The sequence below is a fragment of the Bradyrhizobium sp. CB1717 genome (assembly GCF_029714325.1).
Taxonomy (GTDB): Bacteria; Pseudomonadota; Alphaproteobacteria; order Rhizobiales; family Xanthobacteraceae; genus Bradyrhizobium.
This window is the reverse complement of sequence record NZ_CP121666.1, coordinates 795,169-1,252,184: the sequence shown is the minus strand read 5'-3', so window position 1 is coordinate 1,252,184 and position 457,016 is coordinate 795,169. Positions and strand designations below refer to the sequence as shown.

The window sequence follows — 457,016 nt, the reverse complement described above, 5'->3', positions numbered from 1 at the left end:
TACCGAGCGCATAGTTCGGCTGCGAGATCATCGCCCCGGTGAGCACGCTCTCCAGCACCTGGGCGTGGATCTCGACACCCGGCATGGCCCGGGATACCGGCGTGGTCTTGATGTCGTTCAGGCCGACCGCGGAGGTGCCGATCAGCACGAGCTTGCCGGCGATCTTGCTCGGCGACACCGTGTTGTCGAGCACGTCGGCGGCCGAGACGTAGATCGAGGGATCATAGCGGGCGTAGTGCACCCAGAGCTGGCCGTTCCTGTCGGTCGGGATCTCGACGCCCTTGAGGCGGATGGCCCGCACGCCGGACTTGTCGGTCCGGACCAGCAGCGTCGGCGTGCTGGTGATGACCCGCAGGATCTCCAGGCTGAGCGAGGGCATGATGTTGCCCTGGGCGCGCATCACCATCGGCACGCGGCGGATCAAGCCGTCGCGCTCGGTCCTGATCGTGAACAGGCCACGACCGGCGGCGACCTTCTCGATCACGGGCACGTTGCGCAACAGGCCCGGGAACTCGAACAGAAACTTCTCGGCATTCTCCTCGCCGACCGTCGCCACCCCTGTGAAGGGAAGCGACTTGTCGATCTCCGACGTGATCACCGACTGTCCGGTCTCGCCCAGCACCACGCGCGAGCGCTTGATCGCTTCCGAGAGGATCTGGTCGTTGCTCGGCAGCTCGCTCAGCCTGGCGCGGGTGGCGTCGTCCAGATAGCGCATCTGGCCGGCGACCAGATCCGGATTGAGCCGGTCGGGCTCTGAAAACACCACGTCGAAGCCGATCGCGACCGCGCCGTTATTGGTGAGGTTCATGATCATGTCCGCGATCCGCGTCCGTGACCACGGCCATTGGCCAAACTTGGCAAGGCTCTTGTCGTCGATGTCGACGATGGTAACCGGCCGTATCGTCTTGTGGCGCGGATCGATCAGCTGGAACATGTCGAAGGTGCGCAGCCGCAATTCCTGGATCGGCGGCGGGTCCCAGAGGCGGGCGGCGGCGAACGCGACCAGCAGCGCAAGGCACATCAGCCGCGCCAAGCCGAACTTCTGCGCAAACCACCGCCGGAGGATCTTGAGACGTCTCATGCCGGTTGAACTTCCTGCAACCGCTTGGGGCCTGATCTTGGATCGCCGTGAGGCAAATGGCCAATGGTTCGGCGACAGAAAATAAGGATTTTTTGTCGCGATCAAAGCGGAATAATGAGCCGTTTCCCGGAGGGTCCGCCTCTAACTCACATGAAGGATGAAGTCGCCGGCGTTGAGACTGCCGACAGCAGTGTTCTTCAGGAGGATCTTGTCGTTGTTGTCGAGCGTGAGCAAGGTATCGGCACCGTGCTGCTCCGCGAGCGAGGATACCTGCGTCCATGACGTGATGCTGGTGAACTGCCTCAGGTCGATCTTGTCGAGGCCGACCTCGAAATCGTTCACGGTGTGCTGGGCCATATGCTGCGACGACGTCGGCGCGAACACGAACTGGTCCTTGGCGCCGCCACCAATGAGCGTGTCGCTCGTCTCGGTCGCGAAGATCACGTCCTTGCCGGCGGCCCCTGCCAGCGTGATGCCCTGGCTGTTGGCGCCCTCGACGAAGATGAAGTTGACGGTGTCGGACAGGCCCTTGGTCGTGTCCGTGACCGTCAGCGTGATCCGGTCGGTGCCCGGCGGCACGGGGAACTGATCGGTGCTGGCGCCCGTCGGATCGTAGGCAATGCCGGCGCCTTCTGCGAGGCCGGTATTGATCTGGGCGAGCGAACCGGACGCCGGATAGACACTGACGCTGCTGGTATCCGGGTGCGAGGTCGACACCGAGAGGGTGAAAGTGTCCGTCGCAGCGCCGGAATCGGCGTCGGTGACCACCAGATCGGTGATGATCTCGTTGCTGTTCTCGCGGATATGCTCGACCTGGAAGTGCTCGGTGTTGATGACCGGGCCGCTGGCGGAAGGCGCCGTCACGCTCGTGCCGATTGTGGTGAGCTTGTCCGACACCGATGCCGTGCCGTCGGTGCTCATGGCCGTGATATCGGTTGTCGCCGTCGCCGAAGTGGTCGTGATGCCGCCGACATAGGTGTTGTCGAGGGCATGCACGCCTAGCGCGTCCGGCGTCCCGGTGAAGCCGTTGGCCGGCACGAAGCGAAGCAGCGTGTCCGGGCCCAGCACCAGCGCACTCGTGTCACTGACCGCCCCGATATCGACCCATTGATGGGTGCCGGCGAGCTCGTACTGCCAGACACCCTGCGCCGCCGTGGCGGTATCGGACGTCACCGCGATGGCCTTGAGGGTCGCCCCGGCATCGGCGTCGTGGAACTTGCCCGTGAAGAGGCTGCTGATGGTGCTTCCGACCGGATTGCTGTCGTTGCCCGCGACCGAGGCCAGCGTCGTGTTGTCGAGCGTCGGCGCGTCGTTCGTGCCGGTGATCGTGACAACGACGTCCGCCATCACCTTCTGGCCCTGGCCGTCATCGAGCGTAATGGTGGACACAACCTTCACGGTCTGGTCCTTGGCGAGGAAATCGAGCGCGTTGTCGGCGATCGAATAGCTCCAGGTGACCGTGCCGTTGTTCTTGCCGGTCTGCCCATAGGTCAGCGCGTCCTTCAACGCGGCGATCTGGCCAGGCGTGAGCGACGCGGTGAGGTCAGTGGTGCCGTCCGCAGCGAGCGAGGTCACGACCTGACCGGTGACTGTCGCCGTTGGACGGTCGGTCAGGTCGATGTCGGTGAAGTCGATCGAACCGGTCGCAGCCGGCACCGGGTCGGACGCACCGGAGCCGGTGGTGTTTTCACGCTCGGCGAAACCTGCAGTCAGCGTCGCATGGGCCGTGTCGAGCACCGGCGCGTCGTCATCCGCATGGATCGTGATCAGCGTGTGCCCGCCCTCATCGCTGCCCGCGAAGTGTGCGTTGCGATAATCTCCGACGAGCGTCAGGCTGATGGTCTGGCCATCGTCGCCGGTGACGGTCAGCACGCCGCCGCTCGCGGGATCGTCGGCATCGGGGACATAGACCGCGCTGGTGCCAGGCCCCCACTTGATCATCGTCAGGTCGATCTTGTCGTTGGCGGACAGCTGCGCGATCGAGCCGCCGAAATCCGTCGTATCGATCTCGAGCTCGGCGCCGTCACCGGCGAGCGTGATCGTCTGCGACACCGTGCCCTTGACCTCGAGCGTCGCGCCGGCGTCGACCACAACCGAACCCGTAACCGAGCCCGACAGGGAGCCGAACAGCGTCAGTGTCCCGGTGTGGACCTCGATCGAGCCGGTGGCGGTGTTTGTGATGTCGCCGGTGATCGACGCGGTGCCCCAGCTGTCGATGTCACCATCATTTTCGATGGTCAGGTCGACCCCGGAAATCGAGGCACCGTGCAGATCGATGGCACCATGGTTGACGATCGACGACGTATCGCCGAACACGCCGCTGCCGGCGACCGTCCAGGTGCCGCCCGCATTATTATTGAACGTGGCGGTGGCAACCGAGATATTGCCGTTGATGTGGCCGGTGTTGTTGAACGTGATCTCGCCGCCGGTCTCGACGATCGCATAGGTCGTCGAGGTCACGGCGCCGGCATCGTCGGGCCCGATGGTGCCGGAATTGGTAATCGACGCAGCGCCGGTGCCGTTCTCCTGGATCGAGATCGCCGCAAAACCGTCGGCGCCGACCACCGATCCGGTGTTGGTGATGGACGTCGAGCCGGTCGCGTCTGCATCGTCCTGGTCGATATTGATGCCGAACGAGGTCGCGCCGGTGATGTGCCCGTTATTCGAGATGCTGACGTTGCCGTCGCCATGGGAGACGACGTCGAGACCGACTGCGCCGGACACGCCGCCGCCGATCGTAGCCGTGATGTCGCCGGCGCCGGCCGCGCCGTCGTGCAGCACGATGCCGTTGCCGGTCTGACCGGTGATGGCGCCGACCGTCGTCAGCGAGATGTCGCCGATGCCGTTCTGAGTGACGACGATGCCGTTGGTCGCGCCGGTCAGCGCGCCGGTCGGCGTCAGAATGATGTTGCCGCGACTGTCGGCCGTCCCGCCCGATGCGGTGAAGTCGAGCGCGTCGCCCTTCCCCGAATTGATGTCGGCATCGCCTGTGACGGTAAAGGTGCCGCCGCTCGTCGCCAGACCGGCGATGGTGCCGGCAAAATCGTGACTGGTGTCGTCCAGCTTGAGCGTATTGGCGCCGCCCGCGAAGGTGGCGGTCTGCTCGTTCGCGCCGCCGAGCTCGAGCGTCGCGCCGTTGTCGATGATCAGCGTGCCGACGCCGGTGATGCCACCGGCGAGATTGAGCGTGCCGGCCTGAACTTCGATGGTACCGCCGCTGTTGGTGACGCCAGCCGTGATCGTGTTGGAGCCCGAGACGCTGTAGAGATTGCCGGCATTGCTCAGGTTGCCGCCGTTGATCGAGACGTCGGTCAGATAGAGCTTCGAGGTGCCGTCGACCGAGATCGTGCCGCCGGTGTTGGTGATGGTGGCGGCCGTCAGCTTCAGCGTGCCGCCGGTGATCGCCTCGATCAGGCCGTGATTGGTGATGGCATGGATCGTGGCCGGATCGATCGTCAGGGTACCGCTGGTGACAGAGATCGCTCCGGTGCCGGCAATGGTGATGCCGGCATTGTCGATGGCGCTCGTGCCGGTCGATTCCAGCGTGCCGGAGACGGTGAGCGTACCGCCGGTCAGGCTCGCACCGTTCAACGTCAGCGTCTTGCTTGCATCGACATTGACGGTGCCGTGATTGGCGATCTCGGTGCCCACAACGGTCGCGTTGCCAAACGTCAGCGTGACGTCGCTCTCGACGGTGACGGTGCTGATGCTAACCGTCGCCCCGCCGTCGATGCGGCTGGCGCCCGTAACGCCGATCGTGCCCGCACCCTTGATCGCGCCGCCGCTGATCGTGGCGTCGTCCAGCGTCAGCGCGGCATTGCCGTCGATGACGACGTTGCCGCTCGAATTGTCGACCGTCGAGCCCAGATCGATCGCCAGCGCGCCGCCGGCGAGCACTTCGATGATGCCGGCATTGGTGACGGTCTCGTCGCTCAGCGCATTGCCGGTGCCGCTGACGTTGAAGAGGGCATTGTTGTTCAGGATGCCGCCGCTCAGGACGGCGTCGCCGGTGAGATCAATCTCACCATCGTTGGTGATCGTGCCGGCGCCCTGGAGACCGGCGTTGAAGATCGGCCCCCCCTCGCCCTCGCCGTTCCCGGTGCCGATCACCCCACCGGCTCCGCCGATGGTCGCGTTGGTGACGACCAACCTGCCGGAGGCGTCGATGGTGATCTGGCCGGCATTGGTGATGCTGGAGCCCTGATGGATCGTCAGCCAGCCATTTGCCAGCACCTCGATCACACCGCTCGACGCGTTGTCCACGGTCTCGTGAGCGAACTCGACCGTGCCCTTGACGTTCACCGTGCCGGAATTGTTCAGCGTGCCGTTCTCGATCAGGCTGACGCCGTCGAGCTCCAGCGTGCCGAGAATGGTGACGGTGCCGCCGTCGACCGTCGTGCCATCGACGATCAGCGTCGCGCCGGCATCGGTCTTCAGCGTGCCGCCGGCATTGTGGATCTCGGCCCGCGTCTTCAGCGTGCCGCCGAACAGTTCGAGCGTGCCGGAATTGGTGATCGTGGTACCGACGGCGAAATCGCCGCCACCCTGGAACGTCAGGTGGCCCGTATTGGTGAGCACGCTCGTATCCAAGATCTCGGCCTTGCCGCCAACGAACATCGAGCCGGCGTTGGTCAGGATCGAATCGGCGCCCATGTTGAGCGCGCCAGCAATCGTCAGCGAACTCTGGACGATCACCTTCGGCGGCGGGCCGCCGAAATCGTTCATCGTCAGCGACTTGGCGTAGGCAGCTGCGTCGATCGTCACCGGATAGGACGGCGTCAGGCCGTGCAATTGATCGGTGATGACGATGACGTCATCGTCGATGGTCGGAACGGTGCCGGTCGCCCAGTTCGCGGCGTCTTTCCAGAAGCCGCCCGAGGGCGCGCCGGGCTTCTCGGTCGCGATCCACACCACGGCGGGCGCATCGGTACCGGTGATCGTGACGGTGATGGTCTGTTGCGCGGTCCCGCCATGCGTGTCCTTGACCGTCACGGTGTAGACCAGCGTCAGCACCTCGCCCTTCGGAATGAAGTCGGCGAGGTAGACCGGAAGATCGGCCAGCGACCAGTTGATGGTGCCGGTGCCATCGCCGGTGCTGTCGGCTCCCGACGCGATGGCAACCGACATCGCGCTCTGGAACGCCGCGAGCGGGCCCGGCGGAACGGTGCTGCCGTCAGGCAGCGTCGCACTGGTCAGCGCCACCGACACGGTATGGGCGTCGGTCAGATCGACGTCGGCGAAGTTCAGCGTGCCCGAGGTCGCCTCATCGCTGACGAGCGGGCCGCCCGGCACGCTGGTGCCGCCTTCGAAGGTGATGGTCGGAACGCTGCTGGTGATCACCGGCTTGTCGTTGGTGCCCGTAATCGTGATGGTGATCGGGATGAACTTGGATTCGGGGGCGACCTGAAAATTGGTGTCGACGCGGACCATGTAGGTCAGCGTCAGCGTTTCGCCGGCCGCGAGAAAATCGAACACGTTATCGGGGATCGTATAGGTCCAGACCGCCGAGCCGTTGTTGTTGTTGCCGCCGTCGGGGGCCACGCTGATCTGGATCAGCGTCGCCGCGATGTCCTGCTTCTGAAGAGCGCTGAGCGAGCCGGTGACGTCCTGCTGGCCGGCGTTCTTGTAGACGTAGTTCGGCGCCTCGGCGAGGCTTATGCTCACCGTCGGCCGGTCGCCGAGATTCTGATCGACGAAGGTGATCCGGCCGGAGATCGTATCGGAATGCGTGGTGTCGCCGGTGGTGTCCGCGCGCTCGCTCAGCGAGAACTCGGTCTTCACATTGCCGCCGAGATCGAGGCTCTGCACCAGCGGCTGGCCGGGGATACGCGTGGCAGGCGACGTGGAATTGCCGGGCCCTTCTGATCCTGTGTGATTGAGGTTCGTGAAGGTCGCGATCACGACGGCGCCCGACGCCGACTTGAGCACCAGATCCTGGCTGGTCGGCGTGATCGTGTCGGTGAAGTTCGTGGTCAGCTTGGTGTTGCTGTTGTTGTCGGTGAACTTCAGCGTGAACACGTCCGTGATCAGCTTCTGCACGTCCGGCGACATCAGCGCGTTGCTGATCGAGACGTTGCCGCCGCTGATCTGGATCATCTGGCCGGCCTGGTTGACCGTCGCGATCGGCAGCAGCGTGATCTTGTCGAACAGGATATAGGAGCCCGTGGTGCCGTTCGGCTCGACCAGCACCTGGAAGCTCGCCTGCGGCTGCGGGTCGCCGCCGCCGGCGGGAATGACGAAGTTGATCTGGGTCAGTACCGCGGTGCCGCGGATGCCCATGGTCGCGACCGGCGTGTCGACCTTCATGTCGCCGTGCTTGGCGGTTTCGCCGGCGACAAAGGTGATGGTGCCTGCCACCAGGCTCAGCAGCGAGGAGTTGTTCGACCCGTTGGGGTCGTAGACCATCTCGTTCAGCACCATCCGCGCATTGGAGGACAGGCCGAACACGGTGCCGTCGATGAAGGTGATGCCGAGCGTCGAATCCGCGCCGGTCGACACCACGTCGCCCTTCTCGACATTGTCGCCGTTGTTGAGGATGACCGAAACGCCGTTGCGGATCGCGGTCGCGCTGCCGGAGAGCTTCGTGACGTGGCCGATGACCTGGGCCGCAGCCGTGCCCGGCGCGGCCTGGGCAACCTGGACGTGGCCGGTCAGCGCATTGACGACGTCGCCGGTGAGGTGGGCGCCATCGGACGAGGCCAGTGCGGCACGCTGCTCGCCCCTAAAATAATCGTGAACGACGAAGTCGCGCCCCTCATGGGACAGCACGAGGTCGAGACCTGAGCGCTTGAACTCGCCGTTGAAGATCAGATTCGGGTCGGGAACAACGACAGCCCCATCGGGCACGCGACCGTGCGCCTTGGCGGTAAAGGAATCGACATGGACATAGCCGGGCGAGTGGGAACCTTCGCCGTTCAAGGGAATCGCGGCGTCAAATTTGCCAGCGTAGTTCAACGGGGCACCGTAAAAGGGTTAATAATTATGAAAGTATCGACCGCCTAAGCTTGCTTAGCATTACCAAGTCCTTAGCGAAACCATCTATTGCTTGTGTGATTTCGCATCACTTGGCCTTGCGGACGCCCGGAAAACCGCGCTACTGGGAAGGAACCGCAGTAATACCTACAGTATTCTGAAGTCGAATTCGGCTTTTTTGCGGACATTTCCAAGCATCCAAAGTAACCTGCTGTATAGATCTGACAGCAGATACTGATGTCATCTTTTCCCAGGGGTTCCCCACAGCATCCTGCGGCAAATACGGAGCTAAATCTGTGACCTAACTAACAGACCCCGTGAAATCGCGGGCTTGTTAGCCATAGGACCCAGAATCGGCGCCACCACAACCTACGCTTGCAATCGAAGCATTTTCACCGCCGCCGGTCACCTCCTAGCCGGCGATTCGTAAAATTTTACGCAATTTGGGCGGGCTTGTTTCAGCCTGTCCCACGGTTTTGGGACCCCTGCCGGGCGCGTTAAGCAGAACAAAACGGCCCGCCTCGCACTATCTCCGCGAAAGCAACAAAGCCCGGCACGTCGCGGTCGAGAGACCTCGGCGAAGCCGGAAGGGGATGTCAGATGGAGACCGCTGCTCGCTCGCGCGCCTGGCGCGCAATCCTTGTCGTCTGCGGACTGGTCCTGTTCGGATCGGCCGCCGAGCTTCGCGCCGGCACGCTGCTGTCGCCGGGCGCCGGCGCGCTCGTACGCAAGTCCGCCGAGCCGTTCGGCGTGTTCGCCTTCGCGATCTCGTCCGGCGGACTCCAGCAGAAATGGTCCGCGCTGAAATCCAGGCTCGACGACGACATGGTGCAGCTCGCGCTATGCGACGGCGACCGCGACAATTGCGCCTCGCCCGCAGCCCTCAAGCTGCTGGCCATCGTCGACCAGGCCCGTGCCCGCGACGGCCGCGCGCGGCTGGGCGAGACCAACCGCGCCATCAATCTCGCCATCCACCCCGCCAATGACGGCACCGACGACGTCTGGAGCTCGCCGCTTGCGACCTTCGCGCGCGGCGCCGGCGATTGCGAGGACTATGCCATCGCCAAGCTGGCCGCACTGCGGCTTGCGGGCGTCGCCACCGAGGACCTCCGCCTCGTCGTGGTGCGCGACGTCAGGGCCGGCGAAGAGCATGCGGTCGTGGCCGCAAAACTGGACGGCCACTGGCTGATGCTCGACAACCGCCGCATGGCGATGGTCGCGGACGATGCTGCGCGCACCTACCAGCCGCTGTTCGTGCTCTACCAGTCGGCCGTGATGAAATATGTCGACGAGCCGATGCGGCTGTCGATGGCGCCCGCCGAGGCGCACTGATCATCTTGTAGCCCGGATGGAGCGGAGCGAAATCCGGGGCCGCTGTCGCTGCACGAATCCCGGATTACGCTTACGCTCCATCCGGGCTACGGGGCACAAACCCATTCCACCGCGCGATCCGGGACGCTAGCATGGCCGCTTCTACGCGGGGGCGACTGGAATGCGGTTCATCTTGCTGATTTTGCTTGCGCTGCTGACGTTGCCGGCGGCGCCCGGCTTCGCGCAATCCAGCACCCCCGACCGCTCCGTCGCCGACCGGCTGCCGCTGTTCGCCAGGAACAACTGTCAGCAGATTCGCGATCCCGGCAATCAATTGTTCTGCGGTGACACCGAGCTCGCCGCCGCCGCCGCGAAGCTGAACACCGCGATCGAGGCGCGGCTCGCCCGCCTGCCCGATCGCCTGCCGGCGATCGAGGAGAATGCGATCTGGGGCCGCCAGCGCAATCTCGGTTGCGGCATCGTCGGCCAGACCGCGATCCGCGCCGACGATTTCGACCGCGTGAAGGCGTGCCTGCTCAAGGTGACCGAGGAGCGCGCCGCGATCCTGCGCGATCCCGATTTCGACTGCCTCGCCGCGAATACGGCGGCGGGCGCGCTGATCTGCGCGGACCCGTCGCTGGCGCTCGCCGAGACGGAGCTCAATGGCGAGGTGCTCGGCCTGATCGGCAAGCTCGACCCGACCGCGGCGCGCTTTGCCTTCGCCGAATACGGAAGGTGGACGCGAGAGCGCGATCGCAAGTGCAATCTCGTCGGCAAGGAGAACGTGCCGCTGCAGGAGCTCGAGCCTGCGGAGGATTGTCTCGCCGACTACCTCACGCGCAAGGCCGACGAGATCCGCGCTGCCAAGGGCGATCCGAAAAAGGTGTTCGGCCGGCAGGTCGCGGCTCACTCGCCCGACACCGATGCCGTCGATTTCTGCGCCGCGCGGATCCACGCGGCCAATTCCTGCGGCAATTTCCTGCGCATCAATCGCGTCTACGCCGTCGACAGCCAGGTGACCGACCAGGAGGCGCAGGTCACGGGCGAGATCGAGATGGTGGTGCTGGCGCCCTTCACCACCTGCAGCAAGGTCGCCTCCGGCTGCACCGGCACCTGCTGGGACCCCCGGACGGGTCTTCCGCAGCCGGGCGCCGGCACGAGGGAGCGCTCCGGCGAGGCCTTCAACGTCACGCGCCGGCTGAGGATCCAGCGAACCTTCGCCTTCGTCAAAGCCGCCGACGGCTGGCGCTGCCGGGAAGACGAGCTGGCGCCGGTGAACTCGGGGACGGCGGGCGGGGGATCGTAGGACTCTCTCCGCGCGCGCTTTCTTCCTTCTCCCCTTGTGGGCCTGTTGCGTAATTCGCCAGTTGTGATTCCCTAGGGCAAAGCCTTGAGGGGATGACGATGGCGGTTAAGCGGACGGGACAGCCGAGCTTTGTGGAAGCACTGATGCCGAAGGGGGCCGGCGCCAATGCAGCGCTGGATCGGCTGGCTGGCCTGGTCAAGTGGTACCGGTTCGAGAAGCTGATCGGCCATCTGCGGGATGAAGGGAGCCCCGGTCGTCCAGGCTATCCGGTGCTGGTGCTGTTTCGTGCGGTGCTGTTGCAGTCGCTCTATGGTCTTTCGGAACGCGAACTCGAGGAAGCGTTGGGCGACCGGTTGTCGTTCAAGCGCTTCGTCGGTTTGAGCCTCGAAGATGCGACGCCCGACCACACGGTTCTGAACCGCTTCCGGAACCAGCTCGTCGAACAAGGGCTGTTGGAGAAGCTGTTTGGCGAGCTGGATCGCCAGCTCGAGAATGCCGGGGTCATCCTCAAGCGCGGCACGATGCTGGATGCGACCTTGATCCAGGCGGTGTCAACCCCTCCGAAGCAGGATCGTCCCTCAAACGACCCAGATGCCCGGTTTACCAAGCGGCAGGGCAAGGGTGGTTCGACCTTCGGCTACAAGGCTCACATGGGTGTCGACGAGGGATCCGGCCTGATCCGCGCAGTCCTGACCACGCCCGCCAATGTCAACGACACAACGCCGGCCGACGAACTGATCCGTGGCGATGAAGCCGTGGTGTGGGCCGATGCAGCCTACGACACCCATGCCCGACGGGCTCGGCTGAAAGCGGAAGGCAAGAAGCCCCGCATCGCCCGTCGTCCCAACCGACATCACCCGGAGCTACCGCCTCGGCTCAAACGCTACAACCTCCTCATCGCGCGCCGACGAGCCCAGGTCGAGACCACCTTCGCCACTCTCAAACGCCGCATGCGGCTGACCTGCATCCGCTATGTCGGTCTCATGAAGGCAAGCGGGCAGGTCCTGCTTGCCTCCATCGCGTTCAACATGAGGCGCTGGGCCGCGCTCGCCGCCTGAGACGCCCGCCAAGGGCACCAAGTACAGATCTCGGCCTGACAATCGGCGTCAACACAGCCCTCTCTCCCTACGTCTCCTGCCTCAAAAGGCCGTAGCGCAACAGGCCCCTTGTGGGAGAAGGTGGCGTGAAGCGCCGGATGAGGGGTTCTCACCACGCAAGACCGTTCGTGAGGATAGAACCCCTCACCCGGCTCGCCACTTCGCGGCGATCCACCCTCTCCCACAAGGGGAGAGGGTGCAGCGTCACGCCGCCGAAACATCAAAACATCAGATTGTCCTTCACCAGAACCCAGCGGCCGTTCTTGACCTGCTGGACCTGTGTGATGGTGGTGGCGAGATGGTTGGTCTTCGAGAACACCGTCGGCGGCGAATTGAAGATGTCCTGGAACTTGTCGCCGGACTCCAGCGCGTCGAGCATCTTCTGGCCACTGAGATCCTTGCCAGCCTTGTTGGCATAATGCGCGAACGTCATCACCGCATTGTAGCCAATGATCGCCTGGGTGTTGGCGTCGGCGTTAAACATCTTCTTGTAGTTGACGAGCCAGTCCTTCACCTTTCCTTTCGCGGTGTCTTCATAGGGAATTTCGAAGTTCGAAGCAGCATACAAGCCTTCCACCACGTCCTTGCCGAGCGCCGGCACTTCGAGCACGTTAACGGGCGTGGCGCCGAGGAAGGTGACGTCCCATCCGAGCTTCTTCGCTTCGGTCATCGTGCCGATCGGCTCACGGAGCACCGCGCCGAGCACGACGAGGTCGCAACCGTCGGACTTCATCTTGGCGACCTGCGCCGAGAAGTCGGAGGCGCCGCGCTTGTAGCTCGTGATCGAGGCCGGCTGCACCTTCATGGCGGCGAGCTGCTGGTTAAAACCATCGAGCACGTTTTTTCCGTACTCGTCGTCCTGATGCATGATGCACGGTTTCTTGAAATTCTTTGCCTCAATCATGTATTTGAGCGCGGCGCGCGTGCTCTCGACATAGGGCAGGAGGTTGTTGAACTTCAGCCGCTCCTGCGGCTTGGCCGGATCGAACTTGAAGGTGAACTCGGCCGCCGTCAGCGGGAAGAGCTGGAGCACGCCGGCGTCGAGCAGGATATCCTGCGCGGCGAGCACGGTGGGCGATCCCATCGGCCCCACCATCGCAAAAATCTTGTCGCGCTCGATCAGCTTCTGCGAGGCCAGCACGGCTTTCTTCGGATCGTAGCCGCTGTCCTCGACCACCAGGCGGATCTTGCGGCCGTTGACGCCGCCGGCGGCGTTGACCTCCTCGACGGCCATCTTCATGCCGTTGGAGACGGGCACGCCCCAGCCCTTGATCGGACCCGACAGATCCTGATGGGTGCCGATGACGATCTCGGATGCCGAGATGCCTTCATTGGTGACCTTGGTTTGCGCGACGGCCGGCAGACAACCGAGCGCGATAGCGCCCATAGCAAGGCCGAACGCGTTGAACGATCTCGACATTGACGTCTCCTCTCCTTTGGGCCCGTATTGTGCGAAGGGCGGGGGCCGTCGCTCCTTCGCTTTCTCAAACGCGACTTTTCTTTTTTGCGCATGCCCCTTCACGGGAAACCGGTTCCCACTTTTCCGGGGCATGCGCGCGCGTCACGCCACCGCGCGCTCGCGATACATCGCGTCGATCTCGGCGGCGTAGCGCTTGTTCACGAAGCTGCGCTTCAGCTTCATGGTCGGCGTCAGCTCCTCGTCCTCCGGCGTGAGCTGGCGCTCGATCAGATAGAACCGCTTGATGGTCTCGACGCGGGCGAAATTGGCGTTGACGCCCTCGATCTCGCGCCAGATCAGGTCCTGGATCTCCGTCGCCCGGCACAGGCTGGCGTAATTGGTGAAGGGGATGTCGTGATCCTGCGCGAACTTCTCGACATTCTCCTGGTCGATCATCACGAGGCAGGTGAGATACGGCCGCTTGTCGCCGATCACCACGGCATCGGAGATGTAGGGCGAGAATTTGAGCTGGTTCTCGATCTCGGACGGGGTGATGTTCTTGCCGCCGGAGGTGATGATGATGTCCTTCATCCGGTCGGTGATGCGGACGAAACCCTCATTGTCGATGGTGCCGACGTCGCCGGTGTGCAGCCAGCCGCGCTGATCGATCGTCTCCGCGGTCTTCTCCGGCTGGTTGAGGTAACCCATGAACAGGAAGTCGCCCTTGATCAGGATCTCGCCGTCGGGCGACAGCGTGACCTCGCCCCAGGGCACGGCGGTGCCGACCGAGCCGAGCTTGATCCGGTCCGCCGGCATCATGGTGGCGACGCCGCAATTCTCGGTCTGGCCGTAGAGCTCGTGCATGTCGATGCCGAGTGCGAGATACCAGCGGATCAATTCCGGCGCGATGGGCGCTGCGCCCGTGAAGGCGATGCGGCAGCGGTCGAGCCCGATCATGCGGCGGATGTTGCGGAAGGCGAACTGGTAGGCAAATCGGTTGGCGATGCGCAGCGACAGCGGCGGCGCCTTGCCCTCGATCCGGCAGTCGACCATGCGATAGCCGATGTCGATGGCGCGACGGTAGACCCATTGCTGCAGCGGCGTCGCATCCTTCAGCGCGATGGTGATGGCGGAATAGAATTTTTCCCAGATCCTGGGTACCGCGAGGAAGACGGTCGGCTGCACTTCGCGCAGATTGTCCGGCACGGTCTCCGGGCTTTCGGCGAAGTTCATCACCGAGCCGAGCGCGACCGAGATGTAATAGCCGCCGATGCGCTCGGCGACATGGCAGAGCGGCAGGAAGATCAGCCGGTCCTCGTCCTCGCGCGCCGGGATGAAGTCGTTGGCGTGCCGCATCTGGTGCGTGACGCTGCGGTTGGCGTGCATCGCGCCCTTGGGCGGGCCTGTCGTGCCGGAGGTATAGACCAGCACCGCGAGATCGCCGGCGCTGCGGCTGTCGATCATCTCCTGCCACAGCGCTTCGCGGCCGACCATGTGGTTGCGCCCGAGCGCGCGGAACTCGTCGAACGACATCACCATGTCGTCGGAGAAGCCGCCGAGGCCCTCCATGTCGAACACGACGATCTTCTGCAGGGACAGGCAGCGCGCGCGGCAGGTGAGGATCTTGTCGAGCTGCTCCTCGTCCTCGGCGAAGATCACGCGGGTCGCGGAATCGTTGACGAGATACTCGACCTGGGACGACGAATCGGTCGGATAGATTCCGGAGGAGACGCCGCCGGCGCACAGGATGCCCATGTCGGCGTAGACCCATTCGGGCACGGCATTGGCGATGATGGAGGCGACCTCGCCGGGCATGAAGCCGATGGCGCGAAGCGCGTAGGTGATCTCCTTCGAGATCTCCAGCCATTCCCGCCAGCTGGTCGGCTGCCAGATGCCGAACTTCTTCTCGCGGATTGCCGGCCGGTCGCCCCGCATCTCCGCGGCAAGCAAAAAGCTCCTTGCGATCGTATCAGCGACCGTCAGCACCGCCGGTCGGGCCATGCGCGTCTCCTCCTTCGCCTTCCCCCTCCGCTGCCTGCCTTACCGGCGGTCTTTGTCTTGCGGATGGGCTCGTCCATCTAACGCCAAGTTTTCTTTTTCTTCCAGCGCCGTTCGCCTCGCGCGCCGGCTTCCTTGGCGCCAAGGTAAAACTCCTGGATGTCCTGGGAATGCATCAAGCGGTCGCAGTTGTCGTTCATGACGATGCGGCCGATCTCGAGCACATAGCCGTAATGCGCGGTCTCCAGCGCCACCTTGGCGTTCTGCTCGACCAGCAGGATCGACATGCCCTGCTCCTCGTTGACGCGCCGGATGATGGTGAAGATCTCTTTCACCAGCAGCGGCGACAGGCCGAGCGAGGGCTCGTCGAGCAAGAGCAGCGTCGGCCGGTTCATCAGCGCCCGGCCGATCGCGAGCATCTGCTGCTCGCCGCCGGAGAGCTGGCCGGCCGGCTGGTTGATGCGCTCCTTGAGCCGCGGGAAATAGCCGTAGACGCGCTCCATGTCCTCCGCGACGCCGTCGCGGTCCTTGCGCGGATAGGCGCCCATCATCAGGTTCTCGCGCACGGAGAGGAACGGGAACACCTCGCGCCCCTCCGGCACGTGGCTGAGGCCCAGCCGGACGATCCGGTCTGCCTCCATGCGCTGGATCGGCTTGCCCATGAACTCGATCGCGCCTTTCTGCGGATCGAGGATGCCGGAGATCGTCTTCAGCACCGTGGTCTTGCCGGCGCCGTTGGCCCCGAGCAGCGTGACGATGCGGCCGCGCGGCACCTCCAGCGAGATGCCGCGGATCGCCATGATCGGCCCGTAATAGCTCTCGACGTTGGAGAGTTTTAGGATGATGTCGGGCGAAACGGCTGCGTCCATCGCGTCAGGCTCCCAGATACGCGGCGACGACGTCGGGATGCTGCTGCACCTCGGCGGGCGAGCCCATCGCCAGCACGCGGCCGTAGTTCAGCGCGATGACGCGGTCGGAGACGCGGTTGACCAGCGACATGTCGTGCTCGACCATCAGCACGGTGACGCCGAGCTCGCTCTTCATGTCGCGGATCCAGAACGACATGTCGTCGGTCTCCTCGACATTGAGGCCGGAGGACGGCTCGTCGAGCAGGATCAGCTTCGGCTCCGAGCACAGCGCGCGCGCCAGCTCGATCACCTTGCGCACGCCGTAGGGCAGGCCCGAGATCAGCTTGTCGCGATAGGGTTCGAGGTCGAGGAGCTCGATGACCTGCTCGACCCGGCGGCGGTGCACCTTCTCGCTGGCCCGCACGCTCGGCAGGAACAGCAGCTCCTGCCAGAGCTGCGTGGTGGAATGGCGGTGGCGGCCAACCAGGAGGTTCGACAGCACGGTCGCATTCTCGAACAGCTCGATGTTCTGGAAGGTACGGGCGATGCCGAGCTTGGCGATGTCGTAGGGCGGCTGCTCGGTGATGTCCTGATCCTCGAAGAAGATGCGGCCCGAGGTCGGCCGGTAGATGCGCGAGATCAGGTTGAAGATCGAGCTCTTGCCGGCGCCGTTCGGCCCGATGATCGAGAGGATCTCGCCCTTCTCGACCGCAAACGACACCGCATCGACCGCCTTGAGCCCTCCGAAATGCAGCGACAGGTTCTCGGCGCGGAAATAGCTCATCGGTTGCGCTCCGACTTCACGTAGATCTTCTGCCGCTTGAAGGTGGCGCGCTTGTAGAGCGGGAACAGCTGGAAGAAGAGTTTTATCTTGAGCCAACGGCCGTAGAGCCCGAGCGGCTCGAACAGCACGAACAAGACAATGATGATGCCGTAGATCGCGCCCTTCAGGCCGTTGAGCGAGGCGAAGGCCGCGACCTTGGACTGGATATTGCCCGCCGTCGCCGTGCCGGCACCGAAGGTCGCGGCGATGCCGGCGATGATGCCGGGCATGTCGTCCTTCAGATAAGTGAGGAACGGATCGATCATCACGATGAAGATCGCGCCCAGCACGGCGCCGTGCAGGCTGAAGGTGCCGCCGATCAGGATCACGATGATGAACTCGATCGAAAGCTGGAGCGTGAACATCTCCGGCGAGATGAAGGAGAGCTTGTGCGCGAACAGCACGCCGGCAAAGCCGGTGATCGCGGCCGAGATCGCAAAGGACTTCACCTTGTAGAGCGCGACATTGACACCCATGCTGCGCGCTGCCGTCTCGCTGTCGCGGATCGCGACGAAGGCGCGCCCCGTCGGCGAGCGCAGCAGGTTGAGCGTGCCGACGATGGTCAGCACCAGCACGGCAAGGCAGAGATAATAGAAGGTCGGGCTGTCGCGCGGCACGGTGACGCCGAGCAGCGACAGCGTCTTGACCCGCATGCCCTCGTTGCCGTTGGTGACGCTCTCCCACCGCGCCAGGATCTCCTCGACGATCAGGGCAAAGGAGATGGTGGCGATGACGAGGTAGATGCCGGTGAGGCGCAGCGCGGGAAATCCGACCATCGCGCCGATGAGGCCGGTCAAGGCGCCGGCGGCCAGGAAGTAGACCGGAAACGGCACGTTGTATTTCTGCAAATACGCCGCAGTGTAGGCTCCGATAGCAAGAAACGCAGCATGACCGAGCGAGGCCTGCCCGGTGAAGCCGGTCAGGATCAGCAGCGCCACGCCGACGGTTGCATAGATGCAGACGAAGACGAGCTGGCTCATCAGATAGCTGGAAAGCAAATAGGGCGCGATCAGCAGCAGCGCGAGCAGAATGCCGTAGGAGACGAAATAGCCCGAATGCGGAAACAGCTTGATGTCGTCCTCGTAGTCGGTCTTGAACAGGAAGCGCATGCGTTCAGACCTTCTTGCGGACGTGAAGGCCGAACAGGCCTTCGGGCTTCAAGAGCAGCACGGTAAGCAGCACGATATAGGGCGCGACGTCCTTCCAGCCTTCGGCCAGATAGAACCCTGCCATGCTCTCGATCACGCCGATCAGGACGCCGCCGACCACGGCACCCGGGATCGAGCCGAAGCCGCCGAGCACCGCGGCCGGAAAGGCCTTGAGACCGAGCACGAGACCGACATTGGAATGGATGAAGGTGATCGGCGCCAGCAGCACGCCGGCGCAGGTCGCCACCGCCGCGCTGATCGCCCAGACGATCGACACCACCCGCTTGACCGGAATGCCCATGTAATAGGCCGCGAGCATGTTCTCGGAGCTGGCGCGCATTGCGGTGCCGAGCGTGGTCTTGTTGAAGAACAGATAGAGCAGCGTGCACAGGATCATCGTCGCCGCGATCACCGACAACTTGTCGTAGGCGAGCACCAGCGACCCGATCCGCAGCACGCCCTGGCTGAACGGCGTCTCGATCTTCAGATCGTCGGTGCCCCAGATCATGCCGGCGATCGAGCGCAGGAAATAGCCGAGGCCGATCGTGGCCATGATGATGGAGAATTGCGGATAGCCGAGGATCGGCCGCACCACCACGCGCTCGGCCAGCATGCCGAACAGCGCCATGGCGGCCACCGCACCGGCAAAGCCGATCCAGTAGTTCAGGCCCATCATGCCGATGAAGGTGAAGGCGAAGAAGCCGCCCAGCATCATCAGATCGCCCTGGGCGAAATTGACGACCTCGGTGGCCTTGTAGACGAGCACGAAGCCGAGCGCGATCAGGCCGTAGACGCAGCCGAGCGCAACACCGCTGACCAGCTGCTGAACGAAATCCAGCATCGCCGCGCTTCCTCCCGATGCAACCGGCGGATCTTTCGGCCGCCTCGCCGCATCTTGTGTCCAGTCGCTACGCAGTCGTATCGCTGCGTTAGCTCCATTTGTCCCGGCGCCAATTCAGCCTGAACGCCCGCGCGCTGTCAACAAACGGTGACTTGTTAAGGTGACTTGCCTTTAGTCCAATCCGGATGACGGAATTTGTCGGCCGTAGATTCACGGTGCCGAAACATCTTCAAGTCAAGGTCGCGCGCGATGCAAAACCGGATGGTATGGCCGTCATGAAGCGGGACAACTCGGCGCTGGAAGTCCGAGGGTTAACGAAGCGTTTTGACCGTTTGGCGGTCGACAGCCTCGATCTCACCATTCACGCCGGGGAATTCTACGCCCTGGTCGGCCCCAACGGGGCCGGCAAGACCACCACTTTGCGCATGGTTGCCGGCCTGCTCAGGCCCGATGCCGGCGCGGTCTCGATCTTCGGCATCGATGCGCTCCAAAACCCCGTCGCCGCCAAGCAGGTGATGGCGTGGGTCTCGGACGAGCCCATGATCTATGACAAGCTGACCCCGCTCGAATATCTCGAATTCGTCGCCGGGCTCTGGGGCATCGCACCGTCGATCTCGGAACCGGTCGCCGAGGAGCTGCTCAGCTCGCTCGGGCTCGAGCCGCACCGGTACGAGCGCTGCGAGGGCTTTTCCAAGGGCATGCGCCAGAAGGTGGCGTTGGCCGGCGCACTGGTGCACGATCCCCGTCTCATCATTCTCGACGAGCCGCTGACGGGGCTGGATGCCGTCTCCGCCCGCCATGTGAAAGGCCTGCTCGGCGAGCGCGTCCGCGCCGGCTGCACCGTCATCATGACCACGCACATCCTCGAGGTCGCCGAACGCATGGCCGACCGCATCGGCGTGATCGCCTCGGGGCGTCTCGTCGCCGAAGGCACGCTCGGCGAGCTGCGCCAACAGAACGGCCACGCCGACACCAGCCTGGAAGACCTCTTCATCGCGCTGGTGACGCTGCAGGAAGCAGCATGAGCTCGGCGACCGCATTGTCCTGGTTCGCCCGGCACGAGCTGCGGCTCGCCTGGCGCGAATGGTTCGCCATGATGACCGGCGGAAGGCGCACGCGGGCGCGCGCCGCAATGATCGGCCTGCTGTTCTTTGCGGCACTGCTGCACGTGCCGGCCTGGGCGGTGATCGGCCGCTTCGCCGATCTGCAGCTGCCGCTCGACAAATCCTCGCTGATCGTGATCACGGCGACGATCTTTCTCGCCTGGACCTTGATGCTGTCGCAGGCGATCGAGTCGGTGACGCGGGTGTTCTACGCCCGCGCCGATCTCGACCTGATCATGTCCTCGCCCGCGACACTGGCCAATCTGTTCTCGGTCCGCATCGCCGCGATCGCGCTCACCGTCACCGCGATGGCGCTGCTGTTCTCGACGCCTTTCATCGACGTTCTCGTGATCGGCGGCGGCCCGCGCTGGCTCGCGGCGTTCGGCGTCGTCATCGCCATGGGCCTGTCGGCCGCGGCGATCGCGATCGCCGTCACCATCCTGTTGTTCCGCCTGATCGGCCCGGCGCGGACGCGCCTCGTGGCGCAGATCCTCGCCGCCATCATCGGCGCCGGCTTCGTGATCGCGCTTCAGGTCGCCGCGATCATGTCCTATGGCACGCTGTCACGCTTCACCATCCTGACCTCCGGCAGCATGGCCGCCCACGCCCCCGAGATCGACAGCATCTGGTGGTGGCCGGCGCGCGCGACGATGGGCGACAACGAGGCGCTGCTGCTGCTTCTCGCGCTCGCGCTCGTGCTGCTCGGAAGCGTCATGGCGATCTTCTCGGGCCGCTTCGCCGACACCGCGATCGACGCCGCCGCTTACGGCAGGTCCGGCCGCCGCAACGCGAAGCAGCGCGCGTTCCGCGGCGGATCGCGGCAACAGGCGCTGCGGCGCAAGGAATTCTCGCTGCTCTGGCGCGACCCCTGGCTGATCTCGCAGACCCTGATGCAGCTGCTCTATCTGGTGCCCCCGGCACTGCTGCTCTGGCGCAATTTTGCCGAGAGCTCGGCGGCGCTGACACTGATCACGCCCGTGATCGTGATGGCGGCAGGACAGCTCGCCGGCGGGCTCGCCTGGCTGACGATCTCAGGCGAGGACGCGCCTGACCTCGTCGCAACAGCGCCGCTGACGCCGTCGAGCGTCATCCGCGCCAAGATCGAGGTGGTGCTGATCGCGATCGCCGCCATCTTCTGCCCGCTGGTGGCAGCGTTGGCCTTCGCCGCGCCGTTCCAGGCCGCGGTGAGTGCCGGAGCGATCATCGTCAGCGCGGCGTCCGCGACCGCGATCCAGCTCTGGTTCCGCGTCCAGGCCCGGCGCAGCCAGTTTCGCCGCCGCCAGACCTCGTCGCGGCTTGCGACCTTTGCCGAAGCCTTCTCCTCGATAGGCTGGGCGGCGAGCGCCGCGCTGCTGCTGGCCCTGCCGCTGGCCGGCCTGATCAGCGGATTGATCACAGCGGGCCTTGTCGCCATCACCTGGAAGTTCAGCCCAAGGCGCAACTAGAAGGCGGGAGTGCGGTCGCCCGCGAGGGCACTGCCGCGTCACGTGTCGAAGGCCGGTTGTGCGCTGCGTACCGCGCCGGCCTTCCGCCGATCCGTCAGGCGCCTGACCCAGTTGCGCCCTGGCTCTTCCACGAAGCGATATGTTGCGACCGACAGCAGCACGGTCAGCAGCAGCATCGCAATTTGCAGGAGATCACCCAGCCAGAGCGATCCGCTCACGGAGACCACTTTCGTCGGTTCGTGGCCCGCGCTCAACGCATAGGAGACGAACAGCTCCGTGTGGCTGAGACGCTCGATGACCATGAGGATCGCCCGCACAACGGCCCTGACGAGCGGATGCAGCATATAGATCGAATAGGTCAGCGTCCCGATCAGGAGCATGGATGGCACAGTCAGCCGACGGCTGACCGCCCCGGCCTCGCGCGCGAACACCAGAACGACCAGCGAGAACACCAGCGGCGAGGCCACCTGAAGGATGACGCTGCTTCCGGCGACCGAAACATAGAACACGACGAGCATGAAGCTCCCCGCCTCGAGCCATGTCTCGACGGACGGCGCCAGGCGTCTGCGCAACACTGGGAAGCGCTCTCGCAAATCGAAGCAGACAACGCCGAGTGCGAAGCCATAGAGGCAGCGCACGATGCCGTAGTCATAGGTCGCGTTCATCCCGTCGGGGCTGATGGTGGCGAGCACGACCGGGCCGGCAACGATCGGGAGCAGCCAGGGCCAGACCCCCGTCCCGATCCGGCCTACAACGGCGGCGAAGATCACGTAGGCGGCGAATTCGGCGCTGATGCTCCAGCTCGCGAAGTTCAGCCAGTTCTGCGGATTGACGCCGAGGCCCTGCAAAAGAAGAACGTTGGTGACGACGGCCTGCAGCAGGTTCGGGCCGATGCCGTCCTTTGCGGCGTCAATGGGAATGAACAGCAGCAACGTCACGAGATGCAGCGGATAGATCCGCCCAAGCCGCAGGGCGATGAAGCGGCCCGCGCCAAAACCCTCGGCGAGCCGCGACCGGTAATTCGACGCGATGACGAAGCCGCTCAGGACGAAGAAGAAATCGACGAACAAATAGCCATGTCTGGTGAGCGGCATGAAGGACAGATGGCTGATCACGTCGAAGTGAAACAGCGCGACCATGCAGGCACAAATGCCACGCCAGCTGTCGAGCGCATGATATCGGGTGATGGTTTCAGCCGAGGCCATCGAAAACGGGTAGGCGAGGCCACGCGCCGGAACAAGCAGAGGTTGACTGCATACTTAATGCAGAATGCGGTCGCGGCATCGGCATGACGCCGGAACGATTCGAAGCTAAACTGACCGGATCGAGTGGATGGCGGGCAGACTGGTGATGTCTCGACTATTGCTGACGGCTTTGGCGTTCTTCGGATGGCTGCTGGCACCCGCCCTCGCCCAGCAGCCCCAGCGCAGCGAATGCCTGGCGATGGCCAATGCCGCGCCGCGGATCATGCCGGTCGCCTTCAGGCAGGCGGCGGCGGCCGCCGAAGTCCAGATCACCTATGCCGGCCATTCCACCTATTTCATCGACACGCCCGGCGGCTTGCGCATCGCCACCGACTATAGCGGCGCGTATCAGGTGGGGCGGCTGCCTGACGTCGTCACCATGAACCGGGCGCACAGCACGCACTACTCTTTATTTCCGGACAAGCGCATTCCCCATGTGCTGCATGGCTGGGGCGAGGACGGCAAGCCAGCGATCGTCTCCGAGCGCATCGGTGACACCTTCATCCGCAACGTCACCACCGACATCCGCCGCTATTTCGGCGACGATGCAGGCACCGACATGATCCGCGACGGCAACTCGATCTTCATCTTCGAGGTCGCCGGCCTCTGCATCGGCCATCTCGGCCACCTCCACCACAAGCTCGACGACAGCCATTTCGCCCAGATCGGGCGGCTCGACATCGTGATGGTGCCGATCGACGGCACCTACACCATGTCGCTCGACGGCATCTCCGAGATCACCAAGCGGCTGCGTGCTTCCGTGGTGCTGCCGATGCACCGCTTCGCCACCCCGCTCGACGACTTCATGCGCCGGATCGGCCAGCAGTTCGAGATCGACCGGCGCATCGACCGCTCGTTCCGAATGTCGCGGGACGCCCTGCCGTCGGCGCCGACGGTGATCATCCTCGACGGCGTCTGACGCGCGAAGCAGGAACGCATCAACCTTCTCCGACTTGGTTGCTTCGAGATCGTCTTCGATCGGAGCAATCATGAGCAGAAGGTTCCTGGTCATCGGCGCGTTCGCCGCCATCTATCTGCTATGGGGTTCCACCTACTTCGCCATCACATTGGGCCTGAAATCGATCCCGCCGTTTCTGCTGATGGCGCTGCGCTCGTTCTGTGGCGGCATCGTTCTGCTGGCGATCAGCGGCCGGCAGGTCGCGAACGTGTCGTTGCAGGCGTGGGCGGCGGCGTGCCTGTGCGGGCTGCTGTTCTTTGTCGGCTGCCACGGCGTGCTCGCCTTCGCGCAGCAATCGGTTCCCTCGGGCGTGGCAGCCATCGTGCTCGCCACGATCCCGTTCTGGATCCTGCTGATCGATACCTTGTTCCCCGGCGATCAGCGGCCGAGGCCCCTTGCCCTGCTCGCGCTGGTGCCGGGTTTCTTCGGCGTCGGACTCGTGGCCTGGCAAAATGTGGAGCAGGCCGGCATCAGCATTCTTCCCGTCGTCTGGCTGTTGCTTGCGGCCTTGTCATGGTCCGCCGGAACCGTCCTGTCCCGACACACGTCAGGCGAGACGTCCGCCGTCCTGCTGTCGGGCATGCAGCTGTCGATCGGCGGTATCGTCCTGTTCGCGATCAGCTGGCTGACGGGCGAGGTCGAGAACTTCAGGCCGGGCGACGTCTCGCCGACTTCGCTTGCAGCGGTGCTTTGGCTAATCATCGCTGGCAGCGTGGTCGGATTCGTCGCCTACAACTGGCTGTTGGAGAACGTCTCGACCTCGCTGGTATCGACCTATACGTTCGTCAACCCGGTGATCGCAGTGATGCTCGGAACCGTCGTGCTCGGCGAGCCGTTCTCGCGCATGATGCTGCTGGGCGCGAGCTTCGTCATTGTCTCCGTCATCGTCATTTGGTGGGCGGAACGCTCTGGGAGCAGGCGGACGAACGCGAGGAGCGACAGGAGCATGGCGCGTCTGTCCCCGCGCAAGACCTGACGATCGCCGACGGCAATTTTCTCCAAGTCCTCGACGGTCCGACCGTGCTGGTCTCGCCATGACAGGAGATTGCCATGACCGACTTTGCGCGACTGTTACACGCCGATGGACCGAACCCGGAGCACGCCGCTGCGCTCCAGCTTTACGGCCGCTTCGTCGGCGACTGGGATGCCGAGATCACGGCCCATGGCCCTGATGGAACCAAACACGTCGCGCCCGGCGAAATTCATTTCGGCTGGATTCTGGAGGGCCGCGCAGTGCAGGACGTCTGGATCATTCCCCGCCCCGTCGGCAGCGCGGCTTTTCCGATCGCCGGCAATTGGTACGGCACGACGCTGCGGGTCTACGACCCCTCCATATCCGCGTGGCGGATTTCCTGGTTCGATCCCGGCCGCAGCGTGTTCCGCCAGCAGATCGGTCGTCCGCGCGGCAACGACATCGTGCAGGAAGGCACGACCGACGCAGGCGAGAAGACGCGCTGGAGCTTTACCGAGATCACTGACGATTCCTTCCACTGGCTCGGCGAGGTCAAGCCTGCGACCGCAACCGATTGGCGGCTTGTGGTCGACGTGAAGGCGAAACGGCGCAGGGCTTAAGGCCAAATGGATATTGATTGAATCGATCGGGCCGCGAACTTGCTGCAACCTCTCCCGCTTGCGGGGAGGTCGCGCCGAAGGCGCGGGTGGGGGCTCTCTCCACACTGGGAATCTCTCTGCGGAGACACCCCCACCCGGCCCTCCCCGCAAGCGGGAGAGGGAGCGCACCTCCTCCGCTGCAGCTATGGTGTTCTGAGCAAAGCGCGCTGCTGCATGCAGGGACGAGCTGCTAGGCTCCCGCCACAACAATACAAAGGGAGCGAACGCCGATGACCGCTAGCGGTGTACCCGCCAACACGAGCGGGCTATTCGTCGAGCCGCGCGAGGAGTGGCTCGCGCTGCATCACGAAGAGATCATCGACCCCTTGCGGCCGATCGTCGATCCGCACCACCACCTCTGGAATCGCGGGCACCGCTATCTGATCGAGGAGATGGCCGCCGACATCGCCTCCGGCCACAACGTCATCGCCACGGTCTATGTCGACTGCCGCTCGATGTATCGCGCACATGGGCCCGAGGCGTTCCGCCCCGTCGGCGAAGTCGAGTTCGCCAACGGCGTCGCGGCGATGAGTGCGAGCGGTGGTTACGGCAGGGCCGCGATCTGCGCCGGCATCGTCAGCCACGCCAACCTGCTGCTGGGTGACGCCGCAAAACCGGTGCTGGAAGCCGAGATCGCCGCCGGCAACGGCCGCTTCCGCGGCATCCGGCATTCCTCGGCGTGGGACGAAGACCCCGTCGTCGCCGGCATGTACGCCAACCGGCCGAGGGGCTTGTTGCAGGACCCGGCCTTCCGCAAGGGCTTTGCCTGCCTTGCCCCGCTGAACCTCAGCTTCGATGCCTGGCTGTTTCATCCGCAGATCGGCGAGCTGACCGAGCTGGCGCGCGCCTTCCCCGACACCAGGATCGTGCTCGACCATTGCGGCGGGCCGGCCGGCATCGGCCGCTTTGCCGGACGGCGCGAGGAGGTGCTTCCGCAATGGCGCGCATCGATCCGAGAGATCGCGACATGCGAGAACGTGGTGGTGAAGCTAGGCGGGCTCGCAATGTGCCTGCTGGGCTACGACTTCCATCTGCGTGAGAAGCCGCCGTCGTCCGAGGAACTCGCCGCGGCATGGCGGCCCTATGTCGAGACCTGCATCGAGGCGTTCGGCGTGAAGCGCGCTATGTTCGAGAGCAACTTTCCGCCGGACAAGGGCCAGTGCAGCTACCAGGTGATCTTCAATGCCTTCAAGCGCATCGCCGAACCCTTGAGCGAGGCCGAGAAGACGGCACTGTTCTCGCGAACCGCGACCGAATTCTACCGGCTCGATCTGCCATCGTGACGAGAAGAGGGGCCGGGATGTTGATCCCGACCCCTCTTCGTCGTGGCCGCTGGGAAGCGTCCTTGAAAGCGTTATCGGATGACTAAAGCGCGATGGGATCAGGATGAATGGCCATCGCGCTTTAGGTTATTGTTTGAGCATGATCTTTTCGGAAAACCGCTGCACACTTTTCCGGATCATGCTCTAGCCGGCGCCCATCAACGAGGCCGGACGGCGCTCGCCGCTGAAGGCGAGCATCTTCTTGAGCTTGTTGACGACACGGATCAGGAAACCGATCATCACCGGATTGGTCTTGCGGCAGAAGGCGATCTTCCTGACGTGGCCTTCGACATGCCATTTCGCGTGCGCGCCGTCGCGGAAGAAGATGACGTCGCCGGGGCCGTAGCGCTTCGGCGGCATGCCGTCGCTCTCGAGCACGATCGATCCTTCCATGATCATGATCGTCTCATCGATATCGTAGTACCAATTGAAGCGCCCTTCGGTGCAGGCCCAGATGATCGTCTGGGCGGTGCCGTCGGCGCTGGTCGACAGCACGCGCGAGCGCGACACCGGATTGCCTTCGATGATCCAGGACGGCTCGATCGGCCGCAGCTCGAGCTCCACATTGCTACTACCGATTTCAATCAATGCGCGCGACATCTACTTCCCCAGGAAATATGAATATGTATGGCCGGGTCTCGGGCCCGGATTGTTTCGAAAGATTTTGGAACGCTAGTAGCCGGTTTTTAATTCTTTCTTACGCAGGCCCCGACAATCAGCTGCAAGTTGCAGCTGCGAGACGGTTAACGTCAGAATTTCCCTGCGAATCCGCGCAGATGAACCCAACTTTTCCGGGGTGCGACAAAGTGCGCGAAGTATCAGGAAGGAGCCACGCGATGCGCCTCAGCCCGGAGGTTCTGACAGCCAAAGGCGACGTGGTCGCCCGGATCGGCGACTTCGATATTTCCCTTAAGCCGGACGAAGAGCCCTGGTTCACCATCGACGGCATCGAAAGCCCGCGGCAGATCGGCAGTGACGGCGCCGGCGGCGCGTTCGTGCTGCTGCCGTCGCAGAATGTGCTCTACGTGTCATCCGAGGGCCGCGCGGGAATCATCGCGGAGAGCTTCGAGGCGTTGGTCCAGCTCGTCGTCGCCCGCCCCTACTGGCTCGACATCCTGAAATTTTCGGCCGGCGGCGACCTCCTGGAGATGCGGCGCGCGGCGGATGCGCTGGAGGCGACACTGGACGACGAGGACGAGATCAACGAGGCCCGCGAGGACATCCGCAAGGGTCTCGACCTGCCTAAAGTGGACGATCCGGTCGGCGCGCTCTACGAGGCGGTGGCTGCCTCCGACGCCATCGTGCGGGCCACCGACGGCAGCCCGTTCACGACGCTGTTCAACCGTTTCAGTATCGACAACCACCCGATGCTGCGCAACGCGGCGGCGTGAGACGGGGACGTGCTCGGCCTGCATGGTTCGAGACGCGCCGTAAGGCGGCGCTCCTCACCATGAGGGTCTAATATCTCGCTCGCCGCGAAACGAGACCTCATCCTGAGGAGCCCGCCAGCGGCGGGCGTCTCGAAGGATGGCCGCAAGACGCTCTACTTCGCCCACTCGCCCTTGCGGAACACCGGGACCTTGCTGCCGTCGGCCAGAATGCCGTCGATATCGGTCTCGGCCGAGCCGATCATCCAGTCGATATGGATCAGGCTCTGGTTGCCGCCCTGCGCGGCGATCTGCTGCGGCGTGAGCTGGGCGCCGTTGACGAAGCACTTGGAGTAGCACTGGCCGAGCGCGATGTGCGAGGCGGCGTTCTCGTCGAACAGCGTGTTGTAGAACAACAATCCACTCTGCGAGATCGGCGAGGAATGCGGCACCAGCGCGACTTCGCCGAGCCGGCGCGCGCCCTCGTCGGTGTCGAGCACCTTGTTGAGCACCTCAGCGCCGCGCGAGGCCTTGGCGTCGACGATCCTGCCGTCCTCGAAGCGCACCGCGATGTTGTCGATCAGCGTGCCCTGGTAGGACAGCGGCTTCGAGCTCACGACATGGCCGTAGACGCGGCGGCAATGCGGCGTGGTGAAGACCTCTTCGGTCGGAATGTTGGCATTGCAGCTGATGCCGTTCTTGGACAGCGAGGCGCCGCCTTCCCATTCATGGCCGTCGGCGAGCCCGATGGTGAGGTCGACGCCCGGCCCCGAATATTGCAGCGCGCGAAAACGCTGGCCGTTGAGCCAGTTGGTGCGCTCGCGCAGCACCGCGTTGTGGCTCGCCCAATTGCCCATGGCGTCCTCGCGGTCGACGCGGGACGCGGCGAAGATCGCATCCGCGAGCTTGCCGACGGCGACGTCCTCGGTATCACCGGGGAAGACCTGCCTGGCCCAGGACGGGCTCGGATAGGCAATGATGTTCCAGTTGGTGTCGAAATTGACGATCTTTTCCAGCGCCGGCTGATAGGCCATCGAATTGGCCTTGCTGGCGCGTGCGACCTTGGAAGGATCCTCGCCCGACAGCAGCATCGGATTGTCGCCGACGATGGCAAGCCGCGCGGTGTTGTCGGAGAATGCCTTGGCCATGCCCTCGTAGAGCCAGCTCGCGGCGCGATCGAAGCTGTTGTCGTGACCGTGGCGGTAGCGCGCCAGCGTCATCTCCTCGTCCGACAGGATCGGCGTGACGATGCCGGCGCCGGCCTTGTAGGCGTGCACGGCGATCCGCCGCACCAGCGGCAGCGCGATCGCCGGCGCCGTCAGCAGCAGATCCTGTCCCGGCCGCAAGCCCAGGCCCACCTTCACCGCCACCTCGGCCAGCCGGTCGAGTTTCGCGGGATCGATGGGAGTGGCGGTGATGCGTTGATCGGTCATGCCGGGTCCTCTGCCGAAAGTCTCTCGTTCAATCTAAGTCTAGCATCGCGAGACACAAGTATGCGAGCGCCTTGCGACAGATGAAAGATACGCAGTTTCACGCATCTTGGTTTTCAACGTGTTGAAGATTTCAGCACCCGATCGACCATGGCAGGCGCAAGCCCGAGGTAATTTTTCGGTGAGGTGAGCGCCTCGATTGTGGCACGGTCGATGCGGCGCGATATCCGTGAATCTGCGGATAGCGCGTCGGCGAGGCTGATTCCCTTGTCGTTGGCCTCGCGGCAGGCGTCATAGACCACGTCATGCGCCTCCTGCCGCCCGATTTGCGGCGCGAGGCCCATCATGACCGCTTCGGCCACAATCAGGCCGCGGCTGACGGCGAGATTGTCGTTCATCTTCCTTTCGTCCACGATGAGGCCTGCGAGCGCGAACTTGGCCTGGTGCAGCGCGCCGGCGGTCAGCACGAAGCTTTCCGGGATCGCCATCCATTCGGCGTGCCAGGGACCGGTGGCGCGCTCGAAATCCTGCACCATCGCGTCCAGCATCAGGCCGGCGTGCTGGCGCACCGCCTTGGACGCCGCAAGCATCAGCTCCGAAGAGATCGGGTTGCGCTTCTGCGGCATGGTCGAGGAGGCGCCGCGGCCCTTGACGAAGGGCTCGTAGACCTCGGCGAACTCGGTCGAGGCCATGATCATGATGTCGAGCGCGATCTTGCCGAGCGAGCCGGTGACGAGCGCCAGGAAATTGACGGCCTCGGCAAAGCCGTCGCGCGCGACGTGCCAGGTCGAGGCGGGAATGTCGAGCTTCAGCTCGGCGCAGAGCGCCTCCTGCACCGCAAAACCCTTGTCGCCGAGCGAGGCCAGCGTGCCGGCGGCGCCGGCGAACTGCCCGACCAGGACGCGCGGCTTCAGTTGGGCGAGACGCTCGGCGTGGCGGTCGAACATCGCGAGCCAGATCGCGGTCTTGTAGCCGAAGGTGACCGGCAGCGCCTGCTGCAGATGGGTGCGGCCCGCCATCGGCGTGTCGCGATAGCGCTTCGAGAGGTCTGCGAGGATCTTGCGCAGCTCCGCGATGTCGCGCTCGACGATCTCGAGCGCGGCGCGCAGTTGCAGCACCACGGCGGTGTCCATGATGTCCTGCGTAGTCGCGCCCCAATGCACGTAGCGCCCGGCCTCGCCGCACTGTTTCACCATCTGATGCACCAGGGGAAGGATCGGATAGCCGACGATGTCGGTCTCCTGCCTGAGCAGGTCGAAGTCCAGCGCCGCGACGTTGGTCCTCGCCGCGATCTGATCGGCAGCATCCCGCGGGATCACGCCGCATGCCGCCTCCGCCTTCGCCAGCGCCACCTCGACTTCGGCATAACGGCCGACCAGCGCGACGTCGGAAAATACCTCGCGCATCTCGGGCGTGCCGAAGGCGTCGCGGAACAACATGGAATCGAGCACAGTGGTCGAGGCGTGAAAAGCGGGCATGGGCGTTTCTTCGTGGCTCTCGTTTTGTCTGTGGGTAGCTTACGCGGGTCGTAGTGTTCGGCAATGGACATTCGCAGTTCGTCACACGTTCTCGGCTTCACCTGAGCGGAATGCGGTGCGACGCCGGAGCTACGTCGCGCGCTGTCCCGGCCCCGTCATTGCGAGGAGCTCTTGCAACGAAACAATCCAGACTGCCTCCGTGGAAAGATTCTGGATTGCTTCGCTGCGCTCGCAATGACGGCGGCGCGAGTCACCTTCCTGTCAAAACTTTAATTCAGCGCGCTTGCCCAGTTGCACTATCACTCGTCATGCGGCGGCTCTCGCGCCGCCTGACGAGGAGACCTCAATGTTGAAATCGTTTCGCTTCGTTGCTGGAGCTTGTCTGCTTGCAGGCCTGTCGACGGCGACACTGACGAGCGCGTCGGCGGCGCCGATCGGGCAACCGCTGGCGATGACGCACGCGGACCAGGGGCAGGTCGAACAGGTGCGCTGGTATGGCCGTCGCGGCTGGGGTTGGGGCGGCGGCGCGTTCGTCGGCGGCCTCGCGGCCGGCGCGATCATCGGCGGCGCGGTGGCCGCACCCCAATATTACGGCTCACCTTATTATTATGAGCCGGGCTATCCGCCCCCGCCCGCCGCCTATGGACCGCCGCCGGAAGGCGACGTGCAGTACTGCATGCAGCGCTACAAATCCTACAATCCGAGCACCGGGACCTATCTCGGCAATGACGGAAGGCACCATCCCTGCCCGTAATGATTCTGATCTCGTAGTCTCGTAGCCCGACAATCTGGCCGGAACGGCCGGATTGTCATTTCAGGCTGTATTCCTCCTCGAAAATCGCATGGCTGCCATCACGCGATCGTGGTGAACCGGAGAGACCGTTCGGCGGACTCACAGACTTCAAGTCGAAATCCCTTTTGATTTTTTTATTGCCGATACCGCTGTGAGATCTGAGTTTCGACGTGCAGTTTTTATTCCGGGATCATCTTCTCGATACTGACCTGCGCGAGCTGAGCCGCGAGCAGGTTCCCGTTGCCGTGGAACCGCAGGTTTTCGATCTCGTCGTCCATCTCATGGAAAATCGCGACCGGGTGGTCAGCAAGGACGAGCTGATCGACAAGATCTGGCACGGGCGCAGCGTCTCCGAATCCACCCTGACCAGCCGGATCAACGCGGCCCGCAAGGCGATCGGCGACAATGGCGCGAATCAGGCGCTGATCCGTACCATCGCGCGCAAGGGATTTCGCTTCGTCGGCGACGTCGAGACCAAGCTCGGCGCGGTCGCACCGGAGATCGGCCGTTTCGTCCAGGCGCCGCAGGCCGTGCTCGCGCTGCCCGACCGGCCCGCGATCGCCGTGCTGCCGTTCACCAACATGAGCGGCGACCGCGAGCAGGATTATTTCTCCGACGGCATCAGCGAGGACATCATCACCGCGCTGTCGAAGCTGCGCTGGTTCTTCGTCATCGCGCGCAACTCCTCCTTCGTCTACAAGGGCCGCGCCGTGCACATCCACGAGGTCGCGCGCGAGCTCGGCGTGCGCTATGTGGTCGAAGGCAGTGTGCGACGGAGCGGCGACCGGCTGCGCGTCTCGGCCCAGCTCAACGACGTCTCGACCGGCAGCCATCTCTGGGCCGAGCGCTACGACCGCGAGCTTGCCGACATCTTCGCCGTGCAGGACGAGATCACCGAGGCGATCGTCGCCGCGATCGAGCCGCAGCTCTATGCCGCCGAGAGCTTTCGCGCCCAGCAGAAGCCGCCCGGCAGCCTCGACGCCTGGGGTCTCCTGATGCGCGGGCTGTCGCATTACTGGCGCATCACCCGCGAGGACAATGCGACGGCGCAGGGGCTGCTCGAGAAGGCCGTCGCGATCGACCCGGCCTATGGCAAAGCGCTGGGCCTGCTCGCGACAAGTCACATCTTCGGCGCGCATATGGGCTGGGCCGACATGGCTGCGACCGTGCCGGTCGCCGAACGCGCGGCGCTCGCGGCGGTGGAGGCCGATCGCGAGGACGCCTTCGCCCATCTCGGCCTCGCCTATACCTATCTGTTCCGCCGCCGCTTCGATGACGCGCTGGCCGAGTTCGAGCTGGCCTTGCGGCTCAATCCGAACTGCGCGATGGCGCACGCCTTCTATGGCGTGACGCTGTGCTACGCGGGTCGATGGCAGGACGGCGATGCCGCCGCGCGGCGCGCGCTGCGGCTGAGCCCGCGCGATCCGCTCGCCGCGATCTATTGCGGCGTTGCCGCCTATGCCCAGTTCATCGGCCGCAACTACGAGCAGTCCATGCAGATGGCACGGGAATCGATGCGGCAGCGCGCCGATTTCGTCGGCGCCCATCGCGTGCTGACCGCCGCCGCCGGCATGTCGGGAGATCCCGGGCTCGCTGCGTCCGCGCTGGAAGGCCTGCGCCGCACCCAGCCCGGCATCTCGCTCGCCTGGATCACGCGCGAACTGCCGATGCTGCGGGAGGAAGATCGCGCGCATTACCTGGAAGGATTGCGGCGCGCGGGGATGAAGTGAAGCGTTCACCACAGTGACGCTGCACCCTCTCCCCTTGTTGTGGGAGAGGGTGGATTCGATGCGAAGCATCGAAGCCGGGTGAGGGGTCTCTATCCTCACGAGCGGTCCGACGAGTGGAGAGAACCCCTCATCCGGCGCTTCGCGCCACCTTCTCCCACAACAAGGGGAGAAGGGAAGAAGAGCCTACTCCTGCATCATCTCGCCGCTGCCGCCGAACTCGGCCGGGAAATCCTTCAGCTTGGGCAGGCCGTCGCGCATCGGCAGCACGGTCTCGGCGTAATTGACGTGGACGCCGGGCGTGAAGGCGAGCGTGGGAATGGTGGCGGTGAAGACGTCGACGAGGTCGAGCGGCGGGTGATTGGTCATCAGATGGCCGCCGCACTTCCGGCAATATTTGCGCTGGCTGAGCGGCGTCTTGGCGAAGGTCTCGACATGCTGGGCGCCCTCGGTGATGCGCACGGCTTCGGGCTTCCACAGGCTGAAGGCGTTCACCGGCCCGCCGGACCAGGACCGGCAGGAGCGGCAATGGCAATAGCCCATCGCCTCGGGCGCGCCCGTGACCTCGACCGTGACCGCGCCACAGAAGCAGTTTCCGACATGTTTCATTTGGTCGTCTCCATGATGAGGGATCGATATCGCGTGTCGGGGCGCCATGCGTCCTCCTTTCGGTGGACGCATGGCGCGAGGCAGAGACTATACTGATCTGCGCCAGGGAATAAGCATCGACACCCGTTGTTTGTACTGCCGGTACTCGTCGCCGAAGAGAGCGACGAGGTCGCGCTCCTCCAGCGCGATGCCGACGAAGATGTAGATCGTGGTCACGGCCGCGAACAGCAGATGGCCTACAGTCATGACCGGCGCCGCCCAGAACGCGATGATGAAACCGAGATAGATCGGATGGCGAACGAACTTGTAGAGCAGCGGCGTCTTGAAACGCGGCGGCGCGGCTTCCCTGCCGACGAGATGATCGGTCACCTGAGACAGGCCGAACAACTCGAAATGGTTGATGATGAAGGTCGAGGTGAACACCAGCACCCAGCCCGCGAAGGACAGCGTGACCACGGTCACGGCAAGATCCGGGTTCTCGACCTCCCATATGACCGTGGGCAGCGGACGCCACTGCCAGAACAGGAGGAGCAATGACAGGCTCGCGAACAAAACATAGGTCGAGCGCTCGACCGGCTTGGGGACGAACTGCGTCCACCACGCCTTGAATTGTTGACGCGCCATCACGCTATGTTGAACCGCAAATAGCGACATCAGCAGCAGATTGATGATGACCGCGCGAACGACGGGCGCTTCGGCTCCGGTGTCGATGGTCTTCGGCACCATCACCCCCATGACGAAGCCGATGGCGTAGAGAACGGTGACGAAAAAGACGAGATATGCCGCAATTCCGTACAGAAAGATGATGAACCTGAAAATGCGCGAGCCCGCAACCTCCGGGCCGATGGAATGAACCTGGTGATCAAGTTGGGTCATAGAACGCTCCGTTGTGCCGAGGCATCGGCACTGTTTGGTCTTCGCACCATGCCGGATCGGACGTCCCTCGACTTTCGCGAGGGGTTGATTTTCGCCTGAGACGACTTTGATTTTTGCTTGAGACGACAGAAACGTGCGATTTTGCTTTGAAAACAACGTGCTGGACGGCGATCTGCGGGAGCTCACCTGCGGCGGGGCGGCCGTGCCGTTGCAGCCGCAGGTATTCGATCTCCTGCTTTACCTGGTCGCGGAGCGCGCCCGGGTGGTCAGCAAGGATGACCTGATCAGCCAGATCTGGAGCGACCGCATCGTCTCGGATTCCGCCCTGAACAGCCGTATCAACGCCGCGCGCAAGGCGCTGGGCGACGACGGCGCGACCCAGCGGCTGATCAAGACCATTCCGCGCAAGGGCTTTCGTTTCGTCGGCGACGTCAGGGAAGACGTGGCGGCCGCGCCGGTGCCAGCTGAACCCGGCACAGCCCGGCGCGCCGTGACGGACCGCCCGGCGATCGCGGTGCTTGCCTTCGAGAACATGAGCGGCGATCCCGCACAGGACTATTTTGGCGACGGAATCAGCGAGGACATTCTCACGGCGCTGTCGAGGCAGCGCTGGTTCATGGTGATCGCGCGCAACTCGTCCTTCACCTACAAGGGTCGCGCGGTCCACATCAGGCAGATCGCCGAGGAGCTCGGTGTCCGCTACATCGTCGAGGGCAGCGTGCGCAAGGCAGACAACCGGGTGCGCATCACCGCGCAGCTCAACGACGCCACGTCAGGCAGCCATCTCTGGGCCGAGCGCTACGACCGCGAGCTCGTCGACGTCTTCGCCGTGCAGGACGAGATCACCAACGCGATCGTCGCGGCGATCGAGCCGCAGATCCACGCCGCGGAGAATTTTCGCAGCCATCGCAAGCCGCCCGCGAGCCTGGACGCCTGGGACCTGTTGATGCGCGCGCTGTCGCATTACTGGCGCGTGACCCGGCAGGATCACGAGGCCGCGAAGACGCTGCTCGAGCGCGCGATCGCGATCGATCCGAACTACGGCCAGGCGCTGTCGGTGCTGGCCGTGAATGACATGTTCGGCGTGCATCTCGGCTGGGCCGAGCTGACCGCGGTTGCCCCGGCCGCGGAAACCGCCGCGCTCAAAGCGGTGCGCTGCGACCATGAGGATGCCTGGGCGCACGCCGCGCTCGGCAGCGTCTACTTCTCCACCCGCAGGCTTGCGGACGCGCTGTCCGAGTTCGAGCAGGCCCTCGCGCTCAATCCGAACTTCTCGCTGGCACAAGGCTACCACGCGCTGGCGCTGTCCTATGCCGGACGGTCCAAGGACGCCTTTGCGGCGGCGCAGACGGCGATCCGGCTCTCACCGCGCGATCCGTCGCTGGCGATCTATCACGGCATCGCGGGCTATGCGCGTTTCACCGAGCGGCAATATGACGAAGCCATCGCGCTTGCGCGCGAAGCGATCCGCCACCGCGGCGACCTCACCGGCGCCTACCGCGTTCTCGCCGTTTCGGCCGGCATGACCGGCGACAGCGCGCTCGCAGAGATGGCACTCGACGAGCTCCGCCGCACCCAGCCGGGCATCTCGCTGCACTGGATCGCGACGAAACTGCCGTGGGCCAGCGACGCCGATCGCGAGCACTATCTGGAGGGATTCAGACGAGCGGGGTTGCGGTGAGGCGCGACGCGGCTCTTACCCTCCCCTGGAGGGGGAGGGTCGGCTCACATCTGAGCGGAGCGAAGATGAGAGACGGGGTGGGGTGACGGTCTCTCCACATCGACTGCTGCCCGTGTTGAGAGATCACCCCACCCCGCTCGCGCTGCGCGCGATCGACCCTCCCCCTCCAGGGGAGGGTAAGAGCGGAGGTAAGAGCGCGGCGGCGCTACACGCTCTTCCGGCGCAGATGGACGATGACGTCGAGCCGCGCGATCTCGTGGCCGGGAAGCGCCTCGGGCATCCTGGTGAAGGCGAGGCCGTCGGCGACATCGACCAGCACATCCTCGCCTTCGAGATAGAAGTGCGGATGCACCGATGTATCGGTATCGAAGAACGACTTGATGCCGTCGGCCGCGATCCGGCGCAACAGGCCGGCTTCCGTGAACTGGTTCAGGGTGTTGTAGACGGTCGCGAGCGACAGATAGGTGTTCGCCGCCATCGCCTCTTCATAAAGGCTCTCCGCGGTGACGTGACGGTGGCCGCGCAGGAACAGCAACTGGCCGAGCGCAAGGCGCTGGCGGGTCGGCCGCAGACCGGCATCGACGAGCAATTGCAGACAGTGCTGCAGGCCCTCATCGACCTCCGGTCCGGCGACATCGGGGCCGCTGTCGTCGCACGCAGGAATATTCGTGGCCTGAATGTCCATCGATCGTCTCACGTCTGCAAGAACCAGGACGCGCAACACGCGATCCCAGTTGCTATTGGATCGCAGAAGCGGCGATTTGGCTTTGATCCGGATCAAATTTGGCTCCGGCTGCCTCCACACCGTCATTGCGAGGAGCCCTTGCGACGAAGCAATCCAGAATCTTCCCGCGGAAAGATTCTGGATTGCTTCGCTGTGCTCGCAATGACGGAGTTTGGGGGAGCAGCTCCTGCCCTGTCATCGGCCGCGGTGCTGCCGTAGTGTCGCTTCCCCACTACTTCGCTTTCACCTGGATCGGCTTCGGGGCCGGCACCGCCGCCCATTCCTTGTCGGCGCGCGGGCCGTTGAGATCGCCGGTCAGGCCGACGAGCTGGCCAGGCAGCACGTCGAGGGTCTGCTGCCAGGTCTGGGTCTGGCACAGGAATTTGATGAGACAGCCTTTCAGCTTCAAACGATCGACGGATTCGCGCCAGAGCGAGACCGAGTAGAACTTGCCGTCCTCGGCATTGTAGATGTCGCCGGCAAACCGTCCCTCGGGCGTCGCCTGCAGGCCCATGATGAGCTGATGGCCGAGCAGCGTGCGGGCGCGCTTGTCGGGGTCGGGGTTTTCCTTGTCGCGATAGGGCTGGCCGCGCTTGTCGGCCGGCTCTTTCATCCAGACGATGAAGCCGCAGATGCGGTCACGCGCCGGACCGCAGCGCTCGAGGCGGATGCGGGCGCGGCCATCCTCGACGAGCCATGTCCCGCTGGGATCGGTCGGGGCGGCGGCGCCGGCGCGACCGCCGATGATCATCATGACGACGGTGATCGCGACGCGCAACACGAAGCGAAGGAGAAGGTTCATCTGCATGCCTTTCGTTGAGCGGGGGTGGCGCGCGTCAGTTCAGTTGCGCCATCAGCGCGGCGGCGCCCTTGTCGAGGCCGGCGGTGGCGGCCGCGAGCGCGCCGACGCTGGCCTTGATGTCGTAGGCGCCGGGGTATTGCTTGGTGACGTAGGCCGAGAGCAGGCGCGAGGTCGAAGCATCGAAGATCTCGACGCCGTAGATGACCGAGCCGGTCAACAGGCCTTCGCCGTCGCGTGCCGCCTGCACGCCGTTGTAGACCGCGCCGGCCATGTCGAAGCGGGAGAGCGTACCAAGCACCGGCGTGTTGGTGACGGCGCCGGTCAGCGTCAGCCTGATGCGCAGCGTATTCGGCCCGCGCTCGCGCACCAGCGCGAAGCGGCTGCGCAGCCGGTCGGCGAAACAGTTCTGCATGTAGGCGGCGAGCGTCGCCTTGTCCTTGTCGGACATGTCGCCGAACTGGTGATCCCTGCCGCGATAGACCACGACGGGATCGAGGATCACTTTATTATATGAGCGCCAATCGACCGGCGTGGAATAGCGGTAGGGCACGCGGCCGGAGGTGTCCGACTTGTCCGGGGCCATGTAGGCCGAGGACGCCATCTCCGAATAGGGCACGGGCGCGACCGAGGCGCAGCCGGCCGAGGTGACGCAAAGCACCAGCGTTCGCAGACCGCGCAGGGCGATCGAGCGATCCATTCCAGACTCCTCTTGCGGCTTCTTTTGAGGGCAATGACGACCGCAGCCGCGCTTGGGACCAGACACGGCTGCGGCGCTCACCATCGCCGGCCCAAGGCATCGTCCGGGGCCTTTTCGGATGCCCTGGGCCGTCTCAGCGCGTCCGCTTATAAAACCGACCAGTTGGTTTGTAAAGTCGCAAAACGGCGATCTGACGCATTTGGCCGCAGGCGCGGATTTGGGCAGCGACCGGTTGGGATTGGTTAACGGTGAATCAGGCGCGCTTGCGCGGGGTTGCAGCCTTTGCGGTCGATGCCGCTCCGGATTTTGCGACACGCTTCGTGGCCGGCTGCTCGAGGCCGGTCCACTGCCCGTCGTCGAGCAGCCGCGTGAACAGCCGCTGGTGCTCGTCCTTGCTGAGTGGCGACATGCCGAACAGCGAGCTCAGCAGCAGTCCGAGCGCTCCGGCCCAGCGCAGCATCGCGAGATCAGGGTCGGCAGCCTCTTCCTTGATCGCCGTCATCCGCTTCGTCTCGAGTTCGCGCGGCAGCGCCATCAGGCTGGGATTTTCAACCATGGCCGCAACCAGGGCCAGCGCGGCGGAATTCGGCGAGCTCGCCGCTTCCCTGATCGTGGCGAGCTGGGTCGCCAGATTGGGATTTGCCGAGGTCGCGCTCACCTTGGCCATGTAGCGGGTCGAGAACTCCTCGAAATGCGCCATCTGCCGCTCGAGCAATGCCTTCAGCACCGCCTCCTTGGTGCGGAACTGGTGCATCACCCCGCCCTTGCTGAGGCCGCTCTCGCGCGCGATCGCATCGAGCGTCAGCCGGCCCGGCCCGTCACGCGCGATGATCGCGATGGCCGCTTCGAGCGCAGCGTTGCGGGACCGTTCGGAGCGCGTGGCATTGTCCATGGCGGACTTGTCTCCGTGACACGAGAATGAATCAAGTGAAAACAGGACGCGCTGTACATTTTTTGTGCGAACCCTGTCGAGACTTTCATCTTGCGGCGCCGAATGAGACTGTGTGAGCCTCGATATCGGATGGGGACTGGGATGGGCCGGCCGTCGCTTTGCGCGCGAGGACGTCGCGAAGCGTTTGCGGCCGGCCGCGCTTGAGAAAGATACGATATGCCAAAACGCGTGTTGCTTGGTCTCCTCCTCGCTTGCGGCCTCACGGCTCCGGCGCTGGCGCAAGAGCCGAAAACGGGAGGCGTGATCAATGCCGTGATCCAGCCCGAGCCGCCCGGCCTGATGCTTGCGCAGGTCCAGAACGGCCCGACCCAGATGGTCTCGGGCAACATCTTCGAGGGCCTGCTGCGTTACAGCCCCAAGCTCGAGCCGCTGCCGGAGCTCGCCGAAAGCTGGAGCGTCAGCGAGGACGCCAAGACCTACACCTTCAAGCTCAAGAAGGGCGTGACCTGGCATGACGGCAAGCCCTTCACCGCCGCCGACGTCCTGTTCTCAATGGAGATGCTGAAGCAGACGCATGCGCGTGCCCGCACCAATCTGGCGCAGGTCGACAAGATCGAGACGCCGGACGACTATACGGTGGTCTTCACGCTGAAGCAGCCGTTCGGCCCGTTCCTCGGCATCTTCGAGGTCGGCTCGATGCCGATGGTGCCGAAACATCTCTACGAAGGCACCGACTGGAAGACCAACCCCTACAACAACGCACCCGTCGGCACCGGCCCCTTCATGTTCAAGGAGTGGCAGAAGGGCTCGTTCATTCGCCTGGTCAAGAACCCGAACTACCACGAAAAGGGCAAGCCCTATCTCGACGAGATCTACTGGCAGATCATTCCCGACGCCGCCGCGCGCTCGGTGGCGTATGAGACCGGCAAGATCGACGTCCTGCCCGGCGGCTCGGTCGAGAATTTCGACGTGCCGCGGCTGTCCAAGCTGAAGGACACCTGCGTCACCGGCGCCGGCTGGGAGTTCTTCTCGCCGCTGGCCTGGCTGTGGCTGAACAACCGCCAGGGTCCGCTCGCCGACAAGCGGGTGCGGCAGGCAGTCATGTACGCGATCGACCGCGATTTCGCCAAGGACGTGATCTGGAACGGACTCGGCAAGGTGGCGACCGGCCCGTCCGCCTCGACCATCAGGTTCTACACCGACGACGTGAAGAAATATCCGTACGATCCGGCCAAGGCCAAGGCGCTGCTGAAGGAAGCCGGCTACAAGGGCGAGAAGATCCGCCTGTTGCCGCTCGCCTATGGCGAGACCTGGCAGCGCTGGGGTGAAGCGGTGAAGCAGAACCTCCAGGACGTCGGCATGAACATCGAGACCATCGCCACCGACGTTGCCGGCGGCAACCAGAAGATCGGCGATTGGGACTACGACATCGCCTTCACCTATCTCTACCAGTATGGCGATCCCGCGCTCGGCGTCGGCCGCAATTATATCTCCAGCAACATCGCCAAGGGGCAGGTCTTCAACAACGTCGAGGGCTACTCCAACCCGGAGATCGACAAGCTGTTCGCCGACGGCGCGACGGCGACCCCGGATTCCAAGCGCAAGGAGATCTACGACAAGGCGCAGAAGATCCTGGTCGAGGACGTGCCGGTGGCCTGGATGCTGGAGCTGCAATTCCCGACCATCACGCGCTGCAAGGTCAAGAACCTGATCACCACGGGGATCGGGGTTAATGACGGCTTCAAGGACGCATGGCTCGACAAGTGAGCCCTTCCTTCTTCACCTCTCCCCGCCTGCGGGGAGAGGTCGAATGTGCGCATAGCGCACATTCGGGTGAGGGGGAGTCTCCACGAGTCCAACTGCTGATACGCTCGCGGAGAGTCCCCCTCACCTCAACCCTCTCCCCGCAAGCGGGGCGAGGGAGTCACTCCGTCTCCGTGGCGCCAGGTCACATCACCAATATGACTCACTAGATGCTCTCCTTCGTTGCTCAGCGTGTCGTGAAGGGCGTGATCGTCCTGCTCGCGATCGTCGTCCTCAATTTCTTCCTGATCCGGCTTGCGCCCGGCGACCCCGCGATCGTGATGGCGGGCGAGGCCGGCGCCAGCGACCAGGTCTTCGTCAAGCAGCTCCGGGAGAAGTTCGGCCTCGACAAGCCGCTGCCCGAGCAGCTCTTCATCTACGTCAAGGGCGTCGCCACCCTCGACCTCGGCTTCTCCTTCCGCCAGCAGGCGCCGGTCGCCAAGCTGATCGGCGAGCGGCTGCCGGCGACGCTGCTGCTGACGCTGACCGCCTTCGCGATCTCGCTGACGCTCGGCATCCTGTTCGGCACATTCGCGGCGCGCTTTGCCGGAACGTTCCTCGACACCGCCATCACCGTCTTCGCGCTGATCTTCTATGCCATGCCGATCTTCTGGGTGGCGCTGATGGGCATCCTGCTGTTCTCCGTCACCATGGATTGGCTGCCGAGCTTCGGTTACGAGACGGTCGGCGCCAACCTGACCGGTCTTGCCCACGCGGTCGACGTCGCAAAGCACCTGATCATGCCGGCGATGACGCTCGGCCTGTTCTTCATGGCGACCTACACCCGCATGACCCGCGCCTCGATGCTGGAGGTGAAGCGGCTCGACTTCGTCAAGACGGCGCGCGCCAAGGGCCTCTCCGACGCCGTGATCCAGCGCCGCCACGTGCTGCGCAATGCGCTGCTGCCGGTCGTGACGCTTGCCGGCGTGCATTCCGGCACGCTGATCGGCGGTGCCGTCATCACCGAGACCGTGTTCGCCTGGCCCGGCATCGGGCGGCTGATGTACGACGCGCTGCTGCAGCGGGACTACAATTTGCTGCTTGGCGTCTTCGTGATCTGCTCGGCCATGGTCCTCATCTTCAACCTCATCACCGACCTCGTCTATCGCCTGGTCGATCCGCGCATCGAATACGCCACATGAAACAGTTCTGGAAATCGATGCTGAGGAGCCCCAGCGGCGTCATCGGCCTCATCATCCTTCTGCTCGCGATCTCGGTCGCGGTGTTCGGGCCGATGCTGTTCCCGAACTCGCCCTGGCGCATGGTGCAGCGGCCGTTCCTGCCGCCTTTCACGCTCTCGGCTGTGCCGCTCGGCACCGACGCACTCGGCCGCGACGTGTTCGCCGGCATGATCTTCGGCGCCCGCGTCTCGCTACTGGTCGGTCTCGTCTCCACCCTGGTTGCGCTGCTCGTCGGGGTGCCGATCGGCGCCATGGCCGGCTATTTCGGCGGAAAGGTCGACGACGCCCTGATGCGCTTCACCGAATTCTTCCAGACCATTCCGAGTTTTGCGCTCGCCATCGTGCTGGTCGCGATCCTGCAGCCTTCGATCTATTCGATCGTGGCCTCGATCGCGGTGGTGAGCTGGCCGCCGGTCGCCCGCCTCGTCCGCGGCGAAGTGCTGTCGCTGCGCACGCGCGAATATGTCCAGGCCGCCGTCGTGACCGGGCAGTCGCACAGCTGGATCATCCTGCGCGAGATCCTGCCCAACGCGCTGTCGCCGGTGATCGTGCTGGCCTCGCTGATGGTCGCGACCGCGATCCTGCTGGAATCCTCGCTGGCGTTCCTTGGGCTGGGCGATCCCAACCTGATCTCCTGGGGCTACATGGTCGGCGCCGGCCGCACCGTGATCCGCCAGGCCTGGTGGATCACCGTATTTCCCGGCGTCGCCATCCTGATCTCGGTGCTCGGCCTGAACCTGATCGGCGAAGGCCTCAACGATGCGCTCAATCCGCGCCTGTCGCGGGAGGGGCGCTGACGATGACCGCCCCGCCCGCCGTCTCGATCAAGAACCTCAGGATCGCGCTGCCCAAGGGCGCCGAGCGTCCCTTCGCCGTCGACGGCGTCTCGCTGGACCTGTGGCCCGGCAAGATCGTCTGCGTCGTCGGAGAATCTGGCTCGGGCAAGTCGATGTGTGCCCATGCGCTGATGGGCCTGTTGCCGGACACGGTCTCGGTCACATCAGGCGAGATCCAGTTCGAGGGCCGCGACCTGCTTAAGCTCGACGACGACGGCTGGCGCGATTTGCGCGGCCGCCGGCTCGCAATGATCTTTCAGGAGCCGATGACCGCACTCAATCCCTTGATGCGGATCGGCGACCAGATGGCGGAGATGTTCGAGGCGCATGGCTTGCTGACGCCGAAAGAGCGGCGCGCAAGAGCGCTGGCGCTGGCGCGCGAGGTCGGCCTGCCCGACCCCGAGCGCATCGTGCGCGCCTATCCGCACCAGCTCTCCGGCGGCCAGCGCCAGCGCGCCATGATCGCGATGGCGCTCGCGCTCGAGCCCGCGGTGCTGGTCGCGGATGAGCCGACCACCGCGCTCGACGTCACCACGCAGGCGCAGATCCTGAAACTGATCCGCAACCTGCAGCGCAACCGCAACATGGCGGTGATGTTCATCACCCATGATTTCGGCGTGGTCGCCGACATCGCCGACCAGGTCGTGGTGCTCCGCCACGGCAAGGTCGTCGAGGAAGGTCCGGCCGCTGCCGTCTTCAGCGAGCCGCAGCACGACTACACCAAGGCGCTGCTCGCCGCCGTGCCGTCGATGGATCCGCCGGCGCGCAGCCCCCTCGACGACGAGGCGAGGACCGTCGAGGTGATCGGGCTGGACAAGACCTATGTCACCTCGGGCGGCTGGTTCCGCGAGGATCGCCGCGTCGATGCCGCGCGCGCGGTCAACTTCAACATCCTCAAGGGCGAGACGCTCGGCCTCGTCGGCGAATCCGGCTCCGGCAAGTCGTCGGTGGCGCGCCTCGTGATGCGGCTGATCGAGGCCGACCGCGGCACCGTGCGGATCGGCGAGACTGATCTCACCTCGCTCTCGGGCAAGGCGCTACGCGCCGAGCGTCATCGTATCCAGATGATCTTCCAGGATCCGTTCGCCTCGCTCAATCCGCGCCGCAAGGTCGGCCACATCATCGCCGACGGCCCGATCGCGGCCGGTACCGATCCGAAGGTGGCGTTCGATCGCGCCCGCGATCTCTTGAAGATGGTGGGCCTCGATGCCGGCGCACTCGAACGCTATCCGCACGAATTCTCCGGCGGCCAGCGCCAGCGCATCGGCATTGCCCGCGCGCTCGCGCTCGAGCCCGAGATCATCGTCGCCGACGAAGCCGTGTCCGCGCTCGACGTCTCCGTGCAGGCGCAAGTGTTGAAGCTGCTGGAAGACCTCAAGGCGCGCCTTGGTCTGTCGATGCTGTTCATCACCCATGACTTACGCGTCGCGGCGCAGATCTGCGACCGCATCGCGGTGATGCAGCGCGGCGCCATCGTCGAGTTGAAGCCGACGGCACAGCTCTTCGCCGCGCCCGAACATGCCTATACGCGTGAGCTGCTGGCGGCCGTGCCGGGACGGAAGGAGCGCGCGCCGGCGGCCTGATCACGCGAGGCAGAGATTGCGGGCCAGCGTATAGATCGCCACCGCGAATATGAGCGCCGCGAACACAGTGTTCAACGCACCTTTGCGCTCGGCGAGCGAGCTGGCCGAGCGGGCGCCAAAGAGCCCGCCGAGAACGCCGCCGGTGATAAACAACGCGGCAAGATACCAATCGACGAGGCCGGACAGGGCGTAGTTGGCCGCCGTCGTCAGCCCAAAGGCGGTCACCGCCACGAGAGAGGAGCCGACCGCGTAAAGGATCGGCATGCCGGTGGCAGCGATGAGTGCCGGCACAATCAGAAAGCCGCCACCGATCCCGAAGAAGCCGGACAAGGCTCCCGTGACAAGCCCCAAGGCGAGGAGCTTCGGCAGGTTCCCCCGGTTGAGCCGGACCGACGGCTCGCCGACGCCGGAGCGGCCCTTCAGCATCAGCGCGCCCACGACCATCATGACGATGGCGAACAACGCCAGCAGCTTCTGGCCCTCGACGATCTTGCCGAGGGTGGAGCCGAGGAAGGCGCCAGCCACGCCCGCGAGTGCGAATACGGAGGCGCAGCGCCACTTTACGTTGCCGGCACGGGCGTGGTTGGCGAGGTTCGCGGCGGCATTCGCCGCGACGGCGATCGCACTGGTGCCGATCGCGACGTGCGGATCCGACACCCCGACCAGATAGACGAGGAGCGGCACGGCCAGAATTGAGCCGCCGCCCCCAACCAGCCCCAACGAGAATCCGACCAACGAGCCGGAAGCGAGGCCGAGCGTGCCTTGGGTCAGCGACAGCAGCATTGTGGACTATTCCTCATGTCAAACCGCCATCACCCGGCTCGCGCTGGCGAGCCGTAGACACCGCGGTTCCAGGGCGCGCGCATGAGAATACGGGCCATGCCGCAAAAGCCGGTGAGGCCGGCCGTGATCAGGCCGGCGCCAACGAAGGCCGGCACGCCGAAGAACCACGGCGACGCGAAGAGGCCGAGCAGCGTGCCCACGACGGCAAGACTGCCGGCCCCGATCTGCACCTGGCGCTGAAGCTCCAGCGGTTGACGCCGGTCAGTCACGACCGGCAGGCCCGCCTTGCGCCACGCATCGAGCCCGCCTTCGACGATAAAGGCTTCGCAGGTTTCGCCGAGCTTCGCCGCGAGCCGCGGCGCGTTGGCCTGAGTGCGCGCGCCGCTTTTGCAGTGGAAGATGACCGGCTTGCCCTGATGCACGGCAAGGTCGATCTCGTCGAGCTTCGACAGGGGCAGGTGCCGCGCGCCGGGGATCTTCTCGCGGGCGTGCTCATCGGCTTCGCGGATGTCGACCAGGAGGGCACCGTTGTCGAGAAGGCGGCGCGCCTCGGCTGGCTTGATGGTGGGCAGTGACATGATTAGCTCCTCAACTTTCCTGAATTAGTTCTTCGCCCTGGTGGGCTTGCAAAAGAGCCTGTGCAGCGTGGCAAAGAGTTGCTCGATGCGCGGATCGGCGATGCGATACCAGAGCGTCTGGCTTTCGCGCCGAAAGGTGACGAGGCCCTCCTCGCGCATCCTTGCGAGGTGCTGCGACAGTGCCGATTGCGACAGACCCACGGCTTCCGCCAGCGCATTCACGTTGCTCTCGCCGCATTCGACGAGTTGGCACAGGATCATCAGCCGACGCTCATTGGCGAGCGCGCGCAGAATGCCTGCAACCTCAACCGCCTGCTTTTCGAAAGTCTCCAGATCGAAGGCTCGGGAGGCCATTGGCCACTCCTTATTTTAGCTATTGCTTATTTAGCACTCGCTAATATATCCGTCAAGACCAACCGAACCGGTCACATCAGGAGATTCAAGCCATGTCAGGACAACCCATCATCCGAGCGTTCTTCGACGAGCCGACCAACACGGTGAGCTATCTGGTCGCAGATCCGACGACCAAGAAGACTGCCATCATCGATCCGGTGTTTGACTACGATCACAACTCGGGTGAGGTGGACACGCGTTCGGTCGAGGCGATGTTGAAGGCCGCGGAAGCGGCGGGCTACGCGATCGAATGGGTACTCGAGACGCATGCCCATGCCGACCACCTCTCTGGCGCCCCTTTCATCAAGGCGAAGACCCGCGCCAAGATCGGCATCGGCGAGCATATCAAGGATGTGCAGCGCATCTTTCGGCCAATATTCAACGCCACCGACCTGAAGACCGACGGCAGCGACTTCGACCGGCTCTTCCGGGACGGCGAGCGCTTCAGGATCGGTGAACTCGACGTGGAGGTGATCCACACGCCTGGACACACACCGGCCGACATCTCCTACAAGATCGAGGATGCCGTGTTCGTCGGCGACACCCTGTTCATGCCGGACTACGGCACGGCGCGCACCGACTTCCCCGGCGGCGACGCGCACAAGCTTTATAGGTCGATACAGCGGCTCCTGGCGCTGCCGCCCGAGACGCAGCTGTTCATGTGTCACGACTATAAGGCTCCCGGCCGCGACACCTACGCCTGGGAAACGACGGTGCGCGAGGAGCGCGAGAAGAACGTTCAGGTGAAGGACGGCGTCACGGAGGACGAATTCGTGGCCATGCGCCAGGCGCGCGACGCCGGGCTATCCGCGCCGCGGTTGCTGCTACCCTCCATCCAGGTCAACATCCGCGCCGGCAAATTTCCACCGGCCGAAGCCAACGGAGTACGCTATCTCACTATTCCCGTGACGCTGAAGGGAGGAGCAGAGACCTGCGTTTAGACACAGGCCTTGCGACGGGGCGCTTTTAACCCGCAGCCGATATGGGACCGAATCGGACCGAGCGCGTCGACGCAATCACGCGCTTTTTATTCCTCGTGACCGCCGCATAGCTTCAAAGCCACGCACGACACCCTACTTCAACATCGAATGATATCCATCATCTGATGATGGACGCCAGTTAATGTTTGGAGTCGACATGGGCGAAGTTATTCAGTTTGTCTCGAGGTCCGAGCGCGAGCGACTGCGCCTTATCAAGGAGGCACGGGCGATCTACGACAGCATCTTCCCGCCGGATGATCCGGCGAGCGTGCAGCAGGACAACGCAACGATCGCTCGCTCGGTCAGCGGTAATGACGGGGGCAACTTCGCGTGATCAAGATCATCGCCGTGCTCTGCAGCCTCGCCTCTCCCACCAATTGCCACGAGCAGATCGTCACGACCTCGGACTTCGCGCAGGTCTCGGTGCAGTCCTGCCTGATGGGCGCGCCGCAGCTCGCCGAATGGATGAACCAGCATCCGGCCGAACGCCTGGCGGCGTGGCGCTGCGTGATCGGCCAGCAGACCGGCCGGGGCATCTAGCGCCGGCGGCCCGCTGCCCCAAGGACTTTCGAGCCGGAAGCAGCGCACGCAAGGCAGTGACGACGATCCATCGCCGGGGTAACCTCTCGTTGCGGCCATTGGCAGCTAGGGGGAAGCCGGATGGAAGTCGCCAGCCTCGTTCTTCCCGTATTCGCGATCATCGTCACCGGCTGGCTCGCCGGCGAGCTCGGCTATCTCTCACGATCGCTGGCCGATGCCCTGGTGCATTTCGCCTACAACGTCGCGATGCCGGCGCTGCTGGTCGTCACCATCGCCCAGGAGCCGGCCCGCAACCTGCTGGAATGGCGCTTCCTGCTCGCCTTCGGCGGCGGCTCCCTGATCTGCTTCGCGCTGGTGTTCCTGGCGGTCCGCGCGGGTGGCAGGCACGATCTCGCCAGCAGCACCATCCATGGCATGGCGGCGGCGATGACCAACACCGGCTTCGTGGCGCTGCCGATCCTGCACGCGATCTACGGCCAGCCCGCCGTCCTGCCCGCTGCGGTGGCAACGGTGTTCGTCGCCGCCGTGATGTTTCCGATCACGGTCATCCTGCTGGAACGGGACGCGCGCGGGTCGTCGGCGCAGTTCGCGGGCCTCGCCAAGCAGATCCTGCTCAATCCGATGGTCCTGTCGACACTTGTCGGCCTCGTCTGGGCGATCACGGGCCTGCCGATTCCGGCGCCGGTCGCGGCCTATCTCAACATGATTGCGGCCGCGCTGACGCCCTGCGCACTGTTTGCCATCGGGCTTGGCCTGTCGGTCGAAGGCCTGCGGTCCAACCTGAAGGCCTCGTTCGCGCTTGCCGCCGTGAAGCTCGTGATCATGCCGCTGATCGTCTACGGACTTTGTGTGATCATCGGCCTCAACGCGCTCTACACCGTCGCCGCCGTGATATGCGCCGCCGTGCCGACGGCGAAGACGGTGTACGTGCTGGCGCACGAGCACAAGGTCGAGGAGAAGCTGGTCGCAGCCACGGTCTCGGTCACGACAATGCTGTCGGTCGCGACATTGCTGGTCGCGCTGTACCTGCTCTCCGGCCTCGCGACCGGGACGCGCTGACCCGCACGGGCGCGCTTATCTCGTGGTATTGCTCCAGGTCGGAACCGAGTTGGTCACGCCGACCGAGGGCCAGCTATACGTTCCGATCGACGGCGCCGTGACGGTGCCGACCGTCTGTCCCGACGAGCCGTAAGCGGCCCTGGGCTGCGCTGCCGGCGCCCCGGCGCCGCTATAGGTCGGACTCACCACGGTTGTGTTGTAATAATGTCTGCTCGAGCGGGCCTTCTTGGCTTCGGCCGCGAAGGGCGCAACAAGCAGTCCGGTCGTGATGAGTGCGGCGATGGCGAGCTTGATGCTGGTCATTGCTGATCCCTCCTCGCTGGGGTGCCCCTTTGGTCATCTGATCATTCATCGGACAATTTCCATAGGCCTCTCGTTCATAACTCCGTGCGCAAGCGAAGGTGCCGCAGCGGGGCGCGCGGCCTTCGGATGGACCCGAATCAGCGCTAGTGCATTGCCTGAACGACTTCCTGGACGCGAGTGACATGACCGGCCCTGAACTGAAGCAGCTTCGCAGCGACCTGTCCGACGTGATCGAGCGCAAGCTGACGGCCGCCGATATGGCGAGACTCTGCGGATTGCCGGAGAAGGGCGGGGCCGACACCATACGGCGCTGGGAGGTGAGCGGCCCGACGCCGTCGGCGACCAAGGTGCTGCGCGTGCTCGCGATGGCGAGCGAGCGCTATCCGATCCTGGAGAAGTTCGACATCTTCGATCGCCACGACGTGCGCGAGGAGGATCGGCCGGCCAAGCGCGCAGCGTTCCGCGCGCAGATGCGCGACGAGGTGCTGCGGCGTCTCGGCTAACGAAAGGCGCGCGCAAGCTTGCCGGCAGCGCAAAATTAAGCCTTCCTTCAGCATTTCTTAAGCTGCCATTAAGCACGAAGATCAATTGCAGCCCAAAAAGTTAGGTTGGCTGCCGCTGTGCCACGGTTGTGACAGCATTTTCATCAAAAGCGAGCTATCTGCAAAACCAACGACGGCGCGAAAGAGCGCGCCAGCCGGGGACATGAGTGTTGGAGTTCAAGTCGATGAAGAAGATTCTGTTTGCGACCGTGGCGCTGCTGGTCGTGGGCGCTGCCGCGCCGGCCGTCGGTGCCGATCTCGGTAACCGCAACTACTACAAGACGCCCGCGCCGGCCTATGCCGCGCCGATCTACAACTGGACCGGTTTCTACATCGGTGGCCATCTCGGCGGCGCCTTCTCCAGCGACAACAATTTCAACGGCCTCTCCACCGGCAACAACGGCAACGGCCGTTTCCTCGGCGGCGTGCAGGTCGGTGCGGACTGGCAGTTCAACCCGAACTTCGTGGTCGGCGTCGAAGGCCAATATTCCTGGCTGTCCGGCAGCGTCGGCGCGGTGTTCCCGGGCGGCATCGCCTATACCAACGATCAGCGCGGCCTCGGCTCGATCACCGGCCGCGTCGGCTACACCTGGGGCCCCGGCCTCGTCTACGTGAAGGGCGGCTACGCCTATTCCAACAACAACGAGAAGGTGACCGTCGGCGGCGTGCCGACCGCTTTCGTCATCACCGGCGATCACCGCAACGGCTACACCGTGGGCGCCGGTATCGAATACATGTTCGCCCCGAACTGGTCGGCCAAGGCCGAGTACCAGTACTACAATTTCGGCGACGCGAGCTTCACCGGCGGTCCGCTCGCGGGCACCGGCAGCTTCACCACCGACGACCACACGGTCAAGGCCGGCCTCAACTACCGCTTCAACTGGGCAAGCCCCGCCGTCGCGCGCTACTGATCGGTTAGCAAGATCTTATCTCGACGAAGGGCCGGCGATCTCGCCGGCCCTTCTTTTTCGCTCTGCGGAACCGCGAGCCCAATGCAAGCAATTGCACCGATTGCGATTTTTTAACCGGCCCTGCCGATACTGCCCGCCACAAAACAGAAGCAAGAGCGTGGGGGAATTTCGATGGCGATCCGTCTGGGCGCTGGCCGTTTGCTTGGTCGATTCAAGCCTCGTTTCAAGAAGCCACAATGGGGCGTGCGCGGGAGCCTGTTCACGGCCTTCGCGGTGATCGCGGGCATGGGCCTCGTGATCGCAGCCGGCGCTGGCCTCGCGCTGCAGAATCTCGGCGGACGCATGACAGAACTGAGCGGGCGGGACATTCCGCGCCTTGCCGCCAGCCTGCAATTGTCGGCCCTGAGCGCGAGCCTTGCGGCACAGGGACCGGCCCTGCTTGCGGCTCAAAGCGAGGAAGCCCTGAACGAGCGCACCAAGAAGCTCAGGGAGTTGCAGGAGCAGACGCAGCAGAAACTCAACGAGATCATCGAGCTCGGCGGTGACAAATCCGTCGTCTCCGGTCTCAGCGAGACCATGAAGAGCATCAACGAGGCGGCCCAGAGCCTGGCCAAGGCCGCCCGCGAACGGCTGGACGTCGCAGCCCTTCATGACAAGCAATATGACGCGCTCCGCAACGCGCAGGGCGCGTTCGTCGGCGCGGCCAGCCCGGCGATGCTCGATGCGCAGACCCGGGTCAACGCCATTCTCGGCTCGGCAAACCTGTCGGCCGAAGATGCCACTGAAGCGGCGCAGACCGTCGGCCAGCTCGGCAACGTCGTTGCCAGCGGCAATCTCGCGGCGGCCGACATGAGCGCGGCGCTGTCGGCGAACACGAGCGACAAGCTCGACGACATCCAGAAGGAGTTCAAGACGGCACAGGGACGCCTGCGCTCGAACCTCGATCTGTTGCCGGACAATGAGGGCAACAAGATGCTGCGCGCGACGGCGGAAAAGCTGCTCGCGCTCGGCAGCGGCAAGACCGGCGTGTTCAATCTGCGCGAGAAGGAGCTCGACTCCATCGACTACGGCCAGACCATCCTGGACGAGACGCGCAAGCTCAATGTCGGCCTCGGCATCAGCGTGCAGCAGCTCGTCGACGGCGTGCAGAAGGAGACCAACGCCTCGACCTTCCAGGCGCGGCAGGAGATTTCACTCGCGACCTCGGTCATGCTGGCGCTGGGCGCGTTGATGCTGGTCGGCTCGGCCCTGTTCGTCTGGCTCTATGTCGGCCGCAACATCCTGCGCCGGATCACCGGTCTCCAGCGCGCTATGCAGCAGCTTTCGGCCGGCGACCTCGACACCGAGATCGCGCGCTCGAAGCACAATGACGAGATCGGCGCGATGACCGACACGCTGACCGTGTTCCGCGACAGCATGGTCGAGGCTCGCGCGCTCTCCAGCGAGCAGGACAAGGATCGCGCGGCCAAGGCCGAGCGTGCCGCGCGCATGGAAGCCAGGATCGCCGATTTCGAGGGCACGGTGCGCACCGCGCTCGACAATCTGGCGCAATCGGCCAATTCGATGCAGTCGACCGCGCAGAGCATGTCGACCACCGCCGATCAGTCCAACGCGCTGGTGAACGCGGTCGCCTCCGCCGCAGAGGAGACCTCGGTCAACGTGCAAACGGTATCGTCGGGCACCGAGCAGCTCTCGTCCTCGATCCAGGAGATCAGCAAGCAGGTCGTCACCTCGGCCGCGATCGCCAAGAAGGCGGTCGACGAGGCCGGCGCCACCGACACCACGGTGCAGAGCCTCGCCGACAGCGCAAGCCGCATCAGCGTCGTCGTCGACCTGATCCAGACCATCGCCTCGCAGACCAACCTGCTCGCGCTGAACGCCACCATCGAGGCGGCCCGCGCCGGCGAGGCCGGCCGCGGCTTCGCGGTGGTCGCCTCCGAGGTGAAGAGCCTCGCCAGCCAGACCGCCAAGGCGACGGAAGAGATCCGCACCCAGATCGCCAGCATGCAGCAGGTCACGACGTCGGCGGTCGGCGCCATCCAGGGCATCGGCCGGATCATCGGCGAGATCAACGACGTCACCACCACGATCGCGGCCGCGGTCGAGGAACAGGGCGCGGCCACCCGCGAGATCGCCCGCAACATTCAGCACGCGGCCGGCGGCACCAGCGAGGTCTCCAGCAATATCGTCGGCGTCTCCACCGCCTCCGCCGAAGCCGGCGCGGCGGCAAACGACGTGCTGGGCGCCTCCGACGCGCTCCGCCGCGAGGCCGACATGCTGCGCGGGGAGATCGACGCGTTCCTCAACAATATGCGGGCGGCGTAAGGCGCAACCACACGGGGACTCCACTCCCTCTCCCGCCTGCGGGGGAGGGCTGGGGTGGGGGTATCTCCGCATTGGGAGTGTTTGAGGCACGCCGAAATTGTCCCTGCTCGGAGAGAGCCCCCCACCCGGCGCTCCGCCGCAGCCGAGGCGTCTCTTAAGATAGGAGACGGCCGTAGAGGCGGCCTATGCCTCCCCCGCAAGCGGGAGAGATGACCGAGTTCGGAGCACGAGCGTCCCACATCACGGAAAAACACCGCCCCGGTATGACCGCCATGCGGAGATCACGGCCTGTCCTTTTTCGGCTAGCGCCCCGCCCGCGGTGGGTTTAAGCCGGTAGCATGAACGCAAAACCCGACACCGTGCAGTCCTCGGCCGAGGCCCTGCGCTATCCCTGGGACCAGCATCCCGGCCCCGAAGAGGTCGTGGAGATCCGGCCCGGCGTGTTGTGGGCGCGGCTGAAACTGCCGTTCCGCCTCAATCACGTGAACATCTATCTGCTCGCCGACGGCGACGGCTATGCCATGGTCGACGCGGGCTTCGGCAACGAGGAGACGATCGAGGCCTGGACGAAACTGTTCGACGGCCCGCTGAAGGGCGTCAACATCACGCGCCTGATCGTCACCCATTCGCATCCCGATCATGTCGGGCTCGCCGGCTGGATCGTGGAGCGCTTCAACTGCCCGCTGGTGATGTCGCAGGTCGAATATCTGCAATCGGTCTATCACCAGAACCGCGGCACCGAGGAGCGGAAGGAGGCACAACGGCTGTTCTTCCGCCGCCACGGCATGGACGAGTCGCTCACCGAGAAACTGCTCGGCCGCGGCCAGGACTATCTCAAGCGTGTCTCGGTGCTGCCGCCATCCTACCGCCGCATCTCGCATGGCGACGAGGTCGTGATCGGCGCGCGCCGCTTCAAGGTGATCACCGGCGGCGGGCACGCGCTCGACCAGGTGATGCTCTATTGCGCCGACGACAAGCTGTTCCTCTCCGCCGACCAGGTGCTGAGCAAGATCTCGCCGAACGTCAGCGTGTGGGCGGTCGAGCCCGACCAGAACTCGCTCGGCGAATACCTCGCATCGCTCGCAAGCCTCACCACCACCTTGCCTTATGACTTGCTGGTGCTGCCCGGCCATGGCGTGCCGTTCTACGGCCTCAAGACCCGCATCAAGCAGCTCGCCGATCACCACGAGGAGCGCTGCCGCCTGATCGCGGACGCCTGCCGCGAGCAGCCGAAGACCTCGCGAGAGCTGGTGCCCGTGGTGTTCAACAAGCACGTGCTGGACGAACACCAGATGGGCTTTGCCGCCGGCGAGCTGGTCGCCCACGTCAACTACATGATCGTCGAAGGCCGGCTGACGGGCGAGACGAAGGACGGCGTGCTGCAGTTCCGGACGACGTGAGTGGTGCTTCACCTCGCCCCGCCTGCGGGGAGAGGTCGGTCGCGCCCGAGCGATGCGAAGCATCGTCTCGCGCGTGGCGGGTGAGGGAGACTCTCCACGAGTCCCAGTGTCACCGTCTTTGTGGAAGCAGCCCCTCACCCCAACCCTCTCAGCGCGAGCGAAGCTCGTCGCGGCCCCGTAAGAACGGGGCGAGGAGCGCACCGCCGTCGGGGCTGACAATTCACTTCATATTCGCGATCGCGTGCAGCGCCGCGATGTAGCCGAACGGCCCGAGACCGCAGATGACGCCCGTTGCCACGAACGAGATCTTCGAGTGGCGATGATATTCGTCGCGGGCGTGGATGTTGGAGATATGCACCTCCAGCACCGGGCCCTCGAATGTCTTGATCGCGTCCATGATCGAGACCGAGGTGAAGGACAGGCCCGCCGGATTGATGACGATTGCATCGGCATCCTGCCGCGCCGACTGGATCAGATCGACCAGCACGCCTTCATGGTTGGACTGGTGGAAGGCGAGCTTGAGCCCGAGCTTGGCGGCGGCCTCTTCGCAGCTCGCATTGACCTCTGCGAGCCTCGTCGTGCCGTAGATGTGCGGCTCGCGGATGCCGAGCATGTTGAGGTTGGGACCGTTGAGGATCATCACGCGCTTCATGGAAAAGGTCCTTTCGAAGGCCTGGTTTGAGCATGCCCTCCGGGCCAAGGGCGCATGCGCTGCGAGAATCGGATTGGGTAGAGCCGGCGGCCGCGGTCAAGGAAAGCGTGTGCCGGGCCGCGAAGAAAGACCAGGGCTGGCCAGACCCGCATCCCGGCTGATGCTGCAAAGCAACATTACCTCTCGCGCGAACTTGATCGGGATCAAGTTTCAATTCGCACGATAGGGCATTTTGCCCAAATGCCCTCCAGGGCCAGATGTGGGATAGCGCATAGACATTGGAGCTGGAAAAGCTCTAAGAAGATGCGGCCCTTTTGGTCAGTTCCGTCTTAGGTTTTGCCGATGGATTACAGCCAGTTCTTCAATTCCGCCCTCGATCGTCTCCACTCCGAGCGGCGCTACCGCGTGTTCGCCGATCTCGAGCGCACGGCGGGCCGGTTCCCGCACGCCGTCTGGCACTCGCCCAAGGGTAAGCGCGACGTCGTGATCTGGTGCTCCAACGATTACCTCGGCATGGGCCAGCATCCGAAAGTGGTCGGCGCCATGGTCGAGACCGCAACCCGCGTTGGCACCGGCGCAGGCGGCACCCGCAACATCGCCGGCACGCATCATCCGCTGGTGCAGCTCGAGGCCGAGCTCGCCGACCTCCACGGCAAGGAAGCCGCGCTGCTGTTCACCTCGGGCTATGTCTCGAACCAGACCGGCATCGCGACCATCGCCAAGCTGATCCCGAACTGCCTGATCCTGTCGGACGAGCTCAACCACAATTCGATGATCGAGGGCATCCGCCAGTCCGGCTGCGAGCGGGTGGTATTCCGCCACAACGAGCTCGCCGATCTCGAGGCGCAGTTGAAGGCTGCGGGCCCGAACCGGCCGAAGCTGATCGCCTGCGAGAGCCTCTATTCCATGGACGGCGACGTCGCGCCGCTCGCCAAGATCTGCGATCTCGCCGAGAAATACGGCGCGATGACCTATGTCGACGAGGTTCACGCGGTCGGCATGTACGGCCCGCGCGGCGGCGGCATCGCCGAGCGTGACGGCGTCATGCATCGCATCGACATCCTCGAAGGCACGCTGGCCAAGGCCTTCGGCTGCCTCGGCGGCTACATCGCCGCCAACGGCCAGATCATCGACGCCGTGCGCTCCTATGCGCCGGGCTTCATCTTCACCACCGCGCTGCCGCCGGCGATCTGCTCGGCCGCGACCGCCGCGATCAAGCATCTGAAGACCTCGAACTGGGAGCGCGAGCGCCACCAGGACCGCGCTGCCCGCGTCAAGGCGATCCTCAGCGCCGCCGGCCTGCCGGTGATGTCGACCGACACCCACATCGTGCCGCTGTTCGTCGGCGATCCCGAGAAGTGCAAGCAGGCCTCCGACCTCCTGCTCGAAGAGCACGGCATCTACATCCAGCCGATCAACTACCCGACCGTGCCCAAGGGCACCGAACGCCTGCGCATCACGCCCTCGCCCTATCACGACGACGGCCTGATCGATCAGCTCGCCGAGGCCCTGCTGCAGGTGTGGGATCGCCTGGGGCTGCCGCTCAAGCAGAAGTCGCTGGCGGCGGAGTAACGTCGTAGTCCTGGCGAAAGCCAGGACCCATTACCCCGACTGCGGATAGTTGCGCCTCGCTGTGGCCGCCAGCGTGCCCGTAACCACATCCTGTGGTTATGGGTCCTGGCTCCCGTGCGCAATTGCGCACTAGGCCAGGACGACGTTGGGGTTGGCACCTTAACGACAACCCCAGTTCCTCCCCCCGCACGGCATTTCGCTGTCGCTTGCGTCCCTGCAACGCGCTAGATTTACAGGGAAAATGAGACCGGGCGCGTCGGCGCCCAGGGAGAAGCGCGCTCGCCATGCTGCACGACTGGGGCGTGATCGCCGCCGCCTTCGGCTATATCGGCTTCCTGTTCCTGGTGGCGAGCCATGGCGACCGCCGCTCGCCAGCCGGACCCGGTCGCGCGTCCGGGCTGATCTATCCCCTGTCGCTGGCGATCTACTGCACCTCCTGGACCTTCTTCGGCTCAGTCGGCTTCGCCACGCGCACCTCGACCGACTTCCTCGCGATCTATGTCGGGCCGGTCCTGATGATCGGTCTCGGCACGGGCGTGCTGCGCCGCGTGATCCAGCTTGCGAAAGCCCACAACATCACTTCGATCGCCGACTTCATCGGCGCGCGCTACGGCAAGAGCCAGGCGGTGGCGGCGACCGTGGCGCTGATCGCGATCATCGGCTCGGTGCCCTACATCGCGCTCCAGCTCAAGGCCGTCGCCTCCTCGCTGGAGACGATCCTGAGCGAGGACCAGGCCTTCTCCCATATCCCGATCCTCGGCGACATGGCGCTGATGGTGACGCTGGCGATGGCGGCTTTCGCCGTGCTGTTCGGCACCCGGCAGACCGACGCGACCGAGCACCAGCACGGATTGATGCTGGCGGTGGCGACCGAATCCATCGTCAAGCTGGTCGCCTTCCTCGCCGCCGGCATCTTCGTCACCTTCTGGATGTTCTCGCCGCACGAACTCATCGAGCGCGCGATGAAGACGCCGGAGGCGGTGCGCACGATCAACTATTCGCCGTCGATCGGTAACTTCCTGACCATGACGCTACTGTCGCTGTGCGCGGTCATGCTGCTGCCGCGCCAGTTCCACGTCAGCGTAGTGGAGAATTCCAGCGATGCCGAGGTCGGTCGCGCACGCTGGCTGTTCCCGCTCTACCTCGTCGCCATCAATCTGTTCGTGATCCCGATCGCGCTCGCCGGCCTCGTCACCTTCCCGTTCGGCGCGGCCGACCCTGACATGTACGTGCTGGCGCTGCCGATGGAGGGTGGCGCGGATCTGCTCAGCGTCGCGGTCTTCGTGGGCGGCCTGTCGGCGGCGACCGCGATGGTGATCGTCGAATGCGTCGCGCTCTCGATCATGGTGTCGAACGACCTCGTGGTGCCGCTGGTGCTGCAGCGGCGGCCGGAGGGACGCACCGGAGGCGCCGATTTCAGCGACTTCCTGCTGCGCTCGCGCCGGCTCGCGATCTTCGCCATCATGGTGATGGCCTATTTCTACTATCGCGCGCTCGGCAACACCCAGCTCGTCGCGATCGGCCTGCTCTCCTTTGCCGCCATCGCCCAGCTCGCGCCGAGCTTCTTCGGCGGGCTGTTGTGGCGGCGCGCGACCGCACGTGGCGCGATCGGCGGCATGCTGGTGGGTTTTGCGGTGTGGCTCTACACGCTGTTCATACCGAGCTTCATGGATTCCTCGACGACGGGCATCCTGCTGCTCCAGCATGGTCCGTTCGGAATCGAGGCGCTGCGGCCGCAGGCGCTGTTCGGCGCCGACCTGCCGCCGCTGATGCACGGCGTGATCTGGTCGCTGTCGCTCAACATCCTCACCTATGTGCTGCTCTCCCTGGCGCGGCGGCCATCCTCCATCGAGCTGGTGCAGGCCGATCTGTTCGTACCCAACACGCTCGCCCCGATCGCTCCGAATTTCCGCCGCTGGCGCACCACCGTCACGGTGCAGGACATCCAGACCACGGTGGCGCAGTATCTCGGGCCCGACCGCGCCCGGCATTCCTTCGAAGCCTTCTCTGCGCGGCGCAATGTGCGGCTCGAGCCCGGGGCACCCGCCGATTTCGAGCTGTTGCAGCACGCCGAGCACCTGATCGCCTCGTCGATCGGCGCGGCCTCCTCGCGCCTCGTGATGTCGCTGCTGCTGCGCAAGCGCACCGTCTCCGCTAAAGCCGCGCTAAAACTGCTCGACGATTCCCACGCGGCGCTGCATTTCAACCGCGAGATCCTCCAGACCGCGCTCAATCATGTCCGGCAGGGCATCGCGGTGTTCGACGCCGACCTGCAGCTGATCTGCTCCAACCGGCAGTTCGGCGATCTCCTCAATGTTCCTCCGCATTTCATTCAGTTCGGCACGCCCTTGCGGGAAATCCTGGAATTCATGGGTGTGAGCGATCCGGACAATGAGGCCGACCGGGAAGCGATGATCGAGCAGCGGCTCGTGGCCTACACCACCGACAGCGAGCCCTATCTCGAGCGACTGCCGGAACGCCACATGGTGATCGAGGTGCTCACCAACCGCATGCCCGGCGGCGGCTTCGTCATCACCTTCACAGACGTCACGCCGACCTTCGAGGCGGCCGAAGCGCTCGAGCGCGCCAATGCGACGCTGGAAAAGCGCGTGCGCGATCGCACCGAGGAGCTGACCCGGCTGAACTCGGAACTCGCGCTGGCCAAGAGCACGGCGGAAGATGCCAGCATCTCCAAGACGCGCTTCCTCGCCGCTGCGAGCCACGACATTCTGCAGCCGCTGAACGCGGCCCGGCTCTACGTCACCAGCCTGGTCGAGCGCCAGCACAATGGCGAGGAGACGCGGCTGGTCGAGAACATCGACGAGTCGCTCCAGGCCATCGAGGAGATCCTCGGCGCGCTGCTCGACATCTCCCGGCTGGATGCCGGCGCGATGGCGACCTCGATCTCGAGCTTCAAGATGGCCGACCTGATGCGCTCGCTGGAGATCGAGTTCGCGCCGATCGCGCGCGCCAAGGGCCTCGACCTCGCCTTCGTGCCCTGCTCGCTGCCGGTGCAGTCGGATCGACTCTTGCTGCGGCGCCTGCTCCAGAACCTGATTTCCAACGCGATCAAATACACCCCGCGCGGCCGCGTGCTGGTCGGCTGCCGCCGCCAGGGCGCCTCGCTCAAGATCTGCGTCTACGACACCGGCGTCGGCATCCCGCCGGTCAAGCGCGGCGAGATCTTCAAGGAATTCCACCGCCTGGAGCAAGGCGCGCGGATCGCGCGCGGCCTCGGTCTCGGGCTGTCGATCGTCGAACGGCTGGCGCGCGTGCTCAACCACAGCATCGCCATCGACTCCAATGTCGGCGGCGGCTCGGTCTTCTCGGTGACGGTGCCGACGGCCAAAGCGATCACCCTCACCGCCGCCGTCACCAGCGCCACGCCGCTGGCCCGCACGCCGATCGCGGGCGCGCTGATCGTCTGCATCGAGAACGATGCCGCGATCCTCGACGGCATGCGCACGCTGCTGAAGGCCTGGGACGCCGAGGTGATCGCGGTTGCCGATCCCGAGGCCGCGATCGCCGCGATCGAGGCTGCCGGCAAGCGCGTCACCGGCCTGCTCGTCGACTATCACCTCGACCGCGGCAACGGCATCGCCGCGATCCGCGACATCCGCCGCCGCTTCGGCGACACCATTCCCGCGATCCTGATCACCGCCGACCGCAGCCCCGCCGTGCAACAGGCCGCGCGCGAGGAGAAAATCGCGGTGCTCAACAAGCCGGTGAAGCCGGCTTCGCTCCGCGCCCTGCTCGGCCAGTGGCGCACGCAGCAGATGGTGGCGGCGGAGTGAGATACGCCGCTCGTCAGTAGTCCGTCGATACGCCGAGCACGCGCCACTTCTCCAGTTCTTCGAGGCGGAGCCTGTCCGTCGCGGCGATGGCGTTGACGGCGTCGCTGCCGAGCGCAATCCGCAAGGGTGGACGATCCATGTCGGCGAGCTTCAGAACCACGGCCGCGGCCTTGGCCGGATCACCCGGCTGGCGGCCGTCATAGTCGCGTTGCATCCTGACGGCAGCGCCGACGACGGCATCGTACTCCGGACGCCCTTCGCCGGTCGCATGCGCGGCCTGGGCAAAACCGGTCCGGAAGCCGCCGGGCTCGACGACTGTCACATGCACGCCGATCAGCGCCATCTCGCGCGCCAGCGACTCCGAAAAGCCCTCGATTCCCCATTTCGCGGCCGAATAGGCCGCGCGCGCCGGGGCACCGATCCGGCCGCCGACGGACGAGACTTGCATGATGTGACCACGGCGCTGCCGGCGCAGCACCGGAATCGCCGCCTTGGTGACGATGATGGTGCCCATCAAATTGGCTTCGATCTGCCGCCGGAACGAATCCAGGCTCGTGTCCTCGACCGATCCGAGGTCACTATAGCCGGCGTTGTTCACGACCACATCGAGGCCGCCGAATGTCGTCACGGCAAGTCCGATGGCCGCCTGCGCCGCGGCCTCATCGGTGACGTCGAGGGTCGCGAGCCGCAGCCTTTCGCCGAAACGCGCCTGCAACAGTTCAAGCGGCTCGAGCGCCCGCGCCGTGGCAACCACCTGGTCGCCCGCGGCGAGCGCCGCTTCCGTGATGGCGCGGCCAAGCCCGCGAGAGCTGCCGCTGATGAACCAGGTCTTCAAGCTAGCCTCCATATGGTCTCACGGCGCGAGCCGCGTGAAGACATAATCGCGGCTCTTGGCGCGGGCTTCGTGGCAGGCGAAGCAGGTGCGGTGCTGGGCTTCGTCGACCGGCTTGCCGTTGATGAACCGGCCAAAACCCCAGCCGCCGGTCGAGGCGTATTTTTTGGAATCCTTGACCATCACCTGGACCGTGGTCGCGGCGCCGGGAATCGTCGCGGATGCGAATTCCGGTGACTGTTTCCGCTTCCAGGCACGCTTGACCAGAATGGTGCCGTCCGGGAACGGCAGCTTGCCGGCCTGATAGGCCTCGATTGCGGTCTGGTTGCCGAGGACGGCGCGAAGCTCGTCGAGCGGCGCCGCCTCCTCGGCCGGCGCGATCAGCTCCCACTGCTTGTAGCCCTGTGGAATCGTGACGCCGAAGATCGGCGAGGCGTCTGCCGTGTTGCCTTGTGCCGGTCCTTCGGCAAGAGCGATTGAGACCAAATAGGGCATAGAAGTCAGGAGAACGACGAGAAACAGCACAGCCAGCGTGATAGCCGTCGCATAGGTCCGCTTTTTCTTTTCAGATTCGATAGATGTCATGACGTTTCTTCAAGCTGGGCTCGCGACACATCCTCGGTCCAGCTGCGCTGGACCGAGGAACTGAAAAAATCCTCAGGCGCCGTCGGCGTCGATGATTGCCTTGGCAAAGGCCTGCGGTGCCTCTTGCGGAAGATTGTGACCGATGCCGCCTGTGATCAGGCGAAAGTCGTAGCGGCCGGAGAATTTCTTGGCATAGGCGCTCGGATCGGGATGCGGCGCGCCGTTGGCGTCGCCTTCCATCGTGATCGTCGGCACGCCGATGACGGGAGCTGCCGCGAGCTTCTTTTCGAGCTCCTCATACTTCGCCTCGCCCTGGGCAAGCCCAAGCCGCCAGCGGTAATTGTGGATCGTGATCGCGACATGATCCCGGTTGCCCAGCGCCGCCGCGCTGCGATTGAAGGTGGCGTCGTCGAACTTCCATTGCGGCGAGGCCAGCTTCCAGATCAGCTTTGCGAAATCGTGCGTGTGCTTCTCGTAGCCGGCGCGGCCGCGCTCGGTCGCGAAATAGAACTGGTACCACCATTGCAGCTCGGCCGATGGCGGCAATGGGGCGGCGCCGGCGGCCTGGCTGGAGATCAGATAGCCGCTGACCGACACCAGCGCGCGGCAGCGATCCGGCCACAGTGCGGCGATGATGTCGGCGGTGCGCGCGCCCCAGTCGAAGCCGGCAACGACCGCCTTCTTGATGTCGAGCTTGTCCATCAGCGCGATGATGTCGGCGGCCATCGCGGCCGGCTCGCCATTGCGCGGCGTTTCGCGGGAGAGGAACTGCGTCGTGCCGTAGCCGCGCAAATACGGGATGATCACGCGATAGCCGGCCTTCGCCAGGATCGGCGCGACATCGACGAAGGCGTGGATGTCGTAGGGCCAGCCGTGCAGCAGGATCGCCACCGGACCGTTCGACGGACCTGCCTCGGCATAGCCAACATTGAGGACACCGGCCTCGATCTGCTTGATCGGGCCGAAGGATGCATTCGACGCGGCGGTGCGCGGCGCTTCCGTCTCCGCGCGGGCAAGGTCGAGGACGCCGAGACCCACAGCGACGCTTCCCGCGGCGACGCCAAGAAACTTGCGGCGGTGCTGGTCGATGAGCTGCTTCATGATGTTGCTACCTCGTTGATGATTGGTGATGATGGGTCAGATCAGTGCGACCGCGACGTCGATGTTGCCGCGGACGGCCTTTGAGTAGGGGCAGGTCTCGTGCGCCTCATCGACGATGTCGCGGGCGACCTCGCGATCGAGGCCCGGCAGGCTGACATTGAGGCGCGCCCGGAGGGCGTAAGTGCCCTCATCGAGAAGAAGATCGATTTCCGCATCGATCGCGCTTTTTCTCGGAAGCACGATTTTTCGCTTGCGCGCGGCGATCTCCATCGCGCCTTCGAAACATGCCGACCAGCCGGCCGCGAACAATTGCTCGGGATTGGTGCCGATGCCGTCACCGCCCGGCGGTGACAATTTGACATCCAGGCGGCCATCGGAGCTGCGGGACAGGCCGTCCTGCCGCCCGCCGCTGGTGCGGGTCCTGGCCGTGTAGAGCAGCTTTGCCGCTTGCGTCATGAAAGTCTCCTTGCCGTCGCGCAACTGACTATCAGCCGCCCCCGCAGGACACCCGTTGGGACTTGTGAGAAGTTGTGAGGCCGGCAGGGAACCCGATCAGGAGGCCTGCAAACGCGGTCTGATGCCGATGCAAGGCCGGTCTTGCCGGATCGGCGCCCGCTGGTTATCCGGTTTTCCAAATGAGCAAGATTCCGCGATGACTGATCCGGCCGCGCCCGCTGCAACAACACTGTCGTTCGGGCCATTCACCGTGAGGCCACATGAGAGGCTCGTGATGCGCGACGGCGTCGCGCTGCCGATGGGCGCCAAGAGCTTCGATACGCTGATCGCACTGATGTCGCGGCCGAACGAGGCCATCAGCAAGTGGGACCTGATGGCGCGCGTCTGGCCCGGCATGGCCGTCGAGGAGGCGAACTTACGCTTTCACATCGCGGCGCTTCGCAAAGCCCTCGGCGACGGCAAGGACGGCGCCCGCTACATCACCACGCTCTCGGGCCGCGGCTATTGCTTCGTGGCGCCGATCTCGCAAACGCAGATTGCGGCGAAACCGCGCCCGTCATCGCGGATGGAGCTGCCGCCGGTGAAGCTGCCGAACCGGCTGCAACGCATGGTCGGACGCGACGATGCCGTCGCCGCCATCTCGGACAAGCTCATCAGCGCCCGCTTCGTCACGATCGCCGGCCCGGGCGGCGTCGGCAAGACGGCCGTTGCCGTGGCGATCGCTCACGACCTGCTCGAAACTTTCTCCGACGCCGCACACTTCGTCGATCTTGCCGCTCTGAGCGATCCCTATCTCGTGATCACGTCGATCCTGTTGATGCTGGGCCTGCCGGCCGAGACGGATGATCCCCTGCCCGCGCTGCTCGCGCATCTGCGCGACAAACGGATGCTGCTGATCCTGGACAATTGCGAGCACGTCATTGCCACGGCGGCGCCACTCGCGGCGGAGATCTTCCACGCCGCGCCGCATGTCCATATCCTCGCAACCAGCCGTGAAGCCCTGCGTGTCGAGGGCGAGCAGGTCTATCGATTGGCGCCGCTCGCCGTTCCGCCGGACAGTGCCGGACTGACTGCGGCGGCCGCGCAGACCTATCCGGCGCTTCAGCTCTTCCTCGAACGGGCCACTGCCGGCGGCGCGCAGATCGCGCTCGACGACGGCAATGCCGCGATCGTCGCCGGCATCTGCCGCAAGCTCGACGGCGTGGCCCTGGCGATCGAGCTCGCTGCAGGACGGGTCGAGGCCTACGGCCTGGAGCAGACGGCGGCGCTGCTCGACGAGCGCCTCAATCTGCTCTGGCAGGGTCAGCGCACCGCGCCGCCACGGCAGAAGACCTTGCAAGCGACGCTGGACTGGAGCTACGGGCTGCTGTCCGACACCGAGCGCCTCGTACTGCGCAGGCTCGCGGTCTTCGCCGGCCATTTCACCCTCGACGCCGCGCTCGAGGTCGTGCCCGACGCGCACGTCGATCGCGCCCGGCTGTTCGATGCCATCGACAGCCTCGTCGCCAAGTCGATGGTCGCACCGCGACCGATCGGCGCCATGATGCGCTACCGTCTGCTCGACACGACGCGCGCCTATCTGTTCGAGGTCGAGCCTGATGACGCGGCACTCTCGGCGCGCCACGCGATCTACTACCGGCGATGGCTGGAGCAGGCCGGCACGACATGGGCGACGGTGCCGAGCGCCGACGAACGGGCCATCCATTTCTCCGCGCTTCACAATGTGCGCGCCGCTCTGGGCTGGTGTTTTGGCGCGAATGGCGATGCGAACATCGGTATAGCGCTGGCTGCCGCTGCAGCTCCGATCTTTCTCGCGATGTCACTGCTGATCGAATGCCGCCGCTGGTCGGAACGGGCGCTGCTGGCGATCGATCCAACCTCGCGCGGCAGCGCCGAGGAAATGCACATCCAGGCCGCCCTCGGCCTGACCTTGATGTTCACGCGCGGCGGCAGCGAGGCGGCGCTGTCCGCGCTGCGCAGAAGCCTTGCGATCGCACAGGCGCGCGGCGACGCGCCGAACCAGCTTCAGCTGCTCGGCCGGATGCATATCTTCCACGAGCGGATGGGACAGTTCGACGCCGCGCTTGGTTATGCGCGGCAGAGCCTCAACGTCGCCGAGACGCTGGGCGATGCCGCATCCATCGCCCTCGCCCATTCACTCCTCGGCGTCTCCTTGCATCTGGCCGGCGAGCACCGCGATGCGCTGAACGTGCTCGAGGCTGCCTGGCGGGGGCCGGGCACGGAGCGGATCAGCACGGTCCACGGCTTCGATCACCGCAACCGCGCCGGCATCTCGCTGGCACGGGAGCTGTGGCTGCAGGGCCGTACCGCGGATGCGCGGCGGTTGGCGCGGCAGACGGTCACCGAGGCCGCGCAGATGGACCATCCGATCACGCTTTGCATCGCGCTGATCTGGACGGTCTCGATCGATCTCTGGAGCGGAGAGCTCGACGATGCCGAAGAGAACATCGACCGCTTCATCGCGCATGCCGAGGCGCGCTCGATGGGGCCTTATCTCGCGGTCGGTCGGGGCGTCAAAGGCGAGCTGGCGATCCGGCGCGGCGACGCCGCCGGCGGCGTCGAGACGATAAGAGCCTGCCTGCGCGAGCTCCACGACGCCGGTTACGAGCTGCTCACCACGACGTTCAACATCGCGCTGGTTCAAGGCTTGTTGGCACTCGGTCAGGTCGAGCAAAGCGTGCGCGTGATCGACGATGCGATCCGCCTCGTCGAGCAAAGCGGCGATCATCTCTACATGCCCGAGCTGCTGCGGATGAAGGCCAAGGTCCGCTTGCACTTGCCAGAGCCGCAGATCGAGGACGCAGAGGCCTGCCTCATGCAATCGCTGGAGCTCAGCCGCAGCAAGGGCGCGAAAGCCTGGGAACTGCGCGCGGCAATCGATCTTGCCGAATTCCTCGTCGAACGCGACCGGCACGAGGAAGCAAGGCTATTGCTTCAATCGGCGCTCGAAGGCTTCGCCGAGGGCTCGGAGACCGCGGATATCACGGCGGCCAACAGCCTGCTGCAGACATCATAGAGGCGTACCGTATCAAGCTCCGTCATCCTGCGGTGCGAGGCATGGGACGCAACGCGTCCCATGAGGAGCCTCGAAGGATGACGGATTTGATAGTGCAGTAACGCTCACCCCGTCGGCGTGCCCTGCTTCCACTGGCCGCCGGCGATCTTCGCGGCGGCGATCACGGCCTGGGTGCGGCTCTCGACACCGAGCTTTTGCAGGATCGCCGAGACATGAGCCTTGATGGTGGCTTCGGAGACGCCGAGCTCGTAGGCGATCTGCTTGTTGAGGAGGCCCTCGGACAGCATCATCAGGACCCGGACCTGCTGCGGGGTCAGCGTCACCAGGCGGTCGCGCAGGCGCGTCATGTCGGGATCGGCGGCGGCGGACAGGTCAGTGTCGGCGGGAACCCAGACGTCGCCTTCCATCACCTTGAGAATGGCATCGCGCAGCGTCTCGACGCCGAACCGCTTGGGGATGAAGCCGGAGGCGCCGAAATCGAGCGAGCGGCGGATCGTCGCGCTGTCGTCAGAGGCCGAGACGATCACCACCGGGACGGCCGGATATTGCGCGCGCAGATAGATCAGACCGGAGAAGCCTGAGATCCCGGGCATCGAGAGGTCGAGCAGGATCAGGTCGACGTCGGAGGTCTGTTCCAGGAGCTTGGTCAGATCCTCGAACGATCCGGCCTCGTCGATCCTGGCCGAGGTCAGGACGCTCGCCACAGCCTGCCGGAGCGCATCACGGAACAGGGGGTGATCATCGGCAATGACGAGATGGGTCGAGGGAGCGTTCATCGTTCTCTTGCTGTCGTTCGCGACCGGCCGGCGAGTCACTGCCGCGGCAGGTCAATTCTTCCCTGCCCGGCCGTGGCATGCAAGTGCACATTATCCCTTTGCTGCAAAGGGGTTAATCCGCAAGCCTTCGCGGCGCGCACCGGCGCCCGATACCAGGCAGTCAGGTGCGCGTCAGTGCGCAAGGCCGAAAGTCGTATTGGGGCGGGTTTCACGCCGATGTTACCTTGCGGGCAAGACCTGGGTCGATCCGGCATGTCCGGACACCCGGGGCGCGAGGAAACGCATTTCGGGGAGCGACTCAATATGTCGACAATGGCTGTGTCTCAGGCTGGCGCAGGAGGGATGACGAAGGACGAACGGTTCGTCATTCTCGCCTCCTCGCTCGGTACCGTGTTCGAGTGGTACGATTTTTACCTTTACGGTTCGCTCGCCTCGATCATCGGCGTGCAGTTCTTCTCGGACTATCCGCCGGCCACACGCGACATCTTCGCGCTGCTGGCATTCGCCGCCGGCTTCCTGGTGCGTCCGTTCGGCGCGATCGTGTTCGGCCGCATCGGCGACATCGTCGGCCGCAAATACACCTTCCTCGTCACCATCCTGATCATGGGCCTGTCGACCTTCATCGTCGGCCTGCTGCCCAACGCGGCCACCATCGGCATCGCGGCCCCGATCATCCTGATCGCGCTGCGCCTCGCCCAGGGCCTTGCCCTCGGCGGCGAGTACGGCGGTGCGGCGACCTATGTCGCGGAGCACGCGCCGAACGGCAAGCGCGGCTACTACACCTCCTTCATCCAGACCACGGCGACGCTCGGCCTGTTCCTGTCGCTGCTGGTGATCCTGTTCACCCGCACCGCAGTCGGCGAAGCCGATTTCGCCAAGTGGGGCTGGCGCATCCCGTTCCTGGTCTCGGTGCTGCTGCTCGGTATCTCGGTCTGGATCCGGCTCCGCCTCAATGAATCCCCGATCTTCCAGAAGATGAAGGAAGAAGGGAAGAGCTCGAAGGCGCCGCTGACGGAAGCCTTCGGCAACTGGCAGAACGGCAAGCTCGTGCTGCTCGCGCTGCTCGGCGGCGTGATGGGCCAGGGCGTGGTCTGGTACACCGGCCAGTTCTATGCGCTGTTCTTCCTGCAATCGATCCTGAAGGTCGACGGCTACACCGCCAACCTGCTGATCGCCTGGTCGCTGCTGCTCGGCACCGGCTTCTTCATCGTGTTCGGCGTGCTGTCCGACAAGATCGGCCGCAAGCCGATCATCCTCGGCGGCTGCCTGATCGCGGCGCTGACCTTCTTCCCGATCTTCAAGATGATCACCACCAACGCCAACCCGGCGCTGGAAAAGGCCATCGAGCAGACCAAGGTCGATGTGGTGGCGGATCCCGCAGGCTGCGGCGACCTGTTCAACCCGGTCGGCACCCGCGTCTTCACCGCGCCTTGCGACACCGCGCGCGCCTACCTGTCGCAGTCGTCAGTCAAGTATTCGACCACGCCAGGCGCGGCCGGCTCCGGCGTGAAGGTGATGGTCAATGGCAAGGAAGTTCCGTACACGAACGCCAAGGAGAGCAACCCGGCCGTCCTCGCCGCCGTGCAAGCGGCCGGCTATCCCAAGGCCGGCGATGCGGGCATCGTGAAGATGGCCCATCCGTTCGACATCTTCCGTCCGCAGGTGGCCGCGGTCATCGGGCTGCTGTTCATCCTGGTGATCTTCGTCACCATGGTCTACGGCCCGATCGCCGCAATGCTGGTCGAACTGTTCCCGACCCGCATCCGGTACACCTCGATGTCGCTGCCCTACCACATCGGCAACGGCTGGTTCGGCGGCCTGCTGCCGGCGACCGCCTTCGCCATCGTGGCTTCGACGGGCGATATCTATGCGGGCCTTTGGTACCCGGTCACGTTCGCGGCCATCACCGTTGTGATCGGCTTCCTGTTCCTGCCCGAGACCAAGGACGTCGACATCAAGGCGACCTGATCGGAAGCTGCGAACCCAAACGACACCAACCGGCCGCGGTCTCCGCGGCCGGTTTTGTTTTGGTCACCGCGACGCGCCGGTGAATTGCAGCACGACCTCGCGGCGATGCGGACGGGTCCGATGCTCGATCAGATAGATCGCCTGCCAGGTGCCGAGCGCGAGCTTGCCGTCCAGCACCGGCACGTGGAGCGAGGTCTCCGTCAGCATGGTCTTGACGTGCGCCGGCATATCGTCCGGCCCTTCGGTGTCGTGAGTCCAGCCAGCATCTTCATCGTCCGGCGCGAACCGCGCCAGCGCCGTGGTGAGATCGACGAGCACGGAAGGGTCGGCATTCTCCTGGATCGTCAGCGACGCCGAGGTGTGACGGATGAACAGTGTCAGCGCGCCGTCGCGAGCGCGGACCTCGGCGACGAACTTCGCAGCCTCGCTGGTGAGATCGGTGAAGCCGCAGCCCGGCGTCTGCACGGTCAGGAGCGACGACGCGATGGTGGTGACTTGCGCTGACGATGGCGCCGAGCGCGTGATTGATTTGGCTGATGTCATCATCAAAGATCTCGACTGATCGAACACTGCCGTAGGGTGGGCAAAGGCGCAAAGCGCCCTGCCCACGTCTTCATTGTTGTAGAAACATGGTGGGCACGGCGTAAGAACGCCTTTGGCCACCCTACGGCACCTCAACGCATGGATAGTGCTACGGGGTCCTCAAATCTTCCCCGACACGTCCTTTTGCACCCGGTTGGCCATGTCGATCAGCCGGCGCCAGGCCTTTTCCAGGAACGACATCACGCGATCGAGGTCCTGATCGCTGGGCAGCGGGATCTCGATCTTGCGGTCGCCCTCGGCGACCTTTGGTTCTCGTGCTTGCGGCTCCGCCTTCTTCAGCGGATCGGATTTCGGCAGCGCCTCCTCGATCTTGCCCGACACGGTCGGCCCGGCCGCGAGCTGTCCCTTCAGCTTCTCGACCTCGGCCTGGAGCCGGCCGATCTCGGCATCGAACGCGGCGCGCTCGTCGGGCACCGCGTAGCAGGCCCAGCCGGTGCCGTTCCTGGTGCAGGTCGACATCGTTCCCGTGCGGGTGTCGAGCCGCAGCACCCCCTCCGGGATCGGCGTCATGGTGTAGCGGCCGTTTTCGCCGTCGGGCGCCGATTGCGCGGCCACCAGGCTGCCGCTGACGACCATCACAGCGGCGAACGAGGCCGCAAGCCATGATGCTGTGGATGACGTCACTGGTCTCATCGCGCTCTCCGCCACCGCGCGCGCGTGGCACGTCCGCAATTCTACACCGCCGCGCAGCGATCTGCCGCCAAAAACACCCGCCCGAAATCAACGATCCCGCCGGCCCGTTTGATCCCGGCAGCGCGGCGAAATGGCGACGACATCCACCGATCAAGAGGAGAGCTGCTGCGGTGCGGCGTCACGCTGTGCGCAGCGCTGCCGCGCACGCCAATATTGTCAGGTAAATCAGCTACATAGCAGAAAGCGACGCAATCGTGACTTGGCTTGACTTGATTATGGGCCATCAGTATGGTCCGCGCGGCTTTTGAGGGTGGCGGGCGTAATTTCCATTCAGCCGGTGCGTTTCGGGTCTTCGTTGCATGACACAGGGCACGGGACACGGCGAGAATGGAGATCGCGATAGATCGCCCGAGGAAGCTGCGCTTTCCGAACGGCTCGGAAATCTTGATCAGCGGTTGTCCGAACTTCGCGACCGCCGCACCAAGACCGAGCAACCCGCAGGTGACGGTGAGGACAGAGCGGCCAGAGCCTCGGCGATGGCGCTTGGTTTTCGGTTATCCTCCGAGTTGGTCGCCGGTGTCGCTGTCGGGGCGGGGATTGGCTGGGGGTTCGACCGCTTGCTGTCGACGTCGCCTTTCGGATTTATCGTGTTCCTGCTGCTGGGCTTCGTGGCCGGCGTGGTGAATGTGGTGAGATCGGCGGGCGCGGGTCAAAACAGGCGCGGTGGTTCGTAAGGCGATCCACACAGGAGAGGAATGATCGTGCCGGCCTTGCCGGTACGGGCCGGCCCGGCCGGCAGACCGAGACCCGCCGGCATTGCCCGGCAGACCAAGAGATGCCGCGCCGATGAAAATCGATCCGATCCACCAGTTCAACATCGAGCCTCTCTTCACGATCGGCCATATCGGCAATCACACGATCGCCTTCACCAATTCATCGCTCTACATGCTGGTGGCCGTTGCGATCATCTCGCTCCTGATGCTCGCCAGCGGCACGCAGCTGGTTCCCGGGCGCCTGCAGTCGGTCGCCGAAATCTCCTACGAGTTCGTTGCCTCGACCATCCGTTCGACGGCCGGCGCGGAAGGCATGAAGTTCTTCCCGCTGATCTTCTCGCTGTTCATGTTCATCTGCGTCTCGAACCTGGTCGGCATCATCCCCTACACCTTCACGGTCTCGAGCCACCTGATCGTCACCGTAGGCTTGGCCCTGCTGGTGTTCTTCACCGTGCTGATCTACGGCGTCGCCAAGAACGGCCTGAAATTCTTCTCGATTTTCGTTCCTCACGGCGTCCCCGGCTACATCCTGCCGCTGGTCATGTTCATCGAGATCCTGTCGTTCTTCCTGCGGCCGGTCTCGCACAGCATTCGTCTGTTCGCCAACATGCTGGCCGGCCACATCGCACTGAAGGTGTTCGCGGGCTTCGTCGCCATGCTGGGCTTCTCGCTCGGCGCCATCGGCTGGGTCGGCGGCGTGCTGCCGCTGGCGCTCACGGTCGCGCTGTACGCCCTCGAGATTCTGGTCGCGTTCCTGCAAGCCTATGTGTTTGCGATCCTGACCTGCATCTACCTCAACGACGCCATTCATCCGGGACACTGAGCGGTCCGGGGAATTTCCACCCACAACCCAATCTTTCTTCCAAGGAGTCTAAAATGGATCCGGCAGCAGCAAAACTTATCGGCGCGGGCATCGCGTGCATCGGCATGGGCGGTGCAGGCGTCGGCGTGGGCGTGATCTTCGGCAACTACCTCGCCGCAGCCGTCCGCAACCCGTCGGCCGCTCAGGGCCAGTTCGGCAACCTGATCTTCGGCTTCGCCGTGACCGAAGCGCTCGGCATTTTCTCGCTGCTGATCGCGCTGCTTCTGCTGTTCGTTTTCTGAGAACGACTTCTTTCGCGCCGCTTCATCCGAAGCGGCGCGTGACAGCAACAGGAGTACTCCATGGCCGAGAGTCATGGCGGGGCAAAAGGACCGGCGGCGGGTGCCCACACCGAAGCCGATGGCGGTCATCACAGCGGCGGCTTTCCGCCGTTCGAGAGCAGCACCTTTGCTTCACAGCTGGTGTCGCTCGCGATCTTCTTCGTCCTGCTTTACGTGATCGTGTCCAAGCTCGCTCTGCCGAAGGTCGGCGGTGCGATCGAAGCGCGTCAGAACAAGATCGAGGGTGACCTCGCCGAAGCGCAGAAGCTGAAGGACCAGTCGGAGGCGGCGCTGAAGGCCTATGAAGGCGAGCTCGCTTCGGCGCGTTCGCGGGCGCAGGCGATCGGCAACGAATCCCGCGACAAGGCGAATGCGCAGGCGGATGCCGAGCGCAAGGCGCTGGAAGAGCAGCTGGCGGCCAAGCTCGCCGAGGCGGAGAAGACCATCGCCTCGACCCGCACGACCGCCATGAGCAACGTCCGCGGCATCGCGGCCGATGCAGCAGGCCAGATCGTACAGCAGCTCACCGGCGTCGTTCCGGATGCGGCGTCGGTCAATGCCGCCGTTGATGCGTCCTTGAAGGGTTAGTCGAGATGTTCTTCGATCCTGAAACCTGGGTCGCCGTCGCCTTCGTGGTCCTGATGGTCGTGTTCGGCTATCTCGGGGTCTTCAAGTCGGCGATGACGGCGCTGGATCATCGCGCCGCCCGCATCAAGGCCGAGCTCGACGACGCAACGCGCCTCAAACAGGAAGCGGCCAAGGTGCTCGCCGACTACAAGGCGCGCAGTGCCACCGCCGAGCGCGAGGCGGCCGACATCATCGCCAACGCCAAGTCCGAAGCCGAGCGCATCGCGACCGAGGCCAAGGCGAAGATGGAAGACTTCGTCGCCCGCCGCACCAAGACCGCCGAGAGCAAGATCGCGCTCGCCGAGGCCCAGGCGCTGGCCGATGTCCGCGCCGCAGCGGCGGAAGCCGCCGTCCAGGCCGCTTCCACGATCCTGTCGCAGTCGGTCAAGGGCCAGGTTGCCGACGACCTGCTCGCCAAGGGCATCAACGAGGTTCGGCAGAAGCTGAACTGAGGGCCTCGCCTTCATCAATCAAAAAGCCGGCGCGCGAGCGCCGGCTTTTTTGTTTGTCCGAGAGCGCTCCCGTAACCCGCCTCACTCGTAATCCACCTTCATCAGATACAGCCCATCCGGCGGGGCGACGATGCCGCAGGCGGTGCGGTTGCGGGCGGCAAGGGCTGCGGAGAGATCATCCGCGGTCCAGCGGCCCTCGCCGACCCACACCAGCGATCCCACCATCGAGCGCACCTGGCTGTGCAGGAACGAGCGCGCCGAGGTGATGACGGTGATCTCGCGGCCGTCGCGAATCACATCGAGCTGGTCGAGCGTCTTCTCCGGCGATTTGGCCTGGCACTCGGTGTCGCGAAAGGTGGTGAAATCGTGCTTGCCGAGCAGGCGCTGCGCCGCCGCGTGCATGGCCTCGGCATCGAGCTTGCGCGGCACGCGCCAGGCATGGCCGACGTCGAGCGCGAGATTGGCGCGGGTGTTGACGATGCGATAGCGGTAGTGGCGCTTGATGGCCGAGAAGCGCGCCTCGAACGTGTCAGGCACGACCTCGGCTTCCAGCACCGCAATCGGATGCGGGCGCAGATGCGCGTTGAGCCCGTCGCGAAAACGGCCGGGCGGAAACTGCTTCTCGACATCGACATGCGCGACCTGGCCGCGCGCATGCACGCCGGCATCGGTGCGGCCGGCGCCATGCACCCGCAAATCCGCGCCGGTCATCGCCTTCACCGCAGTCTCGAGCGCGCCCTGCACCGAGGGCAGCGTGTCCTGCACCTGCCAGCCGAAGAACGGCGCGCCGTCATATTCGATGGTGAGCTTGTAGCGGGGCATCTCAATCCGGGTGGTGTCATCGCCCGGCCTTGTGTGCAATTGCACTCTGGACCGGGCGATCCAATACTCCGAGGCATCTCTATTCAGCCGAGAAGCCTCGGCGTACTGGATACCCCGCCTGCGCGGGGTATGACAGTGTCAGATGAATTTCGCGCCGGCCTTCAGCGGAACGCCGCGCACGAAGTCCGCGGCCTGCATCCGGCCCTTGCCCTCCCGTTGCAGCTCGATGATGCGGATCGCGCCGTCGCCGCAGGCGATGGTGAGCTGGTCGTCGAGCACCTCGCCGGGTTCGCCCGATCCTTTCGCCAGCTCGCAGCGCAGGATCTTGACCCGCGCATTCTCGAGCTCGGCCCAGGCGCCGGGAAATGGCGACAGGCCGTGGATGTGGCGCAGCACCGCGCGCGCAGGCCTGCTCCAGTCGATCCGGGCCTCGGCCTTGTCGATCTTGGCGGCGTAAGTAACCCCGTCCTCGCTCTGCTTCTTGAGCTGAAGCCCGCCGCGCTCGAGCGCGGCCATCGCCCGCACCATCAGGTCGGCACCGAGCCGGGACAGGCGGTCGTGCAGGTCGAGCGCGGTCATGGTGTCCGTGATTGGAAGGCGCTCGGCCATGGCGACGTCGCCCGTGTCGAGGCCAACATCCATCTTCATCACCATCACGCCGCTCTCGGCATCGCCGGCCATGATCGCGCGGTTGATGGGCGCGGCGCCCCGCCAGCGCGGCAGCAGCGAAGCGTGCAGATTGTAGCAGCCGAGCTTCGGTGCATCGAGGATCGTCTGCGGCAGGATCATGCCGTAGGCGACGACCACGGCCGCGTCGGCATCGAACGCACGAAACTCCTCGAGCGCTTCCGGCGTCTTCAGCGTCTTCGGCGTCAGCACGGGAATGCCGAGTTTTCGCGCGGCTTCCTCCACCGGAGTCGGCTGCAATTGCAGGCCGCGCCGGCCGCCCGGCTTCGGCGCGCGGGTGTAGACGGCCGCGATCTCATGGCCATGCGCGACCAGCTCGAGCAGCGTCGGCACGGAGAAATCGGGCGTGCCCATGAAGATGAGGCGGAGGGGCATCAGAAAACCTGCGAAGGACGCAATTCACCAACAGTCATTCCGGGGCGGCTCGAAGAGCCGAACCCGGAATCTCGAGGTTCCGGGTTCGATGCCTTGCATCGCCCCGGAACGACCGAGAGACCTACTCGCCCGCGCGCTTGGCGGCTTTCTCGAACTTCTTCATCACGCGGTCGCGCTTGAGCTTCGACAGATAGTCGACGAACAGCACCCCGTTGAGATGGTCGATCTCGTGCTGGATGCAGGTGGCGTAGAGGCCCTCGGCGTCCTCTTCGTGGACCTTGCCGTCGAGATCGGTGAAGCGCACGCGCACCTTCGCGGGACGCTCGACCTCCTCGTAATATTCGGGAATCGACAGGCAGCCCTCCTCGTAGACCGACAGGTCTTCGGAGGAAGCCAGTATCTCCGGATTGATGAAGACGCGCGGCTCGTGCTTGGTCTCGCCGTTCTCGTCGCGCTTGGCGAGATCCATGGTGATCAGGCGCAAGGGTTGCGCGACCTGGATCGCCGCCAGGCCGATGCCGGGCGCGTCGTACATGGTCTCGAACATGTCGTCGGCAAGCTTGCGGATCTCCGAAGTGACCTTCTCGATCGGCTTGGAGACCAGGCGCAGCTGCTTGTCGGGCAGGATGATGATTTCTCGTAGGGCCATGGCCGCGATTTAAGCCCCGCGCCGGATGCGGTCAATGCGGTGAGGAACCCCGTTAACCCTCCGCTAACCATAAAACTTCAGGTTTTGTTAACCATAAAAATTCAGGGACCATTAACCGATGACGTTCCCTCTTCGTTCGCGCCGGGCAGCGAATCGGTTAGAAGGGCTGGCATGAACGAGATCATTTTCATGCTCGGCGACTGGCCGGTGCGCACCATCGACGCGCTGATCGGCTTCGGTGCGCTCGTCCTCATCCTGCTGGTTGTGATTGCAATCGTGATCGCGCGCTCCGGGCGGCGCGGCGCGGAACTCGCCATGGCACACGCGATCCGGGCCGACGAGCTCGAGGAACGCCTCGCCCAGGTGCTTCGCGCCCAGAGCGAGGCCTCGGGCCGGGTCGACGCCATGACCCAGGCGCTGGCCGGCCGGCAGGCCGAGATGGCACGGGCGGTCAACGAGCGGCTGGATTCGGTGACCCATCGCGTCGGCCAGTCCATGGAACATTCCACCCGCAACACCATGGAGAGCCTGCGCGCCCTGCACGAGCGGCTCGGCATCATCGACAACGCGCACAAGAACCTCACCGACCTCACCACGCAGGTGACGACCCTGCGCGATGTGCTCGCCAACAAGCAGTCGCGCGGCGCCTTCGGCCAGGCGCGGATGGAGGCGATCGTCCAGGACGGCCTCCCCAAAGGCTCCTACGAGTTTCAGTTCACGCTCTCGACCGGAAAAAGGCCGGACTGCGTCGTGTTCCTCCCCGACCAGCGCCCGCTCTGCATCGATGCCAAATTCCCGCTGGAGGCGATGACGGCACTGCACGACGCCCGCACCGACGAGGAGCGGCGCGTGGCCACGCAGCGGCTGCGCGGCGACGTGATGAAGCACGTCAGCGACATCGCCGAAAAATACCTCGTCACCGGCGAGACCCAGGAGATGGCGCTGATGTTCGTGCCGTCGGAATCCGTCTACGCGGAGATTCATGACGGCTTCGACGACGTGATCCAGAAGGCCTATCGCGCCCGCGTCGTGCTGGTGTCGCCCTCGCTCTTGATGCTGGCGATCCAGGTGATGCAGCAGATCATGAAGGACGCGCGCATGCGCGATGCCGCCGACCAGATCCAGACCGAGGTGATCAAGCTCGGCGACGATCTCGGCCGCCTGCGCGACCGCGTGGTCAAACTGCAGAAGCATTTTTCCGACGCGAACGAGGACGTCCGCCAGATCCTGATCTCCGCCGACAAGATCGAGAAGCGCGCGGGGAGAATCGAGGAGCTCGATTTCAGCAAGACCGACGCGCCGGAAGGGCCACGGCTGGTGACGACGGGTGCGCCGGAACTGTTTCCAAGGAAGCTTCAGGCGGGGGAGTGAATTGCTTACCTCTCTCCGCTTGCGGGGAGAGGTCGGATCGCTCTTGCGATCCGGGTGAGGGGGTACAGGTCTCTCCTCGACCTCATGCGCGGAGAGAGGCCCCTCACCCCGCCCTCTCCCCGTAAGAACGGGGAGAGGGAGACGAGGCATCAGGCCCAGAATCTGCTAACACCACCCCATGACCGCTCCCGACGTGACCTCCTCCGCCGCGACTGCCGCCCCTGCGCCCTCCTGGCGCGAGAGCCTTGCCGTGTACCTGCAACCGCGGGTGCTGATCGTGCTGTTCCTCGGTTTCTCCTCCGGCCTGCCGCTGGCGCTGTCGGGCTCGACGCTGCTGGTGTGGATGCGCGAGGCAGGGGTCGATCTCAAGACCATCGGGCTGTTCGCGCTGGTCGGCACGCCCTACACGCTGAAGTTCCTCTGGGCGCCGCTGGTGGATGCGCTGCATGTGCCGTTGTTCACCCGCGCCTTCGGGCGGCGGCGCGGCTGGCTGGTGTTCTCGCAATTGCTGCTGATCGTCTCGATCGTGCTGCTGGCGATGACCGATCCGGCACGCTCGCCGTTCTACGTTGCGCTCGGCGCGCTGCTGGTGGCGACGACGTCGTCGACGCAGGACATCGTGGTCGATGCCTTCCGCGTCGAGAGCCTGCCCGAGAGCGAGCAGGCCGCCGGCATGGCGGCCTACGTCGCCGCTTATCGCATCGGCATGCTGGTCTCGACCGCGGGCGCACTGTTCATCGTCTCGGGTTTCGAGGGCACCGGCATCCCGCGACCATCGGCGTGGATGTGGGGCTATGTGGTGATGGCGGCGATGGTGCTGATCGGGACGATCACGGCGCTGGTCGCGACCGAGCCCGAACAATCAGTGCGGGCCGAGGCCGTGACGCAAGAAGAGACTGCGTTCACGCGCGTGCTGCATGCGGCGATCGGCGCCTTCTCGGAGTTCCTGTCGCGCAAGGACGCGCTCGCGGCACTTACCTTCGTGGTGCTGTTCAAGTTCACCGACGCCTTCTCCGGCACGATGACGGCGCCGTTCGTGATCGACCTCGGCTTCACCCGCAACGACTATGCGGCGATCGTGAAGGGCGTGGGCCTTGCCGCAACGCTGATCGGCGGCTTTGCCGGCGGATTCGTCGCGCGGCGCTATTCGCTCGCAACCTCGCTCTGGATCGGCGGCGTGGTGCAGGCGCTGGCCAATTTGTCCTTCTCCTGGCTCGCCGTGGTCGGCACCAACCAATGGGCGCTGGCGCTCGCCATCTGCGCCGAGAATTTCACCAGCGCGATCGGCACCGTGATCTTCGTCGCCTATCTCTCGGCGCTGTGTCAGAACCCGTTGCACACGGCGACGCAATATGCGCTGCTCACCGCGCTCGCGGCGGTGGGGCGGACGTATCTCTCGTCAGGCGCCGGCTATGTTGCGGAGACGACGGGCTGGGCGCTGTTCTTCGTGATCTGCGTGCTGGTGGCGATCCCGAGCCTGATGCTGCTGGCCTGGCTGCAAAAGCGCGGGCATTTTGAGGCGCTGGGGCCGGTGAGGGTGTAGGGCTCACTCTCTCCTCCGTCATTGCGAGGAGCCCTTGCGACGAAGCAATCCAGACTGTCTCCACGGAGGTATTCTGGATTGCTTCGCTTCGCTCGCAATGACGACGGAGAGAGCGGTGGCGCCCTACTGCTTCTTCACCAGGCTCCACTTCGTGATCACGGCCTCGCTCATCTGGCCGGCATCGCTGGCACAAGCGATCTCGTCGACCTTGACCGAGATCTCCTTGCCGACGAACGACTTCAGCTGCGCGGCCTGCGCGTCGCTGGAGGTGACGAGCTGGAAGGTTTCGGGCCCGGTCTCGAGATTGCACAGCCCGTTCGGCGCCGGCAGGCGGCGCGGCTCGGAGGTGATCTGGTACATCGCAACACGCTTGCCGGCATTCTTGGCGTCGCGCACCTTCATCGCGTTCAGCTCGCCCGAGAGCACGTCGCCGGTGTTGATCGGCTTGCCGGGCTTGGGGGCCGGCGGCGCCGCATCGTCCTGCTGCGCGGAGATGGCCGGCGTCACCAGCAGCATCATCGTCGCGGCCAAAGCCAAGCGTGTGGCGAAAAATTTCGTCATGTCGTCCGTTCCGTGAGGTCTGCAGGATGGCTAGAACAGGGTCCGCTGCCGCATGGCGGCCGATAGCGTACCTTCGTCGAGATAATCAAGCTCGCCACCGACCGGCACACCATGCGCGAGTCGGGTTACTTTTACGTTGGCGTCCTGAAGCAGGTCGGTGATGTAATGCGCCGTGGTCTGGCCGTCCACCGTCGCATTCAGCGCCAGAATGATTTCGTGCACTTCCGGTGCGTGGGCGCGCGCCACCAGCGCGTCGATGGTGAGGTCCTGCGGGCCGACGCCGTCGAGCGGCGACAATGTCGCGCCCAGCACATGATAGCGCCCCTGGGTCGCATTGGCCCGCTCCAGCGCCCAGAGGTCGGCGACGTCGGCGACGACGACGATGATCGCGGGATCGCGCTTCGGATCGGTGCAGACCGTGCAGGGATTTTGCGTGTCGATGTTGCCGCAGGTCTTGCAGACCTGGACCTTGTCCAGCGCGACCTGCAGGGCGGACGACAGCGGCATCATCAGCGCTTCGCGCTTCTTGATCAGATGCAGCGCCGCGCGCCGCGCGGAGCGCGGACCGAGGCCCGGCAGCCGCGCGAGAAGCTGGACCAGCCGCTCGATCTCGGGACCTGCAACCGCGCCCATCTTACTGGCCGAACAGCCCCGGCGGCAGGCCGAGCCCGCCGGTGAGCGACTGCATCTTCTCCTGCATCGCCGTTTCCGCCCTGCGGCGGGCATCGCCGAGCGCGGTGACGAGCAGGTCTTCCAGCACCTCGCGCTCCTCCGACTTCATCAGCGAGGGATCGATCTTGATGCCCTTGACGTCCATCTTGGCGGTCATGCGCACGGTGACGAGACCACCGCCGGAGATGCCTTCAACCTCCACATTGGCGAGCTGCTCCTGCATCTCCTGCATCTTGGATTGCAGTTGCGCCGCCTGCTTCATCATGCCGAGAAAATCAGCCATAGGTCGCGTGTCCCTTGAAAAGGTCGGCTCAGAGATCGTCGTCGGCGTCGGAACCGTCGACAGGATCGTCACTGCCATAGTCCGCATTAATATTGGATTCCGGCGCCTCGGGGGCAAGCCTGCGGACCTCGACGACCTTCGCACCGGGGAAGCGCGACAGCACCTCCTGCACGCGCGGGTCGGCTTCGGCGGTACGCGCATGCTCCTGCTTGGCGGCCTGGTTCAGCGAGCGCAGCGTCGGCTGACCCTGCTCGTTGGAGACGATCACGGTCCAGCGCCGGCCGGTCCACAGCTCGAATTTTTTCGCGAGCTCCGAGATCATGGTCTTGGAGGCGTTCGGCTCGAGCGCGACCTCGAGCCGGCCCTCCTCGAAACGGACGAGGCGCATGTCACCCTCGAGCGCACCCTTGGTCATGAGGTCGCGCCTCTGGCCGGCGAGCGCCACGAGCTGGGTGAAGCTGGTGATGCGCAGCTGGGGCGAGGCGCCCTGCGGATCCGGCGCGGGTGCCGCCATCTGCGGACGGGCCACGCCGCCGAACGCGGTCGGCGACGATGTCGGCATACGAACGGGCGCGGCGGACGCAACCGGCGTCGCCGAGGCCATCGGTGCGGCCGGCGCACTGCTGCGCGCAGCGCCGCCGCCGTTCACGACAGGCGAGCCGCCGCCGTTCTGCTCCAGCATCCTGATCGCTTCGTCCGGCGTCGGCAGATCGGCGACATAGGCGATGCGCACCAGCACCATCTCGGCGGCCGCGGCCGGGCGTGTTGCCGCCTGCACCTCGGCGATGCCCTTGAGCAGCATCTGCCACATCCGCGACAGCACGCGCATCGAGATCTTCGAGGCGAAATCCTTCGCGCGGAGGCGCTCGGTCTCGCCATAGGCGACGTTGTCGGCGGTCGCCGGAACGATCTTCACGCGGGTGACGAAATTGACGAATTCGGCAAGATCCGAGAGCACGACGATCGGATCGGCGCCGACGTCGTACTGGTCGCGGAACTCCTTGAAGGCGGCGGCGATGTCACCGCGCGCCAGCGAATCGAAGAGATCGATGACGCGGGTGCGGTCGGCGAGCCCCAGCATCTGCCTGACCGCGTCGGCCTTCACCTGCCCCGCCGCATGCGCGATCGCCTGGTCGAGCAGCGACAGAGAGTCGCGCACCGAGCCTTCCGCGGCGCGCGCGATGATGCCGAGTGCCTCCGGCTCGATCTCGACGCTTTCCTTGGCGGCGATGTTGGCGAGGTGCTTCATCAGCACGTCGGCCTCGACACGGCGCAGGTCGAAGCGCTGGCAGCGCGACAGCACCGTGACGGGAACCTTGCGGATCTCGGTCGTCGCGAACACGAACTTGGCGTGCTCCGGCGGTTCCTCCAGCGTCTTCAGGAAGGCGTTGAACGCCGCCGTCGACAGCATGTGGACTTCGTCGATGATGTAGACCTTGTAGCGGGCGCTGGCCGGCGCATAGCGCACGCTGTCGTTGATCTGGCGGACGTCGTCGACGCCGGTGTGCGAGGCCGCGTCCATCTCCAGCACGTCCATGTGCCGGCTTTCCATGATCGCCTGGCAATGCACGCCGAGGGTCGGCATGTGGATGGTCGGCCCCTTCACCGAGCCGTCCGGCATCTCGTAGTTGAGCGCACGGGCCAGGATGCGCGCAGTGGTGGTCTTGCCGACACCGCGGACGCCGGTGAGGATCCAGGCCTGCGGAATGCGGCCGGTCTCGAACGCATTGGAGACGGTGCGGACCACGGCCTCCTGGCCGATCAGGTCGTCAAAGCTGGAGGGACGGTATTTCCGCGCCAGCACCCGGTAAGGCGCGTTGCCGGCCGGGCCGGCGCTGTCAGGGTTGGGAGGGGCGCCAGCGTCGGTCATCGGTCGATCCGCAATGAAATCTCTCTCGGCCGGCTTTTGCGGAAAGGAGCGCGCTGGCGGGGAGCCCGCCGGCGCAATTCGCTCGGAAAAACAGGTAGGAGACTGACGAGCGACCCGATCCGGACCTCGTTAGGGCTGCTTCCTTCCGGACCTGACCCGGTTGGCGAGTGGCTCGTCCACCGCCAATCTCCCGGTCCCTATTTGGGGCCAAAGGAAGCGGAAAGCAAGCGGGTATCGGCGCGAACCGATCGGGTTTGCCCAGCATCCGGGCAATCCCGGTCCTGCCCAGCCGATAGGCTGTGCTTTCGCTGCGGGGGCCACCTTGCTAAGAACGCTGCCGGAACTCCATCCAACCAGAAAAGCGATTGATCCCAATGGTTACACGTCGTGATGTTGCATCGATTGTCGGACTTGGCGCGGTGACCGCGGCCGCGCTGGCCGCGCCAGCCGTGGCCCAGACCGCCGATCCGAACGAATCGACCTTCGCCCGCATCCGCCGGACCAAGAAGATGCGGATCGGCGCGGTCGGCGGCGGCGCGCCCTACTACATGAAGGACCTCGCCACCGGCCAGTGGAAGGGCTTCTACATCGACATTGCCAAGGGGCTTGCCGACGACATGGAGGCCGAGCTCGAGATCACCGAGACCACCTGGGGCAATTCGGTGCTCGACCTGCAGTCCAACAAGATCGACATCTTCTTCGGCCTCAACCCGACGCCGAAGCGCGCACTGGTGGTCGACTTCTCGGTGCCGGTCTTCAACAACGCCTTCGGCATCCTCTGCAAGAAGGACTTCAAGCCGAAGAGCTGGGCCGAACTGAACTCGCCCGACATCAAGATCGCGGTCGACCAGGGCTCCTCGCACGACCAGGTCGTCAGCCGCCTGACGCCGAAGGCGCAGATCTCGCGCCTGAAGACCGCCGACGATGCCACCGCCGCGCTCCAGACCGGCCGCGTCGACGCGCAGTGCCTGATCACCATGCTGTCGCTGACCGTGCTGAAGAAGAACCCCTCGCTCGGCCAGTTCGTGCTGCCGACGCCGATCTTCGCAACGACGTCGAATGCCGGCTTCCGCCGCGAGAACGACAAAACGTTCCGCGACTTCGTCAACACCTGGATCGACTTCAACAAGGGCCTCGGCTTCATCCGCAACGCGATCATCACGAATATGGAGCTGGTGGGCGTGACCGAGGCGGACATCCCGCCGGGCGTGTCGCTGTAAGCTTCCACCGTCATTCCGGGGCTCGCGGAGCGAGAGCCCGGAATCTCGAGATTCCGGGTTCGCCCTCCGGGCGCCCCGGAATGACAAGGCGTACGACGAGTCAAAACACGCATGTATCAGTGGGACTTCGGCATCCTCTGGAGCTATCGCTGGCTCTTTCTCAACGGGCTCGGCGTCACCGTCGGCTTCACCGTGGTCATCGTGGTGCTCGGGCTCGTTTTCGGCCTGTTCGGCGCGTTCGGCAGCCTGTCGCGCTTTAGGGCGCTGCGGCTGACTGCGCTGGCGTTCATCGAGGCATTTCGCTGCACGCCGATCCTGGTGCAGCTGATCTGGTTCTATTACGCGCTGCCGATTCTCGCCGGCGTCGAGATGACGCCGATCACCGCCTCGGCACTGGCTCTCTCGCTCTATGGCGGCTCGTTCTATTCGGAGATCATCCGCGGCGGCATCATCTCGATCGACAAGGGCCAGTCGGAAGCCGGCGCCGCGCTCGGCATGACACCGGGTCAGAGCATGCGGCGAATCGTGCTGCCGCAGGCGATCAAGCGCATGATCCCGGCGCTGATGAACCAGTCGATCATCCAGTTCAAGAACACCTCGCTGGTCTCGGTGCTGGCGGTGCCTGATCTGGTCTATCAGAGCCAGGTCGCGGCCCATGACAGCTACCGGCCGCTGGAAACCTACACCGCGGTTGCTGTGGCCTATGCGGCGATCCTGATCCCGCTCACCATCATCGTCCGGCGCGGCGAGAAGCGACTGGCGGTCAGCGAATGAGCGACACAACGAAGATCGAGATCCGGGCCTTGCGCAAGAGCTTCGGCAGCAACGAAGTCCTGAAGAACATCAATCTCGACGTCGCCAAGGGCGGCGTCGTCGCGCTGATCGGGCCATCCGGCTCCGGCAAATCGACGCTGCTCCGCTGCATCAACCTGCTGGTCGTGCCGGACGGCGGCAGCGTCCGCGTCGGTGATACGCGTTTTGCATTCGGTGAAGGCACCAGACTCCCCGACGTGAAGGCGCTGGCAAAATTCCGCGCCACCACCGGCATGGTGTTCCAGCACTTCAATCTGTTCCCGCACATGACGACGCTCCAGAACGTCATGGAGGGACCGGTCACGGTGCGCCGCATGGCCAAGGCGGACGCCGAGAAGCTTGCGCGGGCGCAGCTCGCCAAGGTCGGCCTTGCCGAGAAAGCCGACCAATATCCGGCAACGCTTTCCGGCGGCCAGAAGCAGCGCGTCGCGATCGCACGCGCGCTCGCGATGGAGCCCGACGTGATGCTGTTCGACGAGGCCACCTCGGCGCTCGATCCCGAGCTCGTCGGCGAGGTGCTGAACGTGATGCAGCGGCTCGCCTCCGAAGGCATGACCATGGTGATCGTGACCCATGAGATTGCCTTCGCCCGCGAGGTCGCCGACCGCCTGATCTTCATGCGCGACGGCGTCGTCGTCGAGGAAGGCCCGGCGCGGCAGGTGATCGACAACCCGCAGCAAGCCGCGACGCGCGCCTTCCTCAGCCATTTCCACCGCACCGGCGCATTGCCGCCGGCCAATTCAGCATCGTGATGCCAAATATCGATCGCGCCTATCTCGTTACCGGCGCCGCCAGCGGCATCGGCCGCGCCACCGCAGAGCTGCTCGCGGCGCCCGGCACCGCGCTGGTGCTGCACACGCGCTCGAACGCGGAAGGTCTCGACACCACCGCCGCGGAAGCCGAAGCCAAAGGCGCCGCTATCGCAAAATGCCTCGGCGATCTCGCCGAGGACGCGGCGATCACCGACGCCATCGCCGCCGCGCAACGCGCCTTCGGCCGGCTCGACGGACTGGTTCTCGTCGGCGGCCATGCCCGCCGCGGCAGCGCCATCGGCACGCCCGCCGATCAGTTCCGCCAAGCGATGGACGAATCCGCGCTGGCCTTCACGCGCCTGGTTCACGCGGCGCTGCCGCTGCTGCGTGCGGGACGAGATGCGCGGATCGTCGCGGTGTCGTCCTTTGTCGCGCATGCGATCCGGCCCGAATTCGCGCCTTTTGCCGCGACCGCCGCAAGCCGCTCCGCGCTCGAAGCGCTGGTGCGGCTCACCGCGATGGAGCTCGCGAAAGACGGCATCACCGTCAACGCGGTCTCACCCGGCCTCATCATCAAGGACAATCCGGGCGAGAGCCGGCTCTCGCCCGAGCAGATCGCCGCAACCGAAGCGCTGATCCCGATGCGCCGCCGCGGGCGGCCCGAGGAAGTCGCCGAAATCATCGCCTTCCTGGCATCACCGAAGGCGTCCTACGTCACCGGCCAGGTCTGGCACGTCAATGGAGGCCTGACATGACCGAAGCAACCGTCGCACGCATCAGGCTGTTCCTGATCGAAAGCCCGATCAAGATGGCGCGCCTGCAGGGCGTCGGCAACGTCAAGGGCACCGTGAAGCGCGTGCTGATCGAGCTGACGTCCAGCGATGGTATCGTTGGCTGGGGCGAAGCGGCGCCCTGGGAGGTGTTTACCGGTACGCCCGAGGCTGCCTTCTCGGCACTCGACATCTATCTGCGGCCGATCGTGCTCGGCAAGCCTGTGCGCCGCATCCGTGCGCTGATGGCCGAGCTCGACCGCGCGCTCGTCGGGCATGCCGAGGCCAAGGTCGGAATCGAGATGGCGCTGCTCGACATCGTCGGCAAGTCGTCGGGACTGTCGGTCGCCGATCTCCTCGGTGGCCGCGTGCGCGACACGATTCCGCTCTCCTTCTCGATCGCCGATCCGGATTTTGCCGCCGACCTCGAACGGATGCGAAAGATGGTTCCGGAGGGGAACATCATCTACAAGGTCAAGACCGGCGTAAAACCGCATCGCGAGGACCTCGATCATCTCGAAGCGATCCGGAAGGAGTTCGGCGACAAGGTCGATCTGCGTGTCGACTACAACCAGGCGCTGGCGCCGTTCGGCGCCATAAAAATCCTGCGCGATGTCGAGCAGTTCGCGCCGACCTTCATCGAGCAGCCGGTGCCGCGCAAATATCTCGATGTGATGGCACAGCTCACCGCAGCGCTGGAGACGCCCGTGCTCGCCGACGAAAGCTGCTTCGACCGCCGCGACATGATGGAGGTGGTGCGCCGCGAGGCGGCGGACGCCGTCTCGATCAAGCTGATGAAGGCCGGCGGCCTGTTCGAGGCGCAGGCGATCATGGCGATCGCCGACATCGCCGGCCTGCCCGGCTATGGCGGTACGCTGTGGGAGGGCGGCATTGGCCTTGCCGCCGGCACGCAGCTGATCGCGGCGACATCAGGCATCTCGCTCGGCTGCGAATTCTACATGCCGCATCACGTGCTGACCGAGGACGTCCTGGAAGAGCGCGTCGCCAACCGCGCCGGCCATGTCGTGGTGCCCGACGGCCCCGGCCTCGGCATCCGCGTGAGCGAAGCCTCCGTCCGCGCCAATGCGCGCGTGCTGGCGGAGGCATAATTCAACGTCGTCCTGGCGAAAGCCAGGACCCATTACCCCAGGGAAAAGTTGTTGCGCGAGCTGGTCACTACGAGCCTTCGCCAAACTACTTCGTGGGGTAATGGGTCCTGGATCTGCGCTACGCTTGTCCAGGACGACGATCGAGTATGCAGAAGCCGGGGGGCCTTATCCTTCCCCTCAGGGAATCGGTATCGTATGGTCGCTTCAAACAAGCCCGTTCCCCATCGGGCCATCCGGAAACGCATATGCCCGAACCCGCATGGTCGCTGCACTCCCGCCTGAAAGAGGACACCATCGACATCGGCGATCTGCCGCTGTCAAAGGTGCTGGTCATCAAGGACGCGCATTATCCCTGGCTGCTGCTGGTGCCGCGGCGGGTGGATGCGGTCGAGATCATCGATCTCGACGAGGTGCAGCAGGCCCAGCTGATGACCGAGATCTCCCGCGTTTCGCGCGCGCTGAAGGAGATCACCAAATGCGACAAGCTCAATGTCGCGGCGCTCGGCAACCTCGTGCCGCAGCTGCACGTCCACATCATCGCGCGGCGGACCAGTGACGCGGCCTGGCCGCGACCGGTGTGGGGCGTGATGCCGCCTCTGGCGCACGATGCGACCGAGGTTCAGAATTTCATCAGCGCGCTTCGCCGAAAAATATGGTTGGGTTGAAAGAACAACAATGTCAGCATTCGACGCATTTCCGCTGGGGCAGCCGGCCTTCGTCACCAACGTCCTCGATCGCGCCGCGCATCTGCGCCGCGACGACGAAAAGCTGTTCGCGCTGGAGCAGAAATCGTCATCCCGCGCCTATGTCGTGTACCGCGACTCGCTGTTGGTGAAGCGCGAGGGCGACAAGGTGCGCGCGCTGCTCTCGATCGACGAGGCGCTGAAATGCGGCGCCAATCCCGGCACGATTTTCCTCGGTCTGCGCGATGGCGCGGCGCTGTTCGGCATGGGCCTGGCGCAAGCCGCGGCCGAGAAGCTGGTCGGGCGCGAGGACTATACCGTCACCGAGCTGCGCGGCATGGCGATGCAGGGCACGATCCCGCCCGACGAGCTGTCGGCGATCGCGATGGCGAAGTCGATGGTCGGCTGGCACCAGCGCCACGGCTATTGCGCCAATTGCGGCGCCCGCAGCGGAATGAAGGAAGGCGGCTGGAAGCGCGAGTGCCCTGCTTGCAAGGCCGAGCACTTTCCGCGCACCGACCCCGTCGTGATCATGCACGTGGCATCCGGCGAAAAGTGCCTGCTGGGCCGCCAGAAGCAGTTTCCGCCGGGCATGTATTCGTGCCTTGCCGGCTTCGTCGAGGCCGCCGAGACCATCGAGGACGCGGTGCGCCGCGAGATCTTCGAAGAGTCCGGCATCCGCTGCACCGACGTGCAGTATTACATGACCCAGCCCTGGCCCTATCCGTCGTCGCTGATGATCGGCTGCAGCGCGCGGGCCGTGAGCGAGGACATCGTCGTCGACCATTCCGAGCTGGAAGATGCACGCTGGTTCACGCGCGAGGAGGCAGCCCTGATGCTGAAACGCACGCATCCCGACGGATTCGCCGGCCCGCATCCGTTCGCGATTGCCCATCATCTGCTCGGCCGCTGGGTGCACGACAAGAGCTGACCGCCGATGGCGCCATCTGTGCTCGCGCCGCGCATCCTTTGCATCGGCATTCCCGTGCGCGACCTCACCTTCCGGGTCGAGGCCGTGCCCGCGCGCGGCAGCAAGGCGAACGCCACACATCTCGCCGAGATCTGCGGCGGCAATGCGCTCAACGCCGCCATCGCGATGGCGCGACTTGGCGGCCGCATCGCGTTCGCAGGTCCTATGGGCGATGCGCAGGAGACGTCGAGCGCTTTCATTCTGGCGCGGATGGCGCAGGAGGGCATCGACACTGCGCATATCGTGCGCATGCCGGGCCTGACCACACCGGTGTCCGCAATCATGATCGAGCCATCCGGCGAACGGACGCTCACGATCTTTCGCGATCCCGCGCTCTGGGGCGTGAAGCTGCCCGACACCGACGAGCTGCTGGCCGATTGCCAGGCCGTCCTGATCGAGAGCCGCTGCGGCGCCTTTTGCATTGATCTCTGCACCGAGGCACGCCGGCGCGGCATTCCCGTCATCGTCGGCGTCGACCGAGCGATGTCGTTGCAGGACGAGCTGCTCACCGCGGCCTCGCACCTGCTGTTCGCCAGCGAGCAGGTGCAGGAGACGGCCGGCATCGCCGATGACGGCGAGGCGTTGAAGCGCCTGGCAAGCCTGACGCCGGCCTTCCTCGCCGCCACCCGCGGCCCGCAAGGCACGATCTGGCTCGACGGGGCGGGCGCGCTCGAGGAGACCCCGGCCTTCCCGGTCGAGGCGGTCGATACGCTCGGCGCCGGCGACGTCTTCCATGGCGCATTCGCGTTTTGCCTCGCCGAGGGTAAGGGAGTGCGGGAGGCGCTGCGATTCGCCGCGGCTGCCGCAGCGCTAAAATGCACCCGCCATGGCGGCGGCCTGGCGGCCCCGCAACGCATTGAAGTTGAAGGATTTTTACCTAGCCAACCCTAGAGCGATTCCACTGACGCGCCGAGATTATGAGCTTGCTGTGGAAAGATTTTCTCTATATCAGGGAAATCAGCCCTTGAAATGGAACAAAGTTCTTCAAATGACTGATGCCGCTGTCCAGATCCCCGAGACCAGCCGCCGCCTCGACGCCATCGACCGCAAGATCCTGATGGTACTCCAGGAAGATGCCTCCCTGTCCGTCGCCGAGATCGGCGACCGCGTCGGGCTGTCCTCGACCCCCTGCTGGAAGCGTATCCAGCGCCTGGAGGCCGATGGCGTGATCCTGAAGCGGGTGGCCCTGGTCGACCAGAACAAGATCGGGCTCGGCATCTCCGTGTTCGTGTCGGTCGAGAGCGCCGATCATTCCGACGCCTGGCTGAAGCGGTTCGCGGAGGCCGTCAGCGCCATGCCGGAGGTGATGGAATTCTACCGTATGGCCGGCGACGTCGATTACATGCTGCGCGTCGTGGTCGCGGACATGCAGGCCTACGACATCTTCTACAAGAAGCTGATCAGCGCCGTGCCGCTGAAGAACGTCACCTCGCGCTTCGCGATGGAGAAGATCAAGTCGGTGACGGCGCTGCCGATCCCGGCAGTGGTGGCGGCTTAGAGCTTAGTTCGCGCGTCTCACCACAAGGAAGCTGTCATCGCCCGGCTTGCCGGGCGATCCAGTATTCCAGAGACGACAATCAGATACGGAGAGGCCACGGCGTACTGGATGCCCCCCGGTCAAGCCGGGGCATGACAGCGGAGCTTTGCGGCGCAGGTTGTGCTCCCCTGATACCCTCTCAAATCGTCTGATTGTACTCGCCGACTTCGGGATGCGTGCGCAGCACGCTGTTCACCATCTCGAACATGTCGTGCATGCGCTGCTCGGAGACCGGGCTCTCGACCACGACGACGAGCTCGGGCTTGTTGGAGGACGCGCGTACCAGGCCCCAGCTGCCGTCCTCGACCGTGACGCGCACGCCGTTGACGGTGACGAGATCGCGGATCGACTGGCCGCCGATTTTCGCGCCCTTGGCCTGCAGGCCCTCAAAATGCTTCACCACCTTGTCGATGACGCCGTACTTGGTCTCGTCGGCGCAATGCGGCGACATGGTCGGCGACGACCAGGTCTTCGGCAGCGCGTCCTTCAGATCGGCCATCGACTTGCCGGGCGCGCGGTCGAGCATGTCGCAGATCGCGATCGCCGACACGAGACCGTCGTCATAGCCACGGCCATACGGCTTGTTGAAGAAGAAGTGGCCGGACTTCTCGAAGCCGGCGAGCGCGCCGGTCTCGTTGGTACGGCGCTTCATGTAGGAATGGCCGGTCTTCCAATAGGCGGTCTTGGCGCCCTGCTTCTGCAGCACGGGATCGGTGATGAAGAGGCCGGTCGACTTCACGTCGACGATGAACTGTGCGTCCTCGTGGATCGCCGACATGTCGCGCGCCAGCATCACGCCGACCTTGTCGGCAAAGATCTCCTCGCCGGTGTTGTCGACGACGCCGCAGCGGTCGCCGTCGCCGTCGAAGCCGAGGCCGACATCGGCCTTGTGATGCAGCACGGCGTCGCGGATCGCGTGCAGCATCTCCATGTCTTCGGGGTTCGGATTGTATTTCGGGAAGGTGTGATCGAGCTCGGTGTCGAGCGGAATCACCTCGCAGCCGATCGCTTCCAGCACCTGCGGCGCGAACGCGCCGGCAGTGCCGTTGCCGCAAGCCGCGACGACCTTCAGCTTGCGCTTAAGCTTCGGACGATTGGTGAGATCGGCGATGTAGCGCGCCGGATAATTCTCGTGGAACTGGTAGGCGCCGCCGGCCTTGTTCTTGAACTCGGCATTGAGCACGATCTCCTTCAACCGCGTCATCTCGTCGGGGCCGAAGGTCAACGGGCGGTTGGCGCCCATCTTCACGCCGGTCCAGCCATTGTCGTTGTGCGAGGCCGTGACCATGGCGACGCAGGGCACGTCGAGATCGAACTGCGCGAAATAGGCCATCGGCGTCACCGCAAGGCCAATATCATGCACCTTGCAGCCCGCCGCCATCAGGCCGGAGATCAGCGCGTATTTGATCGAGGCCGAATAACCACGGAAATCATGACCGGTGACGATCTCTTGGCTGACGCCGAGCTCGGCGATCAGCGCGCCCAGGCCCATGCCGAGCGCCTGCACACCCATCAGGTTGATTTCCTTCTGGAACAACCAGCGCGCGTCGTATTCGCGAAAGCCGGTGGGCTTCACCATCGGCTCGGATTCGAAGGCGTAGGTGTTGGGCAGCAAGACGGGTTTCGGCTTGGGAAACATTGAGACGGTCTCGTGAAAAGGGCAGGAATTGATGCAGCCTTAGCGAATGCCGGGCCGCTGCGGAAGGCGGGAATGAAGGCTTATGGCCGATAATTGCGGCAGTTTGGTAACGGGGACACGCGATCCTGCGCTGGGCTTGCGCCCATTCCGTTCAAAAAGTTCTCGCGAATGGCCATTCGTCAACGCGCTAGGGAGCGCATGACGCGACTTACTGCTCCAGCACCATCTGCCCGTTGGCATATTCAAAGCGCTTGAGGCGGGACAGGAAGGAGAGGCCGAGCAGGTTTTCCGACAGCGCCTCGTCGGGCAGCACCATGGCGTCGACATCGCGCACGATGAGGCCGCCGACATCGAGCATGGCGATGCGGGTACGCGCGGCCTTGATGGTGCCGTTGGCGGTGGAGACGGTGGCGTTGTATTCGCCGCGCGAGGGGCGCAGCCCGAAGCGGGCCGCCGAGGACTCGTTCAGCGCGACGACGGAGGCGCCGGTATCGACCATGAAGCCGATGCGCTGCCCGTCGATCCGACCTTCGGTCTGGAAGTGCCCGCGGCCGTCGCGGGAAATGGTGAGGCTCCGGCCTCCCGCAGGCGCTGCGGCGGCAACAGCAACCGTCGTGCGCGGCACTGACGTGGCGGAGGCGGAGCTCACCCTGTCGGCCATCTGCGCCATGAAAGTGCCGAGGCCGATCATGATGGCCGCGAAGATCATAATGTTACGCATCACACCACTTCCGAGCCGGAACGCTCGATTTCACCACGCAACCCGTTCGCCCGCGAGCGGAGCCGCGGCCAGGACCTCGCCATTTTGGCGAAAAGGATGAGCGGACGGTTAATGCGGCGACTTAAACCTCTCCCCGCCCCTCTCCCCGCAAGAGCGGGGCGAGGGAGAAGACAACTCACGTCCCGCGCGGCTTTGCCCGGCGGGTCGGCAGCGCGCTCGCGGGATCGTCCGGCCAAGGGTGGCGCGGATAGCGGCCGCGCAGGTCGGAGCGGACTGCCGCATAGCTGCCGCGCCAGAAGCCGGGAAGATCGCGCGTCACCTGCACCGGGCGCTGTGCCGGCGACAGCAATTCCAGCACCAGCGGCACCTTGCCGGCCGCGATCGACGGATGGGTGTTCAGGCCGAACAATTCCTGCAGCCGGACCGCGATGGTCGGGCCCTGCTCGGCCTCGTAGTCGATCGCGAGCACGCTGCCCGTCGGCGCCTCGAAATGCGTCGGCGCCTCGCGGTCGAGCCGCGCGCGCATCTCCCACGGCAGCAGCGCCATCAGCGCATCGGAGAGATCGCCGGGGGAAATGTCCTTGAGCGTGATCTTGTCATAGAGCGCCGGCACCAGCCAATCGTCGCGCCGCGCGATCAGACCGTCGTCGGACAGATCCGGCCAGCTGTCGCCTTCGGCCTTGCGCAGGAACATGACGCGGTCGCGCCATTGTTTGGCGGCCTTCGACCAGGGCAACCGATCGAGGCCGGCGGCGATCAGCCCGTCCGCAAAGATGCGCGCGGTTTCTTCCGAAGGCGACACGGCAAGCGTCGCCTCGGAGAGCGTGATCGCATGCAGCGCGCGCTTGCGCCGCGCGCGCAGCGCCATCGCGCCGCGGTCGAAGGAGATCTCGTCGGCGCTCTCGATATGCTCGGCGAAGTGAAGCTCGATCTCGTCCTGGGTGATTTGCGCGGCGAGCAGGATGCGGCCGCTCGCCGCTGTTCCCGTCATCTCGCCGATCGCGATATAGGGCGCGCGCGCGAGCGAGGATGTCTGCTCCACAGCCGCACCACGACCATTGGCGAGCACGAAGCTGCCATTGCCGCGATTGCGCGCGACGCGGTCCGGGAAGGCATAGGCGAGCATCAGGCCGGTGGAGAGATCGTCCTGCTGCCCTGCCTTCTCGGACGCTGCCACCTGCGAGGCCCAGCGTCGCGCCAGATCGCGTGCGCTCGCGGCGCGCGGCGAGCGGTCGCGGCGAAACTGGTCGCGCCGGTGCTCGAGATCGACACTGTCGCCGCCGAGCCCGCGCTCGGTGATGATGGCCGCGATCTCAGCGGCGGCCTCGCCCTCGCCGGCGCGATGCGAATCCACGATCATGCGTGCCAGGCGCGGCGGCAGCGCCAGCGCGCGCAGGCTCTTGCCCTCGGCGGTGATACGGCCGTCGGCGTCGAGCGCGTTGAGCTCGGAGAGCAGGCCTTTTGCTTCCTTCCAGGCCGGCTGCGGCGGCGGATCGAGGAATGACAGCGCGGCGGGATCAGTGACGCCCCATTGCGCGAGATCGAGCACCAGCGAGGACAGATCGGCGCTCAAAATTTCCGGCTGGGTGTAGGGCGCGAGCGAGGCCGTCTGCGGCTCGTCCCACAGCCGGTAGCAGACGCCGGGCTCGGTGCGGCCGGCGCGGCCGCGGCGCTGGTCCACCGCCGCACGCGCGGCGCGCACGGTTTCAAGCCGGGTCAGGCCGATATCCGGCTCGTAGCGCGGCACGCGGGCGAGACCGGAATCGACCACGATGCGCACGCCCTCGATGGTGAGCGAGGTCTCCGCGATCGAGGTTGCCAACACCACTTTTCGCGTGCCCTTCGGCGCCGGCGCGATGGCGCGGTCCTGCACGGCGGCATCGAGCGCGCCGAACAGCGGCACGATCTCGATGCTGGCGTCCTGCACGCGCTCACTAAGGAAATTCTGGGTGCGGCGGATCTCGGCGGCGCCTGGCAGGAACGCCAGCACCGAGCCGCTGTCGGCGCGGAGTGCGGATGCGATGGCATCGGCCATCTGCCGTTCGATCGGCGCATCCGCCTTGCGGCCGAGATAGCGCGTCTCGACCGGAAAGGCGCGGCCCTCGCTCTCGACGACGGGCGCTTCGCCCAGCAGTTTTGCCACGCGCGCGCCATCGAGCGTGGCCGACATCACGAGAATGCGCAGGTCTTCTCGCAGACCGGTCTGTGCATCGCGCGCCAGTGCAAGGCCCATGTCGGCATCGAGCGAGCGCTCGTGGAATTCGTCGAACAGGATCGCGGCAACGCCGGAGAGTTCAGGGTCGTCGAGGATCTGGCGGGTAAAAATGCCCTCGGTCACCACCTCGATGCGCGTCGCCCGCGAGATTTTTGAGCCGAAGCGGACGCGATAACCGACGGTCTCGCCGGCACGCTCGCCGAGCGATTTGGCCATGCGGTCGGCGCTGGCCCGCGCAGCGATGCGGCGCGGCTCCAGCACGATGATCTTCTTGCCTTTGGCCCAGGGCGCATCGAGCAACGCCAGCGGCACGCGCGTGGTCTTGCCGGCACCGGGAGGCGCTACCAGCACGGCGGCATTGTGCTGATCCAGCGTGCGCGACAAGTCGTCGAGCACGGCATCGATCGGGAGGGGCGTGTCGAAACTGCGGGGCAATAGTCTCGGTCCGTCATCGTCCACCTTGCGCGCAACCGCGCGCGGGGGTGGACGATCCAGTCAATTCAGATCCCGGCCATCCCGAAATCCGTCTGTACTGGATACCCCGCCTTCGCGGGGTATGACAATCGTGTGTAACGATCAGCCCTGCGCCGACGGGCGGCCGACGCTCTCATAGGTGAAGCCGGCCGCGCGCATGTCCTCGGGGCTGTAGATGTTGCGGAGGTCGACGACGACGGGCTGCGCCATGGCCGCCTTCAGCCGGTCGAGATCGAGCGCGCGGAACTGCACCCACTCGGTGACGATGACGAGGGCATCGGCGCCTTGCGCGCAGGAATAGGCGTCCTCGCAATAGGTGATGTTGGGCAGCTCACCCTTCGCCTGCTCCATGCCGACGGGATCGAACGCCTTCACGTTCGCGCCCATGTCGATCAGGCCGGTGACGAGTGGGATCGACGGCGCGTCGCGCATGTCGTCGGTGTCGGGCTTGAAGGTCAGGCCGAGCACGGCGATGGTCTTGCCGCGCAAGCCTCCGCCGAGCGCCTGACTCACTTTCCGCGCCATGGCGCGCTTGCGGTTCTCGTTCACGGCAAGCACGGATTCGACGATGCGCAAGGACACGTCGTAGTCCTGCGCGATCTTGATCAGCGCCTTGGTGTCCTTCGGGAAGCACGAGCCGCCAAAGCCGGGACCGGCATGCAGGAACTTGGTGCCGATGCGGTTGTCGAGGCCAATGCCGCGTGCGACCTCCTGCACGTTGGCGCCGACCTTCTCCGAGAGGTCCGCGATCTCGTTGATGAAGGTGATCTTGGTCGCGAGAAAGGCGTTCGCGGCGTATTTGATCATCTCCGCGGTGCGGCGCGCGGTGAACATCAGCGGCGCCTGGTTCAGCGACAGCGGGCGATAGATGTCGCCCATCACCTTGCGGCCGCGCTCGTCCGAGGTGCCGACCACGACGCGGTCGGGGAACTTGAAGTCGCGGATCGCCGCGCCCTCGCGCAGGAATTCGGGGTTGGAGGCGACCACGACGTCCGCCTTCGGGTTGGTCTCGCGGATGATGCGCTCGACCTCGTCGCCGGTGCCGACGGGCACGGTCGACTTCGTCACCACGACGGTGAAGCCGGTCAACGACTGCGCGATCTCTTTCGCGGCGGCATAGACGTAAGACAGGTCGGCGTGACCGTCGCCGCGGCGCGAGGGCGTGCCGACCGCGATGAACACGGCGTCCGCATCGGCGACCGGCTTCGACAGGTCGGTGGTGAAGTCGAGCCGCTTGGCCTTGACGTTGGTTGCGACCAGCTCGTCGAGGCCGGGCTCGTAGATCGGGATCTCGCCGCGGTGCAGGGCCGCGATCTTCCTCTCGTCCTTGTCGACGCAGGTGACGTCGTGACCGAAATCCGCAAAGCAGGCTCCGGACACCAGTCCCACATAGCCCGTTCCGATCATCGCGATTCGCATGAAAAAACCTGTTTTGGCTTGGTTAACGAAACCCCAATGTGGGGCGGTTTAGCATTTTCCCGGTGGAAGGGAACCGTCAGCGACGCAAAAACCGGCACGTGAATTGAACCGGTAAAGAAGTCTGAAACCGCGGGGCTTCAAACTGCCCCACGCCCATACAGGGACGGGCGGAATACGGCTCGAAAAGGGACACCATGGCTTCATCAGGCACAATCGCAGCACACGGGCTCTCCAAGGCCCCTGCCGCCGCGCGTGTCGACTGGATCGACTATGCCAAGGGCATCTGCATCGTCATGGTCGTGATGATGCATTCGGTGCTGGGGGTCGAGCTCGCCGCCGGCGAGACCGGTTTCATGCATGTCGTCGTGGCCTTCGCAAAGCCGTTCCGGATGCCGGATTTCTTCCTGATTTCGGGCCTGTTCCTGCCGCTCGTGATCGACCGCGACTGGCGAACCTATCTCGACCGCAAGGTGATGCATTTCGCCTATTTTTATGTCGTCTGGGTGACAATCCAGTTCGGCTTCAAGGCGCCCGCGTTTGCCGCGGAGACGAGCTGGCGCGAGGTCGGCCTCCGGTACCTCGAATCCTTCATCGAGCCGTTCGGCACGCTCTGGTTCATCTATCTGTTGCCGGTCTTCTTTGTCGTCACAAAATCGACACGCAAACTTCCGCCGCTCGCGATCTGGCTCATTGCCGCAGCGCTGGAGACGGCGCGCATCACGACCGGCTGGACCGCGATCGACGAGTTCTGCGCGCGCTTCGTCTATTTCTATTCGGGCTATCTGTTCGCGCCTTACGTGTTCGCACTGTCGGATCGCGCGCGCAGCCATCCTGCATGGGCGCTCGCAGCGCTCGCGGCCTGGGCGCTGGTCAATGCCGGCCTCGTCGCAATCGGCGCGAGCGAATGGAAGATCGTGTCGCTTGTGCTCGGCTTCGCCGGCGCCTGCGCCATCATCACGACCGGCACGCTGCTCGCGCGCGCGCATTGGCTGAACTTCTTCCGCTTCTGCGGCGAGCATTCCATCGTGATCTATCTCGCCTTCTTCCTGCCAATGGCGGCGACACGAACCCTGCTGCTCCGCACCGGCATCATCCCTGATATCGGCGCGGTGTCGCTGATCGTCACCATCGCCGGCGTGATCGGATCCCTTGTGATCTGGCAGGTTGCCTTGCGGCTCAACGCGCACTTCCTGTTCGAGCGGCCGGACGTATTCTGGATCGCGCCGAAGAAGGCAGGGCCGGTGTTGCAGGCGGCGGAGTAGCTGAGCTCTCGGTGTCGTCGCCCGGCTTGACCGGGCGCCCCAGTACGCCGAAACGTCAGTGATTGAGCCGAGGAGCCGCGGCGTACTGGATTCCCCGCTTTCGCGGGGAATGACGGCGGAGGATGCGGGAAACGACAGTGGGGATAGCGGCGCCCGTGAGCCAAAAATCCCCCTCCCAAGGCTGTCAAACCCCGCAAAAATTCATACATTGCGGCCATGCCCAAATCCTCCCCGAAGACCTCCGCCAAAGCTGACACCAAGGCCGCACCAAAGGCTGCTGACACCAAGGCCGCTGCTGCGACAGCTGCTGCCAAACCGGTCGCGGCAAAGGCGGCCGGCAAGGGCGACCATATCTTCCTGGTCGATGGTTCCGGCTACATCTTCCGCGCCTATCACGCGCTGCCGCCGCTGAACCGCAAGTCCGACGGCTTGCAAGTCAATGCTGTGCTCGGCTTCTGCAACATGCTGTGGAAGCTGCTACGCGACATGCCCGAGAGCGACCGGCCGACGCATCTGGCGATCATCTTCGACAAGTCGGAAATCACCTTCCGCAACAAGATCTATCCCGACTACAAGGCACACCGCCCGCCAGCCCCGGATGACCTGATCCCGCAATTCGCGCTGATCCGCGAAGCGGTGCGCGCCTTCGACCTGCCCTGCCTGGAACAGGTGGGCTTCGAAGCCGACGATCTCATTGCGACTTACGCCCGGCAAGCTTCCGCGCGCGGCGCCACCACGACCATCGTGTCCTCCGACAAGGATTTGATGCAGCTCGTGAACGACAAGATCATGATGTACGACACCATGAAGGATCGCCGCATCGGCATCCCCGAAGTGATCGAGAAGTTCGGCGTGCCGCCGGAGAAGGTGGTCGAGGTGCAGGCGCTCGCCGGCGATTCCACCGACAACGTGCCCGGCGTGCCCGGCATCGGCATCAAGACCGCGGCGCAGCTGATCACCGAATATGGCGACCTCGAACAGCTCCTGTTCCGCGCCACCGAGATCAAGCAGCCGAAGCGGCGCGAGGCACTGCTCGAGAACGCCGAGAAGGCGCGCATCTCGCGGCAGCTCGTGCTGCTCGACGACAAGGTCGATCTGGAGGTGCCGCTCGACGACCTCGCGGTCCACGAGCCGGATGCGCGCAAGCTGATCGCGTTCCTGAAGGCGATGGAGTTCACCACGCTGACGCGTCGCGTCGCCGAGTATTCGCAGATCGACCCCTCCAACGTGGACGCCGATCCCGGCTATGCCAGCGGCGCCAGCGTCTTCTCGCCACTGCCGCCCTCGGACGTCGTGCCCGCGCCGGGGTCTGGCGCGGCGCCGCAGGCCCGGCCGAACGAGCCCAACAAATCAGCGGGCAAAGAGGATAAGGCCGCGAGCCCCAAGGGCGGGCCGATCTCGCTCGCCGCAGCGCGCGAAGAGGCGCTCCGTAAGCTGCCGGTCGACCGAGCCAAGTATCAGGCGATCAAGTCGCTGACGGAGCTCAATGCCTTCATCGCGCGCATCCACGACACCGGTCATGTCTCGATCGAGATCAAGGCGAACAGCATCGATCCGATGCAGGCCGATCTCTGCGGCATCGCGCTGGCGCTGGCGCCGAACGAGGCCTGCTATGTGCCGCTGGCGCACAAGCAGTCCGGCGGCGGCGGCGGCCTGTTCGACGCGGGCCTGGCGCCCGACCAGGTCAAGCATGCCGATGCGATCGAAGCGCTGCGGCCGGTGCTGGAATCGGCAGGCATTCTCAAGATCGGCTTCGACGTCAAATTCACCGCGGTGATGCTGGCGCAGCACGGCATCACCCTGCGCAACATCGACGATGCGCTCCTGATCTCCTACGTGCTCGACGCCGGCCGCGGCTCGCACGCGCTGGAGCAGCTGTCCGAGCGCTGGTTCGGCCACGCCATGCTCAAGGAGAGCGAGCTGATCGGCAGCGGCAAGGGCAAGATCACCTTCGACCAGGTGCCGATCGACAAGGCCGCGCCGCTGTCGGCCGAAGGCGCCGACATGGCCCTGCGGGTCTGGCGCGTGCTGAAGCCGCGCCTTGTCGCCGAGCACATGGCCACTGTCTACGAGACGCTGGAGCGGCCGCTGGTGTCCGTGCTCGCGCGCATGGAGCGACGCGGCATCTCGATCGACCGCCAGGTGCTGTCGCGGCTTTCCGGCGACTTCGCCCAGACGGCGGCGCGCGTCGAAGCCGAGATCCAGGAGATCGCGGGCGAGCCCGTCAATGTCGGCAGCCCCAAGCAGATCGGCGACATCCTGTTCGGCAAGATGGGATTGTCCGGCGGCACCAAGACCAAGACCGGCGCGTGGTCGACCACCGCACAGGTGCTCGACGACCTCGCTGAGCAGGGCCACGATTTTCCGCGGAAGATTTTGGAGTGGCGGCAGGTTTCAAAACTGAAATCGACCTATACCGACGCGCTGCCGACCTATGTCAATCCGCAGACGCATCGCGTGCACACGACCTACGCGCTGGCGGCGACCACGACGGGCCGGCTCTCGTCGAACGAGCCCAACTTGCAGAACATCCCGGTACGCACCGAGGACGGCCGCAAGATTCGGCGCGCCTTCATCGCGACACCTGGACACAAGCTGGTGTCCGCCGACTATTCGCAGATCGAGCTCAGGCTGCTCGCCGAGATCGCCGACATTCCCGTGCTGAAACAGGCGTTTCGCGACGGGCTCGACATTCACGCCATGACCGCCTCCGAAATGTTCGGTGTGCCGATCAAGGGCATGCCGAGCGAGATCCGCCGCCGCGCCAAGGCGATCAATTTCGGTATCATCTACGGTATCTCGGCGTTCGGCCTCGCCAACCAGCTCGGCATCGCGCGCGAAGAAGCTTCCGCCTACATCAAGAAATACTTCGAGCGCTTCCCCGGCATCCGCGCCTACATGGACGAGACGCGCGATTTCTGCCGCAGCCACGGCTATGTCACCACGCTGTTCGGCCGCAAGTGCCACTACCCCGACATCAAGGCCTCGAATGCCTCGGTGCGCGCCTTCAATGAGCGCGCCGCGATCAACGCCCGTCTCCAGGGCACCGCCGCGGACATCATCCGCCGCGCCATGACGCGGGTGGAGGACGCGCTCGCCGAGAAGAAGCTCTCGGCGCAGATGCTGCTCCAGGTGCATGACGAATTGATCTTCGAGGTGCCGGAGGCAGAGGTCGAAGCGACGCTGCCGGTCGTGCAGAAGGTCATGCAGGACGCGCCGTTCCCGGCCGTGCTGCTCTCGGTGCCGCTGCATGTCGATGCGCGCGCAGCGAACAATTGGGACGAGGCGCATTAAGGCCCTTCTCTTACCTCTCCCGGCTTGCGGGGAGAGGTCGGATCGCCCTTGCGATCCGGGTGAGGGGGTACAGGTCTATCGACGACCGCCCGTGTGGAAAGAGCCCCTCACCCCAACCCTCCCAGCGCGAGCGAAGCTCGTCGCGGCCCCGTAAGAACGGGGCGAGGGAGCGCAGCGAGTACGCGGCGAGAGGCTCAATTTGTCCTCCGAGCAATTGCGCGATGGCCCCGCGATCCCGCTCATACTAGAACCTCTGCATCTCCCGCACCGGTTCGCTCATGCCCCACACCCCCGCACTGCTCGGCTTCGCCCTCGTCTGCCTCGGTCTCGTGCTAACGCCCGGGCCGAACATGATCTATCTGATCTCGCGCTCGATCACGCAGGGGCCGGCGGCCGGCATCGTCTCGCTCGGCGGCGTGGCACTGGGCTTCGTGTTCTACATGCTGTGCGCGGCGTTCGGCATTACGGCGCTGCTGCTCGCCATTCCCTTCGCCTATGACGCGCTGCGCTTTGCCGGCGCCGGTTATCTGCTCTGGCTCGCCTGGCAGGCGGTGAAGCCGGGCGGCCGCTCGCCGTTCCAGTTGAAAAAGCTCGCCATCGACAGCCCGCGCAAATTGTTCGCGATGGGCTTCGTCACCAATCTGCTCAACCCCAAGATCGCGATGCTGTATCTGGCACTGCTGCCGCAGTTCATCGATCCCACAGCCGGCAGCGTGCTGACGCAGTCGGTGGTGCTGGGTGCGATCCAGATCGCGATCAGCGTCAGCGTCAATGCGATGATCGCGCTCGCCGCCGGATCGATCGCGCTGTTCCTGGCGAGCCGGCCGAGCTGGATGCTGGTGCAGCGCTGGCTGATGGGCACGGTGCTCGCCGGGCTCGCGGTCAGGATGGCGGTGGAAGCAAAGAAGGTATGAGCTTCTTTCTTCCTTCTCCCCTTGCGGGAGAAGGTGGCGCGAAGCGCCGGATGAGGGGTTCTCTCCGCGGGCAGGACCGTTCGTGAGGATGGAGACCCCTCACCCGTCTCGCCGCCCTGCGGCGAGCCACCCTCTCCCACAAGCAAGGGGAGAGGGTAAGAGCGTCCAATCAATCCAGCTTCGCGTCCATCCCGCGCTTCACTCCCGGGCGGGCCATCAGGGCCTCGTACCAGCGCTTGACGTTGGGGAAGTCGGTCAGCTCAACCTTGTGGCGAGGATGGCGCCAGGCCCAGCCCAAAATGGCAAAATCGGCAACCGAGAGGTCGCCGGCGACGAAATCGCGCCCCTCAAGCCGGCGGTCGAGCACGCCGTAGAGCCGGCGGGTCTCGGCCATGTAGCGCTTCAGGCCATAGGCGCGGTCCTGCTCGTTCTCGAGCGCGATGAAATGGTGCACCTGGCCGGGCATCGGGCCGAATCCGCCCATCTGCCACATCAGCCATTCGTAGACCGGGATGCGCCCGGCAAGCGATTTCGGCAGGAATTTGCCGGTCTTTTCACCGAGATAGAGCAGGATCGCGCCGGACTCGAAGATGCTGACGGGCTTGCCGTCGGGCCCCTCGGGGTCGACGATGGCGGGAATCTTGTTGTTGGGTGAGAGCTTGAGGAACTCCGGCGCCATCTGCTCGCCCTTGCTGATGTTCACCGGGATCACCTTGTAGGGCAGCCCCATCTCCTCGAGCGCGACCGAGATTTTCCGGCCGTTCGGCGTATTCCAGGTGTGGAGCTCGATGGTCATGTGGCTGTTCCTTCCCGCATTGCTGGCATCCCACTAACCCAGGACATTGCGGTCTTTCAACCAGCGGTCGGGCATGGTGGCTGTCCTGTCGCCGCGGGCGATGCCCTGTTGACGGTGGTCTTGCGGGGCCTGCCCCCACTGGAATGTCGCCGCCGTCGCGGATAAATTCCGCCTCCTCCAAAAACGCTGTTCGAGGGACCGCCGTGTCGAAATCCGCTTCCCGCGCCCGCCTGTTCGAGATCATCCGCCGGCGCTCTTTCGGCCGTGGCGAGGTGACGCTCGCGTCGGGCCGCAAGAGCGATTTCTACTTCAACCTCAAGCCGACCATGCTCGACCCCGAGGGCGCGACGCTGCTGGCCGAGCTGACCTATGAGGCGCTGAAGGACGACCAGCTCGATTTCATCGGCGGGCTCGAGATGGGCGCGGTGCCGCTCGCCGGCGCGCTGGCGCAGATCTCCTGGATCAAGGGCCATCCCATCGCGGCGTTCTTCGTGCGCAAGAAGCCGAAGGAGCACGGCGCCAAGCTCGCGATCGAGGGCCTGCCCAAGGGCGAGACGTTGGCCGGCAAGCGCGTCGTGATCGTCGAGGACGTCACCACGACAGGCGGCTCGGCGATGAAAGCGGTGGAATCCGTGCGCGAGACCGGCGCCGAAGTGGTGCTGGTGCTGACCATGGTCGACCGCGAGGAAGGCGCCACCGACACGTTCGGTGCGGCCGGCCTGCCGTTCCGCTCGCTGTACAAGGCGTCGGAGTTCCTGAAGGCTTGACGCGGCGAAACATCTTTCGCCGTCATGCCTCGGTGTGCCCCGGAAGCAACCATCCATCCAAAGCTGCGCTCGGCCTTAAAGAGGCCACCGCCTCGTCTTGAAACCGCCTCCGCTCAACTGCTCATTTACCATCGCGCCTTATGGTGAATCATGTGCTGAGACCGCTCGGTCTCGGCCCGGTTCAGTAGCGTCGGGTGGAGTAGGCATTGCGTACAGTCATGTCCCATGCGCGCCGGCGGCGTCGCGCGATGCTTGTGGCCGCCATGCTTGCAGCGCCGACGCTCGCGGCTCCCGCCCCGGTTTCGGCCGAGGGCCTGTTCGACTTCCTCTTCGGCGGAATGCAGCAGCAGCGACCGCAGCGTGAGGTGCCGCAGCAGGCGAACTCCTACACCGATCCCTTCACCGGCCAGCAGAATGCTGCAACCTCGCAATATGTGCCGCCGACGCGCTCGGCCGCGGCCGGCGGTTCAGGACCTGCCTTCTGCGTGCGCAGCTGTGACGGCAAATATTTTCCGCTGATGCGTGGCCTCGCCTCCCCCGCACAGATGTGTCAGGCATTCTGTCCCGCCAGCGCGACCAAGGTCTATTTCGGCTCCTCTATCGACGGCGCCTATTCCCAGACCGGCGAGCGCTACGCCGACAGCGAGAATGCGTTCGCCTATCGCAAGGCGCTGCGGTCGGACTGCACCTGCAACGGCCGCGAGCCGGCCGGCCTTGCCCCGGTCGATCTCGCGCTCGACTCCTCGCTGAAAGCCGGCGACGTCATCGCGACCAGCGACGGCCTCGTTGCCTATACCGGCATCCGCGTCGGCAACGACCAGGCTGCCGACTTCACGCCGGTCGCCTCCTATCCCGGCCTCACCGCGCAGGTCCGCGCCCGTCTCGGCGAGATGAAGGTGGCCCCGGTGCGCGCGGAAACGGTGTCGGCCGATGCGCCGGCCCCGGCCGAGATCGTGCGCGAGACGCTGCCTGATGTGACGGTGCCGAAGACGCAGAAGCCGGCGAAGCGGGCGGGACTGGAGTAGGCCCAACTCTCTCCAAGCCGTCATTGCGAGGAGCCCTTGCGACGAAGCAATCCAGAATCCTTCCGCGGAAAGATTCTGGATTGCTTCGCTGCGCTCGCAATGACGGAGGCACTCACCTCCCGATGATCACCCCGATCACGTTCGGCGCCGCCAGATATTTCTCCTCGATCGCCGCGCGCGCGGCTGCGCGGTTCTCGGCCGTGAGCAAACCGCGCTTCTCAGCCAGGATCATCCAGCAGAATCCCCACCAGTCCGTGAGCATGCCCGCCTCGCCTATGAGGTCATAACCCTGCTCGGCCGCGAAGATGCGCGCATGCGCTTCGTCCAGCGTGTCGAGAAACAGATGATCCTCGACCGAGAACAGATCGTCGCTGATGTCGTCGATGGTGTAGCCCCAGATCGACTGGCACACCGCGTTGAACTCGCGATCGAACTGGTCGTCATCGATTCTCTGCCGCCGCGCCGCCTGATGCAGCCGCGACAGCGACCGCGCGAAATCGGCGATCCGGGTGAGGGCAAACTGGTCGAAGGCAATGGTGGACATGTAGTCCTCGCAAAGTCGGGCAAACGCTAGATATTGTGTCGGCAACGCGCCGAATCACAATGATATATCAAAGACTTGCTAAAGTGTTCTTAATTTGTTCCGGTGATGTAAGATCAATTGTTGAGATCGTCGTCCTGGCGAAAGCCAGGACCCATTACCCCGGTCAGAGTTTGCATTGGCGAGCTCGAGCCACATGAGCGCAGGCAGTTGCTGCGTCTACATCCTTGCGAGCCGACATCACGGGACGCTGTACATCGGCGTTACCAATGACATCCGCATGCGGCTCGAATAGCACCGCTCAGGTCGCGGCTCCAAGTTCGTGCAGAAGTACAAGATCTTCCGCCTCGTTCACGTCGAAGCGTTCGCGACGCCGCAGGAAGCCATCGCGCGTGAGAAGCAGCTGAAGTTCTGGAAGCGCGACTGGAAGATCAAACTGATCGAGCAAGAAAACCCGGACTGGAATGACCGATCGGGCCTCATCTGACGGTCGGGGTAATGGGTCCCGGCTTTCGCCAGGACGACGATGTGGTGGGAGCTGGCGCTCAAGCAACGCTGCATCCGCAGCGTCACCCTCTCCTCAATTCGCCGCCGACATCAACCTGTCCCCGCACGCATTCGCATAGAACTTGCCGCCGCATTGGCGCTTGATGACGGCGCAGCGGGCGGCGGGCGAGGCGTTTTGCGGGACGGCAAAGCCGCAGCTGAGGCCGTCGGCGCTGCGGCCGGTCTTGCCGGCGGCGAATGCCGCGCTGGAGGCGGTGATGCAGACGACGAGGAACGTGGCGGCGGCGATTTCGATCAACAGTCGCATGGCGTCTCCTCCACACTGCTGGCTGAATTGGCCGCCATTCTAGCAGGAAATCCGCGTCTTTCCGTGCTCGTCCGGGTTCCCAAACGGCCCATTCCTTGCATAAATTTACGCCAGCGCAGTGCACGGCCGCGCCAGCGATGGTTCCGGTGCAGGGGCAGGACGCGTAGGTTTAGTGGTGTTGTTTCGACCAGGAAGTGACGGCCTTGCAAGATCAATCGTTCCAGCCAAATTTTCCCGCTCCCGGCCAGCCCATCGACGAGCTCGCGCTGGCTGAGATCAAGGGCGCGATCCTGGCGAAGCTGCGCCTTGCCATCGGCAAGGACGCGGGCATGGCGACGAAGCACGACTGGTACCAGGCCGCCGCGCTCGCGCTGCGCGACCGCATCGTGCATCGCTGGCTCAGCGCGGAGAAGCGCAGCTACGACGCCGGGCGCAAGCGCGTCTATTATCTCTCGCTCGAATTCCTGATCGGTCGTCTGTTCACCGACGCACTGAACAATATGGGCCTCCTGAAGATCTTCGAGGTCGCGCTCGGCGATCTCGGTGTCTCACTGCCGGAGTTGCGCAAATGCGAGCCGGATGCGGCGCTCGGCAATGGCGGTCTCGGGCGGCTCGCCGCCTGCTTCATGGAGAGCATGGCGACGCTGTCGATCCCCGCGATCGGCTACGGCATCCGCTACGATTACGGCCTGTTCCGCCAGATCATCAATCAGGGCTGGCAGCAGGAATATCCCGACGAATGGCTGAGCTTCGGCAATCCCTGGGAATTGCAGCGGCCCGAGGTGATCTACGACATCAATTTCGGCGGCGGCGTCGAGCATGTCGACGACAAGGGCCGCGACCGCGCGATCTGGCACGCGAGCGAGACCGTGCAGGCGATCGCCTATGACACGCCGATCGTCGGCTGGCGCGGACAGCACGTCAACGCGCTGCGGCTGTGGTCGGCGCGCTCGCCCGATCCGCTGAAGCTCGACGCCTTCAACAAGGGCGACTATGTCAGCGCCAGCGCCGAGCAGGCGCGCGCGGAAGCGATCTGCAAATTCCTCTATCCGAACGACGAGAGCCCGGCGGGCCGCGAGCTGCGGCTGCGCCAGGAATATTTCTTCGTCTCGGCCTCGCTCCAGGATCTGGTCAAGCGGCACCTGTCGTCCGACGGCCAGCTGCGCAGCCTGTCGAACAAGGTCGCGGTGCAGCTCAACGACACCCATCCGAGCCTTGCCGTCACCGAGCTGATGCGGATCCTCGTCGACCTGCACAATTTCCGCTGGGACGAGGCCTGGAAGATCACGGTCGCCACCCTCTCCTACACCAACCACACGCTGCTGCCCGAGGCGCTCGAGACCTGGCCGGTCGAGCTGTTCGAGCGGCTGTTGCCGCGACATCTCGAGATCATCTACCGCATCAACGTGCAGCATCTGGCGCTCGCCGAAGCGCGCGCGCCCGGCGACATCGACTTCCGCGCCTCGGTCTCGTTGATCGACGAGAAGAGCGGCCGCCGCGTCCGCATGGGCCAGCTCGCCTTCGTCGGCTCGCATCGCATCAACGGCGTCTCGGCGATGCATTCGGACCTGATGCGCGAGACCGTGTTCCACGACCTCAACCATCTCTATCCCGGCCGCATCACCAACAAGACCAACGGCATCACCTTCCGCCGCTGGCTGATGCTGGCGAACCCGAAGCTGACCGACCTGTTGCGCGAGACCTGCGGCGACGCCGTGCTCGACGATCCGACCCAGCTCTCACTGATCGAGGCCCGCGCCAGCGACGTCGAATTCCAGAAGAAATTCCGCGCCGTCAAGCACGCCAACAAGGCGGCGCTGGCGCGCCTGATCGGCGAGCGGCTCGGCATCAAGGTCGACCCCGGCGCGCTGTTCGACGTGCAGATCAAGCGCATCCACGAGTACAAGCGCCAGCTGCTCAACGTCATCGAGACGGTCGCGCTGTACCAGTCGATCAAGGACGATCCCAACGGCAATTGGGTGCCGCGGGTCAAGATCTTCGCCGGCAAGGCGGCGGCGAGCTATCGCTACGCAAAGCTGATCATCAAGCTGATCAACGACGTCGCGGAAGTCGTCAACAACGATCCCGCGATCGGCGGCAAGCTGAAGGTCGCGTTCCTGCCCGACTACAATGTCAGCCTCGCCGAAGTCATCATTCCCGCGGCTGATCTCTCCGAGCAGATCTCCACCGCCGGCATGGAAGCGTCCGGCACCGGCAACATGAAGCTGGCGCTGAACGGCGCCATCACCATCGGCACGCTCGACGGCGCCAATATCGAGATCCGCGACCATGTGGGCAGCGAAAACATCGCAATCTTCGGCATGGAAGCCGGCGACGTGATGATCCGCCGCAAGCAGGGGCTGGATGCCTCCGACGTGGTCCGCAAGTCGCCGAAGCTGCAGCGCGCCATCAATGCGATCGCCGCCGGCGAGTTCTCGCCCGGCGATCCCGGCCGCTTCGAATCCATCGCGCATGCGCTGCGCTATCTCGACCATTACATGGTCAGCGCCGATTTCGATTCCTACTACGAGGCGCAGCGCGCGGTCGACGCACGCTGGCAGGTGGCGCCGGCCTGGACGCGCGCCTCCATCCTCAACGTCGCGCGCATGGCGTGGTTCTCCTCCGACCGCACCATCCGCGAATATGCCGAGGAGATCTGGAACGTGCCGGTCAACCCGACCACGCCGCTCCTGCCGAACTTACGCGACGTCGCGGGCTGATTTTCCGCGGCGTGAAATCGGCGTTACCTGCGAGGTTGTTGCATCTCGGCAAGCGGATGATGATATGATCGTCGTCATCCCCAGGAACGGCGTCTGTGAGGCAGACGCCGTCGCCTGAGACACCGTCATTGCGAGCGCAGCGAAGCAATCCAGACTGTCTCCGCGGAAAGACTCTGGATTGCTTCGCTGCGCTCGCAATGACGGTCGCGGAGACATCGAGGACCGACAATGCACGCCAAGCTCCCGCACCCGTTCGACGACGCCACCCGCATCACCGCGGGTGACAGCAGTTGGCAGGGGCACACCAGCGACGATTACTGGGCCTTTGTCGGCCCGTTCGGCGGCGCCACTGCCGCGACCATTTTGCGCGCGCTGATCGACCATCCCGAACGCGCCGGCGATCCGCTGGCCCTCACCGTCAATTACTGCGCGCCGATCGCCAAGGGCCCGTTCGATCTCGACGTGCGGCTGGTGAAGGCCAACCGCTCCAGCCAGCACTGGAGCGTCGAACTGTCGCAAGGCGGCGGCGAGGTCGCGACGCTCGCCACCGCCGTGTTTGCCGAGCGCCGCCCCTCCTGGGAGCACCGGGTGGCGAAGGCCCCGGACGCAAAGCCGTTCGAACAGACGCTTCCGTTCCCAAAAATCTCGGCGGCCTGGGCCAACCAGTATGAATTCCGCTTCGTCGAGGGCGAGATGCGCATCGGCCCGCCGCAGGCCGAACTCGCCAGCACCTACTCGAAGATCTGGATCAGCGACCGCACGCCGCGCCAGCTCGACATGCTGTCGCTGATGTCGATGTCAGACGCCTTCTTCGGCCGCATCTTCCACGCCAGGCGCGAACTGGTGCCGTTCGGCACGGTGTCGCTGACGACCTATTTCCACACCGACAGCGACGAGCTCGCCGCCGAGGACATCACGCGCGTGCTGGCGACGGCCGATTCCAAGATCATGCACAAGAGCTACGCCGACCAGAACGCCGAGCTGTGGTCGCCGAACGGCCGGCTGCTCGCGACCACGACGCAGATCGCGTATTTCAAGGCCTGAGCTGCTTCCACGTCATTGCGAGGAGCGTAGCGACGAAGCAATCCAGAATTCCTCCGCAGAGGCAGCCTGGATTGCTTCGCTGCGCTCGCAATGACGAGTGGAGAGATCGTGCCACAAACAAAAAGGGCGGCCTCGCGGCCGCCCTTTCGTATCTCAAATGCTGCAACCTTACTCCGCCGCCATCTTCACGTCCGGCGCCGCCGCACGCACCTCGGCGTCGACCTGGGCTTCGAACTTGGCGAAGTTCTTCTGGAACATGCCGACCAGTGCGCGGGCGGTCTTGTCGAACTCGTCCTTGTCCTTCCAGGTGTTGACCGGGTTGAGGATCTCGGCCGGCACGCCCGGCAGCGCGGTCGGGACCGCGAAGCCGAAATATTTGTCGGTGCGGAATTCGACGTTACGGAGCGAACCATCGAGCGCGGCAGTGAGCAGCGCGCGGGTCACCTTGATCGGCATGCGCGAGCCGACACCGTACTTGCCGCCGGTCCACCCCGTGTTGACCAGCCAGCAATCGACATTGTGCTGGGCGATGAGGTCGCGCAGCATGTTGCCGTAGACGCTGGGGTCGAGCGGCAGGAAGGGCGAACCGAAGCAGGTGGAGAATTCCGGCTGCGGCTCGTTGCCGAGACCGCGCTCGGTGCCGGCGACCTTGGCGGTGTAGCCGGACAGGAAGTGGTACATCGCCTGCGCCGGCGACAGCTTTGCGATCGGCGGCAGCACGCCGAAGGCGTCGGCGGCGAGCATCACCACGTTCTTCGGCTGCGGCGCACGGCCGGTGCGCGAGGCGTTCGGGATGAAGTCGAGCGGATAGGCCGAACGCGTGTTCTCGGTCTTGGAGCCATCGTCGAAATCGACGACACGGGTGTCCTCGTCGAGCACGCAGTTCTCGAGCACCGCGCCGAAGCGGGTCGAGGCCGCATAGATCTCCGGCTCGGCTTCCTGCGACAGCTTGATGCACTTGGCGTAGCAACCGCCTTCGAAATTGAAGACGCCGTTCGGACCCCAGCCGTGCTCGTCGTCGCCGATCAGCGTGCGGTTCGGATCGGCCGACAGCGTGGTCTTGCCGGTGCCTGACAGCCCGAAGAAGATCGCGGTGTCACCGCCAGCGCCGACATTGGCCGAGCAGTGCATCGGCATCACGCCGCGCTCGGGCAGGTAGTAGTTCAGCGTAGTGAAGACCGACTTCTTCATCTCGCCGGCATAGTAGGAGCCGCCGATCAGCACGATCTTGCGGGCGAAGTCGATCGCGACGACGTTCTCGGACTTGCAGCCGTGGCGCTTCGGATCGGCGCGGAAGCTCGGCATGTCGATGATGGTGAGCTCCGGCGTGAAGCTCGCCAGCTCGACCGCCTCGGGGCGGATCAAGAGCGTGCGGATGAACAGCGAGTGCCAGGCGAGCTCGGTGAAGACGCGCGTCTTGATCCGGTAGGCCGGATCGGCGCCACCGTAGAGGTCCTGCGCGAACAGCGTCTTGCCTTCGGCGTGCTTGAGGAAGTCCTGGTAGAGCGCCTCGAACTGCTCCGCGGTGATCGACTGGTTGCCGGCCCACCACATCTTCTTGTCGGTGGTGGCGTCGCGCACCGTGAACTTGTCCTTGGGGCTGCGGCCGGTGAACTCGCCGGTGTCGGCGCAGAGCGCGCCGTCAGCGGACAGCATCGCCTCGCCCGCGGAGAGCGAGTATTGATAGAGTTGCGGCGCACCCAGATTCCAGTGAACCTGCTTGAGCTTCTTTAAGCCGAATTTGTCGGCGCCGAAGGCACCGTTGCGCACGCCCGTCTCTTGCACGAAAAAATCCTCCTAGAACCCGCGACACCTAGCGCGACCAAGCTTTGGCACCATCGCGGTCACCGTGAATAGCAGGCCATCCGGCCTCGGCTGGACGACCTAATACTGATGAACGCTGGCGTTGCCAAGGTGATCCCGCAGGATTTGGTTTATTCAAGGACCGCGCCAAACGTCGCGCATGTCAGCTCTGAGCAAGCGCATCAAAAAATCACGGATGATCGCGCAACCAAACGCGTGTTTTGGCGTTGCCTGGGGTTATTGCGACGCACAATCCCTTGCGGCGTTCTATCTTACCTCACCCTCGCCGATCAGCGCGAAGGGTCCCCACATCGCAGGATAGGCGTTACGCGGCGACGAGGTGTCGTCAACGTACGTCAACATGGCGCGGCGCAAAGCTTCGGCACGACCGATTTTTGGTTCGTTCTTGAGCAGGGCGAAAGTCGACGTGGTCAAGCGGGTGGCAGCTTCCGAATCGACTGCCCAATGCGAGACCAGCAACGCACGAGCACCGGCGTAGAAGAACGAGCGTGCCAGCCCCGACAGCGCCTCCGCGCCGGGCTTGTCGCCGGCGATGGTGTTGCAGGCCGACAGCACAACCCAATCCGCATTGAGCTTGAGCTGCGCGACTTCGCTCGCGGTCAGAAGGCCGTCGTCGATCTCGGAGGGCTGATCGGGAATGGAGAGCGCAAGCGATGGCTCGCCCAATCCCTTGACGTCGCCCGCAACGAGGCCGTGGGTGGCGAAGTAGATGATGCTGTATTGAGCAAGCGCTGCACGCTTGAGCGTCGTTTCGCTGGCGTCGCGACCGAGATGGATGTCGACTTCGCCGGCGCCAACATCCTTCGCCACCGCGTTCAGCTCGTCCGCGGTGTCAGGCAGTTGCGGCAGCGCTTTCGCAAGCTGCGCGCGATCGACACCGGCGCCGCGCCAGAAGTCGGTATAGGCCATCGTCGCGATGCTGCGCGCGGCAACCTTGCCGCCCGCAGCGCGCCGGTCGGCCGGCCCTTCGGCTGCAGGGTTGAACACGGGATCGCCGAAGCCGGTCATCGGCTTGACGCCTTGATCCCGGCGCGCAAAGGCGCGCAGCGATTTCAGGCTGATCACCGACGGCAGCACCGAGACGGCCTGACGCCGCAACAGCCAGGCGGCGTTGCGATAGCCCTCGAGCTTGTCCGGGATCGCAGCTTGCGGCGTCTCCGTGACGAGCAGATGAAACGGCAATGCGGTCAGCGCCGCCGACGGCACCACCAGAAGGCTGCGCTTGTCTTTCGTCAGCGCCTCGACCGGGCCGAGCAGCGCGGCATAGAGTTCATGGGCCAGCGCGAGATCGAACAGGCCCGATTTGCCGGAGGCATCGCGCGCCTTGCCGACGTCGAGCCCCTTGCGGAACGCGGACACCTTCTGCGTCAGCGCGTCCGCACCGAGCGGAACGTGCTTCCAGTCCACGCCCTCGCGCGTGATCGCGATGACGTAGCTCTGCTTGTCGACGACGGAATAGATCGTCATCGCTTCATCGGCCGACAGCAGCGGCTGGATGTCCTTCACCGCGAGCGGCAGCGGATTGGAGAGCGAGGCATAGTCGGGGAATTCGACAGCGAGCGTCTTCTGCAGACCGGCGCGCTCGCTCGCGATCGCAGCGATCCGCGCGCGGCTGCGCTGCTCGGCCGCGGCGTCGCGTTGCCCGGCCTGCTTGGACACCGCCGTGATGATCGCCTTGTCGAGCGCCTCGGCCTCGGCGCCGAGATCCTGGTCCCTGCGCACGAGCTCGGCGAGCCGATCGCTGCCGGCGGCAAGCCGCACTGCGAGCTTGTTCACGGCCGATGCCGCGGAGGATTGCGTGCCGCGCTGGATCGCGGCGAGCGCCTCGTCCAGAGCCTTGTCGTCGGGCAGGAGATGCTGCTGCCGCGCGGAGAACAGGATCGGCAACACGATACGCAGCTGCGCGCGACCGCTGGCAAGCGTCTTTTCCGCGAGCGGCAGGGCATCGGCGGTGCGTCCGGAGATGTAGAGGAAATAAGCGAGATTGCCGGTCGAGGTCAGAGTGTCCGGATGATCCGGCCCAAGCGCACGCTCGCGGATCGTCAGCGCCCGGCGATACAGCGGTTCGGCATCGGCATAACGCTGCCGGTGCTCGTAGAGTCCGGCGAGATTGTTCAGCGAACGCGCGACATCGGGATGATCCGGCCCCAGCACTTTTTCGCGGATGGCGAGCGAGCGCTTGATCGGCGCCTCGGCCTCGGCATCGCGATTGAGGTCACGGTCGACCTGGCCGATGTTGTTGAGGACGGTGGCGACCGCGGGATGCTCGGGACCTGCGGCCTTCTGATAGATCGCGAGCGCACGCTGGAACAGCGGCTCGGCGTCGGCAAAATGCTCCTGCTTCACGTAGAGGGTGGCAAGATTGTTGAGGGCCCGGCCGACGTCGGGATGCTCGCGCGACAGGCTCTTTTCGCTGACCGCAAGCGCACGCTTGAACAGCGGTTCGGCTTCAGTGAAGCGACCTTGCCGCTGATACAGCGCGGCGAGATTGCTCAGCTCGGGCGCGATCAGGGCGGTGTCGAGGCCGAGCGCCTTCTCCATCAGCGCGATGGCGCGCTTGTAGACCGGCTCGGCCAGATCGTCGCGGCCCTGGCCGGCATAGACCTGGCCGAGATTGTTGAGCGCGGCGGAGAGCTCACGACCGTTGTCGCTCTCCAGGCGCGCGACCATCGCCTGCGCGAGCGGCAGAGCTTCCGGATACTTGCCGGCACTGATGAGCGCGTTGATACGCGCGCCCTGTGCGGCGAGATCGCCCTTCTGGGCCAGGGCGGGAGTGACAAGCAATGTGGTGATCGCGAGGGCCAGGCCCGCGGCCAATGCCAAACGATGACGCGCCATGAATCCCTCTCGCTGCGAGCCCGAAAACCATCACGGTCTTGGGTCGCGGCGATGGGCGGCAGCGTTCAAAGGCTTGCGCTCTGGTCCATCATCTTGCGTGCTTCGCCAGCGAGGCGGACCAGCATCTTGCGCAGTGCCGTGCCATCGGTCACGCGCTCCGGGAAATCCAGCCGCAGCGCGGTCTGGCCGTCCTGCATGTCGAGGCCTTCGGGGTCGCATCCGGTGCAGCGCCAGTCGCCGGCGGGCGCGCTGAGCAGCCTGGTCGCATAGAGATTCATGGCGTCCCGGTGGTCGACATTCATGTGCTCCACGGCGCCCTCCTCGGCCGCCAGCAGGTCCTCGGCACCGCTGAGGTCGGTGAGGAATTGCTTGGGCTTAAGGTCGACGATCCGGCCGAATCCGGCGACCAGATGGGTGCCCGTGGGGCGGATCCGGTAGAACGAAAAGTCCTTAAACGAAACAAAGGCTTCCGCCGACGGATGGGCACCCAAATACCGCCGTTGGAGCAATTCCTTCTCGTCACCGGCCGGTTCCGCCCGCCCGGATAGCATGATCCGGGCCCCCTCCAGGGGGTCGCCGGCCGCACGCTCGTCCAGCATCAGGGAGACCCTGGGATCGGCGAGGATGTTCCTGGTGTGCACGGCCAGCCCCGAGATCAGCAGGATGGGCGAGCCGTCGGGATGGCTCGCCAGATTGACCAGGGAACAATAGGGATCGCCGGAACCCACCATCAACGTTGCGAGAGCGCCCTGCCGCGACCGCCTCAGCAGCGATTTGGCGAGCTTTCCGGGGTCGAAATCGGGGGTCGGTTGCATGGGCTTTCTCGGCTCGGGTGGTTGCAAGGGGGGTCTTTTTTCGGCTAAACGGGGGTCTGGTTATGGGTCGAGATGCGGCGAATCTGCCGTGTTTCGTGGAACTTGGTCACACTTCAGCCCAGCTTGCATTGCTCGGTGACAAAAGTTCGAACGCCGAGTTCGGGACCCATGTATGCGGCGCATCACTGGATTGCTCGCCGTTTCAAGCCACGACCCAAACGGAAAGCAGAAAGCAGAGGCTCATGCCCACAATCGCTTTGGTCGACGACGACCGCAACATTCTCACATCCGTCTCGATCGCGCTGGAAGCCGAAGGCTACCGCATCATGACCTACACCGACGGCGCGTCCGCGCTTGACGGTTTCCGCACCACCCAGCCCGACCTCGCCATCCTCGACATCAAGATGCCGCGCATGGACGGCATGGAGACGCTGCGTCGCCTCAGGCAGAAATCCGACCTGCCGGTGATCTTCCTGACCTCCAAGGACGAAGAGATCGACGAGCTGTTCGGCCTCAAGATGGGCGCCGACGACTTCATCCGTAAACCGTTCTCGCAGCGCCTTCTGGTCGAGCGCGTCAAGGCCGTGCTGCGCCGCTCGGCGCCGAAGGACCCGACCGTCGCGCCGAAGGAGAACGATGCCAAGGCGCTCGACCGCGGCCTGCTGCGCATGGATCCGGAACGCCACACCTGCACCTGGAAGAACGAGCCGGTGACGCTGACCGTCACCGAATTCCTGATCCTGCAGGCGCTCGCGACCCGGCCCGGCGTGGTGAAGAGCCGCAACGCGCTGATGGACGCCGCCTATGACGATCAGGTCTATGTCGACGACCGCACCATCGACAGCCACATCAAGCGGCTGCGCAAGAAGTTCAAGGTGGTCGACAACGAGTTCGAGATGATCGAGACGCTCTACGGCGTCGGCTACCGTTTCAAGGAAGCCTGAGGGCGGTAAGCGCCTTCATGAGAGATCGAGAGCATCGCCGGTTCTGATTCCATCACGACCGCGAGAGCTCCAAAGCGCGATCGGTATCGCGCTTTGGGTTTTGTTTGAGCATGATCGTTCGGAAAACCGCTGCACACTTTTCCGGATCATGCTCTAGGATGCGGGGACCCTTCGCACGAGATGTCCTAACGCGGGCGTGAGCATTGCTTGACCGAACGCAACCTGACGAGAACCAGAACGCCGCGGATATCACCTCCGACGGCGTTCCGGAGCACGTCGAGGACAAGCCGGCCCCGCAGGGCTGGCGGCCGCTGAACTGGCTCAAGCGCGCCGGACAGTTCTTCTTCGCGCTGTCCTTCTCGAGCCTGACCCGCCGCATCGTCTCGCTCAACCTCGCCGGCCTCGTCGCGCTGGTGGCCAGCATCCTCTATCTGTCGCAATTTCGAGCCGGCCTGATCGACGCGCGTGCGCAGAGCCTGCTGGTGCAGGCCGAGATCATCGCCGGCGCCATTGCGGCCTCCGCCACCGTGCAGACCAACGCCATCACCATCGACCCCGACCGGCTGCTCGACCTCAAGCCGGGCGAGACCTATGGCGGCTCGGACGACTATTCGCCGCTGGATTTCCCGATCAATCCGGAGCGCGTGGCGCCGGTGCTGCGCACGCTGATCTCGCCGACCAAGACGCGCGCCCGCATCTACGATCCGAACGGCAGCCTGCTGCTCGACAGCCGAAACCTCGAAAACGTGCTGCGGTTCCCCCTGCCGCCATTATCCGCCGAGAAGCCCGGTGTGGTCGAGCGCGGCATGGTCGCGGTGCGCACCTGGCTGAACCGCGGCGACCTGCCGCTCTATCGCGAGCTCGGACCCGAGAACGGCAATGGCTATGCGGAAGTCGGTGATGCGTTGCAGGGCCAGAAGCGCTCGATGGTGCGGGTCAATGCGCGCGGCGAGGTGATCGTCTCGGTTGCCGTGCCGGTGCTTCGCTCACGCGCCATCCACGGCGCGCTGATGCTGTCCACCCAAGGCGACGACATCGACCAGATGGTCACCGCCGAGCGCCTCGCCATCCTGAAGGTCGGCGGCGTCGCGGCCGCGGTCATGATCATGCTGTCGCTGCTGCTTGCCAGCACGATCGCCGGTCCCGTGCGCCGGCTCGCCGACAGCGCCGAGCGCGTCCGCCGCCGCATCAAGACCCGCGTCGAGATCCCCGACTTCACCCGCCGCCGCGACGAGATCGGGCATCTCTCCGGCGCGCTGCGCGACATGACCAACGCGCTCTACAGCCGCATCGAGGCGATCGAGATGTTCGCCGCCGACGTCGCCCATGAATTGAAGAACCCGCTGACCTCGCTGCGCTCCGCAGTCGAGACGCTGCCGCTCGCGCGCAACGAGAACAGCCGCGCGCGCCTGCTCGAGGTGATCGAGCACGACGTCAAGCGGCTCGACCGCCTGATCTCCGACATCTCCGACGCCAGCCGTCTCGATGCCGAGTTGCAGCGGCAGGATGCGATTCCGGTCGACCTCAGGCGCCTGCTCGGCACGCTGGTCTCCGTCGCCAACGAAACCAAGCTCGGCCACGACGTCGCGGTCGAGGCACGCTTCGAGGGGCGCGGGCCGACCGACACGTTCGCGGTGACCGGCCACGACTCTCGACTGGGACAGGTGGTCTCCAACCTGCTCTCCAACGCGCAGTCCTTCTCCGAAGCCGGCAGCAAGGTGCGCCTCACCTGCCGCCGCGTCCGCGGAGAAATCGAGATCGTGGTCGACGATGACGGCCCCGGCATTCGCGATGACGCGCTGGAGCGCATCTTCGAGCGCTTCTACACCGATCGTCCGCATCAGGGCTTTGGCCAGAACTCCGGCCTCGGCCTCTCGATCTCCAAGCAGATCGTCGACGCTCATGGCGGGCGCATCTGGGCGGAGAATCGCGCAGGCCCAGCGGACGACGAGGGTGTCCCGACAATTGCCGGCGCGCGCTTCGTGGTGAGGCTGCCGGCGCTATGAGCGAGGGCGGGCCCAGCGTGCACGCCTCCGCGGTCAAGGTCGGACAGATCGCAGTTCTGATCCGCGGTCCCTCGGGCTCCGGCAAGTCGCGCCTTGCCTTTGATTTGATCATGGCGGGGCGGTCAGGCCTGCTCGAAAGGGCCGTTCTGGTCGGTGATGACCGTGTCCATCTGGCGACAGTCGGCAACGAAATTGAGGTCCGCCCCGCCCTCACGCTGGCCGGCCTGATCGAGATCCGAGGCCTCGGAATCCGCCGCTGCGACTTCGTGGAGCATGCGATCGTCGGCCTCGTGGTCGATCTGGATGATCAGGACGCGGAACGGCTGCCTGCGGCCGAATCTCTGAAAACAAGCATTTTCGGTGTGGAAATACCGCGAATCCCCGTCAGCCGCGACTATTCGCCCCTCCCTTTGGTTGTCGCGGCCTTGACCACTACCAAGAGTTAACCTTCTGCTAAGCCCTCAGGCGATTGTTTGAAGGGAAATGGTAACCATATGAACCCCACTATCGCGACCGAGTAGACCGGCGCAGCTCCCCTCATCCATCCGTCTAGATTCAGGGAGATACGCAACATCCCCTCTTGCGCGGGGGCTCTGGATGGTCAAAGTGGCGCGTTCGTGCGGTGCACCAAAAGCGCCCGCGAGGAGTTTTCCGATGATTGGTCTAGTACTTGTGACCCACGGGCGCCTTGCCGACGAATTCAAGGCAGCGCTTGAACATGTCATGGGCCCACAAAAGCAAATCGAAGCGATCACGATCGGCGCCGAAGATGATTCCGATCTCTGCCGAAGCGACATCATCGAGGCGGTTAACCGCGTCGATTCCGGCGACGGCGTTGCGATCCTCACCGACATGTTCGGCGGCACGCCGTCGAACCTCGCAATATCCTGCATGAGCCGGCCCAAGGTCGAAGTGCTCGCAGGCATCAACCTGCCCATGCTGGTGAAGCTCGCCAAGGTGCGCGAGGAGCGTCCGCTGCCGGACGCGATCGCGATGGCCCAGGAAGCTGGCCGCAAATACGTCACCATCGCCAGCCGCGTGCTCGCCGGCAAATGAGCGACGACGCGCCACAAGCGGCGACAGGCGTGCCCGCGGGCGCGATCTCCAAGGAGCTCCTGATCATCAACAAGCGCGGCCTGCACGCGCGCGCCTCGGCGAAATTCGTCCAGGCGGTCGAGCGCTTCAACGCGCAAGTGTGGGTGACGCGCGGCGGCGAGACCGTCGGCGGCACCTCGATCATGGGCCTGATGATGCTGGCCGCGGGGCCGGGCACGACGATCACGGTCGCGGCGGCGGGCGATGATGCGGAAGCTGCGCTTGCGGCGATCACGGAGCTCGTTGAGAGCAAGTTCAACGAGGAAGGGGTTTAGGCCCGCCACATGCTCAGTGCCGTAGGGTGGGCAAAGCGAAGCATGCCCACGACTTTTCTGGCGATTAGCGAGAGATGGTGGGCACGGCGCGTCGCGCCTTTGCCCACCCTACGAGACCGACAACGTCGCAATCACTTCCCCGGCGGCGCGATGTAGATATTCCAGCTCATCGACGGGCCGGCCTTGCCGTGGGTGAAACGGCGCGTCGTCATCACGATGCGCTCGGCGTTGGGCGCTGTCTCCGACACCCATTTCTCGAAGGCCGGCAGGCGGCCGTCGGTCGGGTCGAACACGCCGATGAAGCCGTACTTCTTCACGTCGTCGCGCGAGGTCAGGCCGGAATCCCAGGCCTCCAACGGCAGCAATGCGGACGGATGATCCGGGCTGTAGAACACCAGCGGCTGGATCTGCTCCATCGTGCCGGCAACGACGGCCCAGCGCGAGCCGAAGCGGGTGTGCCAGGCCTGGGTCAATTCGCGCGCGAGCTCCGAGCGCGCGCCGTAGATCTGTGCGTTGCCGGCATTGGCTGCCATCTCGCGCGCGGCGATCCAGGGCGAAGCGGCAAGCGTGGCGACGCTGAGCACGAGCCAGATCGCGGCGATGTTGAACAGCACCGCGCTCTGCACCCGCAGCACGGGGATCGCGACCAGCGCCAAGGGCACCAGAAAGAACAGCGAGATGCCCCAATCGGTCTTCATGTAGATGCTGAAGGCCAGCGCGCCGAGCGGGGGGCCGACCGCGACGATGACCTGGACGATCCAGACATTCAGCGCCTGCGCAACATTGACGCCCGGATTGGCGCCGCGCGCCCAGGCGCGCGTGACGATGCGCGAGGGCGCCCGCAGCAGCAGGGTGAGCCACGGCGGTACCCACGCCATGGCCAGCGCGGCCAGCGCCACCGGCAGCGCCAGCAGCGCGATATTATGCAGGGCGTAACCGGCCACGAGCTGATGCACGAGACGCGCGTCATCGAGGCTGTAGGTGTCGCCGGCATAGGTCAGCGGCACGAAATGCGCCTCCGCGAGCCAGACGACGTGCGGGATCATTGCCGCCAGCATCGTCGCGATCGCCACCCATGGCGCCGGCGAAGAGAGGAACTTCATCCGCTCCGGATGGATCAGCGCCGCAAGGCCGATGGCGCCGATCATGGTCAGCACCCAGTATTTGGTCATCAGCGCCAGCGCGCCGGCAAGGCCGAGCCAAATGCCGGATTGCCAGCTCCGCTTCTCGAAGGCGTTGAGATAAGCGAGCACCAGCAGCGGCAGCGTAACGAGCTGGAGCAGGTCGGGGTTGTACTTGAAACCCTTGAAATTGAAGATCGGATAGAGCGCGACCATCACCACGACCAGGAACGCGCGGCGCGCATCCACCACGCGCAAGGCAACCAGCCAGCAGATCACCATGCCGACGCCAACGGTCGCCATCGCCAGCGCATAGGTCGCCCAGTCCGTCGCCGGGAACACCCTGAACCAGAGGCCGGCGACCCAGCCCGACAGCGGCGGGTGCTTGCCATAGCCCCAGAGGAATTTCTGGCCCCAGCCCCAGGCTTCTGCGACGTCCATGTGAACGTCCTGCGCCGCCTTCAGATTGATCAGGATGAAGGTCCAGAGCACGGCATGCAGGATGGCGAGCTGGATCACCAGCCAGAGCCGCGCCTCGGGGCGGGTCGCGCAGGCGACCAGCCAGGCGCGGAAGCGGTCATAGCTCACCCGGACTTTTGCGCGCGGTCGGGAGGAAGAGATCGAGGTCGTGGACATGGGCGCTTGGGTAGCGCGTTTTGCGCCTGAGTGAGATCAGCTTGGCGTGAATGAATGACGCCTGGCGCACGGAAACGATGCGGGATCACCGGGCCAGCAGTTCCGGGCGATATTCAAAATGCATCGTGTCGTAGTGATACCATTTCCCACCCCAGATGAAGCCGTGGCGCTCGAAGATGTCGACGATCGCCTGTGGCATCCTGTTCTTGTAGGGGATGGATTTTCCGCGGCCCGCCCACAGCCAATAGTCGGAATATTTCAGGTTCAGATCGATCGCGACGGCATAGCCATGCATGCTCATCTTGCCGGTATCCGCGACAGGCCGGCACGACAGCACGCCGGCGATCGGAAAGGCCGCGGCCCTCAGCGCCGGATCGAGCTTGTCGATCTCCGCGGACACCTCCTTGAGCCGGTCGGCCACACCATTGATCCGCGTCACCTGGACCGCCTTCCCCCATGATCGCGGCAGCCAGGTGATGGTCACGAAATTGCGCTGTACCGCTCCATTGCGGCAGTCGCCATACATCTTCTTGAAGAACGCTTCGTTCCGGAAGCGTCCGGGATCGGCGTTCACCGCGGGCGGCGCGGAGGCGCCGACGGGATAGGGCAAGCGGAGCTGGTCGAGGATCGAGGCATCGCGCAGGCGCTGATCAAACGATTTGTCGTCGATGCCATCGTCGACCGGCATCGCAGTGCCATCGCGCCACAAGATTTGCTTGCCGTCGTGGCCTGAGAGGAAATCGGGATAGGCACGCACCAGCCGGTCAAGAAGCTCGGTCCTGGTCTGGGCGCCCGCCAGGACGGACGCCGCCACGAGAACGACGAGGATTTGCGCCGCCCGCGACGCAATCGTCATCGACGCTTGCCGGCCTGATCGAGCAGCGCGATGTTTGCCTCCTCGATCGAATTGAGCTTTGGATTCCATGTGCTCGGCAAATACCACGGGAAGCGTTCAAAACGAGCCTTGAGATCGGCCGCTTCGAAATACCGTCCCCGCCGCGCGAAGATCTCGTTCCGCGCGATACGGAGATCGTCGTTGGAAAGCCCGCGCAGGTCTGCGACCGTCAGCAGCCGCCGATCCGAATCGGGAAAGATGAAGCCGCTTTGCGCCGGCCCGCCGGCTTCATAGCGGTCGATCAAGGCGACATTCGCCTTCTCGACGGCGTTCAACTGGGGGTCCCAGGTGTGGGGCGCGTACCAGGCGAACTTGCTGAACCTCGCGGTCAGATCGGGCGAGTTGAAGTAGCGCCCTCGCCGCGCAAAGATCTCGTTGCGCGCAAGGCGCAGATCGTCCTTGCTCAGCGTCCTCAGATCACCATCGGCAAGCAGCCGGCTATCCGAATCCGGAAACAGGAAATCCGATTGGGTTCTCGTAACCGGGGCTGTGGACGGCGGCAGGTTCGCAGGAGGCGTCGTGACCGGTGCCGGCACGTTGAGCGCCGCGACCTGCCCTGCTGGCACGCCTGAAAAGTAGAACGATCCATCGATCGGCGAGCTGGAGACCCAGGGCTGCTGGTTGCTGCCGGTCGCGCGCTTGACGGCGAGTCCCACCTGATTGAACGTCTGGAGCACGTCCAGACCGGGGCGCTGCATCGTCTCGACCAGTGCCCGCGTGTAAGGACTATGTCCGTCGGACCCGTCGAGCGCGACGTTGCCGGGCTGCGTGGCATAGGAGAGCAGCGTTCCCTCCGGCGCCCGGATCTGCGCCAGGCCGCCGTCGGAGGCGCGCAAGCCCCGTCCGCCAAACGGGTTGTTCCTGCACGCATCGAGAATGACGATGTTCAGCTTGGTTCCTGCGCCGTCCATCTGCCGAAGTACCAGAGCGGCGTCGACCATCTGGAAATCCACATCGGTCTCGCGCGTCGGATTCGCGGTGATCGGCACGAGATAGTTGGTCCCGCGGACCTGGATGCCGTGGCCGGCGTAATAGAACAGGGCCACATCGGCACCGATCAACTGGTTGCCGAAGCGCTGGACCGCCGCGTCGAAGCTCGCCTTGTCCAGCTCGACCTGGGCGCCGCCGCCGACCAGCGTGAAGCCAAGCTTCTGCAACGTGTCGGCCACCAGCAGCGCGTCGTTCCGGGGATTTTCCAGCCGCGACACGCTCTGGTAGGCGGAATTGCCGATGACGAGGGCGACGCGCTTTTCAGCCGCGGCCGGGAAGGCGAAACACGCTGCAAACAACAAGGCGAAAAGACGCTTCCAACACATTGCCTATTTCCGTGACAGAAAGCCGGAAAGCTAGCAGAGCCGGCCCCTGAAATCGATGGCGGGGAGGCCGAGATTGCGGCGGCACGACGGTTCGATGTCGCCCCCTCCCGGACCGGCCGAGCGGGCTGGCTGCCCCCGTCCCGGACGCACCCCCGTGCGGTCGCGGGAAGACCAAGTGAATGGTTGCCGCACGGGGATGTGAGTGGTATCCCGCGCCCATGACGACCGTCCCCATTTCCAACATCCGCAATTTCTCCATCGTCGCCCATATCGACCATGGCAAATCGACGCTGGCCGACCGCCTGATCCAGATGACCGGCGGCCTCTCCGACCGCGAGATGGCGGGCAAGGAGCAGGTGCTCGATTCCATGGACATCGAGCGCGAGCGCGGCATCACCATCAAGGCGCAGACGGTGCGCCTCGCCTACCGCGCCAAGGACGGCAAGGATTACATCTTCAACCTGATGGACACGCCCGGCCATGTCGACTTCGCCTACGAGGTCTCGCGGTCGCTGGCGGCGTGCGAGGGTTCCCTCCTGGTGGTCGATGCCAGCCAGGGCGTCGAGGCGCAGACGCTCGCCAACGTCTACCAGGCCCTCGACAACAATCACGAGATCGTCCCGGTCCTGAACAAGGTCGACCTGCCCGCGGCCGAGCCGGAGAAGGTCAAGCAGCAGATCGAGGACGTCATCGGCATCGATGCCTCCGACGCGGTGATGATCTCGGCCAAGACCGGCCTTGGCATCCCCGACGTGCTGGAAGCCATCGTCACCCGCCTGCCGCCGCCGAAGGGCGATCGCGACGCGACGCTGAAGGCACTGCTGGTCGACAGCTGGTACGACGTCTATCTCGGCGTGGTCGTGCTGGTGCGCATCGTCGACGGCACGATGAAGAAGGGCCAGCGCGTGCGCATGATGGGCACGGGCGCGGCCTACGACGTCGAGCGCGTCGGCTTCTTCACGCCGAAGATGCAGCAGGTCGACGAGCTCGGCCCCGGCGAGATCGGCTTCATCACCGCCGCGATCAAGGAAGTCGCCGACACCCGCGTCGGCGACACCATCACCGACGACAGGAAGCCGGTCGCGGACATGCTGCCGGGCTTCAAGCCGGCCATCCCCGTGGTGTTCTGCGGCCTGTTCCCGGTCGACGCCGACGACTTCGAGACGCTGCGCGCCGCGATGGGCAAGCTGCGCCTCAACGACGCCAGCTTCTCCTTCGAGATGGAGACCTCCGCCGCGCTCGGCTTCGGCTTCCGTTGCGGCTTCCTCGGGCTGTTGCACCTCGAGATCATCCAGGAGCGGCTGTCGCGCGAGTTCGACCTCAACCTGATCGCGACCGCACCGAGCGTCATCTACAAGATGAAGCTCACCGACGGCACCGAGCTCGAGATCCACAATCCCGTCGACATGCCCGACGTGGTCAAGATCGAGGAGATCCAGGAGCCCTGGATCGAGGCGACGATCCTGACGCCGGACGAATATCTCGGCAGCGTGCTGAAGCTGTGCCAGGACCGCCGCGGCTCGCAGAAGGAGCTCACTTACGTCGGCGCCCGCGCGATGGTGAAATACGACCTGCCGCTCAACGAGGTCGTGTTCGATTTCTACGACCGCCTGAAGTCGGTCTCGAAGGGCTACGCCTCGTTCGACTATCATCTCACCGACTACAAGCCGGCCGACCTCGTCAAGATGCAGATCCTGGTCAATGCCGAGCCGGTCGACGCGCTCTCGATGCTGGTGCATCGCACCCGTGCGGAAGGGCGCGGCCGTGCCATGGTCGAGAAGATGAAGGAGCTGATCCCGCCGCACATGTTCCAGATCCCGATCCAGGCGGCGATCGGCGGCAAGGTCATTGCCCGCGAGACCGTGCGCGCGCTGCGCAAGGACGTCACCGCAAAATGCTACGGCGGCGACATCACGCGTAAGCGCAAACTTCTGGAGAAGCAGAAGGAAGGCAAGAAGAAGATGCGGCAGTTCGGCAAGGTCGACATCCCGCAGGAAGCCTTCATTGCTGCGTTGAAGGTGGATAGCTGAGGCGACGCCGGCTTTCTTCTGGCTGCACGTACCCGCCTCAAACAAAAACCGCGAAAACAACCCCATGCACAGTAGCCGCCCCCTTGGCGGCATTGCGCTTTTTCGATTTACCGAAATCGAATTTGACCCGTCGGGCAAAACAGGGGTATGGTGGCATCATTGCAGCCGGTGTGATTGGCAGCCTGAGCTCGCAGGTCGGTTGAGCTCTCGCGAAATCCATCGCCCCGGCCAGGTACGCGGTAGCCAGGGCGTGTCGGCTCCCGTGGGAAGAGCGGAAATCGTCTGACGGGGCAGAGTGCTACCGCTTTTGACTCTTTTCGGTAGTCATCTGGTCGATGCGCGCGCAATTCCGATTATTTTTCTGGCGCAAAATTCTGGTTGGTCAGTGGAGACGCGATTGGACGCTGAATGCGTATAAACGGCTTGCCGGCTCCCGCGTGGCAGCTATTGCAGCCGCGGGTAAGCTCGTCGAAGGCGGCCGTAAATTTGGTGCTGCTCTTTGCTCTAACCGCCTTTTCAAGCTCCTCTATCCGTGGATCGATGATGGTCTTGATCATCTCAGCGACAGGGATACCGTCAGATGTTGGAAAAAGCCTCGCAGCGTCCTCTAGGCTTTCCTTGATCTCATCGATCTCATAAGCAGCGAGGTCCCAGTTATTTTGTTTGCCAGCAAACCATAGTTTGGCGTGGCGAAGCTGCGTAGCTGTCATGAATTCGCCAAGGCCCGGTTGGTAGGGCCCTTTTGCTGGCTGCGCGGTTGCGAACATGACCGAAGCAGCAAGCGCAATGGTGACGGTGACTATCCACTTCATTCGTGGTCTCCCGATCGATGGCAATTTGCCAATTTCCCAGGCATAGCTCAGGCTATCCAATTCGGGAAGAAAGCACATTGATCTTTGGCTGCCGGAAGCTGCGAGCGCTCACTTTGATTGATGCGCGATGATAACGGCTTCTGGCCCATCGCGCCCAACGCCGCCCGCCGCCTGGACGTCAGCTGTGATGGGTAGACCGGGCGCAACCGAGATCAGGCCCAACCGTCGAGAATGACCCGTTGCGGGCATTTTAGTCTTGCGTTCGATCTGAAATATCGTGCAGCCTGTGAGGATAATCCCATCGGCCTTTTTTTAGAACCAAGGACATTTGCCAATGCCAGTACCTACGCCAAACCCCCGTGGAGCAGAGTTTTGGAACAGCACCATGGGTCACTCATGGGTTGCGCAGCAAGCCGTGATCAGTGACGTCTTCACGTCAGTCACGAGCGTCAGCTTGGACGCCGCGGCCGCAAAGCCGGGCGAGCACGTGATCGATATCGGATGCGGCACCGGCGACACCCTGTTGGCCTTTGCCAGGGTTGTTGGACCATCAGGCGCTGTGTTGGGCGTCGACGTCTCGGTCCCGATGCTTGACTTCGCCAAACATCGTGCCGCCGAGGCGACACTTAGCAACGCCGCCTTTGCACTAGCCGACGCGACGAGCTACGCCTTCGAACCGCGCTGGGCGGATCTAGTTTATTCGCGATTCGGCGTGATGTTCTTCGATGACCCTGTCAGGGCCTTCACCAATATCCGCAGCGGCATGAAGGCAGGCGGGCGGCTGGCGTTCGTCTGTTTTCGGACCATGCCGGAGAGTCCCTGGTTTCGCGTACCGATCGAGGCTGCACGGCCGCATGTGCCGCCTCAGCCGCCGGTGGATCCATTGGCACCGGGGATGTTTTCGCTCGCAAGCGAGGAGCACTTACGTCGCATCCTGACTGGGGCTGGGTTTCGCGAAGTGGCGCTCAAGGCGACCGATGTGCCGATTCACGGCAAGGACATCCAGCAAAGCATGGCATTCATCACGCAGGCTGGCCCGTTGCATGCGCTGTTTGAAAATGCCTCGGACGAGCAACGGATACGCGCCACTGAAGCGGTTCGCAACGCGCTTGCCGCAAATATCGGAGCAAATGGGCGCGGCCTGCATGTGGGTCTGTGGCTTGTGTCGGCGTTAGCCTAGCGAAGCCAATCCACCTCAAGAGTAGCATCGCCAAATCTGCTCATGGCCCATCTGCGACATTGGAAGATTGCTGCTTCTCCGCCGCTGTTGGGACTTAAGCGGACATCAGGCGGCGGCCAGCCGCTTAATCAGTACATGGCCTAGTCGGGCATTTATCGCGCCGTCCGTGACGCAGGCCTCCATCCGACGCAGGAGCCACGACGATTCTGTCGCTTAGAGCGGTCGTGCCTCAATCACATTGTGCAGGCCGGCCGGCAAAACCGCCGTCAACGCGAAGCCGGATCTGGCGAGGAGGTCTGAAAATTCCTCGCGCGTTCGCTCTCGGCCGCCTGGTGACACCAGCATATTCAGATCGCTGAACTTGGTTGCCGGCATTTCATTTGGCGGCGCGACGAGCCGCTCGATGAGAAGCAGCTTTGCGGTCTGTCCCATTGCACGCCTGCACACTTTCAGGATTGCGAGCGCTTCGTCGTCCTCCCAATCGTGGACGACCATCCGCATCACATAGGCATCGCCATCACCCGGAACCGCTTCGAAGAAGCTTCCACCCACGATGTCGCATCGTTCGACGACGCCGCCTTCCGTCAGCACGGCCCTTGCTCTCGTCACCACGTTGGCCTGATCGAACAAGGTGCCGCGGACGTGGGGGTGAGCGCGCAGGATTGCGGACAACAGCAGGCCTTGCCCGCCGCCCACATCCACGACATGGCCGAACGAGGAGAAATCGTACGCGCGGATCACCGCTTCGGCGCTGGCGCGCGAATGTTCGGTCATGGCCCGGTCGAACGTTGCGCCATGCTCGGGATGCTCGGCGCGGAACTGCCATACGTCCTGGCCGTTCAGGCTCCTGAAGGCGTTCTCGCCGGTTTGGACGCTGTGCAGGAGATGGCCCCAGGCCTGCCAGTAATAAGGGGTTCCCACGACTTCCGCCCACGCGCCGATCGATGCCGCGGAATCCGTACGCAAACATTCGCCCTTCGGCGTCAGCGCAAACGCCCTGCCTTCGTCCTCGTGAAACACCCCGACCGCAGCGAGCGCGCGCAGCAGCCTGTACAGGGAGTCGGCATGGCTCTTTGTCAGGACTGCGAGCTCGTCGACCCGACGCGCGCCGTCCTTCAGATGATCCGCCACACGCAGCACTGAGGCGACGTGAATGGCCTGAGTGATTTGAAAACCATTGATGAGGCCGAGCAGATCCAGTCGGGGATTGGATGTCACTTGACGGTCCTCCATGAATGAAACGTCAAATTGCTGCAGGGACGGCATCGCGCCCGGTCACTGCGACGCCTGGTAGTCGATTGCTTTCGCCAGCCCCGTCAGGCGGCGATGGTATTCATTGAGCAGGGCGGCGAACTCGGCCGCGCTTCCAGAACGAGCCGCCTGCCCGACGGCGGCCAGTTTTTCGCGGATTTCGGGCTCGTTCGCGATCGCACCGACATCCGCTGCAATCCGGTCGCGCACCGCGTCGGGCATGCCGCGCTTTCCGAAGAACCCTACCACGCCGTCCATGCGCAACTCGGGAAATCCGGCTTCGATGACCGTCGGCACATCGGGAGCAAGCGGCGCCCGCGCCTCGCCTGCGATCGCAAGGAGGCGCGCGCGGCCCGCGTGGACCTGCGGCATGATGACGCCCAGCGAGCCGACATAGATATCGATGCGGCCTTCGCCGAGATCCTGAAGAGCGGGGGAAATCTCCCGATAGGACACCAGGGCGAGATCCAGCTTCGCAGTCTTGAAGAATCCCCCGACGACGAACGGGGGAAGGCCGGGGGAGCTGGCCCAGTTCAGCTTGCCGGGCTGGGCGAGCGCTGCTTGCACCAGGCCGCCGAGCGAACTGATTGGGCTTTTGGCCGGCGCCGCTATCGCCAGCACGACGTCCGAGGTCGGGGCGATCGGGATCAACTCACGGACCGGATCATAGGGCAGCTTCGTGTTCGTGATCGGATGAACGGTGACCACCGCCGAGATGGCATACAGCAGCATGTGATCATCGTCGGCTCCGAGAAAGGCGGAAACGCCGAGGACTCCATCTGCTCCCGGCCGGTTCTCCACAATCACGGCCTGGCCCCAGCGACGGGACAGTCGCTCCGCGAAGAGCCTTGCGCTGAAATCCGGGGCTGTCCCCGCCGGCACGGGTGCGATCAAACGGACGGTGCGATGCGGCCAGTCGGCGGCAAAGACTGCAGAACCGCAGCAAGAGGTGAGACCGAGAAGAAAACCGACGACAGCAACGGAGCGACTGAACATGCTCATGGCGTGCTCCTTCGGGAGTATTCCGCTCTAACGTGATCTTGGTTTCCGGCGGCCGGCTCCGGGCCGGGCGTATTTTTCGTTCGCAGCAACCACGCGCGACATCAAATCGATAAACAACTCTCGTTCTGCCGGCTCGAGGCACGCCAGCAGCCTGTCCTGGGTCGCGAGGGCGCGCGGTCGCAACCGCTTTCGGAGCTTGCGCCCAAGCGGGGTGCAGCGAAGCTTCCATACCCGCCGATCCGCCTCGTTGACGCACCGTTCGACGAGACCCTTCGCTTCGAGCTCATCGACCAAACGCCCCGTGTTCGTCTTGTCGATGCTGACGACGCCGGCGAGACGGCTTTGATCGATCTCTGGATTGGTATCGATGATGGTCAGCACCGCCCACTGCGATACCGGCATATCCTCGCCTTCGAACTCCTCCGCAACGACGGCGGTCGAGATCATGTGGAGCCGCCGGATCAGATAGGCCGGGACGCGGCGATAGGGCGGAACAGCCGCCTCCGCCTCGACCCGGGACGACTGGTCCGCCGGAATGATCTCTTTTGTGATCGTCATAATTATTATTATCTCAATAGTTATTGGATGGAGTCAAGGCCTATCCTGGTCCTGATGGCGGGTAAAGGAATGCGGCGGCCCGACCCGCGGCTTCCGGCGGTGCCGATCTCCTACTGCCAGAATCTGTCACTGCCCTGCCTTAGGTCTCCTTTCAGTGCACCAAGCATTGAAAGGAAGACCATGAATACCCAAAGCAGCGGCGAGGCAGTGCAGATCGCCAAGACCTATGTCGAGGCCATCGCCCGCAAAGACGTCGATAGGGTCATCTCCGTCTCGGCGGTTGACATCGTTTGCACATCACCGCGCGGGCGGATCACCGGGACCCAGACGTTTCGCGAGTTCCACAGCGGTTTTGCCCGCATGCTCCAGAAGGTGACCCTTCTCGCTATTTACGGCGACGATCAGCAGGCCGTTGTCGTCTACAGCGCGGACACCCATCCGGTTGCCAACGCCGTCGTTGCGGAGCTGCTCAAGGTGAGGAACGGCAAGATCGTGTCGACCGAGGTGATCTACGATGCAGCGCCGTTTGCCGCCTATGCGGCGACGGTCCAACCGCGCTAGGAATCCGGTCCAGCTCATCAAGCGGCGCGGCTACCCGAAGCCGTGCCGCCATTCTGCGGTAGATTGCTGCCAATCTTTGGCAGGATACCTGCTAGACTTGCAGCATGTCCAAGAGCCAGCGGCTATTCGACCTCATGCAGATCCTGCGGCGGCACCGTCATCCGGTGTCGGGCAGCAATCTTGCGGCCGAGGCGGGCGTCTCGCTACGCACGATCTACCGCGACATCGCCGACTTGCAGGCATTAGGCGCGCAGATCGAGGGCGAACCGGGCTTTGGCTATGTCCTGCAGCCCGGCTTTCTCCTGCCTCCGCTGATGTTCTCCGAGCAGGAAATCCAGGCCCTGGCGCTCGGCGCCCAATGGGTGTCCCGCCAGACCGATGAAGAGTTCGCGCTGGCAGCGCGTAATGCGCTCGCGAAAATCGGCGCCGTGCTGCCGTCGGAGCTGCGGCACAAGATCGACGACAATGCTTTTCATGTCGCGCGCAGGCCGAAGCAGCTTGAGGCCGTCGATCTCCACGTCGTGCGCCAGGCCATGCACGACCAGCACAAGCTTTCCATCGTGTATCGCGATCCGAATGGCGCGAAGACCACCCGGACGATCTGGCCGATTGGCGTCGCCTTTTTCGACTCCCGGCGCATCCTGGCCGGCTGGTGCGAAATGAGGAAGGACTTTCGCTCCTTCCGGGCGGATCGGATCGAGAAACTCCGGCTCAAGACCGAACGCTATCCCGGCCGCCGGCGTGACCTCGTCAAGCAATGGCGGGCCCAGGTCGACGCAGATCGCCGCAAGGCTGCGGACTGACTGGAAGCCGAGTTCGGCGGCTGACGTAGCGTGAATTGCTGTCGTGTCGAATGCCTCACCTGCTTTCAGCGGCGGTATCCCGGCGCTGCATCGGTGACCACTCACCTCGGCTTCGTCTCCAAACCCAAACGCGGCATTGGCGTCGGCCGTGATCTTCCCTAGGATGAGCCTGCACTGGCATGCACGTGAATTATTTCAAGCATCAATCATTCAACCCTGCGGAGTTATTTCATGATCCGTTCAAGCATCACGCGTCGCAGACTCTTTGGCGCTGCGGCAGGCTCGGCCTCTGCATTGGCCTCAAGCGCATTCATCAGTCCGGCCCGCGCGCAAGCGAGCCAGAAAACGTATGTGCTCGTTCCCGGCGCGTATTACGGCGCCTGGTCCTGGCATCGCGTCACGGAACGCCTGCAGAAGCAGGGGCATCGCGTCTATCCGCTGACGCTGACCGGATTGGCGGAGCGCTCACACCTTCTGAACAAGGACATCACCCTCGACACGCACATTGTCGACATCGCCAATCTCGTCGAATGGGAGGACCTGACCGACATCTGCCTCGTTGCCCATTCCTATGGCGGCTGTCCGGCATCGGGCGCGCTCGAACGCATCGGGAGCCGGGTGTCGTCCATCGTCTGGGTCGATGCCATCAAGCCCGCGGACGGCCAGTCGTTTCGAGACCTGGTGCCCTTCCCGATCGAAGAGGGCGCGATCAGCCGCCCGGCTCCCAAGGCGCTGCCTCCGAATGCCTTCAGCGACCCGAAGGATGTTGCCTGGGTGTTGTCGAAGGTCACGCCACACCCCGTCGGCACATTCCTGCAACCGGTCAAGCTCTCGGGAGCGCGCGAAAAGGTCGCCAGGAAAACCTACATCCGCTTACCGAAATTCCAGCTGGCTGCCATGGACAAGGCAGCGGCGGAGTGCAGAGCGGACAGCTCCTGGACCGTCGTCGAAAACACGACGTCCGGCCACTCGGCCATGATCGTCGAGCCGGACTGGTTGACCGAGGTGTTGACCAAAGCAGCGTGAGATCGGTCCGATCAAGCTCGATGGGCGGAGCTGTAGCGAAGCCCATCGCCCTGACGGGCGGGCGCGGTATCTCGTCACTGTCGGTAGCTCGATTCGATTGTCAGGATGAAGCTTGATGGTTTCGCTTCCGCCTTCGCTCTTCGCGGACAAGCCGCGCGACCCATCCGACCCGCCCGTTCCATCAGGTTGCGCCTGAGGAACCATCCAGGTTGGACGTCGTTTCTAGGCCAGAGTGGAGGTCCCTGATGATCAACGAGCGGGAACAACACAACGTTTGAGCGGGTCGATACAAGGAAAGCTGGCAACGAGACCCCGCCCGGTAGGACGGGCCTCGCAAGCCACATCCGCCACTGGACCGCGCACCAGGCCAGCCTTTGTCAGGTAGATGAGCGGCCCATATTCCTGCCGGTCGGTGCGAACCTCCGGATAGGAGCAATAACATGACCCCACATCTCCTTGAGGAATTCACTGGGTTGATTGACTGGCGTTGCTTCGTGATCGTGCGCAACACAATGCCGCCCCGAGATCCCGATGAAGACGAGGATGCAGACGAAGACGACGACGGCGACGACGAGCACCGAGATGATGAAGCGCCGGTCGTGCGCGAGCCGGACGAAGAGTAAGCAGGATGCTTCTCGAAGGGGCGGCGGCTTCCGCGGGGAGCAACCTCTCGGCGATCACTGACGCAGGAGACGAGCATGACCCTCATATGGCTTGGTGCGCTCCTTGTTTTCGTCGGCGTGCTCCAGATGGCATTTCAGCCGATCTGGCGAGGCCGGCTGAGCGGTACCAAGCGGCTTCGCTCCGGAGTTGACACGCTGGAACCTACAGCGCCAGGCAGCGGCTTCGGCATCAAATCGAACTGGCCCGGCCTCGTGCTGGTCGCGGTTGGCGGCGCTTCCCTGCTGGCCGCAGCTGTCATCTGACAGCTCGGATGGGTTGAGCTCTTGCGAAACCCGTCGCGCCGACGCGGGTACGCAAATCTGGTAGTCCTTGTTAGCTCGATCCAATTGCGAGAACGAAGCTTGATGGGTTTCGCTTCCGCCTTCGCTCTTCGAGCTACGGCGGACGAGTCGCTCGACCCATCGAGCTACGAGCGAAGACTTCTATTTCGGAGCGCTGGTCTGGCCAGCCGAACCCGTGGTCTGCTCACTTCCCGGTCGACCCGGAGGATGCGCAGCAGCACCTGGCTTGTCTTGATCGGCCACATATCCGGACTCTCCGGAGTTGCGGGTCTTGATCCCTTTGTCCGCATCACGCTGCATCTGCTCGTTGGGCTCGCCAGTCTTGAGCCCTTGGTCTACATCACGCCGCATCTCCTCCTTGGTTTGCTCACTCGGGGCGGCCTTTTGCTCTTGGGCCGTTGCCTGGAAGGTCATTGCGCTTCCGGCAACGACAATCAGCGCGAGAATTGCTGTTCGCATACCTCTCCTCCACGGCTTGCTCCGGCCCCTGAACACGCGAACTTCCCAAGCTTTTCCTGGTTCCAATCGCCATTGCCGAAAGGCGCATCCTGCGATTAGTCGCAGGGCGGAAGCGTGCCCACCAATTTGCGTGCCATCGGGAAGAGTGGTGGGCACGGCGCTCTGCGCCTTTGCCCACCCGACGAAAGCCGTGCCGGCGCCAACTCGCCGACGATTGCGGGCCCAGGTTGACGCAGATTGCGGCAAGGCTGCGGACTGACCGCCGACTCATTCGACCTCGGCTGCAATCTCGGTCTCGGATGGAAAATGACCAACGAGATCGTCATCACCCGATGGCGAAATCGGCCGCCGTCTCGGCGTGGATAGCCGTGGTGTCGAATGTTTCGACCGTTGTGTCGCCCTGGCCGACCAGCATCGTGATCTCGGTGCAGCCGAGGATGATGCATTCGGCGCCGGCGGCGACGAGCGCCGCCATCACGTCCTGATAGCGGCGACGGGAAGGAGCTGTGACGACTCCGAGGCACAGCTCGTCGTAAATGATGCGGTTCACGACCGCTCGTGCGCCTTCGGGAGGAACCAGGACGTCGAGGTCATGGGCGCGCAGCCGGTCGATGTAAAACTCCTCCTCCATCGTGAACACGGTGCCGAGCAGCCCAACCCGCCGGTACCCTTTCGCCCGGATGCGCTCGGCGGTCGCGTCGCCGATGTGGATGAAGGGGATGGTCAGGCCCGACGTGATGTCGGGCGCCAGTTTGTGCATCGTGTTCGTGCACAGCACGATAGCGCGCGCGCCGGCGCTCTCGAGGCGCCGAGCGACCTCCGCGAGGCTGCTTGCGGCCTCCGGCCAGCGGCCGGCATACTGCATCTCCTTGATCTCCTGGAAATCGTAGGAATACATCAGCAGCGGAGCCGAATGCAGCTTGCCCATGCGGTCGCGGACGCGCTCGTTGATGAGCTTGTAGTAGAGCGCGGTGCTTTCCCAGCTCATGCCTCCGATCAGGCCAATGGTTCGCATCCCTGCGTCTCCGGAACAATTGCGCGATCGGATCGTAGACGAAGACGCGGAAGCCCGCAAAGACTCCGCGCCCTGCACACCCTCACGACGTCTTCTGCTTCACCGCGACGTAGCGTGCAAAATTGTCGAGGATGGCCTGCCAGCCGCCTTGCTGCTGCTCGACCGAGTGCGTCGGTTCGCTGTCGAAGACGACGCGGACGACGACGCCCTTCGGACCGGGGACGAACTCGACCTCGGCCTTGCGATCGCCGAACGCATATTCGATCAGCTTGTGCTCGACGATCGTCGTGTAGGTGCCGGCGAAGTCAAAGCCCATGCTGCCGTCCTTGGCCTCCATGCGCGAGGAGAAGGCGCCGCCCTCGCGCAGGTCGACCGTGGCCCTGGTCGTGTGCCAGTCGTCGGACGCGGCGTTCCACTTCACGATATCGGCAGGCGTCGTATAGGCGCGCCAGACCTGATCGATGGGGGCGGCGACGCTGGTTTCGACGGTGATCCTCATGGGCATTGCTCCAGTTGCGACTTTGACGGCTCGAATTGACGAAATCACGTCACGTGTGCCGGGTCCATATCTCCAGCACGTCCGGGGACGTGTCCACCCAAGGACGATCGAGACCGGCCCATGCCGACATGGTCCGGCCGTCAATGTGCAAAAAAGTTGGAAAAATGTCGTCAGCATGTCTGCCGGCGACTGCTGGCTCCAGGCGGATCAGCTTCCGGGACGTCATGTCCGCGTTGGACGGGGAGCGTCAGATCGGCCTTGTCTTGCCGCGGATGGCCATCGAACGCTTGAAGATCTGTTGGGCATCGGCATAGCGGCCCTGATCCTTGTAGAGACCGGCGAGGTTATCCAGGACACCGGCGAGATCGGGATGGTTGGGACCGAGGGTTTTCTCGAAAGTGAGCACCGACCGCTTGAACAGCCGCTCGGCCTCGGCGTTGCGCCCCTGACGCGCATAGAGCGCAGCCAGATTGTTCTGCGCCTGCGCGATGTCGGGATGATCGGGGCCGTACGCCTTCTCGGTCATCACCATCGACCGCTTCAGCAGCCGCTCTGCATCGGCATAGCGATGCCGCTGGATGTAGGCATCGGCCAAATTGTTCATCAGCACCGTAGCTTCGGGATCGTCGGGGCCGAGCGCTTTCTGCAGCACGGCCAGGCCCCGCTTGAACAGCGGTACAGCCTGGTCGTACCGGCCCTGATTGCTGTAGGCGGCGCCGAGGTTGCTCAACGCCAGCACGAGCGACGGATCGTTGGTTTTCTCGCCAATGGCGATCGATCGTTTCAGCAGCGGCTCCGCTTCCGCGTAGCGCTCTTCCGCGCGATAGAGATCGCCCAGATTGTTCAGCACCATTGCGACTTCCGCATGATCCGGACCGAGCGTCTTCTCCCGGATGGCCAGCGCGCGCTTGTACAGCGGCTCGGCAACGGCGTATTGGCCGAGATTGTAATGGATCGTGCCGAGGTCGTTCAGCGGCATCGCGACATGCGCGTCATCGGGGCCAAACTCCTTCTCGCGAAGGGCCAGCGACTTCTGGGCCAGGGGCAGCGCTTCCGTGTACTTCCCGGCCCGATAAAGCTCCTTCATCTGCCGCGTGAGCGTGCCCACCTCATCCTCCTGGCCGTAGGATGGCGCGCCGAACGACAGGCTCAAGGAAAGCGCGGTGACTGCAACGCAGATCGATGCTCTCAGGGTCCTCATCGCGCCTTCCCTCGTCGCGGCTATCGGGACTTACGAGCCGTTGGTGCTCCCGGAAGCCGGACAGGTTCAATGCCGCCGCGGCGCGGCGGCCAATCACCGGCTGGTCGCCAGGTTCCGGCCAGCAGGTTCGGATCGCGGGCATTCCATTGCACGATCTGCCACGGACTGGCGCGCGAAATCAGGCGAAGTTAATCAGCCCGCTCGCGGGTCGAGGCGCCGGCAGACCCGGCGGCGGCTTGCGCATATTCGATGCCTGCTCATAGGCGTAGGCGAGACGCAGCAGCTTATGCTCGCTCCAGGCTCTCCCTGCGAAGGTGACGCCGAGCGGATAGTCGGGCGTGTCCTTGCCGTCGGCGCCCGAGACGAAGCCGCCGGGCACCATGACGCTGGGATAGCCGGCCTTGGCAGCGATCACGGCGCCCGTGGCGCCGGGGAACAGCACGGCGTCGAGCCTGTGCTGGTTCATGTAAGCGTCCATGCCGCGCGTCCTGGCGGCAAGCAGGTCCATGGCCCGGGCCGATCTGTATTCGCGCTCGCTCAAGTCGCCCCTGGTTGCGTTGGCGGCGAGGAACAGGTCCTGGCCGAAGCGCAGCGCCTTCGCCGCATTCGCCTCGTTGAAGGCCACGATGTCGGCGATGGTCTTGATGTCGGTCTTGGTCGCCCAATCCTTCAGGTAGAGATTGAGATCGTGCTTCAGCTCGTAGAGGAAGACGATCGGCGGCGTCGCCAGATTGCCCTTGTTGCGACTCAGCGGATTGCGGTTGAGCACCGGCATGGTCGTGCCTGGACCGCCGATCCAGCCGGCGGTCGGCATGGCCGCGCGCACGATGATCGCGCCGAGATCCTCCAGCACCTTGATCACTTCGGCCATCAGCCTGGTCCCGTCTGGAGGCAACTTGCCGTAATAGGGATCGTTCAGCGGATCGTCGGGATCGCTCGGCACGCCGATCCGCGCGCCCTTCATCGCATCGCGTGCGAGGTCGGCCGAGTAATCGGCCGGCCGCTTCTGCCGCTCCGTCGCAGGATCGCGCGGATCCTTGGCGGCCAGCACGTTGAGGAGCATCGCCGCGTCGCGCACGGTGCGCGTCATCGGGCCCGCAGTGTCCTGGCTGTGCGCGATCGGCACGATGCCGGCGCGGCTGATCAAGCCGACGGTCGGCTTGACGGTGACGATGCCATTCCGGCTGGCAGGGTGCAGCAACGAGCCGGAGGTCTCAGTGCCAACAGAGGCCGCGCACAGACCTGCGGCCACGGCGACCGCCGAACCCGAGCTCGAGCCGCCGGGGTCGACGACCGGGATGCCCCGATCGTCCAGCAGGGTCGGCACGTAGGGGTTCTTCACCTGACCGCCGAGCGACGAATAACCCGAGGGCATGTCGGTCGCGAGAATGTTAGCAAACTCCGTCAGGTTGGCCTTGCCGAGGATCACGGCGCCGGCGTTTCGCAGCAGCTTGACGATGGTGGCATCGCCCCTGGCACGCGCCCCCTCCAATGCCAGCGAGCCCGCCGTGGTCGACTGCTTGTCGCCGGTGGCGATGTTGTCCTTCAGCAAAATGGGCACACCGGCGAGCGGTCGTTTGGCCGACGGCCTGGTGCCGTCGAGCTTGCCTGCGATCGCGAGTGCGTCGGGATTGAGCGCGCGAACGGCGTTGAGCATGGGCCCGGCGCGGTCAAAGGCTGCGATGCGCGCGAGATAGGCCTCGGTCAACGCCGTTGCGTTGACCCTCTCGGCCGCCAAGGCATCGATAATGTCGCTCATGGGCGCGTTCTCGAGCTGTGGCTCGACCCGCGCCTCGGCCGCGGCGAGGCTCGCGTTGCGGCGGGCTGGCTTCTTCATGCTGTGCTTCTTGGTCGACCCCGGATATGCTACTTACGGTAGCAGAACGTCTGGTCACGCCACAAGCTGCTTGCCGCGGCTGTGGCGCAGGCTCGGCGACCAGTCTTCGCAAAGACTTCGGTGGGGTAATTCATGGACTGCACGATCCGGCCCGCGATGGACGATGACGCCAACGCCATCAGTGCGGTCATCTTGCGTGCGCTGCGCGAAACCAATGCGAAGGACTATGCGGCCGAGATCATCGAAAGGATCGAGCGCAGCTTCAGTCCGGACGCCGTCAGGCAGCTCATCGCGAAACGCACCGTTTTCGTCGCCACCATTGGCAGACGCGTCGTTGCAACGGCAAGCCTCGACGGAAGCGTCGTCCGCACCGTCTTCGTGGCTCCCGACGTTCAGGCCCGCGGTATCGGCAAGCTGCTGATGGCCGAGATCGAGCGCACAGCGCGCGAGCGAAATATTCCCTCGCTGACGGTCCCTTCATCGGTCACCGCCGAGGGCTTCTATGCGCGGCTTGGGTTCAATGCCGTACGCGACAGCTATCATGGCGACGAACGCACGATCGTCATGGAGCGATTGCTCGACTCCCTCGAATAACCCCTGGCCCGGATGGAGCCGGCGCTGGGGCTGATCTTGATCCTCCCCGCCAAATAGACCACCATCGCATCCTCGAGACCGCTCACACCAAGAAGGGGCGAGGAAACGCAGCAATGAATGCAGCTTCCGGATTTGGCCTGGTCGAACGTGCCCGCGCGCTCGCGCCGTTGATTGCGGGCGAAGCCGCCGAGATCGAGCGGACGCGGCAGTTGACGCCTGCCGTGGTCTCCGCCCTCGTCGAGAACGGGCTTTATCGCGCGCTATTGCCGCAAAGCCTTGGCGGCAGCGAGGCTGCGCCGGAAGCATTCATGCAGATGCTGGAGGAGATTGCGAAGGCGGATGCCTCCACCGCCTGGTGCCTCGGCCAATGCAGCGTCTGCGCGATGATCGCGGCCTGGCTCGATCACGACACCGCGCATGAGATCTTCAATACGGCGCCCGGCATCCTCGCCTGGGGCGCGATTGCGCATGAGGCGCGCGCGGTCGAGGGCGGCTATCGCGTCACGGCGCGCTGGGATTTTGCCTCGGGCTCGCGGCAGGCGAGCTGGCTGGGGGCGCATGTGCGTATCGTCGGGAGCGATGGTGTACCGCGCAAAAATGCCGACGGCTCGCCGGAGGTGCGGACCATTTTGTTTCCCGTCGCAAGCGCGACACTGCACGACGTGTGGCAGGCAATCGGGCTCGCCGGCACCGGCACGGACTCCTATGAGGCGGCGGACCTCTTCGTTCCCGAGCGCTTCACCGCGTTCCGCGACGTGTCGTCCGCGCTGCGCGAGACGGGACCGCTCTACAGGATCGGCACCGGCTCGACGTTCAGTCTCGGCTTTGCCGCGGTCTCGCTCGGCGTCGCGCGCGCCACGCTGGACGCCGCCATTGCGCTCGCGCGCGCAAAGCATCAGTCGCTGGCCGCCGGCGCCATGCGCGACAATCAGGCAGTCCAGGGCCTGATCGGCCGCACCGAGGGCGATCTGCGCGCGGCGCGCGCCTATCTCTATGCCACGGCCAATGCGATGTGGCGCGACCTGGTCGCGACCGGCGAATTCAGCGCGGCGCATCGCAGCGCAGTCCGTCTGGCGGCGACCTGGACCATCCATCAATCGGCAAAGGTGGTCGATACCGCCTATCACATGGCCGGTGCGACCGCGGTGTTCCGCAGCCAGCCGTTCGAGCGGCGGTTTCGCGACATGCATGCGATCGCGCAGCAGATCCAGGCGCGGGATACGCATTACGAGGATGTGGGGAAGGCGATTCTGGCGGGGGGTTAAAGAGCGGCCGCGATGATGGTGCGCTCCCTCGCCCCGTTCTTACGGGGAGAGGTAAAGCACCGCCGCTCACGCCACCAGCGCAGCGTCCTCTTCCGCGGCGTCGATGCCGCGCTGTGCCTGCAGCAGGCTGATGATCTCGAGATTGGGCCGGGCCTTGCTGAACAGAAAACCCTGGCCCTCGTCGCAGCCCTCAGTGCGGAGGCAGCTCAGCTCGGCTTCGGTCTCGACGCCTTCGGCGGTGATGGTGACGCCGAGGCCTTTGCCGAGGCTGACGATGGAGCGGATGATCGCCTGCGCCTCGCGATTGGCGCCGAGATCGCGCACGAAGGACTGGTCGATCTTGATCTTGTCGAACGGGAAGCTGCGCAAATAGCTGAGGCTGGAATAGCCGGTGCCGAAATCGTCCATGGAGATGCGCACCCCCAGCGCGCGCAGCGCATGCAGCGTCGCCAGCACCTGTGCGCTCTTCTCGAGCAGCAGCGTCTCGGTGATCTCGAGCTCGAGCCGGCGCGGCGGCAGACCGGAATGCTTCAGCGCGTCCGTCACCATCGAGAGCAGATTGCCGCTGCGGAACTGCAACGGCGACAGATTGACGGCAACGCGGACGTCGTCCGGCCAGGTCGCGGCATCCAGGCACGCCCGGCGCAGCATCAGGCCGCCGAGCGGATTGATGAGGCCGGTGTCTTCCGCGACCGGGATGAACTCGGCCGGCGAGACCATGCCGCGCTCGGCATGGGGCCAACGCACCAGCGCCTCGAAGCCGGTGATGCGGCCGCTCTGGAGGTCGATCAGCGGCTGGTAGTAGGGGCGCAGCACGTCGTTCTGGATCGCATCGCGCAGCTCGACCTCGATCTTGCGGCGGCTCTGCGCTTTTGCATCTAACGCGGCCTCGAAGAAGGCGAAGGTGCCGCGCGCATCCTGCTTGGCCCGGGACAGCGCCATGTCGGCGCTCTTGAGCAGTTTTTCGGAATCATCGCCGTCGCCCGGCGCCATTGCGATGCCGATGGAGGCGCCGATCACCACGGAATGGCCGTCGAGCAGATAGGGATCAGAGATGGCCTCGAGCAGGCGTTTTGCCAGTCCCACGGCGTCTTCCGGCCGGGCCAGCCCGCTCTGCACGATCGCGAACTCGTCGGAGTTGAGGCGCGCCAGCGCGTCCTCCTCGCGCAAAGTGGAGCGCAGCCGCTTGGCGACGCCGCGGAGCAGCTTGTCGCCGATCGCATGTCCCAGCGTGTCGTTGACTGACTTGAAATTGTCCAACCCCAGCATCAGCAGCGCGACCTTCTCGGCGCTGCGGCGCGTGTGCAGCAGCATCTCGTCGACCTGCTGGCGCAGGAGGCTGCGGTTCGGCAAGCCGGTGAGCCCGTCATGCTGGGCCATGAAGGCGAGCCGCGCCTCGGCGCGCTTGCGCTCGGTGATGTCCATCAGCGCGAGCAGCACCGCGGGCCGCTCGGCATAGGTCAATTCGCGCGAGTAGATTGCAAGATCGATCAGCGCGCCATCGGCCTTGACGTGCTTCCAGGTGCGGCCGGCCTGCTCCTCGCCGGTCACATCAATGGTCCAGGGCGGCTCGCTGTCGAAGGCCTGCAAGGAACGGATCGTCAGCTTCTCGAAGTCGCTACGGCCATAGCCATAATGCGCGATCGCGGCGTCGTTGACGCCGAGGATGCGCTCGTCGTCGAGTGCACAGACGATCATGGGAACGGGGTTGCCGTCGAACAGCAGGCGGAACGAGGCTTCGCGCTGCTTCAGCTCGGTGATGTCGACGCGCAGGCCGACGACGCCGCCGTCGTCGGTCAGCCGCTCGTCGATCAGGATGACGCGGCCGTCCGCCAGCTTCTGCTCGTGACGTGCGCCGGGCTGATAGAGCTTTTGCAGCCGCTCGGCGATCCACTCGTCCTCGTGGCCTTCGGCCTCGGGATAGTCGCCGCGCGCGACGCCGACGCGCAGCGTGTCCTCGAGGCGCGCACCTTCGGCGAAGAGGTCGGCGGTCTTGCTGTAGATCTCGGCGTATTTCTTGTTCCAGAGGACGTAGCGGCCCTCGGCATCGAGGAAGACGATGCCCTGCGGCAGGATGTCGATGGCCTGGCGCAGCCGCTCATGGGCCTTGCGCGCCTCCGCGATCGCGGCCTCCGCTTCCGCGCGGCTCTGCACGAGCTCGGCCTGTGCAACGGGCGAATGCGGCGCGCGCGCGAATCGCGGCTTGCGCAGCTGCCCGCCGGCCGCCGCAAGCACGTTACGCTTTCGCCTTTTTTGTTTTCGAGACCCCAAACTCAACGTCACATGTCCCAGTCGCGCCCTGTGGCCGCAAGTTTTGGGGCAAGTGTCTGAAAAAAAAGTAATCTTGGCCTCGGGACCGCCGCCGCTCGCCGGCACTCGTGCCTGTTTGCGAGGCGCAAAATGCGCCGACCGACGCGCCAAACCCATTCCGCCGTCGCGATCAAATGGCGCGCTGGCGCAAAATTACGCGCTCGCTTGAATCATTTCCGAAATCACGGCCGATTGCATGCGGACCGCGGCGTTCCCTCACTCCGCGCACGAATTTTGGTCAATGCAGGATACGGTTATCGCGCCGTTAAAAATGCGGCCGGGCGGCACAAAAAATTGCGACGCTCGACGATCCTAGTTGGAGATACGGATCGTCGTGTTGCGCGCGCCCTCGCGCTGGACCAGCGCGAACAGGGCTGCCGCATGCGCGGGATGCAGGCGGATGCAGCCATGCGAGGCCGGTCCGCCCAGGCGCGAGAGGTCGGTGGTGCCGTGGATGGCGAAGCCGTGATGGAAGAAGATCGCGTGCGGCATCGGCGAATTGTAGTATTTGCGCGAGAAATAGCGCCGCATCATCGCCTGTGGATGGAAGGTGCCGCTCGGCGTGCCGTAGCCGCGGCGGCCGGTCGACACCGGCCAGGAGTAGCGCGGCGCGCCGTCGACGCGCACCGACATGCGCTGCGAGGATTTGTCGATGTCGACCCTGAGATCGGCCTGCGCCGGGGTCGCAATGAGCGGGGTCAGTACAAAAGCGGCCATTACAAAAGCGGCCATGGTGGCCCGCCTCGCGAGCCGCGCCAAAACAAATGTCATGATAAAAGGCCCTTTGCCTCGAGGGCATGATGTCGCCAGCGGCTGGCGGCTGTAAAGACGGCGTGAGATCGCGCCCTCGCTACAAGCCTAATACTTAACCCTGACGCGGCGTTGGGTTATAAGGACTGAGCATGAGTCCCCGCCGCATTACCCCTCTCCTGCTTGTCATGACGCTCCTGGCCGCCGGCGGCGCGCTAGCCCAGGACAAGGGCAGCGTCAACCCGAAGCCGCTGCCGCCGCTGGCCAATCCGAACGATCCGCATCTCGGCGCCAAGGAACTGTTCGCGCGAAAACTGCTGCCCTCGAAGGGGCCGGCGCATGTCATCGGCTCCTACACCAAGGGCTGCATCGGCGGCGCCGCGCAGATGCCGCTCAACGGCGACAATTGGCAGGTGATGCGGCTGTCGCGTAACCGCAATTTCGGCCATCCCGACATGATCGCGCTGATCAAGCGCCTTGCGGCCAAGGCTCGCAAGGACGCGGGCTGGCCGGGCATCCTGGTCGGCGACATCGCCCAGCCGCGCGGCGGGCCGGCGCTGTCGGGCCATGCCAGCCACCAGATCGGCCTCGATGCCGACATCTGGCTGACGCCGATGCCGGACCGCCGCCTTTCGCGCGAGGAGCGCGAGGATATGTCGGCGGTGATGATGGTGCGGCAGGACCGGCTCGATATCGACCCGAAGGTGTTCACGCCTGCCCACGTGCTGGTGCTGCGCGCCGCCGCGCAGGAGCCGGCGGTGCAACGCATCTTCGTCAACGCCGCGATCAAGAAGGCGCTGTGCCGCGAGGCCAAGGGCGACCGCTCCTGGCTTTCAAAAATCCGGCCGTGGTGGGGCCACGACTATCACTTCCACATCCGCATGCGCTGCCCGGCGGGCGCCGGCGAGTGCGAGGGCCAACCGTCGCAGTCCGAGGACGAAGGCTGCAAGGACGCCGATCTCGGCTATTGGTTCAGCGATGCCGTGCTGCATCCCAAGCCGCCGCCGGAGCCGCCGAAGCCCAAACCGCCGATGACGCTGGCGCAGATGCCGGCGGCCTGCAAGGCCGTGCTGCATGCGGGCGATGCGAAGCCGTAGTGCACCGCCGCCACCAAACATTCGGCCGTCGTCCTGGCGAAAGCCAGGACCCATTACCCCAGGGAGGAGTCGTGGTGCGAGCTGGCAGCCCCGAATCTTCGCCAAACTACTCCCTGGGGTAATGGGTCCTGGATCGGCGCTCCGCTTCGCTGCGCTTGTCCAGGACGACGATGGGTAGTTCGCGCTACCCAGTTGCGCTAATATCCACCCCGCCGCCCAGCCGTAAGCCCGCGGCATCCCGGGATGCGCATCCCGCCACCTCAACAAGCCTGACCGCACGCCTCGCCTCCGGCGCGTGGCCAACGATGGAATCTGACATGCGCGTCCTCACCATCCTTGCTGCACTTACGATCAGCGCGACCTCCGCCCTCGCCGCCGAGGAGCCGAGCGGCTGCGACAAGTTCAAATGGCCGGTCGAGCGCGAGCGCGCCGCGCTCACGGCGCCGGATCGGGCAAAACTCGCCTCGGGCGCCGAGCAGGCGGCGCTGCCCGCGTCAGCCATCACGCTGGGGCTGGTCGCCCCGAGTGACGCGAAACTGCCCTCGCCGCCGGAGCGGGCGCCGAAGGACGGCACCTTTGCCGGCTTCACTGGCATCAAGGCGCCGAAGGCCGGTTTGTACACGATCAGCCTGTCGGCCGGGGCCTGGGTCGACGTGGTCCAGGACGGCCATTTCCTCAAGCCCGTCGCCTTCAGCGGCGCGACCGATTGCGACGGCATCCGCAAGACCATGAAATACGAGCTGTCGGCGCAGCCGCTTGTCCTCCAGGTCAGCGGCGCCAAGGACAATTCGCTCTCGATTGCGATCCTGCCGGCGCAATAAACGGGTACTTTGTTGTTTGCGCATGACCTTTTCGGAAAACCGCTGCGCACCTTTCCGGGTCATGCGCGGTTAGACAAACGGTCGCCTTTGACCTGCGGCCTCAGCCTGCTATGTTTGCACTGCGATATCCCCGCCGGCCGTAAGCCGTCGCAAGGGGCCGTGGAACAGCGCTTCCGCCCGTCGCATACCTGACCCAACCAACGCCAGATTTGCGCGTGTTGCCTTGCGCGCGAGCTCGCACGGAGCGCTATCCATGTTTCGTATCACCGGACTTTTCACCGCCTTCGTCATCCTCGCGAGCGCGACCCTCTCGCCTGCCAGCGCCGAAGACAAGACCATCACCGTGTTCGCCGCGGCCTCGATGAAGAACGCGCTGGACGAGATCGACGCCGCCTACACCGCCAAGACCGGCGTCAAGTTCAGCGTCAGCTATGCCGCAAGCTCGGTGCTGGCCAAGCAGATCGAGCAGGGCGCCCCCGCCGACGTGTTCGTCTCCGCTGACACCGACTGGATGGACTACGCGGTCTCCAAGAAGTCCATCAACGAGCCTTCCAGGGTCAACCTGCTCGGCAACAGCATCGTGCTGATCGCGCCGAAGGATTCCAAGATCGACAACGTCGCGATCGCGCCAGGCTTTGACCTCGCAAAACTCGCCGGCGACGGCAAGATCGCGACCGGCGACGTGAAGTCCGTGCCAGTCGGAAAATATGCCAAGGCCGCACTGGAGAAGCTCGGGGCCTGGCAGGCCGCGGAGCCGAAATTCGCGATGGCCGAGAGCGTGCGCGCCGCGCTGACGCTGGTCGCCCGCGGCGAAGCCACGCTCGGCATCGTCTATTCCACCGACGCCAAGGTCGAGCCCGGTGTCAAGATCGTCGGCACCTTCCCGGCGGATTCGCATCCCGCGATCATCTATCCCGTCGCGGCGACAACGACTGCGAAGCCCGAGACCAACGACTATCTCGCCTTCCTGCGCTCGACCGCCGCCAAGACCATTTTGGAAAAATACGGCTTCAAATTTCTGATCAGCCCGACAACCTGATTTTTGCGACCTGATATTACGCCTTGATGTTCGAGATCTCTCCCGCCGAATGGACGGCGATCCTGCTCTCGCTCAGGGTCGCCGTCATCGCTACGCTGGTCGCGACGCCGTTCGGCATCGCGCTGGCATGGCTGCTCGCGCGACGTGACTTCTGGGGCAAGTCGGTGCTCGACGCCGTCGTGCACCTGCCTCTGGTGCTGCCGCCTGTCGTCACCGGCTATCTGCTGCTGCTCACCTTCGGCCGCCGCGGGCTCGTCGGCGGGTTCCTGGCCGATCATCTCGGCATCGTTTTCGCGTTCCGCTGGACCGGTGCCGCACTCGCCTGCGGCGTGATGTCGTTTCCGCTGCTGGTGCGGCCGATGCGGCTGTCGATCGAGGCGATCGACCGCCGGCTCGAGCAGGCTGCCGAGACGCTTGGCGCCGCGCCCTGGAAAGTGTTCTTCACGGTGACGCTGCCGCTGGCGCTGCCGGGCGTGCTCGCCGGCATGGTGCTGGGCTTTGCCAAGGCGATCGGCGAGTTCGGCGCCACCATCACCTTCGTCTCCAACATTCCCGGCGAGACCCAGACGATTTCGTCCGCGATCTATTCGCTGATCCAGACGCCCGACGGCGATGCCGCGGCGGGCCGGCTCGTGATCGTCTCGATCGTGCTCGCGATCGGCGCGCTGATCGCGGCCGAATGGTTCGCCCGCCGCGCCACGCTGCGCCTGCACGGGAATTGACCATGCTGCGGGTCGACATCGAAAAACAGCTCGGCGAGTTCTCGCTTCACGCATCCTTCACCGGCGAGGGCCGTGTCATCGGCCTGTTCGGTGCCTCGGGCGCCGGCAAGAGCTCGCTGGTCAACATGATCGCCGGCCTGTTGCGGCCCGACCGCGGCACCATCGTGATCGACGGCGAGACCGTCGACGACACCACGGCCGGCATCCACGTGCCCACTTACCGCCGCCGCATCGGCTATGTGTTCCAGGATGCACGGCTGTTTCCGCACATGAGCGTCGCGCAGAACCTCGACTACGGCAGACGGATGAACGGACTTGCGCCGGATCCTGCACAACACAAGCGCATCATCGACCTGCTCGACATCGGCGCGCTGCAGGATCGCCGTCCCGGAAAACTCTCCGGCGGCGAGCGCCAGCGCGTCGCGCTCGGCCGCGCGCTGCTGTCGAAGCCGCGCCTGTTGCTGCTCGACGAGCCGCTCGGCGCGCTCGACGAGGGCCGCAAGCTCGAGATCCTGCCCTATCTGGTGCGGCTGCGCGATGAAGCCAACGTGCCGATGGTCTATGTCAGCCACGACGTCGCCGAGCTGCGCCAGCTCGCAACGCAAATCGTGATGCTGAAGCAGGGCCGCGTGACGTCGTTCGGCGGGGTCAAGGTGCTGACGTGAGGTCGTGATGTCGACCCACCCTCCGCCATCGTCCTGGCGAAAGCCAGGACCCATTGCCACCGTCGGTGGTTTGGCGGCGACTCGCGGTTACATTCCCGGCAACAACATCTCCCTGGGGTAATGGGTCCTGGCTTTCGCCAGGACGACGGTGGGGAGGGATCTCGCGCTTCAGCGCTTCCGCTTCGGCTTTACCAGCCGCGGTCGACGTTGCGGACCTCGCCGGTCCGCGCATCGACATCAACCTCCATCCAGCGCCCGGTGCGATCGCGGCCTTCGATCTGCCATTCATCGCCGAGGAAGTTCGTGTGCGAGACCGTGGCGACACCAAGATCGCTGGCAACGTCGAGCGCGACCTGCATCGAGATCTGGTCGCCGGTGTCATAGGCCATCGCCGGCGCAGCCGATCCGAGACAGATCGCGACGATGGCAGGCAAGATGAAGCTTCGCATGGAACTGCTCCTGTCAAAGATGGCGTCACGCGAAGAACGAGCGGCGCCGCAGAGCGTTCCGGATCCAGAGGTTATGGAGCCGCGCAAATCTTCGGCGGTTGCGGCGATTTGGTGGCGGTTATCTGGTGTTCCGTTCCCGCAAGTTGCGACGCCACGTTTGAGATATAGCGCTTCAACAAACACCGTCATTGCGAGCGCAGCGAAGCAATCCAGAATCCCCCCGCGGAAATATCCTGGATTGCTTCGTCGCAAGGGCTCCTCGCAATGACGAGTTCTTGGCTGGCTTTGTCCTGCCAAAGCACCAGACTTCGTAGGGCAGCGTCAGACCCCCGCCACCGACGTCCACAAATCCGCAAGCTTCTTCCGCAGCGTCTGCCGGCGCGTCAGCGGCGGTGGCGTCTCGTCTTCTTCCGGCAGGCGCAGGCCGACGACATTGACGCGGCCGCCGGAGATGCTGCGTGCGACGAGGACGATCTCGTCCAGCGCGAGCTCGGCGCCCTCCTTCGGCGCGCGGTCGAGGTGGACGTCGAAATAGTCGGCCAGCGTCAGCTTGCCCTCGTCCTCGCTCACCTTGACGCCGTAGATCCCGGCAAGCTCCGCCAGCGTGTGCTCGCCTGACACCATGAAGTCGCCGAGCAGGTGCGGATCGGGCGCCGAGCTCGGCTGCATGTCGACGAAGAAGCGGTCGAGCGACTCGGCCTTTTCCGGCGGCGCCAGCAGGTAGATGTAGTCGCCGGGCGCGATCGGATCGGCTTCCATGGGCGTCAGGATGTTCTGGTTGCGGATCACCAGCGTCGGCTTGGACCAGGACGGGATCAGGCCGCGGCGGAAATACAGGCTCTTGGGGCGCACCGGATAGCCGACCAGCTGCTGCTCGAGCTGGCCGGGCAAATCGAGCTCGACGCGGCGCGGGCCGCGCTCGGCGCGGGGCAGCGCGACGTGCAGCTTGCGCGCGGCGGGCGCCAGCGTCCAGCCTTGCAGCAGCAGCGAGATGATGACGACGACGAAGGCGACGTCGAAATAGAGATAGGCCTTGGACAGGCCGACCAGCATCGGGATCGACGCCAGGAAGATCGCGACCGCGCCGCGCAGACCGGTCCAGGCGATGAAGATCTTTTCGCGCCAGTTGAAGCGGAACGGCGCGAGGCACACGAACACCGCAAGCGGCCGCGCCACCAGCATGAGCACAAGCGCAACGCCGACCGCCGGCAGCACGCTGGCCCCTAACCGGCTCGGCGAGACCAAAAGGCCGAGCAGCACGAACATCACGATCTGCGCCAGCCAGGTCGCCGCATCCAGGAAGGTCACCACCGAGTTGTGCGCGCGCGTCGGCCGGTTGCCGATGATGATGCCGGCGAGATAGACCGCCAGGAAGCCCGAGGCGTGCATGATCTGCGAGCCGCCGAAGATCACGAGCGCTGCGGTGGTGACGAACGGCGCGTGCAGGCCCTGCGGCAACGCGACCTTGTTGAGCGCGATGACGACGAGGCGCCCGCCGAAGAAGCCGACGACGGCGCCCAGCACCGCCTCCTGCAAGAACTCTATCAGCACGTGACCCGCCGTGCCCGTCCCCAGCGAGATGTACTCGACCAGCATCAAGGTAAGGAAGATCGCGAAGGGATCGTTGGTGCCGGACTCCGCTTCCAGCGTCGCACCGACGCGTGGACGCAGGCGCAGGCCCTGGGTATGGACCAGCAGGAACACCGCTGCGGCGTCGGTCGAGGCCACAACGGCGCCGACCAGCAGCGATTCCGTCCAGTTGAGATCGAGCGCGTATTTGGCGAACGGCGCCGTGACCACCGCGGTCAGGAGCACGCCGACGGTGGCCAGCACCACGGATGGCGCAAGCACGGTGCGGATGCTGGCAAAGCGCGTCCGCAGGCCGCCGTCGAACAGGATCAGGGCCAGTGCCACCGAGCCGACCAGATAGGTCGTGCCGACGTCGTTGAACTGGATCTGCCCGGGACCGGAATCTCCCGCGAGCATGCCGATGACAAGGAACACGAGCAGCAAAGGCGCGCCGAACCGCAGCGCAAGCAGGCTCGACAGGATACCGGCCATGACGAGGACGGCGCCGAGCAATATGGTGAGGCTGAAGGAGTCGAGGGAGGCCATCCACCTTCCGGGTAAAAATCGCAGGATTTTCATCCTTATCGTCGGCATTCCCCCGCGCCAACCCATTTTCGCTGCTCGCGGCAATCTGCCCGTATTTTGCGGCCTTAACGCGCTTCACTTCACGGTGTATCGATGGCCGGGCCGCCCCCCTTGTGGGATTCTGCGGCGCCCTCGAATCAATTTCCCCTGCTTCCCGACGAGACCGATGGACATGGACCTCAAAGACTTCATGGAGTTCGTGCAGACGACCGCACGCAGTGTCGGGGCGGAGATTTCCTCACCCTGGTTCTACCTGCAATTTGGTCTCATTCTCGCGGCAGCCGGCATCGCCTATGCCGCGGAAGCCGGCATTCGCAATCGCGTCGACATGACATCGCTGGCGACGGGCTGGCCGCTGCCGCTCCGGCACTTCTCGCGGGTGATGATGTCGAGCGCCTCGACGGCGGTGTTCACCCTGCTCGTGATCATCTCCCGCGTGGTGATGTACCACGCGACCTGGCCGAGCCGCAGCTATCTCCTGATGGTCGCCGCCAAGATGGGGCTGGCCTGGCTCGTGATCCGGCTGGTGACCTCGGTGCTGCGCAACGCCTTCATCGTCAAGCTGGTGTCGATCACGGCCTGGTTCGTCGCGGCTCTGTCCATCATCGGCCAGCTCGACACGACCATCGAGCTGCTCGACTCCTTCGCGATCGTGCTCGGCGGCCTCAGGCTGACGCCGCTGCTGGTGATCAAGGCCGGCGCGCTGCTGCTGATCGCGCTGTGGGCCACCAACATCGCCAGCAATTTCGCCGAGAGCCGGATCAATTCGACCACCGACCTGACGCCGTCGGTGCAGGTGCTGCTGGTCAAGATCATCCGCATCGGGCTTCTTGCCGTCGCAATCGTCATTGCGCTCGGCGCCGTCGGGATCGATCTCTCCGCGCTCGCGGTATTCTCAGGCGCAGTCGGCGTCGGCATCGGTATCGGCCTGCAGAAGATCGTGGCCAATTTCATCTCGGGCATCATCCTGCTCGCCGACAAATCGGTGAAGCCGGGCGACCTCGTCACCATCGGCGACAACACGGGGCGGATCAGCGCGATGAAGACGCGCTATATTTCCGTTGCCGCCGGCGACGGGCGCGAATTCCTGGTGCCGAACGAGGACCTGGTGACGCAGAAGGTCGTCAACTGGACCTATACCGACAAGAACACGCTGGTGAAGATCGCCTTCGGCACCAATTACGACGCCGACCCGCGCCTGGTCACCAAGCTCGCCGCCGAGACCGCCGCCGCCCATCCGCGCGCCACCAAGGGCAAGGCGCCGAACAGCATTTTGACCGAGTTCGCGGAAGCCGGGATGAAGTTCTCGCTGACCTTCTGGATCGCGGACCCCGACGGCATGGACAACGTCAAGAGCGACGTGATGCTGGCGCTATGGGACGCCTTCAAGCGCGAGGGCATCCGGGTTCCCTACCCCGTCCGCGAAATCCGCGTCCGCGGCGGCGCCCTGCCGGTGGAAACCACCGTGGAAGTCCCGAATTAGGCCCGCTTTCGGGCGCAAAAGCCACGCTCGGCTTGCATGAGGGCGGGCAATCATTAAATTAGGGCCTGAAATCAAGCCTTTCCACCGACATCGAGATCAGCCCGGAAGACCGCACAAGCATGAGCTACGTCGAAGCCACCGATACCTCCCTGCGCAAGACCGGACAGATCAAGCTGCATGGGCCCGCCGCCTTTGCCGGCATGCGCAAGGCCGGCGCGCTGGTGGCCAAGTGTCTCGACGAGCTCACCGACATCGTCGGGCCGGGCGTGCCGACCTCGAAGATCGACGAATTCGTCCGCGACTTCGCTTTCAGCCATGGCGCCTATCCGGCGACGCTGATGTATCGCGGCTATCGCTACTCGACCTGCACCTCGCTCAACCACGTCGTCTGCCACGGCATGCCCGGCGACCGTCCGCTGAAGGAAGGCGACATCGTCAACATCGACGTCACCTTCATCGTCGATGGCTGGTACGGCGATTCCAGCCGGATGTATGCGGTCGGCCCGATCGCGCGCAAGGCCGAGCGGCTGATCGAGGTGACGTATGAAGCGATGATGCGCGGCATCGCCGCCGTGAAGCCCGGCGCCACCACCGGCGATATCGGCCACGCCATCCAGAGCTTCGTCGAGCCGCAAGGCATGAGCGTGGTGCGCGATTTCTGCGGCCATGGCCTCGGGCGCATGTTCCACGACGAGCCGAACATCATCCATATCGGCCGGCCCGGCGAAGGCGTGCAGCTCAAGCCCGGCATGTTCTTCACCATCGAGCCGATGATCAATCTCGGCAAACCGCATGTGAAGATTCTCTCCGACGGCTGGACCGCGGTCACCCGGGACCGTTCGCTGTCGGCCCAGTTCGAGCACTCCGTCGGCGTCACCGCGACCGGTGTCGAGATCTTCACGCTGTCCGAGCGGCACGGCGAGAAGCAGATCGGGTGAGCCTCTAAGGGGGCGCCGACCCGCGCGAACCGGATTCGCCGCCGCAATTGACGGTTGCAAAAACAGAGTTCCGCGGCAATGCTGGCGGCCGATGCCCGCCAAGCCAGACCACGACAAGAGCAAGCCGGAGGATGCGCCGCACTATCACGGCCATCGCGAGCGGCTGCGCGAGCGCTTCTACAGCGCGGGCGCGGACGCGCTCAGCGACTACGAGCTGCTGGAGATGGCGCTGTTTCCGGCGCTGCCGCGGCGCGACACCAAACCGCTGGCGAAGGCGCTGATCAAGACCTTCGGCTCGTTCGCCGAGGTCGTGCATGCCCCGGTGGCGCGCCTGCGCGAGATCGACGGCGTCGGCGAAGCCGCCATCAACCAGCTCAAGCTGATCGCCGCGGCGGCGCACCGCGTCGCCAAGGGCGAGGTCAACAGCCGCAACGCGCTGTCGTCCTGGAACGAGGTGATCGACTATTGCCGCACCAGCATGGCGTTTTCAGACAAGGAGCAATTCCGTCTCCTCTTCCTCGACAAGCGCAACCAGCTGATCGCCGACGAGGTGCAGCAGACCGGCACCGTCGACCACACTCCGGTCTATCCACGCGAGGTGATCAAGCGCGCGCTGGAATTGTCGGCGACCGCGCTGATCCTGGTGCACAACCATCCCACTCCGCTCTTTTTGATCCCGCTCGATCACGCTATAGCACATTGAAGCACAACGATTTTTTGGCTCGTCATAGAGCCGGATACCGTGGCATATTGGGGTCGGTTTTAGGGGGATCGAGGCCCGTTTTGGACCCAAGCACAGACCCCTACTACTCGTCCGCCGATCCCACTTGAAAGCCTACGGGAGACCCCAGTGCCAAGCCTTACAGATGGAGAAATTCGCCGCGCTCTGAAACAGGTTGAAGAGACCGGAAAGCAGCAAAGCCTTGTCGATGGTGAGGGCCACGGAACGGGCCGACTGGTCCTCGTGATGAAGCCGATGCCAACCCGCGTAACGGCGGACTGGATGGCCCAGCAGTGGCGTGACCAAAAGCGCCTTAAGAAAAAACTCGGCTCTTACCCTTCCATGAGCCTCAGCCAGGCGCGCGAGATTTTCAAGCGCGACTACGCCGACATGATCCAGAAGGGACGCAGCATCAAGATTGCGGGCGACACGCGGCCCGGCACCGTTGCGGATCTATTCGAAGCTTACGTCGCCGCACTCAAGGCAGATGGGAAGCCGTCCTGGAAGGAGGTCGAAAAGGGGCTGAACAAGATCGCCGATACGCTTGGGCGCAACCGTGCAGCCCGCGACATCGAGCCTGACGAAATTAGGGACATCATCCGCCCGATCTATGAACGCGGCAAACGCGCCATGGCCGATCATGTTCGCAGCTACATCCGATCGGCTTACAGCTGGGGTTTGAAGTCCGAGCACGACTACCGCAGCACGTCAGCCCGACGCTTCCGTCTCGTTTATAATCCTGCTGCCGGCATTCCGACCGAGCCAAAGAACGTCGGCACACGCTGGCTGGACGAGGAGGAATTCCTGCGCCTCTATCGCTGGCTCGAATGCCCGGATGCACCAGTCCACCCGCCCTACACCCGCGCAGTCAGAATTCTCATGCTGACCGGTCAGCGCGTCGATGAGATCGCCCGCTTGCATGTCGACCAATGGGATGCCGCAGAGCGCATCATCGACTGGTCAAAGACCAAGAATGGCAAACCACACGCCATCCCAGTGCCTAAGGTCGCCGCCGAGCTCATCGAGTCGATCAAACCGAACGAGTATGGCTGGTTCTTCCCCTCCGCGACCGATCCTTTAAAACCGGTTAGCCATGGCACGCTCTATTCGTTCATGTGGCGCCAGCGCGACCGCGAGGTGATCCCTGTGGTGACGAACCGCGACCTGCGTCGCACATGGAAGACGCTTGCCGGCAAGGCTGGCCTGTCGAAAGAGATCCGAGACCGATTGCAGAACCACACTCTGCAGGACGTCAGCTCTAAGAGCTACGATCGCTGGAATTACATGCCCGAAAAGCGCGCAGCCATGACCAAGTGGGACAAGTTCGTCCGCGATCTTCTGACGAAGAAGAAGCGCAAGAGCGCGCTGCTGGAAGCCGCATAACCCTCCTCCTGCCCCATCTCAACCGCCAGCGCTGAACCCGCTGATGCGGATCCGCTGGCGGGATTCCCATTGACCGAACATAGCCTGGAGGCTATATGATTTGGGACGTCAGATTGCATGGTGCCTTCGAGGCGGAGTTTCTAACATTTGTTCGCGAAGTCCAGATGGAGTTGCTAGCCGTCGCCAAACTGCTCGCCGAATACGGCCCGCAGCTCGGTCGACCCTACGTCGATACGCTCAAGGGCTCGAAACACGCCAACATGAAGGAGATGCGCTTCTCAGCTGCCGAAGGCGAATGGCGTGCTGCCTTCGCTTTCGACCCGGAACGGAAGGCCATCGTTCTGGTCGCAGGCGATAAATCCGGCGGTAGCCAGAAGCGCTTCTATAAGCAGCTTATCGCAAAGGCGGATAATCGGTTTTCCGAACATCTGGAAAGCCTGAAATCCGGAAAGGAGGGATAATCCTATGGGTCGGAAACTGGATGATATCATCGCTGCGCTGCCCCGCGACCAGCAGGAGCAGATCGAGGCGCGTTTTCAGAACCTCCGGGAAGAGGTCGAGGGGCTGCGCGAGCTGCGCCAGATCGCCGGCAAGGCGCAAGAGGACATCGCAACCGCGCTCAACATCAAGCAGCCCTCCGTGTCGAAGATCGAGAAACAGACCGATATGTATCTGTCGACGCTACGAAGCTATGTCGAGGCTATTGGTGGAAAGCTTGAACTGACGGTGAAGCTTCCTGCGCGGCCTGCGTTTCGCCTCCAGAAACTCGGCGACATCGGCGTTAAGACGGGGACGACAGTTCACACAGCCGCTCGACGTCGCAAACAGGCCGGCGCGTGATGATAGGAACCGTCTGATGCGCCGGCCGACACAAAGTCTGAATGGAGGAAAAGATGGCTGAAACTCAGATCGAGTGGACGGATGCCACTTGGAATCCAGTCGCCGGCTGCTCGATCGTCACCGCCGGTTGCACTCATTGCTATGCCATGGAAATGGCGCGGCGCCTCGAGGCTATGGGTGTGGAGAAATATGCCAAGCTCACTCGCAAAACCGGGAAGCGCACGGTCTGGAACGGTGTCGTGCGGGAGGACCGCGAAGCGCTTTCGATTCCGCTCCGTTGGCGCAAGTCCCGCAAGATATTCGTAAACTCGATGAGCGACCTCTTCCATGAACGGGTGAGCGACGCCTTCATCAGCGACGTCTGGCAGGTCATGCGTGAGACGCCCCATCATCACTACCAGATTCTCACGAAACGTCCCGAGCGCATGGCTAAGCTGGTGGCCAATCGCATTGGCGAGATCTTGCCGAGTGTCTGGCTCGGCACCAGTATTGAGAACGCGGATGTGGTCGAACGCATAGGACACCTGCGCCAGGCACCGGCGGCCATACGGTTCATCTCCTTCGAGCCTCTTATTGGCGCCGTCGGTCCTGTCGACCTTCGCGATATCGATTGGGCGATCGTCGGCGGCGAGAGCGGGAAATCAGCTCGGCCTATCCGTGAGGAATGGATCGACGAAATACATCTGCAATGCTTGTCAGCAGGAACAGCCTTCTTTTTTAAGCAGTGGGGCACCTGGGGCAAAGACAATAAAAAGCGCTCAAAAAAAGCAAACGGACGCGAGTATCGGGGACGTACGTGGGATGAGATGCCCACCGTTCCCAGCGCTATTCCTTAAAGGCGTGAGCATCGAGGGATGGGGGCGACGTGGTAGAAACACCATGCGAATGGGCTGATGGTGCAAAGCTCGAAGAGCATTCCAAGCGCAAACACAAAATCCTGCGCGAATACGTCTTCGATTATCTTAGCGTCCGCTGCCGGCTGCCGCAGCAAGAACGATTTCGGCTTGCAATTGTGGACGGCTTTGCGGGCGGCGGACGATACCAGTGCGGCACACCTGGATCACCGCTGATATTCATTGAAGAATTGCAACGCGCTGTCGAGGCGGTAAACACACATCGGTCAGTACAAGGCCTTGGCGCGATCGAGGTCGAATGCCTTCTCATCTTCAACGATGTCGCGCCGATGCAAGCTGCCATCTCCCAGATGCCCGAAGCTGCACTTGCGCGTCGAGTATTTGAACGAGTTTTTCGAGGCCGCATACCCGCAGATCAAGACGCTACTTGAACAAGGGCGGTATCGGAGCGTCATCTTCAACCTGGATCAAGGCGGCGACAGTCATGTCGAGAGGGATACGCTCCTCGACATCATGCACTCCTATCCCGCTGCAGAAATCTTCTACACTTTTATGATCAGTTCGCTGCTCGCTTTCCTGCAGAAAAACCAGCCGGAACAGCTGAGAACACGACTTGCTCATCTTGGGCTGACGAGCGCGAGCATCGATGCGCTCAATAGCTTGATGAGCAAGAACGATTGGCTGGGAACTGCAGAGAAGATTGTCTTCGACGCCTTTCGCCTATGCGCGCCCTACGTCAGTCCCTTCTCGATCAACAATCCAGGCGGATGGAGGTATTGGTTGATCCACTTCGCCAACGCCTATCGGGCACGGCAGGTCTACAACAACATCCTTCATGACAATGCGAGCCTCCAGGCGCATTTCGGTCGCTCGGGCCTCAATATGCTGTCCTATGACCCCAGGCACGATGAGGGAATGCTCTACTTGTTCGACGCTAAAGGTCGAGCGTCCGCAAAGGACCAACTCTTGGGAGACATTCCACGCCTCGTGACGGAATCCGGCGATGCCATGTCCGTAATCGACTTCTACGAGAGCATCTACAACGTCACCCCTGCGCATGCAGAGGATGTTCATGCGGCGATCATCGAGAATCCGGATTTGGAGGTAATCACTCCAGCCGGCGGCGAGAGGAGGAAGGCAAATACGATCGGCGTCAACGATGTCATCAAGGTGAAAACGCAGCGAAGCTTCTTTCCGATGTTTCTGAACGCGGCGGCGAAAAAGAAAGGCAGCGAGGAGTGACTGCGCGACCCCGCCAAGATCCCGAATGGCGCGAGTTCGAGCGTTTGGTTGCGCGGATCGAGGCCGACGCCGGCCCGACCGGCATGGTCGTAAAGTCCCCCGACCGGATCAAATGCAGGGTCACGGGCCGGCTTCGCGAGGTCGACGCGAGCATCCGCACCAGAGCCGGGACTTCGGAGCTCCTCATCACGGTAGAGTGTCGGCGGAGAAGCAAGAAACAGGATGTCACCTGGATCGAACAGCTGGCGGCCAAACGCCAAGCAATCGGCGCAGACCGCACCATAGCAGTCAGTGCATCAGGTTTTTCGCCCGAGGCCGAAGCCGTAGCACTGCAGCATGGCATTTCGCTTCGGCGGGCGTCGGAATTCTCAGTCGCAGATATCAATCAGCTCTTGAAGCTGGATTTCGTGATCTTCTGGCAGATTTTGTTGCAAAAGTCGGCTGCAACGGATTTGGCCGTTGGGCCTTTCGTTGATAGCCGCGCTCTGAAGCGCTGGCCCTGACGCATTTTACGCAACTTCGACGCTACGCGATGCGCAGCGCCTGAGCCGGTGGCGGTCGCGCGACCAGCGATGCAAACCGCCTCAGGTTCTGGGCGATGGCCGCTAGAACAAACTCATCCTGGGCACCTCGCGGACCACGCAGTCGGAGCCGACCAAGCTTCAGGATGCGCTTCAAGTGTGCGAACCGCATCTCGATCTTCTTGCGCTGACGCCGAGACAGCTCGAAGCCCTCGGTGCCTGCGAGCGCCCGGGCAACGTCTCGGGCATGCTCATGGATATCGCGCGGGATCTTGCGTGATGGTTCTTTTGGGCAGCACTGCGGTTTGAGCGGGCATCCATCGCAGTCGAGCTTGTTTGCACGATACAGAAGGGTCTTGCCCTCGTGCACGGTACCGCTCGTCGCAAGCCGCTTGCCACCCGGGCAGTGGTAGACGTCGCCGGTCGGCTCGTATCGATAGGCGAGATTCACCTTCACTTCACGGCAGATCAGCCGTTCCGAGCGGATCGCAAAGACATACCCCGCGATCAGCATCCGGATCATCAGCTCCGGATCGATCGACGGGCGCCCCATCGATGTATAGTGAGATGCTAGTTCACCGCGAAGCCAGGACAGATCGAGAGCAGCATCGATCTTCCGCACCAGATGATCTTCAGGAACCGCGTCGCCAAGGCGAAACTCGTAGAACAGTTGACCTTGGTCACTCTTCAGACGGCCCATCATGGATCGACCTCGCCGAGATTCGCCTCAACACAACGGAATCACGCTTCGCGGCCCGTCTCAACCGACTTTTGCAACAAAATCGGCACAAAGCGTGCGCCTTTGCAGGGGGCGGTATTCAAACCTTTCGCCCGGACGAGCCTGGCACAACACCGCCGGATGAATTCGACTTCACTTTGCCGGAAGATACTGACTTATTCGCACCTATCTTTCGAAACGCAGACGACGGGTCCACTTGGTCACTCAATGATGTTTGGCAGGAAGTCCAAGCGGCACTGAATCCCTTCGGCGACATTTCGAAGGGTGCTCCGCCGATCATTCGAACCGCGCGTGTTCCATATTCCGGCAACGTGGTGATCGACCATGGCGGCAGCACTCATTTGCTGGGTCACGTTTTCCTCGGGGTGGCTCTTTGGGTCGAGCCAGAAATGATCCCTCTCGAAGATGCACAAAGAGTCGAGTACGGGTCGTCCGAAGCACCTGCAATTCAGCGCGTCGAGTTCGTTTCGAAGCGAACCCTGCCTCGAGATTGGCACATGTCGTTACAAATGCCCAAGGACTCAACCGATATCGCCGATCTCCGAACTGGCGGCAATTGGCCGGACAGCGAGGGATAAATCGTGAGCGTTCAAGACACACACCGGTCAGGCGAGCGCCGATCGGTCCCCAATTCAGACCGCTATCGCAATCCCGACAATGATTCTCGCGGACCATATTTGCTTGCCGATCGCACGGTTCATGGGGTGCGGCCACGCCTTCAATACGACTGGAGGGGACATCTTCCTCCGAACGGCCGGCACTGGCGATTCACTTTTGAACGGGCGCAAGCCGAAGACGCTAACGGCCGAATCGTGTGGCCGACCAACGGCGGCCGCCCCCGTTTGAAGCGCTATATTTCGGAACAACAGGAAGCGCTGCGCGACCAAGATGAAGCTCCGGGGGCAATCGTCGAACGTGCCTTGCGTTCCATGTTGCAAGCCTTAGCTCAGGAAATCGTTTGTAGCCCCGATTACCTGGTGCATGTCGAGTGGCGTGACCTCGAACGATTGCTGGGCGAGGTTCTTTCGGGATTGGGGTTCAACGTTCTGGTCACACGCCCGGGACGCGACGGCGGCTTCGATTTGGAACTGCGCTGCGTCGAGGCCGGCCAGCCTGTGATCTATCTCGTTGAGATCAAGCACTGGAAGGCGCCATCGAGACCGGGCTCCGACATTCTGGAGCCCTTCGTTGAGGTGGTCATGCCGTACGGCGCAAAGCCCTGGTCTTCTCTTATCCAGCTCCGGATACACCGTACCAGCCCTTTCCGGACGTACAGAAATCGCGGCAACTTGTTCGTCGCCAACAAAATTATCGCCCTCTGCCAGTCCTATGTCAGGCGTACGCTTGGAGCTTGGACGCCTACCGACACCCTCCCCCGTATTCTATTTGCGGATACCTTATAGCCGCCCGCGGCAAGGCGACGAAAAGCCAATAGTTAAAACCCTCGCGCCGCTCAAAACGAAGCGCAGTAACAAGAAGCAGCATGATGTTCGGACCGCAGCACCTCAAGCACGTCATCCAATACCTCGACGGCATCGACTACGCTTTATCTCAGCGGATGCTCCGCAAACACCCACCGGATGAACCGGCTCTTACCAACGAGCTTTGCGCCCTGCTCGATATAGAAACTCAGCGGAGCGAGGAAAATCTCCCCTATAGCCTAGACCAGCTCAACGCCGACCTTGGTTCCCTTGGCGACGGCCTCGGTTTCGAAGTCGTGCTCGATACGTATCCTCATAACACGGCGATGGAGCGCCACGTTTCCCAGTCCGATTTCGGTCTCGTGCTCTCTTATGAAAACAACATCCTTCCCGAAGAAAGCTGGTCCACGGCCTATCTCGTTCAGGCAAAGCGGCTTTTTCGTAACCCGAATTCTGGCGAGTACGACCAGCGGGCAAACTTCAAAGCCGTCGATGCGGAGCAACAAACCCGGCTCGACCGGCTCTCTTCGATTCTTGGCAAGGGCGCGCTCCTGTGCGGCCTCTATTGTCCTCAAACTCCGAAGATTCCGGACACGACCCGTACCCAAGTGCGCGCCCTTCACACGCGAAACTTAAGTGGCCAGATCTTCGATTTCGGAACCGGGCTGGCGCTAAGAGACACCTTGGTCAACAACGGCGGAATCGACGCCGGTATCTGGCTTCGATCGATGGAAGGTAAGCCCACGGGCTTTGTTAGTCTGCACGACGAGGCATTTCGTTCCGCTCTACCGTTTACCTGGTTCATCATCGAGCACTTTACTCCACGCTCCCATCATGGATCTTTCTCCGGCCTGATGCGAAGCGGTCCAATTCTGGCCGAGCCCCGGGACAATGACCGCGTCAGGCGCATCGTCACCGGAGACCAGCAGGCAATCCGCGACCTGATTGATGATGTACACGAGGAGGCCATAGCGCCCACCACAATCACCGTGCTTCCGCGCCACACGATCACCGTCAAGGTGAGTGTAGGAAAATTACTACCGCCCGATAGCGCGCGCGTTCAGATCGACTGAGCCGGACACCCAAGGGGCTACAAACTCGCGACATCGACACTCCGGACTTGTACAACGACACGATCAAGGTCAAAGCGCGCAGCTTTCACTGATCGTTCCAGCGCGTCCGCGCGTCAGTGTCCCCGCAGACCAAACTCCGCAATGATGGCGGGCCGAGCGGCGAGGAGGCGTTCAAGATGGCTCTCGGGGCACATCTCGATGCGCGGCGATGCGCCATTCGCATTGTGCTGTTCGATCCACGTCACAGCATCGGCGGTGAACCGCCCGCTGGTTGCTATGATCAGGACGTCAACTCGAGGATTGGGCCAAAGCGCCATTTGATCCTTCGTCGACGAGACCTCCGAGAGGCTCACCCTACGGCTCGTCCAATGCTTGCATTGGATCACGACACGAAGCCGCAGCGTGCCCGACAGCTCGTCTTGGATCACGCGCACCACCGATAGATCCCGACCTTTGTCAGGCGCTCGCGTCTGCATCAGCCACTCAGGATTCTCGTATCCCGGCGTGTCGCTGATGAGCGTGAAAATCAGGCATTCGAAAGCCTGGTCTTCGATTTTTGACCACGCCAATGCCGTCGTGATCGGCCCAGTTGGCCGCGCCGCGACCAAGGCCGACAAGTCCTCGACCTCAACGGGAACCGCCTCGTTGACGCCGTAAAGTCCCTTCCGCAAGGTGTTCTTTACGTCCGGCCAATCCATCGCTTCTATATCATGAAGGTCGCCGACATATCCAAAATGCATATGCCGCATCATGTCGGACCACCACCGCGCCGGCTTCTGCACGCTCGACCCGAGCAGCACTTCAATCTGCTTCGTGTGCTCACGGATGGCGCTCCATACGTCGCGATTAATTTGTTCCCGCGGATCTGCATCCGCGCCGACGCCCGCGCGAACGGCTCGGATGTCCGCATCGATCTGGTCGATCAAGCCGACGAGCGCATCACGGATAAGCGCCTTACGCGTGTTATTGAACCCGCAGCTCCATTCCCTGCCAGTCAAATCTTGCCGTCAGATTAAGTCGAAACTTCTACATCTTGCGGCTTCGGCTCGCGGATCACGAGGCGGCCATTCAAGGGCATCGCGGTCAGCAGGACGTTGAAGCCCTTGCTGTCCTCATGCTCCCAGGCGGCGCCGATCGTGGTCCAGAAGGCGTTCTCGCCTTCGCCGTCAACCGCTCCGCCCCTCGCGATAAGGTATTGCCCTCAATCCGCACAATCTCTCAGGCCCCCGAAATACCCGCCCGAAGAAAGCTTTTCGTTGGGACAAACGCTTTGCAGCGCCAAAGGCGCTTTGGGAGGTGCCCAACTTGGGCGCTGCTCGAGCAGGATGGCGCCGATGAGAGGCAAACCGTCGCTCGCAGCATCGAGTGCAGGCTGCTTAAACTCTAACCCCAGAGGAGCCAGCCCCTCCCTTCGCGAGCCGCCTAATCAGCCTCAAATCATTTGATGACGGACAACGGTTACGCCGCTTGTGCGGCGCCCGCAACCGGTCGGCTCTCTGCTGAGATGTTTCGTTGTCGTGCAACACTTCGAGGCTACAGACGCGAGCGATCGCCACGGCGCGGCGCGAGTTTCGCTGATGGTTCATGGATTTTGCTTTTAGCTCTGATGCCGGTAGCGGACTGGCTGCCGGGGTTCAGAAACCGTATTCGTGAACGGCCAATGTGCTTTTGGGGTGCGGACATGGACGCACCGTCCCCGCCGAACGGGGCTGTTAGAACGCAGGCCCATTGATGGCCACTGATGCTATCTTGGGTTTCTGAGACCCAAGCCTACAGTGGCATACAACCTAAACGTTTTCAATAGCCATTTTCTACTCGAGGCGCGACGAAACCACGCCCTCTCGTACAACGGTTGCAAGGCTCGACGCTGAAAGACACGTTGGTCGATAAGGAATGGCCTCGTGATCGCCTGGGTCTTCGTGCCCTCGGCTGCGCTCGGCCTTATCAAACTCGAATTGCTCAAGCTCCTCCCGCAACCGCAGACAACGAATCTACAAACCGTACTGCCGTGGCTCTACTGCACTTACGATCGAAAGCCCGACGCGGATATAGCCGTAAAAGACGGCGAACATGGTCAGTCCAAAGAGGTTCCGAACTCCTAATTCGCTGCGTCATCTCTGAAAAGAAACGCAGCCTGCTCGTCTTAGCAATTTTTGCCGGAGACCTATCACCCGGGGGACGTGATCAGACCCGCAGGTTTTCAGCGCTGCTCTTGCCACGCTTGGGGGCGACTTTGACTTCGTAAGCAATCTTTTGGCCTTCTGCCAAACCAGAGAGTCCAGCGCGTTCTACGGCGCTAATGTGGACAAAGATGTCGTTTCCGCCGTCATCTGGAGCGATAAATCCGTACCCCTTTTGGACATTGAACCACTTACCGTACGCTGGTGGGTAAGGGTGCCAGAAACAGAGCAACCGGCGTGCCGGACCGAAAATGCTGATCCTACAGGGATGGCGAGCATCGCGTCGACGACAATGGACGCAAAGCTGACAACCGCGTGCGACTGCCAACATTCTCAGGCTAGCTCAATCAGTTGGGATTACTCGAAGGCAGCACATGGCGGGTCGGTAGGTTCTGGAACGGCATGATGCGAGCGCCGTGCGCTGCAGTTGAAAGCGCTCGACCCGATTAGCTCGCATATAACCGGTTGTCTTAGACTGGTCGCGCAGCAAGTTGATGCCGGTGTCGTCGTATTCATCTGTGCCAGTGCCAGGTCGATCACACAATGTCCGCAACTCCACGCCGAGCCTCTGGACCCGCACCGGCGAGGCACACCTTTCTATCTCTATTGAAGCATTCACTGCGCAAATTCTCTGGTGGCACACTCATTGCTAGTTAGGTCCCAGATCCCTGCCGGGGAGAACGCGTTTGCGGCCGCCGGCGGACACCAGCCCGGCGCCGCACTGGTCATCAGGCGTGCCTGGATGCTGCGTCGCCAAGCGTCAGCTCACCAGGAGGACAAGCATGGGTTTCTATCAGACGGAGCCGTTTAACACGGCAAAAGCCAGCTTCATCCACGGACCTGACGGATTCGGGCTATTTCTGATCGAGGTTGAGGGTGATGCGCCGAACTTCACGACAGGAATTACCCTCGTGCGGATCCGCATTGGGTCGGCGGCCTGAGGATCGACGTAATGGGATGGACGGGACCGCTCGGTGATGGGTCCACGCCCTACGCGGTCAAGGGCAGCTTCCCCGGCCATTACGTGCCGCAAATCGTCGTCTCCGGCAGCAATGGCACGCGCCTGGTTGCGGTGAAGCTGATCCCGGCGGAAGAATCTGACGACTACGTGCGGCAGTTGGCCGGATGACCACGGTCGATCACCCGATCAACCTTCCTAAATGGGAAAGGACGCTCTATGCCCGATACGACAACCAAAGGCCGCGTCGGATTGTTTCACGCCTGCTATCAGATTGGCGAAAGCCGCCCCGGAGGCATAATCTTCAAGCTGGATCTGGTCGTCGACAAGCCGAACAGCCGGATCCAAGGTTTCGGCAGCATCACCCAAGCTGTTAATCCGCCGCTCGATGTCGCCACCGCCCTGCAAGGCAATTACAGCCAACTGCCGACGCTCCCGCCGGCGCCGACACTGCTTCTTGTGCTCCTTACCGGTTACCCGCCGATCCACTGGCCGAACCATGGCGGGCTTGGACCGGTGATTCTGCCCAACGTCGATCTGCGCATGACCCTGGTCCCGAACTGGCGATCGGGAACCGCCTCCTTACCGCTATCGCAGCGGCCACGGCGATTGGCAGGAGGTCGAGGCCGCGCCGGTCAAGCTGGTGTCTCCAGCCATCGCATGAACACATCTAAGCCGGGCCGGCAAGGCCCCTGCCCCGCATCGATGGCGCTTTTGGACGCAGCCAAGGGATTTCAATGATCCTTCGGGGGCTATGAATCCGCGGAACGAGAAGTCCCTCTGGTCCCCTGTCGCATTCGAGCGGGTTCGGGTCGCGGAGCCCTCCACATCATAGCCGCTGAAAACAGCCGCCCACCATCAAAGGCGGCTGTGATCGTCTTGCGCCTGACCGCTGGAAACAGGAAGGGCAGAATCGTATCGTCGACCATGGCCGGTGTGGTTGCCTCGATGATGTCAGCGCAGAATTGGTCTCAGCAACCGAATCCCACGTCCCATCAGCGGCTTACACCACACTCGCTAGCCACCCACAGGCCCTTCATGAATAAAGACGGGCTAGATACGGCCGAAAGCCGCCCACACCCCGTTTTCGCCGTCCCAGCTGCCGCGGCTCGCCGCCTTGGAGTACTCCGTGGCGCGCTGCTCGAAGAAATTGGCGTGCTCGACGCCATTGAGAATCTCGACGAGCCACGGCAGCGGATGCGCCTTGAGCTGTGTGAACCCGCCCTCCTTCGCCTCGAAGAAGCCGAAGACCGGGGCAATCCGGAGCTGGGTCAGTCGCCAGTCGGCGACGTAGCGGACGTAGGCGTGGATGTGCTCAGGCAGCATGCCCTCGATCTTGCCAAGGCCGAAGGCGAGCTCGACGAAGTTCTCCTCCAGGTTCACCATGGTCTTGGCGACGTCGACAATGTCGTCGCGGACGGAGCGCGTCACCGCGCCGGTTTCGCGGTGCCATTCGTGAAATAGCTTGATGATGCCCTCGCAGTGGAGACTCTCGTCGCGCACTGACCAGCTTACGATCTGTCCCATGCCGTTCATCTTGTTGTGGCGCGGGAAGTTGAGCAGCATGGCGAAGCTCGCGAACAAGGCCATGCCTTCGGTGAAGGCTCCGAACATCGCCAGGGTGCGGGCGACATCGGCCACGGTGTCGACGCCGAATTCGTGCATGTAGTCCGCCTTGGCGCGCATCTGCGCATAGCCGCGGAATGCCTCAAACTCGGTCTTGGGCATACCAAGCGTCTTGAGCAGCAGCGCATAGGCGTCGATATGAACCGTCTCCATATTGGTGAAAGCGGCCATCATCATCTGGACGGTGAGCGGCTGGAAGATCGGGATGTAGCGCTTGAGATAGTTGTCGCCGACCTCGATGTCCGACTGAGTGAAAAAACGGAAGATCTGGGTAAGCAGCGCACGCTCGTTGGCGGTGACGCGGTCCGACGCCCAGTCCTTGAGGTCGGTGCCGAGCGGCACCTCTTCGCCCATCCAGTGGGTCTGCTGCTGGCGCTTCCAGAACTCGTAAGCCCAGGCGTAGCGATCGACGTCATAGCTGCCGGTCGAATCAAGGAGGCCGACGCGCCCCTTGCCGATCAGCGTGCGCGGATCGACGGACGACAGATCGATCATTGACATGCGAGGCACTCCTCATAGTCGGTGCGCTGCGGCGCCGGCGTTGCCGTGTCATCCTCGGCAATCTTGCCGGCGAACGCCGCGCGCGAGATCGATTTTGAACGGCAGTAGTAGAGGCTCTTCACCCCACGCTTCCATGCCGTCCAGTGCAGCATGTGGAGGTCCCACTTATCGACGTCGGCCGGCAGATAGAGGTTGATCGACTGGCTCTGGCAAATGAATGGGGCGCGATCGGCGGCAAGCTCGACGATCCAGCGCTGGTCGACCTCAAAGGCGGTGCGAAGGATCGCTTTCTCGTGCTCCGACAGGATGTCGAGATGGGCGACCGACCCCTCGTGCGCGATGATCGACTGCCAGGTCGCCGAGGTGTCGGCGCCCTTGGCGGCCAGCACCTTGGCGAGATGCGGATTACGCACCGAGATGGCGCCGGATAGCGTCTTGTGGGTGTAGATGTTGGCCGGGATTGGCTCGGTGCAGGCGCTGGTGCCGCCGCAGATGATGCTTATCGAGGCGGTCGGCGCGATCGCTATCTTGTGGCTGAAGCGCGCCATCACGCCGCGTTCCAGGGCATCCGGGCACGGGCCACGCTCGCGAGCGAGCGCCACGGATGCCGCGTCGGCATCGCGACGGATTTTTCGGAACATGTTCAGATTGAACGACTTGGCCAGGACACTCTCCATCGGAATGCCCTTGGCCTGGAGAAACGAGTGGAAGCCCATGACGCCGAGGCCAACGGAGCGTTCGCGCAGGGCGGCGTAGCGGGCACGCTTCATGCCGTCCGGCGCCACTGTGATGAAGTGGGTGAGCACGTTGTCGAGGAGGCGCATGACGTCCTCGATGAAGCCGGGCTCCTTATTCCACTGGTCCCAGGTCTCGAGGTTGAGCGACGACAGGCAGCACACCGCGGTGCGCTCCTCGTCGCGATGATCGATGCCGGTCGGCAGCGTAATCTCGCTGCACAGGTTGGAGGTCGAGACCTTGAGGCCGAGCTCGCGCTGGTGCTTGGGGAGCGCGCGGTTCACGGTGTCGATGAACAAGAGATAAGGCTCGCCCGTCTGCAGCCGGTTCTCAAGGATACGTTGCCACAGCTGGCGGGCATCGATCTCGCGGACGACCTCGTTAGTCTTCGGGCTGCGCAGAGCGAACGTGGTGCCGGCACCCACGGCACGCATGAACTCGTCGGTGACGTTGATGCCGTGATGTAGGTTGAGGCTCTTGCGGTTGAAGTCGCCGGACGCCTTGCGGATCTCGAGGAACTCCTCGATCTCGGGATGGTGGATATCGAGATAGACCGCCGCCGAGCCGCGCCGCAACGAGCCCTGGCTGATCGCCAGCGTCAGGCCGTCCATGACGTGGATGAACGGGATGATGCCCGAGGTGACGCCGCCCCTCACTTTCTCGCCGATCGAGCGAACATTCCCCCAGTAGGTGCCGATGCCGCCGCCGTTGGAGGCAAGCCAGACGTTCTCGTTCCAGATGCCGACGATGCCTTCGAGCGAGTCCGACACCGAGTTAAGGAAGCACGAGATCGGCAGGCCGCGCGGGGTGCCGCCGTTGGAGAGCACCGGTGTGGCCGGCATGAACCACAGTCGAGACATCCCATCATACAGACGTTGGGCATGCGCAACATCGTCCGCGAAGGCGCAAGACACCCGGGCGAACATGTCCTGGAGGCTTTCGCCGGCGAGCAGATAACGGTCGGTCAGCGTCAGCTTGCCGAACGACGTCAGCAGGTTGTCGCGCGACCGATCGAGCGTGAGGTCAGACGGCCTTGGCGATGGCGCGAGGGGCCTTGGCAGCGGAGCCGGCGATGGCGGCGGCTGCACAAGACACAGCTCAGGCGTGGTAGGCTTGGCCTGCGCTGGGAGCGGCCGCACACTCGGCATCTCGATGAGATGACCATGCTGATCGAAATCGTAAGACGGCGACATCGGCAACCCCGCGATGTTTGAGGCTGGGGGCCGTGCGGACGACTTGCGAGGAGACCGGGCAAATATCACCAGTTGCAAGCAACCCACCGGGGCACCCCGCCCGAGGACGTTCGTTCTGTCGCGGCAGGTCTCCTGGCTCGCGGGTCGCTGCGGCTGTCGGCCTTCCCAGCGCTGTCGCGCCAGTGACCATGATGACAACCGCTCGCCGCTTACAGTTGCGGGGGCAGCCTCGGAATAGCCGTTGCCGGCGCACCGGGTTCCCTCTTAGCTTCCATCCTACGAGATGCGGGAATGGAAGACCGTGACGGGCTACATATAGGCGCCGCTCGCGGAGATTCGTCAAGGCGGCACCGTCAAGTTAACGAATTGGAGCAGCCCCAAGGTCGAGGTTCGGCGAGCGCTTGTCGTGGAGATCGCGCCAAGTCGCAAAGGCTCGCTCGCGCGAAGCACGACGGAAGTCGGCAGTGACGGCTCCGAGAGAGAGGATGTGGAAAAGGTTCGCGACCTGATCATGAACTGACAGAAAAGTTGAGCCTGACGGGACGATTTGAAACGCTTCATGATCCGATCGCGTCGCCTGTCACCCTTCCGGCGTTCGTGGTCTGGACTATCCCTTCACCCGGCGATGTCCGCTGTAGGTGCTTCCCGTCGAGTCTCTACTCCTCCCCCCTGGCAGGGGCTTGGCTCGGGATTGGCAATGAAGGTTTCCGCGACTTTGAGCAGTTCTGCTCCTCTTTCCCCAAGGGCCCCGCATCGGCCCATCTATACGGCGCATACGACCTCGGGGCAAAAGGACTAGAGTCTGTTCCGCTCACGGATTGAGCAGCCGAGCGTCAGGGCGTGTACTGTTGCCCGCCAGCATTTGATGCTAGTGAACAGCGGTTAATAAATCACTGAAAGTGCATTGCATGCCTTGGCGAGCAATGGAGTGCGAAGATCTTCCATCTGTGAACGCGATCGTAGATCGCGTTCACCTCAATTACCCTGAGGATGAGGCCGTATTCTCGGAGCGGCTTCGGCTTTACCCCGCCGGATGCTTCGTGCTTGAGCGCGAGGCGATTGGTGCTGCTGGCTATATTTCATCCATCCTTGGCACTTCAAAAGCCACCCGCTCTCAATGTCCTTCTAAAATCCGTACCCGACGCCGCATCCACATATTATATCCACGATATCGCGCTATTGCCCGAGGCGCGGTCTGGCGGCGCAGCGTCCGAGGTTGTGCGCAAGCTGATTAGCCACGCTAGGCGCGCGCACCTTCCAAACGTTTCCCTGGTTGCTGTGAACGGCTCAACGAGGTTCTGGGAGAGGAATAGCTTCCAGACGCTGGAAGACCCGCAAGTGAACGAGAAGCTTGCTAGCTACGACGAGCAGGCCAAGTATATGGTTTATCGCTTCTCATGATATTTCTGTAGCGGCTGTTAGAACACTACCAACAAGTCGCATTGGGTTTGGGCATAGCCGCCCCAGAGACCGCGCTGCGCACTACGATGACCGAGCCCCGGGATGAGGAGACCGAGCAAGGCCGGCAGGCTGACCAGGGAAGGCGAAAGCTTCCAGAATACGTTGAACCGCACGATCTTGAAGAGGAATAGCAAGAGCAGCCGCACAACGAAAGTGTTGATGATCGGGACGCCCATCACGAGGCTCCCGTATTTCGAGGAGCCGGCACCTCGACATAGGCCCAGATGAAGGCGAGTGGGCAGAGGGCAAAGCCGAAGAACAAGGTAATCCAGCCCGCGGCGATCACCGCCTGAGCATAGGGATGGTTGCGCGTCTTTGCGATGTGCCCTCGTGCTTCACCTGAAGGAGGAAGAAAAACCAAGACTGCGAGACCAGCGCATCGTCTCCGCCTATTCCGATCCTTACGTAGTTTCTGGAAATGATCTAAATCAATGATTGCTAGCTTGAGATACGAGCAGCGCGCCAAGATTATCCGGCTGCCCGTCCCCCGTGTGAAGGAGCGCTTCCGTTCTGGCGAAGATCAATATGTCGTGGCGACCGGGCCACCCCAGCGGTAGTTCACGCGGACCAAACCGATATCGACGTCCTGACCGATACGGGCAGTCCCTGCAAAAGCGCCCACCGGAGCACCTACGATTCCTGTTGAAAAGAAGAAGTCTACGTCCCGATGCCCCATGAACAGGTGGTCGTACTCAACGCCGATGGACCAGTTCGGAGCGAAGCCAAATTCAAGGCCCGCTCCTACTGTGCCGCCCCAACGGGTTTCGCTGCCGTTGTCGATGGTCAGCCCAGTCGCAAAATCGGAGACCCGGTATTTGTCGCGGACAACCGCCGCGCCACCTTTCACATAAAGCAGCACGTTATTCCAGGCATAGCCGACTTGTCCCGTGAACAGGCCGAATGCATCAAGCTTGGAGTTGTCCTGGACGCCTGCAAGAGCGAGGTTCGCGTTGGAGCCCTTGAAATCGGCCCAGTTGCCCTGCGCCTCCAGGCCGAACATCGAGTTCGCTATTTGCCAGCGATAGCCGATTTGACCGCCGACCGTGCCTCCCGTCGCATTATGGCACCCCATGGTGACGGGCGGAGCGACGATCACGCCGCCGGCATTAAGCAGGTCCCAGCACTGATGCGCGGAGCCGCCGCCGCCGTTAATGCCGATGTAGAAGCCGCTCCAATCATAGATTGGAATGACCGCCGGGGGCGCTTTGACGTAGGGTCGCGCGGCCAGATCAGCGGCAGAGGCAGGAGCGGCTAGTGCGATGAAGGCTACCGTGCCCAGCAGAACTTTTTTCATTCTCTAAACCCAGCTTCGTATCGACTTCCTTGACGGTGTATTAACGAGAATTGCCATGTGACCATCTTCTCCATCAATTCCCAAGGTTGGTAGTTGACTGGGGCGCAAGCGTTGCCCGAGCATCCGGAGAATGGCCAAAAGTGCGTGTCTGGCCGGTAGCGGATGCTGTGGCCCGCAAAGCGGCGGCTTCATCGCCCAACAACGCAACGTCGTACTGGTTGGCGGCACCGGCACAGGCAAAACCCACCTGGCCCTTGCCATCGCCAGAAGCTGCATCCGATCCGGTGCCCGCGGCGCTTCTTCAACGTAGTCGACCTCGTCATTCGGCTACGTTTGGACTAGGCGGTCGCAGGGATGTTCGCCTGGTTCATCACCCGCGCGCCGCTGGGATGAACGAGGCCGGGCCATCCCAGCCGAAACCCATCGCGCCGTCTTTAGGCGTGTCCCTCATGGCGATCTGTCCAAGCTACGTGAGTATGGCGGCGCCCGCATCGACCCACCTAGCTCATCCCGCCGGATTGCATAGCAAGCCATTAGCGCTGGTTGGCGGCGAGGTCGCAGCATGAGCAGCGTCGGATCATTAGTCGACCGTGAAGAACGTTGATCATGAGGTCTGTTGACGGGATGACCAGGCGCCGGCGAACAGGAAGGCGCAGCAGATCCGGACAAACAAAGTCGTGAGCCAGAGGATCAGAAGCCGGAAGTTGTAGCCCGCGGCGGCAAGGACCGCGTTGGGGGCGTCGCCGCGGGTGCCGGCGAGATGATTTCGGTTCATCCGGTGCTCATTCTTGAGATGGCCTATCACCGGTTCGACCGCGGATCGGCGTCGGAAGGCGCGTTTGATTGCTGCGGTCACGCCACGCTTCTGGCCGGCGACATAGACCTTGAAGATCTTGTCTTTCGGCGCGTTGTGACCGCGATAGCCAGCATCGGCAACGATCCTGGTCAGGCAAGCGCCGACGCTGGCCTCGATCTCGGGAATGACAGTCGCGAGCGTGTGTCCGTCATACGGATTGCCCGGCAACGCTTTCACATGGGCGACAAACTGGCCGCCCTTGCAGCGATCAACGGGCGTGGCGACACTCACCTTCACGCCGAACTCGTAGGGCTTGTGAGCTTTTCCCTTACCGATGCATTCGACCTCCGGCGCGTGCAACGAATAGATTTTCTTGCCGCGCTGCCGTTGCCGCTGTTCGCGGACCTGCCGGGCCAGCGACAGCGGCAACGCAAAGACGTCCTCCAGCTGCGGCCGATCCGCGATCTTGCGACCAATATCGCGGATCACGCGGCCCAGCATGGTCCTAATCGTGCGCAAGGCGCGGTTCGCCCGATTGAAGTGCTTGGCGTGGGCGTAGCGCTGATGTCGGATCAGTGCGATCTTGCCGACGCGGACGTAGGATTGGCGCAGCTCCGCACCAACCTCTCGCGCGCCCGATGCATCAGTCGAGCATCGGTCGGGAATGCGATCGCCTTCTCCTGCACCGTGGTGTCGACGATGACCTGGGTGAAGTCGGTGGGTTTCGCCGCGCCCAGCCGCACCGCGGCAGAGAGGCTCTCCTGAACCAATACCGCAAGGCGATCCTCGCCCATCCGTTGCCGCCAGCGCGTCAGTGAGGAGCGGTCGAACACCAGCCGGTGCTGGAAGAACTCTTCGCCGCAAAGCAGCTGATAGTAGGGATTTTCGACCCAGCGCTCGCACAACCCTTCGTCCGAGAGGTCGTGCATGTGCTTGAGGATGGCGAGCCCAACCATCAAGCGGGTCGGCAATGGCGGCCTGCCGGGATCATCGTCATAGACCGCGCCGAACCGGTCTTCGAGGAACCGCCAGTCGATCGAGCCCGACAGTCTGACCAGCGCATGGTCCGGATCGACGATTTGATCGAGCCTCGCCTTGAACAGATCGTTCTGTCCGCTCTCCCGCCGCGCCTTCGGCCGCATTGCAATTGCCCGTCGTTGATTAGCCCGCCGCGACAGAATCACAGCGATCGCCCAAGAGCAATTTGCAAGAAACTGCGGGCTCACCCGCCGAAATCCTGCGAACAGAACCATGTCTGTTCGCCAAAAATCGATTCTCTCTCAACGGCTTGCGTGTTCTTCACAACCGACTCATTACTAGACGACCGATTCCATAAACCCGGCATCCGCGGAACTGGAAGCGTGTTCGTGGATTCCTCGTTTGAGTTTGTCCGAACGAGGATTGATATCATGGCAACATGGCGGCACGCAGTCGAGTTGGCGATGACCGAGGCGGAGATTGAAACCTTAACGGCTCTTTCGCGGTCGCGGACCGAGCCGGCGAGCCGGGTATCGCGGGCAGCGATGCTGCTGGCTTACCGCGAGAATCCGTCGTTCTTCGCCGTGGGACGAGGACTTGGCTTGCATCATCAGACGGTCCAGCGCTGCGTTGAGCGGGCGGTCGCCTATGGCACGCTGGCGGCCCTCGACGACCGGCCGCGACCGGGCAAGGAGCCGGTGATTACGCCGGAGGCCAAGGCCTGGCTGGTGTCTTTGGCGTGCGATAAGGCCAAGGAGCACGGCTACCCGCACGAGCTGTGGACGACGCGGCTGCTGGCCCGCCATGCGCGCGAGCACGGCCCGGAAGCCGGGCATCAATGTCTTGCCAATCTGGTCCAGGGCACGGTGTGCAAAATTCTCGGCCAAGAAGAAATCAAGCCGCACAAGGTGCGCTACTATCTGGAGCGTCGCGACGCCGAGTTCGAGCAGAAAATGGCGGAGGTTCTGTGTGTCTATCGCGAGGTCCAGGTCCTGAAGAAGGCCGCAGCCAGGTCGAAGAACGCCAGGTCGAAGAAATCGGGAAAGCCGGTGGCGATCGTCTCCTACGACGAAAAGCCGGGGATTCAGGCCATCGCGACGACGGCGCCGGATTTACCGCCCGTGCCAGGCGTCCATCCGGCCTTTGCGCGCGATTTTGAGTATCGACGCCATGGCACGCTCAGCCTGTTGGCTGGAATTGATCTGCTAACCGGAAAGGTCCACGCGCTCGTCAAGGACCGCCACCGCAGCCGCGAGTTCGTCGAATTCCTCAAGCTTCTCGACGCGACCTATCCGGCCAACACGGCGATCAAGCTGATCCTCGACAACCATTCCGCACACATCTCGAGAGAAACCAAAGCCTGGCTCGAGACACGACCCGTAGGCCGCTTCGAATTTACGTTCACGCCTAAGCACGGCTCCTGGCTCAACCTTATCGAAGGCTTCTTCTCCAAGTTCGCCCGCTCCGTCCTGCGCCACATCCGAGTGACATCGAAACACGAACTCAAGGAGCGCATCATGGAAGGCATCGATGACGTCAATCGGCACCCGGTCATCCACACATGGTCCTACAAGCTCGCCGAGGCGGCCTGATATGATTCGAACCATGAAAACGCTGACCTAGAGCGTATGAAACGCCTGGCGCGCGGCCATTCTGCTCGACGCATTAGCCGATCGCGTGGCGGCTCTCTCCGAGCGTGACCGCGCCAGATACGACCGATATCGCAAGGCGTTCGACCAACCGCTAATCGATCGCGAGAATGCGAGTGAAGAGCTAGTACCCGGAATCATAGCTGAGTGATTCGTCGGCCTTTGAATCGGCGTTGCCGGACCTTTTTCTTGGTCCAGACGAATGGCTCAGCTCTGCCGTTATATGCTTTGATATAGGCATCGATGTGCTGCTCAAGCTGTTTGAGGCTTGTGAATGAGGCGCCGCTCAACGATTGCCCCTGTAAGATCGAAAACCACACCTCGACCTGATTGAGCCAGGACGCGCTGGTGGGCGTGAAATGAAAGTTCACATTGGGATGTGCCTCAAGCCATTCCTCGTTCTTCGTATGGGTGCTGAGGTTGTCGAGAATGACGTGAAGCTGGCGGTTCGGAAATGCTGCGGTCACGCGATCCATGAAGTCGAGAAACTCGACCCGGCGACGTCGTTTCGAATGCGTCGCAAGGATCTTCCCGGTGGCGACTTCCAGCGCTGCGAACAGCGTGGTCGTGCCGTGCCGTTTGTAGTCGTGGCTTTGCCCGGTCAAGGATCTGCCGTTGGGCAGTTTCAGATAACCCTGCGCTCTCTCCAAGGCCTGGATCGAGGGCTTTTCGTCCACGCATAGCACGATGGCCTTCTTTGGCGGGGCGACATACAGGCCAACCACGTCGGCGGCTTTGGCCGTAAACTGCGGGTCGTTGCTCTCGCACCAGGACTTGCGAGCGGCGAGATCGATTTTGTTGCTGCGCAAGAACCGCCAGACATATTGCACATCGACATCGCCAAGTTCCCCAGCCAGCAGAGGCCCAGTCCAGCGCGCGTACCCGGCGGGAGGCGACTTATCGAGCAACTTTAAAATCCGTTTGTCAGTGGCCTTCGTATAGATCGGCTGCTTGCCCGGCAGAGGTTTGCTTTGCAGACCTTCAAGGCCTTGATCCGCATAGCGATGCCGCCAAAGGCTGACAATCCGCGGCTGGACCCCAACCTCCTTGGCGATCGATCGGGTGCTGCGACCGGCAGCAGCTAAAAGAACGATCCGCGCCCGCTTCAAATCGCGCTGCAACGTCACCGGTGAGCGGCAACGTTCCTCAAGCACCTTGCGATCTTTCCTCGAAAGGTGGACTTCTCTTGCTTCGGGTATCATCCCGACGTTGAATCATGACTCACTTCCAAAGGAAAGTGGGTACTAGGCGGACCATTCGCGGCATTGCTCGCCGATCCGGACGGCGCACCACAACTCCCAAGTGATCTGGTGACGCGGCAGTTTCCAGACATGATCCTGAGCGCCGATACGACATACGACCACCGGTCGTGCCGCATAGCGTTGAGCGGGTATCGCCAACAATCATTGATCCGAAGGACCAACCACGGATGTATCGTTATCCGCAGCGGCAAGAAGTGCAGTACTACTGTACGTAGCAGGGTGGACCACCGCATCAAGACCGCCTACGGTACCGAGGAGAAACGGCTGTAGCCGTCGGGAGGCCATTTAATCCCATAATTCCCGATTGACTGAAAGAAAATGAACATCAGCATCATTCCCGACAATGGGATCCAGTTCACTTTTCCGTTGCACTATGCGGACAGCCTGCCTGCCAAGCGAATCGACTCCCTCCGCGGTCCGCTGGCAAACTGGTGCGCCCAAAACGTGCTGATCGAGATCGATGACGGAGCAACACGCGGACATCCGACGTGTTAACGCTCCGGTCGCGACGCCGGTAGGACTTCAATTTTCTCGGCCCTCACAACGACGCGTTTTCCAACGCCGTTGGGGAGAGAACTTTCGGTCAAGTCATCTGGAATAATTCGAATATTCTTTCGGCAGGCGTGCGACTTCGCCATCATCTGGATTGCAGCGCAGTCGTTTCTCAAGGCTTCCCGTTCGGCCGCCGGTGCGGCAGAACCTGCAAAAACAACCGTAACCGCGCTGGGCAAAGGTGCAATGCAGTGGTAGCCCTCCATGGCGTAGAGGCATCTCACGTTTCGAAGCTCGATAGGCTTCCCGATGAACTTAGCCGGAGCGTCATGAAGGTCATCAGAATTAAGGACCTTGAAATCGTTCGGGCTGAAATACGTAACGAATTCTTTGGTGTTCGCTGTTTCCGTCCCACTGGGGACGTCAGCAGCGAGCGCGGGCCGCGCCGAACAGAATATGATTGCAGCTCCAGAAACAAGCCACTTCTGTCTAAACAAGGTTTGCCTGTACGTCATCGGAGGCAGCTTTCGTTTTGAATGATGATTCGGCGCAGTCGGCTGCGAGCCTGTCGCCGGGGATGTCTCTGGAAGTACAGTCGCAACGTGTTCAGTTAGTGTCCGACCGAAAAATAAGTTGAGTGATATCAGCGAGTTCTGATTCCATCGGTGTTGCGAAGCATCAAAGGGATCGAGAATGTGGACTGATATCACCCGGGCACAGTTTGCCCGAGAGGAGCTGCGTTTGCCAAGCGACTTGACGGATGCGGAATGGGGCGTGCTGGAGAGGTTGCTTCCTGTGCGGGCCAAGCGCGGGCGGCGCCCGAAATGGAGCTATCGCGACATCGTCGAGGCCGTGCTCTATCTGCTGCGCGGCGGATTGCCGTGGCGCATGCTGCCGCCGACTCTGTTTCCACCAATGACCACGGTGCAGTACTATTTCTACCAGTGGCGCGACAACGGATTGTGGCAATCGATCAACCACGCACTCCTGATGCTGGCGCGCGAGGCGATCGGCCGGGAGGCCTCGCCGACGGCCGGCGTGATCGACAGCCAATCGGTCAAGACCACGGAAAGTGGCGGCCCTCGCGGCTACGACGCGGGAAAGAAGATCAAGGGTCGAAAGCGCCACATCGTCACCGACACCCAAGGGCTCCTGGTCGGAGCGATCGTTCACGCTGCCGACGTCCAGGATCGCGATGGCGCGCCAGATGTCCTGTGCAGCATTCGCTACCGCTTCCCCTGGCTGCGCCATATCTTCGTCGATGGCGGCTATGCCGGCGAAAAGCTCAAGGCGGTGCTGGAAAAGATCGGCCGGTGGACTGTCGAGATCATCAAGCGCTCCGATGCCGCACAGGGCTTCGAGGTGCTTCCGCGCCGCTGGGTGGTCGAACGAACCTTCGCCTGGCTCGGCCGCAACCGCAGATTGGCCAAGGACTTCGAGCGAACCATCGAAAGCGCAACTGCCTGGCTCTTCCTCGCCTCTGTCCAACTCATGACAAGGCGCATCGCAGCGATAAAATCAGCAATGCAATTTTGAGTCAGGCTCTAAGATTAAAGAAGCAATCGAATTGGCGGACACCGCAGGGAGCCGCGGTGGAAGCGGCGTCGCAACCGAAGCTAACGCCGCCGGATGCCACGCGTTGCTGCTCCGTCATCGCGTTGCTGAGCCTGTTGAGAGGCCCGCCCGTCTCCCCAGCGGATCGCTCGATGCGGCCTCCCCCGGCTGACCAAAAGCCCGGTCCAAATACTGGCGATGGTTTGTCCCGTCGATCATCCCCGTTCATTCGGACCCATAGTAGAAGTTAGCGGCACGTGGCCCGGCGCTTAAAGTGGACCGATGAGCGCTGTCCTTGCTACGCACAGCTAACTTCACCACGGTGAGCCTCAAGAAGAAGCTGACCGGAGGATGTATCGTTCGGCGAACGCCCTAGCACAACTACCAGAACTGGTCGTAGCCAGTGATTGATCAATCTCACACCGCAAGCATCGCGGGCGCACCGCGCTTGCGAAAGTCTCACAGGCATCCCACCCGAACCGGTTGGCACTCACGCGATCCCCCTAGAAGATCGCGTATGCGTGCAGCGATCTTCCGTACCTCCTTCGGCCCGAGATTGGGTTTCATGCAATCAAGTATGTCTATCATTGCCTGAGCCTCCTCCGCATCAAATGTTGCAACTTGGCGATCTGATAGATTCAGAGACGGATCGGCCGCCCGAGCCTGATTGGCTGCAAGCACCGCGAGCGCTTGCGACCGCAGGGACGTGATGTGCCGCTGGAATACGTGCATCGGTTGGCCCGTACTGCCCTATGGATTTGAGCCGCTAACTTCGGTGGCCAGCCCGTCCTCGAAGACTGAGGCTGGCCACCTTCGCTCCCGAGAGGCTCAGATTCTCAAGGGCGCGATCAAGGAGTATCGCTGAGAAGGACTGGAAGCACCTACCTGAATTGGCGGCCGGTCGAATTGACTGCCCCGGTCTAAGAGCCTGACTCAAAATTGCATTGCTGTTTTTACCGCTGCGATGCGCCTTGTCATGAGTTGGACAGAGGCGAGGAAGAGCCAGGCAGTTGCGCTTTCGATGGTTCGCTCGAAGTCCTTGGCCAATCTGCGGTTGCGGCCGAGCCAGGCGAAGGTTCGTTCGACCGCCCAGCGGCGCGGAAGCACCTCGAAGCCCTGTGCGGCATCGGAGCGCTTGATGATCTCGACAGTCCACCGGCCGATCTTTTCCAGCACCGCCTTGAGCTTTTCGCCGGCATAGCCGCCATCGGCGAAGATATGGCGCAGCCAGGGGAAGCGGTAGCGAATGCTGCACAGGACATCTGGCGCGCCATCGCGATCCTGGACGTCGGCAGCGTGAACGATCGCTCCGACCAGGAGCCCTTGGGTGTCGGTGACGATGTGGCGCTTTCGACCCTTGATCTTCTTTCCCGCGTCGTAGCCGCGAGGGCCGCCACTTTCCGTGGTCTTGACCGATTGGCTGTCGATCACGCCGGCCGTCGGCGAGGCCTCCCGGCCGATCGCCTCGCGCGCCAGCATCAGGAGTGCGTGGTTGATCGATTGCCACAATCCGTTGTCGCGCCACTGGTAGAAATAGTACTGCACCGTGGTCATTGGTGGAAACAGAGTCGGCGGCAGCATGCGCCACGGCAATCCGCCGCGCAGCAGATAGAGCACGGCCTCGACGATGTCGCGATAGCTCCATTTCGGGCGCCGCCCGCGCTTGGCCCGCACAGGAAGCAACCTCTCCAGCACGCCCCATTCCGCATCCGTCAAGTCGCTTGGCAAACGCAGCTCCTCTCGGGCAAACTGTGCCCGGGTGATATCAGTCCACATTCTCGATCCCTTTGATGCTTCGCAACACCGATGGAATCAGAACTCGCTGATATCACTCAACTTATTTTTCGGTCGGACACTAAGCTAGTGCCTCAGGCTTGCAATTTGGGAGAGACTCAAATGGCCAAACGCGCACGCATTCGTTACGCCAACAAGACGGACAGAAAGAATCCTCACGAAAGAATAACACATGTCGGCGGAGTAAACCCCGATGGAAAGCCGTGGAAGCGATCCATCGACCAGGTTGTCAAAGATATCGAGAGCTCCGAATGGGAGTTCTATGTCGAAGAAAATGGACGCAGGGTTGGTGTGGTTTGGGCTACGCACAACGGGCACAAATACATCAAGACGACGGCCGACGACGTTCAACCAGACAATGTTCTCCCGCTTCTAGCCGAGTGCCCCGGATGATCTTTGTCTCAGTGAACGTAAACAGCGCGGTGGCAACTCGGCGCCGGTCAGCTGGGATGGATCGGATGCTGTCCCTATCGCGCCCGCGCTGCCGGAGAAGTTAGCGGCAGCGTGGCTCGGCGCCAAAAAGCCCCACGGATACACGGGGCTGCGCTGTCCCTGCAACGCACCGCTAACTTCAACACGGCCAGCCTTCCATCTGGTAGCAAAACTGACCGCGGTCGCCCACCGCGGGAGAGCCTAGCCCACAGGGTGCCACCAAGTTGTATCGGCGAAAAGCCTGTCTGGCACCCACCAGAATCGGTCGGTCACGCTCCATTCGAGCAAGGGCTTTTATGCAGCGACGCACGGGCGACGCCGGACATTGGACGCCGCGAGTCCGCCCGCTACATCGGCTAGGACCACCAAGTTCGACAAAATGGTCTTGGACGCCCGCATGCCTCGCCCTATCGGGTCGAGGCGCGCGCCATTTGGGACAGGTTCAAACTCGACGCGGCGTTCTCGGACTCGGCCGATGAAAACGCCGCGAACCCACGGATGCTGGGCGCATCACCCGACTCGTAGATTTTCCGCCGATTCTTTACCGCGATTTGAAACGACGTCGAAGCTGACTTTGGCGCCCTCGGCGAGAGAGGTGAAGCCAGCTTTCTCGACTGCCGAGATATGGACGAACACATCCTTGCCGCCGTTGTCAGGTTGAATAAATCCATATCCCTTTGTCGGGTGGAACCACTTTACTGTTCCCATAGCCACTTAACTTCTCCATTTTTCAAAAACGAAAACTAGTGCGCGAATTCCGACAAAGAATGGCTGGCGCCAGGCTTTGCGTCTGGCACCCTCGGCGATCTCGTCATGATCGAGGTCCTCGCGGGATACCGATACGTTCAACGGGTTGAGCTGGATCGATGCGTCGGCCACGTCGGCTCCTCATAGGAGCGTTTGCTGGAATTCTCCGCGGGCACGGCTGTACTAATGTCCACTGGCGTCTGGCTTCTTACGCATAAGCCGTACGGCTAGCATAAGCGAAGAAAACGCAGCACGGACTGCAGATTAGCAGTTTCCAGGAGTGCTGATCACCACAAGGCATGAACTTGTGTCGTTCGGCGAACGACGGCCGTCGGGCGTGCACCGGGCTGGCAATTAGCAGGCTAGGTCATGGATTGGCTGGACTTTCTTCGGACAAGCATATCGAAAAAGGAGCTGCCAACCTACGTCTATGGTTATCCTTCCAAGCGAGCGTATCGGGCTTCTCCGCAGCCACTCCGCATTACTGGTGTGGTTGAGCAGGCTACGCCATTAAAATGGAAGAATTACAGGCGCTGGTATAGCCGAATTGCCACACGTACAAACCTTCCGCGCGCCTGCACTTACTTTGGCGCTGCCTTACACAAACACTCGATTACGATGACAGCCTCCTTTCGGATGGGACAGCCATCATGCGGTACAGAGTGTTTGGTCGTTTGTGAAGAACGTTTCTGAGCACCGTTTTTACGCAAGGTGTGGTTGCGATAGGTGGCGACAGAGTATCCATAACAGGCCGCGTAAAAGTTCCGCGAGCCAGCGGCGGAGCAGGCTGAAGTTGTAGCCGGCGGCGGCGAGCACGGCGTTGATGCGGTCGCCGTCGCGGCCCTTGAGATGGTTACGGCGCATCCGGTGGTCGTCCTTGAGATGGCCGATCACAGGCTCGACGGCGGTGCGACGCCGCATCTCGCGGCGGATGGCTTTGGTGACACGGCGAACCTGGCCGCTGATCCAGACCTTGAACCGGTCGGGATAGTTGTGGCCGCGGCAGCCCTTGTCGCCGTGGATGCGGCGCGCTGCAACACCTGTGAGCTTTTCGAGGTCGGCGATGACGGGACCGAGCGTGTGGCCGTCATAGGGATTGCCGTGCAGGGCCTTGGCATGCAGCACAAACTGCCCGCCTTTGGGCGCGGTGGCAGGCGTGGCAATCGAGACTTTGCAACCAATCTATGGACCACGCCCGCGTTGCAAGAGGAATCAACAAAAGGATGTAGCGGTCTGCGCCAATCTATCCGGCTTCAATTTGAGGCTGTCGCCTCGAGCCAATATGGATATCCGCCCACTCCTGTCCTCAATAACTCGACGGCCTCGACAAGGGGCCCATGGCTGCGAACCAGGCTTCAGAAGTGTCGGTGGAACCGTTTCTCCATTTGTCTTTTCCGTCTCGCAGACCTCGGCGGGATATTGTGCCCTTCCGATTGAGATCGTGAATCCTTCTTCCCTTCCCGGTTGTGTGTCTCAGGCGGTCTGGCCTAAGAAATTGGCGTCGTAGTCGCGGCCCTTTGCAAGCATGCTCCAGGCCATGCGCGCGAGTTTTGCGGCCAAGGCGACAACCAGTACATTCGAGTGGAGCCTCTTGGACGCTGCTTCCAACCAGGCTCCAAACCCGTGCCTGCACCAAGTCTGGCGCCTAAGAAGCACGGCTCGGGCCCCTTGAATGAAGAGCGTTCGCAGGTACCGATTGCCGCGCCTCGATATGCGGCCGAGAATGGTTCGATCGCCGGTCGAGAATTGTTTCGGTACCAGACCAAGCCATGCCGCAAAGTCGCGGCCCTTGCGAAAAGCATCGCCGGTCCCGATCGCGGCGAGCATCGCGCTTGAGATGATCGGTCCGACGCCCGGAGCAGTCATCAGCCGATGACAGTGTGCATCCTGCTCGGCGAGCTCGTTGATTTCTTTCGTAATTGATGTAACCCGTCGGTCGAGATAGCGCCAGTCCTCGGCCAAGTCCTGAACGAGCTGAACTACTCGAGGCGACAGGTTATCTGAGAGCATCGAAAGAAGCCGAGGAAGCGCCAATCGGAGTGCTGCCGCTCCCTGCCGAACCGGCAGCCCTCGCTCGAGTAGAAAGCCCCGGATTTGATTGATGACCGCTGTTCGCTGCGTCACCAATCGACTACGAACTCTGTGGAGCGCCTGCAAATCGAGCTGCTCGGTCGATTTCAATGGGACGAATCGCATTGTCGGGCGCTGAACGGCTTCGGCAATTGCTTCAGCGTCACGGAAGTCATTCTTGTGACCCTTGAGGTACGGCTTCACATATTGTGCTGGCAAGAGCCGGACTTGATGACCTAATTTTTCGAGCCTCCGACCGATGTGGTGTGCTCCTGCACAAGCCTCCATTCCGATCAGGCAGGACGGAACATTGGCCAGCGACTGCTCCAGCTGATTTCTCGATCGCTTCTTGCGTAGGACGATTGCTCCCATAGCATCGAACCCCACCACATGGAATGTGTTTTTCCCTAGATCGATGCCGATCGTAACAATGTTTGTAGCGGACATGGCTTGTGCTCCTTCTCTTGCCGGGGGGGCATGTTGCCGCTGAGAGCGGGCGTGGTCCATGCCATTAACTCGTAAGGTGCCCGGGCCTTGCCTTTGCCGATGCACTCCACCTCGGGGGCGTGCAACGAGTAGACCTTGGGACCGCGCTGACGCTGCTCTTGATGGCGAACCCGGTGGGCGAGATCGAGCAGCGGACCAAAGCGATCCTCAAGCGCAGGGTCGCCCTCGATCTTGCGTCTGATGTCACGGATGATGCGGCCAAGCCGGGTGCGCAGGAATTTGAGCTCTCGTCGGGCACGCTTGAACTGGTGGGCATGCGTGTACCGCCCCACCATGATGGCGGCGCGCTTGGCCACGCGCAGATAGCTCTGGCGCAGTTCGACGCTCTCGCGTTTGGCTAAATCGACCAGCTTCTCGATCGCCCGGTGCATAAGCCGCGCATCGCTCGGATGCGCGATCGCCTTCTCCTGGACGGTGGTGTCCACAACGACCCGCTCGAGATCTTTGGTCTCGATCGCCCCAGTTCGATGCGCCACTGAGAGGCTTTCTTGCAATAGCGCGGCGATCTGCTCCTCACCCAGCCGCTGGCGCCAGCGGGTCAGCGACGAGCGATCGAACGGCAGGTCGTGCCGGAACACCACCTCGCCGCAGAAATACTGAAAATACGGGTTCTCGACCCACCTGTCGCACAGTGCCTCGTCGGAGAGATTGTGCATGTGCTTGAGGATGAACAGTCCGGCTACCAATCGTGTCGGCAACGGTGGCTGCCCCGGCCCGAGGCGACAGACCGAACTGAAGCGTCCCGCCAGGAAGTCCCAATCGATCTCCGCCGCCAGACGCACCAACGGATGGCGAAGGTTGATGATCTTCTCCAGAGACGGACGAAACAGATCGTCCTGACGATCGTCGCGCGGATGGCTCATGGGTTCTCCCCAACAGCGAATCTCGCCGTCAAAGGAATCACGAAGTCGCCAAATCCGGAATCCAAAAACGCAAGAAAACCAACACCTACCCACGGCTTTCTTGCATAATCGAATACTTGCTCACGTCAAATCACAGCGACAGATCAATCGCTTCCGAATTCTTCACGGGCGACTGTTTGTAGTGGACAGCAGGCGGCGAGTGATCTGCGCCGCGAAGCTCGACTGCATCGACGAGCAGACTGCGAGATGTCGAGCCGAGCAAATGTGCGGGGAGCACGACGTTGAGCTTTGGGAAGGAGATCGGCTCGTCGCCGTTTTTCGAGGCGTAACATCGAATGAAAATCCAGGTGACCGCTCCTAAATTGAGGGGCAGTCTCGCCGCCAACTAACGCGGGCACTCATTGCGCGGCCGACCGACTGATGTCCGGTCAACCCCAACTTTCTCGCAATCGCGGTTAATGAACGTCTCGGTCCAACTCTCGCAGCAGTCGATGAAGGATGAAGGAAGTCGCTGGCGTGATTATTTTGTGCGCCGCCCTCCAGGATCTGATGAGCGAGTAGTGACACTATGTTGCCAACGGCCTCAGGGCCAATCAGCTCGGTTCGTGATGACCACAACTCCAACAGCCGGTCGGGAATATGGTCGCTCGATCCAAATAGTTTGAGGAGTCGGCCTTCGGCGACAGCGTTATGATCATGGTGGGCCTTGACCGCATAAAAAGCGAACAAGCCTCGAAAGGCGTCACGGGAAACGGAAGACTTAGCCATCGCAATGTCCCCACAGAAACCTTCAAATGAATTGCGAAATGTAGAGCTGAAAGGAAGCTACTCCCTCGAAATCCTCACACGAAGAAGATTCTACAGCAGACCAGGAAAAAGCGGCAAGCTCATAATCCATGTTAGATGTGGCTCGCATAGTCAGCGAGATGATTGGTCCCACGGCTGGGGTCGACATCAACAGCTTGGCCTTGGCATCCAGCAGGGACATCACCCGCACCCGCTTGCCGAAGCCGTTGAACTCGCGAAGCAGCACTGTGTGAACCGCAAGCGTCGCTGCGGCGATGGCGTCCAGAGCCGGATGACCAGCTCGTTGATCCGTGCCGCAAAGCCGCGCTTCGTCGTCTTGCCGACCTTCAACCCGAAGCCTCGCAAGATCCCCCGCAAGCTGTTCTCGACGTCCTGCAGCTTGCTCTGGATCAGCTTGCGCGCGGTCAGCATTGCCCGCGTCTCCTGCGCGCTCATCGACTTGCAATGCACCGGCCGGAAGCAGCCGAGCCGCATCAACTGCGCGATGTTGCGGGCGTCGTTGTGGTCCGACTTCACCGGCATCGCCTTGAAGGCATCTCGCACGTGACGCGTCTCCAGAAGCTCAACCCCAAGACCAGCCTGCTTCATCGCCGCGTAGAGCCACTGCGACAGCGGCCCTGCCTCCAGCCTGATCCTGGCGAGATCGAACCCGAACGAACGGAACCGGTCGATCAGCGCCTCCGGTTCGTTGGCCACCTTCACCTCCCGACAATCTTGCCGTTCGCATCGACAACACACACGCTGGAGCATTCCAATGACACGTCGATTCCGGCATAATGGTCCATGGTCGTCTCTCCTCGATGCTTGGAGCAAGGCCTATGGTATGAACTCCGCAGGGTTGAGCTTCCGGTGGTCTGCATCGACGCTCGGCATGCGCACGCAGCTTTGTCGGTCCGAATGAACAAGAGCGATCGGAATGATGCGCGAGGCCTTGCCGAACTGGTGCGGGTTGGAGGGTATCGAGAGGTCAAAGTCAAAAGTGAGGAAAGCCAGAAGATCCGAGCGATCCTTGTCGCCAGATCTCGGCTAGTGTCCATGCGCCGAGACATCGAGAACCAGGTTCGCAGCTTGATCAAGGAATGTGGATTGCTATTCCCTCGCGCGATCGGCCAACAGTTCCGCAACCAGGTCAGCGAACTCTTGGGCGTCGATCATTTGCTTCTCAGCGTGATATCGCCGCTGCTCTCGATCCATGAGAACGTTTGTCAACAACAAGGTAAGCTCGACAACGAGGTCCGCCGGTTGGCAAAGCTGGACGAGACGACGCGTCGCCTGATGACGGTCCCGGGGGTCGGTGTCGTGACGGCCCTAACGTTCCGCCACACGATCGATGACCCCTCGCGCTTCCGATCGGCTTCGACGGTCGGCGCCTACCTAGGCCTTACGCCGAGGCGCAGCCAATCCGGCGAAACCGACACCAACGGAAAGATATCTCGATGGGGCAACCGGCTTCTCCGAACTTACTTGTTCGAGGCCGCCACTGTCCTTCTTTATCGAACCAAAAAGTTCTTCCCTAAAGGCCTGGGGCATGAAGCTCGCCAAGCGGATCGGCATGAAGAAGGCAAAGGTCGCCATCGCCCGAAAGATCGCCGTAATCCTCCACTGCATCTGGGTCGCTGGCACATCGTTCGAGCGGGGCCCGCCGAAGCCAATCTGATATTTGCTCGCAAGTTCCTGGTCCGGTCCGCCGGACTGGCGATGTCCCGCTGGGACGGTGGTCGTGGTGACCTCGGTCAATCGGCTGCTGGCGGTTCGCCCGCACTCCGCTGCAAACGTTGAGGCGCCCGATCCGGACATCATCATGAGGCGCTCGCGCCCTCGGAAAGGACCATGACCCCAGCTACGACATTAACCCAACCCGCTGAAGCCGCCAACGAGGACGATTGCGATCAGGCGAGACTGGCTGTCCTCTCCACCGATGACATTTTCTAAAGAGCGGAACCTGCGACTTGTCTATCGGGCGCCGACACATATTAATTAGCCGTATCAATTGCTTAGCAAGTGCTTGCGCTGAGGCGCGAGGGAACTCGTCTGCGCGCCGCGGTCTGACAGTCTCTTGCTGCGGAGACCAACCATCATGCTCTCCGCCGATTTACGTTATTGAGGTAATGGGCACGCGCAGGGCGGCGAATCTCAGTCCACCTATTTAAGTGGACACCTCATGCATCAGCGCACTCAAAAGCAGAAGGTGCGACGAAATTCGCGCTTACGGAGGACCTGCTCGCGCAGCAGGAGCAAGGCGAGCTGGAAGAGACGCAGCGCATGTAGAACCGGGCGCGGCTGCTTCCGAGCTACAGGGTCGTCACCCGGATGGAAATCGCGATCTATTGGCCCGCGCACTTCCTCGCCCGGGCGGAGCACCTGATGCGCGCGGTCAACCTCGTCGCGCTCGCGCATTCGGTGGAATGCGGTTCCGAATGGGTCGCGGGCGAGCGCGGCGGCTATGCCGACACATGGCGCCAGCGTCAAGACAAGGGATGCGAGATCATCGCGCGTGGCCTGCATGCCGACATTGTTGCCGGTGTTCTGATAGCCGCGGACTAGCGCATTCGCGGGTACTACAACAAGCAGCCGAGCAAAAGGTAGGCAATTCGGCGATTTGGCAATCGAGAAGTGGCACATCGGCGGCGTCAGCAAGGAAATCGAGCTGATGGCGCTTCACCACCGCGCCGACATCGCTTTCGTCGGCGTCATCGACTGTCACAGAACACCGTCCGGTTGTGGCGCGACGGTCACGATCAGATCACGTGCTTGGTAAGAGAGGGAAACATGGAGTTGCGGTTTCCGACAGGATATCAATGGCCTCGAGCTTGGCGTCATACTCCTCGTATGTGCCGAGCACGGGTTCGCCAAGTGCCAAATTGTGCACGGGATCGACAATCGAGGGTGAGTCGTAAGTTAGGGAGGTAGGTCCAGTAAATTGAACTTCTTCGCCAAGCTCGTCGCGTCGCAATGTTCGCGCGGTGCACCATTTGACGAGTTGCGTTACTGCGCCCTTCCCGCGCTCATTGATGGGGGGCAGATGCCGAACCGAGTAGAAATACGTCCGCGCAGAAAACATCTGTTGCGAACTCGAGCTCATGCGCTGGTCCGGTTGAGCGGTAAGGGTCAGCAGACGCTTGCCAGCTGGACGCTCGAGCGTACCCTGAATTAGACCACCTTCTCTAATCAGAGTAATGTGCGCCAGCTTTTTTGGAGCACCAAGAACCTCTCGCCCCGAGGCGAGCGCTGCATCATTCGTTGTCACGTAAATGTAAGGAATGTAAAAGCCGGTCTCACCGCCGGGATCACGAACTTGAATTCCTGAATAGCACTCCAAGTACGGCCCAACAGTGCTTGAGGAATAGCTCGCGATCCCCACAACGGCGATTGCAGGGCTTGCTTCGGGTACTAATCCCTTCGGTAATAGAGAGGACACCTCGTGCCCCACGCTGAATACAAGGCTTATTGCTTGGCAGCCGAGAAACGCGCTGCCACGGTCTTTGCTCCCACGGTAGAGAGGCGCATCAAGCGGAATACCTTTGACGTCGGGCATCGCATTCCTCCTCGCTCTTGGAGTGTTTGGACGCAATCGAAGATTCAGCTAACTCATCTCACCAAGACTATTCGGTTGTTGAAGCATCCTGAAGAGACTGTGATGCGCAACTTCCAATGCGGCTCGGTGATCCGTCGGCTCATAGATCCGGTGATCGCGATCGTCTTACCGACGACGCATCCAGTTCTGCGCGTTGCACCTCCATTCTGTGCTGCAGAATGAGCTTGACGATTGTGCGTTCATTCCAGCGAAGCGTGCTCACCGACGATGACGATAACTCGGTAGGCCTCTCTATCTGTTGTCTGCAACGTTGATGCCAAGCACCTCATTGGGTGTTATAGGACCCGCTCGGCTGAAGATGTCGAATTGGAGTACGAGAAGGCCGCCGACAACCTTCGCCTCTTCTTCTGTTGCCTTCCCGCTTGTTTGATTGGCGACGCGGAATGTCGAACGTCCGACATGATCAAGCGGGGCATAAACGGATGAGGAGCTCGCATGGCTCAAAGTTGTGGATGGCTCGACTAAGCCTTGGTAAGTCGAAACGCTATCACTGTGCATGGCCCGAAACGCATGCTAGCGGATACCCAGGTCGCGCGAGAAGGTCGGAACAGCTCCAGCAACTCTGCAAGAGTTGCGTGAGTTTGCATTCGTATCAGATTCTCGGCGCGCCGATTGCACAGGGTGGATACTCCAATTTGCAAGGCTCGGAGAACCTCATGCGTTCTGCGCCCCACTCCCGCGGCCAGCCACGAAGAGCTGCTCAGTACGTGCACCTGCGCGGAACCGGCATTGCGCCGCCCGCAGTCCACGCCCATCTTCCGGAGGAAACTCGGTCGTGAATTGTCGGGCTCAACAAGGTGGCCCAATGTCGCGATGCCAATTCAACCCTCCGACGGTACCGCCTGAGCGGCGGACGCGTGTCCACGACGTGAAATCGTTATCGAGTTGGTTTTCACGCCGAGTTGCACGGCACTACGCACAGCCTTTGGGCATCGCAGCGGGACACAGCAGATCGACCAGGGGTCGATTGACATAGTGCATAGTGGATGTCGCAAAGACCTTGCACCACCACACTGTCGAGGAAGCAAAATTATGGGACGTGTCAGCGAAAAAGTCATTCTGGTGACCGGCGGGGCTCGAGGGATGGGGGCCGCTCATGCGCGCCTGCTGGTAGCGGAGGGAGCTAAAGTCGTGATCACCGATATTCTTCGTAAAGAAGGAGAGGCTTTCGCGGCCGGCCTTGGCACATCCGCGATCTATCTGCGTCAAGACGTCGCTCAGCCAGAGGAATGGCGCCAAGCGATCGCGGCTGCGGAGAGCAAGTTTGGCGCGCTGCATGGCCTCGTCAACAATGCCGGCATAGCCAGTATTGCTCCTATCGAGCAGTTTCCGCTTGAGCAGTGGACGAAGACCCTTGCTGTCAATCTCACCGGTGTATTTTTGGGAATGCAGACTGCCCTGCCGGCCATGCGCCGCGCGGGCGGAGGCTCGATCGTCAACATCTCGTCGGTCGAGGGGCTGAGGGGTAGTGCAGGGCTTCACGCCTACGTTGCTTCCAAGTTCGGCGTGAGGGGCATAACCAAGTCCGCTGCTTTGGAGGCCGCTGCGTCTGGGGTTCGCATAAACTCAGTCCATCCGGGGTTAATCAACACTTGGATGACAAAGGACTTCGATTCTTCTAGTTTTCCCATTCCGCTTGGGCGGGCGGCCGAGCCGCCGGAAGTGTCACAGGCTGTGTTGTTCCTGCTCAGCGACGAGTCCTCTTATCTTACGGGCTCCGAAATCGTCGTCGATGGCGGTCTGACGATCGGCGTCCCGTACAAGTGTCAGGCGCCCGAAAGCATCTTCTGACTAGCAGCTGACCAATTGTCACATAAAGCAAGATCTGACGTTGCGATGTATTACAGCAGTGGGAATGACCTGAGCCCCTGAACTTCCTCCAAAAATGGGTAGAATCCGTCCACCTTTGTAGCGAGACCGAACTTTGGACCAGCCAGAACTAGAGTTTTGCGCTCTGTGTAGCGAGACCGAACTTTGGACCAGTCAGAACTAGAGTTTTGCGCTCTGAATCACGTTGGCGGGCTGGTGGCGCCGGCGTGATTTTGCAGCAAAATCGGCGGCCGATTGCCGATGGCTCCATGGGGCCGCTCTTCGTTGTAGTATCTGCGCCAAGTCTCCACCTTTTCCCGGGCGTCCGCAAGCGACAGGAACCAATGGGCATTGAGGCATTCGGCCCGGAAGCGGCCATTGAAGGCTTCGATAAAAGCATTATCTGGCATGATGTAGCCGGTGTCCCGTGTTTCCAGACTCGATCTAGCCGATTAGCGTAGACCGATCCGGGCCTCGGGGCACCGGGAGCACGCAAGTGCGGGCAGGCCGTGGCACTGACATGAACTGCGAGTTCGAGGTCGTTATCTGGCCGCCCCTGCGACTAGCCCGGATGCGCTGCGAGCGCGGATCCGTAATTGTCGTGTTGCCCGCAGCTCCCTTTCGCACTGACCATGGAGGGAGAGATGCGCATCATTGGCATGGACATCCATCGCGTGGCGGCCGAGGCCGTGGCGCTGCTCGAGGGACATCTAACGAAGCTCGGCCGCATTCCCATGACTCGTGACAGCTTGGAGTCTTTTGCCAGGAAGGAACTCACACATGACGATCACGTGGTCGTCGAGGCGACTGGCAATGCCGCAGCCGTTGTCAAAGTTCTGGCGCCGTATGTCGACCGTGTTGTCATCGCCAACCCGAAGCAGGTGCGGTTGATCGCGCACGCAAAGATCAAGACGGATGCGATTGATGCCGCCGTGCTCGCGAAATTGTACGCCACCGGATTTCTTCCGGAGGTCTGGGTACCCAATGAGCGCACTATGGCCCTTCGACGCCAAGTCGCGCGCCGTACCCAGCTCGTGCGGCAGCGGGTACGCTTGAAGAACCTCATTCAGTCGATCCTTCACGCCCACCTCATTCCGCCCTGTCCACACCTCAACCTTGTAGGGATCAGCGGTCGCAGGTGGATCGCCGCGCAGATAGTACCTCCCGACGAGCGTGCCGCAATCGAGCGGCACCTGGCGCAGATCGACCTGATCCAGGGTTCGTTGAAGGAGGTCGAGGCGGATATCGCGCGTGAAGCGATGTCCGATCCGGTCATTCGGCGGCTGATGACGCTCCCGGGTGTGGATATGACGGTGGCTTCGGGCGTGGCCGCGGCCGTCGGCGACATTCGTCGCTTTGCCGATCCGACCAGGCTGGTGAGCTACCTGGGGCTAAACCCGAGCGTAAGACAGTCTGGCGAGGGCTCCGCCTACCATGGCAGGATCACCAAGCAGGGCCGCGGCCAAGCTCGCGGAATGCTCGTCGAAGCAGCATGGGCTGCAGCCCGTTCGCCGGGACCGCTGCGTGCATTCTTCCAGCGCGTGGCTTCACGACGCGGCAAGCACATCGCCGCAGTCGCGACGGCGCGGAAGCTGGCGATGATCATCTGGCATATGCTGACCAAGAGCACTGACTACATCTGGACCAGGCCGGCCCTACTGGCACGCAAGTTCCGGAGCATCGAACTGCGCGCTGGATTACCCACCAGCCATGCCAAGCGTGGATCGGCCTATGATTACAACATCCCCGCGAAGAGGGCTGAGGAACGAGCACGCGTGGAATCCGCCGAGAAGGAGTACACGAGGTTCACGTCCCGGTGGCGGGCAAAGCCGCGATCCCGACGCCGCAAGGCTTCTGCGACATAGGGCTTGTCTACAACATCCGTACAAGCCTTGCGGATCGAGACCTGCCATTCACCGCAAACCTCATCGACGAGCTTGCGCTTCCGACCAGGCTTCACAGTTTTCGGCGGATCACGTCCTGCAGCATCTCCTTGTCGAGCGACAAGTCCGCCACCAGCTTCTTCAGCTTGGCGTTCTCGTCCTCGAGCTGCTTCAACCGGCGCATCTCTGTCGGCAGCAGTCCGTCGTACTTTCTCTTCCAGTTGAAATAGGTCGCCTGGCTGATCCCGGCTTTGCGGCAGATCTCCGCAACCGGGACCCCCTCGTTGCCCTGCTTCAGGATAAACGCCTTCTGGGCGTCCGAAAACTTCGAGGCCTTCATCGTTGTCCGCTCCTCCCAGCCGAGGGGATTTACGCAGCGCAACTCTAGCCAAAAATGGTCCAGTTTGCCGGCCTCAGATCAGCCCAGATCGCAGGTGATCCTCTCCATCGAACAAGGCTCAAACACCTTCTTCACGATGGTGGTGGGAAAGGTGCCGAAGTCGGTGTCGTCAACGGGCCCAACAGCAAGTTCTCACGCAGACGGTTACTACAACGACAACCTTCTCGCATTGCCCGAATGTCCCTAGCCTCCAGAAGAAGGATATGAAGATGACGAAGACACTGGGCGGATTCAAACGGTCGTCGCAACACTCGGAGTTTGGAGGTTGCGATGAACGTTGTAAGGCGCAGATCGGCGCGGTCAGGACGAGCCCCATTGCCGTCGCCAGGACGGCCCTCTGTTGCGGGACGCAGTGAACAGAATAAATTTTGGCGGGCGATTGCCGCTGGGTTAAGCAGCGAAGATGCTGCACTCGAAGCCGGATTGTCACAACCTGTCGGAAGCAGATTATTCCGAAAGGCGGGCGGCATGCCACCAGCGATGTTCAGATCTTCGGCAAAGGCGCTCTCCGGGCGGTACCTCTCGTTGATTGAGCGCGAGGAGATCGCACTTCTCAAGGTGCAGGGCCATTCCATACAGGAGATTGGACGTCGCTTGGGGCGGGCTGCTTCGACAGTCTCCCGTGAACTGCGGCGCAATGCGGCCACCCGCGGCGGCGGGTTGGAGTATAGGGCAACAACTGCCCAATGGCATGCGGATCGATCCGCCCGCCGGCCCAGGCCGACCAAGCTTGCGCTCAATGCAACCTTGCGCACTTATGTGGAGGAGAGACTTGCTGGCGGCGTCGTAGCCGCGACCGGCGCTCCCGTTCCTGGTCCCTCCGTTCCGTGGAAGGGGCGCCGGCATGGCCCGCGCAAGGATCGGCGATGGGCCAAAGCCTGGAGCCCTGAGCAGATTGCCCGACGCTTGCCGATCGACTTCCCGGACGACAAGACGATGCGCATCAGCCACGAAGCTATCTATCAAGCTCTCTTCGTTCAGGGCCGCGGCGCGCTACGCCGCGAGCTGACGGCCTGCTTGCGAACAGGGCGTGTATTACGGATGCCCAGAGCGCGCGTACGCAGGCGAGGCAAGGGCTTTGTCTCCCCGGAGATCATGATCAGTGAGCGTCCTGCTGAAGCTGCCGATCGAGCAGTGCCGGGACATTGGGAGGGAGACCTCATCCTCGGTGTTGGCAGCTCGGCAATCGGCACGCTGGTCGAGCGCACGACGCGCTTCACGATGCTATTGCACCTTCCCCGGTTGGCGGGGCATGGCCAAGCTCCGCGCGTGAAGAACGGACCTGCGCTCGCGGGACATGGGGCCGAAGCCGTGCGCGACGCGATCACGCGCACCGTCATCACCTTACCCGAAGAGCTGCGTCGCTCGCTAACCTGGGATCAGGGAACCGAAATGGCTCAGCACGATCGTCTCAAGATCGATGCGGGTATCCAGGTCTACTTCTGCGACCCGCAAAGCCCTTGGCAGCGCGGCACTAACGAGAACACCAACGGGTTGCTGCGGCAGTACTTCCCGAAAGGCACAGACCTGAGCATCCACAGCGCCGAGGAGATATCCGCTGTGGCAGCCGCCCTCAATGCCCGACCGAGAAAGACACTAGGCTGGAAAACGCCGGCGGAGGCGCTTGACGATCTGCTGTCATGAGTGAAAGTAACTGGTGTTGCGACGACCGTTTGAATCCGCCCTGGGAATCTTGACCGCTGTGGTGATGTTTCTGGCTCATAACGAGTGCGCTTTCGCGCGCGGCGGATCGCACGGAGGCCGCGTCAGTTACGGCGGCGGACATCACACAAGCAGCCACGGGGGGAGCTTCGCTGGGGGCTCCGGCTCATCTCATCGCGGCGGGACTTATGTGAACTCCAGAACCGGCAATCGCTACGGCACCCATCAATAGGAACGTAGATGGGGCTGTTCAAGCGCAAAGAGAGTTGGGAACGCACGTTCCGACTCAGAAGCCATCAGAGTTCGGGGCGCATCATATTAAGCGGACTGTTCTGGCTCTGGGGCGTCGTTGGACTGTTGTTCAACGACGGCACCCTGTTTGGCCTCACAGGCTCGATTGGTGTCGGCACCTCTGCGCTTCTTGCTGCCACCGCACTGATCTGGATTGGAGGCATGGTGCTGTTTGGCATCGGCGCCCTACTCGCCCACTCAGATTTTGATGGTGAGAGGCCCATCGGAGAAGACAATGGCGATGTTCGGGTGACGCGGTAATCGCTCGCCGCGGCGAGATCACAAACCAACAACCACGTGCCGCGCGATCTCTGTGCCTTCGCCATCAAAGACCAGCACGACAGTTTCGCTAACGGGATTGTAGTCAGGATCGCCGCCGATATCCCGAGCAACACTGGCGCCATACTGACTCGCGAGATCTGCCGAGCCGAACATCTCACCCTCGCCGTCCGGCTGAAGGCGACCGTTGTGGATAATCGGGAAATAATAGCGCTGCATAGGAGAGCCCTCCACCGCGGCGATCATGCGCTCATATTAGAGTGGGACGCACCTGTCTGAAATGACAGCGTGCTTGCAAGAGACAGTGCACCAGTGCTAGCGGCGCGCCAGCCAGGTTCGCAAAGACCGAAACAGGTAGATTGTCTCTCCTTGCTCACACGCGTTATGGTAGTCATCGAAACCCGAGGCACCAAATGCGCATTAAGAAACGAATTCATAATCTCGATCGTTACACAAGACCGATAGCTGCCGGGACGTCCGTCACAATCGTAGCCGACGTTTCAAACGATACCGCCGCCCTAGTCCGCGCAGGATTCCCGGAGGCTGCCTCTGACGGCACGACTCTGCTTCCACCGATCCGGGGGCCGGCCTCTCGATTCAACGCAGAAGGAAGGTGGCGGCCTGACAAAACAAAACCGAAAGAGTCGCGTTACATCAGAACGATTAGCTGGAAGTGGAAACAGTGGTCAGGAAGAGGACAAACGGAAGAGCGAGAGGAGTTCAGGGACATCCATCACAATGCTATCCACGTATCCTTACACCGCCCCGTTCGTTACAGGTTTCTTTGAAGCGAATGAAATGGACCCGCGGAGCGGGACAGCTTGAACAGGTTTGTTAGTTGGAAACTGACCGCTCCTGATCCGTTTCTATCACGCTGCGAGAAACCCTGTCTGCTGCTGTTGCTGTGGGCATGTGGTCAACGTGTCAGAGACTGGGCAAGAATCCTCGGCGCGCGATGGTGTACGATTCTTCGCATGATGATTCGTGCATTCAAACGCGGTTCATGCCGCGAGCAGACCAGCCTCCTGCCACCGCGTGTCGAGGACTACGTCGACGCGGCCAACCCGGTGCGGGCAATCGACGCCTACGTTGCGAACCTTGATCTGGTTGCACTTGGTTTTCGACACGCTGGGGGCCAGAGCGGAGCGGGACAGCCGCCATATGATCCGGCAGATCTGCTGAAGCTCTATCTCTACGGCTATATCAATCAGATCCGCTCCTCGCGTCGCCTCGAGCGAGAGGCAGGGCGCAATCTGGAACTAATCTGGCTATTGCGCGGGCTCGTTCCGGGCTATCGAACCATAGCCAATTTCCGTAAGGAGAACGGGGCGGCGTTGAAGGCCGCGAACAGAGACTTCGTCTTTCTGGCGCGCTCGCTCGATCTGCTGGGTGGTGAACTCGTGGCCATCGATAGCGCCTTCTTTCGTGGCGATGCGAGCAAAGCGAGCATCACCACGCAGAGGAAGCTGGCGGAGCGCCTCAAGGCGCTCGAATGCGACATAGAAGCCTATGCAAACGCACTAGAGGCGAACGATGCGGCTGAAGCCGCGCAGATGCCCTCGTCGATCGATTGCAAAGACATACGAGACCTACCGACACCCGAAAAGCTGGCGGCACTGATGGCGAGACGAACCCGCACTAAGGCGGATCTCGATCGTCTGGAGGAGAACGGTGAGCTACAATTGTCGCGCACAGACGCCGACGCTCGCCTCCTGACGAAGGGAGGCCACACGGTTGCCGGATATAATGTGCAGCTCGCTGTCGACGAAAAACACAAGCTGATCGTCGCCAGCGAGGTGGTCAATGACGGCAATGACAGTGGCCAATTATATGCGATGGCAGCGGCGGCCAAGGCGGCACTTGGGGTAGCAACACTAACGGCAGTGGCTGATGCCGGATACTACAACGGTGAGACGTTGAAGGCCTGCGAAGCGGATGCGGTCACTGCCTATGTCCCGCCAGCGGAACGGAATCAGCGCCTCGCTGCACAGGGACGTTTTGGTCGTGGTGATTTCCACTATGACGCCGATACCGATGTCTACCACTGTCCGGCAGGAGAACGGCTCAAGCCGATGAATGGTCGCAAACAGGATGCTGCCGGCAAATTACAGATCCGTTATGCGGCCCGCGTTGCTGCTTGTGGCTCCTGCTCTTTGCGCGCGGCCTGCCTGACGGAAAAGGCGAAGCTGCGGATCGTTTACCGCTGGGAGCATGAGGACGTTGTCGAGCGACATCTGGCCCGGATGCGCGATGCCGGCGCAATGATGCGACGCCGTTCCGCCGTGGTCGAGCACCCCTTCGGCACACTTAAGTGCCGCGCTGGATACCGACAATTCTTGCTGCGTGGCTTTGACAAGGTGCGCGGAGAGTGCAGCCTGATGGTGCTGAGCTATAACTTCACCCGGGTACTAAGCATATTCGGCATTCAGGGGTTCATCGCAAGCCTGGCCAAGTAGTCGCGAGGGCCGGCGTGATTCCATATCAAGAGAACGCGGCTGCCATAGACTCGTAGAAGCAGAAGCTGCCCGGCACGGACTGCTATGGCTGCCCAGACTTCGATCCTGTCAGGCTTTGCGAGACGTTCTTGCCCAGTCTCGTCAGCGTTGTCCATCATGTCCACAGCCTTCGCAGCCTGCATCCGTTCGCGCCAGATCGCCATCGGCGCGCGATAGCCGAGTGCCTGATGAAGGCGACGACCGTTATAGAAGGCGATCCAGTTTGCGATTCCTGCCTTGGCCTCGCGACCGTCGGCATAGCCCTTGAGATAGGTGAGTGGCGCGGGGCATTGCAGCCCCGCGCTCTCTCAGAACCGGACGTGAACCTCGCGATTCATCCGGCTCCCGTCATCCAACCGTTGATCCGGCAACCCAGTGAGCGAACAGGCCTGGATTGCGTCGCTTCAGCGATCGCAACCATTCCCATACCGCCAACGTGTGTCCTCGGAACCGTTTGTATTTTCGTGTTGCCCATCGAACGATGTAGGCATCGATCGTGCGCAACTCCTCTTGAAGCTTCGAGGGATAAAACCGCCCGTAGTAGCGCACCCAGCCCGTCAGGACTGGACGGACCCATTTGGCGATTTCCACCAGCTCAAGATCGCTGCGCCGATGCAGCCGCCACCTGCGCACGGTATGCCGCATCCGTTTCCCGGCCTTCTTGCTGACGGCCGGGCTGAATGAGACGAACCGCTCACCGTGTCGATTGTTCGCCATCCTCGGCCGAAAGCTATAGCCGAGGAAGTCAAACGACTGCTCCGGATAAGCGCCGGAGCGATTGGCATCTTTGCAATACACGATCTTGGTCTTTTCCGGATGCAGCCGTAGCCCGCATTCCGCAAACCTCGTTTCGAGCGCCCGACACAAGTCACGCGCCTCCGCTTCGCTTCGGCAATGGCCGATGGCATCATCAGCATATCGTTCAAATGGGACACCCGGATATTCTCGGCTCATCCACACATCGAACGCATAATGAAGAAAGAGATTCGCCAACAGCGGGCTGATGACAGCCCCCTGCGGAGTTCCTCTTGTGCGCTTGACCAAGCTTCCATCCGGCATGCTCGCGGGCGCTTCCAGCCACCTTTGCAGGTAGAGCAAGACCCATTTGCAGTCGGTGTGGCGGCGCACGGCCTTCATCAGAAGGCTCCAGTCGATTCGTCGAAGAAGCTCTTGATGTCGAGGTCGAGCACCCAATCGTGGCTCCAGCATCGACGCCGAGCCACAGCCAGTGCATCATGTGCTGATTTCCCTGGCCGATACCCATAGGAATCCATGTGGAACACGGGCTCCAGGATCGGTTCAAGATAACGCTTGACCACCATCTGGGCGATCCTGTCCGAGACCGTTGGTATTCCCAACGGTCGCGTGCTGCCAGCTCCGCCTTTCGGTATGTCAACGCGCCGCACCGGAGGCGGAAAGTAGCTGCCCGAACTCATCCGATTCCAGATCCGATAGAGATTCTTATTCAGATCTCGGTCGAAGTCTTCGATCGACTGCCCGTCAACACCAGCTGCCCCTTGGTTAGCCTTCACTTGCTTATACGCCTCCCACACATCGCGTTTGGCAATACAAAACGGCTTGGCCTTACTCATGCCGATCATCCCCTTTCGGGTTGTCGACCGCGTAAAGCCGGATGACAACGCCCCTTCGGTCCAGTGCCATTACAGCGCCTTCGTCCCTAATACGGGCGTTTCCGCCCCTGTGCTCCGCATCGGTACTCTGCTCCTTGCGGCGACGAGCCGCTTGGAGTCCTCCCTTCACATCGGAGCGACAGGTTCCTGTGTTCCTTGTCAAAGCCTGATCCGAGGTCACGCCGCCTTCATGCCGGACGCCGGTTGGGCAGTCGGCAGGCTCCCCCCAACCCTTGCTCGCGGGATAGACATCCTGATCCCGGTTTCGACGTCGATAGAACACGTTACGACACGTCATCAGCGGTTTACTTACGTTCGTCTCCTCGGATCTCACCTGACGGAGTTTCCTCCGCCTTTTCCTCCAACGCTCACTACCAGGGCTCTTTACCCTCGCAGCTCGGAGTGGTTTGACGTCTAGCCCTGCAGGTCGACTTCGGAGGGCCATCCTCCATCTCTGACAAAGCTTCGTCAGGCTTCATGCCGAAGCCTGACTTCCACAGCACACGATGTCCTCATGCTTGAGAGACCGCCACAGCCGCTCGATGAAGACATTGTCCATCCAACGACCGCGGCCATCCATTGAGATCTTGATCCCTGCGCCCGCCAACGCGCCGGTGAAGGCCGCACTCGTAAATTGGCTGCCTTGGTCGGTGTTGAAGATCTCCGGCCTGCCATACCGTGCCAGAGCGTCGTCGAGCGCAACGAGGCAGAACGAGGTATCCATTGTATTGGAGATACGCCACGCCAGAACTGCACGGCTCGCCCAGTCGATGATGGCAACGAGATAAAGAAAGCCACGGCCGATGGGCAAATACGTGATGTCGGCCGCCCACACCTGGTTCGGCCGGTCGATCGTCATGTTGCGCAGCAGATAGGGATAGATCTTGTGGCCCGGCGCCGGCTTCGTCGTGTTCGGCTTCGGTCCCAGCGCCGCGATGCCCATCTTGCGCATCAGGCGCTGCACGCGCTTGCGATTGACCTGAAGCCCCTCAGCCTTCAGCATCGCGGTCATTCGCCGCGAACCCAGGAACGGCCAGGCGGTGAACAGCTCGTCGATCCGCCGCATCAGAGCAAGGTCGTTGTCGTTGGCCGGCCGGGGCGGCCGGTAGACGCCAGAGCGCGCGATGCCAAGCAACATGCATTGCCGGCGGATCGACAGCGCCTTATCGGCGCGATCGAGCATTCCTCGACGGTCCGGCGTGCTCATCTTCCGGACCTCCGCACTAAAAAATCGCGCTCGACTGTCAGTTGTCCTATCTTGGCGTGCAGCTTCTCGATCTCGCGTTCGCGAGCGTCCTCGCTCTCCCGCCCGACACCCGCGTCAAAGGCCCGGGCCGCCTGTTCCAGCAGTTGCTTCTTCCAGGCATAGATCTGGTTCGGGTGAACCTCGTAGCGCTGGGCCAAATCGGCCACCGTCGCCTGCTCCCGCACCGCCTCCAGCGCGATCTTTGCCTTCAGTGCCGCGTCGATCTTGCGTCTCGTCTTCTTCGTCATTGCTCACTCCGTCTATCAGACGGAGCGGCCTTTTTCCAACTAAGCCTCTGGTCCCAAAATCGGGGTCCATTTCAGTGTTCAAGCCCGCGACCATCGCGGCCTTGTGGCGATCGAGAGCCCCGGGACGGCCGACCCGCACCGTCAGGCCGCAGCGCATGCGGAGGCCGGCGTGCGGCGATCTTGTTGCTGCGCGAGGAGCGGCGCAGCCGCGGGGAAGAAGATCGCCGACACGCTGTTGGGGGAACAGGCCGGGTCGCAGACCGCATCTCGGGGCAGATCCGCCCAGCAAGGCCCGTCGGTCGCAGGGCATCATAGCACGACCGGAGAACCATCACGCTCTAGTCGGGTAGCGTGTGGCCGAGTATGTCCGGCACAACCGCTGACTGACATTCCGAACAACAACCACCTAGACCATAGTCCTGCCTCCACATGCAGAAGGGGGCGACATGCCAACAGGTGTCTATGTCCGTCAGAACGCGGTCTGTGACCGATTGAAGGCGGGAATGGCCGCAGACCACGCGGCCGACTTTGCTCAATGGCTCCGCGGGCGCCGATACACGCCACTTACCATCGTCGAGAGGACACGGCTGCTTGCGAGATGGACGCACTGGGCGCGCGAGGAAGGCTACACGCTCCCTTCGATCCGCGAGGCGCATGCGGCCTCATTCGCCTTGATCGAAGCGGGACATCGGCCGCGCTTCCGCGGCGACCTCAACAAGGACGCGATCGAGTGCGCCAAGCTGTTCATCGCCTACCTTGAGGATCAGGGCGTGATGACGCGATTGCCGACGAAATCGGCGGCGCCACTGGTAGCGGAGTTTGCGGCTTGGGCCCGCGAGCAGCGCGGCCTGGCTGAAACGACGCTGGCCACGTATCTCGGGACGATTACTCCCTTCGTCGATGCGCTGGGGGATATCCCGACGGCACCGCCCGGCGAGCTGACCGCGCTTCAAGTTTCTTTCCCTTCCTGAGTGTCCGCGATGCTTATCGGTTCCAGATCGCGGCAGCGCGGGCGCGACTCGGCGCTGGGAATGGATCAGACGCTGTCCCTGCCACACCCGCGCTGCCGGTGAAGTTGGCGGCACGTGACTCGGCGCTTCGTGACGGACAACGAAGCGCTGTCCCTGCAACGCACCGCTAACTTATCAGCTTCAAGCGGGGGCAAGAAGCTGACAGTGGTGTATTCTCCGGACGAATGCCCTTGAGCAACTACCAAGACAGGGCGGTGACTTGGCTATCAATTCCCGGTAGCAAGCAGTGCGGGCGCGCCGCGCTGGCGAAAGTCTCACAGGCACCCCACCCGAACCGGTTGGCACTCTCGCGCCTCTCCTAGAAGCGCGCGTATGCGCGCAGCGATCTTCCGTGCCTCCTTCGGCCCGAGATTGGGCTTCACGCTATCGAGGATGTCTACCATTGCCTGAGCCTCCTCGGCATCAAACGTCGCGATTTGGCGATCTGCTTGGCTCAGCAACGGATCGACCGCACGCGCCTGATTGGCTGCAAGCACCGCAAGCGCTTGCGACCGCAGTGAGGTGATATGCCGCTCGAATGTGTGCATTCCGTTGGCCTGTACTGCGCCCATGGATTTGAGCCGCAGACTTCGGTGGCCAGCCCCGCCCACGAAGACCGAGGCTGGCCACCCTTGCTCCTGAGAGGGTCACATTCTCCAAGTGCGACCGGATAATGGCGCGGACAAGTAACCGGGGGCACCTACCAGAATTGGTGGGCGGCATGTCCGCCACTGAACGCTAAGCTGGTTGCTCCTTTTGCATGCGGAAGGAGAGACCCCCGTGGCTAGACTCGCACGCGTTCGTTGCATCAGTAAGACCGACAGGACGAATCCACACGAGAGAATTAGCAGCATCGGCGGGGTATATTCGAACGGAAGTCACTGGAAGCAATCTGTCGTTCAGACGATCAGAGACATCGAAAGCGGCGCGTGGGAATTCTATGTCCAGGAAGACGGGCTCACTGCTGGTTTGATCGTGGCCAAACACGAAGGGCACAAGTACATCAAGACAACAGTGGACGGCATTCAGCCGGACAGTCTTCTTTCACTCGCTGAGTGCCCCGTATGATCCCAGTCTCACACCCGCAAGCAGCGCCATCGCGAGTCGCCATCTGAAACTCACTACCAGGGCAGGTACAGCGCGACGAACAGTACCAAGAGGATTAGAGCGCACGCCCACGCGAACAATAGCGCCTTATCCATCGGCCAATTCCGATCGATCTCCTCGGCCGCAGCGGCGTACCACTGCGGCCTTTCTGTTGAGCAACACACAATGGGTGGTGCGTCACCCGATCCGCAGATTTTCCGCCGAGTCTTTTCCGCGATTGTTCACGACGTCGAAGCTAACCTTGGCTCCCTCGGCGAGAGAGGTGAAACCAGCCCTCTCGACTGCCGAGATGTGAACAAAGACGTCCTTGCCCCCGGAATCCGGCTGAATGAACCCATAACCCTTTGTCGGGTTGAACCACTTAACTGTACCCATTGCCACTTAACTTCTCCATTTTTCAAAGATGAAAACTAGTGCCCGAATTCCGACAAAAGAAAGGCTGGTCGCGACGCGCGCGCCAGTCGGAGGCTCGGTGAGTTCTGGCGGAAGGTTGTGGAGTTGGGTCATTTTATCTCTTAGGTCCAACGCTTCAAAACCTCAACCCGGATTCCCGTCGCATCGACTTGCGTGTGTTGCGCGAAGCCGCCAACAAGTCCGCCGACCGTGACTGAGGCCGAATTTGCCTTCGATGCCTCGGATGAATTTTGCGGAATGCTGCTTCTCTAACAGCCGCAATCCGTCATCGGGAAAACTCATGTCCGACAGCCCTTCCACGGCGGGCCGGGCGTACCTCTCGACCGCGCGTCCTTTGAAAAAAGCCGTTTTCGAAATGACATTCGGTAACGAAGATCGATGGGCCGGCATTGTCGGACCAGCCCGCCAGGACTACGTCGCACCGGCCGGTCAGACTAAGGCCGACTGCCCTCCCTCGGGTGGAGCATGTCCTGACCGGGTCCGGCATTGCCTCGACGAGCGAACAATAGTCGGCAAACTGATTTTCCATCAGAAGCCCCGACAGCAGATGCGGCACCGTCGACATGCCCGTGACCGCAAAAACCAGGCCGGATGGCAGGATCGCGGCCAAGGCGCTGAAAAGGGTAGAGAGATCACCCCGACGTCGCGCGAGCTGAGGGGACGGACGACGATCCGTCCCCAGCAGAAACCAAGCTGCCAGGGCTCTGATTGGCAGGGGTTCGGTGCTGGTGACGATCCGCAGCAGGTCTTGCGTAGTGCTGAACCCCAGCTCTAGCCGGGGGCTTCCAAAATCGGCATGGTTCTCCCGGCGCCTCGACATTTTATCGCGGCGGCCATCCTGGAAGTCAGATAGCTCGCGACAGTCCATTCGCCCCCGAGCCGCGCTCGCACTCTCTTGCCTGCCATCGCGGCGGTCGTCAGTGCCACCAGATCGAGATCACCCAGCCCGATGTCCTCAAAGGCTATACAGCAAGCCGCCGCCAGAGACGCTCCGGTGATTGCTCAAGAAGCGTCGCCGCCGCTTGGAGCGCCGGCTCTGTTCGCCCGCGGCGGATCGCCTTCTGCATTGCAGACATTGCGAGGTATGGGGAGATATCAAGCGGCTGTGGCGGAGGTGGTCGGAAGCTCCCAATAGCCTCATGAAGGTGCTGCCGGGCAGCTCGAATGCCTTTGACTTCGTCCATCTGCTCTCCTCCTTGAGTTGAGGGAGCGAAGAACGTCTTGCCCACGATAACGATGAACCAATTACGGTTGACTTTGCCCCCATATGTGGAACGGCCCGCGAGGCAAGAGCTTTTTCAGTCGATTTCACACATTGGGACGGTGCGGTCATATGTCCGGCCTTTGCGCGCGGCACAATATGGCCGCTGGCCTCGATGAGATCCGCGGAACGAGGAGCCAAATCAAGTTTACGCGCTTGAGCGCATTGGGGGCAGTAGCTTCACGCGTTTCGGGATTTCGTCCCAAGGGTTCATCGCCTGTTGTTGCACTTTGCCCTCTGCCGGCTGCCTGTTTCACGGAACGGTCCCTCCTTTGTGGCGTTCGAACAACGACCACGTTCTAGCATTACAGTTGTATTTTCTTGAGAGTTCTGAATCCATGGGTGACCATGATTCGGGATCTGATGATTGGTGGTGCGTCGGTTGAGGATACGCTGACGCTATGGGCGTCGTCGTTGCGAGATGCCAAGCAACGCATCCGTCCGCTGTTTACGCAGAAGCGGGTCGCGGCCTCGGCGGCGCAGTTTCTCGATGGACTGTTGCGCAACGAGCCGCGCAAGACAGGGTGGATGCGGGCGGAAGCGGCCGGCGATCGAGGCCCGTGGCGCCAGCAGGCGATCCTGGGCCGGGGGCAGTGGGATGCCGACGCGCTACGCGACATTGTGCGTGAGTACGCACTGGAGACGCTTGGTGATGAGGACGCGGTCCTGGTCATCGATGAGACGGGCTTTTTGAAACAGGGCAAGGCCTCGTGCGGGGTCGCACGCCAGTCACTGGCTCGGCTGGCAAGATCACCAATTGCCAGATCGGAGTGTTCGGCTGCTATGTGTCGCGGCATGGCCATGCCTTCATCGACCGGGCGCTCTACCTGCCAAAGGAATGGACGGACGATCCCGCTCGCCTGAAGGCAGCGCATGTACCGAGCGATGTGAGCTTTGCGACGAAGCCCAAGATCGCGCGGCAAATGATCACTCGCGCGATTGTCGCAAAGGTGCCGTTCTCGTTCGTGGCGGCGGACAGCGTGTATGGCACCGGAGAGATCGAAACTCTGCTGCGCAAGGGGGGCAAAGGTTATGTTCTGGGTGTTGCTTCCAATCATGTGTTCCGGTCCTGGGGCAAGCAGCAGCCTGTCGCCGGCACCGCCGCCACGATCGCGCAAAACCTTCCCAAGAAGGCCTGGCGCCGCCTGTCGTCCGGCGGAGGGACCAAAGGTCCGCGCTGGCACGACTGGGCCTATCTCGAATTGGCCGATCTCGAAGCCAGTGAATACAACGACGAGCTTGCCGGGGAATGGACGCGGGGCCTTCTGGTCCGCCGCAATATCGCCGACGACAGCTTGGCCTTTTTCTCCACATGGTGCCCCCAAGGCACGTCCATCCAGAAGTTGGTGTCGGTGGAAGGCCATCGCTGGGCCATCGAGGACAGCTTCGAAACCGCCAAGAACGAGCTCGGTCTTGACCACAACGAAACTCGCTCCTGGCATGGCTGGCATCGCCATGTCTCACTCGTCATGCTTGCCTTTGCCATGATGGCCGTCATCCGTCACCGGGCCATTGTCTCAAAAAAAGCGACCGCGGCCTCGACCGAAGCATCGTTCTTGATCCGCTGGTCGATCCAGGAAATCCGGCGCATCGCCCTTAAGCTAGCCCGGCGACGTATCCCGCACGCTCACGTCCTCTCGGCAGACTCACCAACACGATGACGTCCAGCATATGAATGAGGGAAGGCATGACGGAATGCGTCGCAAGGGAGTTGACCCTGATGTCCACCATGCTGGCGGAGTTTCCGCAGTTGTCCGCGGCAGGGAAAGTCTGCCACATCGCGAAGGGGAACAGTTCAAACGTAAGCGCGAGTTTCGCGGCACGCTGAGGCCGGCGGTGTTGACGGCTCGCCTTCGGTATTGAAGACGGTGCCTGGCAATTTCAGGCCGTGGCGGCTTTTGCGAAGTTGAAGGGCATCAGGTCGTCGATATCTGCATCGACCGCGCGCTGAGGCAACTCGATGAGCACGTGGCGCAGCCATGCTAACGGCTCGACGCGTGAAGCGCGGCAGGTCAGCATCAGACTGTAGGCAACGGCACTGGCCCTGGCTCCGTCGACGGTGTCGCTGAACAGCCAGCACTTTCGGCCAGTTGCAAAAACCCTGATGTCGCGCTCCAGAAGATTATTGTCGATCGGCATCCTGCCATCTTCGGTGTAACGCGTCAGATAGTCCCATTGGTTCCGGGTGTAGGACACGGCGTCGCCGAGCTTGCTGTCAGGCAAGACCTTCGGGGCCATGTCATCGAGCCATCCCTTGAGGGCGTTCAGGACGGGAATGCTGTGTTGCTGGCGGAAGCGGCGAATGCAGTCGGCCTGTGTTTCACCCTTCTCCGGTTTCTCGTCCTGCGCCTGCCTTTCAACCCGGTAGAGCTGTTCGAAGAACCGCAGCGCCTGTTCTGGCGGCCCGCCACCCTTCTTTCTTGCTTTGAGTGCATCGACAAAGCGCCGCCGGGAGTGGGCCATGCATCCAATGTGGGTAGCCCCTTCCAGCGTGCGCCATGCGGTATAGCCGTCGCTCATCACAATGCCGCGGTAATCGCCGAGGAAGGCTTGCGGGTGGAGTTGGCCGCGGCCTGGCTGATAATCCAGAAGAACGATCGGCTCGTGACTGCCCTTGCCACTGCGATAGGCCCACATGTACGAGGTGCTGGTGGCCTCCCGGCCCTTCTCCTTGAGGACCTGAACCGTCGTCTCGTCGCCATGGATGAGAGGTTGTGATCTGAGCCGCAGCTTCAGGGCGTCATAAATGCGATGCAGATGCTTCTCGCTCGAGCCGATCACCCAGTGGCCCAAAGCGCCGCGGCTGACAGGAACACCTGCGCGTTCAAAGGCCTGCGCCAGGCGGTAGAGCGGCGTGCCATCGACATATTTGTGAACCAGCGCGAACGCCAGCGTCGAGGCCGTGGCAACGCTGCCCGGCAACGGCTGCGTCGGCATCGGCGCGGTCACGACAGGGGCGTTGATCCCGGTGCGATCGCAATGGCGGCACGCATATTTGAAGCGCACATTCTGTAAAACCTTCGCCTTCACCTCGATATGAAGTTGCTCGGTGACAGCCTCGCCCATGCGATGCATCTGGCCACGGCAACAAGGGCACGCCTTCTGATCGTCGGGCAGGTCATACTCGACGCGCTCGCGCGGCAGATTGGCCGGCAGCGGCCTGCGGCCGCGCTTCTTTCCCGGCGCGCTTTCGACGGGTGGCAAGCCCGTGTCCGGAAGTTCGGCGATATCGTTCGTTTCACTGCCGGCGTCATCCTCATCGTCGGCCTGCTCGGCTTCATTGAAGAGACGATCGACGTGCTTTTCGCTGCGCGGCGCAAAACGATGCAGGCGTGCCAGCGCCAGTTCTTCCTCGAGCTTGACGACGCGCTCCGTGAGCTGACGATTCTCCGCATCCAGCGCGGCAATGCGCGCCAACAGCATCTCAACACTCGGATCGCCGGTTCGATTCATCGGATTCTTGAATCTGAACCGTATCGACGCGTCAACCGCTCAACTCAAGAGCTCAGCCGGCAACCTTGTATTGCCGCACCGGATGGCGGACCATCGCATCGATATCGATGCCGTCAAGAATCCAGTGCAATTGCTCGGTCGTAAGTCGGACAACCGCTGCCTCGCGCCGCGGCCATCGGAACTTGTCCTCGGTCAGCCGCTTCAGGACCAGCACAAAGCCGGACCGATCGAAGAACAGCAGCTTCATCCGGTCGCAACGGCGATTGCAGAACGCAAAAACCGCCGCAGCGAACGGATCGAGCGCCATCGTCTCCTGGACCAGGACCGCAAGGCTGTTGATGCCGGCCCGGAAGTCGATCGGCTCACGGTGCAAATAGACCTGCAGGTCACCACCCAGTCTGAACATGGCCCAGGGCTCCGATGATCGCCGTCAATGCATCCACATCGCCGCATTCCAGCGCGACCTTCACGCCGTTCGGCAAGGACACGCTCACTTTAGCCGGAGAACAAAAAGCTGGAGATCTCCTGGGTTCCGACCCACGCACTTCATCGCAAGTCGCCGGAAAATCCACCGCCGCAACGCCGCCTTGCCGCGACAGAGCCCGCTCGGAGGTCCCCTCAAGCTGAACCGGGATGAACGCGGGGCGTGACGGCGGCGGCAGCGACCTGGCCGCGGTGTGCTTCTTGATCCACTTCCGAAGGAGGTTCGCGTTGACCCCGTGTTCGCGCGCAAGTCTCGAGACCGAAACGCCAGGCTCAAGGCAGGCCGCCACAAGACGCTCCTTCGATGTCGTATCGTAACGCCGGCGACCGTTTCGGCCAACAAGCCTGACCCGCAGTTTCTGATCGTCGTCTGCCATCACAAGGTGTCCACCTATTTAAGTGGACACCTCATGCATCAGCGCACTCAAAAGCAGAAGGTGCGACGAAATTCGCGCTTACGTTCAAACTGCTTGGAGTGCAAACTACCTGACCGAATGAGGTGAAGACCTTTGATAATCAGTGAAATGCAGCCCAAGCTCGCTTGCTATGGTCATGGGCCAAGCTTGAACAGAGAGCCGTATGCGCTCAAAGGTGCACGTACGGTTCGGGGAGGAGAAGCGCGCTCGCGCTTCTTACTTCACTCAAGATCACCGGATGGGGGTGGTACTATCTCTCGGCCGTGCTTGACGACTTCTCGCGCTACATCGTGGCCTGGAGGCTTGGTCCCACCATGTGCGCTTCCGATGTCACAGCCATCCTTCCACCAGGCACTCGCCGCATCCGGCCTTGACCAAATCGCCCTCGCGCACCGGCCAAGGCTGCTCAGCGACAATGGTTCGAGTTACGTGGCGGATGATCTGGCCGAGTGGCTCGACCAGAAGGGCATGCAGCACGTGCGCGGCGCTCCATACCATCCTCAGACCCAGGAAAGATCGAGCGCTGGCATCAGACGCTGAAGAACCGCATCCTGCTCGACAACTATTACCTACCCAGTGATCTCGAGCGTCAAGTAGGAACCTTCGTCGAACACTATAATCACGTCCGCTATCATGAGAGCATCGACAACCTCACGCCAGCCGATGTCTACTCCTCGCTCAGCGCCCGTTCCAGATTGCCTTCAACGAAGCGGCGCTTGGTCCGGTACACGGTCGAGCCGCCCACGCCGACGCTCCTGGCGATCTCCTCGTCACCGACCCCGGCATCGGCAGCCAGCAAAATCTGGGCGCGCTTGAGCTTGCGGGCCGCATGCTTGCCGCCGGTGAGCAGCGCCTTGAGTTCGCCGCGCTCGACTTGGCTGAGTTCGATCCGATAGCGTACATTCATGCCTGCCTCCCTGAGAGGCACGCACGAACAACTGAATCGGATGGCCGGCGTGAGTCTTTCGGCAAAAACCTTCACGCCCAAACAGGGTCAATACCTCGCCTTCATCCACCTCTATACGAGACTGCATCGAAGGCCTCCGGCAGAAGCCGACATGCAGGAATATTTCCGCGTCAGCCCGCCTTCGGTTCACCAAATGGTACAATCGCTCGAGACAGCAGGCCTTATCAAAAGGTTGCCAAGGACGGCTCGCAGTATCGAACTCCTCGTCGATCCCAAAACTCTGCCGGAGTTAATCTGACCGCCCGAACCCAACCAGTCAAAATCACTGTGAAGAGCCACTAGTTGCCGTCGGCAGCGCAATCGCAGTCTTTTCCCTTGCTTTCCGCAAGTCGATGCCGATGCCATGGTCTGGCTGCGTTCTCCCCATGACCCCTCGTAACGCGACCATCACTGGCACTTCGCCGCGCGCAAACGTTAAAGACACCAGCGTTTGGCAATTTGCGGTTTTATCGAGGGCCGACGCGGTTGTTCTGCCGACGCTTTGCCCAAAATTTCTGCTTCATCTTCGCTCCTGGTGGCTACGATGAACCAGAAATCCCCCCTCCGCAAAGCCATTCAATGTGTCTCACAAGCCCTGACGGCGAACACCTGACGTTTTTATCCACGCCTGGGCAAGGGCCGCGAAGGAGGCTGCACATAGCGCTGCCAAATCGTCCCATTATCGAACTGGATAGTCATGCCGTCGGGCGTGTACACTGCGCCCATATTGAATGCATCAACCCAAATGCGGTTCGACGGATAGAACCAGTCTGGCCATGCACGAGAAGGTACGCCTGCCTCGCTCAAAAGATTGAGTTCGGATCCGTTTTGCGTGACGTAGGCCAAAACAGCGCCGTAGCATCTCTGAATGCACTGATAACTTCCGGTCAGATCGACCGATTGGGCGGATGCACCACTGTTCAGCAGCGCGCCGACGACTGCGATAGTGAGCGCGATGGAACTCGTCGTACTTGAACTTTTCATGAGAACATTTCCTTTGAACGACTCAGCGATAGTTGTCTGTCAATACCTGAGAGTGCGTCGAATGCCTTTGACGAAAATCAACCCGACTTGTCTGCGAGCTCGTGCATGAAGTCTACAGCTGCACAAGACGCTCATGCGCACGCTTCAAACCTGCGGGATGATCTTGACCAAGCGAGCGCAGCGCGAAAGCCCCGTCCAATGAGGACAAATCCGGCTGGTCATCGTTTCTGCGGCATCTCGTCGATCGCGGTCTCAGGGGCGTGCAGCTGGTGATTTCTGATGCGTGCCGAGGTCTTGTCGAAAGCGTTGCGGATTATCTGCCGGAGGCCCGCTATCAACGCTGCATGGTGCATTTTTATCGCAATGTCTTCGATAACGTACAGAGTCTTTCGCACTTTCAGGATTGACGGCTTCTTCTAGAATGAAGGAGCTTTGGATGAACGATGGGAATGCCATGGGTCAGGTGATCCAAATTGATGAGGCCCGGATTCGAGATCACCTGGGCGAGATGGTCCGCGGGACGGTGGAAGAGACCCTGAACGCCATGCTGGAGGCCGAAGCGGACCAGCTGTGCGGGGCTGGGCGGTATGAGCGCAGCCCGGCCCGGCAGGACACGCGGGCAGGCAGCTACGAGCGAACGCTGCACACCAAGGCGGGCGACGTCAATCTGAAGGTCCCGAAGCTACGGCGGCAAACCTTCGAGACGGCGATTATCGAGCGCTACCGGAGGCGGGAGAGCTCGGTCGAGGAGGCGCTGATCGAGATGTATCTGGCCGGAATTTCGGTTCGGCGGGTCGAAGACATCACGGAGGCGCTGTGGGGCACCCGGGTCAGCCCGAGCACAGTGTCGAACCTGAACAAGAAGATCTATACCAAGATCGAGGCGTGGTGGGATCGCAGGATCGAAGGCGAGCATCCGTATCTCTACCTTGACGGCATCGTGATGAAGCGCAGCTGGGCTGGTGAGGTTCGCAACGTCTCGCTGCTGGTGGCCTCGGCGGTCAATGCCGAGGGGTTCCGGGAGATCCTCGGCATCTGTGAGGGCGCCAAGGAGGACAAATCCGGCTGGTCATCGTTTCTGCAGCATCTCGTCGATCGCGGTCTCAGGGGCGTGCCGTTGGTGGTTTCCGATGCGTGCCGAGGTCTTGTCGACGTTGCGGATTATCTGCCGGAGGCCCGCTATCAACGCTGCATGGTGCATTTTTATCGCAATGTCTTCAGCCACGTGCCGTCGACCCGGGTCCGCGATTCATGCCCAGGAGAGCCGCGCTGCGGCCGACGAGAAAGCCAGGACCGTCATCGCGGATCTGCGGGCAGGCCGTATGGCCAAAGCTGCTGATCTCGTCGAGCAGGCGGTTCACGAAACGCTCGCCTACTATGCCTTTCCGGACATCCATTGGCGGAAGATTCGAACGAACAATCCGCTCGAGCGCATCATGAAGGAGATCCGGCGACGAACCCGTGTCGTCGGCGCCTTCCCCGACGGTCAATCCTGTCTCAACTTGGCGGCGGCCCGGCTGCGGCACATTGCCGGAACGGCGTGGTCGACCAAATGCTACATGAACATGCGACCGCTCTATCAGCCACAACTCTCTGAAACCGGAGCCGTCGCCTGATCAAAAGTGCGAAAGATTCTGGACAGTACCGATCCGCGCCATCTTGTTGGCGAGCGCCACCGTTACCAGCATGCGCGGTTTGCGAGCCAGCATCTGTTCGAGCCACGACCCCTTTGGCGCGCCCCGTTTGCTTGCCTGCTGCACTACGGCGCTGCTGCCGATGATGAGGAGGCGCCTGAGCGTGCGTTCGCCCATTTTTGATGTCGCGCCGAGCTTCTGCTTGCCGCCCGTAGATCTTTGAAGGGGCGCGAGACCGAGCCAGGCTGCGAAGTCACGACCTTTAGCAAAAGTCTCGGCCGGCGGTGCTAGAGCGGCGATCGCGGTGGCGGAGATCGGGCCGATGCCAGGAACGGTCATCAGCCTGCGCGATACTTCGTCCTCGCGAGCGCGTCGCGCGATCTCCTTGTCGAGATCTACGATCTTGCCGTGAGGCCCGCGAACAAGTGCAACATCAATCGGAACGTGTGGGCCGCTTCGGGAAGCGAGTTGGTCATCGCTTCTTCCTCGATCAGATCAGCAAGCGTCGCCACATGCGACGGCCCCTTGGGTGCAATCCAACCATATTCAGTGAGGTGCCCCCGGATCGCGTTGATGAGCTGGGTTCGCTCCCGCACCAACAGATCACGGGTCCGAAACACCAGGCCCGCCGCCTGTTGCTGTTCGCTCTTCACGGCCACGAACCGCATGCTCGGCCGCTGCACCGCTTCGCATATCGCTTCGGCATCGATCGCATCGTTCTTTTGCCGCTTCACGAGTGGTCTTACATAGGCGGGCGGGATCAGCCGAACTTCATGGCCAAGCTGGGTCAGCTGACGAGCCCAGTGATGTGCTCCACCACATGCTTCCAGCGCTACCGTGCAACTCGGCTGCGCCGCGAAGAAATCCAGCAGCTTTCCTCGGCTGATCCGCTTGCTGAACATCGCTCGACCCCGCCCATCCGCTCCGTGAACGTGAAAAACGTGCTTGACGATATCCAGACCGATTGTGATAACTTCTGACACGGACGCCTCCCTTAAGTGGTGCTCAACATCTCCATTTTGGCGCATCGATGCCGTCGCGCGGAGCGTCCACCCCATCATAAATCTTCGTCGATGTTCGGTTCGTCGCAACACAGACCGTCTTTGTGAATCGGAGCAAAGGTTGCGATGACCATCAACCGAGCTCCGGCGGAACAGTAATGATGACCTTGCCATCACGCCTTGAGCGGAATTATAGGTCGCGCAATCCAGCTGGCTACATCAATCGGTGCCGGCGCTCTTTCGACTTGACGCAGTTGGCCGGCTATTCCAACTCGTTTGGCGCACGAGATGCAGTGCTGCCAGCACAGCCGTGAAGACCATCGTCAACAGCAGAATCGCCACAGTGGCCTCGCGGATGTCATGAACTTGCCAGCTATACCCCCTGGCGTCGACCGCTCGACCTGTTTGTCCAATTATCCATGGCACGATATGCGTGAGGCCGGCGCTTACGTAAAAAAGGATGCCAATCGCTGGTAGCTTAGGGCTCATCCTTGGATACGGCTGGAGGCAGCTGCGGCGGAGATAGAGCGCGAAGGCGTAAAAAATCAGCCATGAGGTAAGAAGCCAACCAAGATAGTTGGAGAGAGGAACACCGAATACCCCACCGCCGTCGTGCCATATCCAGACCTTGGAGATTGTCGCGTTGGGGGCATCCATCACAAGATCCCATTGGGTCATCGCGAACGCAGCGACAACGGGCAGGGCGATCAAGTTGAAAGGGCGATGGAGCTGACGGTCGGCGCCATCAAGCAGAACCGACGCGACTACCCAGGAAAAATAACCGGCTCCGAACCATAGCGGTCCCACAATAATCGGAATCAAGCCGACGTGCGACAAGTTCGGTCCTACCTCGAAATGATAGACCCCGAATGGAAAGCCCGTGGCGGTGCTGAGATTTTCCATCGCAAATGCAATTGCATTGCAAGCAACGAACAGGACCAAGGCTCGCCGTGGACCATAGTCAAAAGTGGCATGGACCAGCGCGCAGCCAATGAAAATCGCCGCGAGCGTTTGCGCAAGCGGGGTTGGATTCCAGGAAAACCCAATTGCCGCAGCAAGAATGCCAGCGATGGCCAACCAAAGTGCGGGCTCCTGCCGCGCCCAGAATCTGCTGCGGGCAACATTATCTAACGTCATTGCGCATGGTTTCCATCGGCTGATCGAGCGATCAACGGCAACGCAGTTGCGTTGACTATCCACCCTATCTATTGCAAGAAAATGGCACTGCTTGGTCTCTTCTGAACCTTGGGAATCTTGCCGAAGAGATCTATTCTTTCCTTAATCGCCCAAGCGTATGCGCGCCGATAGTCCGGGAATAATCGCCCCGCCGAAAGTTTGTTCACCTCGGGGGCAATAGTGCGCGATCGACCCTATTTCGCACTTGGCGATTGCTTGCCTTGCCACAGATGACGGACCCGCATTAAGTGATCTTATCTCTCAGCCTTCGCTGAACGGTTTCGACCAGAGCCGCTCCGCGAAATCCAGATGGCACTTCACTACGTCCGAGGGAGTTTTGGAATTGGCAAGATTTTTCAGAAGATTGGCCTGAGCGTGCAGAGAGGAAGCAGCCAGCTTTGACCCGTCCTTCAATGCCGCAGCGAACAGGTCTGTTGTCTCTTCGAGAGATTTTTTCCATTCTGGAGGCGCAAACGAATGGCTTGATGCGGCCCTCGCTGATTCTCCAACATCGTGCGCAGTGCCACCCGCTCGAGAGGCTGATGCCTGGGCGGCCCGTTCGGGCTCTGGATCTGTCTTCCGTTCGCGTTTTTCGTATTCGGGGCTTCTCGCGGGCATTCAACGTCTCCCCGTCTGAACAGGATCGCAGCGCTTCGTGGTCTACCGACCACGAGGCTTCGGAAAGTACCACAAACGGCAACATGTCGAACCTATCTCATTTGGTAGCACTTGCTCGATCGGGATCGCTTAGCGGATACCGGGATCAACCTGAGCTATGACGGAATGATGGCACGACATACGAAGTCTGGCCCTGTCGTAACGCCGCCTCCATCGGCATGAATTGCGTGGCGCCTTTGCCATTCGCCTGGAACAGGCCGAGCGAATCCAGCTGGTGTGGGCCAATAATCAGAGCGCAGCGGCTCTGCTATCATGAATGATGCACGCGAGGCCGGTGACGATGGATCGAGCGGCAAGTACGTCGATGCCGCCTTCAAAATTGCGACGACCGCAGTCGCCCAGTCGAGGTCCCGCTCACCCCAATAGCCGACGACCGCGCCCTGAGCGCCACGCTCTCGCAACGTCCTTGCGAGGGCATCCGATCTTGATCGCAGCGCCTTGTAGGTGAGTTCGTCCGCGCCGACCCTCAGCGCAACCCTCTCTGGATCCGATCTTGCAAGGCGATCGATCGCCATGATCGCGTCGATCGGCTGACATTCCACAAACCGATTCTTGCCGGATCGAGTTTCCGTAGCCATACGCGTCCCGCCATTCATCACTTTGTGCGGCCCTTAGATCAGAAAACTGTTGGGAGTCCGAACTGCCCGCCGGCGGTGACCGACGCTCGGTGAACTGCACCTCACCAGCTCTCAGCATCAGACGTGCCAACTTGGCCAAAGGACGGATTCATGTGCTTTTTGCGTCGGCCGGGCGGGGCGCCTCGCGTGTTCATTGTCTGGCCCCGAACGTAACCGTCTTCAACCGAACGCGGTCATGTTAGGTCATTGCCAATCAATCCTGACTAGATAGGGCCCCGGTATGAACACCGCGTCATTTGCGCCCAAAGGTGAATATGGCCGAGCCAGATGGCGCGAGTCAGCCTCCGCGCTATAACCACTCGACCATACCGCTTCGATCTCGCCTCTTCATGGCAGCAAAGCTGGGCGACGGATTTATCGGTGTGGACCCAGTGGCGCATGCTGCCGCCGACTCTGTTTCCACCAATGACCACGGTGCAGTACTATTTCTACCAGTGGCGCGACAACGGATTGTGGCAATCGATCAACCACGCACTCCTGATGCTGGCGCGCGAGGCGATCGGCCGGGAGGCCTCGCCGACGGCCGGCGTGATCGACAGCCAATCGGTCAAGACCACGGAAAGTGGCGGCCCTCGCGGCTACGACGCGGGAAAGAAGATCAAGGGTCGAAAGCGCCACATCGTCACCGACACCCAAGGGCTCCTGGTCGGAGCGATCGTTCACGCTGCCGACGTCCAGGATCGCGATGGCGCGCCAGATGTCCTGTGCAGCATTCGCTACCGCTTCCCCTGGCTGCGCCATATCTTCGCCGATGGCGGCTATGCCGGCGAAAAGCTCAAGGCGGTGCTGGAAAAGATCGGCCGGTGGACTGTCGAGATCATCAAGCGCTCCGATGCCGCACAGGGCTTCGAGGTGCTTTCGATGTTGCAGTGTCGTCCGTTATGAAGTGGCGGCAGCGGATGCGGCGCCGACGAGCTTGAAGACCGCCTCACGCTTGGCGTCAAGGTGCTGGGCCTCTTTCGGCCAATCTTGATGGCGATCGGCTTCGACATCATCGGCATCCCGATCGGCCTCGCATTCCTGCTCTTGGTGCTCCTTGTTACCGTGGCTTTGCGGCCGCTGCTCAAGACGGACCACAGTTACGCGCGAATAGCCGTGCTGTTGGGTCTGGCGGCAGCGCTGCTGGACGCGCTTCCGGAAGATGAGCGTCCCGGACCGCAGGGCGAAGCTCGACCGCGCGCATGGCGTGCTGTCGATCCGCCACCAGTGCCGGCTGCTCGGGCTGTCGCGCTCGGGCGTTTACCGGACGGCGCAGCCGGCCAATGACGACGATCTGACGCTGATGCGCCAGATCGACGAACTGTTCACCGCGCGGCCGTTTCTGGGCTCGCGACGAATGGCGTGGCTGCTGAGCGAGGATGGCGTTCCGATCAACCGCAAGCGCGTGCAGCGGTTGATGCGCAAGATGGGGATCGAGGCACTGGGGCCGAAGCCGCGCACCAGCAAGCCTGCGCCGGGGCACGTTGTGTGCCGGGCATGTTCAATAGCTCGGAAGTGAAAGTCTTCCACCCAACCTGATGGAGGTGAAGGGATAGAGAAACGCAAGGGCTGCCGCCGCGAGGCGGGGTCTGAAGGAAGCGTGGATCAAAGATGCGGGCCGATGAACAAGAACCGGATATGAGGCGCCAGTGTCGGACGAGCGGGCAACACATCGCGAAGTCCATATCCATCAAAGACGCAAAGCGTAGATCCGGCGGTCGTGCATCGAAGGCGATTGAACTTACCCCGGGAGATCTGCCCGGCGTCGCTGTACGGCGACTGAGACGACCGTGAGGTCGGCTGACCACCTGGCAGAAGTCAGCAGAGGGCGTAATAGGTCATGCTGTCGGCGAAGCTATTGAGGCACTCCAAAGCTGAAAAGCGGAGCAACGGATAGGCAGAGTCGGAAACGATGGCTGAAGGCCCGAACGAGTGAGAGAGGCAAGTAGGATCGGCACCTCATGAACGGAAAGCGGCAGACAAACCAGCAACGACTGGCCTCAGGCACGGATGGCCGGGGTGAAACCCCGGCTGCCGCGACCGGAGGAGCCGAACCGTCTGTGGCGATGCCGGCGACCGAAAGCCCGGCTTTCCCAGAACATCTGATGGAGGAGGTGTGTAGCCGCAAGAACCTTCAAAGAGCGTGGAAACGCGTTCAAGGAAACAAGGGAGGCCCTGGTGTCGATGGGATGACCATCGACGTCGCCAAGGCATTCCTGCGTGAGCACTGGCCAGCAATTCGGCTCCAATTGGCTATCAGCCACGGCCGGTTAAGCGGCTGGAAATTCCGAAACCGGATGGTGGGGTCAGAAGGCTCGGCGTTCCCTGTGTCGTCGACCGCCTGATTCAGCAAGCCGTGCTGCAGGTTCTTCAAGAACAATGGGATTCGACGTTCTCCGAGCACAGCTACGGATTCCGGCCGGGACGGTCGGCGCACCAGGCCGTAGCCCAGGCACAACGCTACATCGCTGAGGGCTACAACGTTGTGGTGGATCTCGATCTGGAAAGAGTTTTCGACCGAGTCAACCATGACATCTTGATGTCGCGCTCGCCGCGCGGGTGACCGACAAGCGCGTGCTCAAACTCATCCGGGCGTTCATGAACGCCGGACTGCTGGAGGACGGCCTGATCAGACCGGTGGAAGAGGGGACCCCTCAGGGTGGTCCGCTCTCGCCCTTCCTCAGTAATATCGTGCTCGACGATCTCGACAAGGAGCTGGCTCGACGTGGCCATCGGTTCTGTCGCTATGCGGACGACTGCAACATCTATGTTCGCAGTCATCGCGCCGGTGAGCGGGTCATGGCCTCGATCACCCGGTTCCTGACCGACAAGCTCCGGCTAAAGGTCAATGAGGCCAAGAGCGCGGTGGCACGACCGGAAGGGCGCAAGTTCCTGGGGTTCAGTATTGCGAACGATGGGAGCGAACGACGCATTGCGCCGAAAGCGCTCGCTAAGTTCAAAGACCGAGTTCGGGACGTCACATGCCGACACGAGGCATCAATCTGGAAAGGATTATTAAGGACCTCTCGCCTTACCTCATCGGATGGCGAGGGTACTTTGGGTTCTGCCAGACTCCTCGCGTGCTCACAAACCTGGAAGCCTGGATTCGCCGGAGACTGCGAATGTATCTCTGGCGACAATGGCAGAACGGGCACAAGCGATTCACGGAGCTTCGCCGCCTCGGCATCGCGAAGTTCGCCGCATCGGTTGCCGCCGGTTCGCCGACGGGGCTCTGGCGAATGTCCGGGCACCCGGCGGTCCAGCACGCCCTGCGCAACCACTTCTTTGACGCTCTCGGTCTCCCCCGAATACTGGTTCCTGGGCCAGCTTAACTCAGTCGAACCGCCGTGGTACGGACCCGTATGCCCGGTGGTGTGGGAGGGGTGGCGTCGCGAGACGTCCCCCTATCCCGATCAATCCCTCCCGATTCAATCTGGTCGAGACCGCTCTAACGTCGTAGGCTCGACGACGCGGGCTGCGTGGGTGTTGCCACGAGTAATCAGGAAAGAAGCGGGCGGCCAAATTGTCGATCAACGCTTGGATTTTGGTGGTTGTTCGCCGCGCGAGCGGCCGATCGCATTGTTAAAGGTCCCCCTTTTGAGCCGGCCGCGGGGCCATGGGCTTTGATCTAGCTGGAATCCACCGAGATCGAGCCGGACACGCCGCTTGATTCAGTCAGAGCGTAAAAATGTTGGTCCAAATGCCCTCTCGGCTCCAGCGACTGACGCGGTTGTAGACCGTTGTGTAAGGACCGTAGACTTCCGGGCAATCACGCCAGCGCGAACCTGCTTTTAGCAAGTGGACAATGCCGTTGATCACGCATCGATCATCGATCTGATGCGCTCCCTTGTGCCCTCGCGGCAACAACAGCTCAATCCGCCGCCATTCCGCGTAGCTGAGCCAGTCCTCACCGCGCTTGATCCAGCGCAACCTTGGATGCGTCCGGCCATGCTATGTCGCTTCGAAATGTCGAATTGCAATCGAGGCACATCATGAAGGCGTATTTCATCGGAGCTGGCATCGGATCGCTCGCGGGCGCGGCATTCCTCGTTCGCGACGCGCAGCTGCCGGGACGCGACATCGTGATCTACGAGGCGCAGCCGCTGGTCGGCGGCAGCCTCGACGGTGCGCTGCTCGCGAGCGGTGCCTATTCGCTGCGCGGCGGGCGCATGCTCACGACCGATCATTACGAATGCACCTGGGACCTGCTGTCGAGCATCCCCTCGCTCGAACAGCCCGGCCTCAGCGTGCGCGAGGAGACGGTCGCGTTCAATCTGGAAAATCCGGCGCATTCGCAGGCGCGGCTGGTCGACCGCAACCGCTTCAAGATCGATGTGACGCATATGGGGTTCTCGGCGCGCGACCGGCTCGAGCTGCTGCGGCTCACCGAGGCCTCGGAGGAGACGCTCGGCAACAGCCGCATCACCGACTGGCTGTCGCCGAAATTCTTCGAGTCGAATTTCTGGTACATGTGGCAGACCACCTTCGCCTTCCAGCCCTGGCACAGCGCGGTCGAGCTGAAGCGCTATCTGCACCGCTTCATGAACGAGTTTCCGCGCATCGAGACTCTCGCCGGCGTCAAGCGCTCCGTCTACAATCAGTATGACGCGATCGTGCGGCCGCTCGCCGACTGGCTGAAGCGGCAGGGCGTGCAATTCGTGCGCGGCACGGCCGTCACCGACATGGTGCTCGAGGATGAAGGCGGGCGCGTGCGGGTCCGCCAGCTCGTGCTCGACTGCGACGGTCGCACCGCCAATGTCCGCCTCGAGGACGGCGACCTCGTGTTCTTCCAGAATGGATCGATGACGGACGCCTCCAGCCTCGGCACCATGACCGAGCCGGCGCCGCACCTGACCAAGAAAGACAGCCAGGGCTGGGCGCTGTGGGAGACGATCGCGCAAGGGCGCCCCGAATTCGGCAATCCCGCCGCGTTCAACACCTCGATTCCCGAATCCTACTGGCTGTCCTTCACCGTCACCTGCCGCGATCCGCGCTTCTTCGAGAAGATGGAGGCGTTTTCCGGCAACAGGGCCGGCACCGGCGGGCTGGTCACGTTCAGGGATTCCAACTGGCTGATGTCGGTGGTGCTGTATCACCAGCCGCATTTCGCCGGTCAGCCGAGGGACGTGCAGGTGTTCTGGGGCTATGCGCTGCATCCGGATCGCGTCGGCAATTTCGTCGGAAAGCCGATGTCCGATTGCGGCGGCGCCGACATCCTGAACGAGCTCTGCGGGCACCTCAATTTCGATCGCGAAATGTTCGAGACTGCGACCTGCATTCCCTGCCGGATGCCCTACATCACCAGCATGTTCATGCCGCGCAATCTGGCCGACCGGCCGTTGCCGGTGCCCCAAAATTCGGTCAACCTCGCCTTTGTCAGCCAGTTCGTCGAAATCCCCGACGACGTCGTCTTCACCGTCGAATATTCGGTGCGCGCGGCGCAGATGGCGGTCTATCAGCTGATGAAGATCGATCGCCCGGTGCCGCCGGTGACCCGCCACGACAAGTCGCTCGCGGTGATCTTCGCGACGCTGAAGAAGGCGTTCGCGTGAGGCTTTCGCCGGGACGGCATCGCTACCGCGGCGCTGCCAGCGGCAGGCTGACGTGAAAGACGGCGCCCCCTGACGGGACGTTTTCGGCTCCGATGCGGCCGCCATGCGCTTCGACGATGGTATGCGCGATCGAGACCATGTCGCCACGCAAGTGTCTGGTACTGTCCAGAATCTTTCGCACTTTTGATCAGGCGACGGCTCCGGTTTCAGAGAGTTGTGGCTGATAGAGCGGTCGCATGTTCATGTAGCATTTGGTCGTCATCAATTTGGATCACCTGACCCATGGCATTCCCATCGTTCATTCAAAGCTCCTTCATTCTAGAAGAAGCCGTCAATCCTGAAAGTGCGAAAGACTTCGTACGTTATCAAGCGCGGCAACCGTATTGGTCTGGAATCTTGCCTCGACCAACTGTCCGACAAACTCGACTTGCGCTCGGTTGCCGAGATCGAGACATGCAGCACGAAGCGCGGACACTTTGAACAGCCATGCGCCTTTATCATCGTCGACGCTCGACGCATCGACAGCGAACGTCATTTTGACAACTTCTTCTTGCCCGCCTCGAACGCTTCCTGATCTTTCGGGTCGGCAAGCTTAAACCAAGAGCCGGGTGCATACGTGGCGATAAGCTTGGCAAAGAACGATTGTGGCTCCCAATCTTGCCCTTCGCGCTTCTCGAAAATGATGACTTCGTCGCGGGTGAAATAACTAGGTCCGGGAACATTGCAGTCGACCGAAAGCTCGACGCGCCACAGCCCGCCCTTCGCGGTTTGCTGCTCATCTATCCTCGGCGAGTAATGCACTCCAACCGGCTCGTCGATAGAACAGCGGCCACGCCGCAGAAGATCGCCCAACTTGCCCTGCGCGGTGGTTACGAAGTTGAAGTTGGCGGGATTATGCAGAAAGTGACGGTTCACGCCGCTTTCGTCGTTTGTCACTTCGTCCGCAATGAGCGAGAGTGCGAACGCTTGCCAGCCTAGTTCCATCGGCCTTGCATACGGCGCCACAATTTTCATTGTGCCATCGGGCGCCACCTCCCACGTGACCGTGTACTCTTCCTTTGTTTTATCGGCCCGGTGTTTGGCCCACGAAAAGATAACTGGCTCGCCCGAGTCGGTCTTTTGACCAACCTCCCATCCCCTGGGGATGAAGTGTGCTACCTTTGAGACCTTAGTGAAGATTTGCTCCGCTGTCTCACCATCCTGTGCTCGCCAGGTTGATTTGACCTTATCGATAAGCGTATTGTCGCTCGTACGAACACCCTCGCTCTTACCGGCCAGCCCACCCGGCAAAATGAACCATACGCCAAGGCCGACACAGAGGCCAAGACCGAGGCAAAACCAAAGCACGCGCCTATCGAACATTTTCGGTTCCCCGAGCAGGTGGTTCCTATATCCGTGTTGGGGGTCGGCGGCGATACTTATGGAGCATGGCGACAACAATTCCCACGAGACCGGGTCTGGATCTCAGTTCGGGATTGGAGTCCGGAGGGAATAGCGCGCCGTCGGCCCTATTTCACGCGTGGCCGATTGCTTAACTTACCGCAGGCCGATGGACGTGTTTCAAACGATCCAATATCTTTGAGCCTTCGCTGAACGATTTCGACCAAGATTGCTCCGCAAAATCCAGGTGGCACTTCAGTAGCTCAGACGGGGTTTTCGAGTCGGCAAGAGCTCTCAGAAAAGCAGCCTGGTCGTTCAGAGAGGAAGCAGCCAATTTTAACGTGTCATTCAGTGCCGCGGCGAACAAGTTCCTTGTCGCTTCGATTGATTTTTGCCATTCCGGAAGCGTAAATGAAAGGCGCGATGCAGCTGCCGCCTTTTCTTCAATATGATCAGTCGCGCCACCCGCTCCAGGGGGTGATGCCTCGGCCAGTTCGGGCCCACGTGTTCGCCGTTCGCGTTTCTCGTCTTCGTGTATAGTCGCGGTCATCCGATATCTCCCCGAAAGGATTTCTACTGCTGAGTGGCTCGCCGCTCAGTTTCAATCAGCAAGCTTCCGAGGGTACCACTACCTTCAACATGTCATACCTGCCTTATCTGGTAGCGCTCGATCGGGAGAGAGAAGCAGACATCCGTTAGAGCCGCCCCGCTCAAGGAACAACGTGAAGTTCACTCAACGATCTTGGATTATTGAAGGATATGATCAGGCCATGTGTAGGGTGAACTTGGCTACTTGATCCGTACATAGGCGGCCAACGCGACCAGCCCAGGCTTGCACAAAATGTCTGACACGCCATTAAGCTATCACACTGTCCAGGCATGCATCGAGCCGAGGCGCTCACGAGCGGGCTGTCGACGCGAGCGTGAAGTCGCCTGCAGCCTCGCATGGAATGCAAATGTCGACCGAACCAGCCGACGGAAACGCTCGGCGACTGCGATGTGGCGAAATCGACGTCTTGGCACATGCTAGACCGGTGATTGGCGCGAGGTTTGGAAGAGTCATTGCGAACATCGACGCAGAACTGGAGCGACGCGCTTACGATAGTCACTGACAGAGCGGCACCTGAGATAGTGCCGGCAGGCAGAACTAACCGGTGCCTCGATGAGGCGACCTGAGCGGAACAATCGGAACGCCACTACTTGGAATAACCTTCAACCCAATGCGCGTGCTGGCGGCGCTCCAACTTCGTACAGCCTCGTTTGTTAGACAAGTCACAGCCAATTCATTCCAGGATCTCACAACACGTTCCCAACTCTCTTTCCGAGCCGGGAGAAGCGCGAGCATCCTCTGCGCCTTGCGCGAAGCCGCGAACTTCCCGCTGCGCTTCGCTTCTTTAAGAATCTTGCAAACTAGCTCCTCAGTTCGCTTCCACCCTGCTTCCGTCATTCTATCATCGACAAAGCTACCGAAGCATATTCGAAAGGATAAGGCACGGTCTGCGGCGATGTATGATGGTAGGCCCGGCTCGTTCAGCCACCGATGAAGAGCTTCGAGCTGGTCCGATCCGCCTAGCGTGAGAGCATCAGACCGCTCAAATATATAAAATGCCGCGAAGCCAGCGACCTCAAGCTGCATGTCCAACTCTAGCGATTCCAGCCAATTGGCAATTGCTTTTAGCGGAGACATTGCTCTGCTCTCCATACTGCCAGTTGTGATTGGGCCGGCGACTGGCATAAGGTCAGCTCGAGAGCGACTCGAGCCCGGAGAACACGAGCAGTCAACTACAAGAATCTGCAGGTGACGCAAATCAGAACCGTCCGCTCAAAGCGCTTCTTGGAGCAGGAGAGAAGCAATCGCAGTGGTGCGCGGCACGTCGGGCCTCACCGCGAGGGGCAGCGTGGAAACTGAAGGGATCTGTTGGGAAGAACTGCAAGCACCCACGAGGATTGGTGGGCGCAATCTAAGATCGCATTATGTAAATGCCGCTTGCTGACTGAACGAGATTCGATTTTTGAGGTAATTGAGCATCACCGCAAGCTGCGCGCGCAAGTCGATGCCGCGGCTTCCATATCCGCAAAACTGGTCGAGGGGCCAGAGTTTGATGCCGCCGACGCGATCAGCGAGCAAAAGAGGTTGGCTCTCGAGGAGTACGCAGACGTGCTCATTCACTCTAAACCGACCGCGCTTGCGGGCGTCATCGCTCTGAACCGCTGCGTCGCAAGGCTACCAGCTTGGCAGCTGTCTGACGACTATGATTGGCATTAGTCGGTTCTGAACGCTAGCTGACGCCCTGGACGGGTACTGTCCAGAATGTTTCGCACTTTCGATCAGGCGACGGCCCCGTTTGCAGAGAGTTGTGGCTGATAGAGCGGTCGCATGTTCATGTAGCATTTGGTCGACCACGCCGTTCCGGCAATGTGCCGCAGCCGGGCCGCCGCCAAGTTGAGACAGGATTGACCGTCGGGGAAGGCGCCGACGACACGGGTTCGTCGCCGGATCTCCTTCATGATGCGCTCGAGCGGATTGTTCGTTCGAATCTTCCGCCAATGGATGTCCGGAAGGCATAGTAGGCGAGCGTTTCGTGAACCGCCTGCTCGACGAGATCAGCAGCTTTGGCCATACGGCTTGCCCGCAGATCCGCGATGACGGTCCTGGCTTTCTCGTCGGCCGCGGCGCGGCTCTCCTGGGCATGAATGGCCTTGAGCATGTGGCTCACCTCGCGGACCCGGGTCGACGGCACGTGGCTGAAGACATTGCGATAAAAATGCACCATGCAGCGTTGATAGCGGGCCTCCGGCAGATAATCCGCAACGCTTTCGATAAGACCTCGGCACGCATCGGAAACAACCAACTGCACGCCCTCGAGACCGCGATCGACGAGATGCCGCAGAAACGATGACCAGCCGGATTTGTCCTCCTTGGCGCCCTCACAGATGCCGAGGATCTGATCCGTTCTTCGAGGCGGCGGAGATTCGCCCAGATGATCCGAGCCAACTTGTTGGCGACGGCGATAGCGACGACCATGGGCCGACGCCGCTCAAGCAGAGCTTCGATCCAGCCACCTCCAACTCGGGACCGTGCCTTTGGATACCGAACGACGTTGCGTGCCCCGATGACAAGCAAGTGCCTGAGATAGGAGTCGCCCTGCTTCGTTATGCGGCCGAGCCGGTCCTTCCCGCCGGTGGAATTCTGCTTAGGCGTCAGGCCCAGCCAAGCCGCGAATTCTCGCCCGGAGCGGAACATGGTCGGGTCCGGCACCGTCGCGGCGAGCGCCGTGGCCGTTATGGGACCAACGCCGGGAATCGAGGGCAGCAACTTCGCCATCGGATTTACTCTCTGGATCTGAGCCAGCTCACGCTCGATAGCGTCGACCTGCCGGTCCAATTCCTTCAGTTGGTTCACAAGAACATCCAGCGCCATACCGGCAGTGGCAGGTAGCGCGAGTTCCTCGTCATCCAACAAATCCACAAGACTATCCACCCTTTGCCGGCCCTGTCCGACAATAATTCCGAACTCCGCAAAGTGAGTTCGAATGGCGCAGGCCGTCATGGTTCTCTGGCGGACCAGCAGGCGTCTTGCACGATGAAGCATTAAGAAGCCTTGGTTCTCCACGCTCTTGATGGGAACAAATCTCATATTGGGGCGGCTAACTGCTTCACAGATTGCGGCCGCATCAGCGGCATCGTTCTTTGCTCCCCGCCGCACATAGGGCTTCACATATGCGGGCGGTATTAATCTCACGTTATGTCCAAACCGCTGAATCGCGCGCGCCCGGTAATGGGCGGTGGCGCAGGCTTCTATCCCAACCAGGCAGGGCGACAGCGAGGAGAAGAAGGAGACGATCTCACCGCGCCGGAGGCGTTGGCGGCTGATCACTTGACCTTGAGTGTCAACCGCATGAACGTGAAATACGTGCTTCGAAATATCCAACCCAATTGTCACGACTTCCATGATGATTGCTCCTGTTAGGTACAGATATCGCCAGCATAGCGCCAGCGCCGAGGGAGCGGGGCCGTCTTCCCCATCAATGGCCGGCTCCGAGACGAATTGTTGAACGAGACGCTGTTCACCTCGCTGGCCCAGGCCAGGATCGAACTCCGACATTGGCGGGCCGACTACAACCGCGCATCAGAACACCCATTTGTCTATGTTGTTGAAGAGAAGAGACTTTGTTGATCGGGATGCGATCCTGCGGGGTATCTTGGGTTCTGCCGCGCTCGTTCGGTGATGGATGTGGCGGCATCCGTGGTCAAGGCCGCGCGCGCGAAGATCCATGGCCCATCCGGCAGAGGGTGGACGGCTTCGATCTGACCAGCTTCTGCGGCCAAGCGCAGCGTCTTGGATGCGACCTTGAGAAGCCTGGCGGCGTCGGAGAGATTGAGCCATGGCTCGACGCTATCCTCGGCCCGCCGGAAGACGGGTATCCGATGATAAGATCGCGTGGTTGTGACGCGCTCACGGGTCCAACGGTTGCCGTTGCCCGTCTTGAGGCCGTTGCGGTTGAGCAGGCCCGCAATCAGGTCGTCGCTGGCGATCAGCACCAGTTGCCGGATGGCTGCGATGATGTCACCGGAGGTGCTGTTACGCTGCCCCCGTCGACGCTTCGGCAGCCGCATCTCGCTGTGAGCGCCGCCCGCCCAATGCACGACAAGAACGATCTCGGACGCTTCGTCATCGATATCGGCAACGACCTCGTGGATCAGCGTACGGACGATGCGCTTCTTCAGCCGCGCATCGATGGTCGGCCCTGACCAGATTGACTTGAGGTCTGAGGCCAGAACGCTGAGCATCGTTGGATCGATCGCTGTCGGTGCGGTCGTCGCATCATGCGCGGCAATCTTGCTCTCTACCTCGGCGACGCGGGCAAGCGAGCGATTCCAGCGCGTCTCAAGCTCCGCGGCAACCAGGCGATTTGCCGGATCCGCCGTGTCATATTGCCGGAAGGCGCGATCGGCGGCGTAACGGGCCGCTTCGCGATCACGGCCGAGCGCTTCGCGAACTTGATCCCTCTGATGTCTGGCTTGGGCTGCGGCGGCCGTAGCCGCCGCAACGGCGCCGGGTCCGACAACGCCGAGCAGTGCCCCTTCGATCGCATCATCGACGCGCAAGCCACCGAACGCGATGCAGCGCGGTTCGCCGTTGTCCATCCAGCCGCGCGAGCAGCTGTAACGGGGGATGTGATGCTTCATACCGCTGTAGCGCAGCGTCAGCTTGCGGCCACAACGCCGGCAGCGGATGAGCCCGGCGAGCAGCGCCTCGCCATGCTTGGGCGCGCCATGATGCCGGCTCGTGGGCACGTTACTGGAGACCATTGTACGGATCGCTTCGAACCTCTCCCAGTTCACATAGCCTTCGTGGGCGTCCGGCTTGAGGACGAGCCACTCGGCGCGCGCCTTCCGGCGGATCTTCGCGCCTGCGCCAAGGACGCCGTACCCCGTCGCTACGGCTGTTCTACCATAGGCGTAGGCTCCGCCGTAGACCGGGTTCTCGACCATCCTGTGGAGAGTCGCGTAGCTGGGCCGCCGCCAGGCTGTGTCGCCGTTCGGCTGCTTCACCGGTAGGTCGAGGCCGTGCTCATGGAACCACAGCAGCGCCTGCTGCGCGGTCCCGAGTTCCTCGATCTTGTCGAAGACGAGCGTAATGGCGTCCTGCACACGCCGGTCCGGATCCTTCTCGTAGCGATCACCGACCTTCACAAAACCGACTGGCGTGGCCGCAATCAGTTCGCCACGGCTGGCCTTCTCGTAGCGTGCCGAGAGCGAGCGTTGTCGCAAAAGGTCCAGCTCATACTCGTTGAGGCTCCCCTTCAGCCCGAGAAGCAGTCGGTCGTTGCCATGCCGCGGAACATAGACAGCTTCCTGGTCAACCAGCACCGTGTCGACGACGCGACACATCTCGATCAGCTGTTGCCAATCCCGGCTATTGCGGGCAAAGCGCGAGACCTCCCGCGCACAGACCGCGCCGACCTTGCCGAGGCAGACTTCGGCCAGCATCCGCTCAAAGCCCGCGCGTTGGACGCCGCCGGCAGCGGAAAGTCCAAGATCATCGTCGATCACCTCGATCTTGGACCACCCCAGCGCCGTCAATCGGTCGCGCATCGCGTATTGCAACGCGCTGCTCTCACGATTGTGCAGCACCTGATGGGCGGAGGACTGGCGCACATAGAGGATCGCCTTGCGCTCAAGGTGGTGAGGGCGGACCTTGTCACTGATCATGACCGTCTTCCCTCTTCGCGAGCGTCGCGCTCAGCCGCGCATGGTCCAGCACCAGCTGCGTCATCAGGTTCACCAGCGCATCCTGCGCCTCCTTCGGCAGCTCCCGCCACTCTGGAACCCCAACGGCGCCGTGCGCGATGCCACCCGCGAACAGGTCCATCTGATGCATGCCGAACCGCCGGTTGCGCCGAACCGGCTTCGCTGATATCGCCGTCCTGCTTGCCATGAGCCTCTCCCCGATTCTGGTCGTGAGACACTCCGCATGCACCGGAAAGCAGTTCATTCAATGATGAAGCCGCGCTCTTGACCACTGAATCGACAAGCGACGACAACGCGTTGAGCGCTTCAGGCTGACAAACGGCTCTGCCGTTAGGCTGCCACCGCGAGCACATGCCGCGCGGTCGAACATCCAGGATGGGATCTCCAGAAAACGCTGCGTCTCCGATCCATCCAGCGTGCAGCGGAAAACAACGCCGTCCGCCTTGTCGATCACACCATGGACGAAAACCTCGCGGCCTACCCAAGGGTGATGCCGGTACAGAACCTCACGGCATACGGTCCCTTGGGCGTTCTCAAGCCTTGTTGTACAACGAGGAGCGGCCCCATGGAGCCATCAGCAATCGGCCGCCGATTTTGCTGCAAAATCACGCCGGCGCCACCAGCCCGCCAACGTGATTCAGAGCGCAAAACTCTAGTTCTGGCTGGTCCAAAGTTCGGTCTCGCTACAGCGCCGAAAGACAAGATCTTCAAGGTCTATGTCGCCGGCCAGAAGCGTGGCGTGACCGCAGCAATCAAACGCGCCTTCCGACGCGATCCGCGGTCGAACCGGTGATAGGCCATCTCAAGAATGAGCACCGGATGAACCGAAATCATCTCGCCGGCACCCGCGGCGACGCCCCCAACGCGGTCCTTGCCGCCGCGGGCTACAACTTCCGGCTTCTGATCCTCTGGCTCACGACTTTGTTTGTCCGGATCTGCTGCGCCTTCCTGTTCGCCGGCGCCTGGTCATCCCGTCAACAGACCTCATGATCAACGTTCTTCACGGTCGACTGATCGACGCCGCCCGATGTTCAACCTAGAATCGCCGCCACCTGGCAGGACCGCCCTCAGCCTCTCATGAGGGCTAGGTCTGGAATACCTGCTGCTAAAAGCCCCTTTCTGTACCGCTCCCGGTCTTCCGGTCGTTGAAGAGGTAGCCACTGAGCGAGTACTGAAGCTCGCGCCGTCGGATCGAGCTGGAGCACCTTCTTTCCGGCGTCCGCTGCCCTATAGAGATCCCCGCTCATCGCGTAACTAACTGCTTTGATCCGCCAAGCGCCGAGCAAATTTGGCAACTCTTCGGTCAATCGGATAGCGTCCTCATATCGGCCAGCTACGAAGTGGGCAAGTGCACAAGCCAGCTTAATCTGGGGGAGACTGGGATCGCGAGGACTAAGGCGCTCAGCTTGAGCCAAGTGCTCCAGGGCCGTTTGAGGAGCGCCCAAGAACGAATTCACCCAACCACTACAGAGCCATCCCCACGCCAAATTTGGATTCAGTGAGAGACCACGCGCGATGCAGTCGGCACCGAACTTCACTTCATTTGCCATATAGGCGAGACTGAAGCCACCTAGTACCAGTGTTACACCGTCTTCTCGCCCAAGTTCGAGGCAGCGTTGTGCGTGATGAACTGCCCTCTTTGTTTCCTGGTCAGGATCGTCCATGACCCGGATCTGTTTGCGAAATGTGTAGACATTGCTCAACATTGCGTGCGCAAGCGCGAAGTTGTCGTCCAATTCTACTGCCTTCGAGAACAGCGCCAAAGCTCTCTCACTATCATCCTTATTCCACTTCCAAACTCTTGACATGCCTCGCAAATAATAGTCGTAGGCTTCGAGATCCGTGGTCGGTTTACGATTGGCGCGTTCCTCTTCGTCAAGCTGAACGCGAGAGAAGATCTGCCCTACCACACTCGCCGTCACGCGGTCTTGCAAGTCGAATACGTCCTCCTTCGAACCATCGAAACGGTCTGCCCAAAGGTGCACACCCGTTGCGCTATCAATTAGCTGACCTGTAATGCGAACTCGCCCTCCGGACCGTCGAACGCTGCCTTCCAGCACATACCGAACACCGAGTTCTCGTCCTACCCGCTTGATATCAACGGCCATTCCCTTGTAAGTGAAGCTCGAATTCCGGGCGATCACAAACAACGACTTAAACCGGGACAGTTCCGTTATGATGTCCTCAACCATGCCGTCCGCGAAGTAGTCCTGCTCGGGATCGGCGGACATGTTCTCGAAAGGTAGTACCGCGATAGAAGGTCTGTCCGGCAGAACCAGGGCTCTACGTTGGTTGAGCATGTCCTTCGGCGTTGACGATGCAGACTCAAGCTGCATCTTGACCTCATAGACTCGTATGGGCTCCTCGAGGTTTTTGACGGATTGCGCGCCGAGGTCTGTGAACTCCAGCGGCAGTATATTTCGCACCTGGTCATAGGTCACACCAGAGATGCAGACCCCACCAGCCTTCGCAAGCGCCTGTAGTCGAGCCGCAATGTTCACACCCGTGCCAAACAAGTCGCCGGCTCGGAACATAATGTCACCTACATGCACCCCGATGCGGAAGTTCACCCGACGGCGTTCTGGAACGGGCCCATTAGCCTTAGCCAATGCTTCCTGAGCCTCCATGGCACAGCGGACGGCATCAACCGCGCTACCAAACTCTGCCAATACGCTGTCCCCAGCGGTGTTGGCGACGCGGCCCCCATGGGTTGCAATCAGCCCGTCAAGAATTTCAAGGAGGGCTGTAAGCGCGCTTAGTGTAGCGACCTCGTCGGTTCCCATGAGGCGGCTGTAACCTTCGACGTCCGCTGCAAAGATAGCGGCTAACCGACGCTTCGTTTCAATGAGTTTGGCCAAGGGCAACTCCGCGCCTGTGGCTTGCGAAGTGCACTTTGATGTGCTCGGCTTAGTTAGGTCAACCACGTGCATTCATAGTTGAATCATTCTGAGAGGAGCTATGGCTGATTCTGGGTGACGCGCCTGATCAGGCGGCGTCACCCAGAATCAGCCATAGCTCCAGCTGGAGGACGTCTTTGCGTTGCCGCTGTCGCTGGCCCGGCAGGTCCGCGAACAGCGGCAACGGCAGCGCGGCAAGAAAATTTATTCGTTGCACGCGCCGGAGGTCGAATGCATCGGTAAGGGAAAAGCTCACAAGCCCTACGAGTTCGGCGTGAAGGTGAGTGTCGCCACGCCCGTTGATCGCTGCAAGGGCGGCCAGTTTGTCGCCCATGTGAAAGCGTTGCCGGGCAATCCGTATGACGGACACACGCTCGCGACTGTCATTCCCGAGATCGAGGCCAGCGTCGGCGCTTGCCTGACCAGGATCGTTGCCGATGCTGGCTATCGCGGTCACAACGCGCCGAAAGACAAGATCTTCAAGGTCTATGTCGCCGGCCAGAAGCGTGGCGTGACCGCAGCAATCAAACGCGCCTTCCGACGCCGATCCGCGGTCGAACCGGTGATAGGCCATCTCAAGAATGAGCACCGGATGAACCGAAATCATCTCGCCGGCACCCGCGGCGACGCCCCCAACGCGGTCCTTGCCGCCGCGGGCTACAACTTCCGGCTTCTGATCCTCTGGCTCACGACTTTGTTTGTCCGGATCTGCTGCGCCTTCCTGTTCGCCGGCGCCTGGTCATCCCGTCAACAGACCTCATGATCAACGTTCTTCACGGTCGACTCGCCAGCCACAGGAGCAAAGTAGTGCGCCAGCTCATCCGTTCGGTCGGCGCCAAACTCTTCTTCCTGCCAAAATACTCGCCCGACCTGAACCCGATCGAACAGGTCTTTACCAAGCTCAAGCACCTGCTCCGCAAAGCCGCCGCACGAACCGTCGATGCGGTCTGCGCCGCAATCGGGCGCGCACTCGATGCCTTCACCTCCGCGGAATGCGCCAACTACCTTAAAAATTCAGGCTATCGAACTTAATGCCATCACGCTTTAGTCGCCGGCGAACCAGCCGGTGTGATATCTCTCGTCATGGCGTTGCTCTCCTTTGTGGAATCAGCACCCCGAGCCTACCGGCTCAAGGTGGGCAACGCCGATCTGTTCAGAAATTCAACAGAGCCCGGCACATTGCCCTGATGCCGGGTCGGAGGAGCTTCGCGGATGAAAATCGCCTTGTTTCCCGACGCCTCGGCTGCGCACTTCCGAACTATCACTGCCGTGCGCCTTTACCGCTCGCGCCAAGCGTGCATCAGCTGATCCGAGAGCGGCTTGCCAAGGTAGGACATGACTGTGCGCTGATCGGTTTGAATGAAGGCTTCGACTGGCATCCCGGCGAGCAGCTTTACGCTCTTTAGGCGTGCGATCTGCCCGCTTGGTACGGCAATGCGGGCCAAGTAGAAGCTTGCTCCGCTCTTCTCGTCTACCGTGACATAGGCGGACACATGGATCACTTCGCCGTTGAGCTGCGGAGTAGTGCGCTGGTTGAGAGCTGTGAAACGCAACAGCACGGGCTTGCCCACTGATACGCGATCGACTTCCTGCGGAGCGATGTGCACCTCTACAACGAGGGAGTCTCGGGCGGGAACTATTAGCATGATTGGCTCGCCAGCACTGATGACACCGCTGACAGTGTGGACTGCTAGCTGATGTACCGTGCCGTCCTGTGGCGCGCGGATGTCCACACGCTTGAGCTGATCCTCAGCGGTCACTCGTTTCTCGATCAGTTCCGCGGTTTTCGCACGAGTCTCGGCGAGTTCCCGTCCCACCTCGATGCGGAGATCCTGATCGATCTGCATGATCTGCAGCGTAGCCTCGGTGATCCGGCCTTTGGCTTCGGCGATCGCGGCGAGCAGCGCGCCACGTTCACCGTGCAGGCGCGCTGCGTCGCGCTCGAGTGCCGTGACGCGCTGGACGAGGTGCTTGCTCTGCAACTCGCGGACGCGCATCAACTCACGGCTGATCAACGTTGTCTCGTGATTTTTCGCCTGAATCTGCTCATCCATCCCGCGGATATGCAGCAGAAGTTGGTCAATGCGTTGGTTGAGTTGCGCTTTCTTGCCGGCGCGAGCGGCGCGGCGAAGCTCAAATAGCTTGCGCTCGCCCGCGATCACCCGCGCCACGTTCGGATCTAAGGCGCGCGCGGCAAGCTTGGCGGGAAAGTCAAGGTAATTTTCGTCGTCGCGCTCTGCCTCGAGCCGAGCTTGGCGCGCCGCCAGTTCGGTCAAGCTCTTAATGAGGATCAGGAGAGTGGCGCGCGTTACGGTCTCATCAAGCCGCACCAGCACGTCACCGGCCTTCACATCGGCGCCCTCGCGCACGTTGAGTTGGGCGACAACGCCGCCCGTCGGGTGCTGCACCTTCTTGATATGGCTGTCGACCACAAGCATGCCGGACGCAATGACGGCGCCGGAAAGTTCGGTTGTGGCTGCCCAGGCGCCGATGCCGCCGGCGACCACAATGACCCCCGCGAGGGCGGCGCGCATGTGCTGGCGGATCGAGAGCGGAACCACGTCCACAGGCTCGCGCTTCATTGGCTCGCCTCCTCACGACGTTAAGCGGCACCGGTCCGACCGCTGGGTCATCTTGGCCAGCAGCCGATCCTTCGGCCCAAGCGCTTGCACGCGCCCCTCAGACATCACCATCAGTTGGTCCACGGCGGCGAGCGCGGTAGTGCAATGTGTGACGACGATGACAATGCCGCGCCGCGCTCGCACTGCCATCACGGCTCGTGTCAGGGCCTCGTCGCCCTCAACGTCGAGATTGGAGCTCGGTTCGTCGAGCACGACCAGGAACGGATCGCGGTAAAGCGCCCGCGCAAGCGCGATGCGCTGGCGCTGCCCAGCCGAGATTATCGAGCCGTCCTCGCCAACTTGCGTGTCGTAGCCGTTCGGCAGTCGCAACACCATCTCGTGCACACCGGCCGCACTTGCGGCGGCGATCGTCGCCTCGGCCTCGGCGTCGGGATCGAACCGGGCGATGTTTTGTGCTACCGTGCCCGCGAACAGCTCGATGTTCTGCGGTAGATAACCGATATGTCGGCCGAGCGACTCCGAGTTCCACTGTTCGAGGGCGGCGCCATCGAGCCGCACCTTGCCGCCCACAGGCGCCCACACGCCAACCATCGCCCGCACCAGGGACGACTTGCCCGAGGCGCTCGGGCCGACGATGCCGAGGCCCTGTCCAGGCTTCAGTGCGAAGGAAGCTTCATACACCACCACGCGCTGCTCGCCCGGCGGCAGCACGGAGACGGCCTCGACGGTGAAGGCTGTGCACGGCGGCGGCAGTGGTGTTTTCTCTTCCTCGGCCTGGACCTGCGCCCAGTACTGCCGCAGACGTGTCCAGCTCTGGCGAGCACCAATCAAGCTTCTCCAGTGGGCGATGATCAGCTCGACGGGGGCGAGTGCGCGTGAGGTGAGGATGGCCACGGCGATGATTATTCCGGCGGTTGCCTCTTGGCGAATAACCAGATAAGCGCCGACGCCAAGCACAGCCGATTGCAGGACCATGCGCAGGACCTTGGAAGTGGAGCCGAAGCCGGCAGCGATATCAGCGGTGCGGCGCTGAGAGGCGATGTAGCTGTCGTTGACCTCGGCCCACCGCGTGGCGAAGCGCCCGCGCATGCCCATGGCCTTCAACACCTCGGCGTTTCGGCGGCTAGCGGCGGCCAGTGCGTTGCGCTGCGCCACGCGCTGAGCGGTCTCCTTCGTCTGCGAGCGTGTCAGCCGCTCGGTGAAAAGGGTTAACGAAATCAGCACCAGCGAGCCGACCAGCGCCGTGATCCCGACCATTGGATGGAACAGGAAGCAGATTGTGAGATAGAATGGAATCCAGGGCAGGTCGAACAGAGCCGTCGGGCCAAGCCCGGAGAGGCAGCTGCGCACTTGGTCAAGGTCGCGCACCGGCTGCAGTCCGTCCCCGCTCGCCCGAGCGCACAGCGGCAAGCGCGCGACGACGTCGTAGGTTCGCGCCGAGAACATGCGGTCAAGCCACTCGCCCATACGGATGAGAATGCGTCCGCGCAGAATGTCCAGGAAGGCCTGCAATAGATAGAGGCCGGCTGCCAGCACCGTGAGACCGATCAACGTCGGCACACTGCGGCTTGGTACGACGCGGTCGTACACTTCAAGCATGAAGAACGCGCCTGTCAGATACAGAACGTTCAGCATAGCGGTGATCAGGCCGAGTCCAACGAGTACGCCGCGGCAGGCAGGGAGAAGCTCGTGCGTGCGCGGCGGCTGATTCTCTCGGCCGGCCGTCGCCGGCGCGCATCGCCATATCTTGGCCAGCATAATGACCGACGCCACTACGTGCGCGGGGAAAGTCACCGGAACTGTGATCAACTCCACGGAATATCCGATAGCCCGGCTGCACCTCGCGGCGATTGCCTCAAGGAGGTGCCCCCGCCCAACGGCGGCCGCCAGCAGTGTGTATACTCGCGCCAAGTGTGGACCAGCCTTTCTCTCAGGATTGCCATTATGGCTCGGGCACCAAGAAGCGGGCTATGGCCAACTGAAAACGTTCGATGCAGTAATGCCGTCACAGCCGAATGTGGTTTGCGCTGGTGAGGATTGGCCAGCTTACTACTGTCTCTTCACCTCGCTCGGTTAATAGTTCTAATCTAGAAGGCTGAAGACTCCCAAATCTAGTAGGAGCACTCCGGATACCCGATCGGGCGCGCTGCCTCTCAACCAAACTCGTTTGTCGTGACCATTTGGTCGGTTGTGAAGAACACGCAAGCCGTTGAGAGAGAATCGATTTTTGGCGAACAGACATGGTTCTGTTCGCAGGATTTCGGCGGGTGAGCCCGCAGTTTCTTGCAAATTGCTCTTGGGCGATCGCTGTGATTCTGTCGCGGCGGGCTAATCAACGACGGGCAATTGCAATGCGGCCGAAGGCGCGGCGGGAGAGCGGACAGAACGATCTGTTCAAGGCGAGGCTCGATCAAATCGTCGATCCGGACCATGCGCTGGTCAGACTGTCGGGCTCGATCGACTGGCGGTTCCTCGAAGACCGGTTCGGCGCGGTCTATGACGATGATCCCGGCAGGCCGCCATTGCCGACCCGCTTGATGGTTGGGCTCGCCATCCTCAAGCACATGCACGACCTCTCGGACGAAGGGTTGTGCGAGCGCTGGGTCGAAAATCCCTACTATCAGCTGCTTTGCGGCGAAGAGTTCTTCCAGCACCGGCTGGTGTTCGACCGCTCCTCACTGACGCGCTGGCGGCAACGGATGGGCGAGGATCGCCTTGCGGTATTGGTTCAGGAGAGCCTCTCTGCCGCGGTGCGGCTGGGCGCGGCGAAACCCACCGACTTCACCCAGGTCATCGTCGACACCACGGTGCAGGAGAAGGCGATCGCATTCCCGACCGATGCTCGACTGATGCATCGGGCGCGCGAGAGGTTGGTGCGGAGCTGCGCCAATCCTACGTCCGCGTCGGCAAGATCGCACTGATCCGACATCAGCGCTACGCCCACGCCAAGCACTTCAATCGGGCGAACCGCGCCTTGCGCACGATTAGGACCATGCTGGGCCGCGTGATCCGCGATATTGGTCGCAAGATCGCGGATCGGCCGCAGCTGGAGGACGTCTTTGCGTTGCCGCTGTCGCTGGCCCGGCAGGTCCGCGAACAGCGGCAACGGCAGCGCGGCAAGAAAATTTATTCGTTGCACGCGCCGGAGGTCGAATGCATCGGTAAGGGAAAAGCTCACAAGCCCTACGAGTTCGGCGTGAAGGTGAGTGTCGCCACGCCCGTTGATCGCTGCAAGGGCGGCCAGTTTGTCGCCCATGTGAAAGCGTTGCCGGGCAATCCGTATGACGGACACACGCTCGCGACTGTCATTCCCGAGATCGAGGCCAGCGTCGGCGCTTGCCTGACCAGGATCGTTGCCGATGCTGGCTATCGCGGTCACAACGCGCCGAAAGACAAGATCTTCAAGGTCTATGTCGCCGGCCAGAAGCGTGGCGTGACCGCAGCAATCAAACGCGCCTTCCGACGCCGATCCGCGGTCGAACCGGTGATAGGCCATCTCAAGAATGAGCACCGGATGAACCGAAATCATCTCGCCGGCACCCGCGGCGACGCCCCCAACGCGGTCCTTGCCGCCGCGGGCTACAACTTCCGGCTTCTGATCCTCTGGCTCACGACTTTGTTTGTCCGGATCTGCTGCGCCTTCCTGTTCGCCGGCGCCTGGTCATCCCGTCAACAGACCTCATGATCAACGTTCTTCATGGTCGACCATTTGTCAGGTTCCAAACATCGTATCGAACAAGGCGACGCTGCGTAGCGAAAACAATGCGAATCTCAGCAACTTGCAGTTGGCGTGGCGCTTGCATCGTTCTTGATGTCATTACCGATCCCTAGTTCGGTCGGGGCGTTTGACGACGTTGAGCAATCCGGAGGATGAGAGATGTCACGAGCTGAGTTGGAGCGATTCGTCAATGATCTGTCAAATGACGCTAATCTGCTCGAAACGGTAAGACCGAGTGCCACAGGCCTTGGGTCGCTTGTAGCGAGCGGAAATAGCCACGGCTACAGCTTCACGCTTGACGAAGCTAAAAATTATCTCCGCTCAACTAGCATACAGGCGGCGACGAACAAGCAGTTCGACGCGGTGGCGAGCGACACCGCGACTTCAATTGAGCAGACAGCTGAAGTTGCTACCTCTGTTGTGGAGGCAGCGGAGGTTACCACGACCACGGTACAAGACGCGGAAGTGGCCAGTACCGTCGCAGCAGTAGCGGAGGCAGTTGTTGTCCTGATTTGAACACGTTTTCCTAGCTCAGCGCATCGGCTCATGCTCAATCAATAGCGTGCCGGTGCGCAGGAGCCATGAAGGTGATCCATGAAAGTTGCACCATCCCGCCTGCAAGAATGTAGCTCAGCGCACACTAAGGTAGTGCGCCCCGTTGCTGCGGAACACTATCGACAGATCTTTGACCGGCGCACCCCCGAGCAGTTGCGCACCTTGTCACACATCAAGCGCTTCATGGAGCGGCTGGTAGGGGACATGAAGTTCCGCAGGGAGCTTTCGGAAGATGTTAACGCCCCTCGATTGGTAAGCCGGCGTTACGGTATCGAAGTTGATCCAATGGAAATGCTGCCGCTCTGGCGCGGTACTCACCTGAAATACCGCTTTAAGCCGGAGTGTGCGTCCTGGCCGCTGGCTGTGATCTGGGACGAGTATATACGCGAGATGTTGCGTCATCGCGACCTCTTGCGCGACGAAGGCAAAATGTCGACGGTCAACCCTCGCTTTCATGCCTGGCGCGAACGCCAAATCCGCCGCTGCAACTGCGAATTAGGAGGATCGGCGTCGTCGGTCACGCACCCCGTAATAGCTTTCGAGCTGAGCGAAGGCTGCACCGTCGGTTGCTGGTTCTGCGGCCTCTCGGCCGGTCGTTTCAAAGGGTATTTCGAATACAACGAAGAGCATGCGGAACTCTGGCGTGGCGTGGTCGGGGTAGCGAACGAGATGTTTGGCTCGGCCGCCCGAACCGGATTCTGCTACTGGGCCACGGATCCTATGGACAACCCGCACTATGATCGCTTTCTGTTTGATTACTGTCAGATCACGGGGGCACTGCCGCAAACAACGACGGCCGCCCCGCTTAAAGATACGGCGCTCACACAGCGCGTGCTCGAGCTGTTTAGGCAATATCGTACTGTGACAAATCGCTTCTCCGTGCTGAGCACAACTCACCTTAATCAGATCCACGCCGCCTTTTCGCCTGAGCAGCTAATGGGCGTCGAACTTATCATCCAGGGCAGGGGCGCGCTAACTGCAAAAGCGTTCGCTGGGCGCGCGCGTGAACGAAAGGAGAGGCTTAAAGGAGTCGACAAAGACAATGCAATTGGAGTGCCGGAACGCAATCATACGACGATCGCCTGCGTTTCCGGATTCCTTGTGAATATGCTGAGGGGACGTGTGCAGCTAGTGACGCCGGTGCCTGGCAGCAACCGCTGGCCTCTCGGCTACCGTATTGTGGCTGAACGTTTCTTCGAGACGCCCAACGAGTTCCGTGACGGCCTGCAAAGAATAATCGATCAACATATGTTCGAATGCCCCCCTCCCGACTTGCCGATCCGCTTCCGCAGAGACCTTCAATACGAGGCAGGGACTCGAGGCTTTAATCTTCGCTCGCGCAACATGCAACACCGGGTGGCCGACAACGTCGGTCCGATCTCCGTTGGCGATCTAATCGCGTGCGGCAACTGCACAGCGTCGGAGCTGGTCGCGCGGATTGCAGCTGACGGAACGAGCGTGCTCGCAGTCGCTGACCTCCTGGACCAACTGTACACTGCCGGAGTAATTGCGGAGGACCTTGACGATCAGCTCGTTTCGCAGACCAGCGAGGACCCCGCGGTTCGCATCGAAGCGGCCAACCGCGCGGCTCCCAATATGCGAGTGGATTATGCCGAATCGCGTTAAGGACGAGAGGTCAGCCTGAAGGAGCTGCGGATCTTAGCCTCCGAGAACGTGGGGCCTGGTGTCATGCCGGTCGGCAGCGTCGCGGAGCGATCGCAGAAGTCGCCTGCGCTGTGATAGGCGCTGCCACACGCCTTTGGAAGAGGAAGACGTTGAAGTGATCGCGGCTATCGCGAGCCTGTGGCCCGCAATTGTGTGACAAAGCTAGGGCCCGCATCAAAGCGTAAGGAGCAGGCACCGGTCTCGATTGCGGTGCGGATCTCAGCATCATCGTACACCATCCGCATAGCTACTTGAAGGGAAGTGAAGATGAGCACCGATGTGCCGATCGTTTTGGTCAACATGCCGATGTCGGCGGTTGAACGGCCATCGCTGGCGCTTGGTTTACTGAAGTCGGTGCTGACACGGGCCGGACTGCGATCCAGCATAGTATGCGCTAACATTTGGTTTATGGAATACATAGGCCTTCCTGATTATCATCTCCTCGAGAGCAGCCCGCCTGAGGAAGCGCTTGTCGATTGGCTGTTCGCAGGCGTCGCCTTTCCCGAGTTTGAGCCTGACCACGACGCTTTTCTCGACAGGTACTTCAATCGCACGCCGATGCACGCTGGGAAAGGCATGGCCGAGAGTCGCGCGAATTTGCAAAAACTGCGGTTGCTTATGGGGGAGTTCATCGATTGGACAGCGGACAAGGTGCTGATGCATCGTCCGGCCATCGTCGGATGCACCTCTACCTTTGGCCAGCACGTCCCTTCGCTCGCGCTGCTGCGTCGATTGAGCGAGCGCTCACCTGGCGTTGTTACTCTCATGGGCGGAGCAAACTGCGAGTCAGTGATGGGGCGAACCACTCACGCTCGTTTCCCATGGGTCAATTACATCGTATCCGGCGAGGCCGACGCACTGATGGGGGCGCTGTGTTACGACATCCTTCATCGTGGCAAAGACATTCCCTCGGCCGACCTGCCATTTGGCGTGTTCGGTCCGGCGCACCGCAAGGCCGGCTATCCTGCGACGCCGATGCGTGATTCGGTGCCCCGGGCGGTGATTAAAAACATGCGAGATCTGCCGTTGCCCGATTTCTCGGACTATTTCGCTGAACTTGAGCGATCGCTCTACGCTGACCGTATCCATCCCGGACTGCCGATGGAGTTCTCTCGTGGCTGCTGGTGGGGCGAGCGCAGTCCCTGCACGTTCTGCGGGCTGAACGGCGGATCGATCACCTACCGTCAGAAACCCGCCGAGCAGGCTGTAGAGGAAATGATTGAAATGTCGACGCGTTACGGCTCGTCGCGTATCGAAGCAGTCGACAATATACTAGCCCTTGACTACTTCGAAAAAGCGCTGCCCCACCTCACCGCAATGCCTAGGAAGCTCGCGATCTTTTTCGAAGTCAAAGCGAATCTGAAGCGCCACGAAGTAGAGAAGTTGGCCAGCGCTGGCATCCGCTGGATCCAGCCAGGTATCGAAAGCCTGGACACCCGTATTTTGAAGCTAATGGGTAAAGGAACGACAGCAGCGCATAATGTTCAGCTCTTGAAATGGTGCCGTCAGTACGGCGTGCGGGTGAGTTGGAGTGTGCTGTGGGGTTTCCCGGGCGAGAGTGACGCATGGTATTCGGAAATGGCCGCTTGTTTGCCGCTGTTGCATCATCTGCAGCCAGGACGTACAGTGCGATTGCGGTACCAGCGCTATAGCCCCTATCATTACGCAGCCGACAAATACGGCCTGAAACTGCTCCCGGCCCGCGCATATAGCTACGTCTATCCGTTGTCGGAGATCGAGCTCGCGGATCAGGTTTATTACTTCGAAGACAGTGAAGACAACGATGTCGGCGGTCACTACGCAGCTGGCGACGCGAACCGCCGCCCGGGGCTGCAGGCTGTTACCCTGGCTGTCGATGCCTGGCAAAGATCTTGGTATGAGCGGAAGCTACCCATGCTGTGGATGCGTGACAGCGGCGAAGAGCTAACCGTCGAGGACACGCGTGCCATTGCAGTGGAGCGCAAACACCGTGTGAAGGGCCTCAAGCGCGAAATTCTTCTGGCCGCGGATGAAGGCGTGCCAGAAACGCTCCTGCGCAAACGGCTGGCGACGGCGAATGCAATACAGGCTGAGATCGACGCGGCAATAGAAGACATGACCGCTCGCAGACTGATCATACGACTCGATGGACGGCTGATTGGCCTTCCCCTCTGGCATCCATATGAGCAAATGCCCGCAACGACCGCGTTCCCTGGAGGCTATTTCGACCGACGCGCAATGCCCGTGGGTATCCACCGTGAATGACGTCTCCAGGTTAGAAATGGCAGGCCGTCCTGGGTTTCGCCGAGCTATGGCTGATTTGTCGGTTGTGAAGAACACGCAAGCCGTTGAGAGAGAATCGATTTTTGGCGAACAGACATGGTTCTGTTCGCAGGATTTCGGCGGGTGAGCCCGCAGTTTCTTGCAAATTGCTCTTGGGCGATCGCTGTGATTCTGTCGCGGCGGGCTAATCAACGACGGGCAATTGCAATGCGGCCGAAGGCGCGGCGGGAGAGCGGACAGAACGATCTGTTCAAGGCGAGGCTCGATCAAATCGTCGATCCGGACCATGCGCTGGTCAGACTGTCGGGCTCGATCGACTGGCGGTTCCTCGAAGACCGGTTCGGCGCGGTCTATGACGATGATCCCGGCAGGCCGCCATTGCCGACCCGCTTGATGGTTGGGCTCGCCATCCTCAAGCACATGCACGACCTCTCGGACGAAGGGTTGTGCGAGCGCTGGGTCGAAAATCCCTACTATCAGCTGCTTTGCGGCGAAGAGTTCTTCCAGCACCGGCTGGTGTTCGACCGCTCCTCACTGACGCGCTGGCGGCAACGGATGGGCGAGGATCGCCTTGCGGTATTGGTTCAGGAGAGCCTCTCTGCCGCGGTGCGGCTGGGCGCGGCGAAACCCACCGACTTCACCCAGGTCATCGTCGACACCACGGTGCAGGAGAAGGCGATCGCATTCCCGACCGATGCTCGACTGATGCATCGGGCGCGCGAGAGGTTGGTGCGGAGCTGCGCCAATCCTACGTCCGCGTCGGCAAGATCGCACTGATCCGACATCAGCGCTACGCCCACGCCAAGCACTTCAATCGGGCGAACCGCGCCTTGCGCACGATTAGGACCATGCTGGGCCGCGTGATCCGCGATATTGGTCGCAAGATCGCGGATCGGCCGCAGCTGGAGGACGTCTTTGCGTTGCCGCTGTCGCTGGCCCGGCAGGTCCGCGAACAGCGGCAACGGCAGCGCGGCAAGAAAATTTATTCGTTGCACGCGCCGGAGGTCGAATGCATCGGTAAGGGAAAAGCTCACAAGCCCTACGAGTTCGGCGTGAAGGTGAGTGTCGCCACGCCCGTTGATCGCTGCAAGGGCGGCCAGTTTGTCGCCCATGTGAAAGCGTTGCCGGGCAATCCGTATGACGGACACACGCTCGCGACTGTCATTCCCGAGATCGAGGCCAGCGTCGGCGCTTGCCTGACCAGGATCGTTGCCGATGCTGGCTATCGCGGTCACAACGCGCCGAAAGACAAGATCTTCAAGGTCTATGTCGCCGGCCAGAAGCGTGGCGTGACCGCAGCAATCAAACGCGCCTTCCGACGCCGATCCGCGGTCGAACCGGTGATAGGCCATCTCAAGAATGAGCACCGGATGAACCGAAATCATCTCGCCGGCACCCGCGGCGACGCCCCCAACGCGGTCCTTGCCGCCGCGGGCTACAACTTCCGGCTTCTGATCCTCTGGCTCACGACTTTGTTTGTCCGGATCTGCTGCGCCTTCCTGTTCGCCGGCGCCTGGTCATCCCGTCAACAGACCTCATGATCAACGTTCTTCACGGTCGACTGGTTGGTACGCAACACGATCTCCTTAAGTCGGCGAACGCGACCGCCGCGGCGGGAATATCGCTCGTCTGCCGTGTCAGGATCAGCATGACAGCTTCCATTGTCGCACCATCGAGCCTCTGGTATCGCTCTGGCGAAGTTGTCGCTGGAGCGAGGCAGCAAAATTCAGCGAGATGTCACACCTCCGTCAGGTCGCTCGATGCCGAATCCGTACGTTAATCGAACGTTGCAACCGAGATCCCAAGCCCTTCAAATGAGCTAAGTCCGCAGATCAGATTTGGCTTCTGTAAAACGCTTCTGCTTGGAGGTCAGCAGACTTTATGCGGCGAGCCTTAGGATTCACGTGACTAGTGTTAGCCGAGGCCGCAAACAGCATTAGGCTGCTAAATATTCACTGGTCGTCGTGACCGTGCCGTAGGCCAAGCCAAGGGCCGCCATAAAGGCCGCATGAACCTGCACGGCGGGCACTGTTATGCCACCAAATGGAAGATCGCAGGTGGCGCAAGCGTCGTGCAAGATCGTGGTCTTGTAGCCGTAATCGGCGGCGGCCCGGCTGGTCGCATCGATGCACATGTGGCTCATTGCTCCGACGATCACGACCTCCCTAACGCCCCCGGCATCGAGCCGCTGCTTCAGATCGGTGTCGCGAAAGGCGTTGGGATAGTGCTTGACGACCAGGGCCTCACGTTCTAGGGGCTGGACAATGGGATTGATCTCTATTCCTCTGGTGTTCGGAGCGAAGATAGAGGGATGACGTTCCTGCATTTCGTGCTGAACGTGGATAACCGCATCACCACGCGCGCGGGCGGCCTGAATCACCCTAGCCGCGTTGGCGGCCGCATGCACGATACCAACCAGGGGCAGCTTGCCATCTGGGAAGTATTCGTTTTGGATATCGACAACGATGATGGCGCGCTGGCTCATAAGAGTTCCCTTAGATTGTTGGACAAAGCAGTCGATCAGCAATGACCCGCGCAGGCGCGGGATAGGCGACGTGTAGGCCACCTGATATCGCTACCCATATTATCCCCTTCACTTTTCCGACTGAGTCGGCGGACTAACCTTGGACCCGCTCGGGGCCGAATCGGAAGGACCTGCAATCGCAGGCCCAAGCGCCGTTCCATCTTCCTCTGATCGGTGTTACCGATGGCTGCCGGGAAGCGCGCGACAGAGCTGCACGCGATTGCAACGCCCGCAATTGATTGGGTAGGTCTGTCCGCGTACAACTTCGCTGCAAGCTTCTTATCCATGCTGGCCCCCTGCATGGATGACGCTCAGAGGAATGACCTGCAAGGCTGGTCCGTCCAGGTTGAAATACGATTTGCGATTTCGATCGACTGTGTCGACCTCAAGTACGAGGCGATAGGGATAGAGCCCCGGCTCGATCTCCAGGTCGACAGAGCCCGCCCAGTAGTAGTAGGAGGGTGTCCACGGACTGCGGATCTTGTCCGGACCGCCATAGATCTTAAGATCAGCGCAAATTTTGCCGAGCTGTGGCGTCCCATCGGGCAGCACGAAAACGATGTTCACGATACGCGCGAATAGAGGCCAGCTCCCGTCCGGACGCTTTTCCATGTCAGTACAATAAACCAGCCAGTTCAGGACTTGGCCCTGGCGGCACACTGTCCGCAAGCTGTTCGTGCCTTTACCGGTACTCTCGCCGCCATTGTCCATTAGCCCAGTTTTCCCGCTGAGGCCGCCGGCCCGTAGGGTTCCTGCAACGTCGATGAGTGTGACGATGTTCAGCTGTGTGGAGGCCAAGCTTGGGCTGCTGGGGGGCCGCTGCGATGCGGGACTGATAATCATCATGAACTCCTGGTTCGGGTGCCCGGGGAAGCGTTGAGGGCGGCCTCGACGAGGCGCGATGAACTTCTGGTTCGGGTGGCACCCGGGGAAGCGTTGAGGGCGGCATCGATGAGGCGCGCGTCGGCACCGCTATCGAGCGTCCGCATCCGGCTGCCAAGCTCCAACGTCAGCCCATACGGTAGGTCGCCGACCGGCTGCTTCACCGTACCAACCCAATAGCTGACATCAGACTCGGGATAGGTTTCGCGTCGAACCTCGCAGATTTCCGCCGGCAGTTTGATCGCACGTATCGCGGCATGATTTTCGCATTCGATCGGCAACAACGTCCAGATGATCTCGTCTCCTGGTGTCACGGCGGTCGCGAGCCCGGCGGTCGCCTGGTTGCGCGAGCCGCCTAGACGGTTGTCATCGATCATGTAGAGAGAGCCAGCGAGCGTATCTGCCTCCAATGCGGCGACGACATCCACCACCAGGAGAATGTTGATCGTTTTTGTCATATCGCGTCTCCCTCAACGCATGTAGGTCCGGACGGCGGTATGGGCAGCAGGCCGGGCACGAAGCCGCTAGTGAAGCCGTTGACGCTCGGTACGTTACTAACCTGAATACCGCACGACAGGGTGAACAGCAGCGGCTCCCAGAGCATCTTGCTGGTCTCCTGAACGGGGCGATAGAGCGCCACCTCCATCGTATAGTCGTGGCGACCGACCTTGGCCGTATCGACGGTGGCGCTCCAGTACCAGCCATCCGTCAACGGATCGGGCGAACCGTAGAGGGCCGGATACAGAACACCATCCTCCACCGCAGCCCCGCGGATCCTCACGACAACTGGAGGCACGCTGGCCGCCGTAGTGGCATCATCAGGCTTCAGCACCTTGCCGGCCGCGTTCAGCACTGGTGCGTCATAGGTGCGAACTGCACCGCGGTCGCGAACCTGCAGGGGCTTCGGAGGGTCAGTCAGCATCTTGGAGATGTGCTCCTGAATCTTGGAGATGTGCTCCTGAGTACGGACGGAGGGGCTCAGCAGTCGTCGTGCGGTGTTGGCAATGTTAAAGCGGTGGGGATAGCTGCGTGGCAGCGTCGGTGGCAGCTGGGCGACACCGACAGTGATCCAGTTCAGGACAGCCTCCATGGCCTGCGAACCATTGGCATCATAAACGCCGGGAACATTTGTCACGCGAGCATGGGGCAACTGTGCGAATGGGCCCGTATTGTCGATGACATAGGCGTTTCCATCGAGACTGCCCTCCGCCAGGGCCGTCTCGATATCGATGACGGTGACAATCGAGATCTGCATTTTATAGTCCTCCTATTGGCGCGGATTGTGCGGTCGCTCGACAGGCGGCATCGAGGGGTGAGCCCGAAAGGCCCCTCCTAGCGGGGGAGGCAAGAGCACAAGAGAGGGGCCGGCGATGCTGATCGTGCGCCCACTCAGGCCACCCGTGACGAGCGTCATTCGGTAAGAATGGCGCGAGCCCGGAGCGCTCCAAGGAGGTACGTATCCCTGCCATTGCAGTGCCCAAGGGAGCAGGTAGCCTGTCGCCGGTGGCGCAGTGCCATCAAACGACACGCCGGTCAGCCAAGCCATGGTCTGGACGTCAAGCGGCGTTAGACTCCAGCGGACCAGTTGTCCTGGCCAGACCGAGCTGACCAGCTTGGCGGTGCCAAGGCTTTCTCCGTCAGAGACACCATCGTCAAACATGAAGACGTTGCCCTCGACCGCATTGCCGAGCAGCAGGGCGATAACGTCGACGAAAACCCGGATATTGAGCGGCGTCATTATCTCTCTCCTGCGCGGCGGCGGTCCTAGTTTGCGAGTATCAAATGCGGTCTACAACGAGGGGCACCTTGCCAAATGCCGTGCGGACCAAATCCGCGTTCCTTGGATCTACAAGCCGGATGGCAAAGCTGTAGCCCGAACTCCGCAGGCTCGCCTCGTTCGCCTCCAGCGCGTTGAAGACGGACAGCGATCGGAGCAAGCCGGCGATGATCAAGGGCGAGGAGCCTTCCGGTCCCAGTCGCATGGCGACCTGCGTCGGAAGGGATGCGGCTTCCGGAGTGCCGATTACTAAGTGCAGCTGCCGCTTCGCGCGATCGATCTGGAACTGCGTGTCGGTAGCGACGCTATCGATGTCCAGAACCTGCCGCTGGCGGAATTCGGCGGTGATCGCCGCCAAGGCCTGCGGCGCCGAATACTGCGTGTCGCCAATATGCATGAAATCGCCGCTGCGGCCGACATACTCAAATTGCGCGGCATTCAGGCCGGGCGACTGCAAGTCAGGGCGGCGGATGACGCGATCGCCTATTTTGTAGCGCAGCACGGGGGTCGCATTACCGAACAGGCGCGTGACTACCAGTTCGCCTTCCTCGTCTATTGCCGTCCATTGCCCGTCCGGCCTGACCACTTCCACCAAGTGGAGACCAGGTACCGCAGTCAGGATCGGGCTTTCCGGATCTAGCTGCACGCCGATGGTTTCCGCCTGGGTGGCGGCGAAGTAACTGAGTACGATCAGGCTTGGATAGACCTGCCTGAGATCCGCCCGCACCTTGGGAGTGAGCACTCCACTGCCATAAAGAGCGATCCGGAAGCTGTCCCGCGCCTCGCCAGATAGCCCGTCGGCAAAACTCGCCATTAGCGCAATGCTTTGTGTAATCCCCATTATCGCCTTCGGCCCCGGATAGGACATCATCCGCTGGAAGACTTCCCGGCTCATCGGGCCGGCACCGATGTAGTTGACACTTGGGATTTTCTGGAGCACGCCACCTACCATGGTGCCGCTGCTCCACATCTGATAGTCGGCTAATGTTGTGGCCACCCATTTAGCGCCGCTGCCGGTAAGGTGACGCGCCATAATGTGTCGGCCCATGAAATCCCCCGCCCAGCGGTAGGTCTCCTGCAATTCGTCGAGCGAATAGACGGTTTCCGAGGGCTTGCCGGAGCTGGTACCGCCGCTGGCCACGATTTCGAAGCCGCAGCGGTCGATGGGCACGACCATGCCTGGTCGCGTTTCCGTGAACATTTGCTGAAAGGCTTCCTTGTCGGTAAGCGGCAGCGCCTTGAACTGCTCGTAATTGTCCACCGGACCGGTCCCGACGGCACTATCGATGCGCCGACGCCACAGCGGATTGATGCGGGCGATGGAGACGAGTTGCGATAGCCTACGCTCGACGATGGCGGCCTGGATGTCATGAGACAATTCGTCTATCCGGCAGCCGATGACAGTCTGCGCGTGCAGGAGCGAGGCTAAAAAAGAAGGTAAAGCCAGCACGTCATCCACGGTGCACGGATGCAAGATCGTTTCCGGCAGTACGTGGTGAGCGCAGTCACGGGGTGAAAGGGCGAAGTGGCGCATAGTTATTCCTGTGGCTCAAACCGGAAAGGCCGGTTCTGCTCGCCGTGTGTAGCGTTGTTTGCAAGAATCTCGCGCGCATGGCGTCGGATCTCTGCCGCCATGCCTGCGATGTCGGACAGGCCGATCCGATGATTCATGAGGACCATGCGGAGCATTGTCTGTCCATCCATATCAACCTTGGACAAGAGGTAACGCCCAGCCGCCCGCACGCGGTTGCGCAACTCCAGTTGCAGGCTCGATAGCCGATTGCCGCACACGCCAAGCGGCTGATGGACGAAGCAGAGAATATTGGATTCTGGCCGATACGGGACGATGAAGTCCGGCTGATCGGCCAAGTATTGGTGGGCCGCCTCAGTCATCGTTACCAGGCGCTCCAACTTATCCGCGAAGGCGCGGGGACCATACAGAGACCAAGCCAGCCAAAGGTTCAGGATCGCGGGGCGCTTCGTACATTCGAAGTTCTTCACGCCGCTCTGCACGGCCGTCATTTCATCTTCGAACGGGTCAAATACGTAGCTGTCCTTCTGTGGAAACGCGGTCTCCGCCAAACCCTTCTCGCGGTAGAACAGCAATGTACAAAGGGCCGGGACGAACAGAGCTTTATGGGCGTCCAGGCAAAAAGAATCCGCAAGCTCCAGTCCCGCAAGGCGAGGCCGCAGCCGGTCGGAAACCAGAAAAGCGCCGTTGTGAGCCGCATCGACATGCAGCCAAGCGCCGCGCCGCTTCGCCAACGCCGCAAGTTCAGGCAACGGATCATTGGCACCGATCGCGGTCGTTCCTGCCGAGGCGATCAGGCAGAAAATATCCAGCCCCTGGGCCGCCGCCTCGTCCAAAGTCGCTGCCGCTCGTTCCGGGCAGATCTGCCGACGGTCGTTCAGAGGCAGGCGTATCACTTGATTTTGGCCGATACCAATGATGCCGGCAATGCGGGAGACGGAGAAATGGGCGTCCTGGCCAATGGCAATGGCAGGCCGGGTCGAGCGGCCGGCCGCAAGCCCGCCGTTCCAGCTTCCCGAAAGGTAACGGTTGCGAGCGACGAGTGCAGCGGTCATGTTCGCAAGCGAGGCCCCGGACGTCGTCACCATTTCGAAACTACCCGGTGCCCACCCAATGAAACGGCCGAACACCTCTTCGATAAGCCGGTCGGCAACGTTGGCGAGCTGCCCCGCCTCGTAATAGGAGGCTGGCTGTGGCGCCATAGCGGCAATCATTTCGAAGACAGCGGTGACCGGCATCACCGAACTGAACTGCCGCCCCATATATCCGCGGGAGTTCACCCTGATGCCGGTTTCCAGGTAAAGTTCGACGATATCGGCGAAGCGGCGTACATCAAAGCGCCCCAAATCAGCCGCCGTCATGAGGTTGCGGGCGCTGGCCATCAGATCTGCTGGTCTTTGCAGACGCAAGCCTTCGACGTCGTCACGCGACAGCATATCAGCGAGCCGTTCGACGGCCCAATGAGCGGCTGCGGTGAAATCTCGAACGTCAAATGATGATTCTGTTTCAGAGGTGAATGTCTGGAACCGACACGACGAGCCTCCATCAAACGCATGCAGTTTGTCCATCATCGTCGCACTCTCAACGCAATTGTTTAGTGCCGCCGGATGCACGCTCCATGGCGGCATGCGTTCGTGGATGCCTATTGTCGTGTTGTTTGAACGACGGAGAGGTAGGACTGGCAGCCATTCGGAAGCTTCGGTCATGAGAAAGTGTGGGCACCGGGTCGTTGCACACAGTTCGGTAAACGCCATGCTAGAGCAGTAGCCACCCATCTATGTTAGGGCGCCGCTATCATGAGCCTCTATGGGGCGCAGCTCTAGCTATCGGAATTGGTGGGCGAGAGCATGCGTGTCCGATGGCTCTGAAATTTGTACGACCATCCCTAGCCGACGCCGGCTCGGCCGCATGCCGGATCGTAAACCTGAGACTGCCCAAGCTTGACTATCTGCAATTCCTCGATCGCGATTGTCGCCCGTGATCGTGGTGGCGGAAATGGCGAAGCCACGGCAAAAGCGCAGCCGTGCGCGGTGCAGGTTGCTGATCGTTGGCATCTGATGGAGACCGTCAGTGCCGGACGCTTAGCAGCGATCGGATGTACGTGTGGTCTGATCGCGGATGCTCATGTCGACGAAGCGCTCAAGAAGCTTCGGCGAACCAGGTCGCCCGAAGAAGCAAAAGCAATCGTAGAGCCCAATGGGGACCAACTCCACAGAGATGTAGGTCGTGAAGCGGTCCGCCGTAAAGTTCTTGATATCAGAAACACAGAGCAACTTTAAACGGCGGCATCCGGAACGACAACCTACCTAATTGTACTTTCTACGGAGTCATCAAGACCAGACCGATTGGCACGCCAATTGCTCGAGTACACCTGAGGAAGAACGCCACATTTCGGTGGAGAGGATGTCAATGTCAAACCCTAATTGGTTCTCCTGGTTCAGTTTTCCATTTTTTGCGCCACTCAGCGGCTCGGTGACGCAGGACATTGCATCGAGCATTCACGCGATATACGATAAAGCGCTAAGCGAAGAGTTCGGCTTAGCCGAAACTTTATTCAGTGCCGATAGAGAGCTCAAGGAGAAGCTCTTGACGCTGGTGACGCTGGTGAGGGAGCTCGAAAACGCTTTCAAAGATGAGGACAAGGCCAAACTCAACACGCTCGTGACGGACCTCAAGGAGGACCTCAAGCTGGACCTCAACGAAGAACCTAAACCCGCCATGCGCACGGCATCCAAGCCAGCAGCAACCGCAATGGGGCGGCTCGCAGAGGTGATTAAAGGGGTCAAACGGCGTCGCAGCAACACCGCCGAGGCGGAGCGTGCGCTAGACCGCCTGAAGGAGTTTAGCCCCAAGAATTACGAGGACTTAATTTGTAAGCGCGCGGACCAGCGCGCTGATAGAGAGTCGAGCGGCGGGTGAGTCCAACAAGGCAAACGATGAACCTTCCGCCCGCGGTTTAAACATATGATGTTTCCTCGAGACAATGGACCGAGTTAGCTGCACCTCGATCGGGGTTGCATAGCCGATGATCGACGGGTTCGATTCTACAGCAAAGCTCCAGAACTCCCACAGGACCGTTCGGGGCGAGGTACCGCTTTTCATCTATTGAGCGAACCGTCGTCCGAACGCCCTTTTCACCAGTGGTCGTGGAACGCATTCCTAGGTTGACACAGCGCGATGGGGGACAGCCTCTCTTCCAAGGCATGCCCGCCAAGGCCACCGAGATGGTGTCGTCCTGAATCAGCTGATCCGCTCCGAAAAAGCGAGGACGCTCAACCTCATCAATGACACTGGACCAAACGGCATCATGGTCGACCTCCAGCAGAGCCCGATCTGCTACTCGATTCGCTCTGACCCCAAGTTCGGCAACTTCATCGAGGTAAACAGTCTGCTCGATCCGTCGAAGCTGAGGGCATTCGATCCGAACAAACCGTTTCCCGTACGCAGTTTGACGTTGATGGCGGCTTGGAAGGTCGTCGCCGCCCGGGGAGGATGTTTCGACCTTCTACACGCGGGAAGCGGAGATCGTGCATTGCTGATCACGAAGAACGGGAAGATTACCATATCCGACGGGAAGAAAAACGCGAAGGCAGCGCTTGTCGGCTTCCACATCGCCGGCGTGGCCGAGAACCATCCAGAGATGATTTGGGATACCTTAGTGGCTGGGCCTTGATTTGGTTGTGGGTTCCACGCTCGGTGTTGATGCGATTCACGATGGGGAGTGGTAAGTTACCGATTGGTAGGCCCAATTTTGTCGACGACTCGTGTTTTCATGTCGTTGTTGTCCGGGACGCGCAGGCGATGTATGTCCTGGCTCTGCTCACCCAAAAAGGCGGTAGCGGCAAGAGCACGCTGGCGGTCGGAATTGCAGTCGCAGCGATGCGGAACGGGGAGCGCATCGCAATTGTCGACGCGGATCCACAAGGGACGATCTCAAAATGGATAGAGCGGCGCGGCCATCCCTATCCGCGGGTCGTTCGGGTCGCCGATCCCGCCGGAATAGAAGGGGCGCTCGTCAGCCTTGAAGCTGAGGGGATCATCACCTTGAGCCGCTTGCCGCATACTCGATCCGACGCCTCCCTTAGCGCCGTCAGCGCGTCCTTGATCGTCGCGCCATATCTGCGTCTCCGCTTTCTTGTTGCCTCGACCTCGCCCGGTCCAACCGTCTCGCGTCGCCGGAGCGCGCGCACCGCATGCTTGCGATGCCAGTCCGTCGTCGCGCACAGCTCGTCGAGAATCCGCCCCTTTTCCGCTCGTTTGGCCGACCGGTAACGCTCCGTTACCGCCGACACCACCTCGCGCCGCGCGCCCATGCTGATCTTTCCCGCTATAGACGCCACCGAACCAATTCGATGGCACCGACCCATCATCGGCGAGAAGTTGTCCAGTAACATTCTGGATGCGGCAATGCGCCCCTACAGGTTGGTCTGTTGCGCTGCCTGCTTCGTAACAAAGCAGGTGGTGGAGGATGCTGGTCGTGGAGACGATTGCGCGGATTCGGCGCGAGCACTTCATCAAGGGCAAGACGATCAAGGAGATCGCACGTGACCTGAAGGTGTCACGGAACACGGTCCGGAAGGTTCTGAGGTCGGGAGAGACCTCCTTCGAGTATGAGCGGCAAGTGCAGCCGCGGCCCAAGCTCGGACGATGGGCAGTAAAACTCGACGGATTGCTGGCGGCGAACGCGGCTAAATCGGCTCGTGAACAGCTGACGTTGATCCGGATCTTCGAAGAGCTGCGCGGCCGCGGCTATGACGGCGGTTACGATGCGGTGCGCCGCTACGCCAAGCGGTGGAGCAGGGAACGCGGGCAATCGACCGCGGCCGCTTATGTCCAGCTGAGCTTTGCCCCAGGCGAAGCCTACCAGTTCGACTGGAGCCACGAGGTGGTCTTGCTGGGCGGCACCGCGGTCATGGTGAAGGCTGCCCATGTCCGGCTCTGTCACAGCCGCATGCTGTTCGTGCGGGCCTATCCGCGGGAGACGCAGGAGATGGTGTTCGATGTAGCGCGTCGATCTGGATGGGAAGGCGCGGCAATCTGGATGGCGAGTCAGTGTCGCGGCGAAGCAATGATTGCCGCGCAGAATGTCGCGCGCAAGAGTTTTGTTGAACTCTGATTGTCGCGCAGCGTCAATCAGCGACGGTTTTGGGTGTCGCGTGCGAGGTCGGCCGTCCCGGACCGCGTTTTCGATCGAGCGCGGTGCGTCTGCGATAGCTCTCGACGTTCATCTCAACGATGGTGGCGTGGTGAACGAGACGATCGATGGCGGCGAGCGTCATGGCGGGGTCCGGGAAGACCTTGTTCCATTCGCCGAACGGCTGATTGGCGGTGATCAGCATCGAGCGGCGCTCGTAGCGTGCGCTGATGAGTTCGAACAGCACGCTGGTCTCGGCCTGATCCTTGGTGACGTAGGCAAGGTCATCGAGGATCAGCAGATCGAAGCGATCAAGGCGGTTGATAGCAGCCTCGAGGTTGAGTTCGCGGCGCGCCACCTGGAGCTTCTGCACGAGATCGGTGGTCCGGGTGAAGAGGACGCGCCATCCGTTCTCGATGAGGGCCAAGCCGATGGCTGCCGCCAAGTGGCTCTTGCCGCCGCCGGGCGGCCCGAACAGGAGCAAATTGGCGCCCTTGCCCAGCCAGCTGTCACCGGCGGCGAGCGCCATCACCTGCGCCTTGGAGATCATCGGCACGGCCTCGAAGTCGAAGCTGTCGAAGGTCTTCCCGGCTGGCAGCCTCGCCTCGACGAGATGGCGCTCGGTGCGCCGGCGACCGCGTTCGGCGATCTCGTGCTCGGCAATGGTCGCGAGGAAGCGGGCCGCCGGCCAACCTTCCTTTTCGGATTGCTCGGCAAATTGCGCCCACAGCACCTTGATGGCTGGCAGGCGGAGCTCGTTGAGCAACAGATTGAGGCGCGCGGTATCAACGGTGTTGGCCACGCTCATGCGGCACCTCCGGTCTCGGCGGTACCAATGAGGCATTCGTAGGTGGCAAGCGGCGCGAGCTGCACCACGACGTTCGGCAGCTGGGCGGGGTCAGGAGCGAAGTGAGCGCGCAACCGGTTGAGGTCGGGCAGTCGGCCGGCGTCAAGATCGGCCGTGAGCTGATCGGCGAGTTCGGCCTCGCAGCCGCGCTCATGAGCAAGCGCGAGGAGATCGACCATGATCCGGCAGGCCTTTTTGTCCGGCAAGCGCTCGCGCAATCGGTCGAAGGTTCTCCGATAGCCCTCCCGCGGAAACAGCCTGTCCCGATAGACCAGATTGAGAAGCGCCATTGGCTTGCGCCGCAGGGAATGGATCACGTGCCGATAATCGACGACCTGATCGTACTTGCCATTGGGATGCGGTCGGCCGCGCGGCAAGGTCAGGAGATGCGGGCCGCCGACGAACACGTCGAGGTGATCGTCGTAGAGCCGCGCCCGCAGCCGGTGGCCGATCAGGCGCGATGGCACCGTGTAGAACACCTTGCGCAGGGTGAAGCCGCCGGACGACGTCACGCGGACGATCACCTCTTCGTAGTCCGAGGTGCGGCGATCGGGCAGCTCCTGCAACACCATGCGTTCGCTATCGATCCGCTTGGCGTTGCGGGCATTGCGGCGGCTGACGATCTCGTCGATGAAGCCGCGATAGGTGGCAAGATCGTCGAAGTCGACAGTTCCGCGCAGCAGCAAGGCGTCCGCGATTGCTCGCTTGAGATGACCGTGGGGCCCTTCGATCGAGCCATTCTCGTGGGCGACGCCTCGATTGTTGCGGGAAGGCCGCATGCCGTAGTGGGCACAAAGGGTCTCGTATCGCTGCGTCAGATCGTCCCGTGCATCGCGATCGAGATTGCAGAATGCGGCCGACAGGCTGTCGGTCCGATGCTCCCGCGGCGCCCCACCGAGCGACCAGAGAGCATTCTGCAGGCCTTCGGCCAGGGCAACGAAGCTCTCGCCGCCGAGCACGACGTGGACGTGCTCGAACCCGCAATAGGCCAAACGGAAGTGATAGAGACGATGATCCAGCGGTGCGCCAGCGATCGTAACACCCAGCTCGCCCATGTCTGTGAAGTCGGAGAGGCCGAGCTGGCCAGGCTCGTGGGTTTGGCGGAAGATCACCTCCTGCTCCTCGCCGTGGATCGCCCGCCAGGCGCGGATACGACGTTCCAGGGTACGACGGATACCGGTGCCGAGATCAGGATGACGTCGGAGCATCTCCTCGAAGACCGCCACCGGGCGTAAGCCAGGTGCCGACTTCAGGATCGGGACGATCTCGGTCTCGAACACCTCGCTCAACGGGTCCGGTCGTCGCCGGCCGCGGGGAGCCTTCCTTTGCGACGGAAGTCGGGTATCTCTCTCGATCCGATAAGCGGTCGACGCACTGAACGACGCCTTGGCCGCCGCCACTGGCGGGCTATTGGTCTGACGGTACTTCATGTAGAGCCTCATCTGGTGATCTGTGATGTGTCGGCCGGGCAAGCGAGTGATTCCTCTTGGCGCACTTGCATAACCAGCCGGCCGCGATCACCAGTCGGCGCGGTCCCTCGCGGATCGCGCCGACGCCGGGCTCGTAACTCCGGTCGGGCTACGCCCTCCCTACGTCACGAGCCCGGCGAAACTCTCTCACCTTGATTGACGCGCTCTTCCATCCTGATCGCCGCGCGACAGTTCGACGCCCACGACCGGGCGTTCGCCCTGTTCAAACGCACCTGCATCCGCGGCATCTACGACAACATGAAGACCGCCGTAGAGACGATCTTCGTCGGTAAAGGGCGTCTCTACAATCGCCGCTTCCTGCAGATGTGCAGCCACTATCTGGTCGATCCGGTCGCCTGCACGCCAGCGTCGGGCTGGGAGAAGGGGCAGGTGGAGAACCAAGTCGGGCTGGTCAGGGAACGCTTCTTCACGCCGCGGCTGCGGTTCAAAACCCTCGACGAGTTAAACGCCTGGCTGCTCGACAAATGCATCGCCTACGCCAAGGCTCATCGCCACCCGGAGCTGGTCGATCAGACGATCTGGGAGGTGTTCGAAGCCGAACGCCCCAAACTCGTTCTCTATGCCGGCCGCTTCGACGGCTTCCATGCGGTGACGGCATCGGTTTCGAAGCCCTGCCTGGTGCGCTTCGACAACAACAAGTACTCGGTCGAAGCCAGCGCAGTCGGACGACCGGTCGAGGTTCAAGCCTATGCCGATCGCATCGTGATCCGACAGGATGGACGCATCGTCGCCGAGCACCCACGATCCTTTGGCCGCGGCGATACCGTCTACGACCCGTGGCATTATGTGCCGGTGCTCGCCCGCAAACCCGGCGCCTTGCGCAACGGTGCTCCCTTCGAGGACTGGGTGCTGCCCGCCGCGATCGAGCGGATCCGGCGCAAGCTTGCCAGCACCGACGACGGCAATCGTCAGATGGTCGACATCCTCAACGCGGTGCTGACTGACGGTCTGCCCGCGGTGGAAGCGGCCTGTGCCGAAGCGCTCAGTCACAGCGTCCATTCCGCCGATGTCGTGCTCAATATCCTGGCCCGTCGACGTGATACGGGGAGGTCAGCTCGCCGTTCGCGTCGGCCTGATCGTTTTGCAAGACCGATAGGCTGAATTACTGACAGGTTGAGCGGCGTTAAGTCGCTCAGTCTAGCCTATCAATTTAGGTAGGCCACTCGCGGCGGCTTTCTCGCTAAACCGCACTTCAGCCCCCGTGGGTAAGGGTTCACGGGAAAGCTGGGTGTGGGTTAGCCTTTTGATCCCAGGGCTAACTTCACGGGGCAGTGCGGATGCGGCAGGGATAGCGCCTCTATCCAAGGCCCCCCAGCCGATAAGGGCGCCGAGTCGCATCCGCGCGGCTTTTGAGCCGACGAGGAAGGCGTATGCTCAAGGACAAATCATGGCACCAAAAGCTAAGCCTTTAAGGCATTTGCGCGCGCGGAAACGGAACCCGACAGCGCGGGACCTTGCTGAAGCGGTCCATTTCGCGACGCGCGTATCCTACAAAAGGTGGCCGACAACGGGCGTGTGGTTTGAGATAAGAGATCGGATGGTCAGAACAGCCGATGGGCAATTCTATCTTATCGAAGATCTCCCATTAAGCTTGGCGGCCATGAAGTCGCACGGCCTTACAGTCTAGCGGGCGTCTTTGCTTGGCTGCAGGATTGCCCGGAGCAGATTGCACGCACTGTTGTTATAGGCCGCCCGGCTTGAACGGCCCACACGGGTCGCATTTCGTTTGGTCGATGGGCGCGCAGTCTCGTCAGCTTTTGGTAAGCTAGCACGGATACAGAGCCGCTGTGGTTAACGGGCCGTGGCAGGGACAGCGCAATGGCACCAGAACGGTCGGCGCCGAGTCACGTCGCCGCTAACTCAATTTGGCAGTGCGGATGCGGCAGGATAATGCCTGATCATGCCCCCAGGCCGTCAGGCGCAGAGCCGCGTTCGCACTGCTTCCGGCTCACGGGCTAAGCCCGTTATGACGGTTATGCCCATTCTGCGAGCGATACGCTCCCGGTCGGCTTCTTCCGCTGCTTTGAGGCTGGCCAGCGCTTTTCCTCTGTGTATGCGTGGGCGATAAGCGCCGAGTCACGTGGCCGCTAACTTCAAATGGTAGTGCGGGCGTGGCAGGGGTAGCGCCTGACGCGCGCAGCCGAACGGTGCCGAATCGCGCCCAAGTGTGGACGATCCAAACGGCGGTGATCACCAGAGGTGAGGACCCTCGGGGAGTGTAAGTCACCGCACGCGCTGCCACTCGCTAATCTTCTCCGGTATGCCCAGGTTTGATGGGTCTCCGGCCGAAGGCCAAGAGCATGTTCCGTTCGCCAAGTCTCGGCCGCTGACGCTGGCGAAGCATAATGCCCCAATGTCTCACCACGAAACGTGACCGCAAAAGCCTTCCCAGTCGGAACGATCTGAGCCACCCCCCCCTGCTTGAGTTTTGTAGAACCACTTCACCATCTGCAACCTTCCATAGAACGTGCAGTGTTTCACGTCGGAATGTACCTCGATGGCGCGAGGGCGCTCGCACTACCTTACATTCTCGTCCCCACTAATTTTGATAGGTGTTCCGCATGCTTCTCAGCAATATAGGATGCTGGCGTCCAGAGAATTTCAGCCTCTCGGGAGCAAAGGTGGCCAGCCTCAGTCTTCGAGGACGGGCTGGCCACCATCGCTTGCGAAGCGTACCTACGGGTAGCACAGGCCAGTGGATGCACATTTTTGAGCGGTACATCGCGTCCCTGCGGTCGCAAGCGTTTGACGGGCGGCCACCTCTGCACCGGCAATAGCAATCCGGAAGCTTCCCCGATCAAACTGCCACAGCTACCGCTCAGTCGCAGCACCTGCAGCGCGTCTTCGGCCTACCTGTTCCGACGGCCGCAGTGGTCGCTGAGCTTGCCTTCGTCGGAGGCGAGCGAAGAGCAAGGTCGCCCATCAGATCGCCACGGCGGCTGCCGGCGGCGTTGTTGGCGCAAGCATCGCACGCGAACGCACTGACGGCACCGCCCGCTGGCAGGTCACCGCAGCCGTTGGTCGACGCAATCGGCAACTGCGTCGTCAAATTCCACAGGGCAGAATCGCGAAAAAAAATAATCAGCGATTGTGCCATAAGGACAAAGCGCCAAGCCGTGCAATATGTCCCGGTGAACAACGGAGACGTTCATGGCCGGCAAGACCTCGCAGATCGCCAACCTGGAAGCCAAAGGTCTGGAAACGCCCAGTGAACTTGCCGCGGTCGAGGCCGCGTTCGCCAGCGCCGTCCACTCAATGGAAGCGCCGCCGATCGAGTTGTCTGACGACCAGATCGGTGACCTCGTCGGCATCAAGAATTTAGCTGAAGTTCGCTTGGTGAAAGCTCGTGCGGCTCACCGGCGAGCCGACCATGCTTTGACGGAAGCAAAGACTGCTGCCGCCGAAAAGGAGCGGAAAGACAATTTGACGCGCGTCCACTCGCTCGGCGCGGCTGCTCAGAAACAGATGCAGGAAGCCGTCACCACTGCGATCAAGCAGCTCCGCGCTGCGATGCGCGCGATGGCCGAAGCCGAGATTGAGTCGCGAAATTCTGAACCGGCAACTTCCGGACGATCAGCAGATCCACAGCTTCCAAGTCGCAATCATGGACATGCCCGGCGTGCCGCGGAAAGAACTTTCCCGAGTGCGCGAGCTACCCTGGCTGCGGCCTGGTGGCCGGCCCTATGACCCCGAGTATGCGGCCAAGATCAAAGTCAATCCGAACGGCTCCGCCGATCTCTCACATGGTGGTCAAACGACGAACATCACCAGCCGGCGCTATTTCGATCGCGTCACTTCCGCCGATTGGATCGGTCGTAGCGGTGTGTCGTCGCTTGCATCCGCGCTCGCCTTGCGCGGCTTGAAGGGTGCCCCTGCTGGTTGGACTCCGATGCGCTACGTCTCGCCGCAGGCTGTTCTGACGATACTCGACCGCGTCGAGGGTTACGTGCACAGCGACCTCGCTCGGAAATCAAAGTCGAGCTGGAACCTATCTCTAGATCTTCGAAAACGCAGAACAGCTCAAAGCTTGGTAAGCCGAGAACAAGCCCGCGACCGACAAGGCTGCGTGATCCGACGCGAACAGAAGGACAGGACTCAAACCATGAACCTGTCCGCCAATGAAATCTACGCCCGCACAAAGGCAGCAGCACAGGCGCTGGCCTCAGCTACGACCGTGCATTCGATGTCGGCCCGGGCGAAATCACCGGCTCGCTCTGAACAGCATGTCGAGACCGCCTCAGAAATCTACACCCGTCGGCGCGCTGAAACCCGGCAGCGCGGGCCTGTATACTTGAGATGCAAGTCACGGCTTAGGCCTGAGGCATGGTGCGGGCGCGCGCCGATGCCTTACGGCCTGAGTGCGGGGTTTGTGCTGATGAGTGAGTGTTTTCTCCGCTGCTCTCACTCCGGAGACCAGCGCCGGCCCAATTCCCGCCGCCGAGCGTTTTGACCGGACGCTCGGCGGCGACACAGAGGAGCTTGGTCGGATGGCTACACTCACGACGATAGCACGCCGCAGCAAGATCATGGCTAGCGTGTTCGTCACACGCGAGATCAGTGCGCTCGCCAAGCACCTCTCCAATACCGATCATGTCTCGACTGATGCTGCCATTGCCTGCCTCAACGAGGTCGGCAGGAGGTCGAAGGGTCACTCGACGTTCATTTTGGAGCGGGATCCTAGCTAGGCGGGGCATGCTTCGATGACCGGCAATTCGACGCCCTCAGACGACCGCACCAAGGCGATCCTGAGCTCGCCCTTGGCCTCAGGTCAAGAGCCGCTCGCCGCTCATCTAGCCGCCGAGACGGAACTCTCTGGAGGCGGCTCTCCAGATCATGGCCATCTCGGCGCGTAACAGACCTGCAGTCGATCCGAGGGCAATGGGAAGATCTTTCGCCAGTGAAATCGCGGGTCCTTTTTCGGCGTCAGAACCAGTGCGGGGCAACTTAGCGCTCGACTTCGCTAGAGGCAGACCTTCAAATCCGTGCACCAGACACGACGTAGGCACCATGCACCATGATGGCACCCGTCAATCCGAGCGAGCCTCCGTTCGACGAGCATGACCCGATTGAGGTCGGCGAGGCGTTGATCTGTCTTGGCCTGGATATCCTTGAGCAAGAGCTGGAGCGCCGCCGGGAGGCCGGGATCATATCTGCGAGGGACAAACGCCATGGCCAAGGGTAAGAGCGAGGATTGCGCAAACCAAGCGCCTCAGTTCGCGCGTGACCGATAGCTCGCAATCTTGCGAGTGAGCTGCCAAAGCTCGACCCTATTGGTCTCGGCTAATTGCTGTGCTCGCTGCTTAGCCCTTTCCTCATCGGCGCAAATCAGTCTTGCGGAGTGCACAATATTCCCGTCAGGCCCGAACAAGTACACCATGAACCCCTCGATCGAAGGGCTTCCAGTCACGCGCCGTCCGTGATTTTGAAGGTTATTGCTTGGTCCGATGGCGCTGCGTGCATGTCTTTGCTGGAGGTCGTCGCCTCTCATGCTTATCTGCTCGCGACCAACGGCCGCCGTATTGCCCGGTTGCAAGCCTGCATGGACATCGCCCGGATCATCCTATTCCCCGCCGGTTGCGCTCGACGATAGCTATAATCAATTCTTCGGTGGCGATCAGAGCCAGGTCCATTTTTTCCTCAACAATGGTCGACGTATCTCGACCAATACTGTCCAGGTGGTTCAGGGTCATCTCTTTGAAACTATGGGCTAGGCGCTCCTCGGCATCGTCGCGCGCATAGTCTACAATAGTATCCAAGTGGGCGACGATTTCAGTCCGTTGCTCGGTCGGTTTTGGACCGTCAAGCAACGTTACCGCTCGAATAAAGGACTCCTCTATAGGAATCATATCAGGTTTCCTTTGTTGCTGGATTGGAAGCCGCAGTAGCTCGCGCCGGTGCTGCAGATTCAGCGAGGCCCGACACGCAAAGGCAACTCCTCAGAAAAGGAGTTGATGTTGCGAAATTTGAGGGGCAACCATCTTCGGCATTGATCGGTATGCGGCGGGGGGCGAGGCAATGCCTCTATCAAAGCGGGGGGCTGTCCTAATTAGGACATCCGCGATGGCAGATTAGGACACTTGCGCGGCTTCGATGATTGAACACCGCATTCTTGCGGACTCCACATTACACCGGGAATCAGTAGTAATAAGGCGGCCGGGACTGGCATTTCAGCACGATCAACATTGCAACCGGCAAGAGGCTACCGAGAGGCGGCCTCTTTTGATTCCAGATAGGAACGCCGCTTTGCTTCCTAGCTTGCGGATTCCGGGGATGGCGATCAGGTGTTCCAGGCGGTGGTGATCACGGATTCCAGTGATCGCGATCAGTTTGGAGACGAACACGACTGACGGGCTTATGTGTGCCGGAAATTGTCTCTGGTCAAGGCTGGCGGGTTGGTTCGGAGATCGTTCCGGCGGTCCATAGGAGGGCCCCGTGCGGGGCGCGGAGTGCCCCCACGAGCGACGTAGCGACGCGCACGAGGAGGGGCCTGTGGGCCGGCGGGGCGATCGTGCGCGAGGTGCTTACGGTTTTTTCTTTTCGCCAGCCTGACGCCTTAGACTGTCGCCTCTTGAGTTCGAGGCGGTGCGCATTGTGAATGATGCGGTCCAATATCGCATCGCCGAGGGTGGGATCGGCAATGACATCGTGTCATTGCGACACGGGGACCTGACTTGTGATCAACAAGGACCCTTGTCGTAGCGATCGTAGACGATCTCAAGCAGATTGCGGCGCTGGTCGGCGGTAAGCGGTTCGGGTCCGCAGTCGTCAAGGATGAGGAGATTGATCCGCTCGAGCGCGGTGATCAGGCGCGCCAGACGGCCTTCGCCGCGCGCCTGCGCGAGATCGGCGAACAGGCGGGATGTTCGCTTGTAGAGGACGGAGAAGCCGTCACAACAGGCCTTGTTGCCGAGCGCACAGGCAAGCCAGGACTTGCCCGTGCCGGTTGGGCCGACGATGACCAGATGGTTGGCATCACGGATCCATTGGCAGGTAGCGAGGATTTGAAAGAGCGAGCGGTCAAGGCCTCGAGCGGTGCGATAGTCGACGTTCTCGATGGCGGAGTTTGGCGCTGGTCAAGCGACGCGCGAGGCGGCGGTTGTCGCGAGCGGTCACCTCGCGATCGACGAGGAGGCCGAGCCAATCGGCGTGCGGCATCCCGGCCGCCTCGGGATTGTTCTGCAGTTCGGCGAGAGTATCGGCCATGGCGGCGAGGCCGAGGGCGCGCAAGCGATCGACGGTGGGGTGAATGAGCATGCTGATCTCTCCTGATCAATTGTAGTAAGTGCGGCCACGAATGTTCGCGCGGAAGAGGATGGGCGCTTCTTCTGCGGGCGGAGCGGTTCTGTCAGTGCCGGCTTTCGGTAGCCTCCTTGACGCCTTGGCTGCAACAAGAGCGCCACGTTCGCGCCTGCGATCCCGCTTCCTGAGCAGCCCTTGTGCTTAGCGTGCTCATGCGTTGATCTCTTCACGGCCTCAGCATCTATAGCTGCGTCTGCATTGATTCAACCACGTCGGGTTGACGACATGCACGTTGGGAAACTGCGCGAGCAGCTACCTGATGCGCTGTGATAGCACGTCTTTCTCCGCTCCTCCGTCTCTGTCTTCTGGCGCACGTAAAGAAGCGCCTTGCGCTCCAGATGAGGCCTGACTTTGTCAGAGATCATGACCGGCCTCCTTCGCCAGCGCCGTCGCCGTCATCGCGGCAGGTCGAGGATCACTGCGTCATTAGGCTCGTGAGGGCCGCCCGGGCTTCCGCTGGCAGCTCCGGCCATGCTGGGCGCCGATGGGGCCGTTCGACTGGCCGCTCCCGAACAGATCCATCTGCTGTTGCGGGCGCGGTTGTCGATCGTGTCGGTACCCGCTCCCTGGCATTGCCGTCTGCCGTGACATGAGTCTCTCCCCGATTCTGGTCGTGAGAGGTTCTGGATACGAAAGAAAGCAGGGCAGCTGATGGCGTTCGATCCTTCAACGCCAGATCGAGAAGCGCAGAGAGCGCCGCAAGTGCGTCAATGCTGACAAACGGCTGAACTGTCAAAGGCTCGGCGTCAGGGCAGGCCGTCCGATCGAACATCCACGCTGGAACTTCCAGGCAACGATCTGTTTGCGACCCATCCAGGCAGCCTAACCCCGGCAGAGGCACCACTTATCGACGCGGAAATTCTGTTCAGACAACCGGGACCAACTCACCCGGGGCGGTTCACATTCCAATATCGTCCACCTCTATAGGGACGTTAAATCAGCAGTGGCGTTGGAAGCTGACGTAGTGAACAACAGGAAGATTGCCAGTCTGGAAGGCTCTACCACAAGGCGGATGCTATGGCGGCCATCAACTTGGTCCGGAGGACAAACAGCAATACGCCGGGCGGATCCAGTGTACCGTGAGGCCCGTCCGCCGTGCCGGCCTTTCGATCTGACGGGTAGATTTGAAAACTGAAGAACGACCAGGCGAATGTGCAGGGAATCCGCCGACGCCTTGCCCAATAATAGAGACTACTAGCCTTAGTAGGTCTGTTGTTCCCGGTTTTCAGCTAAGTGACTAGAGCCGCTTTGGGAAACACCCCATTGTGCAACATAGTCGCGCGAGGCCGGATTGTGCCGCAACGTCAAGACTGGCAATTGGCAGCTCGGCCCGGGCCTCACCAGTTGCTTCTTGGGTGACGAGCAAGGTGCGGCCGGACCGGGAGAAACTCAATGCTGTTCGATTTGATCGCGCTGCGCCGCACCTCTCTTGCGCTAGCCCTCTTTGCCTGCGCCGTAATGGGCAGCGCTCGGGCCGACGATTCGCCGTCGCGCCTCGGCTCCACGATGCCGGCCGGCCCGAAGGGGGAGCCAGGGGCGCGCGGCGGCAGCACGCCGAGTTCGCCAGTGATCGCCGATCAGCATCGCCTGCCGCGGGATTCCACCACTAAACAGACGCTGGAGCTGCCGGGCCGGTTTGTCGTCTTGCAGACGTCGCCGAGGCGAGAACGCAAGACTATCTGCTTACGACCGCTCACATCATCCAACGTATGGTCGGATCGAGCGGTAGAGCTTGCAATTTACCCGTTAGAGTACCATGACGCTTGCAGCAACGACCAACACACATTGATTTCACAAACGGCCCGCGCAGGCTGTGGACATGGTGGACAACGCGTTGACTGCGGCTGCAGCAGGCAGCGTGATAGAAAGGGATCAGGAGCGGTCAGTTTCCAACTAACAAACCGGTTCAAGCGGTCCCGCTCCGCGGGTCCAATTCACTTCATGCTTCTGCCGAAGGTGACCAGCTAACTGTTCCGTTCTTGCGAGCAAACTTACCATTCTCACAATGAGAAATACCACCTTTCTTGCCTGAACAAGGCGTGTTCCGGGCTCTCGGCGAGCGACACTGAGCCGAGAAGAAGGAGGGCCGTAGCTAATAAACCTGCGCCCGAACCAGCGGCCGTCCCGGAAGCAACGATACCCGCGACAGACATTTTCTTGATGCAGTTTATCGTGAAATCCCTCCTGTCGGCCCAGACAAATCGTGCGATGGCAGGAGCGCCGGCTTAGCGTACTATGGCGGCAGACTGGGCAGCTCTGCCGGGCTGGCATCTCATCACGAGTCGCGATTGTACCGCTAAGGGGCCGCATCTCAGCTGCCCCTTTCTGGTCTAACTTGAAAGCGGGAGCACATGGAAACGAGGTCGCTACGTCGAGCGTGAGTTGCCGTAGGAAGAAACAGAGCGTCCTCACGGAACATTTCATCGACCAGCTTGCGCTTCCGGCCAGGTTTCATAGCTTTCGGCGGATCACATCCTGCAGCATCTCCTGTCGAGCGACAGGTCCGCCACGGAACACATAAAGCGCCCCATCGAACGGATCTGAGCCGGCATCGCGCACGAGCGGGGCCATCGATGCCCTTTCTGTTATGTGGTGCACCACATAACAGGAATTGGACGAACCCGCTCCGCGGGAGGGTATCCGCGTTGAGCGCGGCATATCGCCCTTGAAGCCGGCCCGTGTCTCTGACTGACCCCGGCACCACCCGCACAGCGACCTAATCCACCCGATTTCAGAAGCGCTTGCTCTTGGCAAGATGGTGTTGCTGCCCGCGCGCAGCTTCCCTTTTGCCAAGGAGTTCGCTATGACCTCGCTTCGGTTACGCATGATGGAAGACATGCAGGTCCGCAACCTGTCGCGACACACGCGGGATTCGTATTTGCTGCAGGTTTCGCAGTTCGCCCGGCATTTCGCTAAATCGCCGGCTTTGCTCGGCCCGGAGAATATCCACGCCTACCAGGTCTATTTGACGAACGAGAAGAAGCTGGCGCCACGCTCGGTGCAAGTGACCGTCGCAGCCCTTCGATTTCTCTACCGCGTCACGCTCGGCCTCGACTGGGATTTCGACCGGATCATTCCGTGCCCAAAGGCGCCAAAGACACTGGCCGTCATTCTCAGCCCCGAGGAGGTGCTGCACTTCCTCGGCTGCATCGAGAGCTTCAAACACCAGGCGATCCTGACGACATGCTATGCCGCCGGCCTACGTATTTCCGAGGCGACGCGGCTGAAGCCTGAGGCTATCGATCGCCAGCGCATGGTGCTGCGCGTCGAGCAGGGCAAGGGACAGAAAGACCGCTACGTCATGCTGTCGGCCAGGTTGCTGGAGGTGCTGACGGACTATTGGCGCGCCGTGCGACCAACCGGGGCATGGATGTTTCCCGGTGCCGTTGCTGGAGAACCGATATCGACAAGCGCCGTGGATGCCACCTGCCGCCAGGCACATCGGATGTCGAAACTCTCCAAGCCGGTAACACCTCATTCTCTGCGGCACGCATTTGCGGTGCACCTGCTCGAAGCTGGAACCGATCTCCGCACCATCCAGCTCCTGCTCGGCCATCGCAGCCTGTCAACGACCGCTCAATATCTGCGGATCGCCACCAACAAGGTTTGCGCAGCGACGAGCCCGCTTGAACTGCTGCCGCGTCCGATCCCCAAGGCTTCCTCGCCACCAACGCCCGAACATTTCTGACGGCTAGCCTCATGGGCCGCTCAGGTCCGGAGGTCGCGGATATATTCCGTCGCTACGGTGCTGCCTGGCGAGAGCAGCACTGGGCTTCGCTATCGACTGAACGACGCGCAGCTATGACTGCCATCGAGCGCTGCCGAACTTCAGCGCTCGGAGGCCATGTCGAACAGTGCGACCGCTGTGGTGAACGACGGATCGCTTACAACAGCTGCCGTTCCCGCAGTTGCCCCAAGTGCCAGTGGCTCGCCCGAGCGGAATGGATCGAGCTCGGCGGGAGGAGCTTCTCGATACCCAGTATTTCCACGTCGTCTTCACCGTTCCCGACGTGATCGCCGCGATTGCCTTTCAGAATGCCGGCACGGTCTACAAGATCCTGTTCCACGCGGCCGCCGAGACGTTGCGCACCATCGCTGCCGATCGGCGACACCTCGGCGCGGAGATCGGGTTTTTCGCGGTGCTTCACACCTGGGGGCAGAATCTTAGCCATCATCCCCATCTCCACTGCGTCGTGCCCGGTCGGCGGGCTTTCGCCGGACGGGAGCCGCTGGATCGCGTGCCGTCCCGGCTTCTTCCTACCAGTCGCCGTGCTCTCCCGACTCTTCCGGCGATTATTTCTCGAAGGCCTGCAAAGGGCATTCGATGCCGGTGAGTTGCGATTCTTTTCGTCATTAAAACGGCTGCGCGATCTCGTCGCATTCCGGCGCTATCTGGATCCCACCCGCCAGGTCAATTGGGTGGTGTATGCCAAGCCACCCTTCGCGGGCGCTGAGCAGGTCCTGGAATATGTCGGACGCTACACACACCGGGTGGCAATCGCCAACAACCGGATCGTCGATATCGAGGATGGCAAGGTACGCTTCCGGTGGAAGGACTATCGCAACGAGAACCGGCAAAAGGTGATGACGCTCGACGCCGGGGAGTTCATCCGGCGTTTCCTCGTCCATGTCTTGCCCGACGGATTTCAGCGCATCCGCTATTACGGTCTCATGGGCAACCGCTACCGCAAGCAAAAGCTCGCCCGCTGCCGCGAACTCCTCGGAATGCAGCACTCCGATATCCCGGTGAATCCGAAGGAAGCGCGCGATTATCGCGACAAGGTCGAGGAGCTGACCGGGGTTTCCCTGCGGGAATGTCCCTTTTGCCGTCAAGGGCAGATGGTGTGCATCGAGGTGCTCGCGCCCGTTGCGTCACAAGACCCACCTTTTCTGGACACTTCATGACGGTCGGGATTTTCCAATCATTGATCATCGTTCGTTCTATCTGCCAAGGTAGACAGCACGCATCCTATTGTCACGCCTCCGACATCGAGCCCTCCGGGCGCAGGCTTCGCCGGTCTTTCCGTCCGTGCGAACATATCTCGTAGAATCTTTCGCCATGAAGACCGCATCCAGCATCTCCCGCAGCCTCAGCGAGGGCACCGTCCGCTGGGATGCAGCATCCAATTTCGATAGCGGCACCGGCGCGCTAGGCGGCTTCGTCCAACACGTTTTTAGATTACCGGCGCACTCACAGCGGCGCACTTTGAAGCATCGGTGCCGCGCCGCCAATCTAAAAACGCTCTCTATTATGCGGAGCCTACGATTATGCGGAGTGCGCGGCGGGAAGTTGCTGCCCGCCGCGGTTTTCTCGTATGTCTTACTCCGCATAATTCAGCTTGCGTCCGGCCCCGTTCAGCATGGCAAGAAGCCTGTCGGGCGCCCGGAAGCGGCCGGGCGTCAGCATCGGCGGCGTCATGGCGGCGAGTGCTTCGAGCTTCTCTGTCGGATCGGCGCGAAGGTAGACCTCAGTGCTTTGCAGGCTGGCGTGTCCAAGCCATAGCGAGACTTTCCGGACGTCCCGGGTCGCCTGAAGCGTATGCATGGCGCAGGTATGGCGCAGTATGTGCGGACTGACGCCTTTGCTGGCGATCGACGGCGCTTTGCGAGCAGCGGTGGCAACATGCTTGGTCAGGATATATTCAAAGCCCGAGCGAGTCATCGCCTGGGCACGGGCGTTAAAGAACAGCTCAGGAGCGCCGCTGACTGGGCGGACTTTGAGCCAAGCCTTCACAGCTGCAGCCGTCTGCTTCCAGAGCGGCAAGACACGTTCACGACGGCCCTTGCCCATGATATGCACGCTGGACATGGTCTGGCGGTCGATCTGATCGACCCGGAGACCGACCAGCTCCGACACACGCATGCCTGCGGCGAAGGCCAGATGCAGCATGGCGCGATCACGGATGCCGAACACGGTGCTCGCGTCTGGCGCGTCTAACAGAGCCTGCAGCTCGTCACGGGTGAGATAGCCGACGAGTGCCTGATCGGTCTTCTTCATCGGGATCGCATGGATCCGACGTGATTGGTCGAGACAGGATGGCACCCTGTATTCCAGGTAACGGAAGAACGAGTTGATCGCAGCGAGCCGGGCATTGCGGGTTCGCGCCGAGTTGCCGCGCTGCTTCTCTAGATGCTCCAGGAATGCCAAGATCAGCGGCGCGTCGAGCAGTTCGGTTTCGATCTTCGATGGCTTGAGCTTGAGTCGGCCGGCGGCAAAGTGGAGCAACAGCTGGAAGCTCTGGGCATACGCCTCGCAGGTATGCTGGCTCGCCCTCCGTTCTTTGGGCAGGTGCTCACGCAGGAAGTTGCTCAGATGAGGGGCAGCGCGGTCATGCGGCGCCTCCAATGAACAATGCCTCGCCGGCCTCGGCGATCTGGCCCATCAGGGCCGGCGTCGCCTGCAAGTACCAATAGGTATCCGTCACGTGGGCGTGGCCGAGGTAGGTGCTGAGCGCCACGATATGGCGGGCGATCGCAGCACGATCATGGCGGCACTGCTCCAGCGAGCGGACCGCGAAGGTGTGACGGTAATTCCGCTGGCGGAATTACCGTCATAGTTCCGGCACCCCGATTATTCCGGCAACTGGCGGCGAGCTGCTGCATTTTCCGGGGGATCACGCGAGCGTGGGCGCATCGTTGGCGGAATAATCAGAGCAGTCTCCCATTTGGGGATCGTTCCCCCAGTTTTGAGGAGACGGACGATGACGATTACTCACAACGGTGCTGCAAACACATCAGATCAACGTGTCTGCGGCGGGCCGCTAGCTTGTTACATCGACAGATTCGCGGAGTTCCTGGTTTGCGAGGGTTACACCTCGCGGACAGTAAAGGTGAAGCGGACTCTGGTGGCGGATCTCAGCCGCTGGCTCGCACGACGTGGACTGCCGCTGGCAAGATTTGATGAGGAGAGGCTCAAGCAGTTTCACGCCTACCATCGCCACTCGCTGCGGCGCGGCGATGTGTTTACCGGCCATCAGTTGCTGGAGTTTTTACGCCGCCTCGGAGTCATCTCTTCGTTATCACAAAAGATGGACCGAACCGCTCTCGATCGGATTATTCGAGACTACGACAGATTCCTGAGTTCGGAGCGCGGCCTAGCACGCGCGACGGTGGTTTGCTATCTGCCGATCGTGAGGAAACTTCTGACCGAGCGCTTCGGGACCCAGGCGCTGCGCCTTGAGGACCTGCGCTCAGGGGACCTGACTCGCTTCATTCTTCGTCAAGGACGGCGCGTCAGTCGCGTTCATGCCCGGACAACAGTCACGGCGCTGCGCTCGTTTCTGCGTTTCCTGCTCCAGCGTGGGGCTATAAAGATTGACTTGGCCGCCGCGCTGCCCGGGGTCGCTCACTGGCGATTGTCTCACATCCCCAAGTCGCTACCGCCGGAACAGGTCGAGCGACTGCTCCGCAGCTGTGATCGCAACACGCCGTCCGGCCAACGTGACTACGCCATCTTGCTGCTGTTGGCTCGACTGGGCTTGCGCGGCGGAGAAGTCCTGGCGATGATCTTGGACGACCTGGACTGGGAGAACGGCGAGATGATTGTGCGCGGCAAGGGTCAGCGGTTGGAACGATTGCCATTGCCCAGAGATGTCGGGACGGCCCTGGTTCACTATCTGCGTCACGTCCGTCCCGCGTGTTCGTCGCGTAATGTCTTTATCCGATTGAAAGCTCCGCTGCGCGGCCTTCGCCTCACCGCTATTTGCTGCGTGGTTCGCCGCGCCCTCGAGCGCGCGGGATTAGACCCGGATTTCAAAGGGGCGCACTTGTTGAGGCATTCCCTGGCGACCACGATGTTGGGCAGAGGCGCATCCTTGGGCGAGATCGGTCAACTCCTCCGTCACAAGCAGCCGACGACCACGCAAATCTACGCCAAGGTCGATGTCAAGGCGCTGCGCGGCATTGCCCTTCCCTGGATGGGAGGTGCGTCATGAGCTCGTTGCGAACCGCGCTCGATGATTATCTCGGCGCCCGTCGCGCCTTGGGACACAAGCTCATTCTGACAGGACGTCTGTTGCGGCGATTTGTCGACTTTTCCGAACACGTGCACGCCGATTACATCACGACTGAACTGGCTTTGAAGTGGGCAACCCAGCCGGCCCATGCACAGCCTTCTCAGTGGGCCAACCGTTTGGGGATGGTGCGCCGTTTCGCCCGGTACTGCTACGCCAACGATCCGCGCACCATGGTGCCGCCTCCCGACTTGCTTCCCCATCGGTACCGTCGGGTCGCGCCCTATATCTATAGCGACGAGCAGATCATCCGTCTATTGAAGGCGGCTCGGCGGTTGCCGTCCACGATCGGCCTGCGACCGCACACCTATGCCACGCTATTCGGGCTGTATGTTGCCACCGGTCTGCGAGCCAACGAGGCATTGTGTCTTCGTCGTGAGGACGTGGACCTCGCTAACGGCGTGCTGACGATCCGGGATAGTAAGTTTGGCAAGACGAGAATCGTGCCGGTGCATTTGTCCACGCGGCGGGCGTTGGAGCGCTACGCGAAGCTTCGGGATCACTTGTGCCGCACGCCCGCCAGTCCCCACTTCTTCCTCTCCGACCGCGGAACCCGCGTGACGTATGACATGCTGCGATGGACGTTCGTTAAAGTCTCCCATGAGATCGGCCTGCGCGCTCCCGGCGACTCGCACGGACCTCGTCTGCATGGATTCCGTCACCGGCTGGCCATCAATACGCTTCTCAAATGGTATCGCGGCGGGATCGATGTCGAGCGCCGTCTGCCCACGCTCGCCACCTACTTGGGGCACGCACATATCACGGACACCCAGTGGTACTGACGGCAACCCCGCAGTTGTTGCGCCACGCGCTAAGACGAGTGGAGCGATCCGAGCGGAGGGCCCGTCCATGAAGGGTGCCAGCCAGTTCCCCGCTCTGTTGGAGTCATTCTTCATGGACCGCCTGATCCGACAGCGGCAGGCAAGTCCCCATACGATCGCAAGCTACCGCGACACCTTTCGCTTGCTGATGCAGTATGCACAGCCACGGCTCCGCAAAACCCCTTCGCAGTTGGTTTTGCCGGACCTGGACACGGCATTCCTCGGCACGTTCCTCGATCATCTTGAGAGAAAACGCGACAACAGCGCCCGTAGTCGCAATGTACGTTTGGCCGCAATTCATTCGTTCTTTCGCTACGTCGCATTGCATGCGCCCGAGTACAGCGCCTTGGCGCAGCGTGTGCTTGCCATACCCAGCAAACGCTACGCGCGACGACCTATATGCTTTCTCACCGCGGTCGAAATTGACGTTCTGCTCGCCGCGCCGAACCTCAACACTTGGAGCGGACGACGCGATCGAGCCCTGTTGCTGCTCGCTGTGCAGACCGGCTTACGCGCATCGGAAGTGATCGGCTTGCGCTGCGAGAACATCGTGCTGGGTACGGGCGCGCACGTGCAGTGCTTGGGTAAAGGACGGAAGACAAGATGTACTCCGCTTCGCAGAGAGACCGTTACGGTTTTGCGCGCGTGGTTGCGAGAACGCCAGGGGCGGCCGTCTGATCCGGTCTTTCCCACTACGCGAGGACGAGCGTTAGGCTCCGACGGCCTGGAGTACTTGCTCAACAAACATCTCGCCGTTGCGCGTCGTCAGTGCCCGACGTTAACCAAAAAACGCGTAACGTTCCATTCCTTGAGGCATTCGCTTGCGATGAACCTTCTTCACCACGGCGTCGATCGCTCCGTGATCGCGCTCTGGCTGGGGCATGAGAATGTCGAGACGACATCCATTTACCTGCACGCCGACATGCAGCTGAAGGAACAGGCATTGGCAATGACTACAGCAACACGAGTTCCCGCATCCCGCTATCGACCGAGCGATCGCGTCCTGGCATTCCTGCAAGCACTCTGATTATTCCGCCAACGATGCGCCCACGCTCGCGTAATCCCCCGGAAGCTGCAGCAGCTCGCCGCCAGTTGCCGGAATAATCGGGGTGCCGGAACTATGGCGCAGATCGTGGATGCGCGGATCTCGCCCCGAGTACGCGCCCCTGAGATGGGTATCATCGAGGAGCTGCAGGAAGATACGTCGCACTGTGTTGTAGGGCAGCGACCGCCCGGCAACCGATACAAAGAGACCACGATCTGTGGTGGTCAGTGACCGCCGGGCGACCAGATATCTGTCGAGCGCCAGCCGGGCTGTTGCGTGAAGCGGCAACAGCCGGCTCTTCTGGAACTTGGTCTGCCGGACGACGAGCCCATCGGCAGTCACATCGTCGATCTGCAACGCCAATGCTTCTGCGATCCGCATGCTGGTAGCGGTGAGCAGACCGAAGAGCGTTGCATACATGGTCGGTCTGATCGAGCCCACTGGCCGAAGTGCCGCCGCAGCGCGAAGCAATCGTGCGATCTCGTCCGCGCTATAGATATACGGCGATCGCCGCTTGACGACGGTGCGGCCGAGTGCATCCGCCGCCGGAACCTGATGCCGCGGGTTCTCGGCGTGCATCGCCAGCGCGAACCGTCGCACGGTAAGCAACCGGTTGCGTCGCTGCTCCGGTGATGGCGCACGTGCGGCCCATGCCAGGACACGCGCACTTCTGATGTGCCGGTCGCCGCGCTCCTCGGCAAACGCGACATAGCCCCTCAGCAGGATTTGCTGGACGCGGAACTTGAACCCCAGCGACTGCTGCTGGTCCACATATTTGGTAAGATATTGCTTCAGCATCACGCATCTCCCGGCCAGGGCGGCGCGATCTGCAGCAGCATCGTCACATCGACTTTGGCGTAGTGCGCGGTCATGTCTGGCGACCGGTGGCGCAACACGGCACCAACCGTGTCAAGCGTCGCGCCGCCCCGCAGCATGGCCGTGGCTGCTGAGTGTCGAAGCAGGTTGGCGCCATTCGACGGAGCGGGGATGCCGGCCTTTCGTATGGCACCACGCACAACGTCAGAGACTGCGCTCGACCCTGTCACTGGCCGGATTGGTGCATTCGACATGAAGAAGATTCGACCATCGGCGACGTGCGGCCGGGCTTGATCCAGATAAGCGAGCACGGCATCGCCGGCGTCTTGCGGCAATGGTAATCTCGTCTCCCGCCGCCCCTTGCCACGAACCGACAGCGTCGCCTGTTGCCAATCAATATCGGTGAGACGAAGAGAGAGAATGTCGCCGGCCCGTAACCCCAGTCGCGCCAACAGCAGCAGGATCGCCCGATCACGCACGCCAGTCGCCGTGGTCTGGTCGCAGGTTGCAATCAACGCCTCGACATCTGACGAGCTGATGTATCGCGGTAGCGACGACAGTCGCCACTGCGGAATGATTGGCACAGCCTGATCGAGTCCCGCCCGGCACAACCCCCGCGCGCTGAGAAACCGCAAATATCCTCTCAGCGCCATCGTCATAGTCTTCACATAGGCGAGCGAAACCCGTTTCGTCTCTGCAACGATCACGTGGCGAATGAGTTGGGCATTCCAGCTTCGCGGCCTGCTGCCAAGCGCCGGGAGCAGCCGCATGACCATGCGACCGTGTCGATCTATTGTCAGCTCTGTGACGCCGCGATGCTGTCGCAGCCAGTCCTGGAACTCGACTACCCGCCGGTCGAGCGTCGACAATGCGAGCTTCGACTTGCGCTGGATGATCCCGCGCTCGCCGAGAAATTCGACGAACCGGCGTACCCGCCTCACGTACTTCTCGGACACGCCCTTCTCACGACGGATGCCGGGACATCGACAGCGGTGCCGAGCGAACCGATCGGTGACGCCATCATCGATGTCGGCGAATGCGACTTTGGCCAGCGTCAGCCATTGCGCGAGGTGACGGGCTGCGGCGTCATAGCCGCTCACCGTCAAGCTCGTATACCCCGACGCCGTCAGGTGTCTTGCGAACTCCGTCACCAGCGGGGCGAGATCGCCTGCGTCCATGCAGCGCTGCCCGTGGCGCTGATTCCCACTCGACTTGGCCATTCCTTGTCTCCCTTTCGTTGCCATCAAGACAGGAAGGGAGGCCTCAGATTATGCGGAGCGAGGAAGAGGGCACTGGGAACTAAACTGTTGATAACGGAGCGGATCTTGGATCGAACGCCGCGCACTCCGCATAATCGTGGGCTCCGCATAATTGCGGAAGTCGACCGGATGGCTGGCGAGGAACACCTTCACACCAGAGGGGATCATGCCGAACGCATCGCCCGGATCACCCGCTGCAAGTGCGCGCCTCGTCGACATCGATGCCGGCGCGCACGACCACCTCGCCAATGGAAATCTCGATCACTGACATGCACGCCATCGCGGCTTCGCGGCTCGAAGGCCGCGAGTAGTAAGTTCGTTCGGCCCGAGCATCGCGACGCCAGGCGAAGAGCTCCGACGGGTGAATACCGATCCGATGGGCGATCGCCGATACGCTGGCGCCGGGCTCCAGCGCTCTGCCACCACTTGTGCCTTGAATTCATCCCACCAGCGTCGGCGAAGCTGCCCCGGCGCTCCCTCAAGACGCTCGGCGACCGCTTCGATCATATGGCAGGTTCTAGTTTCAGAACTAGGCGCAGACATAGAAGCTCACATCAGCTCACGCGCAGCCGATAGCCGATCGCTCGCCCACTCCGCCAGATGGGATCTGTTTGCCGCTTACGAGAATGCCTTCGCCAAGCTCAAAGCACATTTGCGCCGGGCCGCGAAATGTACCGTCGGCGGCCTCGGGCGCATCATCGACACCTACACACCTGCAAAATCTACAAAAGCTGCGCATCGCTTATCGGGGGCTGCGGGCGCTTGCGGCGCCGTGAACCAACTGTTGAAGGGCGCCGGGTAATCTAGTTGTTCCGTCCCGCAAGTTCGCAGCATCATTATTACGTGGGTTTCAGGTTATTATCCGGACGTGGGCGCTGAAGGCAAAGGATGTCAACTTGGTCGGCGACCGCTTCGAGCTTTCGTGGCGGCGAAGAAACTTGCGACGCGCAAGCTCATCGGGAACGCGCAGAGGATCCCGAGGCCGCAGAGATCTCTGTAGGTGATCGTCCTCAGTCGCAGCCGAAAGGATCTTAGGCGGCCTGTGGTCAGGTCTATCGGCGCGGAATATCTCGGCTTCGAGCTAGTCAGGTGAATCTAAAGTTCGCCACAGTCTGCTGGGCTTTGTGGCAGAAGCGTTTGACGGAAGCCAAGATCTGGTCTGCGGACTTGGTCCATTTGAAGGGCTTCGGGTTGTTGTTGTGCAGGTCGATGAAGGTACGGATGTCGGCCTCGAGCTGCCTGACGGAGGTGTGAACACCTCGCTGGATCTGCTTTCTGGTGAGTTCAGCGAACCAGCGCTCGATCTGATTGATCCATGACGCGGAAGTCGGCGTGAAGTGGACATAATAGTGCGGCCGGCGAGCGAGCCACGCTTTGATCTTGGGTGTCTTGTGGGTGGGGTAGTTGATGGGGTGGACGCCCCCTCTCGGCATCGCTGTGCCAAAGTGGTGTCGTTGACCATCACTTGAACGGAGGCGTCCATGTCGGAACTTAGCATAATCGGTTTGGATCTGGCGAAGAACGTATTCCAGCTGCACGGTGCCGATGGATCAGGAACCGTGCTCTTCCGCAAGAAGCTGCGGCGGGACCAAGTTCTCAAATTTCTTGCCATACAACCGGCTTGCACGGTCGCCATGGAAGCATGCGCCAGCAGCCACTACTGGGCGCGCGAGATCGCGAGACTGGGACGAGGCACGACTCATTGCGCCAGACTATGTGAAGCCCTTCGTGAAGCGGCATAAGAATGATGCCGCCGATGCGGAAGCGATCTGCGAAGCTGCCCAGCGGCCGACAATGCGTTTCGTAACGATAAAGAGCGCGGAGCAGCAGGCCGCGGCCGTTGTGTTTCGCGCCCGTGACCTCCTGGTGCGTCAGCGCACCCAGACCATCAACGCAATCCGCGGCCATCTAGCCGAATTCGGGATGGTAGTGGCAAAGGGGCCTGTCCATGTTGCCAAGCTCGTGTCGGCGATCGGGGACGATGACACCGACATTCCAGAGCTCGCCCGACCGATTCTACGCCTGCTTGTTGAGCAACTGCGACTACTTGATGAAAGGGTGGTGTTGCTCGACCGCGAGCTTGCAAGGCGCGCCAAGGAGGATGCCGACGCAAAGCGATTGGTGACGATCCCCGGAATCGGTCCGATCACAGCGACAGCGCTCGTTGCACTGGCGCCGACGACTCGGGCCTTTAAGAGGGGACGCGACTTTGCGGCGTGGCTGGGGCTCACCCCGCTGCAGCGCTCCACGGGCGGAAAGCAGAAGCTCGGCGAGACATCCCGCATGGGCGAACGAACCCTGCGCCGACTATTAATCATCGGCGCGAGCGCGGCCGTGCGCTGGGCAAGTAAAGGCTCAGCAGCAGATCCTTGGCTTGCGGGCATGCTTGCCCGCAAGCCATCCATGCTGGTGATCGTCGCCCTGGCCAACAAGATGGCACGCATCGTCTGGGCATTGATGGCGAGAGGCGGAACTTATCGAGCTCCTGCTACGGCGAAGTAGTTCCCCGGAACGGAGCTTGAGAGTGTGAGAAGGTCAATCGGAGAGTATGGCGCCACGGTCGACGAGACGGGATCGGGAAAACCAGATCATGGATACGTGCCTCGAGCACGCGAAGTTGAATTGGACCCGCTCCGCGAACTCCCATACGGGCCAGCGGCATGTGACAGCCGCAGCAAAAGGCCGGACACATGTCAGCATCCGACCACGCTCCGAGCTCGCCGAAAGATTCTTCTTGCACCAGCGGGGGCGTCCACACATGTCCATGACGATATGGACAGCGAACCCCTCAGGGATTTGAGCGTCGATCTCTTTGAGGAACTTCAAGAACTCGACCGTCCGATGGCGCTTGTAGCATTTGCCAATGACAAAGCCGGAAGCGATGTCGAGCGCGGCAAACAGCGTGGTCGTACCATGCCGCACATAGCTGTGCGTGCGACGTTCCGGCACCCCAGGCATCATCGGCAAGACCGGCTGCTCGCGATCGAGTGCCTGGATCTGGCTTTTCTCATCGACGCTGAGGACAACGGCTCGGTTCGGTGGGGACAGGTAAAGCCCGACAATATCGCGCACCTTATCGACGAACAGCGGATCGCTCGACAGTTTAAATGTCTGGCTGCGGTGCGGCTGCAAGCCGAACGCCATCCACATTCGGCGGATCGTGGTGTGAGAAAAGCCAGTTTCCGCAGCCATCGAGCGGATCGACCAGTGCGTCGCGTCGGGCGGTGTCGTACGCAATGTCCGCTCGATCACCGCAGCAACCTGATCGTCGTCGATGGTTCGAGGGCGGCCAGGGCGGGCTTCGTCAAGCAGGCCATCACAGCGATCCTTCAAGAATCGGCGGCGCCACTTGCCAACGGTGTGTTCATGGATGCCAAGTTCGGCAGCCACAGACTTGCTTGGCAATCCATCTGCACATCGCAGGATCGCGCGGCACCGCTCAGATAGCGATCGGGCTACACGATGACGACGAACTTGCCTCTCCAAGTACGCCCGCTCCTGCGGACTAAGCACTAACGGCGCGATCGGCCGGCCTCGCACACCTGCATTCGCCACTAGCACTCTCCTCTCTAGCGATTCGAGCAACAACTAATGCGACGAATTTGCGTTCCAGATGACTAGGTACCCACTTTCCTTTGGAAGTGAGTCATGATTCAACGTCGGGATGATACCCGAAGCAAGAGAAGTCCACCTTTCGAGGAAAGATCGCAAGGTGCTTGAGGAACGTTGCCGCTCACCGGTGACGTTGCAGCGCGATTTGAAGCGGGCGCGGATCGTTCTTTTAGCTGCTGCCGGTCGCAGCACCCGATCGATCGCCAAGGAGGTTGGGGTCCAGCCGCGGATTGTCAGCCTTTGGCGGCATCGCTATGCGGATCAAGGCCTTGAAGGTCTGCAAAGCAAACCTCTGCCGGGCAAGCAGCCGATCTATACGAAGGCCACTGACAAACGGATTTTAAAGTTGCTCGATAAGTCGCCTCCCGCCGGGTACGCGCGCTGGACTGGGCCTCTGCTGGCTGGGGAACTTGGCGATGTCGATGTGCAATATGTCTGGCGGTTCTTGCGCAGCAACAAAATCGATCTCGCCGCTCGCAAGTCCTGGTGCGAGAGCAACGACCCGCAGTTTACGGCCAAAGCCGCCGACGTGGTTGGCCTGTATGTCGCCCCGCCAAAGAAGGCCATCGTGCTATGCGTGGACGAAAAGCCCTCGATCCAGGCCTTGGAGAGAGCGCAGGGTTATCTGAAACTGCCCAACGGCAGATCCTTGACCGGGCAAAGCCACGACTACAAACGGCACGGCACGACCACGCTGTTCGCAGCGCTGGAAGTCGCCACCGGGAAGATCCTTGCGACGCATTCGAAACGACGTCGCCGGGTCGAGTTTCTCGACTTCATGGATCGCGTGACCGCAGCATTTCCGAACCGCCAGCTTCACGTCATCCTCGACAACCTCAGCACCCATACGAAGAACGAGGAATGGCTTGAGGCACATCCCAATGTGAACTTTCATTTCACGCCCACCAGCGCGTCCTGGCTCAATCAGGTCGAGGTGTGGTTTTCGATCTTACAGGGGCAATCGTTGAGCGGTGCCTCATTCACAAGCCTCAAACAGCTTGAGCAGCACATCGATGCCTATATCAAAGCATATAACGGCAGAGCTGAGCCATTCGTCTGGACCAAGAAAAAGGTCCGGCAACGCCGATTCAAAGGCCGACGTATCACTCAGCTATGATTCCGGGTACTAGGAGAATGGAACATATTTCGGGGCTCTCGCAAAGCGCTTGGGCACGAGACATGGTGGCTGCGCCATTCCTCTTGAAGTCGAATGACTTTCTCGTTCAAACCGGCGCGCCAGCGATCTAGGTTGGTCTGGCACTGGAGCGAGACTATGCTCAAACCATTCGCGAAGTGCTAACGGCAATCGCCTCGCCGCTGGATATTGCAGACCAGTCGCGAGTCGCGGCTCGCTGCTGGGAAGTCCGCCCTTCAGGCGGCCGTATTGTAGGTGATTGGATAACGCTCCGGAAACGGCCCTCCTGCGTAGTCAATCTCCGCGGCAGGACGCACACCCCGGATTTGCAGGATGCGACGAACGATTTCCGGAACCTGGATGCGGCTGATCTGGTCGCCGAGGCAGGTGTGCATCCCGTAGCCCAAATGCATATAGACCGACTCCGGGCGGTCGACGGCGAAGCTGGACGGCGCCGGCAATTGCAAGCCGTCGCGCATCGCCGACCGGGTCGAGATCAGCACCGTGCTGCCGGCCTTGATTGTTGCCGCGCGCAGCGAGCCCTTTGCAATCCGGTAATCGGTCCGGCACTGGCGCACCACGAACGGATTGATCGGGTTGAAGCGTAGCGCTTCCCAGCAATAGCGATACATCAATTGATCGTTATTGCTGCAGGCGACGTCGATCGCCTTCTTCAGGATCTTCGGACGTATGAACAACTGCTCGAGGAGCTGTACGATGGCCGCTGAGGTCGTCTCGATTCCGCCGACCAGCGTGCCCATCATATTGGTTATAATGCGTTCGTCGGCGAAGCCGATCGAATCGTCAAAATGGCTTTTTAGCAAGCGACTGAACACGTCGTCGAGCGGCGCGCCATTTTTCAGTTGCTCGCGCCGTTGCGGGAGCAGTTGTGTCAGGTAGGTGCGCATCTCCTGCCCGGCGTCAATGTTGTCCTGATGCACCTTCGGATCTTTGTCCAGGTTGTGGAACATGTCGTACTGCGTGGCGCGCGACCAGCGGAACATCGACGCCAGATCGGGGCCGGGAAAGCCGAAATATTCTCCGGTCAGCTGAATGGGGACCAGGCGCGACAACGTGCTGACCACGTCGATTTGGTTCTGGGTATAGAGCTGCTTTTCGACGGACGCATTGGCGAGGCTGCGCACTTTCTGGCGAATTGCCGGCAGATCCTCCATGCGCATGAAGGCGCGCATGATACCCTTGTCGCGCTGGTTGATTTCGGTGCAGTCGCGGCCGAGCATAAAGGGGCCGACCGAAGGGTCCATCATCGGCGCATAGGTGACGTTGAAGATGTCGGGCCGGCTCAGCGCTTCCTGCACGTCGGGGAAGCGGGTGATGAACACGGGCCCCGCGGCGCCCAACGCTAGGTTGGGCCTGACGCGCCGAATTAGTGCGAACAACGCATCCGGATGTTTCGCGATCATCCATTTCAAGAACTTCGCCGCCAGCCCCTGTTTCTGTTCCGCCATTGCCGCCGCACCCTAACTCGAGAAAAGCTTCGCCTGGTCGGTCGATCCTGGCTTCCGTCCACCTTTCCCCCTGCGGGAGCGAGATGGTCTTCGATGCTGCTCCAGTTGGAGCTGACCCAATCAATTTCAGATCGACTTCAGGAACTCGATGATCGCGTTGCGCTCCTCGGGAGACAGCGCAGGGCCAATGACACCCTCATGCTTGTCGTTCGAGAATTCGTGGCCAGTATTGCGATTGGCGGGCCTCGACGTATCGAGGATGAAGTAGCCCTTGCTGTCGTAGGTCCTGCCTTTGGGAGCGGCGGTCCGCGCCACGATACCGACGCGGACAGGATCGAAGCTGGGCTCACCGAGCAGCAACACTTTCGGGCGCTCTGCAACCGGGCTGAGAAGGTCGTAGATCGTCGGCACCGAGCCGTTGTGCAGGAACGGCGCAGTCGCCCATACGCCGTTCAGCGGACGCGCCTTATAGCCGAAACCTGCCGCGAGACAGTTCGGCCGATCGCCTTCGATCTCCGCGTGGACGGTCCCGGTCGACCGAAGCCACTCGTCGATGCTGGATTGGACCACGGCGCCGAGCGCAAGCGCGTAGAGTTGCATCGCATGGTCCGAGAGTTGGATCGTATCCAGCGTATTGTCAGCCTTCCGTTGGCAGACATCGATGTCGAGGCCGAGTCCTGGGCTGCTATGGCCCGCCCGGGCCAGTTCGCTGCCGGCGGTGTCAACGGTGCGATTGCGCAGCACGTCGCCCTGGGCCGGATCGGTGCCGATATGGCTTTGCTTGATGATCTTGACGTTGAGTACGGATTCCTTCGTCTGCTTCTCCTGCCCATCCCGGCCGCGCCAGCGGATAGGGCCGAAGTTCTTCCAGAACTCCGAGTCCGGGGCCTTGCCGTGCACGATGTCGGGGGTCAGCGCTGGAAGATGGCAGCCGCTGCAATATTTATCGTAGAGTTGGGCTCCCACGGCAGCCTTGGCTTTGTCGATCGCAGGAAAGCTGTCGGGCCAAGTTGGCGCATTCAGCCCGGTGAAGGCCTTCGCCACCAGCGGCTGGTCCTTTCCAGCGAGCTTTCGTTCAATCCAGTGCAGATTATCAAAGGGGATGCTGCTGGCAAAGCGTCCCTGCTTGGGCGGTGCCGTGAGGTTGAGCTCCGCGGAAACACCCATCGCCTCGCCGGCATTGCGTACCAATGGCTGCATGATTGAGGCGTCGTACTGCACCCAATCGAACCATGATGATGTCCAGATGTGCGGGTAGCTGACAGGGGCGTTGATGTTGACGTAGTTGCCGTAGCGCTTGTTGTCGAGTGCGAACACCTGATTGCCGATGCGATTGAGCGCATCGAGGCGGGTAAACCCTTCCGTGACGTCGATCCCAGCGGGCTGATCGACCAGAGCACCAAGTATTCCATCGAGTTCCTTGGATAGTTGAACGCGTGTCAGATCGCTGTACTCGGTTTCTAAAACGCGCTTCGCGAACCGCCTAAAGCGACCGTCGAAGAAGGGCAACTTTGCCGACAAGGCGGTCTGTGCGAGCGCGGCGCGGAGCGCATTTGTCAACTGACCGAGATCGGTTACGGCGGGGCCGCCTTCAATGACATAGCGCTTGTCTTTGAAGATCAGTTGGCCGGTGTGGCACGCGGCACAGGTCAATCCGACGGCAGTGTCCTTACGCGCAAGTCCGCGGATCGACTGAAACGGCGAATACGCAAATCCGATCGGCAAACCGTATTCATTGTTCTCGCTTTTAGCAGATTTTATGAATCCGAACCGCAGTAAATAGCGGTTGTCGGCAAAGCGTTCGCGTTCGAAGAAGGGCATAGCGAAGGGCGAGTTCTGCGGCGCTTCCAGCGCGAGAAACCATGACAGCGGGATTGGCAAGGTCTGCGTGCCCTGGGCTTTGTGATGGAATCGATCGGCGTCTTCGGCGTTCCAGCCCTGATCGAGCGAAACTTGCTCGCTCACGAGAACCGGCTCAGGGAGACCAGGCGGCTCCAGAGCTTCGATTGTCGCGCCAAGCTGGGGGCTGGTCAGGACCGCGATAGAAGCAATGACCGCGATGATCACCAGAAGAGCAAGAAAGCGTCGGCACCAAAGGCGCCGAATTGCGCTCGCAACTGTCGACATGGCTTCACCGGTGTCAGCGACGGTCTTCAGGAGAAAGCCGTGTAAACAGCAGTACTACAACTACATGATCTTGTAGGCTTACTCCGGCTGTTGGACGCGATTACTATTCTTTCTGTGTCACAAACAGTGGTCTGTGAAGTGGGCGAACTTGGTCGCAGGACAAGGATATCTCGACAGCGTCGGAGGCCGATCGATTTTATTGCGGTATCTATCCGGCGGTCCGCAAACTTCGAGCGGACGTTGCACCATCTTCAAACGCTCGGGCTTGGCGGTGGGATGCCCGCGATTGGTGCATTGTATGGACCGGCTGGCCTTAGGCGAGGTATCACGCGGTATATCGTTAGTGGGTGGGCTTGATTTGGCTGTGAGTTCCACGTTACCGCTTGGTAAGCTAATTGTTTTCGACGAATCGTGCGTTTCATGTCGTTGTTGTCTGGACGCGTAGGCAATGTACGTCCTTGCTCTGGTCACCCAAAAAGGCGGAAGCGGCAAGAGCACGCTGGCGGTCGGAATTGCAGTCGCAGCGGTGGGGAACGGGGAGCGCGTCGCAATTGTCGACGCGGATCTACAAGGCACGATTTCAAAATGGATAGAGCGGCGCGGCCATCCTCATCCGCGGGTCGTTCGGGTCGCCGATCCCGCCGAAATAGAAGGGGCGCTCGTCAGCCTTGAAGCTGAGGGGATCTCGCTTACGGTCATCGATACCGCCGCCACAAACAATGCACTGGCCATGCGCGCCATCGCGAGGGCCGATCTTTGCCTGATCCCGGTGCGTCCGAGTCCGGCCGACATCGAAGCTGCGATACCGACGCTGATTGCTATTCGTAGGCTCAACCGCCGATTTGCTTTCGTCCTCAATCAGACGCCAGCGCGGGGCTGTCGCCTGAGTGAAGCTGCAACGTCGCTCAATTCGCTCGGGGTGCTTGCGCTTCCCTATGTCGGACAGCGCAACGACCACCAGGACGCGCTTGGGGCAGGATTAGGCGTGACCGAGTTTGCACAAGAGGGAAGAGCCTCGGAGGAAGTTCGTGAGCTGTGGCGCTGGGTCTTGAAAAAGCTTGTCGAGAGGTCATCAGATCATGAGCCACACGCAAGCGAAAAAGCGGCGTACTAGGCAGATGCGCTGTGCGCGACGCTCGCTGGTGGATCTTACCGCGGCGGCGAGCCGAGCCGTTGACGATGGCCTGTTTGTGTTGTCCGGCGAGATTGCTCCTTCCAATCCGCGCTCGGAGCACATAGGCGCGAATACGTCTGATCAAACAATCCTTGCAAGGCAAGCGACCCCTCCGATTCACGTTGCGGTGCTTGAATCTCGGAATGCGGCGGCGCCGCGTAAGGACGAACTCATAGATTGCGACAGTACCACCGAGATGATGGTAAAGGTTGTCGAGGACTCTCAAGACAGGGCTTCTGAAAACCTCAAAGCCAGCCTGAATGAAGCGGCGTCGAAAGACGTCGGCGGTTCCTGCCTTGAAAGCAAGTTTTTGCCCGTTCTCAAAGAAGCCGCAACAGAGTTCCACGCCGATGCGGTCGAATTGTTCGTGCAGGAGGAACCAAATGACGGCGCAAAGCAGCCGCAACCGCGATATATGCGGCGGCTCACTGACGAGGCGGTCAGATTACTGGACGATCTTCGCTGCGGAAAGCTCGAGAATCAGGCGAACTTCATCCTGAGCGAATGCTTCAGAGAAGCCGCCAGCGCGTTCTCCATCATCAATCAGCAGCTCAAGCGGGACGGCTATGCCGCGAGCATTGATCCATCAATTTTCATCTGGCTTGCTAATATCACCGAACCGGAGACGCGTGACGCCGCGACCATGCGGCTTGAGATTGTACCCAACCACCGAGGTCGTCCGAGCACATACGCACGCCAGGTCGCTCAATTCATCTGGCATCTTGTCGAGGGGCAGGGCTGCCGGCGACAGGCCGCATATCGGGGCGCGCTCACGAAGTTCACCGTAACCGAGAGTTTCGTCGAGAACGCCTATGCCTTTTGGGAGCCGATCTTCAAACGGGCGGGACCGCACGTGAGGATGCTGACCCGCATTTCAGATGCAGAAATGTAAAGCTAAGCAGCGTGGGCATTTGGCGTCCGCTTCGACCGAGGCCCAAGCACTTCGCCTCCTGGCTGTGCCTGCACCAGGCTACCAAGTCTCTAGCTGCAAGGTGTTCCGTGGCGCACACGGAGATCGTCCAGTCGGGCAGTCGCACTGTTGCGGCTGGCAGTAACAACCGTCGGGCGGAGCGATACGGCGCTCGGTGCATTCTATCGCCGACTGTCCTCACGTATGGGTAAGTTAAAGGCGTTGAGCGACCGCCCGCAAGATCGCAGTTTAAGACCTTCCGGCACGGCATGCCCTGCAGAGATCCTGGTGCGGATCACTATGAGCAGCAACATCGCGGCCGTGTCCTCGCTACCCTTCAGCGCCGAACCAAAACTCGCGGTTTCGAGTTACAGGCAGTTCCAGGCGACTCCGATCCGGCTGTTTCTTAGGAAGTCGATCGCGATCTTTTCCGGAACCCGGACATGAGCTTCCGCTTCATCGAGACCAGCGCGACAGCTACCGCGCTCAACCTTGGATAGCGGAGCTGTATGATCGCCAGACAGCCGCCACGCGCCGATCCTCGACCTGCAATCCAATCGTTACAGCATGGCTAGTCGGTTGTGAAGAACACGCAAGCCGTTGAGAGAGAATCGATTTTTGGCGAACAGACATGGTTCTGTTCGCAGGATTTCGGCGGGTGAGCCCGCAGTTTCTTGCAAATTGCTCTTGGGCGATCGCTGTGATTCTGTCGCGGCGGGCTAATCAACGACGGGCAATTGCAATGCGGCCGAAGGCGCGGCGGGAGAGCGGACAGAACGATCTGTTCAAGGCGAGGCTCGATCAAATCGTCGATCCGGACCATGCGCTGGTCAGACTGTCGGGCTCGATCGACTGGCGGTTCCTCGAAGACCGGTTCGGCGCGGTCTATGACGATGATCCCGGCAGGCCGCCATTGCCGACCCGCTTGATGGTTGGGCTCGCCATCCTCAAGCACATGCACGACCTCTCGGACGAAGGGTTGTGCGAGCGCTGGGTCGAAAATCCCTACTATCAGCTGCTTTGCGGCGAAGAGTTCTTCCAGCACCGGCTGGTGTTCGACCGCTCCTCACTGACGCGCTGGCGGCAACGGATGGGCGAGGATCGCCTTGCGGTATTGGTTCAGGAGAGCCTCTCTGCCGCGGTGCGGCTGGGCGCGGCGAAACCCACCGACTTCACCCAGGTCATCGTCGACACTACGGTGCAGGAGAAGGCGATCGCATTCCCGACCGATGCTCGACTGATGCATCGGGCGCGCGAGAGGTTGGTGCGGTTGGCGAAGGCGACCGGCGTTGAGCTGCGCCAATCCTACGTCCGCGTCGGCAAGATCGCACTGATCCGACATCAGCGCTACGCCCACGCCAAGCACTTCAATCGGGCGAACCGCGCCTTGCGCACGATTAGGACCATGCTGGGCCGCGTGATCCGCGATATTGGTCGCAAGATCGCGGATCGGCCGCAGCTGGAGGACGTCTTTGCGTTGCCGCTGTCGCTGGCCCGGCAGGTCCGCGAACAGCGGCAACGGCAGCGCGGCAAGAAAATCTATTCGTTGCACGCGCCGGAGGTCGAATGCATCGGTAAGGGAAAAGCTCACAAGCCCTACGAGTTCGGCGTGAAGGTGAGTGTCGCCACGCCCGTTGATCGCTGCAAGGGCGGCCAGTTTGTCGCCCATGTGAAAGCGTTGCCGGGCAATCCGTATGACGGACACACGCTCGCGACTGTCATTCCCGAGATCGAGGCCAGCGTCGGCGCTTGCCTGACCAGGATCGTTGCCGATGCTGGCTATCGCGGTCACAACGCGCCGAAAGACAAGATCTTCAAGGTCTATGTCGCCGGCCAGAAGCGTGGCGTGACCGCAGCAATCAAACGCGCCTTCCGACGCCGATCCGCGGTCGAACCGGTGATAGGCCATCTCAAGAATGAGCACCGGATGAACCGAAATCATCTCGCCGGCACCCGCGGCGACGCCCCCAACGCGGTCCTTGCCGCCGCGGGCTACAACTTCCGGCTTCTGATCCTCTGGCTCACGACTTTGTTTGTCCGGATCTGCTGCGCCTTCCTGTTCGCCGGCGCCTGGTCATCCCGTCAACAGACCTCATGATCAACGTTCTTCACGGTCGACTGGCTACCAGATCTGTAGCTTGTCCGGAGGAGCGTGAACGGCTGACTGAGACGACAGCAAAGTTGCGCGATTGTCTGAATTAACTGCCAGCTTTCGTCCCGCCCCCCATCTGGTGTGGCACTATGCGCGTGCGGCTCATGCTGCTCGCCTCATTCGCAGCCAGAACATCGCTCGTCAACTCGACTTTCTTCGTGCCTCACGTCACGGTACGGCACCCGTATCCGTGAGAGGCGAAACAATCCATTGCTACGCCAGCGTATTCCAACATCTTCGGAACCTTCGGTTTCGCCGCCCGCGCTGCCTTGAGGATTCCGCGGGGGGATATCATCGCATGACCATTACTCAGGCGCCTCGTTTGTTTCGCCCGCTGTTCCCCACGATTGGTGCGGCTCGCGCAGACGGCTAGGTGTCGGCCGCCGCGCGAAAGTTCGCCGCATTCTCTGCAGCCACAGCAAGGGCCCGAGACAACTCAAGCGCCTGATCCGCCGTCACTTGGAAATGAACGCCGACAATGCTCGCAATGGCGAGCGTGATTTCGTCGTCCACCTGCTCAATTATGATAGCAGCCGACTCGTCGAGTTCGATCTCGGCAATCCGTCCGATGAAATCATCCGGTTCATTTTCCATTACTGCACCCCATCCATCCGGCCACAATCTAAGGCAGAACTAACCGGTGCCTCGATGAGGCGACCTGAGCGGAACAATCGGAACGCCGCTACTTGGAATAACCTTCAAGCCAATGCGCTTGCTGGCGGCGCTCCAACTTCTTACAGCCTCGTTTGTTAGACAAGTCGCAGCCAATTCGTTCCAGGATCTTACAACACGTTCCCAACTCTCTTTCCGAGCGGGGAGAAGCGCGAGCATCCTTTGCGCCTTGCGCGAAGCCGCGAACTTCCCGCCGCGCTTCGCTTCTTTAAGAATTTTGCAAACCAGCTCTTCAGTTCGCTTCCACCCGGCGTCCGTCATTCTATCATCGACAAAGCAACCGAAGCATATTCGAAAGGATAAGGCACGGTCTGCAGCGACGTATGATGGTAAGCCCGGCTCGTTCAACCACTGATGAAGAGCTTCGAGCTGCTCTGATCCACCTAGCGTGAGAACATCGTCCCGCTCAAACATTAAAAATGCCGCGAAACCAGCGACCTCAAGCTGCATGTCCAAGTCTAGCGTTTCCAACCAACTGGTGATTGCTTTTAGTGGAGACATTGCCCTGCTCTCCTTTCTTGCAGTCGTGATTGGGGCTCGCAACTGACAGAGGGATCCGCTCGATAGCGATTCGAGCCCGGAGAACACGCACTGGTCAACTACAAGAATTTGTAGGTAAGGCTGCGCGTCACCAGGTCAGTCGCCCTGAACCACGTGCCGCGCGATCTCCGCGCCTTCGCCATCAAAGACCAGCACGACAGTTTCGCTAACGCGATCGTAGTCAGGATCGCCGCCGATATCCCGAGCAACGCTGGCGCCATACTGACTCGCGAGATCTGCCGAGCCGAACATCTCACCCTCGCCGTCCGGCTGAAGGCGACCGTTGTGGATCATCGGAAAATAATAGCGCTGCATATGAAGGCCCTCCACCGCGGCGATCATGCGCTCATATTAGAGCGGGACGCACCTGTCCAAAATGACAGGATCGTTGTGCAGCGACACCGGCAGCACCGCCCCACTCAACCATAGCGATATACCTCGCGCACTTTAGCTAACCACCGGACAATTACGGAGAGCGAAGCTGCTTTCTTTCCGGTGGACAGCCCTTGGTTGCGATAGTAACTTAGTCGTTTTTCAGGACGTGAGAGTTTCTTATGCGCGACTGGCAACTGCCGTTTTCTCGCGTGTGCTTGGACTGCACCTCAAAGCGCGAACGAGTATCCTACCGCCGCTACACGGAGTGTTGGGCAGATTTGCAACGCGCTGCGATTTTGAGCGGTGCGTGATGCTGCTCTACATTTTCACGGTCATAATGATCGAGTCGTGGCTCGATTTCTGGCTAGCCCAACGTCTCGCCCCGGCATGCTGCCCGCGCTGGGGCACCTCACTCGGGGACACGATGGGAGAGTAATCTTGGAGTCCGCGGTCAGCCTGTCGGTCGTGATTGAAGCAGGACAGTCCGTCAGCCTTTCGTCAGCTATCGCGAGCGCACCCCGTGCCTTTTATGACTAACCCGCACACCGTAAGCAGCGCGGGCGCGACTCGGCGCCGGAAATGCGCAACGACGCTATCCCTGCCACACCCGCGCCGCCGGTGAAGTTAGCGGCAACGTGACTCGGCACCGCCACACCGATGAAGCGCTGTCCCTGCCACGTGCCGCCAACTTCGGGGCCAGCCTCAGCGGCGAAAGAATCTGACGATGGGATACATCTATCGGAAATGGGCGTGGCACAACTACCAGGACTGGTCGTAGCCTCACGTGGCTTGGCAATCAGTCTCGGATCGCAGGCAGCGCCGTCGCGAGTCGCCAACTCACTGCCAGGGCAGGTATAGCGCCACGAACAGTACCAAGGCTGCAAGCCCGAACGCCCACGCGAACAATAGCGCCTTATCCATCGGCCAATTCCGATCGATCTCCTCGGCCGCCCGCAGCGGCGTACCACTGCGGCCTTTCTGTTGAGCAACACAATGGGTGGTGCATCACTCGATTCGTAGATTTTCCGCCGAGTCTTTTCCGCGATTTTTCACGATGTCGAAGCTGACTTTTGCGCCCTCTGCGAGCGAAGTAAAACCAGCCTTCTCAACCGCGGAGATGTGGACAAAGACGTCATTGCCGCCCGAATCCGGTTGAATGAACCCATACCCCTTTGTCGGGTTGAACCACTTCACTGTCCCAATTGCCACCTAACTTCTCCATGTTTTAAAAATGAAAAGTAGTGCGCGACTCCGACAAAAGAATGGCTTGTCGCGTCGCGCTCGCACCAACGCTACATCCTCGCTAGAACGCTGAATGCATTCTGGCTGGCCACATTGATGTTGTTTGCGTTGGTACTGTCTCCCTGCTCGTTGGCCGAGAACACGTGGAAGCCAAGCAAAGGCGGAGCGGAATAGGCGGCCGTTCCACCAACCTGCGTTGTGTTCGGCCCACCCGCAAGAACTCCTTGGCCGATGAATGCGTTCGTCGCATCCATCCCGATGCCGGAAACCGCCGCTGCGCTATTGGCAACGAGACCAATGCGGGAAGCATATGAAATCTGCGTTTCCATCTTCAGCCAAGCCGAACACAACCGATATCTGGGTGCCTGCGGACGCCCTGGCCTGCCGACTGTCGCGCTGGTGTATGTATAGGGCGACCCGTTGTCGTTCGAAGCGGCGGATACTGTGACGCGGTTATGTCCCCTTCCAGCTTTTCGACTTTCTCCTTAGCCGCAGCTTCCTTCGCTGTAGCATTGGAAATCCCGCTGACGTGTTTCGCATATTCGTCGGCGACTGTCGGGCTCGATCGACTGGCGGTTCCTCGAAGACCGGTTCGGCGCGGTCTATGACGATGATCCCGGCAGGCCGCCATTGCCGACCCGCTTGATGGTTGGGCTCGCCATCCTCAAGCACATGCACGACCTCTCGGACGAAGGGTTGTGCGAGCGCTGGGTCGAAAATCCCTACTATCAGCTGCTTTGCGGCGAAGAGTTCTTCCAGCACCGGCTGGTGTTCGACCGCTCCTCACTGACGCGCTGGCGGCAACGGATGGGCGAGGATCGCCTTGCGGTATTGGTTCAGGAGAGCCTCTCTGCCGCGGTGCGGCTGGGCGCGGCGAAACCCACCGACTTCACCCAGGTCATCGTCGACACCACGGTGCAGGAGAAGGCGATCGCATTCCCGACCGATGCTCGACTGATGCATCGGGCGCGCGAGAGGTTGGTGCGGAGCTGCGCCAATCCTACGTCCGCGTCGGCAAGATCGCACTGATCCGACATCAGCGCTACGCCCACGCCAAGCACTTCAATCGGGCGAACCGCGCCTTGCGCACGATTAGGACCATGCTGGGCCGCGTGATCCGCGATATTGGTCGCAAGATCGCGGATCGGCCGCAGCTGGAGGACGTCTTTGCGTTGCCGCTGTCGCTGGCCCGGCAGGTCCGCGAACAGCGGCAACGGCAGCGCGGCAAGAAAATTTATTCGTTGCACGCGCCGGAGGTCGAATGCATCGGTAAGGGAAAAGCTCACAAGCCCTACGAGTTCGGCGTGAAGGTGAGTGTCGCCACGCCCGTTGATCGCTGCAAGGGCGGCCAGTTTGTCGCCCATGTGAAAGCGTTGCCGGGCAATCCGTATGACGGACACACGCTCGCGACTGTCATTCCCGAGATCGAGGCCAGCGTCGGCGCTTGCCTGACCAGGATCGTTGCCGATGCTGGCTATCGCGGTCACAACGCGCCGAAAGACAAGATCTTCAAGGTCTATGTCGCCGGCCAGAAGCGTGGCGTGACCGCAGCAATCAAACGCGCCTTCCGACGCCGATCCGCGGTCGAACCGGTGATAGGCCATCTCAAGAATGAGCACCGGATGAACCGAAATCATCTCGCCGGCACCCGCGGCGACGCCCCCAACGCGGTCCTTGCCGCCGCGGGCTACAACTTCCGGCTTCTGATCCTCTGGCTCACGACTTTGTTTGTCCGGATCTGCTGCGCCTTCCTGTTCGCCGGCGCCTGGTCATCCCGTCAACAGACCTCATGATCAACGTTCTTCACGGTCGACTAAATCGTGTTCGACATGCTACTCATGATCCGCATCGCTAAGCTTGCCACCCGCCAAAGTCCCCAGCTTATCAACGTCGGCTACAAACTGGGGTGCCTCATATAGAGTAGGCAGCCCGCCAGCAATTGTTTCATTCTTCTGAACCCCAGTTTCGAATTCGACGCCCCCGACGGGTATCGACGACGATTGCCACGTTTCCGCCACCTCCATCAACTGCAAGGGTTGATAGTTGACGGGGTCGCAAGCGCCGCCTGAGCGGCCGGTCGATGGGCAAAGTGCATGTCGGGGCGGTCGCGGATGCTGTCCGCCGATTGTTGATTAAGTGGCTTGACCCGAAAATGTCTAATCGCGGTTACCCCTCCTGCGCGCCCTTCGAGCGCATTAGCATGACAAAGGTCAGCGCATCGACAGCGAGTCAGTTTCCTGATTACAGCTGCTCCGCGTGTCCTCGTTCCGGCCGTATCGACCGTTCGTCGGCCATTGGATGCAAGTGTTCCCGCTCGCGGCGAAGCTTCGACGGACGAGCCGCATCCCCCCACTTCGTTCCGGGCGGACGATGCATCCGCAGTAAGACGGGGGCGTGTGTAGGGCCGCCGATAAGGCTCGGCGCCGCATCGAGTTAAGAGTCCAGGATTCCTTGCTGCGGCTGGCCTTCTCGATCACGGCCAGTACCCTCGTCGATACATGAAATTTGAGCCGCTAAACGGGCCTAGCGACATCCCGAGAACTGGCTATTCCAGGAGGTCTCACAGGACTCCCAGCCGAGTTCGGGATTGAACGTAAACGGTACGAGAGGGCCACGGACTTGGCGCGGACGGCCTACGCGCCACGCTGGAAGCGTATAGGCATCCAGAACTGCCGCAGGGCCTCGACGGTTGCTGGAATGTCGCGCCAGGCGTTTTGGACGATGGGTTGTGTTCCCAGTGTGCGCCGGGCCGGGGGCAGAAAGGGCCGACCGGCGTCATCGATGCAATGGACCAGGATCGGCCGCAGCATAAGGTGTTCGGTTCCGTTCGGGGAGAGAAGCCGCGACCAGACGAGAAGCCGAAGCTTCATGACGGCGTAGAAGCCCATGCACCAAGGCTGCGGGTCGACGTCGCCGTCCGGCGATCGCACGAACAGCGGCTCGAAGCTCTCCGGTCTCGTCGACAGCGTCTCGCTGATCGCGTTGTGGCGCATCAGCGTGGCAGCGATCGCCGAGAACTCCTCGGTGTCGTGATTGAAGGCGTCGGGATCGACGCCGAGGAGCGGGCACACCCATTCCTCGGAGGCCATCGAGACCGGCCCAGCGACGACCGCGGCCACTGCGCCGTCGAGCATGGAGAGCGACGTCGCCCGCGGATGCCGAAGCGTCGGCGACCTGGCGCGCTCGCTCATCCATTGCCCGAGCCGCTCGAATGACATGGCATAGTCCGCCATCGTCGTCTTGACCGGCTTATGCGTTACTCGCCGTTGCTTCCGCTTCGTCATGCCACGGCACGCTTTTCGGCTTCGCGCGCTGCCTTCCAGTTCCAGGCCAGAAGTTCATGAAGCTGGTTGGTCTTCGTGGCGCCGCTCACCATGCGTTCGAGAACGTCGACGAGATAGGCCTCGGGGTCGAGGCCATTCAATTTGGCCGTGTTAAGAAGCGAAGAGAGTACCGCCCAGGTCTCGCCCCCGCCTTCGTCGCCGCTGAACAACGAGTTCTTTTTTCCGATCGCAATCGGCCTGATCGATCGCTCGACCGTGTTGCTGTCCGGCTCGATCCGCCCGTCATCCAGGAATGCCGTCAGGCCCTGCCAGCGTTCGAGCATGTAATCGATCGCCTTGATGAGCGTCGAGCGGCGGGAGATCCCGTCCTTCACCGCGATCAGACGAGCCTTCAACGCCTCCATCAGCGGCTTCGTCTCGGCCTGTCGCGCCGCGCGGCGTTCCCCGGCGCCGAGACCGCGGATCCTCTCCTCGATCGCGTAGACGGCTGCGATGCGCTCGATGACCTCCGCGGCGAAGGGTGAGTTCGTCGTCTTGTGCACCCTCACGAAGTTGCGGCGCGCGTGAACGAGACAATACGCCAGCTGGATCTGGCCCGACATCTTCGCATCGCCGGCCAGCGAGGCGTAGGCCGCATAGCCGATGGAGTGGACGCCCCCCGACGGCATCAAATGTGCCAAAGTGCGGGTGTTTAAGACTCGGTAAGGAGGACGTCCATGAACGAGATTAGCATCATTGGTTTGGATCTGGCAAAAAACGTATTTCAGATCCACGGCGCGGGGCAAGACGGGAAGGTTGTTCTACGCAAGAAGCTCAACCGCGGCAGATTGCTCGAGTTTTTCGCCAGCTTGCCAATCTGTGTGGTCGCGATGGAGGCCTGCGCCAGTGCTCATTACTGGGGACGGGAGATCGGTAAATTCGGTCACGATGTCCGGCTGATCAATCCCTCCTACGTGAAGCCATTCCTCAAGCGCCAGAAGAACGATGCTGCGGATGCGGAAGCGATCGCCGAAGCCGCGTCGCGCCCAACGATGCGCTTCGTCGGCGTCAAGAGCGCCGAGAAGCAGGCTTCTTCCATGGCATTCAAGGTTCGCGACCTGTTGGTTCGGCAGCGAACGCAGACGATCAATGCGTTACGCGGACATCTGATGGAATACGGCTTGATCGTCGCTCAGGGTATCAGACACATCCCTCGTTTGAAGGAGCTGATGGAAACATATCACGACCTGCCCGATCTCGCCCGCGGCCTTTGCCAGGATCTCCTAGAGCATATTGAATCCCTGTCGAGCAGATCGCAGAGCTGGAGAAGTGAAATGGACCCCGATTTTGGGACCAGAGGCTTAGTTGGAAAAAGGCCGCTCCGTCTGATAGACGGAGTGAGCAATGACGAAGAAGACGAGACGCAAGATCGACGCGGCACTGAAGGCAAAGATCGCGCTGGAGGCGGTGCGGGAGCAGGCGACGGTGGCCGATTTGGCCCAGCGCTACGAGGTTCACCCGAACCAGATCTATGCCTGGAAGAAGCAACTGCTGGAACAGGCGGCCCGGGCCTTTGACGCGGGTGTCGGGCGGGAGAGCGAGGACGCTCGCGAACGCGAGATCGAGAAGCTGCACGCCAAGATAGGACAACTGACAGTCGAGCGCGATTTTTTAGTGCGGAGGTCCGGAAGATGAGCACGCCGGACCGTCGAGGAATGCTCGATCGCGCCGATAAGGCGCTGTCGATCCGCCGGCAATGCATGTTGCTTGGCATCGCGCGCTCTGGCGTCTACCGGCCGCCCCGGCCGGCCAACGACAACGACCTTGCTCTGATGCGGCGGATCGACGAGCTGTTCACCGCCTGGCCGTTCCTGGGTTCGCGGCGAATGACCGCGATGCTGAAGGCTGAGGGGCTTCAGGTCAATCGCAAGCGCGTGCAGCGCCTGATGCGCAAGATGGGCATCGCGGCGCTGGGACCGAAGCCGAACACGACGAAGCCGGCGCCGGGCCACAAGATCTATCCCTATCTGCTGCGCAACATGACGATCGACCGGCCGAACCAGGTGTGGGCGGCCGACATCACGTATTTGCCCATCGGCCGTGGCTTTCTTTATCTCGTTGCCATCATCGACTGGGCGAGCCGTGCAGTTCTGGCGTGGCGTATCTCCAATACAATGGATACCTCGTTCTGCCTCGTTGCGCTCGACGACGCTCTGGCACGGTATGGCAGGCCGGAGATCTTCAACACCGACCAAGGCAGCCAATTTACGAGTGCGGCCTTCACCGGCGCGTTGGCGGGCGCAGGGATCAAGATCTCAATGGATGGCCGCGGTCGTTGGATGGACAATGTCTTCATCGAGCGGCTGTGGCGGTCTCTCAAGCATGAGGACATCGTGTGCTGTGGAAGTCAGGCTTCGGCATGAAGCCTGACGAAGCTTTGTCAGAGATGGAGGATGGCCCTCCGAAGTCGACCTGCAGGGCTAGACGTCAAACCACTCCGAGCTGCGAGGGTAAAGAGCCCTGGTAGTGAGCGTTGGAGGAAAAGGCGGAGGAAACTCCGTCAGGTGAGATCCGAGGAGACGAACGTAAGTAAACCGCTGATGACGTGTCGTAACGTGTTCTATCGACGTCGAAACCGGGATCAGGATGTCTATCCCGCGAGCAAGGGTTGGGGAGCCTGCCGACTGCCCAACCGGCGTCCGGCATGAAGGCGGCGTGACCTCGGATCAGGCTTTGACAAGGAACACAGGAACCTGTCGCTCCGATGTGAAGGGAGGACTCCAAGCGGCTCGTCGCCGCAAGGAGCAGAGTACCGATGCGGAGCACAGGGGCGGAAACGCCCGTATTAGGGACGAAGGCGCTGTAATGGCACTGGACCGAAGGGGCGTTGTCATCCGGCTTTACGCGGTCGACAACCCGAAAGGGGATGATCGGCATGAGTAAGGCCAAGCCGTTTTGTATTGCCAAACGCGATGTGTGGGAGGCGTATAAGCAAGTGAAGGCTAACCAAGGGGCAGCTGGTGTTGACGGGCAGTCGATCGAAGACTTCGACCGAGATCTGAATAAGAATCTCTATCGGATCTGGAATCGGATGAGTTCGGGCAGCTACTTTCCGCCTCCGGTGCGGCGCGTTGACATACCGAAAGGCGGAGCTGGCAGCACGCGACCGTTGGGAATACCAACGGTCTCGGACAGGATCGCCCAGATGGTGGTCAAGCGTTATCTTGAACCGATCCTGGAGCCCGTGTTCCACATGGATTCCTATGGGTATCGGCCAGGGAAATCAGCACATGATGCACTGGCTGTGGCTCGGCGTCGATGCTGGAGCCACGATTGGGTGCTCGACCTCGACATCAAGAGCTTCTTCGACGAATCGACTGGAGCCTTCTGATGAAGGCCGTGCGCCGCCACACCGACTGCAAATGGGTCTTGCTCTACCTGCAAAGGTGGCTGGAAGCGCCCGCGAGCATGCCGGATGGAAGCTTGGTCAAGCGCACAAGAGGAACTCCGCAGGGGGCTGTCATCAGCCCGCTGTTGGCGAATCTCTTTCTTCATTATGCGTTCGATGTGTGGATGAGCCGAGAATATCCGGGTGTCCCATTTGAACGATATGCTGATGATGCCATCGGCCATTGCCGAAGCGAAGCGGAGGCGCGTGACTTGTGTCGGGCGCTCGAAACGAGGTTTGCGGAATGCGGGCTACGGCTGCATCCGGAAAAGACCAAGATCGTGTATTGCAAAGATGCCAATCGCTCCGGCGCTTATCCGGAGCAGTCGTTTGACTTCCTCGGCTATAGCTTTCGGCCGAGGATGGCGAACAATCGACACGGTGAGCGGTTCGTCTCATTCAGCCCGGCCGTCAGCAAGAAGGCCGGGAAACGGATGCGGCATACCGTGCGCAGGTGGCGGCTGCATCGGCGCAGCGATCTTGAGCTGGTGGAAATCGCCAAATGGGTCCGTCCAGTCCTGACGGGCTGGGTGCGCTACTACGGGCGGTTTTATCCCTCGAAGCTTCAAGAGGAGTTGCGCACGATCGATGCCTACATCGTTCGATGGGCAACACGAAAATACAAACGGTTCCGAGGACACACGTTGGCGGTATGGGAATGGTTGCGATCGCTGAAGCGACGCAATCCAGGCCTGTTCGCTCACTGGGTTGCCGGATCAACGGTTGGATGACGGGAGCCGGATGAATCGCGAGGTTCACGTCCGGTTCTGAGAGAGCGCGGGGCTGCAATGCCCCGCGCCACTCACCTATCTCAAGGGCTATGCCGACGGTCGCGAGGCCAAGGCAGGAATCGCAAACTGGATCGCCTTCTATAACGGTCGTCGCCTTCATCAGGCACTCGGCTATCGCGCGCCGATGGCGATCTGGCGCGAACGGATGCAGGCTGCGAAGGCTGTGGACATGATGGACAACGCTGACGAGACTGGGCAAGAACGTCTCGCAAAGCCTGACAGGATCGAAGTCTGGGCAGCCATAGCAGTCCGTGCCGGGCAGCTTCTGCTTCTACGAGTCTATGGCAGCCGCGTTCTCTTGATATGGAATCACGCCGGCCCTCGCGACTACTTGGCCAGGCTTGCGATGAACCCCTGAATGCCGAATATGCTTAGTACCCGGGTGAAGTTATAGCTCAGCACCATCAGGCTGCACTCTCCGCGCACCTTGTCAAAGCCACGCAGCAAGAATTGTCGGTATCCAGCGCGGCACTTAAGTGTGCCGAAGGGGTGCTCGACCACGGCGGAACGGCGTCGCATCATTGCGCCGGCATCGCGCATCCGGGCCAGATGTCGCTCGACAACGTCCTCATGCTCCCAGCGGTAAACGATCCGCAGCTTCGCCTTTTCCGTCAGGCAGGCCGCGCGCAAAGAGCAGGAGCCACAAGCAGCAACGCGGGCCGCATAACGGATCTGTAATTTGCCGGCAGCATCCTGTTTGCGACCATTCATCGGCTTGAGCCGTTCTCCTGCCGGACAGTGGTAGACATCGGTATCGGCGTCATAGTGGAAATCACCACGACCAAAACGTCCCTGTGCAGCGAGGCGCTGATTCCGTTCCGCTGGCGGGACATAGGCAGTGACCGCATCCGCTTCGCAGGCCTTCAACGTCTCACCGTTGTAGTATCCGGCATCAGCCACTGCCGTTAGTGTTGCTACCCCAAGTGCCGCCTTGGCCGCCGCTGCCATCGCATATAATTGGCCACTGTCATTGCCGTCATTGACCACCTCGCTGGCGACGATCAGCTTGTGTTTTTCGTCGACAGCGAGCTGCACATTATATCCGGCAACCGTGTGGCCTCCCTTCGTCAGGAGGCGAGCGTCGGCGTCTGTGCGCGACAATTGTAGCTCACCGTTCTCCTCCAGACGATCGAGATCCGCCTTAGTGCGGGTTCGTCTCGCCATCAGTGCCGCCAGCTTTTCGGGTGTCGGTAGGTCTCGTATGTCTTTGCAATCGATCGACGAGGGCATCTGCGCGGCTTCAGCCGCATCGTTCGCCTCTAGTGCGTTTGCATAGGCTTCTATGTCGCATTCGAGCGCCTTGAGGCGCTCCGCCAGCTTCCTCTGCGTGGTGATGCTCGCTTTGCTCGCATCGCCACGAAAGAAGGCGCTATCGATGGCCACGAGTTCACCACCCAGCAGATCGAGCGAGCGCGCCAGAAAGACGAAGTCTCTGTTCGCGGCCTTCAACGCCGCCCCGTTCTCCTTACGGAAATTGGCTATGGTTCGATAGCCCGGAACGAGCCCGCGCAATAGCCAGATTAGTTCCAGATTGCGCCCTGCCTCTCGCTCGAGGCGACGCGAGGAGCGGATCTGATTGATATAGCCGTAGAGATAGAGCTTCAGCAGATCTGCCGGATCATATGGCGGCTGTCCCGCTCCGCTCTGGCCCCCAGCGTGTCGAAAACCAAGTGCAACCAGATCAAGGTTCGCAACGTAGGCGTCGATTGCCCGCACCGGGTTGGCCGCGTCGACGTAGTCCTCGACACGCGGTGGCAGGAGGCTGGTCTGCTCGCGGCATGAACCGCGTTTGAATGCACGAATCATCATGCGAAGAATCGTACACCATCGCGCGCCGAGGATTCTTGCCCAGTCTCTGACACGTTGACCACATGCCCACAGCAACAGCAGCAGACAGGGTTTCTCGCAGCGTGATAGAAACGGATCAGGAGCGGTCAGTTTCCAACTAACAAACCTGTTCAAGCTGTCCCGCTCCGCGGGTCCATTTCAGATAAGCCGTCGTTCGCTTGACGAGATCGGCAGCGTCGACGCCTAGGGTGTTTAGTCCCAGACTTTGATGGTGCATCCTTGTCGGACGATTCGAAGGAAGCGCTATGGGACAGATTTTACACGGCTGCGCCACCACGACGGAGGCAGTCCGTCGAGCAATACAAAATAGTCAAGAGAGCCTGAGAGGTCTCGCCAAGCGCTACGGAATCAACCAGAAGACTGTCGCGAAGTGGAAGCAGCGCGAGACTGTCACCGATCGTTCGACTGGCCCCAAGGAAGCCAAGTCGACTGTCCTTTCCATCGAGGAGGAGGCGATCATCGTTGCTTTCCGGCAGCATACGCTGCTGCCCCTCGACGATTGCCTCTATGCGCTGCAGCCGACCATCCCGCATCTGACGCGGTCATCCCTGCATCGCTGCCTCCAGCGTCACGGCATCAGCCGATTGCCGGAAGTCGGGGGTGGCAAGCCCTCGAAGAAGAAGTTCAAGGCTTATCCGATCGGCTACTTCCACATCGACATCGCCGAGCTCCAGACCGCCGAAGGCAAGCTCTACCTCTACGTCGCAATCGATCGCACCAGCAAGTTCGCGTTCGTGCAACTGGCCAGGAAGACGGGAAGGACCTCGGCCGCGGCCTTCCTCGAAGCTCTTATTGCGGCCGTCCCCTACAAGATCCACACGGTTCTCACCGACAATGGGATCCAGTTCACCTTCCCACCGCGCTATGCGGACGGCCCGACAGCAAGATACGCCACGCATATGTTCGACATGCGCTGCCGGGAGAACGGGATCGAACATCGGCTGACTAAGATCAAGCATCCCTGGACCACTGATGTGATCGACAAGCCCTTTCTTCGTGGATTTGGGTTATTCTCTCCCGGCGTGCGGGCGACCGCGTGGCGAAGAGCAGGGGGCGAGAGGTGAGAGCCTTGCCGCACAGCCATCATCATCGTTCCTCAGTTGCGGCGCCCGCACGTACTCTCTTCGGTCCGCGCGGATTCCAGCCTGTCACGAAGCGCGCATAAGCCGTTTCGGCCTGCTCGACCCAGCGGCGCTCCTCCTCACGCAAACTCTTGATGTTGTAAGCATGCGCCGGCCTGCGCCGGCCCCTTCTGGCCGCGTGTGGCCTTGTGGCCGGCCTTGAGTTCGAGATCGCGAAGCTTTTTTGCGTGGAGCAAGGGACGCGCCCACGCATAGCTCTCGCCCTTGACCAGGAGGTGCCAGATCACGACAGCAAGTTTGCGGGCCGTCGCGACGGCTGCGACATGCTGACCGCGACGGGCCCTGTTACATTCACGCGGCTTATAGTTGGGGATGAAATCCGACAACGATTATCGGAACACATCCCCGCGCCGCTTCCGTATCCCATTCAATCCGGCCTCGGAAATTCCGACCGAACCCAAAGTCCAGGGCACGCGCTGGCTCAACGAGGAGGAATTGTACAACTCTATCGCTGGCTGGAATGCCCCGATACGCCGGTTCATCCCTCCTATCCTCGCGCTGTGCAGCTGATCATGCTGACCGGTCAACGCGTCGAGGAAATCGCGCGCTTGCATGTCGATCAATGGGATGCGCCGGAGAAGATCATCGATTGGTCCAAGACCAAGAACCTTCAGCCGCACGCCGTTCCAGTGCCGTCGATCGCTGCTGAATTGATTGAGTCGATCAAGCCAAATAAGTACGGCTGGTTCTTTCCCTCAGCGAAGGAGCCATCCAAGCCCGTGAGCCACGGTACGCTCTATAGCTTCGTTTGGCGCCAGCGGGACCGCGGCGTGATCCCCTACGCAACAAACCGGGACCTCCGGCGAACCTTCAAGACCCTGGCCGGCAAGGCCGGCGTGTCCAAAGAGATTCGAGATCGTCTGCAAAATCATGCGCTCCAAGACGTCAGCTCCAAGAACTATGATCGCTGGCATTACATGCCCGAGAAGCGCGCGGGAATGGCAAAGTGGAACAAGTTCGTGCGCGCCATGCTGGCGAAGACGCGTTTGAAGGTGGCCGCATGAGCAAGCGACCTTCCAAGTCCCTGTCTTCCCGAAAAGGCGCCAAGCCAACGACCGAAATTGACGCCCAAAGCTATTCGGCGTTCGTCAGCGACCTTAAACGGAAGATTGCGGAGGCGCGGCATCGTGCCGGTCTCTCGGTGAACCGTGAGCTGATCCTGCTCTATTGGAACATTGGACGCGATATCCTCGCGCGGCAGGACCGGGAGGGATGGGGTGCCAAGGTCATCGATCGTTTAGCCGATGACCTTGGCCGAGCCTTCTCTGAGATGACCGGGCTCTCGGCCCGAAACCTGAAGTATATGCGCGCCTTCGCGGAGGCGTGGCCGGATGGCGGATTTGTGCAACAGGTCGTTGCACTTTTGCCTTGGGGCCATAACGTCCGCCTGCTTGATGCAGTCAAGGCGCCCGAGGAGCGCGCTTGGTGCGCCCGCCAAGCGATCGAACACGGATGGAGCCGCAACGTCCTCATCCATCAGATCGATAGCAACCTGTTCGCGCGCCAGGGCAGCGCGCTCACAAATTTCTCGCGAACCCTGCCAGCCGAGCAATCAGAACTCGCCCAGCAGATCCTGAAAGACCCCTACACTTTCGACTTTCTGTCGCTTGGCCCCGAGATGCTCGAGCGCGACCTCGAACGTGGACTGATCGAGCACCTCCGATCGCTGATCCTCGAACTCGGTAAGTGTCCGACCGAAAAATAAGTTGAGTGATATCAGCGAGTTCTGATTCCATCGGTGTTGCGAAGCATCAAAGGGATCGAGAATGTGGACTGATATCACCCGGGCACAGTTTGCCCGAGAGGAGCTGCGTTTGCCAAGCGACTTGACGGATGCGGAATGGGGCGTGCTGGAGAGGTTGCTTCCTGTGCGGGCCAAGCGCGGGCGGCGCCCGAAATGGAGCTATCGCGACATCGTCGAGGCCGTGCTCTATCTGCTGCGCGGCGGATTGCCGTGGCGCATGCTGCCGCCGACTCTGTTTCCACCAATGACCACGGTGCAGTACTATTTCTACCAGTGGCGCGACAACGGATTGTGGCAATCGATCAACCACGCACTCCTGATGCTGGCGCGCGAGGCGATCGGCCGGGAGGCCTCGCCGACGGCCGGCGTGATCGACAGCCAATCGGTCAAGACCACGGAAAGTGGCGGCCCTCGCGGCTACGACGCGGGAAAGAAGATCAAGGGTCGAAAGCGCCACATCGTCACCGACACCCAAGGGCTCCTGGTCGGAGCGATCGTTCACGCTGCCGACGTCCAGGATCGCGATGGCGCGCCAGATGTCCTGTGCAGCATTCGCTACCGCTTCCCCTGGCTGCGCCATATCTTCGCCGATGGCGGCTATGCCGGCGAAAAGCTCAAGGCGGTGCTGGAAAAGATCGGCCGGTGGACTGTCGAGATCATCAAGCGCTCCGATGCCGCACAGGGCTTCGAGGTGCTTCCGCGCCGCTGGGCGGTCGAACGAACCTTCGCCTGGCTCGGCCGCAACCGCAGATTGGCCAAGGACTTCGAGCGAACCATCGAAAGCGCAACTGCCTGGCTCTTCCTCGCCTCTGTCCAACTCATGACAAGGCGCATCGCAGCGGTAAAAACAGCAATGCAATTTTGAGTCAGGCTCTAAGAGTTGAGTAAAGTTGAGCAACGGATTGGCCTCTTGCAAGAGAGATGCCGATGGGCGCAGAGCCACAGCCCACCAGGGTTGAATTTTTGAGCAACGAAGAGTCCCGACGATTCGCTACCTTCGTTCTTCGTTCGCTTCGTCTCATAAAATGTCAGAGACTCACCGCCCTCGGCCTTTATTCGCACGCTGTCGCTGGATAGCAACTCGGCAAGCGTATGGCCTTGGGCAGTCTCGCGCTGGATTGTGCCACCACCATGAAGTTCCCGGTTCTACCCATTTCGACAGAAACTTTGCTTCCGATTAACTTGGAAGGTAATTCTACTAACGGTTGATACATCGATTGATCCCGACTTTGGTTTGGAATCCCAGCACTTGACCGAGCGATACGAGCTAGAGGGGTTATGCTTCGACCGTGCCAGTGGAATTTCGCGACCTACGCTGGGCAATCGTCGCGTCCCAGCACCGAAGCCTTCGCCAAGCAGCAGAGGAGCTCAGGATCAAGCAGCCAACGCTCAGTCGCTGTCTTCGAAGTCTCGAGCACGCGGTCGGTAGCAAGCTCTTCGACCGCAGTAACGGTGGGACGCGACCGACCATGGAAGCTCGCGAATTTCTTGAAGATGCCCGGCGCATCGTAGCCTCGACCGAGGCAATGACCGCTCGCCTCAAGATCCGCTCGCGTGGGGAGAGTGGTCGCTTGATCATTGGCGTACACACCTCCCTCTCAGCGGGCAATCTCCGGGCCACTCTCCTCGATCACCGGCGGCGGTTTCCCGATGTCCATCGACAATTTGTCGACGGCGCGAGCGATCATTTGATCTCGGATCTCACCAGCTCCGCCGTTGACATTGCCGTGGTGACAGAGTCCTATCCGAGCTGGAGCGACAAGTCATTGTTGCTCTGGAGCGAGCGTGTCGTCGCCGCCCTCCCAGCGGAGCATCCTCTCACAAGTCGTCACCTAATTCGCTGGGGCGAACTAAAAGGCGAACAGCTATTAATCTCGCAGCGTGGCCCAGGACCGGAATTTCTAAAGCTCCTTATCAGCAAATTGGGAGCTCTTGATGCTTTCACGCTGCCTCGCCATGAAATGGCGATCGAGCAACTGCTCCCCTTGGTCGGCGTGGACGGGGGTATTCTGTTAGCATTGGAAGGTGCGACCGGCGCTAACTATCCAGGCGTCACCTTCCGAGAGGTCCACGACTCCGAGGGGCCGACACGAATGAGCTTCCGCGCGTACTGGCGGCAGACGAACAGCAATCCATCACTGCGTCCGTTTCTCGACCTGCTTCGCGAGCGCTATCCGGATCTTTCCGCTGCCTCCGGTGAGGCCTGAGCGACATTTCGCCGTGCCTTCGCAAAGGCCCGATCGGTTGCCATAAAACGCTCGATCATCGGCGCGATCAATTTGGCAGGTTCGGTCGGCGTCGCCGCGCTTCCGCTGCGCGTCAGAATCTCAGCGTAGCTTTTGAGATCCCTGAAGACCGCCGCCGGCAGCTCGACTGTGAGCTTGACTGGTTTGTCGTCTTCGAGTGGCCCAAGCTTGAGCTTTGTCACGGTGTTCCTCCCTTCCGGTACGGCGCCAACACTAAATCTCGCGTGACAATGACCCGGACCGGGAAACCTGGCCGGATGGTCAGCGTCGGCTGGATGTTGAGCTGGCGCTGCACGATCTGCTGGCCGGTCTGGCTGATGCTGTTGGAGGCGCCGCTGCGGATCGCTTGAACGAGATTGTTCTCGTTCTGACTGGTGCCCGCCTCGGCGCCGACGCTGAGCATGGTTGAGAGGACGGCGGCCTTGAACAGCATGCCCCAGTGGTTGTCGACCTCGTCCTCGAGCCCGGCATAGCCGCCGGTGTCGGCACCGGGCTGGCGCTCCAGCACGATCGAGTTGCCGTCCGGCATGATGATGCGGGTCCAGACCAGGAGGATGCGGCTCTGGCCGAACGCGACGGAGCTGTCGTACTGGCCGATCAGTTTTGCGCCCTGGGGCACCAAAAGATATTTGCCGGACGGACTATCGTAGACCGCTTCGGTGACTTGGGCGGTGATCTGGCCGGGCAGATCGGACCTGATGCCCGTGATGAGCGCAGCCGGGATCACGGTGCCCGCCTGCACGACATAGGGTGAGACCTTGGCCTCGAGCCGGTCCGGACTGACCGTGCGCTTGTCCGTCGACGCGTTGAGGAAGGCCGTCTTGCGATCCTGCATGTTCTGGGCGGATCCGGCATCGACGGGCGGTGTAGCGGTCGGGGTTGTCGCAGTTGCAGCGGAGGTATTCGGGATAGGCTGCCCGACGCTCTGCGGTTGCTGAACGGTCTGGGCGAAGAGGCGGCTGACCCGCGCCGCCTCGATCTCCTGCGCTCTGTGCTGCGTCTCCGGATCGGACGCCATTCCCGGGACCATGGTGTTGGGTGCAGCGCCAGCGTTGAGGATTGGCTTGCCGAGATCGCCGGGCAGCGGTGGCCCGAGCGGCGGCGCCTGACGCGGCAAACCCGTGTAGTCTTTCGGCAAGGCGGCAAGGCCCTCAGGTGAAGGGCGGTTCTGGGTGCTGAGCAACTCCTGGCCGGCTTGCTGCTTGTTGCGGGTCTGCAGCGCATAGCCGAGCGCGCCCGCGACCGCGAGAGCAGACACCGCACCGAGGCCAATCAGCATCTTGCGCGAGAGGCGCGTGACAGGTGGCCGCTCGCCCCGGAGCCGGAGATCCGGCGGCGCGAGCAGTGGGACATCGCCTTGATGTTCGTCTTCGCTGCCTATCGCCATGAGCGCGGCCTTCCGTCGGTGCGGACAATGCGCACGCGCCGCTCACTGTCCTTGTCGCCAAGGCGCAATTCGGCAGCGGCGAACAGGCGATCGACGATGTAGTAGTTGCGGTTCGCCCGGTAGTTGACCAGTTCGGAGCCGCCGGCCGGACCGATGACGAACAGCGGCGGCATTTCGCCCTGGACGATGCCGCTGGGGAATTCGATGTAGACCTTGTTGCCGTCATCGAAGGCACGCAGAGGACGCCAGGCCGGATCATCGCCCTCGATCGCGTAGCGGAAGTTGATCGAGCCGAGATCGACGCCGGCGGCAATTGGCGTTGCGGCCTCCGCCGTCGCATTCTGCTGCCGAAGCGCGATCAGCTGGTCATCGGGATACTGCCAGGAGACCGAGGCCATATAGGTCTTTTCCGTCGAGCGCAGCTCGAGGAGATAGGTCCGCCGGTCGGTGTTGATGACGAGATTGGTGATCAACTCCGGCCGCGTCGGCTTGACCAGGATGTGGATCTTTTTGGTCGCCCCCGCCCCGCTCTCGGTATCGCCGATGATCCAGCGCACGGTGTCGCCGGCGGCGACCGGGCCGGAGCCTGTGAGTTGCTCGCCCTCCTGGAGGGCGACGTCTGTGATCTGGCCTGGCGCCGTATAGACCTGGTAGAGGGCGCCGCCGGAGAACGGATAGACCTGAACCGCGTTGATGAAACCGTTGCGGACCGGCTGCACGCGTGCCGCGGCATTGGCCTGTTTGACTCGAACTTTTGGATCGGCGGCTTCGGGGACGTGTTTGCCGGCCGTGAGCGGTTTCAACTGCCCGGGCAGCGGCAAGGGCTTGGGCAGTTCCACGATCTTGACGGGCGACGGCGGATCCGCAGTGAGCGTTGCCGGCTCTGCGGTATCGTAGTTGATATCGGGTGGAATGAAATTGTGCGCGCAGCCGCCAAGGGCAGCGACGGACATCAGTAAAGCCGCAATTGCGGATTTACGGAAGCACGTACCGCTGTGTTTGCGGTTTTGCTGAATGACGGAAAGACGCGAAGCCGGACCGCCGGCACGTAATGAAATTGGCGGGGTCATTGGCCCAGCTCCTTCGACCAGTTGATGGCGTTGATGTAGATGCCGAGCGGATTCTTGCGCAGCCGATCGGCGTCGGTGGGTGACTGAATCGCAATGGTGAGAATCGCGGTCCAGCGTGTGGTGCCGGCGAGCGCCCCGTCCTGATAGCGGTGCTCCACCCAGGCCACGCGAAAACTATCCGGCGAGGCGCGGATGACGCTGGAGACGTCGATCGCGACCTGCTGCTTGCCGAGACTGGCGAATGGATCATTGGCGCGGGCGTAATCGTTCAGCGCCATCGCGCCCGCCGTGGTCGTGAAGTCGTACGCCTTCAGCCAGTTCTCCCGCACGATGATCGGATCGGCCGGAAGCGAGCGCACCATCGCGATGAAGTGCGCGAGGTACCAGGCAATCTGCGGATCGCTTGGCCGGTAGTCGGCGACAGCAGGCGCCACGGCTTGGGCCTCGCCGAGCTTATCGACCTGCACCACCCAGGGAACGACGGTGCCGTGCGTGGACTGCCAGACGAGCCCGGCGGCAAGACCACAGCTAAGGATCAGCGAACCGAAGGCCATCAGCCGCCAGTTCCTGGCCTGCACGCGCGCCGAGCCGATGCGATCGTCCCACGCCTGCGCGGCACGCTGATACGGGGTTGCGGGTTCGGGCGTGCGGCCGTAGCGGACCGACGATCGCCGAAAGACTGACATTATTATTCTCCTCTCGAGAGATCGACGGAGTGACCGCCGCCGTGGCTGTCGCCGGATTTGAGGGCTTGGGCTGCGGTCCGCGCGCCGTGAACGATCGTCTGATTGCGCTTGACGCGCTGGGCCCAAGCGGGTGGACCGCTCTCGCTTGCCGCTCCTGGGGTGGCTCCATCATTTGCGGCCGCGCCACGCTCGATGGTCCCCATGGTCGAGGAACCACCGGTGTTTGCGACACCGGCGCGGGCACCAGAGGTGAAGCTCTCACTCATTGCACTGGCCGCTCTCGCCGCGGCGCGTCCGACGGGGGCTGCCGCCGCGCTCGCCGCAGCACGGCCCGCGCCACCGAGACCGGAGGCAACTCCACTAGCGCCGGACCCGCCGGCTGATGCGAGGCTGTAGGCAGAGGACATACCGCCCGCCATCGCCGCGCCACCGCGTGCGGCCGCCGCGGCACCGGAGGTCGCGGCCATTGCTCCCCTCCCGGCCAGTCCAAGCCCCGCGCCTGCCGCCATCGCCGTACCGGCGACGGCAAGGCCTGTGCCGACGGCAGCACCCGCGCCAAGCTGCGGTGCGCCGGACACAAGACCGGTTGCGATGCCGGGACCGAAGATGCCAAGGCCGAGCATGGCGAGCGAGGCGAGCACGACCGAAAGCGCCTGCTCGATGGTCGGCTGGCCGCCGTCATAGGCTGACGTGAATTGGGAGAACAGCCCGGTGCCGATGCCGACGATGACGGCGAGCACCATCACCTTGATGCCGGAGGCGACGACATTGCCCAGCACCTTCTCCGCAAGGAACGCAGTCTTGTTGAACAGAGCGAAGGGAATGAGGATAAAGCCGGCGAGCGTCGTCAGCTTGAACTCGATCAGGGTCACGAACAGCTGCACTGCCAGAATGAAGAAGGCGATCAGCACCAGCAGCCAGGACACCATCAGCACGGCGATCTGCACGAAATTGGCGAAGAAGCTGGTGAAGCCCATCATCTGGCTTGCCGCGTCCAATAGCGGCTGCCCGGCATCGAGACCGATCTGCGCAAGCCGGCCGGGCCGCAAAAAGTCCGCGGTCGAGATCGAGGAACCGCCGGCCTTGAGGCCAAGGCCCGAGAAGCTATTGAAGATGACGCCTGAGAGATTGTTGAAGTTGGTGATGATGAAGGCGAAGAAGCCGATATAGAGCGTCTTCTTCACCAGCCGCTGGAGAACATCTTCGTCGGCGCCCCAGGCCCAGAATACGCCGGCCAAGGTGATGTCGACGACGATCAGCGTCGAGGCGAGATAGGTGACCTCGCCTTTGATCAGGCCGAAGCCAGAGTCGATATAGGTGGTGTAAGTATTGAGGAAGGTGTCGATGACGCCGACGTTGTTCATGGCGCGCCTCCTTCCGTCGCGTTGGTCGGCGGAGTGGCCGGCGCGGCCTGTGGCAGCAGCGGCCGCGCCGGCCTGCCGAAGAAGCGCGCGCGGTTCTCCTCCCAGACCGCCCGGCAGTGCGGATCTTCGGCATCCTCGGACCTAAGCGCGCCACAGCGGCGCAGCTCGGCCGAGAGATCATCTGATACGGAGACGGCGGGAGCGTCGGACATGGCCCGCGGCGCTGGACGCCGATGGATATAGGACAGCGTGGCCATGAAGACGGCCAGCACAGCGATCATCGCGACTGCGCGCCAGAAATCCGAGCGATCCATAGTCCTACGCCTTCAGTTGCCGCTGAACATAGTGATGTTGCCGGGCTGGTAGCCGCTGCGCGTCGAGAAGATCTTGTATTGCTGGGCGCCTTGCGACTCCGTCGCCGTCACGCGTGCCTGCTCAAGCGCGTCCGCGCGTCCCTTCGCCGCGAGAACCGCGACCAGGTCTGACAGTTGCTGAGATTGCAGGGCAAGGAGCTGGTTGCCGGCTTGAGCTGCCTGTAGCGCGCCACTGGCGGACTGGCTGGCTGTCACCAGCGACGTCATCGCGCTGGAGTTGGTCGGGATATTGCCGATGACGCCGGCCTGCACCTTCAGCGAATCCTCGAAGGCGCCGACCGAGTTCTGCCAACGGGTTTGGGCGGCGGCGAACAGCGTCGCGCTGGACCCGGTGGTCGGCGCCGCGCCGTAGCTGCTGGAATATGCGGTTTGAATCTGCTGGACGTTGAAGGAAATGTTCTGCGCCTGGCTCAGCAGCGATTGGGTCCGCGCGATCGTCGACTGGAGCTGGGCCAGCGTCGACATCGGCAGGCTCGCCAGATTCTTCGCCTGGTTCACCAGGCTCTGCGACTGGTTGGTCAGCATCTGGATCTGATTGTTGATCTGCTGCAGCTCGCGCGCCGCTGTCAGCACGTTCTGACTGAAGTTCGTGGGGTCGTAGACGATCCACTGGGCAGACGCCGGCATCGTCACAAGCGGTTGAAGCGACAGGGCGAGCGAGAAGGCGGTCGCGGCCATCAGGCTGGCGCGCCGCGTCTTACGGGTGGTCATGATTACTCCTCCAGGTTTGTCAGGTCAGGGATGAGATCGGCGGCCCAGAGGAGCTCGTGATCGGCGAGCCAGGCTGGCGTGAAGTGCTCGCGGCCGTGCTCGGCGAGCAGCCGTTCGATGGCGGCGTGGTCGTCCCTGGAGGATGCCGCGCAGAAGGCAAGCGCGATCGGCCCGAGGCCGAGCTCAAACAGCCGATTGCCGCGTCGCGATTGGCAGTAATAGTCCCGCTTTGGCGTCGCTCGCGCGATGATCTCGATCTGGCGATCATTGAGGCCAAAGCGCCGATAGATTGCCGTGAGCTGGGGCTCGATGGCGCGCTCGTTCGTCAGGAAGATCCGCGTCGGGCAGCTCTCCACGATCGCGGGCGCGATGTTGCTGCCGTCGATGTCGGACAGCGATTGGGTGGCGAAGACGACGGACGCATTCTTTTTCCGCAACGTCTTCAGCCATTCGCGCAGCTGCTGGGCGAAGGCCGGATCGTCGAGGACGAGCCAACCCTCGTCGATGATGAGGAGCGTTGGCCGGCCGTCGAGTCGTCCCTCGATGCGATGGAAGAGGTAGGTGAGGACGGCGGGCGCGGCGACAGCACCGATCAGGCCCTCGGTCTCGAAGGCCTGGACGGACGCGAGGCCGAGGTGCTCCACCTCGGCGTCGAGCAACCGGCCGGAGGGACCGCCGACGCAATAGGGTTGTAGCGCCTGCTTGAGCGCGGTCGATTGCAACAGGACGGTCAGGCCGGTGATCGTCCGCTCCTCGACGGGCGAGGACGCCAGTGAGGTCAAGGCCGACCAGATATGCTCCTTCGCGGTGGGATCGATGGTGACGCCTTCCTTGGCAAGAATCGCGGTCACCCATTCGGCAGCCCAGGCGCGCTCCGCCGCATCGCCGATGCGTGCGAGCGGTTGGAGCGAGACGGAATCCTCGGCACTATCAGACAGGCTGCCGCCGAGATCGTGCCAGTCACCGCCCATGGCGAGCGCCGCGGTGCGTATCGAGCCGCCGAAGTCAAAGGCAAAGATCTGGCTTTTGCGGTAGCGGCGGAACTGGATCGCCATCAGCGCCAGCAGCACGGACTTGCCGGCGCCGGTCGGGCCGACGATCAGGGTGTGGCCGACGTCGCCGACATGCAGCGAGAATCGGAATGGGGTCGAGCCCTCGGTCTTGCCGAAGAAGAGCGGCGGCGCCTTGAAATGCTCGTCGCGCGCCGGCCCCGCCCAGACCGCCGACAGCGGAATCATGTGGGCCAGGTTCAATGTCGAGAGGGGCGGCTGGCGAACGTTGGCGTAGGCGTGCCCCGGCAGCGAGCCGAGCCAGGCCTCTAACGCATTCACCCCTTCCGGCATGCAGGTGAAGTCGCGACCCTGGATCACCTTCTCGACGAGGCGAAGTTTTTCAGCGACGCGGCCGGGGTCCTCGTCCCAGACGGTAACGGTTGCGGTGACGTAGGCCTGGCCGACGTCGTCGGTGCCCAGTTCCTGCAAGGCGAGATCGGCGTCAGTGGCCTTGTTGGCGGCATCGCTATCGACCAGTGTCGAGGCCTCGTTCGTCATCACCTCCTTGACGATGGCGGCGATCGACTTCCGCTTGGCGAACCACTGCCGGCGGATCCTGGTCAAAAGCTTCACCGCCTCGGTCTTGTCGAGGAGGATCGCGCGCGTCGACCAGCGATAGGGGAAGGCAAGCCGGTTCAGCTCGTCGAGGATTCCGGGATGGGTCGCCGTTGGAAAACCGACCACCGTGAGCGTGCGAAGATGTTGGCTGCCAAGGCGCGGCTCGAGGCCGCCGGCGAGCGGCTCGTCCGCGAGCAGTGCGTCGAGATGCATCGGCGTCTCGGGGACGCGGACGCGCTGTTGCCGGGTCGAGATGGTCGAGTGCAGGTAAGTGAGCGTGTCGCCGTCATCCAGCCACGCCACCTCCGGCATGAACCCTTCGACCAATTGCAGGACGCGGTTGGTCCGATCGACAAAGCCGCGCAGCAACTCGTAAGGGTCGACGCCCCTCTCGGCGCGCCCCTCATAGAGCCAGCCCTCGATGCGCGATGCATCCTCGGCCGGCGGGAGCCAGACAAAGGTCAGGAAATACCGGCTCTCGAAATGCGCGCCAGCCTCCTCGAACGCATCCCGCCGCTCGAGATCAACCAGCGCGGATGCCGCATCGGGAAAGGCACTATACGGATAGGTCTGCGCTGCGATGCGCTGGGCCTCGACGAAGATCGCCCAGCCTGAACCGAGACGGCGGAGCGCATTGTTGAGGCGGGCCGTCACACCGACCAGCTCCGCAGACGTCGCGCTGTCGAGATCCGGGCCACGGAAGCGCGCCGTCCGCTGGAACGATCCATCCTTGTTGAGGACCACGCCGCGCTCGACCAGAGCGGCCCAGGGCAGAAAGTCGGAAAGGCTAGTGGGCCGGTTGCGATATTCAGCGAGGTTCAGCATGGCAGCCTCATGTGGCGAGGTATGACGGATAGCGGAGGTGGCGCCTGACGACGTCCACGAACTGCGGGTCGCGCTTGGCCGCCCAGACCGCCGCGGCGTGGCCTACGGCCCAGAGCAGCGCGCCGGGAATCCAGAGGCGCAAGCCGAGTGCAATGGCGGCCGCAAGCGTACCGTTGGCGATCGCGACGCTACGGGGCGCACCGCCCATCAGGATTGGGTCCGTCAGCGCCCGATGGACCGGCGCGAAGAAGCCCGGCACCTCTGGATCGACGATTCCCACCATCAGACCAGCGCCCCACCCGAGAAGCTGAAGAACGTCAGGAAGAAGCTCGAGGCGGCGAAGGCGATCGACAGGCCAAAGACGATCTGGATCAACCGGCGGAATCCACCGGCGGTGTCGCCGAATGCGAGCGTCAGGCCAGTTACAGTGATGATTATGACCGAGATGATCTTCGCGACTGGACCCTGCACCGACTCCAGGATCTGGTTGAGCGGCGTCTCCCAGGGCATCGAGGAGCCGGAAGCGTAGGCCGCTGGCGCGAAGGCGATGGAGATGAAGGTGATCGCCACGACGTTGCTGAAGCGGCAGCGAACGCGACGGATCGCGGGAAGAAACTGGATCATGAGGGGTCTCCGGGGAGCGAGGGGTCGCCGCCCGCCCCGGCGGATTGGACACGGTAATCGCCGGTGGCGGGATCGAGCCCGGCGACGAGAGCGAGTTCAGCAAGGCGGCGTTCGCTGCCGCGGCCGCGCAGCACCGCGACGAGATCGATCGTCTCGGCAATCAGCGCCTTGGGAACAGTGAGGACGGCTTCCTGGATGAGCTGTTCGAGGCGGCGAAGCGCGCCCAGCGCCGTGCCTGCGTGAATCGTTCCGATCCCACCGGGATGACCAGTGCCCCAGGCTTTGAGGAGCTCCAAAGCTTCTCTGCCCCTCACCTCACCGATCGGAATGCGGTCGGGGCGCAAACGAAGGGAGGACCGGACCAGATCGGACAGCGACGCCACGCCGTCCTTGGTACGCAGCGCGACCAGGTTCGGAGCGCGGCATTGCAGCTCGCGCGTATCCTCGATCAGCACCACGCGATCGGTGGTGCCGGCAATCTCGGCGAGCAGTGCGTTGGTCAGCGTGGTCTTGCCGGTCGAGGTACCGCCAGCGACCAGGATATTCTTGCGCGAAGCGACCGCAGCCCGCAGCGCCGCCGCCTGACCGGCGGTCATGGTGCCGGCGGTGACGTAGTCATCCAGCGTGAACACCGCCACCGCAGGCTTGCGGATCGCAAAGGCCGGCGCTGCAACGACCGGCGGAAGAAGTCCTTCGAACCGCTCCCCCGTCTCGGGAAGCTCGGCCGAAACCCGGGGTTTGTTGGCATGGACCTCAGCGCCAACATGGTGAGCGACAAGGCGCACGATCCGCTCGCCGTCGGCCGCGGACATCGTCCGTCCGCTATCCTCCAGACCGCCTGACAGCCGGTCGATCCAGAGCCGGCCATCGGGGTTGAGCATCACCTCGACGATCGAGGGGTCTTCGAGGAACGTCGCGATCGCCGGGCCAAGCGCAGTGCGCAGCATGCGCGCGCCACGCGAGAAGGCTTCCGAGTGGATTGAAGTGACCGCCACGACCGCCCCCGTCGAGCGTCAATCGCAAAATGCGATCGACGACGGGGATGAGTAGAGAAGGCAGGAAACGAGTCAGTTCAACAAGTATTCAGCCGTCGTAGGAGCCAGGCGTAGAGCAGAGAAAAAATACTTGCTGCATAGAGGACTGCTGATCAATCCTGATGGCATTCTCTGCACGGGCGCCGCGCTGAAGACAGACTTTCTTGAGTGTGAACTGGTGGCAATGTCGCACACGATGCATTCGGGCAAGCCGCTGCGCGTTGACGCACGTGAGGAGGCAGTGCGGATTACCCGATTCTCGCTATTGAGCGGCGGCGTTCTTCGCTCTATCGCAGCCGACGCCACGCCGTCGCCCCAACTGCGGGATAACGTAGGTCTGTAGGAATTTGCCGACCGTTTACGGTTAACTACCAATCCTAGTGGATGACTGAGAGCGCGGGCACTGACGCCTCTCCGCCAATCCCGCTTTACGCCCCACTTGCACGTGGCTGGTCAGTGCTCTGTACCGCTCCCTCTTAGTAACGGCGGCGCAGAGTCACTTATAAGTGACGGCGTGTTCAAGGAGTCAGGATCGAATCCGCCGGCGCCGTGTCGGTAACATCCGGATCGAGCGGCCGCTTTTGCATAGCAATGTCCCAAGACGCACGATAACGTACAGAGTCTTTCGCACTTTCAGGATTGACGGCTTCTTCTAGAATGAAGGAGCTTTGAATGAACGATGGGAATGCCATGGGTCAGGTGATCCAAATTGATGAGGCCCGCACGCCGGTTAAAGGTTAAATGACTGTGCTTGGCTGTTTCGAGGGTTAGGGAAAGCAGGCGCCAGTCAAGATCTCATTTGCGCCCCCGTCCGACGCTCCCAGCACGCAGCGTCTGAAGCCAGCCGGCGTGACCGCAATTGAATGAGGTATGCCATCGTCTTCGACCGAGGTAGCGAGTCCGAGAACCGCTGCGCATACTGAGAGCATCAGTCGACGGTGACGCTATAGCAGAGGCGAAAACCTACCTTATGGTAAAGTCGTAGCGCATTGGGGTGATCGGTGGTGCTGGTCTTGATCCTGAGAAGCCTTACGCCCCGTGCGTAAGCACGATGGATCGCATCATCCATCAGAACGAAACCATATCCCCGTCCGACAGCGGTTGGAATGAGGCCGAAATAGAGTATTTCTGCTTCGCGTTCGGCTCCTAAATCTATTTCGTAAAAGCCGATATCTGACGTTGCCTCATGAAGCACGCAAACTTCTCGATCGTCACGCGTCAACAGAGTAGCAATCTCGTCGGTTGTCCATGAGAGACGCGATCGCCAACCCCAAGGTGCGCCAACGCGCCGATAAATGTTCAGATACCGCTCCGGATCGAGTTCGGGACCAGTGGTTAGGTCGAGCGAGTGAACCCAGCTCCGTAGTGCTGCCTCGCCAATATGCATGCTCAAGAAGTAAGTAGTTTTCATGGATAGCTTTTGGTTTCCTCCGCAACGACAGCTTCGTTGCCTTGAGCGAGATCATGCAGCCATATCGATCACGACTTTTCCGACTCCAATGTTATGGATTCGGGTTGAGCGCTCTCTTGCAACCGCTCTAATCACATCGGGCGCTTCTTGAAATGGGACGATATGCGTGATGGCGCGCCGCCAAAACTCGGGGTCGGTCTGGATTAGAGACATTGCCACGCAGAAATGCCTTTCGGCGGTCCCGCGATGGCCGGTGAGAAGAGCCATGCCGCGGGGACCTCTAATACGTCGGCTGACGCCAGCACACGGTAGCCCACGTACGTTCGAATAGCGGATGTCTTTCAGATGGCGATAACGGCCGTCGGGCGCTCCGACCAGGTCAATCACTCCCCCGCTCCGCACTTGGGTAAATGCGAAATCGATTGCAGCTTGACTAGTTGATCTGTGCACCGCAACAAATACCGCATCGAAACCCGAAGAGGGCGCCAGCATTTGCCTCTGGCTAAGCCGAAGGCCGGGAATGTTGAGTGTGCGACCGAGTTCTTCAAGTCGACGGTTATCCGATCCGGCAATGGTGCATCGTACGCCTCTGCAGAAAAAATATAGGGCCGCGAGGGCGGCGAACGATCCAGAGCCGGCGACCGCGACCGACGATGCCTCGGAAATGCAGCTCGAAACGAGTTCGTCGGCATAGACAACGGTCGCCAAGGGCTCCACCAACGCAGCAGCAGGATGGTCTGGAGCGTCACGCCATTCGACCAGATGATCGGCCTCTATTTCGTCCGGGGTGACAACGCGCGAGCTGGACCATATGCCGGGGACCGAATGCCCGAGAATGTCGTTTTGGCTGCTGGCGGAGACAGGGTTAACCGCCGCCCAGCCAAATAGAGAACCGCTCCAGTTCGAACCTGAGCTCTTCTCAACAACACGGACCACCGCCTCGTGCCCTAAAACCGACGGACTGTCGGGTCTGTCGCGTCTGATTATATCTAAGTCAGTTCCACAGATTCCGCACCAACGCGGAGTTACGCGAACGCCGGCGTTGGGTAGCGCTTGTTGCTTTTCGCAGAGCATTCCGACGTCCTGGTCAGGTCGGCGCGTGATGGCCCATCGCAATAACATTCCCAATCCTATTGAGTGCCGTTTGCATGGCATAAGCCGCACCAGCGAGACCGAGATCGCGAGCGTCGACTGCCTGCAACAGCAGTTCGAAGAAACGTGGACAATGCTCTGTTTTCTGATAAGCCCCGTAAGCCTTGAGCTGTGCGGTCAACGCTGCAAGATAGCGGGAGCGTCCAATTCCATCGACAACTCCCCCGCCAAGAAAGACCCTGGAGATTGTCGGGTCCATAGCGAGGGCTGTTAATAGAACCCTCGCAAGTGGATCGACTACCATGGTTAGAATTTCCCTAGCCACGGGACACTGCCGGCGTAGGGCCATGGCGAAGGCACGTGTCGGTTGCGGGTCGATAGCATTGCCCAACATCGCGGCGACATCTGGATAGGCTTGGCTGAGAGTTCTGAGCAGCGCATTGATTCCTCTTCCTGACGAGAACGCATTCAAATGATCGGCTCCCCCACATCCGCAGCGGTTATGAATGATCGTTTCGCGGAAGACGCAGCTGACCGGCACGTGCCCAATCTCGCCTTGCAATCCGACAAGGCCATCGACAGGAATGCCCCCAAGAGCGGTCGACCACGATCGCGCGGCAATGCCGGTCGAAATCGTCACGAATACGGTTGTTCCATTGGAGATGGTATTGGCCCGCCGAAGCTGAGCAACCAACGCGGCGGTTACGTCATTGACCACATTCCACTCGATACCCGGGACTTTGCGCCGCAACGCAGCAGGAAGATCAAAGGGCTCACTCGACGCACCCCATAATGGCCCGGAATTCCAAACGACGCCCGTCCTCTGATCCAGTGCCGCTCCAAGCGCAATTGCGACCTGGTTGCCTAGATCGCCACGGCTGCTTCGTCGAGCGGCAACATCATTGATCACGTACTCAACGAGATCAGCTTGCAAGAGGGCAACGGTTCTCGCTGGCTCGGATGCGCAGCTTATCGCCGTCCTGGATCGAATATTGGAGATTCGACCACAGGGTTCTGCGATAGCACTCCTGAACCAAGTACCGCCGAGATCGAATACTACGATCGGACTGGCCAAGTGGCCATCTAGTGAGAAGCGGAGGGTCATTGTGCTGTTCTGATCGCGAGATCTCGGAGGCCGCCGATGGTTGCCGAAATATCTTCTCTGTCATTAAAGATGGCCGAACCTGCGACGATCCAATCGGCGCCCGCGGCTACCATCGAGGGAAGAGTATCGGGCCTAACTCCGCCGTCGACGCCAATTCTGAATGCGCGTCCCGTCTGGTTCGCCAAGAGCCTAAGACGTTCGATCTTCGCGACGACAGAACTCAGGAAGCGACTTTCTCCGGGGTGGACCGTCATTATCAAGAGCAGGTCGATAAGTGGCAGCAACTCCTGAATAGCAGAAACAGGAGTTGCTGGAAGAATAGCGAGCCCCGTCCGGCATCGCGCCGCGCGGATTCCTTCCAGCGTCCTATAAGGGTTCCGGCTGGCTTCTAGGTGTATAGTAAGAATATCTGCTCCCGCGGCAAGATAGGTTTCAAAATAGCGATCAACGTCTTCGATGAGCAAATGCACGTCCAGTGGAATGGAAGTCTCGCGCTCTTGCTTAAGGGCCTTGATGAGTGAAGCGCCGAATGTCACGGAAGGTGTGAACCTGCCATCCATGACGTCTATATGCAGCACGTCGGCGCCCGCGCGAGAGCAGGCGCGCGCCGCAACGCCTAATGTAAGGACAGGGGCGGCGAGAAGGGCTGGTGCGACGATTAGCTGAGTATTGCCGCTGATCAAGCCTGCGGGATCGTCCTTTGATGTCGCAGAGAAACCCATCATCTTTCAAAAACCTTCGTTCTATAGCGGACGAGTCTCTACGATGGTCTTTCCATAGCTGAGGCTTAGGCCAGCGTTTACGTCTCGAATATGCGAGGGGAGCTCCGACAGGCGGATACGGCGATCGAGGATATTACGTAGGCCAAGCGAGACGGCGCTCCGATGCAGGATATCCATTGCATCGACGAAGTCGGCGGTGGTCGCGCCGTAAGCTCCACCCACGAGTACGATCTTTCCTGAAATCGTCACGGTCTCTAGCCTCTCACTCCTACGGATACCGTCGGTGTCGAGGAGACCGAATGTGCGCTCCCCTGGATGAGTGCCGCCGAACAACAGCACGAGCCCTCCGGGCCGAACGATGCGAAACGCGACTTCAAGTGACGCGGAGTCGCTGTATGCGCCAGACGTCACAACGGTATCAAAGCTGTCAGACACTGCACGGGCTAGAAGAGATGCGTCAATCGCCTCAACGACCGAACTTCTGCGAAGCGCCTCGATGCGTGGCCATGTTCGATTATAAAGACTTACAGCAACCCCGTCGGCTTTAAGTATCTTGGCCTGCAGCAGTGAGGCCAAGCCGGCTGCCGTGAACGCCACAGCACGAGCTGCGCCTTGTCCGTTGCTAGCCTTATAGTGTCGCTGGAGGGCGCGAGTCGCATGCACGGCACAGGCCATTGGCTCACAGAATAGAGCGATTTCATCCGGCATCGCCTCTGGAACTCTGAGGAAGGCCTTCTCAAGTACTTCAGAAGATCCACGCGCGAAGAACGTCTCCGCGAATCCTGACGTTCGCTCGATCTCGATGTGGGGATCGTAGACAACCCGGTCACCAGACCGCAAACATGATTCGCGCGGTGCGCTCAAGACACGAAGAACGAGTTCGTGACCGAAGTCTGATCGCACTGCGCGTTCGCCTAGAGCTTCTCTGAGATCCGATCGACAAAGCCCCGCTAACTCGACACGTGCAACAAAATCTGGTGCGACCCCGCTCCAGCGAATCGGACCATAGCTAGGTACACCGCCGGTCAGTGTTACCCCGCGAGTTATAAAGGGTGCGCGGTGCTGATCAGAACTGCGTTCGTGCATGTCCGCGCCCACTAAAAGAATTCTCCCACACTCCTGAGAACATGCGTTATCTCCTCGTCGGTTAAATCTGGGCGAATGGGCAAGCAAAGCAGCTCTTTAGCGAGCGCCTCTGCCACCGGAAAACGGCCCTGAGCCCACGGTTCCTGCCTAAAGGCCGGCTGTTGATGAACAGGAACGGGATAGCGTATTGTCGCATCTACTCCCAACGCGCGAAGGTGTTTCAACAGAGCGTCTCGGTCACGAGTGCGCATCTGAAAGAGATGATACACATGCTCACCTGGACCTCTCGGATCCTGGAATGACACTGGGTATATTCCCAATTCACTCCGATAGCGTGCTGCAATTGCGGCGCGTGCTTGATTCCATTGTTCCAACTTTGGAAGCTTGACGCTCAGCACTATTGCCTGGATTACATCCAGCCGCGAGTTGAAGCCAGCAACAAGGTGGTCATTTTGCGCCTTCTGCCCCAGTTGCCGCAGCCATCGCAATCGCTCCGCAATCTCCGCATCGTTGGTAACGCAAGCACCAGCGTCACCTGCGGCGGCTAGATTCTTGCTCGGATGGAAACTGTAGCAGCCGACCGCTCCAAGAGCCCCCGTCCGCCGGCTGCCATCCATCGCACCATGAGCCTGGGCGCAGTCCTCGATGACGATCGCCCCAATGCGGTTCGCGTGCAGCCTGATCTTCTCCATATCAGCTGCCAGTCCGAAGAGGTGAACGGGGAGAATTGCGTCGAGGTGGCGCTCACCTTCAAGGCTATCCAAATCCATGAGGAAAGTGCGAGGATCAGCATCAATTAAAATGGGGATGGCACCGATGCGAACAACGGCCAGGATAGTCGCATGGAACGTGCTGGCTGGAACAGCAATGCGAGATCCCTGCCCGAGCCCACATGCAGAGAGGCCGAGGATTAGCGCGTCCGTTCCTGAATTGACACCGACGCAATAATTCGCGCCTATAAGAGATGCGAAGGATGTCTCGAATGATTCTACGTGGTTGCCGAGTATGTAATCTCCATTGAGCAGGGCTTCTTGAATCGCGGCGACCGTTACCGGGAGTTGGTCGCCAAATTGAGAAGTATAATTGTAACGAGATACGATCATGTCGTATTCTCCGATCTCGATATCAAAGATCCGGCGGCCTTGTCGAAAACGCATGTGGTTTGCGACCATCTAGCGATAATCGCTCCGGAGCTCATGCCTCCGCAAAACAATTGTTCAACCGCGCCCGACTTATCGGCGCCCGCAGCAACCAGGAAGATTCTTCGAGCCTGCGCTAGAGCACTCAGCCCTAGCGAGATCCGCGCCTCTCCTGACGGAGAGACCGTGTGCAGAACGTCCTCTTCACAATCACTGTCGGCGGCATTGAAGAGGGCCGCAGTATGACCATCAGCGCCCACGCCAAGGACAACAGCGTGAAACAGGGGCGCCTCGGTGCACTGGACGCGCAATGCGGCCATTTCGTCTGTACTTGGCGCGATACACGAGATGGCGAGCGGATCACAAAGCAGCCGCCGTATCATGCGTTCGTTCGCTCGCGACGAAAGGATATCGTCGGTCACGTACACTCGAAATTCGCTGCAATCGGCCCCTCGCGCAAGCAAGCCTTCCCGCAATCTCTCATAGACGGGTTCGGGAGTGCGGCCACCGCAAAGAGCCAAGCGCCGCTGGCCGAGACCGTCTTCCAGTATCTGGACCAGGTCGGTTGCGAGTTGTGCGTGGGCTTCTTCGAAGTCATCGAACAGGGCGAGACCCATATGAGCATTCCCAGCTTTAGCCGATTCACAACCCTGCCTGGCACCTGAGCGCGGGGCGAATGACGGCAGAACTTGGCTCCGCACCATCTATCAGCGCGCCCTCCGCAGAATCTCCGGGCGGCAAGTTCACGCTCATCCATCTGCCCGGGCATAACGTGACCTTCAGGCCGACAAAATTCCGAATTGCGAATCCCTTGTAAGAAACGTCCCCCCTCCCCGGCGGACATATCGCAATTACTTCCATACCGGCGCGTTGCGCGGCTTCAATTCCTGCTGGCGAGTCTTCATAGGCGAGAGCGGCCCCTGGCGGGCAGTCCAGGGCTGCAGCTGCCTTAATATATCCTTCGGGGTCAGGTTTTCCCGCTGACACGTCTTCAGCACAGACAAGGACGCGAGGAACAGGAAGCCCTACATGGCGCAGTCGCGCCTCAACCACCAACCGTGTGTTTGATGTCACGATGGCCCACCGCTCTGGCGCAAGGCCTGCGAGAAACTCCGCAGCACCGGCCACAGCAGTGACAGCTTCTGTCTCGACAAACTCCTCGCGCTTGAGATCGGCAAGCTCGTCTTCCAGACGCACGCCAGGCGGACAGAAAAGGCGGAGAGTGTCAATTGTCCTAAGTCCCCGGGCGGTAGCAAGAAGTCGTTCGGGATCAACATGACGCCGAATTGCCCAGCGACGCCATACGCGTTCGCTCGCTAGTTCCGAGTCGACAACGGTGCCATCCACGTCGAAAATCATGCCCCGCACATGCAGCGCTCCTTTCGGCTCTTTGTGATATGCTGCGGCCATAACTTCCTGCGTCCTTAGTAGATGTTTGAGTTTGGTGATCATAGAAGAGTTTTGTCTAACGCCTGCGACCTGTGTTGTTGGTCTGGGAGAGCGGCTTAAAATCCTGTGCGTCTCGCTTCAGGCTGTGCAGCTGTCGCTTCTTTTTGCCTTTGTCGGAGCTCATTCAGAATGACTGTGATGAGACCCGATGGGCATTGCTTCTCGTTCTTCAGAAATGCGTATGTTCCTATTCCCGTGGGAAGCGTCATGTTGATTTCACCACCGCGATGTTTGGCGTTGGTCATGAAAGCGTCGTGGATCAGTTGTTCAGTCACGTTCTCGTGCCAAAGAGGCAGCCTGCAGGAGCGAAGTGTACCGATTATACGTTCACAGGATCTCGCATCGAGCCATCCAAGCCCCCGGGACAGTAAGGCCGAGAATGCAAGATCAACCGCGACTGCCATGCCGTGATGCAGGGTGTAACCGGTCGAGGCCTCCAGCGGATGCGCCAGGGTATGTCCAAAATCTACGGCCCGCTCGTATCCCTTTCTTTCGAACGGATTTTTGGACAACTCGGCGATCATTGCGCATATTGCCCGACGGATCATATCGTTAGTCTGCGCGTGGCCCGACTTGATCTGCGCCTCAATCTCGCCCGGCCGGGCCGTCTCGAGGTTCTTGAAGAGCGTTGTATCTGAGGTGCACGCCACCTTAATCATCTCTGCCAGACCTTGCCGAACACCATCCGCGCTTAGCGTCTTCAGAATGGACGGAATGATAGCGACAGCATCAGGCGGATAGAAGCAACCAAGGTAGTTCTTATGAACGCCGAAGTTCACCCCGCCTTTGAGTCCTATTCCAGCGTCGATCTGGCCTATTAAGGTCGTAGGGATTCGCACATGCGAGATCCCGCGTCTAAGCAATGACGATGCAAGCGTAACGATATCGGAGCAGACTCCACCGCCGAGAGCAATCAGTACACCTCCACGATCGATGTTTGCCTGCACCGCAGCTTCGCAGACCCCCAACACCAACTCCATGACCTTCGACCCTTCGTAACAGTCCTTGACAATCCACCGGGGTTGGCAACCGGCTTGCTGAAGCCTCTTGAGGATTGGCTCGCGATAAATGCGATTGACCGTTGGCGTTGTCACAACAAGTGCGGTTCTCCGAGCAATGTGTCGTTGGATCCATAAGTCCAGCCGAGAATCGAGAAGATCCCCGAAGACTTCCGCTACGAAGCTATGCTCGTATGAGGAGTACAACGCCAATTGACGATCTATCATCCTGACCACCGTCAAGCTGTCTTACGGTCGGCGAGTGGCCGCAACGCTACGTGAAAGGTCTAGTAAGTCAATCCAAGGACGACCTACCATTTCTGGTGTTTGTAATCCGCGTTCGAAACGCATCTATTGCGGATCGGGATGAACGGCTCAGGCTGGACCGAAGCCTGCTCCGGCACGTTGGGATCTGTACGCCGCTCTCGGGCCAAGCATGAGCTTTTTCACCGACCACGCTACCGATGACTTTCTCATAAAGCGAACGAGGCTGCCGTTGGCAGGTGAGCTGGTCGTTGAGGGTTCGAAGAATGCCGCCCTTCCGCTGATTGTAGCAGCGAGTCTTATGCCAAATGGCGGCAAGTTGCGGAATGTGCCGCGCATCGCGGACGTTAAAGTTCAGATCGCGCTTTTGAAACGACTTGGAGCAACCGCCGAACTGAAGAAGGGGGTACTCGATATCGCATTCGCGGAATGGGGCAAGACCAGCGAACTGGGCACAGAGGCTCTGATGTCGCGCGGTTCGGTCTATGTGATTGCGGCCGCGGTGTTACGCGGATCCCGTGTTGTGATTCCAGGAATTGGTGGCGATCGGCTGCAAGGACGCGATCTAAAACGCCATTTTGCTGTGCTGCGCGGCTTTGGCTTGGACGTGCGCGAACAAGGTACCGGCCTTGAAATTTTTGGACTCCCGCCTCGCGCCGGCGTCGTCGACGTAAATGATCGGCCTGGAGGCATTACTCCTACCGCCTTGGCTCTTTTGATCGCTGCGTTTTGCGATGGTGTGAGCGATCTGCTTGGGATTAGCCGGGAGCCAGAGGTTCTGGAGCTCGCCGACTATCTTAGATCGGCGGGGATAGAAATCATCGACGAGGGACCGAATCGCCTTCGCGTAAGAGGCCCGGCCGCCCGATCTCCGGATATCTGGAGTGTATCGGTCGACCGGGTCGCTTTTGGAACTTACGCCGCTGCCGCTGTGGCTACCGGTGGCCACGTTCGGCTGCCACGTCTAGCAAGGGCCTCGTGGAACAACATTATTTCACCATTCGTCGAGGCGGGATGTTCGATCAAAGAAGGAGCGTCACATGTGGAGATCAAGGGACCTCCCCGATATGCATTCTCCGTTATGACCGGGCCGTTTCCAATGTTTCCTTCGGACCTTGGCCCGCCACTTATCTCGATGATGGCAGTCGCTCCAGGACTTTGTAGACTTTCTGAGACCATCTATCCTGATCGCTTCGACCACGTCCGCGAGCTCATTCGGACCGGGCTTGACGCCGCTATTGACGGCGCAACTCTCCATGTTCGTGGAGGCGGGAATCTGACGGGCGGTTACTGGCGAGCAACGGGAATCCGCGAAAGTGCAGCGTTGGTCTTAAGCGGCCTAATTCACAACCGCGAAAGCCGCGTCTTCGGGGCAAGCGCCCTGAGACGCGGCTATGAGGACCTTCCAGCGAAGCTAAGAGATTTGGGAGCGCAAATTTTTGATATTGGAGAGAGCGGTGCCGATCCTCTCATGATCCGTCCTGGGCGGCGGTCCTCATAATATACAGAAGATCCTGGATATGAGCGCCGAAGCGTTTCCCTTAATTCGCGATAAGGATTGCCACTCAACCGGGATCGAATTGAGGACCTCTCGATTCGAGAGGCACCCTAGCACGGTGTCAACGGGTCAGAGCGAGTTTGCTCCTCGGAAGAAAGCTTACCCAATGCACCATGCAAATCATATGGCGATGAACGTTCGCAAGTACGTTTCGCTCAAAGAGCACACATGGTTTGCGACGCAGAGCGTCGCCGAGTATTATTCTGAGCCCACGAGCATGCCAGAATTAATATCTTTATATCGCTGGGCACGCGAACGGGCGATACCTATTAGAGTGCTGGGAGAAGGAGCCAATGTCCTTTGCCGTGACGGCGTCATCGAGGGATTAATCTTGAAATTTTGCGGTAACGGATTCAATCAGATTGCATCGCATGACAATATCGTCCGTTGCGGCGCGGCCACAAAACTAGGGACGCTGATTGGGTATTGTCTGAAGAAGGGCTTGCACGGTCTGGAGCATTTGGCGGGCGTGCCTGCAACGGTGGGAGGCGCTTGCGTCTGCAATGCCGGAGGCCGAGCAGGCGACGTGGGACAATGGGTTGATACCGTGGAAATCCTGAATGTGGAAGGCGAACCAGAAATGCTCCAGCGAGCTACAATCGATTTCGATTATCGTCGCACCTCGCTTGTAAATGTGATAGTTACCCATGCTAGTTTCAAATTTCGCCGGGATGAGGTCGCTCGGCTACGGAGACGGTATAAGGAATCCCTCTCCGAAAAGAGGAGTAGCCAACCGCTGACGAGCAAAAGCGCTGGCTGCATGTTCAAGAATCCCAGGGGAATAAGCGCCCGATATCTAATCGATGAAGCCGGATTAAGCGGCCTGCGTGAGAAAAAAGCGTTCATCTCCCCGATACATTCGAATTTTGTCTGCGTCGAGGATGGGGTAAGTTCGGACGATATCCTCGCGCTCATGGAACGAGTCCGAAACGATGTTGCGACTCTTTTCGGAATTTCTTTGGAATCCGAGATCCGGATTTGGTGAGTTTGAGTTATTGTTCGTCCTATTTCGGACCAGTCCACTATGATTGATTACGAGAACCAGAGGTTGCCCCGCATTTATAGCCTGGCGGATGCGGTGGCCTCGACTACCTCCGTGCACACGGTATCAAGCTTTCTTGACCCCGATCGATCATTCGAAAAGCCCTCGTTCAAATTCACGTTTCATGTCCATGAAATTTTTGTGTTCCATGACGTGATCGAGCCGATTGAGGGGCGCATATTGCCGACATGCGATGACATGGAGCGCTGGATTCGCCTGGTGCAAAAGACAATCGATCACCGTTCAACGCTATTGATCCATTGCCATATGGGATTGTCGCGCTCGGTAGCTGCTGCGGCTGTTGCCGCATACATGTTGGATGCCATTCCCATCGCGGACATTCCGGGCTGGCTACGCCGCGACCGCCCAAATGCCTGGCCCAACAGTTTGATGCTGTCCTATGCCGACAAGATCCTCGGAGCTAGCGGAAAGTTATCAGAAATTGGCGTTGCGACTAGGCTGGCCACGCTTCGCGAACGACCTGAGTGGGTAGAGACTCTCCGTGGAACGCATCGTCGGCGAGAAGTGGATGAGGTCATGTCGCTCCTTACTTAGAGCGGAGTGCGAAGCATGGTTCCTTCTGAGTTTCACAGCTATCGTGCGAAAGACGTCGCTATTATCGCTTCTCAGCACTATCGGTTAGGACGGATACATGCAATTCGGGAGGTACGGGGTGGCATCATCAATCGAACCTGGCAGGCAAATACTGAAGCTGGGGTGTTCAGCATACAAATTATGCCGCCTACAAATCGCAGCGGGCCGCAGGCTCGTTGGATGGAAAAATACCCAGTGTTACAATCAGTCGGAATCAACGTTCCCCGCTTGGTGCGTACGAGTTACGGTGAGAATAGCGCGCTCTTGGTAGGAGGGCTCAGGTGCAGAGTGTCAACGTGGTTAGTTGGGGCGCACCCGACACCGCCTCTCGACGCGGCGAAGATCGATCATCTATTTGAGTTTTTTGCCAGATTTCATTCCGCGATAAATCTAGCTGAGCCAAATACTCGCTGGCCGATAGCTGATGTTCAGTCGACGGTGCATATCATGGAATGGCTGGCGACAGATTTCGCACATGCCTCAATAGAGAGAGACGTATCGAAGATAGCATCCGAAATTCTTGGTTTTTGGCGAGCTGAAAGGGAGGCGTTGAAGGACGAAACGCCCCTGATCCAAGGACACGGCGATTTACAACTCTCGAATATAGTCATGGACTCTCATCGCAATTTTGCAATTGGGCTTATCGATCTCGACACGATGGGGTTCATGACGTTGGCGGACGAACTGGGCGATGCCCTTCGTGCCGCACTGATGTCCGGCGATCGTCTGAATCTCTCCAAACCACAATACTGGATGAACCAAACAGAACGGCTTATCCGTGCTGGGATTTCTGGCTATCGCCAGGGGCTGGCGGCGGGAGACTTTCGTCAGCACGTAGAGATCTATGTGAACGGGCGTGTTCTGCTGGCTGCCATGAGACGGATCATCTTCAATTTGGCGGCACGCTACTGTCTCGCGATAACAGGGCGGGTACCGTTTCGTGCTGACAGCGCGGATTGCAAAGACAGAGAAAAGGAATTTGCTGGGCTCGCGCGCATCACTTGGGAACTGTTCTTGCGAATTTGGCAGGATCGCGCCCATATGACCTCTTTTTGTTCTTAAGGGATGATTGGATAGTATCGCGATCCAGACGCGGATTGAGAGCGGAAGCGTGATTGGGCTGAGAATCACATCCGAAACAGCCTAGAATATTGAGTGCTTTTTGAGGCCGAGTTTTGCGAGCGACGTTCCGCTCCAAGAAACAGGACAGGCGAAAGCCGCTTGACGACACCTCGGAATCCTAAATCTACTCTCTGATGGTGGTGATAGCCTGAGTTCAACAACGACGGTCCTGTGAATTGATGCTCGCAATACGGAAACTCCGGCGCCATAATAGCTCTGGTATCGAGAACGTTGACGTGTCAGTCCGACTTGGAATGCAAGATGGAATCACAATGGCTCTCCTTGGCCAAGCGACTTCAGGCTATCGCGTCGACCGGCTGTTACTACTGTCGGGACGAGTATGACAGACAGCGCTATCAAGAGATCGGGGACATTGCCCAGCGGATGCTGGCGGATCTCGGAAGTGTCCCGCTCAATCGGATCAGAGCGCTGGTTTCCGATTTTGCCCGCGGTTATGAGACACCGAAGGTCGATGTCCGCGGGACCGTGGTCGAAGAAGAACGCGTACTTCTTGTAAGAGAGAGAAGCGATGGCTTGTGGACATTGCCTGGTGGCTTCGCCGATGTAGGTCGGTCGCCAGCTCGCAACGCCGAGAAGGAGATATGGGAAGAAGCGGGCATTCGCGTTGCCGCGAAGCGGTTGTACGCTGTTAGATACAAAGGTATCGGAAGCTATGATCCTGACGTACGAGAATTCTACAAGCTCTTTTTCCTATGCGAACGCCTGGACGACGCGGCACCACGACCAGGGGATGAAACGACTGAAGTGGGCTTCTTTGCAATCGAAAGTCTTCCTCCTTTGTCGACGGGGCGGGTGATCCGCCAGGATATCGAGCGCGCGTTGTTGTATGCTCGCGATCTAACTCTACCCACCTTTTTTGAGTGACTTGCCCCGTGAGCTTAGCCGCCTGCCCGGCCGAGCTACCCGGTTGGCGTCCCATTAGAGCCAACGCCGGTATGAATGTGTCATACGAGAACCCTTGCATGATCCGCATTGTCGACAGCGGTCTTAGCGAGCACCGCTCCTTTCCCGATAATCTGCTGATACAAGTGGAGCCGAGCTCGTCTGGCTCCCGTCGCTATTTGCCCTCGCCCTGCGCTGGTTCTGGGCGGAACTGGACGCCATCAACGTCATCCGGGATCTCCTGCCGCAGCTTCGGCCCCTGACTGAGCCGTCGCCCGAGCGCCGCGACGAAATTATCGTAACGCGCTCCGGCCTGCGCCCGTGCGGCTTTTGCAGCCGGCTCGGGGAGTGGCGGTGTTGTTGTGAGCCAGAAGCGGACGAATAAGGCCAAGGTTTCGACCGAGATTCCCATGTCGCGCTCCAGCCGCGCGATGCGGCGATCAATTTGATCGAGTCGCTTGGCAATGGCAGCCTCCCTCCGCTCGTCGGCATCTGGCGACAGGAAGGACGCGATCGCGGCTTCGGCGATGAAAGACATCGGCTGCTCGCGCCTGGCGGCATAGGCCGACAGCGTCTTCATGACCTCTGGGTCGAGGTAGACCGACATCTGGGCTTTCTTCTTCGGCGCGGTCATGCTGCCTCACAATCCGAGATCGTCGCCGGGGTCGAGCGATGCCTGGCGCGCGACGCTCTGCATCACATCGTTCATGCGCCTTATCCGCGGGGCATCTTCGTCGAACTCGTCGGCAAGATCGGCTGCGAACTCGTTGTCGAGCGGTTCCGTCTTCTCTACGGTGTTACGATCCAGTTCAGGCTGCCGCCGGCGATCGGCGGTCTTCGGATCCTCTACGTCGCTCTCGTCGTTGGCCGAGGCCGGAGGGGGCATGGGGCGCGGCGGGAGTGGCCGTAAACTCCAATCGTCCGGCCGTGTGTCGTTGGGCTTGATTAGCATCGGCGGCGCCAAAATGCGCTCCTGGAAACGTCCGTCCTCGTAGTAACGTGCCTTCTTGGCGCGGATCGGATGGAGGCCCGACATCATGACGATCTCGTCTGATGGTGGGAGTTGCATCATCTCGCCGGGCGTCAGCAGCGGCCGGGCGGTCTCCGACCGCGACACCATGAGGTGACCGAGCCAAGGGGCCAGCCGGCTGCCGGCATAGTTCTTCATCGCCTTCATCTCGGTCGCCATGCCTAATGCGTCGGAGACCCGCTTGGCGGTCCTTTCGTCATTGGTCGCGAAGCTAACCCGGACGTGACAGTTGTCGAGGATCGAGTTGTTTGACCCGTAGGCCTTCTCAATCTGGTTCAGCGACTGGGCGATCAGGAAGCTCTTGATGCCGTAGCCGGCCATGAAGGCGAGCGCTGACTCAAAGAAGTCGAGCCGGCCGAGTGCGGGGAATTCATCGAGCATCAGGAGGAGCCGACGCCGACCGGCTTTGGCCTTGAGATCCTCGGTCAGGCGGCGGCCGATCTGGTTGAGGATCAGCCGGATCAGCGGCTTGGTGCGGTTGATGTCCGATGGCGGCACGACGAGATAAAGCGTGGTCGCTCGATCTGCGCCGACGATGTCTGATATCCGCCAGTCGCAGCGCCGGGTCACCTCCGCCACGACGGGATCCCGATAGAGGCCCAGGAACGACATGGCAGTGCTCAGGACGCCGGAGCGCTCGTTGCCGGACTTGTTCAATAGCTCACGCGCGGCGGAGGCGACAACAGGATGGACGCCGGCCTCGCCGAGATGCGCCGTCCGCATCATTGCCGCAAGCGTCGACTCGATCGGCCGCTTGGGATCGGACAGGAAGGCGGCGACGCCGGCGAGCGTCTTGTCTTCCTCGGCGTAGAGGACGTGGAGGATGGCGCCGACCAGGAGCGCGTGGCTTGTCTTCTCCCAATGGTTCCGCTTCTCGAGGCTGCCCTCGGGGTCGACCAGGATGTCGGCGATGTTCTGGACGTCGCGGACCTCCCACTCGCCGTGCCGGACTTCCAGCAGCGGGTTGTAGGCCGACGACTTCGCATTGGTCGGATCGAACAGAAGGACGCGGCCGTGCCGGGCACGGAAGCCGGCGGTGAGCTGCCAGTTCTCGCCCTTGATGTCGTGCACGATCGCAGATCCCGGCCAGGTCAAGAGCGATGGGATGACGAGGCCGACGCCCTTGCCGCTCCGGGTCGGCGCGAAGCACAGGACGTGCTCCGGTCCATCATGGCGGAGATAGCCGCGCTCGAACCGGCCGAGCACCACACCGTCAGGCCCAAGCAGGCCGGCCTGCGCGATCTCCTTTGCCTCAGCCCATCGTGCCGAGCCATAGGTCTCGGCGTTCTTCGCTTCGCGAGCGCGCCAGACCGACATGCCGATTGCAACAGTCGCCGCGATGATTCCGCCGGATGCCGCGATGTAGGCGCCCTCGATGAAGACGTGCGGCGCATAGGCATCGTACGCGTACCACCACCATAAGAAGGCAGGCGGGAGGTAGAACGGAAAGTGGAGCAGTTCGAACCAGGGTTGCCCGAGTTGAGGTTGGAAGCCGAGCCGCCAGGCCGTCCATTCCGTCGCGGCCCAGAACGTCAGCAGGACGATCGCGAAGACAGCGATAACCTGGCCCCAAAGAATCTTGGTCGCAGACATGGCAGCAGCCCTTTCTTGAATTTGGTGATCGGGGAGATCCTTCACAGGCCAAGCCCCCGGCTGCGCCCAAAACCCCAGTCAATGCCACCGTCGTCGCGGGTGACGCCAGAGACATGGCGGCCGAGCTGTTTCTCGAGTGAGGGCGTCCACGGCACGAGCTGGAAGCCGAGACCGTTGTCGATCATCGCGAAGCGGCCGGAGGCGAGCGCGAAGCGCTGCCGATAGGTCCCCGCAACATACTCGCCGGCAGCTGACGGATTGAATGGTTGGCCCGTCTCGGCCGCGACCTGCTGACCAAGAGCTTCCACCTCCCGGCGGCGCAGCGTGCCCATGACGTTCTTCGCGAACACCACTCCACGCGCCTGGCGCTCGGCAAGACCTTGCTCGATAAGCTGTTCGGCCCGCCGCTCCATGGCGTCACGCACCTCCGCGCCGAAGCCGGCCTGACCAAGCGCCACCGGATCGCGCGCGACCGCCTGCCGGTCCAGCCACGTCGCGCCGCTCGCTGTCACCTGCGCTTCGATCGACAGATCAGAACGAACAGCCAGCACCACGCGACGCTGCCCTCGCGCGTCGTCGAATTTACGCAGCTCGACTATCGAGCCTGGTGCACTGTCACCGGCAGCATCAAGATCGGGGAGCCTGATATGGTGGGTACGGCCATCGACACCGTCGACGACGGCATAGGCGGTCCCCTTCAGTTCGTCGTCGAGACCGCGATCGACGAGGCGTCCGATGACGGGGACGTCGAGGCTTTCGCCTGCTAGCACGTAGCTCGCGGTCCCCCGCTCGATGCCGCGTTCAGTCAGGCTGCGGTGGATGCGCTTGATGATATCGCCGCGATCGCCGAGCTCGCGCAACGTCGTCTCTGCGGCCTCGTCCATGACCCATTGGCCTGGCCCGAGTTGATGGGCAAGGCCGAGGCTCTCCAAGCGCCGCAGCCGGCCGACTTTCAACCCATGGAACTGATCGGGCTGCTGCGCCGGATCGGGCGCAAGGTCGATGACGCCGTGGCGGCCGGCGTCGCGAACAAGCTGGCGATCGAGCTGCGTCCAGCGCTCGGCTTCGACCTGGTGCTCAAGGGAGCGGCGGATATCGAGATCGGAGCGAAGTCCAAGTTCCTGTGTGACCAGGTCCTGCGCGCGGGCGCGCATCCCCTCCTTGATGTAGGCGCGGGAGATCACGAGATCCTGGCCGTCCTCGGCAACGCCGCGCACGAGGATGTGGACGTGCGGATGCTGGGTATTCCAGTGATCGACGGCCACCCAGTCGAGCTTCGTGTCGAGGTCGACTTCCATCTGGCCAACGAGCTCGCGGGCGAAACCCTTGAGGTCAGCCATATCGGCCGCGTCCTCCGGCGATACGATGAACCGAAAATGGTGCCTGTCATGCTGGCAGCGCTCGGCGAAGGCGTTGGGATCGGCATTGTCGGTCTCGGGGCCGAACAGGTGGGCCTTCTCCCCGTCCCGGGTGACGCCCTCACGCCGGAGATAGCCGAGATGCGCGGCAAGCGGCGCGGAGCGCACTGTGTGACGGACAACGCGGGTCTTGATCGTCACCAGACGCGAGCGGCCGGTGAGCAGGCGATTCGCCCGTTCACTCGCGACCCGGCCGCGGCCAAAGCGCGAATGACGATGACTGGTGAGACGGCCGGCTCGCGAAACGCCGCCGCCAGAGCGTTGCGCGGCGGCGAGCGCCTGGGCGATGAAGGGCTTGGCCCGCTGGCTTCTTGAGGAGCGGATGCGGCCAGGCCGAGGCTGAAAGTCCTTCTCTTCAGCCATGGCCGGCCTCGGCAATGTGCGAAATCCAAAATCCGCGCAATGAGTTGACGGTGGGGCGCACATTGCGTGCGGAAGCTACACATTGCTTGATCAGCAAAAAAAGAAAGCAACAACAACCAACCGACCGAGCCGCACATTGGGGCCTTTTATCTCGCCCTCCTTCGGTCGTTGTCGTGGCCTCCCGGTCGCTGATTCCCAGGGCCCAGCTTCCAAGCCAACAGACTCTCGGTACTCGCGGCGATTTGCGACAAAATGCAGTTCGGGTCGTTGCGGTAGATCCTTCAATAGCGCCTGCCTGAACACGTCGGCTGGTGGCCGATTCATTGCGAAGGAGCCGCCGCGACTTGGCAGTTGAGTTGCGAAGCCTCCACTGTTTGCGAGCGTTTGCGATAGCGATCGTTACCCGAAGGGCCGAGACACCCGTAGGGTGGCTCGGTGAGGAGCGAAGCGACGAGTAGAGCGCGGGCCGAAGGCATCGCCCGTATTCCAGCACGTTATTTTCGCAGTCCTGCGCGAACTCTTGCCCGCGCGAGCGAGAGTCGTTTAGTAGCAAACCCGAAAGTCTTGGCGTCATGATCGTGTTGCAGCGTTTTGAATGCGAACAGAATGTCCGTCACGGGGCGCCAGCTTGCGCCAATCTGAGCGTCGATGTTGATGATGCTGTGCAGTCATTGCGATCGTCCTGTTGTCGAGAGCGCGACGAACAGGCCTTCTGATTGCGGCGCAATCGCAGAGAGATCATGCACGGGAACTGCAGCCGACTTGTCGTGCGCCGGTCGATCGGCTGTCGCTCGCGCGACAGACGACGACCCGTCAACGCGGTCCAAAAAGAGCGGCGCCCGCGTCCAGGATGAGCGAAAAGAAGCCGCGAAGAGAAGAGGTCCTGGTGCCTCCTCCGCATCGACAAAAGGGACGATAGCTCTGACATAAGCGACGGTCTCGGCGGGCAGTGGACGATGTCGATCCCGAAACTCCTCGTAGCGGCCGGGGCCTGCATTGTAGGCCGCAAGGAAGCCCGGCGAGCCGTAGCGGTCGTGCAGTTCGCGAAGGAAGGCGGCACCCGCGAGGATGTTGTCATGAGGATCGAAGGGATTGCGCCCGAGACCATGGCGCGCACGCATGTCCGCCCAAGTCTTGGGCATGAGTTGCATCAGGCCGAGCGCGCCCTTGGGTGACACAGCACGCCGATCGCCGTTGCTCTCGATGCGCATAACGGCGCGAATCCAAGCGGTCGGAATGCCAAAGCGCTGCGCGGCTTCCGTCACGAAAGTAACATAGCGATCGTTCGCCGGTTGACCGCGAGCCGGCGCTTTCTCTGCTGACACTGCCGGCTTTGACCCGCCAATCACCAGCAGGCTGGAAAGGAGGAGAACGGCAAGGGTTGCCGTGGCTCCACCATCTCGGCGAGGCGTCGTGCTGCTCACGAACGGCCCGCGCGGACCGCCGGTTTGACCACCGCTATGCGCGGCGGCTGGCGAACGGTTGCGCGGACCGAAGGGATGAGGCGGCTTTGCCGCAAGCAAAGGGATAAAGCTTGGATGCGCCTTGTCGGCGGCGGGCGTGACGGGACCCTGCATGCCATCAATCCCGCTCGGAGCGCTGCGGCAGACGATTCCAGTTCAGCGTCCAGGCCAATTTGTCGTCACCCGACTGGAAGAGATTGGCACGGATCGGCCGCGGCAGCGCCGGGTCGTCGATGATGAGCGAAACATAATCGCCGGCCTTCTCGCCGGTGCGTTTCCAGCCTGCGCCGATCTCCGGGCCGTCGGCATCGCCGAGGCGGATGCGGTAGTCCGGCGCGTTCTCGGCGTCCGAGGATTCGGCCGGGACGAGGGTGAGAATCCGCTCGAAGAAAAGCGTTTCAACGCGTCCGGTGAAGCCGGACTTATCACGGGTGAACTGACCGATTTGTGCCATGGGAGACCTCCTTACTTGGCGGGTTGAGAAGCGGGCTAATGGGCCACGGGGCGCCAGACGAAGCGGCCATCGCCGGCTTCATCGGTCCAAAGCGGGACCGCGCGCGCGAGGATCGAACTGACAGGCAGTGAGCCGAAATAGCGGCCGTCCAGACTATCCGGGACGGTCGGGTTCATGAGGAAGACCTCGTAAGGCCGGAGCGTCGAGCATCCGCTCCAACGCGGCAGCTGACGGCCGAGATGGTCGCGATCGCGTGCAGCGCCGACGTCGACAGAATTGACCGTGATGGTGTCGCCGGACCGGCACACAGTCTGCCCGGGCAGCGCCATGACGTGCTTCAGCAACGGCACAGCCTTCGGAAGGAAGCCCCCGTTAGCGAGTGCATTCGCGATCGGCTCTGGGAGCCGCACCACAACGAGTTCCAAGACGCGCAGTTGTCCGACCGGATGCAGCGTATAGAAGCCCGTTGGCGTACTCGCGGTGGCGTTCCAGATCAGCCGCGGCGCGGGATGAACGAACACCAGACCGCCGGCGGCAAGCACAGCAATGTACGTCAAAACGATGTAGCCAAATCGGGTCATGGCGTGACGCTCCGGCGCTTCAGCCACGCGACATGCTGCTCGCGCGTGTAGGCGCGCGGCACGTGGTCGGCGGCGAGACGGTTGTGGAGATGCCGCCAGTAATCGGGCGCGGCATCGGCCGGATTGATAGCGAGCGCCTCGATGGCATCGATCGCCTGCAACACGCGCTCGACCTTCGGCCAGCTATCGACGCGCAGCAGGATCTCTCCGCCGGGCCGTACGAATGGCAGCGTTTGATAGCGCTGGCCCGCCTCCACGGCGCGCACGATGTCCATGCGCGAGACCACGGTGCCATAGTCGTTCGATGCCCAGCGAACGAAGCCGAAGATGCTGCCAGGCGCAAAACTTGAAACGCTGCGGCGGCGATCGAGCATCTTCTCCTCGGCCCGATGACCGAAGCGCAGCCAATGCTCAATCCTCTTCTCGATCCAGGTCAGCTCGACATGGGTGAGCGCAACGCTCCGCCGATGCGAGGGCGGCACGGCACGCGGCGGCAAGGCCTCATTGTCGTTCACGACGGCTCTCCGGTCTCAGTGGAAATTCTCGCGCCAGCAATTTGCGCAGCATGTCGGCGACGGTGACGCCGCGCTGGAACGCGGCGACCTTGATGCGGCCGCGCAGCGCCGGCGAGACGTCGATTGTCAGGCGTGCGGTCAATGCCGCTGTGCTATCCATGCGACGCCGCGACGCATCGCTGGCCTTGATCCAGCTTTCGGCATCGCCAGGTCGCGACGCGAAGCCGCGCTTGGAGGAGCGCCCGCTCATGGCGCGAGCCTCGCGACTTCGGCGGCGAGCGCGGTGATCTCGCCGGAGGCCGTTCCCTGCGCGGCAAACTCGAAGACGAGCCGACCCGACTGCGCGGCGTCGGCGAAGACGACACGCTGCCCGACGGTGCTGACGAGCACTGGCGGATCGTGATCGGCGAGCGTCTCGGCTGTCGCGCGGGCGATGCCCGTGCGCGTATCGCAGCGATTGAGCACGAAGCGAGCGCAGAGCTTCGGATGGTAGATGCGAGCCTCGCGCAGCAGAGCCAGCAGCTCGGCCGACGCCCAGCCGTCGAATGGCGACGGCTGCACAGGAATCAGCACCAGGTCAGCGGCCAGTAGCGCCGATCGTATCAATCGGGCGACGCGCGGCGGCCCGTCAATGACGACGTGATCGGCGGTGCGTGCGATCTCCGGCGCTTCGCGGTGGAGCGTGTCGCGCGCAAGGCCAACGACGCCGAATAGCGGCGAGACGTTCTCCCGCGCCCGCTGCTGCGACCAGTCCAATGCCGAGCCTTGGGGGTCGGCATCGAGCAGCGTTACACGCTTTCCGCGCAGCGCCCATTCGCCGGCGAGGTGCAGGGCCAGCGTCGTCTTGCCGACGCCGCCCTTCTGGTTGAGCACCGCCACGATCACTGCTTGCCTCCCGCCTTGCGGTGGAGAAGCGGCAGAGATCGTCCGCTTGGGAGCTCGGTTGATGACGGCGGCTCAGCGCGGGACACCGCCGCGTCGGAGTTATCCGCAGGACCCACCGCCCCACTACAACAGTTAGATTCAGGTTAGATTTCTAAGTTAGATTCTATATTAGAGCCGTGCGTGCAAAGTCCCGATGGGGCTGCGTGCGGAGTCCCGATAGGCTTTGCGTGCGAAATCCCGAGCGCTTCCACAGCGCCATCCACAGTGGCAGTGGACAACTTCGCCGGCAGAATGCGCAGCAATTCGCGACGGCCCTGGCGCTCGATGCGCAAGCTATAGCCTGGGAGCGGTTGTCGTGCGGCAATGAGCCGAATTTGCAGCGCGAAATCAGAGACACGCACGAGGCTGCCGGATTTTTCGTGGAGGTGTGCGACCTCGAACAGCCATCCTCGCGGCTGACGGCCGGCATGCTTGCGCGCGACGCGGTAGAGCCAGCGCTCGATCCCGCCCGTCAGGCTGAAGTAGGCCGGGTCAATCGTGAGAACGAGCGAACGATCGATGACGCCGCGGTAGAACCAGTCGGGGAGAACGAATTCCATGCCCTCCACGCGGCCATCGCGCCGCGCGCACTCCTCCCATTCGTTGATCCAGGAGAATTGGTGGCGCCGCCAATGTTCGCCCTGCCGGATGCTGGTGCGGATGACGGTCGCCTGCAGGCGCGTTAACGCCCCCTTCAAGAGCTTGTAATCCCGCGCCCCGGTCTGTCTGCCGACTGCGATCAGGAGCTGGTAAGGGGTAAAGCGCAGGAAGCGCGAGGTCTTCAGGCCAAGGTTCTCAGCCTCGACGATTTGGCTGGCCGCCCAAATCAGCACGTCTGCATCCCAAATGGTCGCCATGCCGTGCTCAGGGACCGCATAGACTTCGACACGCACGTCGCCGGCCTGGTAGAGGATCGGGCGCGTGCGTTTGGCCTTGGCGAGCGAGAAGAAGGGCCGCTCCATCAGATCGCGCTGATCGCGCGGGCTGGCATCGCCTGTGGCGATGACGAACGGATCGAGCTTGCTTCGCTCGCTGGGCGTGATGAGGCGGCGCGACGACATGAGTGAGCGCGGCCTTAGCGATGGGCGTTGCCGGCGGCGCGCGCCTCGACGTAGCGCGGATCCGACGTCGAGCTGCAAGCGGCCTGATCGGCCCAGGCTTCGAGATCGCCGATCGCATAGACAACGCGGCCACCGAGCTTGCGGAAAGTCGGACCGTTGCCGTGGCAACGATATTTCTCGAGCGTACGCGGCGAGAGGCCGAGGAGGCGCGCGGCCTCAGGGGTGCGCACATAGCGCGTCGTGAGCTGCGCGGTTCGGTCGAGCATGGGCGATCTCCGTCTTGCCTTGTAGCGCCGCAGCCAAGTCGCGGCATGTCCGGGCCAGAGTGGCGGAGAGTTCAGGCGTTGGGGGTGGACGAAATTTTGCGTTCGATTGTGTCCCCCCACAGTCGCAATTAGACGAAGCCAAGCGTTGCCAGCGAGTCGTGGGCTAGCTCATCAGGGCGAATGGATTGGAGAGATCGAAGTGCCGGTCAGAGGCCGCGCAGGAGTTTCAGATAGTCGCGCTCGACCAGGGCGATCGAATCATGAATGAGGCGGTTTGCCTTACGGCGGGCATGCGAATCCTTCCACTCGACCGCGCGGCGCTGGGCGTGGTCGGAGGCGAGCACCTTCGCTGCAACGTCGCGCGGGCCACCACCGAGGTCGTGGACGTCGAAGGCGTGAAGGAGCTGAATCAATCGCCGTTTCTGGAACGCCGTCAGCCGCAAGGCCACCGGCAGAAGACCGGTACGCTGGCCAGCAAGGCAGCGCGCGAGGTGTAGCGCCACCTCGGCCCGCAGCTCGCCCATGCTGTCGAGCGGCACAAGCACGGCAGGGCGGCGCAGCGCCTGCTCGTCGCGCAACCGGACATGCAGCTCACCCGACCCGTCCGCAATGGCCAGAGCGCGACCGTCAGCATCGGACAGTTCGACGAGTGACTGCCCCAACGCAACGCGATCAATCGAACGGAGGGTATCGAAGCCCGGCGGCGCCATCTCCAGGATCAAGGTCCCCGGTGATGCCACAGGAAGCCAGATGGCTGGCTCGGGCCCTACCGGAGAGACTGGATCATGGGCGACACCGCAACCTCCATCGACGTGCGAAACTCATTCGGATGGTGTTGGGATCAGCGCCCTCGCGCGCGATCTGGCGCTCAATGCGGGCGAAGTCGCGGCGGTAGTCGGAGTTGCGGCGAAGGAATTCCAGGGCAAATCCGGGGCGCTCAAGGCGGTTCAGGCGTTCGATGGTCTCCGGCGAGCGCCAGTACTGGGTTGGCATGGTCGGTGTTCTCGTCTTTGTGCCCCATGCCACGATTCAAAAAGGCGGCACGGGAGACTAGACCCTGAGGTTGCATCACATGAGATCGCAATTTGCATGATTGGGCCCAGCTCACTGCATCCGCGGTTGCAACAATTGCTGATATCCGGATTGCACCATCCATCGCGCACGGGCGAGATGGCTGTCATGGACGGTTTTGGCGCGATCCGGTTCCAGAACAGGGTCGAGGCCGAAGATCACGTGGACCACCTCTCGCCAATCGGCCCCCTCTTCTTCGGCCATCAACAAACGGACGTAGATTGCAAGATGTTTTTCGTCGTAGGCGTTTACGCGATCCGTTTTGGGCGGCCGGTCCTGGAAAGACGTTTCTTGCATTGCAATGGAGCCCCTCAGCGTTAAAGCAACTTCTGACAATTGTCGGGCACCCGAAACGTTGCAACCCGTTGAAATGGAACTGCGGTTATGCGCGTCGCGATGCGCAGACCGCATCACGTTACCCCCACCAGCGGCAAACAAAGCCTTTGACAGAGCCCATGATTAGCACGGCACCGCACGAATCGGAACGATCGTTCCTGGAACGATCGTGCCGATGCGAGTTCCCTTGTTGCCATGGATCTCAAGGAGGTCATGGCGATCAATCTGCGTCGGATACGCCATAAGAGGGAGATGACGCAGGAAGAGTTGGCCGATGGCGCCGGACTAAGTGTCCGTTACATCGGCGCAATCGAACGCGCCGATGTCTCAGCTAGCGTGACGGTGCTCGGCCGAATCGCCGAGGCTCTAGGGGTCGAGGCAACGGACCTGATCAAACGAACGGCGGTTCATCCTCATCGCGCTCGATGACGGAACGAATTTGCGCTCCATCGCAGCCTTGGCACCTTATAAATCAGCTGAGCATTGACTCACGTAAAAGTTGATAGGCTACTTTACGTAAATCTGGTCTGTCTCCAGAGACGCATATCTGTCCAGGGACGGAACGGCATGCTGGGCGAGATGGAGTGGGCTTTATGACCCTGTATGAGCACTTGCCAGCCGACATCCGCGAAGTCGTGGACGCTTACGTAGGGGACCTCAGACCCCAACCTTGGCGAACTCGCTTCCGCTTGCTGATTGATCTCCTTCAAGAGAAATTGGAGACTGGGGACGCCGCTGAGCACTGGCGTCTGCTTCAACAATGGACCGGCATAGTGACGGCGATCTTGGAACACTTGCCGCCTGACAGTTCGGTCGTCGAATGTTTGGGGTTGATGAGCGTCAGCTTCAACGACCAATGGCGCGCTCAGGCCCTCGCACAGATCGAGCGGGATCCCACGGTGCTGGATCGTCTCGTCGCGATCTGCCCCGACTGGGGAGACATTGTTGAAACCGTGGTAGAGACCAATCAAAGACGGCCGATCAAAGCGGCAACGCGCCCGCTGATCTAATCGATTACTCTCTCCCCGCCTCCACCGTCACGGCCAACGAGGTCCTTCGCGGCTCTTGACCGCTGCGAGGCCTCGCCCGGACCAGCCGGGCGAGGCATTGTGCGTCAGGTCAGTCGCCCTTGCGGCGGCTGGGGCGGGACCAGATCAGGCTGAAGTCCTCGCCATCCTCGTCGTCGAAGAGGTTGGCGAAGATCGGAGCGGTGAAGCTCGGATCGTCGAGCTTGAGGCTCAAATAGTCGCGGCCCTCATTGGAGCGCTTGGACCAGCCGGCCCCGATCTCAACTCGACCGACATAGACCCGGTGGCTCGGTGCGTTCTCGCCGGAGCGGTTCGTTTCGGGGACGATACGCACGTTCCTGGCCTGGAGCGAGAGGGTGACGATTTCGCCGGTGAACTCGTTCGAGCCGGTCTTCTTGAAGGTGCCGATGGTCGCCATGGTGGTTCTCCTTGATCTCTGTTTTCCGAGCCCGCACCTTGCGGCCTCGATGGTGATCGACAGGCCGGAGGCGATCGACGGCGCACCCCGAAGGGGCTCGACAGCAAAGGAGCAACTTTCTTGGCCCGCGCGAGGAATGACGGCGCAGCCGGCAGGGGAAGAAAGTTGTGACGCCGCTGTTGCGCCTTAGGCGATCGAGGCGTCAGCCGTCCTTCGGGCAGATCAATCCATCGATGAGGCCGTTGGTGCGCTCGGCCTACAGAACTGAGTCAAGGAGAATGCGGCGAGTTCGACCGCACTGAGAGGCCGGCAACTGAGTTCGAGGTGACACGCGCCCTCTCCCTTCAGCAACGGACGGATTTGGTGCCGTGATTAAGCGTCGGCCGGGCGGCCCGTTCACATTTATTGTCGCAGTATCTTTTGAGATGCGACCGCTTCGTCCATGCCTCTATGATCACCGTGACGAGCCGGGGCGCAAGCTTGTTGATCGGAGCTCCACCGGCCAGGCCGCTCTCTTCGAATTTCGACGATGACGACCGCGAGCATTGCGGATATCTGGTGCGGTCCCGCCCGTCGACGCGACGCCTTCAGTGGCGCTATCGTTGCCGGGCAGGTCCGGCTATGGCCATTCCAGTGAAGCGGATGAACGTTGTGATGCTGACGGCAATGGCACCCACGACGGCAAATATCGTCCGCCAGATTGGTGAAGGCACCGTCATCAGGGCGATTCCATGTGTGGCGCTATAGCCCGCGACGATAGCGGGCGCGACGTAGAGAAGGATCGTCAGGAACCGAACCCAAGCCCATGGCGCGAGAGCGAGCGCAAGCCGGGCGACACCAAAGCTCACACCGCCCGCCACGAGGCCCGTTACGATGCGCCAAGCATGCCGGCGCCAGTGTGGAAGGCCCAGATGCCGATCGTCAGGCCAACGAAGGGGGGCAGTGCGAAAGCAGCAAGCATGAACACCAGCCAACAGGACAAGCTGATGACGATATAATGAGTGGTGGTCCGAGGATGATCATGGCGATGGGCTCCGTGAGATAGAAGTCTGACGGCTGCGCCTTCCACGACCACAGCGAGAGCGACACTATAGCAGGAAACGCAGCGACCGGATCGTCACAACTCCAGGTGCTCGATTTTTGTCATCAGCGCCGAGCTTGCGCTCGAAGGGCTCGTGCAATCGGCAATGGACCCTTTGTGATCTTCAAGTGGGCGCCAGCCGTTTGAAATCACCTAGCGCAATCAGTTTCAGGAAAGTCCTGTGTTCTTCTCCATTTCAGCGGCCACTCCATCGTGTGTGTGTTGCTTTTGAGCATCCGGGATCACAATCGCCACTCACTCCCAAGCCCTGATTGTTTTCCGTTTGGCGGCGCTTCGGCGCGCAACTATGCCACGCAACTATAACCGCTGCGTATTGGATCTGCCCTCGCAAATGTCGCGCTATGGAGAGACTTTCGGAAGCTCAGATTGTCAAATTTGAGACAATGTCGGCAAGTTGACGCGACAAATTATTCCGAAAACCCCGCAAAGCATACGAATTCAATTCGGCACGCGGTTTGCTTCATTCGCGAAATCATCACCAATCGTAGTGCAGTGATCTTCGGGACGGACCCGGCGCGCCCGCGTGTCTGGTCTGCTCCGACGATTTCTCGTGCGGCGATACTTGAGGAGCCGGGTCGTGAACTGGGAAGTGCAGGGCAAACTTTGATGCGATGTAAAATTATTTTTTATGGTGCGACAACAATTGCGCTCGTCGCAAGCAGCGCAGCGAAGCCGGCGGATCTTGAGCCACAACTTAAACTGCCACAGGCGGTATGGAACTGGTCTGGAGGCTATATTGGCGGGCACGCCGGCGGTGGGTACGGCCGCACCTCCTTCAGCAATCCCTACGGTCCATCAATCTATGGCGGCATCGTCGATACCCCGGCGTTCCTTGCAGGTGGCCAGATCGGTTACAACTGGCAGAACAACAGCTGGGTGTTTGGCATCGAGTTGGATGCCAGCGGTGCTGTCTCCGAGGGCACAAATACATGCCTCGCCCCTTCGGGCTTCGTTGTGAGCGCAAATTGCAAGGCAGGTCCGAGCCTCTTTGCGACCGGGACCGGTCGCGTCGGTTACGCCTTTGGCGCGCTCGGACACACGCTGGCCTATCTCAAGGCAGGCCTAGCCTGGCAAAACAATCGGGGCGATGTCGTCAACAACCATGAATACCCGTACCTGTCTCAGGAGAAAACCCATTTCGACTATGGTCGTCTCGGTAGCGTCATCGGGCTGGGCATCGAGCAAGCGATTACGCCTGCGTGGTCGGTGAACGTCGAGTATGACTATCTACATTTTGGCGGTCCGAGTGTGGCAACGGCTCCGACAGTACAACTGCCACCGCTAGCAATTCTGCCAGCGAACACAACCAGCCTGTCCAGCAACTACCACATCGGAAAGATTGGCCTCAACTACCATTTCGACGCCGACCTAAAGGCCGCAGAGGCGTCTAATGCGCCACGGTACACGAAGGAACCAGCCAGCGCGCGGCCCATCCCCTACGCGCCTGGCTGGTCCTTCGAAGGCGGCTCGCGGCTCTGGCTGAGCCGGGGACGTTTCCAGTGGGATCACAGCCCAGCGCACGAAGACCAGGATCCCGGCATGCTCATATCGAGGCTCACCTATCATGGACTGGACGGATTCTCTGGGGAACTGTTCGGCCGTGTTGATAGTCCCTGGGGAGTGTTCCTGAAGAGCAATCTTGGTGTCGGGCGGTTCAACAAAGGAAAAATAAATAATGAAGATTGGATACCCGGGAAGGGACTTTCCTACATCAACAACCTTTCCGGCCAGTCAAACGGAAGGTTCGCCTATTACACGGCTGACGTCGGTTACGACTTCCTGCGCAGCAGAGACTACAAGGTCGGCGGATTTCTAGGCTGGACCTATTACGGCCAGAGTTCGGACTCGACCGGATGCACGCAGGTGGCTAACCCGCTGTTTTCGTGTTTGACGTCGGGTGACAGCAGGATCATCGGCGGAGAGGATACTCAATGGAATGCGCCTCGGATCGGCCTGAGCGCCGAAACCATGCTGACCGAGCGTTGGCGTTTGAGCGCCGACGTGGCCTACTTGCCATGGACCGATTTCAAGGGGCGTGACTATCATCTCTTGCGTCCCGAGACCACCTTTATCGAACAACGCGGCAATGGTGGTGACGGCGTCCAGATCGAAGGCGTGTTGTCCTACTCGATCACCAAAAACATCAGCGTCGGAGTCGGTGGCCGCTATTGGGCCATGTGGACCAAAAAGGACAGCGACTCTTTGTGCAGCAGCAGCGGCTGCGTCGGTTACCCGCGCATTCTTGCGAAGTACAGTATGGAGCGCTGGGGTACATTCTTTCAGGCCTCTTACAAGTTCGACTAAAAGGATTGATCTTGGCTGGCTCGAGACTACTTCTCGAGCCAGCCAGGCCTGCTCATAAGCATCGACGACGGCGCCAAAAGGACGCCGACGTCGTGGGGAATGATGGTGAAGCACCTCGCAATCGAGCAGAACTAAGCTTGCATGCAAGAATGAGTGCCAGCCGGTGCGAGCCCAACACGCCTCTCGAGTCCCTTCCGGCCGCCGAAAGCCTCAGTGCCGACACGCTTGCACCCACCACCCGGCCTTCCTTGCCGATCGCGGCCGAAGCCATCTGGCTGGTGAGTTACAATGTCCGAAAGCGACACCTCAAGCACAACGACAACGACGCGCCATCGGTTACTTGCGACTAAAGCTCCTCAAGGGAATCGGTGCGTCCATCCTGCGATGCTCGCATTGTTGCCGCGCGGCGAACAGGATGGAAGCCGTGCGTAGGCAGATAGTTTTAGTTCATCTTTAAGCAAGAGTCGCGGGCCGGTCTTTGATGGCACGGCAATTGCTGGACACCATAAGGATGCGCAACATGTGGTGGTCTCGGTGTCCAGGATTTGAAATGAGTGTGCCCGACTGGTCGCAAATCAATGCGAGGGACGCTGCACCATGAGTGCGATTCCTCTGGAGGTTCGCTCCGGCATGCGGGTGCCGCTGTCGTTAGCCGTGACGATCTTTGACCCGCGCCTGGGTGTCGCGAAGAAGATGGCAACGCAGGATGTGATCTGGGTGGAGCGGGGGCAGCGAATCCGCACTGCTCAAATTGCGCGGCGACCATATCGACCGAACAGAAAGTCGTCCCTCTGACGCTTGTGTGTCGTCGCGCCCTGCCTTCACACGAAAAAGGAGTCCAAAAAATGCGCGCGCCGAGCTATTCCGAGGCACTAGAGTTCGCGATCGACCGCTCGTACGACATCAACCTCGACATGCTGAGGGCGCGAAAACTACACCTTGACACCTACAACGATTATCTTGTCGGCACATATCCACCTCTCAAAGCAATGGGCGAGCTGAACGCCGAAAAATTGTTGGGTGAGATTACGTCGTCAATTGACCTCTACTTTCACATCCCCTTCTGCAATCAGTATTGCACATTTTGTCACTTCGCCAAGGAAATCAATCCGCGTTCCAGACGTGTGGCGCGTTACCTGGCGGCTCTAGACAAAGAAATGAGTTGGTCGGACGCGGCGCTTGCCGGCAGGGCTATTGAGACAGCCTTCTTTGGAGGTGGCACCCCCTCAATCTTGACCAACCCGCAACTCAAGACACTATTTGACATGATCAAGCAGCGCTTTGATCTATCGAAGTCCGAAGTGAGTTTCGAATTGCATCCCTCTCTTGGAAAGCAGGTGGACGCAGCGGATCGCATATCCACTCTGCTCAGAAGCGGCGTAAACCGCTTCGTACTGGGGGTTCAAAGTCTCGATCAAAATATTTTGCGTATATTGAACCGCGGGCACGGTGTGGACGAGGTGAGACAACTGGTTGAATTGCTCAATAAGCTGGGTGTTCAGAATCTGTCGCTAGACCTTATCTATGGGTTGCCGCAGCAAACGCTCCGAAGTTGGTATGACTCGCTCATCGGTCTGCTGGATATGGGAGTGGAGAAGTTCAATATCTTCCCATTGTTGTTCAAGTCGACGGACCCCGTAGCTCGCCATTTGAGCAGAGGACGATACCAATTCGCTGGGGCGAAGGAGCGCATCATCATGCATTTCATGGCTGAGCATATCCTCACGAAACTTGGCTATCGCCATGGCCCGATCTTCTATTGGACCAAGAAGTCGCAGCCGCACTCTGTTCAACAGCGTCGCAAATACGATTCCTGGAACGACAATAATCTGGTCCCATTCGGGGTTGGCGGATTTGGCTACATGAGTCAGTGCCAATTCTACAATGAGGCAGATTTGGATCGCTACTTACACAGGGTTGAGTCTGGCGCGAAGCCAGTGTGGAAGGGTGTCGTCCTGTCACAAGACGATCTGATGCGCAGAACGGTGATGCTCGCGTTGCGAAGTAGTGGAGTGTCACTCTCCCGCTTCGAGAGGGAATTTGGAGTGTCTATGGAACTATGTTTTCGTCGCGAGATCAAAAAGCTAACTGAGGCGGGACTCATCAGCATTTCAAACGAAGGCGTGCTGACGTTAACCACTGCTGGCATCATCAATTCGGGAGCGGTATCGCTGCAATTTTTCTCCAACGAGGTGCTTGAGCGGGTCGCGCACACCGATAGCATGATCTTAGATAAACGAACTGATCTCATCGAGAAGCACGACTACTCACCGGCCGCGCGATACGGTGCGACTGCAGAGATGCAAGCTATTTTTGGCCAAGGCAGGTGAGTGCTTGATATGGTCGCCAGCATTTCCCTTTCCGCCCAAGAACCGCCTCGCAACCGCGAAGACATATTTTCTCATGCGGCCGATCGCATTGATCGTCGACAACGAAAACGACCGCTTGGGCGGTTCAGCAATTTTGTCGTCGATGAACTGCCACACGAGATTGCGGAAATCAAATCCAGTGAGCGGCCGGATGAAGCGGTTAGGGCCCTCGGTCGCAGTATCAGCGCGATTGTGGCGGACACAGACTATGATGCGCAGTTGCGGGGGCTGCCGCACTCCGAGTTCGAGATTGCCAAGACAGACATCCAATATCTCACCAATTGTGCTTATCAGATCTCCGCGTTTGCCGGCCTCCATCCCGGGGATGCCGAATTGACGGTGGGTGAGGCGCTAAACCGTCTTGCCCGCTTATCCCGCCAGCGGCAGCCTGGCATCGAGGTCCTCTCCTATGAGGATATGATACTTACGAATCCGGTACAGACCGATCCGCGTGTATACTGCCTTGGAGCGGCCGGCGTCGAGGAACGAGATTTTTGCTTGGGCCATCAACTCATCGAAAACGAATTGCAGTTTGCAATCGACGCTCTACTCGCGTTGCGAGATGTGGCTGGCGCTGACGCGCGTCAATGTCTCGCGCTGTGCATGAAGCACCTTGAGACGGCGAATTATGTCCTGACTCGCTTTTATGAACATATGTCGCCGGATCTATTTGGCCAATTCCGCGTGTTCTACGGAAAGAATCCTTACAAGGATAAGCTCGGCCCGAGCGGCAGATTCTCTGCCCGCATTGTGGCTGCCTCAGTACTGCTGATCGGCGAAGAGCTGTTCCTCCAGAAACCGCAATTTTTTTCGGATGTATATCGGCTGTCCGAGTACTACCCTCAAGCGTACATTCATGAGGTGTTCCGCTGGTTATCGCCGGACAAGAAAGATGCGTGGCTCAAGCCAGATTGGCTAGAAGGAAAAGCGGATTTCCCTCGGTTTGCAACCCTTTCGCCCGTCATAGAGCACGGCAACAGTGAAATCCGGATGCTGCGGGCATCCTGTGTTGGTGCGCTGGATCGGTTTACGCTGATGCACCATAGTACGGCTTTGAAGTATACGGTCGAGCCCGGTCGACCGGTTGTCGGAGTTGAGGCATCGGAAAGTATCGACGCTGTCCTTTTGCAGAGACTGTTGACGACGGCGGCTCAGCAAGCCTGAGGGTGCTATTTGCGTAGGAGAAAAGTTGATGGCGGAAGAGACGGAGGCCGTCGAGGCCAGTTGGCAGCCGATGTCGACGTCTCAAGACGAGGTGATCTTTCGTCGGTTCGAGTCAGGAGATGCCGATGATGTATGGCATCTGGATAGAGCCGCATCGGAGGAGGGTGGCGCGCGCGGCCCTGAAGGGGCTTGGGAAGATGACTTGCGCAATATCGGGGAGGTATACATCAGTTCGGGCGGTGACTTCTTACTTGCCCATATTGGTTCGCGTCTCGTCGCCATGGGGGGACTGAAGCCTGTCGATGCTGATGTCGCACAGCTGACGCGTATGCGCGTCGATCCGGCCTTTCGACGACGAGGGTTCGGAAGGAGGCTTCTTCGTGAGTTGGAATCGAGGGCCGTTGCTGCTGGGTTCAAGCGGATCGTGCTGGATACGACAATGATTCAACTAGGTGCTCAAAGACTTTATGAGACCGCGGACTATGTTCGCCGCAGGGAAGGGACGCTGCACGGATATGCAGTTATCTTCTACGAGAAGCGGCTGGCCGTGGAGGGCGAAGCTCTCCACTTGAGCAAGTAAGCTTGTGCGCTTTGGATCAGCTTCATGACAGGCTGAAACAACGTGATGTGCTCCATTTGTGGCGCGGGCGCCACCAAGAGAGAGGGAGGCGCGCAGAAGAGGGCGACGCACGGAGCGATAGTTCGTGATCGGTCCATCGAGGTGCAGTTTAGATCTGCCAGGTGGAGGATTGGTATGATATGAGTGGACGAATTAGCGAGCGGCTTCCGTTACGCTAGTTGTCTCGCAACTGTTTATTGCATCAGGCGGCGCGTAAGAAAGCTCTCGTGAATTCGGACACTTCTCTGGAAGGCCCGGTCCGCTGGCAATCCAAGCAGGAGACAGCATGCGCACTGCGAGTCCTTCGTTGAATGAGTCGTTCGTGAAGAGTAGGCCTGAGAAATAAGCAGAAGCGGTGTTGATATAGTGTTGGATTTTGCAGGAAAGCGGTGTGTTGGACCACGCTCTCCTGCGTTTTTGGATTTTGCTTTTGAGCGATTCGTGAGTCCCTGACCGCGGGTCGTCGGCATTGGGGAAGGCGATGAGCAAACCGCGGGATGATCGCAGAAGGACCTGCTGCTTCCGGCCCTCGATCAAATCATCGACATGGGTCACCCGCTGGTGCGGTTGGCGACGTTGATCGACTGGAACATCCTGGATGAACGCTTTAGTTCGGTGTGCCAAGCAGGGTCGGGGCAGCCTAGCCTGCCGACGCGGCTAGTCGCCGGCCTGTTCATTTTGAAGCACATGCACAACCTGTCAGATGAGGTGCTGTGCGCTCGCTGGATCGAGAACCCCTATTACCAATACTTCTGCGGCGATTGAGCTTCTGCCACCGTCTGCCGTTCGATCGATCGTCGATGACACGCTGGCGCCAGCGGCTCGGCGACGAGCAGCTCGTCGCGCTGATCCAGGAAAGTCTGTCGGTGGCGCACAAGACTGGCGCGATCGGCCCCAAGGACCTGGAACGGGTGGTCGTCATACCACAGTGCAGCCCAAGGCGGTTGCACATCCGACCGACGCGCGGCTGCTGCATCGAGCAATCACCAAGCTCGTCGGGCTCGCCAAGCGCAATCGGGTGCCGCTGCGCCAGAGCTATCTGCGCCCGGCCAAACGCGCCGCCATCATGGTCGGCCGCTATACCCACGCCCACCAGTTCAAACGCGCCCGGCGGCAGCTCAAGTTCCTGCGGACACGGCTTGGCCGGATCATCCGCGACATCCGCCGCAAGATTGATGGCGATGCGGTGCTGGAAGCTCGCTTCGGTCCGCTGCTCGGTTTAGCGCAGCAGGTGCGCAGCCAGGATCAGCATCAGCGCGGTCCGAAGGTCTATGCGTTACATGCCCCTGAGGTCGAGTGCATCGGCAAGGGGAAAGCCCGCGCGCCTTACGAATTAATGGCATGGACCACGCCCGCTCTCAGCGGCAACATGACCCCCCGGCAAGAGAAGGAGCACAAGCCATGTCCGCTACAAACATTGTTACGATCGGCATCGATCTAGGGAAAAACACATTCCATGTGGTGGGGTTCGATGCTATGGGAGCAATCGTCCTACGCAAGAAGCGATCGAGAAATCAGCTGGAGCAGTCGCTGGCCAATGTTCCGTCCTGCCTGATCGGAATGGAGGCTTGTGCAGGAGCACACCACATCGGTCGGAGGCTCGAAAAATTAGGTCATCAAGTCCGGCTCTTGCCAGCACAATATGTGAAGCCGTACCTCAAGGGTCACAAGAATGACTTCCGTGACGCTGAAGCAATTGCCGAAGCCGTTCAGCGCCCGACAATGCGATTCGTCCCATTGAAATCGACCGAGCAGCTCGATTTGCAGGCGCTCCACAGAGTTCGTAGTCGATTGGTGACGCAGCGAACAGCGGTCATCAATCAAATCCGGGGCTTTCTACTCGAGCGAGGGCTGCCGGTTCGGCAGGGAGCGGCAGCACTCCGATTGGCGCTTCCTCAGCTTCTCTCGATGCTCTCAGATAACCTGTCGCCTCGAGTAGTTCAGCTCGTTCAGGACTTGGCCGAGGACTGGCGCTATCTCGACCGACGGGTTACATCAATTACGAAAGAAATCAACGAGCTCGCCGAGCAGGATGCACACTGTCATCGGCTGATGACTGCTCCGGGCGTCGGACCGATCATCTCAAGCGTGATGCTCGCCGCGATCGGGACCGGCGATGCTTTTCGCAAGGGCCGCGACTTTGCGGCATGGCTTGGTCTGGTACCGAAACAATTCTCGACCGGCGATCGAACCATTCTCGGCCGCATATCGAGGCGCGGCAATCGGTACCTGCGAACGCTCTTCATTCAAGGGGCCCGAGCCGTGCTTCTTAGGCGCCAGACTTGGTGCAGGCACGGGTTTGGAGCCTGGTTGGAAGCAGCGTCCAAGAGGCTCCACTCGAATGTACTGGTTGTCGCCTTGGCCGCAAAACTCGCGCGCATGGCCTGGAGCATGCTTGCAAAGGGCCGCGACTACGACGCCAATTTCTTAGGCCAGACCGCCTGAGACACACGACCGGGAAGGGAAGAAGGATTCACGATCTCAATCGGAAGGGCACAATATCCCGCCGAGGTCTGCGAGACGGAAAAGACAAATGGAGAAACGGTTCCACCGACACTTCTGAAGCCTGGTTCGCAGCCATGGGCCCCTTGTCGAGGCCGTCGAGTTATTGAGGACAGGAGTGGGCGGATATCCATATTGGCTCGAGGCGAAAGCCTCAAATTGAAGCCGGATAGATTGGCGCAGACCGCTACATCCTTTTGTTGATTCCTCTTGCAACGCGGGCGTGGTCCATAGATTGCAACGCGGGCGTGGTCCATAGATCGGCTGCAAGGTCAGTATTGCCACCCCCGTGACGTCTCCGAAGGGCGGACAGTTCGTGCTCCATGCCAAGGCACTGCATGGCAATCCCTTCGACGGGCACACGCTCGGCCCTGTGATCGCCGACATGGAGAAGCTCACCGGCGTGGAAACTCGCCGCATCCACGTCGACAAAGGGTATCGCGGCCACAACCACCCGCATCGGTTCAGGGTCTGGATCTCGGGTCAGGTCCGCCACGTCACGGCTTCCATCCGCCGCGAGATGAAGCGTCGCGCGGCTGTCGAGCCCGTTATCGGCCATATTCATTCGTCGTCAACCCGGTGTGCCCAGGAGCATCGAGATTCTCCTGCCACCCGAAAACTTGCCCGTCCTCGAATGGCTCGGTATCAAAACGTCAAAATCACTGGGATGAACCACTAGTCACCCAGATTGCCGCCCAAAAACAAGACCTCAGTCTCCTGAGACGGCATTCCCCTCACCCAATCTAGCAACTCCTTATCTCCGGGAGCACGCCCGCGCTCTAGAATACCTTTGATTTTTCGATTGTCCAAGCGGTAACACTCGGCACCGTGTAGGTGTGTAGCTCCTTAGCATTCTTTGCAATTGCCTGCGCGCCATGCTCACTGTGGTCCTTTGAAAGAAGCAGTCGTGAGGGGTCCTGGGACAATGACACAAAAGCACTATCTGTAAGGCCTCGCGTGTGCCATGCGCCGAGGCGCGCCATATCAATTTCGTCCTCCCTCTCGTCGTCCGAACAGATAGCAGACTTAGAAACATGGGGCCTAGCGTGACAACGAAAATCCGCTAAGGAACGCACATGCTCGATGGCGCTCACATCCTCATCTAGGCGCGGCTTGCAATCGATGGCCTCGTTCTGAAAGCGGTACAGCCGCAGATATGACGATGCCAACACGTCGTCGATAATGCGGTCGCCATCGACACTGCCGGCCGAAGAGCCGATCGTTGCTGGCCACCGTGCTACTCGCCGCACAGCCAGCCTGATCTCGTTCTTCAGAGTATCAACGTTTGCTCCGGCCAGCGAGACGGCAAGTTCGGCGCGTCCCCTGACAAAGGATAGGGCCGGGCACCGTTCGCCTTCCTGGATAGCACGCGCTCTCACATTTCCTTCGTTAGGGTCGAGGGGGATCCAACCTTGGAACATTTCGAAGCGGCAGTTGAATCCCACGTTTGGAGGATTGGCCGCGAGTCACTAAGTTGCCGCTCAAAGTTCGCCTGATCCACAGAAGGGTCTGCTAGTGAGCTGGTTTGTGCATTCAAATCACCCGGCGGTTGCGGCGCTTGTGTGGCGTTCGGTAGATCGATATTCATCCTGTGCCCCTCGACTCGATACGTTCAGGCTTCATTTTCGCAGGGGGCGCCTTTCGAGAAGCTGACAAGTCAGGGAAAGGATGTCACCGACGTCCGACTTATTTGAACGCTTCCCCGTTTAGCTGTCAAACGCCATCGGAACTGCTCCCTTTGCGTCATGAAGAACTCCCCCACCTAGGTTCATGATGTCGCTTGACGGTTGGCTCCGCCGGTGACACGCAAAGGTCTTGAAGATGAGAATAGTAAGGTCCGCCCAGACATCGCCGCAGAACGACTTCTCAAAGTCGATCAGGCCTGAGACGGATACGCCGGATGCTGTTTGATGAGGGCATCGACGTTCGGCCGCAACGCATCATCGAGCCGCCCGTAAGCGATTGCGGCAACTTCCATGTCCCACCAGGCGTAAGCGGGACTGGCCAGCCGCATGAGGACGAAAATAATACCGCGAGAACGCGCATGGCTTGGCTCCCCTTACGCAGAGCAATGGCTGGCAATAAAATCTCTCAGATCAGTCCGTGATTCGTGCCGACGGGATCACTGCCTTGACGGAGACCAACTAGCATTGATTTCGTCAGAAAGGCACAAAGGTCTCTGACAGGCGATTTGGGACTTCAACAGATCAAAATGACCGTCGCCTCGTGGGTCTGCTGTTTGCCCTCTCGGCGCAGCGTGCAACGCTTCTACACCGCTGAAGGCAACAAAGTGCCCGGCGTGATCCATTGTACGGTCTACAAGCGCTTACGAAAACTCCGACGTTTAAGACCGACGCCCGCGAAGGCCACATTTTCTTCGAAAACTCCGTGCTAAGTGTCGTCTGATTGTCCCGGCCGCATGTAGGCCGTGGCATGACGGGAGCCCCGGCTTTCATGCCGGGGTTTTTCGTTTCCAGCGCGAGAAGTCCGCCGATTCAAGATGCCTTTGTGCAGCTTGATTTGAGTAGGCTCATGACGTGTCGCCGCCCACCACGACAACTCTGCTCGGATATCTAAGCATCGTCTGGAACAGCGCAGAGCGAAAAGCCGAATAGCAGGCAGACATGGCGCAGAATATCTACGACAATCCCGATTTCTTCGCTGGCTACAGCAAGTTGCCCAGACAGGTGCATGGGTTGGACGGTGCCCCTGAATGGCCCGCGATCCGAGCCATGCTGCCTGCTCTGGACGGAAAACGTGTCGTCGATCTCGGATGTGGCTTCGGCTGGGCCTCGCGCTGGATGCGGGAGCAGGGAGCGGCCTCAGTCCTTGGTCTCGATTTGTCGCAGAACATGATCGAGCGGGCCAGGGCGGACACAACGGACGCCGCGATCAAGTACTGCATCGCCGATCTTGAGACGCTGGACCTACCCGAGTCGGCTTTCGACCTCGCCTGCAGCTCGCTGGCTTTTCACTATGTTCAAGATTTCGGCCGCCTTTTGAATGTGATCCGCAAGGCACTGGTTCCTTGCGGTCATCTCGTCTTTACGATTGAACATCCGATCTTCATGGCAGCCGCACATCCGCACTGGATTAGCGATAAGGAGGGCCGCAAGACTTGGCCGGTCAATCGATATTCCGTCGAGGGTGAACGTCGGACGGACTGGTTCGCCCCGGACGTCCTGAAATACCACAGGACGGTGGGCACTACCCTGAACACGCTGATCGGCGCTGGCTTTCAAATTCGGCGGGTCGAGGAGTTTGCCCCGACACACGAGCAGATCCAGCAGATGCCGCAATTGGCCGAAGAACTAGAACGTCCGATGATGCTGATCGTGTCCGCGTCCACATCGATCGCCGGCGAAGCTTCGAAACCGTCGTGACTGGGTCGTACCGCGCCGCCGCCCCAGTACACATGTCAGCCCCGCGCCAAGCGCTGTCTTGCTGGTCCGTCCGCGGCCATTCCAGTGAAGCGGATGAAAGCTGTGATGCTGACGGCAACGGCTCCGACGAGAGCGAAAACCGTCTGCCACGTGGGTGAAGACATCGCCATCTGGGCAATTCCATGCGTAGCGCTGTAACCGGCGACGGTGGCGGGTGCGACGTAAAAGATGATGACCAAGAGCCGGAGCCAAGTCCATGTCACGAGGGCGAGCGCGAGCTGGCCGATGCCGAAGGTTGCAGCGCCAGCCACGAGGGCGACAGCGATGCCGCCCAGAGAGCCGGCTCCCGTGTGGAAGGCCCAAAGACCAATCGTTACGCCGGCGAAGACTGGCAACGCGAAGACTGCAAGCGTGAAGAGCAGCCAAGCGAAGAACCCTATGACGAGGAAAACAAGCAGTGGTCCCAAGGTGATCATGGTGGTGGGCTCCGTGAGATGAAAGTCTGACGGTCGCGCCTTCCACCACCACCGCGGCGCGAACGCAGTATAGCAGCAAACGGCGGCGACGGAATCGTCATAAATCCAGTTGCGTGCAGCTGACAAAGTGGACCATATTGAGCATCAGGAGCCGATCGCCTGGGCTGCAAGCGACCCAAAAGGCGGCATCTCGATTTCCCAATCGAACACCCCAACGGCAACCATTCTGCCGGCGCGCGGTGGTCATGAAGCGCTTGCGACTGCCATTAAGACGCCGGACTGAAATGGATTTGCCATGTCTTCAATCCAAAAGGAATGCGCAGACTTTCTGCGTACGACATTCAACAATCTGACCGGCAGCAAGCTTGGGTCAGGTCACGCTCACGAGATCGTTGCTGCGTATTTTGGCTATTGCACCGCAGCGGCTTTAAGGGCCGAGCCCACATACCAGCTTTCTGCTTTGAACGAAGCCGCGATCCTAATACCTGATCTGCGCTTAATGGATCAGCGCATGCAGCAGCTCAATGGTCTTCCCACAGGCCTACCCAACGTTGACGAACTGGCGTCGCGGCTCTCCAGCTTTCTCAGTGCAAACGGCTACCTTTCAGGTGAGGTTTGGTACACCCGAGATCTCGAGGAGTATATCAACGTGTCCTTCATTCAAGAGGATCCCATGATGATCGAGGACGCTCTCTCGGGTGAGATGGCTATGACGAACGCTTTTTTTGACGAGCTTTATATCGACAAAGTAAGCCTCGACGTCGGAGACGATGTGCTCGTGGCAAATGTATCAGGCGCTCTCAATGGAGAGAACGATCCGGATAAGCCGTTCAGCGGGGATTCCATCGTTTTCACGACGATGATGACATTTGAGCGTGCGGCCGGTCGAACCGGCTACAGGCGGCCGGAGCTGGAGACATCGGGCGCCATTGATGACTCGGATTATTATGACGAGGACGCCTGAGCCTGCTCGATATTTGTGCCGCAATTGAGCCTCAGCTCACGCATCGTTTTGCACGACGAAGTGCGGCGGCGTCTATGCGCCGCCGTACTTCCAGACCGGGACGCCAAGCTTCTTCGCCTTATCGGCGAGGTTGTCCTGGATGCCGGTGCCGGGGAAATGCATCACGCCGATGGGGAGCGTCTCCAGCATCGCATCGTTGCGTTTGAATGGCGCTGCCTTGGCATGTTTCGTCCAATTGGGCTTGAAGGCGATCTGCGGCACCTTGCGATGATCGGCCCATTTGGCCGCGATCAGTTCGGCGCCTTTTGGCGAACCGCCGTGCAACAGCACCATGTCCGGGTGCTTGGCGTGAACCTGATCAAGCTTGGCCCAGACTAGCCGGTGGTCATTGAAGTCGAGTCCGCCGGTCAGCGCCACCTTCGGTCCTGCAGGCAGGAACACCTGGTTATCGGCGCGCTTCTTCGCGGCCAGGAAATCGCGGCTGTCGATCATGGCGGACGTCAGATTGCGGTGGTTGACCTTCGACCCGTTGCGCGGGCGCCAGGTCGAGCGGGTATGGCGTTCGAACTCATCGGCGGCCTGGTCGCGCATCAGCTCGAAGGCGCCTCGTCGCTCGATCAGCGTCTGCCCTTCGGCCGTCAGTCGCTCCAGCTCGACGGATTTGATCTCGCTCCCGTCCTGCTCCCGTTGCGACCGCTGCTGCGCCAGTTCGTTGTCGTCGAGCTCACGCTCGATCCGGTCGATCGCGCGATGGAAGACGTTCACGGTTGACCAGAGCAGGTCTTCGAGGTCAGGTTCGAGACGGGTATCGGACAGCGCCATCACGAGGGCATCGAAGACGTCGGAGATGCTGCCGGCGAGGACTCGCGCTTCTGGGAGCGGCCGGGGATCTGGCTCATCGTGGAAGGGGCGATGGCCATAGAGCTGGAGCTCCTGGAGGACGTGGTCGGTCGGGGATGAAGAGTGATGCGGCTCGAAATCGTCGTGGTGGTCGGTGGTCATTGCGGCTTTCCTTCGCCGGTTCGACCGCGCCCATCGCGGCCTTCATGGCGACGAAAGCGGCGGGCGGGACGGAGCTGCACCCGAAGCGGAGCGAAGGGCCGAAGCGAAGCGGAGGACCGAAGGGGGCCGACTATTTTGCCTCGCGATGTAAAGGCGGCTCCGCCGCCGGCGGAAAATAGTCGGCCCATGAGGTTGCCGGTCCGGGCCGCTTGCCGCCCGATCGCCCTCTTGAAGGCCGTGGGTGCGGCCCTCTCCGGCACCGAGGAGAAGCATGACCGACCGCCTGGGGATAATGAAGCGGCAGCGCGGCCCTTCCCCGTTCCGGCTATGCCGCGAGCTCCATGAACCGGGCGGCATCCTGCGCCGCGATCTGCACCCGGCTCGCGGCACGAAGCGCGTCGATCCCGAGAAGGTGGAGATCCTCGTTGAAGTCGCCAAGCTGTGGCGAGATCACGATCGCCTCGATCCCGGCCGCCTGCGCCCGGTCGATCAACGTGGCCATCGCGCCGTCGCCCGCGGGATCGTCATCGCGTGCGATGTAGAGCCGGCGAAGCGTGTCCGGGAACAGGATAGAGGAGAGATGCGCTGCCGAGAGCGCCGCCGCCATTGGCATGCTGGGCAGAACGCACCGAAGCGACAACATCGTTTCGATGCCTTCACCGGCCGCCATCACCTCGCCCGCCACACCGAAGCGAACCGCATGTCCGAGCAGGTCGCCCATGGCCCGTCGCGGCGTGTCGACCGGCGCCTTGCCGAGATTGGCTTCGTTGAAGCCGCCCGGGTCGAGCCAGGTGCGATGCGCGCCGGTCAGGTGGGCCGAGAGGTCGGTGACGGCGGCGATCATCGCCGGCCAGGTCTCGGTCGCAGAGTGCTCGTCCGGCCGATAGTAGCAGCGGGGGTGGAAGCGGAGACTTCCGGTTCCGTGCAAAACCGTAATGCCGCGGCTACGGAGATACGCTTCTACGAGCGTACCCTCGATGGGTTGCGACATGGCGAAGAGTCGTCTCGCCGCCTCGGGCGAACCCGCAGGTACGCTCGATCTCGATGAGCGGGCGTGGTTCACCTTGGGCTCCGGTTCGGGACGTGGCATGCTGAGGAAGGAGCGGGCTTCGTTGGCGACGTCCTTGAAGTCGACCAGGCCACAGCTTTCCCGGATCACATCGAGCAAATCACCATGCTCGCCGGTCGCGGCGTCAGTAAATTTGCCGGCGGGTCCCTTCGCAGACTCTTTGAGCCGCACGAACATAGAGCGGCCGGGGGTGTTGCGTACATCGCCGACAAGCCAGTAGCTACCTTGTCGCCGTCCTGCGGAGAGATAATGTCGACACACGGCCTCGGCGTCACGCGCGAGACGGCGGGCCAGTTCGGAAGCGTCCTGGCCGACCATCAGGCAGCCTCCCGCTCGCCGATGCGCTCGATCGGATAATGGTCGAGCACCTTCGCCAACACGACTGTACCGGTCGCATCTATGGGAACGAACATGCGCAGCTTCCACGAGATGATCTCGCTGAAGAGGCCGTAGGCGCGCAGCCGATCGCGCATCGTGTCGGTGAAGCCGGACAGCTCGATGCGGTGGGCGCCCATGACGCGGACGCGGCGGAGCTGCAGGTCCTTGGCGAGGTCGAGGACCGTCTTCCCCTCCATCAGCGCCGCGAACGCCGCTTCCGGTGAAAGGGCGGTGGTCCCGATCATCGCGGCGTTTGCCGCCCAGGCCAGCGATACCCTGCGGCCGATGATGCGCTCGCCTGCGTCGGTCTGAAGCCGATAGACCCGGGTCGAATCGTTCGGGAGACGTTTCCAGATCGGTAGCAGCAGGCCGGCGACGATGTGGAGCGTGCTCTCGGCGAACTCCGGCACCTCGGCGACCTCGCCGGTCCAGGCGGCGACGAACGTCTCGCGCTCGGCCGCCTGCCAATGGCTCTTGTCCATCATCTTCACGGAAGCATGATGGTGCTCCATCGGCCGGATCAGGCATACGCGGCGTTCGATCTCGCCGTCATCGAGCATGAAGCTCGGTGCGGGGATCTGCACCGCGGCGCGGCCCGAGCGCTCGTTGACGAGTAGTGCGGCCCGAGCATCGGCCAGATAATCGAGCGCTTGATCCAGCGTTAAGGGGCGATTGCGTCGGCGCTCGGTGATGGTGAGGAGGCGCGTCTCCGCGCCGGTCGCAGGATGCGTGTAGATCGAACGGCGGTCGGTGACGACAAAACTCTCGGCCTGGAGCGTTTCGAGTCCGACATCATAGACCCCGCTGGCGATCGCGCCCTCGACCTTGGCGTTCAGCAACTGCTCAAACGCCGTGAACAGGACGTCCTGCAAGTTGATGGTGAGCGCCAGCAAGCGATTGAGGAACGTCGTGATCGGCCGCAATTCGTCCTTGATACCGCTTTCGTCCGTCAGCTTGAGGCCTGTGGCCTCCTCGAACATCTGCAGCGAGCAGCCTTCGACCTTGCCGCGCACGAGCAGCAGATAGAGCTGGCGAAGGGCATCCCGGGCGTAGTGACTCTCAAGATTGTCCTCGGGCCGGAACAGACCCTGGCCGCCGGTCTGACGCTGGCCACGCGTGATGGCACCGAGCGTGTCGAGCCGCCGGGCGATCGTCGATAAGAAGCGCTTCTCTGCTTTCACGTCAGTGGCGATCGGTCGAAAGAGCGGCGGCTGCGCCTGGTTCGTGCGGTTTGTCCGCCCGAGTCCCTGGATCGCGGCATCGGCCTTCCAGCCGGGTTCGAGCAGATAGTGGACGCGAAGCCGGCGATTCCGCGCCGACAGCTCGGCGTGATAGCTGCGCCCGGTGCCACCGGCGTCCGAAAAGACAAGCACGCGCTTCAGATCGTCCATGAAGGCGGCGGTCTCGGCGAGGTTGGCGGAGCCGGCGCGGTTCTCGACGGCAAGGCGGTCACTCCTGCACACCACGCGCCGCGAACGTCCCGTCACTTCCGCCACGAGGTCCGTGCCGAAACGCTGCACGATCTGGTCGAGCGCGCCGGGAACAGGCGGAAGCGAAGCGAGCCGTTCGATCAGCTCACTGCGGCGGGCGGCCGCGTCGCGGCTTTCGACCGGCTGGCCGTCGCGGAAGACGGGCCGGGACGAGAGATTACCCTCGCTGTCGGTGAAGGGCTCGTAAAGCTGCACCGGGAAGGAATGGGCGAGGTAGTCCAGCACATACTCGCGCGGCGTGATGTCCACGCGGACGTCGTTCCATTCTTCGGTCGGAATTTCGGCGAGTCGTCGCTCCATCAGCGCCTCGCCGGTTGACACGATCTGGATGACGGCGGCATGGCCGTCGGCCAGGTCTTGCTCGACGGAACGGACCAGGGTCGGCGTCTTCATGCTGGTGAGCAGATGGCCGAAGAAACGCTGCTTGGCCGACTCGAACGCCGAGCGCGCGGCCGATTTGGCCTGGCGATTGAGCGTGCCGGTCTCGCCGGTGATGTTGGCGGCCTGCAGCGCCGCCTCCAGGTGATTGTGGATGACGCTGAAGGCACCGGCATAGGCATCATAGATCCGGCGCTGCTCGTCGGTGAGCTGGTGCTCGACCAGTTCATACTCGACACCGTCGTAGGAGAGCGAGCGGGCGGTGTAGAGGCCGAGCGCGCGCAGGTCGCGGGCCAGGACCTCCATTGCCGCGACGCCGCCATCCTCGATCGCCTCCACGAACTCGGCGCGCGTGGCGAACGGAAAATCCTCCCCGCCCCAGAGCCCGAGCCGCTGGGCGTAGGCGAGATTGTGGACAGTGGTAGCGCCGGTCGCCGAGACATAGACGACGCGGGCGTGGGGTAGCGCGTGCTGCAAGCGCAAGCCCGCTCGTCCCTGCTGCGAGGGGGCGACATCGCCCCGCTCGCCTTTGCCGCCACCGGCGTTCTGCATGGCATGGCTCTCGTCGAAAATGATGACGCCGTCGAAGTCGGAGCCCAACCATTGAACAATCTGCCGGACGCGCGAAAGCTTCTCGCCGCGGTCGTCGGACCGCAGCGTAGCGTAGGTTAAAAATAGGACGCCCTCGCCCAACCGGATCTCGCGCCCTTGAGGGAAGCGCGAGAGCGGCGTGACCAGCAGACGCTCCATGCCAAGCGCCGACCAGTCGCGCTGCGCGTCTTCCAGCAGCTTGTCGGATTTCGAGATCCAGACCGCCTTGCGCCGACCCTGCAGCCAGTTGTCGAGAATGATGCCGGCAGACTGGCGGCCCTTGCCGGCGCCGGTCCCGTCGCCGAGCATGAAACCTCGACGGAAACGGACGGCGTTCGGTGCGCCGTCGCGGCCGGCGGTGACGAGGTCGAAGGTCTCGCCAACAGTCCAGGCGCCGGCAAGATAGTCACCATGCGCCTCCCCGGCATAGACGACCGTCTCGAGCTGGGCGTCAGACAGGATGCCGTCGCTGACGAGGTTCGCCGGCAGGCGCGGCCGATAGCTCGGCCTCGGCGGCGCGACCGAGGCCATCGCGGCCGACTGCACCAGCTTGGACGGGTGAGACTGGGCGCCGGGGATCCGAATCGATTGCAGCCGGTACTCCTCGTAGATGGCGTCGCTGAGGCGCGCGCTCTCGGGCGGGATCCAATCGATCGTCTCATAGGCAAGGTCGACGGCTTCGGGATCGGCGACTGACGCCTTGGCCGGCTGTGCCCCGGCTCGTGCGAGATAGCTCCGCAGGGTACGAGGCGCGGACGAGGTTGATACCGGAACAGCACCAGTGGATGCGACGCTCAGGCGAACCGGAACGTGTTCGCCGATCCAGCGGAGTAGCGTCGCGACGTCGGGCGCTAGTCCCGGCGACTCCGGGAACGCGCGCGGATCGCCGGCCGGCACCTTGTCGATGACGGTCAGGCGCGTCTCGATTGTGGTGCCGTGCTTGGCATAGACCGCGCCGGCGATCGCGGCGGTGAACACCACGCGGCCGCGTTGCTGCAATTGAACGAAGGCATCTTGCCAGGCCGAGGCTTCGGGCGAGAAGTTTGCGCCTGATATCGTGACCAGCCGGCCGCCGTCAGCAAGGCGGGCAAGCGCCGAGGCGATGTGACGGTATGCCGTGTCAGCCATGCGGCCGGAGACGTTCGCCATCGCCGAGAACGGCGGGTTCATCAGCACGACGCTCGGGACGATGGCGGGATTGAGGTGATCGTCGATTTGGGCTGCGTCGAAGCGCGTGACGGAAATGGCCGGAAAGAGGGAAGAAAGCAACACGGCCCGGGTCTCGGCCAGTTCGTTCAGCACGAGGGCGCTGCCGGCGATCTCGACGAGGATGGCGAGCAGCCCGGTGCCTGCGGACGGCTCCAGCACGCGATCCGCCGCCGTAAGCGCAGCCGCGGTCAGCGCAGCCAAACCGAGCGGGATCGGCGACGAAAACTGCTGGAAGGTCTCGCTCTCGGCAGAGCCGCGCGTGTGGGTCGGCAGAAGCGACGCGATCTTGTCCAGGGCGGAAAGTCGTGAAGCCGGAGAAGCGGCTTTGCGGAACAGCGCTTTTCCGTATTTGCGCAGGAACAGGACGATGGCGACCTCGCAAGCGTCATAGGCCATCTTCCAATCCCAGGCGCCTGTCGCATCGGACGCGCCGAAGGCCTCTTGCATCGCGGCGCGCAAGATTGCGCTGTCGATGCGTCGGCCATGCTCGATATGCGGGAGAAACTGCTCAGCCGCGGCGATGATGGCGGGGGCCCCCTCGGGAGCGCGCGCAGGCGAGATCGGGGCGGCCTGGTCGGCCGCGATCGAGAAAAGGTCGTTCATGAAGGGGAGCCTCTAGGAGAGCGGGAACGGGCGAGCCGGCCGGCGCTCTCTCTCTCTCTCTCTCGGACCGGATCGGCTCAAACCCGTCCCGGCCCGCCTCTCACTCTCTGCCCGATGCCCTTCAAACGTTGCGGGCAGGCTCTTGATCTCAGCCAGAAAGAAAGGGTCGCCTCACGGCGCGACCAGAGCGATAAACTCCTCGAGGAGATCGTTCTTTGACTTGCCGACAATTTTTTCGGCGGAGATCACAACGACTGCGCCGCCGAAACCATCGGCCCGCATCCGCGAACAAGCAAAGGAGGAAACAGCCGTTACATATTTCAGCGTCGACGAGCGCCGAACGATGTCTTGGAGGATGAACTCCCAAGACGTGGTCGTAAAACCGAGATCAACGTGGTGCGAAGGTGGTACGCTGGCGTCAAGCTTTGCCAGGTGCTCCGTGACGATCCTGTTGGCCGCGTTGGGACCAGCCGCCTGGGACGCTGCGAGCGCGGCTTCGAGCGCCGCGTGCGCGACCGTGATCATGTCAGCCGGACCAACCTCGGAGAAGAAGTACCAGCCGTCGCCGTTGCGCTCGGCATCGAAGATGCAGGAGAGCAGCATACGCTCCAGTGGGGTCATATCGGCCTTCTGGATCGTCTGCTGGACCACCGTCGGGGTGTAGTAGTCGGCCATTCGAGCCTCCTTTGAAAACCGAAAGCCCGACACGAGGCCGGGCTGGGGGACGAGAATTGCGACGGAAGGTGTGCGAGACGGCCGGAGCCGTCCCGCGAAAGGGCTCACTCGGCCGCATCGAGCTGTGGCTCGGCCTCGTCATCGCCGCCATCATCCTGCTCGTCGCCGTCGGTGAGGAATTCCGGCAGCGCCTCGTCACTGCCCTCGGGCTCCGCGGCGTCGGTGGTCGCAACCTGGCCGACGTCGGTCATTCTCAAGGGCTCCGGTAGCCAACCGGTCTCGGCCAGGAGGCGTTCGGCCTCCTTGGCCATGTCGCCCTTCTTCAGATGGTCGATGAGCTGAGCGGCGCGATCGCCGGCACCTTCCCGCACAGCTTCGAGGATGCGGCGCTTCGGCACCCGACCGAGATAGTTCTCGACGGTCGGGCGCCAACCCGCCCCCACCATGTCGAGGTCGACGGCTCGGGCGATGCGATCGGCCTCAGCGATCCGCTGCTCGACCATGTGCGGCGTGACGCCGCCGCCGTAGCGATCACCTTTCTCGTAGAGCGCGTTGACGCCAAATGAGGCGCAGTGTGCAAAGAGCGCCGCCTGCTCGTCGCCGGTGAGACCGGTGAGCCAATCCCAGAGATCGGCCTTGTCCTTCGGCAGACGCTCCTCCCAGGTCTTGTGGCGCGCATCGATCGCCTTGGCCGCTGGCGTGTCCTTCAGACCTTGCGCCTGCACCGGGAAGCTGGCGCTGCGCAAGGAGATTTCCATCGACGTTCCGTAGGAGGAATAGCGGGAGAAGACGTCCATGCAGAACTTGTGCAGCACCGATTGGAAAGCGACCGACGGCGTGGTCGCCAGCTTGTCGCGCAGTGCCAGCGTCCGCTCCGCCGTGAGCTCGGTCAGCAGGCGGTCCGGCAGCGGCTTGACCGCATCGTCATCCTCGTCCTCGGGCTCAGCAACCTGCCCGCCGATCGTGATGACGGCGCGCTGGATAGCCGGCGCTGACGGCTCGGCGCCATCTAGCGCCGGGTCGGCGAGTTCGCCATCGCTGCTCGGCTCTGGCTCAGCTGTGGGCACTTCGTCCTCAGGTCGGACGTAGCCGCGATCGACCGACAGCACTCCTTCGGCATCGATGCTAACGAACACGCCCGCGCGGGTGATGTCGGCCGGCTGATGGATGACGGGCCGATCGTCGAAAGCGGCGAGGGCCATCTCGATCTCGCCGAGGCGCTGATCGACCTCGTCGGGCAGCTCGTCCGCGCCGTCGTACTCGGCTTCGAGCCTGGCATATTCGGCCTTGAGCGCCTCAATCGTCGCCTGCTCTTCGGCCGAAAGATCAGCAGACACGCCGTCCAGTTCGCGCAAGCCGCGAGTATGGCCGTAGGGAAACTCAATGGCGAGCTCGATCCACCTCCAGCCCTCGGCGGCGATCGTCTCGGCCTCCGCCTTCAGCTTTTCAGCGACAAGACGGTCGAGGAGACCAACGTCTTCGAGCCAGCCGCCGTCGTCGGACTGGAAGAGATCGCGCAAGACCACGCCGCCGGCCGCCTCGTAGGCGTCAAGGCCGACAAACACGGCCCGCCGGTCGGAGGCGCGCGCCGTCTTCTCCGTCAGCATGCGACGTATCTGATAGGCCTCCTTCTGCCAAGAGCCGGAGATGGCCTGCCAGACCTGCTCCTGGCGGGCGTGATCCGCCGTGACGGTGAACGCCATCAACTGATCAAGCGATATGCCGTCGTCGGCATAGACGTCGAGCAGCGCGGGCGAGACCGACGCGAGGCGCAGGCGCTGCTTTACGATGTTGACCGAAGTGAAGAAAGCAGCCGCGATCTCCTCCTCGGTCCGGCCCTTTTCACGCTGAGTCAGGAAGGCGCGGAATTGGTCGAGCGGGTGCAACGGAGCGCGCTGGATGTTCTCGGCGAGCGAGTCGTCTTCGGCGAGAATGTCGGTCGCGGGATCGCGCACGACGCAAGGCACTGGCGCGCTCTTGGCCAGGCGCTTCTGCCTCACCAGCAGCTCCAATGCCCGGTAGCGGCGCCCCCCGGCCGGGATCTCGAACATGCCGGTCTCACCGCCTTCGGCGCTGAGAACCGGCCGGACGTTGAGGCTTTGGAGCAAGGTACGCCGGGCGATGTCCTCGGCCAGCTCCTCGATGGAGACGCCGGCCTTTACACGGCGGACATTCGATTGGCTGAGCACGAGTTTGTTGAAGGGAATGTCGCGCGAAGGGGACAGCATGATTTTCTGAACGGCCTTTGCCATGTCAGTTTCTCCGGAACGAGCGGCCAAGACCCTCTCTCGACCTCCAACCCGTTCGCGGAAAACGCCGACCCTCCTCTCCCTCTCACCGGCAGGCCGCGCCGCGGATTGGCGCGGAGATTTCGGTATTCGGCTATTGTTGTTCAGGGAATATCCAGGGGCGAACAGGTCACACGTCGATTCTCCGCCACAAGCGCGCTCACCACCTGCTGCAGCACTGAAACCTCTCTGTCGCCGTAGCAGAGCACATGGATGTCTTTCGGAGTCGATACGGTCGATCGAATGCGCGACATCTCCTGCCACATCGTCACCGGATCCGACTTTGGGGAATAGAAGACTGCATAATGGGCGAAAGGAAGATCGAGGCCTCGCCCTCCGGTAGTCCGAGTCATGAGAAGCAGACCGTTGGCGCTTTTACGAAACCGGTCGATCGCTACTTTTCTCTCATGGTCAGTCTTCTCTCCCGTGAGTTCGAACAGCGGAAGGCGCGCGGCCGCCAGGATCGGCTTCAATCCTTCCAGGAGCGTGATGGTGCGCAGAAATAGCACGCCACGCTCTCTGGCTTTCGCGCGCACTGTCACGATCGCCTGGAGCGCATCGGTCTTTTGGCCACGCAGGAAGTGAAAGTGGTCGTCATCACGATCGTCGCGCAGGATCGGAACATCTTCCAGATATGCAATCTCGTTGCGCCGGGTCTTAATCTTGCAGTCACCGAAGTCTGTTCCCAGATCCCTCGTCAGGTCTTCGAGAATATGTTGCGGCATCATCATCAGTTTGGTGATGCCACAGAACGCCTGACGCACCGGGTTTGTGATGACGATGGAGCGCATCGCACCCGCTCCCGAACGAAGCCGAACCGAACGATTCGCCGCGCCTTCGCACAATTGCGGCGCGCGCCGCTCGACGTCTCTGTAGTCCACCGGACCAATTGCCTCATCGAGTCGGAGGTGGGCTTTGCCTTTCGAGACGTCGACAGCTTCAAGCAGAACGGCGACATTGCCATCGTGCACTCGGGACATCCGGATTGGTTTGAACGGAATTACCGCGGCATAGCTCTGTTCGGGAACTGTGATCGCCACCGGGTTGAGCAGCTTGCCAATCAACGCTGAACGTCGCTGGGCCTTGGTCATGACTCGACGCTTTGGCTCCTGCGACGCAAGTCCGAGGGTTGCCGACTTGACGAGATATCGCGCCGCGGCCGGAAGCTCCCGTACCAGCCGTTGCCAGAGCTCGGCATATCGCACAGCGCTTTCTCGATCGGTCTCGTCAACGACAACGAACTGATCGAACTCGTCCACAATCACGAGATCGAAAGACGAAATCACGTCATCGGCGATGCCGCGCGCAACGGCCCCGGCGAGGATTCCAGGCGTCGAAACAAGAAGGTCACTTCTCAGAATCGTCCGTCGCAGCGCTCCGGGATCGCCGGACTGATCGTCGGTCAGCCGGTCCACCGTCAGGCTCTTCGCAATCCAGAGCGCCACATCGAAGTGCTGAACGACCAGGGTGCGCGACGGCACGATCAACAGAACGCGGCTGGTGGGACGCAATTTCTTCCAGAGCGCTGCCACAAGGCACGCGATCAGCGTTTTGCCAGTTCCGGTAGGAAGTTCAATTCCGGCATTCCGGCCTGCAAGCGCGATTTCAACTGCGCGGATCGCAGTCTCGACCTGATAACGCCGCAACGTATAGGCACGATCACGCGCAACGTCGTTTGCAAACAGCGCCTCGGCAATGGCCCAAAGCGCTGGGTTGGATTTCGACGTCGGCGAACGCGAACGTTTGGTGGGTTTACGGCTTTTGCGCAAGCGTGGTCCGAATGCCTCTGGCAATGCGCCAACCGTCAAAACTCAACCACAGCGACACAGCGATGAAGAACAAAAGAAATACCCAGAGCGCGCGATGGACATGCGGATATAGTGGGTCGGCGGATGCGGCCGCGATCATGACAAGACCGTTGACGAGGACGAAAACGACAAACGCGAGAACCAATCCGTTGATCACATAGCTTTGGACATTGGCGAGTTTCTCAATCTCGATCTTGCACTCGACGATCGCCTTCTGCTGGTTGTCGTTGCCTTGCGCCTTGTTGAGCTTCACCTTCTGCGCGAGCGCAACGAGGTCACGGAGCCATTGGCTGAGCTGAATATTAAAGAAACTGCCGACAAGGCCGGCCAGCGTCAGCATCAAGCCAACAGTGGCCAAGGGATTTGCATTCATGTGCCATCTCCGGTTGCAATTGCCTCGAGGATCGAAAGGAGGGTTTCAGCCGGCACGCCAAACCATCGGGAATTTCCGAAACCCGGCTTCGCCTTTGGAGGTTTCGGCCGTTCGCGCTCGGCCATGAAGGCTGCCAGCCGGTCGTAGACGACGCGCATCTCGTCGGCGGCGCCAGGCGACAGGCTTACGTCGAACTCGGTGACGTGACCTTGGCCTTCTTTCCTGGCTTCCTCGGCTCGGGCCTTGTATCGTTCGAGCTGCGTCTTCAATTCGGCTCGCGCCGCTTGGCGCCATTGAGAAGCGCGCCGGGCGCGCAGCAGGCGGGCCAGATATCCGGCGCGCGCCAGATTGATCCCGAAGCGCTCGTAGATCCGCGTTGCATCGGGCTGCTCGTCGACGAATATTCCCTCATAGAATCGGGAGAGCCAATATTCCGTCTGCTGACTCTGACTCTCGAAGCGTTTGTCGCCCACGATCCATTCGAGCAGCAACGTCGCGGCCAGCGGCTCAAGATTGCTTTTGAGGCTTTTCTTGACAGTCGGAGAAGCATCGTTGGAGAGAAGCGCTTGCGCCCGGTCCAGCAGCGCTTTGCGGGCGTCGTCCTCCGGCTTTGCCATGTTCCGTCCCCCCCCCGATACGGCGATCAAGTTCGACGCCGAGAATCACGCAGCTACTACCAGTCATAGCGCGATCGCCGGCCCACAACCATCAACAAATCACCCGCAAGGGCTTCAGTACCTGATTCAGCAATCTGCTAATGTGACCGGTCGATGGAATTTGGGGAGGCAAGCGCCGCGAGCGCACATCTCCCGGCAATAGTGTGCGGTATGATCCATACCCCGCCAGCCGCTGGAGACGGCACAGTGTCGATATGAGGCGGGAGACCCGATTCTTTGGACCCGATGCGAGTCGTCAGGCTTGTCGCTGCGTCCTCTGTTCTCCCGCATTCCTGCCGACGATGGCGGTCATGAGCAGCGGGCCTCACATCAAAATAGCCGAGCATTGCTCGGATACCAGGCGCCGCGGCGCTCGATATATCCGACTTCGCCGCGATCCGGCGCAATTTGGCGCATACAAGCCGCATCCCGGCGGTGAACGTAAGATAACAGTGAAGAACATCGCCTCGAGCTTCACTAAAATACGCTCCGAGAGAACGGAAGGACTGGGGAGATCGAGTCTCATGTACGGCTCGTACAAAGGAAGTTCAGAAATAGAAAGAGCTGCGTAAGTCGTTGCGTCAGCCGAGCATATGATCTAGGTTGCTACCTTTAAGCGAACTCTTTTGGGGCTTCAATATGAAGAGATTTCTCGGACTTTTGCTTATTGCTCAATTTTTGTTTCTCTCCGGTGAGGTCATGGCGCAGGGGCTTCCTGCTCCCTCATACTGGAAGAACGAACGGGGCTCAGAACTGTTTATTTGGTCGGCTAATAACGGGGCAATACAAGGGACTTTCACAAATCATGCTCAAGGGTTTGCGTGCCAGGGCATTCCTTATCCCGCATCGGGAGCTGTTGGTCCGACTGGCTTGTATTTTGTTGTTACTTTTGCCCAATGCAATTCCTTTACTCGCTGGGTCGGAAAAACCAACGGCTCTCAAATGCCTACGTCATGGACGCTGTTCTACGTTGATAAGAACGGTAATCCTAGCAAGTTGAAGGGCGCGGACATATTCACGCGCGTGTGGTAGTTCGCAGCCCTCTGCCTCTCTTCTTCCGGCGCCATCACTAGGTAACGACGGAGAGGCGCGTTACTTGCCCTCCCGCTTGGCCGGCGACGCGGCATAGAGGGCCCGCTCTGCCGCCCGGATGCCGCCGGTCCACCGCGCGGCCTCGACCCAGACCGAAATCGGAACCATGCCCTCGAAGAGAAGGTCGCGCTCGATTCCCATATCGAACGGCAGCCGGACTGCCGTCATCTCTGCCAGGCTGAATGGCCGCAGTTCAGGTTCGCCGAGATCGGCCAGGCCGAACAGAGTATCGCGGTCGGAGTCGAGCTCGGTCGCAAGCCAGACTCCTGCACCGAGCGGGTTGAAGAATTTGACCACGGGCACATGGTCGGTGTCAGGCTCACGGCCGTTGGCGAGCAGGGGCTCGCGCAGTTCGTCGGTCAGGAGGATTATGCCGCCCTCCTGTCGCTGACGGGCTGGGCCTGGTCGTCGGTCGGCAGAAAACCGAGAATCCAATCGGCCGCCTTGCTCGCCTGCGAGGCGGCGCGGACGATGGCACGATTGTCTTCGCGTAGCACCTCAAGCCAGGAGCCAATGTAATCGGCGTGCCGGACGGTCGGCACGATGCCGAGCGAGGCGCAGCAGAAGGCCGCGTTCATTTCTGCGATTAGCTCCTCAAACGCATACTTCTTGGTGCCGAAGCTGCCGGTAAGATCGCGACCGAGCCGCGAGGCATGGCCGGCGGCGTGCCCGAGCTCATGCAAGGCCGTGCGATGCCAGTTGATCGGCTCGAAGTAGGCGTGCGGCGGCGGTACCATGACGAAGTCGGCGTCCGGCGCGTAGTAGGCGCGATTGCCGCCGATCCGAAAGTCGATGCCGGTGGCCCGGATCAGTGCCTCGACTCGGGGCTCGATCAGGCCCGGCGGAGGCGGCGGCGCGACGATCGCCACGTTCTCGGGCAGGCCCTCGCACTGCGCGGCGTTGAAGACGGTGAACCGTTTCAGGAACGGGATCGTGGCGGCTTCTTCGCCGGTCTCACGCGCGCGCTTCTTCTCGTCGTCCGGCACGAAGCGGTCGGCATAGACGACGGTCGTGCCATGCTCACCCTTGCGAACGTTGCCTCCGAGCGAGAGCGCCTGGCGATACGTAAGCCAGCTCTGGCCGGGATAGCCATGGGCCACGACGGCGCCCCACAGGATCAGAATGTTGATCCCGGAATATTGCCGGCCGGTGGCGGCGTTCTTCGGCATAGCGAGCGGCGCTTTCGCCGAGGCCGTTCCCCAAGGCTGGACCCAAGGCACGCGGCCGGCCTCCAGCTCGCCGATGATCTTGTTGGTGATCTCATCATAGAGGTTCGCCCGGCTCAAGCCGGCGCGAGTGGATGTGGTCGTTCTGGACATCGCGGATCTCCGCGACGGGCGCCGGAGGCCTCTCCTCCAGCCTGCAACCCGTCAAGGCAAATCCGGTCCGCACTCTGACTCTAAGGGGGCGTTCCGGGGCTCCCCGCAGAAGGGGTCGACCGAGACCACGGGCTCGGACGCGTAGGGGAAGGCGTTCCCCTCAAAGGCGTAATGCCAGAATTCAGGAAAGTCAGGATCGGAGTATTTCCGCCCTTCGGCCGTTTCCGACTATCAGTTCATCGCGACAGAATTCAATATCTCAATCGTCGAGCAGTATCTCGACCAGCCCCTGATTTGAGGTCACGACGATATCGAGCGGCCAGTTTAATCGCATTCGAATTTCTTATACGATTTCCCATCGGGATCACGATACGCGCCCGCAGGCTTTTATATATCGTGGACCTGCCGCCGAGAGGCGCAAGTATTTTTACTACGCTCCGTCACGCCATTATGCGACGATCAACTAAGGTTGACGCGTCAACTCGACCGCCTATGACGTGAGCTACGCGGGGTCATCGAGAATATCGTTTTATTCCGTCATTCCGGGTGTCAACATCTCAGCCATCTCGACCGTGACGTCTCGTGCGGCGGAGTGATGGAGAAGACCAATGACGGAAGCCAAATTCCTCACCCCCGAAGAAGTGTCTGCGCGATACCGTGGCGAGGTCACCGTGGGTACGCTGCGAAATTGGCGCGCGATGCGAACGGGGCCTGCATACATCAAGATCGGGAGAGCCGTCTTATACCCTCTGGATGAGCTTGACGCGTGGGACCGTAGAAATCTTGTGATTTGTAGCGCGTCGAAAGGACCGGACCTGGGCTAGCGTTGGGGATCGATGCGGCTCGCAAATATGCCGACGCGATCCGCTTGCATGCTCGGGACCACAGCTCGGCTACTGTGCTCGAAATGGCGGCGTGTGCGCATGACGCATGCGCGGTATAAGAACGCTACGAGTCGATGCAGCAGCGCGGCGGTCATTATGCGCTATCCTGGGAGGATTCTTTGACCTCAATCCCTCGTCTTAAGGTGCTTCGCATTCCTATCCAGAAAGATCGCCTAAAGGCGCTTTCGAGCGATGAGCGAGTGCTCTTTCTACTCCTTGGTTACGTGTCAAATCAGATTGCCATGCTGCAGAAGTTAGTTGTCTTCTCGTTGAATACACAGTCGGAAAGTGAGCCAGAACAGTATGCAAGTGGCGCGCAAAGCGAGATGCTCGTACGAATGCTCGTAGGCGCTGTTAACGAAGCGTGGCTATTGGTCGAGCGGCGGTTCATTTCCAACCCGATCGGGAAGATGTACTTGCCGCTGCTCGATGCAGGCGGTCAGAGAGCCTTGACTACCCTCAAGCGCCAGTTCGGCGACTCAAACCTGCTGGCGACGATTAGAAACAACTTCGCGTTTCACCATCCAAAGAGCGCCGAGGTGGAGGACGCATTTCGCACCGCCGCGGACGATCCGGGACTGGACGACGCGTGGTGTTTCTACTTCTCGCAGCACGGCTACAATACGATGTTTTTCTTGTCCGACTTGGTCATCGTGCAAGGGATCTTTCGGGCAGCAGGCATTCAAGATTTTGCCGAGGGCCAGCGAAGGTTAATCAAGGAAGTGACAGACGCGGCAAACGACCTGTTGGAGTTCGCGAAGTCGTTCACCAAAGTCGTATGGCTCAAGCACTTCGGCAACGAAATCATTTGCGATAAGGTGTTCGACGTTGCCAACGCCCCAATTGTCGACAATGTCACTCTCCCCTTCTTCGTCACCTTGCCGGAGGCGCCGTCGCTTGGTCCCGACATCGGAATTTAGGACCCCATTCATGCAGAAAGCCCGGCGCTCTGGCCGCCGGGCTTTCCTTCTTCTCCTTAAGCTAGTGCATTAGGGCGTGGACGATGATTGTTACCGCTAATGCGATGTCCTTCATGTCCAGTTCTAGTTTGAAACTGGCCTTCACCGGTTTCTCCTTTCGATCTGAGGGACCTGCGGCGCCGCAAGTCGGGTTGATCGGAAGGTGACGTCACCTCGTTTGCTGCAGGCGCCACGCTGCGGTTATGGCAGAGCCTTTTTTCGGTAGCCGACCGGAGCATGTCGAGCAAGAGCATGCTCACCCAGGTTTAACGCCGCTGAGGGCGGCACTTTTACGCCTGTGCTCATGGGCGACCTCGGTCGAGGCGTCGGGACCGTAGCACACCTGCCAATCAGTCGCCAACAGCTGCAGGCCGTACGTGCCGGCTCGAGGATCAAGATTTCAGAGCAGACGGCCATTTACTGGCCAGCCGCTCCAAAGCGGCTCGGCATCGGCGCCGGTGCAACAGCCCGTTGCACAATCGGCCGGATCCAAAGGCCTACCCCAGCGGATATTTCAGGATCGACCGCGGCGGATGATTTGCAGCCAACACCGCAATTTCCCAGGTGTTAGTAAAGGCGGCCGAGCCAGGGAGACGCCCCTCGACAATCGCACCTGTCCTTACGTCGGCGAAGCAGGGGAAATACCGCTGGGGTGAATGACCTCCGTTGGTGCAGATGTAGACATTCTCATCCGCAATGGCGAGGCAAACAGGCGTGCGGCTTGGCCCTGTCGGCGACCACACAGCAGGATCAAGCGACGGCAAAATCGAGAAACTTTTGCCGAAAGACAGGACCGTTACGGGCTGCCAGGGAACGAGACAGGATTCCGCAACGTCCTGAATAAAGGAGGGCCCAAGAAGCACCATGGTGCTTCTATCGCCGGTCGCCGGCTGCTGGGTCTTGAGAGCGTAGAATGTCTGTCGACCATCCATATAGATAAAGAGTTCACCAGCCTCGAGTTGTTCAAATCGGGTGGTTCGGGCAGCCGGAATCATCTCCATCAAGCCAACTACCTTTCAAGCGGCGCTACGAAGCGCCGCCATAGATAGTCTGCGGACTGCTCCTGGCTCATTCGCTTCAAATCAAACTGTTTTTCAAGCTGGCTGAATCCCATCCCCATGAGCGAAGTCATATGCAACTCACCTTGCGCATCGGAGACCGACAGTATCTCGTTGCAGGCGTTGGACCCGTGATGCCACTGTCCTTCTACGTACGAAATTCCGTCGCTAGAATGCATGCCCCCTAGCCAAATCCGGCAGCGACATGCGCTCTTTCCACTCAAAAACACCTCTGCCATGAACTCCGTCGCGGTGTTCGGCTGAAAGTCACAATCCACTGCGTCGCCACGCTGCGCGAGTTGGTCGAGTGCCGCCTCAAAGTGGTTCTTGATCACTTCGAAGGCCTGTCGGCTGAACCGCCGCCTGTCGGCATCGGTCGGAGATCGCTTTAAGTGGGGAACGTAGGGTGTGCTGCCCGCGTCACCTGGACTGACAGGCCCGGGAAATACTTTGTGCGGCCGACCGGCTCGAGCCCCCGGAAAGGACGGCCGTTGAGCAGGCTTCGCGCGCTTTGCGTTGACCCCATTCAGGAGGAGCCTCTGCGCGGCGCTCTCGTCCTCGCCTACCAAGGAAATATGGACGACTGAGCTCAATAGCCCCGGAGGCTGACATTGTCGGATCATCACTGGCACCAATTTGCGCTTCAGCCCTTGGGGGTCCTGGGCGAATGCAGCAGCCCATTCAGGGGAGGCAAACTGGGATTTAAGGTAGTCGGGCGACAAGACCATGATCGTGCGGTCAGCTTCGGTCGCCGCCCTTTGCATTTCGAGCACAAAGTTGCTTCCGGGCCGAAAATCCCATGCTTGAATAACAACCGTGAAGCCTTCCTCCTCAAGGACGAAACTGACCCATTCGGCCCAGGCCTTGTCGGCGGAGGTATAGCTTACGAAAAAGTCCGCCATGCACCGATTCCAATCCTCATGGCCGCAACTCCGCCTCGGCCTCAATATAAATAGCAGGTCCACCCATTATCTATCCACCCGCCGACTCGAACGAACTCACGCCGAGAAGCTTACCATGAACCCCGGCAGCAGGGGATTCTGCGGAACGATGCGCAAACCAGGAGCGCGCGTGGTGCTGTCGGAGCGAGCGACTGGTCGAGCACTGTACATTTTCGCAATCCTCGAAGCCGCCTCCGGCCCACTCGCGCTACCTATCCCCTCTCTGCAAGCATGGGATCGGAAAAAACCTCGTGATCTGCCGTGCCGCAAAAGTCCCAGGCAGTAACGACCGAGAGACAGCGGGATGATCACGAATCGTCAAGACTTACCGCCTCCAATCTCCCGCCCCAGCGGAGTTATTCGATCAAGAAAGAATAATAAAATCAATTAGATACGATCGAGGCTGGCCTGCTGCACAACCACCCTTCCGGCGATCCCTCGCCGTCCCAGGCCGACATCCAGATGACGAAGGCGATCATCGAGATCGCAAAACCGCTGGGGATCGCCGTGCACGACCACATCATCGTCGGCAGGAGCGGGCATGCGAGTTTGCGCGGGATGAGATTGATCTAAGGCACCAAATCAGGCGACAACAACGGCATGAGCGACTGGCTGCACAATCTGCCGGTGCCCTTGATGGCGCTGGTGATCTTCGGTTTCACCTATCTGCTGGCCGCGGCCATTTTTGCGAGCATCGCGCTGGTCGCAACGGAGGAGCGCGCGAAATCGCTCAAGGCGATCTCGCCGGGCATGCTGCCGGTGCTCGGCATCATCTTCGGCCTGTTCGTCGCCTTCACCGCGGCGCAGGTCTGGGGCGACAGTGACCGCGCCAGCGCCGCGGTGAGCCGCGAGGCCAGCGCGCTGCGCAGCGCCGTGCTGCTGGCCGCGGGTCTGCCGGCGGAGCAGGATGCGAAGCTGCGCGGCCTCGTCCGCGACTATGTCGGACAGGCGGTCGCGATGGAATGGCCGATGATGGCGCACCAGGAAGCCTCACTGAAGGTGACGCCGCCTGCGCTCGCTGATGCCCTGCAGCTCGTCATCACGATGGCGCCGCAAGGCAACGGTCAGGCCAACGTGCAGCGCGAGCTGATCGCCGCGCTGGAGCAGGCGCTGGACGCGCGGCGACAGCGGATCATCGTCAGCCTCGCCGCGGTGAACCCGGTCAAATGGTGGTGCCTGTACCTGCAGGCCGCCTGCGCGCTGCTGGTGATCGGCCTCGTCCATTGCGACAACCGGCTGGGGTCGGCGGTCGCGATGGTCCTGTTCGCGACCGGGGTTGCCACCTCCGTCCTGCTGATCGCCGCGCACGACCGGCCGTTCGCCGGCCAGATCTCGATCCAGCCGGAGCCGCTGCTGCAGGTCATGCCGGAGGCAGCGAAGAGCTAGAGCGCAAGCGCCAAAGCGCGATGAGATTTGGATGAAATCGTCATCGCGCTTTAGTTCTGTTTACGCATGATCTTTCCGGAAAACCGCTTCGCACTTTTCCGGATCGTGCTCTAGTAGCAATATCTGGAATCGACCCGGACGTAATAGCCATCGGGCCGCTGCATGTAGCAGCCGCGCTGATAGGCGTAGTAGCCGGAGCGGCGGCGCTCGCCCTCGGAGGCGATCGCGGCGCCCGTGCCGGCACCGACGACGGCACCGATGGCCGCGCCACGGCCTCCACCGAGCGCGCCGCCGACGATTGCACCACCGACACCGCCGATGATCGCGCCGCCGATGGCATCCTGGGCCGCCGCTTCATTGACCGGCATCACCATTGCGGCGGTCAGACAGGCCGCGATTGCAAAACTTCCAATGCGAAGATTTCGAAGCATGCTCGTTCTCCCCGTGGTGAGGCGGGTTTTAACGCCCAGCGGGGATTCCGGCCAGATCAAATCGCCTTCCGTCCGTCTCGAACCGCGAAGGAATGTCGCCATGGTCCCACCGCACGCGGCCCTGCAGGGGGAGGATCGCACGCAGCGCGAGCGGGGTGGGGTGATCTTCCGACACGGGCAGCGCCGTAGGGTGGGCAAAGCAAAGCGTGCCCACCATGTCCAACGCCGCGAGGGATGGTGGGCACGTCGCGCGAAGAGCGCGCCTTTGCCCACCCTACGAGACTGTCATTGCGCGACGGTCCTTCACTTACCCTCCCCTCAGGATGAGGTTAAGGAGCATTGGCCCCCGTTGAAATCGCCGCCGCGCACTCCGCCCTCATCCTGAGGGCCCGCCATCGGCGGGCGTCTCGAAGGATGGACTGCGGGCGAGCTATCCACCACGCTTGTTCATATGCGATAGCCCGCCCACGCGATGCCCACAAACCGGCCGCGAGCCGGTCATCCTGGTTCGATCCAGCGCTGCACGGCATCAGTGGTGTCGGCCGGGGTGGAGTTGAAGCAGATCGCGGCCTCCGGCGCGAGGCGGTGGACGAGGTTGAGCACCTTCTCGAACAGCAGCAGGCGTTCCTTGGGCTCGCGCAGACCGGCGCCGATCACGATGCAGTCGAAGCGCTCCTCGCGCAGCGCCGCCGCGACGCCGGCTTCGGCGGCCGCGTCGAGATCGATCAGGCAGCTCGTGACCTCGAAGCCGCGATCGCGCAGGCGCAACAGCTGCGCCTCGATATAGTTGCGCACGAGATCCGGCGTGAGCTGCGGGAATGTGCTGTAATCCGCAACGCCGGGTTCGATGCCGATCGCGAGGACACGCTTGGTCATGCAGGCCTCCTTGCCGGATCCTGTCCCATTGCTAACGGGCGGACGGTCCTGCGGGTTCCCGTGGGCCCTCCACACTGTGCCGCCAATTTTCCCGCAAAAGCTGTAACCCATTTCACATGCACAAGACCGGCAACCTGCCAGATTTGCAGCAATCACGCTGGTCTCACGCGCCGATCACGGCGCCCGGTTCACTTTGATTGCCCGGAGATTCGTTCATTCATTAATTTGCGGGAGCGGAAAATGGTGTCCTTCGAGAGTTTGAAGAGCGAATACGAGCGCAATTGGGCCAGTCTCGAGATCCGGCCCGGACGCCACTCCGACGCGAATGCGGTTGCACGCAAGGCCATCAACGGCAAGGCGACCTATCAGCAGATCGAGCGGCTGACCGGCGTTCCCTGGTATTTCACGGCGCTCTGCCACTACCGCGAATCCAATTTCGATTTCGACACCTATCTCGGCAACGGCGAAACGCTTCATCGCACGACGACCATCGTGCCGAAAGGACGCGGCCCGTTTGCCACCTTCGTGGACGGCGCCGTGGACGCGTTCAGAATCGAGAATTTCATCGGCGCGCAGGACTGGAGCATCGCACGGATGCTGTTCCGGCTCGAGGCGTTCAACGGTTTCGGCTACCACGCCAAGGGCGTGAATTCGCCCTATCTCTACGGCGGCTCGAACCTGTACGGCCCGCCCGAGGCAAGGGGCGGCAAATTCGTCCGCGATCACGTGTTCGACCCGAACCACGTCGATTCCCAGCTCGGCACAGCCGCGATCCTGCATGCGATGCTGGCGCTGGATTCCTCGATCACCCTCGACGGCAGCCCGCAATTCGCAGGCCGCATCGAGCCCGAGGATGATGCGGCCTCGACGGTCGTCCTGATGCAGCAGGCGCTCAACAGACTCGGCGCCAATCCGCCGCTCGCCGAGGACGGCATCAGCGGGCCGAAGACCAGGGCCGCGGTCTCGCAGTTTCAGCAGCAGAACGGGCTCAGGGATACCGGCCTCCTCGACGGGGCCACGGTCGCCGCCATCACGCGCGCGACGCAGCCGGGAGCGGTCATGCAGGGCGGCGACCTGTCCCAGGTCCTGAAGCGGCTGGAAGACCTCGCGCAGGTACTGCGGCCGTCTGCCGGCGGAACGCTTCCGGTACCGACCACACCAGGCAACACGTTGCCCGCCCCGAGCGATCCGATCAGCCTGTTCGAGCGGCTGTTCTCCCTCGTCAACAACAAGACGACGCCGATGCCAGGACCGGTGACCCCGACCAACCCCGCCCCCGTCGATCAACTGAAGCAGGTCGTCGACCTGCTCAGCACATTGCTCAACAAGAACGGCAAGCCCGTGCTGGGCCAGGTCAACGGCGCGCTCGGCGAGACCATCGGCAAGCTGCTCGACGGCAAGAAGACCGCGCTCGGCATCGGCGGCTCGCTCATCACCGCGCTGCTCTCCTCGGTGACGGCGAGCCCCAATGCAGGAGGTCTTGCCGGGCTGCTCGGCACGATCGTCTCAGCGGTGCCGGGCCTCGGCCAGTTCGCGATGCCGATCTCGCTCGCGCTCACCGCCTGGGGCGTGCTCGGCAAGCTGGAGAAGTGGGCGCAAGGCACCGCACCGCCGCCGAAGGTGACGGCGTAGCCGCGATAGCCTTGTCACAGAACAGGTGCGCCCCCTCTCCCGCTTGCGGGGGAGGGTTGGGGAGGGGTATCTCGGCAATCGAGAACCCCCAAGAGGAGAAAGCCCTCACCCGGCGCTCCGCGCCGACCTCTCCCGCAAGCGGGAGAGGTTGCACCGAGCCCGAGGCGCCCCCCGATTCAACCAAAGCCATTCTGCTCGAGAGCATTGATGACTCGCGCGCCTGTTTGGGCGCCTACTGACGCAGCATGATCAGGGGATCGGCAGTGTCCGGGACGCGCCGCCACTGCGCGTTGTCATCGGCCTCGAACTGCCAGACATCGCCCGATTTCGACATCAGGATGATCTGGCCGCGCTCGAGCCGCCATTGCGTCGGGTTGAACTGCGCAATCGACGGATCGCATTTCGGCTTGAGGAAGACCTGGAAATTGTCCTGGCTTGCTTCCGTGTTGGTCAGCGTCAACCCGCAGACCGGCTGGCCGTTGCCGCGCACCATCGACCAGTCGCCGATCATCTGGTCCATTGACTTCGCCATCGAGCGGGCGGCGGCGAGGTCCTGCAGGATGTAGACACCCTCGCCCTGGCGCAGGCCCTCGAAGATGCCGGCCTCGACCTCGGTGAAGTCGATCACGGCTTCACCGGTCGCATCCTGCAGGCGGACGATGTCGAGGCCCTTCACGCTCCAGGCGACGATGTCCTTGGTGAAGGGCAGCGCGGCCTTGCAGGCCGGCTCGAGCTCCAGCTTGTAACCGTGCCCCACCGCGTCGGCCTTGAGCGTGACGACGCAGGTCTTGCTGCGCTCGGTGGTCGAGAGCTCCCATTGCCCGGGCATCGTCTTCTTCAGGGTCGTCGCATCCTGCGCATGCGCAGAATTCATCTGAACAATGCCCATCGCGGCAGCACATGCCGCGATGGCGAATGCGAGGACCCGAAGACCGACCATCAGCGCCCCTTGAACGGCGTTTCCGCAACCGGCGTCAGCGGCGCCTTGCCTGAGAACCATGACTTGAGATTGTCGACGACGAGCTGGTCCATCGCGTTGCGCGTCACCACCGAGGCCGAGCCGATATGCGGCAGCAGCACGACGTTCTGCATGGTCTTGAGCTCGTCAGGCACGTTCGGCTCGGCGGCGAACACGTCGAGGCCTGCGGCGAGGATGGTGCCGGATTTCAGCGCCTGGACCAGCGCGGGCTCGTCGACCACGGAGCCGCGCGCGACGTTGATCAGCACGCCGCGCGGGCCGAGCGCCTTCAGCACCTCGGCATTGATCATCTTGTTGGTCGAGGCGCCGCCGGGCACGATCACCATCAAGGTGTCCACGGCCTTCGCCATCTCGATCAGGTCGGGATAGTGCTTGTAGGAGACGTCCTTGGACGGATTGCGCGAGTGATAGACCACCGGCACCAGCGAGGCGTCGAGCCGGCGCGCGATGGCCTGGCCGATCCGGCCCATGCCGACGATGCCGACCTTGCGGTCGCGCAGCGAGCCGACGCTGAGCGGATAATTCTGCGTCTGCCAGAGCCCGGAGCGGACGTAGCGGTCAGCCTTGATGAATTCGCGCAGGGTGGAGATCAGAAGGCCCATCGCGACGTCGGCGACCTCCTCGGTCAGCACGTCGGGCGTGTTGGTGACGATGATGTTGTGCTCGGCCGCGTATTTGGCGTCGATGTGGTCGTAGCCGACGCCGAAGCTCGCCACCATCTCGATCTTGGGCAGCTGCAACAGCGAATCCTTGTCGGCGCGGACGGTGTGATAGGTCACCGCCACACCGCGAATCTTTTCGCGGATCGCGGGCGTCAGCCGCTCGAGGTCGCCACGCGTCTCGGCCTTGTGCACGACGAAATGATCTGAAAACCCGCTCTCGAGGATCGGCCGCACCGGTCCATAAATCAAAAGATCGATCTTTTCGGACGAAATCGAACCGGTAGACATCAGTTTTCCTTTCCAAGCGCGCTTTCGTGCCAGCGCCGTAAAACGAGGTGGGAAACTAGCGCCAGCACCCCATAGATGACAATCCCAGCCAGCGACAACAAAAGCAGCGCGGCGAACATGCGGGGTATGTTCAAGCGGTAGCCCGACTCGGCGATCCGGTAGGCGAGCCCGGAGCCCGCGCCGGCCGTTCCGGCCGCGATCTCGGCTACAACCGCGCCGATCAGCGACAGGCCGCCGGCGATACGCAATCCGCCAAGGATATAGGGCAGCGCCGCGGGGAGCTTCAGGAAGCGAAGGGTCTGAGGCGGTGAGGCGCCATAAAGCTGGAACAGCCCGGCGAGATTGCGGTCGACCGAGTTCAGCCCGAGCGTGGTGTTCGAGAGCACCGGGAAAAAGGCGACGATGAAGGCGCAGACGACGACCGCGGTCTGCTGCTCCAGATAGATCAGGAGCAGCGGTGCAATCGCGATCACGGGCGTCACCTGGAGCACGACGGCGTAAGGGAACAGCGAATATTCGACCCATTTCGACTGGTTGAACAGCAGCGCCAATGCAATGCCGCCGATGCTGGCGGCGATGAAACCTTCGAGCGTGGTCAGCAGCGTGGTCGCGAGCGATTGTGACAGCACCGCCCAGTCCTTGATCAGTGTCAGGACGATGACGGACGGCGCCGGCAGCACGTAAGGCGGGATGTCCTTGATGCGCACCACGAGTTCCCAGGCGAGGAGCCCGGCCGCGAACACGACGACGGGCAGCACGAGGCGCATCGCGCGTTGCGCGCCGGACGGTTTCGCGGTGACGGCCGCTTGCGCGTTCATAGCGTCGACTGCCCCGAATAAGACGGTGCCAGCGCGGCCGACACGCGCCGGCAATAATCGGAATAGGCAGCGGAGGTGCGAAACTCCTCGCCGCGCGGCTCGACCGTCTCGATGCGGATGTCGGCTTGGATGCGGCCGGGCCGCGCCGTCATGACCACCACGCGCTGTGACAGATAGACGGATTCGAACACCGAATGCGTGACGAAGATGACGGTCTTGCCAAGGCTGCGCCACAGCGCGAGCAGGTCGTTGTTGAGACGGAAGCGCGTGATCTCGTCGAGGGCTGCGAACGGCTCGTCCATCAGGAGGATGTCGGGGTCGGTGACCAGCGCGCGCGCCAGCGACACCCGCATCTTCATGCCGCCGGAGAGCTCGCGTGGGAATGCGTCGGCGAAATCGGCAAGCCCGACGCTGGCCAGCGCCTGATCGGCCCGCGCGCGCCCTTCCGCCTTCGGGACGCCGCCAAGCTTGAGCGGCAATCGCACGTTCTCGCGCACGCTGGTCCAGGGCATCAGGGTGGGCTCCTGGAACACGAAGCCGATACCATGGCCGGGCTGCGGCACGCCCTCGTGATGCGCCACCCGCACGGTGCCTGACGACGGCGCGCCGAGCCCCGCGATCAGCCGCAGCGCCGTCGACTTGCCGCAGCCGGACGGGCCGAGCAGCGCGATGAACTCGCCCTTGCGCACAGCAAGGTCGAGCGGGCCGAGCGCCATGACGCCGTTGTCATACGTCTTCGTCACGCCACGCAGGCTGACGGCGAGAGCCGTCAGGCTGGCCTCGACGGCGGACGAGGTTTTGACAGCGGACATCGGCCGCGCGTTACGGCTTGTTCGGGCGCAGCTCGACGCCTACGCCCTTGTTGACGAAGCGCAGCGTGTAGGATTTGCGGAAGTCGAGATCCGCCTTTACGACGCCGGCCTTCACCATCTTGTTGAAGAAGGAGGTGTAGCGCTCGTCGCTCATCGCGCCGATGCCGTTCTTCAGGCTGTCGCCGGAATCGACGATGCCGTATTCCTTCATCTTGGCGACGGAATAGGCGAGCAGATCGTCGGTCATCTCCGGATTGAGCTTCTTGATCAGGGCATTGCCGGCGGAATTGTCGCGGTAGATGTAATTGTACCAGCCGATCATGGAGGCATCGACGAAGCGCTGCACGAGGTCGGGCTTCTTCTCGACGATATCGCGGCGGGTCTCGATCAGGGTCGAATATGTGTTGAAGCCGTAATCGGCGAGCAGAAGCACGTTGGGCTTGAAGCCGGCGGCCTTCTCCACCGCGAAGGGCTCGGAGGTGACATAGCCCTGCATCGCGCTCTTGGGATTGGCGATGAAGGGTTGCGGATTGAAATTATAGGGACGGACGTTCTTCTCGTTGAAACCATATTCGGACTTCAGCCACTGGAAGTAGCTGGTCATGCCCTCCTTGGAGACGAACAGCGTCAGCGGCTTGAGGTCCTCGATCTTGGCGACTTTCGCGTCGGGCTGCGTCAGCATCACCTGCGGATCCTTCTGGAACACCGCGGCGATGGTGACGACCGGGACGTTGTTCGCGACCGCATCGAACGACATCAGCGTGTTCGCGGCCATGAAGAAATCGATCTTGCCGGCGATCAGCAGCATCCGGTTGTTCTCGTTGGGACCGCCGGGGACGATGGTGACGTCCAGCCCGTACTTCTTGTAGGTGCCGTCGGCCACCGCCTGGAAGAAGCCGCCGTGCTCGGCCTCGGCGACCCAGTTGGTGCCGAAGGTGACCTTGTCGAGCGTCTCGGCACGCGCAGGCAGGATCGAGACCAAAGCGGCCATCAGGCCTGCCGTTAACGCTCGCCGCAGATGAGAGGGGCTCATGAGTGCACTCCGTCGATCGCTTCTAGCCGATACCAAGCCAACGCGATAAAACCGCATGACATTGGGGACGCGAGCCGGTCGGGCCCGCGTCCCCTCATAACCCAAATTACGTGACAAATTCGGGCAAAGAAACCTTGATGACACCATCCCGCGCCTGGACCGAGATCCGCTGGGTCGATGCGACCCCTGCGGATGTGTCGCGCTGTATCGCGGTGCTGCCGCTGGCGGCGACCGAGCAGCATGGCCCGCATCTGCCGCTCGAGACGGACGTGCTGATCGCGGACGCCTATCTCGCGCGCGTGCGCGAGGTGCTGCCCGAGAACATTCCGGCCAGCTTTCTCCCCGTTGAGCGGGTCGGCATTTCCACCGAGCATATCGACTATCCGGGCACGCAGACGCTGCCGACTGAAATTGCGCTGAAGAAATGGACAGAGATTGGCGCGGAGGTCGCGCGGCGCGGCGTGAGGAAGCTCGTCATCATCACCAGCCATGGCGGCAACAGCGCGGCGATGATGCTGGTGGCGCAGGATCTGCGCGCGCATCACAAACTCTTTGTGGTGACGACGTCATGGTCGCGGCTCTCGGGCGCGGACAAATTGTTCCCCGCCGTTGAAGTGCGCCACGGCATCCACGGCGGCGCCGTCGAGACCTCGATCATGCTGGCGCGTTATCCGGGTCAGGTGCGCAAGGACGCGATCGCGGATTTTCCCGCGAGCAGCGTGGCGCTGGAAAAGCAGTATCGCTGGCTGTCGACGCAGCGGCCTGCGCCGTTCGCCTGGCAGGCGCAGGATCTCAACGCCAGCGGCGCGGTCGGCGATGCGACATTGGCCGTGGCCGAGAAAGGCGAGCAGCTGATCGATCAGGGCGCACGCGCCTTTTGCGAGCTGCTGGCCGAGGTCGATAACTTCGACGTGAACAGGCTCGCCAAGGGCCCCCTCGGCTAGCCCGCATCCAACTGAAACTATTCAGGAAATACCCCGCTTCCGGGAGCGCCAGGTGCGCTTTCGAACCTGACACGGCATGCCTCCGTCCAACTGGGCACGCGGACCACAACGGACCGCCTCAACCCGGATGGAGTTTCACATGTCGATCAAGACCAAGATTGCCGCCGCAGCCCTCGCTGCCCTCGCCGTCACCGGCAGCATCGTTTCCACCACGTCCGCGGCCGAAGCCAAGCAGCCCGGCTGGGTCTGGGGTGTCGGTGCCGGCATCGCCACCGCCGCCGTCGTCGGCTCCGCGATCGCCGCCAGCAACGACCCCTATTACTACGGCTATCACCGCTGCGGCTGGGTCGCCCAGTACAACGCCTTCGGCCAGTACGTCGGTCGCGTTCGCTCCTGCTACTGATTTGAGTACCTGAGGCCGATCTCACGTGGATCTGCGTCCGACACGGGCGCCTCATCCACCCCGTGTCGTGCCCCCGACCCCGCCCGGATGTCCCCCCGGGCGGGGTCATCCTTTTTGGGCCCGGTAATTTGTTGCAGTCCTGTCACACAGCGGTGCGAACCATTTTCTGCGGCAACGTGTGCCAGTTGCTATTGCGAATTAATCGCAATAAGGTTCGCAACAGGTCCAGGGGCTTGGGACGAAGTTGCGTCGAATCGAGATCATCTCGGCCGACCGCGTCGGCAACCGAGGCCTGATGACAGAGTGGCCGCGAATCGGCAGGGATATCGCGGCGCGTGGGACACATTCGCGTTTGGGGGCGTTTCGTTTTGACGTTAAGAGGTCACCGTTACAGGTATTTGCGAACGGCCGCGGCAATCGCCACGGGCGTGATGGCGCTCCCCGCCGCCGGCCGCGCGGCCGATCTGCCGCTGAAGGCGCCGGCGCTGCGAGCGGTCTATGACTGGACCGGTCTCTATATCGGCGCGCATGCGGGCTACAGCCGCGGCTCATCGCGCTTCGCACTGAACGACGGCACCGCCATCAGCGACAGCGGCGTCTTCAGCGGCACGATCGGCGGCGTGCAGGCGGGCTACAATTACCGGCTCAACTCCGGCTGGCTGGTCGGCGTCGAAGGTGATTTCTCGTTTCCCAACTACATCACCTCGAACTCGATCGTCTCCTTCCTGGCGACACCGGCCAACACCGTCACGCAGCAATGGGACTACACCGCCAGCCTGCGCGGGCGGGTCGGCTACACCAGCGGTCCATGGCTCGTCTATGCCACCGGCGGCTTTGCGTGGATGGGCGAACGCTATTTCGACGCGCCGGCCTCCGGCGAAGCCGTCCCGAAAATCCTGAACACGCGGCCCGGCTGGATTGCGGGCGCCGGCATCGAATACGGCTTCGCGCCGCATTGGAGCGCGCGGCTCGAATATCTCTACAGCCGCTTCGATGCCGCCAACATCGCGTTCTCGACGGGCGCCCAATACACCTCCTCGGCGCTCGACTTCCAGACCATCAGGCTCGGCCTCAACCGCAAGGTCGATTGGCCGGGCGTGCCGGGCTATAACCCGAACAGCTCGCTGATCGACCCGGAGTCGGATCGCTGGGAGATTCACGGCCAGAGCACCTACCTGCCGCAAGGCTATCCATCGTTCCCCGCCCTCTACAGCGGACAGAACTCGCTCTCGCCGTCGCGGCAGGCCAAGGCGACGTGGAGCAACAGCCTGTTCCTGAACGCGCGGCTGTGGGATGGCGGCGAGGTCTATTACAATCCCGAGCTGCTCCAGGGTTTTGGATTGAACGACACGGTCGGCGCGGCCGGCTTCCCCAACGGCGAGGCGCAGAAGTCGAACTTCCCCTACCCGCACTACAACACCTCGCGCCTGTTCGTGCGCCAGACCTTCGGCTTCGGCGGCGAGCAGGAAGAGCTCGCGAGCGGCCAGTTGCAGCTGGGACAGAAGGTCGACGTATCCCGTCTCACCGTTCAGGCCGGCAAGTTCGCGGTGGTCGACGTGTTCGACGGCAATGCCTATGCCAAGGACACCCGCAAGGACTTCATGAACTGGTCGATATGGGCGCCGGGCGCCTTCGACTATTCCGCCGACAAGGTCGGCCTCACCTATGGCGTGACGGCCGAGCTCAACCAGAAGCAATGGGCGCTGCGGGGCGGCTATTTCCTGATGGTTGCGGAGTCCAATTCAAATCATTTCGACACCAGGGTCGGCGAGCGCGGCCAGTACGTGCTCGAACTCGAGACGCGCTACTCGCTGTTCGGCCAGCCCGGCAAGCTCCGCACCATGGGCTGGGTCGACAGCGCCAACATGGGCAGCTTCCGCGAGACGCTGGACAATCCCGCGCTGAATCTCGACATCGCGCAGACCCGGCGCGGCCGTCTCAAGGTCGGCTATGTCGTCAACGTCGAGCAGGCGATCACCGAGGATCTCGGCCTGTTCGGCCGCTGGAGCTGGAACGACGGCAAGAGCGAGACGCTGGCGTTCACCGACATCAACCGCAGCCTGTCCGGTGGCCTGTCGATCAAGGGCACGAAATGGGGCCGCCCCGACGATGTCGTCGGCATCGGCGGCGCCGTCAACGCGCTGTCGCAGGACTATCGCGACTTCCTCGCCGCCGGCGGCCTCGGCGTTCTCATCGGCGACGGCGCGCTCAACTACCGCAAGGAGCGCATCCTCGAAACCTATTACGCCTACGCGCTGAACAAGAATCTCACGCTCACCGCCGACTACCAGCTCATCGTCAACCCCGCCTACAACGCGGATCGAGGACCGGTGTCGGTGTTTTCAGGACGGCTGCACGGCGAGTTCTGAGCCGCGGCTCAGAACAACAGCGCAACGCCCGAGACGAACAGCAGCGCGAGCACGATCTTCCGGAACGCGGCCTCGTCGATTCGGCCGAACAGCTTCAGCCCTAGCCAGGTGCCGGCGAACAGGAACGGCAGGCCGAGCGCGAACAGCCTCGCCGTATCGAGCGTGAGCGATCCCTTGGCGCCGAGCCAGAGCGCCGCCATGGCGAACACCGCGACCGCGACAGGCTGAAACGTGGCACGCTGCGCGTCCTTCGGCAGGCCGCGCAGATTGCACCAGATGGTGACGACGATGCCGGCAAGGCCCGTCAGCCCGCCAAGCAGGCCGTTGACGAAGCCGACCGTGATGTCGGCGACTGGCGGTACGTCGGTGGCGAGCTTGAGCTGCGGCCGGAAGAATGCATACAGGCTGTAGGCGATCAGGATAGCTCCGACCGCGATACGGACACTCTTCGGATCGGCCGAGGTCAGAAGCGAGACCCCGGCCGGCACGCCGATGACTGCACCGACGATGAACGGCCACAGCCGGCGCCAATCGAGCGCAGCGCGCAGTTTCCAGACCGAGTAGCCCTGCACGAGAAGGCCGAAGCCGACGATCAGGGTGGCGCTCTGGAGCGGCGTCAGCACGTAGAGCCACAGCGATGCCGCGACGAGGCCGAAGGCGAAGCCGGAGAGGCCGGCGACGAACGCGCCGGCGAAGGTGGCCAACAGGAAAAGCGGAAGCTCGGTTGCGATCCCGTCCATTGCTCGCTCCAAAGATCAGCGAGCAGCGCTTGCGTGGGATCACCACTTCACGGGGAGGCTGCGACATCCCCGGAATGCAAATCTAGGTGAAGCGCGTTCCCTGCACAATGACCTTGTTACGCGGCCCGGATCGCATCCAGGAATTTCCCGACCTCGGTCTTGAGACGCGTGCTTTCGCCCGACAGCGATCTGGCGGCGGTAAGCACGTTGGCGGAGGCCGATCCGGTCTGGCTGGCGCCGTGCTGCACGTCGACGATGCTGGCGGAGACCTGCTGGGTGCCGCGCGCCGCCTGCTGCACGTTGCGGGAAATCTCGCGCGTCGCCGCGCCCTGCTCCTCGACCGCCGAGGCGATCGCGGATGCGATCTCGGACATCCTCGTGATGGTGTCGCCGATCGCCTTGATGGCGCCGACGGAATCCTCGGTCGCCGCCTGGATCCCCGAGATCTGCTGGCTGATCTCGCCGGTGGCCTTGGCGGTCTGCTCGGCCAGCGCCTTGACCTCGGAGGCGACGACCGCGAAGCCGCGTCCGGCCTCGCCGGCCCGCGCCGCCTCGATGGTGGCGTTCAGCGCCAGGAGATTGGTCTGACCCGCGATCTGGCTGATGAGTTCGACGACGTCACCGATCCGCCCCGCGGCCTTGGCGAGCTCGCCGACATGATCGTTGGTCCGCTCGGCCTGCTGCACGGCTTCGCCGGCGACGCGCGCGGAGTCCTGGACCTGGCGGCTGATCTCGTCGACCGACGAGGCCATCTCCTCCGCCGCGGCGGCAACGGTCTGCACGTTGGTGGAGGCCTGCTCGGAGGCGGCGGCGACGGTCGCAGTGACCTTCTCCGATTGATCGGCCGTGCTCGTCAGCGTTCCCGCCGACACTTCGAGCTCCGAGGAAGCCGACGCGACGGTGTTGATGACGTCGCCGATCATGGCCTCGAAATCGCGCGCGATCTGGTCCATGCGCTGGCTGCGCTTGAGCTTCGACTCGGCCTCGATCGCGCCCGCCTCGTTGGCAGCCTTCTGGGCGAGCAGCGAATCCTTGAAGTGCTGGAGCGAGCCCGCGACCTGGCCGATCTCGTCATTGCGGCCCGTCGCCGGAATCTCGACGTCATGCCGTCCGGCGGCGAGCGTTCCGATCACCTCGGCGAGCCGGCTGAGCGGCGTCACGACGCGGCTGCGCAGCATCATGGTGACGCCGGCGAGCGTGCTGAGCAGCGCCAGCACCGCAACGCCCGCAAGCGCGAGCATCGCCAATGCGCCGTCGCGCGCAGCCGTGGCGCGCTCGGCGGCTTCCGCCAGCGCGGCGTCGCGCACGCCATAAAACATCTGGATCGCCGGCACGATGACGCTCGCGAGCTCCTCGGCGTTGACGCCGTACTTGCCGTCGCTCCTCGCCGCGGGCATCTCCTTGTCCACGACGACCGCTGCCTTTCCAAAATAGGATTCGGTCGCCGCCTTCTGCGCGGTGGAAATGCGGGGCGGGCTTCCAAGCTGATCGATGCCGGCCTCGATGCGTTCGCGATCGGCCTCTACACGCCCCTGCATGCGATCCATCAGCGAGATTTCGGCTGCCGTGAGCGGCCGACGTGCGCTCAGCGCCGGCGACAGCGTGGCGGCGCGGCTGCCGGCCGAGACGCGCAGATCCTGCGCCGTCCGCGCCAGGCTCAGTAACGCCGCAAGTGAGGAATCGGCGTTGACGACCTGTCCTTCGAGCTGATTCATGATCGGCTCGATGTTGCCGATGACCTCGGCCACGCCGGGCAGAAAACCCTTGATGACGGCACCGTCGCGCTGCGCCAGGGGGACGCTCATCGCGCGATCTGCGGCCGTGGTGACCTCCTTGAGCCGCCGCGCGGTACGGTCGAGCTTTTCGATCATCGGTCCGGCGTCATTCAGCGCCAGGAAAGTAGGCCTTGCCCTCTCGAATGCCGCATCGGCCGCCTTTGCAGCCTTGGCGGCCGCGTCGATCTGGGCCTGCGTCGCAGCGCCTTCCTGGAAGATCGGTCCGATGTAGGGGGCACGAAGGCCGGCGACCTGCTGGCTGATCATCAGGGTCGCGCCAAAGGCGTCGACCGTCCTGATCGCGTCGGAACGGTTCGTGAAGATGCGCGTCTGGGGTATGAGCACCTCGGCGCCGAGGATGACTGCAAACACCGTCACCGTCAGCATCGACAGCGCGAAAAGCTTCCCGATCCGCATCCCCGGTCCCCCAAATGCATTTACAAATGCGGAGAACCTAGTCGGCGGCCACTAAGACCCCGTTAAGCACATGCCCGTAGTTCCGCGGGTGTCACGTCGTCGCAGACCGCAGGGAACACGGCCCACCGCGCGGTTCCCTCGCGGCGACGGATGCGACAGAATTGCCAGCAATTCCGCTCTGAATACCTATATCAATGCGTGTGCCGGCAGCCCCTGCCATACTTGCTTACCTCGGAACGTCAATGCTCTCCGTCGAACTCGTCATCGTCGTCGTCCTGATCGTCATCAACGGCCTCTTGTCCATGTCGGAGCTGGCCGTGGTCTCGTCTCGCCCGGCACGCTTGTCGCTGCTCGCCGCCAAGGGCGTGCGCGGCGCCGAGCGGGCGTTGACGCTGGCGTCCGACCCCGGAAAATTCCTCTCGACGGTCCAGATCGGCATCACGCTGGTCGGCGTGCTCTCGGGCGCCTTCTCCGGCGCGACACTCGGGCAGCGGCTGACACTATGGCTGGTCGAGCTCGGACTGTCCTCCGGCATTGCCGACATCGTCGGCGTCGGCATCGTCGTCACCCTCATCACCTACGCAACACTGATTGTCGGCGAGCTGGTGCCGAAGCAGGTGGCGCTGCGCGATCCTGAAAGCATCGCGGTCAGGGTCGCGCCCGCGATGCACGTGCTCGCGAAGATATCGCTGCCGCTCGTGTTCCTGCTCGACGTCTCCGGCAAGCTGATCCTCACGCTGCTCGGCCGCGGCGGCAAGGCCGAGGAGAAGGTCTCGGAGGACGAGATCCATCACCTCGTCAGCGAAGCCGAAAGCGCGGGCGTGCTCGAGCCCGGCGAGAAGGAGATGATCGCCGGCGTGATGCGGCTCGGCGACCGGCCGGTCGGGGCCGTCATGACGCCGCGCACGGAGGTCGACGAGATCGATTTGAACGACCCGCCGGAGGCCATTCAGGAGATCATCAAAAAGAGCCCGCATTCGCGCTTTCCAGCCTCCGACGGCGATCGCGACAAGCCGATCGGCGTGCTCCAGGCCAAGGATTTGCTGGTCGCGTACATGAACGAACGCGCACCCGACCTGCGGGCGCTGGTCCGCGAAGCGCCGAGCATTCCCGCGTCGGCGGATGCCCGCGATGTGCTCACGATCCTGAAGGCCGCTCCGGTTCATGTCGGCTTCGTCTATGACGAGTACGGCGCCTTCGAAGGCGTGGTCACCGCCGCCGACATCCTGGAATCGATCGTCGGCGCGTTCCACTCCGAGGAGGGCCCGCCGGAGCCGGCTTACGTCAAGCGCGCGGACGAATCGCTGCTGGTCGCCGGCTGGATGCCGGTCGATGAATTCGGCGAGCTGCTCGGCATCGAGCTGCCGCCGCATCGCTTCAACACGGTGGCGGGCCTCGTGCTGCAGCAATTCAACGTGCTGCCCAACGTCGGCGACGCCTTCGACCTCGGCGGCTGGCATATCGAGGTGGTCGATCTCGACGGCCGGCGGATCGACAAGATCCTGGCGAGCCGGAGGGGCGAGCAGGCGGCGGCGTGAGGTGAGCGCCTGTTGAAGTAGCGCACGCCACCGCGCCAATCTTCACGCGTCGTCCCGGCGAAGGCCGGGACGACGGCTGAGTTTTGGGCGCGAACTTGCTCCCGCACACGACCCTACCCGAACCTCACCCCGATCCGCTTTTCCTTGCGCCAGACCACGGTGCAGGGCAGATGCGTTCCGTCGGCCTGGATGAACAGGGTGAAGTGTTCGGGGATGCCGACCGGGCTGGTGACGTCGAGTGCCGCGCCGGTGTCCGAGAAATTGCGAACGGTGCAGTCGATCGCGCCGCCGCCGAACTCGATCGTTCCGGCCTTCAGGACCCGATGCCTGGCTTTGTTGCGTCGCTCGTCCATAGGGTGAATTTACACCCAAAGTTGAACCAAATGCCAATTGCCAGCCCCGCCCGCGGTGAGTTTACGCGGACCGGCCCGACGTGGCCGCGGGCGAAGCGATCGGCTCACAGCGCCGGCTGGAACGTCTCCGCCCGCGCCATCTTCCAGGCGTCGCGAAACCGCGGGTCTTCGGTGCCTTCGAGCAGCTCGCCGGGGCGCAGCGCCGGATAGAGCTGCGCGAAGGATTTGACCTGGGTCGTCGACGTCCGCTGGTTGAAATGGATCGGGCGCAGCTGCTGCGGATGCTCGAGGCCGGCCGCGGCGATCAGCTCGGTCAGCGAGTGCAGCGTGGCATGGTGATAGTTGTGCACGCGGTCGATCTTGAGCGGCACGTAGAGCGCGCGCGCCCGGGTCGGATCCTGCGTCGCGACGCCGGTCGGGCAGCGGTCGGTGTGGCAGCTCAGCGACTGGATGCAGCCGAGCGAGAACATGAAGCCGCGCGCCGAATTGCACCAGTCGGCGCCGATCGCCATCGCGCGCGCCATGTCGAAGGCGGTGGCGATCTTGCCGGAGGCGCCGATCTTGATGCGGTCGCGCGCATTGATGCCGACCAGCGCATTATGGACGAAATTGACGCCCTCGCGCATCGGCATGCCGAGATGGTCCATGAACTCCAGCGGCGCCGCGCCGGTGCCACCCTCGTTGCCGTCGACGACGATGAAGTCAGGATAGATGCCGGTTTCCAGCATCGCCTTGCAGATCGCCAAAAATTCCCAGGGATGGCCGATGCACAGCTTGAAGCCGGCCGGCTTGCCGCCGGACAGGCGGCGCATCTCCGCGATGAACTGCATCATGCCAACAGGCGTGGAGAAGGCGCGATGCGAGGCCGGCGAGATGCAGTCCTCACCCATGGCGACGCCGCGGATTTTTGAAATCTCCTCCGAGACCTTCGCCGCCGGCAGCACGCCGCCATGGCCGGGCTTGGCGCCCTGGCTGATCTTGAGCTCGACCATCTTGATCTGGTCCTGGCCGGCGACGCGCGCGAACGCTTCGGGGTCGAACGAGCCGTCGAGATGGCGGCAGCCGAAATAGCCGGAGCCGATCTCCCAGATGATGTCGCCGCCCATCTCTGCGTGATAAGGGCTGAAGCCGCCCTCGCCTGTGTCGTGCGCGAAGCCGCCCTTCCTGGCGCCGGCATTGAGCGCCCGCACCGCGTTCGGGCTCAGCGCGCCAAAGCTCATCGCGGAGACGTTGAACACCGAGGCCGAGTAGGGCTTCTTGCAATCGGGGCCGCCGATGGTGATGCGGAATTTCTCCTCGGCATGGGTCTTCGGCGAGACCGAGTGATGCATCCACTCATAGCCCTCGCGGTAGACGTCTTCCTGCGTGCCGAACGGACGCTTGTCGAGCTGCATCTTGGCGCGCTGATAGACCAACGACCGGGTGTCGCGCGAGAACGGCATGCCGTCCTTCTCGCTCTCGAAGAAATATTGCCGCATCTCGGGGCGTATCTCTTCGAGCAGGAAGCGCATATGCGCCGAGATCGGGTAGTTGCGCAGCACCGCGTGCCCCTTCTGCAAGAGGTCGCGGACGCCGAGCAGCGTCAGGGCGCCGAAGATCAGGATCGGGATCAGCAGGATGTCGGAGATCTTGCGGTCGGCGATGCCGATGCCGATCAGCAGCGCAGTGACGACCGCGCAGATCGTCAGCACGATGAAGCGCGGCGAGAACGGCAGCAGCAGGGTCTCCATGACCCCCTCCTCCGCCAGTGCCAGGCGTTTCGGCGATTCCTGCTTTTTGTTGTCGGCCACGATCCCATCCTCTCGCCGGCATGAGGCGCTACGATACGCCCGCCCCTGTCATACGGATATGACGCGGCCCTTGTTTCAGGCTAGCGAAATCGGCCGGCGCCGATCAATCCGCCGGGAGGTTAGGCTTTTGCAGTGCAGCAGAGAGGCGGGATGGGGATGGGAGGCTGCTAGCGGGGCAAGGTGCTTTACCCACAGCCGTCGTCCTGGCGAAAGCCAGGACCCATTACCCCTAAATGGGGCTATGCGAAGACTGGCAACAACCAGCCTTCGCCAAACTTGGCTCGGTGGCTATCGGTCCTGGCTTTCGCCAGGACGACACCGAAATAACAAGCTGCCGCGCTTAGCGCTCGACGAAGGCCTTCTCGATCACGAAATGGCCGGGCTTGTTGCCGCTGCCTTCGATGAAGTCACGGCTCTCGAACATCACCTTGAGCTCTTCAAGCATCGCCGGGCTGCCGCACATCATGATGCGGTCGGTCGCGATGTCGAGCGGGCCCTGACCGATGTCGTTGAAGATCTGCTCGGAGTTGATGAGGTCGGTGATGCGGCCGCGGTTCTTGAAGGGCTCGCGGGTCACGGTCGGATAGTAGATCAGCTTGTCCGCGAGCAGCTCGCCGAACAGCTCGTCATCGCGCAGGGTCGCGACCAGCTTCTCGCCATAGGCGAGCTCGGAGACCTGGCGGCAGCCGTGCACCAGCACGATGGACTCGAACTGGTCGTAGACCTCGGGATCCTTGATCAGGCTGGCGAAGGGCGCAAGACCGGTGCCGGTCGAGAGCAGCATCAGCCGCTTGCCGGGAAGCAGGTTGTCGGTGATCAGCGTGCCGGTCGCCTTGCGGCCGACCAGGATGGTGTCGCCTTCCTTGATCTTCTGCAGGCGCGAGGTGAGCGGGCCGTCCTGCACCTTGATCGAGAAGAACTCGAGCTCTTCCTCGTGGTTGGCGCTCGCCATGCTGTAGGCGCGCAGCAGCGGACGGCCGTCGACCTCGAGGCCGATCATGGCGAACTGGCCGTTCTGGAACCGGAAGCCGGTATCGCGCGTGGCGCGGAAGCTGAACAGCGTGTCGGTCCAGTGGTGGACGGAAAGAACCTTCTCTCGGTAAAACGCGCTCATGATTTTCGATATTCCGAATATTTGCGGTTTTAGGGCAAAAGCGTTGCCCGGCCCTGAAATCGGGGCGGTCACCATTGCCATGGCGGAGGATTTCGCGTGTGTGATCTACGCCATTGAGACCAATAATCAACCTCGTTTCGGATGCAATTGATGCCGATCAAACCAGCATTTGCGGCAGAACTGGCCGCATCATTAATGAATCTGCTGTCGGGCGCGCGAAGAGGGCAATTTCTTTTCCCGGCAAGGCTCGATTGCAGCACTTAATTTCCATCGCGCTCGCGAGAATTTCATTAAGAATAGCTCTGATTTTCACCCGGTCTGGCGCCGTTTCCCGCATTTTTGCGGCTTTTGGCGCCAGGAACGACTGACACAAGCGACTGAGGCAGATGGCGGGCAGCGAGCGGGTCTTCGTCCAGGCGATCAGGCGCTATTGCGCCCGCCACGACATCGCGGTCGATGTCCGCGCCGGCGGCTGGCTGATTGCGATGCGCCTCGGCGAGACGCGCCGCTTCGCCTTCGGCTACGACATCGGCCTCAACAGCGCGATCGCCCACCGCCTCGCCAACGACAAATCCGCGACCGCCGAGGCGCTGACGCTGGCGGACGTGCCCTGCATTCCCCATCAGCTCTTCCTCAACCCGAGGCTGGGCGTGCACGTCGCCGGTCCGGGCTGGCGTGAAGCGATGCTGGCGCTGCTCGCGCAGAATCCGCAAGGCATCGTGGTGAAGCCGAACGAGGGCACGTCGGGGCGCGCGGTGTTCAAGGTGACGACGGAGGCGGAGCTCGACCACGCGGCTGGCGAGGTCTTCTCGATGAGCACGGGGCTCGTGATCTCGCCCTATGTCGCGATCGAGCAGGAGGTCCGCGTGGTGCTGCTCGATGACGTGCCCCTCGTCGTCTACAGCAAGCAGCGTGGCTCAGACTGGCGGCACAATCTCGATGCCGGCGCAAAGCCGGTGCTGATGGAGGACGGCAAGGTTCGAACGGCTTGCGTGAAGCTCGCGATTGATGCAGCGAGAGCCATCGGCATCGTCTTCGCGTCCATCGACGTGGTGCGCGTTGACGGTGCCTGGCGCGTGCTCGAGATCAACTCCGGCGTGATGATGGAAGCGCTGGCCAAGCTGCATCCGGAGCTGGTGCAGGCAGCGTATGACGCGGCGCTGGACCGGGTGTTTGGGAAGCGGTAGGAGCCGCGGCACAGGTGCCCACCCTCCCCTGGAGGGGGAGGGCCGGCTCGCAGCGCGTCAGCGATGCGAGACGGGTGGGGTGACGGTCTCTCCTCATCCAACAGTGCCCGAGCGGAGAGATCACCCCACCCCGCTCGCGCTTCGCGCGATCGACCCTCCCCCTCCAGGGGAGGGTAAGAAAGATTGCCCTCAATTATTCGCACTCGCCGAATCGTCCATGGCCTTGAAGGCTTCCTCGAGCTGCAGCGAGATCGGCACGTTGAGCCGCTCGCCGGTCGGCAGCCGCGAGACGAACCATTTGTTGTAGAGCGGGACGAGGTCCCGGTTGGAGCCGAGCTTGCGGAAGGCGCGCTCGACCACGGCGGAGAGCTGCGGCTCACCTTTCTTGAACATGATGCCGTAGGGATCGTAGGACAAATAGTCGCCGGTGACGCGGAACTTGTCCTGCGCCTTGTGGCGCGCGATCAGGCCGAACAGCAGGATGTCGTCGGTCGCGAACGCATCGGCCTTGCCGTCGACGAGGATCTGATACGACTGCTCGTGGTCCGGCGAGGTGATGATGTTGAGTCCGAGCGAGAACTTCTTGTCCGCAGCCTGGATCGCCTGCTCGTTGGTGGTGCCTTTCGTCACCACGATGGACTTGCCCTTCAGATCGGTCAGCGACTGGACATTCGACGCCTTCGGCACCATCAGCTTGGTGCCGGCAACGAACATCAAGGGCGAGAAGGCGACGCGCTTGCCGCGCTCGGCATTGGCGGTGGTCGAGCCGCATTCCAGGTCGATCTTGTTCTGGAGCACGGCGTCGATGCGGTCGTCCGAGGTGACCTTGACGTAGTCGATTTTGAGATTGGGATCGTCGACCTCGATGCCGATCTCCTCGACGATGGCCTCGCACAGTTCGAGGCTGTAGCCGATCGGACGACCCGACTGGTCGAGGAAGGAGAACGGCGGCGAACTCTCGCGATAGCCGAGCCGCACGGTATGCGCCTTCTTGATCGCCGACAGCGTCGGGCTAAGCCCTTCGCTGCCGCCGGTCTGAGCTGAGGCCCCGGTTGCCAGCAGACACGCTGCCAGCAACAGGCTGCCCGATATCGCCAGTGAGCGGCGCATGATGCACCTCCGTCAGTGGCCGGCCATCGCGGGCAATTCGCCGGGCACCATGTCCGGCGTCGCCACCTCGCCGGGTCCGAGCTCGTGCTCGGGCCCGAGCTCGCCTTCCCACTTCGCGACCACGGCGGTCGCGAGCGAGTTGCCGATCACGTTGGTGGCGCTGCGCCCCATGTCGAGGAAGGTGTCGATGCCCATGATCATCAAGAGGCCCGCCTCGGGGATGCCGAACTGCGCCAGCGTCGAGGCGATCACGACGAGGGAAGCGCGCGGCACGCCGGCGACGCCCTTGGAGGTGATCATCAGGGTCGCGAGCATCGCTAGCTGCGTCGCGAGCGACATCTCGATGTGGTAGGTCTGCGCGATGAAGATGCTGGCGAAAGTGCAGTACATCATCGTGCCGTCGAGGTTGAAGGAATAGCCGAGCGGCAGCACGAAGCTCGAGATCCGCGACGAGGCGCCGAACTTGGTCAGTCCTTCCAGCGTCTTCGGATAGGCCGCTTCCGAGCTCGCGGTCGAGAACGCGATCATCAGCGGCTCGCGGATCAGCTTCAGGAGATGGCTGTAGCGCGGCCCGATCACGAGGAAGCCGACGATCATCAGGATGACCCACAGGATCGCAAGCGCGAGATAGAAGCCGCCCATGAAGACGACGAGCTTCCAGAGCACGCCGAGGCCGTTCTTGGCGACGGTGGCCGTGATGGCGGCCCACACCGCGAGCGGCGCGAACAGCATCACATAGCTCGTCACCTTGAGCATGATGTGGGCGACGTCGTCGATCATCGCCAGGATCGGCTTCGACCGCTCGGGCATCGAGCCCATCGCCACCGAGAAGAACACGGCGAAGATCACGATCTGGAGGATCTCGTTCTGCGCCATCGCATCCGCGATCGAGGTCGGGATCAGATGGGTCAGGAATTTCTCGATCGAGAAGGCCGAGACCGGCAGGCCGGTCGATTGCCCCGCCTGCGGCAGCGTGCCGGGGAAGTTCGCGCCGGGCTGGAGCAGGTTGACCATGACGAGGCCGAGCAGCAGCGAGACGAAGGAGGCGCTGACGAACCAGCCCATGGTCTTGGCGAAGATGCGCCCGAGCCGAGAACCGCTTCCCATATGGGCGATGCCGCCGACCAGGGTCGCGAACACCAACGGCGCGATGATCATCTTGATCAGGCGCAGGAACATCATGGCGATCAGGTTGATGGAGGAGGCCCACTCGGCGCGCGTATCGGGCAGGAAGTTGAAGATCGCCGCCCCCATGACGATGCCCAGCACCATCGCGGCCAGAATGTATTGCGTAAACCTGTTCGACATTGAACGACCCCCACCAACACCGGCCGCTTTATGATGTCGCAGATATGACGATGACGCAACACGCTTGGCGAGCGATCGCGTTGGCCGGATGTTCCCATTGTGAAACGAGCCTGCGCGATCTAGCCTTCATGCAGCGCACAACGAACGCAGCTTGCACGTTTCCTTTGCGGCAGCTGCATCAATAATCGTCAAACAAATGAAGAGGGGAACGCCATGAGCGGCAACATCAATCGCCAGATTCTGCTGGTGGAAAAGCCCAGCGGCAAGCTCGGTCCTGAACATTTCAAAATGGTCGAGAGCGCGATGCCGGAGCCGAAGGACGGCGAGGCGTTGCTGCGCGTGCGTTACATCTCGCTCGACGCCGCCAACCGCGCCTGGATGCACGGCGCGACCTATCGTTCGGCCGTCGAAGCCAACAGCGTGATGGCCGGCGGCGCCATCGCCGAGGTCGTGAGCTCGAAGGCCGAGGGGCTCGCACCCGGTGACATCGTGTTCGGCGACACCGGCTGGCAGGAGTTTGCCGCGGTGCCGGCGAAGCATCTGACTAAGATGCCGAAGCTCGAGCCGATGACGCATCTGCTCAGCGTGTTCGGCATCGCCGGCCTCACCGCCTATTTCGGCCTGCTGGAGGTCGGCAAGCCCAAGGAGGGCGAGACGGTCGTGGTCTCGGCGGCCGCGGGATCGGTCGGCTCGATCGTCGGACAGATCGCCAAGATCAAGGGCTGCCGCGTCATCGGCATCGCCGGCGGCGCCGACAAGTGCCACTGGCTGACCTCCGAGCTCGGCTTCGATGCGGCCGTGGACTACAAGGACGGCGCCGTGTTCAAGGCGTTGCGCGCCGCGGCGCCCAAGGGCATCGACGTCTATTTCGACAATGTCGGCGGCGACATTCTGGAAGCCTGCCTGCCACAAATGAACAATTACGGCCGCATCGCCTGCTGCGGCGCGATCTCGCAATATGACGGCGCGCCCGCCGCGCATGGCCCGCGCGGCGTGCCCGGGCTGATCGTGGTGAAGCGGCTGGTGATGCAAGGCTTCATCGTGATGGACTACATGAAGGACAGCCAGCGCGCGCTCGCCGATCTCCAGTCCTGGGTGAAATCCGGCAAACTCAAAGTGCAGGAGGACATCATCGACGGCCTCGAGAACACGCCGAAAGCGTTGATCGGATTGCTCGCGGGCGAGAACCGCGGCAAGCGCATGGTGAAACTGACGACATAGTTACGCCGCGGTCGCCGAGACATTTATCTACTTGCGGTAGAGGCCAAAGCGGCCAAAGATGCCGCTCGCGAGACATCCCTCGCGACGATTGCGCTTGCATACCTTTTTGAAAATTGTCGGCATGACCGACAGGGCAGGAATTCGCTCAGATGTTCAACACGTTGAAACATGCCTCAACGCGCACCGCGTTGCTTGCCGCAACTCTCTTCGCAACTGCAACAGGCGCGTTCGCACAGGCGCCGACCGAAGCGCAGAAGAGCGCGATCCGCTCCGCATGCCGCTCGGACTTCATGGCGCATTGCTCGAGCGTGACACCCGGCGGCGTCGAAGCGTATCAGTGCCTCGCCAAGAACATGTCCAGCCTGTCGTCGGGATGCCAGGCCGCGGTTCGCGCGGTCGAGCCGGCGGCCGCGCCGAAGACTGAAGCGGCGCCCGCCAAGTCTGAACCTGCCAAATCCGAGCCTGCAAAGACGGAAGCTGCGCCCGCCGCCGAGCCCGCGGCCAAACCGGCAGCGGCAGCCGCCCCGAAAGCGGCAGCGCCAAAGCAGCCGAGCCCTGCGGAGGTTTCCGCGATCAAGAGCGCCTGCCGCGGCGACTATCCCAAGGTCTGCGCCGGCGTGCCGCCGGGCGGCGCGCCCGCGCTCGAATGTCTGGAGAAGAACAAGGCGAAGGTGTCGGCGGGCTGCGCCAAGGCGGTGAATGCGGCTATGGGCGGCGGTGCTGCGGCGGCCGCGCCTTCTGCCGGTGCTGCACCGGCCGCAACGGCAGCGCCCGCCGCGGCACCATCCGTCATCGTGCTGCGCCCATTGCTGCCGCGCGAAGAACTGTTCATCGTCCGGTCGGCCTGTGGCGCCGACATCCGCTCCCTCTGTGCCGGCGTCGCGCCGGGCGGCGGCCGCATCATCCAGTGCATCTCCAACAACGCCGCCTCGCTGTCGCCCGCGTGCAAGGACGTGCTTGCGCCGTTCGCTGCACGATAAGGCAGGCACGAAGCCGCGCCAAGGCGCGTGGCCATGACGAAGCGTCGCGCGAATGAATTCTCGCGGCTGCGACGACAAACCTTTTGCCAATATCAATCACGACAACACCGGGAGAAAGAGACATGCGTTCGTTGCTGCTGATCGCTTCCGCGCTCCTCGCCTTCGGGGCAACCATGACGTTCGAGGCCACCGACGCCAACGCGGTGGTGTGCGCCCGCGGCGTCTATCGCGCCGGTTGCGCCGGGCCGAACGCGGCCGTCGTCGTTCGCAAGCCGGTTCCGGTGGTCCGCTGTACCAGGGTGCTGGTGAACGGCGTCTACGTGAAGCGCTGCGTCTGACCCCGGGTGGCCAATCCGGCCCGGTTTGGCTATGTTTCGTGCCAGAGGATTTTGGACACACGCAAAACGTGGGTCCGAGAGCGCGCTTCGGCGTGCCGGCCTTGTCGATAATTCCGCTGGCGCCGGACGTCGGAGCACATTAGTCTACCCCTAGATAGTAAGTATACTGTCAATTAGGGAGGCAGACGTTGCGGATCGCCGTGATTGGCGGGGGGCCCGGCGGGCTCTACTTCGCCTATCTCTGGAAGAAGCGTCACCCCGAGGATCAAGTCGACCTGTTCGAACAGAACCCGGCCGACGCGACCTGGGGCTTTGGCGTTGTGTTCTCCGACCAGGCCCTGGAGTTCCTGCGTGCCGACGACCCCGAGACGGTCGACGCGATCGCGCCGCATATGGAGAGCTGGGAGAACATCACGCTGAACCTGCAAGGCGACAGCGTCGCCATCGACGGGGTCGGCTTCTCGTCGATCGGGCGGCTCGAGCTGCTGCGGTTCCTGCAGCAGCGCGCGCTCGATGTCGGCGTCACCCCGCGCTTCGACACGCCGGTTCACGCGATCGACCAGCTCAATGGCCATGATCTGATCGTCGCCGCCGACGGGCTGAACTCGCTGGTGCGCCGCGCCTATGAGGGCGATTTCGGCACCTCGCTGTCCTATTCCTCCAACAAGTTCGTCTGGTACGGAACGTCAAAGCGCTTCGACACGCTGTCTCAGACCTTCGTGAAGACCGACCGCGGCACCTTCAACGCGCACCACTACCGCTATTCGCCGACCATGAGCACCTTCCTGGTCGAATGCGACCACACGACCTGGCAGGCCTATGGCTTCGCCTACAAGGACGTCGAGCAGTCCAAGGGCGTCTGCGAGGAGGTGTTCGCCGACACGCTCGGCGGCCATTGCCTCGTCTCCAACAAATCGGTGTGGCGCAATTTCCCCTGGGTCTGGAACGAGCACTGGTCGTTCAAGAACATGGTGCTGCTCGGCGACGCGCTGCACTCGGCGCATTTCTCGATCGGCTCGGGCACGCGGCTCGCGATCGAGGACGCGATCGCGCTGGTCAAGGCGCTGGAATCCGATGCGCATCTGACCACCGCGCTGCAGCGCTACCAGGCCGAGCGCAAGCCGGTGGTGCAGAAGCTCGTCAACGCGGCCCGCACCAGCGCCTGCTGGTACGAGCACTTCGCCCAGCACATGCAGCTTGACCTGATGGATTTCGCCTACAGCTACATCACCCGCTCCGGACGCATCGACGATGCGCGCCTGCGCCACATGTCACCGGCCTTCATGGCGCGTTACGAGGCCGCCAAGAATGGCGCGGGCGACGGCGGGGATGCGGCCGGCGAGGTTACGGCATGAGCAACGAGATTCGCGACCAGGTGCCCGCCGACAGCGCGGGCGCGCGCGAGATCGGCTTTGCCGTTCCGCAGGTCTATAACGCCAGCCGCGTGCTGTTCCACAATCTGGCCCAGGGCCGCGGCGACAAACGCGCCCTCTTTGGCCCCGCGGGCACGCGCACCTATGCCGAGCTTTGCGCGGAGGCTTGCCGTTGGGGTAACGGTTTTGCTTCGCTCGGCCTTAAGCGCGGCGACCGCGTGCTGTTGTTCCTCGACGACACGCCGGCTTATCCTGCCGCCTTCTTCGGCGCGGTGCGCGCCGGCTTCGTGCCGCTGCTGATCAACACGCTGACGCCGCCGGACTTGCTGCAATTCTATCTCGCCGATTCCGGCGCTGCCGTTGCAGTGGCGGACGCCGAGTTCTGCGGACGCTTCAATGCGGAGGCGTGCCAGGAGACGAAGCTGAATACGCTGATCGTCGTCAATGGCGAGGTCGGCGAGCACGCCGCGCCTGCGGCGGTCGCGGCGGCGAGCTGGCTCGCACAATTCCCGACTGAGCTCGCCGAAGCCGCGACCGATCGCAACGAGATGGCGCTCTGGATGTATTCCTCGGGCTCGACGGGCCGGCCCAAGGGCATCGTGCATCTCCAGCACGACATGGCCTACAGCGAAGTCGCCTTTGCGCGGAATGTGCTGAAGCTGACGTCCGATGACATCTGCTTCTCGGTGCCAAAGATCTTCTTCGCCTACGGCTTCGGCAACTCCATCACCTTTCCGTTCTCGGCGGGCGCTGCGACGCTGCTGTTGCCGGGCCAGCCGAAGCCGGCCGCGATCTTCGCGGCGATCGAGCAGTACAGGCCGACCGTCTTCTTCGGCCTGCCGACGCTCTATACCTCGCTGACCAAGGCCGAGGGCGCGGAGAAGACGAATTTCTCGTCGCTGCGCATGGCGCTCTCCGCCGCCGAAGTGCTCTCGGCAGAGGTCTTCAACGGCTGGAAGACGCTCACCGGGCTCGAGATCGTCGAAGGCCTGGGCTCGACCGAGGTGCTGCACATCTATCTCTCCAACCGCCCCGAGCAGAAGAAGCTCGGCGCCGCGGGCCTGCGCGTGCCCGGCTACGAGGTCGCGTTGCGCGACAAGGACGGGCGTGACGTCGGCGACAACGAGGAAGGGATTCTGTGGGTACGCGGCGATTCCAACACGCCGCTGTACTGGAACCGGCCGGACAAATCCGCCGAGACCATTCGCGAGGGCGGCTGGATCTACACCGGCGACCGCTTCGTGCGCGATGCCGACGGCTTCCATTTCTTCCGCGGCCGCGCCGACGATCTCATCAAGATCTCCGGCCAGTGGGTCTACCCGCTCGAGGTCGAGCTCTGCCTCGCCGACCACCCCGACATCCGCGAATGCGCGGTGTTCGCGGCCGAACTGCCGGACCGGCGCATGACGCTGAAGGCGGTGGTGGTGATGAACAACCGCGCGGCGGACCAGGTCGAAGCGACGCGGAAGCTGCAGGATTACGTGAAGGGCAAGCTGCTGCCGTACAAATATCCGCGCGAGGTGATTTTCATCGACGAGCTGCCGAAGACGGGGACGGGGAAGATCGACCGGCAGGCGTTGTTGCGGATGTGAGGCAGAGCGTCGCCATTCACTCCGCAATCGTAGGGTGGGCAAAGCGAAGCGTGCCCACCATTGCCCATTAGGAGAGAGATGGTGGGCACGGCGCAAGAGCGCCTTTGCCCACCCTACGAGATCGCGGGCTGGGCTCGCCGGGGCGCCCCCTCACCCACCCTTCCCCAGATGCTCCAGCGCGTCTTCTGCCCGCAGCGGCACGCGCGAGGCCTCATTGTTGAGGTCGACGAGTTGCTCCAGAAGACCCATCAGCGCCTTGCGATCGGCGGGCTTGAGCGGCTCCAGCATGCGCGCCTGGGCCCGTTCGACGGCGGGGATGATCTCGCGCAGGATCGCCGCGCCGGATTTGGTCAGATAGAGCAGCTTGATCCGCTTGTCCTCGGGGGCCGGCTTGCGCTCGATATAGTCCTTGGCCTGGAGACGTTCGATCACGCTGCCGAGCGTGGAGCGGTCGAAGGCGATCACGGCCGACAGCCGCGTCGCGTCGATGCCGGGATGGGTGTGGATCGCGATCAGCGCGGCATATTGCACCGGCGTGAGGTCGAACGCCTTGCACTCCTCCATGAAGATCGAGACCGCGATCTGCTGCATGCGCCGGAACAGATAGCCCGGCGCGGCATAGACCGCGTCGATCGTGATGGGAGCGGAAGGCTTACTCGGCATCGGGCTGCTTCTCCGGCGCGGCATTCGCGAAGGCCGGCAGCGCCTTGGCGGCTGCCTCGGCCTGGAGCAGGCGCGGATAGGCCGAGACATCGACGCCGAAGCGGCGGGCATTGGCGAGCTGCGGCACCAGGCAGAGGTCGGCGAGCGTCGGCGCATCGCCGAAGCAGAACGGCCCCGCTTCGCCCTTGATCAGGGTCTCGCAGGCCGACAGGCCCTCGCGGTTGACCCAGGCGGCCCAGTCCTGGACCCTCTCTTCGGCGAGGCCGAGCTCGCGCAGCCGGGCCAGCACCTTCAAGTTCTGCACCGGATGGGTGTCGCAGGCGATCGCCAGCGCGAATGCGCGCACCTTGGCGCGCCGCAGCGGATCCTTCGGCAACAGCGGTGGATTGGGATGGGTCTCTTCGAGCCATTCGATGATCGCGACCGATTGGGTCAGCACGGTACCCGCATCGTTCTCCAGCGCCGGCACCAGGCCCTGCGGATTGATGGCGAGATAAGCGGGCGCGCATTGCTCGCCCTTGCGTAAGTGATGCGGCAGATGCTCGGCGCCGAGGCCCTTGAGGTTCAGCGCGATCCGAACGCGGTAGGCGGCGCTGGAGCGGAAATAGCCGTGCAGCTTCATCGGAACCCTCCCGGTTTTCTCGTTGCTTAGCAGCCGGAGCCGCCATTGACGCTACAAAGATTGTCAGTATGCTGTCAATCTCAACGAGAACAACCGGGAGCCGCGCCATGGAAGCCGTGACCAAGACGCCGGAACGCGAGGCGTTTTACAAGAAGATCGACGGCGAAAATCTCACCGCGCTGTGGACGGTGATGGGCGACCTGATCACGCCGGAGCCGAAAAGCGCCTGCCGGCCGCACCTCTGGAAGTTCGAAATCATCCGCGATTACATGACGGAGGCGGGCAAGCTGATCACCGCCAAGGAAGCCGAGCGGCGCGTGCTGGTGCTGGAGAACCCCGGCCTGCGCGGCCAGTCCAAGATCACCACCTCGCTCTATGCCGGCGTGCAGATGGTGGTGCCCGGCGACGTCGCGCCCGCGCACCGCCACAGCCAGTCGGCGCTGCGCTTCGTGCTCGAAGGCAGGGGCGCCCACACCGCGGTCGATGGCGAGCGCACCGCGATGGAGCCCGGCGATTTCATCATCACGCCGTCGATGACCTGGCACGATCATTCCAACGAGACCGATCAGCCGATGTTCTGGCTCGACGGCCTCGACATTCCCTTGGTGCAGTTCTTCGACTGCTCCTTCGCCGAAGGATCGAAGGAGGACCAGCAGAAGATTACCAAGCCAGCCGGCGACAGCTTTGCCCGCTACGGTCACAATCTGCTGCCGGTCGATGTGAAGCGGAGCTCGAAGACGTCGCCGATCTTCAGCTATCCCTATGCCTACACCCGCGAGGCGCTGGAGAAGGCCAGGACGAGCCAGGAGTGGGACGCCTGCCACGGGCTGAAGCTGAAGTTCAGCAACCCCGAGACCGGCGATTTCGCCATGCCGACCATCGGCACCTTCATCCAGCTGCTGCCGAAGGGTTTTACCACCGCGCGCTATCGTTCGACCGATGCCACCGTGTTCTGTCCGATCGAAGGCCGCGGCCGCAGCCGCATCGGCGATGCCGTGTTCGAATGGGGCCCGCGCGATCTGTTCGTGGTGCCGAGCTGGCACTGGGTGACGCACGAGGCGGATGAGGACGCCGTGCTGTTCAGCTTCTCGGATCGGCCGGTGCAGCAGAAGCTGGATTTGTTCCGGGAAGATCGCGGGAATGCGTGAGGCACCGCTCTCGTAGGGTGGATTAGCCGAAGGCGTAATCCACCAACGATTTCTCCGGGTGGAAATAAGGTGGTGGGTTACGCCGAGCAGATGGGCCTCGCGCATCTGCAGGGCTAACCCACCCTACGGCTGCGGTGGATGCGGCTACAGCCAGTGCAACAGTCTCGTAGGGCGCCCTGGCGCCGTGCCCACATCTTCTAAATCGTGGGCACGCTTCGCTTTGCCCACCCTACGGCCGTGGTGAACTTGGCTACCGCCAATGCAACAGCCGCGTCTCCAGCCAGCCGATCACCTTGCCCACCGCGAGGCCAAACACCGACAGGATGACCACGCCCGCGAGCAGCTGATCGGTCTGCATCAGATTGCCGGCCTGGAGCACGAAGGCGCCGATGCCGTATTGCGCGCCGATCATCTCGGCGCTGACGACGAGCAAGAGCGCGACCGACGCGGTGATGCGGAAGCCGGCGAGGATCGCCGGCAGCGCGCCCGGCCAGATCACCTTGCGGACGATGGTGGCGAAGGGAACGTTGAAGCTCTGCGCCATGCGGATGAGGTTGCGCGGCACCGCATCGACGCCGCTATAGACCGAGATCGCGGTCGAGAAGAACACGCCCAGCGCGATGGTCGCGATCTTCGGCTCCTCGCCGATCCCGAGCCAGAGGATGAGCAGTGGCAGCAGCGCGATCTTCGGAATCGGGAACAGCGCCGAGATGAAGGTGATGCCGACGCTGCGCGCCAGCCGCGACAGACCGATGGCGAAGCCGACGGCGACGCCGGCCACGGTCCCCAGCACCCAGCCGACACCGATACGCAGGAGCGAAGCGGACAAATGGTGCCACAGCGCGCCCGACACCGCGAGCTGGTAGATCGCGCGCGCGATCGCAGCGGGCGTCGGCAGGAACAGCGCATTGACGAGGCCCGCACTGCCGGCGGCCTGCCAGATCGCGATGACGAGGGCGAGCGCGATCCAGCCGCCGAAGCGGCTCGAGGCGGGCACGAAGCCTGCGCCACGGAAGCGGACGCGGCGCGTCGCTTCATCCTTCGGGGCCACATCGCTCGCCGCGCGGTCAAGCATGCTGAACCTCGCGCTCGGCATCGATCGCCTCGTTGCGGATCAGCGACCAGATCTGGTTCTGAAGGGCCAGCAGCTTCTCACGCGCCGCTGCTTCGCCGCGCGCCGCACGCGTCATCGGCACGGTCACGACCTCGCGGATCCGGCCGGGTCGCCGCGACAGCACCACGATGCGGTCGGCCAGCCGCGCGGCTTCTTCGAGATTGTGGGTGACATAGACCGCGCCCATGCCGCCATCGGCGAGCAGGCGGACAAAATCCTCCATCAGCAGCTCGCGGGTCTGCGAATCCAGCGCCGAGAGCGGCTCGTCCATCAGCAGAATGGCGGGCTTCACCGCGAGCGCGCGCGAGATTCCGACGCGCTGGCGCATGCCGCCGGAGAGCTGCTTTGGGTAGGTCTGGCGGAAGTCGGTGAGGCCGGTGCGGCGCAGGGCGTCCTCGACCAGCGCGCGTCGCCCAGCGGCCGAGAGCTGGGTGTGCAGCAGCGGGAATTCGACGTTCTCCTCGACCGTCGCCCAAGGCAGCAGCGCAAAATCCTGGAACACGAAGGTCAGCGGATTGAGACTGTCCGCCGGTGGCGCCCCGCGCAGCTCGGGCGCCCCCGAGGTCGGCTGCAAGAGACCGCCGAGGATCGAGAGCAGCGTGCTCTTGCCGCAGCCGGAGGGCCCCACGATCGCCACCACCTCGCCGGCACCGACGGTGAAGGAGACGTCGTCGAGCACGGCGAGGTCGCCGAAGCGATGGGTGATGTGGTTGGCGATCAGGTCCATTCTGTCTCGTCTATCCTGCTCTCCGTCGTTCCGGGATGGTCCGAAGGACCAGACCCGGAACCTCGAGATTCCGGCTTCTCGCTTCGCGAGCCCCGGAATGACGAAAGGTTAGTCCGCCTTCACATAATCCTTGGCGATGATCGCATCCGCGTCAAAGCCCTTGTCGGCAAAACCCTGCTCCTGCAGCCATTTGATCTGGTTGTCGACGTTCTTCACGTCGAGCTTGCCGTCGGGATCGATATAGGCGCAATTGCCGACCACCTGCTCGACCGGCAAGTTGGTGTATTTCGCGATGATCTCCAGCAGCGGTTTTGTCTGCTCGTTGATCGGGGCAACGCCGTCCTTCATCGCGGCGAGGATGACGTCGTGATATTCGCGGTCGGCCTTCGCGAGCACGCCGAGGAATTTCGTCACCAGCGCCTTGTTGGCCAGTGTCTTCGGCGAGGCGAACACCGCGCCCAGTTGCCAGGGCGTCTCGTCGCCGACCCAACCCAGAAACTTCGCGCCGCCCTCGTCCATCAGTTTTCGCGCGGTGGAGATGGGCAGTAACGCCGCATCGACGGTTTCGCCCTTGAGCGCGGCGGCTGCATTCGACAGCGATTGCAGCGGCACAATCTTCACATCCGCAAGCTTGAAGCCGTATTTGTCGGCGAGCAGGCCGAGCGAATAGTGAAAGCTCGATCCGACCTGTGTCATCGCCACGCGCTTACCCGCAAGGTCCTTCGGCGTCTTCAGGCCCGCGCCATAGGCGTTGTTGCTGGCGAAATAGCCGATCAGGGGATAGCCTGCTTTCTCGCGGCTCATGCCGCCGATCACCTTCAGCGTGCCCTTGCCGGCGAGATTGTAGAGACCGGCGGTGAAGGCGGTGACGCCGAAATCGACGTCGCCCGAGGTGGTGGCGACCGCGATCGGCTGCGCCGCGTCGAAGAACTTCAGCTCGACGTCGAGACCCGCCTCGCGGAAATAGCCCTTGTCCTGCGCGATGAAGACGGGCGCGGATGACGACAGGCGGAGCACGCCGACCTTGGCCTTCAGCGCGTCCTCGGCCCGCGCCGTGCCCATCGCCATGATCGCCATCAGGCCGGCAGCCGCGAGCCTTGCAATTCCGATCATCCCGTTTCCTCCGTCGTCTTCTTTGGCAGCCCGTCACAGACCTTCCGGCACGGGCTGATCCCGTCCGATGAAGGCGCCCTGTTGTTTCAACGTTTCCTGCAACTTTTCAATGGGGATTTCGCGTGGAATCCGGTTTCCGGAGAGCGCCAGCGCGGCGGCGGAACCGGCCGCCTCGCCCATCACGAAACAGGCACCGGAGACCCGCGCCGCCGACTGGCCCTCATGGGTCATCGAGGCGCAGCGGCCGGCGACCAGGAGATTGTCGACGCCCTCGGGCACCAGCATCCGGTAGGGCAGCTCGTTGTAGCCCCGCGATTCCGGGATCGGCGGGAAGATGAAGACGACATCGCCGAGAACATGAGCCTCGATCGGCCAGCCATTGACGCCGATGGAATCATCGAACGAGGCGCAGCCGAGCACGTCCTCGCCGCTGAGCTGGTAGCCGCCCTTGATGCGGCGGGTCTCGCGGATGCCGAGCTGCGGCGGCAGATCGACGATGTAGGATTTTTCAAAGCCCGGCACGGTGCTACGCAGGAACTCGTACGCGGCAAGCGCCTGCTTGCGGCCCTCGATCTCGCCGCGGGTGAGATCGTCGGGCTCGACGCCGTTGATGGCGTGGCCGTCCTCGCGCGCGACTTGCGTAAAATTCACCCGCCACTCGATGCCGGATTTTTGCGGCCGTACGATCGCGCTCTTGCGCGGGAATGTGTGGGTGCCGGCGGCAAGGGCCTTTTCCATCAGTTGCGGAATGGTGCGCCAGGCCTCGCCCGCTTTCTCGGGATCGATGCCGTTGAGACGGAGCATCATCGATGGATAGAGCGGATGGCCGTGTTCGTCGCCGATTTCGAACGGCGCACCGGCCCAGACTGCAAGATCGCCGTCGCCGGAACAATCGATGAAGATCTCAGCACGCACCGCCTGCCGGCCGGCCTTGGTTTCGACCAGCAGCGCGTCGATGCGGCGGTCATCGCCCATCACCACGCCGGCGCCGAGGGCATGGAAGAGGATGTGCACCTTGTGACTTGCGAGCAGCTGATCGGCCGCGATCTTGTAGGCCGCGGTGTCGTAGGCCTGGGCAAACACCTTGCCCAGGATCAGATGCGGCGTGTTGAGGCCATTGAGCAGATCGATGCGCGCCAGCAGCTCGGACGCCATGCCCTGCACCAGCCGGTGCGCCTTGCCGTAGACATTGCCGTGCAGGCCGCAGAAATTGGTGACGCCGGCCGCGGTGCCCATGCCGCCGAGGAAGCCGTAGCGCTCGATCAGTAGCGTCTTCCGCCCTGCGCGCGCCGCGGAGGCCGCCGCCACGATGCCGGCCGGACCGCCGCCGAGCACCACGACTTCATATTCGCCGTAGAGCGGCACCTTGCGCGCTGGTTCTTCGATCGTCGTGGCCCGCATGGCGCGTCCCTTCCCAAAATTCCTTGCTTGCGGGCGACTATGAATTAACGCGGGTCGGGCTACAATCCATCAAAATAGGCGATCAGCTTTCGCGAATCGAGAAAGGTCAACATGGACATCCTCGTGAACCTCCAGGCCTTCCTCGCCACCGCGGATGCCGCCGGCTTCTCCGCCGCGGCACGCAAGCTCAATGTCTCGACCTCGGTCGTCGCCAAGCGCGTCACGCAGCTGGAGGCGCGGATCGGCACGCCGCTGTTTCATCGCTCGACGCGGCAGTTACGGCTCACCGAAGCCGGCCAGCGCTACGTGCATCGCGCGCGCGGCGTCGTCACTGATGCCACCGACCTGCTCTCGCGCATGGGCGAGAAGGGTCATGATCTCGTCGATCACCTCCGCATCAAGGCGCCGACCTCACTGACGGTGGCGCGGCTCGCCGACGCCTTCAGCGCGTTCCAGACCCAGAACCCGCGTCTCAAGCTAGAAATCGTGCTGATCGATCGCCCGGTCGATCCCGTCACCGAAGGATTCGACATCGCCATCGGCGCCTTCCCGCATTCGTTCGGCGGCGTGGTCGACGAGCCGCTGTGTCTGCTGAAGCGGCTGCTCTGCGCCTCGCCTGGGTACCTGAAGAAGCACGGCACGCCAAAGCATCCCCGCGACCTCGTCGAGCATCGATGCCTCAGCTTCCTGCCGACGGGACCGGAATGGATCTTCGACGGACCGCGCGGCCGCATCAGCATCCAGGTCAGTCCGCTGCTGTCCTCCAACGAGGGCCATGTGCTGGCGCGCAGCGCGATCGCCGGCAACGGTATCGCGCTGATGTCGCATTACCTCGTCGCGGATGCCTTGCGCGACGGCACGCTCAAGCCGGTGCTGCGCGACTTCCCGATTCCGGAATTGTGGGTCAAGGCCGCAATCCCCGAGCGGCGCCGCAACGCGGCTGCGGTGCAGGCGCTGCTGACACTGCTGAAAACGTCACTGGCGCCATCGCTGTAGGCCGGATCATTTGTGAGAGGGCCGTAGCCCGCATGAAGCGCAGCGGAATGCGGGGACACCGGCCCCGGATTGCGCTTCGCTCCATCCGGGCTACACGCCCGCCAAAAGACGGTTGCCCGGGAATGACGGACCTGACAGAAGTGCCCGCATGGATTCGCTACTCTTGAAATTCGCCTTGCCCGCCCTGACTGCTCTCGCGATCTCAACCACCGCCGCCTCGGCCGTGGAGCAGAACTGCCGCTTCATCCAGGCCAAGCCCGATCGCGAAGCCTGCTACAAGCGGCAGGAGGACGAGCTCGCGGCGAAGCGCAAGCCGGCCGCGCCGGCCGCCGAGAGCAAGACGCTCGAAACGCTGCGCCAGATGCGGCAGGACGACGACGCCGTCTATCGCAGCATCAACAACATCTGCCGCGGCTGCTGAGGCTCAACCTTTCCCGGCACCCCAATTCCCCGCCCGCTTCTCCGCGAACGAGGCCAGCCCTTCCGCCGCTTCCGCGCTCTGGCGCTTGAGCGAATGGAGCTGCACGAGCCGCTTGTAGGCGGCATCGTCCACCGCCATGCCGCCGAACGAGCTCTCCAGCGCGAGCTTCTTGGTCTCGGCCATCGCCTCCGGACCGTTGGCGAGCAGCTGCTCGACCACCTTGCGGCCTGCGGCTTCGAGATCGGCGAGCGGCACCACGTCGTGGACGAGGCCGATGCGGCGGGCATCCTCGGCGCCGAAGCGCTCGCCTGTCAGCGCGTAGCGGCGGACTTGCCGGACACCGATGGCGTCGCAGAGCTGCGGGATGATGATCGCGGCGGTGAGGCCCCAGCGTACCTCGGTGATGGAGAACAGGGCGTTGTCGGCGGCGATCACGACATCGCAGGCCGCGATCACGCCGGTGCCGCCGCCGAAGCAGCCGCCCTGCACCAGGGCGACCGTCGGGATCGGCAGCGTGTTGAGCCGCTGCACGGCCTCGAAGGTGGCGCGCGAGGCCGCCTCGTTGGCCTCAGGCGATTGCGGCCGCACGCCATTGATCCATTTGAGGTCGGCGCCCGCCTGGAAATGCTTGCCGTTGCCCTTGAGAACGACGACCCGCAGGTTCGGCTTCTTGCCGAGTTCGTCCATGGCCGCGAGCACGCCGGCGATCAAGGCGCCGTCATAGGCGTTGTTGACCTCCGGCCGGTTCAACGTGACGGTCGCAACCCCAAGCTCATCGAGGGTCCACAGGACGGGGCTGGCAGTCATCGGCGATCCTCCGGTTGTTTGCCGCGCACTATGGCCGAGGCCGCGCGCGTTGATCCATATCTTTCCGGCGTAGGGCAGCCGCGTCCATCGCATGGCGGCTTGTGTCATGCTGCCGCCTGATGGCACCAAGGGATCAGGGACGGGATCAACATGCGCATCTGCATTTTCGGCGCGGGCGCCGTCGGCAGCCACATCGCGGTACGGCTGGCGCGCGCCGGCCATGAGGTCAGCTGCGTCATGCGGGGGGCGCATCTCGAGGCGGTGCGTGCGGGCGGCCTCAAGCTGCGGGTCGGCGATTCCGAGGTTTCCGCCAAGCTGAACGCGTCAGGGGATCCGGCCCAGCTCGGCCCGCAGGACGTCGTGATCTCCACGCTGAAGGCGACCGCGCTGACGGGACTGGTCTCCAGCATCAAGCCGCTGCTGCAGGACGACACCGCGATCGTGTTCGCGCAGAACGGCATTCCCTGGTGGTACGGTATCGGTCTGCCGCCGCGGCACCCGGCACCGCCGGACATTTCCTTCCTCGATCCCGGCGGGCGCCTGCGCGCCTGCATCCCGAAGGAGCGGATCATCGGCGGCGTCATCTTCTCCTCCAACGAGGTGACCGCGCCCGGCGTGGTGCAGAACCTCACCCCGGACCGCAACCGCCTCCTGATCGGCGAATGCGACGATCGCAATTGCGAGCGCATCACCAAGCTTCGCAACGTCCTCAACGACGCCCGGCTGGAATCGCCGCCGGTCGCAGAAATCCGCGAGGCGATCTGGTCAAAGCTGCTGACCAACATGTCGCTGTCGGTGCTGTGCCTGCTCACCGGCCAGACCGCGCGCGGGGTGCGCGACGACCCGGCCTTTGCGGACGTCATTCCGCGCATGCTGAACGAGGCCAACGATATCGCGCAGCACTTCATCCCCGAGGTCAAGCGCGTCACGCGCAGCGGCCCCGCCCCCAACCACAAGCCGTCGCTGCTGCAGGATTACGAGCTCGGCCGCGCCATGGAGATCGACGTGCTGGTGAAGGCGCCGGCCGCCTTCGCGCGCACCGCCGGCCTGTCGACGCCGACACTTGATCTCATTGCCGCCCTCGCGATCCAGAAGGCGCGCGACAGGGGGCTTTATTCGGCCTGAGCCCTCAGGCGATTTTGTCGATCCAGGCCGCGAGCGCGTCCAGCACCTCTGTGAGCGCCTCGCCATTGGTGCGGCCGGACTTCTTCAGCACCGCAAACGAGTGATCCCCGCCTTCGACCTGATGCAGTGTCGCCTTCGGGCCGAGCTTCTCGACGACAGGCTTGAGATAGCTGAGATCGGCAAGCTCATCGCGGGTGCCTTGCAGGAACAGCATGGGGATCGCGATGCCGGAGAGGTGATCTGCACGCTCGGACGACGGCTTCTTGGCGGCATGCAGGGGGAAGCCGAGGAAGGCGAGCCCTTTGACATCAGGCAAAGCAGCCTTCGACTGCGCCTGTGAGGTCATGCGCCCGCCGAACGACTTTCCGCCCGCCACGAGCTTGAGACCGGGGCAGAGCCGTGCCGCCTCCGCGACCGCCGCGCGGATGGCGGCGTGCGCGACCGCCGGCTGGTCGGGACGCCCGTGTTTCTTTTCCATGTAGAGAAAATTGAAGCGGAACGTCGCAATACCGCGTTCCGCGAGTCCTTCTGCGGTCTTCTCCATGAAGGCGTGCCGCATGTCCGCACCCGCGCCGTGCGCCAGCACGTAGCAGGCGCGCGCATGGTCCGGCAGCGTCAGGATCGCGGAGACCGTGCCGGTGCGCTCGATGTCGAGCTTGAGGTCTTGAGTTTTGGTCGCCACAATCAGACATCCCGACAGACGCTGTTACGGCCGCCTTGGTAGCGTCACCGGCGCAGCCTGAAAACACAATAATTGCCGCCGCGGCCTGGCTTACCAAGCCGGAACCGCGCATCAACCGAGGTAACCATGTCCTACCGCTCCTCCTGGATGACCGAAGAGCTCGACGTCTTCCGCGACCAGTTCCGAAAATATCTCGCCAAGGACCTGGCGCCGCATGCCGAGAAATGGCGCGAGCAGAAGATGGTCGACCGCTTCGCCTGGCGCGGCCTCGGCGAGATGGGCGCGCTGCTCGCGAGCGTGCCGGAGGAATATGGCGGCCTTGGCGCGACCTTCGCCTATGACGCCGCCGTGCTGGATGACCTCGAGAGCACGGTGCCGGAGCTGACGACCGGCGTCTCCGTGCACAGCGCGATCGTCGCGCACTACATCCTCAATTACGGCTCGGAGGAGCAGAAGAAGCGCTGGCTGCCGAAGATGGCAAGCGGAGAGATGGTCGGCGCCATCGCCATGACCGAGCCCGGCACCGGCTCGGACCTCCAGGCCGTCAAGACCACCGCAAAGAAGCAGGGCAATTCCTACGTCATCAACGGCCAGAAGACCTTTATCACCAACGGCCAGGCCGCCGATCTCGTCATCGTCGTCGCCCGCACCGGCGAAGCCGGCGCAAAAGGCATTTCGCTGATCGTGGTCGAGACTGCGGGCGCCGATGGCTACAAGCGCGGGCGCAACCTCGACAAGATCGGGCTACACGCCTCCGACACATCGGAACTGTTCTTCGACAACGTGACCGTGCCGCCGGAAAACCTGCTCGGCAAGGAAGAGGGCCAGGGTTTTGTCCAGCTGATGCAGCAATTGCCGCAGGAGCGCCTGGCGCTCGCGGTCGGCGCCGTCGCCGCGATGGAGCGCGCGGTCAAGCTCACCGTCGAATACACCAAGGAGCGGAAAGCCTTCGGCAAGCCGCTGATGGATTTCCAGAACACCGCCTTCACCCTCGCCGAGCGCAAGACCGAGGCGATGATCGCCCGCGTCTTCGTGGACTGGTGCATCGAGCGCCTGGTCGCGAAAGATCTCGACACCGTCACGGCGTCGATGGCGAAATACTGGTGCTCGGACAAGCAGGTCCAGACCGCCGACGAGTGCCTGCAGCTGTTCGGCGGCTACGGCTACATGCAGGAATATCCGATCTCGCGCATCTTCATCGATTCCCGCATCCAGAAGATCTATGGCGGCACCAACGAGATCATGAAGCTGTTGATCGCAAGGTCGTTGTAGCTCCGCGCTGCCGAGGCGACTTGCTCGGTGCGCTCCCTCGCCCCGTTCTTACAGGGATAGGGTTGGGGTGAGGGGCTGCTTCCGCGAATATGGTGAGAGACGGACTCGCGGAGAGTCCCCCTCACCCGGATCGCATCTTGCGATGCGATCCGACCTCTCCCCGCAAGCGGGGCGAGGTGCAGCAGCGCCCTCACCGCGTACGCCAGTCCCGCGGCCGACAACCAAAACGCTGCTTGAAACGGCGGGTGAAGTGGGAGAGATCCGAAAAACCCCAGTCGAACGCGATGGCGCCGATCGCCCGATCTGCCATTGCGGGATCCCTGAGATTCCTGGCCGCACCGTCGAGCCGGCGCTCGATGACGTATTCGGTGAAGCTGGAGCCAGATCTCGCCAGCAGTTTATGGACGTAGCGCTCGCTGATGCCCACCGCATCGGCGACATCGGCAACCGCAAGGCCGGGCTCGCGGAGCCGCCGGTGAATGGCGCGTTTCAACGCCAGCGTGGTCGTCTCGGTGAGACTCTCCGATTCCGCAGCGCCTTCCCGGCTGCGCCGTGACAGGCTGACGGCAACCAGCTCGATCAGCGCCCGAAACAGCCGCACGCCCTCCTCCTCGGTCATGCGCAGCGCGCCGTTGCTCAGCGTGCGCGCCGTCTCCACAATGAGGTGGCCGACGTAGGGATCGTCCGAGACGCGGCAGGCGGTGACGTCGAACGAAGCCGGCAACCGCTCGCGCAACGCGCCTGCCGGCACCCAGAACGAAGCGACCTGCAACTGCGGACCGCGATCGTGCAGGAGGGCGAACTGCCGGTCGCTGTCGAAGATTCCGACCTGCCCGGGCGAGAGGCTGATCTCATGGCCGTCCTGCTGAATGCGGCAGCGCCCGGCCAGTTTCAGGTTGAGGTAGAAGCAGCTGCGATCGGACGCCGCGATGTCGGCGGCGGAGCGGCGGACCACATGCTCTGGAAAGCTGACGCGGTTGATCGCGGCATCGCCGAGCCGGACGTGCTCGACGCTGGCCGGAAAGCCGGCCGCGGCTGCCGGCTCCGGCGTCAGGTTCATGAATGCCTGGCAGATCGCCTCGCGGTAATAGGCGAATTGCTCGTTCGGTCGCACGCCCGCGGTATTCCAGGCCGATTGGCGTGACGGAACGGGGATCTGCTGCATCGGTTCACTCCGAGACCAATCCGGTTCACTTCCAGCCAAGCAACAAATCCGTCGCCGGTCCACATTTGCCGTGCGGCGATGCCGCGCCGATCTAATCACACCCGCGGGAGGAGCCACAACATGTCGACCTACGTTCTCGTTCACGGCGCCTGGCACACCGGTGCAGAGTTCGAGCCTGTGGCAGCCCCGATCCGCGCCCACGGCCATCAGGTCCACACGCCGACGATCAAGGGCAACCGCCCGGGGGATGCCAAGACGACAGGGCTGAAGGAAGCGATCCAGTCGATCGCCGACTACCTCGCCGAGAACAATCTCGAGGACGTCATCCTGCTCGGCCATTCCTATGGCGGCATGGTCATCACCGGTGTCGCCGACCTCGCGCCCGAGCGTATCCGCCGCCTCGTCTACTGGAACGCCTTCGTGCCCAACGATGGCGAGTGCCTCAACGACATGGTGCCGCCGCATTATATCGGACTGTTCGACGCGATCGCCGCCGAGCGCGGCGACGGCTCCGTGGTGCTGCCGTTCCCGGTCTGGCGCGAAGCCTTCATCAACGATGCCGATCTCGAGACGGCGCAGCGCGCCTATGACGTGCTCAATCCGCATCCGCTCGCGACCTTCACCGACAGGATCGCGCTCAAGACCAATCCGGCCGAGATGCCGCTGGCGAAATCCTACATCAACTGCACCGAGGATACCGCGCTGCCGCACAGCTATGGCTGGCATCCACGGCTGTCGGAGAAGCTCGGGCTGTTTCGCCTGGTGCAGGTGCCGGGCAGCCACGAGCTGTGCTTCTCCGATCCGGCACGCCTCGCCAAGGCGATCATGGAGGCGGGACGCGACTGAAAGCCTCTACGCCACGGATCTCGCGGTGCCGTAAGGCGCTACCTCATCCGCTTGTCGGCGGCGATGAAGTCGATGAAGGTCCTCACCTTCGCGGAAAGATATTTGCGGCTGGGATAGACCGCGAGCAGTCGTCCCTCGAAGATGGCCTCGTCGGAGAGGAGATGGACGAGACGTCCACTGGCGATGTCCTCGGTCACCAGCCATTTCGGCAGGAAGGCGAAGCCCATGCCTTCCAGCGCGGCCATGTGCAGCAGCGTCTCGTTGCCGCTGCGCAGCACCGGGTTGAGCTTGACGGTCTCGACCGTGCCGTTCTTGTTCAGGGAGAAGCTTTCCCCCGGATAAAGCGCGTAGTGCAGCAGGGCCTGGCCGGAGAGATCGGCGAACGTCTGCGGGCGGCCTGCGCGTTTGAGGAAAGTTGGGGCTGCCACCAGGTAGAACGGCACGTTGGTGATGGGGCGCGCGATCAGCGCCTCCTCGGGCGCGGCGGTCGCGCGCAGGGCGAGATCAAAACCCTCCTCGACCAGGTTGACCAGCCGCCCGCTGAGATCGACGTCGAGGCGCACGTCCGGATAGCGCGCCTGATAGTCGGCCAGCACGCCCGCGAAGATCGCATTCGCCATCCACACCGGCGCGGTCAGCCGCAGCGTGCCGCGCGGGACGACGGTCGCCTTGCTGACCGCAGCCTCGACCTCGTCGAGCGAATCCAGCATCTGCCGGGCCTGCTCGAAATAGAGCGTGCCGCTTTCGCTCAGGCTGACGCGCCGGCTGGTCCGGTTGAGCAGCCGCGTTCCCAGCCGCTTCTCGAGCTGCATCACATGCTTGCTCGCCATGGCGGGGGAGATGCGCAGCCGCTGCGCCGCAGCCGCAAAGCTTTTCAGCTCCGCGACCAGGCAGAACACCCTCATGCTGACCAGGGAATCCATGCGATCATCAACATCCAGGAAATGAACCTATCCTAGAACGAATAATGATCAAAAATGGTGAAACTATCAAATGGTGGCAACCCTCACATTCTGGAGAACCACCATGTCCGCCACCACCCTCGAGACCGCTACGCCCGGCCGGGCCCTTCGCATCGGCCTCTGGACCGCCCAAATCGTCCTCGCCTTCGTCTTCATCTCGGCCGGGTTCGTCAAGCTGACCACGCCGATTCCTCAGCTGGCTGCGATGATGCCATTTGCCGGCGAGTATTCCGAAACGTTCGTCCGTTCCGTCGCCCTGGTCGATCTCGCCGGTGGCATCGGCATTCTCCTGCCGGCGCTGACCCGTATCCTCCCGCGACTCACGGTGCTGGCCGCGCTGGGCTGCTCGGTGCTGCAAGTGTTTGCATTCGTCTTCCACATCGCGCGCGGCGAGGCCGCGACGACACCGCTCAACCTCGTCCTGCTCGCGCTCAGCCTGTTCGTGCTGTGGGGACGCAACAGCAAGGCGCCGATCGCGCCGCGTCAGTTCTGACCGGAAGCAGCGTTCCGCCATGATCTCTGCCAATGGATGGTCCCGCAGGGGCCTGCTCGCGGGCACCGCGATCCTCACGGCCGGCGGCACCGCCTCGGCCAAGGAGGATCGTGCCGCCGACGGCGTCGTGATCCTGATCGACAGCAACGAGCCCTATGTCATGGGCCACGCGATCAGCTACTCGGCCAACCTCTCCAAGCATTTTGCCGAGAGAGGCGCGAAACTGCTGATCGAGGTCGTTGCCAATGGCAAGGGCATCGACGTTTTCCGGGCGGACAAGACGCCGCTGATCGAGCCGCTCGCGACGCTGCGGCAGTCGCTGCCCAACCTCACCTACAGCATGTGCGCCTCGTCCAAGGTGATCGCGGAGGCCAAGGAGCAGATCACAATCCCGCTGATCCCGGGCGCGAACCTCGTTCCGTTCGGCATCGGCCGCGTCGCCGATCTGCAATTGAAGGGCTGGGCCTATATCCATGCGTGACGAAGCGCTGTCGCGGCGATCGATCCTGATGGCCGCGGCGGCCTCTCTCGCTGTCCCGCACGCGGGCCGCGCGCAGGACGGCTGGCCGCCGGTGTTCGAGGCCGGCCGCAGCCAGTTCACACTGGTGCGGCCGCGCGCATTGATGCCACCGCTCAGGCTTCAGGATTTGCACGGCAAGGACGTCACCGTGGCGGCGAAGCCGGGCCGCATCACCTTGGTGAACTTCTGGGCGACCTGGTGCGCCGCCTGCAAGCTCGACCTGCCGATGCTCGCAAGACTTGCGGGATCGCGGGTCGACCGGCTCGATATCGTCGCGATCTGCACGGACACCAAAGACCTGCGCAAGATCCGCACATTTCTCGGCGGCCTCGCCGTGCAAAACCTCGCCTGCTATGTCGATGCCTACGGCGCAGCAGCCCAGGCATCCACCGAGATGTTTTCAATCGTCGGAATGCCCATCACCTATCTCGTCGGGACGGATGGACGCGTCGAGGGCTACATCACTGGCGCGCCCGACTGGCTCTCGACCGCGGGCGCGCGGCTGCTGCAGTTCTATCGCGAGCGCGATTAGCGCGGCGTCAGTTCGGATGCCACCAGCGGCCGCCGATGACGACACCCTCCGAGACGATCTTGCGATCGCCGATCAGGTGCTCGCCGACGACGTCCTCATAATCGAACTGGCCCTGCTTCACCGAAATCAGCGTGGCGTCGCCGACGCTGCCGGGCTTGAGGCTGCCGAGCTCGGGGCGGCGCAGCGCCATCGCCGCGTTCACGGTCGAGGCCGCGACCACGTCGGACAGCTCCATGCCCATGCAGAGGAATTTCGACATGGTCGTCACCTGGTCGAAGGCGGGGCCGTCGATACAGAGCTGGTGGATGTCGGAGGAGATGGTGTCGGGATAGAAGCCGTTGGCGAGCATCGCGCGCGCGGTCTTGAACGCGAACGAGCCCTTGCCGTGACCGATGTCGAACAGCACGCCGCGCTCGCGCGCGTCCAGCACCACCTTCTTCACCGTGCCCTGCGCGGTCGCCGGCGTGTTGGGGAAGGGACGGAACGCATGGGTCAGCACGTCGCCCGGACGCAGCCGGGCCAGCACCTCCTCATAGCTCGGCGGCGGATGGTCGATATGCGCCATCAGGGGCATGCCGACCTCATTGGCGACCTCGAGCGCGATGTCGAGCGGCACCATCCCGGAGGTGCCCGAGGAATGCAGGCCCACGCGCACCTTGATGCCGACGATGAGATCGCGGTTGGCGTCGGCGACCTTGGCCGCCTCGATCGGATTCATCAGCCGCAGCTCCTCGCTCTCGCCGACCATGATCCGGTGCGAGAAGCCGAAGATGCCGGCATGCGAGACATGCAAATAAGCGAGGATGCGGACCTGGCTCGGCTCGATCACATGCTTGCGGAAACCGGCGAAATTGCCGGGCCCGGCACTGCCGGTGTCCACCGCCGTGGTGACGCCTGACAGGCGGCAGAATTCCTCGGCATCGATGCCGAGCGAGGTGCCGCCCCAATAGACATGGGTGTGGAGATCGATCAGTCCCGGCGTCACGATGTATTTCGAAACGTCGCGCACATCCGTACCCGGATCCGCCTTGAGCCCGGTGCCGATCGCGGCGACCTTGCCGCCCGAAAATGCGACATCCGTCACGGCATCGAGCTTCTGAGAGGGGTCAACGACCCTTCCGCCGCGCAGGATCAAGTCAAAAGGCATCATGGTCTCCGGATTGAGGCAAGGCGTGGCATGGCGGGCGAGCGGCCCGAACCGTCTTCCCGCTGATCTCAAACTGCCTATAGCAAATCTCGCGCCGAACAAGCAAAGCATGGGGAGTGATCGAGGCCGGCGACGGCCGGCCCCCGATCATGCGTGCCTGCGCCACTCCCTGTTGATCAGCCGCCCGGGGGCTGCCGGATAGTCCTCACACGATCAGCAGACCGTCCGGATCAAGGACGATACCGTTCGCGAACTGCGCCAATGCAACCGCCGCCGTGCCGGAGGCGCTGCCGTCAGCGTCGAAGTAGAGCGTTGAGGACGACGTATCGTAGTGGAATCGCTCTGTCGACGAACCGAAGGTGGCGTCGCTCGACGAACCGTAAACACTTGCCACGTTCATGCCGGCGACCAATCCGCCGCCAAAGCCCGCCGCGGAGACCTCCAGAACATCGGCGCCGGAAACAAAATCGCCAACCGTGTCCACTCCCTCGGACGGAAGGTTGAAAACGAAGGTGTCGGCGTCCGCGCCACCGGCAAGGAAGTCAGGACCGCCGGCGCCGGTGAGCCTGTCCGCGCCGGCGCCGCCCTGGATGTTGTCGGCCGCCGCCGTGCCGACGATCATGTTGGCCGTCTCGTCGCCATAGATACCGCTGGTGTCGCGGATGGTCTCGATCGACAAGCTGAAGAAGATCGCTTCGCGCTCGGAGGCGGTGAAGGCGAAGCTCGAGGTCTGGAGCGTGTCGGAGCCGTCCCCGCCGAAGACCTGGAAGCCGGTCGCCTTGCTGTCGACCGTGAAGGTGGTGCCGGTGGCGTTGCTGCTGTGAATGGTGAGCCCCGAGACCGTCTTGCCGGTCAGGTCGAGCGATGCCTCGCCGGTTACGAGCTTGCTGGTCGAACTCCCGGAGATGCTGGTGATGCCCGTCAGGGTGTCGCCATCGACCAGAGCGGTGTTGTCACCGACCGACAACGTCTCGATGCCGGTCAATGTCGTCGGGCGCAGGTCGTATGTCTGGTTGGACCCGCCGAAACTGAGCGTATCGAGGCTTGATCCGGCATCGATGGCGACATTGGGATTCCAGGCGGATGCGTCGGCGACGGTCACAAAATCAACGTTGCCGCCGAGGCTGATCGTCGTGACATTGGCACTTCCGCTGCTGGAAAGGTTAATACTATCGCGCCCACTTCCCCCCTGAATGGTCGTAGCACTGGAAGCATCAAAAAGGCTGACAAACTGATTATTGCCATTGCCGAGGTCGATTATTGCCAAGCTGGCATTGCCGGACAGCGTCACACCATCAGTACCCTCGCCGCCCTGGAAGCTTCCGACGTTGGCATCGTCAGAGAGCGTCACGGACTGATTGTTGCCATTACCGAGATTGATGGTCGTGGCGCTGGCGCTGCCGGCGAGCGACACCGAATCGGCGCCGGCGCCCCCGAGAATGGTGCCGGCGCTGGCGGTGCCGGACAGATTGAGCTGGGTCGTAAAGGCAGCCCCGCCGATCGTCACATCGCTGGTGGTGCCATCCCTCAGCGTCAGCGTGACCGGCGTGGTGGAGTTGTTGACGACCTCCACCTTCTCGAAGTTGGCAAAGCCCGCAAGGGCGTTGAGATCGAACGTGCCGCCTCCGAACAGGGCCAGCGAATCGATACCGTCGCCGCCGTCAAGATTGTCGGTCGGATTGAGCGTCGAGGCGGTGCCTTTGACCGTATCGTCGTCCGCCGCCAATGTGAGGATGTCGGTACCCTCGGTGAGGATGACCGCATTGGAGTCTGAATGGAACGTTCCCTCGGTATCGACGATCGTCTCGATCGACGAGTTGAAGAAGATCGCCTCGCGTTCGGAGGCGGTGAAGGCGAAGCTCGAGGTCTGGAGCGTGTCGGAGCCGTCCCCGCCGAAGACCTGGAAGCCGGTCGCCTTGCTGTCGACCGTGAAGGTGGTGCCGGTGGCGTTGCTGCTGTGAATGGTGAGCCCCGAGACCGTCTTGCCGGTCAGGTCGAGCGATGCCTCGCCGGTTACGAGCTTGCTGGTCGAACTCCCGGAGATGCTGGTGATGCCCGTCAGGGTGTCGCCATCGACCAGAGCGGTGTTGTCACCGACCGACAACGTCTCGATGCCGGTCAATGTCGTCGGGCGCAGGTCGTATGTCTGGTTGGACCCGCCGAAACTGAGCGTATCGAGGCTTGATCCGGCATCGATGGCGACATTGGGATTCCAGGCGGATGCGTCGGCGACGGTCACAAAATCAACGTTGCCGCCGAGGCTGATCGTCGTGACATTGGCACTTCCGCTGCTGGAAAGGTTAATACTATCGCGCCCACTTCCCCCCTGAATGGTCGTAGCACTGGAAGCGTCAAAAAGGCTGACAAACTGATTCTGATTATTGCCATTGCCGAGGTCGATTATTGCCATGCTGGCATTGCCGGACAGCGACACACCATCAGTACCCTCGCCGCCCTGGAAGCTTCCGACGTTGGCATTGCCGGACAGCGTCATGGCATCGTTGCCGGTGCCACCCAGGATGCTTCCGACGTTGGCATCGTCAGAGAGCGTCACGGACTGATTGTTGCCATTACCGAGATTGATGGTCGTGGCGCTGGCGCTGCCGGCGAGCGACACCGAATCGGCGCCGGCGCCCCCGAGAATGGTGCCGGCGCTGGCGGTGCCGGACAGATTGAGCTGGGTCGTAAAGGCAGCCCCGCCGATCGTCACATCGCTGGTGGTGCCATCCCTCAGCGTCAGCGTGACCGGCGTGGTGGAGTTGTTGACGACCTCCACCTTCTCGAAGTTGGCAAAGCCCGCAAGGGCGTTGAGATCGAACGTGCCGCCTCCGAACAGGGCCAGCGAATCGATACCGTCGCCGCCGTCAAGATTGTCGGTCGGATTGAGCGTCGAGGCGGTGCCTTTGACCGTATCGTCGTCCGCCGCCAATGTGAGGATGTCGGTACCCTCGGTGAGGATGACCGCATTGGAGTCTGAATGGAACGTTCCCTCGGTATCGACGATCGTCTCGATCGACGAGTTGAAGAAGATCGCCTCGCGTTCGGAGGCGGTGAAGGCGAAGCTCGAGGTCTGGAGCGTGTCGGAGCCGTCCCCGCCGAAGACCTGGAAGCCGGTCGCCTTGCTGTCGACCGTGAAGGTGGTGCCGGTGGCGTTGCTGCTGTGAATGGTGAGCCCCGAGACCGTCTTGCCGGTCAGGTCGAGCGATGCCTCGCCGGTTACGAGCTTGCTGGTCGAACTCCCGGAGATGCTGGTGATGCCCGTCAGGGTGTCGCCATCGACCAGAGCGGTGTTGTCACCGACCGACAACGTCTCGATGCCGGTCAATGTCGTCGGGCGCAGGTCGTATGTCTGGTTGGACCCGCCGAAACTGAGCGTATCGAGGCTTGATCCGGCATCGATGGCGACATTGGGATTCCAGGCGGATGCGTCGGCGACGGTCACAAAATCAACGTTGCCGCCGAGGCTGATCGTCGTGACATTGGCACTTCCGCTGCTGGAAAGGTTAATACTATCGCGCCCACTTCCCCCCTGAATGGTCGTAGCACTGGAAGCATCAAAAAGGCTGACAAACTGATTCTGATTATTGCCATTGCCAAGATCGATTATTGCCATGCTGGCATTGCCGGACAGCGTCACACCATCAGTACCCTCGCCGCCCTGGAAACCTCCGACGTTGGCATTGCCGGACAGCGTCATGGCATCGTTGCCGGTGCCACCCAGGATGCTTCCGGCACTGGCATCGTCAGAGAGCGTCACGGACTGATTATTGCCATTACCGAGATTGATTGTCGTGGCGCTGGCGCTGCCGGCGAGCGACACCGAATCGGCGCCGTCGCCCCCGAGAATGGTGCCGGCGCTGGCGGTGCCGGACAGATTGAGCTGGGTAGTAAATACCGCCCCGCCGATCGTCACGTCGCTGGTGGTGCCGTCCCTCAGTGTCAGCGTGACCGGCGTGGTGGAGATGTTGACGACCTCCACCTTCTCGAAATTGGCAAAGCCCGCAAGGGCGTTCAGATCGAACGTGCCGCCTCCGAACAGGGCCAGCGAATCGATGCCGTCGCCGCCGTCAAGATTGTCGGTCGGATTGAGCGTCGAAGCGTCGGCTGTCACCCGCGTATTGACGGCGCTGGGCGCGAGCACGTCCGTTCCGGTGGTCAAGACGACTTCCTCACCGCCGACAACATTGAAGACAGCCAAGTTGAAGGTCTGCGCAACCGGCGTCGAACCGTCCTCGTTGCCGTCCTCCACCGACACGGCAAACGATGCCGACGAGGTCTGCGAGCCGTTGTGCTGGAACGACACCTGCCCTGCTGCCAGTTGCTGGCCCGTGAAGCTGGTCGCCGACGACCCGTTCACCAGCACGGTGCCGTTGACCGGGCTGGTGACCGTGAACGTCACATCCGACGCTGCGTCGTCCGGGTCCGTGAAGTTCAGGTCGGTCGTCGTGACCGCGTAGGTGCCGCCCTTCTGCACCGCCGCCGTCAGGTCGCCCGTCAGGACCGGCGCATCGTTCTGCGCCGTGACGTTGAAGTTGAAGGTCTGCGCCACCGGCGTCGAGCTGTCCTCATTGCCGTCCTCCACCGAGACGGCAAACGACGCCGACGACGTCTCCGAGCCGTTGTGCTGGAACGACACCTGCCCGGCCGCCAGTTGCTGGCCCGTGAAGCTGGTCGCCGATGATCCATTCACCAGCACCGTGCCGTTGACAGGGCTGGTCACGGTGAAGGTCACATCCGCCGCGCCGTCGTCCGGGTCCGTGAAGTTCAGGTCGGCCGTCGTGATCACATAGCTGCCGCCTTCCGCCACGGTCGCGGCCAGGTCGCCGGTGAGGACCGGCGCGTCATTCTGCGCCGTGACACTGAAGTTGAAGGTCTGCGCCACCGGCGTCGAGCCGTCCTCATTGCCGTCCTCCACCGACACGGCAAACGATGCCGACGACGTCTCGGAGCCGTTGTGCTGGAACGACACCTGGCCCGCCGCCAGTTGCTGGCCCGTGAAGCTGGTCGCCGACGACCCGTTCACCAGCACCGTGCCATTGACGGGGTTGGTCACCGTGAACGTCACACCCGACGCACTGTCGTCCGGGTCCGTGAAGTTCAGGTCGGTCGTGGTGATCACATAGCTGCCGCCCTCCGAGACCGTCGCCGCCAGGTCCCCGGTGAGGACCGGAGGCGCATTTGTCGTCGGAAAGGTGATCGTCGCCGTCGCACTCCCGATGTTCTGGCCACTATTGGCGGTGCCGTCACCGTCGTTGAGTGTGAACGTCAGCTCACGGGTCAACGTCGACGGGCTGCCGGAGGTGTTCGCATAGCCGATATGCTCGAGCAGGATCTGCACCGCCGCCGGTGTGGAATTGTTGTTGCTGAACGTGATCACGAGATCGGTGCCATTGGTGCCGCCCGACACGGAGCCAAGGGTGGTGCCGTTGACACGCACCGCGCCGTTGCCGGTCAACGTGACCACCGAATCTACGATGATACCCAGGCGGTCGGTCGTCACACCATTCTGAGTGAATTTGACGCTTAGCGAGCCCCCGTTGAAGTTCGCCGAGTCGACATCGATCACCGTTCCTGCGGGCGCGATCTTCGTCAGCGGACTGCCGATGGTGTAAGCAAGCGACACCGAGCTGCCTGCCGTCCCGCCATTCAAGTCGACCACGGGAGCATCATTTGCGGCCGCGACGCCGATCGTCACACTGCGCGTGACGCTGGTGTCCGTGCCGTCACCGACAACGACCTCGACCGTCCGGTTGGATGACGTCGGCTGATTGCTGCTGTTGTTATACTGGATGCCCTGCAGGATTGCCTGGTAGGTGGCCTGCGAGGCGGAGCCGGTGATCGATAGCGTGCCGCTAGACTGGTTGTAGGTCACCGTCAGACCGGCAGCCGCTGCGATTGCGGATGCATTGAGCGAAAGCGATTCGACCGCATTTCCGTCCGGACGCATCGTCAGCCTGGCAGTAAGCGACGCGATGTTTGACGAGTCGGGATCGGAGATCGTCGCGGCCGGCGCAATCACGCTCGGGGTCTGCTCGATGAACGAGCCCGTTGCATTGTTGCCGGTTCCCGGGCCATTGAGGTCAACGAGTGGTAGGTCGTTCACCGGGGTGACCGTCAGCGTATCGGTGCGACTGGTCCCCGCGAGATTGAACGTCAGAGTCTGGCTGGTTATGGGAGTTTCGCTCGTATCCAGAAAGGTCAAATTGCGGAGCAGAGTCTGAACCCGGTTATCAGTCGCGTTATTGCTGAAGGTGACGACGAAATCCACGCCGCCAGAGCCTCCCGCGAATGTGCCAATGACGCTGTTGCCGATACGGATGCTATTGCCGACGATCGTGACACCGTTCCCAAATCCGATGTTATCTTCGGCCAGCAACCCCGAAATGGTCAGCGTCTGGCCGCTGAAGTTTCCGCTGGCGGTTACTGTCGCTTTTGGCGCCAACAGAATCGCAGAGCTGCCTTCGGTGTAGGAACCGGTTGCGTTGAAGCCCGGAGAGGAATTGTCGAGGTCGAAGCCATTCACGATCGCCATAGCGCGCTCCAAAGATGGGGCGGACGGCGCCTTCGCTGCGCAAGGGCAACAGTGACTATGTACTCGGACAGGCCTGAGTCAGAATTGGACGCTATTCCCGTTCACAATAAGCGGAATCTTGGTGGCCTGATGATCACTTCCCTCGCGACGACGAGGCCCCTTCCGGATCATTGGTACAATGCTTCGAATGCCAAATCGCGTGTGCTGCAGCTCCAAGGGGCGCCATAGCGTCGGTGGCAGAGCGACACGCCGGGCGCTGAGGCCACCCCAACCTGGTACACTTGTCAATCTGCTGTTTGGACGCTCCCCCTTTCGGGGTAATCCCATCGTTATGGCAGCTCTAGCCGTTCGGGCTTGAAGGTTGCGCCCGCGGACGGCGCATACGGGCTCGGATGCGACAGGCCGGCATGCGCATCGGAACGCGCTCTTCAGAAATTGTTCTTATTTACTTCTGAAGAGCTGGCGATCCCGGGAAGACTCGAACTTCCGACCTACGGTCCGACGGGCATGACGGCTGCCGCATCAGTGGACCTTCGTCAGTTCAGCGTGAACGTGGTCCGGTTGCCGGCGGCGTCGTAGTTATAGGCGGTGGAGTTGGTCGGGTAGACCTCCCGCACCACGCGCCCGAGACTGTCATAGGAGAACGTCACGACGACGGGCGGCGGCGGCGCGGCCTGCGCCACGGTGCGCGGCGTGAGCAGGGCGAAGCCAGTAGCGCTGGCGAGGACGGCAATGATGGCGATCACAATGCGAGAACGTCGTGACATGATGGTCTCCATAAAGGATAGCTACGGAACAATCATATGCGCGGTTCTTCAATCTTCGTTATATATCTGAAAAAATATCGATGGGTGCTCCAGTGTCGCGACCTTGCCGCAGGCATATGAAATTGCCGCGAACCATCCTGCCGGCCGGCAGCTTTCCGTCAGGCGTTTGCGCGGTGCGCCTTTGACCAGACATCATCAAATTCCGCCTTATCAATCTCCATCGGATCGAACTGGGGATCCGAACCGATCTTCGACAGAGGCGGCAGCGGTTCGATGCTCAGCTTGACCGAGTTTACCGCTTCCGTCGCGCTGGCATAGCCTAACCGGCCGTCACGAAACACATACACCTTGCGGTGCTCCCAAAAGTCATCGTCGAGCTCACTGTACAGGACCGTCGGCTCATCAGGAAACGAGTGATGCCAGAGGACTTTTATGTATTTCATGGGTGCGGCACATCAATCCTTAATTTCCATCCCCGTCGCGGCATCATATGTCTTGATCCTGTTCATATATGCGATCGCCTTGTTGGGTCTGCCTTCGAAATGGTCCTTCAGCCGCTGCTCCGCGTGCATTTGAAACCAGACCACCAGCGGTTCGAGACCCTGAACATCTTCGCGTGACGCCGGTTCGAATTTGCCATCGCGATAAATGAAGACCTCGTTCGAACCGACCGGCTGGTTCCAATAGGCCCCGGGGTGAGCCAGGGCTTCCGTCAGGGTCATGCTCCCCACGATAGGCCATTTCCCCGATACCAGCTCATCGGATGCGACATTCATCCGAAACAAAACCTTCTTTGCCGCCAGCAACTCCGGCGAGGGTGCTTCGTTGCCGAGATAGTCGAAGAACGCCACGTCGTTGCCTGCGGCCCGGACGGCGTAGGTTCTGCCCAGGCCACCGAGGTCTATCTCGAAGATGGACCCCGGTTCGATCTCGCGGCGTTTTTTCGCCTTCTTGGCCGCTTTCATTCTCACTCCGAATTTTAATACAGCCGCATTCGCGCCGGCGAATTATCAGGCAGATTACCAAACGCCGCAATCGAGGCGCCAATCTATCTGGCCCGTTCGGATTGAAATCGGCAACTCCATTGATCATGGCCGCAGCGGTTCCTCCGACATTCTGGGCACCGCCGAAATAGTTGATCAATTGCTGTTCACGGCCACGGATCGCGTCATAGGCACCCGATCCCGTCGCCGCGCGATCCAGAACCGGCGGGAGGAAGCCCTCGGCATTCAGGATCGTCTGGAGAGTTTGCGATCGACGTTCATGGCTAGGTATGTGCGGCGAAGTTACGTAACGGTCCCCGCCACCTCGCCTGGAGCCAGATGCGGCATCTGCCAGTTCGATGATGACGCGCCGCACGCGTCGACGGATCGGAAAGAGCGTCATCTACTAAAAGATGTGTTTACTATTCGCGCAACCAGCGACGTCGTTCGTTGCCCCGAATTTCATCTGGGGGCCGCGCCGCCAGAGACATCAGCGGCGTCAAACATCCGCGATGCGCAATCCGGCATCCGACTTGACGCAGCCACTCAATCCGTCAGTGAGGGGGCTTCTTCAGGTTTGGAAATCTGGCGATCCCGGGAAGACTCGAACTTCCGACCTACGGTTTAGGAAACCGTCGCTCTATCCGGCTGAGCTACGGGACCGCGGAACCCGCAAGTTGCGGGTTCGGCCCCCTCATAGCAGAGCAGGATGCCGTTCGCCAGCCGCAAGGCGAGCCGGATTATCGTCAATCTGGACAAGGCGGCAGTACAATCGCTTCCAGGTCCCTCTCGGCGGAGCAGCTCACATGATCGAAAGCATCAGCGCCATCACGCTCGGCACGCATGACATGGGGCAAGCCGTGCACTTCTACCGCTCGCTGGGGTTTGAGCTCCTTTATGGCGGCGAGGCCGCGGCATTCACCAGCTTTCGCGCCGGCACCGGCTATCTCAACTTGACGGTGCAGCCAGACGACAAGCGCTGGTCCTGGTGGGGCCGCGTCATCTTCTACGTCGCCGATGTCGACGAAACCTATCAGCGCGCATGCGCCGCCGGGTGGCATCCGTCGACCACGCCGCGCGATGCGGAATGGGGCGAGCGCTACTTCCATCTCACCGACCCGGACGGCCATGAGCTCAGTTTCGCGCGGCCATTGCCCTGACCGAATAAGTCGCAGTCGCTGACGTTCCCCAAGGTTCAGGTAGTGCTGTCTCAGCCGCTGTGGCAAGCTCGGCGCGGTTTCCTCAAGCGAGAATTGCATCTGGGTTCTAACCAGGGAGGACGACCATGGTGACCTATGTCGTGCTGGGAAATTTCACTGACCAAGGAGTCCGCAACGTCAAGGATTCGCCGAAGCGGGCCGAAGCCTTCAAGGAGATGGCCAAGACGTTCGGCGTGACCGTGAAGGAGATCGTCTGGACGCAGGGACGATATGACGTTGTGACCGTTCTCGAGGCTCCGGATGAGGCTGCCGCGATGTCGCTCGGCCTTAGTCTTGGCGCACTCGGCAATGTCCGCACCGAGACGCTGCGCGCGTTCTCGGCAGCAGATATGACAAATATCGTCGGCAAGATGCTCTGACGCTCAAGGCTGCGCGAGCGCACTGGACCTGGGACGGTGGCGCGAATAGGCCTCTCACGCCCTGATATTGTTGTCCTTCACCACCTTGCCCCAATAGGCGACCTGCTTGTCGAAGAAGGTCTTGAAGGCGGGGCCGTCCTGGAGCAGCAGCGTCATGTGCTGGGTCTCCTTGAGCTGGGTGGCGGTGGCCGGCTCGCTCAGGATCTCCTTCGACGCAGTTGCCATGGCTGACACGATATCGGGCGGCGTGCCCGCGGGCGCGAAAATGCCCCACCAGGCCAGCGTCTCGAAATCCGGAAAGCCGGCCTCGATCGCGGTCGGCGTATCAGGCAGCGCCTGCAGCCGCTCGCGGCCGAGCTGCAGGATCGGACGCAGCATGTTGGTCCCGAGCTGGGCGGCGACCAGCGCCGCCGATCCCGCGATCAGATCGACATGCCCACCGAGCACGTCGTTCATCGCGGGGCCGCCGCCGCGATAGGGCACATGCATGATCTCGACGCCGGCCTTGTTGCCGAGCACGGTCATGGCGAGATGGCCGAGCGTGCCGATGCCGACGGAGGCGTATTTCACCGCACCGGGCGTCGCCTTGCAGGCGGCAACCACGTCGGCAAAGCTCTTGTAAGGACGGCCGGCGCCGGCCGCGATCACATAGGGTGCGGTGCCGATCAGCAGCACCGGCATCAGCTCGCGCTCGACATCGACCGGCGGCTTGTCGAGGATGGACGGGATCACCGCGTGGGAATCGAACGTGACCAGGAACGTCGACCCGTCGGCCGGGCTCTTGGCAACCTGCGCCGCGCCGAGCGCGCCGGCGGCGCCCGACTTGTTCTCGACCACGACGATGCGGTTGAGCTTTGTCTGCAGGTTGCTCTGGAGCAGCCGCGCCATTGCGTCAGTCGAGCCACCCGGCGGAAACGGCACCACCAGCGTGATTTTCGAGGCCTGCGCGCTCGCCGGTGCCATCGCGAGGATGGCAGGCGCGGCGAGCAGCGCCCGTCGTGTGATCGTCATGGTCCCCTCCCTTTTGTTTTTCGCGCTTTGCTTTTTTGCTTTTGAGCGCTCAGGTCGTGCCGAAGCCCGACCCCGCTTTTCTGTATTCTGGCCGAGGCGGACTGAAAATGTCCAGCACGCGGGCGCCATCGGGGCCGGCGCGCATGGTGTGCGGCACGTTGCCGGGGGTACGCCAGAAATCGCCCTTCTTCACCGGGATTTCCTCATCGCCCTGGACGCGGATCGCGGAACCCTCGAGCAGAACACCCCATTGCTCCTCGGGATGATGATGCAGCGTACCTTGCGCATGCGGCGCCAGTGTCACCACCGACAGCATCGCCTGCTCACCGGAGAAGATGCGCGTGGTCACGCCGGCGGCGAGCTCGCGGAACAGCCCGTCGTCGGGATTATCGATGTTGTGAAATTCGTCCTTCTGGCTCACGCCGCTCTCCCCTTCGTTCCTCGCCGATCAGGCTTTGCCGTATGAGCCCTGGTAGCGGCCCTCGCGGATCGCCTTCATGGTCTCCTCCTCGCGCGCGACCTGGGCACGCACTGCGTCCAGCAGCGCGGCAGCACCAGTGGCGGGAAACGACACCACGCCGTCCTCGTCGCCGACCACGATGTCGCCGGGCGCGATCACGCTGCCGCCGATCGTGACAGGGACGTTGATCTCGCCGGGGCCGTTCTTGTAGGGGCCGCGATGGATCACCGCGCGGGCGTAGCAGGGGAAGTCGTCGGCCGCGAAGGCCGCGACATCGCGGATCGCGCCGTCGATCACATAGCCTTCGGCTTTGCGCCATTGCGCGATGTTCTTCATGATCTCGCCGACCAGCGCCCGCGTTTCGTCGCCACCGCCGTCGACCACGATGACGTCGCCGGGACCGACCAGCTCCAGCGCGCGATGGATGGCGAGATTGTCGCCGGGCCGGGTGCGCACGGTGAAGGCCGTCCCCACCAGCTTGCCGCCGCGATGATAGGGCTTGAGCCCCACCGCGCCGGGCAGCCGGGCGAGATTGTCCGAGATGACCGAGGTCGGCGCACCGCGAAAGCCCGCGATGATCTCGGCGGGCGGCTTCGGCACGCTGTTCGCTGCGATCGTGATGGTCATGTCAAAGTGTCCTTTCGTGAATTTTCTTATTCGGCATGCGCCGGCGCCTTCGCCGGCAAAATCCGGAAGGCGCGCCCCTCCTTCATCCACGCCGCGCGCTCGTCGCGCAACGGTCTTCTTGGCGGCACCTCGGGGTGAGGCGCTCACGGCGCGAAGTGTAACAGCGGAAGCTGCGCCTTCAAGGCACCTGCATCAGCGCTCGGCGCCGCAGCCCGGACTATCGAACAGCGCCGCGAGACCGCATTTCGAGGTCAGCATCCTGTCGCCCTCATGGCCGACGCCAGCGACATCCCAGACCCGGTGATTGGGCGTGCCGTGGTCGCGCCTGGCCATCGCGTCGGCATAGGCGTGACCGCGGGCATAGCGCGTGGGCCCTTGCGCCTCCGCCATGCAGCTCTTGTCCAGCGCGGACTGTTTTGGATTGGTGTCGAGCGTGCCGAGCAGGTAGATCACCTCGCGCTCGACATAGCGCTGCTCGAGTGCCGCAGGTGTCGCGTCCGCGAGATAGGGCGGACGGTCGCCCATGCCGTATTTCCAATTGTCGTAGCCGGGACAGGATGCGGCAACCTTCGGCAGCGGCCGCTCAGCGCTGAAATAGGCATAGGACGAGGGATTGGCGACGACGTAGCGAATGTCGATATGCTGGCGCAGCAGTGGCGCCTCGCCCTTGCCGGCGATCGCATAGCGCTGCACGACCTGGCCGCCGCCGGAGTGGCCGGCGACCACGACCTGCTTCAGGTTCGGAAAGATGCGCCGGTCCGAAAGTTTTGCCAGGATCGCATCGAGCGCCTCGAACGACGACACCGGGCTCGGCGCGAGCGCGGCATCGCCGCCCTCCCAGCCCTCGAGCGACCAGCGCAGCGTGTCCGCGGGCAGCCTGTGCGCCTCGATATCGATCTCCGCCAGGAATTGCGGAACGATCATCAGCGCGCTCTTGCCGTCGTCGCCCGCTGCGGCCTGCGCGTTGTTGGCCGATATGTAATATTCGTCGGCATTGCGCAGGCGTCCATGCAGCACGATGACCGCGCGCGAGACTGCCGGCAGCGGCATCGACCAGTCGCGCGAGAGGTAAAGCGGCAGCATGCCCCGCCCGCCGACCGATAGCCTTGCATCCCCGATGGCCTTCACCGGCTTGCGGTTGGGTGCATCCTCCTCCGCTGCGACGGCATGGCCGCACGTCAGCACCAGGGCGAGTGCGGCAAGTCGGGCCAGCGCTCTCATGACGAAGATTCCTCTCGGATTCAAATCGTTAAAAGTCTACGCGCATCACGTGCCGCGCGGCTGTGCCTCCCGCGCCACGTCAAGCAAAAAATGTCAGCATCGCAGCCATGAAATTCCCGGGTTCCATGGGTGACAAGCCGGCGATAAAGGGGCAAAAATCTGGTCCGACTCGGTTCGGGTTGAGTCGTGTAAGGAATGCCCTCGTAAAATGTCGCTTGTCGTTGCATCGCGTCGTGCGGCGCTTCTCGTTGCCGCAGCAGGATTTTTTCTGCTGACGCAGTCGCATGCCCAGGCGCAATGGTGGAAACGCGCGCCCGTCGACTTCGAGGAATGCGCCGATGCCGCCGAGAAGGCCGCAACCAAGGCCGAGAAGACAGCCGCGCTCGCCGATTGCAACGCCAAGTTCGCCGGCCGCCGCAAGCCGGGTGGCGGCTACACCTATTACGACTTCCTCCAGGACCGCACCTTCGACATCGCAGGTCCCAACCCGACGCCGGAGGAGCAGAAGAAGATCGACGAAACCTATACCGCCTACCTCGCCAATCAGCGCCGCAGCAATGAAGCGGCCCAGGCCACGGCCCGCCAGCAGCGCGAGCAGCAGGAGCAACAGGTCCAGCAGCTTCAGCAGATCGCCCTGCGAACCGAGACCGAGCGGGTGCCTATCCCGGTCGAGCGGCCGAAGGTGCAGCAGGCTGTCGGCCAGCGCCCGAAGGGCGCATGCACCAAGGGCTCGTTCTCCTGCGAATGGCCGCGGCTGTCGGAAAGCTTGAACGACCTCAAGAAGCTGTTCAGCCCGACGCCGAGCAAGCCGGCAAAGAAGGGGTAGCCAGCCACAGCCGTCATTGCGAGCGCAGCGAAGCAATCCAGAGTCTTTCCGCGGAGGGATTCTGGATTGCTTCGCTGCGCTCGCAATGACGAATGGATAGAGATTCCCGCCCGATCCTCAATTCGCGTGCTTCTTCTTTGTACGCTTCGGCTTTGTCACTGGCGCATCCGCTGTCGCCGCCGTTGAACCACCCAGCTGCGACCTGCTCTCCTGCAATCGCCTGTCATAGCCGGGCGAGGTCATGACCGTCGGCGGCCTCGCGAGGGCGAGCGTCGATCCGACGCAGACCGTGGTCAGCGCGAGCCCGATCATCAAACAACGCCTCATCGCCTTCCTCCCTGCACTCAGGCCGTCCCGCGAATCTGCTGCGGCGACAGCCCGGGCGGGCCGTTGCCGGCAACTTCCGCCTCCTTCACCAGCGCAACAATGCGGCGCATCAGCGGCACGGCGACATTGTTCTGCTCTGCAAGTGCGATGACCGCGCCCTGGAGATAGTCGATCTCGGTCTTGCGGCCCTGCTTCAGATCCTGCCACATCGAGGAGCGCGCCTCGGGATCGATCTTCATGGTCCGCCCGAGGATCGCGTTGAAGATCATGTCGGGCAGCCGCAGCAATGTCGGAGACCAGTTCATCGGGATCGGCGTTGACGACGCCGGCGCGATGCCGGCAGCGTGCAGCGCGGCCAGCCCCTCCGCCATCTGGTCGGCAAACAATCTTCGCCAGTCGCGGCTCGCCAGTTGCGCGGCGAGCGGCATGTCGGACAGCGCGCTCAGCGCGTTGTTCAGATTGATGATCAGCTTGCCCCATTGCACGCCGGTGATGTCACCGCTCGCACGCATGTGAAGGCCGGACACCGAAAGTGCCCCGGCGGTGTTCGCCGCGTCTTCTCCGACGTGGATGTCGCCGGAGCTGGAGCGGTGGAAACGCCCCTCGCCCATCGCGACCACGTTGAACGGCACCATGCCGGCGAGCACAGGCCGGCCGCCGAGGCGTTCGCGCAAGATTGCAACATTGCCGATCCCGTTCTGAAGCGAGACGATGACGGCGTCCTGCGGCGCATGCTGTGCGATCTGGTCCGCGACATCGGCGGTGTCGGCGCTCTTCACCGTCACCAGCACGATGCCGGCGCTGTGGAAGATCGAAGGGTCTTCCGAGAGCGCGAGCTGGCCGGCACCGAGCTTCGTCTCGGCGCCGTCGAAATCGGTGAGCCGCAGGCCGAACCGCTCGATCTCGGTCTTCACCCGCGGCCGCACCAGCAGCGCGACGCGGCGGCCGGCCGCTGCCAGCATGCCGCCGACGAAACAGCCGATGGCGCCCGCGCCGGCCACCACGATGGGTCGATCCGTAACCACCCCGTTCTCCTTAACGTCCCGCCTTCGATAGCAGAGGCAACGCCGCCTGCCCATTGGTTGCGGCGCATCCGCCTTGTAACCGTCATGAGAGCCCCATATGTTTTCGCCCCGGGGGGCAGTCAGCGGCGAGCGCTCGCCGAACGAGACGCCAAAGGAGAGCACCATGGGTCTACTCGATGTCCTCAACGGCATGCAGAACGGCCCCCGCGGCCCGAGCACGCCAAGCTCAGAGCAATCCTCCGGCGGCATGTCGCCAATGACCATGGCGCTGCTCGGCCTGCTCGCCTGGAAGGCCTTCAAGCATCTGACGGCCGGCCAGCCCGACGCGGCGCCTGCCCCGCAGCAGCGCTCGCCGCTGCCGCCTCCGACACCCGTCAACACCGGCAACGCCACGCTTCCCGGCGGCAGCGGCGGCCTCAGCGATCTGCTCAAGGGCGGCCTCGGTGGCCTGCTCGCGGGTGGCGCGGCGGGCACCGTGCTGAGCGGCGGGCTCGGCGATCTCCTCAACCAGCTTCAGCAGGGCGGCCACGGCGAGGCCGCGAATTCCTGGGTCGGCAAGGGCGAGAACAAGCCGATCGCGCCCGGCGATCTCGCGAGCGCGCTCGGCGCCGACCAGATTGAGAGCCTGTCCGCCCAGAGCGGGTTGTCGCGCGAGGAGCTGCTCTCCGGTCTCAGCCAGTACCTGCCGCAGGTGATCGACCATCTGACGCCGGACGGACGGGTGCCGACCGAGAACGAGCTATCCGGCAGGATTTAGGAGAAGTCTTCAGTTCCGTTTTGAGCGTGATCCGCTCGGAAAACCGCTGCACACTTCACCGGATCACGCTCTGCGAATTCCAGGCAAGGGGAGCACTGTCATGAGTTTCGGCGGCCTGTTGTGGATCATCATCGTCGGCTTCGTCGCCGGCCTCATCGCGCGCTGGCTCGCACCGGGGCCGAACAACCCGAGCGGCTTCATCCTCACCACCATCCTCGGCATTGCGGGTGCGTTTCTGGCGACTTTCGTCGGCCAGGCCATCGGCCATTACAGTCCGGACCAGGGCGCCGGCTTCATCATGGCCACGATCGGCGCAGTGGTGGTGCTGTTCATCTGGCACCGGCTGGTGGCGAGCGGGGTGATAAAGGGGTAGCTCGCCAAGGCGTCGGTGGAAGGCACACTGCCTCCACATCGTCATTGCGAGGAGCTCTTGCGACGAAGCAATCCAGACTGTCACCGCGGACACTTTCTGGATTGCTTCGCTTCGCTCGCAATGACGAATTAGGTAATCAGATGCATCCCCGCATCCATGCGCACGACCTCGCCGGTCATGTTGCTGGACGCCGGCATCGCCAGGAAGCAGACGAGCTGCGCGATGTCGTCCGCGGATGATGCGACCTTCAGCGGCACCTTCGCCACCACGCTGTCGCGCACTGCTTTCGCGCCCGCCTCGCCACGGCCCTTGGTGAACCAGGGCGTGTCGATATAGCCGGGACACACCGTGTTGACGCGGATCAGCGGCGCCAGCGCGCGCGACAGCGACAAGGTCATGGTGTTGAGCGCGCCCTTGCTTGCGGCATAGGCGATCGATGAACCGACGCCGCTGATGCCGGCGACCGACGACACGTTCACCACCGCCGACGGCCGCCCGGAAGCTTTCGCGCCGGCTTCAAGCAGGCTGCGCGCGGCGCGCACCATCTGGAACGGGCCGATGGTGTTGACGCCATAGAGCCGCTGGAAATCTTCAGCCGACAAGCCGTCGAGATCGGCATGGGCGACATGCTTGGTGGTGCCGGCATTGTTGACAAGAATGTCGAGGCGGCCCCAGCCGCTGGCTGCCGCGACGATCTTGCGGCAATCCTCATCCTTCGAGACGTCGCCCTGCGCAACCAGCACCTCCGCGGCGCCCGCCTTGCGGCAGACTTCCGCGGTGGCCTCGGCCTCCTTCTGGCTCGACGAATAGTTGATGACGAGCCGCGCTCCGCTCCGGGCGAGAATTTCCGCGGTCGCAGCGCCGAGGCCGGATGCGGACCCCGTCACGATTGCGCACAAGCCGTCCTTTGCCATCCGGTATTTCCTTCCTTTTGTAAGTTGCTGGCGCCCTGTTTAGCGAGTTTGCCGCGCCCTGCAAATCGAGCAAACTCCGCTAAGCGGAATTAGCATTTCTTGAAGCCTGCCCCCATGCCGGCGCCGCAGATGGACCTGCGATCAACGCTTGTCAGGGCCATGGCTTTTTCCGATCATCGGGCGCAAGAAGAGACCGCGCGCCGGCCGATCGGACCGAATGCGTCAATGGCAAAACACGGGGAACGCTGTGGCGGAGAGTGACAATATCGTCGTCGAGACCGCGGAAAAAATCTTCGCCGATCTCGCCGATCCGCAGACCATCAACAACGACAAGAACAATTCATGGCAGGCGCCGCTGTGGCAGGCGCTGAGCGAAGCCGGCCTGCCGCTGGCGTGGGTGCCCGACGATCTCGGCGGCTCCGGCGCGAGCCTTGCCGACGGTTTTGCCTTGCTGAACGCCGCCGGCCGCTTCGCGGTCGCGGTTCCCCTCGCCGAGACGATGCTGGCGGGCTGGCTGCTCGCACAGGCCGGGATCGCCGCGCCCGAGGGCGAGATGACAATCGTGCCGGCGTCTCCGAAGGATCGCATTACCCTTGATGCCGACGGCGCGCTCTCCGGCCGCGCCCGCGGCGTGCCCTTCGCCAAGGCGGCGAAACATTTTGCGGTGCTGGCGCACGGCAAGGATGGCGCGGTCATCGCGCTGGTCGATGCCAGCAAGGGCCGGATCGAATCCGGGCTCAATGTCGGCTACGACCACAGCGACACCGTGACGCTCGACAAGGTCCAGCCGATCACCATCAAGCCAGCGCCAGAGGGCTTTGAGCAGACCAATCTGATGCTGATGGGCGGCGTTGCGCGCAGCCTGCAGATCGCCGGCGCGCTGGAAGCGATGCTCGACATTTCCGTGCGCTATTCCAACGAGCGCGTCGCCTTCGAGAAGAAGATATCGAAATTCCAGGCGGTGCAGCACAATCTCGCGCGGCTTGCCGGCGAGTCCGCCGCAGCGCTCGCGGCCGCGACCTCGGCGGCCGACGCCATCGCGAATGCAAAGAGCTTTAACGACGAAGTCTATCTCGAAGCGGCCTCCGCAAAGATCCGCTGCGCGGAAGCCGCCGAAAAGGGCGGCAGCATCGCGCATCAGGTCCACGGCGCGATCGGCTTCACCATGGAGCACATCCTGCACCGTTATTCGCTGCGGGCACTGGCCTGGCGTGACGATTTCGGTTCGGAAAGCCATTGGGCGGTCGAGCTCGGCAAGCTGGTCGCCACCAGAGGCGCCGATGAATTGTGGCCGCTCGTGGCGTCGCGCTGATCGGAGAGAGAACACATGACCGCTGCCCTCCGTTTCGATCCGATCCGCCTGCCGGAAAAGTGCGAACAGCTGCGCAAGGAAGTGCGCGCCTTCCTCGCCGAAGAGATCGCCGCCGGCACCTTCGATCCGAACAAGCCCAACCGCGAAGACACCGACGCGCCGGAGTTTTCCCGCCGGGTCGGCGCCAAGGGCTGGCTGGGGATGACCTGGCCGAAAAAATATGGCGGCCAGGAGCGCTCCTTCCTCGAACGTTATGTCGTGACCGAGGAGATGCGCGTCGCCAATGCGCCGACGCGGCGCTTCTTCGTCGCCGATCGCCAGAGCGGGCCGGTGCTGCTGAAATACGCGCCCGAGCACATCAAGATGGAGATCTTGCCGCGGATCTGCCGCGGCGAGATCTGCTTCGCCATCGGCATGAGCGAGCCGAACTCCGGCTCCGACCTGTTCGCGGCGAAGACGCGCGCGACCAAGACGGATGGCGGCTACCTCATCAACGGCACCAAGATCTGGACCTCGTCGGCGCACATCGCCGACTACATGATCGCGATCTTCCGGACCTCGCCGCCGACCAAGGAAAACCGCCGTCACGGCCTGACCCAGTTCCTGGTCAAGATGAAGCAGCCGGGCATCAAGGTGAACCCGATCGGCCAGATCACCGGACAGTACGAGTTCAACGAGGTCGTCTTCACCGATCACTTCATCCCCGACGATCACGTGCTCGGCGAAGTCGACGGCGCCTGGAAGCAGGCGACGAGCGAGCTCGCCTATGAGCGTTCGGGTCCCGAGCGCTTTCTCGAAACCTATTACGTGCTGACGGAGCTGGTGCGCGCGGTCGGTCCCAACCCGGACACGCGCAGCGCCGAAGGCATCGGCCGCCTCGTCGCGCAGCTCCACACCATGCGGCGCATGTCGGTCTCCGTTGCCGGCATGCTGCAGGCCGGCAAGGAGCCGGTGGTCGAAGCGTCCATCGTCAAGGACATCGGCACGGTCTGGGAGCAGCAACTTCCGCACCGCGTGCGCGACCTCGCCGCCTTCGTCGAGGAGACCGCGACCAACCGCGAGACCTTGGAGCGGCAGCTCGACTTCGCGATCAAGACCGCGCCGAAACTCACCATCCAGGGCGGCACCACCGAGGTGCTGCGCGGCATCATCGCCCGCGGGCTTGGTCTGCGCTAATTCAATCGAGGATCATCATGAGCACGTATAAAGACATCGGCGTCGAGAAGGTTGGGCACGTCGGCACCATCGAGATTCGTCGCCCGCCGCTCAACTTCTTCGACATCTCGCTGATCAACCAGATCGCGGATGCGCTCGACGAGTTCGACCGCGACATCGAAATCCGCGCTTCCGTCCTGTCGGCGCAAGGCAAGGCGTTCTGCGCCGGCGCCAATTTCGGCGACCCCGCGCGACAGGCGCAGGAAGCGCGCGAGGCCGAGCAGGCCAAGAAAGGCGATCCGGCCGACAATCTCGGGCAGATCAGCCATCTCTACATCCAGGCCGTGCGCATCTTCCGCGCCAAGAAGCCGATCGTCGCCGCCGTGCAAGGAGCAGCGATCGGTGGCGGCCTGGGCCTCGCGGTGTCGGCCGACTTCCGCGTCACCTGCCCGGAAGCCCGCTTCTCCGCGAATTTCACAAAACTCGGCTTCCATCCCGGCTTCGGCCTGACCGTGACGCTGCCCGAGCTGATCGGCAAGAACAACGCCGAGCTGATGTTCTACACCAGCCGCCGCGTCACCGGCGAAGAGGCCTACAAATGGGGCCTCGCCAACGAGCTGGTGCCGCAGGACCAGGTGAAGTCGGCCGCGATGAAGCTCGCGGGCGAGATCGCCGAATGCTCCCCGCTCGGCCTGCTCTCGACCCGCGCCACGATACGCAATGGCCTCGCCGACCGCGTCATGGCCGCGACCAATCACGAGCTCGCCGAACAGACGCGCCTGCGCGCGACCGAAGATTTCAAGGAGGGCGTGAAAGCCACGGAAGAGCGCCGCGCGGCGAATTTTAGGGGAAGGTAGCGGCTTAGAAGATCACCTCTTTCTTCCTTCTCCCCTTGTGGGAGAAGGTGGCGCGAAGCGCCGGATGAGGGGTATCTCTCCGCAAATGACTCTCTCTCATCGATGTGCGTGCGGAGAGAGACCCCTCACCCGTCTCGCCGCTTCGCGGCGATCCACCCTCTCCCTCAAGGGGAGAGGGTTTGAACGATCAACTGACGCGGAATGTCACCCCGCCCAGCAGAAACTCGTTCTCCGCGACCGCGAGTCCCCTCGCCTTGGCGGTGTGCAGCACCTGAGCCGCGTCAGCCACGCGAAACTCCAGCGCGCTCATGATCTCGCTGGCGCCCTTGACGAAGCGGAAAGTGGCATTGGGCAGCTTCAATTCGGCATCGCCACTCGGCGCAACTCCGATGATCTTGCCCCAATGCTCCGCCAGCCCCGCCGGATCCGGGCTCTGCATCTCCACACCCGTCAGCGCCTGCGTCACATCCGTGCGGATGAATTTTTGCCAATCCGGCCCAGCGGGTGGATAAGCGCCCAGAATGTCATCGCTGCCTTCGGTATGGTTGAATTCGATGAAGGCGGCGCGGCAGTCGCGGGGGTGGAGCTGCACGCCGTGATAGGGTGCATGGTCGATGACGTTGGCGGTGCGCACACCCATGGCGTTGGCATTGCGGCCGCGCTCGTCGGGATCATCGCAGCAGAAGATCGCCATGTAGCCGCCGCGGCCGCCGGTCTTCTCGATGAAACGGCCCGCCGTGGTGCCGTCCTTGAACGGCGCGACCACTTCCAGCAGGATCGTATCCACCGGGAGCAGCGCGTTCTCCAGGCCGTATTTGGCGACATTGCCGTCGCGGTAGCAAACGGCGAGACCCATGATCCGGGCGATGTCGGAGATCACGGGCTCGAGATGCGGCGCGACCAGGCAGATCTGCCGCAAGCGCATATAGGACGCCATCGTCACTCACCCCTGAAGGCGGGCTTGCGCTTTTCGACGAAGGCTTTTGCCGCTTCCTTGTGATCGGCGGTGTCGCCGCAGCGGGTGTGGTGGATCGCCTCGCCGTCGAAGCAATCCTCCAGGGCGAGATGCTCGGCATTGTTGATGTTGCGCTTGATGTAGCCGAGCGCGATCGAGGGCCCTTGCGCCAGCGACAGCGCGAGCTCGTGCGCGGCTGCATCGATCTCGGCGTCGGGCACGACCTTCGTCACCATGCCGATGGCGTGCGCTTCCTTCGCGGTCAGCACCGGCGACATCAGATAGAGCTCGCGCGCCCGCGCGCTGCCGAGCAGCTGGGTGAGGAAATAGGTGCCGCCGTAATCGCCGGAGAAGCCGACTTTCGCGAAAGCGGTGGTGATCTTGCAGGATTCAGAGGCGATGCGCAGGTCGCAGGACAGCGCCATCGACAGGCCCGCGCCGGCCGCCGCGCCATCGAGTTGCGCCACCACGGGTTTCGGCATCTGGTGCAGGATGCGCGAGACCTCCATACCGCGACGCAGATTCGCGAGCTTCTGCTCGAACGGCAGCGGCGCGCGACCCTCCGCCATCGACTTGACGTCACCGCCGACGCAGAACGAACCGCCCGCGCCCTTGAACAGCACCGCGCGCACCTCCGGGTCGTCGGCCGCACGGCGCGCCGCCTCGACCAGCCCGCGCACCATGTCGGGGTTGAGCGCATTCTTCCGCTCCGGACGGTTCATCGTGATGGTGAGCAGCCCGCCTTCGAGCTTTTGCAGGACCATGTCGTTCATGGGACGTCTCCCTTGTTGTTGTTTTGCTCGGTCATTCCGGGGCGCGCCCCTTGGCGCGAACCCGGAATCCATTCCTCAACCGTCACTGCCGCCCGATGGATCCCGGGTTCTCGCTTCGCGAGCCCCGGGATGACGACCTATCGTTGGGGCGCACTTCGTCGTCATGACTTACGTCACGCCGTCACTTCTTCACCAGCGGGCAACGCGACTGCTCCAGCGACTGGAACGCTTCGCTGCCGGGCACGGTGGCGAGCAGCTTGTAATCGTCCCAACGGCCCTTGGACTCCGACGGCTTCTTCACCTCGAACAGGTACATGTCGTGGATCATGCGGCCGTCCTCGCGGATCTTGCCGTTCTTGGCGAAGAAATCGTTGATCGGCGTCTCCTTCATCACCTTCATGACCGCGGCGGCATCGGTCGTGCCGGCCGCCTTCACGGCCTTGAGGTAATGGGTCACGGACGAATAGACGCCGGCTTGCGCCGAGGTCGGCGGCCGCTTGACCCGCTCCATGAAGCGCTTCGAGAACGCGCGCGTCTCGTCGTTCATGTCCCAATAGAAGGCCTCGGCCAGCAGCAGGCCCTGCGCGGTCTCCAGCCCGATCGAGTCGATGTCGGTGACGAAGGCGAGCAGCGGCGAGACCTTCTGGCCGCCCTTGGTGATGCCGAACTCGGCCGCCTGCTTGATGGCGTTGACGGTGTCGCCACCGGCGTTGGCGAGGCCGATCACCTTGGCCTTCGAGGCCTGGGCCTGAAGCAGGAACGACGAAAAGTCCGACGTATTGAGCGGATGGCGGACGCTGCCGAGCACCTTGCCGCCGGTCTTGGTAACGACGGCGCTGGTGTCCTTCTCCAGATCCTGGCCGAAGGCATAATCGGCGGTGAGGAAGAACCAGGTGTCGAGGCCCGACTTCACGGCGGCAAGGCCGGTCACGTTGGCCTGTCCGAACGTGTCGAACACGTAGTGCACGGTATAGGGGCCGCAGGCCTCGTTGGAGAGACGGATCGAGCCCGGTCCGTTGAACATGATGATCTTGTTGCGCGCTTTCGCGATCTCGCCGGCGGCGAGCGCAGTCGCGGACGCCGCAACGTCGTAGATCATCTCGACGCCCTGATTGTCGAGCATGTCGCGGGCGATGTTGCCGGAGAGATCGGCCTTGTTGAGATGATCGGCCGCCAGCACCTGGATCTTGCGTCCCAGCACCTCGCCGCCGAAATCTTCGACGGCCATCTTCGCCGCGGTCTCGCTGCCGGGACCGGTGATATCAGCATAGAGGCTCGACATGTCGAGGATGCCGCCGATCTTCAGTGGCGGCTTGTCCTGGGCCTGCGCGGCGCTCGCACTCAGGGCAAACGCGGCGGCAAAAATGCCCGACAAAATATTCTTCATGGAAAAAATCTCCCTTTATCGCGCCGTACTCTGATGGCGGCTTGGTTATTGCTGTTGCCGCGATCATGCCGCATGCACGAGAGCGCAGCAAGCACGGGGGCGTTGAGAGTCCGCGATCGCCGTGCGTGTTTTCCGCAAAGCGGAATGGGGACGTGCGGCAAGATGTTTCCGCGCCGTCATTGCGAGCGCAGCGAAGCAATCCAGAATCTTTCCGCGGAGACAGTCTGGATTGCTTCGCTTCGCTCGCAATGACGGAGTACGAGGAAGCCTCTTCGCGACCCGCTACGCTTGAGCTATGGTTGCCGCGCAACACAACCTCTCCGGGTCACGTGACGCGACTGCTCCATCTCATGGTCCCATTTCTCCTAGTCGCGGATCACACCGCGCTCGCCACGCCGTGCCAGTTCGAGTCCCAAGGCGAGGGCCGCATCGCCGCCATCGTCGATGCGCGCAGCGTGCGCCTCGATGACGGTCGCGAGATCCGCCTCGCCGGAATCGAGCCGACCGCGACGACGAAGCAGGCGCTGACATCACTGCTCGCCGGCCGTGACGTGACGCTGCGAAGCGCCGACGACACGCCCGACCGCTACGGCCGCCAGGGCGCGTTCATCTTCGTCAGCGAAAGCGACACCTCGGTGCAGGCCACGCTGCTGTCCCAGGGCGAGGCCATCGCCTCCGCCGAAATCGCCGACAAGGACTGCGCGGCCACCCTGATGGCGTTGGAGGCGCAGGCAAGGCGCCAAAAAATGGGCAACTGGGCTGACCCATCGGCCATAAAAAACGCGGAAAGTCCGGACGATATTTTGGCAGGGATCGGGCGCTTTATGGTGGTCGAGGGCAAAGTCCTGTCGGTCCGGCAAGCTGGGGCAATGACCTACCTCAACTTCGGACGGAACTGGACACGCGGCTTTGCCGTGACTATTTCAAAGCGCGCGCTGCCGGCATTCGAAAGCGCCGGGGTTTCCCCTAAGTCCTTGGAGAACCGACGTATTCGGGTCCGGGGCTGGATTGAGGGGACGACGGGGCCGCGTATCGATGTGCGTCTCTTGGGACAGGTTGAATTGCTGGGCGCAAATGAGCCTACTGGGGTAAGGCCTTAACGGCCAGGCACGGGTTAAGCGACGTGAATGGGGTGCTAGAACGGCACGGACTGGGTGATTGCCGCCGCCTGCGGGCTGCGCCGGCCGCGCTTTGCCTCGTGCTGGGCACCGCCCTCTCCGGTTGCGGCGATATGGGCCGGTTCCAGACCGCCGCTGCGCCGCCCACCGTCGCGATGCCAAAGCCGAAGCCTGCGGTCGCGCAGACCCCCGCCACCGAGAAGGAGCACGAGCGCATCCTGGCGAGCTATGGCGGCGCCTATGACGACCCCAGGCTCGAATCGCTCGTCAGCAAGACCGTCGACCGGCTGGTCGCCGCGTCCGACCGCCCCGACCAGGGCTACAAGGTCACCATTCTCAATTCCGGCGCGGTGAACGCCTTCGCGCTGCCGAACGGCCAGCTCTATGTCACGCGCGGTCTTCTCGCGCTGGCGAGCGACACCTCGGAATTGTCCTCCGTCCTCAGCCACGAGATGGCGCATGTGCTGTCCAAGCACGCCGCGATGCGCGAGGACCAGGCGCGCCAGGCTGCGATCGTCACCCGTGTCGTCACCGACATGAGCAACGACCCCGACCTCACTGCGCTCGCGCTCGCCAAGACCAAGCTCACCATGGCTAGCTTTTCGCGCAACCAGGAGTTCGAGGCAGACGGCATCGGCGTCGGCATCTCTGCGAAAGCGCATTTCGACCCCTATGGCGCGGCGCGCTTCCTTTCGGCGATGGAGCGCAATGCCGAGCTCAAGGCCGGCAAGAGCTCGCTCGATCCGCGCGCGCAGGATTTCACCTCGTCGCATCCGGCGACACCCGAGCGCGTGCAGAATGCGCAGAACATTGCGCGGCAATATGCGGCGCCCGAAGGCGCCGAGCGCGACCGCGAGAGCTATCTCGCCGCGATCGACAACCTCGTCTATGGCGAAGACCCCAGCGAAGGCTTCGTCCGCGGCCGCCGTTTCCTGCATCCGAAACTCGGCTTCACCTTCCAGGCGCCTGATAATTTCACGCTCGACAACACCGCGCAGGCGGTGATCGGCGTGCGCGACGGCGGTTCGCAGGCGATGCGCTTCGACGTCGTGCGCGTCCCGGCCGAGCAGTCGCTCGGCGATTACCTCAATTCGGGCTGGATGGAAGGCGTCGAGAAGGCCTCGACCGAGGATATCAGCATCAACGGTTTCCCGGCCGCGTCCGCCACCGCCAAGGGCGACCAGTGGCAGTTCAAGGTCTATGCGCTGCGCTTCGGCAGCGACGTCTACCGCTTCATCTTCGCGACCCGGCAGAAATCGACCGAGAGCGAGCGCAACGCGCGCGAGACCGTCAGCTCGTTCCGCCGCCTGACGCTCGACGAGATCCAGGCCGCGCGCCCGCTGCGCATCAAGGTCATCACCGTGCAGCCCGGCGACACCGTGGAATCGCTCTCCCACCGCATGGCCGGCGTCGATCATCCCGCCGAGCGCTTCCGCGTGCTCAACGGCCTCGACCGCACCGCGCAGGTAAAGGTCCGGGATCGCGTGAAGGTCGTCGCGGATTGAGGCTGCGCTAAGCGCACGTCAATCCCTGGGCGCGCTTGAGCAGCGAACCCGGGACCTGGGCTACAAATTCGCTGCCGTAGGGTGGGCAAAGCGAAAGCGTGCCCACCATTCCCGACCGCAATCGCTGAAAGATGGTGGGCACGGCGCTGTGCGCCTTTGCCCACCCTACAAGATCCGCGCTTGATTAAGCCCCCGCGTCCATATCGCCGGCCTCACGCTGGCCGCTGAGCCAGAGCGCGAGCAGGGTCCAGAACGCGCCGGAGAGCAGATAGGCGCCCGAGGCGATGACGCCGAGATTGGTCGCGAGCAGCAGCGCGACCAGCGGGGCGAAGCCGGCGCCGAACAGCCAGGCCATGTCCGAGGTCAGCGCCGAGGCCGTGTAGCGATACGCCTGCTTGAAGTTCGAGGCGATCGCGCCCGAGGACTGGCCGAAGGAGAGACCCAGCAGGATGAAGCCGATCACCATGTAGATGGTCTCGCCGAACGCGCCGGCATCGAGCAGCTGCGGCGCAAAACCGCTGTAGATCGCGATCGCGATCGCCGATCCCATCAAGAGCGACTTGCGGCCGACGCGGTCGGCGATGACGCCGGAGGCTACGATCGCGGCGACGCCGAACACGGCGGCGACGATCTCGATGATCAGGAATCGCACCGGGCTCTCGCGGGTGAACAGGAACACCCAGGACAGCGGAAACACCGTGACCATGTGGAACAGCGCGAAGCTTGCCAGCGGCGCGAACGCGCCGAGCATGATGTTGTGGCCTTCGCGCGCGACGGTGTCGGAGATGCGCGAGGGCTGCAATTCGCGGGTCTCGAACAGCGAGGCATATTCCTCGGTCGTCACCATGCGCAGGCGGGCGAACAGCGCCACGACGTTGATGGCGAAAGCGACGAAGAACGGATAGCGCCAGCCCCAGTCGAAGAAATCGTCGGCCGAGAGGTTGCCGGCGAAATAGGCAAACAGCGCGCTCGCCACGATCAGCCCGAGCGGAGCGCCAAGCTGCGGCACCATCGCGTACCAGCCGCGCTGGGAGGCCGGCGCATTCAGCGCCAGCAGTGAAGCCATGCCGTCCCAGGCGCCGCCCCAGGCCAGACCCTGCGCGATGCGCGCCAGCGCCAGCAGCCAGATCGCGGCAACGCCGATCTCGTGATAGCCGGGCAGGAAGGCGAGCGCGACGGTGGCGGTGCCGAGCAGGAACAGCGCCGAGACCAGCTTGGCCGTCTTGCCGTACTCGCGGTCGACCGTCATGAAGATGACGGTGCCGATCGGCCGGGCCAAGAAGGCCAACGCGAAGATCATGAACGAATAGAGCGTGCCGGTCAGTTCGCTGGTGAACGGGAACACCAGGCGCGGGAACACGATCACCGAGGCGATCGCGAAGACGAAGAAGTCGAAGAATTCCGAGGTGCGTCCGATGATGACGCCGATGGCGATCTCGCCGGGACTGGCCTGGTCGTGGCCGTGCTCGCCCGAGTGGAGGTCTGCCATTGCGGGGGTCTGTGCCGTCGCCATTCGTGCGCCCTTAACGTCCTGAAAACCAAAGCCGACCGCCCGGCGGGAAGCCAGGCAATCTGGCCCTGTCTGACCCAACATCTCGCAGTGCAACATTGGACAAATTGTCCAATGTCCGGATTGCTGCGTCGCAGCTACCCGTTGGCCCCGCAAAGGAAACTCATTCTCAAAGGCTCGGCCCGTGTCTCGTCTCAAGATCCTGGCGCTACTACCTCTGGCTGCCGCACTCAGCGGCTGCGACTACGTCGTGCTGGCGCCAGCCGGCGACATCGCTGCCCAGCAGCGCGACCTCGTCATCATCTCCACCGTCCTGATGCTCCTGATCGTCGTCCCCGTGATGGCGCTGACGGTGCTGTTCGCCTGGCGCTACCGCCAGTCCAACACCTCGGCCCGCTACGAGCCGGAATGGGACCACTCGACCAAGCTCGAGCTGGTGATCTGGTCGGCGCCGCTGCTGATCATCGTTTGCCTCGGCGCGCTGACCTGGATGGGCACGCATCTGCTCGACCCCTATCGCACCCTCGGCCGCATCAAGGCGGAGCAGGCCGTGGACCAGTCCAGGGCCCCGCTCGAGGTCGATGTCGTCGCGCTCGACTGGAAGTGGCTCTTCATCTATCCGGACTACGGCATCGCCACCGTCAACGATCTGGCCGCGCCGGTCGATCGTCCGATCAAGTTCCGCATCACCGCGTCCTCGGTGATGAACTCGTTCTACATCCCCGCGCTCGCCGGCCAGATCTACGCGATGCCGGGCATGGAGACGAAGCTCCACGCCGTGGTGAACCACGCCGGTACCTACAAGGGCTTCTCGGCCAACTACAGTGGCGCCGGATTCTCCGGCATGCGCTTCAACTTCCAGGGCCTCGACGACAAGGGCTTTGCCGCCTGGGTCGCGCAGGCCAAATCTGCCGGTGGCTCGCTCGGCCGCGCCGAATATCTCCAGCTCGAAAAGCCCAGCGAGAACGAGCCGGTGCGCCGCTACGGCACGGTCGATTCCGATCTCTACCGCCTGATCCTCAACATGTGCGTCGAGACCGGCAAGATGTGCCAGAGCGAGATGATGGCGATCGACGCCAAGGGCGGCCGCGGCCATGAGGGCCTGAACAACACCCTGCCGCTCACCTACGACAAGTACGCCCGCCGCGGCACCCCGCTCGGGCCCGAGCCGACCTTCGTCGCCGGCACCTGCACGCCGGATGCGCCGCAGGGTCAGACCACTGCATCGATCAAGGCTCCGACCGACATTGCGCCGCTCACCGGCGCCGGCCTGAAGCGGCCGACCTTCACGCCGCTGAAGTCCTCGTCCTTCTTCCTCGGACAGCGTCCGAAGTCAGACTCCTAAAGAGAACGCGCATGTCTCCTGATCTTCTCAAGCTCATCTTCGGCCGGCTCGGCCTCGAATCGCTGCCGCTGCACGAGCCGATCGTCGTCGGCACCTTCGCGGTGGTCGCGCTCGGCGGCGCCACGCTGCTCGCCGGCCTCACCTATTTCCGTCTCTGGGGCTACCTCTGGCGCGAATGGTTCACCACCGTGGACCACAAGCGCATCGGCATCATGTACATGATCCTCGGCATCGTGATGCTGCTGCGCGGCTTCGCCGACGCGCTGATGATGCGCGGCCAGCAGATGCTCGCCTTTGGCGGCTCCGAAGGCTATCTCAACGCCCATCACTACGACCAGGTCTTCACCGCCCACGGCGTGATCATGATCTTCTTCGTGGCGATGCCGCTGGTCACGGGCCTGATGAACTACGTGGTGCCGCTGCAGATCGGCGCCCGCGACGTGTCGTTCCCGTTCCTGAACAATTTCAGCTTCTGGATGACGGTCGGCGGCGCGGTGCTGGTGATGGCCTCGCTGTTCATCGGCGAGTTCGCCCGCACCGGCTGGCTGGCTTATCCGCCGCTGTCGAACATCGGCTACAGTCCTGACGTCGGCGTCGACTATTACATCTGGGCGCTGCAGGTCGCCGGCGTCGGAACGACGTTATCCGGCATCAACCTGATCTGCACCATCGTCAAGCTGCGCTGCCCCGGCATGACCATGATGAAGATGCCGGTGTTCACCTGGACGTCGCTCTGCACCAACATCCTGATCGTCGCCTCCTTCCCGGTTCTGACGGTCGTGCTCGCGCTGCTCTCGCTCGACCGCTACGTCGGCACCAACTTCTTCACGAACGATTTCGGCGGCAGCCCGATGATGTACGTGAACCTGATCTGGATCTGGGGCCACCCCGAGGTCTACATCCTGGTTCTCCCGGCCTTCGGCATCTTCTCGGAAGTCACCTCGACCTTCTCCGGCAAGCGGCTGTTCGGCTACACCTCGATGGTCTACGCCACGGTGGTCATCACCATCCTGTCGTACCTGGTGTGGCTGCACCACTTCTTCACGATGGGATCGGGCGCCAGCGTCAACTCGTTCTTCGGCATCACCACGATGATCATCTCGATCCCAACGGGAGCGAAGATGTTCAACTGGCTGTTCACGATGTATCGGGGCCGCATCCGCTACGAGCTGCCGATGATGTGGACCATCGCCTTCATGCTGACCTTCGTGCTCGGCGGCATGACCGGCGTGCTGCTCGCGGTGCCGCCGGCCGACTTCGTGCTGCACAACAGCCTGTTCCTGATCGCGCATTTCCACAACGTGATCATCGGCGGCGTGGTGTTCGGTGCGTTCGCCGGCATCAACTACTGGTTCCCGAAGGCGTTCGGCTTCAAGCTCGATGTGTTCTGGGGCAAGCTGTCGTTCTGGTTCTGGGTCGTCGGCTTCTACCTCGCCTTCATGCCGCTCTATGTGCTCGGCCTGATGGGCGTGACCCGCCGCCTGCGCGTGTTCGACGATCCGTCCCTGCAGATCTGGTTCGTCATCGCCGCGATCGGTGCCTTCCTCGTCTTCCTCGGCATCCTCTCGATGCTGATGCAGTTCGCGGTGAGCCTGCTCAAGCGCGAGCAACTCAAGGACGTCACCGGCGATCCCTGGGACGCGCGCACGCTGGAATGGGCGACGTCCTCGCCCCCGCCGGACTACAACTTCGCCTTCACCCCCGTCGTTCACGACAATGACGCGTGGTGGGACATGAAGAAGCGCGGCTACCAGCGTCCACTCACCGGGTTCAGGCCGATCCACATGCCCAGCAGCACCGGCACCGGCGTCATCCTCGCCGGCCTCGCCACCGCGATGGGATTCGGCCTGATCTGGTACATCTGGTGGCTGGCGGCTGCGAGCTTCCTCGCGATGCTGGTCGTCGGGATCGGCCACACGTTCAACTATCACCGCGACTTCGACATTCCGGCTGAAGACGTCATCCGGACCGAGGACGCGCGCACCAAACTGCTCGCCGGAGCCAAGTAAATGACTGTTGCTGTCAATCCCTCGCAAACCGGCGAGCCGTTGTTCTATCTCGCCGACGAACACCCGCATCCGGAAGGCTACAGCACCTCGCTCGGCTTCTGGATCTACCTGATGAGCGACTGTCTCATCTTCGCGATGCTGTTCGCCACCTTCGGCGTGCTCGGCGGCAACTACGCCGCCGGACCCGCGCCGAAGGACCTGTTCGACCTGGACCTGGTCGCGGTGAACACCTCGATGCTGCTGCTGTCGTCGATCACCTATGGCTTTGCCATGCTGACGATGCAGCAGAACAAGGTCGCCCAGACGCAAATGTGGCTGGCAATCACCGGCCTGTTCGGTCTCGCCTTCATCGGCATCGAGCTCACCGAGTTCGCCCACATGATCCATGAAGGCGCCACCCCTCAGCGCAGCGCCTTCCTGTCCGCCTTCTTCACCCTGGTCGGCACCCACGGCCTGCACGTCTCCTGCGGCATCATCTGGCTGGTGACACTGATGGTGCAGGTCGGGAAATTCGGCCTGATCGAGGCCAACCGCCGCCGCCTGATGTGCCTGTCGATGTTCTGGCACTTCCTCGACGTGGTCTGGATCGGCGTCTTCACCTTCGTCTATCTCCTGGGAGTTCTGCGATGAGCACCGATACCCACGCAGCCGGCGCGCACGATCATCACCACGACGGCGGCCACGCCCACAGCACGTTCTCGGGCTACATGCTCGGCTTCGTGCTCTCGGTCGTGCTCACCGCGATCCCGTTCTGGCTGGTGATGAGCGGCGTGCTGCCGAGCAAGCAGATCACCGCGCTTGTCATCATGGCCTTCGCGGTCGTGCAGATCGTCGTGCACATGGTCTACTTCCTGCACATGAACGCCAAGTCCGAGAATGGTTGGACCATGATGGCGCTGATCTTCACCATCGTCATGGTGGTGATCGCGCTGTCCGGTTCGCTGTGGGTGATGAGCCACCTCAACAGCAACATGATGCCCATCCACCAGATGAGCGGAATGAAGTGAGCGATACCGGGACCGTGACGAACGAGGCAATGGGCGCACCCCGAAAGGCTGCGCGCCTGTCCTTGTGGCTCACGGTCCTCTCGCTCACGGCCTTTGCACTTCTGATCGCCCTCGGCG

Annotated in this window: 402 protein-coding genes, 1 tRNA gene, 1 other RNA gene, 46 pseudogenes and 1 riboswitch (2 of these 451 only partly in view); of the genes and pseudogenes, 214 read left to right on the top strand and 236 right to left on the bottom strand. The window is 62.3% G+C overall.

Annotated features, from left to right (window positions below; all coding sequences use genetic code 11):
• Both QA649_RS05900 and QA649_RS05895 read right to left on the bottom strand, forming a co-directional pair.
• Nucleotides 1-1,081, bottom strand: the start of a protein-coding gene (locus QA649_RS05900; protein ID WP_283023363.1) for an adenylate/guanylate cyclase domain-containing protein. The gene continues 1,151 nt to the left of window position 1, outside the view; the window shows 1,081 of its 2,232 coding nt (coding positions 1-1,081); it begins with the start codon at nt 1,079-1,081; its stop codon lies off the left edge, out of view.
• A gap of 141 nt (nt 1,082-1,222) precedes the next feature.
• Nucleotides 1,223-8,035 carry a FecR domain-containing protein gene (locus QA649_RS05895; RefSeq protein ID WP_283023362.1) on the bottom strand — a complete coding sequence of 2,271 codons (6,813 nt, stop codon included), beginning with the start codon at nt 8,033-8,035 and terminating at the stop codon, nt 1,223-1,225.
• Nucleotides 8,036-8,653: 618 nt separating this feature from the next.
• Between QA649_RS05895 and QA649_RS05890 the strand changes: the two genes are divergently transcribed.
• The 3 genes from QA649_RS05890 to QA649_RS05880 all read left to right on the top strand — a co-directional run bounded on the left by QA649_RS05890 (nt 8,654) and on the right by QA649_RS05880 (nt 11,728).
• Entirely contained in the window at nt 8,654-9,385 is a 732-nt protein-coding gene (locus QA649_RS05890) for a transglutaminase-like cysteine peptidase (RefSeq protein ID WP_283023361.1), read from the top strand.
• Between the two features lie 160 nt (nt 9,386-9,545).
• On the top strand, nt 9,546-10,670 hold the full coding sequence (locus QA649_RS05885) for a hypothetical protein (protein WP_283023359.1): 1,125 nt from the start codon (nt 9,546-9,548) through the stop codon (nt 10,668-10,670).
• Between the two features lie 92 nt (nt 10,671-10,762).
• Nucleotides 10,763-11,728 carry an IS5 family transposase gene (locus QA649_RS05880; RefSeq protein WP_283020138.1) on the top strand — a complete coding sequence of 322 codons (966 nt, stop codon included), beginning with the start codon at nt 10,763-10,765 and terminating at the stop codon, nt 11,726-11,728.
• Between the two features lie 259 nt (nt 11,729-11,987).
• Here QA649_RS05880 and QA649_RS05875 read toward each other — a convergent pair whose 3' ends face one another.
• The 6 genes from QA649_RS05875 to QA649_RS05850 all read right to left on the bottom strand — a co-directional run bounded on the left by QA649_RS05875 (nt 11,988) and on the right by QA649_RS05850 (nt 18,824).
• Nucleotides 11,988-13,187: an ABC transporter substrate-binding protein gene (locus QA649_RS05875; RefSeq protein ID WP_283023358.1), complete on the bottom strand. Its 1,200-nt coding sequence runs from the start codon at nt 13,185-13,187 to the stop codon at nt 11,988-11,990.
• Between the two features lie 141 nt (nt 13,188-13,328).
• Nucleotides 13,329-15,167 (bottom strand): AMP-dependent synthetase/ligase, encoded by a 1,839-nt coding sequence (locus QA649_RS05870; protein ID WP_283023357.1) that lies wholly within the window; start codon nt 15,165-15,167, stop codon nt 13,329-13,331.
• A 77-nt stretch (nt 15,168-15,244) separates the two neighbouring features.
• Entirely contained in the window at nt 15,245-16,033 is a 789-nt protein-coding gene (locus QA649_RS05865; protein WP_283023356.1) for an ABC transporter ATP-binding protein, read from the bottom strand.
• Nucleotides 16,034-16,037: 4 nt separating this feature from the next.
• Nucleotides 16,038-16,796, bottom strand: coding sequence for an ABC transporter ATP-binding protein (locus tag QA649_RS05860; protein ID WP_018643391.1), 759 nt, complete (start codon nt 16,794-16,796; stop codon nt 16,038-16,040).
• Nucleotides 16,793-17,944, bottom strand: coding sequence for a branched-chain amino acid ABC transporter permease (locus tag QA649_RS05855; RefSeq protein ID WP_283023355.1), 1,152 nt, complete (start codon nt 17,942-17,944; stop codon nt 16,793-16,795). The genes QA649_RS05860 and QA649_RS05855 overlap by 4 nt, the downstream gene beginning before the upstream one ends.
• Nucleotides 17,945-17,948: 4 nt before the next feature.
• On the bottom strand, nt 17,949-18,824 hold the full coding sequence (locus QA649_RS05850) for a branched-chain amino acid ABC transporter permease (RefSeq protein ID WP_260387773.1): 876 nt from the start codon (nt 18,822-18,824) through the stop codon (nt 17,949-17,951).
• A gap of 275 nt (nt 18,825-19,099) precedes the next feature.
• Between QA649_RS05850 and QA649_RS05845 the strand changes: the two genes are divergently transcribed.
• Both QA649_RS05845 and QA649_RS05840 read left to right on the top strand, forming a co-directional pair.
• Entirely contained in the window at nt 19,100-19,849 is a 750-nt protein-coding gene (locus QA649_RS05845) for an ABC transporter ATP-binding protein (protein ID WP_283023354.1), read from the top strand.
• Nucleotides 19,846-21,372, top strand: a complete 1,527-nt coding sequence (locus QA649_RS05840; protein ID WP_283023353.1) for a permease — start codon at nt 19,846-19,848, stop codon at nt 21,370-21,372. Before QA649_RS05845 ends, QA649_RS05840 begins: the two co-directional genes overlap by 4 nt.
• Nucleotides 21,373-21,410: 38 nt before the next feature.
• Here the strand turns inward: QA649_RS05840 and QA649_RS05835 are convergent, their stop codons facing one another.
• The gene (locus tag QA649_RS05835) at nt 21,411-22,577 is read right to left on the bottom strand and encodes an acyltransferase (RefSeq protein WP_283023352.1); all 1,167 of its coding nucleotides are present in this window, start codon (nt 22,575-22,577) and stop codon (nt 21,411-21,413) included.
• Between the two features lie 145 nt (nt 22,578-22,722).
• On the opposite strand from QA649_RS05835, the gene QA649_RS05830 reads away from it, so the two are divergent.
• The 4 genes from QA649_RS05830 (at nt 22,723) to QA649_RS05815 (ending at nt 26,468) form a co-directional block, all read left to right on the top strand.
• The gene (locus QA649_RS05830) at nt 22,723-23,535 is read left to right on the top strand and encodes an MBL fold metallo-hydrolase (RefSeq protein WP_283025974.1); all 813 of its coding nucleotides are present in this window, start codon (nt 22,723-22,725) and stop codon (nt 23,533-23,535) included.
• Between the two features lie 70 nt (nt 23,536-23,605).
• Nucleotides 23,606-24,550, top strand: coding sequence for an EamA family transporter (locus QA649_RS05825; protein ID WP_283023351.1), 945 nt, complete (start codon nt 23,606-23,608; stop codon nt 24,548-24,550).
• A 74-nt stretch (nt 24,551-24,624) separates the two neighbouring features.
• Nucleotides 24,625-25,146, top strand: a complete 522-nt coding sequence (locus QA649_RS05820) for a hypothetical protein (protein WP_283023350.1) — start codon at nt 24,625-24,627, stop codon at nt 25,144-25,146.
• Between the two features lie 269 nt (nt 25,147-25,415).
• A complete protein-coding gene (locus QA649_RS05815; protein ID WP_283023349.1) occupies nt 25,416-26,468 on the top strand; it encodes an amidohydrolase family protein in 1,053 nt (350 codons plus the stop codon).
• Between the two features lie 183 nt (nt 26,469-26,651).
• Here the strand turns inward: QA649_RS05815 and QA649_RS05810 are convergent, their stop codons facing one another.
• On the bottom strand, nt 26,652-27,107 hold the full coding sequence (locus QA649_RS05810; RefSeq protein ID WP_283023348.1) for a cupin domain-containing protein: 456 nt from the start codon (nt 27,105-27,107) through the stop codon (nt 26,652-26,654).
• Nucleotides 27,108-27,343: 236 nt separating this feature from the next.
• Between QA649_RS05810 and QA649_RS05805 the strand changes: the two genes are divergently transcribed.
• Nucleotides 27,344-27,898 (top strand): hypothetical protein, encoded by a 555-nt coding sequence (locus QA649_RS05805; protein ID WP_283023347.1) that lies wholly within the window; start codon nt 27,344-27,346, stop codon nt 27,896-27,898.
• A gap of 152 nt (nt 27,899-28,050) precedes the next feature.
• Here QA649_RS05805 and QA649_RS05800 read toward each other — a convergent pair whose 3' ends face one another.
• On the bottom strand, nt 28,051-29,307 hold the full coding sequence (locus QA649_RS05800; protein ID WP_283023346.1) for an aminopeptidase: 1,257 nt from the start codon (nt 29,305-29,307) through the stop codon (nt 28,051-28,053).
• A 113-nt stretch (nt 29,308-29,420) separates the two neighbouring features.
• A complete protein-coding gene (pcaB, locus tag QA649_RS05795; RefSeq protein ID WP_283023345.1) occupies nt 29,421-30,782 on the bottom strand; it encodes a 3-carboxy-cis,cis-muconate cycloisomerase in 1,362 nt (453 codons plus the stop codon).
• Nucleotides 30,783-31,128: 346 nt separating this feature from the next.
• Between pcaB and QA649_RS05790 the strand changes: the two genes are divergently transcribed.
• Nucleotides 31,129-31,536 carry a BA14K family protein gene (locus tag QA649_RS05790; RefSeq protein ID WP_283023344.1) on the top strand — a complete coding sequence of 136 codons (408 nt, stop codon included), beginning with the start codon at nt 31,129-31,131 and terminating at the stop codon, nt 31,534-31,536.
• Nucleotides 31,537-31,745: 209 nt separating this feature from the next.
• A complete protein-coding gene (locus QA649_RS05785) occupies nt 31,746-33,305 on the top strand; it encodes a winged helix-turn-helix domain-containing protein (protein ID WP_283023343.1) in 1,560 nt (519 codons plus the stop codon).
• Between the two features lie 183 nt (nt 33,306-33,488).
• On the opposite strand, the gene QA649_RS05780 is transcribed toward QA649_RS05785, so the two are convergent.
• Entirely contained in the window at nt 33,489-33,911 is a 423-nt protein-coding gene (locus QA649_RS05780) for a GFA family protein (RefSeq protein WP_283023342.1), read from the bottom strand.
• Nucleotides 33,912-33,998: 87 nt separating this feature from the next.
• Nucleotides 33,999-34,787, bottom strand: a complete 789-nt coding sequence (gene mddA, locus QA649_RS05775; protein WP_283023341.1) for a methanethiol S-methyltransferase — start codon at nt 34,785-34,787, stop codon at nt 33,999-34,001.
• 133 nt (nt 34,788-34,920) lie between these two features.
• On the opposite strand from mddA, the gene QA649_RS05770 reads away from it, so the two are divergent.
• Nucleotides 34,921-36,468 carry a winged helix-turn-helix domain-containing tetratricopeptide repeat protein gene (locus tag QA649_RS05770; RefSeq protein ID WP_283023340.1) on the top strand — a complete coding sequence of 516 codons (1,548 nt, stop codon included), beginning with the start codon at nt 34,921-34,923 and terminating at the stop codon, nt 36,466-36,468.
• Nucleotides 36,469-36,673: 205 nt separating this feature from the next.
• Here QA649_RS05770 and irr read toward each other — a convergent pair whose 3' ends face one another.
• From irr to QA649_RS05750, 4 genes are all read right to left on the bottom strand, one after another.
• Nucleotides 36,674-37,153, bottom strand: coding sequence for a Fur family transcriptional regulator Irr (irr, locus tag QA649_RS05765; RefSeq protein ID WP_283023339.1), 480 nt, complete (start codon nt 37,151-37,153; stop codon nt 36,674-36,676).
• A 271-nt stretch (nt 37,154-37,424) separates the two neighbouring features.
• Nucleotides 37,425-37,994 carry a DUF2147 domain-containing protein gene (locus QA649_RS05760; protein WP_283023337.1) on the bottom strand — a complete coding sequence of 190 codons (570 nt, stop codon included), beginning with the start codon at nt 37,992-37,994 and terminating at the stop codon, nt 37,425-37,427.
• Nucleotides 37,995-38,028: 34 nt separating this feature from the next.
• Nucleotides 38,029-38,691 (bottom strand): DUF3313 domain-containing protein, encoded by a 663-nt coding sequence (locus QA649_RS05755; protein ID WP_283023336.1) that lies wholly within the window; start codon nt 38,689-38,691, stop codon nt 38,029-38,031.
• A 253-nt stretch (nt 38,692-38,944) separates the two neighbouring features.
• A complete protein-coding gene (locus tag QA649_RS05750) occupies nt 38,945-39,583 on the bottom strand; it encodes a TetR/AcrR family transcriptional regulator (RefSeq protein ID WP_283023335.1) in 639 nt (212 codons plus the stop codon).
• Between the two features lie 216 nt (nt 39,584-39,799).
• On the opposite strand from QA649_RS05750, the gene QA649_RS05745 reads away from it, so the two are divergent.
• The 4 genes from QA649_RS05745 (at nt 39,800) to QA649_RS05730 (ending at nt 44,986) form a co-directional block, all read left to right on the top strand.
• Entirely contained in the window at nt 39,800-41,350 is a 1,551-nt protein-coding gene (locus tag QA649_RS05745) for an ABC transporter substrate-binding protein (protein WP_283023334.1), read from the top strand.
• Nucleotides 41,351-41,556: 206 nt separating this feature from the next.
• Nucleotides 41,557-42,528: an ABC transporter permease gene (locus QA649_RS05740; protein ID WP_283023333.1), complete on the top strand. Its 972-nt coding sequence runs from the start codon at nt 41,557-41,559 to the stop codon at nt 42,526-42,528.
• Nucleotides 42,525-43,364, top strand: a complete 840-nt coding sequence (locus QA649_RS05735; RefSeq protein WP_283023332.1) for an ABC transporter permease — start codon at nt 42,525-42,527, stop codon at nt 43,362-43,364. The genes QA649_RS05740 and QA649_RS05735 overlap by 4 nt, the downstream gene beginning before the upstream one ends.
• 2 nt (nt 43,365-43,366) lie before the next feature.
• The gene (locus QA649_RS05730) at nt 43,367-44,986 is read left to right on the top strand and encodes an ABC transporter ATP-binding protein (protein WP_283023331.1); all 1,620 of its coding nucleotides are present in this window, start codon (nt 43,367-43,369) and stop codon (nt 44,984-44,986) included.
• Here QA649_RS05730 and QA649_RS05725 read toward each other — a convergent pair whose 3' ends face one another.
• From QA649_RS05725 to QA649_RS05715, 3 genes are read right to left on the bottom strand one after another with little or no spacing between them, the layout of a single operon-like run.
• The gene (locus tag QA649_RS05725; RefSeq protein WP_283023330.1) at nt 44,987-45,769 is read right to left on the bottom strand and encodes a sulfite exporter TauE/SafE family protein; all 783 of its coding nucleotides are present in this window, start codon (nt 45,767-45,769) and stop codon (nt 44,987-44,989) included. It abuts the gene before it with no gap.
• Between the two features lie 29 nt (nt 45,770-45,798).
• The gene (locus tag QA649_RS05720; protein ID WP_283023329.1) at nt 45,799-46,347 is read right to left on the bottom strand and encodes a rhodanese family protein; all 549 of its coding nucleotides are present in this window, start codon (nt 46,345-46,347) and stop codon (nt 45,799-45,801) included.
• A 24-nt stretch (nt 46,348-46,371) separates the two neighbouring features.
• Entirely contained in the window at nt 46,372-46,701 is a 330-nt protein-coding gene (locus QA649_RS05715) for a metalloregulator ArsR/SmtB family transcription factor (RefSeq protein WP_283023328.1), read from the bottom strand.
• Between the two features lie 92 nt (nt 46,702-46,793).
• On the opposite strand from QA649_RS05715, the gene QA649_RS05710 reads away from it, so the two are divergent.
• The 4 genes from QA649_RS05710 to QA649_RS05695 all read left to right on the top strand — a co-directional run bounded on the left by QA649_RS05710 (nt 46,794) and on the right by QA649_RS05695 (nt 49,319).
• Nucleotides 46,794-47,681, top strand: coding sequence for an MBL fold metallo-hydrolase (locus QA649_RS05710; RefSeq protein ID WP_283023327.1), 888 nt, complete (start codon nt 46,794-46,796; stop codon nt 47,679-47,681).
• 196 nt (nt 47,682-47,877) lie between these two features.
• Nucleotides 47,878-48,054 carry a hypothetical protein gene (locus QA649_RS05705; RefSeq protein ID WP_283023326.1) on the top strand — a complete coding sequence of 59 codons (177 nt, stop codon included), beginning with the start codon at nt 47,878-47,880 and terminating at the stop codon, nt 48,052-48,054.
• Nucleotides 48,051-48,260: a hypothetical protein gene (locus tag QA649_RS05700; protein WP_183246088.1), complete on the top strand. Its 210-nt coding sequence runs from the start codon at nt 48,051-48,053 to the stop codon at nt 48,258-48,260. The genes QA649_RS05705 and QA649_RS05700 overlap by 4 nt, the downstream gene beginning before the upstream one ends.
• A 120-nt stretch (nt 48,261-48,380) precedes the next feature.
• Entirely contained in the window at nt 48,381-49,319 is a 939-nt protein-coding gene (locus tag QA649_RS05695) for an AEC family transporter (RefSeq protein ID WP_283023325.1), read from the top strand.
• A gap of 15 nt (nt 49,320-49,334) precedes the next feature.
• Here the strand turns inward: QA649_RS05695 and QA649_RS05690 are convergent, their stop codons facing one another.
• Complete coding sequence (locus QA649_RS05690) at nt 49,335-49,622, bottom strand: hypothetical protein (protein WP_283023324.1); 288 nt, start codon at nt 49,620-49,622, stop codon at nt 49,335-49,337.
• A 182-nt stretch (nt 49,623-49,804) separates the two neighbouring features.
• Between QA649_RS05690 and QA649_RS05685 the strand changes: the two genes are divergently transcribed.
• The 4 genes from QA649_RS05685 (at nt 49,805) to QA649_RS05670 (ending at nt 54,800) form a co-directional block, all read left to right on the top strand.
• A complete protein-coding gene (locus QA649_RS05685; RefSeq protein ID WP_183246090.1) occupies nt 49,805-50,125 on the top strand; it encodes a hypothetical protein in 321 nt (106 codons plus the stop codon).
• 224 nt (nt 50,126-50,349) lie between these two features.
• Nucleotides 50,350-51,075 carry an outer membrane protein gene (locus QA649_RS05680; RefSeq protein ID WP_283023323.1) on the top strand — a complete coding sequence of 242 codons (726 nt, stop codon included), beginning with the start codon at nt 50,350-50,352 and terminating at the stop codon, nt 51,073-51,075.
• 171 nt (nt 51,076-51,246) lie between these two features.
• Nucleotides 51,247-53,400, top strand: a complete 2,154-nt coding sequence (locus QA649_RS05675) for a HAMP domain-containing methyl-accepting chemotaxis protein (RefSeq protein WP_283023322.1) — start codon at nt 51,247-51,249, stop codon at nt 53,398-53,400.
• Between the two features lie 338 nt (nt 53,401-53,738).
• Nucleotides 53,739-54,800, top strand: a complete 1,062-nt coding sequence (locus QA649_RS05670; RefSeq protein ID WP_018643423.1) for an MBL fold metallo-hydrolase — start codon at nt 53,739-53,741, stop codon at nt 54,798-54,800.
• A 220-nt stretch (nt 54,801-55,020) separates the two neighbouring features.
• Here QA649_RS05670 and aroQ read toward each other — a convergent pair whose 3' ends face one another.
• Nucleotides 55,021-55,452 carry a type II 3-dehydroquinate dehydratase gene (gene aroQ, locus QA649_RS05665; RefSeq protein WP_283023321.1) on the bottom strand — a complete coding sequence of 144 codons (432 nt, stop codon included), beginning with the start codon at nt 55,450-55,452 and terminating at the stop codon, nt 55,021-55,023.
• A 342-nt stretch (nt 55,453-55,794) separates the two neighbouring features.
• On the opposite strand from aroQ, the gene hemA reads away from it, so the two are divergent.
• Entirely contained in the window at nt 55,795-57,024 is a 1,230-nt protein-coding gene (gene hemA, locus QA649_RS05660) for a 5-aminolevulinate synthase (protein WP_283023320.1), read from the top strand.
• A 284-nt stretch (nt 57,025-57,308) separates the two neighbouring features.
• Nucleotides 57,309-60,818, top strand: a complete 3,510-nt coding sequence (locus QA649_RS05655) for a hybrid sensor histidine kinase/response regulator (protein WP_283023319.1) — start codon at nt 57,309-57,311, stop codon at nt 60,816-60,818.
• 13 nt (nt 60,819-60,831) lie between these two features.
• Here the strand turns inward: QA649_RS05655 and QA649_RS05650 are convergent, their stop codons facing one another.
• The 4 genes from QA649_RS05650 to QA649_RS05635 form a co-directional block, all read right to left on the bottom strand.
• The gene (locus tag QA649_RS05650; RefSeq protein ID WP_283023318.1) at nt 60,832-61,653 is read right to left on the bottom strand and encodes an SDR family NAD(P)-dependent oxidoreductase; all 822 of its coding nucleotides are present in this window, start codon (nt 61,651-61,653) and stop codon (nt 60,832-60,834) included.
• A gap of 18 nt (nt 61,654-61,671) precedes the next feature.
• Nucleotides 61,672-62,235, bottom strand: a complete 564-nt coding sequence (locus QA649_RS05645) for a cytochrome P460 family protein (protein WP_283023317.1) — start codon at nt 62,233-62,235, stop codon at nt 61,672-61,674.
• Nucleotides 62,236-62,307: 72 nt separating this feature from the next.
• Entirely contained in the window at nt 62,308-63,336 is a 1,029-nt protein-coding gene (locus tag QA649_RS05640; RefSeq protein ID WP_283023316.1) for an alpha/beta hydrolase, read from the bottom strand.
• 36 nt (nt 63,337-63,372) lie between these two features.
• Complete coding sequence (locus QA649_RS05635; protein WP_283023315.1) at nt 63,373-63,792, bottom strand: organic hydroperoxide resistance protein; 420 nt, start codon at nt 63,790-63,792, stop codon at nt 63,373-63,375.
• A 196-nt stretch (nt 63,793-63,988) separates the two neighbouring features.
• On the opposite strand from QA649_RS05635, the gene QA649_RS05630 reads away from it, so the two are divergent.
• Nucleotides 63,989-66,829, top strand: a complete 2,841-nt coding sequence (locus QA649_RS05630) for a winged helix-turn-helix domain-containing protein (RefSeq protein WP_283023314.1) — start codon at nt 63,989-63,991, stop codon at nt 66,827-66,829.
• A 104-nt stretch (nt 66,830-66,933) separates the two neighbouring features.
• Here QA649_RS05630 and QA649_RS05625 read toward each other — a convergent pair whose 3' ends face one another.
• Nucleotides 66,934-67,605 carry a response regulator transcription factor gene (locus tag QA649_RS05625; protein ID WP_018643430.1) on the bottom strand — a complete coding sequence of 224 codons (672 nt, stop codon included), beginning with the start codon at nt 67,603-67,605 and terminating at the stop codon, nt 66,934-66,936.
• A 342-nt stretch (nt 67,606-67,947) separates the two neighbouring features.
• Here QA649_RS05625 and QA649_RS05620 point away from each other — a divergent pair, with 342 nt between their 5' ends.
• Nucleotides 67,948-69,573 carry an MFS transporter gene (locus tag QA649_RS05620; RefSeq protein ID WP_283023313.1) on the top strand — a complete coding sequence of 542 codons (1,626 nt, stop codon included), beginning with the start codon at nt 67,948-67,950 and terminating at the stop codon, nt 69,571-69,573.
• A 63-nt stretch (nt 69,574-69,636) separates the two neighbouring features.
• On the opposite strand, the gene QA649_RS05615 is transcribed toward QA649_RS05620, so the two are convergent.
• The 3 genes from QA649_RS05615 to QA649_RS05605 all read right to left on the bottom strand — a co-directional run bounded on the left by QA649_RS05615 (nt 69,637) and on the right by QA649_RS05605 (nt 71,093).
• Nucleotides 69,637-70,116: a secondary thiamine-phosphate synthase enzyme YjbQ gene (locus QA649_RS05615; RefSeq protein ID WP_283025973.1), complete on the bottom strand. Its 480-nt coding sequence runs from the start codon at nt 70,114-70,116 to the stop codon at nt 69,637-69,639.
• A gap of 159 nt (nt 70,117-70,275) precedes the next feature.
• Complete coding sequence (locus QA649_RS05610) at nt 70,276-70,809, bottom strand: hypothetical protein (protein ID WP_283023312.1); 534 nt, start codon at nt 70,807-70,809, stop codon at nt 70,276-70,278.
• Nucleotides 70,810-70,850: 41 nt separating this feature from the next.
• Entirely contained in the window at nt 70,851-71,093 is a 243-nt protein-coding gene (locus tag QA649_RS05605) for a hypothetical protein (protein WP_283023311.1), read from the bottom strand.
• Between the two features lie 75 nt (nt 71,094-71,168).
• Between QA649_RS05605 and QA649_RS05600 the strand changes: the two genes are divergently transcribed.
• From QA649_RS05600 to QA649_RS05580, 5 genes are all read left to right on the top strand, one after another.
• Nucleotides 71,169-71,543: an AtpZ/AtpI family protein gene (locus QA649_RS05600; protein WP_018643434.1), complete on the top strand. Its 375-nt coding sequence runs from the start codon at nt 71,169-71,171 to the stop codon at nt 71,541-71,543.
• Between the two features lie 112 nt (nt 71,544-71,655).
• The gene (locus QA649_RS05595; protein WP_283023310.1) at nt 71,656-72,405 is read left to right on the top strand and encodes a F0F1 ATP synthase subunit A; all 750 of its coding nucleotides are present in this window, start codon (nt 71,656-71,658) and stop codon (nt 72,403-72,405) included.
• A 53-nt stretch (nt 72,406-72,458) separates the two neighbouring features.
• The gene (locus tag QA649_RS05590) at nt 72,459-72,686 is read left to right on the top strand and encodes a F0F1 ATP synthase subunit C (RefSeq protein WP_018643436.1); all 228 of its coding nucleotides are present in this window, start codon (nt 72,459-72,461) and stop codon (nt 72,684-72,686) included.
• A 60-nt stretch (nt 72,687-72,746) separates the two neighbouring features.
• Nucleotides 72,747-73,313, top strand: a complete 567-nt coding sequence (locus QA649_RS05585; RefSeq protein WP_283023309.1) for a F0F1 ATP synthase subunit B — start codon at nt 72,747-72,749, stop codon at nt 73,311-73,313.
• 5 nt (nt 73,314-73,318) lie between these two features.
• Complete coding sequence (locus QA649_RS05580) at nt 73,319-73,804, top strand: ATP F0F1 synthase subunit B (protein ID WP_211412307.1); 486 nt, start codon at nt 73,319-73,321, stop codon at nt 73,802-73,804.
• An 81-nt stretch (nt 73,805-73,885) separates the two neighbouring features.
• On the opposite strand, the gene truA is transcribed toward QA649_RS05580, so the two are convergent.
• The 3 genes from truA to def all read right to left on the bottom strand — a co-directional run bounded on the left by truA (nt 73,886) and on the right by def (nt 76,337).
• The gene (gene truA, locus QA649_RS05575; RefSeq protein WP_283023308.1) at nt 73,886-74,626 is read right to left on the bottom strand and encodes a tRNA pseudouridine(38-40) synthase TruA; all 741 of its coding nucleotides are present in this window, start codon (nt 74,624-74,626) and stop codon (nt 73,886-73,888) included.
• A 138-nt stretch (nt 74,627-74,764) separates the two neighbouring features.
• A complete protein-coding gene (gene fmt / locus QA649_RS05570; protein ID WP_283023307.1) occupies nt 74,765-75,688 on the bottom strand; it encodes a methionyl-tRNA formyltransferase in 924 nt (307 codons plus the stop codon).
• A 121-nt stretch (nt 75,689-75,809) separates the two neighbouring features.
• Complete coding sequence (gene def, locus QA649_RS05565) at nt 75,810-76,337, bottom strand: peptide deformylase (RefSeq protein ID WP_283023305.1); 528 nt, start codon at nt 76,335-76,337, stop codon at nt 75,810-75,812.
• Between the two features lie 171 nt (nt 76,338-76,508).
• Here def and rmuC point away from each other — a divergent pair, with 171 nt between their 5' ends.
• Entirely contained in the window at nt 76,509-77,708 is a 1,200-nt protein-coding gene (gene rmuC / locus QA649_RS05560) for a DNA recombination protein RmuC (protein WP_283023304.1), read from the top strand.
• A 178-nt stretch (nt 77,709-77,886) separates the two neighbouring features.
• On the top strand, nt 77,887-79,251 hold the full coding sequence (locus tag QA649_RS05555; protein ID WP_283023303.1) for an MFS transporter: 1,365 nt from the start codon (nt 77,887-77,889) through the stop codon (nt 79,249-79,251).
• A gap of 123 nt (nt 79,252-79,374) precedes the next feature.
• Here the strand turns inward: QA649_RS05555 and QA649_RS05550 are convergent, their stop codons facing one another.
• The 5 genes from QA649_RS05550 to ffs form a co-directional block, all read right to left on the bottom strand.
• Entirely contained in the window at nt 79,375-79,812 is a 438-nt protein-coding gene (locus tag QA649_RS05550; RefSeq protein WP_283023302.1) for a hypothetical protein, read from the bottom strand.
• 30 nt (nt 79,813-79,842) lie between these two features.
• Entirely contained in the window at nt 79,843-80,445 is a 603-nt protein-coding gene (recR, locus tag QA649_RS05545) for a recombination mediator RecR (protein ID WP_018643446.1), read from the bottom strand.
• 1 nt (nt 80,446) lies between these two features.
• On the bottom strand, nt 80,447-80,767 hold the full coding sequence (locus tag QA649_RS05540; RefSeq protein ID WP_283023301.1) for a YbaB/EbfC family nucleoid-associated protein: 321 nt from the start codon (nt 80,765-80,767) through the stop codon (nt 80,447-80,449).
• Between the two features lie 28 nt (nt 80,768-80,795).
• Entirely contained in the window at nt 80,796-82,637 is a 1,842-nt protein-coding gene (locus QA649_RS05535; protein WP_283023300.1) for a DNA polymerase III subunit gamma/tau, read from the bottom strand.
• 94 nt (nt 82,638-82,731) lie between these two features.
• Nucleotides 82,732-82,828, bottom strand: an RNA gene (gene ffs, locus QA649_RS05530) — signal recognition particle sRNA small type.
• A gap of 183 nt (nt 82,829-83,011) precedes the next feature.
• On the opposite strand from ffs, the gene QA649_RS05525 reads away from it, so the two are divergent.
• The 9 genes from QA649_RS05525 to QA649_RS05485 all read left to right on the top strand — a co-directional run bounded on the left by QA649_RS05525 (nt 83,012) and on the right by QA649_RS05485 (nt 90,452).
• Nucleotides 83,012-83,857, top strand: coding sequence for a transporter substrate-binding domain-containing protein (locus QA649_RS05525; protein ID WP_018643449.1), 846 nt, complete (start codon nt 83,012-83,014; stop codon nt 83,855-83,857).
• Nucleotides 83,858-83,968: 111 nt separating this feature from the next.
• Nucleotides 83,969-84,631: an amino acid ABC transporter permease gene (locus QA649_RS05520; RefSeq protein WP_283023299.1), complete on the top strand. Its 663-nt coding sequence runs from the start codon at nt 83,969-83,971 to the stop codon at nt 84,629-84,631.
• Nucleotides 84,628-85,422, top strand: coding sequence for an amino acid ABC transporter ATP-binding protein (locus QA649_RS05515; RefSeq protein ID WP_283023298.1), 795 nt, complete (start codon nt 84,628-84,630; stop codon nt 85,420-85,422). Before QA649_RS05520 ends, QA649_RS05515 begins: the two co-directional genes overlap by 4 nt.
• Nucleotides 85,422-86,177 (top strand): SDR family oxidoreductase, encoded by a 756-nt coding sequence (locus tag QA649_RS05510; RefSeq protein ID WP_283023297.1) that lies wholly within the window; start codon nt 85,422-85,424, stop codon nt 86,175-86,177. The genes QA649_RS05515 and QA649_RS05510 overlap by 1 nt, the downstream gene beginning before the upstream one ends.
• The gene (locus QA649_RS05505; protein WP_283023296.1) at nt 86,174-87,301 is read left to right on the top strand and encodes a muconate cycloisomerase family protein; all 1,128 of its coding nucleotides are present in this window, start codon (nt 86,174-86,176) and stop codon (nt 87,299-87,301) included. The genes QA649_RS05510 and QA649_RS05505 overlap by 4 nt, the downstream gene beginning before the upstream one ends.
• Nucleotides 87,302-87,546: 245 nt before the next feature.
• Nucleotides 87,547-87,966: an HIT family protein gene (locus tag QA649_RS05500; protein ID WP_026312062.1), complete on the top strand. Its 420-nt coding sequence runs from the start codon at nt 87,547-87,549 to the stop codon at nt 87,964-87,966.
• A gap of 10 nt (nt 87,967-87,976) precedes the next feature.
• The gene (nudC, locus tag QA649_RS05495) at nt 87,977-88,915 is read left to right on the top strand and encodes an NAD(+) diphosphatase (RefSeq protein ID WP_283023295.1); all 939 of its coding nucleotides are present in this window, start codon (nt 87,977-87,979) and stop codon (nt 88,913-88,915) included.
• A gap of 6 nt (nt 88,916-88,921) precedes the next feature.
• Complete coding sequence (locus QA649_RS05490; RefSeq protein WP_283023294.1) at nt 88,922-89,845, top strand: sugar kinase; 924 nt, start codon at nt 88,922-88,924, stop codon at nt 89,843-89,845.
• A 97-nt stretch (nt 89,846-89,942) separates the two neighbouring features.
• On the top strand, nt 89,943-90,452 hold the full coding sequence (locus tag QA649_RS05485; protein WP_283023293.1) for an Lrp/AsnC family transcriptional regulator: 510 nt from the start codon (nt 89,943-89,945) through the stop codon (nt 90,450-90,452).
• Nucleotides 90,453-90,630: 178 nt separating this feature from the next.
• Here QA649_RS05485 and QA649_RS05480 read toward each other — a convergent pair whose 3' ends face one another.
• The 4 genes from QA649_RS05480 to QA649_RS05465 form a co-directional block, all read right to left on the bottom strand.
• Nucleotides 90,631-92,130 (bottom strand): phosphomannomutase/phosphoglucomutase, encoded by a 1,500-nt coding sequence (locus QA649_RS05480; RefSeq protein WP_283023292.1) that lies wholly within the window; start codon nt 92,128-92,130, stop codon nt 90,631-90,633.
• Between the two features lie 208 nt (nt 92,131-92,338).
• Nucleotides 92,339-92,851, bottom strand: coding sequence for a TIGR02281 family clan AA aspartic protease (locus tag QA649_RS05475; RefSeq protein ID WP_283023291.1), 513 nt, complete (start codon nt 92,849-92,851; stop codon nt 92,339-92,341).
• 175 nt (nt 92,852-93,026) lie between these two features.
• Entirely contained in the window at nt 93,027-95,501 is a 2,475-nt protein-coding gene (gene hrpB / locus QA649_RS05470; RefSeq protein ID WP_283023290.1) for an ATP-dependent helicase HrpB, read from the bottom strand.
• Between the two features lie 141 nt (nt 95,502-95,642).
• Nucleotides 95,643-96,959: a UDP-glucose/GDP-mannose dehydrogenase family protein gene (locus QA649_RS05465; protein WP_283023289.1), complete on the bottom strand. Its 1,317-nt coding sequence runs from the start codon at nt 96,957-96,959 to the stop codon at nt 95,643-95,645.
• Nucleotides 96,960-97,153: 194 nt separating this feature from the next.
• On the opposite strand from QA649_RS05465, the gene QA649_RS05460 reads away from it, so the two are divergent.
• The 3 genes from QA649_RS05460 to QA649_RS05450 all read left to right on the top strand — a co-directional run bounded on the left by QA649_RS05460 (nt 97,154) and on the right by QA649_RS05450 (nt 102,429).
• Complete coding sequence (locus QA649_RS05460; RefSeq protein ID WP_283023288.1) at nt 97,154-98,221, top strand: acyltransferase family protein; 1,068 nt, start codon at nt 97,154-97,156, stop codon at nt 98,219-98,221.
• Between the two features lie 216 nt (nt 98,222-98,437).
• Nucleotides 98,438-101,515 carry a DNA polymerase I gene (polA, locus tag QA649_RS05455; RefSeq protein WP_283023287.1) on the top strand — a complete coding sequence of 1,026 codons (3,078 nt, stop codon included), beginning with the start codon at nt 98,438-98,440 and terminating at the stop codon, nt 101,513-101,515.
• 278 nt (nt 101,516-101,793) lie between these two features.
• Entirely contained in the window at nt 101,794-102,429 is a 636-nt protein-coding gene (locus QA649_RS05450; protein ID WP_283023286.1) for a LysE family translocator, read from the top strand.
• A 169-nt stretch (nt 102,430-102,598) separates the two neighbouring features.
• On the opposite strand, the gene QA649_RS05445 is transcribed toward QA649_RS05450, so the two are convergent.
• Nucleotides 102,599-103,225: a glutathione S-transferase family protein gene (locus QA649_RS05445; protein ID WP_283023285.1), complete on the bottom strand. Its 627-nt coding sequence runs from the start codon at nt 103,223-103,225 to the stop codon at nt 102,599-102,601.
• Nucleotides 103,226-103,428: 203 nt separating this feature from the next.
• Here QA649_RS05445 and pyrE point away from each other — a divergent pair, with 203 nt between their 5' ends.
• Both pyrE and QA649_RS05435 read left to right on the top strand, forming a co-directional pair.
• Nucleotides 103,429-103,992: an orotate phosphoribosyltransferase gene (gene pyrE, locus QA649_RS05440; protein WP_018647906.1), complete on the top strand. Its 564-nt coding sequence runs from the start codon at nt 103,429-103,431 to the stop codon at nt 103,990-103,992.
• A 248-nt stretch (nt 103,993-104,240) separates the two neighbouring features.
• Nucleotides 104,241-105,017 carry a DUF2865 domain-containing protein gene (locus tag QA649_RS05435; protein WP_283025972.1) on the top strand — a complete coding sequence of 259 codons (777 nt, stop codon included), beginning with the start codon at nt 104,241-104,243 and terminating at the stop codon, nt 105,015-105,017.
• A gap of 112 nt (nt 105,018-105,129) precedes the next feature.
• Here QA649_RS05435 and QA649_RS05430 read toward each other — a convergent pair whose 3' ends face one another.
• Nucleotides 105,130-105,561 (bottom strand): hypothetical protein, encoded by a 432-nt coding sequence (locus QA649_RS05430; protein WP_018647904.1) that lies wholly within the window; start codon nt 105,559-105,561, stop codon nt 105,130-105,132.
• 193 nt (nt 105,562-105,754) lie between these two features.
• Here QA649_RS05430 and QA649_RS05425 point away from each other — a divergent pair.
• Nucleotides 105,755-106,045: pseudogene (locus QA649_RS05425) on the top strand (GIY-YIG nuclease family protein).
• Nucleotides 106,046-106,138: 93 nt separating this feature from the next.
• On the opposite strand, the gene QA649_RS05420 reads toward QA649_RS05425, so the two are convergent.
• The gene (locus tag QA649_RS05420) at nt 106,139-106,372 is read right to left on the bottom strand and encodes a hypothetical protein (protein WP_283023284.1); all 234 of its coding nucleotides are present in this window, start codon (nt 106,370-106,372) and stop codon (nt 106,139-106,141) included.
• Between the two features lie 203 nt (nt 106,373-106,575).
• Here QA649_RS05420 and QA649_RS05415 point away from each other — a divergent pair, with 203 nt between their 5' ends.
• Both QA649_RS05415 and QA649_RS05410 read left to right on the top strand, forming a co-directional pair.
• Nucleotides 106,576-109,092, top strand: a complete 2,517-nt coding sequence (locus QA649_RS05415) for a glycogen/starch/alpha-glucan phosphorylase (protein ID WP_283023283.1) — start codon at nt 106,576-106,578, stop codon at nt 109,090-109,092.
• Nucleotides 109,093-109,320: 228 nt separating this feature from the next.
• Nucleotides 109,321-110,136 carry a thioesterase family protein gene (locus QA649_RS05410; RefSeq protein ID WP_283023282.1) on the top strand — a complete coding sequence of 272 codons (816 nt, stop codon included), beginning with the start codon at nt 109,321-109,323 and terminating at the stop codon, nt 110,134-110,136.
• 168 nt (nt 110,137-110,304) lie between these two features.
• On the opposite strand, the gene QA649_RS05405 is transcribed toward QA649_RS05410, so the two are convergent.
• The 3 genes from QA649_RS05405 to QA649_RS05395 form a co-directional block, all read right to left on the bottom strand.
• Entirely contained in the window at nt 110,305-111,921 is a 1,617-nt protein-coding gene (locus QA649_RS05405) for a phosphoenolpyruvate carboxykinase (RefSeq protein ID WP_283023281.1), read from the bottom strand.
• Nucleotides 111,922-112,206: 285 nt separating this feature from the next.
• Nucleotides 112,207-114,798, bottom strand: coding sequence for a CHAT domain-containing tetratricopeptide repeat protein (locus QA649_RS05400; protein ID WP_283023280.1), 2,592 nt, complete (start codon nt 114,796-114,798; stop codon nt 112,207-112,209).
• Nucleotides 114,799-114,863: 65 nt separating this feature from the next.
• Nucleotides 114,864-115,613 carry a DUF2470 domain-containing protein gene (locus tag QA649_RS05395; RefSeq protein ID WP_283023279.1) on the bottom strand — a complete coding sequence of 250 codons (750 nt, stop codon included), beginning with the start codon at nt 115,611-115,613 and terminating at the stop codon, nt 114,864-114,866.
• A gap of 242 nt (nt 115,614-115,855) precedes the next feature.
• Between QA649_RS05395 and QA649_RS05390 the strand changes: the two genes are divergently transcribed.
• The 5 genes and pseudogenes from QA649_RS05390 (at nt 115,856) to QA649_RS05370 (ending at nt 119,933) form a co-directional block, all read left to right on the top strand.
• Entirely contained in the window at nt 115,856-116,557 is a 702-nt protein-coding gene (locus QA649_RS05390) for a response regulator transcription factor (RefSeq protein ID WP_008542552.1), read from the top strand.
• A gap of 203 nt (nt 116,558-116,760) precedes the next feature.
• A complete protein-coding gene (locus tag QA649_RS05385) occupies nt 116,761-118,563 on the top strand; it encodes a sensor histidine kinase (protein ID WP_283023278.1) in 1,803 nt (600 codons plus the stop codon).
• A pseudogene (locus QA649_RS05380) lies at nt 118,560-119,084 on the top strand (HPr kinase/phosphatase C-terminal domain-containing protein). The gene QA649_RS05385 and the pseudogene QA649_RS05380 overlap by 4 nt, the downstream one beginning before the upstream one ends.
• Nucleotides 119,085-119,217: 133 nt before the next feature.
• Nucleotides 119,218-119,619: a PTS sugar transporter subunit IIA gene (locus QA649_RS05375; protein WP_007597752.1), complete on the top strand. Its 402-nt coding sequence runs from the start codon at nt 119,218-119,220 to the stop codon at nt 119,617-119,619.
• Entirely contained in the window at nt 119,616-119,933 is a 318-nt protein-coding gene (locus tag QA649_RS05370) for an HPr family phosphocarrier protein (RefSeq protein ID WP_283023276.1), read from the top strand. The genes QA649_RS05375 and QA649_RS05370 overlap by 4 nt, the downstream gene beginning before the upstream one ends.
• A 131-nt stretch (nt 119,934-120,064) precedes the next feature.
• On the opposite strand, the gene QA649_RS05365 is transcribed toward QA649_RS05370, so the two are convergent.
• From QA649_RS05365 to QA649_RS05355, 3 genes are all read right to left on the bottom strand, one after another.
• A complete protein-coding gene (locus tag QA649_RS05365) occupies nt 120,065-121,690 on the bottom strand; it encodes a glycosyltransferase family 39 protein (RefSeq protein ID WP_283023275.1) in 1,626 nt (541 codons plus the stop codon).
• 85 nt (nt 121,691-121,775) lie between these two features.
• A complete protein-coding gene (locus tag QA649_RS05360; protein ID WP_283023274.1) occupies nt 121,776-122,546 on the bottom strand; it encodes a M15 family metallopeptidase in 771 nt (256 codons plus the stop codon).
• Entirely contained in the window at nt 122,543-123,901 is a 1,359-nt protein-coding gene (locus QA649_RS05355) for a YARHG domain-containing protein (protein WP_283023273.1), read from the bottom strand. The genes QA649_RS05360 and QA649_RS05355 overlap by 4 nt, the downstream gene beginning before the upstream one ends.
• Before the next feature lie 218 nt (nt 123,902-124,119).
• Here QA649_RS05355 and lepA point away from each other — a divergent pair, with 218 nt between their 5' ends.
• A complete protein-coding gene (gene lepA / locus QA649_RS05350) occupies nt 124,120-125,931 on the top strand; it encodes a translation elongation factor 4 (RefSeq protein ID WP_211409515.1) in 1,812 nt (603 codons plus the stop codon).
• Between the two features lie 353 nt (nt 125,932-126,284).
• On the opposite strand, the gene QA649_RS05345 is transcribed toward lepA, so the two are convergent.
• Complete coding sequence (locus QA649_RS05345) at nt 126,285-126,743, bottom strand: hypothetical protein (protein ID WP_283023272.1); 459 nt, start codon at nt 126,741-126,743, stop codon at nt 126,285-126,287.
• 454 nt (nt 126,744-127,197) lie between these two features.
• On the opposite strand from QA649_RS05345, the gene QA649_RS05340 reads away from it, so the two are divergent.
• On the top strand, nt 127,198-127,923 hold the full coding sequence (locus QA649_RS05340) for a class I SAM-dependent methyltransferase (RefSeq protein ID WP_283023271.1): 726 nt from the start codon (nt 127,198-127,200) through the stop codon (nt 127,921-127,923).
• Nucleotides 127,924-128,136: 213 nt separating this feature from the next.
• On the opposite strand, the gene QA649_RS05335 is transcribed toward QA649_RS05340, so the two are convergent.
• Genes QA649_RS05335 through QA649_RS05325 form a run of 3 tightly spaced genes read right to left on the bottom strand, consistent with a single transcriptional unit; the run spans nt 128,137 to nt 130,623 of the window.
• Entirely contained in the window at nt 128,137-129,189 is a 1,053-nt protein-coding gene (locus tag QA649_RS05335) for a methyltransferase (RefSeq protein ID WP_283023270.1), read from the bottom strand.
• 9 nt (nt 129,190-129,198) lie between these two features.
• Entirely contained in the window at nt 129,199-130,176 is a 978-nt protein-coding gene (locus QA649_RS05330) for a tripartite tricarboxylate transporter substrate binding protein (RefSeq protein WP_283023269.1), read from the bottom strand.
• A 27-nt stretch (nt 130,177-130,203) separates the two neighbouring features.
• Complete coding sequence (locus QA649_RS05325; protein ID WP_283023268.1) at nt 130,204-130,623, bottom strand: MarR family transcriptional regulator; 420 nt, start codon at nt 130,621-130,623, stop codon at nt 130,204-130,206.
• 180 nt (nt 130,624-130,803) lie between these two features.
• Between QA649_RS05325 and QA649_RS05320 the strand changes: the two genes are divergently transcribed.
• From QA649_RS05320 to QA649_RS05300, 5 genes are all read left to right on the top strand, one after another.
• Nucleotides 130,804-131,295 (top strand): nuclear transport factor 2 family protein, encoded by a 492-nt coding sequence (locus QA649_RS05320; protein ID WP_283023267.1) that lies wholly within the window; start codon nt 130,804-130,806, stop codon nt 131,293-131,295.
• 104 nt (nt 131,296-131,399) lie between these two features.
• Nucleotides 131,400-132,098: a YafY family protein gene (locus tag QA649_RS05315; RefSeq protein WP_283023266.1), complete on the top strand. Its 699-nt coding sequence runs from the start codon at nt 131,400-131,402 to the stop codon at nt 132,096-132,098.
• A gap of 351 nt (nt 132,099-132,449) precedes the next feature.
• The gene (locus tag QA649_RS05310; RefSeq protein WP_283023265.1) at nt 132,450-133,124 is read left to right on the top strand and encodes an alpha/beta hydrolase family protein; all 675 of its coding nucleotides are present in this window, start codon (nt 132,450-132,452) and stop codon (nt 133,122-133,124) included.
• Between the two features lie 440 nt (nt 133,125-133,564).
• Nucleotides 133,565-133,747, top strand: a complete 183-nt coding sequence (locus tag QA649_RS05305) for a hypothetical protein (protein ID WP_283023264.1) — start codon at nt 133,565-133,567, stop codon at nt 133,745-133,747.
• A gap of 75 nt (nt 133,748-133,822) precedes the next feature.
• A complete protein-coding gene (locus QA649_RS05300; protein WP_283023263.1) occupies nt 133,823-134,050 on the top strand; it encodes a hypothetical protein in 228 nt (75 codons plus the stop codon).
• Between the two features lie 180 nt (nt 134,051-134,230).
• Here QA649_RS05300 and QA649_RS05295 read toward each other — a convergent pair whose 3' ends face one another.
• The 5 genes from QA649_RS05295 to QA649_RS05275 form a co-directional block, all read right to left on the bottom strand.
• Nucleotides 134,231-134,548: a hypothetical protein gene (locus tag QA649_RS05295; protein ID WP_283023262.1), complete on the bottom strand. Its 318-nt coding sequence runs from the start codon at nt 134,546-134,548 to the stop codon at nt 134,231-134,233.
• 325 nt (nt 134,549-134,873) lie between these two features.
• Complete coding sequence (locus QA649_RS05290; protein WP_283023261.1) at nt 134,874-135,563, bottom strand: aspartate/glutamate racemase family protein; 690 nt, start codon at nt 135,561-135,563, stop codon at nt 134,874-134,876.
• 82 nt (nt 135,564-135,645) lie between these two features.
• On the bottom strand, nt 135,646-136,062 hold the full coding sequence (locus QA649_RS05285; protein ID WP_283023260.1) for an SRPBCC family protein: 417 nt from the start codon (nt 136,060-136,062) through the stop codon (nt 135,646-135,648).
• Nucleotides 136,063-136,309: 247 nt separating this feature from the next.
• Nucleotides 136,310-137,263, bottom strand: a complete 954-nt coding sequence (locus tag QA649_RS05280; RefSeq protein WP_283023259.1) for a tetratricopeptide repeat-containing protein — start codon at nt 137,261-137,263, stop codon at nt 136,310-136,312.
• A 178-nt stretch (nt 137,264-137,441) separates the two neighbouring features.
• Entirely contained in the window at nt 137,442-139,100 is a 1,659-nt protein-coding gene (locus QA649_RS05275; protein ID WP_283023258.1) for an amidase family protein, read from the bottom strand.
• 132 nt (nt 139,101-139,232) lie between these two features.
• On the opposite strand from QA649_RS05275, the gene QA649_RS05270 reads away from it, so the two are divergent.
• Nucleotides 139,233-139,694 carry a GNAT family N-acetyltransferase gene (locus QA649_RS05270; RefSeq protein ID WP_283023257.1) on the top strand — a complete coding sequence of 154 codons (462 nt, stop codon included), beginning with the start codon at nt 139,233-139,235 and terminating at the stop codon, nt 139,692-139,694.
• 113 nt (nt 139,695-139,807) lie between these two features.
• A complete protein-coding gene (locus tag QA649_RS05265) occupies nt 139,808-140,959 on the top strand; it encodes an acyl-CoA dehydrogenase family protein (protein WP_283023256.1) in 1,152 nt (383 codons plus the stop codon).
• A gap of 66 nt (nt 140,960-141,025) precedes the next feature.
• Here QA649_RS05265 and QA649_RS05260 read toward each other — a convergent pair whose 3' ends face one another.
• The gene (locus QA649_RS05260) at nt 141,026-143,194 is read right to left on the bottom strand and encodes an EAL domain-containing protein (RefSeq protein ID WP_283023255.1); all 2,169 of its coding nucleotides are present in this window, start codon (nt 143,192-143,194) and stop codon (nt 141,026-141,028) included.
• A gap of 387 nt (nt 143,195-143,581) precedes the next feature.
• On the bottom strand, nt 143,582-144,001 hold the full coding sequence (locus QA649_RS05255; RefSeq protein ID WP_283023254.1) for a L,D-transpeptidase: 420 nt from the start codon (nt 143,999-144,001) through the stop codon (nt 143,582-143,584).
• A 170-nt stretch (nt 144,002-144,171) separates the two neighbouring features.
• Between QA649_RS05255 and mepA the strand changes: the two genes are divergently transcribed.
• The 5 genes from mepA to modC all read left to right on the top strand — a co-directional run bounded on the left by mepA (nt 144,172) and on the right by modC (nt 148,363).
• A complete protein-coding gene (gene mepA, locus QA649_RS05250) occupies nt 144,172-145,116 on the top strand; it encodes a penicillin-insensitive murein endopeptidase (RefSeq protein WP_283023253.1) in 945 nt (314 codons plus the stop codon).
• 317 nt (nt 145,117-145,433) lie between these two features.
• A complete protein-coding gene (locus QA649_RS05245) occupies nt 145,434-145,937 on the top strand; it encodes a hypothetical protein (RefSeq protein ID WP_283023251.1) in 504 nt (167 codons plus the stop codon).
• Nucleotides 145,938-146,190: 253 nt separating this feature from the next.
• Nucleotides 146,191-146,976, top strand: a complete 786-nt coding sequence (gene modA, locus QA649_RS05240) for a molybdate ABC transporter substrate-binding protein (protein WP_283023250.1) — start codon at nt 146,191-146,193, stop codon at nt 146,974-146,976.
• A gap of 26 nt (nt 146,977-147,002) precedes the next feature.
• A complete protein-coding gene (gene modB, locus QA649_RS05235) occupies nt 147,003-147,698 on the top strand; it encodes a molybdate ABC transporter permease subunit (protein WP_283023249.1) in 696 nt (231 codons plus the stop codon).
• Between the two features lie 2 nt (nt 147,699-147,700).
• A complete protein-coding gene (gene modC / locus QA649_RS05230) occupies nt 147,701-148,363 on the top strand; it encodes a molybdenum ABC transporter ATP-binding protein (protein ID WP_283023248.1) in 663 nt (220 codons plus the stop codon).
• A 188-nt stretch (nt 148,364-148,551) separates the two neighbouring features.
• On the opposite strand, the gene QA649_RS05225 is transcribed toward modC, so the two are convergent.
• The gene (locus tag QA649_RS05225; protein ID WP_283023247.1) at nt 148,552-148,812 is read right to left on the bottom strand and encodes a hypothetical protein; all 261 of its coding nucleotides are present in this window, start codon (nt 148,810-148,812) and stop codon (nt 148,552-148,554) included.
• A 321-nt stretch (nt 148,813-149,133) separates the two neighbouring features.
• Nucleotides 149,134-150,927 (bottom strand): potassium/proton antiporter, encoded by a 1,794-nt coding sequence (locus QA649_RS05220; protein ID WP_283023246.1) that lies wholly within the window; start codon nt 150,925-150,927, stop codon nt 149,134-149,136.
• A gap of 205 nt (nt 150,928-151,132) precedes the next feature.
• On the opposite strand from QA649_RS05220, the gene QA649_RS05215 reads away from it, so the two are divergent.
• The 10 genes from QA649_RS05215 to QA649_RS05170 all read left to right on the top strand — a co-directional run bounded on the left by QA649_RS05215 (nt 151,133) and on the right by QA649_RS05170 (nt 158,930).
• Nucleotides 151,133-152,449: a mechanosensitive ion channel domain-containing protein gene (locus tag QA649_RS05215; RefSeq protein WP_283023245.1), complete on the top strand. Its 1,317-nt coding sequence runs from the start codon at nt 151,133-151,135 to the stop codon at nt 152,447-152,449.
• A gap of 119 nt (nt 152,450-152,568) precedes the next feature.
• On the top strand, nt 152,569-153,387 hold the full coding sequence (gene map / locus QA649_RS05210) for a type I methionyl aminopeptidase (RefSeq protein WP_080140654.1): 819 nt from the start codon (nt 152,569-152,571) through the stop codon (nt 153,385-153,387).
• Nucleotides 153,388-153,478: 91 nt separating this feature from the next.
• Nucleotides 153,479-154,090 (top strand): DNA repair protein RadC, encoded by a 612-nt coding sequence (gene radC, locus QA649_RS05205; protein ID WP_283023244.1) that lies wholly within the window; start codon nt 153,479-153,481, stop codon nt 154,088-154,090.
• 147 nt (nt 154,091-154,237) lie between these two features.
• Nucleotides 154,238-155,491, top strand: a complete 1,254-nt coding sequence (locus QA649_RS05200; RefSeq protein WP_283023243.1) for a site-specific integrase — start codon at nt 154,238-154,240, stop codon at nt 155,489-155,491.
• 95 nt (nt 155,492-155,586) lie between these two features.
• Nucleotides 155,587-155,952, top strand: coding sequence for a type II toxin-antitoxin system RelE/ParE family toxin (locus QA649_RS05195; RefSeq protein WP_283023242.1), 366 nt, complete (start codon nt 155,587-155,589; stop codon nt 155,950-155,952).
• Between the two features lie 4 nt (nt 155,953-155,956).
• Nucleotides 155,957-156,331 carry an XRE family transcriptional regulator gene (locus QA649_RS05190; protein WP_283023241.1) on the top strand — a complete coding sequence of 125 codons (375 nt, stop codon included), beginning with the start codon at nt 155,957-155,959 and terminating at the stop codon, nt 156,329-156,331.
• Between the two features lie 53 nt (nt 156,332-156,384).
• On the top strand, nt 156,385-157,167 hold the full coding sequence (locus QA649_RS05185) for a DUF5131 family protein (RefSeq protein WP_283023240.1): 783 nt from the start codon (nt 156,385-156,387) through the stop codon (nt 157,165-157,167).
• A 29-nt stretch (nt 157,168-157,196) separates the two neighbouring features.
• On the top strand, nt 157,197-157,616 hold the full coding sequence (gene tcmP, locus QA649_RS05180; protein WP_283023239.1) for a three-Cys-motif partner protein TcmP: 420 nt from the start codon (nt 157,197-157,199) through the stop codon (nt 157,614-157,616).
• Nucleotides 157,552-158,427 (top strand): three-Cys-motif partner protein TcmP, encoded by an 876-nt coding sequence (gene tcmP, locus QA649_RS05175; RefSeq protein WP_283023238.1) that lies wholly within the window; start codon nt 157,552-157,554, stop codon nt 158,425-158,427. The genes tcmP (QA649_RS05180) and tcmP (QA649_RS05175) overlap by 65 nt, the downstream gene beginning before the upstream one ends.
• Nucleotides 158,424-158,930, top strand: coding sequence for a restriction endonuclease (locus QA649_RS05170; RefSeq protein WP_283023237.1), 507 nt, complete (start codon nt 158,424-158,426; stop codon nt 158,928-158,930). Before tcmP (QA649_RS05175) ends, QA649_RS05170 begins: the two co-directional genes overlap by 4 nt.
• 22 nt (nt 158,931-158,952) lie before the next feature.
• Here the strand turns inward: QA649_RS05170 and QA649_RS05165 are convergent, their stop codons facing one another.
• Nucleotides 158,953-159,651, bottom strand: a complete 699-nt coding sequence (locus tag QA649_RS05165) for a transposase (protein ID WP_283023236.1) — start codon at nt 159,649-159,651, stop codon at nt 158,953-158,955.
• Between the two features lie 68 nt (nt 159,652-159,719).
• Here QA649_RS05165 and QA649_RS05160 point away from each other — a divergent pair, with 68 nt between their 5' ends.
• The 3 genes from QA649_RS05160 (at nt 159,720) to QA649_RS05150 (ending at nt 162,181) form a co-directional block, all read left to right on the top strand.
• Entirely contained in the window at nt 159,720-160,265 is a 546-nt protein-coding gene (locus QA649_RS05160; protein ID WP_283023235.1) for a hypothetical protein, read from the top strand.
• A 3-nt stretch (nt 160,266-160,268) separates the two neighbouring features.
• Nucleotides 160,269-161,090, top strand: coding sequence for a restriction endonuclease (locus tag QA649_RS05155; RefSeq protein WP_283023234.1), 822 nt, complete (start codon nt 160,269-160,271; stop codon nt 161,088-161,090).
• An 80-nt stretch (nt 161,091-161,170) separates the two neighbouring features.
• Entirely contained in the window at nt 161,171-162,181 is a 1,011-nt protein-coding gene (locus QA649_RS05150) for a hypothetical protein (protein ID WP_283023233.1), read from the top strand.
• A 113-nt stretch (nt 162,182-162,294) separates the two neighbouring features.
• Here QA649_RS05150 and QA649_RS05145 read toward each other — a convergent pair whose 3' ends face one another.
• Nucleotides 162,295-163,107, bottom strand: a complete 813-nt coding sequence (locus QA649_RS05145; protein WP_283023232.1) for a restriction endonuclease — start codon at nt 163,105-163,107, stop codon at nt 162,295-162,297.
• 975 nt (nt 163,108-164,082) lie between these two features.
• On the opposite strand from QA649_RS05145, the gene QA649_RS05140 reads away from it, so the two are divergent.
• Nucleotides 164,083-164,283: a hypothetical protein gene (locus QA649_RS05140; protein ID WP_283023231.1), complete on the top strand. Its 201-nt coding sequence runs from the start codon at nt 164,083-164,085 to the stop codon at nt 164,281-164,283.
• Nucleotides 164,284-164,365: 82 nt separating this feature from the next.
• Here QA649_RS05140 and QA649_RS05135 read toward each other — a convergent pair whose 3' ends face one another.
• Complete coding sequence (locus QA649_RS05135) at nt 164,366-164,593, bottom strand: cold-shock protein (protein WP_283025971.1); 228 nt, start codon at nt 164,591-164,593, stop codon at nt 164,366-164,368.
• A gap of 550 nt (nt 164,594-165,143) precedes the next feature.
• On the opposite strand from QA649_RS05135, the gene QA649_RS05130 reads away from it, so the two are divergent.
• From QA649_RS05130 to QA649_RS05120, 3 genes are read left to right on the top strand one after another with little or no spacing between them, the layout of a single operon-like run.
• Nucleotides 165,144-165,302 carry a hypothetical protein gene (locus tag QA649_RS05130; RefSeq protein WP_283023230.1) on the top strand — a complete coding sequence of 53 codons (159 nt, stop codon included), beginning with the start codon at nt 165,144-165,146 and terminating at the stop codon, nt 165,300-165,302.
• Between the two features lie 11 nt (nt 165,303-165,313).
• The gene (locus QA649_RS05125; protein WP_283023229.1) at nt 165,314-165,490 is read left to right on the top strand and encodes a hypothetical protein; all 177 of its coding nucleotides are present in this window, start codon (nt 165,314-165,316) and stop codon (nt 165,488-165,490) included.
• A 48-nt stretch (nt 165,491-165,538) separates the two neighbouring features.
• Nucleotides 165,539-166,060, top strand: a complete 522-nt coding sequence (locus QA649_RS05120) for a DUF1842 domain-containing protein (protein WP_283023228.1) — start codon at nt 165,539-165,541, stop codon at nt 166,058-166,060.
• Between the two features lie 312 nt (nt 166,061-166,372).
• Here the strand turns inward: QA649_RS05120 and QA649_RS05115 are convergent, their stop codons facing one another.
• From QA649_RS05115 to QA649_RS05105, 3 genes and pseudogenes are all read right to left on the bottom strand, one after another.
• The gene (locus tag QA649_RS05115) at nt 166,373-167,446 is read right to left on the bottom strand and encodes a ribonucleotide-diphosphate reductase subunit beta (RefSeq protein ID WP_205680580.1); all 1,074 of its coding nucleotides are present in this window, start codon (nt 167,444-167,446) and stop codon (nt 166,373-166,375) included.
• Nucleotides 167,437-169,374 carry a ribonucleoside-diphosphate reductase subunit alpha gene (locus tag QA649_RS05110; RefSeq protein ID WP_283023227.1) on the bottom strand — a complete coding sequence of 646 codons (1,938 nt, stop codon included), beginning with the start codon at nt 169,372-169,374 and terminating at the stop codon, nt 167,437-167,439. Before QA649_RS05110 ends, QA649_RS05115 begins: the two co-directional genes overlap by 10 nt.
• A gap of 104 nt (nt 169,375-169,478) precedes the next feature.
• Nucleotides 169,479-169,693: riboswitch (cobalamin riboswitch) on the bottom strand.
• Nucleotides 169,694-169,732: 39 nt separating this feature from the next.
• A pseudogene (locus QA649_RS05105) lies at nt 169,733-169,953 on the bottom strand (hypothetical protein); the annotation flags it as partial.
• Nucleotides 169,954-170,436: 483 nt separating this feature from the next.
• Here QA649_RS05105 and QA649_RS05100 point away from each other — a divergent pair.
• Complete coding sequence (locus tag QA649_RS05100) at nt 170,437-170,775, top strand: GNAT family N-acetyltransferase (RefSeq protein WP_283023226.1); 339 nt, start codon at nt 170,437-170,439, stop codon at nt 170,773-170,775.
• Nucleotides 170,776-170,792: 17 nt separating this feature from the next.
• On the opposite strand, the gene QA649_RS05095 is transcribed toward QA649_RS05100, so the two are convergent.
• The 3 genes from QA649_RS05095 to QA649_RS05085 all read right to left on the bottom strand — a co-directional run bounded on the left by QA649_RS05095 (nt 170,793) and on the right by QA649_RS05085 (nt 172,129).
• A complete protein-coding gene (locus tag QA649_RS05095; protein ID WP_283023225.1) occupies nt 170,793-171,011 on the bottom strand; it encodes a hypothetical protein in 219 nt (72 codons plus the stop codon).
• Nucleotides 171,011-171,196: a DUF3302 domain-containing protein gene (locus QA649_RS05090; protein WP_283023223.1), complete on the bottom strand. Its 186-nt coding sequence runs from the start codon at nt 171,194-171,196 to the stop codon at nt 171,011-171,013. The genes QA649_RS05095 and QA649_RS05090 overlap by 1 nt, the downstream gene beginning before the upstream one ends.
• Before the next feature lie 159 nt (nt 171,197-171,355).
• Nucleotides 171,356-172,129 carry an outer membrane beta-barrel protein gene (locus tag QA649_RS05085; protein WP_283023222.1) on the bottom strand — a complete coding sequence of 258 codons (774 nt, stop codon included), beginning with the start codon at nt 172,127-172,129 and terminating at the stop codon, nt 171,356-171,358.
• Between the two features lie 181 nt (nt 172,130-172,310).
• Here QA649_RS05085 and QA649_RS05080 point away from each other — a divergent pair.
• Nucleotides 172,311-172,459: pseudogene (locus QA649_RS05080) on the top strand (ATP-binding protein); the annotation flags it as partial.
• Nucleotides 172,460-172,733: 274 nt separating this feature from the next.
• Here the strand turns inward: QA649_RS05080 and QA649_RS05075 are convergent.
• Nucleotides 172,734-174,067 (bottom strand): annotated as a pseudogene (locus tag QA649_RS05075) (IS5 family transposase).
• 300 nt (nt 174,068-174,367) lie between these two features.
• Here QA649_RS05075 and QA649_RS05070 point away from each other — a divergent pair.
• The gene (locus tag QA649_RS05070) at nt 174,368-175,495 is read left to right on the top strand and encodes an IS630 family transposase (RefSeq protein ID WP_283023221.1); all 1,128 of its coding nucleotides are present in this window, start codon (nt 174,368-174,370) and stop codon (nt 175,493-175,495) included.
• A 194-nt stretch (nt 175,496-175,689) separates the two neighbouring features.
• Here QA649_RS05070 and QA649_RS05065 read toward each other — a convergent pair whose 3' ends face one another.
• The gene (locus tag QA649_RS05065) at nt 175,690-176,754 is read right to left on the bottom strand and encodes an IS630 family transposase (protein WP_283023158.1); all 1,065 of its coding nucleotides are present in this window, start codon (nt 176,752-176,754) and stop codon (nt 175,690-175,692) included.
• Nucleotides 176,755-177,132: 378 nt separating this feature from the next.
• Between QA649_RS05065 and QA649_RS05060 the strand changes: the two genes are divergently transcribed.
• Nucleotides 177,133-177,309 carry a hypothetical protein gene (locus tag QA649_RS05060; protein WP_283023220.1) on the top strand — a complete coding sequence of 59 codons (177 nt, stop codon included), beginning with the start codon at nt 177,133-177,135 and terminating at the stop codon, nt 177,307-177,309.
• Here the strand turns inward: QA649_RS05060 and QA649_RS05055 are convergent.
• Nucleotides 177,306-177,821 carry a hypothetical protein gene (locus tag QA649_RS05055; RefSeq protein ID WP_283023219.1) on the bottom strand — a complete coding sequence of 172 codons (516 nt, stop codon included), beginning with the start codon at nt 177,819-177,821 and terminating at the stop codon, nt 177,306-177,308. The genes QA649_RS05060 and QA649_RS05055 overlap by 4 nt on opposite strands.
• A gap of 178 nt (nt 177,822-177,999) precedes the next feature.
• Between QA649_RS05055 and QA649_RS05050 the strand changes: the two genes are divergently transcribed.
• Entirely contained in the window at nt 178,000-178,842 is an 843-nt protein-coding gene (locus tag QA649_RS05050; RefSeq protein WP_283023218.1) for an IS5 family transposase, read from the top strand.
• Between the two features lie 951 nt (nt 178,843-179,793).
• Here the strand turns inward: QA649_RS05050 and QA649_RS05045 are convergent.
• On the bottom strand, nt 179,794-180,636 hold the full coding sequence (locus QA649_RS05045; RefSeq protein ID WP_283023146.1) for an IS5 family transposase: 843 nt from the start codon (nt 180,634-180,636) through the stop codon (nt 179,794-179,796).
• Nucleotides 180,637-180,756: 120 nt separating this feature from the next.
• On the opposite strand from QA649_RS05045, the gene QA649_RS05040 reads away from it, so the two are divergent.
• Nucleotides 180,757-181,047 carry a DUF3892 domain-containing protein gene (locus QA649_RS05040; RefSeq protein WP_283023217.1) on the top strand — a complete coding sequence of 97 codons (291 nt, stop codon included), beginning with the start codon at nt 180,757-180,759 and terminating at the stop codon, nt 181,045-181,047.
• Between the two features lie 549 nt (nt 181,048-181,596).
• Here the strand turns inward: QA649_RS05040 and QA649_RS05035 are convergent.
• The 8 genes and pseudogenes from QA649_RS05035 to QA649_RS05000 form a co-directional block, all read right to left on the bottom strand.
• Nucleotides 181,597-181,800 (bottom strand): cold-shock protein, encoded by a 204-nt coding sequence (locus QA649_RS05035; RefSeq protein WP_126262210.1) that lies wholly within the window; start codon nt 181,798-181,800, stop codon nt 181,597-181,599.
• Nucleotides 181,801-181,965: a hypothetical protein gene (locus QA649_RS05030; RefSeq protein ID WP_283023216.1), complete on the bottom strand. Its 165-nt coding sequence runs from the start codon at nt 181,963-181,965 to the stop codon at nt 181,801-181,803. It abuts the gene before it with no gap.
• Nucleotides 181,966-182,535: 570 nt separating this feature from the next.
• Nucleotides 182,536-183,012, bottom strand: a pseudogene (locus QA649_RS05025) (transposase); the annotation flags it as partial.
• A 294-nt stretch (nt 183,013-183,306) separates the two neighbouring features.
• Nucleotides 183,307-184,350, bottom strand: coding sequence for an IS110 family transposase (locus tag QA649_RS05020; RefSeq protein WP_283023215.1), 1,044 nt, complete (start codon nt 184,348-184,350; stop codon nt 183,307-183,309).
• A 68-nt stretch (nt 184,351-184,418) separates the two neighbouring features.
• Nucleotides 184,419-185,273, bottom strand: a pseudogene (locus tag QA649_RS05015) (IS5 family transposase); the annotation flags it as partial.
• Between the two features lie 130 nt (nt 185,274-185,403).
• A complete protein-coding gene (locus QA649_RS05010) occupies nt 185,404-185,658 on the bottom strand; it encodes a hypothetical protein (RefSeq protein WP_283023214.1) in 255 nt (84 codons plus the stop codon).
• A 405-nt stretch (nt 185,659-186,063) separates the two neighbouring features.
• Nucleotides 186,064-186,261 (bottom strand): hypothetical protein, encoded by a 198-nt coding sequence (locus QA649_RS05005; RefSeq protein ID WP_283023213.1) that lies wholly within the window; start codon nt 186,259-186,261, stop codon nt 186,064-186,066.
• Nucleotides 186,262-186,353: 92 nt separating this feature from the next.
• A pseudogene (locus QA649_RS05000) lies at nt 186,354-186,865 on the bottom strand (transposase); the annotation flags it as partial.
• Here QA649_RS05000 and QA649_RS04995 point away from each other — a divergent pair.
• Complete coding sequence (locus QA649_RS04995) at nt 186,864-187,859, top strand: IS110 family transposase (RefSeq protein WP_235885283.1); 996 nt, start codon at nt 186,864-186,866, stop codon at nt 187,857-187,859. The pseudogene QA649_RS05000 and the gene QA649_RS04995 overlap by 2 nt on opposite strands.
• A 531-nt stretch (nt 187,860-188,390) precedes the next feature.
• The gene (locus QA649_RS04990; protein WP_283023212.1) at nt 188,391-188,624 is read left to right on the top strand and encodes a hypothetical protein; all 234 of its coding nucleotides are present in this window, start codon (nt 188,391-188,393) and stop codon (nt 188,622-188,624) included.
• Nucleotides 188,625-188,823: 199 nt separating this feature from the next.
• Here QA649_RS04990 and QA649_RS04985 read toward each other — a convergent pair whose 3' ends face one another.
• Entirely contained in the window at nt 188,824-189,615 is a 792-nt protein-coding gene (locus QA649_RS04985) for an acetoacetate decarboxylase family protein (protein ID WP_283023211.1), read from the bottom strand.
• A 1,092-nt stretch (nt 189,616-190,707) separates the two neighbouring features.
• On the opposite strand from QA649_RS04985, the gene QA649_RS04980 reads away from it, so the two are divergent.
• Nucleotides 190,708-191,466: a glucose 1-dehydrogenase gene (locus tag QA649_RS04980; RefSeq protein WP_126262244.1), complete on the top strand. Its 759-nt coding sequence runs from the start codon at nt 190,708-190,710 to the stop codon at nt 191,464-191,466.
• A gap of 218 nt (nt 191,467-191,684) precedes the next feature.
• Here the strand turns inward: QA649_RS04980 and QA649_RS04975 are convergent.
• A pseudogene (locus QA649_RS04975) lies at nt 191,685-191,888 on the bottom strand (transposase); the annotation flags it as partial.
• A gap of 240 nt (nt 191,889-192,128) precedes the next feature.
• On the opposite strand from QA649_RS04975, the gene QA649_RS04970 reads away from it, so the two are divergent.
• Nucleotides 192,129-193,349: an IS110 family transposase gene (locus tag QA649_RS04970; RefSeq protein ID WP_283023210.1), complete on the top strand. Its 1,221-nt coding sequence runs from the start codon at nt 192,129-192,131 to the stop codon at nt 193,347-193,349.
• A gap of 20 nt (nt 193,350-193,369) precedes the next feature.
• On the opposite strand, the pseudogene QA649_RS04965 reads toward QA649_RS04970, so the two are convergent.
• Nucleotides 193,370-193,707, bottom strand: a pseudogene (locus QA649_RS04965) (transposase); the annotation flags it as partial.
• 330 nt (nt 193,708-194,037) lie between these two features.
• On the opposite strand from QA649_RS04965, the gene QA649_RS04960 reads away from it, so the two are divergent.
• Both QA649_RS04960 and QA649_RS04955 read left to right on the top strand, forming a co-directional pair.
• Complete coding sequence (locus QA649_RS04960) at nt 194,038-195,411, top strand: IS30 family transposase (protein WP_283021329.1); 1,374 nt, start codon at nt 194,038-194,040, stop codon at nt 195,409-195,411.
• Nucleotides 195,412-195,669: 258 nt separating this feature from the next.
• Nucleotides 195,670-195,981 carry a hypothetical protein gene (locus tag QA649_RS04955; RefSeq protein WP_283023209.1) on the top strand — a complete coding sequence of 104 codons (312 nt, stop codon included), beginning with the start codon at nt 195,670-195,672 and terminating at the stop codon, nt 195,979-195,981.
• Nucleotides 195,982-195,999: 18 nt separating this feature from the next.
• Here QA649_RS04955 and QA649_RS04950 read toward each other — a convergent pair whose 3' ends face one another.
• Nucleotides 196,000-196,218 (bottom strand): hypothetical protein, encoded by a 219-nt coding sequence (locus QA649_RS04950; protein ID WP_283023208.1) that lies wholly within the window; start codon nt 196,216-196,218, stop codon nt 196,000-196,002.
• A gap of 755 nt (nt 196,219-196,973) precedes the next feature.
• Between QA649_RS04950 and QA649_RS04945 the strand changes: the two genes are divergently transcribed.
• Nucleotides 196,974-198,455 carry an IS1182 family transposase gene (locus QA649_RS04945; RefSeq protein ID WP_283023148.1) on the top strand — a complete coding sequence of 494 codons (1,482 nt, stop codon included), beginning with the start codon at nt 196,974-196,976 and terminating at the stop codon, nt 198,453-198,455.
• Between the two features lie 387 nt (nt 198,456-198,842).
• On the opposite strand, the gene QA649_RS42920 is transcribed toward QA649_RS04945, so the two are convergent.
• The 4 genes and pseudogenes from QA649_RS42920 to QA649_RS04930 all read right to left on the bottom strand — a co-directional run bounded on the left by QA649_RS42920 (nt 198,843) and on the right by QA649_RS04930 (nt 201,619).
• The gene (locus QA649_RS42920; RefSeq protein WP_346657141.1) at nt 198,843-199,139 is read right to left on the bottom strand and encodes a group II intron maturase-specific domain-containing protein; all 297 of its coding nucleotides are present in this window, start codon (nt 199,137-199,139) and stop codon (nt 198,843-198,845) included.
• A 144-nt stretch (nt 199,140-199,283) separates the two neighbouring features.
• Nucleotides 199,284-199,930, bottom strand: a pseudogene (locus QA649_RS42915) (group II intron reverse transcriptase/maturase); the annotation flags it as partial.
• Between the two features lie 670 nt (nt 199,931-200,600).
• Entirely contained in the window at nt 200,601-201,332 is a 732-nt protein-coding gene (locus QA649_RS04935; RefSeq protein WP_283023149.1) for an IS3 family transposase, read from the bottom strand.
• Nucleotides 201,329-201,619, bottom strand: coding sequence for a transposase (locus tag QA649_RS04930; RefSeq protein WP_283023207.1), 291 nt, complete (start codon nt 201,617-201,619; stop codon nt 201,329-201,331). The genes QA649_RS04935 and QA649_RS04930 overlap by 4 nt, the downstream gene beginning before the upstream one ends.
• Before the next feature lie 491 nt (nt 201,620-202,110).
• Here QA649_RS04930 and QA649_RS04925 point away from each other — a divergent pair, with 491 nt between their 5' ends.
• Nucleotides 202,111-202,590: a hypothetical protein gene (locus QA649_RS04925; protein ID WP_283023206.1), complete on the top strand. Its 480-nt coding sequence runs from the start codon at nt 202,111-202,113 to the stop codon at nt 202,588-202,590.
• A gap of 314 nt (nt 202,591-202,904) precedes the next feature.
• On the opposite strand, the gene QA649_RS04920 is transcribed toward QA649_RS04925, so the two are convergent.
• Nucleotides 202,905-203,177 (bottom strand): hypothetical protein, encoded by a 273-nt coding sequence (locus QA649_RS04920; RefSeq protein WP_283023205.1) that lies wholly within the window; start codon nt 203,175-203,177, stop codon nt 202,905-202,907.
• Nucleotides 203,178-203,409: 232 nt separating this feature from the next.
• On the opposite strand from QA649_RS04920, the gene QA649_RS04915 reads away from it, so the two are divergent.
• Complete coding sequence (locus QA649_RS04915) at nt 203,410-203,697, top strand: DUF3892 domain-containing protein (protein ID WP_283023204.1); 288 nt, start codon at nt 203,410-203,412, stop codon at nt 203,695-203,697.
• Nucleotides 203,698-203,913: 216 nt separating this feature from the next.
• Here QA649_RS04915 and QA649_RS04910 read toward each other — a convergent pair whose 3' ends face one another.
• Nucleotides 203,914-204,117 carry a cold-shock protein gene (locus QA649_RS04910; RefSeq protein ID WP_283023203.1) on the bottom strand — a complete coding sequence of 68 codons (204 nt, stop codon included), beginning with the start codon at nt 204,115-204,117 and terminating at the stop codon, nt 203,914-203,916.
• A gap of 313 nt (nt 204,118-204,430) precedes the next feature.
• On the opposite strand from QA649_RS04910, the gene QA649_RS04905 reads away from it, so the two are divergent.
• Together QA649_RS04905 and QA649_RS04900 are read left to right on the top strand one after the other, a co-directional pair.
• Nucleotides 204,431-204,925 carry a hypothetical protein gene (locus tag QA649_RS04905; RefSeq protein WP_283023201.1) on the top strand — a complete coding sequence of 165 codons (495 nt, stop codon included), beginning with the start codon at nt 204,431-204,433 and terminating at the stop codon, nt 204,923-204,925.
• 834 nt (nt 204,926-205,759) lie between these two features.
• Nucleotides 205,760-206,971, top strand: a pseudogene (locus QA649_RS04900) (IS701 family transposase).
• 321 nt (nt 206,972-207,292) lie between these two features.
• Here QA649_RS04900 and QA649_RS04895 read toward each other — a convergent pair.
• From QA649_RS04895 to QA649_RS04885, 3 genes are read right to left on the bottom strand one after another with little or no spacing between them, the layout of a single operon-like run.
• On the bottom strand, nt 207,293-208,864 hold the full coding sequence (locus tag QA649_RS04895; protein WP_283023200.1) for an IS66 family transposase: 1,572 nt from the start codon (nt 208,862-208,864) through the stop codon (nt 207,293-207,295).
• Between the two features lie 52 nt (nt 208,865-208,916).
• On the bottom strand, nt 208,917-209,270 hold the full coding sequence (gene tnpB, locus QA649_RS04890) for an IS66 family insertion sequence element accessory protein TnpB (protein WP_283023199.1): 354 nt from the start codon (nt 209,268-209,270) through the stop codon (nt 208,917-208,919).
• Entirely contained in the window at nt 209,251-209,724 is a 474-nt protein-coding gene (locus QA649_RS04885; protein ID WP_283023198.1) for a transposase, read from the bottom strand. Before QA649_RS04885 ends, tnpB begins: the two co-directional genes overlap by 20 nt.
• 257 nt (nt 209,725-209,981) lie before the next feature.
• On the opposite strand from QA649_RS04885, the pseudogene QA649_RS04880 reads away from it, so the two are divergent.
• Nucleotides 209,982-210,434, top strand: a pseudogene (locus QA649_RS04880) (DDE-type integrase/transposase/recombinase); the annotation flags it as partial.
• On the opposite strand, the pseudogene QA649_RS04875 reads toward QA649_RS04880, so the two are convergent.
• Nucleotides 210,434-210,670 (bottom strand): annotated as a pseudogene (locus QA649_RS04875) (helix-turn-helix domain-containing protein); the annotation flags it as partial. The pseudogenes QA649_RS04880 and QA649_RS04875 sit on opposite strands and share 1 nt — an antisense overlap.
• Nucleotides 210,671-210,710: 40 nt before the next feature.
• Between QA649_RS04875 and QA649_RS04870 the strand changes: the two are divergent.
• On the top strand, nt 210,711-210,968 hold the full coding sequence (locus QA649_RS04870; protein ID WP_283026252.1) for a MarR family winged helix-turn-helix transcriptional regulator: 258 nt from the start codon (nt 210,711-210,713) through the stop codon (nt 210,966-210,968).
• 359 nt (nt 210,969-211,327) lie between these two features.
• Here QA649_RS04870 and QA649_RS04865 read toward each other — a convergent pair whose 3' ends face one another.
• Entirely contained in the window at nt 211,328-211,693 is a 366-nt protein-coding gene (locus tag QA649_RS04865; protein ID WP_283023197.1) for a hypothetical protein, read from the bottom strand.
• Nucleotides 211,694-211,929: 236 nt separating this feature from the next.
• Here QA649_RS04865 and QA649_RS04860 point away from each other — a divergent pair.
• Together QA649_RS04860 and QA649_RS04855 are read left to right on the top strand one after the other, a co-directional pair.
• A pseudogene (locus QA649_RS04860) lies at nt 211,930-212,061 on the top strand (transposase); the annotation flags it as partial.
• 86 nt (nt 212,062-212,147) lie between these two features.
• A pseudogene (locus QA649_RS04855) lies at nt 212,148-213,309 on the top strand (IS256 family transposase).
• Here the strand turns inward: QA649_RS04855 and QA649_RS04850 are convergent.
• From QA649_RS04850 to QA649_RS04840, 3 genes and pseudogenes are all read right to left on the bottom strand, one after another.
• Nucleotides 213,310-214,310: pseudogene (locus QA649_RS04850) on the bottom strand (IS110 family transposase).
• A 237-nt stretch (nt 214,311-214,547) separates the two neighbouring features.
• Complete coding sequence (locus QA649_RS04845; RefSeq protein ID WP_283023196.1) at nt 214,548-215,465, bottom strand: carotenoid biosynthesis protein; 918 nt, start codon at nt 215,463-215,465, stop codon at nt 214,548-214,550.
• Nucleotides 215,466-215,765: 300 nt separating this feature from the next.
• Nucleotides 215,766-216,122 carry a hypothetical protein gene (locus QA649_RS04840; RefSeq protein ID WP_283023195.1) on the bottom strand — a complete coding sequence of 119 codons (357 nt, stop codon included), beginning with the start codon at nt 216,120-216,122 and terminating at the stop codon, nt 215,766-215,768.
• A gap of 1,067 nt (nt 216,123-217,189) precedes the next feature.
• Here QA649_RS04840 and QA649_RS04835 point away from each other — a divergent pair.
• Nucleotides 217,190-217,678, top strand: a pseudogene (locus QA649_RS04835) (IS5 family transposase); the annotation flags it as partial.
• Nucleotides 217,679-217,699: 21 nt separating this feature from the next.
• On the opposite strand, the gene QA649_RS04830 reads toward QA649_RS04835, so the two are convergent.
• A complete protein-coding gene (locus QA649_RS04830) occupies nt 217,700-217,897 on the bottom strand; it encodes a hypothetical protein (RefSeq protein ID WP_283023194.1) in 198 nt (65 codons plus the stop codon).
• A 64-nt stretch (nt 217,898-217,961) separates the two neighbouring features.
• On the opposite strand from QA649_RS04830, the gene QA649_RS04825 reads away from it, so the two are divergent.
• The 5 genes and pseudogenes from QA649_RS04825 to QA649_RS04810 all read left to right on the top strand — a co-directional run bounded on the left by QA649_RS04825 (nt 217,962) and on the right by QA649_RS04810 (nt 220,131).
• Complete coding sequence (locus QA649_RS04825) at nt 217,962-218,318, top strand: IS3 family transposase (protein ID WP_283023193.1); 357 nt, start codon at nt 217,962-217,964, stop codon at nt 218,316-218,318.
• Between the two features lie 442 nt (nt 218,319-218,760).
• Entirely contained in the window at nt 218,761-219,144 is a 384-nt protein-coding gene (locus tag QA649_RS04820; RefSeq protein ID WP_283026260.1) for a hypothetical protein, read from the top strand.
• Complete coding sequence (locus tag QA649_RS42910) at nt 219,027-219,362, top strand: reverse transcriptase domain-containing protein (protein ID WP_349254094.1); 336 nt, start codon at nt 219,027-219,029, stop codon at nt 219,360-219,362. Before QA649_RS04820 ends, QA649_RS42910 begins: the two co-directional genes overlap by 118 nt.
• Nucleotides 219,363-219,397: 35 nt before the next feature.
• A pseudogene (locus tag QA649_RS42905) lies at nt 219,398-219,646 on the top strand (reverse transcriptase domain-containing protein); the annotation flags it as partial.
• A 134-nt stretch (nt 219,647-219,780) separates the two neighbouring features.
• A complete protein-coding gene (locus tag QA649_RS04810; protein ID WP_283023192.1) occupies nt 219,781-220,131 on the top strand; it encodes a group II intron maturase-specific domain-containing protein in 351 nt (116 codons plus the stop codon).
• Nucleotides 220,132-220,474: 343 nt separating this feature from the next.
• Here the strand turns inward: QA649_RS04810 and QA649_RS04805 are convergent, their stop codons facing one another.
• On the bottom strand, nt 220,475-220,729 hold the full coding sequence (locus QA649_RS04805) for a transposase (protein WP_126262034.1): 255 nt from the start codon (nt 220,727-220,729) through the stop codon (nt 220,475-220,477).
• 62 nt (nt 220,730-220,791) lie between these two features.
• Here QA649_RS04805 and QA649_RS04800 point away from each other — a divergent pair, with 62 nt between their 5' ends.
• Nucleotides 220,792-222,351 carry an oleate hydratase gene (locus tag QA649_RS04800; protein WP_283023191.1) on the top strand — a complete coding sequence of 520 codons (1,560 nt, stop codon included), beginning with the start codon at nt 220,792-220,794 and terminating at the stop codon, nt 222,349-222,351.
• 22 nt (nt 222,352-222,373) lie between these two features.
• Here QA649_RS04800 and QA649_RS04795 read toward each other — a convergent pair whose 3' ends face one another.
• The 4 genes from QA649_RS04795 to QA649_RS04780 form a co-directional block, all read right to left on the bottom strand.
• Nucleotides 222,374-222,532 carry a hypothetical protein gene (locus QA649_RS04795; RefSeq protein WP_283023190.1) on the bottom strand — a complete coding sequence of 53 codons (159 nt, stop codon included), beginning with the start codon at nt 222,530-222,532 and terminating at the stop codon, nt 222,374-222,376.
• Between the two features lie 150 nt (nt 222,533-222,682).
• The gene (locus QA649_RS04790; protein WP_283023189.1) at nt 222,683-222,886 is read right to left on the bottom strand and encodes a hypothetical protein; all 204 of its coding nucleotides are present in this window, start codon (nt 222,884-222,886) and stop codon (nt 222,683-222,685) included.
• On the bottom strand, nt 222,883-223,713 hold the full coding sequence (locus tag QA649_RS04785; protein ID WP_283023188.1) for a nodulate formation efficiency C protein: 831 nt from the start codon (nt 223,711-223,713) through the stop codon (nt 222,883-222,885). Before QA649_RS04785 ends, QA649_RS04790 begins: the two co-directional genes overlap by 4 nt.
• A 169-nt stretch (nt 223,714-223,882) precedes the next feature.
• A complete protein-coding gene (locus QA649_RS04780; RefSeq protein ID WP_126262255.1) occupies nt 223,883-224,281 on the bottom strand; it encodes a phasin family protein in 399 nt (132 codons plus the stop codon).
• 1,368 nt (nt 224,282-225,649) lie between these two features.
• Between QA649_RS04780 and QA649_RS04775 the strand changes: the two genes are divergently transcribed.
• The gene (locus QA649_RS04775; protein WP_283023187.1) at nt 225,650-225,997 is read left to right on the top strand and encodes a hypothetical protein; all 348 of its coding nucleotides are present in this window, start codon (nt 225,650-225,652) and stop codon (nt 225,995-225,997) included.
• A gap of 62 nt (nt 225,998-226,059) precedes the next feature.
• On the opposite strand, the pseudogene QA649_RS04770 reads toward QA649_RS04775, so the two are convergent.
• Nucleotides 226,060-226,622: pseudogene (locus QA649_RS04770) on the bottom strand (transposase).
• Nucleotides 226,623-226,693: 71 nt separating this feature from the next.
• A pseudogene (locus tag QA649_RS04765) lies at nt 226,694-227,683 on the bottom strand (IS110 family transposase); the annotation flags it as partial.
• 75 nt (nt 227,684-227,758) lie between these two features.
• Here QA649_RS04765 and QA649_RS04760 point away from each other — a divergent pair.
• Nucleotides 227,759-227,854, top strand: a pseudogene (locus QA649_RS04760) (integrase core domain-containing protein); the annotation flags it as partial.
• Nucleotides 227,855-227,877: 23 nt separating this feature from the next.
• On the opposite strand, the gene QA649_RS04755 reads toward QA649_RS04760, so the two are convergent.
• Both QA649_RS04755 and QA649_RS04750 read right to left on the bottom strand, forming a co-directional pair.
• On the bottom strand, nt 227,878-229,947 hold the full coding sequence (locus tag QA649_RS04755; RefSeq protein ID WP_283023186.1) for a recombinase family protein: 2,070 nt from the start codon (nt 229,945-229,947) through the stop codon (nt 227,878-227,880).
• On the bottom strand, nt 229,937-230,173 hold the full coding sequence (locus QA649_RS04750; protein ID WP_283023185.1) for a hypothetical protein: 237 nt from the start codon (nt 230,171-230,173) through the stop codon (nt 229,937-229,939). Before QA649_RS04750 ends, QA649_RS04755 begins: the two co-directional genes overlap by 11 nt.
• Nucleotides 230,174-230,692: 519 nt before the next feature.
• Here QA649_RS04750 and QA649_RS04745 point away from each other — a divergent pair.
• Nucleotides 230,693-230,976: pseudogene (locus QA649_RS04745) on the top strand (IS5/IS1182 family transposase); the annotation flags it as partial.
• A gap of 77 nt (nt 230,977-231,053) precedes the next feature.
• Here QA649_RS04745 and QA649_RS04740 read toward each other — a convergent pair.
• Complete coding sequence (locus tag QA649_RS04740) at nt 231,054-232,844, bottom strand: adenylate/guanylate cyclase domain-containing protein (RefSeq protein WP_283023184.1); 1,791 nt, start codon at nt 232,842-232,844, stop codon at nt 231,054-231,056.
• Nucleotides 232,845-233,055: 211 nt separating this feature from the next.
• Between QA649_RS04740 and QA649_RS04735 the strand changes: the two are divergent.
• Nucleotides 233,056-233,646 (top strand): annotated as a pseudogene (locus QA649_RS04735) (transposase); the annotation flags it as partial.
• Nucleotides 233,647-233,666: 20 nt separating this feature from the next.
• Nucleotides 233,667-233,915, top strand: a pseudogene (locus QA649_RS04730) (transposase); the annotation flags it as partial.
• Between the two features lie 245 nt (nt 233,916-234,160).
• Here the strand turns inward: QA649_RS04730 and QA649_RS04725 are convergent.
• Entirely contained in the window at nt 234,161-235,465 is a 1,305-nt protein-coding gene (locus QA649_RS04725) for an HlyD family type I secretion periplasmic adaptor subunit (RefSeq protein WP_283023183.1), read from the bottom strand.
• A gap of 12 nt (nt 235,466-235,477) precedes the next feature.
• Entirely contained in the window at nt 235,478-237,100 is a 1,623-nt protein-coding gene (locus QA649_RS04720) for a type I secretion system permease/ATPase (protein WP_283026251.1), read from the bottom strand.
• 716 nt (nt 237,101-237,816) lie between these two features.
• Here QA649_RS04720 and QA649_RS04715 point away from each other — a divergent pair.
• The 5 genes and pseudogenes from QA649_RS04715 (at nt 237,817) to QA649_RS04695 (ending at nt 245,206) form a co-directional block, all read left to right on the top strand.
• A pseudogene (locus QA649_RS04715) lies at nt 237,817-239,150 on the top strand (IS5 family transposase).
• 192 nt (nt 239,151-239,342) lie between these two features.
• A complete protein-coding gene (locus QA649_RS04710; RefSeq protein WP_283023182.1) occupies nt 239,343-239,699 on the top strand; it encodes a Nif11-like leader peptide family natural product precursor in 357 nt (118 codons plus the stop codon).
• 78 nt (nt 239,700-239,777) lie between these two features.
• Entirely contained in the window at nt 239,778-241,364 is a 1,587-nt protein-coding gene (locus tag QA649_RS04705) for a radical SAM family RiPP maturation amino acid epimerase (RefSeq protein WP_349254059.1), read from the top strand.
• 306 nt (nt 241,365-241,670) lie between these two features.
• Complete coding sequence (locus tag QA649_RS04700; protein ID WP_283023181.1) at nt 241,671-243,647, top strand: RiPP maturation radical SAM C-methyltransferase; 1,977 nt, start codon at nt 241,671-241,673, stop codon at nt 243,645-243,647.
• Between the two features lie 225 nt (nt 243,648-243,872).
• A pseudogene (locus QA649_RS04695) lies at nt 243,873-245,206 on the top strand (IS5 family transposase).
• A 395-nt stretch (nt 245,207-245,601) separates the two neighbouring features.
• Here the strand turns inward: QA649_RS04695 and QA649_RS04690 are convergent.
• From QA649_RS04690 to QA649_RS04660, 7 genes are all read right to left on the bottom strand, one after another.
• Nucleotides 245,602-246,150 (bottom strand): cysteine hydrolase family protein, encoded by a 549-nt coding sequence (locus tag QA649_RS04690; RefSeq protein ID WP_283023180.1) that lies wholly within the window; start codon nt 246,148-246,150, stop codon nt 245,602-245,604.
• A 318-nt stretch (nt 246,151-246,468) separates the two neighbouring features.
• Nucleotides 246,469-247,032 carry a hypothetical protein gene (locus QA649_RS04685; protein ID WP_283023179.1) on the bottom strand — a complete coding sequence of 188 codons (564 nt, stop codon included), beginning with the start codon at nt 247,030-247,032 and terminating at the stop codon, nt 246,469-246,471.
• Nucleotides 247,032-247,529: a hypothetical protein gene (locus tag QA649_RS04680; RefSeq protein ID WP_283023178.1), complete on the bottom strand. Its 498-nt coding sequence runs from the start codon at nt 247,527-247,529 to the stop codon at nt 247,032-247,034. Before QA649_RS04680 ends, QA649_RS04685 begins: the two co-directional genes overlap by 1 nt.
• Nucleotides 247,526-248,326, bottom strand: coding sequence for a hypothetical protein (locus QA649_RS04675; protein ID WP_283023177.1), 801 nt, complete (start codon nt 248,324-248,326; stop codon nt 247,526-247,528). Before QA649_RS04675 ends, QA649_RS04680 begins: the two co-directional genes overlap by 4 nt.
• Before the next feature lie 12 nt (nt 248,327-248,338).
• Nucleotides 248,339-248,809, bottom strand: a complete 471-nt coding sequence (locus tag QA649_RS04670) for a hypothetical protein (RefSeq protein ID WP_283023176.1) — start codon at nt 248,807-248,809, stop codon at nt 248,339-248,341.
• A 40-nt stretch (nt 248,810-248,849) separates the two neighbouring features.
• The gene (locus tag QA649_RS04665) at nt 248,850-250,382 is read right to left on the bottom strand and encodes a hypothetical protein (protein WP_283023175.1); all 1,533 of its coding nucleotides are present in this window, start codon (nt 250,380-250,382) and stop codon (nt 248,850-248,852) included.
• Between the two features lie 2 nt (nt 250,383-250,384).
• Nucleotides 250,385-251,950 (bottom strand): pyridoxal-dependent decarboxylase, encoded by a 1,566-nt coding sequence (locus tag QA649_RS04660; protein ID WP_283023174.1) that lies wholly within the window; start codon nt 251,948-251,950, stop codon nt 250,385-250,387.
• 838 nt (nt 251,951-252,788) lie between these two features.
• On the opposite strand from QA649_RS04660, the gene QA649_RS04655 reads away from it, so the two are divergent.
• From QA649_RS04655 to QA649_RS42900, 3 genes and pseudogenes are all read left to right on the top strand, one after another.
• Nucleotides 252,789-253,298, top strand: a complete 510-nt coding sequence (locus QA649_RS04655) for a hypothetical protein (RefSeq protein WP_283023173.1) — start codon at nt 252,789-252,791, stop codon at nt 253,296-253,298.
• A gap of 388 nt (nt 253,299-253,686) precedes the next feature.
• Complete coding sequence (locus QA649_RS04650; protein ID WP_283023172.1) at nt 253,687-254,052, top strand: hypothetical protein; 366 nt, start codon at nt 253,687-253,689, stop codon at nt 254,050-254,052.
• A gap of 29 nt (nt 254,053-254,081) precedes the next feature.
• Nucleotides 254,082-254,276 (top strand): annotated as a pseudogene (locus QA649_RS42900) (hypothetical protein); the annotation flags it as partial.
• A gap of 65 nt (nt 254,277-254,341) precedes the next feature.
• Here QA649_RS42900 and QA649_RS04640 read toward each other — a convergent pair.
• Nucleotides 254,342-254,773 carry a hypothetical protein gene (locus QA649_RS04640; RefSeq protein ID WP_283026259.1) on the bottom strand — a complete coding sequence of 144 codons (432 nt, stop codon included), beginning with the start codon at nt 254,771-254,773 and terminating at the stop codon, nt 254,342-254,344.
• Between the two features lie 74 nt (nt 254,774-254,847).
• On the opposite strand from QA649_RS04640, the pseudogene QA649_RS04635 reads away from it, so the two are divergent.
• Nucleotides 254,848-255,381: pseudogene (locus QA649_RS04635) on the top strand (IS21 family transposase); the annotation flags it as partial.
• A gap of 127 nt (nt 255,382-255,508) precedes the next feature.
• On the opposite strand, the gene istB (QA649_RS04630) reads toward QA649_RS04635, so the two are convergent.
• Together istB (QA649_RS04630) and istA are read right to left on the bottom strand one after the other, a co-directional pair.
• Entirely contained in the window at nt 255,509-256,321 is an 813-nt protein-coding gene (gene istB / locus QA649_RS04630) for an IS21-like element helper ATPase IstB (RefSeq protein WP_283023171.1), read from the bottom strand.
• The gene (gene istA, locus QA649_RS04625) at nt 256,318-257,802 is read right to left on the bottom strand and encodes an IS21 family transposase (protein ID WP_283023170.1); all 1,485 of its coding nucleotides are present in this window, start codon (nt 257,800-257,802) and stop codon (nt 256,318-256,320) included. Before istA ends, istB (QA649_RS04630) begins: the two co-directional genes overlap by 4 nt.
• Before the next feature lie 219 nt (nt 257,803-258,021).
• Between istA and QA649_RS04620 the strand changes: the two are divergent.
• The 4 genes and pseudogenes from QA649_RS04620 to QA649_RS04605 form a co-directional block, all read left to right on the top strand.
• A pseudogene (locus tag QA649_RS04620) lies at nt 258,022-258,951 on the top strand (IS21 family transposase); the annotation flags it as partial.
• A gap of 2,049 nt (nt 258,952-261,000) precedes the next feature.
• The gene (locus QA649_RS04615) at nt 261,001-261,537 is read left to right on the top strand and encodes a hypothetical protein (RefSeq protein WP_283023169.1); all 537 of its coding nucleotides are present in this window, start codon (nt 261,001-261,003) and stop codon (nt 261,535-261,537) included.
• Nucleotides 261,455-262,300 (top strand): hypothetical protein, encoded by an 846-nt coding sequence (locus QA649_RS04610; RefSeq protein WP_283023168.1) that lies wholly within the window; start codon nt 261,455-261,457, stop codon nt 262,298-262,300. The genes QA649_RS04615 and QA649_RS04610 overlap by 83 nt, the downstream gene beginning before the upstream one ends.
• Nucleotides 262,301-262,337: 37 nt before the next feature.
• Nucleotides 262,338-262,535 carry a hypothetical protein gene (locus QA649_RS04605; protein ID WP_126261820.1) on the top strand — a complete coding sequence of 66 codons (198 nt, stop codon included), beginning with the start codon at nt 262,338-262,340 and terminating at the stop codon, nt 262,533-262,535.
• A gap of 870 nt (nt 262,536-263,405) precedes the next feature.
• On the opposite strand, the gene QA649_RS04600 is transcribed toward QA649_RS04605, so the two are convergent.
• The gene (locus QA649_RS04600; protein WP_183714688.1) at nt 263,406-263,696 is read right to left on the bottom strand and encodes a hypothetical protein; all 291 of its coding nucleotides are present in this window, start codon (nt 263,694-263,696) and stop codon (nt 263,406-263,408) included.
• A gap of 721 nt (nt 263,697-264,417) precedes the next feature.
• Nucleotides 264,418-265,104: pseudogene (gene istB, locus QA649_RS04595) on the bottom strand (IS21-like element helper ATPase IstB); the annotation flags it as partial.
• 2,848 nt (nt 265,105-267,952) lie between these two features.
• Between istB (QA649_RS04595) and QA649_RS04590 the strand changes: the two are divergent.
• Entirely contained in the window at nt 267,953-268,837 is an 885-nt protein-coding gene (locus QA649_RS04590) for a site-specific integrase (protein WP_283023166.1), read from the top strand.
• Nucleotides 268,838-268,848: 11 nt separating this feature from the next.
• Nucleotides 268,849-270,054: pseudogene (locus QA649_RS04585) on the top strand (IS91 family transposase).
• Between the two features lie 415 nt (nt 270,055-270,469).
• Here the strand turns inward: QA649_RS04585 and QA649_RS04580 are convergent.
• Both QA649_RS04580 and QA649_RS04575 read right to left on the bottom strand, forming a co-directional pair.
• Nucleotides 270,470-271,495: a tyrosine-type recombinase/integrase gene (locus tag QA649_RS04580; RefSeq protein ID WP_283023165.1), complete on the bottom strand. Its 1,026-nt coding sequence runs from the start codon at nt 271,493-271,495 to the stop codon at nt 270,470-270,472.
• Nucleotides 271,479-271,682 (bottom strand): annotated as a pseudogene (locus QA649_RS04575) (integrase); the annotation flags it as partial. The pseudogene QA649_RS04575 and the gene QA649_RS04580, both read right to left, overlap by 17 nt.
• Nucleotides 271,683-271,850: 168 nt before the next feature.
• Between QA649_RS04575 and QA649_RS04570 the strand changes: the two are divergent.
• The 3 genes from QA649_RS04570 to QA649_RS04560 all read left to right on the top strand — a co-directional run bounded on the left by QA649_RS04570 (nt 271,851) and on the right by QA649_RS04560 (nt 275,009).
• Nucleotides 271,851-273,083 (top strand): site-specific integrase, encoded by a 1,233-nt coding sequence (locus QA649_RS04570; protein WP_283023164.1) that lies wholly within the window; start codon nt 271,851-271,853, stop codon nt 273,081-273,083.
• The gene (locus QA649_RS04565; protein ID WP_283023163.1) at nt 273,080-273,943 is read left to right on the top strand and encodes a tyrosine-type recombinase/integrase; all 864 of its coding nucleotides are present in this window, start codon (nt 273,080-273,082) and stop codon (nt 273,941-273,943) included. Before QA649_RS04570 ends, QA649_RS04565 begins: the two co-directional genes overlap by 4 nt.
• A gap of 67 nt (nt 273,944-274,010) precedes the next feature.
• The gene (locus QA649_RS04560) at nt 274,011-275,009 is read left to right on the top strand and encodes a tyrosine-type recombinase/integrase (protein ID WP_283023162.1); all 999 of its coding nucleotides are present in this window, start codon (nt 274,011-274,013) and stop codon (nt 275,007-275,009) included.
• Here the strand turns inward: QA649_RS04560 and QA649_RS04555 are convergent, their stop codons facing one another.
• From QA649_RS04555 to QA649_RS04545, 3 genes and pseudogenes are all read right to left on the bottom strand, one after another.
• A complete protein-coding gene (locus QA649_RS04555; RefSeq protein WP_283023161.1) occupies nt 275,010-275,825 on the bottom strand; it encodes a tyrosine-type recombinase/integrase in 816 nt (271 codons plus the stop codon).
• Nucleotides 275,825-277,063: a tyrosine-type recombinase/integrase gene (locus QA649_RS04550; RefSeq protein ID WP_283023159.1), complete on the bottom strand. Its 1,239-nt coding sequence runs from the start codon at nt 277,061-277,063 to the stop codon at nt 275,825-275,827. Before QA649_RS04550 ends, QA649_RS04555 begins: the two co-directional genes overlap by 1 nt.
• A gap of 1,124 nt (nt 277,064-278,187) precedes the next feature.
• A pseudogene (locus tag QA649_RS04545) lies at nt 278,188-278,508 on the bottom strand (IS630 family transposase); the annotation flags it as partial.
• Between the two features lie 75 nt (nt 278,509-278,583).
• Here QA649_RS04545 and QA649_RS04540 point away from each other — a divergent pair.
• Nucleotides 278,584-279,604, top strand: a pseudogene (locus QA649_RS04540) (IS110 family transposase).
• 258 nt (nt 279,605-279,862) lie between these two features.
• On the opposite strand, the pseudogene QA649_RS04535 reads toward QA649_RS04540, so the two are convergent.
• Nucleotides 279,863-280,657, bottom strand: a pseudogene (locus QA649_RS04535) (IS630 family transposase); the annotation flags it as partial.
• A 109-nt stretch (nt 280,658-280,766) separates the two neighbouring features.
• On the opposite strand from QA649_RS04535, the gene QA649_RS04530 reads away from it, so the two are divergent.
• The gene (locus QA649_RS04530; RefSeq protein ID WP_283023158.1) at nt 280,767-281,831 is read left to right on the top strand and encodes an IS630 family transposase; all 1,065 of its coding nucleotides are present in this window, start codon (nt 280,767-280,769) and stop codon (nt 281,829-281,831) included.
• A 254-nt stretch (nt 281,832-282,085) separates the two neighbouring features.
• Here the strand turns inward: QA649_RS04530 and QA649_RS04525 are convergent, their stop codons facing one another.
• Both QA649_RS04525 and QA649_RS04520 read right to left on the bottom strand, forming a co-directional pair.
• A complete protein-coding gene (locus QA649_RS04525) occupies nt 282,086-283,318 on the bottom strand; it encodes a cytochrome P450 (protein WP_283023157.1) in 1,233 nt (410 codons plus the stop codon).
• A 126-nt stretch (nt 283,319-283,444) separates the two neighbouring features.
• Nucleotides 283,445-285,445, bottom strand: a complete 2,001-nt coding sequence (locus QA649_RS04520; protein ID WP_283023156.1) for a di-heme-cytochrome C peroxidase — start codon at nt 285,443-285,445, stop codon at nt 283,445-283,447.
• Between the two features lie 448 nt (nt 285,446-285,893).
• Here QA649_RS04520 and QA649_RS04515 point away from each other — a divergent pair, with 448 nt between their 5' ends.
• The 3 genes from QA649_RS04515 to QA649_RS04505 all read left to right on the top strand — a co-directional run bounded on the left by QA649_RS04515 (nt 285,894) and on the right by QA649_RS04505 (nt 289,627).
• A complete protein-coding gene (locus QA649_RS04515) occupies nt 285,894-286,559 on the top strand; it encodes a ParA family protein (protein WP_126262219.1) in 666 nt (221 codons plus the stop codon).
• The gene (locus tag QA649_RS04510) at nt 286,525-287,511 is read left to right on the top strand and encodes a hypothetical protein (protein WP_283023155.1); all 987 of its coding nucleotides are present in this window, start codon (nt 286,525-286,527) and stop codon (nt 287,509-287,511) included. Before QA649_RS04515 ends, QA649_RS04510 begins: the two co-directional genes overlap by 35 nt.
• Before the next feature lie 760 nt (nt 287,512-288,271).
• Nucleotides 288,272-289,627 carry an IS5 family transposase gene (locus QA649_RS04505; protein ID WP_283023154.1) on the top strand — a complete coding sequence of 452 codons (1,356 nt, stop codon included), beginning with the start codon at nt 288,272-288,274 and terminating at the stop codon, nt 289,625-289,627.
• 423 nt (nt 289,628-290,050) lie between these two features.
• Here the strand turns inward: QA649_RS04505 and QA649_RS04500 are convergent, their stop codons facing one another.
• The 5 genes from QA649_RS04500 to QA649_RS04480 all read right to left on the bottom strand — a co-directional run bounded on the left by QA649_RS04500 (nt 290,051) and on the right by QA649_RS04480 (nt 292,839).
• The gene (locus QA649_RS04500) at nt 290,051-290,275 is read right to left on the bottom strand and encodes a hypothetical protein (RefSeq protein WP_283023153.1); all 225 of its coding nucleotides are present in this window, start codon (nt 290,273-290,275) and stop codon (nt 290,051-290,053) included.
• Between the two features lie 39 nt (nt 290,276-290,314).
• Nucleotides 290,315-290,854 carry a hypothetical protein gene (locus QA649_RS04495; protein ID WP_283023152.1) on the bottom strand — a complete coding sequence of 180 codons (540 nt, stop codon included), beginning with the start codon at nt 290,852-290,854 and terminating at the stop codon, nt 290,315-290,317.
• A gap of 135 nt (nt 290,855-290,989) precedes the next feature.
• Nucleotides 290,990-291,208 carry a hypothetical protein gene (locus QA649_RS04490; RefSeq protein WP_126262216.1) on the bottom strand — a complete coding sequence of 73 codons (219 nt, stop codon included), beginning with the start codon at nt 291,206-291,208 and terminating at the stop codon, nt 290,990-290,992.
• 1,065 nt (nt 291,209-292,273) lie between these two features.
• Nucleotides 292,274-292,477 (bottom strand): cold-shock protein, encoded by a 204-nt coding sequence (locus QA649_RS04485; protein ID WP_104466254.1) that lies wholly within the window; start codon nt 292,475-292,477, stop codon nt 292,274-292,276.
• 83 nt (nt 292,478-292,560) lie between these two features.
• Nucleotides 292,561-292,839: a hypothetical protein gene (locus tag QA649_RS04480; RefSeq protein WP_126262122.1), complete on the bottom strand. Its 279-nt coding sequence runs from the start codon at nt 292,837-292,839 to the stop codon at nt 292,561-292,563.
• Nucleotides 292,840-293,059: 220 nt separating this feature from the next.
• Here QA649_RS04480 and QA649_RS04475 point away from each other — a divergent pair.
• Nucleotides 293,060-294,303, top strand: a pseudogene (locus QA649_RS04475) (IS5 family transposase); the annotation flags it as partial.
• An 840-nt stretch (nt 294,304-295,143) separates the two neighbouring features.
• On the opposite strand, the gene QA649_RS04470 reads toward QA649_RS04475, so the two are convergent.
• Together QA649_RS04470 and QA649_RS04465 are read right to left on the bottom strand one after the other, a co-directional pair.
• The gene (locus QA649_RS04470; protein ID WP_283023151.1) at nt 295,144-295,743 is read right to left on the bottom strand and encodes a UPF0149 family protein; all 600 of its coding nucleotides are present in this window, start codon (nt 295,741-295,743) and stop codon (nt 295,144-295,146) included.
• Nucleotides 295,744-295,790: 47 nt separating this feature from the next.
• Entirely contained in the window at nt 295,791-296,567 is a 777-nt protein-coding gene (locus QA649_RS04465) for an IS66 family transposase (RefSeq protein WP_283023150.1), read from the bottom strand.
• Between QA649_RS04465 and QA649_RS04460 the strand changes: the two are divergent.
• The 4 genes and pseudogenes from QA649_RS04460 to QA649_RS42890 all read left to right on the top strand — a co-directional run.
• Nucleotides 296,511-297,032, top strand: a pseudogene (locus QA649_RS04460) (IS110 family transposase); the annotation flags it as partial. The gene QA649_RS04465 and the pseudogene QA649_RS04460 overlap by 57 nt on opposite strands.
• A gap of 432 nt (nt 297,033-297,464) precedes the next feature.
• The gene (locus QA649_RS04455) at nt 297,465-298,196 is read left to right on the top strand and encodes an IS3 family transposase (RefSeq protein ID WP_283023149.1); all 732 of its coding nucleotides are present in this window, start codon (nt 297,465-297,467) and stop codon (nt 298,194-298,196) included.
• A gap of 503 nt (nt 298,197-298,699) precedes the next feature.
• Nucleotides 298,700-299,511, top strand: a pseudogene (locus QA649_RS42895) (reverse transcriptase domain-containing protein); the annotation flags it as partial.
• A gap of 72 nt (nt 299,512-299,583) precedes the next feature.
• Entirely contained in the window at nt 299,584-299,952 is a 369-nt protein-coding gene (locus QA649_RS42890; protein ID WP_349254093.1) for a group II intron maturase-specific domain-containing protein, read from the top strand.
• Between the two features lie 387 nt (nt 299,953-300,339).
• Here the strand turns inward: QA649_RS42890 and QA649_RS04445 are convergent, their stop codons facing one another.
• On the bottom strand, nt 300,340-301,821 hold the full coding sequence (locus tag QA649_RS04445) for an IS1182 family transposase (RefSeq protein ID WP_283023148.1): 1,482 nt from the start codon (nt 301,819-301,821) through the stop codon (nt 300,340-300,342).
• A 284-nt stretch (nt 301,822-302,105) separates the two neighbouring features.
• Here QA649_RS04445 and QA649_RS04440 point away from each other — a divergent pair.
• Nucleotides 302,106-302,846: pseudogene (locus QA649_RS04440) on the top strand (IS481 family transposase); the annotation flags it as partial.
• Nucleotides 302,847-302,946: 100 nt separating this feature from the next.
• On the opposite strand, the pseudogene QA649_RS04435 reads toward QA649_RS04440, so the two are convergent.
• Nucleotides 302,947-303,280: pseudogene (locus QA649_RS04435) on the bottom strand (IS110 family transposase); the annotation flags it as partial.
• An 8-nt stretch (nt 303,281-303,288) separates the two neighbouring features.
• Between QA649_RS04435 and QA649_RS04430 the strand changes: the two are divergent.
• From QA649_RS04430 to QA649_RS04415, 4 genes and pseudogenes are all read left to right on the top strand, one after another.
• Nucleotides 303,289-304,006 (top strand): annotated as a pseudogene (locus tag QA649_RS04430) (site-specific integrase); the annotation flags it as partial.
• Complete coding sequence (locus tag QA649_RS04425) at nt 304,003-304,707, top strand: PDDEXK nuclease domain-containing protein (protein ID WP_283023147.1); 705 nt, start codon at nt 304,003-304,005, stop codon at nt 304,705-304,707. The pseudogene QA649_RS04430 and the gene QA649_RS04425, both read left to right, overlap by 4 nt.
• Before the next feature lie 61 nt (nt 304,708-304,768).
• A complete protein-coding gene (locus QA649_RS04420) occupies nt 304,769-305,611 on the top strand; it encodes an IS5 family transposase (RefSeq protein WP_283023146.1) in 843 nt (280 codons plus the stop codon).
• 424 nt (nt 305,612-306,035) lie between these two features.
• On the top strand, nt 306,036-306,953 hold the full coding sequence (locus QA649_RS04415; protein ID WP_283023145.1) for a LysR family transcriptional regulator: 918 nt from the start codon (nt 306,036-306,038) through the stop codon (nt 306,951-306,953).
• Here the strand turns inward: QA649_RS04415 and QA649_RS04410 are convergent.
• From QA649_RS04410 to QA649_RS04325, 18 genes are all read right to left on the bottom strand, one after another.
• Complete coding sequence (locus tag QA649_RS04410; protein ID WP_283023144.1) at nt 306,917-307,174, bottom strand: DUF2274 domain-containing protein; 258 nt, start codon at nt 307,172-307,174, stop codon at nt 306,917-306,919. The genes QA649_RS04415 and QA649_RS04410 overlap by 37 nt on opposite strands.
• Complete coding sequence (locus QA649_RS04405; RefSeq protein WP_283023143.1) at nt 307,171-308,379, bottom strand: TrbI/VirB10 family protein; 1,209 nt, start codon at nt 308,377-308,379, stop codon at nt 307,171-307,173. Before QA649_RS04405 ends, QA649_RS04410 begins: the two co-directional genes overlap by 4 nt.
• The gene (trbG, locus tag QA649_RS04400) at nt 308,370-309,449 is read right to left on the bottom strand and encodes a P-type conjugative transfer protein TrbG (RefSeq protein ID WP_283023142.1); all 1,080 of its coding nucleotides are present in this window, start codon (nt 309,447-309,449) and stop codon (nt 308,370-308,372) included. Before trbG ends, QA649_RS04405 begins: the two co-directional genes overlap by 10 nt.
• Nucleotides 309,446-310,135 (bottom strand): conjugal transfer protein TrbF, encoded by a 690-nt coding sequence (gene trbF / locus QA649_RS04395; protein ID WP_283023141.1) that lies wholly within the window; start codon nt 310,133-310,135, stop codon nt 309,446-309,448. The genes trbG and trbF overlap by 4 nt, the downstream gene beginning before the upstream one ends.
• Nucleotides 310,136-310,137: 2 nt before the next feature.
• The gene (gene trbL, locus QA649_RS04390; protein ID WP_283023140.1) at nt 310,138-311,499 is read right to left on the bottom strand and encodes a P-type conjugative transfer protein TrbL; all 1,362 of its coding nucleotides are present in this window, start codon (nt 311,497-311,499) and stop codon (nt 310,138-310,140) included.
• Entirely contained in the window at nt 311,496-311,813 is a 318-nt protein-coding gene (gene trbK-alt, locus QA649_RS04385; RefSeq protein ID WP_283023139.1) for a putative entry exclusion protein TrbK-alt, read from the bottom strand. The genes trbL and trbK-alt overlap by 4 nt, the downstream gene beginning before the upstream one ends.
• A gap of 12 nt (nt 311,814-311,825) precedes the next feature.
• Nucleotides 311,826-312,584 (bottom strand): P-type conjugative transfer protein TrbJ, encoded by a 759-nt coding sequence (gene trbJ, locus QA649_RS04380; protein ID WP_283023138.1) that lies wholly within the window; start codon nt 312,582-312,584, stop codon nt 311,826-311,828.
• A gap of 2 nt (nt 312,585-312,586) precedes the next feature.
• Nucleotides 312,587-315,019: a conjugal transfer protein TrbE gene (gene trbE / locus QA649_RS04375; RefSeq protein WP_283023137.1), complete on the bottom strand. Its 2,433-nt coding sequence runs from the start codon at nt 315,017-315,019 to the stop codon at nt 312,587-312,589.
• Nucleotides 315,020-315,026: 7 nt separating this feature from the next.
• Nucleotides 315,027-315,302, bottom strand: a complete 276-nt coding sequence (locus QA649_RS04370) for a VirB3 family type IV secretion system protein (protein WP_283023136.1) — start codon at nt 315,300-315,302, stop codon at nt 315,027-315,029.
• Nucleotides 315,302-315,643, bottom strand: coding sequence for a TrbC/VirB2 family protein (locus QA649_RS04365; protein WP_283023135.1), 342 nt, complete (start codon nt 315,641-315,643; stop codon nt 315,302-315,304). The genes QA649_RS04370 and QA649_RS04365 overlap by 1 nt, the downstream gene beginning before the upstream one ends.
• On the bottom strand, nt 315,640-316,638 hold the full coding sequence (gene trbB, locus QA649_RS04360) for a P-type conjugative transfer ATPase TrbB (protein WP_283023134.1): 999 nt from the start codon (nt 316,636-316,638) through the stop codon (nt 315,640-315,642). Before trbB ends, QA649_RS04365 begins: the two co-directional genes overlap by 4 nt.
• 557 nt (nt 316,639-317,195) lie before the next feature.
• A complete protein-coding gene (locus QA649_RS04355; protein WP_283023133.1) occupies nt 317,196-317,369 on the bottom strand; it encodes a hypothetical protein in 174 nt (57 codons plus the stop codon).
• Between the two features lie 236 nt (nt 317,370-317,605).
• The gene (locus QA649_RS04350; protein WP_283023132.1) at nt 317,606-318,088 is read right to left on the bottom strand and encodes a GNAT family N-acetyltransferase; all 483 of its coding nucleotides are present in this window, start codon (nt 318,086-318,088) and stop codon (nt 317,606-317,608) included.
• 51 nt (nt 318,089-318,139) lie between these two features.
• Entirely contained in the window at nt 318,140-319,024 is an 885-nt protein-coding gene (locus QA649_RS04345; RefSeq protein ID WP_283023131.1) for a hypothetical protein, read from the bottom strand.
• Nucleotides 319,025-319,175: 151 nt separating this feature from the next.
• On the bottom strand, nt 319,176-320,285 hold the full coding sequence (locus tag QA649_RS04340; RefSeq protein ID WP_283023130.1) for an ROK family protein: 1,110 nt from the start codon (nt 320,283-320,285) through the stop codon (nt 319,176-319,178).
• Nucleotides 320,282-321,010, bottom strand: a complete 729-nt coding sequence (locus QA649_RS04335; protein ID WP_283023129.1) for a ribulose-phosphate 3-epimerase — start codon at nt 321,008-321,010, stop codon at nt 320,282-320,284. The genes QA649_RS04340 and QA649_RS04335 overlap by 4 nt, the downstream gene beginning before the upstream one ends.
• A gap of 18 nt (nt 321,011-321,028) precedes the next feature.
• Entirely contained in the window at nt 321,029-321,847 is an 819-nt protein-coding gene (locus QA649_RS04330) for a hypothetical protein (protein ID WP_283023128.1), read from the bottom strand.
• 257 nt (nt 321,848-322,104) lie between these two features.
• Nucleotides 322,105-323,265: a DegT/DnrJ/EryC1/StrS family aminotransferase gene (locus QA649_RS04325; protein ID WP_283023127.1), complete on the bottom strand. Its 1,161-nt coding sequence runs from the start codon at nt 323,263-323,265 to the stop codon at nt 322,105-322,107.
• Nucleotides 323,266-323,420: 155 nt separating this feature from the next.
• Between QA649_RS04325 and QA649_RS04320 the strand changes: the two genes are divergently transcribed.
• On the top strand, nt 323,421-323,897 hold the full coding sequence (locus QA649_RS04320) for a hypothetical protein (protein ID WP_283023126.1): 477 nt from the start codon (nt 323,421-323,423) through the stop codon (nt 323,895-323,897).
• On the opposite strand, the gene QA649_RS04315 is transcribed toward QA649_RS04320, so the two are convergent.
• Nucleotides 323,875-324,684 (bottom strand): HAD-IA family hydrolase, encoded by an 810-nt coding sequence (locus QA649_RS04315; protein WP_283023125.1) that lies wholly within the window; start codon nt 324,682-324,684, stop codon nt 323,875-323,877. The genes QA649_RS04320 and QA649_RS04315 overlap by 23 nt on opposite strands.
• 53 nt (nt 324,685-324,737) lie before the next feature.
• On the bottom strand, nt 324,738-325,907 hold the full coding sequence (locus QA649_RS04310; protein WP_283023124.1) for a 2-epi-5-epi-valiolone synthase: 1,170 nt from the start codon (nt 325,905-325,907) through the stop codon (nt 324,738-324,740).
• 208 nt (nt 325,908-326,115) lie between these two features.
• Here QA649_RS04310 and QA649_RS04305 point away from each other — a divergent pair, with 208 nt between their 5' ends.
• From QA649_RS04305 to QA649_RS04285, 5 genes are all read left to right on the top strand, one after another.
• Nucleotides 326,116-327,444: a hypothetical protein gene (locus QA649_RS04305; RefSeq protein ID WP_283023123.1), complete on the top strand. Its 1,329-nt coding sequence runs from the start codon at nt 326,116-326,118 to the stop codon at nt 327,442-327,444.
• A 181-nt stretch (nt 327,445-327,625) separates the two neighbouring features.
• Nucleotides 327,626-328,486 (top strand): UDP-N-acetylmuramate dehydrogenase, encoded by an 861-nt coding sequence (gene murB, locus QA649_RS04300; RefSeq protein ID WP_283023122.1) that lies wholly within the window; start codon nt 327,626-327,628, stop codon nt 328,484-328,486.
• 39 nt (nt 328,487-328,525) lie between these two features.
• The gene (locus tag QA649_RS04295; protein WP_283023121.1) at nt 328,526-329,098 is read left to right on the top strand and encodes a hypothetical protein; all 573 of its coding nucleotides are present in this window, start codon (nt 328,526-328,528) and stop codon (nt 329,096-329,098) included.
• A gap of 15 nt (nt 329,099-329,113) precedes the next feature.
• A complete protein-coding gene (locus QA649_RS04290) occupies nt 329,114-330,199 on the top strand; it encodes an aminoglycoside phosphotransferase family protein (protein ID WP_283023120.1) in 1,086 nt (361 codons plus the stop codon).
• Between the two features lie 321 nt (nt 330,200-330,520).
• Nucleotides 330,521-331,144 carry an NUDIX hydrolase gene (locus QA649_RS04285; RefSeq protein ID WP_283023119.1) on the top strand — a complete coding sequence of 208 codons (624 nt, stop codon included), beginning with the start codon at nt 330,521-330,523 and terminating at the stop codon, nt 331,142-331,144.
• A gap of 193 nt (nt 331,145-331,337) precedes the next feature.
• Here the strand turns inward: QA649_RS04285 and QA649_RS04280 are convergent, their stop codons facing one another.
• The 14 genes and pseudogenes from QA649_RS04280 to QA649_RS04215 all read right to left on the bottom strand — a co-directional run bounded on the left by QA649_RS04280 (nt 331,338) and on the right by QA649_RS04215 (nt 342,198).
• On the bottom strand, nt 331,338-331,796 hold the full coding sequence (locus QA649_RS04280; protein WP_283023118.1) for a CopG family transcriptional regulator: 459 nt from the start codon (nt 331,794-331,796) through the stop codon (nt 331,338-331,340).
• A 6-nt stretch (nt 331,797-331,802) separates the two neighbouring features.
• Nucleotides 331,803-333,785, bottom strand: coding sequence for a conjugal transfer protein TraG (locus QA649_RS04275; RefSeq protein ID WP_283023117.1), 1,983 nt, complete (start codon nt 333,783-333,785; stop codon nt 331,803-331,805).
• A gap of 41 nt (nt 333,786-333,826) precedes the next feature.
• Nucleotides 333,827-335,566 (bottom strand): VirD2 family relaxase/mobilization nuclease, encoded by a 1,740-nt coding sequence (locus QA649_RS04270; RefSeq protein ID WP_283023116.1) that lies wholly within the window; start codon nt 335,564-335,566, stop codon nt 333,827-333,829.
• 668 nt (nt 335,567-336,234) lie between these two features.
• A complete protein-coding gene (locus QA649_RS04265; RefSeq protein WP_283023115.1) occupies nt 336,235-337,143 on the bottom strand; it encodes a lytic transglycosylase domain-containing protein in 909 nt (302 codons plus the stop codon).
• 4 nt (nt 337,144-337,147) lie between these two features.
• Nucleotides 337,148-337,483 carry a DUF736 domain-containing protein gene (locus tag QA649_RS04260; RefSeq protein WP_283023114.1) on the bottom strand — a complete coding sequence of 112 codons (336 nt, stop codon included), beginning with the start codon at nt 337,481-337,483 and terminating at the stop codon, nt 337,148-337,150.
• Nucleotides 337,484-337,518: 35 nt separating this feature from the next.
• Nucleotides 337,519-338,064 carry a S26 family signal peptidase gene (locus QA649_RS04255; RefSeq protein WP_283023113.1) on the bottom strand — a complete coding sequence of 182 codons (546 nt, stop codon included), beginning with the start codon at nt 338,062-338,064 and terminating at the stop codon, nt 337,519-337,521.
• On the bottom strand, nt 338,061-338,579 hold the full coding sequence (locus QA649_RS04250) for a DUF2840 domain-containing protein (RefSeq protein WP_283023112.1): 519 nt from the start codon (nt 338,577-338,579) through the stop codon (nt 338,061-338,063). The genes QA649_RS04255 and QA649_RS04250 overlap by 4 nt, the downstream gene beginning before the upstream one ends.
• Entirely contained in the window at nt 338,566-338,829 is a 264-nt protein-coding gene (locus tag QA649_RS04245; protein WP_283023111.1) for a hypothetical protein, read from the bottom strand. Before QA649_RS04245 ends, QA649_RS04250 begins: the two co-directional genes overlap by 14 nt.
• Nucleotides 338,826-339,464, bottom strand: coding sequence for a ParA family partition ATPase (gene parA, locus QA649_RS04240; RefSeq protein WP_283023110.1), 639 nt, complete (start codon nt 339,462-339,464; stop codon nt 338,826-338,828). Before parA ends, QA649_RS04245 begins: the two co-directional genes overlap by 4 nt.
• Nucleotides 339,461-340,564, bottom strand: a pseudogene (locus tag QA649_RS04235) (replication initiator protein A). Before QA649_RS04235 ends, parA begins: the two are co-directional and overlap by 4 nt.
• 14 nt (nt 340,565-340,578) lie before the next feature.
• Entirely contained in the window at nt 340,579-340,830 is a 252-nt protein-coding gene (locus tag QA649_RS04230) for a helix-turn-helix domain-containing protein (RefSeq protein ID WP_148750764.1), read from the bottom strand.
• Nucleotides 340,831-341,036: 206 nt separating this feature from the next.
• Nucleotides 341,037-341,552: a DUF2285 domain-containing protein gene (locus QA649_RS04225; RefSeq protein WP_283023109.1), complete on the bottom strand. Its 516-nt coding sequence runs from the start codon at nt 341,550-341,552 to the stop codon at nt 341,037-341,039.
• Between the two features lie 61 nt (nt 341,553-341,613).
• Nucleotides 341,614-341,823: a DUF6499 domain-containing protein gene (locus QA649_RS04220; protein ID WP_283023108.1), complete on the bottom strand. Its 210-nt coding sequence runs from the start codon at nt 341,821-341,823 to the stop codon at nt 341,614-341,616.
• Between the two features lie 111 nt (nt 341,824-341,934).
• A complete protein-coding gene (locus tag QA649_RS04215) occupies nt 341,935-342,198 on the bottom strand; it encodes a DUF2285 domain-containing protein (protein WP_283023107.1) in 264 nt (87 codons plus the stop codon).
• 234 nt (nt 342,199-342,432) lie between these two features.
• On the opposite strand from QA649_RS04215, the gene QA649_RS04210 reads away from it, so the two are divergent.
• Nucleotides 342,433-342,666, top strand: coding sequence for a helix-turn-helix transcriptional regulator (locus QA649_RS04210; protein WP_283023106.1), 234 nt, complete (start codon nt 342,433-342,435; stop codon nt 342,664-342,666).
• Nucleotides 342,667-342,830: 164 nt separating this feature from the next.
• Nucleotides 342,831-343,247 (top strand): hypothetical protein, encoded by a 417-nt coding sequence (locus QA649_RS04205; protein WP_283023105.1) that lies wholly within the window; start codon nt 342,831-342,833, stop codon nt 343,245-343,247.
• Between the two features lie 109 nt (nt 343,248-343,356).
• On the opposite strand, the gene QA649_RS04200 is transcribed toward QA649_RS04205, so the two are convergent.
• Nucleotides 343,357-343,683, bottom strand: coding sequence for a DUF736 domain-containing protein (locus QA649_RS04200; RefSeq protein WP_283023104.1), 327 nt, complete (start codon nt 343,681-343,683; stop codon nt 343,357-343,359).
• Between the two features lie 1,468 nt (nt 343,684-345,151).
• On the opposite strand from QA649_RS04200, the gene QA649_RS04190 reads away from it, so the two are divergent.
• The 8 genes and pseudogenes from QA649_RS04190 to QA649_RS04155 form a co-directional block, all read left to right on the top strand.
• Entirely contained in the window at nt 345,152-347,089 is a 1,938-nt protein-coding gene (locus QA649_RS04190) for an outer membrane beta-barrel protein (protein WP_283023103.1), read from the top strand.
• Nucleotides 347,090-347,686: 597 nt separating this feature from the next.
• On the top strand, nt 347,687-347,884 hold the full coding sequence (locus QA649_RS04185) for a hypothetical protein (RefSeq protein ID WP_283023102.1): 198 nt from the start codon (nt 347,687-347,689) through the stop codon (nt 347,882-347,884).
• 50 nt (nt 347,885-347,934) lie between these two features.
• On the top strand, nt 347,935-349,419 hold the full coding sequence (locus tag QA649_RS04180) for a coproporphyrinogen-III oxidase family protein (RefSeq protein ID WP_283023101.1): 1,485 nt from the start codon (nt 347,935-347,937) through the stop codon (nt 349,417-349,419).
• Nucleotides 349,420-349,428: 9 nt separating this feature from the next.
• The gene (locus QA649_RS04175) at nt 349,429-350,622 is read left to right on the top strand and encodes a hypothetical protein (RefSeq protein ID WP_283023100.1); all 1,194 of its coding nucleotides are present in this window, start codon (nt 349,429-349,431) and stop codon (nt 350,620-350,622) included.
• A 28-nt stretch (nt 350,623-350,650) separates the two neighbouring features.
• Nucleotides 350,651-351,202 carry a GNAT family N-acetyltransferase gene (locus QA649_RS04170; RefSeq protein WP_283023099.1) on the top strand — a complete coding sequence of 184 codons (552 nt, stop codon included), beginning with the start codon at nt 350,651-350,653 and terminating at the stop codon, nt 351,200-351,202.
• A gap of 520 nt (nt 351,203-351,722) precedes the next feature.
• Nucleotides 351,723-352,574, top strand: a pseudogene (locus QA649_RS04165) (IS5 family transposase); the annotation flags it as partial.
• Between the two features lie 68 nt (nt 352,575-352,642).
• Nucleotides 352,643-353,686, top strand: coding sequence for an IS110 family transposase (locus QA649_RS04160; protein WP_283023098.1), 1,044 nt, complete (start codon nt 352,643-352,645; stop codon nt 353,684-353,686).
• 319 nt (nt 353,687-354,005) lie between these two features.
• Nucleotides 354,006-354,305 (top strand): annotated as a pseudogene (locus QA649_RS04155) (IS5/IS1182 family transposase); the annotation flags it as partial.
• 217 nt (nt 354,306-354,522) lie between these two features.
• Here the strand turns inward: QA649_RS04155 and QA649_RS04150 are convergent.
• Nucleotides 354,523-355,122 carry a hypothetical protein gene (locus QA649_RS04150; RefSeq protein ID WP_283023097.1) on the bottom strand — a complete coding sequence of 200 codons (600 nt, stop codon included), beginning with the start codon at nt 355,120-355,122 and terminating at the stop codon, nt 354,523-354,525.
• Between the two features lie 1,245 nt (nt 355,123-356,367).
• Between QA649_RS04150 and QA649_RS04145 the strand changes: the two genes are divergently transcribed.
• Nucleotides 356,368-357,126: a class I SAM-dependent methyltransferase gene (locus QA649_RS04145; protein WP_283023096.1), complete on the top strand. Its 759-nt coding sequence runs from the start codon at nt 356,368-356,370 to the stop codon at nt 357,124-357,126.
• Nucleotides 357,127-357,161: 35 nt separating this feature from the next.
• On the opposite strand, the gene QA649_RS04140 is transcribed toward QA649_RS04145, so the two are convergent.
• Nucleotides 357,162-357,602, bottom strand: a complete 441-nt coding sequence (locus tag QA649_RS04140; RefSeq protein WP_283023095.1) for a hypothetical protein — start codon at nt 357,600-357,602, stop codon at nt 357,162-357,164.
• Between the two features lie 295 nt (nt 357,603-357,897).
• Between QA649_RS04140 and QA649_RS04135 the strand changes: the two genes are divergently transcribed.
• On the top strand, nt 357,898-358,566 hold the full coding sequence (locus QA649_RS04135; protein WP_283023094.1) for a hypothetical protein: 669 nt from the start codon (nt 357,898-357,900) through the stop codon (nt 358,564-358,566).
• Nucleotides 358,567-358,638: 72 nt separating this feature from the next.
• Here the strand turns inward: QA649_RS04135 and QA649_RS04130 are convergent, their stop codons facing one another.
• The 8 genes from QA649_RS04130 to QA649_RS04095 all read right to left on the bottom strand — a co-directional run bounded on the left by QA649_RS04130 (nt 358,639) and on the right by QA649_RS04095 (nt 371,047).
• The gene (locus tag QA649_RS04130) at nt 358,639-359,568 is read right to left on the bottom strand and encodes a DUF2493 domain-containing protein (RefSeq protein ID WP_283023093.1); all 930 of its coding nucleotides are present in this window, start codon (nt 359,566-359,568) and stop codon (nt 358,639-358,641) included.
• 325 nt (nt 359,569-359,893) lie between these two features.
• A complete protein-coding gene (locus QA649_RS04125; protein ID WP_283023092.1) occupies nt 359,894-360,955 on the bottom strand; it encodes a toprim domain-containing protein in 1,062 nt (353 codons plus the stop codon).
• Nucleotides 360,955-365,286 carry a strawberry notch family protein gene (locus QA649_RS04120; protein ID WP_283023090.1) on the bottom strand — a complete coding sequence of 1,444 codons (4,332 nt, stop codon included), beginning with the start codon at nt 365,284-365,286 and terminating at the stop codon, nt 360,955-360,957. The genes QA649_RS04125 and QA649_RS04120 overlap by 1 nt, the downstream gene beginning before the upstream one ends.
• A gap of 171 nt (nt 365,287-365,457) precedes the next feature.
• Nucleotides 365,458-365,961: a hypothetical protein gene (locus QA649_RS04115; RefSeq protein ID WP_283023089.1), complete on the bottom strand. Its 504-nt coding sequence runs from the start codon at nt 365,959-365,961 to the stop codon at nt 365,458-365,460.
• A gap of 104 nt (nt 365,962-366,065) precedes the next feature.
• On the bottom strand, nt 366,066-368,213 hold the full coding sequence (locus QA649_RS04110; protein ID WP_283023088.1) for a ParB/RepB/Spo0J family partition protein: 2,148 nt from the start codon (nt 368,211-368,213) through the stop codon (nt 366,066-366,068).
• A 140-nt stretch (nt 368,214-368,353) separates the two neighbouring features.
• On the bottom strand, nt 368,354-370,018 hold the full coding sequence (locus QA649_RS04105; RefSeq protein ID WP_283023087.1) for a DEAD/DEAH box helicase: 1,665 nt from the start codon (nt 370,016-370,018) through the stop codon (nt 368,354-368,356).
• Nucleotides 370,002-370,430, bottom strand: coding sequence for a hypothetical protein (locus tag QA649_RS04100; protein ID WP_283023086.1), 429 nt, complete (start codon nt 370,428-370,430; stop codon nt 370,002-370,004). The genes QA649_RS04105 and QA649_RS04100 overlap by 17 nt, the downstream gene beginning before the upstream one ends.
• The gene (locus QA649_RS04095) at nt 370,427-371,047 is read right to left on the bottom strand and encodes a hypothetical protein (protein ID WP_283023085.1); all 621 of its coding nucleotides are present in this window, start codon (nt 371,045-371,047) and stop codon (nt 370,427-370,429) included. The genes QA649_RS04100 and QA649_RS04095 overlap by 4 nt, the downstream gene beginning before the upstream one ends.
• Nucleotides 371,048-371,725: 678 nt before the next feature.
• Between QA649_RS04095 and QA649_RS04090 the strand changes: the two genes are divergently transcribed.
• Nucleotides 371,726-372,118, top strand: a complete 393-nt coding sequence (locus tag QA649_RS04090) for an avidin/streptavidin family protein (protein ID WP_283023084.1) — start codon at nt 371,726-371,728, stop codon at nt 372,116-372,118.
• 60 nt (nt 372,119-372,178) lie between these two features.
• Here the strand turns inward: QA649_RS04090 and QA649_RS04085 are convergent, their stop codons facing one another.
• Both QA649_RS04085 and QA649_RS04080 read right to left on the bottom strand, forming a co-directional pair.
• Complete coding sequence (locus tag QA649_RS04085; RefSeq protein ID WP_283026249.1) at nt 372,179-372,550, bottom strand: DUF2958 domain-containing protein; 372 nt, start codon at nt 372,548-372,550, stop codon at nt 372,179-372,181.
• On the bottom strand, nt 372,547-373,497 hold the full coding sequence (locus QA649_RS04080; RefSeq protein ID WP_283023083.1) for a zincin-like metallopeptidase domain-containing protein: 951 nt from the start codon (nt 373,495-373,497) through the stop codon (nt 372,547-372,549). The genes QA649_RS04085 and QA649_RS04080 overlap by 4 nt, the downstream gene beginning before the upstream one ends.
• A 608-nt stretch (nt 373,498-374,105) precedes the next feature.
• Here QA649_RS04080 and QA649_RS04075 point away from each other — a divergent pair.
• Together QA649_RS04075 and QA649_RS04070 are read left to right on the top strand one after the other, a co-directional pair.
• Entirely contained in the window at nt 374,106-374,321 is a 216-nt protein-coding gene (locus QA649_RS04075) for a helix-turn-helix domain-containing protein (protein ID WP_283023082.1), read from the top strand.
• Between the two features lie 134 nt (nt 374,322-374,455).
• Nucleotides 374,456-375,301 carry a hypothetical protein gene (locus QA649_RS04070; protein WP_283023081.1) on the top strand — a complete coding sequence of 282 codons (846 nt, stop codon included), beginning with the start codon at nt 374,456-374,458 and terminating at the stop codon, nt 375,299-375,301.
• A 536-nt stretch (nt 375,302-375,837) separates the two neighbouring features.
• On the opposite strand, the gene QA649_RS04065 is transcribed toward QA649_RS04070, so the two are convergent.
• A complete protein-coding gene (locus QA649_RS04065) occupies nt 375,838-376,344 on the bottom strand; it encodes a hypothetical protein (protein WP_283023080.1) in 507 nt (168 codons plus the stop codon).
• Between the two features lie 5 nt (nt 376,345-376,349).
• On the bottom strand, nt 376,350-377,300 hold the full coding sequence (locus QA649_RS04060; RefSeq protein ID WP_283023079.1) for a toll/interleukin-1 receptor domain-containing protein: 951 nt from the start codon (nt 377,298-377,300) through the stop codon (nt 376,350-376,352).
• A gap of 447 nt (nt 377,301-377,747) precedes the next feature.
• On the opposite strand from QA649_RS04060, the pseudogene QA649_RS04055 reads away from it, so the two are divergent.
• Together QA649_RS04055 and QA649_RS04050 are read left to right on the top strand one after the other, a co-directional pair.
• Nucleotides 377,748-377,912, top strand: a pseudogene (locus QA649_RS04055) (JAB domain-containing protein); the annotation flags it as partial.
• A gap of 27 nt (nt 377,913-377,939) precedes the next feature.
• Complete coding sequence (locus QA649_RS04050) at nt 377,940-378,725, top strand: DUF4239 domain-containing protein (RefSeq protein ID WP_283023078.1); 786 nt, start codon at nt 377,940-377,942, stop codon at nt 378,723-378,725.
• Nucleotides 378,726-378,835: 110 nt separating this feature from the next.
• On the opposite strand, the gene QA649_RS04045 is transcribed toward QA649_RS04050, so the two are convergent.
• Nucleotides 378,836-379,156, bottom strand: coding sequence for a hypothetical protein (locus QA649_RS04045; protein WP_283023077.1), 321 nt, complete (start codon nt 379,154-379,156; stop codon nt 378,836-378,838).
• Nucleotides 379,157-379,654: 498 nt separating this feature from the next.
• Complete coding sequence (locus QA649_RS04040) at nt 379,655-380,032, bottom strand: hypothetical protein (protein ID WP_283023076.1); 378 nt, start codon at nt 380,030-380,032, stop codon at nt 379,655-379,657.
• A 240-nt stretch (nt 380,033-380,272) separates the two neighbouring features.
• On the opposite strand from QA649_RS04040, the gene QA649_RS04035 reads away from it, so the two are divergent.
• Nucleotides 380,273-381,664, top strand: a complete 1,392-nt coding sequence (locus QA649_RS04035; protein ID WP_283023075.1) for a peptidoglycan-binding protein — start codon at nt 380,273-380,275, stop codon at nt 381,662-381,664.
• A 232-nt stretch (nt 381,665-381,896) separates the two neighbouring features.
• Here QA649_RS04035 and QA649_RS04030 read toward each other — a convergent pair whose 3' ends face one another.
• From QA649_RS04030 to QA649_RS04010, 5 genes are read right to left on the bottom strand one after another with little or no spacing between them, the layout of a single operon-like run.
• The gene (locus QA649_RS04030) at nt 381,897-382,604 is read right to left on the bottom strand and encodes an AprI/Inh family metalloprotease inhibitor (protein ID WP_283023074.1); all 708 of its coding nucleotides are present in this window, start codon (nt 382,602-382,604) and stop codon (nt 381,897-381,899) included.
• Nucleotides 382,604-383,593, bottom strand: a complete 990-nt coding sequence (locus QA649_RS04025; protein ID WP_283023073.1) for a 2-hydroxyacid dehydrogenase — start codon at nt 383,591-383,593, stop codon at nt 382,604-382,606. Before QA649_RS04025 ends, QA649_RS04030 begins: the two co-directional genes overlap by 1 nt.
• Nucleotides 383,593-384,411, bottom strand: a complete 819-nt coding sequence (locus tag QA649_RS04020) for an ABC transporter permease (RefSeq protein WP_283023071.1) — start codon at nt 384,409-384,411, stop codon at nt 383,593-383,595. Before QA649_RS04020 ends, QA649_RS04025 begins: the two co-directional genes overlap by 1 nt.
• On the bottom strand, nt 384,408-385,223 hold the full coding sequence (locus QA649_RS04015) for an ABC transporter ATP-binding protein (RefSeq protein WP_283023070.1): 816 nt from the start codon (nt 385,221-385,223) through the stop codon (nt 384,408-384,410). The genes QA649_RS04020 and QA649_RS04015 overlap by 4 nt, the downstream gene beginning before the upstream one ends.
• A gap of 10 nt (nt 385,224-385,233) precedes the next feature.
• A complete protein-coding gene (locus tag QA649_RS04010) occupies nt 385,234-386,256 on the bottom strand; it encodes an ABC transporter substrate-binding protein (protein ID WP_283023069.1) in 1,023 nt (340 codons plus the stop codon).
• A gap of 137 nt (nt 386,257-386,393) precedes the next feature.
• Between QA649_RS04010 and QA649_RS04005 the strand changes: the two genes are divergently transcribed.
• The 3 genes from QA649_RS04005 (at nt 386,394) to QA649_RS03995 (ending at nt 389,972) form a co-directional block, all read left to right on the top strand.
• Nucleotides 386,394-387,200 (top strand): creatininase family protein, encoded by an 807-nt coding sequence (locus QA649_RS04005; RefSeq protein WP_283023068.1) that lies wholly within the window; start codon nt 386,394-386,396, stop codon nt 387,198-387,200.
• A 139-nt stretch (nt 387,201-387,339) separates the two neighbouring features.
• On the top strand, nt 387,340-387,603 hold the full coding sequence (locus tag QA649_RS04000; RefSeq protein ID WP_283023067.1) for a hypothetical protein: 264 nt from the start codon (nt 387,340-387,342) through the stop codon (nt 387,601-387,603).
• Between the two features lie 431 nt (nt 387,604-388,034).
• Nucleotides 388,035-389,972: a carbohydrate porin gene (locus QA649_RS03995; RefSeq protein ID WP_283023066.1), complete on the top strand. Its 1,938-nt coding sequence runs from the start codon at nt 388,035-388,037 to the stop codon at nt 389,970-389,972.
• A gap of 8 nt (nt 389,973-389,980) precedes the next feature.
• Here QA649_RS03995 and QA649_RS03990 read toward each other — a convergent pair whose 3' ends face one another.
• Complete coding sequence (locus QA649_RS03990; protein WP_283023065.1) at nt 389,981-390,712, bottom strand: sulfite exporter TauE/SafE family protein; 732 nt, start codon at nt 390,710-390,712, stop codon at nt 389,981-389,983.
• Nucleotides 390,713-390,828: 116 nt separating this feature from the next.
• Complete coding sequence (locus QA649_RS03985; protein WP_283023064.1) at nt 390,829-392,904, bottom strand: HAMP domain-containing methyl-accepting chemotaxis protein; 2,076 nt, start codon at nt 392,902-392,904, stop codon at nt 390,829-390,831.
• Between the two features lie 242 nt (nt 392,905-393,146).
• Between QA649_RS03985 and QA649_RS03980 the strand changes: the two genes are divergently transcribed.
• Complete coding sequence (locus QA649_RS03980) at nt 393,147-394,442, top strand: hemolysin family protein (RefSeq protein ID WP_283023063.1); 1,296 nt, start codon at nt 393,147-393,149, stop codon at nt 394,440-394,442.
• Nucleotides 394,443-394,555: 113 nt separating this feature from the next.
• On the opposite strand, the gene QA649_RS03975 is transcribed toward QA649_RS03980, so the two are convergent.
• The 3 genes from QA649_RS03975 to QA649_RS03965 form a co-directional block, all read right to left on the bottom strand.
• Nucleotides 394,556-394,795: a PilZ domain-containing protein gene (locus QA649_RS03975; RefSeq protein ID WP_018644094.1), complete on the bottom strand. Its 240-nt coding sequence runs from the start codon at nt 394,793-394,795 to the stop codon at nt 394,556-394,558.
• A 104-nt stretch (nt 394,796-394,899) separates the two neighbouring features.
• Entirely contained in the window at nt 394,900-396,525 is a 1,626-nt protein-coding gene (locus QA649_RS03970) for an FMN-binding glutamate synthase family protein (protein ID WP_283026248.1), read from the bottom strand.
• Between the two features lie 400 nt (nt 396,526-396,925).
• Nucleotides 396,926-397,699 (bottom strand): ferredoxin--NADP reductase, encoded by a 774-nt coding sequence (locus QA649_RS03965; RefSeq protein WP_283023062.1) that lies wholly within the window; start codon nt 397,697-397,699, stop codon nt 396,926-396,928.
• Here QA649_RS03965 and QA649_RS03960 point away from each other — a divergent pair.
• Together QA649_RS03960 and QA649_RS03955 are read left to right on the top strand one after the other, a co-directional pair.
• Complete coding sequence (locus tag QA649_RS03960) at nt 397,698-397,850, top strand: hypothetical protein (RefSeq protein ID WP_156528319.1); 153 nt, start codon at nt 397,698-397,700, stop codon at nt 397,848-397,850. The genes QA649_RS03965 and QA649_RS03960 overlap by 2 nt on opposite strands.
• 235 nt (nt 397,851-398,085) lie before the next feature.
• Entirely contained in the window at nt 398,086-398,886 is an 801-nt protein-coding gene (locus tag QA649_RS03955; protein ID WP_283023061.1) for a RimK-like protein, read from the top strand.
• Nucleotides 398,887-399,075: 189 nt separating this feature from the next.
• Here QA649_RS03955 and QA649_RS03950 read toward each other — a convergent pair whose 3' ends face one another.
• Together QA649_RS03950 and QA649_RS03945 are read right to left on the bottom strand one after the other, a co-directional pair.
• Nucleotides 399,076-399,996: an amino acid ABC transporter substrate-binding protein gene (locus QA649_RS03950; protein WP_283023060.1), complete on the bottom strand. Its 921-nt coding sequence runs from the start codon at nt 399,994-399,996 to the stop codon at nt 399,076-399,078.
• A 12-nt stretch (nt 399,997-400,008) separates the two neighbouring features.
• The gene (locus QA649_RS03945) at nt 400,009-401,304 is read right to left on the bottom strand and encodes a dicarboxylate/amino acid:cation symporter (RefSeq protein WP_283023059.1); all 1,296 of its coding nucleotides are present in this window, start codon (nt 401,302-401,304) and stop codon (nt 400,009-400,011) included.
• A 213-nt stretch (nt 401,305-401,517) separates the two neighbouring features.
• On the opposite strand from QA649_RS03945, the gene QA649_RS03940 reads away from it, so the two are divergent.
• The 5 genes from QA649_RS03940 (at nt 401,518) to QA649_RS03920 (ending at nt 406,808) form a co-directional block, all read left to right on the top strand.
• Entirely contained in the window at nt 401,518-402,525 is a 1,008-nt protein-coding gene (locus QA649_RS03940) for an NADP-dependent oxidoreductase (protein ID WP_283023058.1), read from the top strand.
• A 149-nt stretch (nt 402,526-402,674) separates the two neighbouring features.
• Nucleotides 402,675-403,505: a cysteine rich repeat-containing protein gene (locus QA649_RS03935; protein WP_283023057.1), complete on the top strand. Its 831-nt coding sequence runs from the start codon at nt 402,675-402,677 to the stop codon at nt 403,503-403,505.
• A gap of 122 nt (nt 403,506-403,627) precedes the next feature.
• Nucleotides 403,628-403,843 carry a hypothetical protein gene (locus QA649_RS03930; RefSeq protein ID WP_008132706.1) on the top strand — a complete coding sequence of 72 codons (216 nt, stop codon included), beginning with the start codon at nt 403,628-403,630 and terminating at the stop codon, nt 403,841-403,843.
• Nucleotides 403,844-404,031: 188 nt separating this feature from the next.
• Entirely contained in the window at nt 404,032-405,198 is a 1,167-nt protein-coding gene (locus tag QA649_RS03925) for an FAD-dependent monooxygenase (RefSeq protein WP_283023056.1), read from the top strand.
• Complete coding sequence (locus QA649_RS03920) at nt 405,195-406,808, top strand: benzoate-CoA ligase family protein (RefSeq protein ID WP_283023055.1); 1,614 nt, start codon at nt 405,195-405,197, stop codon at nt 406,806-406,808. Before QA649_RS03925 ends, QA649_RS03920 begins: the two co-directional genes overlap by 4 nt.
• A gap of 150 nt (nt 406,809-406,958) precedes the next feature.
• On the opposite strand, the gene QA649_RS03915 is transcribed toward QA649_RS03920, so the two are convergent.
• The gene (locus QA649_RS03915; RefSeq protein ID WP_283023054.1) at nt 406,959-407,471 is read right to left on the bottom strand and encodes a MarR family transcriptional regulator; all 513 of its coding nucleotides are present in this window, start codon (nt 407,469-407,471) and stop codon (nt 406,959-406,961) included.
• A complete protein-coding gene (gene maiA / locus QA649_RS03910; protein ID WP_283023053.1) occupies nt 407,461-408,093 on the bottom strand; it encodes a maleylacetoacetate isomerase in 633 nt (210 codons plus the stop codon). The genes QA649_RS03915 and maiA overlap by 11 nt, the downstream gene beginning before the upstream one ends.
• A 107-nt stretch (nt 408,094-408,200) precedes the next feature.
• On the opposite strand from maiA, the gene gtdA reads away from it, so the two are divergent.
• Complete coding sequence (gene gtdA, locus QA649_RS03905; protein WP_283023052.1) at nt 408,201-409,241, top strand: gentisate 1,2-dioxygenase; 1,041 nt, start codon at nt 408,201-408,203, stop codon at nt 409,239-409,241.
• Between the two features lie 250 nt (nt 409,242-409,491).
• Here gtdA and QA649_RS03900 read toward each other — a convergent pair whose 3' ends face one another.
• From QA649_RS03900 to QA649_RS03885, 4 genes are all read right to left on the bottom strand, one after another.
• Nucleotides 409,492-410,316, bottom strand: coding sequence for an ABC transporter permease (locus QA649_RS03900; protein WP_283023051.1), 825 nt, complete (start codon nt 410,314-410,316; stop codon nt 409,492-409,494).
• Complete coding sequence (locus tag QA649_RS03895) at nt 410,309-411,082, bottom strand: ABC transporter ATP-binding protein (protein ID WP_283023050.1); 774 nt, start codon at nt 411,080-411,082, stop codon at nt 410,309-410,311. The genes QA649_RS03900 and QA649_RS03895 overlap by 8 nt, the downstream gene beginning before the upstream one ends.
• A gap of 108 nt (nt 411,083-411,190) precedes the next feature.
• Nucleotides 411,191-412,195, bottom strand: a complete 1,005-nt coding sequence (locus tag QA649_RS03890; RefSeq protein WP_283023049.1) for an ABC transporter substrate-binding protein — start codon at nt 412,193-412,195, stop codon at nt 411,191-411,193.
• 33 nt (nt 412,196-412,228) lie between these two features.
• Nucleotides 412,229-413,596 (bottom strand): FAD-dependent oxidoreductase, encoded by a 1,368-nt coding sequence (locus QA649_RS03885; protein ID WP_283023048.1) that lies wholly within the window; start codon nt 413,594-413,596, stop codon nt 412,229-412,231.
• A gap of 111 nt (nt 413,597-413,707) precedes the next feature.
• Here QA649_RS03885 and QA649_RS03880 point away from each other — a divergent pair, with 111 nt between their 5' ends.
• Both QA649_RS03880 and QA649_RS03875 read left to right on the top strand, forming a co-directional pair.
• Nucleotides 413,708-414,592, top strand: a complete 885-nt coding sequence (locus QA649_RS03880; protein WP_283023047.1) for a LysR family transcriptional regulator — start codon at nt 413,708-413,710, stop codon at nt 414,590-414,592.
• 148 nt (nt 414,593-414,740) lie between these two features.
• Nucleotides 414,741-415,013, top strand: a complete 273-nt coding sequence (locus tag QA649_RS03875) for a hypothetical protein (RefSeq protein ID WP_283023046.1) — start codon at nt 414,741-414,743, stop codon at nt 415,011-415,013.
• Nucleotides 415,014-415,016: 3 nt separating this feature from the next.
• Here QA649_RS03875 and QA649_RS03870 read toward each other — a convergent pair whose 3' ends face one another.
• Nucleotides 415,017-415,820 (bottom strand): enoyl-CoA hydratase-related protein, encoded by an 804-nt coding sequence (locus QA649_RS03870; RefSeq protein WP_283023045.1) that lies wholly within the window; start codon nt 415,818-415,820, stop codon nt 415,017-415,019.
• Between the two features lie 150 nt (nt 415,821-415,970).
• On the opposite strand from QA649_RS03870, the gene QA649_RS03865 reads away from it, so the two are divergent.
• On the top strand, nt 415,971-416,945 hold the full coding sequence (locus tag QA649_RS03865; protein WP_283023044.1) for a ketopantoate reductase family protein: 975 nt from the start codon (nt 415,971-415,973) through the stop codon (nt 416,943-416,945).
• A gap of 4 nt (nt 416,946-416,949) precedes the next feature.
• Here the strand turns inward: QA649_RS03865 and QA649_RS03860 are convergent, their stop codons facing one another.
• On the bottom strand, nt 416,950-417,627 hold the full coding sequence (locus QA649_RS03860) for an alpha/beta family hydrolase (RefSeq protein WP_283023043.1): 678 nt from the start codon (nt 417,625-417,627) through the stop codon (nt 416,950-416,952).
• A 126-nt stretch (nt 417,628-417,753) separates the two neighbouring features.
• Here QA649_RS03860 and QA649_RS03855 point away from each other — a divergent pair, with 126 nt between their 5' ends.
• A complete protein-coding gene (locus QA649_RS03855; RefSeq protein ID WP_283023042.1) occupies nt 417,754-418,899 on the top strand; it encodes an acyl-CoA dehydrogenase family protein in 1,146 nt (381 codons plus the stop codon).
• A gap of 190 nt (nt 418,900-419,089) precedes the next feature.
• Here the strand turns inward: QA649_RS03855 and QA649_RS03850 are convergent, their stop codons facing one another.
• Nucleotides 419,090-420,064 (bottom strand): helix-turn-helix domain-containing protein, encoded by a 975-nt coding sequence (locus QA649_RS03850; protein ID WP_283023041.1) that lies wholly within the window; start codon nt 420,062-420,064, stop codon nt 419,090-419,092.
• Nucleotides 420,065-420,184: 120 nt separating this feature from the next.
• On the opposite strand from QA649_RS03850, the gene QA649_RS03845 reads away from it, so the two are divergent.
• A complete protein-coding gene (locus QA649_RS03845) occupies nt 420,185-420,910 on the top strand; it encodes an alpha/beta hydrolase (RefSeq protein ID WP_283023040.1) in 726 nt (241 codons plus the stop codon).
• Between the two features lie 38 nt (nt 420,911-420,948).
• On the opposite strand, the gene QA649_RS03840 is transcribed toward QA649_RS03845, so the two are convergent.
• A complete protein-coding gene (locus tag QA649_RS03840; RefSeq protein ID WP_283023039.1) occupies nt 420,949-421,833 on the bottom strand; it encodes a LysR family transcriptional regulator in 885 nt (294 codons plus the stop codon).
• 103 nt (nt 421,834-421,936) lie between these two features.
• On the opposite strand from QA649_RS03840, the gene QA649_RS03835 reads away from it, so the two are divergent.
• Genes QA649_RS03835 through QA649_RS03825 form a run of 3 tightly spaced genes read left to right on the top strand, consistent with a single transcriptional unit; the run spans nt 421,937 to nt 423,417 of the window.
• Nucleotides 421,937-422,365 (top strand): DoxX family protein, encoded by a 429-nt coding sequence (locus QA649_RS03835; RefSeq protein ID WP_283023038.1) that lies wholly within the window; start codon nt 421,937-421,939, stop codon nt 422,363-422,365.
• Nucleotides 422,366-422,384: 19 nt separating this feature from the next.
• Nucleotides 422,385-422,846, top strand: a complete 462-nt coding sequence (locus QA649_RS03830; RefSeq protein ID WP_283023037.1) for a DsrE family protein — start codon at nt 422,385-422,387, stop codon at nt 422,844-422,846.
• On the top strand, nt 422,839-423,417 hold the full coding sequence (locus QA649_RS03825) for a TlpA disulfide reductase family protein (protein ID WP_283023036.1): 579 nt from the start codon (nt 422,839-422,841) through the stop codon (nt 423,415-423,417). Before QA649_RS03830 ends, QA649_RS03825 begins: the two co-directional genes overlap by 8 nt.
• Nucleotides 423,418-423,424: 7 nt before the next feature.
• Here QA649_RS03825 and QA649_RS03820 read toward each other — a convergent pair whose 3' ends face one another.
• The 6 genes from QA649_RS03820 to QA649_RS03795 all read right to left on the bottom strand — a co-directional run bounded on the left by QA649_RS03820 (nt 423,425) and on the right by QA649_RS03795 (nt 433,509).
• Nucleotides 423,425-424,564: an amidohydrolase/deacetylase family metallohydrolase gene (locus QA649_RS03820; protein WP_283023035.1), complete on the bottom strand. Its 1,140-nt coding sequence runs from the start codon at nt 424,562-424,564 to the stop codon at nt 423,425-423,427.
• Nucleotides 424,565-424,769: 205 nt separating this feature from the next.
• Entirely contained in the window at nt 424,770-431,096 is a 6,327-nt protein-coding gene (locus QA649_RS03815) for a cadherin-like domain-containing protein (protein WP_283023034.1), read from the bottom strand.
• 536 nt (nt 431,097-431,632) lie between these two features.
• Entirely contained in the window at nt 431,633-431,863 is a 231-nt protein-coding gene (locus QA649_RS03810) for an RHS repeat domain-containing protein (protein WP_283023033.1), read from the bottom strand.
• A 158-nt stretch (nt 431,864-432,021) separates the two neighbouring features.
• Nucleotides 432,022-432,306, bottom strand: coding sequence for a hypothetical protein (locus QA649_RS03805; protein ID WP_283023032.1), 285 nt, complete (start codon nt 432,304-432,306; stop codon nt 432,022-432,024).
• A 12-nt stretch (nt 432,307-432,318) separates the two neighbouring features.
• Nucleotides 432,319-432,828 (bottom strand): hypothetical protein, encoded by a 510-nt coding sequence (locus tag QA649_RS03800; protein ID WP_283023031.1) that lies wholly within the window; start codon nt 432,826-432,828, stop codon nt 432,319-432,321.
• 604 nt (nt 432,829-433,432) lie between these two features.
• Nucleotides 433,433-433,509 (bottom strand) — tRNA-Arg (locus QA649_RS03795).
• Between the two features lie 143 nt (nt 433,510-433,652).
• Here QA649_RS03795 and QA649_RS03790 point away from each other — a divergent pair.
• On the top strand, nt 433,653-434,006 hold the full coding sequence (locus QA649_RS03790; protein ID WP_283023030.1) for a VOC family protein: 354 nt from the start codon (nt 433,653-433,655) through the stop codon (nt 434,004-434,006).
• A 125-nt stretch (nt 434,007-434,131) separates the two neighbouring features.
• Complete coding sequence (locus tag QA649_RS03785) at nt 434,132-434,425, top strand: GYD domain-containing protein (protein ID WP_283023029.1); 294 nt, start codon at nt 434,132-434,134, stop codon at nt 434,423-434,425.
• Nucleotides 434,426-434,479: 54 nt separating this feature from the next.
• Here QA649_RS03785 and QA649_RS03780 read toward each other — a convergent pair whose 3' ends face one another.
• From QA649_RS03780 to QA649_RS03765, 4 genes are all read right to left on the bottom strand, one after another.
• Nucleotides 434,480-435,436 (bottom strand): tripartite tricarboxylate transporter substrate-binding protein, encoded by a 957-nt coding sequence (locus tag QA649_RS03780; RefSeq protein WP_283023028.1) that lies wholly within the window; start codon nt 435,434-435,436, stop codon nt 434,480-434,482.
• A gap of 49 nt (nt 435,437-435,485) precedes the next feature.
• Complete coding sequence (locus QA649_RS03775; RefSeq protein ID WP_283023027.1) at nt 435,486-435,857, bottom strand: cupin domain-containing protein; 372 nt, start codon at nt 435,855-435,857, stop codon at nt 435,486-435,488.
• A 27-nt stretch (nt 435,858-435,884) separates the two neighbouring features.
• Entirely contained in the window at nt 435,885-436,523 is a 639-nt protein-coding gene (locus tag QA649_RS03770) for an RraA family protein (protein ID WP_283023026.1), read from the bottom strand.
• A 192-nt stretch (nt 436,524-436,715) separates the two neighbouring features.
• Nucleotides 436,716-437,744 carry an alpha/beta hydrolase gene (locus tag QA649_RS03765; protein ID WP_283023025.1) on the bottom strand — a complete coding sequence of 343 codons (1,029 nt, stop codon included), beginning with the start codon at nt 437,742-437,744 and terminating at the stop codon, nt 436,716-436,718.
• Nucleotides 437,745-437,952: 208 nt separating this feature from the next.
• On the opposite strand from QA649_RS03765, the gene QA649_RS03760 reads away from it, so the two are divergent.
• Entirely contained in the window at nt 437,953-438,570 is a 618-nt protein-coding gene (locus QA649_RS03760; RefSeq protein WP_283023024.1) for a hypothetical protein, read from the top strand.
• A 117-nt stretch (nt 438,571-438,687) separates the two neighbouring features.
• On the opposite strand, the gene QA649_RS03755 is transcribed toward QA649_RS03760, so the two are convergent.
• A complete protein-coding gene (locus tag QA649_RS03755) occupies nt 438,688-438,897 on the bottom strand; it encodes a hypothetical protein (RefSeq protein ID WP_283023023.1) in 210 nt (69 codons plus the stop codon).
• 17 nt (nt 438,898-438,914) lie between these two features.
• On the bottom strand, nt 438,915-439,922 hold the full coding sequence (locus tag QA649_RS03750) for a 2-dehydropantoate 2-reductase (protein WP_283023022.1): 1,008 nt from the start codon (nt 439,920-439,922) through the stop codon (nt 438,915-438,917).
• A 163-nt stretch (nt 439,923-440,085) separates the two neighbouring features.
• On the opposite strand from QA649_RS03750, the gene QA649_RS03745 reads away from it, so the two are divergent.
• Complete coding sequence (locus QA649_RS03745; protein ID WP_283023021.1) at nt 440,086-440,679, top strand: YidB family protein; 594 nt, start codon at nt 440,086-440,088, stop codon at nt 440,677-440,679.
• 100 nt (nt 440,680-440,779) lie between these two features.
• The gene (locus tag QA649_RS03740) at nt 440,780-441,052 is read left to right on the top strand and encodes a GlsB/YeaQ/YmgE family stress response membrane protein (protein WP_130365951.1); all 273 of its coding nucleotides are present in this window, start codon (nt 440,780-440,782) and stop codon (nt 441,050-441,052) included.
• 128 nt (nt 441,053-441,180) lie between these two features.
• Here QA649_RS03740 and QA649_RS03735 read toward each other — a convergent pair whose 3' ends face one another.
• Nucleotides 441,181-441,966 (bottom strand): SDR family oxidoreductase, encoded by a 786-nt coding sequence (locus QA649_RS03735; RefSeq protein ID WP_283023019.1) that lies wholly within the window; start codon nt 441,964-441,966, stop codon nt 441,181-441,183.
• Nucleotides 441,967-442,213: 247 nt separating this feature from the next.
• Between QA649_RS03735 and QA649_RS03730 the strand changes: the two genes are divergently transcribed.
• The 3 genes from QA649_RS03730 to QA649_RS03720 are packed head-to-tail and all read left to right on the top strand — an operon-like array spanning nt 442,214 to nt 445,290.
• The gene (locus tag QA649_RS03730; protein ID WP_283023018.1) at nt 442,214-443,278 is read left to right on the top strand and encodes an acyl-CoA dehydrogenase family protein; all 1,065 of its coding nucleotides are present in this window, start codon (nt 442,214-442,216) and stop codon (nt 443,276-443,278) included.
• Between the two features lie 15 nt (nt 443,279-443,293).
• Nucleotides 443,294-444,454 (top strand): acyl-CoA dehydrogenase family protein, encoded by a 1,161-nt coding sequence (locus tag QA649_RS03725; protein ID WP_018644137.1) that lies wholly within the window; start codon nt 443,294-443,296, stop codon nt 444,452-444,454.
• Between the two features lie 17 nt (nt 444,455-444,471).
• Nucleotides 444,472-445,290 carry an enoyl-CoA hydratase/isomerase family protein gene (locus QA649_RS03720; RefSeq protein ID WP_283023017.1) on the top strand — a complete coding sequence of 273 codons (819 nt, stop codon included), beginning with the start codon at nt 444,472-444,474 and terminating at the stop codon, nt 445,288-445,290.
• Nucleotides 445,291-445,477: 187 nt separating this feature from the next.
• Here QA649_RS03720 and QA649_RS03715 read toward each other — a convergent pair whose 3' ends face one another.
• From QA649_RS03715 to QA649_RS03705, 3 genes are all read right to left on the bottom strand, one after another.
• Nucleotides 445,478-446,227, bottom strand: a complete 750-nt coding sequence (locus QA649_RS03715; RefSeq protein WP_283023016.1) for a hypothetical protein — start codon at nt 446,225-446,227, stop codon at nt 445,478-445,480.
• Between the two features lie 2 nt (nt 446,228-446,229).
• A complete protein-coding gene (locus QA649_RS03710) occupies nt 446,230-447,018 on the bottom strand; it encodes an enoyl-CoA hydratase (RefSeq protein ID WP_283023015.1) in 789 nt (262 codons plus the stop codon).
• Nucleotides 447,019-447,199: 181 nt separating this feature from the next.
• The gene (locus tag QA649_RS03705) at nt 447,200-448,405 is read right to left on the bottom strand and encodes an ABC transporter substrate-binding protein (protein ID WP_283023014.1); all 1,206 of its coding nucleotides are present in this window, start codon (nt 448,403-448,405) and stop codon (nt 447,200-447,202) included.
• Between the two features lie 248 nt (nt 448,406-448,653).
• Between QA649_RS03705 and QA649_RS03700 the strand changes: the two genes are divergently transcribed.
• Together QA649_RS03700 and QA649_RS03695 are read left to right on the top strand one after the other, a co-directional pair.
• A complete protein-coding gene (locus QA649_RS03700) occupies nt 448,654-449,505 on the top strand; it encodes a thermonuclease family protein (protein ID WP_283026247.1) in 852 nt (283 codons plus the stop codon).
• A gap of 131 nt (nt 449,506-449,636) precedes the next feature.
• Nucleotides 449,637-451,028 (top strand): M48 family metalloprotease, encoded by a 1,392-nt coding sequence (locus tag QA649_RS03695; RefSeq protein WP_283026246.1) that lies wholly within the window; start codon nt 449,637-449,639, stop codon nt 451,026-451,028.
• A gap of 184 nt (nt 451,029-451,212) precedes the next feature.
• On the opposite strand, the gene QA649_RS03690 is transcribed toward QA649_RS03695, so the two are convergent.
• Nucleotides 451,213-452,541 (bottom strand): MFS transporter, encoded by a 1,329-nt coding sequence (locus QA649_RS03690; protein WP_026312169.1) that lies wholly within the window; start codon nt 452,539-452,541, stop codon nt 451,213-451,215.
• A gap of 181 nt (nt 452,542-452,722) precedes the next feature.
• On the opposite strand from QA649_RS03690, the gene cyoA reads away from it, so the two are divergent.
• The 5 genes in view from cyoA to QA649_RS03665 are tightly spaced (at most 11 nt apart) and all read left to right on the top strand, a layout consistent with a single transcriptional unit that may run on beyond the window.
• Complete coding sequence (gene cyoA / locus QA649_RS03685) at nt 452,723-453,883, top strand: ubiquinol oxidase subunit II (protein ID WP_283023013.1); 1,161 nt, start codon at nt 452,723-452,725, stop codon at nt 453,881-453,883.
• Between the two features lie 11 nt (nt 453,884-453,894).
• Nucleotides 453,895-455,892 carry a cytochrome o ubiquinol oxidase subunit I gene (gene cyoB / locus QA649_RS03680; protein ID WP_283023012.1) on the top strand — a complete coding sequence of 666 codons (1,998 nt, stop codon included), beginning with the start codon at nt 453,895-453,897 and terminating at the stop codon, nt 455,890-455,892.
• The gene (gene cyoC, locus QA649_RS03675) at nt 455,893-456,522 is read left to right on the top strand and encodes a cytochrome o ubiquinol oxidase subunit III (protein WP_283023011.1); all 630 of its coding nucleotides are present in this window, start codon (nt 455,893-455,895) and stop codon (nt 456,520-456,522) included.
• Nucleotides 456,519-456,899 (top strand): cytochrome o ubiquinol oxidase subunit IV, encoded by a 381-nt coding sequence (gene cyoD, locus QA649_RS03670; protein ID WP_283023010.1) that lies wholly within the window; start codon nt 456,519-456,521, stop codon nt 456,897-456,899. Before cyoC ends, cyoD begins: the two co-directional genes overlap by 4 nt.
• Nucleotides 456,896-457,016 carry the start of an SURF1 family protein gene (locus tag QA649_RS03665; protein ID WP_283026245.1) on the top strand. It continues 728 nt past the right edge of the window, so only the first 121 of its 849 coding nucleotides appear in the window; it begins with the start codon at nt 456,896-456,898; its stop codon lies beyond the right edge, outside the window. The genes cyoD and QA649_RS03665 overlap by 4 nt, the downstream gene beginning before the upstream one ends.

Bases quoted from the DNA above. Each gene is read 5' to 3' on its own strand.
- QA649_RS05020 (WP_283023215.1), bottom strand. From the start codon at position 184,350: ATGTCCGCTACAAACATTGTTACGATCGGCATCGATCTAGGGAAAAAC.
- QA649_RS04470 (WP_283023151.1), bottom strand. From the start codon at position 295,743: ATGGCGGACTATGCCATGTCATTCGAGCGGCTCGGGCAATGGATGAGC.
- QA649_RS03825 (WP_283023036.1), top strand. From the start codon at position 422,839: ATGCGTGACGAAGCGCTGTCGCGGCGATCGATCCTGATGGCCGCGGCG.
- QA649_RS05215 (WP_283023245.1), top strand. From the start codon at position 151,133: ATGGACATGGACCTCAAAGACTTCATGGAGTTCGTGCAGACGACCGCA.
- QA649_RS04120 (WP_283023090.1), bottom strand. From the start codon at position 365,286: ATGAACGACCTTTTCTCGATCGCGGCCGACCAGGCCGCCCCGATCTCG.
- QA649_RS04045 (WP_283023077.1), bottom strand. From the start codon at position 379,156: ATGCTTCGAAATCTTCGCATTGGAAGTTTTGCAATCGCGGCCTGTCTG.
- QA649_RS03995 (WP_283023066.1), top strand. From the start codon at position 388,035: ATGGCGCTCCCCGCCGCCGGCCGCGCGGCCGATCTGCCGCTGAAGGCG.
- QA649_RS03870 (WP_283023045.1), bottom strand. From the start codon at position 415,820: ATGACTGCCAGCCCCGTCCTGTGGACCCTCGATGAGCTTGGGGTTGCG.
- QA649_RS03970 (WP_283026248.1), bottom strand. From the start codon at position 396,525: ATGGAGACCCTGCTGCTGCCGTTCTCGCCGCGCTTCATCGTGCTGACG.
- QA649_RS05835 (WP_283023352.1), bottom strand. From the start codon at position 22,577: ATGGCCTCGGCTGAAACCATCACCCGATATCATGCGCTCGACAGCTGG.
- recR (WP_018643446.1), bottom strand. From the start codon at position 80,445: ATGGGCGCGGTTGCAGGTCCCGAGATCGAGCGGCTGGTCCAGCTTCTC.
- QA649_RS05890 (WP_283023361.1), top strand. From the start codon at position 8,654: ATGGAGACCGCTGCTCGCTCGCGCGCCTGGCGCGCAATCCTTGTCGTC.
- QA649_RS05870 (WP_283023357.1), bottom strand. From the start codon at position 15,167: ATGGCCCGACCGGCGGTGCTGACGGTCGCTGATACGATCGCAAGGAGC.
- QA649_RS04785 (WP_283023188.1), bottom strand. From the start codon at position 223,713: ATGTTCGATAGGCGCGTGCTTTGGTTTTGCCTCGGTCTTGGCCTCTGT.
- QA649_RS03805 (WP_283023032.1), bottom strand. From the start codon at position 432,306: ATGAAATACATAAAAGTCCTCTGGCATCACTCGTTTCCTGATGAGCCG.
- QA649_RS04280 (WP_283023118.1), bottom strand. From the start codon at position 331,796: ATGACCGCGCCGAAGAAGAAAGCCCAGATGTCGGTCTACCTCGACCCA.
- QA649_RS05125 (WP_283023229.1), top strand. From the start codon at position 165,314: ATGGGATGGACGGGACCGCTCGGTGATGGGTCCACGCCCTACGCGGTC.
- QA649_RS04425 (WP_283023147.1), top strand. From the start codon at position 304,003: ATGAGCAAGCGACCTTCCAAGTCCCTGTCTTCCCGAAAAGGCGCCAAG.
- QA649_RS05430 (WP_018647904.1), bottom strand. From the start codon at position 105,561: ATGTCCACCATTGCCTTCGACCAGTTTGCCCTCACCCGGATCGCCGAT.
- QA649_RS04115 (WP_283023089.1), bottom strand. From the start codon at position 365,961: ATGGCCGACTACTACACCCCGACGGTGGTCCAGCAGACGATCCAGAAG.
- QA649_RS05750 (WP_283023335.1), bottom strand. From the start codon at position 39,583: ATGGACAATGCCACGCGCTCCGAACGGTCCCGCAACGCTGCGCTCGAA.
- QA649_RS05480 (WP_283023292.1), bottom strand. From the start codon at position 92,130: ATGTTTCCCAAGCCGAAACCCGTCTTGCTGCCCAACACCTACGCCTTC.
- QA649_RS05885 (WP_283023359.1), top strand. From the start codon at position 9,546: ATGCGGTTCATCTTGCTGATTTTGCTTGCGCTGCTGACGTTGCCGGCG.
- QA649_RS04040 (WP_283023076.1), bottom strand. From the start codon at position 380,032: ATGACCAAGCGTGTCCTCGCGATCGGCATCGAACCCGGCGTTGCGGAT.
- cyoD (WP_283023010.1), top strand. From the start codon at position 456,519: ATGAGCACCGATACCCACGCAGCCGGCGCGCACGATCATCACCACGAC.
- QA649_RS04060 (WP_283023079.1), bottom strand. From the start codon at position 377,300: ATGGCGGACTTTTTCGTAAGCTATACCTCCGCCGACAAGGCCTGGGCC.
- QA649_RS04110 (WP_283023088.1), bottom strand. From the start codon at position 368,213: ATGGCAAAGGCCGTTCAGAAAATCATGCTGTCCCCTTCGCGCGACATT.
- QA649_RS04720 (WP_283026251.1), bottom strand. From the start codon at position 237,100: ATGCTGAACGTTCTGTATCTGACAGGCGCGTTCTTCATGCTTGAAGTG.
- QA649_RS05540 (WP_283023301.1), bottom strand. From the start codon at position 80,767: ATGGCTGATTTTCTCGGCATGATGAAGCAGGCGGCGCAACTGCAATCC.
- QA649_RS04950 (WP_283023208.1), bottom strand. From the start codon at position 196,218: ATGCAGCGCTATTATTTCCCGATTATCCACAACGGTCGCCTTCAGCCG.
- QA649_RS04800 (WP_283023191.1), top strand. From the start codon at position 220,792: ATGAAGGCGTATTTCATCGGAGCTGGCATCGGATCGCTCGCGGGCGCG.
- QA649_RS03705 (WP_283023014.1), bottom strand. From the start codon at position 448,405: ATGAAGAATATTTTGTCGGGCATTTTTGCCGCCGCGTTTGCCCTGAGT.
- QA649_RS05295 (WP_283023262.1), bottom strand. From the start codon at position 134,548: ATGCGAACAGCAATTCTCGCGCTGATTGTCGTTGCCGGAAGCGCAATG.
- QA649_RS03960 (WP_156528319.1), top strand. From the start codon at position 397,698: ATGATTTTCGATATTCCGAATATTTGCGGTTTTAGGGCAAAAGCGTTG.
- QA649_RS05050 (WP_283023218.1), top strand. From the start codon at position 178,000: ATGTGGACTGATATCACCCGGGCACAGTTTGCCCGAGAGGAGCTGCGT.
- hemA (WP_283023320.1), top strand. From the start codon at position 55,795: ATGGATTACAGCCAGTTCTTCAATTCCGCCCTCGATCGTCTCCACTCC.
- QA649_RS05395 (WP_283023279.1), bottom strand. From the start codon at position 115,613: ATGCAACCGACCCCCGATTTCGACCCCGGAAAGCTCGCCAAATCGCTG.
- QA649_RS05780 (WP_283023342.1), bottom strand. From the start codon at position 33,911: ATGAAACATGTCGGAAACTGCTTCTGTGGCGCGGTCACGGTCGAGGTC.
- QA649_RS04655 (WP_283023173.1), top strand. From the start codon at position 252,789: ATGTCAAACCCTAATTGGTTCTCCTGGTTCAGTTTTCCATTTTTTGCG.
- QA649_RS05360 (WP_283023274.1), bottom strand. From the start codon at position 122,546: ATGACGATTGCGTCGCGGGCGGCGCAAATCCTCGTCGTTCTCGTGGCG.
- QA649_RS05245 (WP_283023251.1), top strand. From the start codon at position 145,434: ATGCGCGTCCTCACCATCCTTGCTGCACTTACGATCAGCGCGACCTCC.
- QA649_RS05300 (WP_283023263.1), top strand. From the start codon at position 133,823: ATGACCCTCATATGGCTTGGTGCGCTCCTTGTTTTCGTCGGCGTGCTC.
- QA649_RS05845 (WP_283023354.1), top strand. From the start codon at position 19,100: ATGAAGCGGGACAACTCGGCGCTGGAAGTCCGAGGGTTAACGAAGCGT.
- QA649_RS04135 (WP_283023094.1), top strand. From the start codon at position 357,898: ATGTCTTCAATCCAAAAGGAATGCGCAGACTTTCTGCGTACGACATTC.
- QA649_RS03815 (WP_283023034.1), bottom strand. From the start codon at position 431,096: ATGGCGATCGTGAATGGCTTCGACCTCGACAATTCCTCTCCGGGCTTC.
- QA649_RS04000 (WP_283023067.1), top strand. From the start codon at position 387,340: ATGTCGATCAAGACCAAGATTGCCGCCGCAGCCCTCGCTGCCCTCGCC.
- QA649_RS04820 (WP_283026260.1), top strand. From the start codon at position 218,761: ATGAACGGAAAGCGGCAGACAAACCAGCAACGACTGGCCTCAGGCACG.
- QA649_RS05760 (WP_283023337.1), bottom strand. From the start codon at position 37,994: ATGAACCTTCTCCTTCGCTTCGTGTTGCGCGTCGCGATCACCGTCGTC.
- trbL (WP_283023140.1), bottom strand. From the start codon at position 311,499: ATGAACAACGTCGGCGTCATCGACACCTTCCTCAATACTTACACCACC.
- QA649_RS04310 (WP_283023124.1), bottom strand. From the start codon at position 325,907: ATGATAGATCGTCAATTGGCGTTGTACTCCTCATACGAGCATAGCTTC.
- QA649_RS05860 (WP_018643391.1), bottom strand. From the start codon at position 16,796: ATGAGCTATTTCCGCGCCGAGAACCTGTCGCTGCATTTCGGAGGGCTC.
- QA649_RS04125 (WP_283023092.1), bottom strand. From the start codon at position 360,955: ATGGTCGGCCAGGACGCTTCCGAACTGGCCCGCCGTCTCGCGCGTGAC.
- QA649_RS04200 (WP_283023104.1), bottom strand. From the start codon at position 343,683: ATGGCGACCATCGGCACCTTCAAGAAGACCGGCTCGAACGAGTTCACC.
- QA649_RS04600 (WP_183714688.1), bottom strand. From the start codon at position 263,696: ATGATTCCTATAGAGGAGTCCTTTATTCGAGCGGTAACGTTGCTTGAC.
- QA649_RS05085 (WP_283023222.1), bottom strand. From the start codon at position 172,129: ATGAAAAAAGTTCTGCTGGGCACGGTAGCCTTCATCGCACTAGCCGCT.
- mepA (WP_283023253.1), top strand. From the start codon at position 144,172: ATGAGTCCCCGCCGCATTACCCCTCTCCTGCTTGTCATGACGCTCCTG.
- QA649_RS05740 (WP_283023333.1), top strand. From the start codon at position 41,557: ATGCTCTCCTTCGTTGCTCAGCGTGTCGTGAAGGGCGTGATCGTCCTG.
- QA649_RS03985 (WP_283023064.1), bottom strand. From the start codon at position 392,904: ATGCGGATCGGGAAGCTTTTCGCGCTGTCGATGCTGACGGTGACGGTG.
- QA649_RS05095 (WP_283023225.1), bottom strand. From the start codon at position 171,011: ATGGGCGTCCCGATCATCAACACTTTCGTTGTGCGGCTGCTCTTGCTA.
- QA649_RS05445 (WP_283023285.1), bottom strand. From the start codon at position 103,225: ATGACCATCGAGCTCCACACCTGGAATACGCCGAACGGCCGGAAAATC.
- QA649_RS04005 (WP_283023068.1), top strand. From the start codon at position 386,394: ATGACACCATCCCGCGCCTGGACCGAGATCCGCTGGGTCGATGCGACC.
- QA649_RS42890 (WP_349254093.1), top strand. From the start codon at position 299,584: ATGGCGAACAATCGACACGGTGAGCGGTTCGTCTCATTCAGCCCGGCC.
- QA649_RS03785 (WP_283023029.1), top strand. From the start codon at position 434,132: ATGGTGACCTATGTCGTGCTGGGAAATTTCACTGACCAAGGAGTCCGC.
- QA649_RS04480 (WP_126262122.1), bottom strand. From the start codon at position 292,839: ATGGAAACGCAGATTTCATATGCTTCCCGCATTGGTCTCGTTGCCAAT.
- QA649_RS03895 (WP_283023050.1), bottom strand. From the start codon at position 411,082: ATGGACCTGATCGCCAACCACATCACCCATCGCTTCGGCGACCTCGCC.
- QA649_RS04865 (WP_283023197.1), bottom strand. From the start codon at position 211,693: ATGAAAAGTTCAAGTACGACGAGTTCCATCGCGCTCACTATCGCAGTC.
- QA649_RS05715 (WP_283023328.1), bottom strand. From the start codon at position 46,701: ATGGCCTCCCGAGCCTTCGATCTGGAGACTTTCGAAAAGCAGGCGGTT.
- QA649_RS05060 (WP_283023220.1), top strand. From the start codon at position 177,133: ATGAACATCAGCATCATTCCCGACAATGGGATCCAGTTCACTTTTCCG.
- QA649_RS04080 (WP_283023083.1), bottom strand. From the start codon at position 373,497: ATGTCCAGAACGACCACATCCACTCGCGCCGGCTTGAGCCGGGCGAAC.
- QA649_RS05165 (WP_283023236.1), bottom strand. From the start codon at position 159,651: ATGATGGGCCGTCTGAAGAGTGACCAAGGTCAACTGTTCTACGAGTTT.
- nudC (WP_283023295.1), top strand. From the start codon at position 87,977: ATGTCAGCATTCGACGCATTTCCGCTGGGGCAGCCGGCCTTCGTCACC.
- QA649_RS04010 (WP_283023069.1), bottom strand. From the start codon at position 386,256: ATGAGCCCCTCTCATCTGCGGCGAGCGTTAACGGCAGGCCTGATGGCC.
- QA649_RS03840 (WP_283023039.1), bottom strand. From the start codon at position 421,833: ATGGATTCCCTGGTCAGCATGAGGGTGTTCTGCCTGGTCGCGGAGCTG.
- QA649_RS05420 (WP_283023284.1), bottom strand. From the start codon at position 106,372: ATGCGACTGTTGATCGAAATCGCCGCCGCCACGTTCCTCGTCGTCTGC.
- QA649_RS03885 (WP_283023048.1), bottom strand. From the start codon at position 413,596: ATGCGGGCCACGACGATCGAAGAACCAGCGCGCAAGGTGCCGCTCTAC.
- QA649_RS04755 (WP_283023186.1), bottom strand. From the start codon at position 229,947: ATGATCAGTGACAAGGTCCGCCCTCACCACCTTGAGCGCAAGGCGATC.
- QA649_RS05115 (WP_205680580.1), bottom strand. From the start codon at position 167,446: ATGTCAATGATCGATCTGTCGTCCGTCGATCCGCGCACGCTGATCGGC.
- QA649_RS05615 (WP_283025973.1), bottom strand. From the start codon at position 70,116: ATGACATCAGCCAAATCAATCACGCGCTCGGCGCCATCGTCAGCGCAA.
- QA649_RS03990 (WP_283023065.1), bottom strand. From the start codon at position 390,712: ATGGACGGGATCGCAACCGAGCTTCCGCTTTTCCTGTTGGCCACCTTC.
- QA649_RS05390 (WP_008542552.1), top strand. From the start codon at position 115,856: ATGCCCACAATCGCTTTGGTCGACGACGACCGCAACATTCTCACATCC.
- istB (WP_283023171.1), bottom strand. From the start codon at position 256,321: ATGAGCGTGGCCAACACCGTTGATACCGCGCGCCTCAATCTGTTGCTC.
- QA649_RS04035 (WP_283023075.1), top strand. From the start codon at position 380,273: ATGGTGTCCTTCGAGAGTTTGAAGAGCGAATACGAGCGCAATTGGGCC.
- QA649_RS03740 (WP_130365951.1), top strand. From the start codon at position 440,780: ATGAGTTTCGGCGGCCTGTTGTGGATCATCATCGTCGGCTTCGTCGCC.
- QA649_RS05725 (WP_283023330.1), bottom strand. From the start codon at position 45,769: ATGCTGCTGTCGCTGACCCAAGGCACGCTCGGCCTCGCTTCCGGCTCG.
- cyoB (WP_283023012.1), top strand. From the start codon at position 453,895: ATGTCTCCTGATCTTCTCAAGCTCATCTTCGGCCGGCTCGGCCTCGAA.
- QA649_RS05450 (WP_283023286.1), top strand. From the start codon at position 101,794: ATGCCCCACACCCCCGCACTGCTCGGCTTCGCCCTCGTCTGCCTCGGT.
- QA649_RS05475 (WP_283023291.1), bottom strand. From the start codon at position 92,851: ATGCGTAACATTATGATCTTCGCGGCCATCATGATCGGCCTCGGCACT.
- QA649_RS05275 (WP_283023258.1), bottom strand. From the start codon at position 139,100: ATGAAGAAGCCAGCCCGCCGCAACGCGAGCCTCGCCGCGGCCGAGGCG.
- QA649_RS05040 (WP_283023217.1), top strand. From the start codon at position 180,757: ATGGCCAAACGCGCACGCATTCGTTACGCCAACAAGACGGACAGAAAG.
- QA649_RS04605 (WP_126261820.1), top strand. From the start codon at position 262,338: ATGGCTACACTCACGACGATAGCACGCCGCAGCAAGATCATGGCTAGC.
- QA649_RS04355 (WP_283023133.1), bottom strand. From the start codon at position 317,369: ATGGCATTCCCATCGTTCATTCAAAGCTCCTTCATTCTAGAAGAAGCC.
- QA649_RS05225 (WP_283023247.1), bottom strand. From the start codon at position 148,812: ATGCGAAGCTTCATCTTGCCTGCCATCGTCGCGATCTGTCTCGGATCG.
- QA649_RS04270 (WP_283023116.1), bottom strand. From the start codon at position 335,566: ATGGCTGAAGAGAAGGACTTTCAGCCTCGGCCTGGCCGCATCCGCTCC.
- QA649_RS04205 (WP_283023105.1), top strand. From the start codon at position 342,831: ATGACCCTGTATGAGCACTTGCCAGCCGACATCCGCGAAGTCGTGGAC.
- QA649_RS05290 (WP_283023261.1), bottom strand. From the start codon at position 135,563: ATGCGAACCATTGGCCTGATCGGAGGCATGAGCTGGGAAAGCACCGCG.
- QA649_RS04075 (WP_283023082.1), top strand. From the start codon at position 374,106: ATGACGGAAGCCAAATTCCTCACCCCCGAAGAAGTGTCTGCGCGATAC.
- QA649_RS04140 (WP_283023095.1), bottom strand. From the start codon at position 357,602: ATGATCACCTTGGGACCACTGCTTGTTTTCCTCGTCATAGGGTTCTTC.
- QA649_RS05485 (WP_283023293.1), top strand. From the start codon at position 89,943: ATGACTGATGCCGCTGTCCAGATCCCCGAGACCAGCCGCCGCCTCGAC.
- QA649_RS05330 (WP_283023269.1), bottom strand. From the start codon at position 130,176: ATGAGCATGTTCAGTCGCTCCGTTGCTGTCGTCGGTTTTCTTCTCGGT.
- irr (WP_283023339.1), bottom strand. From the start codon at position 37,153: ATGGACATTCAGGCCACGAATATTCCTGCGTGCGACGACAGCGGCCCC.
- QA649_RS04170 (WP_283023099.1), top strand. From the start codon at position 350,651: ATGGCGGAAGAGACGGAGGCCGTCGAGGCCAGTTGGCAGCCGATGTCG.
- QA649_RS04265 (WP_283023115.1), bottom strand. From the start codon at position 337,143: ATGCAGGGTCCCGTCACGCCCGCCGCCGACAAGGCGCATCCAAGCTTT.
- QA649_RS05710 (WP_283023327.1), top strand. From the start codon at position 46,794: ATGTCAGGACAACCCATCATCCGAGCGTTCTTCGACGAGCCGACCAAC.
- QA649_RS04610 (WP_283023168.1), top strand. From the start codon at position 261,455: ATGGACATGCCCGGCGTGCCGCGGAAAGAACTTTCCCGAGTGCGCGAG.
- modC (WP_283023248.1), top strand. From the start codon at position 147,701: ATGCTGCGGGTCGACATCGAAAAACAGCTCGGCGAGTTCTCGCTTCAC.
- QA649_RS05800 (WP_283023346.1), bottom strand. From the start codon at position 29,307: ATGACCGATCAACGCATCACCGCCACTCCCATCGATCCCGCGAAACTC.
- QA649_RS03745 (WP_283023021.1), top strand. From the start codon at position 440,086: ATGGGTCTACTCGATGTCCTCAACGGCATGCAGAACGGCCCCCGCGGC.
- QA649_RS03830 (WP_283023037.1), top strand. From the start codon at position 422,385: ATGATCTCTGCCAATGGATGGTCCCGCAGGGGCCTGCTCGCGGGCACC.
- QA649_RS05505 (WP_283023296.1), top strand. From the start codon at position 86,174: ATGACCGAAGCAACCGTCGCACGCATCAGGCTGTTCCTGATCGAAAGC.
- QA649_RS04660 (WP_283023174.1), bottom strand. From the start codon at position 251,950: ATGATGGACAAACTGCATGCGTTTGATGGAGGCTCGTCGTGTCGGTTC.
- QA649_RS05305 (WP_283023264.1), top strand. From the start codon at position 133,565: ATGACCCCACATCTCCTTGAGGAATTCACTGGGTTGATTGACTGGCGT.
- QA649_RS03845 (WP_283023040.1), top strand. From the start codon at position 420,185: ATGTCGACCTACGTTCTCGTTCACGGCGCCTGGCACACCGGTGCAGAG.
- QA649_RS05270 (WP_283023257.1), top strand. From the start codon at position 139,233: ATGGACTGCACGATCCGGCCCGCGATGGACGATGACGCCAACGCCATC.
- QA649_RS04650 (WP_283023172.1), top strand. From the start codon at position 253,687: ATGGTCGACCTCCAGCAGAGCCCGATCTGCTACTCGATTCGCTCTGAC.
- QA649_RS04260 (WP_283023114.1), bottom strand. From the start codon at position 337,483: ATGGCACAAATCGGTCAGTTCACCCGTGATAAGTCCGGCTTCACCGGA.
- QA649_RS05335 (WP_283023270.1), bottom strand. From the start codon at position 129,189: ATGCCGTCCCTGCAGCAATTTGACGTTTCATTCATGGAGGACCGTCAA.
- QA649_RS05620 (WP_283023313.1), top strand. From the start codon at position 67,948: ATGACGAAGGACGAACGGTTCGTCATTCTCGCCTCCTCGCTCGGTACC.
- QA649_RS05185 (WP_283023240.1), top strand. From the start codon at position 156,385: ATGGCTGAAACTCAGATCGAGTGGACGGATGCCACTTGGAATCCAGTC.
- QA649_RS05825 (WP_283023351.1), top strand. From the start codon at position 23,606: ATGAGCAGAAGGTTCCTGGTCATCGGCGCGTTCGCCGCCATCTATCTG.
- QA649_RS04130 (WP_283023093.1), bottom strand. From the start codon at position 359,568: ATGACCACCGACCACCACGACGATTTCGAGCCGCATCACTCTTCATCC.
- QA649_RS04295 (WP_283023121.1), top strand. From the start codon at position 328,526: ATGATTGATTACGAGAACCAGAGGTTGCCCCGCATTTATAGCCTGGCG.
- modA (WP_283023250.1), top strand. From the start codon at position 146,191: ATGTTTCGTATCACCGGACTTTTCACCGCCTTCGTCATCCTCGCGAGC.
- QA649_RS05550 (WP_283023302.1), bottom strand. From the start codon at position 79,812: ATGACGAAATTTTTCGCCACACGCTTGGCTTTGGCCGCGACGATGATG.
- QA649_RS03725 (WP_018644137.1), top strand. From the start codon at position 443,294: ATGACCGCTGCCCTCCGTTTCGATCCGATCCGCCTGCCGGAAAAGTGC.
- QA649_RS05410 (WP_283023282.1), top strand. From the start codon at position 109,321: ATGCACGCCAAGCTCCCGCACCCGTTCGACGACGCCACCCGCATCACC.
- QA649_RS04305 (WP_283023123.1), top strand. From the start codon at position 326,116: ATGAGCTTTTTCACCGACCACGCTACCGATGACTTTCTCATAAAGCGA.
- QA649_RS05675 (WP_283023322.1), top strand. From the start codon at position 51,247: ATGGCGATCCGTCTGGGCGCTGGCCGTTTGCTTGGTCGATTCAAGCCT.
- QA649_RS05595 (WP_283023310.1), top strand. From the start codon at position 71,656: ATGAAAATCGATCCGATCCACCAGTTCAACATCGAGCCTCTCTTCACG.
- QA649_RS04505 (WP_283023154.1), top strand. From the start codon at position 288,272: ATGCGGCCGAAGGCGCGGCGGGAGAGCGGACAGAACGATCTGTTCAAG.
- QA649_RS03915 (WP_283023054.1), bottom strand. From the start codon at position 407,471: ATGCCGAGTAAGCCTTCCGCTCCCATCACGATCGACGCGGTCTATGCC.
- cyoC (WP_283023011.1), top strand. From the start codon at position 455,893: ATGACTGTTGCTGTCAATCCCTCGCAAACCGGCGAGCCGTTGTTCTAT.
- QA649_RS03965 (WP_283023062.1), bottom strand. From the start codon at position 397,699: ATGAGCGCGTTTTACCGAGAGAAGGTTCTTTCCGTCCACCACTGGACC.
- QA649_RS04210 (WP_283023106.1), top strand. From the start codon at position 342,433: ATGGATCTCAAGGAGGTCATGGCGATCAATCTGCGTCGGATACGCCAT.
- QA649_RS05805 (WP_283023347.1), top strand. From the start codon at position 27,344: ATGCGCCTCAGCCCGGAGGTTCTGACAGCCAAAGGCGACGTGGTCGCC.
- QA649_RS04530 (WP_283023158.1), top strand. From the start codon at position 280,767: ATGATACCCGAAGCAAGAGAAGTCCACCTTTCGAGGAAAGATCGCAAG.
- QA649_RS05120 (WP_283023228.1), top strand. From the start codon at position 165,539: ATGCCCGATACGACAACCAAAGGCCGCGTCGGATTGTTTCACGCCTGC.
- QA649_RS05670 (WP_018643423.1), top strand. From the start codon at position 53,739: ATGAACGCAAAACCCGACACCGTGCAGTCCTCGGCCGAGGCCCTGCGC.
- QA649_RS04555 (WP_283023161.1), bottom strand. From the start codon at position 275,825: ATGCTGAAGCAATATCTTACCAAATATGTGGACCAGCAGCAGTCGCTG.
- QA649_RS04365 (WP_283023135.1), bottom strand. From the start codon at position 315,643: ATGATCCAGTTTCTTCCCGCGATCCGTCGCGTTCGCTGCCGCTTCAGC.
- QA649_RS04640 (WP_283026259.1), bottom strand. From the start codon at position 254,773: ATGTTACTGGACAACTTCTCGCCGATGATGGGTCGGTGCCATCGAATT.
- QA649_RS04290 (WP_283023120.1), top strand. From the start codon at position 329,114: ATGGTTCCTTCTGAGTTTCACAGCTATCGTGCGAAAGACGTCGCTATT.
- QA649_RS04090 (WP_283023084.1), top strand. From the start codon at position 371,726: ATGAAGAGATTTCTCGGACTTTTGCTTATTGCTCAATTTTTGTTTCTC.
- QA649_RS04550 (WP_283023159.1), bottom strand. From the start codon at position 277,063: ATGGCCAAGTCGAGTGGGAATCAGCGCCACGGGCAGCGCTGCATGGAC.
- QA649_RS05465 (WP_283023289.1), bottom strand. From the start codon at position 96,959: ATGCGAATCGCGATGATCGGAACGGGCTATGTGGGACTGGTGTCCGGA.
- QA649_RS05370 (WP_283023276.1), top strand. From the start codon at position 119,616: ATGAGCGACGACGCGCCACAAGCGGCGACAGGCGTGCCCGCGGGCGCG.
- trbE (WP_283023137.1), bottom strand. From the start codon at position 315,019: ATGCTGAACCTCGCTGAATATCGCAACCGGCCCACTAGCCTTTCCGAC.
- QA649_RS04945 (WP_283023148.1), top strand. From the start codon at position 196,974: ATGATGATTCGTGCATTCAAACGCGGTTCATGCCGCGAGCAGACCAGC.
- QA649_RS04220 (WP_283023108.1), bottom strand. From the start codon at position 341,823: ATGCCAACCCAGTACTGGCGCTCGCCGGAGACCATCGAACGCCTGAAC.
- QA649_RS05265 (WP_283023256.1), top strand. From the start codon at position 139,808: ATGAATGCAGCTTCCGGATTTGGCCTGGTCGAACGTGCCCGCGCGCTC.
- QA649_RS05255 (WP_283023254.1), bottom strand. From the start codon at position 144,001: ATGGCCGCTTTTGTAATGGCCGCTTTTGTACTGACCCCGCTCATTGCG.
- QA649_RS04935 (WP_283023149.1), bottom strand. From the start codon at position 201,332: ATGAGCACGCCGGACCGTCGAGGAATGCTCGATCGCGCCGATAAGGCG.
- QA649_RS04100 (WP_283023086.1), bottom strand. From the start codon at position 370,430: ATGAATGCAAATCCCTTGGCCACTGTTGGCTTGATGCTGACGCTGGCC.
- QA649_RS05690 (WP_283023324.1), bottom strand. From the start codon at position 49,622: ATGACCAGCATCAAGCTCGCCATCGCCGCACTCATCACGACCGGACTG.
- trbF (WP_283023141.1), bottom strand. From the start codon at position 310,135: ATGTCAGTCTTTCGGCGATCGTCGGTCCGCTACGGCCGCACGCCCGAA.
- QA649_RS05045 (WP_283023146.1), bottom strand. From the start codon at position 180,636: ATGTGGACTGATATCACCCGGGCACAGTTTGCCCGAGAGGAGCTGCGT.
- QA649_RS04615 (WP_283023169.1), top strand. From the start codon at position 261,001: ATGGCCGGCAAGACCTCGCAGATCGCCAACCTGGAAGCCAAAGGTCTG.
- QA649_RS05150 (WP_283023233.1), top strand. From the start codon at position 161,171: ATGATGTTCGGACCGCAGCACCTCAAGCACGTCATCCAATACCTCGAC.
- QA649_RS04160 (WP_283023098.1), top strand. From the start codon at position 352,643: ATGTCCGCTACAAACATTGTTACGATCGGCATCGATCTAGGGAAAAAC.
- QA649_RS04665 (WP_283023175.1), bottom strand. From the start codon at position 250,382: ATGCGCCACTTCGCCCTTTCACCCCGTGACTGCGCTCACCACGTACTG.
- modB (WP_283023249.1), top strand. From the start codon at position 147,003: ATGTTCGAGATCTCTCCCGCCGAATGGACGGCGATCCTGCTCTCGCTC.
- QA649_RS05520 (WP_283023299.1), top strand. From the start codon at position 83,969: ATGTATCAGTGGGACTTCGGCATCCTCTGGAGCTATCGCTGGCTCTTT.
- QA649_RS03695 (WP_283026246.1), top strand. From the start codon at position 449,637: ATGGGCCGGTTCCAGACCGCCGCTGCGCCGCCCACCGTCGCGATGCCA.
- QA649_RS04750 (WP_283023185.1), bottom strand. From the start codon at position 230,173: ATGGCAAGCAGGACGGCGATATCAGCGAAGCCGGTTCGGCGCAACCGG.
- QA649_RS03770 (WP_283023026.1), bottom strand. From the start codon at position 436,523: ATGACCATCACGATCGCAGCGAACAGCGTGCCGAAGCCGCCCGCCGAG.
- QA649_RS03810 (WP_283023033.1), bottom strand. From the start codon at position 431,863: ATGTCACGACGTTCTCGCATTGTGATCGCCATCATTGCCGTCCTCGCC.
- QA649_RS05055 (WP_283023219.1), bottom strand. From the start codon at position 177,821: ATGACGTACAGGCAAACCTTGTTTAGACAGAAGTGGCTTGTTTCTGGA.
- QA649_RS04180 (WP_283023101.1), top strand. From the start codon at position 347,935: ATGCGCGCGCCGAGCTATTCCGAGGCACTAGAGTTCGCGATCGACCGC.
- QA649_RS04700 (WP_283023181.1), top strand. From the start codon at position 241,671: ATGAGCACCGATGTGCCGATCGTTTTGGTCAACATGCCGATGTCGGCG.
- trbJ (WP_283023138.1), bottom strand. From the start codon at position 312,584: ATGACCACCCGTAAGACGCGGCGCGCCAGCCTGATGGCCGCGACCGCC.
- QA649_RS05730 (WP_283023331.1), top strand. From the start codon at position 43,367: ATGACCGCCCCGCCCGCCGTCTCGATCAAGAACCTCAGGATCGCGCTG.
- def (WP_283023305.1), bottom strand. From the start codon at position 76,337: ATGGCCCTACGAGAAATCATCATCCTGCCCGACAAGCAGCTGCGCCTG.
- QA649_RS04070 (WP_283023081.1), top strand. From the start codon at position 374,456: ATGCAGCAGCGCGGCGGTCATTATGCGCTATCCTGGGAGGATTCTTTG.
- trbK-alt (WP_283023139.1), bottom strand. From the start codon at position 311,813: ATGGATCGCTCGGATTTCTGGCGCGCAGTCGCGATGATCGCTGTGCTG.
- QA649_RS05500 (WP_026312062.1), top strand. From the start codon at position 87,547: ATGCCCGAACCCGCATGGTCGCTGCACTCCCGCCTGAAAGAGGACACC.
- QA649_RS05315 (WP_283023266.1), top strand. From the start codon at position 131,400: ATGTCCAAGAGCCAGCGGCTATTCGACCTCATGCAGATCCTGCGGCGG.
- QA649_RS05580 (WP_211412307.1), top strand. From the start codon at position 73,319: ATGTTCTTCGATCCTGAAACCTGGGTCGCCGTCGCCTTCGTGGTCCTG.
- QA649_RS05345 (WP_283023272.1), bottom strand. From the start codon at position 126,743: ATGAAGTGGATAGTCACCGTCACCATTGCGCTTGCTGCTTCGGTCATG.
- QA649_RS04285 (WP_283023119.1), top strand. From the start codon at position 330,521: ATGGAATCACAATGGCTCTCCTTGGCCAAGCGACTTCAGGCTATCGCG.
- QA649_RS04960 (WP_283021329.1), top strand. From the start codon at position 194,038: ATGAACGTTGTAAGGCGCAGATCGGCGCGGTCAGGACGAGCCCCATTG.
- QA649_RS05515 (WP_283023298.1), top strand. From the start codon at position 84,628: ATGAGCGACACAACGAAGATCGAGATCCGGGCCTTGCGCAAGAGCTTC.
- QA649_RS04185 (WP_283023102.1), top strand. From the start codon at position 347,687: ATGAGTGCGATTCCTCTGGAGGTTCGCTCCGGCATGCGGGTGCCGCTG.
- tnpB (WP_283023199.1), bottom strand. From the start codon at position 209,270: ATGTTCAGACTGGGTGGTGACCTGCAGGTCTATTTGCACCGTGAGCCG.
- QA649_RS04030 (WP_283023074.1), bottom strand. From the start codon at position 382,604: ATGGTCGGTCTTCGGGTCCTCGCATTCGCCATCGCGGCATGTGCTGCC.
- QA649_RS04315 (WP_283023125.1), bottom strand. From the start codon at position 324,684: ATGATCACCAAACTCAAACATCTACTAAGGACGCAGGAAGTTATGGCC.
- QA649_RS04515 (WP_126262219.1), top strand. From the start codon at position 285,894: ATGTACGTCCTTGCTCTGGTCACCCAAAAAGGCGGAAGCGGCAAGAGC.
- QA649_RS03980 (WP_283023063.1), top strand. From the start codon at position 393,147: ATGCTCTCCGTCGAACTCGTCATCGTCGTCGTCCTGATCGTCATCAAC.
- QA649_RS05830 (WP_283025974.1), top strand. From the start codon at position 22,723: ATGTCTCGACTATTGCTGACGGCTTTGGCGTTCTTCGGATGGCTGCTG.
- QA649_RS04215 (WP_283023107.1), bottom strand. From the start codon at position 342,198: ATGCAAGAAACGTCTTTCCAGGACCGGCCGCCCAAAACGGATCGCGTA.
- QA649_RS04420 (WP_283023146.1), top strand. From the start codon at position 304,769: ATGTGGACTGATATCACCCGGGCACAGTTTGCCCGAGAGGAGCTGCGT.
- QA649_RS05685 (WP_183246090.1), top strand. From the start codon at position 49,805: ATGACCGGCCCTGAACTGAAGCAGCTTCGCAGCGACCTGTCCGACGTG.
- QA649_RS05525 (WP_018643449.1), top strand. From the start codon at position 83,012: ATGGTTACACGTCGTGATGTTGCATCGATTGTCGGACTTGGCGCGGTG.
- QA649_RS03975 (WP_018644094.1), bottom strand. From the start codon at position 394,795: ATGGACGAGCGACGCAACAAAGCCAGGCATCGGGTCCTGAAGGCCGGA.
- QA649_RS03900 (WP_283023051.1), bottom strand. From the start codon at position 410,316: ATGCTTGACCGCGCGGCGAGCGATGTGGCCCCGAAGGATGAAGCGACG.
- QA649_RS04780 (WP_126262255.1), bottom strand. From the start codon at position 224,281: ATGACCGCGACTATACACGAAGACGAGAAACGCGAACGGCGAACACGT.
- QA649_RS04560 (WP_283023162.1), top strand. From the start codon at position 274,011: ATGAAGGGTGCCAGCCAGTTCCCCGCTCTGTTGGAGTCATTCTTCATG.
- QA649_RS04905 (WP_283023201.1), top strand. From the start codon at position 204,431: ATGTCCGACAGCCCTTCCACGGCGGGCCGGGCGTACCTCTCGACCGCG.
- QA649_RS05435 (WP_283025972.1), top strand. From the start codon at position 104,241: ATGCTTGTGGCCGCCATGCTTGCAGCGCCGACGCTCGCGGCTCCCGCC.
- QA649_RS04675 (WP_283023177.1), bottom strand. From the start codon at position 248,326: ATGCAGATCTCGATTGTCACCGTCATCGATATCGAGACGGCCCTGGCG.
- QA649_RS04510 (WP_283023155.1), top strand. From the start codon at position 286,525: ATGAGCCACACGCAAGCGAAAAAGCGGCGTACTAGGCAGATGCGCTGT.
- QA649_RS05320 (WP_283023267.1), top strand. From the start codon at position 130,804: ATGCGGCGGCCCGACCCGCGGCTTCCGGCGGTGCCGATCTCCTACTGC.
- QA649_RS03945 (WP_283023059.1), bottom strand. From the start codon at position 401,304: ATGTCGAACAGGTTTACGCAATACATTCTGGCCGCGATGGTGCTGGGC.
- QA649_RS04015 (WP_283023070.1), bottom strand. From the start codon at position 385,223: ATGTCCGCTGTCAAAACCTCGTCCGCCGTCGAGGCCAGCCTGACGGCT.
- mddA (WP_283023341.1), bottom strand. From the start codon at position 34,787: ATGACCCAACTTGATCACCAGGTTCATTCCATCGGCCCGGAGGTTGCG.
- QA649_RS04325 (WP_283023127.1), bottom strand. From the start codon at position 323,265: ATGGTCGCAAACCACATGCGTTTTCGACAAGGCCGCCGGATCTTTGAT.
- QA649_RS05630 (WP_283023314.1), top strand. From the start codon at position 63,989: ATGACTGATCCGGCCGCGCCCGCTGCAACAACACTGTCGTTCGGGCCA.
- QA649_RS03950 (WP_283023060.1), bottom strand. From the start codon at position 399,996: ATGCGCCGCTCACTGGCGATATCGGGCAGCCTGTTGCTGGCAGCGTGT.
- QA649_RS03800 (WP_283023031.1), bottom strand. From the start codon at position 432,828: ATGAAAGCGGCCAAGAAGGCGAAAAAACGCCGCGAGATCGAACCGGGG.
- aroQ (WP_283023321.1), bottom strand. From the start codon at position 55,452: ATGAAGCGCGTGATGATCCTCAACGGTCCCAACCTCAACATGCTCGGC.
- QA649_RS05110 (WP_283023227.1), bottom strand. From the start codon at position 169,374: ATGTCGCCGTCTTACGATTTCGATCAGCATGGTCATCTCATCGAGATG.
- QA649_RS04955 (WP_283023209.1), top strand. From the start codon at position 195,670: ATGGGGCTGTTCAAGCGCAAAGAGAGTTGGGAACGCACGTTCCGACTC.
- QA649_RS05070 (WP_283023221.1), top strand. From the start codon at position 174,368: ATGACCGAGGCGGAGATTGAAACCTTAACGGCTCTTTCGCGGTCGCGG.
- radC (WP_283023244.1), top strand. From the start codon at position 153,479: ATGCCCGCCAAGCCAGACCACGACAAGAGCAAGCCGGAGGATGCGCCG.
- pcaB (WP_283023345.1), bottom strand. From the start codon at position 30,782: ATGCCCGCTTTTCACGCCTCGACCACTGTGCTCGATTCCATGTTGTTC.
- QA649_RS05855 (WP_283023355.1), bottom strand. From the start codon at position 17,944: ATGCGCTTCCTGTTCAAGACCGACTACGAGGACGACATCAAGCTGTTT.
- QA649_RS03720 (WP_283023017.1), top strand. From the start codon at position 444,472: ATGAGCACGTATAAAGACATCGGCGTCGAGAAGGTTGGGCACGTCGGC.
- QA649_RS03820 (WP_283023035.1), bottom strand. From the start codon at position 424,564: ATGCCTTTTGACTTGATCCTGCGCGGCGGAAGGGTCGTTGACCCCTCT.
- QA649_RS05705 (WP_283023326.1), top strand. From the start codon at position 47,878: ATGGGCGAAGTTATTCAGTTTGTCTCGAGGTCCGAGCGCGAGCGACTG.
- lepA (WP_211409515.1), top strand. From the start codon at position 124,120: ATGACGACCGTCCCCATTTCCAACATCCGCAATTTCTCCATCGTCGCC.
- QA649_RS05285 (WP_283023260.1), bottom strand. From the start codon at position 136,062: ATGAGGATCACCGTCGAAACCAGCGTCGCCGCCCCCATCGATCAGGTC.
- QA649_RS05375 (WP_007597752.1), top strand. From the start codon at position 119,218: ATGATTGGTCTAGTACTTGTGACCCACGGGCGCCTTGCCGACGAATTC.
- QA649_RS04370 (WP_283023136.1), bottom strand. From the start codon at position 315,302: ATGGTGGGAATCGTCGATCCAGAGGTGCCGGGCTTCTTCGCGCCGGTC.
- QA649_RS04335 (WP_283023129.1), bottom strand. From the start codon at position 321,010: ATGATGGGTTTCTCTGCGACATCAAAGGACGATCCCGCAGGCTTGATC.
- QA649_RS05865 (WP_283023356.1), bottom strand. From the start codon at position 16,033: ATGGACGCAGCCGTTTCGCCCGACATCATCCTAAAACTCTCCAACGTC.
- QA649_RS04570 (WP_283023164.1), top strand. From the start codon at position 271,851: ATGACGATTACTCACAACGGTGCTGCAAACACATCAGATCAACGTGTC.
- gtdA (WP_283023052.1), top strand. From the start codon at position 408,201: ATGGAAGCCGTGACCAAGACGCCGGAACGCGAGGCGTTTTACAAGAAG.
- QA649_RS05365 (WP_283023275.1), bottom strand. From the start codon at position 121,690: ATGTCCACGACCTCGATCTCTTCCTCCCGACCGCGCGCAAAAGTCCGG.
- QA649_RS04885 (WP_283023198.1), bottom strand. From the start codon at position 209,724: ATGGCAGACGACGATCAGAAACTGCGGGTCAGGCTTGTTGGCCGAAAC.
- QA649_RS03865 (WP_283023044.1), top strand. From the start codon at position 415,971: ATGCGCATCTGCATTTTCGGCGCGGGCGCCGTCGGCAGCCACATCGCG.
- map (WP_080140654.1), top strand. From the start codon at position 152,569: ATGAGCTACGTCGAAGCCACCGATACCTCCCTGCGCAAGACCGGACAG.
- QA649_RS03935 (WP_283023057.1), top strand. From the start codon at position 402,675: ATGTTCAACACGTTGAAACATGCCTCAACGCGCACCGCGTTGCTTGCC.
- QA649_RS05195 (WP_283023242.1), top strand. From the start codon at position 155,587: ATGATTTGGGACGTCAGATTGCATGGTGCCTTCGAGGCGGAGTTTCTA.
- QA649_RS04050 (WP_283023078.1), top strand. From the start codon at position 377,940: ATGAGCGACTGGCTGCACAATCTGCCGGTGCCCTTGATGGCGCTGGTG.
- QA649_RS05680 (WP_283023323.1), top strand. From the start codon at position 50,350: ATGAAGAAGATTCTGTTTGCGACCGTGGCGCTGCTGGTCGTGGGCGCT.
- maiA (WP_283023053.1), bottom strand. From the start codon at position 408,093: ATGAAGCTGCACGGCTATTTCCGCTCCAGCGCCGCCTACCGCGTTCGG.
- QA649_RS04685 (WP_283023179.1), bottom strand. From the start codon at position 247,032: ATGATTATCAGTCCCGCATCGCAGCGGCCCCCCAGCAGCCCAAGCTTG.
- QA649_RS04930 (WP_283023207.1), bottom strand. From the start codon at position 201,619: ATGACGAAGAAGACGAGACGCAAGATCGACGCGGCACTGAAGGCAAAG.
- QA649_RS05810 (WP_283023348.1), bottom strand. From the start codon at position 27,107: ATGTCGCGCGCATTGATTGAAATCGGTAGTAGCAATGTGGAGCTCGAG.
- QA649_RS03955 (WP_283023061.1), top strand. From the start codon at position 398,086: ATGGCGGGCAGCGAGCGGGTCTTCGTCCAGGCGATCAGGCGCTATTGC.
- QA649_RS04840 (WP_283023195.1), bottom strand. From the start codon at position 216,122: ATGCCCGCGAGAAGCCCCGAATACGAAAAACGCGAACGGAAGACAGAT.
- QA649_RS05695 (WP_283023325.1), top strand. From the start codon at position 48,381: ATGGAAGTCGCCAGCCTCGTTCTTCCCGTATTCGCGATCATCGTCACC.
- QA649_RS04500 (WP_283023153.1), bottom strand. From the start codon at position 290,275: ATGGAAAATGAACCGGATGATTTCATCGGACGGATTGCCGAGATCGAA.
- QA649_RS05325 (WP_283023268.1), bottom strand. From the start codon at position 130,623: ATGATCTCGACCGCCGTCGTTGCGGAGGAGTTCGAAGGCGAGGATATG.
- QA649_RS05220 (WP_283023246.1), bottom strand. From the start codon at position 150,927: ATGGCCTCCCTCGACTCCTTCAGCCTCACCATATTGCTCGGCGCCGTC.
- QA649_RS04920 (WP_283023205.1), bottom strand. From the start codon at position 203,177: ATGCACACATTCGAGCGGCATATCACCTCACTGCGGTCGCAAGCGCTT.
- QA649_RS05400 (WP_283023280.1), bottom strand. From the start codon at position 114,798: ATGGCGCGTCATCGTTTGGCATTGGCCGCGGGCCTGGCCCTCGCGATC.
- QA649_RS05355 (WP_283023273.1), bottom strand. From the start codon at position 123,901: ATGTGTTGGAAGCGTCTTTTCGCCTTGTTGTTTGCAGCGTGTTTCGCC.
- QA649_RS03755 (WP_283023023.1), bottom strand. From the start codon at position 438,897: ATGAGGCGTTGTTTGATGATCGGGCTCGCGCTGACCACGGTCTGCGTC.
- istA (WP_283023170.1), bottom strand. From the start codon at position 257,802: ATGAGGCTCTACATGAAGTACCGTCAGACCAATAGCCCGCCAGTGGCG.
- QA649_RS05790 (WP_283023344.1), top strand. From the start codon at position 31,129: ATGTTGAAATCGTTTCGCTTCGTTGCTGGAGCTTGTCTGCTTGCAGGC.
- QA649_RS42920 (WP_346657141.1), bottom strand. From the start codon at position 199,139: ATGCGGCATACCGTGCGCAGGTGGCGGCTGCATCGGCGCAGCGATCTT.
- QA649_RS05640 (WP_283023316.1), bottom strand. From the start codon at position 63,336: ATGAAGCAGCTCATCGACCAGCACCGCCGCAAGTTTCTTGGCGTCGCC.
- QA649_RS05735 (WP_283023332.1), top strand. From the start codon at position 42,525: ATGAAACAGTTCTGGAAATCGATGCTGAGGAGCCCCAGCGGCGTCATC.
- QA649_RS04095 (WP_283023085.1), bottom strand. From the start codon at position 371,047: ATGGCAAAGCCGGAGGACGACGCCCGCAAAGCGCTGCTGGACCGGGCG.
- QA649_RS05720 (WP_283023329.1), bottom strand. From the start codon at position 46,347: ATGTCACTGCCCACCATCAAGCCAGCCGAGGCGCGCCGCCTTCTCGAC.
- QA649_RS05460 (WP_283023288.1), top strand. From the start codon at position 97,154: ATGGCTTCATCAGGCACAATCGCAGCACACGGGCTCTCCAAGGCCCCT.
- QA649_RS04710 (WP_283023182.1), top strand. From the start codon at position 239,343: ATGTCACGAGCTGAGTTGGAGCGATTCGTCAATGATCTGTCAAATGAC.
- QA649_RS04255 (WP_283023113.1), bottom strand. From the start codon at position 338,064: ATGACCCGATTTGGCTACATCGTTTTGACGTACATTGCTGTGCTTGCC.
- QA649_RS04670 (WP_283023176.1), bottom strand. From the start codon at position 248,809: ATGACGCCGCTCAATATCCGGGTTTTCGTCGACGTTATCGCCCTGCTG.
- QA649_RS05590 (WP_018643436.1), top strand. From the start codon at position 72,459: ATGGATCCGGCAGCAGCAAAACTTATCGGCGCGGGCATCGCGTGCATC.
- QA649_RS05600 (WP_018643434.1), top strand. From the start codon at position 71,169: ATGACACAGGGCACGGGACACGGCGAGAATGGAGATCGCGATAGATCG.
- QA649_RS03715 (WP_283023016.1), bottom strand. From the start codon at position 446,227: ATGGCGTCCTATATGCGCTTGCGGCAGATCTGCCTGGTCGCGCCGCAT.
- QA649_RS03735 (WP_283023019.1), bottom strand. From the start codon at position 441,966: ATGGCAAAGGACGGCTTGTGCGCAATCGTGACGGGGTCCGCATCCGGC.
- QA649_RS04790 (WP_283023189.1), bottom strand. From the start codon at position 222,886: ATGACGTTCGCTGTCGATGCGTCGAGCGTCGACGATGATAAAGGCGCA.
- QA649_RS05190 (WP_283023241.1), top strand. From the start codon at position 155,957: ATGGGTCGGAAACTGGATGATATCATCGCTGCGCTGCCCCGCGACCAG.
- QA649_RS05605 (WP_283023311.1), bottom strand. From the start codon at position 71,093: ATGGCCCATAATCAAGTCAAGCCAAGTCACGATTGCGTCGCTTTCTGC.
- fmt (WP_283023307.1), bottom strand. From the start codon at position 75,688: ATGCCCCTCCGCCTCATCTTCATGGGCACGCCCGATTTCTCCGTGCCG.
- QA649_RS04995 (WP_235885283.1), top strand. From the start codon at position 186,864: ATGGTCGTCTCTCCTCGATGCTTGGAGCAAGGCCTATGGTATGAACTC.
- QA649_RS05490 (WP_283023294.1), top strand. From the start codon at position 88,922: ATGGCGCCATCTGTGCTCGCGCCGCGCATCCTTTGCATCGGCATTCCC.
- QA649_RS05065 (WP_283023158.1), bottom strand. From the start codon at position 176,754: ATGATACCCGAAGCAAGAGAAGTCCACCTTTCGAGGAAAGATCGCAAG.
- QA649_RS04525 (WP_283023157.1), bottom strand. From the start codon at position 283,318: ATGGCGGAACAGAAACAGGGGCTGGCGGCGAAGTTCTTGAAATGGATG.
- QA649_RS04565 (WP_283023163.1), top strand. From the start codon at position 273,080: ATGAGCTCGTTGCGAACCGCGCTCGATGATTATCTCGGCGCCCGTCGC.
- QA649_RS03940 (WP_283023058.1), top strand. From the start codon at position 401,518: ATGAGCGGCAACATCAATCGCCAGATTCTGCTGGTGGAAAAGCCCAGC.
- truA (WP_283023308.1), bottom strand. From the start codon at position 74,626: ATGCCCCGCTACAAGCTCACCATCGAATATGACGGCGCGCCGTTCTTC.
- QA649_RS05850 (WP_260387773.1), bottom strand. From the start codon at position 18,824: ATGCTGGATTTCGTTCAGCAGCTGGTCAGCGGTGTTGCGCTCGGCTGC.
- QA649_RS04990 (WP_283023212.1), top strand. From the start codon at position 188,391: ATGGAAATCGCGATCTATTGGCCCGCGCACTTCCTCGCCCGGGCGGAG.
- QA649_RS04895 (WP_283023200.1), bottom strand. From the start codon at position 208,864: ATGAATCGAACCGGCGATCCGAGTGTTGAGATGCTGTTGGCGCGCATT.
- QA649_RS05840 (WP_283023353.1), top strand. From the start codon at position 19,846: ATGAGCTCGGCGACCGCATTGTCCTGGTTCGCCCGGCACGAGCTGCGG.
- QA649_RS04725 (WP_283023183.1), bottom strand. From the start codon at position 235,465: ATGAAGCGCGAGCCTGTGGACGTGGTTCCGCTCTCGATCCGCCAGCAC.
- QA649_RS04445 (WP_283023148.1), bottom strand. From the start codon at position 301,821: ATGATGATTCGTGCATTCAAACGCGGTTCATGCCGCGAGCAGACCAGC.
- QA649_RS05875 (WP_283023358.1), bottom strand. From the start codon at position 13,187: ATGTCGAGATCGTTCAACGCGTTCGGCCTTGCTATGGGCGCTATCGCG.
- QA649_RS04230 (WP_148750764.1), bottom strand. From the start codon at position 340,830: ATGCTCGACCGAACCGCGCAGCTCACGACGCGCTATGTGCGCACCCCT.
- QA649_RS04845 (WP_283023196.1), bottom strand. From the start codon at position 215,465: ATGACGTTAGATAATGTTGCCCGCAGCAGATTCTGGGCGCGGCAGGAG.
- QA649_RS03700 (WP_283026247.1), top strand. From the start codon at position 448,654: ATGACGGAGTACGAGGAAGCCTCTTCGCGACCCGCTACGCTTGAGCTA.
- QA649_RS05645 (WP_283023317.1), bottom strand. From the start codon at position 62,235: ATGACATCTATCGAATCTGAAAAGAAAAAGCGGACCTATGCGACGGCT.
- QA649_RS04020 (WP_283023071.1), bottom strand. From the start codon at position 384,411: ATGAACGCGCAAGCGGCCGTCACCGCGAAACCGTCCGGCGCGCAACGC.
- QA649_RS04590 (WP_283023166.1), top strand. From the start codon at position 267,953: ATGACCTCGCTTCGGTTACGCATGATGGAAGACATGCAGGTCCGCAAC.
- QA649_RS04985 (WP_283023211.1), bottom strand. From the start codon at position 189,615: ATGCCCGACGTCAAAGGTATTCCGCTTGATGCGCCTCTCTACCGTGGG.
- QA649_RS04705 (WP_349254059.1), top strand. From the start codon at position 239,778: ATGAAAGTTGCACCATCCCGCCTGCAAGAATGTAGCTCAGCGCACACT.
- QA649_RS03920 (WP_283023055.1), top strand. From the start codon at position 405,195: ATGAGCAACGAGATTCGCGACCAGGTGCCCGCCGACAGCGCGGGCGCG.
- QA649_RS04405 (WP_283023143.1), bottom strand. From the start codon at position 308,379: ATGGCGATAGGCAGCGAAGACGAACATCAAGGCGATGTCCCACTGCTC.
- QA649_RS04455 (WP_283023149.1), top strand. From the start codon at position 297,465: ATGAGCACGCCGGACCGTCGAGGAATGCTCGATCGCGCCGATAAGGCG.
- QA649_RS04495 (WP_283023152.1), bottom strand. From the start codon at position 290,854: ATGTCTCCACTAAAAGCAATCACCAGTTGGTTGGAAACGCTAGACTTG.
- QA649_RS05625 (WP_018643430.1), bottom strand. From the start codon at position 67,605: ATGAACGCTCCCTCGACCCATCTCGTCATTGCCGATGATCACCCCCTG.
- QA649_RS03835 (WP_283023038.1), top strand. From the start codon at position 421,937: ATGTCCGCCACCACCCTCGAGACCGCTACGCCCGGCCGGGCCCTTCGC.
- QA649_RS04490 (WP_126262216.1), bottom strand. From the start codon at position 291,208: ATGCAGCGCTATTATTTTCCGATGATCCACAACGGTCGCCTTCAGCCG.
- QA649_RS04520 (WP_283023156.1), bottom strand. From the start codon at position 285,445: ATGTCGACAGTTGCGAGCGCAATTCGGCGCCTTTGGTGCCGACGCTTT.
- QA649_RS05655 (WP_283023319.1), top strand. From the start codon at position 57,309: ATGCTGCACGACTGGGGCGTGATCGCCGCCGCCTTCGGCTATATCGGC.
- QA649_RS04145 (WP_283023096.1), top strand. From the start codon at position 356,368: ATGGCGCAGAATATCTACGACAATCCCGATTTCTTCGCTGGCTACAGC.
- QA649_RS03780 (WP_283023028.1), bottom strand. From the start codon at position 435,436: ATGACGATCACACGACGGGCGCTGCTCGCCGCGCCTGCCATCCTCGCG.
- QA649_RS05130 (WP_283023230.1), top strand. From the start codon at position 165,144: ATGGGTTTCTATCAGACGGAGCCGTTTAACACGGCAAAAGCCAGCTTC.
- QA649_RS03850 (WP_283023041.1), bottom strand. From the start codon at position 420,064: ATGCAGCAGATCCCCGTTCCGTCACGCCAATCGGCCTGGAATACCGCG.
- QA649_RS04980 (WP_126262244.1), top strand. From the start codon at position 190,708: ATGGGACGTGTCAGCGAAAAAGTCATTCTGGTGACCGGCGGGGCTCGA.
- QA649_RS03930 (WP_008132706.1), top strand. From the start codon at position 403,628: ATGCGTTCGTTGCTGCTGATCGCTTCCGCGCTCCTCGCCTTCGGGGCA.
- QA649_RS05820 (WP_283023350.1), top strand. From the start codon at position 24,625: ATGACCGACTTTGCGCGACTGTTACACGCCGATGGACCGAACCCGGAG.
- QA649_RS03760 (WP_283023024.1), top strand. From the start codon at position 437,953: ATGTCGCTTGTCGTTGCATCGCGTCGTGCGGCGCTTCTCGTTGCCGCA.
- QA649_RS03890 (WP_283023049.1), bottom strand. From the start codon at position 412,195: ATGATCGGAATTGCAAGGCTCGCGGCTGCCGGCCTGATGGCGATCATG.
- QA649_RS05755 (WP_283023336.1), bottom strand. From the start codon at position 38,691: ATGGATCGCTCGATCGCCCTGCGCGGTCTGCGAACGCTGGTGCTTTGC.
- QA649_RS05280 (WP_283023259.1), bottom strand. From the start codon at position 137,263: ATGAGGACCCTGAGAGCATCGATCTGCGTTGCAGTCACCGCGCTTTCC.
- QA649_RS05510 (WP_283023297.1), top strand. From the start codon at position 85,422: ATGCCAAATATCGATCGCGCCTATCTCGTTACCGGCGCCGCCAGCGGC.
- polA (WP_283023287.1), top strand. From the start codon at position 98,438: ATGCCCAAATCCTCCCCGAAGACCTCCGCCAAAGCTGACACCAAGGCC.
- QA649_RS05745 (WP_283023334.1), top strand. From the start codon at position 39,800: ATGCCAAAACGCGTGTTGCTTGGTCTCCTCCTCGCTTGCGGCCTCACG.
- QA649_RS05610 (WP_283023312.1), bottom strand. From the start codon at position 70,809: ATGAGACCAGTGACGTCATCCACAGCATCATGGCTTGCGGCCTCGTTC.
- QA649_RS03710 (WP_283023015.1), bottom strand. From the start codon at position 447,018: ATGAACGACATGGTCCTGCAAAAGCTCGAAGGCGGGCTGCTCACCATC.
- QA649_RS03875 (WP_283023046.1), top strand. From the start codon at position 414,741: ATGGATTCGCTACTCTTGAAATTCGCCTTGCCCGCCCTGACTGCTCTC.
- QA649_RS05585 (WP_283023309.1), top strand. From the start codon at position 72,747: ATGGCCGAGAGTCATGGCGGGGCAAAAGGACCGGCGGCGGGTGCCCAC.
- QA649_RS04680 (WP_283023178.1), bottom strand. From the start codon at position 247,529: ATGACAAAAACGATCAACATTCTCCTGGTGGTGGATGTCGTCGCCGCA.
- QA649_RS04870 (WP_283026252.1), top strand. From the start codon at position 210,711: ATGGCCGGCGTGAGTCTTTCGGCAAAAACCTTCACGCCCAAACAGGGT.
- QA649_RS05635 (WP_283023315.1), bottom strand. From the start codon at position 63,792: ATGACGCAAGCGGCAAAGCTGCTCTACACGGCCAGGACCCGCACCAGC.
- QA649_RS04350 (WP_283023132.1), bottom strand. From the start codon at position 318,088: ATGAAAACTACTTACTTCTTGAGCATGCATATTGGCGAGGCAGCACTA.
- QA649_RS04690 (WP_283023180.1), bottom strand. From the start codon at position 246,150: ATGAGCCAGCGCGCCATCATCGTTGTCGATATCCAAAACGAATACTTC.
- QA649_RS04970 (WP_283023210.1), top strand. From the start codon at position 192,129: ATGCGCATCATTGGCATGGACATCCATCGCGTGGCGGCCGAGGCCGTG.
- rmuC (WP_283023304.1), top strand. From the start codon at position 76,509: ATGAACGAGATCATTTTCATGCTCGGCGACTGGCCGGTGCGCACCATC.
- QA649_RS04825 (WP_283023193.1), top strand. From the start codon at position 217,962: ATGAGCGTCCCGGACCGCAGGGCGAAGCTCGACCGCGCGCATGGCGTG.
- QA649_RS05880 (WP_283020138.1), top strand. From the start codon at position 10,763: ATGACGATGGCGGTTAAGCGGACGGGACAGCCGAGCTTTGTGGAAGCA.
- QA649_RS04275 (WP_283023117.1), bottom strand. From the start codon at position 333,785: ATGTCTGCGACCAAGATTCTTTGGGGCCAGGTTATCGCTGTCTTCGCG.
- QA649_RS04175 (WP_283023100.1), top strand. From the start codon at position 349,429: ATGGTCGCCAGCATTTCCCTTTCCGCCCAAGAACCGCCTCGCAACCGC.
- QA649_RS05005 (WP_283023213.1), bottom strand. From the start codon at position 186,261: ATGTCCCTGCTGGATGCCAAGGCCAAGCTGTTGATGTCGACCCCAGCC.
- QA649_RS05535 (WP_283023300.1), bottom strand. From the start codon at position 82,637: ATGACCGACGCTGGCGCCCCTCCCAACCCTGACAGCGCCGGCCCGGCC.
- QA649_RS03690 (WP_026312169.1), bottom strand. From the start codon at position 452,541: ATGGCGACGGCACAGACCCCCGCAATGGCAGACCTCCACTCGGGCGAG.
- QA649_RS05555 (WP_283023303.1), top strand. From the start codon at position 77,887: ATGACCGCTCCCGACGTGACCTCCTCCGCCGCGACTGCCGCCCCTGCG.
- QA649_RS04340 (WP_283023130.1), bottom strand. From the start codon at position 320,285: ATGACCCTCCGCTTCTCACTAGATGGCCACTTGGCCAGTCCGATCGTA.
- QA649_RS04025 (WP_283023073.1), bottom strand. From the start codon at position 383,593: ATGTCTACCGGTTCGATTTCGTCCGAAAAGATCGATCTTTTGATTTAT.
- QA649_RS03880 (WP_283023047.1), top strand. From the start codon at position 413,708: ATGGACATCCTCGTGAACCTCCAGGCCTTCCTCGCCACCGCGGATGCC.
- murB (WP_283023122.1), top strand. From the start codon at position 327,626: ATGGCGATGAACGTTCGCAAGTACGTTTCGCTCAAAGAGCACACATGG.
- QA649_RS04810 (WP_283023192.1), top strand. From the start codon at position 219,781: ATGCCGACACGAGGCATCAATCTGGAAAGGATTATTAAGGACCTCTCG.
- trbG (WP_283023142.1), bottom strand. From the start codon at position 309,449: ATGACCCCGCCAATTTCATTACGTGCCGGCGGTCCGGCTTCGCGTCTT.
- QA649_RS05815 (WP_283023349.1), top strand. From the start codon at position 25,416: ATGACCGCTAGCGGTGTACCCGCCAACACGAGCGGGCTATTCGTCGAG.
- QA649_RS04245 (WP_283023111.1), bottom strand. From the start codon at position 338,829: ATGAGCGGGCGCTCCTCCAAGCGCGGCTTCGCGTCGCGACCTGGCGAT.
- QA649_RS03855 (WP_283023042.1), top strand. From the start codon at position 417,754: ATGTCCTACCGCTCCTCCTGGATGACCGAAGAGCTCGACGTCTTCCGC.
- QA649_RS03790 (WP_283023030.1), top strand. From the start codon at position 433,653: ATGATCGAAAGCATCAGCGCCATCACGCTCGGCACGCATGACATGGGG.
- QA649_RS03765 (WP_283023025.1), bottom strand. From the start codon at position 437,744: ATGAGAGCGCTGGCCCGACTTGCCGCACTCGCCCTGGTGCTGACGTGC.